The following is a 461,373-nucleotide window of genomic DNA, read 5'->3' on the forward strand; positions in this document are numbered from 1 at the left end:
ATTACGGCCACTCCGCCACATCCTGAAATGCATAAGACTGCACTGGGTGCAGAGTTCACTGTCGACTGGAAGTATGTTAATAACGCTGTTGATGCTGTTGATAACCTCCGGAAAGAAGGATATATCGTGTATTCCGTAGAACAGGCGGAAGGAAGCATCATGTTGGACAAACTGGAACTGGATAAAACCAAGAAATACGCCATCGTAATGGGAAACGAAGTGAAAGGGGTACAACAGGAGGTTATTGACCATTCGGATGGCTGCATAGAGATTCCTCAATATGGTACCAAACACTCTCTGAATGTTTCCGTAACAACTGGTATTGTGATTTGGGATTTGTTCAAAAAGTTACGTTCATAGTCATGATACAGGATTGGTTAATAAGTTGTTTATAACAGGTTGATAGCTTAGTTAATTTGTTCATAATCAATAGTTGTTTGCTGTTTATAACTATACGTAGCCGTATAGAACCATAGAGTGGAATGATAGTGTCGGGCAGACAGTTGTTATCGCTGTTAATAATCCGTTTGCAGGCTGTTAATACTTGAGTTGTCAGGTATTAACAGCCTGCATGATAAGTATTAATAGCTGGAAAGTCAAGTATTAACTTCTGAGAAAGCGGCAATTAACACCTTGCGGGAAGCCTGTTAATTGCTGAAATGATAACCGGTAACTGGTAATGGTAACTGATAATGAAAACTGATATACCTGAGTAGTTGATAAATTAGTTTATTCAAGAAGCTGTCTAAAAAGTCGGTTCTATCATCATTCTCCTCCTTCAGGAAGGAGGAGTCCCCGTAGGGGGAGGTGGTAGGTAAATATATAAATACATAAATACATAAGTCTTTCATCTACAATAAGATAGGAATAACCTCGTTTATCCTACCACCCCGTCCTTCGGACACCCCTCCTTCCTGAAGGAGGGGAGTTAGAGTTACTGGCGACTTTTTAGACAGCCGCTTCAGTAAGTTTATGTAGGAGAGAGAGTGATAAACTTATCAATCCACGATTGTTTTTTCAGATTTGCCCGTTCTCCACCATCAACACCACGCGTTCTGTTAGTTTATCCTCACCCTGCGGGTCATATTCTTTTTTCAGACTGGCACCGAACAGCGCAGCGAATGTCTGATAGAATCCCGCTTTGAAAGGACCCATAAATGCTTTCACCAGTTCATAACTGGTAGAATTGCTTTGGCGGTCTATTAATTTAATCAACAGTTTCCCTTGTGTAAGGGAGAGTTTTTTCATTCGGGGAGTATATTGATCTTTCAAACCTTTTTCCACCCGTTTGATATGTTTCTGGCGGGCTTTCTCATTGGGCAAAGTCTGAAGATATTCGTAAGTTTCGATGATAGCCTGGTTAATTTCCCTGGAGATAGGATATACCTTTTTTACATTCCGTACCAGTCGGTAATATTCCTGGCGTTCCTTTTCGTTCTTAAACTTTAGTGGGCGGAAGATATACACAGTTCTTAACTGGACACATGGAATCGTATCTCCATTGTAGATACACATCGGAACCAAGTATCCATTCATGCTTTGCTTCTCCTGAGCCTGTACATGCAGTGTACAGCCAACAATAGCAAACAGTGTTGTTACTACTATGTTAAGCCTCCTTTTCACGATACAAAAATAGGATTAAAATTTTATTATTCAGACATTTCTCTTCGATGTTAACCTATTTAAAGTATCTTTGCGGCCTTGCTCGTAAGGATACGACAGGATAATATACATTTTATTGATGAAAACGACTCAACTTATTTGGTTGATAAGTATTATAAACAGCCTGTTCATAATTCCTGCTTGTAGTGCTCAAAACCCTTCTGAAAGTCTTTTAGAAGATATTCTTGAAGATTTGTCTGTTAATAACGATATTAATAACCCTGTTAATACTCTTAATTGGGAAAATGAATTGGAAGAACTTTCCAATCGTCTGCAAGAACCCGTTAATTTGAATACTGCTACCCGTGAACAACTGGAACAATTTCCTTTTTTGAGCGATATTCAGATTGAACATCTGCTGGCTTATATCTATATACACGGACAGATGAAAACCATCTATGAACTTCAACTGGTAGAAGAGATGGATAAGCAAACAATCCGGTATTTACTGCCTTTCGTCTGTATAAAAGCTATTAACAACGAACCTGCTTTTCGGTGGAAAAGCCTGTTGAAAAGCGCCGCAAAGTATGGAAAGAATGAAGTGCTAACTCGCACGGATATACCTTTTTATAAGCGAAAAGGTTATGAACATACCTATTTAGGAGCTTCTGTTTATAACTCTGTGAAATACAGTTTCCGATACAGTGACCGACTCTATGCAGGAGTTGTAGCCGAAAAAGACGCTGGAGAACCTTTTGGAGCTTTACACAATCGCTATGGCTACGATTATTATTCCTTTTATTTGTTATTGAAAAACTGCGGACGATTCAAAGCATTGGCTGTCGGCAACTATCGGCTTAGTTTCGGACAAGGATTGGTGATTAGTACGGATTATTTGATGGGAAAGACAATTTATGCTTCTTCTTTCAACAGTCGCAGCAGTGGGATAAAGAAACACTCTTCTACGGATGAATACAATTATTTCCGGGGAGTGGCGGCTACTATTGCCTTATCTAAAGATTGGGATATTACTGGTTTTTATTCACACCGTTCATTAGATGGAGTAATCACTGACGAAGCAATCACCTCTATCCATAAAACCGGACTGCACCGAAGCCAAAAAGAAGTAGATAAAAAGAACCTGTTCACCATGCAACTGACAGGTGGACACGTGAGTTATCAACACAACCGTATCCACCTGGGTATCACCGGTATTTACTACCTTTTCAACCGACCATACGAACCGGAATTAACAGGCTATTCCAAATACAATCTTCATGGAAACAACTTCTATAATCTGGGGATAGATTATGCTTACCGCTGGCGTCGTTTTTCTTTTCAGGGAGAAACAGCCATCGGAAAACAAGGCTGGGCATCTTTGAACCGTCTGCAATATTCACCGATTCAAAACACTCAAATCATGTTGATACACCGGTTTTATTCTTATGATTATTGGGCCATGTTCGCCCATTCCTTTGGGGAAGGAAGCACGACCCAAAATGAACAAGGCTATTATTTAGGATTGGAGACCTCTCCTTTTGCTTATTGGAAATTCTTCGCTTCATTCGATTTATTTTCTTTTCCCTGGAAAAGATACCGGGTCAGTAAATCTTCCCGTGGAACAGACGGACTGTTCCAAGCTACTTTTACCCCGCGCGCTAATCTCTCAATGGATTTGAGATATCGTTATAAACAAAAAGAGCGTGACCTGACAGGAAGTAAAGAAACACTAACACTTCCTATTTTTCACCACCAACTTCGCTACCGTTTGAACTATTCTTTAGGAGATGTGTTAAGCAGTCGTACAACCTTAGATTATAATCATTTTCATTCTCAGGACAGAGCTGCTGATAAAGGATATCAGGTTACACAAATGATATCCTCCCGACTGCCCTGGACCAGGCTGTTTGCTGACGTTCAGGGCAGTTACTTTTCTACAGACAGTTATGATTCGCGTACGTATGCATCCGAAAAAGGATTGCTCTATACATTTTATACTCCTTCATTCCAGGGTCACGGGTTCCGGTGTAGCATCCGTTTGAGGTATGAACTGAACAAACACTGGTTGTTCATAACCAAGTTCGGGGAAACCGTTTATTTAGACCGTAATGAAATAGGTTCTGGCAATGATTTAATCCGGGGAAATAAAAAAGCAGATATACAAATGCAACTGCGTATTAAGTTTTAATGTATATTTGTCTGCTGAAAAAAATTATAAGAATACGATATTAAATGGATGACAGGGCGGCTTTTGACAAAATGTTTAATGAATGGTATGCACAATTTGTATATTTTGCATACTATTTTATTAATGACGCTGAAGTATGCAGAGATATCGTAAGTGATGCTTTTGAATATTTATGGCGTAATTATGAAAAGATAGAAGAATCCACAGCAAAAACTTATCTTTATACAATCGTTCGTACACGTTGCATTGACTATCTGCGCAAGCAAAATATCCATGAAGAATATATAGAGTTTACTTCGCAAGTAACTGATAAAATGATAGAAAGCGATTCACAATGTTCTGATTCTCGTGTTTTGCGTATACGTGAAGCTATGAAGAAGTTGACTCCTTATAATTACCGTATACTGGAAGCATGCTATATTCATAATAAGAAATATAAAGAAGTGGCCGAAGAGCTGAATGTAAGTGTCGCAGCCATTCATAAGAATATAGTGAAAGCTTTGCGTATTCTTCGTGAAGAATTGGGGCAAAAAGGTAACCGGAACAGACTTTAAAACGTAAATATATATATATTGAATACATTATTTATGGATGAAAAGAATATAAATATAAGTAAGTCGGAAGAAGAACTCCTGGAAATCATGGAGAATCGTTCTCATATAACTGCTGAACAATTGCATCATTTGAAAGAAGATGAAGAATGTTTGCAAGCATGTGCTGATTTGGCGGAGGTTGTGATAGAAATGCAGAAAGAACAAAATATGCTGGCAGTTGATGTCCGGAAAGAACTGGCAGATTTTCGTAATAAACATTCTAAAAACAATAGGAGAAAGTATACACGCATACTGTGGGCTAGTGTCACAGGTGTGGCGGCAACTGTTGTCATAATTTTGGTTTTACGTGCAATGATGATTTCATCACAACCGGAAATCATTAAAGTGTTTCAAGCCGACCACATTGCTCAAGAAGTCACTTTACAAGTGAATGATGAGAAGGAAATAAAGCCGTTAAAAGAAGTAGTAGAATCTCTTTCGTCTTCCTTTACTGCACAGTTGTCTTCTAAAGAAATAGATTATAGCCATGCTCTTCTTCAGACAGAAGTCAAGGAAGTGGGAAAGCAGAAAGTACAGATACATAGATTAAATATTCCTAGAGGCGAAACATTCAAAGTTGTTTTATCCGAGGGGACTGAAGTCTTCTTGAATTCAGACAGTCGTTTGGCGTATCCTACAGTTTTTAAAGGAAAAGAAAGAGTCGTTTCTTTGGAAGGTGAAGCTTATTTTAAAGTTGCTAAAGATACAGAACATCCTTTTATTGTGAAAAGTGGAAATCTGCAAGTTCGTGTATTGGGAACGGAATTTAATGTGCGTAGCTACTCTCCAACTGATGTCCGTGTTACGCTCATTACAGGAAAGGTAGCAGTTAGCGATACTTGTGGGGTTCATAGTGTTGAAATGAGACCGGGACAAAGTGCACAACTTTCTTCTAACGGAACATTGGTAGTGGATGAAGTGGATATTGAATCATTTTTGTATTGGAAGGAAGGATTTTTCTATTTTGATGATGTTGCCCTAGTTGACATGATGAAAGAAATAGGACGTTGGTATAATATAGATATTGAGTTCCGTAGTAGCAAAATCATGGATCTTCGTATGCATTTCTTTGCAAATCGTCATCAAGACATCTTTCACTTGGTTGAATTATTAAACCGAATGGAGAGAGTTCATGCCTATTTTGAAACAGGAAAACTAGTTATCGAATAAAAAGCAAGCAAAAAGTCATAAATCTGAATAGAAATATATATTTCTGAAAAAAAATCTTTTTAAGGGTAACCATTCTTTTTTAAACTTCGTATACAATTAAAAGAATGAAATATTATTTAACTATTCAGGCTTATGAAAAAGAATCAAGCACAAAAGTTCATTGTCTTATTCTTGTTTTTCCTTTTTGCCTATTCATGGCGTGTTGAAGCACAAACAGGTAAGGAAAAGCAAATAACAATGGAGTTTAAAAATGAAGGGTTGCCTTCTATTTTTAAACGTTTTGAAAAGGTGTCGGGGTATAAAGTACTTTTTATCTACGATGAAATCAGTTCTTATACTTCTACCGGAAAAGTAGAAAAAGCTACAGTCGATGAAGCATTGAAAGTGATTATTGGAAAAAATCCGTTGAAATACCACATTGACGGACAATTCATAAATATCACAAAAAAAGATTCTAAGAAGTTTTTCTCACAAGTAAAAGGAAAAGTTCTTTCCGAGGAAGACGGACTTCCGGTGATTGGTGCCACTATTATAGTGGAAGATCCTAGTAGTAATATCCGTACTATTACAGATAATAATGGTAATTTTCAGCTCTCTGACGTTCCGAAAGATAGCCGGGTCAAAATATCGTATGTAGGTTTGGAAACCCAGTTCTTGAATCCTTCATCTCAGATGTCGGTAGTGATGAAAGCCGATACGAAGGCGTTGGATGAAGTAGTGGTGACAGGTATGTTTAATAGAAAGAAAGAGGGATTCACCGGTTCTGCCGTTACTATTAAAGGAGAAGATCTGAAAAAGTATAGTACAAATAATGTAGCTAAAGCGATAGCCGCTGTTGCTCCCGGACTTCGTATTGTGGATAACATCAATATGGGATCTAATCCGAATGGTTTGCCTGATATGCGTATGCGTGGCGGTGCAAATATGGATATGGCTACGCAGTCGGCGGTAGAGTTTAATTCTACCAGTAATGATGTATTGGCAGTTCAGGGTGAATATGAGACTTATGCTAACCAACCCTTGCTTATCATGGACGGATTTGAAATCAGTATACAGACGCTTGCCGATATGGATCCCGACCGTGTTGCTTCTATCGTTGTGTTGAAAGACGCGGCAGCTACGGCTATCTATGGTTCGCGTGCGGCAAATGGAGTAATTGTTATCGAGAGCAAGACTCCCAAACCGGGGCGGATTTGGGTGACGTATGGTGGGGAACTTCGTGTTGAAGCTCCGGACATGACCGGATATAACCTGATGAATGCAAGAGAGAAGATAGACGCAGAGTTGCAAAGCGGACTTTATACATACGGTGGCGAGACTGTTGAAAAATGGAAGCTCTATCAATCTAAATTGCGTGAAGTATTGGCGGGAGTCAATACGTATTGGTTGGACAAACCTTTGCAGACAGCTTTCCAACAGCGGCATACGGTTACGTTGGAAGGTGGTGACGAAGCTTTGCGTTATCGGATGTATGTCGGATATAATAGTTCTCCGGGTGTGATGAAAGACAGTAAGCGTGATGTATTGACCGGTTCACTTGATTTTCAGTATCGTCTGAAAAAGGTATTGTTAAAGAATAGCATTACGTTGGATAATTCGGTAGCTAATGAGTCTCCGTGGGGAAGTTTTAGCGAATATACCCGTTTGAATCCCTATCTGCGTCCGTATGGAGAGAACGGGGAAATACAAAAACGACTTGATAATTTTGAAGGAGTAGGTGGTGAGTCGAGCTATCTGAATCCGATGTACAATACAACATTCAACAGCAAAGATCAAAGCAAAAACTTTACCGTACGTGAACTTTTCAGGGTGGAATATAATCCTACTAATGAATTGCGGTTTGAAGGAGCTTTCAACTTGTCCAAGAGTGTGGGACATCGTGATATTTTCCGTCCTGCACAGCATACGCTTTTTGATAATGTGACTGATCCTACCTTAAGAGGTGATTATCGCAGAAGTCAGAGCGAAGCTGTCAATTGGGGCATAGATTTAACAGGAAGCTGGAATAAGCAACTGGAAGATCACTACCTGACTGCTAATGCACGTATGAGTGTATTGGAGAATAATTCGGAGACTTATGGAAACTATGTGACCGGTTTCCCGAATGATAATATGGATAACTTGCTGTTTGGTAAGAAATATAATGAGAAGGTGACGGGAGATGAGAGGACCACACGCTCCATTGGTTGGGTGGCTGCCGGAGGCTATTCTTATAAATATAAGTATTCGTTCGATTTTAATATACGTTTGGACGGCTCTTCACAGTTTGGAAGAAATAACCGTTGGGCTCCTTTCTGGTCAACCGGATTACGTTGGGATTTGAAAAAAGAGAACTTCATGAAAAATGTATCTTTTATTTCTGATTTCATATTGAGGGGTACATACGGTACGACTGGTTCGCAAGGTTTTGACCCTTATCAGGCACACGGTTATTATACATATTCTAATCTACTGCTTCCTTATTACTCATCGGATGCAACAGGGTCGGAAATCCTCGCCATGCATAATGAAAATTTGAAATGGCAGACTACCAAAAGCACTAATCTTGCCTTGGAACTCGGTTTCTTAGACCAACGTCTTACCGCCCGTGTGGAGTATTACCGGAAAATAACAGATAATATGGTTACTTCGGTAAGTCTTGCCCCTTCTCTTGGTTTCAGCAGTTATCCTGAAAACCTGGGAAAGATAGAGAATAAAGGTTGGGAAATTTCTCTGTCGGCTATTCCTTATAAGAATACTGCCAAACAGGCTTACTGGACAATTACAGTGAACGGTTCTCGCAATACTGACAAACTGTTGGAGATATCAGAAGCAATGAAACATAGGAATGACATGAATGCATCCAATCTGAAAGATACACCGTTGCCACGTTATGAAGAAGGAGAATCTCTTTCCCGCATTTGGGTAGTACGTTCATTAGGTATCGATCCCGCTTCCGGAAATGAAATATTATTAAAGCGTAACGGAGAAATGACCAGCGCCGTTAACTGGAATGCGAATGATGTAGTTCCTATTGGTAATACAGAACCTAAATGGCAAGGATATATTAATTCTTCCTTTACATATAAAGGTTGGGGAGCAGATGTCAGTTTCAGATACCAGTATGGCGGTCAGGTATATAACCAGACTTTGATTGATAAGGTGGAAAATGCCAATCTGAAATATAATGTAGACCGACGTGTGAGCCAGTTGCGTTGGGCTAAACCAGGTGACAAAGCACAATTCCGTGCTCTTAATCCTAGCGGTTGGGATACGAAGGCCACCTCCCGGTTTATCATGGATGAAAATATATTCCAAGGAAGTTCGTTGTCTGTCTACTATCGTATGGATCGTACCAATACAAAATTTATCAGCCATTGGGGATTGAGTTCTGCCAAAGTGACGTTTAATATGGAAGACTTTTTCTATTGGTCTACAGTAAAACGCGAAAGAGGTTTATACTATCCATATTCCCGTCAGTTTACATTTGCTTTGAATGTTGCTTTCTAATTAAAAACATATTTGTATGAAACAGTTAATATATATATTATTGACAACAACCATGCTGGGACTTATGTCTTGCAGCGACTGGTTGGATGTATCTCCGAAGACTTCTATTCCTACCGACAAGCAATTTGAGTCGGAATCCGGATTTAAAGATGCTCTTACGGGTATTTATTTGAAGTTGGGCACCAAGACATTGTATGCCGGAGACTTGACTTATGCATATTTGGATGAGTTGGCAGGATTATATTCCGATTATCCGGGATATAATACAAACGCTGTTTTCAATCAAAGTATTGTATTTGATTATGAGAACATGTTTTTGAGTAAGAAAAACGGGATTTACTCGGCAATGTATAACATCATAGCCAATATTAACAACTTCCTGGAGTACGTAGATAAAAATAAAGATGTCTTAGTAACCGAACGCTATTATGAAACCATGAAGGGAGAGGCTCTCGGGCTTCGTGCTTTTCTCCATTTTGATTTGTTGCGCATGTTCGGTCCTATTTATAAGGAACATCCTACATCCAAAGCTATACCTTACCGTACAGCTTTTGATAAAGACGCTACACCTGTTTTATCGGCCAGCGAAGTGGTTGATGCCATTCTCAAAGATTTGAATGCTGCTGAAAAATTGCTGAAAGAGAGTGACCCTCTTGACTTCTTTACCGATCAGATGGATGAAGATGTTACAGAGATAAATTCTTTTCTTGTCAATCGTGAATTTCGTATGAATCTATATGCGGTGAAAGCTATGCTGGCCCGTGTATATTGTTATAAAGGGGATGCGGAAAGCAAAGGATTGGCTGTGGAGTATGCTAAACAAGTGATTGCTGCTTCAGAGTATTTTACGTTGTACAAATCGCAGACCGCTTCCAGTTATAATTCCATACGTTATGCGGAGCAAATATTCGGAATAACAGTCAATGAATTCTCCAATCTGCTTATTGGAAACTATATGGATATGGAGAATACTAACATCCAGCAACATTTCTACTTGGATGAAAATAAATTTAATGCTTTCTATGAAACAGCTAGTGCGGGGAATACGGATTGGAGAAGAATTGCAGAAATGTTTGAAGTTGTTGACGGAGCAAGCCAGACAAATGTCTTCTGTAGAAAATATAACCAGAAACCTTTGAATAGCGGATATACTTATTCCGGTGCCAATGCCGTTCCGTTGATACGTTTACCTGAAATGTACTATATTGTAGCAGAGTGTGCATCTTCTGCATCGGAAAGTGCTGATGCACTGAACACCGTACGTTTTGCTCGGGGTATTTCTTACAGTGATGAGATACCGACTACCGGATATGATGACCTTGATACTACTTCGGAAGAAGACAAAAACCAGACTAAACGTATCAATGAAATAATGAAAGAATATAGAAAAGAATATTTTGCAGAAGGACAACTTTTCTATTTTTTGAAAGCGCATAATTACAGCACTTATTACGGCTGTGGGGTAGAAACAATGACTGAAGCCCATTATCAGATGACATTGCCGGATGATGAGTATATTTTTGGAAACAACTCTAAATGATGAAGTTTTATGAAACGTATTATATATTTTATTTTAGCTATTCTTGTTTGTGGCATCTATGCAGGATGCAGCGAGAATGAGATAGACTTGTATGATCAGACACCTCGTATCAATTTCTATGGAAGTCTGCATATCCGCACATTGGTTGATACAGACTATGTGAAAAAAGATGATCCTTATGCCATAGACAGTTTTACGGTGAAAATACAGGGGGATCTTTTGAAAGAGAACCGTGATTTCTGTGTGAAAGTTAGTCCGAATAGTGATTATCAGAAGTCGGTAGATGTATTGTTGGAAAGCAAGTATACATACACTGAATTGGATACAGTTTGCCAGGTATTCTATTATAAAATTAAACGTCCGGCAGTAGAGGCAGGTAGAAAAGTCTATGGCTGTTTTTTGGAGTTTGATTTGAACAATCCTCTTCATCAGTTTGACAAAGGGCTGGTTGAGCAGCATCAAATATCTTTAAATGTCAGATGGGAGTTGAAAACGGATGAATGGGGTTGTTGGAGCGGATATAAATATGGCAGCTACAGTGACGAGAAATATATGTTCATTATGGATGTATGTGGGTGTGTGTATGAGGAACTGGAAGAGGAGGATTATGACAAAGTCAAACAAGCTTACAAGGAATATAGAGAAGCAGGAAATCCTCCTATTTTAGGTGAAGACGGTGATGAAATTGTTTATGAATAAGATTAAAGAAAAAACGTTATGAGGAAATATATCATCTATATAGCAAGTTTTATCGGAGCGGCTTTATTGCAAACAGGCTGTTACGATGACAAGGGAGATTACGATTATCATGATGTGAATATGATGGAAATTGTAATACCTGAAACCAAGTTGCGTATGCCGAAGGAAGAAGCGGTGGAAGTTTCAATCATGCCGCAGATTTCTCAGACATTGGAACAGAATGAAGAAAATCTTGTATTTCAGTGGAAGCGTCTCAATCCGAATGCCACATTGGGTTCGGACCGTTTGTCTGATTATACGGATTATTCTGTAGGAAAAGAATGTAAGATAACTGTTGAGCCTAATGAATCGGATAATATAGGTTTGATGTTGGTTGTTTCGGATGAAAGAGATGGGACTATGTGGTATCAAAAAGGGCAGGTGACAATAATCAAGCCATTTAATCCTTGTTGGTTTGTCCTTCAGGAGAAAGAAAATAAGGGAGTGCTTGGAGCTATTGAAGGAACATCGGAAGGATATTATGTATATCCGGATGTATTTCTGTCGGAAACAGGAAATACGTTTCCTCTAGATGGAAAGCCATTAGCTGTGACTGCCCGGCGTGAATATGGAGGTGATCGGTCAGCTATATCTATGATACCTCCCTTTTTTGGGTTGAAGATTGTTCCTATTTTAACACTAGTGACAGATAAGGATGCAGCTTTGTTTACTCCGAGTACATTAGAAATGATGTACCAATCGGATAAAATATTATTTGAGTCGGTTCAACAAGGAAAAGCAATAAAGATTGATGCTTATAAAATGGATAAAAACGGTGAATTGTTTGTAAATGACGGGAAGTCCTATTTCGCCTATATGGATGGTCTTTGTATACCTTATACTATTCAGAATGAATCCGGTGATTATCTATCTGTTTCTACTTATGGTTCTTATGGAAAAGGGTTGGTATTTTTTGATTCTTCTACACATTCTTTCTTGAATGGTTGGGCTTTATCTGGTTTTAGTGATTATATGAATTCATATTATATTTCCAAGCCTATTCGTTCTGGTTCTTCAAAGTGGGAAGATAAACGCCCGATACAAGCTTCTGCAATTGATTTTAATGATGGAGATGGAAGTGCCTTTAATCCAAATAACATTGATCCTTCTCTACAAGTGAGAACGATAGTTACAGGAGGAAGTGGTGGTAATAATGCTTATGCCATTGCTTCTACTCAGAGCGGGAAAGATTTGACGGTATTTAAGTTTAGTAGTAGTTCTCCTACTTGTGCAGGTTTATATACTGTTTCTTTACCGTCGGATATAAATGTGGAAACTGCAAAATTTGCTGCTTCTTATGCTTATACGGCAGATCTTCTGTTTGTAGCTTCCGCTAACAAGTTATATCGAATAGACTTGAATCGTAGTCAGGTGACAGAACTTTATCAATATGAAGCAGACCCGTCAGCACAAATCACGTGTTTGAAGTTTAAGGATGCTGAAAATGAAGAAGAACTCGGTATGTCTCTCGGATTGGGTATCAATACTGCTGACAAGGGTTTAGTTGTCGAATTACAGCTGACAGTGGCGGGAGATGTATCCCGTGGAGAAAACAGTATTTGTGTTTACGAAGATCCCAATCAGCCTATCGGAAAGATTGTTGATATTAGTTATAATTACGAATAGTATGAACTAATCCTTATGCTAAAAGGAATGATCAGTGCAATATTTCTAGCTGTTGCCTGTACTTTTTTGTACGGGCAACAGCCAAGTATTGCTACTTTCTTAAAGGGGGAAGCCCCTGTGGAAATTATTCCCGGTATGTTTACTACCTATCGAAGTGACAAACATATATATTGGGAAATTCCGGATTCATTGGTTGGACGTGAATTTGCAGTAACGACTACCATTCTGACAGCTCCTGCCCATCCGGACCGGGATATGGAAAAGAAATTCGGATATTCGGGTGACATGATAGGTCCGGTATTTTTTAGTTTTCAAAAACAGGGTAACGAGTTGTGGATAATGGACCCACAATATGAAAGAGTGATAGAAAACCCTGAAGGAGTATATGCCAAGATTGCCGTTCAACGGGGAAATGGCAGACTTTACAAGAGATTGCCGATCATCACAAAGACTCAAGGAAGTAGTTTGGTAGAGATCGGTGAAATATTAAAAGATTTCCCTTTGTTTACTCTCGATATTGTATCTTTTGATTTATCAATAGGTACGCGTTTAAGAGAAAAAGATTCTATCAAAGAAATTAAAGGATATGACAACCGCCTGTTAATACACGCATCACGAGCTTATCGAAGTTCGTCAATGAGAATGCCTGGCAAGCCTGTTTCGTCTCCTTATATTGGAGACTGGGATACGGGTATTTGCATTAAATTATTATCCAAGAAACCATTGGAGGCAGTTACTGCAAATGCCGGAACTTATTTTACGATCGGCAAGGAGTGTTTTCAAGGAGATCAGCCTGCTATTCGGAAATCTGTTGTCAAACGATGGCGGCTGGAAATAAGGGCGGAAGATGAAGAAAGATACATGAGGGGCGAACTGGTAGAACCCATACAACCTATTATTTTTTATATAGACCGTAATACACCGGAAAAGTACATCGACTGTATCATGGAAGCGGTGCGCGACTGGCGTCCGGCTTTTGAGAAAGCCGGGTTTAAGAATGCCATCGATGCACGGTTGGCTCCCACTGCCGAAGAAGATCCTGATTTTAGTATTTATGACAGCACTTATCCGTTTATTTCATGGAAGATATCAGGGCAAAATAACGCTTATGGACCGACTCCATGCGAACCACGGTCCGGTGAGATTATAGCTTGCCACATCGGTATTTTTTGCAGTGTCTTGAATTTGGAACAGAAATGGTATTTCGCTCAATGTGGAGCGAATGATCCGCAGGCATGGAATATAGAGCTGCCGGACTCTTTGCAATTCGAACAGATAAAACAAGTGCTGACACATGAAGTGGGTCATACATTAGGGTTGGAACATAATTTTCTGGGTAGTTCTCATTACTCCATCGATCAATTACGTGATAATGACTTTTTAAGCCAATATAGTATCGGTAGCTCCATAATGGATTATGTGCGGTGTAATTATGCTTTGCGGCCTCAAGATAAAGTTGATTTGAAAAACAGGCGGATACGTGTCGGTGAATATGATAAGTGGGCTATCGAATGGGGATACCGGATATTCCCGGGCAAGGATGCTTCTGAAAGAGAAAAGAACAGGGCTCTTTGGAATCAGGAAAAACAGAAAGATCCCTTATTACATCTTTCAAGCAGAATGGATGTACGGGCTCAGGCAGAAGATTTGGGCAATGACCATGTTGCGGTGAATACCCAAGGAATAGAGAACCTGAAATATTTGTGTGAACATCCGGATGTCTGGAATGTGACGGATAAAACGTCCTTGCGTGTATTACAGGGGCGTTATGAAGCGGTATTGGAGCATTACAAACAGTGGGTGCAACATGTATTGTCACATTTAGGCGGAAAGCGTCTTGCCGAACCGGATGAGGAGCATATTTACATACCTGAAAAGGCTGATTACAATAAGAAGGTTATGAGCTTTATACAGGCTTACATATTACAACCGCCTGTGTGGATGTTTGATGAAAAACTTACCGCTAAATTAGAAATAGACGGTAGCCGGGAGTTCGACCGTTTTTATGAAGAGCTGATGTCGGAAATGATTCGTTCTCTCCGGGAAGTGGAAAGAACGGAGAATGTTTGTGAGGGTATGTTGTCTGTAGATGAGTTTTTGGAAAGCATACATAAAGAATTATTTTCCGAATGGGCTGACAATATTCCTGTAAGTGACGCCAAGTATAAAGTGCAGCTGCTTTATGTGAGTAAACTTGCTAAATTGTTGGATAGATCAGAAAAGATAACCTCGTCGAAATTATTGGTTTCCATTATGCAGGCTTTAAATAGAATAAAGGAGGAAAGTCTTGATTATAGCCATAAAATTACGGATCCGGTTGCCAAAAAACGGGTAATGTTTCTTGTAGATAGTATTTGGTTTTAATGATGAAAAGTAAATAAAGAAATTCATGAAGAGAAGAAGATATGTGATTGGTATATTGTTGTGTGTCACAGCTTTGCTTCAGGCACAGGATTCCGTCAAGCCGTTTGACGAGTTTTTTGTTGCCGGGATGGATAAGATCGACGGTGTGTTTCCTGTATATGTAGCGGAAAAAGAAATCTATTTGGAAATACCCGAAAAATATATCGGGCGGGAAATTGAAGTCAGTGGACAGATAGACCGAGGGTTTGATTTGTTGAATCGTCCGGTTAACGGACTGGGAGTAGTGCGTATTATCTCTTCGGATAAAGCTACAATATGCTTTCAAAAACCGTTTTATACAGAGCGTATTTTAGATGAAAAAAGCACATATCAGCAATCTTTCTCGTTGTCGAACAGGCAACCTGTCGGTAAAAGCTATCCGGTGGTGGCCTATTCAAAAGAACAGGGAGCCATTATTCGGATAACAGAGTATCTGACGACTGGCGATGAGTGGTTCAGTTATAATGATAGTTTTATTCGTTCCTTGGTTCCGGAACTGTCGGAAATAATGAAAATACATCCTTTTAAGGAAGGCGTGTCGTTTACGGTCAGACGCTATCATGGAGTTGAGGCGGAAAGATATATGCTGTCCAGTTCTGCCGTTCTATTGCCTGAGGGTAGTATGCCTTTGGAAGTCACTTGTGCAGTACGCTTGCTGCCTCTGAAAGAAGATCAGGTCCGCCTGGCAGATTACAGGATACCCTACCGGACATTGAGTTTCAAAGATTACTCGCAGAATCCTTATTGTATGGTAGAAGATTCATTGATTCTTCGTTGGGATATGTCACAACCGCTTACTTTCTATGTGGATACTCTTTTCCCGAAGGAATATTTCCAGGCAGTAAAGGAAGGAGTGGAAGCATGGAATACCGCCTTCCATAAAGCAGGTATTCATGATGCTTTACAAGTGAGGTATGCAGACCGAAAGATAATTCCGGCAGAACAACGTGCTTTTATATCTTATGATTTGAGAATACCGGGGATCAAAAGTGACTTTATCTATCATCCTCGTACCGGAGAGATACTTTCATGTCGTCTGAATATCGGACATGGATTCCTAAAAGGAAAATTAGACGACTATCTGTTAAGTTGCGGTGCCTCGGATTCGCGTATTCTGGCTGACCGTTATTCTAAAGAAGTGAAAAAAGAATTGTTGCAAAATGAAATAACGGAAGAGACTGGATATCTTTTAGGTTTGCGCAGAAGTTTATCGAAAAGTTCGTGTGGAAAGACTTTAAAAGTGGGAGATGATGATTGCCGGATTGTTTATTTTGGCTATCATCCTTTTAAAGGAGACAAAAATTGTTATGATGAACGGGAGAAGCTCCGCCAGTGGATAGATCATAATTTACCAGACCACATTCGTTTATTCCAACCATCAGGGAAGGAGAACTCTGATTCTTCATTTTCAGAAGATTATGCAGTCAAAATATCGGATTTGCAGACTGTAGTGAGTCGGTTGGATAAGATTGTGTATAAGGGGAAGAAATACGACAAAGGGAGTTCGCTCACTGATATATACAGAAAGGCTATTCGTCTGTATGGGAGTTATCTGATGGAAATGGCAAAGGTGGTGGGTAGTTCTCAACCGGCAAATGCGCAGCGTCAGGCAATGCTTGATTTGGACAACTGCTTGTTTCATCCTGTTAAGGAGATGGAATGTGCCTATGTAAAAGAGAATTTGTTGGAAACAAGAAACAATCTTCTGTATCCGGAGCTGGCGAAGTTATTCAAACAATTGTTGAGTGTAAAGACAATTTCTGCTCTTCGATTGCAGGCGTTGCAGAGTGACGGGAAGGGGTATGGCGATATTGATTTCTTCCGGGATCTTTATAAGGGGTTGTTTAACGATTTTGATCCGCAATCTGCCGTTAGTTATGAACAGATGGATATCCAGCTGATATGTTTGGAAGCGTGGCTGGAGATTATACAGAAAAATGCTGAACATAACAGTACGGTAAAGCGTTTGAAGGACGAATTGCATAGTCTGTACGATAGGTTGGAGAAGCTTAGCACAACGCACTCCCAAGTAGAAGTACGTGATATGTATATGCTGTTTTTGCGAAGAATGGACCCATATTTCCGTGCGGTTCCTTGAGTGGCGTTAGAGTCATAATTTGTTTGGGGTGATGAAAAAATGGTCGTACAGATAGAATAACCTATAAGTTTTGGGTTATCTTTGTGCGCGACTAATTGGAGAAATTAGTAGACAAAGTGAGCAGTTTAATTTTGCAGTATTGACTAGAAATGGTTGGTTGATAAAGTATGTAAATTGTAAATGATAAAATTAGAAGTAATATGACTATTATTTTTCCTTCACCCATCTTCGGCCCTATTCATTCCCGCCGTTTGGGCGTTTCTTTGGGAATCAATTTATTGCCGGACGACGGTAAGGTTTGTTCATTCGACTGCATTTATTGTGAGTGTGGTTTCAATGCCGAACGTCGTACGAAGAAACTTCTTCCTACCCGTGAAGAAGTCCGCACAGCTCTCGAAGAGAAACTAAAAGATATGCAGGCCAATGGTCCCGCCCCCGATGTATTGACATTTGCCGGAAACGGTGAACCGACTGCGCATCCCCATTTCCCGGAAATCATAGAAGATACACTTGCGCTTCGCGACAAGTATTTCCCAAAAGCGAAAGTAAGCGTATTGAGTAACTCTACATTTATCGACCGTCCTGCCGTATTCGAAGCACTGAACAAGATAGATAACAATATCCTGAAACTGGATACGGTGGATGAAGAATACATTCATCTGTTGGACCGTCCTAACGGAAAATATTCTGTTAAGAAGATCATCGAAAGAATGAAAGAGTTCGAAGGAAACTGCATCGTACAAACGATGTTCCTGAAAGGAAGTTATCAGGGAAAAGATGTAGATAATACATCTGATAAGTATGTGCTCCCCTGGATAGAAGCAGTGAAAGAAATCGCTCCCCGTCAAGTGATGATTTATACGATCGACCGGGAGACTCCCGACCATAATTTGCAGAAAGCTACGCATGAAGAGTTAGACCGTATTGTGGCTTTATTGGAAAAGGAAGGTATTCCGGCAACAGCTTCTTATTAAAATATAATTCAAACAGGGATATATTTCTAATAGATAATACGTAAGAGAGTTAATATAAGAGGGCGAACTAATAGAATTCAGAAGTGTCATACTTCCTATTCTATTGCTCGCCTTTTTATTGGCTTCATGAGCTGTTTCAGCCTATTCTGACAAGGGTATATTCTCACTGCGATGAGAAAAAGTTCTCATTGCAGTGAGAGTTTTTTCTCATTATAATGAGTATTTTTTCTCATCGCAGTGAGAATGCTTGAGAAATTGTACTTTCCTGATAATGGTTCCTAACATTTGAAGAAAAACTCAATATTGTAAGCAAAGTCAAGAGCGGTCAGCCGATTAATACCTTTTTGACTGTTCGGTTTCTTATATGAAAGGCTAGCTTCCTTTCTTCACATAATCTTTCGGCAATATCCCGAACTGCTTCCAAAAGCAACGGGCAAAGTACGAAGGATTATTGAATCCTACAATGAAACAAACCTTATTGATCCGGTATTTACGCCAAGTGTTATCTGCAAAACGTACTTTATAAAGAACACTCCTCCTAGCTTAAATAGCATATTTACCTAATTATGTTTCCTGTAAATACTCATTTTACCGAAACATAGTTAGGTAAACAAAATAAAGTTCTTATATTTGCATGAATTGAAGGTTATTAAAAAACTGATTTTGGTATGGAAAAGACTCTGATACGCCAGAATGCCCAATGGAATGGCAAAATGTTTGATCACTTGTGTCCGAGAGACATCATGGACAATCTTCTGAAAAAGAAAACGATGCGTCATGTCCAGATACTGACTGGTGTACGTCGTTGTGGCAAATCTACTGTCTTCAAACTATTAATTAATGACCTGTTGCAATCAGGAGCGAGCGGTAAGTCGATTCTTGTACTTAATTTGGATGATCCGCAGTTCATTCCATTTTGGGATGATTCCTCCAAATTATTCGGCGTGATTGAAAATGCAGAACGTCTGACGGGAGAGAAAGTGAAATACCTGTTTTTGGATGAAGTAGAACATTTATGTGATTGGGAGATATTCATAAAGAGTGCTTATGACACTGAGATATTTGAAAAGATATATATTACGGGGTCTAACTCGCAATTGTTACAGAACCGTTTTTCCGCCTTGTTGTCCGGTCGTTATTTCGAGAATGAAGTGCGTCCGTTTTCTGTTCGGGAAGTTTTTCGTTCGCAAGGAATAACGACTTTGCTTGATTGTTATACCCAAACACCGAAAGTTCTGCGTATCATGGACAATGTCCTTTCTACAGGTTGTTTTCCTGAAATCGTATTGGGTGATGCTGATGAGGACATCAAACAGGAATTATTGAAAAGCTATTTCGAATCCATTGTGCAGAAGGATTGCATCGTTTATAGTGGCATACGTGACACCCATTTGTTCTTTCGTCTGGTCAATTACTTGATGCAGAATATGGGGAGCCGTTTTTCTATACCGGCTGTGGGTAAGGCACTGAAAAGCAATGAAAATACAGTTGCGTCCTATCTCAACTTTTTGTGTGACAGTTATATTTGCGTCGATGTACGTAACTTTTCTTATTCTTTGAAAGAGACTTCCCGTTCCCAGCATAAGTGTTATTTCATTGACAATGGTTTGGTTTCAGCCAATGTCTTTCGTTATTCTCCGCAAAGTGGTAGTGCCTTAGAGAATCTTGTTTATAATGAGCTGAGAAATAAAGGGTATATGAATATTTCATTCGACAATAGTAAGACGGAATGTGATTTTTTGGCATATAAAAACGGGAAAGCTTATGGCTTTCAGGTTTGCTATGAACTGAATGACATGAACCTGAAACGTGAACTGTACGGATTCGAACTGGAAAATGTGATGCTCGAAAAGAAGATACTGCTTACTTACAACCAGAAGGAAACTTATGGGGATATTGAAGTTGTTCCCTTTTGGGAATGGGTTATGTCACCACCTTTCACATAATCTTTCGGCAATATTCCGAACTGTTTCTGAAAGCAACGGGCGAAGTACGAAGGATTATTGAATCCTACAATGAAACAAACCTCATTGATCCGGTATTCCCCTTCCCGCAAAAGTTCTCCCGCAGTTTTGAGCCGTATCAACCGGATATAATCATTGGGTGGCATTCCGGTCAGTCCTTTTAATTTGCGTTGTAAATTGGAACGGCTGATAGCCATTTCTTCCGCCATCTTGTCGATGGTAAATTCTTCATTGGTGAAATTGCGGGTAATGATTTCATTGATTGTGTTCAGCCATTTCACGTCTGTTTTGTTCATTAATGTCTGGTCGTATGACATATTCGGAACGGTTGTAAAGTGGTTGAACAGCATGCGTCGGTTTTCAAGCAGATTACAACGCTTCCTTGCCATTGGAGGCTGTATGGATGGTATAGGTATTTCCCAGATTCTTAGCTAGAAACTCCAGCATATCCGTCGTGTCTTCCACTACCAGAAGAGAGTAACCGGCGGGTTCGCCTTCTTCTTCCAAAGCGGGAACCTTGTCGGGCATGGAAGTAATGGAGGGGCTGACAGAGATGCTTTTCTCCAAATACGGAATTTCCACACATACCTCGCACCCTTCCGTATAGCCGGGATTGATATAAACCTTTCCTTTATGCTTTTCCACCAACAATTTGACGAGACTCAATCCGATTCCTACTCCCGAACCGTTGTTTCCTGTGTTTCCCACTTGATAAAACGGTTCGAAAACCTTGCTGCATTCCTCTTGCGGAATACCCGGACCGTCGTCGCGTACACACAAGGAGAGCGTACGCCCTTCTGCAGACAGATGTTCGTCCAAAATCACCATAATGCGGGTGCGGGCATATTTCATGGCATTCGTCAGCAAGTTGCTGATAATTTTAGTCAGCGCCTCCTGGTCTACATTATATTGCAGATGTTCTTTCGGCAGGGAGACACTGAAAGAGATTCCGGTCAGGGAGATGGCACGGAAACGGTCGATGATGTCCTCTATCATCCGGTTGATATCCACTTCATTGAATGAAAGCGTATAACCTTCCTTGTCCACTTTGCGGAAGTCGAGCAATTGTTTGATAAGCTCCATCAGCCGATTGGTACTCTTTTGTATCACAGACAGGTTGCTTTCCACTTCACTGTTCCATTCATGTGTTTCCAAAATCGCTTCCAGCGGAGCTTTGATAAGACTAACCGGAGTCTTGATTTCATGTGCTACTTGGGTGAAGAATGTAATTTTCGACTGGAACAATTCCTGATTCTTGATTTGTTCCATCTCTTTCATCTTTCTTGCTTTCACACGGAAAGTATATTCACCCGGAGGCAGGTTGAGAAAAGATACGTTATGTTTATCCGTATATATCCATTCTTTGTGAATACCGTCCAGTTTGTAGGCATATAAATTCTTGCTGGGGCTTGCCAGCCACATGTCCCCATGTTGGTCTTCAACCATATCGTAGATAAAGATATGGCTTAAAGGTTCCAATGTCCGGAAAGAGTCACTTTCCGGGTCATACCGACAGAATCCGGAAAGCGTTCCCAGATAAATGCTGCCATCCTTCGTTTGATAGATAGAGTAGATATGGTCGTTAGGAATTGAATGTAGGTTTGCGCGGTTATGGCGATAGTTTTTCATTTTTCCCGTTTGAGTATCCAAGATATATAATCCCCGTGAGAAACTGCCAATCCACAATTTTCCTTCATTGTAGAGCAGTGCATGGATATTATGATAACCGATATTAGGGTTACTGCTTTTCAACAGATGGTTTTTGAACTTCTTCGTGCGGGGATCAAAGAGATTCAGTCCCCCGTCTTCGGTAGCAATCCAGATGTTACCGTCGGGATCTTCGCAGAATTGGCTGATTACATTTCCCGAAAGAGAATTTTCCGTACCATTGGGATAATACCACTCGATATCCTTATGCTTGGGAGACAGGTAACTCACTCCACTGAAATAAGTCCCGATCCAGATTCCCCCTTCCCTATCCTGATAACAGGCATAGATACTTTCTTTATTTTGTTCGTCGTCGGTAGGCAGACATTCTCCTGTCGTGGTGTTGAATGTATAAAGTCCGTCGTCGGAGCCGAGATAGAAAGAGTTGGCCGTCCGTTGAAACAAGGTGCGGATGCGCGGAATGGTAAGCGTGTCCCCTTCTCCGAAGTAATAGCGGAATTGCCCTGTCTCCTTATTGAACCGTGCCAGTCCCCCGTACCATGTACCCGCCCATAATACTCCCTGCGAACTTTCCATCAAAGAGATAATCTCGTTGCAGGCAGGACGTCCGAAAGAAGTGCCCTCGGATATATATCCTGTGAAGTTGTCCGTAGTTGGTGAACTTGATGCCGTTGAAACGATTCAGCCCGTCCTGCGTTGCAAACCACATATATCCGATGCTATCCTGAAGGATGCTCCGGACACAGTTGCCCGATAACCCCGATCTAACGTCATATTTCTTGTAGATATTGGCGAAGACCAGAGAAACCGATGCCAACAATATACATATGGATAAGATGGATCGTTTCATAGTTTCCTTTCTTTATATCCCCTGTTTGCAAGAGCTATATATCCTGCGTATTGGATCTATATACCCAACAGATTGGATCTATAGCTCCTGTAAACAGGGTAATTACCTCCTTTGTAGAAGTTTTTATTTCACGTCGTTCCACGTATCTGTGCGGAATGGGAAAGCACTCAATCCGAAAGTATTCCGCAGCGTGATATTTCCCACATAATTACGGAAAGCATAGCGCACGGCAACCGGTTGGGCTACCTCTTCACTCCACACTTCTACTGTGTTGGTACGTCCTACAATCTTTGCTTTCGCCGGATAGAACTTCTTGTCTGCTCCCGCAATCTCAAATCCTTCCAGTTCGGAGAAAGTAGGGAACAACCCCGCAGGTGCATTATCGAATGTCACTATGGCCTTTTTGTCCGCATAGTCCACTTTGGTCATCGTCGGACCGTTGGATGGTAACCGGCGGATACCGTATGTTTTAGTCAATGCAAGTGTAGCCAACCGAAGTCCCACTACATCCTTCTGTGGCGGATGGATGCAAAATTCATCACCAATATCCGTAGTGGGCACCATGCCCGAATTAGGAATTGTTTTCAGTGCTTCCATCTGTGCTTCACGCAATAAAGCAGCCCCCGTATTGCTGCTGTTTTCATATTTGTAAGGAGCGATCTGCACATAATAGAAAGGCATATCGGGAGCCTCCCATACATTTCTCCATAGCTGCACCATAGCAGTCATCATCGGAGCATAGAATTGATAGTTGGATATATTCGATTCTCCCTGATACCAAAGGAAACCGCGTGCCGTGAAGTTCTTAACAGGCCATAACATCGAGTTGTACAGACATTCCAAACGCTGGTGCACCCCTCTTTTAGGATTTTTGGCAGCTTCAATGTTCATACCTTCCACGGTTTTCAATGTCGGTTCATCCATCCATGCTTCAATCGCCGAACCTCCCCAACTGTTGATAACCAGTCCTACCGGGAGATGGAGACTTTCAGTCAGTTGGCGGGCAAAGAAATAGGCAGCGGCACTGCAATCAATGCTCGTTTCGGGTGACGATACTTCCCATTTTCTTTTCTCGAAATCCGTGCGGCGTTCTGTATCATTGGTTCTCGGTACGGTAATAAAACGAATACGGTCGCGATAATTTCCCGAGTTCAGCAGCGTTTCAAGTGAGTGGTCAATGGGTTGTGCTGCATTTCCCATCATACGCATTTCCATGTTCGACTGTCCGGAGCAGATCCACACCTCCCCTATCAGTATATCCGAGAGAGTGACCGGAGTGCCGTCACTGATCGTAATAGAATAAGGAGTATATCCTCCTTCGGGAGTGTTTACTTTCACCAGCCAGGCCCCGTCTTTATCCGTAGATGCCTGATAAGTCCGGTTGTTCCACGAAGTGGTGACAGTTACTTTTTTGCCGTCCGCCCACCCCCATAACTTAACGGAACTGTTCTGTTGAAGTACCATGTGATCTCCCATCATTGCAGGGAGTTTTACTTTGCCTTGTGCAATCGACAGGAATAAAAGTGATAAAATAAGAAGTAGAAAATGTTTTTTCATACTGTTTTTATTAGATATTCGACGAATAATTATTAGGTATCAGGCAAAAATACAATGAATTTTTAAATATGGAATAAAACTATTTAGTCATTTTCTGATAAAAGCTAGTCGAAATCTTATCTATTGCTTCTTGCAGTATTCATTATGAATTCCTGCCGGAAGAGTATCAGGGCAGAGAACATTTTTAAAATCAATTGTTTGTGAAAGTAGCGGAAAGAGCGTATCTTTGTTTGCACTGATAAAAAGTAAACTCATAAATACACCAGATTATGGAATATGTATCATCAGAAAGAAAGTTGCTGCCATACGGCATGATGAACTTTGCGGATATTCGTCTTGATAATTATTATTACGTGGATAAAACTTCGTTTATCCCTGTAATAGAACAATCGGACAGGTTCTTTTTTTTCATCCGTCCGCGCCGGTTCGGCAAGAGCCTTACGCTGAACATGTTGCAACACTATTATGATGTGCGTACGCGTGACAAGTTCGATGCCCTGTTTGGCGACCTCTATATCGGAAAGCATCCCACACGAGACCGTAACAGTTATCTGGTGCTGTATCTCAATTTCTCAGGAATTAGTGGAGAACTGCACAACTACCGTCAAGGGTTGGATGCACATTGCAATACCTGCTTCGGTTATTTCTGTGATATTTATGCAGAATACTTGCCGAAAGGCACTAAGGAAGTCTTGAATGAAAAAGCAGGAGCTGTTGAGCAGTTGGATTATCTATATCATCAGTGTGAACTTGCCGGGCAGCAAATATATCTTTTCATTGACGAATATGACCACTTCACCAATGCCATCCTTTCGGATGCCGAAAGCATTCACCGATATACGGAAGAAACCCACAAGGAAGGCTACCTGCGCTCCTTTTTCAATAAGGTGAAAGCCGGAACCTATTCCAGCATCAAGCGTTGCTTCATCACCGGAGTGAGTCCCGTCACGATGGATGACCTCACCAGTGGATTTAATATCGGCACCAACTATTCCCTCACACCGAAATTTAATGCAATGATGGGTTTCACTGAAGACGAAGTCCGCGAAATGCTGACTTATTATTCGACTAAAGCTCCATTCCATCACACTGTAGATGAGTTGATTGAGCTTATGAAACCGTGGTATGACAACTATTGCTTTGCGCAGGAGTGTTATGATCAGCCAACCTTGTACAACTCCAATATGGTGCTCTATTTCGTTAAGAACTATATTGATAATAACGGAAAGGCACCGCGAAATATGATAGAAAGCAACATTCGTATCGATTACGAGAAACTGCGTATGCTTATCCGCAAGGATAAAGAGTTTGCGCACGATGCCTCCATTATCCAAACTTTAGTGAGTCAAGGATACATCACCGGCGAATTGAAAGACGGTTTCCCAGCCGCCAACATTGTAGATTCCGACAATTTCGTGAGCCTGCTCTATTACTTCGGCATGCTTACCGTGAGCGGAACGTATAAAGGTAAGACCAAACTTATCATCCCCAACCAAGTGGTACGTGAACAGCTCTATACTTATCTGCTGAATACATACAATGAAGCCGACCTCAGTTTCAGCAACCATGAAAAAGATGAGTTATCCTCTGCTTTGGCTTACGATGGCGCATGGCAATCTTACTTCAACTACATCGCTGATTGCTTGAAACGCTATGCTTCTCAACGCGACAAGCAGAAAGGAGAGTTTTTCGTACATGGCTTCACGCTTGCCATGACAGCGCAAAACCGTTTCTATCGTCCTATTTCCGAAGCAGACACGCAATCCGGATATGTGGACATATTTCTGTCTCCCATGCTGGAGGCTTACCCTGACATGCGCCACAGCTATATCATCGAGCTGAAGTATGCCAAATACAAAGACCCCGAAAGCCGGGTGGAGGAATTGCGGGCGGAAGCTGTTGCCCAGGCCAACCGCTATGCTGACACCGACAGGGTGAAGAACGCTATTGGCACTACGCAACTACACAAGATTGTGGTAGTGTATAAAGGTATGGAAATGAGAGTTTGCGAGGAGGTGAATTCTTGAGATATGACACTATGTGCTGAAAGCACTCTACCTTGTTTGCAGTATATTTCTGCGAGGGATGTCTTTTTTCGCTTTCAGCTTGCAGACAAAACTGAAACGGCTGAAACCGGATTATAATATGAATATTTAATAAGGAAGCTATATATACCGTACATCTTGGAACTATATGCCCAATACGCACGGTATATATAGCTTGAAAATAGCTGATAAACAGCGTTATTCTACCAGGCTTTTCGCTCTTTCCAATGCTACGTTGATATTCGGGCAGATATTCTCTTTTCCCAGCAACTCGTAGAATCCGGCTTTTTCCAGTACATTATGCACGTTCTCGTTGACTCCCGAAAGAATAATGGTAGTCTTTTCCTTCTGTGACATTTCGCAGAGAGCAGTCAAGTTATGAATACCTGTGGAGTCGATAAACGGAACCTTGCGCATACGGATGATACGTACTTTCGGGCGCTCTCCCAGCTGTGTCATTGTCTCTTCAAACTTGGTAGCGATACCGAAGAAATAAGGACCGTTGATTTCGTATACCTCTATGCCTTTGGGAATCATCAGGTTTTCTTCGTGTACGGTAATATCCGATTCTTTGTTCGGGTCAATTTCATCGGTAATTACTGAGATCTCGGTAGTTTCCATGACACGCTTCATAAAGAGAACGCAGGCAATCACCAATCCTACTTCGATAGCGACAGTCAGGTCGAAGATAACGGTCAGGAAGAACGTGATAAGCAGTACGGTAACGTCCGATTTCGGATTCTTCAGTAAAGCTCTGAATACACGCCATCCGCTCATGTTGTAAGATACGATGACCAGTACTCCGGCAAGGCATGCCATCGGGATATATTGTGCGAGTGGCATCAGGAAGAGCAGAATCAACAGCAATACTACTGCATGGATGATTCCGGCTATCGGCGTCTTACCCCCGTTGTTGATATTCGTCATGGTACGGGCGATGGCTCCGGTGGCAGGAATACCTCCGAACAGAGGAGCTATGATATTGGCAGCTCCCTGTGCAATCAGTTCTGTGTTGGAGTCGTGGCGGTCGCCTATCACACCGTCGGCTACCGCGGCAGATAGCAGCGATTCGATAGCTCCCAATACGGCAATGGTGATAGCCACTGGAAACAATTCCCTGATAGCTTCCCAATCCAATGCAGGCACAACAGCGTCGGGCAATTCCGATTTAATGGTGAAGCGGTCGCCGATTGTTTGGATACAGTCGATTCCTCCGAAGGTTTTCATCAGGTAAACGGTCACCGTGACTACGATGATGGCAACCAGCGAGCCGGGAATTTTCTTTGAGAACTTCGGAGTGATGGCGATAATAATAATACTGACAATACTAACGAGGGTATTCCACCAGTTGATCGTGTCGAAGTGTCGGAAATAAATCATCCACTTTCCGACGAAGTCTCCCGGCACTTTCTCGTCTCCGAAAGATAAACCGAAAATATCGGCAATCTGGGTCGTGAAAATAGTGACGGCGATACCGCTGGTAAATCCGACGATGATAGGGTAAGGAATGAATTTGATGACCGCTCCCAGCTTGAACACTCCTAATAATACAAGGAGTACGCCCGCCATCAGCGTGGCTACAATCAGTCCGGCCTCGCCGTATTGTTGTATGATGCCATAGATAATGACGATAAATGCTCCCGTAGGACCGCCGATCTGGACTTTGCTGCCTCCCAACAGGGAAATGATGAATCCCGCAATGATAGCGGTGATAATACCTTTTTCGGGCGAAACTCCCGAAGCGATACCGAAAGCGATAGCCAGTGGAAGCGCCACGATACCTACGATAATGCCGGCCATCAGGTCCGCCATAAACGTTTCTTTCGAATAATTCTTTAGACAAGAAACCAGTTTGGGTTTAAATTCAAATAGCTTCATTTTTAGATGTTGTTATACGTGTATTCCGTTCTTTTTGCAAACTAGAGGTTGCAAAATTATATAAAATAATTGAAATAAGTATGTTTTTGAACATACTATTTGTCTGCTGATAGATTTCATCAATGAGGTGATAGGTTTTATTCATTAAGAAAAGGTGGTTGATTGTGAACAAATGGCTTATATTTGCGTTGTAAATAGTACGACAAGTTACGTTTGGTAATCAACTAATTTTAAATATATATAGAATTATGGCTAAGAGTATTAAAGGAACTCAAACAGAGAAAAATCTGTTGACTTCATTCGCAGGAGAATCACAGGCTAGAATGCGTTACACTTATTTCGCAAGTGCAGCTAAAAAAGAAGGCTACGAACAAATTGCGGCTATTTTCACTGAAACTGCCGATCAGGAAAAAGAACATGCAAAACGTATGTTTAAGTTCCTCGAAGGCGGTATGGTAGAAATCACTGCCAGCTATCCGGCCGGTGTAATTGGTAATACACTTGAAAATCTTCGTGCTGCCGCAGCGGGTGAACATGAAGAATGGTCACTGGATTATCCTCACTTTGCCGACGTGGCAGAACAGGAAGGTTTCCCGATGATTGCTGCTATGTACCGCAATATCTCCATCGCAGAAAAAGGTCACGAAGAAAGGTATCTTGCCTTCGTAAATAACATCGAAAATATGACTGTATTCGCTAAAGAAGGCGAAGTGGTATGGCAATGCCGTAACTGCGGTTACATTGAAATCGGTAAGGAGGCTCCTGAAGTTTGCCCGGCATGTCTGCATCCGCAGGCTTACTTCGAGGTGAAGAAGGAAAATTATTAATCAATCTACCGTCAGTTTGATATAACTTCATTCGTATGGTTTATATCGAGGCTGTCTAAAAAGTCGGTTCTATCCTCATTCTCCTCCTTCAGGAAGGTTGCTCTCCCCCGATAACGGGGGAGTCGGAGGGGGGGAGTTAGAGTTACTGACGACTTTTTAGACAGCCTTCACTATACTCTAACCGCTTGTGAATGCTATGTAATTCTTCTCTATCTATTTGAAAATTCTTCTTTTTTACGTATTTTTGCCAAATCTGCTGGAAGAAATGATAGAAACCTTATATAGCACAAGATAGTATGTTTGGAACAAAGAAGAACAAAGAAGCTGATTTTATTACAACAGCTGAACCTTTAAAACTAACTACCATAGCTACAGGAACAGTTTTGAAGGGCATAATTGAAGTAGAAGGAAGCTTGCGAGTAGATGGAGTCATTGAAGGAGATGTGACTTGCCATAAGATGGTGGTGATTGGCCCGCAAGGAACAGTGACGGGAAATATAACCTCCGTTTCAGCCGTACTGCAAGGAACATTGAAGGGGGATATACACGTGACGGATCTGCTGACACTGAAGGCAGGCTGTCTGATGAATGGTGATATTTATACTTGCAAATTGGAAATAGAGCCACAAGCACGTTTCAATGGAACCTGCAATACTATAGAGGAGCAACAGCTACAGACCAAAGCTGCAGAATAACGTTCCAACAGGATTTGTGTATGGTCATCTCGGATCTGCCTCATTAGGGATATTCATAAAATAAAAAATAGATGGCAACTCTTTCATTGCGAACTAGTTGCCTTTTTTGTATTATCTATTGATTCCGGTAATCCTTGGGAGATACACCGTATTGCTTTAAAAATTCCCGATAGAAATAAGATTTATTAGAGAATCCACATTTGAACATGATCTCGGATACGGTCAATTTGGTTGTCCTTAACAATTTGGCCGCATATTCCAGTCTAATGCCTCGTACAAATTCACTCGGAGTCTTATCTATTATTTCTTTGAACTTCCGATACAAGGTAGCTTTGCTCACTCCTACAAATTCGGCAATAGAAGAAGGGCTTAATAACTCATCATCTATATTATTCTTTATGAAGTCTGTTACATTCTGTATTAATTCTTCGTCTTCCGGATGAAGAACAATCCCGTCTTTCACTTTCACAGAAGACATGCTGGAATTGAAATAGTCCTTTAAAAGCATTTGTCTCGACAGCAGATTTTCTATGGTGGAGATAACCTGCCTCGGGTGAAATGGTTTGACGATATAAGCATCCGCACCATGGTTAAAGGCATTAATCTGGTCTTCTACAGAAGCCTTTGCCGATATTCCTATGATCGGAATATAACTTGTTTTCAAATCGGATTTCAATTTATTAATCAAGCTTAAGCCGTCCATGTTGGGCATGACAATATCACTTATAATAATATCAGGATGATTATGTTCTATCTCTTTCAAAGCCTCCACGCCGTCTTTTGCTTCGTGTATCACATAATCAAAGAGGACATCTTTCAGCAGGTCTCTGATATTCTTTTCATCTTCCACTATCAGTATGACAGTATCTTTGCGAGGGGATAAGTGATCCTGCCCGTTCTTTTCTTTCTGCAACGAATCTTTTTCATCCGTTACAACAAGTGAATGATCGGATGGTAGAGAAGGAATCACGACTGAAAATTCAACACTTTTTCCCAGTTCACTATTTACACTTATCTGCCCGCCTAATAATTCAACCAGACTCTTTGTTAGATTTAAACCTATACCATTGCTGACAGAGTTACCCAATTTAGGAGTATCAAATATCTTATACTTATCAAATATCTCTGCCATCTGTTGCTCGGTTAACCCCTTGCCGGAATTTCTTACGAGCAAGTATAAGGTTTTATCAGGCTCATTTTGTGATATCTCAACATGAATATATCCATAACGAGGAGTATATTTGAACGCATTCGACAGTAAATTGAATATAATTTTTTCCAAAGCATTGCGGTCGGAATAGATCTCTGACGTATCATGAGTCTCTACCTTGAAGTCTATTTTATTCTCTTTCAGGATATCCACATAATTGTTGGAGGCATATTCCATCAATGATTTTACGTCCACATTTTCAGGATGCAAATCCATATTGCTCGATTTAGTTTTACGAAACTCCATCAACTCACTAATCAGCTTCTGCATCCTTTCGGCATTATTCTTTATTATTTGGAGATATTTCTTTGTACTACCATCCAACCCGTCCTGTTCCAACAAGTGCTGTGCAGGTGTATAAATCAAAGTTAGGGGGGTAAAGAATTCATGTGCCACATTAGTGAAGAAATTGAGCCGGGATTCATAAATCTTCTGTTCATGACGTTTCTCTACCTGGGCTATAAGAACCTGGCGGCTTAACCGTATGCGGTTTTTGATAACAGACTTTGTGATATAGAAGATAATAATGCACAATATGGCATAGATAATCAATGCAGGAACACTAAGCCACCACGGATAGCCTACTTTTATAGTTAAGCGATAAATGTTATCTCCCCATACTTTGTCGCCATTCGTGCTCTTCACTTCAAGCTGGTACTCACCCGGAGGAAGTTGGGTAAAGATAATATTCGGATTATTACCCATTTCTACCCAATCATCCGAATGGTTTTTCAGGCGATAAGCATATTCACAGTTTTCATTATTAATAAAGTCTTTGGCTATGAAATTGAGAGTCGTGAATCTTTCTTCATAGCTAAGTTTCAACACTCCTTTTCTGATACGTTCATTAATATCCTGTACCGTATTATATATCTTCAAACTACTTAATATGAGTGGAGGATTAAACTCGCGCAAATGTATATTTCGAGGATTGAAATAACTAAACCCGCTTACTCCTCCAAAGTACAAGAAATCACGATGATCCTTGAAGAAAGCTCCATCAGAGAATTCATCATTCTGCAATCCGTCATTCAAAGTATAATTATCTATTTTATTGTTTTTTACATTCAGGCTAGACAATCCCTGGTTGGTACTGATCCATATCTTTCCTTCGTGGTCTTTTAATATTCCATGCATCGTTTTATTATTCAATTTTTCGTCGGCATATTGTATCAGGTGAAAATCATTCTCTTCCTTTTTCAATTCGTTCAGTCCATAACTTGTTCCTATCCATATATTGGTATCATCACGCAGTAAGCACAATACATCATTATTGGTGAGTAAAATCCGGCTGTCCATATCCTCCAATGATTTTATGCTGTTATCTTTCATATTGATACAGTTCAAGCCTCCGCCACGTGTGCCAAACCATAACATATTGTCTTCCGGATCGGATGTAATGGCATAAACAACATCGTTGTTCAATGAGATATTCTTATCCGACGAATTATATTGCCTGAATCCTTTAACGTGATAACGACCTTGCTCTCTGGAAATATTTATTTTGATTAAACCATATCCTGATGTTCCGACCCATAAAAGAGAATCATTGTTCGTAAAATAAATGTTGTACACAGCCTTGAAAGGCGGATATTTATCAGGTATCTCAAGCTTTTCCAGTCGCCCTGTAGCAGCATTCAATATATTGATTCCGGTTCCTTCCGTTCCGATAAAAATGTCATTCGCTTTATTTCTCCTCAAGGCATAGACAGAATTGGAAATCAATCCTTTACTCTCATTCAGATAATCTGTCAATTCTTTCGTTGCAGGATTCAACAGTTTTATTCCGCTTCCTTTTGTTCCTATCAGAATATTACCATCTTCATCTTCACAAAAACATCTCACAGGGTGACTGGTGTGAACGGTTTCAAATAAAGAGTCGTAATGATAAAGTTGAATTAATCCTTGTCCGTCCGTTCCTATCCACAATATGTTCTGACTACCGGAATAAAGAGTGAAGACTGATAACTGACTGGATAGTTCGTTCAGGTAGGTAAAAGTATTCTTTTTTAAATCATAATGAATACATCCCCCTTCTATAAAGCTGACGTACATCTTGTTCTCTGCTAAAATAACCTGCGATACAGGTTTGCTACTATCCAGCTCAATGCATTGGGAAACTGTAAAGTCGGGATTTAAAAGGAAAAGTTTGTTGTCTTTGTTTAAGATAAATCTGTCTTTCGACAGAAATATCTTATCTACAGGCGTCTGTATGTCGACTGTGCGTAAATCACTCTGTTTTCCTCCGTTAACGAGTAGATTGTAAGTCAGATGCACGGTATTTCCATTATTTAAAAGGAAAAGCATACGATCGGAATCATTCACGGAATAGTCCTTTATATGACTTGCAAAGTCTGTGTTAATTGGATTGAACTCATCTTCAGAATCATTATAGACAAAGAACCCCAGCCCCTTTATGAGGCAGATAATATCTCCTGCCGCACTCTTTCCTAAAATAAAAGACTTTTCCTGATTGGGTACTTTATTATCTGTTCTTAAATAATACCTTGTTATCAGACGGGTTCGTTTATCTAACCGATTGATTCCATTATCTGTTGCTATCCATAAACTGCCCTTACATTCGATAATCTGGCGGATAACGTTATTACTTATAGAATTCGGATTGTTTTTGCTATATCTGAATGTCGTAATTTCTCTTCCATTATATGCATTCAGTCCATCCCATGTCCCAATCCAGATTGTATGTTCTGCATCTTCCAAAATACAGTTTACTGAATTATTTGTCAGTCCGTTAACATTTGATATGTGTTTTGCCACATTAAAAGCATAAGACTTTGTGGAAGTGACAAATGCAATAATCAGAATAAAAAATAATTGTGCGTATAAGATGTTTCTCATGTAAATGAATGTTATTTATACGGTTAGGATAATAGCAAATATAAGGAATTTATTTTATTCCGCGCATATTTTCATCGGTAACGGAGGATTTATACAATTGTGGAATAGTCAATCCGAATTACAAACGATAATTTACGATTTCACCGTCAACAATCAATTTACCATGTTTCTTTGTCTTTTTAGCGGAAGCAGGAATACAAACAATAGTTACGGCATTGTCCGGGTTCAGGATAATGCTTGTTTCGCCGGTACAATTTTTCTTTATGTATTTTTTGGATACCAGATCGTACAAGTCCGTCGGTTCCGTAAAGTGTTGATTCAAAGTTACCTCTTTGGCTTCAAAATAAGGATTGAATAAAAGATAAGTAGGATATTTTCTTGTGGAATAAAAGTCTGTGACATTACAATCCAATTGAAGAATACATTCCACATTAGTAGTATCTACAATAGAGGCTAGCATACCCACCCAGGCCGAGCCATACAAGCAAATATCTGTAGCTGAAGACATGGTTTTTACTTGATCCCCAATAGCATAGGGACCCTCATCGGACAATAATCCCTGGAACGGTTCAAAGTGATTGCCATGATACAAGTCCTTCCTCAATCCTTCATAACAAATGACGTGTTGAGGATCACCTTCCCAGATAGAACTCGACTGACGGTTGCGGGGGTGCTCGTCTGCATAAAATAAGCGGCAGGCGTTTGCCAGGTTCAGCATCCACTTGCCTATTGTGGAAGCATAAGCCGGATTGTATTTTACAATTGGAACAAGTGCGGCAGCTTGTGAAAAGGTGTTCATGGCAAAAGCATATTGTTCATCCTTTTTTTGTCCTACCAATCCGTGTACGTCATATTTGTTCCAACGCTCACACATCACTCCCCATCCGTCACGGTCTGAATTATCACCGTCGAAGCACCAGTTCAGCATTTTCAGCTCATCATAAGCAGTTCCAAGTTCCGCATTCATGCGCACTGCCAGATAAGCTCCATAGGGCATCATTATCTCATAGAAAGTTCCTTCTTTTTCGGGACGGTTCTGCAAAAATGTCATGCATTGGTGTGTAGCATTCAGATATTTTTTATCTCCGTATTTAATCCAGGAGATGTATTGCAACCAAGCAAGTCCTGCGGCTGCATCCGGTTCACGCCATACTTTATTATAGTACCCTTTACGGCTCTTAAAGTTGAAGGCGGTGAAGTTGAAGTCCGGATATTCTCTACCTTCACTTAAGTCCTGGATAGCAGCATACCAATTGTCGATAGTGATCTTCATCGGTTCCTGCATCTCTGTTTTTTGAGGATATAAATCTACCAGCATCGAGTAAGCCATTGCCGGCCATATCTCATACCAGAAACTTTCTCCGGCTTTCCTGTCGAGTCCGTTCAATATAAGATTGGTTCCATTCTTCTTGTTGAAGAATTGCCGTATCATTGATACATAATCTTTTCCGTCATCATTGCTTTTGTCTACTCCTATCAGACTTGCACTAATGAGTGAGCCCATAGTGGGAAGAGATTCATAAGAATTTCCTCCTAACCGTCTTTTATCTACGTAGCTTGGAAGTCCGAAAGTGCGGAATGGAAAGTTTATTTGCGAATCGTCCCACCAGATAAGAGGTAAGTTTTGTCCTTTGGCGTTGAAATCGTAAAATAGTCTGTCCTGTTTCGTGGCTATATCTTTCCAGTTTTTCATTTTATAGGGGAAAGGTATATTGGGCATATACTGTACTAAGCGGATCTCTTTTTGTTCTATCGGCTTTTGTGCCGGCAGGTTGTTGAGAAAGAAAAAACCTGCTGCGAGAAATAATAATGTCTTTTTCATGGTCAGTTGGTTGTTAAAAAAGGGCGGATTATAAAATCCGCCCCCTCATTTTATTCATATTAAAAACCCGGATTTTGGGAAAGAATATTGTTGCTCTTATCCCTTTCACCTTGCGGTATCGGAAACAGATAATCTCTGTCGTCTCTAAAATTGGCACCTTTCGATGTATTATATTTGGTTGCATAAGCACGCATAACGGTTCCGAAACGTTTTTGTCTCATCAGGTCATCCCGTCTCCATCCTTCCATTGCCAATTCACAACGACGTTCCTTCCAGATGATTTCTTTCAGACGCTCTTGGTCGGTTTCTGTTATGTCGGGCAGTGTATTAGTTGTTGTAGCAGGGATATACGCCTGTTGATCTCTTCTCGGATCTATCGGATTAGTTTTGCGGGCTCTTTCTCTTACATCATTCAGGTAAGGAAGTGCAAGCCCTGGTTTTCCGTTTTCGTTTAATACTTCGGCATACATCAAGAGAACATCGGAATAACGGATCAAACGAATGTTGTAACTAATCATCCAGACGTCGAAACCAGTTTTTTCTACTGCTGGCACAGTCATCTTGTAATCATGATAACCGCTTGGAGATTCAGCGTTGTCTTGCGCTTCAGTATCACCTTTATATCTGTCACCAGTTTGTGTGAATACATAAGTAATACGCGGGTCATCTGCATCAAAGGCATCATAGAGGTCTTGGGTCGGTACATGAAATCCATATCCCTGATAACCGGAGATGCGTCTGCTTGTGAAGAAGTGGGGAACATTGGTACCTGTGGCAATGTTTTTATCATATACTTTGTTGGCAATCTCAAATACTGATTCCGAACTGTTTTCATATTCAGTGCGCCAGTTCATGCCGTAATCACTCAACAATGTATAGTCTTTGTCCACTTCAATAATATCATGAAGTACCGTTTCGGCAGAGATAAAATCACCTTTGAACATGTATGTTTTAGCAAGCATTGTTTTTGCAAAGCCGCGTGTTGCACGATAAGCATCATCTTCAGAGTAATCTCCTTTTGCAGGAAGTGCGGAGGCATCAGTTAAATCATTCACAATACATTCATATACCTTCTCCAATGGGGAGCGGGGTATTTGCAGTATTTCAGCGGGTTGCATCGGCGTAGTGATTAGAGGCACTTCTCCGAATGTAGTGACCAGACAATAATATCCGAATGCTCTCAATGCTTTTGCCTCGTTTGCATAACGTTTCAATAGTTCTTCGTTTCCTATTGCATCAGGAGCATAATAAATCACATCGTTACAGCGATTGATTAATCTGTACAGAATCTCCCAACGACGTCCTACTTCACCATTGGTTGTGTAGATTGTAAAGTCGGACAAGTCGCGTACTTCGGCACGGTCACCGTCATTTCCTCCTCCTTTTAGAGCATCATCCGTACTGCAATCACCTACAAAATAATGATTTAATGCATATTCATTCCAAGTTGTACGTAATTGAAGATAAGCTCCAGTCAAGGCTTGTTCAATATCGCTTTCCTTCTGATAATAATTATCGCTTGTGGTTTTACCATAACTTGGTTCGTCGAGAGAGCAGCTATACAACCCCACTCCGGCAAGAGCCCAGCATATTATAAATAATATTTTTCTCATAATGTAATGTCTTTTTAGCTAGATTTAAAATTGCAAATTAACTCCAAAAGTGAATGTACGTGAAGACGGATAACGTGTAGTATCCACTCCCATATCCAATGGGTTATTGATACCCAGTTCCGGATCAAGTCCGGAATAACCGGTTAAAGTAAATATATTCTGACCGCTCACATAGAATCTACAACTTGAAAACAGTTTGCTCTTCTGGCAAATGTGACTCGGCAGTGTATAACCTATTTGCATATTCTGCAAACGCAGATAAGAACCGTTCTCCACATAGAAAGAAGAACCTCTCATATTATTGTTAGAGTCAGAGTTGGTTATGCGTGGATATACAGCATCCAAATCCCCGTCTTTTGTCCATGCTTTTGTGTAAGCATCCGCCAACGCATTCTGGCGTCCTGCTGAAGCAAGGCTTCCTTTAGCGATGTTCCAGATGTCATTTCCAATAGTTCCCTGGAATGCCATACTTACATCAAAGTTCTTATAACTGAATCCTAAGTTGAAACCATAAATGAGGTCCGGATTAGGATCACCGATAAAAGTACGGTCATCATCATCATTCAATTCGCCTGATTCTCCTAATTTGGCAAACTTAAAATCACCCGGTTGTGCATTAGGCTGAATCTTGGTACCATTCTTATCCACATAATTGTCTATCTCTTCCTGATTCTGGAATATTCCTATTTGTTTGTACCCCCAGAAACGTCCGATAGGACCTCCTACATATGTACGGCTGGTATTCCCACTCAAATATTCCGATGTAAGTTTGGTTACCTCTGTCTTATAAGTAGACATGTTCAGCCCTACATTGTAATTAAAGTCTTTTCCTATCTGGTTACGGTAGTTGACTACTATTTCAAAACCGGTATTCTTCAAGTCTCCCGCATTGAAGAAGGGGCTGTTAGGGAAGGCGCCAAAAGAAGGAATAGGCATATTCAGCAACATGTCACTTGTTTTCTTTACATAAAAGTCCATGCTTACATCAAGGCTGTTTTTAAAGAAAGACATATCTAAACCGACATTGGTTTGTTGGCTGGTTTCCCATTTAATATCTGCATTTCCCACATAAGTCGGAACGTAACCTTGTGAGTACCCGTTTCCAAAGTACCATTGATTTTCATTATTGGTACCAATCAACGTAAGAGGTGCGTCTCTGTCGATTCGTTGGTTACCATTCTGTCCCCAACCTACACGCAGTTTTAAATTGGAAATTGTATTTTCAATGTTCAGGTTCTTAAAGAATTCTTCATTGCTCACTCTCCAACCTAATGAAACTGATGGGAAATAGCCCCAACGGTTACGTTTGGCAAATCTTGAAGAACCGTCGGCACGGAAATTGACTGTAGCAAGGTATCTGTCATCATATACATAGTTGATACGTCCCAGGTACGACAACATAGAAGATGTTTCTTTACCTCCCGAGGTGTTATCTCCGGCTGTTTGTGCATCAAGTATCTGATAGATTTCATCGTTACCTAAAGCCTTTCTCTTAAATGCATTAATGCCTTCGCTGCTGTTCTTCTCATAAGTCATGGCAACCATTGCATCCAATTTATGCCTGCCTATTGTCGTGTTGTAATTAAGGCGTTGTTCCACCTGATAGTTAGAAGTAACAGCGCTATTATTATTCAATTGAGTTTCTTTATTATATTTACTTTCCTGATTCGCTAAGTTATCTTCCGAAAAAGTAGACGAATAGACAGGGCGGAAATCCTTGAAAGTATCATGGTATCTTTCGAAACTATACTGTACCCGATAGCTCAATCCTTTATACAATTTGATTTGGGCAAACACATTACCAAATACATTGAATATGTCATTGTATCTATTAGGAAGTTCGAGCATGGCTACCGGATTAGGGTCGTAAGACCACTCGGTAGGCGCATATTTGTTATATTCGTAATTTTCAGAAGACGGATCTACCAACGGGCTGATAACAGGGGTAAAAGGATCAGCTTTTTGAATGAAATCGAATGAAGGAATTGCTCCTGCGTCACGTTTTCTTATCTTTGCCAGATTGACATTGGCGCCAACAGTGATAAATTTGTTGATATCATATTCAAGATTCGCTTTAAGTGAAAGTCTCTTGAATTCAGTAGTGATGATTGCACCCTGATCGTCTACATATCCTAAACTTAAAGAAGATCTCGAATTATCTGTCCCCTTACGGATGCTTAGATTATAGTTCTGGTTGAAAGCTGTACGGGTTACTTCATTCCACCAGTTGGTATTATAGCCTTTCTGATACTGATTGGTAAACTTATCCTTCATTGAGTTTTGAAAGCTTGCATCGTTTTCATACGCTTTCATGATGAAGTTGTAGTATTGGTCGCTGTTCATCATGTTCAATGCTTTATAACTGTTTTTTACACCTACATAAGCATCCAATGTTACAGTCGTTTCACCTTTCACCCCTCCCTTGGTAGTAATGAGGATTACTCCATTAGAACCTCTCGAACCATAGATAGCGCAGGCTGAAGCATCTTTTAATACTTCCATACGTTCAATATCAGATGGATTCAGGCTGCTGATGTTATCCATGAACTGTCCATCAACTACGTACAATGGATTGTTGTCATTGACGGTCCCTAAACCTCTCACGCGGATCACTGCATCCGATCCCGGCTGGCCGGAACTGGCGGCAACAAATACGCCGGCTGCCTTACCTGTAAGTAGTTCGGATGCGTTGGACACTGCATAGTTCTTAATATCCTTACTACTTATAGAAGCCAAAGCACCGGTAAGGTCACTCTTTCTTTGAGTACCGTAACCAATCACTACAACCTCATCCAATTTATTATCGGACACTAGATTTACATTGTACGTTCCGCTATTTGTTACGTTTACAATTTCAGTTTTAAAACCTACATACGAGAATGAAACTTTATTTGACGATACTTTTAATGTATATCTACCGTCAAAATCAGTGATAGTACCATTGGTCGTTCCCACTTCAAGAACAGAAACTCCAATTAAAGCCTCTCCGGTATTACTGTCGTATACCACACCCGAAATACTCTTGGTTTGCTGTGCAAAGACATTTGTGCAAACAGCAAGAATAAGAATGAATAATAATAAATGCTTACTCATAGTTTATACACTTAGATTTAATTATATGAAATGATATTTTGTTTATTCGCAATAATCTTACCATCTTTCAGTTCTAATTCTGTTCCGGCGGGAAGTTCCACAATTACTCTTGCGTCATTGGCCGGGATCTCAACGGAACCATTTGTCTTTATATTTTTTGCTATATATTCTTTGGCAACAATATCAAACAAATCGCATGGTTGGGTAGCTTGATAAGTAATGGTTTTGGTCTCTTTATGAGGGTTATAATAGAGATAGACCGGATAAGGTTTCTCTGTATAGAAGTCTGTGACATTGCAATCCAGTCGGAGAATACCCTCCACATTCGTTTGACAAACAATGGCCCCCAAAATACCAACAGGGGAAGAACTGTAAACACTGAACATGCTTTCCGTTGGATTACCTTTTATCCATTTGGGACCATCGCCGATTGCAACCGGACTAACCCCTTTTAATGATGCTTTTCCATAGTCATCCGTTTTTCGTAAACCTTCATAAGAAACATTGTCATAAGTAATGTCCTTCAATTCAGGAGCCCATTGATGTGTTTCATCTATTTCCCCCGGATAGAACAAACGACATGCACTTGCATTGTTCAACATCCACTTGCCGATAGCTTTTGCATATTGAGGCTGATATTTCACCATCGGAATGAAAGGCCAGGCGGGTTTGATACTGTTCATAAGGAATGCATATCCTCCGCCGTCTGTGATACTTCCTTGCAGACCGCTTACATCATAGTCACCCCATTTTCCTACAATAATTCCCCAACCGGTTCTTCCTGTAGGGCTTTTACATCCGTCAAATACCCAATCAAGAAGTTTGGCTACATCATAGTTGGCTCCTTCTACTGCATTCAAATAGGCTGCCGTATAAACTCCGAGTGGTAAAAGGGCCTCGTAAAAACGGCTTTCTTTTTGGGCAAGCAGGGCTTCGATGGCACTTTTACTATGTTGCAGATAACGTGGATCACCAAACTTATGATAAGCACACAACAATACATAGGCATGCCCACCGGCGGCGTCTTGTTGCAATGGAATATTATTAACCATTCCTTTCATTTGTGCATAGTCAAAATAAGAATAGTCGTAGTTTCCATTCAATACAGAATCTGCTTTAACAAACTGCTCCGCAATACTTTTTTGTATCTTCTCTGCCCCGTCTACATTGGGGAAAACATCGCAAATAGCATAATATAAGGCATTGGGTAATACATCATACCACCAGTCACGGCCATAGCCTCCTCCTAAAAGGGCTACTGACGGAGTCGTATTGTTCATGACTATATTCCAGCCGTTATCAGAATTGAAATAATTCTGCACCATTTTTACATAGTTATATCCGTCTTGATTCGTCTTGTCAATCCCTACAAGGCCGGCACCAAGAATAGCAGCCAATGAGTTCAGACTTTCATGGAACTCTCCGTTATTGGCATTCTTTCCCTGACGAATATCTTTAATGGCAGTATATAAGCCAAATGTAGTCTGGTCCATATTTCTGCGGGCGTCATCTAACCAGATTAATGGTCCGACTTCACTTTTATTATTCCAGTCAAAAATAAACTGGTCATACTTTTGGGCTTTTTGCTTCCAGTCCAGCATTTTATAAGTTTCAGGCATATCAGGCATAGAGTCTACCCTATGGATGGAAACCTGCTTTACCTTTTCACCAAAGTTATTTCCGTTGCCCGAGCAAGATGCCAAGAAACAAACGGTCATAAGTACAAAAACACCTTTACTTGTCATTTTCATGTTCAATAGTATCAGTTTGATTAGTAATATTCTTAGCCAAAGGATATGCCGCTAATTGTAATCCGGCAACAATCACCAGCGCATATTTCAATGCAAAATCCTGCGATACACAATAAGCAAGGAAGATAAACAGTAGTAAACCGAAAGCTCTTCCAAGGAAAAGGCCGAACTCATGACTTAGGATATATGCATATTCGTTTCTATTCTCAATCTTTGCAACTGCATCAATTGTTCTCATCATAATGGGGAAGTAAGCCAGGTCGAACAAAGGCTGGAATATCACTTTGCAAAGGACGAAAAGGATCACTCCCGTAGCAGAGAAGAGAATACCGTTGAATAGTGTACCGACAAAGAATACGATTAGTCCTCCTACAAATATTTTCAAACGGTCTTGCGGGCGGGCCATACGTCCTAATACATACACCAGGACAGCGGTCAATGCTCCGCTAACTCCCTGAATCAATCCTAACGCTCCTTCATCTCCTACCAGCTTCAATACCAATATAGCCGGTGCCGTTACTAAAAAACCTTGAACCATTCCTTTCAATCCGGCTAGCCACAGCATCTTTTTCCAAAGTATGTTGAAGCGGAAATAGAGGAAGTTCGTTTCTTTGGGGTTCTCGAATTTACCTTTCCACAGTGTCATGCAGGCGATAACGGTAATGACTACTGCTGCCATCGTAACTACACAGTAAGAGGTATTGATATTGAAGAGGAATCCGAAAACTTCTTTTCCATCTATCTGGCTGATAAATGCGCCTATAATTAAAGGAACACCGATGGAGGTAATAGAAAAGAAGAAAGACTCTAATCCGAAGAAATAGTTACGGCTGTTGTCGTTGGTATTATAGAGAGCCAGCAGGTATCGGTTGGTCCAGAAGAAACCAGAAGCTGCTCCCATTAAAAAGCCGGCCAGACCAAGTTCGACGAAGCCAAGTGACTTGATAGTCATCATACCGAACATGGAAATGCCACTTACCAGGATTCCTGCCGAATAAAGTGTCTTCACACTGTATTTCTTTAGCAGATAACCGTTAACAAGAGAGGTAGTAATGATGCCTATATACATTGCCAGCTGATAAAAAGCAACCATCACGGGGTCACTCGTGTTTCTCATGATATAGGCTCCCACAAAGATTTCTACTATCGGTAGTACCAATGCATAAAGCATATTGGTAACCAACAGTGTTCTCATGTTAGGTTCCTGTTGCTTAAAGAACAGATATTCTTTTTTCAGTTTATTCATTACTTCTCTTGTGTCTGTTTTAATACATTTAATATCTCTGAAATGGAAAGCTCTGCCTTACAAATCACTTCATCGCTTGCTCCATAATACATGGTTATCGTATCGTCGTCCACCAAATGCCCATTAGTGAAAACTACATTTCCGAAGAAACCTGTTTGCTCATAAGCGGCGATAGGTTCCATGATCGGTTCTTCGCTTCTTGCAATCACTTTTGACGGGTCATTTAAATCGAGTAATAAAGCCCCCAAGCAATAACGGTGATTAAAATCGGCTCCATGATAAATCTCCAGCCAGCCTTCTTCTGTCTTTATTGGAGCTGCCCCTGCCCCTACACGTGCGCAATCCCACATTCCGTCACGAGTGGTTGCCACACATTTGTGGTTTCCCCAATGCAAGCGGTCGGGCGATTCTGCCAACCATATATAATTGCCGCCAAGTTCGGGACTGCTCGGGCGATGAAGAGCGAAATACTTGTCACCTATCTTCTGTTCGAACAATGCACAATCTTTGTTATGCGGTGGGAATATCATTCCATGCCGTGTATAGTTTTTCCAATCATTGGTGTGAATCAGTCCAACCCCTACAGCTACCGACGATACTTCTGTGAAAGTAAGGTAAAAACCATCTTCGGTTGTTGCAACACGGCAATCCTCAATACCGAATGCTTCCAGCTCTCCTTTTCCGAAAATGGGTGGAAATTCCGGTTCATCTTTGAAGTGAATACCGTCGGTACTTGAAACCAATCGTAAGTAAGACATCGTAGTCAGATAATTCTTTCCTTTGTAACCGATAACGCGTGGGTCTGAAGCATCCAAATCGGGATCATTCTTTAAAAACGAAACCACTTCTATTTTTCCTTGTTCATTGTATATAGGAAAACTGATAATTCCTTCTTTCTGTATAGGTCTCTCTGCGACGCGCAAAAGTAACCAAATTTTGCCTTGATATTTGAAAACTCCGGGATTTAACAAACATGTAATTTCCATTCCGTTGATTCCCGCTTTTAAATCTTTTGGAGCCAGTAGGGGGTTCTGCTCACATCTTTTAGCTATATCCATAATATTTCGATTAGTGATTATTTCTGTGAACAAAAGTATGAGATGAGAGACAGGAAAGCGTTTACTATATTCTCAAAGAGGTGTACACATGCTCAAGAACATGTTTTAAGAGGATGATATTGGGGAATGATTTTAGAAGAGGCAGAGATATTCGTATTTATATGCTGTTGCTATTTAAATGCCTGATTTATAGATGGATGCGCAGCTCGTTGAAGTGTATTATATTCTCATAAGTGTATAGTATAGTTTCTTTGAGGAGTGCAAAAGAAACATATAAAGATAAAAAAATAAGAGGCCAAACTCAAAAATATAATTTGAGGAAGCCTCTTGTTTTTTCTTTTTAATAAAAATAATACTGTAAATCCTATTTCTTCACGTGCGGATAATCTATCGTATAATGTAATCCGCGGCTTTCCTTACGCTCCATTGCTTGGCGCATAATCAGATAACCCACATTCACCATATTACGCAATTCGCAGATTTCTCTGGACGCTACGCTACGTTTGAACAGGCTTTCAGTCTCTTCGTAGATAATATCGAGTCTGTCCCAGGCACGTTTCAGACGGAGGTCGCTGCGGACAATGCCTACATACGTACTCATAATTTGGTTCACTTCCTTTATACTTTGCGTAATGAGCACCATTTCTTCCGGCGAACGGGTTCCTTCGTCATTCCATTCGGGAATATCTTCATTATAAGAATATTGATCGATCACTTGCAAACTGTGTTTGGCGGCAGCATCGGCATATACGACTGCTTCTATCAGTGAGTTGGAAGCCAGGCGGTTGCCTCCATGCAATCCTGTGCAGGAACATTCTCCCACGGCATAAAGGCGTTCGATGGAAGATTGTCCGTCGAGGTCGACAAGGATACCTCCGCAGAGATAATGGGCGGCAGGGGCTACCGGGATATAATCTTTCGTGATGTCGATGCCTAGGCTAAGACATTTCTCGTAGATATTGGGGAAGTGTTTCTTTGTTTCTTCGGGATCTTTGTGGGTGACGTCCAGGTATACATGGTCGTCTCCGCGGTTCTTCATCTCGTTGTCGATGGCGCGTGCCACGATGTCACGGGGAGCGAGCGAAAGACGGGGATCGTATTTCTGCATGAACTCTTTACCGTCCATTGTACGCAGTACGCCTCCGTAACCACGCATTGCTTCCGTTATCAGGAAAGAAGGACGGTCTCCCGGATGATACAGGGCAGTAGGATGGAATTGTACAAACTCCATATCCTTCACCGTACCTTTGGCACGATACACCATAGCGATACCGTCTCCGGTAGCGACTAGCGGGTTAGTGGTCGTTTTATAAACGGCTCCTACTCCACCGGTAGCCATTAGCGTCACTTTAGCAAGATACGTATCTACTTTTCCCGTTTTCGGATCGAGGATATAAGCACCATAACATTTGATGTCCGGTGTCTGGCGGGTTACGGTTACACCCAGGTGATGCTGTGTCAGGATTTCAATGGCAAACTGGTTTTCGATGACCGTGATATTCGGATGGCGTTGCACGGCTTTAATCAGGCTGTCTTGAATTTCTGCTCCCGTATTATCTTTATGGTGAAGAATACGGAACTCCGAATGTCCGCCTTCGCGGTGCAAGTCAAATTCGCCTTTCTCGTTCTTGTCAAAGTCCACTCCCCACTTAATCAGTTCTTCAATTTGTGCGGGAGCTTCGCGCACTACTTTTTCTACTGCGGCACGGTTACTGATCCAGTCGCCGGCAATCATTGTGTCTTCAATGTGCTTGTCGAAATTATCCACCAGAAGGTTGGTGACGGAGGCTACACCTCCCTGGGCGAAGTACGTATTGGCTTCTTCCAGCCCACTTTTACAGATAAGAGCAACTTTACCTTTGTGCGCCACTTTCAGCGCAAAACTCATACCGGCAATTCCGGAACCGATAACGAGGAAATCGAATTTTCTTACCATAATCTTGTTATTTCTCACCGCAAAGCTACAAAATAAGTTACTTCGTTGTACTTTTCGTTGTCATTAATTCATAAAATTGCTACCTTGCAGGCAAAAATCTGACAAAATGAATCGAATTTTTCATGCCCGCATCGCCTGGTACCAATATTTCCTGTTGGTGGTGCTTACTGTAAATGCCGTCGGCGCATTGTGGTGTAAATATATCTTGGTGGCGGTACTGTTTGTGTTGATGCTGATTGTAGTGATCGAACAAATTATACACACTACTTATACATTGACAACAAACGGTGATCTGGAAGTCTCACGTGGCCGTTTTATTCGCAAGAAGATCATCCCGCTTTCCGAAATTACCGCAGTCAGGAAATACCATTCCATGAAATTCGGCCGTTTTTCGGTGACGGATTATATCCTGATAGAATACGGAAAAGGGAAGTTTGTTTCGGTGATGCCTGTTAAGGAACAGGAGTTTGCAGAGGTGCTCGAAAAGAGGATGTTCGCAAAGAAAGTAAAGAGTATGGAGACGGTAGAATCTCAAAAGAATGATTGATAGAGGATTCTGATAATAAGTGTTTTATCATATAATCTTATATTATTAGGCACGGATTACACAGATGGACGCTGTTGTGTTTTTACATATCTATCATTCAAAAATCCGTGTAATCCGTGCCTAATTTAGTATAAAAACTAATTGTGAAGGCATAAAGATAAACAAATTATATACTATGAAATATCAAGTAATTATCATTGGTGGCGGTCCTGCGGGATATACGGCTGCCGAAACTGCCGGTAAAGGCGGTTTGAGCGTATTGCTTATCGAGAAGAATAGTCTGGGTGGCGTCTGCCTGAATGAAGGCTGTATTCCTACGAAAACATTGTTGTATTCGGCAAAGACTTATGACAGTGCAAAACATGCATCAAAGTATGCAGTCAATATCCCGGAAGTCTCTTTCGATTTGCCTAAGATAATAGCGCGTAAAAGTAAGGTAGTGCGTAAACTGGTGCTGGGAGTGAGAGCGAAGCTGACTGCCAACCATGTTACAATTGTATCAGGAGAAGCGCAGATCATTGATAAAAATACGGTTCGCTGCGGGGAAGAGACTTACGAAGGAGAGAATCTGATATTATGTACGGGTTCGGAAACCTTTATTCCTCCTATTCCGGGAGTGGATGCGGTGAACTACTGGACGCACAGGGATGCTTTGGACAGTAAAGAATTGCCGGCTTCTCTGGCTATTGTTGGTGGCGGGGTAATCGGTATGGAGTTTGCGTCGTTCTTCAATAGTTTGGGAGTACAAGTGACGGTGGTTGAGATGATGGACGAAATTCTGGGTGGAATGGATAAGGAGCTTTCCGCTTTGCTTCGTGCGGAATATGCAAAACGAGGTATTAAATTCCTGCTTAGTACGAAAGTGGTCGGCTTGTCGCAAACGGAAGAAGGGGCTGTTGTTTCTTATGAGAACGCAGAGGGAAACGGCAGTGTCATTGCAGAGAAGCTGTTGATGAGTGTCGGTCGTCGCCCGGTGACGAAAGGTTTCGGGCTCGAAAACCTGAATTTGGAGAAGACAGAGCGTGGCGCTATCAGAGTTAATGAAAAGATGCAGACTTCTGTGCCGGGCGTGTATGTTTGTGGTGACCTGACAGGATTCTCTTTGCTCGCCCATACGGCTGTTCGTGAAGCGGAAGTTGCCGTACATTCCATCTTGGGAAAGGAAGATGCCATGAGTTATCGGGCTATTCCGGGCGTAGTCTATACCAATCCGGAGATTGCCGGAGTGGGTGAAACGGAGGAATCGGCGTCAACGAAAGGAATCAATTATCAGGTTATCAAACTTCCGATGGCTTACTCCGGCCGTTTTGTGGCGGAGAATGAAGGCGTCAACGGAGTCTGCAAAGTATTGTTGGATGAACAGCAGCGGGTGATTGGAGTCCATGTGTTGGGCAATCCGGCTTCGGAGATTATCACTCTTGCGGGCACTGCCATTGAGCTTGGATTGACGGCAGCGCAATGGAAAAAGATTGTTTTCCCGCATCCTACGGTAGGAGAGATTTTCCGGGAAGTGTTATAAACAGTGTTATATGAAAAAAAGTCTTTTGTTAGTCGCCCTTTCAGTTTGTTTGTTGCCACTTTGGGGACAACAAAATTTCTCCCGGATAGACTCGCTTATCAAGAAGATGCTCCCCGAAGCATCCGAAGTCGGCATATCCGTCTACGATCTGACGGCTAAGAAATCACTTTATAACTATCGTGCGGAGAAACTTTCACGTCCTGCCTCTACCATGAAGCTGTTGACGGCTATTACCGCACTTTCCCGCCCCGAAGCCAACGAGCCTTTCCGCACAGAAGTATGGCATGATGGCGTGATAGAGCATGATACCTTGCAAGGCAACCTGTATGTGGTAGGCAGATTCGATCCGGAATTTGACAGCCAGTCGATGGATTCATTGGTAGAAGAGGTAATCACTTTCCCTTTTTCGGTGATTAACGGGCAGGTATATGGTGATGTTTCGATGAAAGACTCCCTTTATTGGGGTAGCGGATGGGCGTGGGACGATACTCCTGCGGGCTATCAGCCTTATCTCTCTCCATTGATGTTTTGCAAGGGGACTGTACAGGTTTCTGTCGTTCCCTCTACGGTGCAGGGAGATACAGCAAGTGTCTCCTGTCAACCTGTATCCTCCTATTATACAGTGACGAATCAGACGAAAACACGTACCTCTTCTGCCGGAAGATTCTCTTTCACGAGAGACTGGTTGACGAATGGAAACAATCTCCTTGTTTCGGGAAATGTCACTTCGATTCGAAAAGATGATGTCAACATCTATGATTCTCCCCGTTTCTTTATGCATACTTTCTTGGAGCGTCTTCGTGGGAGAGGAATCACAACTCCCCAGTCGTATGGCTTTGCCGAATTGCCCCGCGACAGTGTGACTGTAGAACGGATGGCTTGTTGGAATACTCCCGTGCAGAAAGTGCTGAACCAGTTGATGAAAGAGAGTGATAATCTCAATGCGGAAGCATTGCTCTGTCGCTTAGGGGCGCAGGCTACGGGAAAGAAGCAGGTAGCTGCCGAAGATGGTATTCTCGAAATAATGAAGCTGATCCGCCGCCTGGGGCATGACCCGAAAGATTATAAGATTGCCGACGGTTGCGGACTGTCCAATTATAATTACCTCTCTCCTGCCCTGCTGGTAGACTTTCTGAAATATGCGTACTCGCAAACAAAGGTGTTTCAGATGTTATATAAATCTCTTCCCGTTGGCGGAGTGGACGGAACATTGAAATTCCGGATGAAGGGTACCCCTGTTTTCCGGAATGTTCATGCCAAAACAGGCTCGTTTACGGCAATAAATGCGCTTGCGGGCTATCTGAAGATGAAAAACGGACATGAAGTGGCATTTGCCATTATGAATCAGAATGTGCTTTCGGCGGCTAAGGCACGGGCATTTCAGGATAAGGTGTGTGAGGTGATTACTCTTTATGGAGGGCTTTATTGATTTTTCTATAAAAAGATAATTGTATTCTCTAATAAACAAAAATAGTTGGATTTTGTTTACCAGAGAATACAATTATACTTGTTTTGAATCGAATGTTGTAAATCCTGTATTCTATTTACTTGGTGTATTCAGCCCAATTTGTATTCTTCATATCGCCGCTTTTAGCCAACTCTGCGTGCATGCCAAGTGCAGCCTGAATAGCGTGTGGAGTCTGCGCGCGGTTACCTGCCAGTTTGAGATAATCCCAAAGAAGCTCTTTGTAGTCAGGATGAGCACAGTTTTCGATGATGGCTTGTGCACGTTCTTTCGGACTCTTGCCACGAAGATCGGCAACACCTTGCTCGGTGATAACGATATTGACATCGTGCTCCGTGTGGTCGTGGTGGGATACCATCGGCACGATGGCGCTGATCTTACCTTCTTTAGCCACAGACGGACAAGTGAAGATAGAGATGTAGGCGTTGCGGGTAAAGTCTCCCGAACCACCGATACCGTTCATCATTTTTGTTCCGCCGATATGAGTAGAGTTTACATTGCCGTACAGGTCGACTTCGATGGCCGTATTGATAGAAATGACACCGAGGCGGCGTACTATTTCGGGGCTGTTTGAGATTTCCGACGGACGGAGAACCAGCTTATCGCGGAAGAAATCCATATCGTTGTAAATACCTTCCAGACAGTCGTTTGTTACAGTCAGTGAGCAGGTACTACCAAATTTGATACGTCCTTCGCGAATCAGTCCGATCACGGAGTTCTGTATTACCTCTGTGTACATTTCGAATGGAGGAATCGTTTTGTCACGTCCCAATGCACCGAGCACGGCGTTGGCGATGTTTCCTACACCCGATTGCAGGGGTAAGAAAGTAGACGGGATGACACCACGTTTCATGTCGGCAGCGAGGAAATCGGCCACATTTTGTCCGATTTTGTCGGTCAACGGATCGGCAGCGGCGAAAGAACGCGCTTCATCCGGCCAGTTGGTTTCCACTACGCCTATAATCTTTTTCGGGTCTACCTGGATGTAAGGCAGTCCGATGCGGTCACTCGGTTTATAGATAGGAATTTCGCGGCGGTAAGGAGGGTCGAGCGGTTCGTATACGTCGTGCATACCCATGCCGGATTTGCTGTGTGCGCTGTTCAACTCCACGATGATCTGGTCGGCAAGACGGCAGATCGTCGGGGAAATACCACCGGCGGCAGTCAGATAAATCTTTCCGTCGGGAGTCACTTCGCATGCTTCGATGATGGCCACGTTCACTTTGCCCATGAATCCGTAGCGCACTTCCTGTGCCATCTGTGAGAGGTGTATGTCGTTGTAGGCAATCTCTCCGTTGTTCACGGCCTTGCGGAAATCAGCGTTGGTAGTATAAGGGGCGCGGTAGCGGATGGCTTTGGCGCGTGACAGTATGCCGTCGCAGGACTCTCCTGTCGATGCACCTGTGAAAATTCCTACTTGAAACGGGTTTCCTTTCGCATGCTCTGCTTCAGCAATTTTTGCGAGCTCGGCTGTTACAGCCTTGGCCGTTCCGGCGGGAGTAAATCCGCTTAGGCCGATGTTGTAGCCATGTTTGATCAGGCTTGCAGCTTCCGCTGCCGAAATACGATTGAGTGACATAAATAGTAAATTTCGTGTTAAATACAGTTGATATCTAATTAGTTAAAAATTCGCTCAAAATGTACGTATACAGGCTGATACCTGATACCCCATGTTTAATACTTAATATTTGATACTTAATATCTAATACTTGATACTTAATACTTAAAAGAACCCTCCTCCGACTATCGGTCAATATTTCCGTTGAAGAATTTCTCCCCAGATAATGGCTCGGCGAGCTTCTTCTGCCGAATGAATCGTAAAATCTTCTTTATTGTCGGGTGAGTCGTGGGGAGTGTTGTAATGGGCACCTTGCCGGTTGTTCCGTTCATCTTGTGCAGCGCTGTTTGCAAGAGATGCAGCCACGGATACTTCCTCTTTTCTCTTTTTTTGTTTCGAAGTTTGCTGCTTCGAAGTTTTCTGTTTGGAGAATGGTTTGGAAGCCGGTTGTTCGAGCGGAATCGGCCGGAGCAGTTCGTCCATGGGTTTGAGGCTGCCCCACGCTTCGGGTATGGGAACGGCATCGGGGCTTACTTCAACCGAAGATGGCATTGGGGGAACGGGGTGCTTGGCTTTAGTCTTTTTCGCCTTTTTCGCCTTGTTGTTTTTATTCACCTCTTTGTATATTCCCACAAGCATGATGCCTGCTATCAAGAGATATCTCATAAAATCTTCCATAGTGCTTCACATCTAAATAGTTATCATAGTTATCCGCCAAAGGTAGGTATTTTATCTGGTTTGAACTAACATTTGGGCATGAAAAAAGGGCAGCTTCACAGCTCCCCTTAATTTTTTTAACCTAAACCTTAACTATGAAAAAATCTAATGTTTCTTTCATTGCACAAATGTGAAAAATAAATTTAAATTTGCCAAGTATGTCACCGGAAAATGTTTATTCTCTTAACATAAATTACAACTTGACATGCTAAACCATAAGTTTTTGCGTTATTTTTGTGCCAATTCGCCACTTATTGAAAGCGAAGCCGTATCTTTGCAGCCGAATCTTTAATTTATAATTTGAATATGAACGAATTAACGGGAGCGGACTTTAAATCCGCAACTGAAATGACTGATGACAACAAGAAGTTGTTTATCGAAACATACGGCTGCCAGATGAACGTAGCCGATAGTGAGGTGATTGCATCGGTGATGCAAATGGCGGGATATTCCGTAGCTGAAACGCTGGAAGAGGCTGACGCTGTGTTTATGAACACCTGTTCTATCCGCGACAATGCGGAGCAGAAGATCCTGAACCGCCTGGAGTTTTTCCACTCGCTGAAGAAAAAGAAAAAGCGCCTGATTGTGGGTGTGTTGGGCTGTATGGCCGAACGGGTAAAGGATGATCTGATCACGAATCATCATGTCGACCTGGTAGTCGGTCCGGATGCTTACCTGACGTTGCCCGATTTGATTGCTGCCGTAGAGTCTGGCGAGAAAGCAATCAATGTGGAGCTTTCTACTACCGAAACTTATCGGGATGTGATTCCGTCGCGTATCTGTGGCAATCATATTTCCGGCTTTGTGTCCATCATGCGCGGTTGCAACAATTTCTGCACTTATTGCATCGTTCCCTACACTCGCGGGCGTGAGCGTAGCCGTGACGTGGAAAGCATCCTCAATGAAGTGGCGGACTTGGTGGCAAAAGGTTATAAAGAAGTTACCCTGTTGGGGCAAAATGTCAACTCATACCGTTTTGAGAGACCGACAGGAGAAGTGGTTACCTTCCCGATGTTGCTCCGAACAGTGGCAGAAGCTGCTCCGGGGGTACGTATTCGTTTCACGACTTCCCATCCGAAGGATATGAGTGACGAAACGCTGGAGGTGATTGCACAAGTGCCGAATGTATGTAAACATATCCATCTGCCTGTGCAGAGCGGTAGTTCCCGCATCCTGAAACTGATGAACCGTAAGTATACCCGTGAGTGGTACTTGGACCGCGTGGCAGCTATCAAACGCATCATCCCCGATTGCGGACTGACTACCGATATTTTCTCCGGTTTCCATTCTGAAACGGAAGAAGATCATGCCATGTCGCTTTCGCTGATGGAAGCGTGCGGGTACGATGCTGCTTTCATGTTTAAATATTCCGAGCGTCCGGGGACGTATGCTTCCAAACATCTCGAAGATAATGTGCCCGAAGAGGTGAAAATCCGCCGCCTGAATGAGATTATCGCCTTGCAGAACCGTCTGTCTGCCGAAGCCAACCAGCGTTGCATCGGAAAGACGTATGAAGTGCTTGTGGAAGGTGTTTCCAAGCGTTCGCGCGATCAGCTGTTCGGGCGTACGGAGCAGAACCGTGTGGTGGTGTTCGACAGGGGTACGCATCGTGTCGGTGATTTCGTCAATGTGCGTGTCACGGAGGCTAGTTCGGCTACGCTGAAGGGGGAGGAAATCTGATTTCATTTCACCACAGAGGACGCAGAGGACACAGAGGTTTTATTCTCATAGTTGTGGCTGTCTTGTAGTTGTGAGTGCCTTGTAGTCGTGGTTGCTTTGTAGTTGTGATTGCCTGTGCGGTATGTGGCAACTGCGCTTATGCAACACATCCTGCGGGGGAGCTTTGAGGATGAATATGAAAAATCAGTATTCCTCTGTCTCCTCCGTCCCCTTTTATTCCTTCATCCCCTTTATCTCCTCCGTGTCCTCTGTGTCCTCTGTGGTGAAACCTTGAAACTTACATCATCATGTGCCTCCTAATGGAGAATTTCACAATCGCCATCGCATTGATAGACGCGAATGGAATATCCATCGGCTCGTGGTGAGTATTATAGCTCACGAGCTTTAGATGCCCTTCCTTGTCCGAACGGTTCACGTATTTGACAGCCAGATACTCGTCTCCGTCAATCATAAACGACACCAGGTATATTTCCCCGTAAATGACGTTTTCGAAACTGCTGATTTCCTTGTATCCGATAATGTCTCCCGATTTCAATATAGGGTACATGCTGTCCCCGTTTACATATACCGCGCCGTCGCAGACGGATATATTGGGGATCAATATCTTCCCCAGCGCATACTGCTGCTTGTTGGTGAACAATGTTTTCAAGTTCGCAGCTGCCGTAATGTCGTACAATGTCACGCTACGGTCGTCTATCGGTTCGGGCGTTTTCGGGTTGTGTATAATGTCGACTTCTCCCTGCGCCAGTTCGCTTTCACAAAATCTCGGCTGGTGCACGGGATTTCCTTTTCCCAACAATAGCCAGTTGTAGTCTACCTTGTTTCCGAACTTATCAAGCAATAACTTGAAATCAATACTGTTTCGTGCGCCCCAATTGGTGACTGTGGCTCTTGAAACTCCCAAGTATCCAGCTAGTTCGCTGTCTTTTTTCAGGTCTAACGCCTGTTTGGCACGCTTGATGATACCTAATACATCCAAATTTGTATCCATTCTGTTTTTTTATTTAAAAGACTAATTCCGGATTTATAAATGGCAGCTATATAATGGCTGACGAAAAAACTTTTCGTTTTCTATATGTTTATAATCAATGAGTTGTAAAATGGTTAAGATTAAAAACGAAAATCATAGTTTTCTTTATGAAAAAATATTCTATCTTTGTCCCATCGATTCATAGAAAATATTTCAAATATATAAATTAAAAATGGATATGCCATGCAAAACTTCAAGAAAAACACCAAAACCCTGAAAATTTCTCGTCCGCCACCTGCGGAAAGCTTGCTGATAGCTGTAAACAGCTCTCCTCTCAAGTATTAATAGCTCTTCTCTCAAGTATTAACAGCCAATTCTCTAACCATTAATACCTGAAACGCCAGATGTTAATACCTGGCAATAGGATAATAAAAGGATAACATATTGTATACGAATACTCCATATTTGGATGATTACAGGCTTGACTGATAAAAACTAGTATTTATAATTTATAATTGGATAACAAAATGAAAAACTCAGAAGTGCAAACACTGTTCGTTTGCGGATGTTGCAAACGCTCTCTTCCGGCAAGTGCCTTTTATATCAATAAGAAAACCGGTCTTCCCGGCAACTACTGTAAGGAATGTCGTAAAACTGTCAGCCGGAACCACCGGAAAAACGAGAAACGCTCCTTGGCATACGACAGGGAAAGCAATTATCCGGTAATTACCTCCACGGAAGATCCCACGTTGCGACGGGAGCTTATTCTGCATGCCCTTGAAACCGTAGCTGCCAGCATTGAACGGAAAAGGCGGAAAGTCCGCGAATCGGAATTTGAATACGAACCGGATGCCGAATCCCGGTCCGGCTCAGCCTTTGAATCGGGGTCAGAATCAAAATCAGAATTACAATTACAATCAAAATCAGGACCAAAACCAGAATTAGAATTGGCAGACTGATTTATAAAAACAATTAATATTATGGGACGAATAAAACAAGGGCTTGACTATTTCCCTTTGAATACCGATTTTATGCACGACCGTGTCGTGCGCCGTGTGATGAAGCGTGAAGGCGATTCCGCCTTCACAATCCTGCTCTATACCCTGTCTTATCTATATTCGGGCGAGGGTTATTATATTCATGTCGACGATGACTTCTACGACGAACTCTCCGACCGGCTTTTCAGCACGGACAACGACCGTGTTCGCAGGGTGCTTCGTCTGTTTGTGGAGTACGGTTTCTTCGATTCTTCGCTCTACGAACGTTACGGCATCCTGACTTCCGCCGACATTCAGCGGCAGTTCCTTTTTGTCACTAAACGCCGCAGTCGCCGTCATATTTCTCCAGACTACTGTCTGCTGCCGGATGAGGAAACCGTACACCCGGTCCTCCCGGATGCTGTTGCAGAAACCGCAGATATTGTAACGCAAACCCCCGATACTGTAACAGAATCCCCGGATACTGTAACAAAAAACACCCTCCTAAAAAGAAAAGAAAAGGAAAGGAAAGAAAACATCCTCCCTAACCCTCCTTTGCCCAAAGGAGGGGATGAGGAAGAAAAGGGAGGAGATTCTTCTAACAGAAAACCGGCGAAGAAGAAACGTGAGCTGACACAGTCGGATATTGACCGGATGCAAGCTCCTGCCGACGGGCATCCGCGCAACCTTTCCGGACTGTTGGAGAACCTTCGCCTTTATCGTATCCCTCCCTCCGAACAGTATGCAATCGTACTGAAAAGTAATTACGGTGAAATCGGAGGCAAGGTTTGGAAGGGTTTCGGTGTCATCCGGGCGAGTGCCGGAAAGATCAAACTGCCCGGTCATTATCTGTTGAGTATCCTGAATAACTGAATGAATAAGGGGTGTGATGCCGTTTTACTGCGTAATACGTTGTAAATAAGGTATATATAAATGAATATTCATATTAACGAATTTATTAACGCACATTTCCAAAATCTCTTGCACAGGCGGAAATAAGGCCTTATATTTGCATTGTCGATAAGCTTAAAGACACAGACTAACTAGAATTATTAACAACTAAAAAACTATTACAATTATGCCAGTATTGTACAAACCTTTCCAGTCAACTCTGGAAGACCAAAAAAGCGGTAAAAAACTCTTCTATCCCCGAGTTGTACGTTCGGGAAACGTAGATTCCGCACAACTTTCAAAAGAAATAGCCGCCTACTCTTCCCTCTCTCCGGGTGACGTGAAAAACACGCTCGACAACCTGGTGACGGTGATGACGCAACACTTGCAATCTTCGGAAAGCGTAAGCGTCGACGGTCTTGGTACCTTCCGTATGGTGATGGTGGCTCGTGGCAGAGGCGTGGAAACCTCCGACGAAGTGTCGGCTGCACAGGCTACGCTTACCGTCCGCTTCCAACCGGCAACGACTAAGAATCATGACCGTACTACCGCTACCCGTTCGATGGTGACCGGTGCGAAGTGTGTCCGCTATGATAAACTTGTTTCCGATGCGGGTAGCGCGGAAGGCGACAACTCCGGTGGAAGCGACAAGCCCGGTGGAGACGGTAATGGAGGGGGTGGAGAAGCGCCCGATCCGGCTGCATAAATGACGTCACGGCAGTGAGGAGTATACAAAATGTAAACGACAGACTTCGTAAGCTTAACTGAACATTTGACTTTTAGCTGAACATTGGCTTTTAGCTGAACATTGGCTTTTAATTAAACATTTGACTTTTAACTAAACTAAAAATCATCCGCTAACATGCGAATTATCAACTTAATCGTGGTGCATTGTAGCGCCACGCGGGGGGATTCTACACTCTCACCGGAAGCTTTGGACTTGATGCACCGGCGCCGCGGATTCAACGGAACAGGCTATCACTACTACATCCGCAAGGATGGAACAGTGCACCTCACCCGCCCCGTGGAACGCATCGGAGCACACACCAAAGGTTTCAACGCTCACTCGATAGGTATCTGCTATGAAGGTGGTCTGGACTGCCGGGGACGCCCGGCAGATACCCGGACTCCGGCGCAGCGGGCTACGCTCCGGCAACTTGTCTGGCAGCTACAGGAGAAATTCCCCGGCTGCCGGGTATGCGGACACCGGGATCTTTCGCCGGATCTCAATGGGAATGGTGAGATAGAACCGGAAGAGTGGGTTAAACAGTGCCCGTGCTTTGAGGTGGCAAAGGAATTCAAGAAGTTCAAGAATTATAAGGAATTCAAGGATTCCGGAGAATCCACAGCACAGGCGGAGAACATGGACGAACACAGAGTAAACTAAACTATTTAAAGAACAGAAAGGAGGTAAATGATGGCAATGAAGAAATCCGTATGGGACATGATCCTGAAGGTGGTTATCGCAGTGGCTTCGGCTTTGGCAGGCGTTTTGGGCGCTAATGCGATGAATCTGTAAAATAGCATTTTTGCCCTCGCAAGATAAATTGTTTGTCTTGCGTGGGCGATGTTTTCGTCTAAGAAAACTATTAAACTAAATATTGATAAATTTATGAATAGAAGATATATACAAGATGTTTTGAGTAATTTCCGGTGGAGATTACTGCTCTCTTTCATGGCTATCCTTGGTTGGCAGTCGTCGTCATACGGACAAGAGGATAGTAGTAAAAATCCTGCAGAAGCAGCTTTACAATCTCAAATTCGGAATGTAAAAACGCCTGCTGCTGCATCGTTGATGAAGAATATTGTTTATCCGATGGGAAATTGCACAGGATTGCCGGAAATAAAAATTCCCCTTTATGAGGTACATAGCGGAGAAATATCCTGCGTCCTGTTGTAAGAAAAGAGTATATCCGCTCACAATCGTACCTTGGGATTGAAACGCCCTACGTCGTTCCATTCGAGAATGTCTACAAACCTGGCAGTACGGTAATTCGTCGTTCGGATTCGGACGCAGGCGAGACCCGTGCTTCCTATTTGTATGATGACCGCGGCAACGTGCGCCAGGAAACTTTGGATGGCAATACACACATCGTTTATCTCTATGGAATGGGGTAATCTTCATGCGGTATTGCCTCCTGTGCTTTCAGATTTTATGAGGTATCCGGGCTCCCGGTGGAGTAATGCTGCCGATGAAGAGATTCGCCAGTATGCCTATCTTTACAAGTACGATGCCCGTTTCCGAATGATAGCCAAACGATTGCCCGGACAGGGGTGGGTACGTTATGTTTATGATAAGTCTGATCATCCTGTTCTCACGCAGGACTGCAAACAGCGCAAACGCGGTGAGTGGACCTTCTCCGTCACCGATCGGCTGGGGCGTGTCTGTCTGACCGGCATTTGCAGAAATCATTTTGCGCTTTCTCAAAGCTCTCTTGATACGGTAGTGAATGCCGTTCGTGACGATTTATCGGGTTTGTACAAAGGATACTCTATTTCCGGTATTCTGCTTATGAATGCGGAAGTGCTGAAGGTGAACTATTATGATGATTACAACTTCATGGGGAAGAATGGTTTTCCCTCCTCATCAGATGCAGACTACGGCTATGAGCCCCTTTCCGGTTATGGCGAACGCAAACAGAACGGTGCCGCCTCTCTGTTGACGGGGACACTGACTGCACATCGTGACAGCTCCGGTGTGGAAACTTTAGAATATCTCCCTTCCGTGATGTATTACGACTATCGCGGTAGAATGATTCAAAGTAAGAGTAGCAGCCATCTGTCAGGTGGAATTGAGAAGGAGTATGTCGGCTATGACTTCACCGGCCATCCGTTGAAACGCAGGTATGTTCATGCTGATTCCGGGCAATCTCCTTTTACGGAAGAATATAGCTACACATATGACCATATGGGCAGGCTAAACTATATGACACACAGCTTGAACGGAGGTCAAGAGATGGTGTTGGCGGACAACATATATGATGGTTTGGGGCGTTTGAGCAGCCACCTTCGAGGCAAAAGCAGTCGTCTTGAATCATGGTACGGTTATGATGTCCGTTCTCAACTGACGTCTGTGAACGGCTTTCTGTTCAATCAGAAGCTATATTACAACGAACAGCGTACGCCTGATGGTACGAACCGCCCTTGCTACAACGGCAATATCTCCGGTATGGACTGGTCTGTGGCATCGGATAACGTTATACGAGGGTATGATTATACTTATAACTGCCTTTCATGGTTGAAATCTGCCTCCTACTTGGAGGGAGGCATTCGTAAGCCCGGTTGTTTCGACACCTCATATACATATAACAAGAATGGCAATCTGACAGGTCTGAAACGTTATGGTCAAACCAATGAAGACGGTTACGGCTTGATTGACGATCTGCGTATCCGCCACTATGGCTACCAACTGAAATCCGTCTCCGACTCCGCTCCCTTTTCTGCTTGTCATGACGGTTTCGAATTTAAGGATGGCAGCTCTTCGGAGGTAGAATACGGTTATGATGAAAACGGCAATCTGACTAAAGATTTAAATAAGAATATTGTTGATATTCAATATAATTATTTAAATTTGCCCTGTCGGGTTGAGTTTGAGAATGGAAATAGTATCTCTTACCTGTATGATGCGAACGGTACGAAGCTTCGCACTACGTATGTGATAGGGAATGATACTACCGTAACTGACTACTGTGGCAATTTGATCTATGAAAATGGTGTTGCTAAGACGTTGTTAGTGGACGGTGGCTATGTCTCCTTGTCTGACCGGAAGTATCATTTCTATTTTCAGGACCATCAGGGGAACAACCGTGTGATTGCTGATGAGAATGGTAACATAGAGGAGGTGAATCATTATTATCCTTTTGGTGGTACATTTGCTTCGACTCCATCTGTCCAGCCTTACAAGTATAACGGGAAGGAACTGGATAGGAAAGGCGGGCTGGACTGGTATGACTATGGGGCGCGGATGTATGATGCGGCGTTGGGTAGATGGCATACGGTGGATCCGTTAAGTGAAAAGTATTATGGAGTAAGCCCTTATAACTATTGTTTGAATAACCCACTGAAATATATAGATTCAGATGGAAGACAAGTAATACCTGTGCCCGTACCTGCACCGTTGCCGGTATATTATCCGGTAACCTCGACAAATTACAGATATCCGACTACTTACGAAGTTAAGCAGGCTGTTAACAATGGATTGAATTCCGTTGTTGATTTTGTGAAAAGCAGTTTTACTTTGGGAGTTTTAACCACTGTCTCTACTGTAATTTCTGCGGATCATGCAATAAGCCCCGAATATAAACATCAACGAAATAGAGAAAGGAGGGAAAAAAGGGAATTGGATCAGAATCAGGCTAATGTGGCGAAAAGTATTGATACTAATGTGTCAGGCATGATGCCCAACGGAGATCCGGCACCGAAAAGAGATCCTAATGATGGTGGAAAGAAAACAAAAATAGGATTAGGGATTGTTGGTACAGGATTAGGGGTTGATGTAGCTTTGGAAGTAAGTAATGTAATCATTCTATTTTCCGCCACGACAATTTTATCGGCTGTTTTTCAGCCGATAAAATAAAAATGCCCGCAAGAAAATATTTTTGTTTTAACATTCCGGTTTATAAAAACATGGTAGAAGAGTCTTCTTGTCGCAGTCCTTACCATGAAGAATACATTCGAACAGGTGCTTCAGGTAATCCTGAGGGTCTATGCCATTAAGCTTACAGCTTTCTATCAGAGAGAAGATGAATGCCGAGTTTTCTGCCGCATCCTCACTGCCTATGTTCATACAGTTCTTGAGCAACAGCTTTACCGGTTTCATCCTTTGTTCACAGAGGTTGTTCGATATTTCCGCTGCACCGTCCTTGAGGATATTTCTCAGGGACTTCCACTGGTTTAACGTATAATTGACAGCCTTTCTCATCAGTTCGTTAGCCATAATCTTCGCATCCTGCATCATCATGACCACCTTATGATGGATACTTTCAAGGATCGGTCCTGTAAGCTTCCGTCTTTTCCCCTTTATCTGCTCACCGCTGAGCTTCATGGTGCGGAACAGCTCTTCATTCATGAACATATCGCCGATGGAGTCTATTATCTCCATCGCTGTCCTGTCCGAAGGCAAGGCGTCAACCCACAACCTTCTGCAGTGCGTCCAGCATCCTATATGAAGCACCTTTGAGTCTTCTCCATCAAACATTCTGTAAACCGTATATCCGTCAGTGGACAGGGTCCCCATAAAATGTTCCAGGAACGACTTCGCCACATCGGATGACCTGCTGCCGTTGTTATAGTGATAATAGACCATCTTCATATGCTTTGCAAAGAATGCCCATAAGTACTTTCTCCTGTAAGCCTTGCCTTCCTTTGTTTCGATGCCTACAAGTTCGGTCGTCTCATCAACCATAAGATATTCAGCCTGCTGTACAAACCCCTTGAATACCTCTCCGATAAAATCCTTGAGTTTGGCGATTCCGTTATGGATATAGCTGTTCAGTGTGGTGTTGCTTATGTGGATGCCCTCTCTGGCAAGCAGTCTTATCTGTCTGTTCTCAGGCATACTGAAGTCATATTTCAGACAGAGCAGACGGGCAAGCAGTTCAGGGGAGAAAATACCTCCAAGTTTTTTCAGCGGATGTTCCATTGTGCTTACAAAAGTTCCGTCTGCAAGCTTTACCCTTGCCACTTTATACACATGCTCCACGTTATGAGCCCTTACATGTTCTATAACCCTGTATTCCCACACATCAGGCATACCGTTGCGGTTCATGAACCGTCCTCCTTCGGGAAGCGTGTAATACTCGTCCACTTCATGTACTACCACTTTGTCAACTTTCAATTTGGTTTTCACGGCACGTGGTGCAGTTTCCTTTCTTCTTGAAGGTTGGCTGTTCTGTGCAGGTGTGCTACCAGAAATGGTACTGCTGCCGGTTTCGTTACCGTCAGCCTTATCGTTGTCATCATCCTTTCTGTCAGAACCGTCATATTCGGACTTATGCAGTGCAGACTTGTCAAGGTTACGGTTGTTCAGCAGCCTTCTTTGCTCGGAAGTACGACCGAAACGGTGTTTCCTGCTGTCCTCAAGCTGAAGCCTGAGATTGGAAATCTCGTTTGCCAGCATCCTGTTCACCTCGTCTTTTGCTTCAAGCTGCTTTCTCATAAGCTCCATTTCTTTCCTATAATTTTCAACCGTAGTTGATTGCTTTTCGAGGGAATCTTTGAGGTCATTGATTGTATCAACCAGAGCCTTGGAGTTCTTTTTATTGGAATCTTCAATGGCCTTAAGCCTCGCAATCAGTTCGTTTACCTGTTTGCGAAGCCCTGCCTTTTCCTCATTCGCCAGACCCAACTGGCAGCAAAGTAACTCGTATGCCCTTTCATCAATCATGATATAAAGATACGAAAAATCAGGCAGTTACGCAAACTTTTTACTGTTTATTTTTATTATTCCATTGGATATCAATACCTTGTTATTCATCTTTAGGGCTTACATACATCCTGTCGACTACGATGCTTTCCGTCAGGTATGCCATATCAGACCACTGGATCCGGTAGCATCTGGAAACTTCATCAAATACAGGTTTCTTGAATTTCCCCATAACAGGACGTTTCTCGTAAAGCACATAAAAACCGCGTTCATAATGAAGTATCTTCACAACCTTACGGTTCCTGGACATGAACATATAGACGTTGGAGGCATCGCTCAGGTCAAGTGACATCTCTTCCCTTATACTCTCACATAATCGGAAAATACCTTTCCGCAAATCCACATTACCGTTGAACAGATAATAGTTCAGGTTAGTACTCAGTCCAAGCATATCATCCTATCATTTTATTAAGCAACAAACTCAAATCAAGAACAGTGGTGTTTTTCAGGAACAGCGTTGCGCCTGATGCCAATTGTAATTTTACCCATCTTATCGGAGCTTCACCTTCGGGCTGTCTCACTTCCATTTTCACGGTTGGACTGTTGCAGGGATTGCCGGTTATCTGCACCTTGGCTACCTTGGGCTGTTCCACCCGGACTGTCTTGCCTAACTTCTCACTCCATAACTGGTGGCGCTGCCAGTTCATGAACTTGTCGTAATTCACTCCATAATCCGCACAGAACTCGCGAAGGTCTTTGGTTTCGCAGCACAGCTGATAGAGGTCGTACACCTCCTGGTAGTTTACTTTTTCTTTTGCCATAATCTTTGTTAGTAATTGGTTATGGCGCAAAGATATGCTGGGTTGCGATGCGTGTCAAGGCGGAAAATAGAATGGTTACGTAAGTAATCCTGAACCGGAAAAAGGAAATGTAATAGAATCCCATACTAAGTCTGAAATACAACGCATTGAGTCTAATGAGCCGACATTTTGGGAAAAATTGGTGAATTTTATAGTCAAATAATTAGTAATATATGAAGCAGTTTCTTGTATTATTCTTCAATAAAACTTTTCTTATATATCTTGCTTTGCACATAGCAAGTCATATTATATATCCATATTTATATGATTTTCCTTACTTATTGGCCATTAAAATAGTAATGTTGATCATTGCGATTGCTGAGTTGGTAGGTATGATATTATATATTAAAGCCTCTCGTAAACTTCAAAAGAGGTTGTCTATAACAGTTAATAGTAAGGTTAGAGATTCTTATCAGACTATAGAGATTTTGTCCACATGCTTCTTTTTTGTTTACTGTTTTATACCGGAGAAATATATTATGCCTAATTATATAATGATACTTTTATTGGGGGGCTATGTAGGTTTTAGACTAGCGATAAGAGTAAATCAGTATATGGGTAAGGAGAAAAACAAAAATGGATAAGAAAACAGCTTGTTTGTTAAATTAATATTAATTTGTGCTCTGGTATGACTCCTCATTACGAGGCGAAATATGCCAGAGTACACTCTATAAGATAATTTGTAACATCTAAAATCATTGTAAGATGAGAACTTATTTCTGTCACTTTGCCAATAAAATAAAGTTACCGCTATACTGTATAGTGATATTCATTGCTATTCTCCGAGAATATATAGTAATTACATCTAATAATTATTACATATCATTAAGAGTCTTAATCTTATTGGGGGTGTTTATCGTAGCAATTTGTAATATAATAGAGCCATACTCTTTTAAATGTGTAGTGAGCAACAAGGATAAGAAGCTTAAAGAATATATTTATCTTAATTCTTATCGAATTATAGAGACTATTTTTAATTGGTACTTCTTTTTGTTTGCTTTATTGCAATTGAATAAAGTCTCAATATTTTTTAGCTATTTCATGCTACTGATATTAGGACTTTATTATGGAAATAAAATTGTTTATCAAAAATTGCATGATAATGCTTGAAACTAATTGTAGGAGATAAATGCGCTGTAGGAAGTGCAGCAGCAGTTATACAATCAATAGATGAAGGAACACAACTTTCTGTAAAAATGCCATAAACTTCTTCAAACAAAGAAGAAATAAAAGAACCACAAAAAAACAATAATTGGTTACAAACTATAATAGATTTATTCAAATGAAATATGTAAATATTAGATTTCACTAGTGGGCACTTTAAATTGAACATTGTTCTTGTTTGACCATTTCCTCTGCTGAATCGAATGTTGTCTCTTCCATTTTTCCGCTTTGTCGAAATGTTAATAGTCTATCATAGTCTCATCAATTCAGGTATAGAAACGCGGGTTTCTTCGTTAATCTGACTTTTTAATCTTTCTTCAACAAGATATCTTGTTCCGATATAAGCTGTCAAAACTACTCTTAGTATTGTATCAGAGACAACTCTTCTATTAAAAGTCCTTAACGAAACCCCAATCCATCACTTTTTATTTGTTTCTTTGCACCAAATTCGGGTATAGTGTTGTCTTGTCATTCGAGGCAGCACTTAATTTTGCTTAGATAGTTAATGGAGAAACTCAGTATAAATGCTTGTCCAGTGTGTGGCGGTGCGCACTTGAAACGCGTCATGACTTGCACGGATTTTTATGCTTCGGGCGAACAGTTTGAACTGTATTCGTGTGAGGACTGTGGATTTACATTCACACAAGGAGTCCCCGTGGAAGCAGAGATAGGCAAGTATTATGAGACTCCCGACTATATCTCTCACACCAATACGCGTAAAGGCGCGATGAATAATATCTACCATTATGTACGTTCCTATATGCTGGGCCGCAAAGCACGCCTGGTAGCTAAGGAAGCGCATCGTAAAACAGGGCGTTTGCTTGATATAGGTACGGGAACCGGTTACTTTTCCGACACGATGGTTCGCCGGGGATGGAAAGTGGAGGCGGTGGAGAAAAGTCCGCAGGCACGTGAGTTTGCGAAGCTGCATTTCGATCTGGACGTAAAGCCCGAATCGGCTCTGAAAGAGTTTGCTCCCGACAGCTTTGATGTTATCACCCTTTGGCATGTGATGGAACATTTGGAACATCTTGATGAGGTGTGGCAGCGACTTCATGAGTTGCTGACAGAAAAAGGAGTATTGATTGTAGCTGTACCCAACTGTTCTTCTTATGATGCTCAACGCTACGGCGAGTATTGGGCGGCTTACGACGTTCCCCGTCATCTCTGGCATTTTACTCCGGGCACTATACAACAATTGGCTTCCCGTCATGGCTTTATTATGGCGGCGCGTCATCCGATGCCGTTCGATGCGTTCTACGTATCCATGTTGAGCGAGAAACATCGTGGCAGTTCGTGCAGTTTCCTGAAAGGGATGTTTGCCGGGACGTTGGCCTGGTTCAATGCTTTGGGAAGGAAAGAACGCAGCAGTTCCATGATTTATGTATTCCGAAAAAAGAGATAACGCATGGGAAATCAAAGCAAATATAAGTCAGGTTCGATTTTCGATATGCAGTTCATCACGTTGAGTATCAGTACGACACTGGTGTTGTTGTTGCTGGGACTGGTTGTCTTCTTCGTATTAACAGCGCACAATCTTTCTGTATACGTCCGCGAGAATATCAGTTTCTCCGTTCTTATCAGTGACGATATGAAAGAAGCGGATATACTGAAACTTCAGAAGAAACTGAATCAGGAACCTTTCGTGAAACAATCCGAATACATCTCTAAAAAACAAGCATTGAAAGAGCAGACGGAGGCAATGGGAACCGACCCGGAAGAATTCCTGGGCTATAACCCCTTTACCGCTTCTATCGAAATCAAGCTCCATTCCGACTATGCCAACTCCGACAGCATCGCGAGGATAGAGAAAATGATTAAAAAGAACACCAATATTCAAGACGTGCTCTATCGAAAGGAACTGATTGACGCTGTGAATGATAATATACGAAATATCAGCCTGGTGCTACTCGCTCTGGCAGTGGTGCTCACTTTTATTTCTTTTGCCCTGATAAACAATACGATAAGGCTGGCCATCTACTCGAAACGCTTCCTCATTCATACAATGAAACTGGTAGGGGCGAGTTGGGGATTCATCCGAGGACCATTCCTCCGAAAGAATGTATGGAGCGGAATACTGGCAGCCATTGTTGCCGATTCCATATTGATGGGAACCGCTTATTGGGCGGTGACGTACGAGCAGGAATTGCTTCAGGTCATCACGCCTGAAGTCATGTTGATTGTCTGTGCAAGCGTATTGGTATTTGGAATTGTAATAACGTGGCTATGTGCCTATTTCTCTATGAATAAATACTTGAGAATGAAAGCAAACAGCCTGTACTATATTTAAAATTAATAAACTTATGTCTGACAAGCAAAAATTTGCCTTTGATAAAGTGAACTTTATCTTGCTCGCGATAGGGATGGCGATTGTTATTATCGGCTTTCTATTGATGACGGGACCAGCATCGTCCGAAACTGCTTTTGAACCCGATATTTTCAGTGTACGCAGAATCAAGGTAGCGCCGGCCGTTTGCCTGTTTGGTTTCTTGTCTATGATATATGCCGTATTGCGTAAGCCTAAAACAAAAGTAGAACAATAAAGAAGTATGAGTTGGTTAGAAGCATTGATTCTTGGGCTGATTCAGGGACTGACAGAGTACTTGCCTGTAAGTAGTAGTGGCCATTTGGCCATTGGGTCGGCATTGTTTGGGATACAGGGGGAGGAGAATCTGGCATTCACGATTGTGGTACATGTAGCTACGGTGTGTAGCACGCTGGTGATTTTATGGAAAGAGATAGACTGGATTTTCCGCGGGTTGTTCAAGTTTCAGATGAACGACGAGACGCGATATGTCATCAACATATTGATTTCAATGATACCGATTGGTATCGTAGGAGTGTTCTTTAAGGATTATGTGGAGGCGATTTTTGGTTCAGGACTGCTGATCGTGGGCTGTATGTTGTTGTTGACTGCCGCCCTGCTGACTTTCTCTTATTACTATAAGCCGCGTCAGAAAGAAAAAATCTCGATGAAGGATGCTTTGATTATCGGTATCGCACAAGCTTGCGCGGTTATGCCGGGGTTGTCCCGCTCGGGTTCTACCATTGCTACGGGGCTTCTGTTGGGCGATAACAAGGCGAAATTGGCGCAATTTTCTTTCCTGATGGTTATTCCGCCTATCTTGGGGGAAGCGTTGCTCGACGGGATGAAGATGATGAAGGGCGAAGATGTGGTAGGTGATATTCCTGCGTTGTCGCTGATTGTCGGTTTTCTGGCTGCTTTCGTGGCGGGTTGCCTGGCTTGTAAGTGGATGATTAATGTGGTGAAGAAAGGAAAACTGATCTATTTCGCTATCTATTGCGCGATAGCAGGATTAGTAACGATTATATTGAGCTGATGAATTTTAAAAAAGGAGAAGTACTGTTTTTCAATAAACCTCTTGGCTGGACTTCATTTAAGGTAGTAGGGCATGCCCGCTATCATATTTGCCGTCGGATAGGGGTGAAAAAGCTGAAAGTCGGCCATGCCGGAACGCTGGATCCTCTTGCAACGGGAGTAATGATTGTATGCACAGGCAAGGCAACGAAGAGAATAGAGGAGTTTCAATATCATACGAAGGAGTACGTCGCAACGTTGCGTTTGGGCGCTACTACCCCGTCGTACGATTTGGAGCATGAGATAGATGCCACCTACCCTACTGAGCATATCACGCGGGAACTGGTGGAAGAAGTGCTGGCGCGTTTTATCGGTGCGATAGAACAAGTGCCGCCTGCTTTTTCCGCCTGCATGGTAGATGGTAAACGTGCCTACGAACTGGCGCGGAAAGGCGAGGAAGTTGAACTAAAGGCAAAGCAGCTTGTTATCGACGAGATTGAATTGCTGGAATGTCGCTTGGACGATCCGGAACCGATGGTGCGAATCCGTGTCGTATGCAGCAAAGGGACATATATTCGTGCTTTGGCGCGTGACATTGGTGAAGCGCTCCACAGCGGTGCCCATCTGACAGGATTGATCCGCACCCGTGTAGGTGACGTCCGGTTGGAAGACTGCCTGAACCCCGAACACTTTAAAGAGTGGATTGACGGACAGGAAATAGAAAATGAGGAAGAAAATAATTAACGTAATAAGGAATAGATATGAAATTATCACAATTCAAATTCAAGTTACCCGAGGATAAGATTGCTCTGCATCCTATGAAATATAGGGATGAGTCTCGTTTGATGGTACTGCATCGTAAAACAGGTAAGATTGAACACAAGATGTTCAAGGAAGTTTTGGACTACTTTGATGACAAGGATGTGTTTATATTCAATGATACGAAGGTATTCCCTGCGCGTTTGTACGGTAACAAGGAGAAGACGGGTGCTCGTATCGAAGTATTCTTGTTGCGTGAGTTGAATGAAGAACTTCGTTTGTGGGACGTATTGGTCGATCCGGCACGTAAGATCCGTATCGGTAACAAACTGTATTTCGGTCCGGACGATTCGATGGTGGCGGAAGTAATCGACAATACCACCTCGCGTGGACGTACGCTCCGTTTCCTTTACGACGGTCCTCACGATGAATTCAAGAAAGCTCTCTACGAACTGGGCGAAACTCCCCTTCCCCACTCTATCATCAACCGTCCCGTAGAACCGGAAGATGCCGAACGCTTTCAGTCTATCTTTGCGAAGAACGAAGGTGCGGTGACTGCTCCGACTGCCAGCCTGCATTTCAGCCGTGAATTGATGAAACGTTTGGAAATCAAAGGTATAGACTTTGCATATATCACTCTGCATGCCGGTTTGGGTAATTTCCGCGACATTGACGTAGAGGACTTGACAAAGCACAAAATGGACTCCGAACAGATGTTTGTAGACGAGATGGCGGTGAAAACCGTCAACCGTGCCAAAGATAACGGCAAGAATGTGTGTGCGGTAGGTACGACCGTGATGCGTGCCATCGAAAGCGCAGTCAGCACCGACGGACATCTGAAAGAATTTGAGGGATGGACTAATAAGTTTATCTTCCCGCCGTATGAATTTACCGTAGCCAATGCAATGATTTCCAACTTCCACATGCCCCTTTCCACGCTGCTGATGATTGTGGCTGCTTTCGGGGGCTATGAGCAGGTGATGGATGCTTATCATGTAGCATTGAAGGAAGGTTACCGTTTCGGCACGTATGGAGATGCCATGCTGATTTTGGACAAATAATGGCAAAAGTTTATTTGGGACTCGGCACTAACCTTGGAGATAAAGAACAGAATCTTCGGGATGCCGTGCAAAAAATAGAAGAGCAGATAGGGAAAGTCATTTCCCTGTCTGCTTTTTATGTTACTGCCCCTTGGGGTTTTGCTTCTGAAAACAGTTTCCTGAATGCGGCGGCTTGTGTAGAAACGGATTTATCTCCATTGGAAGTATTGCAAGAGACGCAAATGATTGAAAGGGAGTTGGGCCGTACCCAAAAGTCCGTCGATGGAATATATAGCGACCGCCTGATTGATATCGACCTGTTGCTTTATGAAGATTTGGTGCTTTCTGTGACCTCTGCTTCCGGAGCAGAGCTGACCCTCCCCCATCCGTTGATGGCAGAACGTGACTTCGTTATGAAACCACTGGCGGAGATTGCTCCGGACATCCTGCACCCTGTGTTGGGAAAGACAATGAAAGGTATTCTGGGCGCACTCTGACCCTTGTTCGGTGGGCATATATACTCACCGTGCTGGGCATATATGACAGCACGGTGGATATATATATCCAGTATGGTGAGTATATATACACACCAAACAGGCTATTTATTTCTTTTTCTCCGCAATAAACACCGGCAAATAGGCGATGCATCCTATCAGTGTTGCATACAGCAAATGAATCTCCTGAAACGGCTTGTCGATGAAATGGCAGACAATGGCGTAGATAGCAATCGTGAATCCTACATAAAGCGCCAGCACCAAAAGCGTTTTTAATTTCTTATTTAGAATCATTATAAATCTATTTATGTGTTAAATACGCGTCAAAGATACTCATTATCTCCGAAATCTCTTTATCTTTGCAACCGAAATGAAAGTGTGGACAGATTTGAGTAGCTTGCAACCACGGAAAAAAATGCTAAAACACGTCTGATTGACGCCTTTCGGCTTATCCTTTGCAGCACTCGCCTCTCCTACTCTCTCATTCTTGATTCTTATTTTTTAATTCTTAATTTAAGAAAGATGGGATACTTATTTACATCCGAATCGGTGTCAGAAGGACACCCCGACAAGGTAGCCGATCAAATATCGGATGCCGTGCTTGACAAACTGTTGGCTTACGACCCCAGTTCGAAAGTAGCTTGCGAAACACTAGTGACTACCGGACAAGTGGTGCTAGCGGGTGAAGTGAAAACAAAAGCGTACGTTGACCTACAGCTCATCGCACGCGAAGTGATTAAGAAAATCGGTTATACCAAAGGAGAGTATATGTTCGAAAGCAACTCTTGTGGTGTACTTTCCGCCATTCATGAGCAAAGCCCCGATATCAACCGTGGTGTGGAACGTCAGGACCCGATGGAACAGGGCGCAGGCGACCAGGGTATGATGTTCGGCTACGCAACGAATGAGACGGAAAACTACATGCCGCTTTCTCTTGATTTGGCACACCGCATTCTGCAAGTGCTGGCCGACATCCGCCGTGAAGGCAAGGTGATGACTTATCTCCGCCCCGATGCCAAAAGCCAGGTTACTATCGAATATGACGACAACGGAACCCCTGTCCGCATTGATACAATCGTTGTTTCTACGCAACATGATGACTTTATCCAGCCGGAAGACGACTCGCAAGCCGCTCAGTTGAAAGCTGACGAAGAGATGCTGGCTATTATCCGCCGTGATGTGATCGAGATTCTGATGCCCCGTGTGATTGCTTCTATCCATCATGATAAAGTATTGGCATTGTTCAATGATAAAATCATCTATCATGTGAATCCTACCGGAAAATTCGTGATCGGTGGTCCTCACGGAGATACCGGTCTGACGGGCCGTAAGATTATCGTTGATACTTACGGCGGCAAAGGTGCTCACGGTGGTGGTGCTTTCTCCGGAAAAGATCCTAGCAAGGTAGACCGTAGTGCGGCCTATGCAGCACGTCACATCGCAAAGAATATGGTGGCGGCAGGCGTGGCAGACGAAATGCTTGTACAGGTAAGCTATGCTATCGGTGTGGCTCGTCCCATCAATATCTTTGTCGATACTTACGGTCGTTCTCACGTCAATATGACCGACGGCGAGATTGCCCGTGTTATCGACCAATTGTTCGATCTTCGCCCGAAAGCTATCGAGGAACGTCTGAAACTTCGTAATCCTATTTATCAGGAAACTGCCGCTTATGGTCACATGGGACGTGAACCGCAAGTGGTTACGAAGAAATTCTTCTCTCGTTACGAAGGAGACAAAACTGTGGAAGTGGAACTCTTTACATGGGAGAAGCTCGACTACGTAGATAAAATTAAAGCTGCTTTTGGTCTGTAAAACAGTCTGAAACGAGGCTTAGCTTATGAAGAAAGAGCTGCCATTTCAACTTCCTTTATGAGGAGATTGAAGTTGCAGCTCTTGATGTTTAATAATTTAACGCAGTCCGATATGACTTCGTCCGCATGGTTTGAGGCTGTCTAAAAACTCGTTAGTAATTCTAATTCCCCTCCTTCGGGAAGGAGGGGTGTCCGAAGGACGGGGTGGTAGGATAAACAAGATTCTTCCTATTTTATTGTAGATGACAGACTTATGTATTTTAATATGTGTTTACCACCCAAATGGAAACTCGTCCTGACAATACCTTATCTATGTTGAAATCAACCGCCTATCCATAGAAAATGCTGTCTGTTTGTCAAAAGCACAGATAATGTTGAATTTGAATACCGGAATTTTTTCGTAATTTTGCCTTCTCGATATAATAATGGATAGTGATGAAGATGAATCAGATAAATTCCGTATGTGTATATAGCGCTTCCAGTACCAAGATAGATGCTGTTTACTTTCAAGCAGCCGAGACTCTCGGCCGTCTGCTTGCCGGACACCATATCCGTTTGATAAACGGTGCCGGAAGTATTGGCCTGATGTGTTCTGTGGCAGATGCAGTGTTGAAAAATGGTGGTGAGGTGACAGGTGTGATTCCTCATTTTATGGTAGAACAAAACTGGCATCATACGGGATTGACAGAACTGATTGAAGTAGAATCCATGCACGAACGCAAACAGAAGATGGCAGATTTGAGTGATGGCATCATTGCTTTGCCCGGTGGATGCGGTACCCTTGAAGAGTTGCTAGAAATCATTACCTGGAAACAATTGGGATTATATCTCAATCCGATTGTAATCCTCAATATAAACGGATTCTTCGATCCACTCCTCGAAATGCTTGGAAAGGCTATTGATGAGAACTTTATGCGCCGGCAGCACGGTGATATATGGAAAGTGGCACAGACACCGGAAGAAGCGGTTCAATTGCTTTATGAAACTCCTGTATGGGACATTTCCATTCGTAAATTTGCAGCGATATGATGGGCGACACACTAAGTTTCCGGAGTGCGGATACGCTGTCCCTTCTCCGGCAGGAACAGGCTAGTCCGGCAAAGGCGGACACTGATAGTCTGCAATTGGCTGATCTTCATGCTGTGCAAGAAGTTGATCCCGGCTTTGAGGGGACACCTATCTCCTACTCTCCCCGCACGGACGACGCCATTGCGTTGACCTTGCTGGCTTGCTTCTTACTTTCCTCCATAGCCTTGGCACGCGGAAAGAAATTTCTCTCCCAACAAGTGAAAGACTTTATGCTGCACCGTGAGCGGGCGAGTATTTTTGATAGTTCTACAGCGGCCGATGTGCGCTATCTCCTTGTGCTTGTGTTGCAGACTTGTGTTTTGTCAGGTATCACATTTCTCAATTATTTTCATGATACATGCCCTGCTTTGATGAACCATGTATCCCCCCTCCTTTTGCTGGGTATCTATGTTGGATTCTGCCTTGCTTATTTCTTGCTAAAATGGTTGCTTTATATGTTTCTTGGGTGGACTTTTTTTGATAAAAATAAGACAAATATGTGGTTGGAATCCTATTCTGCGCTCATATATTATGTGGGATTTGCCCTCTTCCCTTTCGTTCTTTTTCTTGTTTATTTTGACTTGAGTCTCACAAATTTGGTCATAATTGGGTCTATTATTTTAATTTTCACTAAAATATTGATGTTTTATAAGTGGATAAAGCTTTTTTTTCATCAACTCAGCGGGCTTTTCCTATTAATTTTGTACTTTTGCGCACTTGAAATAGTACCTTGTCTGCTACTCTATCAAGGTATGATTCAAATGAACAATATTTTGCTAATAAAATTTTAGGACGTTGAAAATTAAAAAAGTACTAGTGTCGCAGCCTAAGCCTGCCTCAGAGAAATCTCCCTATTACGACATAGCTGAAAAGTATGGCGTTAAAATAGATTTCCGACCGTTTATTAAGGTTGAAAGTCTTTCGGCGAAAGAATTTCGGCAACAGAAAATTTCGATTCTCGACCATACAGCCGTCATATTCACTTCGCGCCATGCTATTGACCATTTTTTCACTTTATGTACTGAATTGCGTGTGACCATTCCTGAAACGATGAAGTATTTCTGTGTGACGGAAGCTGTTGCATTGTATATTCAGAAATATGTGCAATACCGCAAGCGTAAGATTTCTTTCGGAGCTACCGGAAAAATTGAGGATCTGATTCCTTCTATTGTAAAGCATAAAACAGAGAAATATCTTGTTCCGATGTCGGACGTACACAATGACGATGTGAAAAACTTGCTCGACAAGAATAACATTCAGCATACAGAAGCTGTGATGTACCGTACAGTAAGCAACGACTTTACATCGGACGAGGAGTTTGATTATGATATGTTAGTGTTCTTCAGCCCTGCCGGAGTGACTTCACTGAAGAAGAACTTCCCTGATTTTAATCAAAGAGAGATTAAGATCGGAACTTTCGGGTCTACTACCGCACAGGCTGTACGTGATGCAGGTCTCCGTCTGGATCTTGAAGCTCCTACGGTGCAGGCTCCGTCGATGACTGCTGCACTTGACATGTTTATCAGAGAAAACAATAAATAAACAGAGTGGGTATATATACTTTGTGTAAAGCCGAAAGGCTGAATAGTAAAATCTTGATCGGAAAGATGTTTGAAGGCGGCGTTTCGAAGTCGTTTTCCATCTTTCCGATACGCGTTGTATATATGCCTGTCGAGCAGGGAGAGGCTCCTGTTTCTATCCTAATCAGTGTATCGAAACGTCGTTTTAAACGAGCGGTGAAACGCAACCGTGTGAAACGTCAGATACGCGAAGCCTACCGGAAGAACAAATTTCTGCTGGTGGACGAATTGCAACGCCGGGAGCAGCGGTTGGCTGTTGCCTTTATCTATCTGTCGGACGAGCTTATTGCTACTGCCGAACTGGAAGAGAAGATGAAAATAGCGCTTGCGCGCATCTCCGAAAAATTATCCTCATGAAACCTCGTAACTCCCGGATATCTGCCCTGTGGGTATTCGTAACGGGAATTTTAAGGAAGATGTTCTCTTTCTTGTTGCTTGTTCCCATCTATTTTTATCGGGTTTGTATATCGCCTCTTACCCCTCCCTCTTGTCGGTTCACGCCAACTTGCTCGGCTTATGCTGTCGAAGCAATTAAGAAACACGGTCCTGTAAAGGGGCTTTACCTCGCTGTGCGGCGTATTCTGCGATGCCATCCCTGGGGTGGTTCCGGCTATGACCCCGTACCTTGAAACAATTAAAATGAGAAATGGAAAATGAAAAAGAATGTGATTGACATTTTGGATATTCATACTCATAAACGTGAGATTGACTCCCAAGGAAAATCCATCATCAATTATCCGCTATTAACGGACTCTCCATTGTATATGCCTTTGGCAAAGAATGCGGAAGTGGCGGTGGGCAGAGGGCTCCTGCTTGAAGAGTATTTAGGTCTTCTGAATAAGGGCGAGGGTTTGGTGGATACTTTGTCTAACAATGTGTTCTCTGCCAGGAAAGGATATTATTATTCTGCCGGTATTCATCCTTGGGAGTTGGCAGAACGTAATGCCGATCAACAATTGGCTTTTCTTCAGAAGCAGTTGAAGCGTAAGCAGTTTGTGGCTGTAGGAGAGACCGGGCTGGATAAGCTGGCAGCGGCTCCAATGGAACTGCAGTTGACAATGTTTAAGAAGCAGGTTCAGTTGTCGGAGAAGCATGGCTTGCCGTTGATTATCCACTGTGTGAGAGCGACGGATGAACTGCTGGCCGTGAAAAAAGAATTTCGTCCCCAACAAGCTTGGGTATGGCATGGTTTTCGTGGAAAACCGGAGCAGGCGGTGCAGTTGTTGAAAAAGGGTTTTTATCTCTCCTTTGGAGGGTATTATCCTGATGAAACGATGCAGACAGTACCCGACGAACGGTTGTTTCTGGAAACGGACAACAGCTCGCTTGATATTGAAGATATCCTGTGCCGGGCAGCCAAAGTGCGTGGGGTAGAAGTGGAAGCGTTGCGTGAGACGATCCGCCGAAATATCCAAAATGTCTTTTTTAGGGCGTAAGAGTTGTATCTTCCGGGAAAGAGTCGTACTTTTGTCGCACATGGGATTGAAATACAATAAAAAACAACTAATTAATAGAGTAATACGATGAATTTTGTAGAAGAATTGAGATGGCGTGGCATGTTGCAGGACATCATGCCGGGAACAGAAGAGTTGTTAAGCAAAGAGCAGGTGACTGCCTATTTGGGTATCGACCCGACTGCCGATTCGCTACACATTGGTCACCTTTGTGGAGTGATGATCCTTCGTCATTTCCAACGCTGCGGTCATAAGCCGTTGGCACTGATCGGTGGCGCTACAGGTATGATTGGAGACCCTTCCGGAAAATCAGCAGAACGTAATCTGCTGAACGAGGAAACATTGCGTCATAATCAGGAGTGTATCAAGAAACAGCTTGCCAAGTTCCTCGACTTCGAGTCGGATGTGCCTAACCGTGCCGAACTGGTGAACAATTATGACTGGATGAAAGATTTCACTTTCCTCGACTTTGCTCGCGAAGTAGGTAAGCACATTACTGTGAACTATATGATGGCAAAAGACTCTGTAAAACGCCGTCTGAATGGCGAAGCACGTGACGGACTGTCATTTACCGAGTTCACTTATCAGTTGCTTCAAGGATATGACTTCCTTCATTTGTATGAAACGAAGGGCTGTAAGCTTCAGATGGGTGGTTCCGACCAATGGGGAAACATTACTACCGGTGCCGAATTGGTCCGCCGTACCAATGGGGGAGAGGTGTTCGCACTGACTTGCCCGCTGATTACGAAAGCTGACGGTGGCAAGTTCGGTAAGACAGAATCCGGAAATATCTGGCTGGACCCTCGCTATACTTCACCTTATAAATTCTATCAGTTCTGGCTGAATGTAAGCGACTCCGATGCCGAGCGTTATATCAAAATCTTCACTTCTATCGAAAAAGAAGAAATTGAAGCATTGATTGCCGAACATCAGGCTGCTCCACACTTGCGTCTCCTTCAGAAACGTCTGGCTAAAGAAGTAACTGTGATGGTTCACTCGGAAGAAGATTACAACGCAGCGGTTGACGCATCCAATATTCTGTTTGGTAATGCTACTTCCGACGCTTTGCGCAAATTGGACGAGGATACATTGCTGGCTGTATTTGAAGGAGTACCTCAATTTGAGATTTCACGTGATGCGTTGGCAGAAGGAGTGAAGGCAGTAGACCTGTTCGTCGATAATGCAGCTGTATTTGCTTCGAAAGGTGAGATGCGTAAGTTGGTTCAAGGCGGCGGCGTTTCGTTGAACAAAGAGAAGCTAACAGCTTTTGATCAGGTAATCACAACTGCTGACTTGCTCGATGAGAAATATCTGCTTGTTCAGCGCGGTAAAAAGAACTATTATTTGCTGATTGCAAAGTAATAATGCACGATTTTCTCGATAGAACGTAAAAAAGTGAACGAAATATTTGGAGGTTTGCTTGCAAACCTCTATCTTTGCACCGCTTTTTAACAGAAAGCACATAAGTTTGGACTATGGTGTAATGGTAGCACAACAGGTTTTGGTTCTGTTTGTCCAAGTTCGAATCTTGGTAGTCCAACAACCAAGCAAAGAAAAGCCCTGGAAGAGACATCTTTCAGGGCTTTTCTTTCGTGACTCTGAAGTCCCCGTTTTTGTATATCCTTATAAAGATTGAAGTATATAGGGGAGCAGCATACATAGAATTCATTCATCTTATTTTATTCGTTATATTGGCTATTTTAATGCTTATCGTGTTGGTCGTTGAATAGCTTGTATTTTATTATAGAAGGTTCAAACTGTATTAGGTAGAAATCACTCCCAAATCGTATTATAGTTCGTTAAAAAAGTGTACATTGCACAGATTCTGGACATTTTTGGTGGATAATTGGAACAAAATTGCAAGGTAAACCCGTTTTCTTTTGCTATTTTTGCATCGTGTACGCAAACGGTGTGCATGTAGAAAGAGAACTTATTCGATAACTATAAATAAATAAGGTATGAAAACGAACTATGAAATTCGCTATGCTGCGCATCCTGAGGATGCAAAAAGTTATGATACTACAAGAATCCGCAGAGATTTCTTAATCGAAAAGATATTTGTCCCCAATGAAGTAAATATGGTATATTCCATGTACGACCGTATGGTGGTAGGCGGTGCGCTGCCGGTAGGAGAGGTGTTGACGCTCGAAGCGATTGACCCGCTGAAAGCTCCGTTCTTCCTCACCCGTCGCGAAATGGGTATCTACAATGTCGGCGGCCCCGGTATCGTAAAGGCAGGCGATGCTGAATTTGAACTGGACTATAAGGAAGCCCTTTATCTGGGTTCGGGCGACCGCGTAGTAACTTTCGAAAGCAAAGACGCTGCCCATCCCGCCAAATTCTACTTCAACTCACTGACTGCCCATCGCAACTATCCCGACCGCAAGGTGACGAAAGCCGATGCTGTAGTAGCCGAAATGGGTTCTTTGGAAGGTTCCAACCACCGTAATATCAATAAGATGCTGGTAAATCAGGTGTTGCCCACCTGCCAGCTCCAGATGGGCATGACGGAACTGGCTCCGGGAAGTGTATGGAACACCATGCCGGCTCACGTACACAGCCGTCGTATGGAAGCTTATTTCTACTTCGAAATTCCCGAAGACCACGCTATCTGCCATTTCATGGGCGAAGTAGGCGAAACGCGCCACGTATGGATGAAGGGCGACCAGGCGGTTCTTTCGCCCGAATGGTCTATCCACTCGGCTGCCGCTACCCACAACTATACCTTTATCTGGGGTATGGGCGGTGAGAACCTCGACTACGGCGACCAGGACTTCTCATTAATAACAGATTTGAAATAACAACTACAATAGTTTTCCTAATTTAATAACAAAAAGAATTATGAATCAGTTTTTGAATTTTTCTTTGGAAGGTAAAGTAGCTCTCGTCACAGGTGCTTCTTATGGTATCGGATTTGCTATTGCTTCTGCGTTCGCAGAACAAGGCGCTACTGTTTGTTTTAACGACATCAATCAAGAGTTGGTAGACAAAGGAATGGCTGCATACGCTGCAAAAGGTATCAAAGCTCACGGTTATGTGTGCGACGTGACAGACGAACCGGCTGTTCAGGCTATGGTGGCTACTATTGCCAAAGAAGTAGGTACAATTGATATCCTTGTGAATAACGCAGGTATTATCCGTCGTGTTCCTATGCACGAGATGGATGCTGCTGATTTCCGTCGTGTAATCGACATCGACTTGAATGCTCCGTTCATCGTTGCTAAGGCTGTTCTTCCGGCTATGATGGAAAAACGTGCCGGTAAGATCATCAACATCTGCTCTATGATGTCCGAACTGGGTCGTGAAACTGTATCTGCTTACGCTGCCGCTAAGGGTGGTCTGAAGATGCTGACTCGCAATATCTGCTCTGAATATGGTGAATACAACATTCAGTGTAACGGTATCGGCCCGGGTTACATCGCTACTCCGCAGACTGCTCCTCTTCGTGAGCCGCAGGCAGACGGAAGCCGTCACCCGTTCGATTCATTCATCTGCGCCAAGACTCCTGCCGGTCGTTGGTTGGATCCTGAAGAACTGACAGGTCCTGCTGTGTTCCTTGCTTCTGAAGCTTCTAATGCTGTCAACGGCCATGTTCTTTATGTAGACGGTGGTATCCTTGCTTATATCGGAAAACAGCCGAAATAATACAAGATAGTAAGTTAATCCGATAAGGTGATAGAATGGCAAAGAGCATCCTCTTTTCATCTGTCACCTTATTTTTTATTATTCATTCAATGTAGACTAATTATGAGAAAGATATTCATTCTGTTTGCTGTAGTCTTGATAGGGTTTGCTTCCTGTACCGACAGTGGACAGTCAATGACAATCACAGTGACCAATCCGTTGGCTCTTGAACGGGTGGGAGAGATGGTTGAAGTGCCGATGAGCGACGTTGTTGCCAAATTGAAGCTGGCAGATACAGCGCAGATTGTAGTGCTTGATGTTGACGGTCAGCAAGTACCTTACCAGGTGACGTATGACGAAAAGGTTGTTTTCCCCGCTACGGTAGAGGCGAACGGAACGGCTGTTTACACTATTCAACCGGGCACACCGGCTCCTTTCGATGTCGTTGCTTGCGGTAAATATTATCCCGAACGTTTGGACGACGTTGCCTGGGAGAATGATCTTGGCGGATTCCGTGCGTATGGTCCTGCCTTGCAAGCACGCGGAGAGCGTGGTTTCGGCTACGACCTTTTCACGAAGTACAACACAACAGAACCGATTTTGGAATCTCTCTATGCGGAAGAACTGAATCCTGAAAAGCGTGCCAAGATAGCTGAACTGAAAAAGACAGATCCTGAAGCTGCCTCCGAACTGCAAAAAGCTATCTCTTACCATATTGATCATGGATATGGCATGGATTGCTATGCCGTAGGACCTACGTTGGGTGCCGGTGTTGCTGCTCTGATGGCGGGTGACACTATTATCTATCCTTACTGCTATCGTGCGCAGGAAATTCTTGATAATGGTCCGTTGCGTTTCACGGTGAAGCTGGAATTTAATCCGCTGGTAGTCCGTAGAGACTCTAATGTAGTGGAAACACGTGTGATCTCTCTGGATGCAGGTTCTTATCTCAACAAAACGATTGTTTCATATACCAATCTGAAAGAAGCAATGCCGGTGACTACCGGACTTGTATTGCGTGAACCGGACGGTGCGACTGTGGCAGATGCTGCCAACGGGTATATCACTTACGTAGATCCTACAACAGATCGTAGCGGTGCAAACGGTAAGATATTTGTCGGTGCTGCATTTCCTGCACAGGTGAAAGAAGCGAAAGTGGTTCTTTTTTCGGAAATGGAAAAGAAAGAACGTGGCGGAGCCGACGGTCACGTTTTGGCTATCAGCGAATATGAACCGGGTTCTGAATATACTTATTACTGGGGTTCTGCCTGGGATAAGGCGGCTATCAAGACACCGGATGCCTGGAATAAATATATGGCTGAATATGCACAGAAATTGCGTACTCCGCTGGCGGTTGTCTACTAATTGCTCATACAGATTACATCATCAACTTTTCTTTTTAGAGTTGTGATGAAAACAGCCTGTCATTGGATTTGAGACCGATGACAGGCTGTTTGTAATGTTCTAATCTTTGTCGATCCAATATTAGTTAAGACAAAGATTCAGTATTTTGTCCCAATATCCGGCAAGACTTCCTGTGGATGTTAGCGCCCAATTGACAATACCTATCTGGTCATACTGCCAACTTCCATCGTCAACAAAAGTAAGTCCCCATTGCTTGGTTTTATTATTCAAATAGGGTACAAGTTGGCAAGTGATATTTTCACTAAGTCCTGCTTGAGTCCCTGCACGATTTAATGTTCCTAATGCAATGTAATATGTGCTGCCGTTTTGCATTCTCTTTGTTGCTATAATCTGTCCGCAAGGAATTTTGATGGCACCATCTTCATATATAGCGGAGATTCTTTGGTAGCCTAATTCTGCTATGCTGATATTCAACGCATTTCCTTCGGTTTGGGTAATGGTGAACTTATCGGTTGCCATTGCCTCTCCGTCAGAATAGGTTGCATCCCATTCTTTGCACAGTCCTTCGATACCGTATTGTAAGAAACAATAGTCAATGGAGATGTCTCCGCTTTTGACGGTGGCTTTTCCCATGCGTGCTTTGCCACTTGTATTTTCTTCTGCTTTAAACTGGAAGCCTTCTTCCGTTTCCGTGTACGACAACCAGTCATTATCAATGGTCACAGCAATTGGCAAGCTACTTGTGAACTTGATTGGTTCTGTGAAAGCTACATTGTCGGGATAGCTGTAGAAGTCTTTACGTTCATATTGTGCCACTAGGCCTATTTGCGTGATAGCTACTTGTTTGGTTATGGCTCCGGCTGTCACTCGGATGATTGCCGTACGGGTGGTGATTTCTGCATTTTCGGTCACGTTGAATGTGATTTTGTTTCCTGTTACGTTTTGAATGCTACACCATTCTGTACTGGAAGAAGCGTTAACTTTTTCTCCTAAGGAAGCTAGGGTAATGAATCCTTTTCCTCCTATAGCTTCAAAATCAACGGTAGATTCTACAATATCAAGTTGGGGGATGACTAAAGGTTCTCCTTGGTCGCAGGCTGTCATTCCGATGCAGAATACAGCCATTAAGGTATATATTATCTTTTTCATAATTAGTTATTGTTTGATCATTCCTACGATATAGGGTATTTGAAAAATAGAAGTGCTTGCCGAGAGGTCGTAAGCGATGAAAGAATCAGTCTCTCGTGCCCCCCATACTCCATTGTCAAGAAAGACAATGGCGCTGTTGCTGGCCATGCCTATCATTCCAGCACCAGACAGATTAGTGAGTGAACCTCCTTGGTTTAGAGCCCATGGACATAAATATATACTTCCTTCTAGTTGTTGAGATTCAAGGGAGATAACCCCTAGGTCGGCCTTGAAGATAATGCGTATGTCCATAGGAAAGCCTTCCATGATGAAGCTACTGTTGAACAGTTCTTCCCGTAGTGTGACATTTTGTTCTGCGCCAAAATTGTCATATATAAATGAATAGTTGCCTAAGAAATCCTCATATTTCCGATAGCCTGCTGGAAGAGGTTGAGCTTTGATGGCTATGTTCTCATATTTGTAAGCCATTTCTGTATTGTCCCAGCTTAGAGACTGCACATTTTGGTTGCCGATGGTGACGGGTTGGTAGAACTTAATACCATCTACGGTATAGGCGAAAGGCAGGCTCTTCCGGCTACCGTCTTGATTTTCCAAAATAAACACGTGATGCTGTTGTGTGACGGTGTATTGTGCCTCTTCACCTATTTCTACGTCATACAATGCCGGATATGCATTCTTGGCAACCGCTTTGATTTTCCCCAAATACTGTTCCCAAGTTTCATTCTCCGGTATGGGGGTCATCATCATTTTGTTACCGGTTTTCTTACCTTTCAGCACAACTTGTTCGGGCGTGCAGTCGAGGACAAGGAATTCATAGTCTCCTTCCATGCCTTCTCCGGTCTCTCCAATTCCTAAAAAGTTGGATGGTTCGGAGAAGAAGTGGAATATTTCATTGTAAGTATTGAAAGTCAGCATCGTTCCGGTGCTTTGTTTCAATTCATATTCGCCGGATGCTACTTTGTCATGTTCAAATAGGTCGCATGAGACGTCGGCGGTTCCGTTTTCATTGAATGCTATCAACATGGTGTATCCTCCATACATTTGAGTAGCGGAAGGATAATATTCCATTACCCAGCCATTTTTTGCTCCTCTCAATATGGAAAGTTCTTCTTTAATTGCTGCGTCAATACGTTCTGCGGCCGATTGGTCGAATAGGTTTTCTTCTTCCGGTGTGCATGACACAAAAGATAGCAGAACAAGCAGAAAGCAGATATTATATATTTTTTTCATACGTCTTAGTCATTTAAATTAATTAAGTCCAAACTTGCTGCTTGCGAAGAACGGCGTTGTACGATTTCACGCAATTGCTGCAAGTCGATATTCCAAGTCTCTTTCATGTATGTTGTGGCAATGTCTAGTTTGGCATCAATATATGCAGCTGCCGAACCGGCCACTTTTCTTTGAGCCTCCCACCATGCAGCATCGTGCGTGATGTAGTTGGCGATAATCTCGACAAAATCTTCATGTACCTCGGTACTTGCATAGTTGGTGATGAATCCTCTTTGTAATGCTTCTGTGTCCGATATGTTCACCCAGCCTGCACCTGTATAATTGCCGGTTGATATTTCATAGAATTCTCTTGGAAATTCAATCGTTTGGTGCAAGATGTGGGCAAACTCATGATGCATTGTCTTGAAATACCAGTAGTTTAGGAATTCGATGTCGGGATTGCTCGGGTCGAAAGCATTAATGTTATATAGAGTCACCTTCAATCCGCCTTCAGCCGTACCCAATGTGATTTGTCCTTCATCGTATGCAGGAGAGCCGATGAGGTGAATCATCTTAGGACCGTATTTGCAGATAAATTCACGATCGCCCATGATCTCAGTGTATGAGTCAATCCACAAAAATTTCACCAACTTGGCCATTGCTATTGACTTGTCAAACTGAGCTGGTGTCAGGTTGTAGTCATGGTCTGATTCTTTGTCTTCCATGCGATATTTGAAGTCTATATTGTATGGATATACATAGTTGTTCAGTAACCATTTGTCAAATTCATTTCTTTGAGGTGCTTCGGCGCTGAAAATGCTTTGTTCATCCAATTCGTCTTCGCTACATGAACTCATACTGCATGTAAAGAATAGTGCTAAAGCAATATATTTTATGTACTTCATGATTATGTTCTTTTATGTTAGTTTCTTGGATTCGCAGTGATACCCGCATTGATTACATCTTGCGGCAATTGGATGGCACGTCTCTGGTCGTCTTTTGTCAGGACTTCCGGCGATCTTCCTGCGTGATTGTGAGAAAATTCGATTCCGTAGCGTTTCAAATCATGCCAGCGCAGTCCTTCCTGCAATCCTTCGAGGCGGCGTAGTTGGAGAATGAGCTGAATCAAGTTTTCTTCCGTGCCGGCATTGACTGTGAATCCTTCGGGATTGAGTTTCTTCTTTAAGCTTCTTTCCGTAGCAATGTTGACCATTGCTGGTTCATAGGGAAGTGGGTCGTAGAAATTGTTTACGTCATCTACTGTCAAGTCCGAACCTCTGTCTGCACTTCTATTGCTATGGTATACAATCCAATTGTTGATATCTTCCAATGCTTTCGTATAGTTGTGTTGTGAACTTAGTACGTATGCTTCGGCACGGCATAAAATCGTTTCATCTACAGTGAATGGTACACTTACCGTATGGCGGTATCCAATTTGGCTGGCTTTGTCGGTATACTCAAAATAGGTGACGATTTTGGGGAACGGATTCTTTTGTTTGACACTAATGATGAAATCAGCCATTACTAATCCGCCGCGTGCATGCCAAGGACCGTTTACGTTGATGGTTTCTTTGTTATATATTTCCTGTCCGTGTCCAAATCGTTGGTAGATACTGTAAGGTCCGGTGACATAACCAGCGCTCGAATATGCTGTGCTAATCAGCAGATTGGCCGTTTTCTTTTCAGATATATATTGTGCCGCTACGTCAGATACCAATGACAGCGAGCCAAAATCTTCTTCCCAATGGCGCAATGTATTGGCAGGATTGTTGCCGATGGCTGCCGTGGCATGCTCTATCACTTTGTCCCACTTCTGATAGTAGAGGTAGAAACGTGCGGCAAAAGCGTTGGCTGCTTTTTTGTTGAAGTGATATTTAGGCACTTTATAGGAGGCGTCGGTGATGAGAGGCAGACCTTCTTTGATATCTTCCTCTATCAGTTTATAAGTTTGGGCTAATGTGCCTCTTTCATGAGGAACAATCACATCCTTTTCAGTTTCTTTGGTATAAGGAATACCCAGTTGTTGATCTGCGGTATTCGGATTGTAAGGCATACAGAAAATACTGCTCAGCAAGAAGTGAGAATAAGCTCTGCAAACCAGCGCTTCCCCCCTTTGTGGGTTTAAGTTTGCAGGATTTCCTAACATTTCGATACCTTCCAGCGCTTGGTTGGCAGAAGCAATGGCAGCATAACAAGACTCCCACAGTCCGTAAGGACCGTCATCATCAGTGTCGGTCGGATCTTCCCAGTTGTATAGTTGTTCTTGCAATAGCATGGCATCAAACTGTGCTCCATTGTCCATTACGTTGTCAGAAGACATCTCACCCATTAACGCCGCTGACTTGTTGGGATAAGCAGAAACAAGCAAAGGCGTGATTTGGTCGGTGTTATTGATTTCTATACGATTGTCGGGCGCAGTATCCAAGAAATCGCTACATGCTGTGAAAAACATCAGAGGCATTGCCAATAATGTTGCGGTTAATATATTTTTCTTCATGTTTTCTTTATAATATTAAATTCCTAATCTCAATGTTAAAGTAAACTGTTTGGGCACAGGCACTGCCACACCTCCGGTGTTAAAGAACTCGGGATCTTGTCCGTTGAGTTTGTCGTCCGAGTAGATGAGGAATAAGTTGGTGGCTTGCAGCTTCAGTGATGCGGTTGACAACTTCAGGTGTGAAAGCCATGTTTTCGGTAAATCATACGATAATGAAATCTCTTTCATGCGGATGAAATCTCCTTTAGCAGTTCGTACCGTAGAGTAATTGTAAGCGTTGTAAGCACGGCTCAGATAAGTATCTTGGGTATTCATACGTGCATCTGCAATGGCAGGGATGTTTGTACGGTTCTCGTCACCGGATTTCATCCATCGGTTTTTAAATTCTTTTGGCGTAGCGTCTAGATCGGTGTATTTGTTGTGGAATTGTGGATCTAAACGAACGACGTTGCCGAATGAATAGGTGATGAATACATTCAACTTAAGGGCTTTGTACGTGAAAATGTTACCGAAACTACCGGTGATGGTGGGATCGGTAGAGCCTTCGTATATCAAGTGACCTTTGCGGTCGCGTTCTTGAAAGTTTATGTCACTTGTTGTCAACTCTCCGCTTTCATTGATGAATGTTGGTATACCTTCCTCGTTCAGTCCTTTGAAATCCATGGAGAAAAGACTTCTGACCGGATAGCCTTGCATGGCAAAGCCGTTGCCGGAGATCAAATCCATCACTGTGGCGTTGGATTGCAGATCAGTCACTTCGTTTTTAGCATTGGAGAAAATGAAATCGGTATTCCATTTGAAGTCTTTGGTGACGATGTTGCGGGTAGATAGGGTAAATTCTATACCGTGAGACTTCATGCTTGCCAGATTGGCGTATTTGGCGATTTGACCTCCGATACCTGGTGTGTTGATGATACCAATCAAGTCGTAGTTGTTACGTTTGTACCAATCCATGGCCAAATTGACCCGATTGTCGAAGAAACCTAAATCGATACCTATATTTAATTCATGCTTTTTTTCGTAAGTCAAACTATTGTTCTGTGTTTCGTTGATTTGCAATCCTGATTCTTGTACACTTGCCGACGGACGCCATGGATTATAGCTTTTGATAATCACATGTGAGTTACTGACATTGGCCGGTCCTCTGTCGGCAGTCAGTGAATAAGAAGCCTTCAGGGTGGCATGTGAAAGAGCAGGTTGTAAGCTTTCGAACCATTTTTCTTCGTGTGCATTCCATGCTCCGGAAATGTTCCATGTAGGAAGCCAGCGTGCAGAGCGGCTTTTTCCTAATTTGTTGGAACCTTCGTAACGTATAGTACCATTCAATGTATATTTTCCTTTGTATGAGTATGTACTTGTCCCGAAGAATGCAACTTCACGCGAACGTGTCTCATCTATTGTATAGTAGTTGTTGTTTTCTTCATTGCCTTGTTTGAAATATAGGTAGTTGTAGTTAGGAAGCATGCCCATTCCGTATTGTGTTCCGACGCCGTTGAACCAGGTTTTGCTGCGGTCTGTTGCGTTCAGTTCCATTCCGGCAAATATGTTTAAGATGTGATTTTCTTTAAATACATCGTTATAGCTTGCCGTGGCGCGGAAGTCGTAACTATTCATGGCATATTTCGTCTCACGGTAGAAACCACCGACAGGCAGAACTGTTTCTGGCAGTGTGTTGACTTTATCCGGGTCTGTATACAACCAAGGATTGGCTTGCTGCATCGTAGCGTCGTCCATGGCCCTATATGCCCATGCTTGGTTGGAGTAATCTTTCACGTAATGGTTTTGTGTCGTTGTAGAGTATTTGTATGCTCCCAATGCCGATAGCTCTACCTTATTGATTGGCTTCCATTTCAATTCGCCTTGGAATTTGGTATCCAATACGTTCAGATCCATGTAGTTGTTGTTCAATTCATTGAATATGTTGAATGGCGCATAGTTGCGTACATAATATTCATTTGGATCCAATGTTCGGGAGGTATTTAGTGCGTATGAGTAAGGGTTGATATCGAAATCACGTTTCACTTCGCCACTCACTGGGTCGGTCTGTGAACCCAATGTGCCAGGGGCAGCTTGCTGGCGATATGCTGCGTTACCAATTAAATTTAACGAAACGGCTTTAGAGATGTTGTAGAGAGCATTAATGTTGGCAGTATAACGCGAAACTTTGCTTCTTTTGGTCCATCCTGGGTCTGTCATTACACTTAATGAAGTATAGTAGGACGCTTTATCCGTACCAGTTGACATGCTAATAGCGTGGTTCTGAGACACGCTATTGTTGAATAACAGATCGAACCAGTCGGTATTGCTGTATTCAGCCTGACGCAAGAATAAATCACGTGCTTCGGGAGTGTTTATCAAACCGAAAGTTCCGTTGGTTGCGTTGTATGAGTTGATGAGGTGATACATTTTTCCGTATACACCGCTTGTAGATGCACGGTAGGAGTCGGAAAAGTTTAGATATCCGGCTGCTTCCAAATCGCGATATACGCTCATCTGTTCTTGAGAATCCATGATGTTGAAATTCCGATAATTAGGTTTCATTCGCATGGTGAATTCTCCGGTGTAGCTGATTTTGTTTGTGCCGGCTTTACCTTTCTTAGTAGTTACAACGATTACACCTGCCATGGCACGTGCTCCATAGATGGAGGTTGCTGAACCGTCTTTCAGGATTTGAAAACTTTCGATGTCATCGGCATTCAGACCTGCAATGGCAGAGCTGATCAACGTTTCTGCATCACCGGATGAAAGCTCGTCGGCACCAACTTCTGTTACGTCTTCCATGATAACGCCATCTACTACCCATAACGGCTTGGAACTACCGTAGATAGATGTAGCGCCACGTACGCGAATTTTAGGGGCTGTACCAAATGTGCCTGATACGTTTTGAACGGATACACCGGCAGCGCGACCTTCCAACCCACGGCTGATATCGGCCATACCGCTTAGCTTCACGTTGTCTGCCGTTAGTTTCGTTGAGGCTCCCGTAAACAATCGTTTATCCATTTTCTGCATACCGGTGACTACTACTTCTTCTAGCACTTCAGAGTCCGGTTGGAGTATGATTTTTATGGTACCAGCTTTGATGGCAACCTCTTGGGATTTCATTCCAATATAGCTGACTTTCAAAGTCCTAGCAGAACTTGGTACATTGTCAATAGTGAACTGACCATCAATATTGGTAACTGTTCCCAACGTTGTACCTTTTATTAAAACAGATGCTCCCACTACAGGCTGGTCGTCTTCTTCCGAAATAACGACTCCTGTCACCTTTTTAGGTGTTTGGGCAATCATCAGGCCTACGCTTGTAAATAAGCAGACCAATAACAACATTACTTTTTTGTTCATAAACACTTCTTTATATATTAATTAGTAAACCTTCCTTCAAATGTTCAAGAAACTGTTGCAAAGATAAGTATAAAATTGTAAAATAGAAATAAGTAATTTTAAATTTGAGAGATTACATTATTTGTTTTATTCTGTTATTTTAGGGTAGAATTATGCGAAACAATTATTGTTAATATGACATAATTTGATATATTTATTGTTGTCTAATATTTAAATAATGACATTTTGGTATTTGTTGTATGTTGGTTGTATATATTAACAGCGTAAATTAATGTAAAAATGAATTGCGGGAAAAACAATTGAAACTACAGTTTATTTAGATAGTATCTAAATTAATTATAGTTTGTTTTTTCTATGAAATAATAAACGGCAATATTCATTATCTATATCGCAACATTAATTCATATAAGACGAAATGCACCAAGTTCTGCTAGAACCTGGTAAATTAGTTACATTGACATACAGATTCAAGAGATTGCTGTGAATGGTAGCATTAAATTGTCCTTCTTTATAGAGAATCAGGGTTAAATGATATCTTCTTTGAATTTGAATATCATGCGCCTTTTTAAATGGCTTAAGCAAAAGTCTCTTTTTATCAAAGAAGCTTTTGCTTAATTTTTTCTTTCAGAAAAAGAAAGAAAATCAAGAATGTGTCTTTATGGGAAAGAAAGAATTACTGCAACAACGGATTGTAGGATTTCAAACCTCATTATCGGCAGAGGTACGTCTTCGCAAACTTACTCTACTTGTTGATGGGGAAGATCACAACACTGCCGGGCGTGAGAAGATGCGGTAGGTCTTCTCTTTTTCTGTTTCCTCAAAGGTTGTTATTATAACACCTTGAACTCATACCCTTCCTCTTTCAGGAATTCGATAGAGCGGGGGAGCGCATATTGCAGGTTGCCGTTATTCCACGACTTCAGTGAATCATGGAAAGTGATGATGGAACCGTTGCGTGCATAGCGCTTCACATTGTTCAATACCTGTTCTGGGCGCATCCGTTTACTATAATCACGAGTCACGAGATCCCACATAATGATGCGGTAATGATGGCGCAGGGTATAATACTGGCGGAATCCCATGTGTCCGTGTGGCGGACGGAAGAGATCGGAATGGATAATTTCGTCTACCTTTTGGGCGTTTGCGAGGTAATCCGGATTGGAATATTCGAATCCGCGGATGTGGTTGAAAGTATGGTTGCCGATGCGGTGTCCGTGTTCTACCACCATCCGGTATTCATCCGGGTGCTTGCGTATATTGTCGCCTACCATAAAGAAGGTGGCTTTAATATGATGCTTTTCCAATACTTCCAGTACCCAGGGAGTTACTTTGGGGATAGGACCGTCGTCAAAAGTCAGATAGACTGCCCGTTCGTGCGGGTCCATCCGGAAGATAGCTTGTGGATACAACGCTCGGAAAAACCAAGGTGGTTGTTCTATAAACATTTTGTGTAGCGGTTAGTGGTTAGTGATTAGTGGTTAACAGCCCGGCTGTTGTTCAGCAGGAAAGATTAATCACTAATCACTATGCCGTTTATCATTACTTACTCCCTTTCATTCTCGTCACATACTCGTTGTATAGTTGGTCGAGCTGCGTGGAGTAATGTTTTGAGAGTTCTTCTGATTTATATTTCTCCATCAGACGGATTTCGGCGTCAAGCAGGCTGGCGTTATATACGAAATTCTCGCCGGCGATGGCAAGCTGGTTATCGTTCAGGCTGAGATACCAAATCATGTATTCGAGCGACTTGTTGGCAAGCTCGTCGATGATTTTGTTGGCTTTCTCGCTCTGTTCCAGTTGGTAATAAGACTCTGCCATCTGGAAGGCGCCGTTTGCCCAGTCGTACGGTACGTTGTATGACGGAATCATCTTTTCGGCGTAGTCGAGTGCGGCGAGTGCCTTATCCTTCTTGCCTTCTTTGATAAGCTGGCCTACGAGTTGCGTGAAGATACGGCGGTGCGTGTAGCACATACGCATCACGTTCTCGTCGATATAGATACCCGGCTGGTCGATACCGCCGAACTTGAACTTGTTCATCAGGTTGTCGTACATCTTTTCGCTGTCTATCTTGCTGTCCAGTTTGTCCGTATCGAACGGTGTGAAACGGTAGGCAAGACCTTCCTGCGTGAAGTGGTTGCCCATGCCGAGGTGGTTTTCGCTTCCTACGGTGATTGCCATGTAGATGGGACGTTCCCAGTTGGCGTTGGCAAGCATTTCGAGCATCATCAGTTCACTCTTGTAGAGGGCGCGTTTCGGGTTGCCGTTGGCGTCTCTAAGGGTGATGGTCATGTATTCGGGGATAGAGTCGCCCAATGCTTCCGGTATCTTCATGCCGGAGCGGCGTACGGCTTCTTTGTCCACCTTCATTACGATGCTGTCCGTAGGGATAAGTGGGAGTTGTATATCCTTGCCGGACTTTTTGAGAAGCTCTTTCAACTGGTCGTTCTTGCCGAGCATCCAGCGGTTGATGATTTCCTTCAATTCGTATGGATTCTCACCGAAAATGGAGTGAACGAGTGATAATATGGTAGTGTCTCCCTGTGCAGCCAGTTCATTGGCTTGCTTGAAGTAGCTGTCGATAAGGGCTCTCATTTCAGGGCGGATAGAGATATACTCATTCTGCCCTTCCACGTATTGTACACGGTCCCAAGTGATAGGAAGCGATGGGGAATCGTATGCCGGACGTTTCATTTGGTCGATATACCAGTCTGTTTGCAAGTAACTTAGGTTACAGGTGCGGGCATCTGTACGGAAGCCTTCTGTTTCCTGGTTGTACCACAATGGGAAAGTGTCGTTGTCACCATTGGTATAGATTATCGGATTGCCTTCTTCCTGCAAGGTCATCAGGTAGTTCTGTCCGAAGTCGCGGGCCACGAAGCGTCCGCTACGGTCGTGGTCATCCCAGGTCTGGCTTGCCATCTGGATGGGTACAAACAGGCAGAGCAGCGTCAGGATGCTTGCTACGACGACTGTGGGTTTGTAGTCGATATACGGCTCGTAGAGGTCGGCAAGTTGTTGCTGCAAGTCGGCTTCTTCCTGCGGGCTGATGAATTTGCCTTGCTTCTCGGTGAGTATCTTGCGTATTCTGTCGGCTTCTTCTTCTGTGGCTCCTTCGACAAGACGCAACTGGGGCTTTATGCGCGAGCACCACTGTATCAGACCTGCCACACCCATACCTATCCAAATGGCAAAGGCGTAGAACGAACCGGCATACGCGTAATCTCGTTCACGGGGTTGTGCCGGGGTTTGGTTGAGGTAGAGCACGATAGCGATACCCGTCATGAAGAACAGGAAGAAGACCACCCAGAATTGCTGGATACCCCGCTGGCTATGATAAGCCTGCCAGAAGAGTCCGATTAAGCCGAGAATCAGCGGCAGACAGTAGAATACGTTGTGTCCTTTATTGTTTTTGAGATCCTGCGGAAGCAGTTCCTGATTACCTACCAGCAAGTTGTCGATAAACGGAATCCCCGTAATCCAGTTGCCATGTTCTATTTCTCCGGTGCTCTGTATGTCGTTCTGCCGTCCGGCAAAGTTCCACATAAAGTAACGCCAGTACATGAAGTTCAACTGGTAGGAGAAGAAGAACTTGATATTCTCCCATTGGGTGGGCATATTTACCATTACCATTTCTCCGCACTGGTCGTAAGGAACGTCATATCCTTTGATGTCTACCCATTGCTTGTAGAGCGGGGCGTGTGACGAGCTGTACATACGCGGGAAAAGCATATTCTGTGCGTATTCGTATTCGATACGTCCGGGGAGTTCAATATAGGAGTCTTTTTCATCGGGTGAAGTCTTTTCTTTGCGGACATATTTGGTTCCTGTTTCCGATTGGCGGGGGATGCAATAGCCGTCTTTTACGTCGAGCGCCACTTTTGATGAGAAGGCGGGACCGTAGAAGAGCGGACGGGTTCCGTATTGTTCACGACCGAGGTATTCGCCCAGGGTGAATATATCCTCCGGTGAGTTTTGGTCCATCGGCGTGTTGGCAGTAGAACGGATAACGATCAGTGCGTAAGAGGAGTATCCGATGACAATCATCATGGTGCACAGCAATGCTGTGTTCATGGTGCGGGCGGTGATACGCCATTTCTCTTTGAGTTTAGCCTGCACACTCGGAGCAAGATAAAGTCCCAATGCGGCAATAACCAAAATACCGATGATGATACTGCTGGCTCCGTGTCCGTAGAATGGGATACCCAGCAAAGCGATCGTCAGGATAAAGGAGATAGCCATGCGCGCTTTGTTCTTTTCGGCGTAACTTTCGTATACACCCCAGATCAGAGCGGCCGCAAGCAGAATGATATAAACCACTACGCCCGAATTGAATGACATTCCGAGTCCGTTGACGAACAACAGTTCAAACCAGCCGCCTACTTTCACGATACCCGGTACGATGCCGTAAAGCACGGCTGCAACGAGCACCATTGAGCCGAACAATGCTATTAACGAACCTTTGGCGGTAGCATTCGGCGTTTTCTTGTAGTAGTATACCAATACGATGGCAGGCAGACAAAGCAAGTTCAGCAAGTGCACACCGATACTCAATCCGGTCAGATAGGCGATGAGGATAATCCAACGGTCGCTGTGCGGCTGGTCGGCTACGTCTTCCCATTTCAGAATCAGCCAGAAAACAACAGCGGTAAACAGGGAGGAGAAGGCATATACTTCACCTTCCACGGCCGAGAACCAGAACGTGTCACTGAATGTATAAACCAGTGCGCCGACCAGTCCGCTGCCCATGATGGTGATAAGCTGTCCTTTGGTGATATTGTTTTCGTCAGTGATAATCAGTTTGCGTACCAGGTGGGTGATGCTCCAGAAAAGGAACAGGATACAGGCGCCACTCATGAGGGCACTCATGTAATTCACCATTTTAGCAACAGTTGTTACGTCGGAAGCAAATTGAGTGAACAGGTTCGCCATCAGCATGAAGAAAGGTGCGCCGGGCGGGTGTCCGACTTCCAGTTTATAGCCGGTGGTTATGAACTCCGGGCAATCCCAGAAACTTGCGGTCGGTTCTATTGTCAGGCAGTAGACGGTTGCCGCAATGATGAATGTAAGCCAACCCATAAGGTTGTTTACGGTTCTGTACTGTTTCATTAGCACTATCGTAGTTTATCCGTTAAAAACAAATTATGAGGTCGCAAAGATAGTGATTTGTAAGGATAATGAGGAAGAAAGTAAGAAATATTAAGTAACGGAGGGCTGATTTACTATCTCTTTCACTCTTTCTTTCACTCTTTCGGAAGGCGGGAACTTGTGTGTTGGCAAGTAAGGAATTTGTTTTAGTCCTCTAATAAATAAGCGCTGGTATATTAAAGAAAAACTTCCTTTATCCTGTTAGTCAACTTCTTTTGCCTTAATGACAAACTTCTTTTTCATTCGTCATAAACTATAATTGCAAGCTTTGTTTTTATAATTGCAAGCTTCATTTATAAAAACAAAGCTTGCAATCAGGGCAGACGCATTATATTTTGTCTATCAATTAGTCAACTATTATCTATATTTCATTTTTATTATTTGTCTTATTATTAATCTATTAATATTTTGTATATTAATTATTTATTTGTATTTTTGTTGTATTGAATTTAAACAAAAATAAACCCTAAAATGAGCTTAATTAGTCTTTGTAAACAACTTGAAGATCCTCGTATTGACCGAAAAAAAGAACACTCTTTGGAAGTCATCGTTTATATAGCCTTGTGTGCTGTAATCTGTGGAAGTGAAAGCTGGAATGAAATAGAACGGTTCGGTATTTGTAAGTTTGACTTCTTTAAACGTCGTTTTCCTGATTTAGTAAAGATCCCAAGTCATGACACTTTCAATCGTTTTTTCAGTTTACTCAAACCCGGTTATTTTGAATTGGTCTTTCGTGATTGGGTATCTGAGCTTTGTGGTAAGTATGAAGGGGTTGTTGCTATAGACGGTAAAATGCTTCGTGGAGCAAGTAAGTGCAGCAAAGACAATCCCTTTGGCAAAAAAGGATTCAAGCTTCATATGGTTAGTGCCTGGGCTGTTTCCAATGGAATCAGTATGGGTCAGGTAAAAGTAGATGATAAAAGCAATGAAATCACCGCTATTCCTTCTCTTATAAAATCTCTGGATTTGCAGGATTGCATAGTGACAATTGATGCTATTGCATGCCAAACAGATATTGCCGAAGTAATAATAGAAAATAATGCAGACTATATTCTGGCATTAAAGGCCAATCAAAAAAACAGGTTAATGGATGTGGAACGATGGCTAGACGAGATGGATGGTGTTCCTGACTTTATCACTTTTTTAAAATTTTCTCATGAACCTGCCCTATAGATATCTGTAGCAGTGTTTTTAAGTCTAATTTGGGTGACGCACGGGAATTTTGTATCTTCGTGCTATGTTTGTGCGTAGGAAAAAGAATCGATCCGGTTCGACCAGTGTTGTCGTCGCCGATAAGAGTTCCAGTAGATTTACGGAACTCCATGTCATAGGTGTGGGTACAACCGAGGATGAAATTAGTCAACTTGTAAATGAAGGAAAGAATTGGATAGCCCATTACGGTGGACAGCAAACCATAAGCTTCCCTGATGATGAGTGTGAAAAACTAAGACGGGAAGAGAATTCAATGACTGAGTACATAGTATCCAATATAATAAGTACTTCTCTGAATTCACCTCAGAGAATCATCAATAAAGTTTACGATAAAATCGGATTCAATATCATACAGGATGAAGAACTACGTCATCTTGTAGTATCCAGAATATGCTCTCCTATGAGCAAGAAGGCCACAGTGGATTATCTGAGACGGCATTTCAAGGAAGAGGTCAGTTTACAGAAGATTTATCGTTATCTCGATAAACTATATAATACCCAGCAGGAACTCGTGCAGGAGATAAGTGTTAAGCATACAAAAGGATTGTTTGGCGGGAATTTAGGGATACTTTTCTACGATGTCACAACCCTTTATTTTGAGACAACGAATAAGGACGAGTTACGGGAATCCGGTTTTTCCAAAGATGGTAAAAATGCAAATTCACAAGTAGTTTTAGGACTTCTTGTCAGTCGTGGAGGATATCCCTTGTCTTATTCTCTGTTTAACGGTTCACAATATGAGGGATATACAATGCTTCCCATCGTAGATGATTTTGTTCAAAGATTCAATCTCGGCAATGATTTTGTAGTAATTGCAGACTCCGGGCTTATGAGCGCAAAGAATGTAAAGCTACTCCGTGATGGTGGATATAAGTATATAATAGGTGCCAGGATAAAGAAGGAATCCGGCCGGATAATGGAGAAAATAATTGCAACAGAGCGTCGGTGTGGGGTGTTCAATGATATCAAATATCCGGATGGAGACAGGCTTATTGTTGGATACTCTGATGAAAGGGCAAAGAAGAACGCATTCGATAGAGAACAAGGTGTGGAAAGGCTAAGAAAACGTTTTTCTAAGGGAACACTGACGAAGGCGGACATCAACAAACGAGGCTACAACAAGTTCCTTTCAGTCAGTTCTGGAATTACAGTCAGTATAGATGAGGAAAAGATAAAGGAAGATGCAATATGGGATGGATTAAAAGGGTATAAGACAAATACGGATCTAAGTCCAGAGAAAGTCTATGAAGCCTATCAGAATCTATGGAATGTGGAACGGTCGTTTCGTATTACCAAAGGTACGCTGGATGTAAGACCGATGTTCCATTTCACGCCAAGAAGAATTGAGGCTCATGTTTGTATATGTTTCGTTGCTTTGAAAGTATACAAGGAACTTGAAAGGCTATTAAAATTGTCTGGGTGTCCATACTCTGTAGATGAAACACTCAAGATAGCCGAGACTATAGTTACTATTGAGATTGCACGTCCGGAGAATAAAGACACTATAACAAAAACTCTCTGCCTCACAGAGGAGGAGAGAGCTATAGCGTACCTCATTGATACTGATGATTGGTTAGAGTTATGATTTGGGTGACGCAATGATAAAGTCAGGAAAAAAACAGGTTAATGGATGTGGAACGATGGCTAGACGAGATGGATGGTGTTGATATTGATCGGCCGGTATACCGTTCACACTATGGAAAATATGTCACAGAGGAGGTTTCTCATGGGAGAATTGAGACTCGTGAATGTCTGGTTTATAGCCCGGGAAAGATTATGGAATCAATGCTGAAAGATAAATTTGAGGGGGTCAAGTCCATCGTAAGAATTAGTACCGAAAGACTGGAGGTAGCCACTAAAAAACTTTCCGTAGAAAAAAGATATTACATTACTTCACTAGGGCTAAAACCGAAAGAAATTTCAGAGGCTATAAGATCGCATTGGGATATAGAAAACAGGCTACATTGGCAGTTAGACGTATCGTTTAGAGAAGACGCAGGAAGGAAAGTAGGTAATGCTGCGCAAAATTTTTCTTTAATTAATAAGATGGCCCTTTATATCATCAAACAAGATGAAACAAAGGGCAGTGTAGCAGCCAAAAGAAAAAACGCAGGATGGAATGATGAATATTTGTTCAAACTATTAAATAAGATAAAAATATAATGCGTTTGCCCTGAGCTTGCAATTTTATAAACGTAACTTGCGTTTATAGATTATCCTTAGTCAAGCATAACTTTCCTGTTAAAGAAGAGCAAGTTTACTATTAATACAACGGAGGTTAACTATTAATAGCTTGGCCGTTAGGTGTTAACACTTGTAATATCAGCTGTTAATGGTTGAGATTTCAGGTATTAATACTCGGGTTGCTGTATATATATGTTTGGGATATTGAATATGTGTATCCTTAATGATGGTGATGATGTTCTCCTAAAACCCGATGAGGCAATGTGCCGTGTCCCAATAGCTCGATGGGGCAGTTGAAGTTTCTTTCCAGCCATTCGGTAGTGACGCCCGTGTCCGGATGGTAATCCAGCGTTTCGTTGACGCAAGCGATGGATTTTACCTGTTGCAATACAGTGCCGATGTCGTGACTGACAAGGATAATGGCACATTCTTTATTGATTTCAGCCAATAACTCATAAAGGCGTGCTTCGAAACGCTTGTCGATATACGTGCTGGGCTCATCGAGAATCAGCACTGCGGGGTCCGAGATGATGGCACGTCCTAACAGGGCACGTTGCAGTTGTCCGCCGCTTAATTGTCCGATAGAGCGGCTTTCAAGCCCTTCAAGCCCCATGCGGGCGATAATCTGTTTGCCTTTCTCTCTCTGTTCGGGAGTGAACCGGGAGGTGAGCGACTTCTGTATGCTCAATCCGGACAGGATCACTTCTTCCACGGAAATAGGGAACTTCCGGTCTATGGTGCTGTATTGCGGCAGGTAACCGAGGAAAAGCTGGGATTTCGCGGAAGAACTTTGGTGGGAGTTTTTGGCAGATGTTTCTGTCGAAGTCCCTTCCGTAGATGTTCTGATGGGAGCCTTCTCGGGAGTATGGAATATAATTTCCCCTCCGGTTGGTTTTAACAAACCGAGGATGCACTTGATAAGCGTTGTCTTGCCGCCTCCGTTCGGACCTATAATACCTAGAAAATCCCGTTCGTAGATGCTTAGATTAACATCGTGGAGAACAGTGCGACCGTCATATCCGGCAGAAAGATTCTTTATTTCGATTATTGGTTTCATTATTGGAAAGGGCTTGATTGGTTCCTTCTTTATACGTTTATTTAGTGGCAGCTTGCGGCGCAAGGGCTTTGGCTACATTCAGCATCTCTTCCTCCCAGTCATAACTTAACGGGTTGATAGGAACCACTCTCGTTCCGGTTTGCTGCGCGATGGTTTCCGCATTGCGTTTGTCAAACTCCGGTTGGACGAAGATAACGCCTACATTTTCCGCCTGACAGACGTCTATCAGGTCTTTCAGATGAGTGGGAGAGGGTTCTTTGCCTCCTTCTTCGATCGAAATCTGATGCAATCCGTAGTCGCGGGCGAAGTAGGAGAGGGCCGGATGATAAATCATGAAGGCTTTGGCTGCTTCGGGGGTGGAGAGCTGCCGGCGAATCAGGCTGTCGGTGTGCTGGATGCGCTGACAGAGAGAATCGTAACGGTTTCTATAATATGGTTCGTTTGCTTTATCCAGTTGGCTAAGGGCTTTGTAGGTGTTTCCGGCGATGATTAAAGCATTGCCGGTAGAATTCCATACGTGTGGCTCTACGGCGTGGATATGGCCGTCGTGACTGTTGTGGGCGTGGGCATGGCCATGGTCATCATTGTTGAGTATGAGGTCGATTCCTTTCGAGGTGTCGAACACTTGGATATGGGGAGTATTGTTCATCAGGCGATCCATCCAGGTTTGTTCGAAGCCGATGTATCCGATGCGGAAATAGGCTTTGCTGTCTCCTAAGGAAACAAGTTGCTGGGGGATAGGATCGTATGTCTCCGGGCTGGAACCTTTGGGCACCATGCTGACTACTTTGAATTTATCTCCGGCAATAGCCTCGGTGAAATAACGTTGCGGTTCCAGTGTGACGGTTATCACCGGCTTTGTCTCTTCATCATTGCTTGCTTGGGAGGAACGTCCTGTGCAGGCTGCCACTAGGAGGCAGGCACCAAGAAGGAAAAGTGTTCTCATATCTTTTAGTTGTTGTTTCATGATTTTTTCTGTTTCAGGGTTTCAATCTTATCTTGTTTCTACTCTTGTTTCCGGGCCCGTAATATTTCCCGTTTACCACCCGGAGGCCCGGGGAGGCGTTCTACTGTGAATCCGGCTGTCTGCAACATTCGGCGTACTACACCTTTGGCACAGTAGGTAGTCAGAATTCCGTCTCTATCTAATAAAACATAGAGGCGGTTGAATAGTTCTTGCGACCACATTTCCGGTTGCTTTTCCGGGGCGAAGGCGTCAAAATAGATGGTATTAAACGGAGGTTGGGAAGTTGGGTATGCCGTTATCCATTGATTGACGTCCGTTTCTATTTTCCGTAAGGTGAAGTGCGGTGTAAGCTGCACGTCTTTTTCCCAGGGCGATGTATGAAGCTGCTTAAACAGTTCGAAAGCCGATTGTTGTTCTTCTTCATCATTCAGGGTAAATTGCTCGTCAGTTGCTGTTTGTGTTCGATGTATGGTAAGCTGCTCATCGCTGGAGATATATCCTAGCTGTTCTACTGTCTGCCAGTCCAGCGGATAGAGTTCCAGTCCTGTATAGTGTATATTTCGTCTGCTTCTTTCCGCTTCTTCAAGGGTGAGCCAAGCGTTGAGCCCTGTCCCGAAGCCGATTTCAAGCACACGTGGAGTAGCGGCAGGAGAGGCTTTCAGCCCCATATCGATGAAAATATGTTGCGACTCCGTGCGTGCCCCTTTCGTCGAATGATAATGTTCATTCAATTCCGGAACAAACAGAGTAGCGCTCCCGTCATCAGTTCTCTCAATTATTCTTTCCATTGCACAATCTATAAATGCGTAATACTTGTCAGTGGTTGCCTGTCTTCTTGCAGATACTTCTGTCAGCTGGCTATGGCTTCCCAGGCGCTTTCAAAGACATAAAGTAGCAGTATGTAGCGCAGCAGCTTGCCTGTCAGCATGGCACTGGTGGTGAGCCATATGTTGCTACGCAGGAAGCCTAACGAGATGCCTATTAAACTCCCGATGGCAGGCAGGAAGGCGAAAAACGCCATCATGGCTCCTTTGCCTTGCAGGAAGCTCACCATGCGGTCTACTTTTTCTTTCTTTACTTTGAGATACTTTTCTATCCAATGTATCTTGCCCAGTCGTCCCATGTAGTAGCAGGTCATTCCGCCTGCCGTATTGCCTAAGGTGGCGGATACCAGACAGGCGACGGGTGGCAAACCGAGCTGCACCAACGCCACTAGCACTACTTCGGAGCTGAAAGGAACCACACTCCCCGCCAGCAGAGCGGCGATGAACATTCCCGGCAATCCCCATTCTATGAGGAGTTGTATCATTGAATCTACAAAAGCGTCCATATATTAAAAGCAAATAAGAGGATGAGGCCGACCAATGAAATGATAAAGAACACATTCGAGCTTTTACTATTGGTCAGTACAAAGAAATGTCCGATCAGGATGCTGCTGCTTATGATAAGCAAAGGCAGCAGGGCACTGCAATATATCGGTTGCAAGGCAATCAGCAGGAACAGGAAGAACGTCAGGTCTATCAAGAACTGGAGATAGGCACGTGTGCGTATCTTATCCTCAAATCCGGCAGCGATGCAATGCACGGCACTGACGATAAACATCACGAGCAGATAGCCCAGTATAGCCAATTCCCAAGGTTGAAGGATTGGCAAATGGAAGACTTCTCCGAAAGTTAATAGCTGGTTGAAAGGACGATAGAACAGTTCCATCTCATTATAGAAGAAGGCGTGTCCGAACAGCATCCAGTAGGGCAGCATCCATCCGAGCAGCGCGCCGCAGAAACTACGCGGAGTGAGCGACTGGAAACGGTAGGATTCGAGCAACCAAAGCACCGAGAGGATGGTGAGCTGTGGGAAAAGAATGCTTCCCGCTCCGATAAAGAAGAAGGAATAGAATAGATAGCCCGCAGCTTGAGCTTGCTGATAGCTTTTAAACAGAAAATAAATGGAAATAAGAGAACCGAGGGCGACAATGTCTCCTATGTATAGTAAATGCATGCCCGGACAGACGGTGACCAGCAGGAAATAAATAGCTGTCTGCATGGAAGCCCTCATGCGGATAATGCTGAATTGGTTGTTCAGCTCTATCAGAAAGTAGCCGATGATTGCGCAAACCAGGAAGCTGATGATTCGTTCTGCCCATCCCGGAAGCAGTAAATCGCGGGTGGATTGCAAGAAGGAAGAGCTGTCCTTGGAGGTTGTTGAGGCTATGGAGTCGGGAAATAAAAAGTAAGTCAACACCCAGCATAGGGCGCAGATAAGGATAACGACGGGCAGAGTGAGCCGCCCTGTCGTTACTTGACTTTGTAGGCTTTTATTTCTCATGAGTTTATTACTTGTTATCTCTTGATACTATAGGTGCATTCGATTGATATTCTGGATATTAACATCCTGCATGCTTGATGTTAACAACCATCCTGTCAGCTGTTAATACCTGATTCCTCAAGTATTAACAATTGTCGTCTAAACTATTAATAGTTGAGTTATCAAGTATTAATACTTGGCAAGTCATGATGTTCAACGCTATGCAGAATAGGGCTACTTGCGTGCGAAACTTGAATTACAAATCGAATCCGATGTCGCGGCGGAAATACTTCTTGTCGAAGTCGATCATGTCTGCCACTTTGTAGCTCTGTGCCAATGCTTCTTCTTTCGTTGCACCGTAAGAGCAAACGGCAATCACACGTCCTCCGTTCGTCACCACTTGTCCGTCTTTCATGGCTGTTCCGGCATGGAAGATGATGCTGTCGGTGGCGGCAGCCTGTTCCAGTCCGCTGATAGGGAATCCTTTTTCGTAGGCTTCGGGATAACCGCCGCTGACAAGAATGACGCAGCCGGCCGAACGTGGGTCCATCACCAGTGTTTTCTCGTTCAGATTGCCTGCCGCTGTGCCTTCAAGCAACTCTACGAGGTCGCTTTGGATGCGCAACATCACGCTTTCTGTTTCCGGGTCGCCCATGCGGACGTTGTATTCGATCACCATCGGCTCGCCTTTCACCTTGATAAGACCGAGGAAGATGAAACCTTTGTAGGTGATCTTTTCTTCTTTCAGACCATTGATGGTCGGTTCGATGATGCGTGTGCGTACTTTCTCCATATATACTTCGTCAGCAAACGGAACCGGAGTTACGCTACCCATACCGCCTGTATTCAATCCTTTGTCGCCTTCACCGATACGTTTGTAGTCTTTCGCCACAGGGAGGACTTTGTAGTTGTCTCCGTCTGTCAGTACGAATACAGAGCACTCGATACCGCTTAAGAACTCTTCAATCACAACGGTTGCCGATGCGGAACCGAACATGCCGCCCAGCATTTCTTTCAGTTCTTTCTTCGCTTCATCCAGCGTAGGAAGGATGAGGACTCCTTTCCCGGCACAGAGGCCATCAGCCTTCAATACGTAGGGAGCTTCCAACGTTTCGAGGAAAGCGAGGCCCTCTTCGAGGTTTTCGGAAGTGATACTTTTGTAGCGGGCTGTCGGGATGTTGTGGCGCATCATGAAGCCTTTGGCAAATTCCTTGCTGCCTTCCAGTTGCGCTCCTTGAGCCGAAGGACCGATCACGGCAATATGCTTTAGCTCCGGACGGTTTTGGAAGTAATCGTAGATTCCTTTTACCAACGGATCTTCGGGGCCTACTACTATCATTTGGATGTTCTCCTTTAGAGCAAAAGCACTGATTGCTTCAAAATCGGTTGCTTTGATGTTGACATTCTCGCCTACGGCAGTTGTTCCGGCATTTCCCGGAGCAATGTATAGTTTTTCAACTTTCGGACTTTGGGCAATTTTCCATGCCAGTGCATGTTCGCGGCCGCCCGAGCCTAGTAATAATATCTTCATCTTTGTATGGTTATGGATTTATACTGTTATCTATGATTCGTATGGATACGGTGGTGTCTTTGTCAGTTTTATAAGTTCTGCTCAAAGTACCGGGTGATTTTCTCATGCAGATGTACACGGTCGCGCCCTGCTACGTTGTGCTTGTGGCACGGGTAGATAAACAGGTCGGGATAAGTGCGGGCATCTACGCAGGCTTTCATGAACGACAGGGTGTGCTGTGGCACGCAGGTGTCGTCATGGTCGTCGTGAATAATCAATAGGTGACCTTTCAGTTGGCCGGCAAGGTTTCTCAGATTACATTCTTTGTAGCCTTCGGGGTTGCTTTCCGGTGTATCCATATAGCGTTCGCCGTACATCACTTCATAATACCCCCAGTCGATTACCGGGCCTCCGGCAACGCCTACTTTGAATATTTCCGGGTAACGGAGCATCAGGGCGGTAGTCATGTGTCCTCCGAAGCTCCATCCGTGTACGCCGATGCGTTCGCTGTCTACGTAGGGGAGGGATTTCAGGAATTCAACGCCTTTTACCTGGTCTTTACCTTCTTCGATGCCAAGACGGCGGAAGGTAGCATTTTCAAATGCCAGTCCACGGTTGCTGCTGCCACGATTGTCGATGGTAAACATGATATAGCCTTTACCTGCCATGTATGTGTCCCATCCGCGTGCGCCGTTCTGCCATCCTCCGGTGACGCATTGCGCGTGAGGACCTCCGTAGACGTATACGATGACGGGATATTTCTTGGTCGGGTCAAAGTTGGCCGGTTTCATCAGGCGATAATGCAGGTCGGTGGTGCCGTCTGCCGCTTTGATCGTTCCGGTTTCGATGCTTGGCATTTGGTAGCCTTCGTAAGGGCTTTCAGCAGTTAGCAGATTGGCTGTTTCTTTGAAGTTTTTGGTGTCTACCAGGTTGATGACGCGAGGCTGGTCTTTTGTTGAATAACGGTCGATAAGATAAGTGCCGGAAGCGCTAAGCATGCCGCTATGTTCGCTTTCTTTGCAGTTCTCGAACGGTTGGCTTATCTTTCCATTGCTCACGTTTACAGCGAAATGTCCGCTTCTCAAGCCTTCTACGGCTGTGAAGATGATTTCTTTACGCTTTGTGTTGAATCCTAGGACGTCGCTGACCAGCCAGTTGCCTTTGGTCAGTTGTTTGACTTTGCCGGCCTGGAAATAAGTACCACCGTTGGCGCTGTTATAAGTTTCACCTTTCATGTTGGCTGCATCGGCATCAAAGAGATAAAGATGGTTGTAGCCATCACGCTGACTTTGATAGATGAACTTGGTAGAGTCCCACGGCAAAAATACGATTGCGTTTTGCGGCTCCACGTATTTAGGATGCATTTCTTCGTAGAGAACGCCCATCGGCTCTCCTGTTTCTGCGTTGTACTGGCAAAGTTTGGCGTGGTTCTGGTCACGGTTTACTTCAATCAGGTAGAGGCTTTTTTCATCCGGTGACCAGCTGATATTGGTGAAATAACGGTCTGTGGGATCACCTGCGTTCAGATAAATGCTTTTGCCTGTGGCAGGATTGTAAATGCCTACTTTTACCTGATGGCTCGTCATGCCTGCCATCGGATAACGTACATTGTTCACTTCGCCTACGCGTGCAGTGATGTCTACAAGCGGGTATTGTGTCACCATGCTCTCATCCATACGGTAGAAAGCAAGCAGGTTGCCTTTCGGGCTCCAGAAAGTACCTTTGTTGATACCAAATTCATTGCGGTGTACTGTTTGCCCGCAAACGATGCCTTCGGGTTCATTAGTTACTGCTTTTTCGTTCACATACAGATTGTTACCTATCGTGTATGCCACGTTTCCGCTGGCTGCGCAATAGTCTTCATTATCAGCTCCGTCTTTGGGCTTGAGAGTGCTGACAACTTGGTTGTTCTTGAAATCATATACAATGAACTTTCCTGCTATCTTGAATAGCATTTGTGGCTTGTCGGCCCATGGGAAACTGACGGAATACAGGTGTGATAACTTTCCTGCCTTGTTCTCTTCAAGCACTTTGTTGATCTGTTCACGAGTGATAACCATTGTTTCTTTCCCCGTTTTGGGTTGGATAGAATAAAGGGTATCTACGCCCGGCTTGATACATTCGTCACCCCACCATTGCAGTCCGTACAGGTTGTCTGCATAGCGGTAACTCTCGCCACCCGGAATCAATTCTTCCAGTGTCGGCTTTTTGGTTTCTTGTGCCATAACATTGAATCCGATTGGTAGTGCCAACAATAGCAGAATGGCTCTTTTTCCAATTTTACTCATTGCTCTTTTCTTTATTATTTGTTTTAAATCCTTCTATTTTTACTCTGTCCAAGGGAGTCTGTCTTGATTGGATAATTGCACTTATTTTAGCAAAGGCATTAAATAGGTCGTCAAATTGTTTTTCGTAACTTTCCCTATCAGAAGTAATATCTTCTTCGAGATATTCGATGCGTTGTTTTAATTCTTCCAACTCCTTTTTAGGTACATTGGATAGAAGATATTGGCGCATACGTACAAAAGCACGGATAATATTGATATTTACTTCCACAGCGGTCTTGGATTTGAGGACGCTGGATAACATAACTATACCATATTCAGTAAATGCAAATGGAAGATATTTGATATTATATCCTTGTCCTGTTTTCAAGGTCGCAATTTGCGACCTTGAAATTGTAACTTCTTCCTTTGTTAGCTCGAACATGAATTCAGCAGGAAAGCGTTCAATATTACGACGTACTTGTTCTTTGAGGCGTTTAGTCTCAACTCCATACATTTCTGCCAAATCAAAGTCAAGCATAACTTTTTGCCCTCTGATTTCGTATATTTTGTTTTCTATAATGGCTATATCATCCATCTTTTTTTGTTTAGACAGGTTCCAATTTGTGACTGAACATTAGAACTATGGTGTAAACTTGAAGTTCCAATTTGGAACTTCAAGTTTTTAATTAATTATTAACTAGCGAATTACAGGGTGAATAAGTTGTTGGAATTAGAATTGTTTATTCCTCTTCCTTCTTCGGAATCCTCGGCTCCCGGTTCCCCCTAAACTCTCTCGGGGGCCTTGAATCTCTTCCCCCGCGGAATTCTCCTCGTGGCTTTCTATCTCTGTCACCACCTTTGAACTCACCGCCTTCTCTGCGCGGCTTGTATTCTCCCTCTCTGCGAGGTCTGGATTCACCATCCCGACGCGGTTTGAACTCACCTTCGCGGCGTGGCTTAAATTCTTTTCTTTCTCTGAATCTTGGAGCCTGTTCTCCTTCAGCCTCTTTCTTTTCTTCCCCTTCCTCCTGGCTCTTGAACTCTTTGTATTTTCCGTCAAAAATCTCATATTTGCGGAACTCACACTCCAACGGTCCATTGAACAAAGGAACTTTCTGACTTGCTTTCAGACCAATCTGGTCGAAACACTCTTCCCGATAAGAAAGCACCCATGCCTCGTTTCCTACAAACGCATGTTTCAGACGTTCACCGATCATTTGATAAAGTCCAAGCAAATCATTAGTGGAAATACGTTCACCGTATGGCGGGTTAGTGATGATGATCGACTTCTCCTGCGGCTGTTCAAACTGCTGGAACGGTTGCAGCTTCAACACGATGTCTTTCGATACACCGGCAGCTTTTATATTGCGAGTCGCAATCTCATTAGCTTTCGGATTGTTATCGTATCCGTAAATCTTATGAGCAAATTCGCGCTCCTGACTGTCATCATTGTAAATCTCATCGAACATATCCGCATCGAAATCTACCCATTTCTCAAAAGCAAACCCTTTACGGAATACTCCCGGAGCGATATTCTTAGCAATCAGTGCCGCTTCAACAGGGATTGTACCCGAACCACACATCGGGTCGATCAAATCACATTCTCCACGCCATCCGGTCATTAGAATCATGCCGGCAGCCAATACCTCATTTAACGGGGCTTCTACTGCTTCCTGGCGATAACCGCGACGGTGAAGTGATTCTCCGGACGAGTCCAAAGACAACGTACAGGTAGTCTGTGCAATATGAATATTCAGGAGTACATCCGGATTGTTGATACGTACCGACGGACGTTTCCCTGTTTTATCACGGAAATAATCCACAATCGCATCTTTCACCTTATACGAAACAAATTTCGAATGGCGGAACTCATCGCTGAATACTACTGCATCGATAGCGAACGTCTTGTTCACATCGAGATATTCTTCCCATGGAATAGCCTGTATTTGATTATAAACCTCATCGGCATCTTTGGCTGTAAAGTTTTTAATTGGCTTCAGGATACGGATGGCGGTGCGAAGGCAAAAATTCGCCTTATACATCATACGTTTATCTCCTGTGAATGAAACCATGCGGCGTCCTATTTGAATGTCGTTGGCCCCTAATGCTGTCAGTTCTTCTGCAAGTATCTCTTCCAGTCCCTGGAAAGTCTTGGCTATCATCTCGAATTGTTCGCTCATATAGATTTTTTTGATTTTATTTTTTTGCTTTAGTTTGTACGATTCTTGCTCCTGCAGGAACATTCTCCGTTACCCAGATATTACCGCCTACGGTTGCGTCACGTCCGATGGTGATTCTTCCCAAAATAGTGGCGTTGGAATAAACAATCACATTGTCTTCCAGGATCGGATGGCGGGGGATTCCCTTGATTGGTTTTCCGTCGGCATCCAGCGGGAAACTCTTGGCTCCCAAAGTGACGCCCTGATATAGCTTGACGTTATTTCCGATAATACTCGTGGCACCGATAACGACACCCGTACCGTGGTCGATAGTGAAGTGAGTGCCAATCTTTGCGGCCGGATGGATATCAATTCCCGTTTCGCTATGCGCCATCTCCGTGATGATGCGGGGAATCAAAGGAACACCCAATTCCAACAATTCATGTGCAATACGGTAATTGCTGATCGCTTTAATGGCCGGATAGCAGAAAATTACCTCCCCATAACTTACGGCAGCCGGGTCGCCGTTATAGGCGGCTTCCACATCAGTTGCCAGTATTCTTCTCATGGCAGGTAGCTTACTGATAAATTTAGCAGCAAGACGTGCTGCCTCTTCCCGTTTCGAGTCGGAGCAGACGTTGCATTTCCCCTCTATGGAAGTGCTAAAACACAATCCGGCCAGGATTTGCTCACAAAGTAAGTCAAACAATTTTTCAATGTTGACGCCGATGTGATAATTAATTGTCCGGCTGTTAATAGTAGAATTTCCGTAATATCCGGGGAAGAGAATGGAACGTGAAAGCTCAATAATCTCATACAAGACTTTAGCAGAGGGCAGTGGTTCGCCATCTTTGTGCTGATGAAACAGTCCTTTATAAGATTCGCTTTCCGATAGCTCATCGACTGCCTGTGTCAAAATGTGGGTGAAGTTCAGTGGACTCATTAGGTCAGTTACTCATATTTATATGGCCACAAAGGTATTAAAAAAAATAATAAAATTCGCTGGGATTCAGGATAAATAATGTATTTTTGTCACATTCAAAACATAACATGAATAAGGGGACTGATGAATCGGAAGGCTGCTATGAAACTATTTGGACTGTTGGGGTTGTTGATGTTGTTGAGTTGCGGATATGCTGATAGACACCGCAATAACTCTTCGTGCGAACAGGTGTTGGTTGATTCTCTAGCAGTTCGTGTGCAGGATTCTTTGTTTGCCAATGTGCATTATTCCCGCTCACAGGTGCTCGACGCACTGACACAGGTGAAAGATTCCCAGGTCTATTATCGTCTGCTTGCCCTTTATGGGAAAACATTCTTTGTCTCTTCCGATTTTGATTCTATACTCTATTACAACCGCCGGGTAAAGGAATTTTCCCGCAATGCTTCCCAATCTCCTGAATCTCTCCAATCTCCACAATGGAATGATGTATTATCCGATGTTTATAATGTCGAAGGCAACGTGTGGATGCAACTGAACCGCCCTGATTCTGCAATTACCGACTATAAGAAAGCCTACGAATATCGCCTCAAAGGAAAGAAACTGCACCTGCTCCCGGATATTTGTATCAATATTGCTGATGCCTACCTGCATTGCAGTGACTTGGCACACACTGCTTCGTATTATCGTCATGCCCTGTTTCTCTGTGATTCGCTAAACTTGTCCGAGCATGCGAAATTCCCTGTCTACTATGGATTAGGGCAAACCTACATGGAATTGCGGGATTTCGATTTATCCAATCATTACTATGAATTGGCCGGGCAGTATTTCAATGAAATGAACGTGGGCGAACGATGGACTTATCTCAATAATCGTGGTAATCATTATTATTACCGGAAAGACTATCAGGAAGCCTTGAAGTATATGCGCAGGGCCAATGTGCTCGTCTCTTCTTATCCGCAGATGGTGTTTGAACAGAATTTTATCAAAGTAAACCTGGGAGAACTGTATCTGCTGACTGACAAACTGGACTCTGCACAAGCCTGTCTGGACGAGAGTTATCGGTTCTTCTCCGGTATACAGCATAACTCGGCTGTACATTACATCGAAACCCAGATGATTGAACTGGCATTGAAGAAAGGAAATATAGTTCAAGCGGAAACAATGATCGCCCGAACTGCTCCTGTCGGGCATCTTGATGCTAATATGCTGACTATACGCAATCAGTATCTACAACATTATTTTGAACAGATTGGTGATTACCGCCATGCCTATGAGTATCTGAAACGCGATCGTCATCTGGATGATTCCATTCGTAGCGAACGAGTACAAATGCGTGTTGCCGAATTGGATATGCGCTATCGGCAAGATACAATCGTGCTTCGTAAAGAAATGCAGATTCAGCGACAGGCAGGAGAGATGAGGGTGCTCAAATTGAGTGTATTTATCGGGGGGCTTATCTGCGTGCTGCTTGTGGCGGGAGTAGTGGTGCTTGTCTGGTATATGCGTAAAAAGAGGGAGTTTCTTCGTCAACGTTTCTTCCAGCAAATCAACCGGGTTCGCATGGAGAACTTGCGGAGCCGTATTTCCCCTCATTTCACTTTTAATGTATTGGGACGTGAAATCAACCAGTTTAACGGCTCGGAAGAGGTAAAACATAATCTGATGGAGTTGGTGAAGTATCTTCGTCGGAGCCTCGAACTGACCGAGAAGTTGAGTGTATCCTTGCAAGATGAACTGGATTTCGTGCGTACATACATCGAATTGGAGCGCGGGCGTGTGGGGGAAGATTTTGTTGCGACAGTCACAGTGGAGGACGGATTGGATGCGACCCGCATCATGATTCCTTCTATGATTGTACAAATCCCGGTAGAAAATGCGATTAAGCATGGACTGGCGGGAAAGGACGGAAAAAAGGAACTAAGTGTATATGTTTCCCGTGAAACAAATGGGATTCGTATGACGATTACTGACAACGGACGCGGATATCTTCCGCAAATGGCTTCCGCCACACGGGGGACTGGCACAGGGCTGAAAGTGCTTTATCAGACCATCCAATTACTGAATACAAAGAATAAAAATGACACAATACATTTTGATATAACCAACAGAAGCGATGGACAAACCGGCACGCAAGTGTCGGTATATATCCCGTTTCGTTTTTCTTATGATTTATGATGGAGACAGAAGAAAAGTATAAGGTAGTCATTGTTGACGATGAACGTGCAGCGATTGATGTTTTGCGCCGCGAGTTGGAGCCCTATCGTGAATTTGAAGTAAAAGGAACTGCAGGGAATGGTGCAAAGGGTAAAAAGATGATTATGGAGTTGCACCCGGATTTATTGTTTCTCGATGTGGAGCTTCCGGATACATTGGGGCTTAACCTGCTAAGTGAAATTAGAGAGGATATTTTGTGGGATATGAAGGTGGTGTTTTATACCTCTTATGATAAATACTTGCTTCAGGCATTGCGTGAGTCGGCTTTTGACTTCCTGTTGAAGCCTTTTGAAGCGGAAGACCTGAAAGTGATTATGGAGCGTTACCGGAAGGCAATGTCCTCTGCTTCGCTTCCTCTTTTGCCCTCTTTTGCTTCTTCTATCAGTGCATCAATGCCACAACAAGTCATGTTTATGATTAACACAGTGACGGGGTTCAAGCTTTTACGTCTGGAAGAAATCGGCTTTTTTGAGTATCTGAAAGACAAACGTCAATGGCAGGTAGTCTTGTTTAATCAGACTCGCCTGAGTTTGAAGCGGAATACAAAAGCAGAAGATATTATTAGTTATTCACAAGCTTTTGTACAGATTAGCCAATCGGCTATTGTAAATATCGATTATTTGGCAATGATTGATGGTAAGTGTTGTCAGCTTTATCCGCCTTTTCACGATAAAAACGATCTGGTGATTTCTCGAAGCTATCTGAAAGAACTGCAAGAGCGTTTCTTTGTTTTGTAATGTAGACCTTATAAATTGCAATACGCCACTTCTTCAGCAGAAGCGGCGTATCTTTTTTTGTTAGAATATTAGAATGAGAGAGAGTTTATATTACATATTTGTATTATCCATTGTAACGGTCATTTCGGGTACTAGTACGTAGGCTTGTTTTTTAGCGTTCCATTTATAATAATTGGTAGTAACGGTCTTGCCTTCATACGTATAGTTGATGCGTAGGTCTTTTTCCCATTCGTCCTTGCTGCTGTTCCACTTTAAGGCTTCGCTTTCAATCATACGTTTATTGTCATCGTACTTATAGTTGTACTTCATGTAGTTGGCAAGTATGTTTCCGTCCATTTTGTAAACGGTTTGTCCTACTGTCATGCCATTCTCTTCGATTGGATTATAAATCAATTGATTGTCGTAGCTACGTGCAGAAGTAGCAAGCGATACAACAAGAAGAGCAGCAGTTAAAACGAACATTTTTAAAGATTTTTTTGCTTTCATGGCTATTTAAATTTTTGAGTTATACTTTCATTTGTCTATCAAACGCATCGGTTTTTCGTTGCAAATCTACATATTAATTTGGTATTTATGCATTCTAGAAGATAAAAGATTATCAAAATGTCAAGATGTGGGGTGGGGAATGGGTTGCTTTTTGCCAAGATTGGTGACAAAAAAATATCCGGCAGTCAATCTGCCGGATATAGAATGAATCACTTCGTCGAAAAAGGATTCCTTTTTCTAGCTTTCTGGATAATGAGTTAAATAATGTTATTACCTATACTTGCTTCTATTTTGTAAGCAGAAACCCTGGATAAGATAGGGGCTCCATGCGCAATTAGTATCTAAAAGATAGCAATTCCTTATTGAAGTGGCCTTTATTCACTTGATGGTTTAATGTGCTTCAAGCCAGTTTATGCCCCATCCGCAATCTGCTCTCAAGGGGACGTGCATGCGGTATGCTTTCTCCATTTCTTCGATGACAATTTCTTCTACACGCTCTTTTTCATTGACAGGAACGCTGAAATTTAATTCGTCATGCACTTGCAGGATCATTTTGGCTTGTATTCCTTCGGTCTGGAACCGTTGATAGATACGTGCCATTGCTACTTTTATAATATCTGCCGCACTTCCCTGGATAGGGGCGTTGATGGCATTTCGTTCCGCATATCCGCGTACAACGGCATTGCGGGAGTTGATGTCCGGCAAGAAGCGTTTCCGGTGGAAAATTGTTTCTACATAACCTTTTTCCTGGGCCACCTGAATACTTTTGTCCATATAGGCTTTCACTCCCGGATAAGTTTCAAAGTAACCGTCGATCAATTCTTTGGCTTCTTTGCGGTCTACATTCATTCGTTCGGCAAGACCAAATACGGATATGCCATAGATGATACCGAAATTGGCAGTCTTGGCTTTACGGCGCATGTCGGAACTTACATCTTTCAGATCAATTTTATATATTTTGGCAGCGGTGGCAGCATGAATATCGTGATTGCTAAGGAAAGCGTCGATCATATTCTTATCCTCGCTAAGGTGCGCCATAATACGCAATTCGATCTGCGAATAGTCGGCAGAGAAGAAGAGGCAGCCTTCATCGGGGATGAATGCTTTACGGATTTCTTTTCCATTCTCGTCGCGGATAGGGATATTCTGTAAGTTCGGGTTACTTGAACTAAGGCGTCCCGTAGCGGTTACAGTCTGGTTGAAAGAGGTATGCACCCTTCCTGTGCGTGGGTTGATAAGTAGGGGAAGCGCGTCGATATACGTGCCCAATAGCTTTTTCAGTCCGCGGTGTTCCAGAATCTTTTCTACCACAGGATGTTTATGCCGGAGGCTTTCGAGTACTTCTTCCGAGGTGACATACTGCCCGGTCTTGGTCTTTTTTGCTTTTTCTATAATCTTCAGCTTGTCAAACAAGACTTCACCGACTTGTTTGGGTGAAGCGATATTGAAGGTCTCACCAGCCAGTTCGTAAATCTCTTTTTCGATTTGCTCCATCTGGGCGGTGAAATGAGCGGATGATTGTTTCAGTGCTTCCGTATCCAGCAATACTCCGTTCCGTTCGATATGGACCAATACCGGAACAAGCGGCATTTCTATATCATAGAATAAACGTTCGGCGTCATTCTCTTTCAGTTCTTTCTCCAATGCGTTTTTCAGTTTCAGAGTGACGTCCGCATCTTCGCAAGCGTACAGATATACATCTTTCGGGTCGAGGTCGCGCATGTTCTTTTGATTCTTTCCTTTGGGACCTATCAGTTCGTCAATATGGATAGTCTGATAATGCAGATAAATTTCTGCCAGATAATCCATGCCATGACGAAGCTCCGGTTGAAGAACATAGTGGGCGATCATCGTATCGAAAAGCGGACCTTTTACTACTGCACCATAATTTTGAAGAACGATCATATCGTACTTGATATTCTGTCCGACTTTTAACGAATTCTCATTTTCGAAGACTGGGCAGAACTCCTTTACGATTTTTAACGCTTCGTCCCGATCTGATGGAACAGGAACATAAAATGCTTCATTTTCGGCAATGGAAAAACTCATTCCGACCAATTCGGCGTCCATTGGTTCGGTCCCGGTGGTTTCCGTATCTAACGAGAGAATTCCCGATGTAAGTAACTTTTGAATAATTTCTCTTCTTTTCTTTTCTGTATCAATGAGTTGATAGTTGCGTGGCTGCGATTCTAACGTCTCTAGATTTGATTTTTTTGCTTCACTCGGATCATTGGGCGTGAAATTCGCAAACAAATCGCCTTGTATTCCACCTCCTTCTTCGGGAAAAAGTGGAAGAGGAGAGGGGGCGCTTTTTCCGGTGGCGACTTTGCTTCCGGGAGTGGAGGTTATTCTATTTCCGGAAACCTCTTTTTTTAGTATCCGGTCGATGAGCGTCCTAAATTCCAGTTCTTCGAAAATACTGCGGAGTGAATCTTCGTCTGCTTCTTCGCGGACAAGAGAATCCATTTCAAGTTGAATGGGCACATCGATTTTAATCGTGGCGAGGAATTTCGAGAAAGTAATCATTTCCCGGTTCGTTTCCACTTTTGTTTTCAGTGCTCCTTTCAGTTGGTCGGTATGTTCTAATAAGTTCTCGATGCTTCCGAATTCGGAAATCAGTTTTTGGGCTGTCTTTTCTCCCACTCCGGGACATCCGGGGATATTATCCGAAGAGTCGCCCATCAGCCCGAGCATGTCAATCACTTGTGCCGGAGACTGAATGTCAAACTTGGCTTTCACTTCCTCAACACCCATCACTTCGAAACCTCCTGTGTGCTTGGGACGGTACATAAATACCTTGTCGCTTACCAACTGCCCGTAATCTTTGTCGGGAGTCATCATATAGGTGGTGATACCCTGACGACCGGCTTCGGTGGCAAGTGTGCCTATTACATCGTCGGCTTCGTAGCCTGCAACTTCCAGAATAGGGATGCGGTAAGCACGAATAATATCCTTTATAATAGGTACGGAAAGGCGGATCGCTTCCGGAGTTTCTTCACGCTGCGCTTTATATTGTTCGAAAGCTTCGTGGCGGAAGGTAGGTCCTGCAGGATCGAAAGCTACTCCTATATGAGTGGGATTCTCTTTTTTCAGCACTTCTTCGAGGGTGTTTACAAAACCCAGAATAGCTGAAGTGTTGAATCCTTTGGAATTGATTCTTGGGTTCTTAATAAAGGCATAATACGCCCGGTATATCAGTGCATAAGCGTCTAAAAGAAATAATTTATTACTTGAATCCATAGATTTAATTAATTTTTCATGGTAAAAGTACAAAAAAATACGGTATTCAGCGTTTTATTATTACTTTTGTGCTCAAATTGTGTAATTAATGGACAGCATCTCACTCATCAGAACTCCGATTGAAGCAGAACTGAGAGACTTCAAGGCACTTTTTGATAGTTCTCTTTCCAGTTCAAATGCATTGCTCGATAGCGTTGTATCTCACATACGGCAGAGGAATGGCAAGATGATGCGTCCTGTTCTTGTTTTGTTGGTAGCACGTCTTTATGGGGCTATATGTCCTTCCACTCTTCATGCGGCTGTTTCATTGGAACTCCTTCATACAGCCAGTTTGGTACATGACGATGTCGTGGATGAAAGTACCGAACGCCGTGGACAACTCTCAGTAAATGCTATCTTTAATAATAAAGTAGCCGTGCTGACGGGCGACTATCTGCTGGCAACCAGTCTGGTGCATGCCGAACTGACGAACAGCCACCGCATTATTCAACTGGTGTCCACTCTTGGGCAGGATCTTGCTGACGGTGAGTTGCTTCAGCTTTCGAATGTAAGTAATCATAGCTTTTCTGAGGAGGTTTACTTTGATGTAATCCGTAAGAAGACCGCTGCTCTTTTTGCCGCCTGTACGAAAGCTGCCGCTTTTTCGGTAGGTGTAGGGGAGGGAGAAGCCGAACTGGCTCGTTTGTTGGGCGAATATATTGGTATCTGCTTCCAGATAAAAGATGATATTTTCGATTACTTTGATAATAGAGAGATTGGCAAACCGACAGGTAATGATATGCTTGAAGGTAAACTGACATTGCCCGCTTTGTATGTATTGAACACGACAAAAAATGATGAGGCGCAAGAATTGGCAATCAAGGTAAAGGAGGGTACAGCTACTCCCGATGAAATTGCCCGTTTGATCTCGTTTATCAAAGAAAACGGGGGTATTGAATATGCCGTTCAGACGATGAATGTCTATAAGCAAAAGGCTTTTGATTTACTGGCTTCTTTGCCGGAATCTGATATTTGTGTAGCTCTTCGGGCTTACTTGGATTACGTGGTAGACCGCGAAAAATAACCGCGTCGATTCCCGTGATACGGGAGTCGCGCGGTAAGGCGTATTTGATTGCTAATATAGCCTTTAACTTTTAGAAGAACTTGATTTCCTCACCTTTGATATCGGAAAGGAGGAGGTTGGCTAAACGGCTGGTTCCCAAGCGGAACAGTTGGTTGTCAAGCCATTCTTCACCTAATACTTCTTTTACAATAGTGTAGTAAATAATCGCATCGTTAACGGTGTTGATACCACCTGCCGGTTTGAATCCAATCTTGTTTCCTGTCTTCTGATAGTATTCTTTGATAGCTTCACACATCACATAAGCGGCTTCCGGCGTGGCGGCAGGCTGCTGCTTTCCGGTAGACGTCTTGATGAAGTCTGCGCCCGAATACATGGATAGGATAGAGGCTTTCTTGATGTTGGAAGCACTCTTTAATGCGCCTGTTTCGAGGATTACTTTGAGGTGGCGTTCCTTGCAAACTTCTTTTAGTTCTTGTATTTCTTCGCACATTCCTTCGTAGTCTCCGCTAAGGAACTTGCCGATGGAAATCACAATATCTATTTCGTCTGCACCGTCTGCAATGGCAAGTGCTGTTTCTGCCACTTTCACTTCAATGAATGTTTGTGAAGAGGGAAAACCTCCTGATACACAGGCGATATTGACTCCGTCTACTTCCAGCGTGTTTTTAACGATGGCTGCAAAGTTGGGGTACACGCAGATGGCTGCTACGTTTTTCAGATCAGGATATTCGTCGTCAAACTGATTGACTTTTTCAGTAAAGTGCATCACGCTTTCGTCGCTGTCCGTACTGTTCAGGGTGGTTAGATCAATGCAGTTGAACAGGAATTTCTTAACGTCTTCCGTGTTGTTCTCCGGCACTTTTTTCTCAATCAATTCAGCTACGTGAGCTTGAATATCTGCATCGCTCAGATTGGTATTATACTTTGCCAATGCGGCTTTGTACTTGTTGGGCTGTGAGTTATTCTCTTCCATGATCTTTCAGTTTTGGATTGTTGATATGTCTTTTATTATCTCGTTTCGTTTTTTTCTCTATGCTTTTCCGGAAGGCATCGGTGATGTCTACTCCCGTCTGGTTGGCGATGCAGAGAAGCACCCATAAGACGTCTGCTATCTCTTCATCTATGTTGTCTTTTTCTCCTTCCTTAAAGGATTGATCGCCATATTTGCGGGCCATGACACGCGCCAGTTCTCCTACTTCTTCCGTCAGGACTGCCATATTGGTCAACTCGCTGAAGTAGCGGACACCGTATGTTTTCACCCATTGGTCCACTTGTTTCTGTGCTTCTTCCAGAGTCATTTTTTTAGTGATTAGTATGGAATATCTATTCTTTGTTTTTGGTATCCATGCATATAGTAACAGGACCGTCGTTTAAAAGTTCAACTTTCATGTCTGCTCCGAAGGTTCCTGTGCCTATTTCTTTTCCCAGTGCATCGCTTAAATCTTTGCAGAATTGCTCGTAGAGTGGGATAGAGACATCCGGTTTGGCAGCTTTGATGTAGGAAGGGCGATTCCCCTTTCTGGTAGAAGCGTGTAGCGTGAACTGGCTGATAACTAAAATTTCGCCTCCATCTTCTAAAATAGACTTGTTCATCACCCCATTTTCATCGTCGAAGATACGTAGATTTACTATCTTTTTGCAGAGCCAGTCGATGTCTTCCTGTCCGTCTGATTCTTCGATGCCAACTAATATCAGCATCCCTTTTCCGATGGACGATTTGCAGTGTCCTTCAATGGTTACTGACGCATGGCTTACCCGTTGTATGACTATTCGCATTGTTATTTATTCTATTTCGTGGTTAGGAAAGGCAAATTTACAAAATTCGGAAGAGAAAACGTTGTATTGGCGGGAAAATATTATAGGGTTTTCCCGAAAGCTTTAATGGTTTATTATTTAGGCGCAGTTTACACAGATTGCACGGAATTCACGATTAAATTAGTAAAAGCCGCGTTATCCGTGCAATCTGTGTAAACTGCGCCTAAAAATGATAGAAAGATAACTGGCTCCACTCCGCCGGCTTCTTATTCATTTTTTGATGATTCATTGCTTAATCCCTCTTTTACGGTCTTGGCTTTCGCTTCTCCGATGATAGCGGCAATCTCCTCCAAAGAGGCTTCTTTTATTCGTTTTACGCTCTTAAACTCTTTCAAAAGTGCAGTTTTTGTCTTTTCTCCGATCCCTTTGATGCTATCCAGTGCGGACGCAACTTGTCGTTTGCTGCGTTTATCACGATGGAAACTGATGGCAAAACGGTGCACCTCATCCTGAATCTGCGTCAGCAGACGGAACAACGGACTATGCTGCTTGATGCCGATAGTCTGTGGCGGAAATCCGAAAAGCAGTTCTGATGTGCGGTGGCGATTGTCTTTCGCCAATCCTGCAATGGGAATATTAAGGTTCAGTTCGTCTTCAATAACCTCTCTGACAACTTCCATTTGCCCTTTCCCACCATCAGTGATAATAAGGTCGGGCAGTGGAGAGCTTTCTTCAATAGCGCGTTGATAACGCCTTCTGACAACCTCTTTCATGGAAGCGTAGTCATCAGGCCCTACAACCGTCTTTATATTGTATTTCCGGTAATCTTTCTTCGATGGTTTCGCCTTTTTGAATACAACGCATGCCGCTACCGCATCCGCCCCCTGTATGTTTGAGTTATCGAAACATTCAATCTGCAAAGGCGGTTTTTCTAAGTGTAGTTCCTGTTGTATCTCCTTCATCAGGCGCATACTTCTCTGCTCAGGATTCAGTTTTTCCGCCTGCTTCAGCCGGTCGGCCTTGTATTGCTTCACGTTTAAGATGGATAGTTCCAGCAACTTCTTCTTATCTCCCCGCTGTGGAACGGTGAATACGATATTATTTAACTCCAAATTGAGTTCAAAAGGCACTATGATCTCTCTGGATTGGCTTTTGTAGCGTTCCCGCATTTCAATAATACCAAGCGTCAAAAGCTCCTCTTTTGATTCGTTCAGCTTCTTTTTATATTCGAACGTGAAAGCCTGATTGATGGCACCGTTTGTGATATGCAGATAATTGACGAAAGCCGAATTAGCCTCGTCCTCTTCGATAGCGAACACGTCGATATTATGTAATACAGAACTTACCACCTCGGATTTCGAACGGTAATTCTCTATCAGAAGATATTTCTCTTTCACTTTCTGCGCCTCTTCAAACTTCATCTCGGCTGCCAACGCCTGCATCTTTTCCAGTAGTATACGACTGATATCTTGCGTATTCCCTTTCAGGATTTCTTTGATTTCATCGATGTTTTTAAGATAATCTTCGTGTGATTGCAACCCGATACAGGGACCAGCGCAGTTCTTGATGTGATATTCCAGACATACGTTGAACTTCCCCGCCCGTATATTCTCCGGACTCAGGTTCAGATTGCAAGTGCGTAAAGGATACAGATGCTTTATCAAATCCAGTACCGCATACATAGACGGGGTATGACTATACGGTCCATAATAAGAAGAACCGTTTTTGATAATCTTTCTAGTTCGGAAAATCCGGGGGAAATACTCGTTTTGTACACAGATAGAAGGATATGTCTTGTCGTCCTTCAGCAGGACATTGTAACGTGGCTTATACTTCTTTATTAGATTATTCTCCAGCAGCAATGCGTCTTCTTCCGTATTGACTACGATATAGCGTATATCGGCAATCTTGCTGACAAGCACTCGCGTCTTTCCCGGTTCGTGCTCCTTGCTGAAATAGGAGTAGACTCTTTTCTTTAGATTTTTCGCCTTTCCAACGTATATAATCGTCCCTTCCGTATTCAGGTATTGGTAGATGCCTGGCTTCTCCGGGAGGTTGGCTACGATTCCTTTTAAATATTCATTGGTTCTGCTTTCCATTTCTGCATTCATGATCGTTAGTGCTGAGGGATATCTAAAATAAAAAAGGCGTAGTTCAACTACGCCTTGCAAATATAATCAAATCCTTTATAAAGACAATACGGATTCTACTTCTACATCATCTCCGAATACAGATTTACCATTCAGGTCTTTCAATTCGATGATGAAGTTTACATATACCTTTTTGGGTTTCAGCTTCTTTACCAGTTCGCAGGCTGCTTTCATGGTGCCGCCTGTTGCCAGTAAGTCATCGTGTAGGAGGATTACGTCGTTTTCATCCAATGCGTCTTTATGAATTTGCACAGTGTCTTTCCCGTATTCCTTGTCATAGCTTTCTTCAAGCGTTTCGGCAGGAAGTTTGCCGGGTTTCCGGATAGGGATGAAACCTGCATTCAGCCGGGTAGCCAGGATAGGTCCCATGATGAAGCCTCTTGATTCTATACCTACCACTTTGGTGATGCCTTTATCTTTATACATTTCATACATGATGTTCGATAATTCCTGTAGGCACCATGGGTCTTTGAATAAAGTGGTAACATCATAGAACAGGATTCCGGGAATAGGAAAATTTGGTATTTCCCGAATGCTTTTAATTAGCGTTTCTTTGCTCATAATCATTGGTTTATATCGTTTATTTAAATGCTTTGTTTCACGTGAAACGTTGGCGGTTATCGTCCGGAAAGCACCAGTAATACGTTGATGTCACTTGGCGATACTCCCGGGATTCTGCTCGCTTGGGCAATCGTTTCCGGATCTATCTTTGTCAGCTTTTGCCGGGCTTCGGTCGATAAAGATTGGATGGAAGCATAATCAAATTTGCCTTTAATCTTGATGCTTTCCAGTCTTGCCAGTTTCTCTGCTATCATTCGTTCTCTGTCGATATATCCTTGATATTTGATTAGAATTTCGGCAGCTTCGAGAATCTCTTCTTTACGCTTTTGGTTGGATTCAGTCGCTTTATCCAGTTCGCGTTGAAATGCCGGCACATATTTCGAGATATTTTCAATTGTCACTTGCGGGCGATTCAGGATTTCTATCAGTTTGCATCCTTGGCGTAGGGGAGTCGTCCCTATCTTCTCGAGGGCATCATTAATTAATGCCGGTTTCATCGAATAACTGTGTGCGAAAGAAACAATTTGTTCCACTGCTTCCTTTTTTCCTTTCATTAATTGGTAGCGGTCTTCCTTTGCCAATCCGAGTTTATAGGCTCGTTCGGTCAGGCGCATATCGGCATCGTCCATGCGTAGCAAGATACGATATTCTGCGCGTGAAGTAAACATCCGGTAAGGCTCGTCGACTCCTTTAGTTACCAGGTCGTCGATTAATACGCCGATATATGCTTCATCACGTGCCAGTGTGAAGGCTTCGCCACCGTGGCAATTGATATGCGCATTGATTCCGGCTATCAATCCTTGTCCGCCTGCTTCTTCGTATCCGGTAGTACCGTTTACCTGTCCGGCAAAGAATAAATTCCCGATAATCTTCGATTCCAACGTATGCTTTAACTGCGTCGGGTCGAAATAGTCATATTCAATCGCATATCCCGGACGATAGATAACCATATCCTTGAAAGCCGGTATTTTCTTTAAAGCGGCAATTTGTATGTCCATCGGAAGCGAGGAAGAGAATCCGTTGAGATACAACTCCTGTGTAGTTTCGCCTTCCGGTTCGAGGAACAATTGATGCTGTGTCTTGTCGGGGAAAGTTACAATCTTCGTTTCAATGCTTGGACAATAACGTGGCCCGATACTTTGAATTTGTCCGTTGAATAGGGGAGAATCCGGCAGTCCGTCACGTAGAATCTGATGTACCTCTTCATTAGTATAGCATGTCCAGCATTGCAGTTGCTTCAAGTGGCGTACACTGGTATCCATGAAAGAGAATTTGTGAAAGTCACATTCACCGTCCTGCGTTTCCATCTGATCGAAATGAACGCTGCGCGCATCGATTCGTACCGGGGTTCCGGTTTTCATCCTTCCGTAAGTGATGCCGTGGCGGGCGATGGATTCGGTTAATTTGTAAGAAGCCGGTTCTGCCATTCTTCCGCCCGGCAACTGGTGGCGTCCTATGTGCATCAGTCCGTTGAGGAAAGTTCCTGCGGTGAGGACAACACATTTTGCCTTGAAGGTGACACCCCATGCGGTAACCAGTCCGGTCACTGTGCCGTCTTCAACAAGAAGCTCGCATACGGTATCCTGCCAGATATGAAGGTTGGGCGTATTTTCCAGTCTCTCCCGCCAAGACCAGATAAACTTTGCGCGGTCGCATTGGGCACGGGGGCTCCACATGGCGGGACCTTTCGAGCGATTCAGTATTCGGAACTGGATCGCTGTTTCGTCTGTCACCAATCCCATCTGTCCGCCCAGCGCATCTATTTCACGTACAATTTGTCCTTTGGCGATTCCACCCACGGCAGGGTTGCAGCTCATCTGTCCAATCTTGTTCATGTCCATCGTAATGAGACAAGTCTTGGAACCTAAATTTGCAGCAGCGGCTGCTGCTTCGCAACCGGCATGTCCGGCACCAATTACAATTACGTCGTACTTAAAATCCATTCCTATCTTATTTATTATCAAACGCTGCAAAGTTACGGAAAAGTTGCGAGACTTGTATCTTCAACCTGTTTTTGCTTCTGAAAATCCGGGGAGGAATCCGGCTTGACTGAAAAAACGCCGTAGTTTTGGGTTAGAAATATGCAGATTGTTCGAAAATAGGGTGCTTATTGGTTTTTGTGATTGCATGTTTTGGGATAGAATGGTAATAGATTGTGTTTTAAGTACCCTGTTTTGCTTTCTTTTTGTTAGTTGTGTGCTTGCTCGATTATGAGTGCAACTAGAAAGTAAAAAGGAAAGATTTGTTAAAAGGACGGACTGTTGTGGGGATAAACGTGAGGTTTGCACTCAAAATCTACCCTACGTCTTGACATAAGTCAAGAAAATAAGTCTGAATGTAATTTTTTGTATGATGGCTTTTGTTGTTTTCGCAAACAGCTATACCTTTGCAGTGTAGTTGTGAAACTACTTATATTTTAGGTATTAGAAAAAGGTAATAATTGAAAGGTATTAGTTTATAAAATTAGGGTATTAGATTTAAAGATTAGTTTTTAGGAAAAAGATTGTTTTGATTAGGTATTAGGAAAAAAGATGTTTTCAGGTAAAGAGTAAATGAAAGATGGAGAAAAAGAAGAATCCCATTTATGGGGATTCTTTAAAGGTGGAGCGGAATGATTCGCTCTTTTTTTGTGCCTTTTTGCAGAATCCTGATTTTATTATGATAGGCGTTTATGATTTTCATTCATTATTTTTTGCTTTCCATTCCATCAACAATTCGTCAGCTAGATATTCATCGCTCAAGCAGTGCATGTCACCTATTCCTTCACTTATCAGACGATAGGTATCCGAATCATAGAAGAATCCGAGTGCGTCTTCATACGGTAAATGGAGGTAGTCGGCAAATAACCGGACTATTCGGGCATATTTCATTTGCAGTATGATTTTATCGGCTTTCATGGTCAGTTCCTCCTGTTGTTATTTCCTTGACACTGATAAAATGAAGATGGCGATTTATTATTTCCTGATTCAAGATGCATAATTGATGATTGGGATGCTCAAATGCCAGCCTTCCCAATGCGTCATCTTTGCCCATGGCTCCGGAAAAATAGAGGTCAATGGTATTGAATACCTTGTCATTGGCTATGCCGCCCTCCACTAAATCGAAAAGTCCATCTTGTGTTCCCTTGCGGCATTTTCCTACATAGTCCAGCCATTCTTCATCATAACTTTGAAATATTTTAATCTTAAAGTCTGATAGTTCGTCATCCAACAGGTATTCATTAATATAAGCTTTCTGTTTTCTGAGTAGAAAACGCATGGCGTATTTATGGGCTTGGTCAAACAAAGAAGTCAGATAAAATCCTTTTCCAAAATCCAAATGTTCTCGTGAATGATATACATCCGGTTGTTTGATGACTAATGATGATGCATGATATAGTGTCACGCTAATACCCCTTTCTCTTTCATGTATTGGATAAGATCCTCCACGATGTATTCTTTACTGAATGTATGAAGTACATCATATCCCGGAATCAGATAATCTGTCAGTATTCCGGAAGTACGCAGTAATTCATATATTTTCCCTGCGCTCATTTCCAATGCTTCTGCAAGGCTTCCTACGCAAAAGGTTGTAAAACTCAACGTCTCAAAATTCATATCCGTCAATTGATTGTTATTTGCAAAAATAGTACTAATTCTTCGTAAATCAATCGGTTCTTTTAATTTTTATTCGATTGGTTGTTCATTCTCTTCACATTGAGATAAGTTTCAAACTATCAGTCATTTTACGTGATTCGTTGCATGATATCATTTCCTTCACGTCCTTCACACCCTTCATCGCGTGGATTCTCCGCATCTCTCGACACCTCATAATAACCGATCCCCTTGATATGTACTTCTTTTCCCTCACGCAATCCGTGTCCACTTTACCATTCATGGAGATACGCGGATGCAACATTACTTCCTTCCTCTTCTGAAGAAGCGTTCGGGGTTTCATATCAGTCAAATACGATAGCCATTATTATTTCTTAAGTAGTTAAGGACTGAACCAAAATTAAACGATAGTAATTGAAAGTTACCTTATGAAAGTACGAATGCAGAAAACATCAGCCCAAGCTAATGACTGCCCTCAAAGAGATAGGACGGCATCCGAATGGTATGCGGGAGTGCAGACTTTCATGTGGATGACCGAAGACAACATCGTGGAAGTACCATTTGACAAAGAACACCTGTTGGAAATCATCCTCAGTCCATTGAATTTGAACAAATCCTATAAAGCAGTAGTCAGGAACAGTGGAAGTGGCGGTATAGACAAGATGTCATGCGAAGAGTTGTTGCCATGGTTAAAGGCCAATAAGGATGAACTGATAAGTTCTTTGCAGTGCGGGACTTACCGTCCCAACCCAGTACGCAGGGTAGAAATTCCCAAGGACAATGGCAAGAAACGCCTTTTAGGAATCCCTACAGTGGTAGACCGATTGGTGCAACAAGCCATAAACCAAATACTGACCCCGATATACGAGCGTCAGTTCTCAAAGACAAGTTACGGTTTCCGTCCCCAAAGGTGCTGCCATGATGCCCTTCGAAAGGCTCAGAAGATAGTGGATAAAGGCTATAAATATGTAGTCGACCTCGACCTTGAGCGTTTCTTTGATACGGTAAGTCATAGCAAGCTGATAGAGATACTCAGCCGCACTATAAAGGATGGGAGGGTAATAATCCTGATACACAAATATCTTCGCAGTGGTGTAATAAACAGAGGATTGTTTGAGATAAGTACAGAAGGTACTCCTCAAGGAGGTCCTTTAAGTCCTCTGCTGAGCAATATCCTGCTCAATGAACTTGATAAGGAACTGGAAAGACGTGGGGTTCCTTTCGTTCGTTATGCAGACGATGCGGTGATATTTTGTAAATCCAAGCGTGCTGCCCAGCGTGTGAAGGAATCAATAACCCGGTTCATAGAAGGGAAACTCTTCCTTAAAGTGAACCGTGAAAAGACGGTTGTATCTAATATAAGAGGAGTTAAGTTCCTGGGCTACTCTTTCTATGTGATGAAAGGACAATGTCTCCTGACTGTACATCCCAAATCCAAGATTAAGCTGAAGTCGAAACTCAAAGAACTGACCAGTCGTAGTAATGGGTATGGATATGAAATCAGGAAACAGAAACTCAAGAATTACATAATGGGATGGGTTGCTTACTTCCATCTTGCACAAATAAAACGTCTTTGTACAGAAACCGATGAATGGTTAAGACGACGGATACGCATGTGTATCTGGAAATCATGGAAGAATGTTAAGACCAGAGTGTCAAACCTAAAGAAATGTGGTGCTCTTGCTTGGCAGGCATATCAATGGGGAAACACTCGTCTCGGTTATTGGCGTGTGGCAAACAGCCGACTTGTAACCTCAGCAATGTCCAATGACAAGTTGCGAAGGGCTGGTTATGTGGGATTAATGGACTGCTACCTCAAATGGTGCCCAAAATAGGAACCGCCGTATGCCGAACGGCACGTACGGTGGTGTGAGAGGTCGGAAAACGAAAGTAGGAAGAAAACTACTTCGTTTTCCTCCTGCTCGATTTACAGTATTTATACAGTATAGTATGTTTGAATAAACCGTTTGTTTATTGAAATTGTTTGCTGTTGAGGCTTGCTTATGCTTTTCGCATGGTCAATGCCTTATTCTCCGCATCTTCCATAATCTCCCGCTCTCCGGGACCTTTATCATTGATGCCGCACAAGTGAAGAATTCCGTGGATAATCACACGATGCAGTTCGTCTTCGTATGAGGCGCCAAACTGTTCCGCATTGGTGCGTATCGTATCCAGACTGATGAATAAGTCACCTGACAGACGATCGCCTTCGCAATAATCGAAAGTAATAATGTCCGTGTAGTAGTCGTGTTGCAGATACTGACGGTTTACCTCCAGAATCTTTTCGTCCGAGCAGAAGATATAAGCGATTTCACCAAGTCTTTTCCCGTAAGAAGCAGCTACCGCCTTTATCCATTCCGTAGTCTCGCGTTTCTTGATATCAGGCATTTTTACGCCTTCTGTTTGATAAGTTACAGCCATAATTGAATGTTATGATTTAAAAGAAAAATAAATAACTGATTAAGATAGCGGCTATAATACCCGAGAAGTCTGCTATCAGACCGCAAGTTACCGCATTACGAGTTTTGGTGATCCCTACACTGCCGAAATAAACCGCCAGAATGTAGAATGTGGTGTCCGAAGCCCCGCGAACTATACAACTCATACGCCCTACAAACGAATCCGGTCCCAGTTCTTTCATCGTATCGATCATCAATCCGTTCGCACCGCTGCCGCTAAGCGATTTCATCAATGCAGTAGGCAGTGCACCTACAAAGCTCGTGTCGACTCCGCATAAGCCTACTATATAGCCGATGCCTCCCACCAGAAAATCCATTGCTCCCGAAGTGCGGAACACTGCAATTCCTACAAGGAAGGCAACCAGATAAGGGATGATGCGTACAGCTGTCGTAAATCCCTCTTTGGCTCCTTCTACAAACGAATCGTATACATTGATTTTCTTTCTGACTCCCGTCAAGATAAACAGGATGATGACACTGAACAGCAGAATATTCGCTATCAATGTAGAATAAGTACCCATGTCCTCTCGCGAAACGCTTAGGAACAGATAAATCAAGCCGGAAAAGAAAAGGCAGATAACGCCCATTAAAAGGAGAATAGGCTTATTGATCAAGTTTATCTTTTGAGCGATGCTGACTGCTATGACTCCTACTAAAGTGGAAATGAAAGTACTTAGCAGGATAGGGATAAATACATCTGTAGGCTGTGCAGCCCCCATTTGTGCGCGATATACCATGATACTGATCGGAATGATGATAAGGCCGGATGTGTTAATCACCAAAAACATAATCATCGGATTGGAAGCCGTGTCCTTTTTCGGATTCAGTTCTTGCAGCTCTTTCATCGCTTTCAGCCCCAGTGGGGTGGCTGCATTGTCGAGGCCAAGCATATTGGCAGACATATTCATGAAGATGGACCCTAACACCGGGTGCCCTTTAGGAATGTCCGGAAACAGCCGGCAAAGCACCGGACTAAGAAAGCGAGCCAGCGCATTAATCAATCCGCTATTCTCTCCGATTTTCATGATACCTAGCCAAAGAGCCAACACTCCCGTAAGCCCTAAAGAAATCTCGAAAGCTGTTTTTGAAGAATCGAATGTAGCGTTCATGATAGCCGTAAATATCTCCGTATCTCCCCCAAAAATCACTTTTGCAAGGGCGATGATAAAGGCGACGACAAAGAATCCTATCCAAATGTAATTTAAAACCATTGTAATCCAGTTAAAATAGAATGATACAAAGGTAGATAAAAGATTGATTTGTCTCTGTGTTCTTTATTATTTTCTAGGGCAACTGTGCTAAAAATAACGTAAGTTCGATATAATTTCGCCCGCATGGTTTCCCCTCCTTCGGGAATAGTACAAGCTTATATCGAACTGACGTTACCGTCATATCGTTTCAGTCCATTTGAATTCAGCTTTTGCAATTCTCCTCCCATAGAAGTTTTTTTCATTTTTGCCCTCATGCCCTCACATTTCCCTCTCAATCCCTTTATTCATGGTGCTTTCCGCTGTGAGAGCAAGTGTGATAGCAGAGTGAGGGCAGGCGTTTGCCCTCATTCTCCGAATTTGCCGTTTTCGATTCAATCCGTTGATTGATAATGATATATGTGCTTTTCGTGCCTCTGCAAGCACTCCTCTGTTGATTTTCATTTTTCACAGTGTCCTTGCCAGTCAATCTGTAACAAGAATAAAGAAACAACTAGTCAACCATTACCGGAGAAGTACAGCTTCTCTTTTTCCCACATATTGTGGGAAAATATTCCCTCACATTACGGGAATTTGTTCCCAAGCAGTCGGGAATATTTTCCCAAGCAGTCGGGAATGTTTTCCCATAATATGAGGGAATACTTTCCCACAATATATGGGAAAGTCGGGACTTGTATCATTTAGTTCATTTCCGCACCGTTTAGCTTAAGACGCACAGATTTGAATCAAATTAGATGCGGTTGCCCTCATTGATTTTCTTTATGTTATTTTGAAATCCGGATACCGATTGGAGTTTTTCTTCGTCTTTCGTATACTGAAAATGAATGTAAATCTCTATCTTTGTCTCCTACTTTTCAAGAAATAAATGGAACAGGAAGATTTTAACATACGCGAACATCAGCTTACTTCAAAAGAACGGGATTTCGAGAATGCACTCCGTCCGTTGAGCTTTGAAGACTTTAGCGGACAGGATAAGGTGGTGGAGAACCTCCGCATTTTTGTGAAGGCGGCACGCCTGCGTGGCGAGGCGCTCGACCATGTCCTGCTTCACGGCCCTCCCGGCTTGGGAAAAACAACCCTTTCAAATATTATCGCCAATGAATTGGGTGTCGGCTTTAAGGTAACCTCCGGTCCGGTGCTCGACAAACCGGGCGACTTGGCAGGTGTGCTGACCAGTCTCGAACCGAATGATGTGCTCTTTATAGATGAAATCCATCGTCTGTCGCCTGTAGTGGAAGAGTATCTTTACTCTGCCATGGAAGATTACCGCATTGATATTATGATTGATAAGGGACCTTCGGCACGTAGCATTCAGATTGATTTGAATCCTTTCACACTGGTGGGGGCTACTACACGTAGCGGTCTGCTGACAGCCCCGCTTCGTGCACGTTTTGGTATAAACCTTCATTTGGAGTATTATGATGATGATATCTTGAGCAATATCATCCGCCGTTCTTCATCCATACTGGATGTGCCTTGTTCGGTACGTGCAGCCTCGGAGATTGCATCCCGCAGTCGCGGGACGCCCCGTATTGCCAATGCTCTGCTCCGCCGGGTACGTGACTTCGCACAAGTGAAAGGCACTGGCTCTATTGATACGGAGATTGCCCAGTTTGCGCTGGAGGCATTGAATATCGACAAGTACGGACTGGATGAGATAGACAACAAGATACTTTGTACCATTATAGACAAGTTTAAAGGCGGTCCTGTCGGTATAACGACCATTGCTACAGCTTTGGGAGAAGATGCGGGAACCATTGAGGAAGTTTACGAACCTTTCCTGATCAAAGAAGGATTCATGAAACGTACTCCCCGCGGACGTGAGGTGACAGAACTTGCCTATAAGCATTTGGGGCGTAGCCTGTATAGTGGCAATCAAAAAACGTTGTTTAACGATTAATATAAAGTTGTGTAATAAGCAGTATCTCATTAGGGGAGCACCTGAAAGTTAAAAGTCGATAGTATTCCTACTCTCCTCCTTCTGGAAGGAGGAGTACCCGTAGGGGGAGGTGGTAGGTGAATACATAAAATGAAATATTTATGCACGATACAATGAATAAGTCTGAACTGAAATCAGTTCGAAAAGATTTGCGTAATAATGGCACTTCTGCCGAAGCTACTCTCTGGGAGTTAATCAAGGGAAAGCAAATTGACGGACTTAAGTTTCGTTGGCAGCACAGTGTCGGTCCCTATATTTTAGACTTCTATTGCCCGCAATTCCGGTTGAGTATAGAACTGGACGGAGAAGTACATTCTACTTCGGTAGCAATGGATTATGCGGATAATCGTGCTCGTTTCCTCATTAATGAAAAGGATATTTGGGTCATTCGGTTTGAGAATAGAGTGGTATTTGAGAATCCTTCGCAAATTGTGGAGGAGATTCGAGAGGCTGTAGGAAAGAGGAGAGGGAATCCTACCACCTCCCCCTGTGGGGACTCCTCCTTCCAGAAGGAGGAGAGTCAGAATACTACCGACTTTTCGACGTTAATCACTAAACCGTTAACCGTTAATCACTAAATCGTTAACCGTTAATCATTAAACAGTTAATCATATCTACATGGCTGGACTAAAATCATTAGCTAAAGATACTGCAATTTATGGGTTAAGCAGTATTGTCGGACGATTCCTTAACTATATGCTGGTACCCCTGTATACAGCTGTATTACCGGCTTCTTCCGGAGGTTACGGAGTCGTATCGAACGTATACGCATTTACAGCCCTGATGCTCGTACTGCTTACGTTCGGTATGGAAACGGGATTCTTCCGTTTCGCCAATAAATCGGGGGAGGACCCGATGAAAGTGTATGCCAACTCCCTATTGTCAGTAGGAGGCGTATCTTTGATTTTCGCCCTCCTTTGTTTATTGTTCCTGCAACCGATTTCCAATTTGCTGGATTATGGCGATCATCCGGAGTATATAGCGATGATGGCTATTGTGGTAGCTTTAGACTCTTTTCAATGCATCCCTTTTGCCTATTTGCGATACAAGAAACGTCCTGTCAAGTTTGCAGCTATCAAGCTACTCTCTATCGGTGGCGGCATCGGTTTGAATCTGTTTTTCCTGTTGGGGTGTCCGTGGCTGAATGTGCATTGTCCGGCAACCATCGCTTGGTTTTATGACCCCGACTATCTGGTGGGATATATCTTCGTTAGCAACCTGATCATCTCGGTTGTACAGATGTTCTTCTTTATCCCAGAGCTGAGAGGATTTGCTTATAAGCTGGACCGGGTGTTGCTGAAGCGAATGGTAGTATACTCTTTCCCGGTATTAATCTTAGGTTTGGTAGGTATTCTGAATCAGACTGTAGACAAGATGATCTATCCGTTTCTCTTTGAAGATCGGCAGGAAGGATTAGCACAACTGAGTATCTATGCGGCAACCTGCAAAATTGCGATGGTAATGGCGATGTTTACACAGGCTTTCCGTTACGCTTACGAACCGTTTGTCTTTGGCAAAGACAGCGAAGGAGATAACCGGAAAATGTATGCGGCTGCGATGAAATATTTCCTGATCTTTTCATTGCTGGCTTTCCTTGCAGTCATGTTCTATCTCGACTTGTTGCGTTACCTCGTAGCAAAGGACTACTGGGAAGGTCTTGGAGTAGTATCTATCGTGATGCTTGCAGAAATCTGTAAAGGGATTTATTTCAACCTCTCCTTCTGGTATAAACTGACGGATAAAACCTATTGGGGGGCTTACTTCTCAGTGATCGGTTGTGTCATTATTGTCGTATTGAACATCTTGTTTGTGCCGGTTTATGGCTATCTTGCTTCGGCATGGGCTTCTGTTGCAGGCTATGCCGTAATCTTGCTGTTATCCTACTGGATAGGACAGAAAGAATACCCGATTCGTTATGATTTGAAAAGCCTCGGACTTTATGTTCTGCTGGCAGTGGTACTCTACGTTATTGGAGAACAGGTGCCTATCCCTAATCAGGTGCTCCGTCTCGCTTTCCGTACCGTACTTTTATTGCTATTTATAGCTTATATTATCAAGAAGGATTTACCATTGAGTCAGATTCCTGTTATTAATCGCTTTATAAAGAAGAAATAATTATGAAGACAGATGAACGTAATAAGTTTGCTATCAGGTCCTTTCTGAGAGAATATCTGGACTTGAAAAAAGACAAGGATAACGAACTCGCCACCGTGGATTCTATCCGTAAAGGTGTAGAGTTTAAAGGTGCCAATTTATGGATCCTGATTTTTGCCATCTTTATGGCATCACTCGGATTGAATGTAGACTCTACCGCAGTCATTATCGGTGCCATGTTGATTTCTCCGCTGATGGGACCTATTATGGGAGTAGGACTCTCTGTCGGACTGAACGATTTCGAATTAATGAAGCGCTCTTTAAAGAGTTTTCTCATAACGACCGCTTTCAGTGTGACAACGGCCACTATCTTCTTCCTTCTTGCCCCTATTGCCGGTTCGCAGTCGGAGCTGCTGGCACGTACATCGCCCACTATTTATGATGTATTCATCGCGCTTTTTGGTGGTTTGGCAGGTGTGGTAGCTCTCTCTACCAAGGAAAAAGGAAATGTGATTCCGGGCGTTGCCATTGCTACTGCATTGATGCCGCCGCTTTGTACGGCAGGTTACGGGCTTGCCTCCGGTAATCTTATTTATTTCCTAGGTGCTTTTTATCTTTATTTCATCAATTCTGTTTTTATCAGTCTTGCCACTTTCCTCGGAGTTCGTGTGATGCATTTCAAACGAAAAGAGTTTGTTGATAAAACCCGTGAGAAGACCGTACGTAAATACATCGTTCTCATTGTGGTGCTTACCATGTGCCCGGCGGTTTATCTGACATTTGGAATTATAAAAAGCACCTTCTATGAGGCGGCAGCCAATCGTTTTATTAGCGATCAGCTGAACTTTGAAAATACACAGGTGCTTGATAAAAAGATCAGCTATGAACATAAAGAAGTGCGGGTTGTTTTGATTGGTCCTGAAGTGCCCGATGCTTCGATTTCTATTGCCCGTAGCAAGATGAAAGAATATAAGTTGGAAGATACGAAGCTGGTTGTATTGCAGGGGATGAATAACGAAGCGGTAGATGTGACTTCTATCCGTGCCATGGTCATGGAAGACTTCTACAAAAACAGCGAGCAGCGACTTCAGCAACAGGCAGTGAAGATTTCCCAACTGGAGACGACGCTGGAACAATACAGGACGTATGACGCAATGAGTCGTACATTAGTGCCCGAACTGAAAGTGCTTTATCCTTCCATCACTACGCTCTCCATCGCTCATTCGCTCGAAGTGCGGGTTGACTCGATGAAGACCGATACGGTAACATTGGCTGTTTTGAAATTCGACAGACATCCGTCTGCTGCCGAGAAACAGAAAATCAGCGAATGGCTGAAAGCCCGTGTAGGAGCGAAGAAGTTGAGGCTGATTACCGAATAATGATACTCGGATTGATCATAGAATATATAAATCCAACTTGAATAAATTAAAAAATAATAGCATGAAACTCAGACTAATCGCAGTGATTCTCCTCTCCCTTTGCCTGTCGCAGGCATTTGCTGACGAGGGAATGTGGTTATTGGGGAACCTTCGCAAGAACAAACAGGCAGAACGGGTGATGAAGGAACTCGGTTTGCAGATGCCTGTGAATAAACTGTATAATCCGAAGAAACCTTCTCTTTCAGATGCTGTTGTCAGCTTTGGAGGTTTCTGTTCGGGAGTGGTGGTTTCCGAAGACGGTCTGGTGTTTACCAATCATCATTGTGGTTTCAGCAGTATCCAGCAGCATTCTTCCGTAGAACATGATTATCTGAAAGATGGCTTTTTTGCACGTAGCCTTGATGAAGAGCTGCCGAATCCGGAGTTGTACGTCCGTTTTCTGCTTCGTACGGAAGACGTTACCAAACGGGTATTGTCTGCCGCCCGTCATGCTAAAACGGAAACAGAACGCCGTGTAGCTGTCGATTCGATCATGAATGTAATTAGTCTGGAAGTTTCCGAAAAAGATTCTACGCTGACCGGTATTGTCGATGCCTATTATGCAGGCAATGAATTCTGGCTTTCCGTTTATCGTGATTATAACGATGTTCGTTTGGTCTTTGCGCCTCCTTCTTCTGTCGGGAAGTTCGGATGGGATACGGACAATTGGATGTGGCCCCGGCATACGGGCGATTTCAGTGTATTCCGTATCTATGCCAATACGAAGAATGGCCCGGCTGATTATTCTCCTGACAACGTCCCTTATCATCCTGAATATGTAGCGCCCATCTCTTTGGATGGATACAAGGAAGGTTCTTTCTGTATGACGCTTGGTTATCCGGGAAGTACGGAACGGTATCTTTCTTCGTATGGTGTCGAAGAGATGATGAATGGAATCAACCAGGCAATGATTGATGTGCGGGGAGTAAAACAAGCAGTTTGGAAACGGGAGATGGACCGTCGTCCGGATATTCGTATTAAATATGCTTCAAAGTATGATGAAAGCTCCAATTACTGGAAAAATAGCATCGGAACGAATAAAGCCATCAAGCATCTGAAGGTGTTGGAAAAGAAACGGGAGGCTGAAACTGCGCTTCGTGATTGGATTCTGTCTCATCCGGAAGAGAGGGAGAAATTGATTCGTTTATTTTCTTCTTTGGAATTGAGTTATAGTAATCGGCGTGAAACAAACCGTGCCCTGGCTTATCTCGGTGAATCGTTTATTAATGGTCCCGAGTTGGTGCAGCTTGCTCTTGAGATTCTCAATTTCGACTTTGAGGCGGAAGAGAAGCAGGTAGTGACCCGTATGAAAAAATTGCTGGAGAAATATGATAATCTCGATCTTTCAATCGATAAGGAGGTTTTTGCTGCCATGCTTAAAGAGTATCAGTCGAAAGTGGATAAGAAGTATCTGCCTGCTATGTATGAAAAGATAGATACGCTTTATAACGGCAATATTCAGACCTATGTGGACTCTTTGTATGCAACGTCCCATATCACCTCTCCTAAGGGCTTGAAACGTTTTCTGGAACGGGACACTACGTATAATCTGATAGAGGACCCGGCGGTTTCCTTGAGTCTGGATCTGATCGTGAAGTATTATGAGATGAATCAGAGTATTTCCGAAGCTTCCGAGCAGATAGAGCAAGGGGAACGTTTGTTCAACGCTGCCATGCGCCGTATGTATGCCGATCGGAATTTCTATCCGGATGCCAATTCCACCATGCGGCTCAGTTTCGGAACGGTTGGGGGATATACTCCTTTTGATGGAGCCACTTACGATTATTATACCACCGTGAAAGGCATCTTTGAGAAGGTGAAGGAACATGCGGGGGATATTGACTTTGCCGTCCAGCCGGAGTTGTTGAGCCTGCTTTCTTCCGGTGATTTCGGCAGATATGCCAATGCACAGGGAGAGATGAATGTTTGCTTTATTTCTAATAATGATATTACAGGCGGTAATTCCGGCAGTGCCATGTTCAATGCCAAAGGAGAATTGCTTGGGCTGGCTTTCGATGGCAACTGGGAAGCAATGAGCAGTGACATCGTATTTGAACCTGACTTGCAGCGTTGCATCGGGGTAGATGTGCGGTATATGCTCTTTATTATGGAGAAATACGGTAAGGCGGGCAATCTTGTTCAGGAGTTGAAGATAGCTCGATGAAGCAAATATAATAAATCCCGGACGGATGTTTTTTACACCTGTTCGGGATTTACCTTCTGTAATGTAGAGCCTATTTATTGAATACTATTCAGTAAATCAATTTTTCCTTCGTTTACTAGCTTGAGTATCAGCTCGCCGAACAATGTATTCTGCCATGCAAACCACGCACGTGTGAACTTCTCAGGATTATCTTTATGGAAAGATTCGTGCATGAATCCTGTGCCTGCATCTGTATTTATTAGCATTTGGATGCATTCTTTGATTTCTTGGTCATCTTGGCTTGTAAAGGCTTTCATCATAATACTCATGGGCCATATCATATCATAACCAATATGCGGACCCCCGATACCTTCTCCGGCTTTTCCTTTAAAGAAGTAAGGATTGTCTTTACTCCATACAAAGCGGCGGGTATTTTGATAGATCGGGTCGTTCACATCTACATCGCCCAAATATGGCATTGCCAGCAGGCTTGGTACATTGGCATCATCCATAAGGAAATGATTTCCGAATCCATCGACTTCGAAAGCGTAGATTGTGCCGTATTTGGGATGATTATAGGTTGCATATTGTTTCAGGGCCGTTTCCACTTCCTGTGCCAGTTCGCTGCATTGTGTTGCCAATTCGGTCTTTTGATTGACAGTCTCTAAGATTTCAGCAGCTTTTCGGAGTGAAGTAACTGCAAAGAAGTTGGAAGGAACCAAAAATTGAAGGGTGGTAGCATCATCGGAAGGACGGAAAGCCGAAACGATTAATCCTACGGGATTTACCGGAGCGCCCAGCCCGTCGTTGTTCAGCGTATCAAGCGCACGTTCCGTTTTTCTCTGGAATTTATAAGGACCTACTCCCTCTTTTCTCTGTTGCTCTTTGAATGTTCTCAGGATATTGATGACGGCTTGAATCCATTCGTTATCGAAAATACTAGCGTCTCCCGTCTCTTTCCAATACTGATAAGCCAGGCGGAGGGGATAGCAGAGAGAGTCAATCTCCCATTTACGTTCGTGCAGTTCCGGTTTCATGTCCGTCAGGTCTGTCATCCAGTCGCCTCCTTTAGCTCCATCGTTGAAAGCATTTGCGTAAGGGTCGATATTGATACATTTGAATTGGCGGCGGATAACGCCCTCGAGCATTTTCTTTAATTCCGGGTCTTTATGAGCTAGCTGGATATATGGCCACACTTGAGCTCCCGAATCACGAAGCCACATGGCATGGATGTCTCCAGTATAGACAAAAGTATCCGGTTTGCCATCGGTGGTGCGATAGTGTACGGTTGTTTCCAATGTGTTAGGAAAGCAGTTCTCGAACATCCAGGCAAGTTTGCTGTTGGTCAGCAGCTTCTTCACTCTCAGGATTTCAGCTTCTACTGCCTGTGAAGTGAATAAACGGTCTTTTTTAGCCGGACGCTGGCTTTTATACTTTCCGGTAATTTCTGCTTGCTTGGCAATCATGGTATTGTCCTTAGGACAAATGAAAGTGGAAGCGTTCATATTGCTTCCTATTAGCAGGGCAGTTGCAAGGGTGCAAAGGCGCATGTTTCTTTTTGTCATATTTCTTTTTATCATTTATTAATGTTCTACAGTAGTTTATTCAAAGGCAGAAAGCCGACTATACATCTCTATCATGGCAGCTTGTGTCAGCAGCCATTTTTTATTGTCTTTTTTATTGCCGCTGAGGTCTGTATGGAACAGTCCTTTTTCATCACGTGCGTTCTCCCAAGCATAATCGAGACTTTTGTTAAAGGCATCGAGATATGTTTTATTCTTGTCAAGATGATAAAGTTCGATGAATCCTCTGAGCATTACGGCAGTAAACCAGATATCTCCTTTCTTTATCATTTTGAATGGTTCTCCGGATACGGGTGTAAAATCAGAAAAGAAGTAGTTGTAACATTCTTTGGCAATGCTTTGAGCTTCTTTCAGATAAACCGGATTGTTCGTCAGTTGGTAAAGGAGGGCAGCTGACTGCATCATTTGTCCGCTATTGTAAGCGAATTTGGCTTTTCCGATTTTTCCATCCAAACGAATATTGTCGAAATATAGATAATCTGTACTATCTTGCAAATGTTCTTTAGTCCATTCGTACAACGCTTTACCTTTTTTGAAATAACTGCTGTCGTTTGTTGCTTTGAATAGTTTTAGTGCAAAAACAGAACCAGGAGCATTTGAACAGGTGTTCTTCGATTCCTTTTTCTGCTCGCACCAATAGATTCCGCCTCCGAGCACACTATCTGTTCCGCTTTCTATAAAATCCCATATAAGTGTGGCCTTGTCCAAATATTTTTTGTTTTGGGTGAGTTGGTAAGTGTCTGTAAAATCAATGCCTAACCATACATTGTCGTCATAAAAACGGTCTGACACAGGAGCGGTACGCACATACGACGAATAAGCATTGGGAGTGCGTGCAGTGTCAAAATACTCATCAAGTCCCGGTAATACCCGTTCGTCCAGTAGTTTTTGAAATTCTTTGTTTTGAGTGGCTTCGAACAGTGCATTTACTGCGGAGAATGTTCCGGAGTAAGGCCAGAGATACGAATAGGCGTTTGGCACGTTAGCTTGTTCTTCTGATGCCAGATAAGTGACTTTGTGCTTCTCGTCAAAAGGAAAATTTTCGCGAAGCAGACAAGTGTTGGGTACTGAATAGTGAACATAGAGGGAGTCCAGCGTTTGCTGGGCTCTCTCTAAATTGATGTTTGGATTACTATTCCCCTTTGGTGCGCATCCGGTGAGGAAAGCAGCACACAGTACGGTTTCAATAATTCGCATGTTTCTTGTTATTTTTTATATTTTTCGTAATAAGCTTTTGCTTCTATCAGGGTGCAGCCGCTTGTCTGTATGGTCAGTTGAGTGCTGCCTTCGGCTCCTTTTGCCCAACTACTTCCGTAGAGAAGGTCGGACTTGTTGACGCCTTTTCTCCATAATATATCCGCATTGTTATTGAAGAAGGTGATAAACTTCTTCTGATAAATGGGTTCCAAATTATCATCTAAAATGAGTTTCACAAAATAACGGATGAATATTCCTTTGAACAGTCCGCCATCACCGTTTCCTTCGTCTCGGAGAAGATTGTTTCCTGCGTCAATCATGCTGCCGTCACTGATTCCGAAATAAGCGGCTTTGCGGGCGTCTTTCAGATATGATGCTTCTCCTGTAATCTTAAACAGTTCGTGGGCTGTTCCGAGAAATGTCCCTTGGTTATAACTTAATGTCAGGGTATTTAAGTTATCCGTTCTTCCGTCTATATTGTCGTAGACAGCTCCTGTAGCAGGATTGAACAGATGTTCTCTTTCCCATTGGTAAATCTTGATAGCCCATTCTTTGTATTCCTCCACTTTTTCTATTTGATATAAGCGACAGGCGATGAGGCTGGCAGGACCGTTGGAACAGGCATTTTTGCTCCATACATCGCCGTGGTTCCATGCGATACCACCGTTGCAGTATTCTTCATTCCAACCTTCCTTAATCCAATCCCAAAGTTGCTTGGCTGTATCCAGATATTTAGCTTCATCGGTGACTTCATACAAACGTATCATGGTCAGGGCAATCCATTCCATGTCATCGTAGAAGTTATTCCAATAACTTCCGCCGTTCTTGGAATTGATGCCAGCATACCACTTGTCAAAGCAGTCTTTATATTTAGCATCATGAGTACGAATATAGGCATCAATCAATACGTCCATAGCATGCGCTTGCGGCCAGTAATGAAAAGCTTCGTCATAACCGTCGCTTTCATAGTTGAAGTAATTGCCCGTTTCATTCCAGAAACGGTTAATTATGGTGACCGAGCTACTGTCTGCTGCTGCTTCCCAGTTGATTGTATAAAGTCCCTTGTCGTACATATACTCGTCTTCGATGTTGCCACAACTTTGGAACATCAGCGCGAGGAACGGGACACATAATAATAGTTTTTTCATACATCTTCTTAATTAACTGGTTCTATAGAATGGGTGTAATTTTCACCGGTAAAAATAACACGAACTTTTGTATTATTTCCTATGATTCCATCATTAAATTTCCATTTACGCTCCCATTGACCTGCTTCTGCATTATCATTTGTTTCCATGATATAGAAATAGGATGGATCTGGGTTTGCTCCTGGTACTACGTCTGTGTCGTTTTTGGTGCCCCAAATCAATTCGCTATCGTCCGCATATACCATTAGGAGTTTGTAACGATTATCATTATTACTATTATTACTAGGACTTATTGTACCTGTTCCCTCAAATACTCCATTTCCTATATAGGGTAAGTCAAGAAGGACATTTCGATCCCAGCAGTGCCATAGTCCCATTGATTTAATTTCTTTTGTAATGACTGATTTGTTGGAGAAATCTACCTTAATACGATAAATCCCGTCTTTTTCGACAGTGGTAATTCCGTCTCCACTTTTAATCTCTCCATCTTCTATATAGAAGAACTTTGCATCTGCTTCTTGAGAAGAAGCCATCTTATAAGTCTTTCCTCCTTGCAGCCGGGTGAATATTTCAAATATGCCTTCTCCCAGTTTATTGTATTGCATGGCTTTACTGATATCATTTCCCCCTTCACTGGCTTCACCTGTCAAGAATAAGTTTTTAGGAGTTGTTTCCGGTTCTTCAGGAGATACACCGTCTCCGAGAGATACAAAATGTGTATAGTTTGCTCCGTTGAATTTAACGGTGACTTTGGTCATGCTACCATCAAACTGATTGTCAAATTTCCATTTGTGATTCCATTGTGGTTCACTACCTTCATTGATTCCATATTCTTTGATAAAGTAATATGAATCTTCTTGACCAGCTCCGTTCGGAGATGAATCTACGTCATTCAATGTTCCCCAATACATATCTTTATCGCTGTAAGACATCAACAGTTTGTAACGTTGGTCTTTTCCCCAGCTCTCCTGTTTAAACGTTACTTTGCCTTCTCCTTCAAATATTCCGTTACCTTTGTAAGACAGTTCGAAAATAACCTTGTTGCTCGGGCAGAAAAATACTCCTACTGATTTTACTTCCTGAATAGAGACTGAAGCAATAGAGAAGTCCATAGTGATGCGATAGATTCCGTCTTTTTCTACTGTCGTTTCGCCTTCGCCTTCTACAATTCTATTTCCATCAATGTAGAAATAGTTTGCGTTGTCATTGGTTTTATCTACCAGCTTATAGCTTTTTCCTCCTTTCAAACGGGTAAAGATTTCAAATGTTTCCTGTTCGGGTGAGGAACAAGGTACTGCTTGACTGATATCACTTCCCCCTTCGGTTGCTTCACCGGTGAGAAATAATTGAGATGGAACCTCTGCAAATCCGAGCATACGGGTGATCGTCAGTTTATGTGAGACATTGCTCATTGCCGTGCTCAGACCGCGTGATGCGATGACCGTCCAGATAATTGTACCTGTCTCTCCACTGTTCAATCCTGCTGCTGCACCTATTTTATTCAGTGTTTTATGACTGATAGTCGCGTAATTGCGCGCCCCGTTGTTGTCAGACAATACTTTGTAAAGAGGATTAGAGAAGTTTCCCCCTTCTTTGTCGAAAACGATTTCGTAGAGCGGTGAGCCACTGTCTTCAGCTTTCGCTGCTTCCCATTCGAAGAACAGGGAAGCGGTAGCAGATGCTACTAGTTCTACACTTTTTCCGCTGATTGGTTCATAAAGTTGATTCACCGGGCTTACTGCCGTATCTCTGTATTCCATATCTTCCGTACATGAGAAGATGATTGCCAATGTAGTGAATAAGGCGACTACTTTTGTTATTTTTGTTTTCATATTAATTTCCTTTTAATAGGGTGATTAGTTAGAATATCCGGGATTGTTAGGGGCTAGATTCGGATTTAGGTTGATTTGGCTTTGAGGAACTGCCCATAAATAATCTCTGTTTTCATCGAACTGACGTTTATCCAGTCGGATAGGATTACCGTTGTTGAAGTTTGCGCCATAGACATATCCTTCAAGGTATTCTTTTCCGGCTTTCCAGCGTTTGATATCATACCATCTCAATCCTTCGAGGGCTAGTTCGCAACGGCGTTCGTTACGGATGATTTGTCTCATTTCCGCTTCTGTCTTTTCGGTAGGATAAGCTTTTGCTTCTTCTGTGAATCCAGCTCTGTTTCGGAGTGGGAGTATGGTCTGATTCCAGATAGTAGCATCCATGTTTCCTTTCTCAAATTGAGCCTCTGCATACATTAACAAAATGTCGGCATAACGTATGATGCTAAGATTTACCCCAGAATTCATATCACCTTTTGCTTGTGGGCTATAGTATTTGCGGGTGTAATATCCGGTAGCAGTTTTGTTACTTCCGGCTTCATACTTATCCACTGTGTTGGATTGCGGATTGATTTGAATGATAGTGCCTGTACTACCGTCCGAAACATTCTTACTCCAGTCATAACCGTCATAAACAACAGTGGCGGTCAGCCGCAAATCGCGGTTGGCATACGGAGTACTTGGATTGTATAACGGGCTATTTTCATTAAATGCTTTGCCATCTACCATTAAATAACTGTCTACTAACGATTGTTGCGGAGCGCGGTTACAAAGACGTGCACCAACTGATAGCGGAGCCATATCTGACATCTCACCCCATGTCAGTAGGAAAGGAACGTATGCACGGTCTAGAATAATCTCCTGATTATATTCGTTTGTCTCTTCAAAAACACTACGATAAGTGGGGAGAAGGCTGTATGTGCCATATTCATTCTGTTTCTTTATCAGATTATCGCAATATTTGATAACGTTATCCCAGTCACTGTCCATTAGGTAGACTCTCGCCTGTAGAGCACTGACCGCTCCTTTGGTAATTTTGCCTTGTTCAGCATCTTGCAGTTGGTCACGGGTGGGAAGTGCGTTTGCTATATCTTCTAATTCCTGATGGATGAAGCTGATGATGGTAGCACGTGGAGTACGGGCAATGGAGTTGGATTCATCAATTGTAATATCTTTGTCAAAGAATGGCACATCTCCATACAGATTAGTTAGCCGGAAATAGATAAAGGCACGGATAAAACGAATTTCGGCAATCATGCGTGCTTTGACAGCTACATTCATTCCCGGAACCAGATCTACTTTCTCCAGAAATACATGGCAGGTTTTGATACCACCGTATAGATCCTTCCATTCATTTTTAAAGAGTTCTAAAGAAGGAGTGCCCATACCTTTGCGAATGGCACGCGGGTCGGTTACATTTCTTCCGTCGAATACATTGTCACTCAGACTTTCGTCCTGCCACATTCTTCCGGCATTGTACATTTGGCTGTAGGCCATGTTAACTACGTATTGTGCTTTCTCTGTGGAGTTCCAGAAGCTGTTGTCCGTGAATTTGTTGGACGGGGTATTTTCCATATCGTTGCAACCGGTCATCAGCACGGAAGCAAACCCAGTCACTAAATAGAGAAGTTTATATCTTTTCATACTGTTGTTTGATTAAAATTCAATGTCTACACCAAATCCGAAATAACGCAGAGTAGGATACGAACGCCCACTATTGGCACCGCTTGTGCTCATTTTGGAATCAAATTCGGATGATTCCGGGTCTATAAACGAGTTGTTGCTGAATGTCAGTAAGTTCTGACCGTTTATATACAAGCGGGCTTTTTGCATTCCCAAATGTTTAGTCCATTCTTTGGGCAGGGTATAACCAATCGTGAGGTTTTTCAACCGCAAGTATTTACCGTCTAGCAAGAAGAGGTCGGAGCCGTTTCCATTGCCGTAGTTGTTTCTGTTGGAGTCAGAACCTGGCGCTGCTAATCTTGGCCAGCGGGCCTCGGTATTGGTTGGTGTCCAGAAATCCAGTTGATGTTTATAAATGGTATAAGAGTAGTTGGCGTGATATGGTTCTATCAATTCACCACGCAACATCATGTCACGTTTGCCTACTCCTTGCCAGAACATACTGAAATCGATCCCTTTCCAGTTCAGACCGTAGGTGAATCCGAAAGTATAACGTGGGAAGGCATTACCAAGAATAAACTTATCTTTTGAGTCGATGATACCGTCGTCATTTCGGTCTACAAATTTAATATCTCCGGGTTGTACCTTAGCTCCTACTGGTATGGCAGACGCTTCAATTTCATCGTAACTTTGGAAAAATCCTGCCATCTTATAGCCATAATAAGAGTTCAAGGGAACACCGACCCGGATGATACGGCTTAACTCTTCCACTTGGGTAATTTGTTCGTCTCCGGGGAATTCTAATACCTTGTTCCAAGAATCTCCCAAATTAAAGTTGAAATTGTGAGTAAACGCCCCAGTTTTCAATCGATAGTTGACAGATAGATCCCATCCCTGGTTTTGCATCTTGCCGATATTTGCCATAGGCATTTCTGTACCGAATACGGAAGAAATCAGCGGTTTCATTAAGATGTCATTCGTTCTTTTATGGAAGTAATCGAAAGTGACAGTCAGACTGTTTTGTAGGAAAGAGGCATCGACACCGATATTGAATGTTTGGGTTTTTTCCCAAGTCAGATTTTCTAGTCCCAGTTTGAATCCGGCTCCCGATACAGTTTTGTTATTGTAGGCATAGCTGTTGTCATACACGTCATATACGGTAAAACGGTCGTAAGTACCGATTGCTTGACTGCCCAAGATACCGTAAGAGGCTCGTAACTTCAAGTCGCCTATCTTTTCTTTATAAAACTCCATGAAGGATTCTTCTGTAGGGCGCCACCCCAAGGAAACTGAGGGGAAAAAGCCCCAACGATAGTCCTTGTGGAACTTAGAAGCTCCGTCGTAGCGAAAACTGAATTCTGCATAATATCTGTCGGCATACGAATAACCTGCACGTCCAAAGAAGGAGGTTATGCTGGTACGGTTACTGTCGTCAACGGAAGTTTTTCCTGTGATGTTTCCCGGCTCACTGGTTGTTTCGTCAGTAGCAATACCTAAATCGGGGTCTACATACTTCTTTTCTATTTCGTTACTGCTTTGTGTGTATGACTCGTTGGTCAATCCTACTAGACCGTTGACCGTATGCTTGCCGAATGTTTTGTTGTAATCCAATAGCAGTTGAGTATTGATAAGATAGGCGTTACTGTTCCAGTTACTGGTTTTGTTGTTCTCTTTTTTGATTGGACGCGGTTCTGTGGCTTCTTCGCTACTATAATAAGCCACTGCATGATTCCTGGTAAAACGTGTGTCGTTCATGATGTCAGCACCGAACACTCCTTTCAATTTTAATCCGTCAATAATCTTCATTTCGGCGGAAACGTTTGTGTTGATGTAGTTATTACGGTATTTATTTCTTCCACCCGCTTCCAACTGTCCCAGCGGGTTGAACTCGGACAATATATCATTCAGCAGGTATCGTCCGTCTGCTGATTTCATTTTATAGTAATAGTAGGTCGGGGTACGGGCGGCATCTACTTCCAGGCTTCCTCCGGTAGTGCTTACACTGTTGTTGCGGGCATAAGCAAGGATTCCGGTCAGTTTGAAGCGTCCGAGCTCAGTACTCAGACTTGTGCGGAAGTTGTAGCGTTGAACACCGAAAGAGTCGTTTCCTACATAGTTGCTTTCCTGATCGTAATAACCCATTGAAATCATGTAGGTAGAGTGTTCGCTACCTCCGGATACGCTTAGGTTATAATTCTGTTGCATGGCTGTTCGCATAATCTGGTCAAAGAACCAGCTCTCTTCATTCTGATGAGCGGCTAAATCGCGGATTTGGTCAGGAGTATACTTGGGAGCATTGCCTGCATTGGTTTCTGCAAGATTTCTCAGTGTTGCGTTTTGATAGCCTGCTACCGGAGAGAACAGGATGTCCGGGTTTTCCCAACCTATCATGCCGCTCAAGCGGACTACCGGACGCTGGTTCTTTTTCCCTTTTTTGGTGGTCACCACTACTACACCGTTGGAAGAACGTGAACCGTAGATAGCGGCCGTTCCTGCATCTTTCAAGATAGAGATGTTTTCGATGTCCATCGGATTCAGCTTATTGAAGCTTTCACCGTCAGCTACCAGTCCGTCTATCACAAATAGAGGGCTATTGTCATTCAGCGTACTGATACCACGGATATTGAAATTCGTTTTGTTATCATTCGGGTTGTGGTTACGTTGCTGTATGATAACGTTCGGTGCTGCTCCTTGCAATGCCTGAGTCATGTTTGCCACCGGACGGTTTTCAATCATGTCGGCTTTTACTTGGTCTACCGCACCTACCGCACTTTTACGGGTTGTTGTGCCATATCCTACTACAATAACTTCATCGAGGACTTTCGTGTCTTCTTTCATGCTAATGGAAAGAGAACTCTTTCCGTTAACCGGAAACTCTAGAGTAGCATAGCCGATGTACGAAAAAACTAGTGCATCATTGGCGTCACATTGAATGGAGAAGTTGCCGTTGATGTCTGTAATTGTTCCGATTCCCGACTTGCCTTTTACACTTACGCTTACTCCGATGAGAGGTTCACCGGATACATCTTTTACCGTTCCTTTTACGAGGGTATTCTTCGTTTGCGAAGTGTTCAATATGCTCGCTTGTCCGGCATTAATGTCGGGCGCCAGAATAAATAAGGAGGCTATAGCGAGACTGAAAAACAAAAGTTTATACTTTCTACAAGTCATACCTTGTTTTGATTTAAGGAATTAAATTAAATGATTAAAATTCTCTGATGCTAGTTTTGATTTTGAATGGAGAGTACTTTTAGGTCATACGTATTAGTGTTTAATGGATATAAAATAGTGTCTTGACCGTTATGAAAATCAGACGTTGCAAATATGGGGGTGGTGCTGAGGAATGTATGTACGAATTTATGCCATTTATGTCTTTTCTTGATAAAATGGCAGGAATTGAGGAGGAAATGGCGGAAAATCGTGCAATTTATTATCTGTTTATTATTGGTGTAAGAAGTTTCTTTATTACTTTTGTATTAATGAACTGCATCTTTTGCTATTGAATGAAATACTTTGTTGCTTATGGGAAAAACATATCTTTCTCGATTTTTCTTTTTTCTCGTTATCGGTTGGTGGAGTCTGTTGGATGTTGAGGCTACAGCATATAGTTTGCGTCAGTTTTCCAGCAAAAACGGATTGTCTAATAGCGCCATTCTTTCTATTTGTCAGGATTGTGATGGATTGATCTGGATTGGTTCGTGTGACGGATTAAATGTGTTTGATGGGACTGAACTCCGTTTGTATAAGCCTGTTGATGTCCGGAACAATTTGTCTGGTAACTTGATTGATAATATAATGGAAGCGGAAGACCATGTTTTATGGATACAGACGAATTATGGACTCGACCGTTTCGATACTCATTTGCAAACTGTTCAGCGATTTAAAGACTTTCAGGATATTAGCTGTATGGCAAAAACGCGGGAGAATGATGTCTTGGTCATTAAGGATGACGGTTATATTTATTATTTTGATCGGAAAGGACTTAAATTCCACCGTTTGAATGCAAAGCGGTTAGCTTTTGAGGATATACAGTATATATGTGTGGATAGTGCGAATGTTCTATGGATTTTTTCTTCCGGTGGTGATGTCCGTAGTTATGTTATTGAAAAGAAGGAAGATAGTATTCCGGAACTTATTCTTCAGTCGTTGTTTGAGCAGGAGGGAGAGTTGTTTTGGACATCAGGAGAAGGAGATTTGGTTTATTTTATTGACGATGCTTATGATCTTTATGAGTATGATTTGCGTAGCCGGAATAAATATTTCATAGCTGATTTGAAAGAGGAGATAGCTCAGCGAGGGCAGGTCTCTTCTATTGTCAAGCAAAGAGATGATTATTATGTCGGTTTCAAAAGCAGTGGATTGATTTGCTTGAAATATCAGTCCGACAGTAAGGTTAAATATGTCATGCAATCAATCGGCATTGAATCCGGCATTTTCTGTCTGTTTAAAGATCGATTTCAGGATATTATTTGGGTGGGAACTGATGGACAGGGGGTATATATGTATTTCATCGACCATTTTTCTATTCGGAATACTTTATTGGATACTTCTGACTATCAAATTAACACTCCGGTGCGGGCTTTGTTTTTGGATGATGAGCAAACGTTATGGGTGGGGACTAAAGGAGATGGAATTTTGCGTATGCTCCGTTATGCTCCAGATACGGGAGGAAAGTTTGATGTGGAACGGTTGCATACAGGGAATAGTTCGTTGACGGATAATTCCGTTTACTGTTTTGCTCCTAGTTGTTGGAATCGACTGTGGATAGGAACGGAGCATGGGATGAACTATTATTCTTATCGGGAGAGAAAAGTAAAAGAGTTTCCTGTTATGGTTGACGGTAAGACGTTGAGATATGTGCACTCTATATGTGAATTGAATGACAGTACGATTTGGGTGGCTACTGTAGGTGAGGGAATTGTGAAAATTGTGCTGAACGTTTCTGATGGAGAACCTAAAGTTATGTTTACCCGAAGAATTGTGTTAGATGGAGGGAGAAGAGCCTCTAATTACTTTTTTACGTCTCATCAGGAAAATGATTCCATTTTATGGTTTGGTAATCGTGGTTATGGTGCTTACCGGATGAATGTGAAGACGGAGGTGATGATGCCATTTCGTTTTGACCAGGAAGTCAGTAACCAGGCTGTAAATGATATTTTTGCCATTCTTTCAAATAAAAAAGGCTATTGGTTGGGTACTAGTTTTGGGTTGACACATATGCAGTCGCCCGGTAATTATCGGGTATATAATGAGGCAGATGGATTCCCCAATAATACGGTTCACGGCATTTTGGAAGATGGCGAACATAATCTTTGGCTAAGTACCAATCAAGGGGTGGTACGGTTTAATATTGAGGCAAATACTGTCCAGGCTTATAATCGGCAGAATAATCTGGAAGTCACAGAGTTCAGTGATGGTGCTTTCTTTAAGGACGAGCGTACAGGGACTCTCTTCTTCGGTGGAACGAACGGATTTATTACTATCAATGAAAACGATCTTACGGCTATGGAATATATGCCGAAATTGCAGTTTTACCGTCTATCTATCTTTGGAAAAGAATATAATATTTATCATTTTTTGCGGCAAGATAAAGAGGTGGAAGTGTTGGAACTGGATTATAGCCAGAATTTTTTCAATTTATCTTTTGTAGCTGTCGATTATATCAATGGTAATAATTATACTTATTCTTATATGATAGACGGACTAAGCAATAATTGGATAGAGAACGGCTCTTCTACAACGGCTGTTTTCTCCAATCTTCCACCCGGTCAATACACTCTTTGGGTGAAATGCCGGAGTAATATTATGGGTAAAGAAAGCAAGCCGTACTCTTTGGTCATTCGTATTGCTCCTCCTTGGTATATGACACAATTGGCTTATTGGGGATATTTCTTGCTGTTTCTTCTTTTGCTTTGGGGGCTTGTTTATATGGCTATTCGTCGCTATCGTCGGAAACGGGATATTATTATTGAGAAACTGAACCGACAAAAACGAGATGAAATTTATGAATCTAAATTAAGGTTCTTTACAAATATCACACATGAATTTTGTACACCTCTTACTTTAATATCAGGACCTTGTGAGAAGATTCTGTCCTATGCCGGAACAGATGGATATATCCGTAAATATGCTGATTTGGTTCAACAGAATGCACAGAAACTGAACTCGCTGATTCAAGAACTGATAGAATTTCGTCGGTTAGAAACAGGGCATAAGGTATTGGATATACAAGAGGTAGCTGTGGATGAGCATACTCGGGGCATTGCCGAATCTTTCGGTGAATGGGTGGAAAGTAGAAAGGTGGATTATCAACTAAATATTGAGGAGGGAGATCGCTGGAATACAGATGTGAGTTGCTTGAGTAAAATTGTCAATAATTTGATATCGAATGCTTTCAAATATACCTCCGATGGCGGTAAGATAACTGTGGAGCAATGTATTGAAGGAGAAAGGCTTTGTATCCGTGTATCCAATTCAGGTAAGGGAATTAAGAAGGAGAATCTGGATAAGATATTCGATCGCTATAAGATTCTGGATGATTTTGAAACGCAGAATAAGAACGAAGCTTTCCCGAGAAATGGCTTGGGACTGGCTATTTGTCATAGTATGGTGAATCTGCTTGCTGGAGAGATTCGCGTGATGAGCATACCGGAAGAGGTGACGACTTTTGAGGTTGTTTTGCCGATGTTGACTGTTACTGATGCGAAATCAGGAGAATTGAAGGAACTGAAGAAGCAAGTAATGCCAATTAGCGATAAACCAGTAGAGCAGAAGAAGGATATTGTTGCAGATTATGACGCTTCTAGGCAGACTATAATGATTATTGATGATGATCCTTCTATGTTGTGGTTTGTGACAGAAATCTTTGCGGGTAAATATAATGTGCAGCCGTTTAATAGTGCGCAGGAGGCGTTGGAACAGTTGAAACTGAAACAACCGGACTTGATTTTATCGGATGTGATGATGCCGGATATGGATGGACGGGCATTTGCGAAGATTGTGAAGGAAGATAAATTGTTGAGTCATATTCCGCTAGTATTGCTCTCGGCACTTAATTATATTGATGAGCAAGTGAAAGGAATCGAATCGGGTGCGGAGGCATACGTTACAAAACCTTTTAATGTCGAATATCTAGAGAAGATTGTAGAAAGGCAGATTAGGCGTAAAGAGGATATGAAAGAGTATTATAACTCTATTTATAGTGCTTTTAAACTGGAAGACGGGCATCTTTTGCATAAAGAAGACAAGTCGTTCTTTGAGAAAATGATGCGAGTGATAGATGAATATGTGGAGAATCCGGAGCTTTCGGTAGAGTTGTTGAGCGCTTCATTAGGGTGTAGCACTCGTCAGTTTTATCGGAAATTGAAGAATATAACGGATAAAACTCCGGCTGACATTATCAAAGAGTATCGTCTGACGGTAGCGGAACGCCTGTTGCTTACTACAAATCTTACAGTAGAGGAGGTTATGAATAAGGCGGGTTATACGAATAGAGGTACTTTCTATAAAGTGTTTTCTCAAAAGTTCGGAATACCTCCGCGGCAGTATAGAGAGATGAAAAAAAAAGATTTGAAAGAGAAGGACTTTCATTAGTATAATTGAGTGGGGGTGTGTCAAGGGTTTGAATAGTTTATCACGTTGACACACCCCCAATTTCTCGGAAGATTAAAGTTGCTTTTTGGGCTTTCTTCTCGCCCATCCTTCTTCACTGAAGTCAGGCTCCTTATCTTTGAAAAATTCCTGCCAGTTATCTTTCCTTTTCGGTCCGCGGGCATCCGAATATCCCCGCTCTGCACGGCTTGGTTTTTCCTTCTTGCTGGATTTTGAACCTTTGGCAGAAGCATCCTTAGATTTTCTGTCTTTATTTTCATAGCGTGGAGCGCGCTCTTCGTTTTTACCGGATCTTTTACCGCCTTTGCGTTCACCCGAACCGTTTTCGTGTCCTTTTCCGCCTTCTTCACTGGAAACTTCTACAACAACTTTGCGACCATTCCATTTGGCACGGTTTAGAGCTTTTAGAACATTGACAGTTTCTTTTTCAGGTACTTCGAAGAAAGAGAAGTTCTGCATCAGGTCAATGCGTCCCAACTCGATACGTCCGCGTGTATTACTGTTCAATAAGCCGATAAGATCACTGGGGAAGAAACTGTCTGTTTTACCCAGATTGATGAATAGGCGGTTGAAGCCTGGAGCAGCTTTCCGACTTCTCTTTTCGAAACCGTTTTCTTTGCGGTCACCTTTTCTGGCACGTTCACTACGGCTTTCAATTGTTGGTTGTTCTATTTCCGGGCGGTGGCGGTAATATTCTGCGAAACGGTTGAATTCGTGCGAAACCACTCGTTTTATCAGGTCTTCCTTGCTCAACCATTCTAGTTTACGATAGATTTCCGGCATGAAGCCTGCGATTTCTTCTTCATTTACTTTTACTTTTTCAAGGTCGTCAATAACCTTAATCAACTGCTTCTGGCAAATGCCTGCCGCAGTCGGCATCTCTCCGGTAATGAATTTCTTGCCGATAATTCGTTCTATTTCTCTTAACTTTCCCTTCTCGCGGAGATTGATGATAGCGATAGAAGTACCGGTTTTTCCGGCACGTCCCGTACGTCCGCTGCGGTGAGTGTAGCTTTCTGTATCATCAGGCAAGCCGTAGTTGATGACGTGAGTCAAATCGTCCACATCCAGACCACGGGCTGCTACATCCGTAGCAACAAGCAGCTGCAGATTACGAATACGGAACTTTTGCATGACAGTGTCTCGTTGTGCTTGTGAAAGTTCGCCATGCAGCGAGTCGGCATTATAGCCTTCTTGCATTAATTTGTCAGCAATTTCCTGTGTTTCCTTGCGGGTACGGCAGAAAATAATACCGTATATTTGCGGGTAATAGTCGACAATGCGTTTTAAAGCCTCGTATTTATCTTTCGCTTGTACGGTATAAACTACGTGTTTAACGTTGTTGGTACTTTCGTTCTTACGGCCAATAGTGATTTCTTTCGCGTTACGTAAATAGTTTTTGGAGATACGTGCAATTTCCGGGCTCATAGTAGCGGAGAAAAGCAGTGTGTTACGTTCTTGCGGTACATCAGCCAGAATAGCGTTAATGCTATCTGTAAATCCCATGTTCAGCATCTCGTCTGCTTCGTCCATTACAACGTTGCGGATGGTGGATAGGGAAACGGTCTTGCGTTCCATCAAGTCCAGCAAACGTCCAGGAGTGGCTACGATGATATGTACGCCTCGTTTCAGGCTGCGTATCTGGCTGTCAATGGAAGAACCTCCATATACAGGCAGTACTTTTAGTCCATCAATGTATTTGGAATAGTCGTTCAGATCTCCTGCTATTTGGAGACAAAGCTCACGGGTAGGGCAGAGGATCAGCGATTGTGGGATTCTGTTCTTTACGTCAATTTGTTGGAGCAGAGGCAAACCGAATGCGGCTGTTTTACCTGTTCCTGTCTGTGCAAGAGCTACTACATCATTATTTTCTCCTAAAAGGTACGGAATCACTTCCTCTTGTACCGGCATGGGATTCTCGTATCCCATTTCTTCAATTGCTTTACGTATCTCCGGAGAAACGCCAAGCTCTTCAAATGTCTTCATTAAATCTCTGTATATCTTTTATTTCGGATGCAAAGATAGTTAATTTAGTTGATAATGAATGGTTGATAACGGATAATTATTGTAGACATCATCATATTTATCCTTTATCAACAATCAATTATCTGTTAATAAAATGCTGCGCAACTGTTCTATGTCTTCCATAAAAAGTTCGATTCCTCTTTTCGGATACGTTTGTATACTCCCATATTCAGATTCAACCTGTTCCTTTGCGGCATTCAGGAAATCTTTTTTAACCGAATAAATAGTAGTGATTGCTTCTTGAGAGTTGACCGGCAATTTATAGGTGTATTTAGAGGCTTTGGGGATATTGAAATAATCGTTATGGTTGAGAAGAACGGTGAACTGCTTTTTGAATTCCTTTGCGATAATTAGACAAAGTTGATAGTAATTTACGTGTTTGAATATCGTCACAAAGGACACAGAGGGTATAGTCATTTTAGTTGTTGAGCGAATGATATAAAGCTCTGTGTCCTTTTGTGCATTATGGTAAATTTTACCTGTATTTCTTTGCAAACTCCACGGATACCGAATTACTGAAACTTCCGCAAACCTCGGCTGCGAAGTCTTTTCCGCATTGGATTATTTTATCCCATATATCTTCGTTCAAGTTATTTAGGTCGCGGTATCGAACATCATATTTGAGTAATCCATAAATGAGTCCTGCATTAAAATTATCGCCGGCCCCAATGGTGCTGACTGCCTGTAACGGTTCTACCGGATAATCTTTGTTGACCAGATTGGTGCGTAACGCTACTTTTTCTCCACCTGCAGTACAGATGAATCGTGGGCAATAGAATTTGATTTTATCCTTGTATATCTTGTCTACGTCCTGTATGTTGTACATATAGAGGAAATCCTCCAATGAACCGCGTACAATATCCGCATATTCAAGATTCTCAATAATGGTTGGAGCCAGTCTGATGGCTTCGTTCTTATGAGAAGAGCGGAAATTCGGGTCGTAATAGATGATGGCTTTCTTTTCCCGTGCCTGATCGAGTAATTCGAGAATCTTTTCCCGCAGTACCGGATTCAGTGCATAATACGACCCCACCATCACAATGTCATCTTCCTCTAATTTAGGGAATAGGACGTCCAGGCGTTGCTTGGGATAGTCCTTGTAAAATATATATTCTGCATCGCTTTGCTCGTTGAGAAAAGCCAGAGATACTGGTGATTTACCGTCCGGGAATACGTTGACATGATCGGTTGGAATATTATTCTCACGCATAAACTGCAGGATAATATTGCCTACACGGTCATTCCCGGTTTCACTGATGAAACCGACGTTTACTCCCATTCGTCCCAATGAGACGATGCCATTGAATACAGAGCCTCCCGGTACGGCTGCGGAAGGCTGGTCGCCTCGAAAGATGATGTCGAGGATTGTCTCTCCGATACCGATTACTTTTCGCATAGTGATCTTGATTTTTCTCCCAGATAACCACCATGATGGCGTTTTGAATATTCGGCGATCGTGAATCCTGTTTCTTTCATGGTTTGCACCACCAATATATCTCCGATCACTGTCATGGCAGTGGTAGAGGTAGTAGGAGTCATGCCTAACACACAGACTTCAGCCGGCCTACCGGTACTAAGGCAAACATCCGACTCTTTTGCCAACGGACTGTCCGGATTACCAGTAATAACAATAAACTTCAAGTCCGGATCCAGATTATGAGCCAGACGGGTTAATTCCACAATTTCCCGTGTCTTGCCCGAGTTGGAGATCAACAGGAGTAAATCATTTCTTTGTAAAATACCCAAGTCCCCGTGTTGCGCTTCGCTGGGGTGCAGAAAGACGGATGGAATACCGGTGGAACAAAAAGTTGTAGCAATGTTCATGGCAATCTGTCCGGCTTTTCCCATACCGGAAGTTACCAGTTTTCCCTTTTTCTGATGTATTTGTTCTACAATCAGTTTCACTGCTTTTTCATAAGCGTCTGTTACAGGGATGTTGAGCACAGCTTGTGCTTCCTGTTGCAAAAGTTGTTTGATGGAGTCTATCATATAATCAGTTTATTTTTTCTTTTAATTCGTTCAATGTGTTTGCTACTTCGTAATAGGTTGAGAATGGTTGCCGTGCAAACCCTTTATCCTCCAGGGTGTGGAGTGCTTTCAATAGTTCGTCATAGAAACCATATTCGTTGTAGAAGATGACCTTCTTCCGGTGATAGCCGATAGAAGCAGCGGCTATTACATGGAAAATCTCATCGAGCGTACCAACGCCTCCGGGTAGTGCGACTAGCACCTCCGACTTCTCCGTTATGATGTCTTTGCGGTCACTCAAATTGCGGGTGTGAATTTCTTCGTCTAACAGAGTGCTTACTTTGCCGTTCTCCTCCAGTTTGGCGGGAACAACTCCGATGACCTTGCCGCCGTTTTCTTTCACGGCGCGGGCGATACATTCCATCAGTCCGAGGCTGGCACCTCCATATATCAAGGTTTTGCCTTTCTGCCCCATCCATTCTCCTATTTGGCGGGCACTTTCGAAGTACATTTTGTCAATGTTTTCGGAGGCGGAACAGAATATTCCTATTTTTTCCATATACGTTGTTGCTGTTATAGTCCACAAATATCTGCAATTTTCTATAAACAGCAATAAGTTTTATTGTATTTTTGTGGCATTAATTCAATAAGGAAGTAGAAAACAATGCATTGCAACGAATATACATTGCCAAATGGCTTACGTATTATCCATGAACCGACCCTCTCAAAAGTAGCTTATTGTGGTTTTGCGATCGATGCCGGAACGCGCGATGAGGCGGAGAATGAGCAGGGAATGGCCCATTTTGTGGAACACCTGATTTTTAAGGGAACGGAGAAGCGGAAAGCCTGGCATATCCTCAACCGGATGGAGAATGTGGGTGGCGACCTGAATGCTTACACTAATAAGGAAGAAACGGTGGTCTATGCCGCTTTCCTGAAAGAACATCTGGAACGGGCGCTTGAACTGTTGGGGGATATTGTATTTCATTCAACTTTTCCGCAGCATGAGATAGAAAAAGAAACGGAGGTCATTATTGATGAAATCCAGTCGTATGAGGATACTCCGTCGGAACTGATCTTCGATGATTTTGAGGATATGATCTTCCGCAATCATCCATTGGGAAGAAACATTCTTGGTAAACCGGAGCTGCTGCGGAGTTTTCGCACAGAGGATGTTCTGTCGTTTACCCGCCGGTTTTACCAACCGGGGAATATGGTGTTTTTTGTTCAGGGACAATATGAATTCAAAAGAATCATCCGCCTGGTAGAGAAATACCTCTTGGATATTCCTGATGTAAGAGTAGAGAATCGTCGTACACCTCCGCCTCTTTATGTGCCGGAACATCTGACGGTTTCCAAAGACACACACCAGGCACATGTAATGATGGGTAGTCGTGGCTATAATGCGTATGACGACAAACGAACGGCTCTCTATTTATTGAACAATATCCTCGGAGGTCCCGGGATGAATAGCAAACTCAATGTGTCTCTTCGTGAGCGTAGAGGGCTGGTTTATAATGTCGAATCCAATCTGACCTCTTACACGGATACAGGGGCTTTCTGTATTTATTTCGGGACAGATGTGGATGATATGGACACCTGTTTGAAACTGACCTATAAGGAACTGAAGCGGATGCGTGATGTGAAAATGACTTCCTCCCAGTTGGCAGCAGCGAAAAAGCAGTTGATCGGACAAATCGGAGTGGCATCTGATAACTTTGAGAATAATGCGCTGGGAATGGCGAAAACATACCTTCATTATCATAAATATGAATCATCCGAGTTTGTTTTTAGGCGTATTGAAGAGTTAACAGCAGAGCAATTACTGGAGGTTGCCAATGAAATGTTTGCAGAAGAGTATTTATCAACGCTGATTTATAAGTAGCTTTTTTGATACAGCTACGATATACTGGAATAAACTATTAATATTAAACTGATCATGAGAAACTTAACACGAAATGTATGGATTTGCTTGGGTCTGATAATGTTTCCCCTTACAACATTCGGACAGCAGAAGAACAATTTTACCTATGTGCCCGCCCAAGAGCTTTTACTGGTAGGAAAAGCGACTACCGAAGGCGAATATTTCCACCGGGTAGACACTGCAAAGTATTGTATGATGCCTCCTGCGGCAAAGAAGCTATTCACTAACTCTGCAGGTTTGGCTATTTCCTTCACAACGGACAGCCCGGTGATAAAAGCTAAATGGACTGTTTCTGGCAATTACCAATTGCCAAACTTGACCGGGATAGCCCAGAAAGGCTTGGATTTGTATATCAAACGCGATGGGAAATGGCAATTTGCCGGAGTAGGGATGCCGGGTGGCGTAACTACGGAAAGAGTGATTGTTGATAATATGGGAACCGAAGAGAAAGAATGTTTGTTATATCTGCCTTTATATGATGAGTTGAAGAGTCTGGAGATAGGCGTTTCTTCTGATGCTCACATACGTAAAGGAGAAAATCCGTTCAAAGAAAAGATAGTGGTATACGGGTCCAGCATTTTGCAGGGAGCATCTGCCAGTCGTCCCGGGATGGCTTATCCGGCTCGTTTGTCCCGTAGCAGCGGATATAATTTTATCAATTTAGGATTGAGCGGAAACGGCAAGATGGAGAAAGAAGTTGCCGAGATGTTGGCGGATATTGATGCGGACGCTTTCATCTTGGATTGTATTCCTAATCCTTCTCCCAAAGAGATAACCGACCGGACTGTTGACTTTGTAATGACCTTGCGGGAAAAACATCCGGATACACCTATTATTGTGATACAGACATTGATACGCGAAACGGGAAACTTTAATCAGAAAGCCCGTGAGAATGTAAAGCAACAGAACGAGGCCGTCGCCGAACAAGTAGAAGTACTGCGTAAAAAAGGCGTAAAGAACCTGTATTTCATCAAAGAAGACCGCTTCTTGGGAACAGATCACGAGGGGACTGTAGATGGGACCCATCCGAATGACTTGGGATTCGACCGGATGTTGAAGAAGTATAAGCCGGCTATCAGTAAGATTCTGAAGATTAAGTTCAAGGCTGAACAATAAGGATGAAAGATCATAATGGAGACAGATAGCCAAAGAAATAAAGGTCAATTCATGGGGGTGAATTGACCTTTTTCTTTTATTAAGATGTTAAGTTGCTGTTGGTGGCTCACCCGATAAACATAGGGGGGCCTAAGCATATGGTTTTGTAAGTCTGAACAGAAAGAACCTGATATCCGTCACCCCTCTCAGAGACGCCCTGAATGCTTTGATTTTTGCGTTGAACGATTCAGCGAAGGCATTTGCGGCTCTGTCAACAAAGAAATTCAAGCCGGCAGAAGGGGGCAGCCCGAAAATCCTGTGGGCGGTTCATGCTTCAATGCAGTCAACAATCACCGGCGGGAGAAAGTTTTCCGACAGACGCCCCGTTCTGTTAACGGATGCAAACGCAATAGAAGAGAGTTTGTCCGCATTTTGGAAAACGCAACAAGCCATCCGTTGGTTTGCATCATTTAACAATTAAGCGTCAAATTCCGTTTTATCCTCGCTTCATGAAGCATTCATTTTCGTTTCTTCACGGATATTAAGTAAATATTTATTCAATTTTAGAACGAAGAGGGAACGAAGGGGGAACGAAGGGGAAACGAAGGGGATACGAAGAAGTGACGAAAAAGCAGCGGACAAGCGAGGAAAAGACAAAAAATCAGAATCTTCGGGAAGGCTCCGGAAGGAGCTTGTTTTTTCGTTTTTTTATCAGTCTGTTAACCAAGATTAAGCGTCCGGAGTGAACCGCCGAATGGAAAACCTTGGGTACGGATGTTGCAGGAATTCATCATACAATAATAGGTCTTCCGGAGATACATCGCTTTCCTGGTTCTCGCAATACTCCATAAAGTCCTCGAATTGCAGTTCGTTGACTTGTTTGCGGAAATAATCGATTACTTGATGTTTGGCAATAGTGAAAATAAAGGCTTGGAGGTTACCGAAACTATTCAGTTGACTACGGTTGTCCCATAGCCGTAGAGAGGTATCTTCCTGTAATAGAAGTAGGTCAGGCAAATATAATGAATTGTTTCAAGACAAAGAGGAATGGTGGTTGATTTTGTTTAAAAATGAATAGAAAACAAAGCGAATGTATTGTTTGTGCATTATCAGGAACTTATATAATTAAACTTTTCTTATAATTTCTTCTTTATTGATATTCGCGGCTGCTTGTATAGAGATTGCGAAACTTCAGTAAATAAATGGTTGGCAGGTTTGCTTTCATTACCGGAATTCGTATTTTTGTAACAAATACGTGTTTGATAACAATTGAATAGCAAAAATAATATGTTGGTGACGGGCAGAAAACTCCCTATCGGGATTCAGACTTTCGAGGATATCCGCAACGATGGATACTTGTATGTGGATAAGACAGCATTGATGTGGACCATGGCGAATACAGGCAAGCCTTTTTTCTTGAGCCGTCCGCGCCGGTTTGGAAAGAGTTTGCTGATTTCTACGTTCGAAGCGTACTTTAAGGGACGGCGTGAGCTTTTTACCGGACTCGATGTGGAGAAATTAGAAACAAAATGGGAGGTGCATCCTGTGTTGCATATTGATTTGAATGCCGAGAAATATGATTCGCCCGATAGGTTGGATGCTATTTTAAGTAATCAGTTGACCCAGTGGGAAGCCATCTATGGTGTGGGAGATGATGAAACTACTTTATCCTCCCGTTTTTGGGGCATCATCCGTCGTGCTTCCGAACAAACGGGTAAAGGAGTGGTGGTATTGGTGGACGAGTATGACAAACCATTATTGCAGGCTATTCAGAACGAACCGCTTCTCGATTCTTACCGTTCTACTCTGAAAGCTTTCTACGGGGTACTGAAAAGTGCAGATCGCTATCTCCGTTTTGCGTTCCTGACGGGTGTTACCAAATTCTCGCAGGTCAGCGTGTTCAGTGACTTGAACCAGTTGATTGATATCAGCATGAATTATGATTTCTCTACTATTTGCGGCATTACCCATGAGGAGCTTCTCGCTAACTTTGAACCGGAGATCGAGGCGCTATCGCAGGCGAATGGCATCGACAAGCAAGAAGTCGTGGATACAATGACCCGGCAATATGATGGTTATCACTTTCATCCCAATGGCGGGGGAGTGTTCAATCCGTTTAGCGTTCTGAATGCTTTTTTCAGTAAAGAGTTTAGCAATTATTGGTTTCAAACCGGAACTCCTACCTTTCTTGTAGAGCTGTTGAAGGAGAGCGACTATGATCTCCGTTTGTTGATGGATGGTATAGAAACAGCGGTTTCCGCTTTCACCGAATATCGTGCAGATAAGAAAAACCCGATCCCATTGATTTATCAGAGTGGCTATCTGACCATTAAGGACTATGACAGACGATTCAAAATGTATCGTCTTGGTTTTCCTAACGATGAAGTACGTTACGGTTTTCTCAACTTTCTGGTTCCATTTTACACCTCCGTGACCGATGATGAAAGAAGCTTTTATATCGGCAAATTTATCAATGAACTGGAAAATGGTAATGCGGATGCCTTCATGCGTCGTTTTGAAGCTTTCTTTGCAGATTTTCCCTACGAGTTGAATGACCAGACCGAGCGTCATTATCAAGTTGTCATTTACTTGATCTTCAAATTGATGGGACAATTTACTCAGGCAGAAGTACATAGCTCACGAGGGCGCGCAGATGCTGTGGTGCGGACTCCTAAGTTTATCTATGTTTTCGAATTTAAGTTGAATGGGACTGCCGGCCAAGCTATGCAGCAGATTGATGAGAAAGGGTACGCACTTCCTTATGCAGTGGAAGGTCGGCAGGTGATAAAAGTCGGTGTAGAGTTCAGTGCAGAGAAGCGGAATGTGGAACGCTGGGTTGTAGCCTGATTTTGATTTCAGGTACAAATGATTACTTCATTAATAATACTTCTAAAATAAAAAAAACGATGTTTCAGAAACTTGTAGCTATAGAGCCGGTCAGCCTGGTTCCGTCGGCCGAAAAAACGTTGTATTCATTTGCCGGTCAGGTTGTGATGTATCCTGACATACCCGCGAGTGATGATGAAATCATTGCCCGTATCGGAGATGCCGATGCGGTGCTCCGTTTGCAAAGAATCATCATAAACGGGAGTTCCTTTGAGTGCGTTAGGACCTTTTTCATTGAAGAAGCGGGCCGTCGTATTTCCCATTAGGGAGGCAGCTCTTAAAACATCGAATCCACCGGTAGCTCCGGATGCGATATAGATTCGTGTGCCATTTGTCTTGGCGGTTTCTGCCACTTCCCGCATAGCGGCAGGGGAGGCCGACTCTACCAGATAATCTGGTTTTAATGCTAATAACTCTTCCAATGTAGCGCAAGCAATGCAAGGTTTGCCATGTTGCTGCATTTTACGAACGATGTGCGCTGCTTTTGAAGCCGTACGCGAATAGACACCTACCAGATCGTAATCTGGTAATAAGCCTTTGACAACTGCATCCGCAATGATTCCTGCAAGTCGTCCACATCCTACAATGACTAACTTTTTCATGCAACAAAGATAATACTTTTATTGGTAAGACCTTTGGGCGCTAATTATCATATTTCAGTTCTTTCCGGGTGGGATGCATCCATTTTTACATCAGGACTCTTCTATGGGCAATGCTACTTTCAGATTCGGATAACAGTCGCCCAGGCGTTTTAGAAAATCATTGGCAATGACAATGGCATGTACCGTTTCTTCCGCATCTGCCGGAGTTCCGGGAATATTCGTGAAGATCAGGCAGGAATAAAGGATGAGTTCAATCGCTTTTCCGTCTGTCTGCAAAGAGAGCTTATAGGCTTTTACATTTTTGCCGCGAGCTTGTGCCTGTGCTTTTACTTGTCCCTCCAAAGGATATACGGTGAGCCTGGAGTTTTTGAGTTGCGAAGGTTCGAATATCAGATGCTTGTCAATTTCCCCATCGGTATCTGTGTCGAACAGGTGCAGCTTATCACCGCTTAATACCAGATATTTAGGAGTTGCCACGGTAGTGAAACGCACGGTTCCCAAAGTAGCCATTCCTTTCAGTTTGTCTTTCACACCGTCTTTGAGGGCATCTACCATATTGTGTTCGATGTTGGCATAATTGAAAGCATCGATAGGGCTTTGCTCCATCGCTTTTTTCAGAAAGGGGAGTTCGGATGTCAGAAATTGGTTCTTGTATTGTGCCGCATTTGCAAATTCTGCTTTGAAATCGGTACTGTCTACTGCCTGAACCTGTTGGGAAACTTTGCTTTTTATATAAAACCAATATCCCAAAGATAGGATAATGCAGACAATTGGAATAAGCGAATAAATGTTCATGAGTTTTAGTTTTAGGTATCCGTACTATTTTTCTTCTTCCTCGTTGTCATCCTTCTCTTTTTTCACTATGCCCAGAAGTCCCAGGATAAAGTCTTTCAGATAGGATAGTAGGCCTATGACTATCAACGCTGCAAAACCATAAAAAAGAAGGCTGCCACCCCATTTGTCCCAAATGGTGGGTTCAGGGATGAGGCTGCTAAGTTCTTCTACATTCAGGTCTTTCCGGATTGCTTCGGCATATTCGTCAGGAATGTCGTAATACGTATCGGGTTTCGATTCGGAAAAGAGTACGAGCATGCGTTTGCCATCTTTCTCGATATAGCCTAAATCCAGATGAGCGCCTTCGTCCGTTTTATAATAGGAGCTGTCGGGGAGGGTTGCTACTTTGGGAATGTTGTTGCTTACAGGAATTCTGATTCTGCGTGCCTCGGCATTACTACTCATCAAAAGACCGGCTATGACGGTCAGAATAAATAAAAACTGTTTCATAATTATTATAATTTAATGTGTTAATGGCTGATAGAGGAATCTACTTTCATACAGTGCTTGTTTTACAACATTATAACTACCATTTTTTAAATGATAGTGCCAAAGTTATAAAACAATTCCGAAAAAGTGAACGATCGTTTCTTTTTTATCTTTTTTTTGCATAGCTAGTCTAGGTGGAAGGGATATGGTTTGTGTTGAATAATACAGTCTAGCTTTTTAATAAGGAGTAAACAGCATGTAAATGTTTGGAGAGTAGTTGGGTGTCCAATCCGCCCAGGAATGCCATTTCAAAGGACAGTCCCATGTAAACCTGCCGGAACATGATTACCGCTTCTTCAATGTCTACGTCTTTTTTTAGTTCTCCTGTTTGTACGGCGCTTTGGATGGCGGCACGCCAGTAAGCATAATCGCTGGCTACGAGATTATGGAGTTTTTCTTTGGCGTCAGGATCATACTGGATCACTTGAAACAGAAAATGAAAATATTGGGCATGGTATGAAAAATTTTCTGGCACCACCTTATTTACACTTAATAGCTTGCTTAGCATATCCATCGTTCGTTGCACTCCTCTCACGTATTCATCTATAAATTCGGCAAACGTACCGTTGGTTGCAGTGAATTTGTTTCGTGGATTTTGTGTGCCGAACAAAAATCTGTCCACTACGGCAATGAATAACTCTTGTTTGTTCTTGTAGTATTTGAATATGCCGGCTTTCGACATTCCGAGCATCTTACCAAGTTCCGCAAAACTGGCTTTTTCGTAATTCACGGACATAAATAGTTTGAACGCAGCTATTAATAAATCATCACGGGTAATTTTCATATTACGGCAGTCTTTTATAATTTTCTATCCCCGAAAATACGATTTTATCGGATAGCTTGCATAAAAGCGGGCAATAGATTAACAAAAATAAATCAGGAAATGTGGTTGATGAATCAGTGAAAAGTTATTTTTTAGTAAATCACCTTTCATTGTTTTTCTGTATCAATAGATGGGACAGTGGCGAGTTATGTAATTCTCTAATAGTTTTAAAACAAGGTTTCACCAGTTTTGCCGTTAGTTGAATAGCTATAAATCAATATCTTATGGTGAAAGAGGATGCAAAATACAGAAATATTCATCCTTCACTCCCTTCACTGTTCTTTTTATATGCTATAAGCTAAAGTAAATATGCTCATAGCAAATGCTCCATCAAGTATTAACACTTGAGTTGTAGGCTATTAATACTTTGTATCTAGGCTATTAATACTTGAGTTGCTGGACATATATACCCAAGACGCAGGATATATATATCCAACGTGCAGGATATATATGCCCAATACATTGGATATATATGCCCAACAAATTGGATGTATACACCCATTAATCTAACGTAAGTTCGATATAACTTTGTTCGCATGGTTTCCTTCCCGAAGGAGGAGAATCGGAATAGTACAAGCTTATATCGAACTGATGTTAATCTATATGATGTAAGCATCTTCGCAGTGCTATCTTCTCATTTGCTAAACTCTAATCACTTAGTGGTCTACTCTATTGGGGCTTTTGACTAAGCAACTGTCTAGTACCAACAGACTTTCCGGTCCCATATTGAACAACAAGTCTATGATACTCAAATTGGGCAGGAAACCCAGTTTGGACTCGAAAACCTGATAGTAAGGTTGCGGAACAAACTCTGTATCCACTTCCCTGAAATCCTTTTTCGGATGAATCACTTCCCGAAGATCGGATTCTCCGCGAGCAAACTCCATCTTATATTCGGAAGTGCGCTCAATGGTGGGGTGAATATCAATCAATTCACAGACCATCCGGCAGAGTTCTTCGTTGAAATCGATTAAAAACTCGTATTTCTTTTCATAGAAAGGGCGGAAGTCATCCTTGTAGTACTCGAAGAAAGGAGTATTGTTGTAGGCCGATTCGATGGCGTTCCAATGTAGATGTCTCCAGTTGCCGTGGTCGGAGATGCGGATATCCTTCATTGGGCACTTCAATGTATCGGGCTTTACGGTTGGGATGGAAAGAGCTAACTCACCCGATGGGCCGGCAATGGTGCACCGGTTGCGGTAGGTTTGTTTTATATAGTGGTCGTATTGTTCTACAAACACTTTGTCATAAGCCAGTAGTTTGGTATAATATTCAACAGGAGCGAGATAGGCTGAAGATAAATAAGCGATGTTCATTTCTTTCATTTTAATTCGTTTAGGAGGCTTTGTTAGTAAGGATATTATGAGATATTATGAAGAGGATGTTTCTTTGATGATTCGGCAGATCATTTCACTGTTCTGAAGAAACGCTTCCACCGATATCCGTCAAACAAACCTGTTTCTTTTTCTTTAGAGAACCAAATGACGGAGGCTTTTCCGATGATATGGTCTTGCGGGACAAATCCGAAGAGCCGTGAGTCGGAGAAGTTGACCGTATTGTTAGACCCCATCCAATAGTAATCTTTGGTGAAATAACAGTGTTGTGTGGGTTTTCCGTCCACGTAGAGAGTGTCGTTCTTTATTTCTGCCTGTTTGCCTTCGTGCATCACGAGGGTATTCCGCAGCAAGGTCATGTTCCAGGGATAGACCCGGATGAATTTCCCTTTTCCGGGGACAATCAGCGGATTTGGTTCGGCATCTTCTTTGTTCGACAAAGGTTGGACGAAACTCTCTTTCCCATTCATGGCCTGTTCCAACAGATAATATTCGTAGCGGCTGAAACTGCGCACATGGGTACTGTCATTACTTCCCATCAATCCGTCGTTGGTAATGGAAAGGGTATGCATGAGTGACGTAATCAGATTTTCTTTTGAAGCGGGATACGAATAAAGTCTTTTCTTATCCGGGTTAAACTGTGCCTCCGGAGAAATAACGGAGAAAAGAGAATCGACCAATAACGTATCGCCCGGAACTCCGAGACAACGGCTGATATAGATTTCCCGACGGTCGATGACAGGTTGCCGGATTCCGGCAGGATTATTGAACACTACGATGTCTTGCCGACGCACGGGACTCTCGCACCAGCGGTGATAAGAGAAAAGCGACATGAAAGGAATCCGCAACCCGTAACTCCATTTGTTGACCAGGATACGTTCACCCTGAAAAATGGAATTCTCCATGCCGGTGGAAGGGATAAGGCAGGACGTGAAAGCAAATCCCCGGAGCAGAAGCACTACGGCTACTGCTCCGGCAAATGCTAGTATCCATTTGAATTTACGAATGTTCATCAACTTTTATCACCTTATCACTCTATGCTATCCGTACACTTATCAGCCTACCCACTTGAAGAGGCGGTTCCAGCGAATCTTGCCGTCGAACCATCCACGGTCTTTGTCAAGCGATAGCCATACAACAATCGGTTTGCCCACTACGTGGTCTTCGGGCACAAAACCCCAATAACGGGAGTCGGCGGAGTTGTGACGGTTGTCGCCCATCATCCAGTAATAATCCATTTTGAAGGTATACTCGTTGGTCTTTTCACCGTTGATGTAGATACCGTCCGGTTTCACTTCCAGCTTATTGCCTTCGTAGGCTACGATGCAACGCTCATAGATAGGCAGGTTGTCTTCTGTGAGGGTAATGGTAGCTCCTTTGGCAGGAATCCAGATCGGACCGTAATTGTTGCGGTTCCATTGGGTATAAAGATTGAGCGGATACATCTGTCCGGCATAATCTTCGGGTTCCATGACTATTTTGCTGATTAGCTTTTTGTTGCCCAAAAGCGTTTCATACATCTTCTTGGTTAGCGGGAAATGATATACCGGGTTCAGTTTGCCTTGTGCATTCCGGCTGTCCAGTCCCATTTCCAGCAATCCGCTTTCCCAGCCGGAGTCTTCTATCAGCATGGTGTCATCCTTGCTGATGCCTAATTCGCGCAGCATATCCTCGGGAATGTACGGGCCGGTGGTCTGTACGAAGTAATTGAATTGCAGGTTTTCGGGGTTTTCGATTGCTTTACCGTCAATCATCACCTGTCCGCCTACAATCTGAAGGGTATCACCGGGCAGGCCGACACAACGCTTCACATAATTCTCGCGACGGTCTACCGGGCGCCAGAGGACTTCACCGTAAATGCGCGGGTTGTTCATTATCTGTTTACGTCCTGCAGCATAGTACAAATCATAGATAGCACGTTGCTGGGCGCGTGTCAGACTATCCATTTCAATCTGTTTGGAATAGATACGTTGTCCTTCGCCGTAAGCCAGCGTATAGAAGTCCGTTGTCTGTTGGTAGTTCACTGCTACCGTATCTCCTGCGGGGAAGTTGAAGACAACAATGTCATTCAGTTTCACTTTGCCGAAGCCCGGTACCCGTTTGTACTTCCATTGTGGCCACTCGATATATGATTTAGTATTGAAGACAGGTAGTGTATGCTGCGCCAACGGCATGGAAAGGGGAGTGTTCGGTACGCGGGGACCGTAACTCATCTTGCTCACATACAAGAAGTCGCCCACCAGCAATGATTTTTCCAGCGAAGAAGAAGGAATCTGATAATTCTGGAAGATGTAGATATTGACGAAGTAGACAGCAACCAACGCAAACACGATGGCGTCTACCCAGCTCATGACACTGCGAACAGCCGGATTCTTCGACTTCTTCCAAAAAGACCAGGGAATTTTCTTTGTGATATAAATATCGAAAATGAAAGGAACAACAATCAATCCCCACCAACTCCGTACCCAGATAAGGAAGATGAGGTAAAGTAGAATAACGATGGCACATTTGATCCATTGTGCGCGTGTGGCTTGTCTCATAATGTTATATTTGTTTAGAACTAGCTTCTGATATTTTAGTCATTTAAGAACGGGAATAAATCACTCATGCCCAAAAAGCCTTCGTGTGTGGCAGTATATTCGGCAGCCAATACGGCTCCCAATACAAATCCGCCACGGCTCTTGGCATCGTGGGTGATAGAAATGGTGTCTACATCAGACTCATACCGGATGGTATGAAGTCCGAAAACCTCACCCTCACGGATCGAGCTGATAGGAAGTTCGTTAGGGGCACAATCGTTGGTTCCGCTAATGGTTCCGTCCGGTGCAAGGAAAGTCCCTTTCACCCATTTGTCCTTACGGTCTATCTTTTCCAGAATACCTTCCGCCAGTGTAATGGCTGTTCCGCTGGGGGCATCCAGCTTGTGAATATGATGTGTCTCGCTCATGGTGACATCGTATGCGGGGAACTGGTTCATGATTTTAGCCAGATACTTGTTGAGAGCGGAGAAGATGCTGACTCCCAGGCTGAAGTTGGACGACCAAAAGAGTGTTTTTCCCCCTTCCGTGCAGAGCTTCTTGATTTCTTCGCCATGCTCCGCCATCCATCCGGTACTGCCCGATACCAGTTTCACACCGGCTTTGAACGTTTTCATATAATTGCTGTAAGCTACCATCGGATTGGTAAACTCAATGGCCACATCGGCCGATTTGAACGCTTCCGATTCGAAGTCATCCTGATTATTGATATCAATGATGCAGACGATTTCATGTCCGCGACTACGGGCAACCTTTTCTATCTCTTTGCCCATCTTTCCGTAACCGATCAGTGCTATTTTCATTGTTTTTTGACTTATATTCAAAATAATAGTTGCAAAGATAAGATTTTTATTACATTTGCAGCGCACATTAACGTCTTGTTAACATGGAACACCTTCTTCACTACGTGTGGAAACATAAATTATTTCCCCTGAAAGTACTGCAAACCACCAACGGTTTACCGGTAGAAGTGATTGACCCCGGTCTGCAAAACCCCAACGCCGGTCCCGACTTTTTCAACGCGAAACTAAAGATTGATGGCGCCTTGTGGGTGGGAAACATCGAAATACATACACACGCTTCCGACTGGTTCCGCCACGGACATCATTCTGACAAAGCATACGACTCTGTAATTCTTCATGTGGTGAGCGAAGCAGATGCGGAAATAACCCGTTCCAACGGTGAACCGATCCCGCAACTGTTACTGACTTGTCCGGAAAATGTGCGGTTGCATTATCGCGAACTTTGTGTGGCGGACCAATATCCGGCTTGTTATCCCGTCCTTGCCTCTCTTCCCAAACTTACCATTCATTCCTGGCTGACCGCTTTGCAAACGGAACGTTTGGAGCAGAAAGCGCAGTTAATCACACAGCGTCTCGCCCTTTGTAACCGTAATTGGGAAGATGCTTTCTTTATCACCCTTGCCCGTAATTTCGGTTTTGGCTTGAATGGAGATGCTTTTGAAACGTGGGCGGGATTACTGCCGTTTCGTGCGATGGATAAGCACCGGAATGATTTGTTTCAGATAGAGGCTTTTTTCTATGGTTTGGCGGGATTGTTGGAAGAGAAGTTTCTGAAAAGGGAACAGGAAGACGAGTATAGTCTCCGTCTTTGTAAGGAGTTCCGTTATCTGCAGCGGAAGTTTGAAATCGGGCAGGGGATGGACGCTACGTTATGGCGTTTTCTACGGCTTCGTCCGGATAACTTTCCGCATATTCGCCTGGCACAGTTGGCTTATCTCTATCAGAAAGGGGATAAGTTGTTTTCACGTTTGCTGGAAGCGGAAACGCTGGCGGATGTGAGAACTTTGCTGGATACACGTACGTCTTCCTATTGGGAGAATCATTATTTGTTCGGGCGACTTTCTTCGCAAAAGGAGAAAACGCTGGGAGAGCGTTCCAAGGATTTGATTATCATTAATACAGTGGTTCCTTTTCTTTATACATACGGTTTGCATAAGGCAGATGAACGAATGTGTGAACGTGCCGGACGCTTTTTGGAAGAATTGAAGGCGGAGAGCAATCATATTATCCGCTCGTGGAGCGATGCCGGGCTTCCGGTTGTCAGTGCGGCGGATAGTCAGGCATTGATACAGTTGCAAAAAGAGTATTGCGATAAACGGAAATGTTTGTATTGCCGTTTTGGTTATGAGTATTTGAAACATAATTCTTTATAGGGTACATTTTATTAGAATTGTTTGCTTATATAATCCAGTCCGAGGTCTAGTTTCCGACTTCGGACTCAGCAATATCTACGCCTAAGTGCGAATACAGTGTGTAGACGTCTATTTAATGTCAGTTCGATATAATTTAAAACAATGCAAGTTGCCTGTCTTTGATGAATTCAAAACAGTTTCTTTCACTATAACTTTTCTACTTCCTCTTTAGACAATCCGGTAGCTTGTGAAATTATATCGATAGCTACTCCCAATTGTTTCAGATTTCGAGCATTATTCCAATTGGCTTCTCTTGCTCCTTCTTCTCTTCCTTTCTTTTCCGCTGTAGACATAACACTATACCAGTCACGGAAATTTTTCAAACTGTCCCAATACTCGCTCAGTTCAGTCTTGGTGAATTTAGCTATTTCCGCAGTTTCAAAAAGACGGTCAAAAACTCTGTTCTGTAATGCTTTAGGACGTTCAAGCAGAGAAGCAAGATTACGCAAGACAAACAGCCACTTGTCAAACATGTTCTCCAACTCATCCTCATTCTTGTTGAATTTTGGCATTTCAAGGTAAACAAAGGTGAGCTTGTCATAGAATATCTTGTGCGTATAAAGGTCTACAAGCTTCACCTCATGATGGAAATACTTCTCATCCGAATTGTCAAAGGAGAAATTCAGGATACCCACCACATAAACAGCCTTCAACTCATAATCCCATTCCCCCCGTTTGGCCTGCTCACGAATAGGGAAAGTGGAATAAAAGACACTGCGGTCCTTAAAGAACTGCTGCTCGCCACGCTGCATCTCAACCAGGAACTTCTCGCCTTTCTCATTCTCGCAATATACATCAAATACGGCACGACGGTCATATTCCTGCGTGCCAAGATGTTCCGCATTAAGATAAGTGACATCCTTGATAACCTCCTCCTTGAATAAGAGCGCATTCAAAAAGCTGATCAACAATTCCTTATTCATTGCTGTTCCAAAAAGCAACTTGAATCCGAAATCGGTATATGGATTTACATATTTATCCTGTATTCCTTCCGTTCCCATGTCTTTTTCCATTTTTTATAGTTTGAAATTCCAATCCAGCCCCCTTCGTATAACAATAATATGGATTTCCTTTTGAAATGCCTCAATAGCCTTCCGGAGCATTATGTACAAAAGTAGCAATAATCAGATATAATCAAACAGAAAAAGGCTATTTTAACAGAGGGATGAAAATATCCGGGCAAAGATTATCCCTTATTATATAAGCCTCGTTATTTTGTTATTTGTACGGTTGTCTATGGACCGGCTATTTTTTTCAGGCTGTCCAATTATTTTCCTGACTTCGTCAACGCGTACCCCAAAATCAGGGTATGAAAAGTTACAAAACATTATTTATCAAGATATTATAAAATCAATGTTTTTATAGTGACGAAGTCAGGAGCCTAGAAATTCTTTTTCGTATAAATACTTATTGTGTTCTCTTTATATTCTTTTCTTTATGAAGAAACTCTAAAACTTCAGCTTCCATTCGTAAAGCTTTTGTTCCTTTTTTCTTTATCGGTTGTTTTAAAAGGTAATTTCCCATGTTGGTAGCTGCATTTATATTTCCTTCCTCTATATAAAGCTGGAATAATTTGTACGAAGGAGTGATATGATGTGGAATCATGGCAGCAGCCGTTTGATAATATGCTTCAGCCTGGGGAAAATCTTTTTTCTGTTTCCAAAAATCTCCCAGCTTGATATATAGTTCACTATTAGGAGCGATTCGGACAGCTGTTTGCAATATTTGTAGTTTTGTATTTAAAGGATAATCTTCCAAACTACTTTTTGAGTAGATGTACATTAACTGTGAATTATAACGAAATAATGGATATAATTGGGATAGTTGAGAATAGGTGTCCTTGGATATTTTATTTTTATCCACTATCCTGATAATTGTAGTAAAAGTTTTATGATAAATATGATAAGATCCAATTGATATGCATACGATAAAAATGAAGGCTATACTTCTAATGATATATTTTGTAGAATTTGATATTGTAAACGTTTTTATGGTTTTGCTTTTCATCATACCTATTATGCTGATGAATAATATTTCTAGTGGAAAAACCTCGCCAGGATAAGAAAAAAAAGAGAAGACTAAGAAAGTGATTAAGGCGGATTTCAGGCAATGGTCAGTATTATTCTTTTCTTTATAACTAAATAATGCATACAACAACCATGTGACAACAACTAGTCCGACTATTCCCTGTTCTGCTGTTATATGTAAAAACTCGTTGTAGGCATAAAAAATATTGTCAGCTAATAATATGTATGGAGAATTTGGGTTTTGTAGGAAATATTCAGCCTGATAAAGCATATAATTAGCTTGCCATCCTCCGGCTCCAATACCGAATAGAGGATAATCTTTTATCATCGTTATTGTGTTATGCCATATTAGCAATCGGCCATCTGCCGAATCTCTTCTTATAAAGTAGATTGATATGATAAAAACGGTGATGATAAGTAGAAAACTAGATTTCAAAAGAGTTGGTTTGACTTTGATTGTATGTTTTCTTTTTAACCATTGCCATAGGAATATCATGCTTCCTACCAATGCAGCTGTCCATCCGGCGCGTGAACCAGATAATAGTAAACCATATAAAATAAAACAGGCTATCATGCAAAATGATAATGTTAATATACGATGCTTATTTTGTATGTTTTCATAAATGAAAAAAATAGATACTATCCAGCATACTGCTAATAATCCACCTAATGGTCCTGGATTTCCAAACGTTCCTGTGATTCCAAAATCATGATGATTGCTCTCTAAATAATTCGCTTTTTGAAGTATTGAAATGATGACTTCGGTAATTCCCCAAATATAGACCATGTGTAATAGGCAATTGCGATATTGTTTTGATATAATGCGTATGCAAGTATATATAAGGCATAATACAGTTACTCGCCAAATTGATGAGTAGTCAATAGGTACAGCTCTATTTAAGAACAGTAATATGCATATTGATATAAGTAATATATCTTGCATTCTGATAGTTACAATAGAATGGCTTTTCATACTGTTTATAAGGTACATTCAATTTAAGTGGAAATATATTTATACGTGATTTTACTTCCGTATAATTGTGCGTTGGGCTTGTATGTTATTGGGGAATATGTTTATTCAAAGAAGCTGTTCTCTTTGCATTGGGCGATACAAAGAGAACAGAATGTAATTATTTCCATAAAAAGACTTTGGTTATATCTTCTTTATTGACATAATAAATCTTTTCTACTGAATTATAGGCTTCCACATGCAATCTTACTTCTACTGAATAGGCAGAGTCTACCCACCTACTTAAATTCAACGAATAGTCTTGTTTTTGCAAAGCAAATATAATAAAATCTATTCTTCGTGATGAATCCTGCTGAAACACATATTCATTTCTTTTCTTTATAACTACGCCATTGCTATCTTTTAATGTAATAGTGTAATACGTCCCTTTCTTAGGTTCATCATCAGACTTGGGACGTAAAAAGACAGGAGCATTATATTTGTTCTCCAACACAAGCTGAATCTGCTTTGTTTTTTTATCGAATGACAAATCTGCTTCGACTTGGGAAAAAGCCAATAAAGGCAACCCCAAAAATAAAATAACTAATATTGTTCTCATAATATATCATTTTTTTGATTCTATATATTTTAATAATTCTTCATTTCTCCAGATCTGATATTCGATTTCTTTTTGATAATAATCCTCCTTTGCAAATCCATTATTTAATTCTGCTTTATATGTTTCTATTTCATTTTTATACCATTGCGGATTGTCCTTTATCGAATAGACATGTAACTCTTCATTCTTTATTAGATTTATAAGTAATTCATTTGCATATTGTTCACAATACCATTTTAAATAACAATCTAATGCATCAGAAATATCTTTATTTGGCTTTAGAATAAGATCACATGGTGAAGAAGCATTATTAGTATTATTATGCCCGTGTTCACAATGATATATCTCATGCCATAAAATTGATGCTCTTTCTGGTGTTTTATACTTGAAAAAATTGCTACATACTTCAATTGTTCCATCCAGTAAAGTCCGCGCAGTAGTAGTACATATGTCTTTATTTTTCTGAATTTTATATTTAGATAAATCAATTCCTTTAGCTTTCAAAAGAGGAGTTATTTCTTTCAAAGCTGTACTTAGTTGAGGGTCTTCATCTCCTGTGTCAGTTGTCGGTTTTTCTGTCACGGTATCATCCTCCTGACTTGTCGATTCCGGTTCTGTCGGCTCGGGATCTATTGGCGTAGTATCTGGGCTTGAAGAATTTAACCAATCTTCATTATCATTTTCTCCCCATTCACTGTAGTCAGGTTCCGGCTCAATAATAATGTCATCAAACCATCCACCATCATAAGTATAATCATAGTCATCTTCTCCACGAGTCAAAACCATCTTTTTCTTTTGAATATATACAGTAGATGCTAATGCGCGAGCCTGCTCATACTTATCTGATAAATTAGTTTTCCCTGAAGCATTTAATAGAAATACTCCTCCCGTTTTTACTCCGTTCTTATAAGTACTTATACGGGCTGTTACTTGTGAATATACACAGGAATATAAAGCTACTCCTGTGAAACCACCCTTGTCTGCACAATTTATAAAGTTGTTACAAGTTTGTGAGCCATTTCTACTATCATATAATTGGGAGGGTATCAAAGTTAAGATGTATTGATCCATTCTATTGCTCTTTACATCTTTTACTATCACTAGTTTCTGATATACATTGACTTTTCCAGCAGAAGGCTTGCCATTTCTTTCATCTACATAAATTGCTTTAAAGTGATAAGTCGGAGTTATTGGGATATCATAACAAGCAAGTCCGTTGTTTACAGAACCGACCGCTGCATCCCAGTTAGGTACGAAATCACCGGGGGAAACTGTTTCATTCTTTTTATTATCCAATGAACGACTTAACATTAAATTATCACGAGCTTGCGTTTGAAAAAAGTTCTTAGCTTCTTCCAAACTAAAATCTTTCATGTCTGTTTGCAATCTTGACTCCAGCAAAACTTCGTCTTTACAATTAACTACAGTTATGACCATTACAATTGCGCATAAGACAGTATAAATATAAGCTATTTTCTTCATAAAACAATTATTTTAATCCTTTTCTTTTCATTTTCCTTTCAAAATCATATTTCCACCAGCCACACCATTTTTTATAACTGTCAGTTTTAAATAAAGGATTTACTGTCTTGCAGAAGTTGTCACCTAATTGGGAAAGTTGGTCGTATTTATCGGTATCAGGCAATTTCTTTTGATTAAGAATTTTATATTCTTCGATTGCATACTTGTTGTAGGCTATCTTAAATTCATTAATCTGCTTCTGGTCAAGTCCATACTTTGATTTCAAAATATGATCCAATGCCGCATTATTTACTTTCCTCCACTTCGCAGATGCAGACGGAACCGCCACTGCTATTTTTTTTGCCATCTCATCATCAATGGCCATCAATGCCACTTCCCTTTCGGCATTTTTCTTATTACTATTGAATATATCTATACGTTTTTGTTTATACGTATCTTCTATTTGAGCTATAGTAAAAGCATCTTTATATGCAACTTCGTATTTATCCATATCATCAAGTGCTCTGAAGAACAGTCTTTTATATTCAATATACCAAGTCCCATTTTCTACTCCCAATATTTGTTTTATTTTAATATTCAATTCGGACAGCATAGTGTCACTATTCTCATATTTTTCCCATGCTTCTCCAGCATCTTTGTGCATTTTATCCCGTTCTTTTACCCATGCAGATTCGGCTTGATATAAAGCACGCATTTGTTCATACGGAACAAATTTATTTTCACTTAACACCTGGTAACGTTCCATCTCTTGGGTGCAAGAGCTCCATTTTTTATATTTTCCTTCAAAAAATGTCTGGCTGACAATTATGCCATATTTTTTGTAAAGTTTCTTTTGTTCCACTTTAAATTGAGCAGAACTAATTTTACGACTTTTCAATTGGTCATTCTCTTTCTGTAAGGAGAATAGAATTTGTTCGTATTCATCTGCCTTTTGACTATTGATTTTATACGTTCTCATCATATATTCCTTGCGTTTACCGATGTTGACGCCCGGAATAATCTGTGAAAAGCCCACACTTCCTATTAAAAGTAAGGACAAAAACAAAGTAATTTTTCTCATAATTTTATTATTTAATAGTTAGAAATAATTTTACCACCATATCTGTTTCCCATTTTCATAAGTGAATGGACGTTCTTCACGACCTTTAGTCAAATTGTGCAACCATAACAGAGCTTTTTGAGGTACGTTATCATAAACGATACTATCACCTGTTGGGCGTTTCCGGCCTAAACTTATCCATTGATCCTGCCAATAAAACAGTTCATAAGTATCTGTTGAAACTATTGCATTATCGTCATTACGTGGAGCAAATCCAATTTTGGAAATCTTCACTGGTTTATATAAATCCACACCAACCCATAAGTCTATGCCACCACTCACTTGATAATAGGTAAGTGGTTGTCCATCGAAAATATTAAGCATAGTACTGTCCTCGTATATAGCATCACAAGCTATAGGTCGGAATGCTAGAAGCTTCTCATCAGATTGATATAAACAAAATTCTGCGATACTAAAGGTCCCTTTGGGTTTTCTATAACGTATGTAACGATAGGCTTTCTCTGCAGATATTTCTATCTTTTGCATTTTGCTTTCCGGAGTTTTTGTTATTTTATAAAGTTCCGTTACATCAGAAAAGTCTGCTTTATTTGCCCCTTCAAAAACTCCCATAATCATTAATTTTGAGAAATCAACAATTCGCATATTCAAAGGGAATTTGCGTTTACATACGACTCTTTCAAGATGTTTAGTGTCTGGTGTTATTTCCCTTACTGAATCCTCCGATACTATTATTGGGCTGCCTATTGGAATGGCCTCTTCATCTACCCAATGAGTTGGGAGATAAACTATACCATCACCTAAATCAATAGCTTCCTTATTACGATCAACATTGTATATATTTCCAGTCCCAATGCTATGGAATGTTTGAGAAGAGGAAAAAGCAACAGGCACCCATCTTTTTGGAGAAAATACAGATAAAAGATTTTCTTTTTCTTTATTTATATTAGCCGAGACTGTAACATCACATGAGCCGATGTTGTGCAATCTTGTAACATCCAGTATGTCATTGTAACGAAATAATTCTGGAATATTGTCGACATGTTTGGCTAAATCTTGTATTGAATACATCTTACGATATATTTTAGGGGTTTTACGTGATAGATAGTAATCTCTGTCTGCTTGTTTATCAGTGTTTTGAAGTGGATATATTTTGTTGTCTGGTAATATGATTGAAACAAAAGAATGTCCATTGTTATTGCTTCCCCAATAAGGTACAAATTCAAATGCGGCAGGAATTCCTACTGACCGTAAGGCCATAGTAACTAAGGCTGTTCTGTCATCACATTTACCATATCCTGTCCTTATTATTGATGAATATGATTTTAAGGTATCTTTGTAAAATTCGGGAGATAGCTCTATTTTAATTTGAGCATTTATATTCTGTGCTGTTTGAATAATATCGTTGGTACATTGTTTCTCAAATTTTCTACTACAGTCCCATTTCCAATAATACTGTAATGGTTCATCGGAGACTCTGTATGGTAAGATGTATTCGCAGAATTGTTCAAATGTATAGTTTTTCAAATATGGACTCTTTTCTTTTAAAAAGAATGAATGCTCTAGTGATTTTATGAGAGAGTCAGCTTTTACTATATCAATATCATATATTTTCTGTTCTTTGCCATTGATGGAATATTTGTTAGGCATATTTTCTATCAGAAAGCAAGCTGCTTTATATTTATCTTTGTCCTTATTTGTTTTATAATATTCTAAAAAGCGGGTAAGCTCCTTATTATTTGTTTGAGAGTTGCTCGCTATTTTCCATGCTAGTTTTTCACTGGATGAAGTGCAACTGAGTAACAAAAGAAGTAAAAATGCGGTGCAAATTGTTTTCATAGTATTATAATAAAAGGGTGTTCTTTAACTTGTATGCTGCAAAGGTGAGGAAAAATAAGTATTTGAATATGAGTAAATAATACATTAGTAGGATGAAAACGTACATTATCTGACCGTAAACGGATGGAATCGGATATTTCTTTAAAATCTTTCATCTTGAACGTGATAAAGAAGTTTCTTTTGTGCCTTGATTGGCACCAATTTTAATGTATAAAAGTATGGCAAAACCAAACTTGTTACTATCTTTGCAGCGTCAATTAAACTCTTAATTTGTATAGTATTATGAGAGCTAAAAAGTTTGTATGCTGCTTGCTGGCTATGCTGCTGCTTGTTGGTGTTTCGTTTATCTCTTGCGGTAATAGTTCCAAAGCAAAAGCCGATAATGAACTGACTGCGCAGGACGGTGAAAATTTCAAATCCTTTCTGGATAGATTTACTTCCAGTGCAGCCTTCCAGTATACTCGTATCAAGTTCCCATTAAAGACCCCGATTACTTTATTGGCAGATGACGGCGAAACAGAGAAAACATTCCCTTTCACCAAAGAAAAATGGCCGTTGCTGGATAGCGAAACCATGAAAGAAGAACGTATTACTCAGGAAGAAGGGGGAATCTATGTCTCCAAGTTTACGCTGAATGAACCGAAACACAAAATCTTTGAAGCGGGCTATGAAGAGTCCGAAGTGGATTTGCGGGTCGAGTTCGAATTGCAGGCTGACGGGAAATGGTATGTGGTGGACTGCTATACAGGCTGGTATGGATATGACTTGCCGATTGGAGAATTGAAACAAACCATCCAGAATGTGAAAGAAGAGAACGCTGCATTCGAAGAGGTACATCCTTAAAATGGCAATACAAATTCCCGGTCAATACATTATTTGAGATATTTTGTACAATTTGAGCCTCTCTTTTTTCAAAAAGAGGGGTTTCTTTGTATTTGGAAGAACTAATGCCGTAATGGTGAAGAACTGTTCCGCATGCTCTTGCAGGCAATGAGTGACTGTTTGCTGACTTATATGCTGAAAAACCTAATAAGACGATATATCCATGATGAAACAACTTTTTATTAAATTAGGAGTGACAACTCTATTTTCTCTATTGTGTTCAACATATCTTCATGCGCAAGTCGTAACAGATGAGCGGATGTTTTCCTTTGAAGAACCGCAAATCCCGGATTGCATTTCTGCCGTCCAATCACAATTATCTATCTCGGATATACACTATAAAGATGGAAAACATTCGTTGGAATGGACTTTTGAACCGGGAGCTGTATTGCAGATTAAGAAAGATTTGAAGTTTGAGAAGAAAGACCCGACTGGTAAGGACTTGTATCTTTCAGCTTTTATTGTGTGGGTCTACAATGAAACTTCTCAAGATGCAACTATAGAATTTGAGTTCCTAAAGAATGGAAAGAAATGTACCTCCTTTCCTTTTGGTATCAATTTTACCGGTTGGCGTGCCGCGTGGGTTTGTTACGAGCGAGATATGCAAGGCACACCTGAGGAAGGGATGAATGAACTTCGTATTGTAGCTCCGAATTCAAAAGGACGCCTTTTCATCGACCATTTGATTACAGCTACTAAAGTCGATGCACGTCAGCAGACAGCCGATTTGCAAGTACCTTTTGTGAATGCCGGAACAACTAATCATTGGCTGGTTGTTTATCAACATTCTTTTTTAAAACCGGATATTGAACTAACTCCTGTGGGCGACAAGCAACGGGAAGAGATGCAACTGTTGGAGAAACGCTTTCGGGATATGATCTATACGAAGGGCAAGATCACAGATAAAGAGGTTGAGAATATTCGCAAGAAGTACGATTTCTATCAGATCACTTACAAAAACGGTCAGGTTTCGGGAGTACCTATCTATATGGTACGTGCCGCAGAAGCTTATGAACGAATCATCCCGGATTGGAACAAAGATATGTTCACTAAAATGGGGGTGGAAATGCGTGCTTACTTCGATCTGATGAAAAAAATAGCTGTTGCATATAATAATAGTACGGCGAAACCGGTGATTCGGGAAGAAATGAAGAAGAAGTTTTTGGCAATGTACGACCACATAACCGATCAGGGCGTGGTTTATGGTAGTTGTTGGGGAAATATCCATCATTACGGATATAGTGTTCGCGGTCTGTACTTGGCATATTTCCTGATGAAAGATGTGCTTAGAGAAGCAGGCAAACTTCAAGAAGCCGAACGGACATTACGTTGGTATGCGATTACTAACGAAGTGTATCCCAAACCGGAAGTCAACGGAATTGATATGGACTCTTTCAATACACAGACCACAGGACGTATTGCCAGTATTCTGATGATGGAAGATACACCGGAGAAACTGCAATACTTACGGTCTTTCTCTCGTTGGATTGACTATGGTTGCCGTCCTGCACTGGGGTTGTCCGGTTCATTTAAAGTGGACGGAGGTGCTTTCCATCATCGCAATAACTATCCGGCTTATGCCGTAGGCGGGTTGGATGGAGCAACAAATATGATTTATCTTCTCAGCCGGACGGAGTTTGCCGTTTCCAAATTAGCCCATGAAACGGTGAAAAATGTATTGCTGACCATGCGCTTTTATTGTAATAAACTGAATTTCCCTCTCTCTATGTCCGGTCGTCATCCGGATGGAAAAGGTAAACTGGTTCCTATGCATTTTGCCATGATGGCTTTAGCCGGTTCTCCCGATGGAAAGGCGGAATATGACAGTGAAATGGCTTTTTCTTATCTTCGTTTGATTTCAGATTCAGGCGTTGAGAATGATGCTCCCGAATATATGCCGAAAGTTTCGAATGCTGAAGAACGCAAGGTGGCGAAGCTTCTGATAGAGAAAGGTTTCCGCCCGGAACCGGACCCGCAAGGGAATATAGCAATGGGCTATGGTTGTGTCTCTGTTCAACGTCGCAATAATTGGTCTGCCGTGGTACGTGGACATTCCCGTTATTTATGGGCGGCTGAACATTATTTGGGAGCGAATTTATATGGTCGCTATCTGGCACACGGCAGCTTGCAGATATTGACAGCTGCACCAGGGCAGGCGGTGACTCCGGCCACTAGTGGTTGGCAGCAGGAAGGTTTTGACTGGAACCGTATCCCGGGAGTCACATCTATTCATTTGCCATTGGAACAATTGCAGGCTAAAGTGCTCAATGTAGACCGTTATTCGGGAATGGAAGAGATGCTTTATTCGGATGAAGCTTTTGCAGGCGGGTTGTCTCAACAGAAGATGAATGGTAACTTCGGAATGAAGTTGCACGAGCACGACAAGTATAACGGATCGCACCGGGCACGAAAATCTTACCATTTCATCGATGGAATGATTGTCTGCCTTGGATCGGATGTCGAAAATACAAATACGGAGTTCCCCACTGAAACGACTATCTTCCAATTGGCTGTCACTGATAAGGCGGGACATGACTATTGGAAAAATTATCAGGGAGATAAGAAGGTATGGGTAGATCATTTAGGGACAGGTTATTATGTTCCGACTACCATTCGGTTTGAGAAGAACTTCCCTCAACGTTCGCGAATGCAGAATACAGGAAAGGAAACAAAGGGTGATTGGGTCTCTTTGGTAATAGATCATGGAAAGGCACCGAAAAACGGAAGGTATGAATATGCTGTTTTGCCCCAAACGAATGAAACCGCGATGAAGAAGTTTGCGAAAAAGCCCACTTATAAAGTATTGCAGCAAGACCGGAAGGCACATATTGTAGAGTCCGCTTCCGAGCAGATTGTTTCTTATGTGTTATTTGAGACTCCTGAAACAACGTTGCCGGGTGGTCTGTTGCAGCGTGTGGATACTTCCTGCCTAGTTATGACTCATAAAGAATCTGCTGATAAGATTAAACTGACGGTGGCACAACCTGATTTAGCTTTGTATCGCGGTCCAAGTGACGAAGTGTTTGACAAAGACGGGAAGCGGATTGAACGTAGTATCTACTCTCGTCCGTGGATTAATAATGAAAGCAGTGAAATACCGGTGACTGTGACCTTAAAAGGCCGATGGAATGTGGAAGAAACTTCATTTTGTAAAGTCGTCTCTTCTAATGAAAAGCAAACTATCTTACGGTTCGGTTGCAAAGATGGCGCTAGCTTTGAAGTGGAACTAAAGAGATAAGAAGTCAGGCAACTAGAAAATGTTTTGTTTCCCTTTGTACAAGCGTGGTTTCCAAAGCTTTGAAACTATTGTTTCTAGCTGCAGAAACTTTAGTTTCTACAAAGGGAAACTTTGGTTTCAAGCGTATGAAACTCTAGTTTCAAGTAAGGAAACCAAAAGTTTCAAATAGCGAAACGATTGGTTTCTCGGTGTGAAACTAATCGTTTCCCGTAATGAAACAAAGGTTGTATATAAATGAAGTAAATATGACTGTTAGGGCTCCTGTAATGAATGTCTCCGATTAATGAAATGTAGTTTGCTGCTTTCGGTGATAGCAATATTGTCATCACAATGCTGTCACCGATTGCTGTCACAATGCTAATCGTTTATAATCAAATCATTAGGCAGTAATCGGTGACAGGTGACAGATATTAATCAAAATAATTGTGTAGAGAGAGGTTAGAACATAAACATGGCAACAGCAACAATACGGTTGTTGCATACAGCATGAGTATCTCTGATTTTTCCGTTGGAGGCATTGAGTGAACCATACCATGCAGAGCTTAAGGTATATTCCAATCCGAATTTCCAGTGGGGAACATTGTAGGTCAGTTCTGCCCCTGCTGTTACTAACTGGTCGAGGTTTATTCCCGTTCCATACACTTGAGCGTCAGTTCCATTCGGGGCATATAGTGCATCGCTTGTTCCCAAATTCTTAGCATAACCTACAAAGATTCCAGGTTTCCATTTCTGTCCGTAAACAACATTCAACCAGGAGCTGGAGAAACGTATTGGAGTATATTTTTGTTCTCCGGTGTGCTCATTGACTGACTTAATACCGAATCCGCCTAATCCGGAAGCTTGTGTAAGATTGGAACCCAATACACTCTTTGCGGCAATGAACCAGGCTTTATGGGTATATTTTGCATGGGCCTCGTAAGAAAGGGTAGTTATGCGTTCGTCTATTTTATATTTATCTCCGTTCGCTCCCAAGGCACTTGTGCGTGGCTTTAATGATAACAATTCAATGCCGACACCTGCCAGTAAGCCGTCTTTCTTGTAGTCAGCTCCTACATATATCTCCGGGATGCAACCATTCTTTAAGTATTCATGACTTTTTTTGCTCTCTTTCGGTTTGTCAGGATTGATACCTTGTGAAGTGTATTGTGATTGCCACACTACTGCTCCGGTAAGTTGGAAATTCTTGTTTGTATAGCGATAACGAATTTGAGGTGCACGACTAAATGGCTGGAATGGCGCTCCTACGGAGAGATTAAGAATCTGTGGCGACACATCTCCAAATAACGGATGCCAAGTCTGTCCGAGCAATACAGCCGATTTTCCCCAATCCAGATTCAAATAAGCATGGCGGAGTCGAATGACCGAATAAGAAGTACCTGTGCCACGGAAGTCGACCTCTACTTTGGCAGAAGTCTTGGCTGTCCCCAGCTTCGGACCGGCAACGTCTACTCCGAGACGCGAATAAAGAGTATAGAAGTTACTGTTAGGCGTTGAGTTCAAATCATTTCCATCCGGATCACGTACCTTATCTTTCGGATACATATAAAACAATCCGTCCACGGTCTCTACATTAGCACGACTGTTATAATATAAGTCAGTACGAATCTGTCCGTAGAATTTGAACTTGAAATCCTGCATTTGTGCGAAACTGCCCGATACGATTATCAGGCAAAGAAATAAGAGAATGTACTTTTTCATAATGTGCATGTTTGTAAACGGGTGCAAAATTACGTAAAATTACTGGTTATTAGCTTATCGTTGATTAAAAAAGGCAAGGATTGCCTGATTGTATTTGTTGAGGCTTGTGCTTTTATGAATTGCTTTCAGTAGTTTTCTGTCCGCTTGCGGCATTACATATTCCCAGAAAGTTTTCATTTTGTTCAGAAGCTGTTCGTCTCCTCCTTCTAACTGTTTTGCATATTGATTGTATACACATTTATGCATCGATTGCAATCTTTCTCTTATTTCATCGAACTCGAGTGTACGGTTTTGTCTATACTCCAATGCTAATGCCGGGTTGGCAAGTAATCCCCGTCCTATCATCATTCCGGCTAATCCGGGAAACTGTTCCTGAATGTGGCGAATATCTTCCACACTATGGATATCCCCATTATAGATGAGCGGATGTTTGCAGACTCCCCGGAAGGCTTCAAACGCTTTAAGGTCGACTTCTCCTTTATATTGCTGTTTGCCCAAGCGGGGATGCATAACCACTTGTCGTAGAGGGAGCTCATTGATAATCGGAGCCAGTTTCAGACATTCTTCCGGATTTTCCCAACCCAACCTCATTTTGATAGAGAAACTTATTTGCGGATATTCCGTAATCAGCCGGCTAAGTAACGCTTGCACTTCTTCGGGATAAGGAAGAATACCGGAACCATTGTGGCGTTTAGCCAGCATGGGAAAAGGACACCCCATATTGATATCGACTTCCTTATATCCCTTTTCAATGAATAGGGATAAAATCTTGTCTGTTGTCTCAAAAGAGGGAGCTATCAGTTGCGGAATCAGATGGGGTACTTCATTATTCCCAGGCTCGATTCCTCGGACATCTCTATGGCGGAATCCGCCTTTCTCGAGTCGTACAAATGGGGTATAATAAGTATCTATACCTCCGAAGCAGGCTGCATGAGCGTTACGGTAAATCACGTCGGTATAACCTTGTAATGGGGCAAAATGAATAGGAAGAGTCTGTTGCATTGTTTTTATTTTTGTGCAAACTTATATATAAATGTTGATTTATACGCTAGCTGACTAAAGAAAAATGTTTTTTCGGAGGAGAAGAAAGGGAAGAGGATGAAAAGATATGGTAAAAGTAAAAGAGAGGAACCTCGCGGTCCCTCTCTTTCCGATGTTAAACTGATCAAAGTCTGATTTTTATAAACGTTTTCGATGATTGAAGGTTAGAAAAATTGGGGGTATGTTTTTATTCTACAACGTTTATAGTCAGTTCACGTACTACTTGACCACCTTGATGGACGTAGTTTACATTGTTGGCTACGAAAGTAGCGGTGTATGTTCCGGTTTCTTCGTAGGTATGTGAGTATATCTCTAATGATTGCGAGATATTTTTGATGGCTACACCGGCGTCAGGATCGCAGGAACCATTGAGGAGGATTGGGTTGGAAATAAGCCAACTATCTCCTTTGGTATAATCTTTTTTACCTCCACTCGTTACGAAATCATTCGGTTGGCTAGTTCTCCAAAAATATGGGATATTACCGTCCACTGTGGTATATGCTATCTTGTCTGCATATTCTGCGCTTTTCATTTCTTCAAGTGTCAGATTTTTGTTTCCTAATGCTTCCTTCAGTTTGTTGAAATGTCCTCCGTCTTTTGCAAGATCATCTAAATTGTAGGTTACATTCAATGCCGAGAACTCGAAGTTCTTTGCATTAATTGTGGTTGATTTCCCATTGTTGAATTCTAGATTAAGTTGTAATCCTTTAATATGTATAACAGGCATTGTAGCGCTGTTGTCAAGGGGATTCAGGCGGAAAGCAATGCTGATTTCCTTGCCCAAGTAAGAAGTCAAAGGGCAAGAATAGTCTTTAGTAATCTTGGTTGCTTTGGGAAGATCTTCCTGGCTGACAAGTTCTGTCCAGTCACAGTTAGTAACAGCTTCTTTGTCTTTTTCCACGTTGTTGCCACTAATTCCTTCAAATTGATCGGATATTAATATGTGAGTAGAACCTTCGATGGTTTCCGCATTGCCATAGTCATATAATATAGAGAAGTTGATTTCACATCTTTCTACGTCTCCCGGTTGCATTTCAATTCTGTCCCGATGTTTGTATTCATGGCCTATTTCTCCGCTGAAGAAGCTAATAAAATCAGGGTCACCATCGAAGCTGAACGTTACCGGACTTCCTTTCTTTACAGTAACAGTTTTGCCATCGAAGCTGACATTGCTGTCTGTCACCACACCCACTTCCATTGCTGTGTCTTCTTTTAATTCCTTGTCGCATGAAGCCAGGGATAGTCCGGCAAAAGCGATAGTCATCAAACTTTTATATATTGTTTTCATGTCCTTTTCTTTTTTAAGTTATTAAGAGAATTACCAACCCGGATTATTCGTCTTGATAGCACCGTTTGATCCTATTTCATTGGCAGGAATCGGGAAATAATTGTAAGATTTCGGAATATTGAAGTAAGTATATACATTGATTCCGAATTTCCAGGATTCGTCAGTTTGAGCTTTATTTACTTGTTCTTGCATCAGTTTGTAATAGTCTCCCCAACGGATCAGGTCGAAACGGCGTGTATATTCGAAGCAGAGTTCCATAGCACGTTCGTCTTTGATTGCTTCACGGAAGTTGGTTTCATCCAGATTTGCAGCAAGTTTGTTGATTCCTGCACGCTCTCTTACTGCGTTGATACATTCATAAGCTAGATCATTAGGACCATGGTTGACCTCATTCTCTGCCTCTGCAATCATTAGCAGAATGTCAGAGTAACGGAGAAGAGGGAAGTTGATGGAAGTATCGTTTTTACTCTTCTTGTCTGCTTCATATTCTCTGCGATATTTGGCGGCAGCTCTGTTGCGGTTCTTATTGGCATCGTTCTTCGATTCACGGTCACCGTAAGTAGACCCCGGCTCTGTTTTACCATAGCTGAAGGATTTGTCCCAGTATTGTTGTTCCACTTCATCTCTTTTTCCCTTTACAAATTCACGACCGTCTACCGGAGTACCTTCTCCTGCCGACTGGGTGTAAGTGAATGGGGCGATGTTCCAGTTGCAACGGTCAATGTCGCCGTTTGCTTCATACAATTCGAGCAGTTTAGGAGTATTCCAGATAAAAGCGTATGCATAACCTGGGTCACCTTTACCGGTGATGGATGCTTTGGAAGAAAGATCTTTACCCTGAATACCAATGATATTACCGATTCTACCTTCTGCACGTACATCTGTTGAACGGTTACCTGCAAATTCTACTTCCCAAATACTTTCATTAGCCTTGGCACCATCCTTATTGAGAGCTGTGTTATACTTATCAGAGCAAATGTCAATAAAGAAATCCCAATATTTGGCAGCCAGTGAATGACCTTCATTCTTGACTAACTGTGCATAGTAACTTGCTTTTTTGAAATATTCTGTAATCTCGGCACTCGTCGTATTGTTGGCCAAACCTACTTCTTTGTCACGTTTAGGTTCGCCGGCTCTGAACATATATACACGCGCCAACATTCCCCAAGCTGCCGATTTGGAAACACGTCCCGGCAAATAGTTCAAATCTTGAGCAGATTTGAGATCCTCGGCAGAGCCATACATCTCTTTAATGATAAAATCATAAATTGTCTGTTTGTCCGTACGCGGAATAGAGAGGTTATAGGCATCTTCTGTAGAACTGGTCTTGAAAGGTACATCACCCCAACATTCTACCAAAGTGAAATAATAGAATGCGCGTAAGAAGCGGGCTTCGGCTTTGTATTGCTTGCGGGTATCGTCGTTCAGATCGGGCACTGCATCAATGTTTTCCAGGAAAATATTGGCTCTGTTGATGCCGGAGTATAATGTGTACCACAATGCTGCAACGGCAGGATCACTTGTATTGGCATTGTTGCAGATCAACCCACTTTTGTTAGGTCCGCGGTTGGCACCACCATAGTGTCCCAGATCGTCACCTCCTACAAGGTATAAGAATTCATTTCCGTAGAAGGAACTTTGTCCCAGAATGGCATAGGTTCCTGTCAGCCAAGAGGCAGCGTCCGCTTCATTTTTGAAGAAGTTTTCAGGAGTGGTGTATGTCGGGTCTTTTTCCAGGAAATCGCAGGAAGTCAGGTTAAGTCCGACAAGAAGTGATATGATGATTATTTTTATTGTTTTCATATACGTAATTGTTTGAAGGATGATTGATTAGAAACCTAAGTTTATACCAAAACTGATAGAGTAGGCTCTCGGATAAGCGGAGAAGTCCAGTCCCGGAGTCAGTGCGCCTTCACGGATAGATACTTCCGGGTCATAACCAGAATATCCTGTACATGTCCATAGATTCTGACCGGCAACGAATACGCGTGCATTGTCTATCTTCCATTTTTTGGTCAGTTGTTTCGGCAGTGTATATCCTAAAGATACGGTCTTCAGACGAAGGAAAGAACCATCTTCGATAATACGTGTAGAGAACACTTTGTTGGAACCAGAGTCGGTAGCTCTCGGAATATTACTTTCCGGGTTTTCCGGTGTCCAGCGGTTTGCATAAGTTGCGTATTGGTTCAAGTCACGCGTCTTATTGCTGTTCTCGAAGAACAGGCGGTTGGCATTCAATACATCGTTTCCATACGACCATTGGAAGAAGACGCTCAGGTCAAATCCTTTGTATTCGAAATTGTTGGTAAATCCGCCTGTATGTTTCGGCATACCGTTACCGATCATAGTGCGGTCGTTGTCGTCGATGATACCGTCACCATTCAGGTCTGCGTATTTCGGCATACCCGGTTGTGTATTACTTTCGGAAGAGAAATACGGAACATTGCGTTTCAGTGTATATGTATCACCTGCTTTGTCGAAATCTTCGTATTTGTATGTACCTTCGTAGATGAATCCGTACATCATTCCCATCGGATAACCCACTTTGGCAATGTAGCTGTATTGGGAGTTATAGTTCTGGTCGAATTTGGCTGCACTCAACAGAGAAGATTGGTTTTCGGCCAGTTCTAATACCTTGTTCTTGTTGAATGCAATATTAAAGTTAGTAGTCCATGAGAAATGACGGTTCTTGATATTAGTTGTGTTCAATGTGAACTCGATACCTTGATTGCGCACCTTTCCTACATTCTTCATGGCACTGAAATAACCGGAAGAGGTGGGAAGTGAAGTATTCAGCAACAAATCACGCGTCGTTTTACGATACCAGTCGACGGTGAATCCGATGCGTTCGTCCAGGAAGCCTAAGTCCAGCCCCAGGTTCCACTGTTCGGTAGTTTCCCATTTCAGTTTTCTGTTTCTTAAGGAAGTGGGCACTGTACCTACACTTGTCAGACTGCTTTCGAACGGATATACACCACTGGGAAGGCTGCCGATCGAAATAAAGTCTCCGACTTTATCCTTCAATATCTGATATAAAGCATATGTATCATACTCGCCTACACGGTTGTTACCGGTCAATCCCCAGCTTGCTCTTAATTTACCTGAAGAAACAACAGACTTCAATGGTTTCATAAAATCTTCTTCCATGAATCCCCAAGCCAATGAACCGGAAGGGAAGTAACCGAAACGGTTGTCGCCGCGGAATTTGGAAGATCCGTCGGAACGGAAGGAAACCGTTGCATAATACAATGATTTATAGTTATAATTCAAACGTCCCAGGAAGGAAAGCATAGACCAGGAACTCTTTAATGAATTGGTGGTGCTCGGAATACCTTCACTCATTCCTGCCATGCCAAGCGCTTCATTAGGAATTTGCACGGTTTTGTATGAGTAATATTCATAGTCGGAGTTTTGCAGGGTTACACCCACCATACTATTAAAGAAATGCTTCTGTTTAATATTGGCCTGATAGGTCAGAATGTTTTCATTCAACCACGTTGCACGTTGAGAGTGGTAAACTTCCGCATTTACCTTATCTGATGATTTCGGATTACCATAACGAGTCTTCGAGTTGTTGAATGTTTCCCCTTTGCGGGTATCGAATGTGTAACCGCCTGAAACTTTCAACTTCAATCCTTTCATAAATTCATACTCTGCAAATCCGTTGAACTGAATATAGTTTGCATACGTCTTGCGATACTCGTTTTTCAAGGACATGATAGGATTGAAACGATAATCGTTGGTATTGTTTATCGCGTCGTCCATGATGTTATCCATCAACGAGTTTAATGGTCTGTCCGGTTCGGTCACGGGGCGATATCCCCATACACTATAGAACAGGTTATTCATACCACTGTATGAGTTCTGGGAAGGAGAACCACCAGTGGTTGTAGTGCTTGAATAGTTGGTTGTCAGATAGATTTTCAGTTTCTTCTTTTGGATGGTAGTACCCATACGGCCTTGTACACGTTTGTAGTTTGATTCCAATAAGATACCGTCCTGGTCATAATAAGATAAAGAAGCATTGTAGCGCACTCCTTCCGAACCACCGGTCAGGCTGACATTGTGGCTTTGCATCCATGCGCTGCGGAAGATTTCATCCTGCCAGTTGTATTGCGGGATATTCCTATAATCTTCCAGTCCCCATTTCTTACCGTCATAATCCATGAAGTAGGTAGTTTCCATATCTTTAGGACTACGTTCTGCTTGTAGTTTGACGAACTCGTATGCATCCATCATCGGAATCGTTTTGGTGATATGCTGAATACCGAAACTTCCGTCATATTTAATTTTAGGCTGGCCGACTGTTCCTTTCTTGGTTGTAATCATCACGACACCATTGGCACCACGGGCACCGTAGATAGCGGTAGCAGAGGCATCCTTCAAGAAATCAAGTGACTCGATATCGTTCTGATTGATGGCTGCGGCTATGGAAGGGTCTTCCACCGGGAAACCGTCAATGACATAAAGAGGAGAGTTGTCCTGAGTCAATGAGTTGTTACCACGGATGACGATGTTCATCTGTCCGCCCGGCATACCTTCGCCCGAGCTTACATTGACACCGGCAATACGTCCGCCTAATGTTTCACCAAAAGAGGCGGTCGGAGTGCTGAGCAGTTCTGACATACTGGCTTTGGCAACGGAGCCCGTCAGATCCTTCTTGCGTATCTCCTGATAGCCGACTACTACTACTTCGTCCAATGTCTTTGTGTCTTCCTTTAATGTGATAACCATTGGCTTTTGAGTGTCCACCTTCATTTCTACAGTGACATAACCAATGAAAGAAATAACCAATATCGAATTCTTATTGGGCACGTTAAAAGCAAATTTACCGTCAAGGTCAGTGATTGTTCCTTGCGAAGTACTTTTTACCTGAACACTGGCTCCCGGCACTCCTTCTCCTAAGTTATCCTTCACTGTACCTTTAACAAGTACCTGTGCAAGTACAAAAGAAACAGAAAACAGGATCAGTCCGATGGAGGAGAGCATCCTTTTTCTAGTTTGAGTGGATAAATGTTTGTTCATATATTAAAAATTAAGTGATTTTATTGAATCTACGTTTGCAAAGATAGATGGATTGAATATTCTACTATGGATAGAATTATTCAAGATTGGTGCAAAATCATACAATTTTTCTGTTCTCATAAACTATTTTTCTTTTACGGATTCTAGTAATTCAGCTAATTCTTTCACTATGTCGGGATATTGTTTTGATACATCCGTTTTCTCCGATGGATCGGAAGATAAATCATAAAGTTGAGGCTGTTTGTCGTTGCCTAACTCCATTTTCGTCCAATACTCGATAGCGGGGGCGTCGCTCGGTTCGATGTATTTCCATTGACCTTTTATGATGGCAAGTGTGTTATTGAGATTTTGTTGAACGACATACTCGCGGTTTGTATTATTTTTGCCGAGGAGTACGCTCAGATGTTCTTGACTGTCGGGAGCAGCTCCCTTGCGTAAAGGTTGGTCCAAAAGGGAGGCGAGCGATGCATACACATCTATTTGAGAGAAAAGAGCTTGTTGCTTGTTCGGCTTTACCCGGGCAGGCCAGCGGACGATAAATGGAACGCGTGTCCCCGCTTCGTAAGCGCTGTATTTCCCGCCACGGTAGATCCCCATTGGAGTATGCCCGTTGAGAAGTTCGTAAGCATGGTCTTGATAGCCGTCGTCGATAACAGGACCGTTATCGCTGGTAAAGATCAGGATGGTGTTGTCTGCGATGTGGAGGCTATCCAGTGTGTGCATGATTTCACCTATGGTCCAGTCCAGTTGCATGATGACATCACCACGAGTGCCGAGCCCGCTTTTACCTGCAAAACGTGGGTGGGGAATGCGGGGTACATGTACATCTTGCGTACCCATATATAAGAAGAAGGGTTCTTCCTGATGGGATGCAATGAAATTCTTAGCCTTATGGGTGATGATATCGGCTATGTCTTCATCTTTCCAAAGCGCAGATTTTCCTCCGGTCATCCAGCCAATACGGGGAATACCGTTGATAATTGTATTATTGTGTCCTTGGCTGGGTTTTAAGGTTACGAGCTCCGGGTTTTCTTCTCCCGTAGGCCAGTTGCCTACTTTGTGGTCGTAGCTCACGGTGATAGGGTCATTGGGGTCAAGTCCTACGACATGTCCGTTTTCTACAAATACACAAGGTACCCGGTCTACAGTAGCTGGAATAATAAATTCGTAGTCAAAACCGATACTTTGTGCGTTAGGGGTAATCCGGTTGTTAAAGTCGGTTTCACCCTTCGGACCTAGTCCCAGATGCCATTTACCTACTGCAGCGGTTGTGTATCCTGCGTCTTTCAGCATATCTGCCATGGTGACGCAGGCAGTGTCGATAATGAGTTCGGAGTTGCCGGGAGCGATTCCTGTGTTTTCCTGTCTCCAGGGATACATACCTGTCAGGAGTCCGAAACGGGAAGGGGTGCTGGTGGCAGAAGTTGCATAAGCATTGGTGAATTGTACCCCTTGTCCTGCCAACCGGTCAATGTTGGGAGTGCTCACTTTTGTTGCTCCATAACAACTTAAATCACCAATGCCGAGATCATCTGCAAATATATAAATAATGTTAGGCTTTTGGCTATTCTGCCCATTGCTCTTTTGGGGTGCATGATTGCATCCTGACAGCGTGACGATGCCGGGCAATAAGGGAAGTAGACGCAAAACGTTTTTCATAATGCTGAATGTTTTAGGTAATAATGTATTGAACACAAAGATAAGCGACTGGAAGAAAAATGATTGAGTAGGAATGTACAAGTGAAGTACAAAATAGTACACTTGGGGAATTAATTCCCTTACTTCAGTATCTGACTGATAGAGGCCTTGATTCAAGTACTGTATGATGAGTGTTGTGCCACCCTATTGTCACACTTGTGCCAACGCGGTGGCACAGGCGTGACAATAAGGTGGCACAAGTGTGACAACAAGCAGTCACAACAAAGTCATCAAAGCTTTGCCGTTTCTTCCTCATCTTCTTTTTCACTCTCTTCGCCCTTGCGGTAAGCCAGTGGACTGACGTGATAAATCTCTTTGAAACATTTACTGAAATAGCGGGAAGAGGAGAACCCGATCCGGTCAGAGATCTCCGTGATATTCAGCTCCGGATTGTTCCTTAACATGACAGCGGCTTTCTTAAGACGTATGCTCAGGATGAAATCATTCGGAGTCTGGCCTGTAACCGCTTTCAGTTTGGTGAATAAGTTCGTACGTGCCATACCCATTTCACGGGCGAAGATGTTAACGTTGAAATCTGTGTTGTCCAGATGGCATTCGATAATAGCCATTGCACGGTCAAGCATCTCTTTATCCATCGGGTTGGTAGCCAACATTTGGGCAAAAGCCTGCGGCTGTTTGCTGAACTTCTCTTGCAATAGCCGTCGGGAGTTAACCAGATTATTGCAACGGGAAATTAGAAGATTGGTATTAAACGGCTTCGTGATATAGTCATCCGCACCGATCTTCAATCCTTCGATGTTATGCTCTATAGCAGTGCGCGCAGTTAGTAATACTACCGGAATATGGCAGGTATTAAAGTCCGTCTTGATTTGTTTGCAAAGTTCTGTACCCGACATACGTGGCATCACAACATCACTTAAAATGATGCTCGGCATATCCTTCTGTATCATTTCTAGTGCTTCTACTCCGTCGGAAGCCGTACTGACCTGATAGAATGTTTCGAAAATACCGACTAGCATCTGTTTGATAGATTCATTGTCTTCCACTATCAACATTTTGGCGTCTTCGATACGTTTGTTGTCTTCTTCTTTCCATTCCGAATCAGAGATTATCTCTACTGAAGGAACAATCGCTTCTGTTTGTTGGATGGTTTCTGTGTCATCCTTTGCTATTTGTTCTTCTGTAAAGTGATTATTGCCAAATTTAAGGGTGATAATGAAACTGCTTCCTTTACCCGGCTCACTTTCCACCCGGATTGTGCCGTGATGAAGTTCTACAATACCTTTCGTCAGTGCCAAACCGATTCCGGTGCCAGCTCCGGTATTCAATGAGTTGAGATGTTCAGTCTGATAAAAGCGGTCGAATATCTTATCAATCTCGGCAGCAGCGATACCTGTACCAGTATCTTTTATTTCAATAATGGCGTGATCATCTTCCTGCGATACGTTAATTGAAATTGTATCTTCAGCTTTGGTATGTTTTACTGCGTTTGATAATAAATTGTTTATCACCTTCTGCATCTGCTTTTGGTCATACCACACTTCAATGTCATCCTTCTGTTTGTTGAACTTGAAGTTGATTTGTTTGCTACTGGCATATTCGAGGAAGAGCAGATAATTCTCATACAGGAAGTTAACCAGATTATGCCGGCTTACTTTGATCTTCATGTGACCTTGTTCCTGTTTTCGGAAATCGAGCAGTTCCGTAATCAGTTCCCGCAATTGGAGACTGTTTTTGTAGATTCCCAGCACCTTATTATATATGTTAGGCGTAAATGTCTGCACTTGCAACAATGTTTCTACTTGTCCTACAATCAGCGTTAATGGTGTGCGGAATTCGTGCGAGATGTTAGTGAAGAAACGAAGTTTCGACTGGTTCAACGCTTCAAGGTCTTCAATATGTTTCTTTTCGTATTTTAAAGATTCACGGAGTTTGATGCGCGAATTATAGTTCTGAATAAGATACCATAACAGACTGATAGTGACAATGGTATAAATCAGGTAAGCCCACCATGTCTCATACCATGAAGGGAGTACGATAATCAGCAGTCTGGCCTCTTTGATTCCTTCCCTTTGTGATTTGATGACAAGGGTATATTTACCCGGATTCAGGTTTGTATAAGTAATCAGCGTTTGTTTCCGGTAAGTATGGTTCCATTCGTCTGAAAAACCCTCCAAGCGATAGAGGATCTCGTCTCTGTTGGCAGGGATGAAGTTGGAAGTGGCATATTCCACGCTAAACATCGATTGATTTGCTTTCAGGCTAATTTCCGGAGTGTGGCAGATCGATTGTTCCAGGATGCCGCTTTCATCTCCCGGAACTACTTCTTTTCCATTGACAAACAGACGAGAAAGAATGATATTATACGATTTGGGAGTGAAATGTAACTTCTTCTCCCAGAAAGAAATCATTCCCTGAATACCGCCAAGGAATACTTCTCCGTCATGTGTCACAAATAGTGCGTTTTCATTGACCGCGGTCAGTGGGAATCCATTTTCCGTACCGTAATTATAGAATGTCTTGCTTGGATAGTCGAACTGTGAGAATCCCTGATTGGTAATTATCAGCAAGTCTCCTTTCTGTATGGATGATTCGCAAACTTCGTAGATACAGTCGCTGGATAAACCATCTTTCTGTACATCGAAGTTTTCAAAGTCATCACTTGCTTTACGGTAACGGTCGAGGCCGCTTCCGGAGGTGCAGAACCATAGATTGCCGTTACTGTCCTGCATGATGCTGTTAATATTGTTGTTGCTAAGACTGTTTGGATTGGCAGGATTGTGCGGATAATTAGTGAGTTTGCCGCTGTCGAACCGGTAAGAATAAACACCCTCCCCGGTAGCTGCAATCCACAATGTGCCGTCTTTATCAATGCAAAGACTGGCTACCATGCCAATGCCTCTTCCTTCTTTTGTCTCTTTGAAGAGTTGTTGGCAAGTACCTGTTGCAGGATTGAAAAGGCAAACTCCGTTTTGTGTAGCGACAACCAGCTTGTCCTTATAAGGTACAATGTCTCGGACGATATCCGAAGGTAGTGAGGTTGGATCTCCCGCTTTCATCCGGTAGACAGTGAAACGGTTGGTATGCAGGTCGAGTTTGTTCAGCCCTCCCAAGTGTGTACCTATCCACATGATTTCATTACTCCGGTCGTAATAGATTGCTTTGACATTGTTATGGGAAATACTATTTTTGCCCTCTTCGTGGCGGTACCAGCGATAGGTGTTGTTTTTCCGGTCGTACACATTCACTCCACCGCCTTCGGTACAAATCCATAAGTTCCTGTCTTTATCTTCAGTCATTCTGCCGACAATCGGGCTACTTAAACCTTCTTTTTCTGTATCTCCCGTCTTGTAGCGGGTATAGATTTCATATTCCGGATTGAAATAATTGACGCCTCCGAAATAAGTGCCTAGCCAAATTGTTCCTTGTTCATCTTTGACAATGCACCAGATGGAAGAGTGGGTGAGACCGTCAGGCTTGTCACTATTGGCTGTATATAGATAGAATTTGCCTGTGTTTTTGTCGTATCGGTTCAGACCATGAAATGTTCCTATCCACAGGTTACCTGTGTTGTCTTCACAACAGCTTCTTACAAAATTGGAACAGAGGCTATCCGGATTTTTAGGATCGTGCCGGAAATTCTCGATACTTCCGTCTCTTCTTACACGGTAGAGTCCTTCTTCCCAGCTACCTATCCATAAATCTTTGGCAGAATTTTCATAAATACTGGTGATGTTACCTTTTGTAATGGGTTGGGAGATTTTTGTTTTATCTTCCGATAGACAGTAAAGTCCATTACTTGTAGTTCCCATCCACAGGTTTTTCTTTTCGTCCAGATGGAGGCAGGAGAGGGTAATGTCTTTCCCGGCGAGATGATAGTAGAGATCGAAGTTGCCCGTACTTTCATTATATACAAAGACTTCTTCTCTTTTGCCGATATATAATTTTTCATTGAAGTAAATGGCGTCTACATTCCCTTGCAGTAATGTTTTGAATTTTTGCGTAGTCAAGTCGAACTCTGCTATTCCATCAGTGCAAAGCAAGTACACTTTCCCGTTTTTGTTTCCGGTGATGCGCAGTACAGTATTGCTGAACAAGCTATTCGGATCGTTTTTATTAAGTTTGAAACTTTTGATATCGTTACCGTTATACCGGTTAAGTCCTTCACGCGTGCCGATCCATATAATTCCTCGTTCGTCAATATAAAGGCTATTAACAGAGAACTGGGAAAGCCCGTCGTCCGTGGTCAAATGGCTAAAAGTGATGTTTTGACCTTGTGTGCGGACTGCGACTACGCTTAAAAATAGCAAAAATAAAAGGATTACTTTTCTCACTAATTTGTATTTTAAGGTGTTTACATCTATGCAAATATATTGTTTTTATTCGATTTCAGTGAATCTTATTAGAAGAAAGTAACTATAAAACACCAGAAGAGAATTCTATTTAACAGAATTACTCTTCCGGTTTCTAACCTAACTAACCTCTTGTTATAGTGTTTGTGCCTGTTTCGTTTTTATCAGTTCAGATTATTACCACACTACATACTGATTGAAAAAACGAGTACTTTCAGCAATCCATGAGTCCATGTTCTCATAAGCTGCAAAGTGTCCTGATGTAGGGTAACATATCCAGCGTTTAGGTGTACGGATGTGATTGTATGCTGCAAAATTTGTATGTGGTGGTGTAATGTTGTCCTGAAGTCCGAATCCCATTAATACTGGGCATTTGATCCATCCGGTTTGGATAAAATCTGTTCGGCTTCGTATCCAAAGAAGAATTGTTTCAGAGTGTCGGTGCCAGCAATGAAACAAGCTTGGTAAAACCCGGGAGTGAGATTCGTGAGAGTGACTGATGCACGACCGCGAAAGCCTCCACCGGGAGCTATCGAATCTGTTCCGAAAGAGTAGGTTATAAAGGTAGACGATACAGCATTGCCGAAATCTGTTGCAATGTCCATACGTATCATATCCGAGAAAGCTGACTGTGCAGATGTCAATTCCAGCATGAAGCGTACTGGATGTTCGTTATCGAACATCCAGTTTTGCTCAACAGGAATATTGAGATTTATGGTCTCCTGTGTATAACTTTTTATTGAGTATCCGGTCAGGAGTATAATGATGTATATCCACTTTTGCATCCTGTTAATCATTGTAATTACTCTTTGATATAAAACGTAATCAGCACTCCTTTATGATCGCTTGGCCACTGATTGTTTACGGGCGGAATGATTGGATCTTTGGTTTGTTCTTCTATTCTTTGTCCGCGTACAATAGAGCCTGTTGGACCTACTATCTGGGCACTTTTTATTTGTAGATTTTTATTTGGATAATAGTAAACGAAATCAATTCGTTCGCGTTCATCTGCCTCCGGTGCCCATGAGAGATTCTCTGGAATGACAGATTTATTGTCTGCAGGGAAAGTGAATCCCGGACATTTCACCGGATCGGGATGGATTACCCGGTAGGCATCTTTATATCCCCGTTGAACCAACAATTTGGAAGTTCCCCAATTGACGATACATCCGCGATGATCGAATAGATCTTTTGTATCGGCCTGCCAATCCAGATAAGAAGGCTCATTCAGATCTCCGGCAAAAAATACGAGTGCTCCTTGCTCTAGCTCTTTGGCAGCGTTGTTGATAAAAGCTTGGGCGGATTCTATACGGTCTGATTCTTCGCAGACAGCAAGTATCTTGTTTACATCAGTGATAGGAGCCAGAAGTTTATCCCAATTAACGCTACCGTCATTGTATCCCCGGGGATAGTAACAGGTGTAGTAACGATACTCTGAATGTGCCGGGTAAACGGCCACTCGTTTCCCATTGACATCCAGAATCGCTTTGAACATCCATTTGTTGATGCGTTCTGTCTCTTTGATCGGATATTTTGATATGACCGCTCTTCCGTCTATTCGTGCATCGTAATAGATGAGTCCCTTATCTTTAAGCCCTTGCATTAGTTTAGGCATCACGGGATCGTCTTGTGGACCTTTATATAATTCGCAAAATGTAGCAATGTCTGGCTGTAGGGTAGCAATCTGTTCTATCAGATATTCCGGAGCATGCTCCACCTTGGTACACTCCACCCATAAGTTGAGTTGAAGGAACTTAATCTCTGTTTTCTTTCCTGTTTCTTCTTCCGGTACAGATACTTCCGTATTGGTTTTAGAACATGCAGTGATAACAGGAAGTATGGCAATAATAATAGTTAATAACCACTTTTGCATAATCTGTATTTTTTAGATTTGATTACCAGCCCGGATTCTGACAGTTAGTTCCTGAAGCATTCTGTAACCGGATTGCTTCGTCACCCGGTATTGGATATAATAGGAATTTTTCACTATATGCTTTTCGGTTATTATCTACTACAAAACGGGAGTAACTTCCATCTGAGTTTGCTTTCATTCCGGTGATTACTTTATCTGTTTGATCCAGTATCTTCCAACGGCGTACATCAAAGAAGCGGTGTTCTTCAAAAGCAAGTTCTACGCGTCTTTCGTTCCTGATTCGCAGACGAAACTGATCACAGGATAATCCGTAAGGAATGCCTGGCATACCTACTCTGGAACGTACTGCATTGACTGCGTCTACGGCATCATTGGGTACAGTTCCGGTAGTGGATGCTTCATTAGCTGCCTCTGCATAATTCAAATATAATTCAGCTAGGCGGAACTCTTTGAAGTAACCATCCAGATTGCCGGAACGTCCGGATTTATAATGCGAGAACTTACGCGTATAATAGCCGGTACAGGTGTAACGTGCGTTACTGGGATCAAGTGCACAGTTTCCTCCTGTCTTGGTTGAGAGTAGTGCACCGGTTTCCAGGTTTAGTTTGGAACCATCATAATAAATAGAAGCTTTAAGACGCGGATCACGGTTCTCATACGGTTTGGCTTGATTGTAGAGACCTTGAACAGCCGAATTCAAGTTAGGCTGCAGATGATTGGCATCTAGATAAGGGCTCTCTAAATTGAGCAGAGGATAAGATTCTGTCATGTCACCGTTCACAACTTCATAGGCATCAAGTAGCTCTTGCGACGGACACGCACCGGCATCTGTCTGGCCGTCGGTAGTTGGCAGGCCAGCATAATTCCACATATACATTTGTCCAACTTCCATAATGGTTTCTTTGTCATTAACTACCGGCAAGTCAGTGCGCGAATAGAAATACACATCATAAGGAGAATAACCAGCTGTAGCATTCGGCTGTTTCTTATAAAGTTCATAATTGTTCGCCAGACAGTCATCCAGAGACTTTTTAGTAATTTCTGCGGCTTCTGTCCAAGTGATTGTTCCGTCATTGTACAGAGGACTGGCTGCATAGAGTGATATCTGTGAACGGATGGCTGCACAGATGGCTTTTGTCATAACGTGACGGTAGTTCTCCTTATCTAAGGAACGCCATCCCCATTCTTCAACAGTGGGAATATCAATAGCAGCCTGACAATCAGCTAATATTTGGCGGGCACACTCGCCAAATGTACCTCTTTTAACCTTGGTATAATCGTAGTCGGGAGTTGTTATGATGGGAACACCTCCATAACGTTTCACCAATTGAAGATAATAGAAAGCGCGTAATGTAAGTACCTGTGCCTTGAAACTGTTACGTATATCTTCCGAGTAGACACTGGCAGTAGGGATATTGGCAAGAAAGATGTTGCAGGCACGAATCCCTTGATAATAATAATTGTAGTTTTCCGGATTTCCTTCGATGCCCTCCAGCGGATTGCTGAAGGGAGATAATTGTCCTTCATTCCATTTGCGGGTAACTCCGTTCTGTAGTTCCCAGGAATCTTTGGCTTCATCCGTACAGCCAGCTAGCATGGTATAGTTATAGTTCATTCCGTAATTCAGAATCCATCCATAACATTGATTCATATAAGTATACGTTTTACGGTTCGTGGTAAACAAATCGCTGTAATCCGTACGGCCGTCCGGATGATCTTCAATTTCAGTACATCCTATGAATGAGGATAATATGAGTAAGGAGAATACTCCTGATATGATTTTATTTATTTTCATAACTTCAGTCTTTAGAAATTCAGGTTAAGTCCTATGTTAAATGTTCTGTAAATGGGGTATACAGAGTAGGAATATTGTTCTGGGTCTAGATTATCGAACTTGAGAGGTGAGGTGGTCAACAAATTGGCTCCGCTGATATAAAATCTCATTTTCTCCAGTTTCAGCTTACTGCTCCAACGTTTAGGAAGTGTATAACCTAATACTACATTCTTCAATCTCATATAGTTATTTTTGGAATAGAAGAATTCATTCGATTGGAGACTTGAAGAGCTTCCTGTGGTCAAAGCCGGATAGCTGATTTTTTCATTTGCCGCATAGCGATCTGCTGTCCAGGCATTACGGTGCAGGTCTGTGTACACTCCTTGGTAAGCATTATCGAAGATACCGCATCCACTGTAATAGGCTGCTGTACCTGATACACCTTGTAACTGAACATACAAGTCAAAGTTTTTGTATTCCAGTTGAATAGAACCACCATAAGAAAGTGTAGGTAGTGTCTGGGCTTTGTCCATCGGTGCCTGGTCACGCTCATCTATATTTCCGTCGTTATTTAAGTCTTTGTAAATGAAATCACCTGGGCGCGGAGAAGCACCAGAGAATCGCAGACCGCTTTTATCTATTTCCTCCTGGCTATTATAGTAGCCGTTTCCGTTGGAATAGTCAATCAGATATCCGAACTGTTGTCCTGCAGAATAGCCGGTTTTACGATATGGATAGTAATATCCGCTGGCGGTACGGTTCAACTCTTTTATGTCAGTTACTTCATTTTTATTGTATCCCATATTCCCTCTGATAGTCATTCTTAATCCACATTTCAGATTCTTGATATAAGATAGTTCAAGATCAAATCCTTTGTTGTTCATCTTACCCAGATTTTCAAATGGCAGATTTTCACTGGCGATACCTTGTGCAGAAGATACACTGTTATTTTGGATAGCCATTTGGGTCTGTTTCACGTTCCAATAATCAAATGTGATACCTAGTGAGTTGAATAAGGTAACATCTATTCCGTAATTTTGCTGGAAAGATTCTTCATAATGGATATACGGATTACCTTGCATACCTTCTACAGTATGAAAGCCATAGTAGTTGCTTAGTAAGTAACCTGCATCTTTATAACGTACATCTGTAGCATACAGGAAACGGGTGTCAGATATCTGGTCATTGCCCAGCCAGCCGGCAGATGCGCGTATTTTGAGGAAGGACAACCAATCTGTGTCTTTCAGGAAACTTTCGTTGGATACCACCCAAGCGGCAGATACTGTCGGGAAGAATTTAAAACGGTTACCCGGTTTGAACTGTTCTGTGCCATCATAGGTAAAGTCTCCCTGTATATAGTACCGTGAATCATAGCCGTATTTCACATGTCCCATCAATGACAAACGATCGTATGGGAGATCACCGTTTTTCATCATATTCTCATTGAAATAGCTGACAAATGCATCTACTTCATGTTTGCCTCCAAAAATACGATTATAGTTGATGAACCCTTGGAAGTTGATAAAGTAGCGCATATTAGCGGTCTTACTTAAACTTAGAGGAAGAGTGGTGTGAGTACCGAAAAGTCCGCTGCCATTGGCTGCATAACGTGCGTAGTCAGTAGAACCATAGATTGTTCCGTCATAGTTTGCTTCATAACCTACTATTCCTTTTACGCTCAATCCTTTAGTCAGGAATCCCAGATCCAGATTCATTCCATAAGCGACGTTCAGGTTGATACCTGTTTGATGGCTATATCCGGAGCGGTTGATAAGTCCGTAAGTAGGATATTCATTGTATTCTGCAGTAATCACTTTTCCGTCTTCGGTGATAGGTCCAGGTACGGTGGGGGCCATCTGATAGATCGAATTCATGATATCTCCTGTCCCGTTGTATCCTTGATTTATCCGGTCGATAGTGACATTTGTGTTAAGGAAACAGTTTAGATAACGATGCAGAGTGACGTCCACATTAGCTAAAATGTTGAAGCGATGCAATTTGAGTGCAGGATTATAATTATCATTCTTCTCTGCATCAATCAGGCTGTTTTGGTGAAGATAACCGGCATTAACAAGGTATTTAACCCGGTTGTTACCTCCGCTGATATTTACGTTGTAACGTTGCATACTGGCTGCATCATTCATGAAAGTGTCATACCAGTCGTGTCCCGGCATAGTTCCATCTGTAAACCCGGCTATTTCATATAAAGAATAGAGTGGAGTGCCACCGTCATTGAGTAAGGCCTGGTTACGCATTTGTGCGTATTCACCGGTACTTACTATTTTAGGACGCTGGGTAGCCTGTTGTATGGAGAAGTCCATGTTCACATTTACCTTAGTACGTCCTATTTCGCCTCTTTTTGTAGTAATAAGAATTACTCCGGAAGAAGCTCGCGGACCATATAATGCTTTAGCTGCGGCATCTTTCAGAATACTGACAGATTCTACAGTGTTGGCATCGAGTGTATTCATATCGAATAATGGAGCCGGAATTCCATCGAGTACAACCAAAGGTGAATTACCGTTTATGGAATTCAGACCACGTATATACATCGTTGTTGCATCATCGGCTGGTGTGCTGGTGGATTGGATAGAAGTCAATCCTGTCAAGCGTCCGGTCAGCGTAGCTGAAAATCCGCTATTAGGTGTTTTAACTAACTCTTCTCCCTGAACGGTAGAGATTGCTCCTGTATAACCTCCTTTTCTCTCTTTCTGCAGCATGGCTACTTCGAGAGATGTATCCTGACCGGCGATGTCTGATATCAGACAAAACTCTACCGGTTTATTCAGAGTGAATTTCATTGTCTGGTTCCGATATCCCGGAATCTTACAAATGACCATACTGGCTCCCGACGGAATCTCCATGATGAATTTTCCGTCTTTATCACTGCTTGTGGTGTATTCGGGATTGTCCGGGACAGAAATGATTGCGCCGTCTAAAGGTTCGTTGCTCTCATTCCGCACCACACCGGATATAACTTCTTGCACTTGTGCCCGGCATACTTCATTGCCTGTGAACAGGCATACGATGCACAAAAGTGTGATTATTCTGTTTTTCATATACATTCTGTTTTATGATTACCATCCTGCATTTTGCCACGTCTGTCCTGTCGTGCCTTCCAATACGGCTGCTTCACTGGCAGGGATAGGATATACGTGCCATTTCTTTTCATAACTCATTTTGCTCGGTTTGCTGCCGTCTGTTCCTAGATTGATTCTTTCATAAGAGAATGAGTTTCCATTTTTGGTGATTCTCATACCTGTGGTAAACTTCTCATTTTCCATATTCTCATTGGCGGGTGTCCAACGGCGGATATCGAAATATCTGTCTTCTTCACAAGCCAGCTCTATCTGGCGTTCGTGGCGTACCAATAAACGAGCTTCGTTCTTGTCGTTTGTCGACAGATCAACCGAAGGATCAAAACCTGCGCGATGACGGATTTCATTGATCCATTCCAGGCCTTCGGTAAGGTATCCGCTTTCAATAGCGGCTTCGGCGGCATTCAGATAAATTTTGCCTAATCGGTAAAAACGGAAACGGCCATCATATCCAGCCACTCCGGCTGCCTTACAGTTACCGTTTACCATTCTTTTTCTCCAATAATAACCGGTACGTGTATTCGTATTTCCACTTGTACGGATTTCGCTATTTCCTCCCACGTACGTTTCTACTACTGCCGGTTCCTTTCCTAACAGCACAGGACTGTTATTATAAAAAATTGTAGCCTGGAAACGAGGATCACGTCCCTTATAAGGGTTGGCTGGGTCATAACCGCTATTAGGGTTATAATTAGGTGACAGATGCTTCTCATCGTTATAAGGTTTCGATAAATCCAGTACAGGCTTTCCTGTTGCTAGCATATCATAGGCGTCTACTAATTCTTGGGAAGGAACAATAGTTAATTGAGCGTTTCCCAATACCGGAGCTCCGATAACGTCATACAAAGGATTGGTGTATGGGTCGGGCCAATAGCCTTCGGTACTTTGCCAGATTGTTTCTTTATCACTGGGATCTGTTCCGATATAGTTATTGAGCGTAAAGTACTCCATATAAGCATTGTTATAGTACTTTTCAGTATCCGCACATTTAGTATACAATTCATATCCATTGGCTTTCAGCTGTTCCAGACAGTCTTTGTTGATTGTGTAAGCCCATTCCCAAAGATCTTTGCCGCCATTGTTGTAAGTGCTGGCTGCGAATAGAGATGCTTCGGAACGGATAGCCATTGCGATACCTTTGGTCATTCTGATCTTCTCGTTGAGTGTTGTCAGTCGCCAAGGGAGGTTGCTGGATTGCAAAGCTATTTCGCAATCATCTACAATGAATCGGGCACAGTCTTCGAAAGTAGGACGTGATAGAGTTGAATAATCATAGTCTAACCCGTATGGCTCTTTCTCAATAGGCACAGGACCATACCATTTCAGTAACTCCATATAGAAATAAGCACGGAGTACATGAGCCTCTGCTACCCAACGGTCACGGTCGCTTTCGCTTGGTATGGCGGCGGTGGCTGCCCGTTGGAGGAATGTGTTGATAATACGGATTTGCCCCCAGTATAACTGCCAGTATCCTCCTTCTGAGTAGGTGTCACCCATATCTCTGCGAACGTCGAGATAGAAGTCGGTAGTGGTACAGTTGCCGGATGCGGCATGTGCAAAGCCGGCACCGGAACCATCCGTGCAATCCCACGCTTCATCACTAAGTGCTACAGGATAGTTGCTCCAGAAATGATATCGTAAACTCTTTTTGGGCAGATAGTCAAAGCAAGTACTGAAATAAGCTTTAGTCAGATCGGGATCCTGGAATACTTCGTCCAGTGATAATCTTCCGTCGGGAGCTACATCCAACGCTTCATTACAAGAACTGAATGTGAGCAGGGAAGCAAATATGCATATATAAATAAATCTTTTTTTCATATCGGTTTTGTTTTAGCCGTTAAAATGTAATATTCAAACCTACATTGTACGTACGCATTGTTGGATAGGCTGCCGGACTGTTTTGTTCGGGATCGAAGCTGTCAGTCTTGAGGTGAGTCCATGTATACAAGTTATTACCGCTTAAATAGAAACGTACATTGGAAGCACCGATTTTCTTGCTGATACTTTCCGGTAATGTATATCCTACTTCTGCATTTTTTAGACGTATATACGAGGCATCCATGATAAAGAAGTCGTTGGGCTGCAAGCTCGGACCACCACTGCTGGACAGACGAGGATACGTAATCTTTTCGTGATTATTATAGCGCTCTTCGCTCCAACGTTTCATGTGCATCTTGTAAAAGTTGCCGCTACTTTCATAAATACCAGCTCCTGAATAAGTTTTGCTGTATTGGCCTACTCCCTGCAACATGATAGAAACATCGAATCCTTTCCAGTTGGCAGATAAAGAGAAACCGTAGTTGATGCGAGGCAATAGGGAGGAATAGCCAATGGGAGCCTTGTCACGGTCATTGATGACACCGTCTCCGTTGAGATCTTTATAAATAAAGTCTCCGGGTTCCGGTGTTCCTACACCTTCATAAGTCAGTCCGCTCTTGGCAATACTCTCGTCGCTATAGAAGAATCCTGTGCCGTCACGCCCTTTTTCAGGATCATAGCTGTGGTCGATGATATATCCCCAGTTTTGTCCTAATGAGAAGCCGGTGGTGCGGGTGCGATAAGCATAATCCTTACCTAATAGTGGCTCGTCATATTCCAATACTTTGTTTTTGGCATAACTGAAGTTTGCATTAGCAGAAACAGATAGCCCGTTTTTGAATTGTTTCTGATATCCGAGGACCATTTCGAATCCCTGATTCTTTACTTCACCATCGTTCATCAGTGGAAGAGCGGATGAGGGAAGACCTTGAATCATAGGAGTAGTCTGCGGGATAATCAGAATATTTTTTCTTTTTTCAACAAAGTAGTCAAATGAGAAGGAAAGATCATGATACAAGGATATGTCTATACCATAATTCTGTTTTTCAGCTGTTTCCCATGTGATGCTTTTGTTTCCTATGTAGTTTTCGGCTATCTTGTAACCTTGTCCCCAACCGGAACCATTGGAAGCATATCCCAGGCTTGGGGATAACCAATGATCTCCTTTACTGTCGGTGACTACGGAATATTGACTGATATTATCCAGATAAAGGAAACGGGCTGAACCGAAGGCGTCGTTACCAACTTTTCCCCAAGAAGCTCTTAACTTCAGATTGGTCAAAACCGGATTATCCTGAAGGAAGCCCTCATTAGTAATCAGCCAACCGAAAGAGGCAGCCGGGAAGAGACCAAATCGTTTGTCCGGTGAAAATTGTTCAGAGCCGTTATAACCTACGTTGATTTCCGCAAAATAACGTCTGTCATAGTCATAAGTTGCACGTCCGGCAATACCGATGACGTTGTAAGGAAGCAGTAGGTCACCGGATGTTTCTTTGGATTCTTTGATGTCCCGTTGAGCTAGAAACATAGCAGTGACATTATGCTTTCCGGCGAAGGTCTGGTTATAGTTGATTTGTCCCTGTAAGTTCATAACCCAATAAGATTCGGAAGACTTTGTGAGTTCAATCGGGCCGTCTTCGTCCTCCAGGCTAGGATGGCGATTGATAAACAAATGCTCTCCTGAAGCTAATGTCTGATACGTATACCAAGTATAGGAACGTTTTCCGATTGTTTTCCCAAATCCTTTGGAGTCGAAAGATACCTGGCCTTTGACAGAGAGCCCTTTAGTGATAAATCCCAAATCTATTTCTACTCCTCCGATAACATTGATTCCCGATCTGGTTTCCAATTGATAGCCCGAACGGTTGATTAGCGGATATGCACTCAATGAATTGTTGGCGGGATCTTCTACGGATAATCCGGCACCAATAGGGAAAGTACGTATAGCATCAGTAGCGTATGCACCTTCTGGGGTGAGATACATGGAAGTAGGGCGTGAGGTCAAAGCGCTGTTGAATACACTTGACATACTTGCGGAAGTTCCGTTGATCCGTTCCAGATAAGAGGAAGCGTTTAAGTTAATCTTTACCGACTTATTGACTTTGTAGTCGATATTTGAGCGGAAGTTGTAGCGGTCTAATGAAGACTGGGCATTGTATCCCAACTTGGATTTAGGTTCTACGTTGAACATACCTCCCTGATGCAGATAGCCTGCACTTACAAAGTATTGAAGTTTGTCCGAACCTCCCGAAACGTTCATGTTGGCTCTGGTCATGGGAGCATAATCTCTGAACAAGATATCTTGCCAGTTATTATTCGGATAAAAATCCGGGTCTACAGGATTACCTGTTTTCCATGAGTCGAACTTATCAATGTCCGGCCCGAGGAATTCAGCGGAATTTCCGTCGTTCACGAGTGCTTCATTGCGAAGTCTGACCCAGTCCCATGAATCCAGACGTTCGGGCTTGAAAGCGATTTCCTGCATGCTGAATTCTACATTGGCACTGATACGGGCAGTTCCTTTTTCACCTCTACGAGTGGTAATCATTATCACTCCGTTGGCGCCACGTACTCCGAATACTGCTGTTGCGGAAGCATCTTTCAATACGGAGATATTAGCAATCTCGTTCGGGTCGATAGATCGCATATCGTCTACAGCTACTCCATCTACCATAATTAATGGGTTTGTTCCGTTTGTAGTGGCAGCACCACGCAGGAACATGGTGACTTCGTCACGTCCCGGTTCACCGGAGGTCTGGATAGTTGTCAATCCTGGGAGTTTTCCGGATAAAGCGGAACTTAGGTTGGGCGATGAGGATTTCATCAAATCTTTTCGATCAATGGAAGCTACGGAACCGATGACAGAAACCTTTTTCTGGGTACCGTAAGCTACCACTACAACTTCCTCCAGATTCGCTACGTCCGGATGCATGATGATACGCATGTCTTTTTTAGCAGGAATGTCCTGCTTTTGATAACCTACATAACTGATTTCCAGTACAGCGTTGGGGGCAACCGATAAAGAGAAACGACCGTCTATGTCTGTAATAGTACCATTCGTTGCTGCTCCTTTTTCTATGACGGAAGCTCCGATCAGGCTTTCACCGGACTCGTCTACGACGACTCCAGAGGCTGTTATTTTAGACTGTTGCTGTGTCAGGGTAGCATCTCCGATATCCGATGCATTTCCTGTAACGGGAATACAGATTCCCAACCCAAGCAACAGGCACATTTTGTATAGCCAATAACTTTTTTTCATAACTATAACGTTTAAGATTGTTTTCTGTCTAATTAAATGAACTCAACATTTTATCCTTGTCGTATCCTATGTATTCATAGCGTTCTATCCGAACACCTTGATTCTTTGCGGTAATACATGGGCTTGTGCCATTCCATGGGCTATCCATCCACCATTCTTCTACTAGTAGCTTCCTTTGAGTTGAAGAGCTGTCGGTAAATGAGAACTGAACTTTTGAGGCATCTACAGCTCCACCGGAGTAACCTAGTACGGAATAAGTACCTGCCAGATTACGCAGATCAACATAAGTGAGCGGACAACCGGATGCATTTAGTGATGTGATGGATTTGCACCGGTTTATATCCAGATATGCTAATCCCGGATTGTTGCTCACATCTATAGAGGTTATCATATACTGATCGCCAGAAATGAATTTGGTTAATCCTGCATTCTTGGCACTGAAAGTCTGAATTCCTTTCTCATCTACCGGACCTGCCGTGTAGCTGGTACTGATTGCGTATTTACTAAGATCGATTTCTCCCAGATTATTTCCATCCAGAATGAGGTTTTTGTATCCGCAGAAGTATTGTAGTCCTTCCAGATTAGTGATTCCCTTATTGCTAAGATCAAGGGTCGTGTTATTCTTGAAGTATTCAGTATTCAGAGCAGCCACTGTCAGAACTTTATCTCCATCGAATACATCCGGAACCAATGCTTTGAGTGCGTTTCGCAGATTGATATCAGGAATTTCTCCGTACTTTTTCATTGTCTTCTGATATTTTCCGTAACTGTAATAATAGTTGTTGTTTCCATCGGGATAGTCGTGCATCCAGTCGTACCCTTCCACTGTCACTCCATTATTGATGGCATCTACGATAGAACCGCTATTGCTGTAGTATGAGTCCATCCACCAGGATTCCATTTTCAGGAGTCGTTCTTTACTTGCGTCATCGCTGAAAGTAAATTTGAAGTCTGTGCTGTTGTAGTTCAGACATCCGCCATAGATACTGTGGTAATTGCGTACATCCAGATATACCAGTTTACAGTTTAGAGCAGAGAACTTCTCAATGTTATAACAATAATACAGGTCGACAGATTCTAGTTTGGTACTTCCATCTATGTTGAGAGATACCAATGTCGTGTTCGGCTGTTCCGAAGTGGCTAGTTCCAGTTTGGTCAGACCAGTGTTTTGTGCAGTCAGTTCAGACAGTCTGGATAGTACTTCTGCAGGAATTTCACTGATATCATTATTGTTGCAGATCAGTTTCCGAATGTTGCTGAAATATTCGAGTCCCTCCAGAGAAGTGATATTTTTATCGCTGATATTTAATGTGCCATCAGTGAAAGTGACATATTTAGCACTGGAAGATATCTTTTCTCCTTTAAATATATCAGGGAAAAGAGCAGACAAGGCATTACGCAGGTTTTCGTCGGGCATAACTCCAACAGTACTGTTGATGACGCCTAATGTTCGCATTTTGCTACCGCGTACCAATACAAGTCCATAAGAATCTTTGGTGGCCGTAGAGGGGTAAAGTACCGTGATATGATCGGATGCTACTTCTCTGGTTTCCATGTAGATGGGCTGTTCAGTACCTCCTGAAAGGGGAGAAAGAGCCAGTACATCACAGTCGATAAAGCCATTTCCCTGAATGGTAATCTCTGTGCCCAGGGATTCTTCCGAAATATCCGGAAGCACTACATTGGTTACTCCTAGGTCTGTGCCTAACTTTTCGTCTTCACATCCCAAAAGGAATACCATTCCAAGCATTAATAAAATGTAGAAATGTGTTTTCATAAATACTATTTGTTTAATGAATAAATAGAGTACATAGTTATTCTTGTTTTAAGACGATCACAGAATGAGCCGGAAGTAAACATAGAATTTTATCGTTCACTTTGAGAGGCTGGGCGTCCGGAGCCAACATTTGGTCTGTGGTAGGTAAACCGTCTTTGATATAACGGTAAACCTGATAATTCCCTTTGGTTTGCGTATGCTGGTTGATGAGGCTTATTGCTTTCTCCTGGTCCATTCCACTGGCGAAAACATATACCCATTTGCCATTTGTGTTTCGAACAGCAGTTCCTGCGTACCATTCTTCCGGTGTTGCTATCGGATAGATTTCAGCTCCCGGGCGTATGAAACGTGTCAACAGAGAATAGGCATAGTACTGTGGGCGTACCTCGTAATCACTTTTGATATCGTTGTAGTATGGTTCCGAAGCGTATGTTTTCTTTACATACTTCCATAAACCCAGTTGCTGCATTGCTCCGTAGTCTGCATCCTTACCATAGTATTGGTCTATCAGGCTCCAATAGCTAACACCGCTTGCTCCTGCATTGAGTAGATTGATGGCTATGCGTGTCATGAGTACTCCTCGTTCATACAAGTCGATATCTTTTTGTCTGGTGGCACCTACGCATTGATTACCTCCGAATTCACCGATGAAATGGGCTTTTCCAACTGAAGAGGCCAATTGAGAGTTTTGTTTTTCCCAATCCAGAATTGTGGAGTTCGGAGTTTCGTAGCCGAAGATATAGGTGTGGGAGTTGAATACGTCAGCAACGTTCGCCAGTCCTTTCGTGCAGGCTGCCAGATATTTATGCGTTCCTGTACCTCCGTCTGAATTGTCAGAAAGGCTGAAATGTACTTTATTTCGTATTCCATCCTCTTTGAAACGTCTGTCGAGTACTTTACACATTTCAATATAGTCGGCGGTGGGAGCAGCTTTACCTTTGATGATATATGACCAATCTGGTTCGTTGATCGGAGTAATCTCTTTGACGCACGTGTATTTTTTGTTGTTGAGCAGGTGTTGTACAAGTGCGGAAAAGTTCTCGCTCCATTCTTCATAGTTAGTCGGGGCTACTACCCAGTTACCATAATTCCCTTCGGCCAGGAAATGTCCCGGAGGGGCTCCCCAAAGTACAAGGGTGACTTCCATTTTCTGTTCTTGTGCCATATCCAATACTTTGTAGAGTGATTGCATTTCTACAGAGTTGAAAGTGAAATTATGCCAGTCGATTTTGGATGCATCCGGATTGTCATTCTTTGGCTCATACCATTGTGGCATCACCATCACCCGTAAGCTTTGCAGTCCCATTTCTTTGACACGTTTCACAACGATGCGCTCCCAGTCTTCAGCTTTAGCTCCATCATTGCGGGTCACATTTTGTGAGAGAAAGTGGGGATCTAGTTCTGCACCTATAGCACGGAGCTTTACACCGGTTTTCTTTCCTACAGAAAGTTTCTGTATAGCAGTTGTTGAACTTTGGTATTTGATTATCAGACTACTTTGCGGGTTATCCAGTGTCAGCGTGAAGCCGTTAGCCAGTTCTTTACCGGTTTTCTTTATAGCTTCTCCTGTATCTTTATTGGTGAGTATATAAGTGTGGTCAGGGTGTAGCCCTGATAAATTGACAGTATAGCTCTTGTCCGGATTGTCTTTGCGGCGGAAAGCTACGATGTATCCGCTGTCATCCGACGGACGATAAAGTTGGTATGCTAGCCAGATATTTTCCGAAGTAATGTTGTTTATTCCACTCAACGGATAGTAATCTTCATAGAAATAGGGGCGGAGTTCTTTGAACTCTGCCTGGCGGTCGCGCATATCATAGATGGATTGTCCAGCTTCGGTTATTTTCCAGTTGTAGATAATAGAGGTTCCGAGGCTGGAACGGAAAGTGAATTTATCGGCACTCACAGTTCCTGTACCATGCAGGGGAAGGTATAAGTTCAATCCGTAAGTATGGCATTGATAGCCGATTGGTTCTCCATAACTGTAATCTGTTCTCCACATCGGTGCACTGCGTGAGATACTTTCGAGGTCAATACGGCGTCCGCCACTGGCACAATTATCAACCAGCAAGCCCGGAAAGCGGTTCAGCAGATATTCCCAGAAAGAATAAAGTCCTTCAATGTATCGGATTTCGCAGATACCTTGTCTGCCAGGTTCATCATTGGCAGCCCAGAAACCTTCCGGCTCTATATTGAAATCCTGGCGGTAGTAGTCTATGCCATTTTCTTCGAGGAAGTCTCCGATATATTTACTCATCCATCGACATGCCTCCGGATTTCCGAGATTGAATAGATAAGAGTCGTGCTCACCATCTCTTGTCCAGTCTTCCTGTTTGGCTTTTCCTCTGGCATCCAACATCCATTGAGGGTGTTGCAGTGCCCAAGCTGAGCCTTTCATAACACGCTCCGGTTCAAACCATACCATGAACTTGGAACCAACTCTATGCACTTCGTCGGCGATGGGGCGTAATCCTTCGGGGAAACGAATAGAGTCGACGGTCCAGTTTCCTACGGTGTTCGCCCAATTCTTATGATTGGCTACATCTGCAGAGTGATTGTACCATCCGGCATCCAGCCAGAATACTTCGGGTACTAATTTGAATTGTTCATACCGTTTCACCATAGCAATGGCATAATCTGTAGTCAGGCAGGTATATTCATTACAGGGAGTAGGATCACCGTAGTTGAAACTGGTCGATATTGGATATACGGTCGGTTTACCACCTACTTTCCAAGTGTGGTGGGCTTGCACGAAACGGCGGAACTGGTTGTGTCCTTTCATCCGGTCGGAACCGTTCCAGAATGACAGGCATACACTGGAAGTGCGGATGCTCTCTTCCGGATACAGATAGGTTTTCAAACGTTCAATTCCGGAGGTAAGCGCTACGCTTTGCTGGTCTGCACAGCGCACATCGGCAAACCAGGTTCCTGTCCATCCGATGGCTACGATAACTCCTTGATTAGCCGGAGATTCAATATTGAAGAATGGCATACGCATTTGTGAAGAGCGTCCACCTTCCGGTCTCATATAAAGATTATCACCCGGAGACAAGATTGTAAGTTGCTGGCTGAAATCTGATTTGGATGCATGGCTGCCTTCGGAATGATGAAGGTTGAATACTCCCGGATGCTGGTAGCGGAATGTGATATCAGACACTTTTACGTTGGCAATCTCCGGTGTATTTTTCTTTCCTTGGTTGGTGAAACGGAGTACCCATTCCACCGTATTGAAGTCGGTAAAGCCTTTCACTTCACATTCTACTTTTAATCCTCCGGATGGTTCACGATAAGTATAAAGGTATTTCAGAACCTTGGGATCGTCACTTTTCTGACGCGTAGCCGTATAAGACCAGTTTTTGATAAATTCCTGTGAAGGTTTACCTTCATATTCGAAAGAGAAAGGAGGGACCACACCGCGGGCAAAGTGGGTGGTTATCCATTGGCTGGTGTTTACCGGGCGGTCGCTCATGCGGGCTACCGTCTGTCCTGTTCCATTATGAGGGAACAGAAGCAGAATGAATAGATAATATAGTATTCTTTTTTTCATTCTTTATTCGGTTTTTCGTTGGTAACTTTATATTTTAGTAATAAGGAACTATGTGGCTTTTCGAGGAACAGTGGCAACTGACTGGTCAGTTCTTTTCCCTGATAGATTTTGCTCTGTCGGCTATCCATGTCTGTCACTGTATAGTATTTTTCCGGATCCACTCCTGAAAGTCTGACGGTGATTTTTTTGTCTTTGGAGGCGGTTCTGCGGAAAGCAACGATAATACCACTGTCGTCCGACGGACGATGCATTTGATAGGCTAGCCAGATATTATCTCGCGTCATGTCTTCTGTACCCGTCAGTGGGTAATAATCTTCGTAATAGTAAGGTCTGATTTCGTGGAATTCTTTCAGACAACGTTGCATCTCGTAAACGGAGGCATTTTTATCGGTTATTTTCCAGTTATAAATCAAAGCTGTGCTGACGCTTGAGCGGAAAGAATACGGATCGGTCTGTAAACTACCTGTTCCATGTAAAGGTAGGAAGAAATTCAGGCCATACGTGTGACATTGGTAGCCGTCCGGATCGTCGTAATGATAATAATCACTCCTCCATAGTGGTGCGCTTCGGCCGATTGTTTCCCAGTCAATACGTCGTCCCCCACTGGCACAGTTGTCTATGAGCAGGTTCGGGAATCGGCTCAGCAGATAATCCCAGAAGTAGTATAGTCCTTCGATGTGTCGTATCTCTTTCATTCCTGTACGTCCGGGCTCATCGTTGGCTGCCCAGTAGATATCCGGCTGCATATTGAAATCCTGACGGTAATAGTCTATGCTGTTTTCTTCGAGCATATCGCCTATATATTTACTCATCCAGTGGCAGGCTTCCGGATTTCCCAGATCGAACAGTAGGTAGGTGTCATTGTTGTGTTCGGGAATGTCGAGCATCCAGTCGGGGTGTTCTACTGCCCATTGGGTACCACGGATGACACGCTCGGGTTCGAACCAGACCATGAATTTAGCTCCTACTTTGTGTATTTCGTCGGCTACAGGACGAAGTCCTTTGGGGAAGCGCAATGTATCTACAGTCCAGTTACCGGCTGTGTTGGCCCAGGTCTTGCCATGTTCGAAGTCTGCAGCATCGGTGTTCCATCCGGCATCCAGCCAGAATACTTCGGGCTTCAATCCGAACTGTATGTAACGTTTCACCATGGCAATGGCATAATCGGCTGTCAGGCATGAGTATTCCGTACAAGGTGCGGGGTCCCGATAGTTGAATCCGCTGGAAAGAGGATATTCGGCAAATTTTCCGTTGATTTTCCGTGACTTGTGTGCCAGGACAAAACGGCGGAATTTATTGTGTCCTGCCATCCGGTCGATATTTTCCCAAAACATCAGACTGATACTTGGGGTACGAATTGTTTCCTGTGGACGTAAGTATAATTTCATGGTTTTCATTCCCGAAGCCATGGATATTGTACGATTATCTTGTGCGCATACATCTGCATACCAGGTGCCCGACCAGCCTACTCCTAATATGACTCCCTGTCCGGCAGGTGATTCAATATTGAAGAAAGGAAGATAGTCCCCTTCTGAAGAGCGTCCTCCTTGTGGAGACATCTGTTTGGTTTCACCCGTTGTCAGAGTAACTGAACGTGGATGGAAATCATATTTGGAGATATGGTTTCCGTCTGCATAGTGTAACTTGAATTCTCCTTTAGAAGCGTATTGCATGGCAAGGTCTACTACTTTCACTTGTTCCAGAGTGGGAGAGTTGCTCGTACCTTTGTTGGTGAAGTTCAATACCCATTCGGCAGCTTGATAACTGGGATAGCCTTTTACGGTACATTCTACTTTCAGTTCGTTGGTAGGATTGTAGTAGGTAAAGAGATACTTTATCACATCCGCTTCTTCGGATTCTATCTTTTGCTGGGAATAGTCCCATTGGCGGATAAATTCTGCGGAAGGTTTCCCGTCACATATAAACGAGAACGGAGGTGTTTTTCCTTTAGCGAATTGTTTCTGAATCCATTTTTCGATTTCAGGAATGTGTTTGGAGATTTTAGCCGTCGTCTGCCCCACGGCTATGATGCTCCACACACTCATAATCAGTAATGAGAACAGGAATTTCGATTCGATTTTCTTGAAATGTTTCATTGGAATATAGGTTTATGTGTTTTTTACTTTTCTCATTATTCCGATCAGATAGCACCATACAATGGCAAGTACTATGATTGCAGATAACTGACTGTGGAATGAATCGGTAATTACTCCTAAAATAGGCGGGAGGACGGCACCGCCAGATACACCGACGATAAGAAGTGCAGATACTTCGTTCGCTTTCTCGGGAACACGTTTCAAAGACAGAGAGAAGATGATGGAAAACAGATTGGCATATCCTATCCCGAAAACTGCTACACATCCGAGGATAAACCAGAGATTAGTGCTAATGGTCATCAGTATCAATCCTGCGAGAGCTATCCAGACGCTATAAATATAGAATTTACTTTCTGAATATTTCATCAGTAGGATACCACCCAAAAAGGCTCCTACAGTGCGGGCGAAGAAATACACACTATTTCCCATTCCTGCATCTGTCAGTGGTAGATCACAACGTTCCATCAGGAATTTAGGGAAAGTCATATTGATACCTACGTCTACACCTACCAGCACGAGAATACCGATAAAGAAAGCAAGAATGTATTTGTCTTTGAATAATTCAAGAGTGACTTTGAAAGAAATGTTCTTCCGTTCCTGTTGTTTTTCTTGTATAGGGGTAAGCCATAGCCATATCAAAGCGAGCAGTGACAGTCCGGCATAAACGGGGAATATCATTTTCCATCCGAAAAAACTACCAGTCACCCAAGCTGCCAGGATAGGACCCAGGAATGAACTGACTGCTTTGACAAATTGTCCTAGGGTTAATGTACCTGTCAACTTATCGTTTGCAACGACATCCGTTACTAATGGGTTGAGTGAAACTTGCAATAGAGTGTTACCGATACCTATCAAGGCAAATGCGATTAATATGGCGGTAAAGTCATATGCAACGAGTGGAAGACACATAGCTAATACATGGAATGCGAAGCTAAGTAATACGGTTTTCTTGCGTCCGATGCGATTCATTAACATTCCGGTGGGAATAGAAAGCACCAGGAACCACAAGAAACAGGATAGAGAGATGAGATTAACCATCGTATCGGTGAGATGGCTGAAATCATTCTTCACATAGCTCGTGGTTATTCCGACAATGTCAACAAATCCCATAACGAAGAATCCGAACATGACGGAGAGCATTTTTACTATGGATATTTCTTTTTTCATTCGTGTACTTTTGATGATAAATTACTTGGTTGGTGGGCATATATATCCAGCACGGCGGATATATATGGCTAACATGGTGAATATATATGCCCAATACGGTGTATATATATCCCCACTAAATGGGGTGTATATACTTCTATTTTTGTACTAATACCCTGATTGATGAACGAGATAATTTAAGTTTTAGGTTATTCTCTTGCGTATTGACCGTTTCTGTTGATTCTATAAGATTATCACCTTCCGGTAGGCGTCCTTCCATATATTTGTAGACATTGTATTCTCCATTGGCACCTTCTTTATCATTTTCCAACTGTATCATCTTGTCTTTGTCTGTAGCGTTGGAAAGTACATACGTCCATTTTCCCTCTGTGTTGAGAAAAGCACTTCCGGCTATCAACTCGTCGCCGAGATCCAATGGATATACTTCGTCGCCCTGGCGGACAAAACGTGTCAACAGACTATATGCATAGTATTGAGGACGTACCTCGTAGTCTTCCTTGATTTTGGAATATACATCTGGGTCTTCGGTATAAGCGGATTTTAGATATTTCCATAAACCGAGTTGCTGCATTTCCGAATAGGAGGCATTGCGGTTATAATATTGATCGATCAGACTCCAGTAGCTTACTCCGCAAGCACCGGCATTCAGATAGTTCAGAGCAACGCGGATTAGCTGTACCCCTCGCGTATATGTGTCTATACCATATTGACGGGCACTTCCGTATCCAGGAAAACCGAATTCTCCAACAAAATGTCTTTTACCTCCTGCAGAAGCTATATTTTGACGTTCCCAATTTACGAGAGTCGAATTAGGGGTGTTGTAGTCAAACTTGTATACATGAGAGTTATACAGGTCGGCTTCATCGTTTGTGAAAGCGGAAACACAGGCAGCGATATATCCGGGTGTACCGTCTGTATTGTCAGAAAGGTTGAAGTGTACCTTACTGCGTATTCCATCTGCTTTAAACTTGGCATCCAGTGCTTTCACCATGGGGGCGTAGGTGTCCTGCCAACCCATGGTTTCAAAATCACCTTGCCACATGATGCGGCCGTAACCTGCTATATGACTGTCAGGTTCATTGAATGGAGTAATTTGATTGATACAGGTATAATGCTTTTCTTCAATCAGGTATTTCACCATTGTGGAGAAGTTTTCAGCAAATTCTTCATAGTTATCTATACCGGCAATCCAACCCGGATTAACGTTATAACTTCGTGCATCACACAAGAAATGCTTTTGACCATTGTTAATGCCTGATAGTAAGTCGATATTGGTAATGGCTCCCCATACGACTAATGTCACTCCGATATTATTCTCCTGGGCCATATCCAATACTTTGTATACAGATTGCATTTCTTCCGAATCAAAAGTGAATTTGCTCATATCCGCGACATTAGGATCGTTGTTGTCATTGGAGGGTTCCCACCATTGTGGCTGCATCATGATTCGGAATTGTTGTACTTTCATTTTCTTTACCCGTTGTACAACTATATTTTCCCAATCTTCAGCCTTTGAACCATCATTGCGGGTGATGTTTTGTGAGAAGAAGTGCGGATCCATCTCGACACCGATAGCATGAACCGGAGTTCCTGTTGAATTCCCTACCGCAACAGGATAATAGTTGCAAGCCGGGCAATCGTCATATTTGTTATAATCATCCGAGCAGGCGGACATTCCCCAAAGTGTGCAAACAATGCTCAATAGAGTTTTACTGATATGTGTCATTTTCATTGCCATATTGATTAAATTTAGTAGGTTATTATTCAAAGCCTAATTCTGCCTCAATTGCCTGAATCAGAATGTGGATAACTTTGATGTGAATTTCTTGTATTCTGTCAGAATGTGCTGCTCGTGGGGCGCAGACTGCAATGTCTGCCAGTCGTGACAGTTCATTCTCTCCTTTTGAAGTCAGCGCTATCACTTTCATTCCATTGTTGTGTGCTTGTACGGCAGCTTTCAGTATGTTCTCGGAATGTCCGCTTGTGCTGATGGCCAATAATACATCTCCCTTACATCCCATAGCTTCTACATAGCGGGAGAAGATCTCGTTGAACGAAAAATCATTTCCCACACAGGTCATGTAAGCCGGGTCATTGATTGCAATTGCCGGTAGCGGGATGCGGTTGTTGCGGTAACGTCCGGTTAGTTCTTCTGCAAAGTGGGTGGCGTCACATAAAGAACCTCCATTACCACAGCTGATAATCTTATTTCCGGCTTTTAATGCTTCGGCGCAGGTAGAGGCTGCCTGTGAAATAATCCCGACTGTTGTTGTTTCCTCAAGAAAGCTCTCCAACGTTTGCCGAGCCTCTTCCAGTGTTGTTTCAATAAGCTCTTTCATAATAGTTAATCGGTTAAGTTAGCGGCTACAGAAAGAGCTGCATAATCTCCTATCTGCTCTCCCAAGGCGGCTGGTTTCACTTTACATACTCTGTTTGCACAGGATAATGCTTCCTGATCGATTATCTTTTGCATGATGGGTTCCATCATATTTTTATTCCGGGTATAGATGCCACCTATCACAATGACTTCCGGATTCAAGATATCGATCACCATGGATAATCCTTTTCCCAGATAAATGGCAGACGTCTCATATATGCTTTGGGCTAATTTATCACCTTTGGCAGCTTCTTCAGCCACTTTTCGGGCAGTAAGCTGATCTAGTTCCTGTAAGGTACACCATTCAACTTTCTGTCCGGTCTGCAATTTCTCCATCACGTACATTTTGGAGAGTTGAGCAATACCTCCACCGCTGGCAAATCCCTCAAAAGAGCCCTTTTTACCGTAACCTATCGGACCGAAATCCGACAGGCGGATATGTCCCAGTTCTCCGGCATTGTCATTGGTGCCCGTATACAGTTTGCCATTTAATATTAATCCTGCTCCCAGTCCCGTACCGAATGTGAGAAAGACCATATTCTTAGTTCCTTTTCCTGCTCCGAACTTCCATTCGGCCAAAGCACAGGCATTGGCATCATTGTGTAGACTGGTTTTAATGCCCGTCTTTTCTTCCACCATTGCCACAATGGGGATGTTGTCCCATCCCGGTAGGTTAGGGGGAGACATCACGGTGCCTGTTTCACTGTTGAGAGGACCTCCGCAACAGATTCCAATCGCTTTTGTGTTAGTAGGGGTTAGCTGGTGGAGGTTCATCATCTTTTCGGTTTCACAGAGAATTCTGGCTATTGTTTCGTCGACTGTGGTCGTATCAAATTTCTTTTTGTCGATGATATGTAGCTCGTCGTTTTCTTTGATACCGTAGATGATGGCGCATTTGGTGCCTCCTACGTCAATTCCTAACAAGTTCTCTTTCATAACTATTATTTTTTAGCGTATAATCCGGTTTTTTGTAACAGCCGCTTGTATTCTTTCAGGTTGAAAGGTGCCTTGCCGTATAGGTAATGATTCATGAATTTCTGATTACCGATCTGGTATTGGATCAGATAGATTCCTTGACCGCTTTCTTCCGGTAGTGAGGCTATTCTGACCTTTTGATTGGCTGGAATACGGAAAGTGCTCTCATAGATTTTACGTCCCGAGGATGCATCTGTTACCGTTACATTACCACTTTGTACGTTGCGTGTGTCATTCGTTCCTATCAGTGGGTAATTTCCGCCTTCTGCATCATTGATTAGTACACAAACATCCTGTTGAACATTCTTGATGAAATAATATGCCATCTTCTTTGAATTGTAGTAGTCAACAATCGCATCAGAGATCACTGGCCATCCATCCCGCAGGTTCCACCAGACAATACCAGTCTTGTCGTCAAACTTCTTTCCACGCCACATTTCTATGAAATATTTCATAGCTTCTGCCTGTACGGATTGAGAAGCGAATATAAAATCATCCAGTTTGGAGGGAACTTCACCAAAAAGTAAACGTACCTGATTAATCATAAGATTATTGCGATCGAATGTCTTTCCCCATTCTGGGAATCTACGAACAGATTTGGTAACCCATTCATCATTCCATTCATGATTTTTTGTCCAGGGATATACGGCATCTTTTGTCATCATTTTCTGGAGACTTTCTAAATTAGGGCAGCCGTGATAGCCGATTTCACTGACAAAGCAGCAGGTAGCATCCGTATAGAATTTGTCTTTGTAATATCCTCTGGGACCCCATAAATGGTTTTCTGGTAAATATTGGTCAGCACTTCCTCTTTCATATACCGCTTGGCTGTAGTAAGGAGAGCTGGGAAGATAAGGGCGAGTAGGGTCAAACTCATAAATAACTGCCGGGAGGACCTTGCGGCTAACTACATCCTGATTTGGATTAATATTAAATGGTTGCAAAGACCAGCGCAGTGCACAATCGTCTTCATTATTTCCTGACCATAAAACGAGTGATGGATGATTGCGTAACTTGCATACAACGGAAATGGCCTCTTCTTCCAATGCTTGTGTAAATGAGCTGCGTTGAGGATAGAAAGTGCATCCCATCGTAAAATCCTGCCATACCATAATGCCGTTTTCATCGCATAAATTAAAGAAATGATGATCTTCATACACGTTGCCACCCCAACAACGTATCATATTGCAGTTTAATTCTACAGCCATGCGGATAGATTCGTCTACGAAAGAATGATCCCGGCTATGGAGTGCATCCATGGGTACCCAATTGGTTCCGTGAATAAAAATAGGTTCTCCATTGACTATGAAACAGAACTTACCCGGATGATCCGGTGGGAGGTTGATGTCTGTAATGTCTAGTTGAATCGTGCGGAGGCCTACCCGTTTATTATCTGTTGATAAAATAGTGCCGTCAGAATCTACTAACTCTACTTTTGCATCATATAAAGCCGGTTCTCCATATCCTCTTGGCCACCATAAATCAGCATTCTTGATTTCCATTATATATCGGAATGCTGGGGAAACGACAACAGAGCTTCCTTTATATATTTCTTTCCCATGGCGACTTAATGTATATACGGCTTTCACTTTGTCGAACTTTTCGAAAGGTAGTTTTACTTGTACATCAGTATACAAACGTACATTTCTGGTAGCAGTGTCTACATTGGCGACCATATAGTGAACATCTGTGAGACGTGCCGGATTCAATACGCGTAATTCTACATCTCTCCACAAACCTGCACTGACTAATCGTGGCAGAATGTCCCATCCATAGGTGTGCGGAGCTTTTCTGATGAATACGGATTCTTCAGACGGGAAGTTTCCAATACTGAATGTCCCTAACAGATGTTTTTGTCCTTCAATAACAGATGAACGGAGTATCACTTGGAGTTGATTGCTTTCTCCTGCTTTTATTTCTTTAGTTACATCAAAAGCATGTTCAATCATCATATTTTCTGCTTTGCCAATGTGCTTTCCATTCAGCCATATATCGGCCAGACAGTCTATTCCGGCAAAGAAGAGTTGATATTGTTGTCCTGGTTTTAGTTGTGGCGCTACGAATGATTTGGAATAACACCATTGATAGCCTTCCCATTTGCGTAATTCATTTACATTACTGCCAATCATCGGATCTTTAATTAAGTTGGCAGCCATTAGGTCTAGTTCTACATTACCGGGGACTTGGGCTGATAGATGTTTCACTTCAGCTAGTTGCATGTCCTTGGGCGAAGTTATAGGTTCTTCAGGTTGCATCCAATAAGAGAGTTCCCATGTTCCATTTAAGGAGATGGAACTACCGGAATCGGCAAAAACACCACTTGTACAAGTGAGAAATATCAAAAATAGCAGTGTACTGATTTTATTCATTGTTAATAGATTTGATTGATGGTGTGACAAAGTAACTAGTGTTATATTTTTATAGTATTACATAACGGTCTCATTTTTGCTTCTTTATATACCTCTATTAAACCTCCTTTCTTTTGTTTCAATTAAAATGTGAGTTGATGTTTTCCTGACCTTAAATCTATCTTTTTACCATTATATTCTACTGTTGCATTCGTATTGACTGGGATCGTGACTTTGAGAATCACTTGTTCTCCTTTACGTTCCCATTCAGAACGAATGATTCCGTTTACAGATTTATATTCTGCTTTTACCCAGTCAAGACCTTTTACGAAATGAGGTTGGATAAGAATATGTTTGAATCCGGGTTTCTGTTCATCATAATTAATGCCTGCCAATATATTGTACATCCATGCATTAATGTCTCCAAGAAACATGTGATTTACGGAGGCATCTCTAAATTCAGGTGAAAGTATCCATGTTTCTGCTAGTGTAGTGAAACCTTGTTTTATCCAATTGCCCCAAGATGGAGCTTCTTCTTGTGCGGCCATCTGATATGCCAAGTCAGCATATCCATATTTGGAAAGCATCCGCAGGACTGTTTTACTGCCTAAAACTCCAAAATCGAGCAGGTTTTTATTGGCTTTTATCATCGTAGAAAGATTATCTGCAACCTGCTGTTCGTATTCTTTAGGAACGATTCCAAGGTATAAGGCAACTCCTTGTGCTGCTTGCGAACCATTGGCATAAATAGCTTTGGATGTGTCGAAGTATTTGTGATTGATAAGCAATTTCAATTCTTCTGCTTTCTTAGCATAACTACTACCATCTTTTCCAATGAGTTCTGCAAATTTAGCCATATACAGATTGTCTAAATAATAATAGCAGGTAGTGGTGAATTCTGTAGGGGTTTGTGTTTTATGGAATACCCAGTCACCAATTCCGTAAGTTACGGTTCCTTCCGCGTCCTCGCGTCCTGCGAGGTAGGCAAGGTATTTGGTGCATACAGGCCATAGTTTTTCGATGCTTCTTGTATCTCCATAGTAGTGGTAAATTGCCATTGGCACGATAAACATGGCAGCATCCCATACAGGACCTATCCAGTCATCATAGCCCCATCCGGAACTAGGAATGATTCCCGATATACGTCCTTCTTCATTTTGATTATCAATCATATCATCCAGCCATTTTTCATAGAAAGTAATACCATCGAAGTTTAATAATCCTAAATCCATTGTTATGTGTGCATCGGCAGTCCATCCATTTTTCTCTCGTTGGGGACAGTCAGTCGGGATACTCATCAGATTTGATAAGTATGATTGATTAGCAGCTTTCCATATTTTATTTAATAGTTCATTTGAACAACAGAATTTACCAACAGGAGGAACAGCCGTATGTATGAATTGAGCGGTTAAGCTCTCTTTAGTAAGTTTTACAGGACGATCTGAACGAACTTCTACATATTGAAATCCATGATATGTAAAATCTGGAGTGAATGTACCTTGTTTTCCGTCCAATATATAAGTGTCTGTTTGAAAAGCGAGGCCAGGTAATGGTTTGTAGTAAATATCTAAGTTGCGCATTTCCAAGCGTCCGTTATCTTTTAGCAATTCGCCGTGTTGCATACTGACTTTAGTGCCTTTCTTGCCATTGATAGAAAGAGTACAGACCCCTGACATATTAACTCCAAAATCGTATACATAGACTGTATCACCAAAAGAACGCATATTGATTGGAGTGATAAATTGTTCCGTTTCAATAGCAGGCATGTTTTGTGATACTAGTAGGGGAGAAGGGGCAGCCACCTGAATTGCATTTGTCCATTTAGAGTCATCAAAACCCGGTTTGTCCCATCCGGCAATTGCAAGACATGCATCATAGGTATCACCACTATAAATATTGTTTTGTATATAAGGACCGGTACTCGTTTTCCAAGTAGAATCTGAATGGATGGTTTGCTTTTCTCCATTTTTATATAATATCTCCATTTCGCAGATCATTCTTGGGCGGTTACGCCAGCGAGCTTGCTCATAGCTCCATGTTGCTACAGGGGCCGATTCGTTGTAGAATCCGTTCCCAAGTATTGCAGATAGTACGTTCTCTCCTTTGAGCAGTTGTGAAGTGACGTCGTATGTGTTATACAGATTTCTTTTATCATAATGAGTAAAACCCGGATTGAGATGTGATGATGTTATTGATTTACCATTTAATGTCATTTTATAATATGCAGCGGCACTTACATATAATCTTGCTTGTTGTATATCATCTTGAGCGATAAACGACTTGCGCAACATGGGCGCTGACGTATAATCTTTATCATGATTATCAGTAATCCATACTCCTGTCCAGTCACTTTGGTTGAATTGAGCTGTTTCAAAACTGGATATAGGAGAGATAATCTTATGTTCCTTTGTTTTATCCCATGCTATTACTTGCCAGTAATAACGAGTTCTGGATTTCAATTTTTCTGATCCTTGATAGGTCGCATGAGGAGTGTCAGAGTAAATAGTGTCAGATTGCCAGCTATTATCGGATGAGTTTCTCAAATCTTGTTCCCGGGTGGCGATATATAGCTGATAGCTGTCTTGAGAAAACTCTGTTGCATCTTCATTATTGGTTGTGTAATTCCAAGTAAAACGCGGTGCTGGTGAATCAATGCCAATTGGAGAAATTTGATATTCACATCGCATATTTTCAATATCAATGTTGTTACTGCTGCATGCCCATACTAGAAGTCCTAATAGAGCCAGCATGTATTTTTCATTTTTAATTTGGAACTTCATAATTCTGTATCTTTATGTTAATAATTAGAGGGCTATTTTCTTTATTGTTACATTTGTTAATTTGATATCATTATTTATTTTCACTAAACCGGTTAAGTGATTGAAGAAAAAATGTAAAATCATGACTAGGGTAATGAACATGGCAGGACAAGTGTTTCTACTTCTCTTTTTTCGGTCGAATTTTCCAAGCGATATTTGATATCGCCAAGTAGAATCCTTACGGCATTCTTACCGATCTCTTCTATTGGCATTCTTGCGATGTTCATATTAGGTGCTAAGACACGGAATGCTGATACTCCATGAATACAAGCCAATTCATATCCTTTATTTATATTGATTCCTTTTTCATAAAAGTAACGGAATGCTTCTAGAGCCAAAATATGGGTTGTGAAGAAGAACCCATCTACATCAGGTACTTTGCTGAATATTTGATCAAGAGTCTTGAAAACATTCTTCTCATAATCAACAAAGGTCACCTCTCCATATAGATCAGGATCAACGGGTAGGTTGGCTTCAATTAAAGCTCTTGCATACCCTTCTCGTCTCATATTCATTGTGCGGAGATGAGGATTCGTGGTAATAATAGCTATTTTAGATGAACCGTTATTGATCATTTTCTTTACTAACTCGTAGCTACTGCCTTCATTGTCAATAATGATGTAGTTTGTCTGCATCTCAGGAAAGTAGCGGTCAAATAAGACTAATGGATAGCCTTCTTTGACTAGATTCTGTATTTCAATTTTAGAAACTTTTGTGGGGGCTACTATAATTCCATCCACCTGTTTCGCTTTGAATAACCGGATCATTCTGTTTTCTCTTTCTATTTCAGATTCAGAGCTACAAATCATTAATGAATAGCCTTGTGTTTCCGCTTCCTTTTCTATAGAACGGGCAACTTTGGAGTAAAAAGAGTCTGTAATATCCGGTATGATTAATCCGATTGTGCCTGATATACCCGTATTTAGGCTTCTGGCTAATAAATTAGGCTGGTAATTCAACTGTTTGGCGCATTGAAAGACTTTTTCTTGTGTAGCAAGACTAATACCTTTTTCATCCCCCTTACCAGAAAGTACCCAAGAGATTGTTGTCTTGGATAATTTTAAGGTTTCTGCTATGTCTTTAAGGGATGTTTTCATAAACAGTATCTATTTAATCGGTTAAGTGATGGCAAATATATGAAAAAATATCTCATTATATAATAGTTGAGCAATATTTAACTAAATATTATTTTTTGATATAATAATTTGCAATTTAAAAATAACATAGAAATAAGGTGTAAACCAAAGAAAGTAACTATATTTGTATCATTCAAACGAAAGATATATGAAAGTAAAGAAAATTAGTGCGGCTAACGTGGAGGCTTGTTCGCTTCCTAAACTATTCGATGAAGAAAAAATAGATTTTCAGTCGATTCAGTGTGTCAATTGGGCTGAATATCCTTACAAACCTAAAGTGAATTTTCGAATTGCTCACACACAGAACTCGATTTTGCTACATTTTAAAGTGAAAGAGGAGAGTGTACGTGCCAAGTATGGAAAAGATAACGGTTCTGTATGGACTGACTCCTGCGTGGAATTCTTTTCCATACCTGCAGGTGACGGGATCTATTATAATATAGAATGCAATTGCATCGGAACTATTCTGGTGGGTGCCGGACCTGTGCGTAACAACCGCGAACATGCACCGAAAGAGGTGACTGCTCTTGTACAACGCTGGTCTAGTCTGGGTAATCAGCCTTTTGCTGAACGCATCGGTGAAACGGACTGGGAAGTGGCCCTTATTATTCCGTATTCTGTGTTCTTTAAGCACCAGATTGATTCGCTCGACGGAAAGGAGATAAAAGCTAATTTCTATAAATGTGGCGATGAATTGCAGACCCCTCATTTCCTTTCATGGAATCCGATACAGATTGAACAGCCGGATTTCCACCGCCCTGATTTCTTCGGAACGTTGGAGTTTGAATAGTGAATTGAATCTTTGAATTTGAATATAAAAAAGAAGGTTGATACTTGAAAAAGTATCAACCTTCTTTATATGGACTCACTTTGTTTATTTCACAATCCCTCTTTCCGAGTTCTTCACGAAATTTACAATATTCTCGATCTCCTCACTCATAGGAACCTGATCGATGATCTTCTGTACAGCATCCTGAACGCTAAAATTACCCTGATAAATCAAACGGTATGCGTTGGCGATGTGACGGAGGACTCTTTCCGATGTATTGCGATGTTGCGAGAGAACCACAGCATTTACACCGTGATATGCCACCGGATTTCCTGACATGATAACGTATGGAGGCACATCCTTAGATATACGGCATCCACTTTGTACCAGTGTCCAGCTACCTATATGACAATATTGGTGTAAGGTGACATTGCCACTTAGGATAGCGCAATCATCTAACGTACATTCTCCTGCAATAGTGGTGCCAATACCTACCACACAGTTATTGTTAATTTGTACGTCATGGCAAAGATGTACTTTATCCATCAGGTAGTTCCCGTTTCCGATTTTGGTAGCATTGCCGGCAAATGTAGCGCGGCTGATTACTACATTCTCACGAATATCGTTATTATCTCCGATAATCAAGCTGCTTTCTTCTCCAGTATAGTGGAAATCTTGCGGTTCCGCTCCGAGGACAGCATTCTGATGTACCTTGTTTCCTTTTCCCATTTTAGTACCTTGCAGGATACTAGCGTAAGACATGATGACGCAGTCATCCCCGATCTCTACATTCTTTTCAATGTAGGCAAAAGGCTGAACGGTTACATTCTTGCCCAGCTTTGCTTCGGGATCTACATAAGCTAACGGACTAATCATAATAGTATATGTTTAAAGTTATTCTTCTCTTCCACCACCCAGTGCCTGGTAAAGGCTTACTACGGCCTGCATCCGGTCAAAGCAATCAGAAACCTGTGAGATTTGTGCGCTCAAGTAAGCCTGCTGTGCAGACAATACTTCCAGGTAGGTTGAAGTCCCTAAGTTAAACAATTCTTTTGTGTCTTCCGAGGCTTTCTTAGCAGATTCTACTTGCATTTGACGTGACTCTACCTTTTCACTTGTCTTTTGGTATAAACTTAGCGCATTGCTGACTTCACTTCCGGCGTTTAAAAGTGTTTGCTGGAAGGAAAGTTTAGCTTGTTCTTCCTGTGCTTTTGCAGCTTTCAGCCGGGCTATATTCTGCCCCCGGTAGAATAGAGGCTGCGTAAGTGAACCAATGGCAGAAGCCAACAACTTACCCGGATTTATAATCGCACTTCCGGCGCTGTTTGTCCATCCCGCAGAGCCGCTAAGCGTGATTTGCGGATAGAATGCAGCACGTGCCGAATTTGTATTGTAATAGCAACTTGCCAATGACATTTCGGCTGCTTTCACGTCCGGGCGGTTGGATAGCAATTGAATAGGTATACCTGCGGAAAGTTCCGTCGGAAGTACTTGTGCTTCCAATACACCACGTTTGATGGCGTGGGGAGCTTCTCCGAGGAAAGTGGACAGGGCATTTTCTGTTTCACGGATGCTTTGTTCAATGTCGGGAATAGTGGCAAGTACTTGCGCATAGGCAGCCTTGCTCTGTTCTACGCTTGCCGAATTGATATTGTACATAGCAGAATTTTTCATTGCTTCCATTGTCTCGGCATTCTTTTTCAGAATTTCAGCCGTGGCTTTGGTTATTTCCAGTTGGCGGTCCAACATCATTAATGTATAATACATATTGGCGATGTTAGAGACAACTTGTGTTTGTACTGCCTGGCGGTAAGCTTTCATTTGCTTCAGTGTAACTTGCGCATTTCGTTTCGAGTTTAGTAACTGGCCGAATAAATCGACTTGCCAGCTAGCTGTAACAGGCAGTGAGTAAGTTTTTGTAGCTGCATTCTTGTCAAAGCTGCTGATCGTTCCTTGCGGAGACAATCCTAATGACGGGGCATAAGCCAGGCGTGCCGACATGAGGGACGCTTCTGCGGCTTTCACATTTTGAGCAGCGGACAAGAGGTTGGTGTTTTGTTTCAGTCCCGTTTCGATGAGAGACTGGAGTTGCGGGTCGGTGAAGACTTCCTTCCACGGCAGATTGCCGAAATTAGTTGTATCCGAGGCCAGCGTATCGTTCTCCGCAACCGGATCGCGATACAGGCCGGAAGTGGTGATGTTTTCGGGTCTGTCATACGACTTATAGATGTGGCAGCTGCTCAAGAGAGCAGTTGCGCACAACATATATAGAATCTGTTTCTTCATATCGAATTTCATTATTTAGCGTATTGTTCAATCTCTGTTACGGCATCTGTATTGTCGATATCTTCCCATTCCATCGGTTTAACCTTCTCTTGCAGATACTGGAAGATGACAAACAAGACAGGAACGATGAAAATCTGGCAAATCATACCGATTAACATACCACCGATAGAAGCTGTACCCAGTGTACGGTTACCGTGGGCACCTACACCAAAGGCAAACATCAATGGAAGCAAGCCGACTACCATAGCCAATGATGTCATCAAAATCGGGCGGAGACGGGCACCGGCACCCAATACAGCTGCCCAAGTGATGCTCATACCCATTTTGCGACGGTCGAGGGCGAACTCTACAATCAAGATGGCATTCTTTGCCAACAGACCCATCAACATGATTAACGCGATCTGCATATAGATATTATTGGACATCGTACCCAGAATCATCTTCAATGCCGAAATATTACCGATAGCACTTACACCGTTCACAAACAGGAAACTGCCTAACAGACCGAACGGAACGGATAACAATACAGCCAGCGGAAGAATGTAACTTTCGTACTGTGCACTCAACAATAAATAAACGAATACGAAACAGAGCACAAAAATCAGTCCGGTAGCACTTCCGCTACTTTGAGCCTCTTCACGCGCCATACCTCCTAATTCATACGTATAACCGGTAGGCAGGTTTTCTTGGGCAACCTCAGCAAGGGCAGTCAATGCCTGACCGGATGTATAACCGCTTGCCGGAGCTACCATTACTTTCATAGAGGTATAAAGGTTGAAACGGCTGATAATATCCGGACCATATACTTTCTCCACAGAGATGAACTGGGCAATCGGGGCCATCTCACCTGCACTATTACGCACCTTGATATTCTTCAAAGACTCCAAGTTTTTGCGTGACAATGGATCTGACTGAATCATAACACGATACATCTTACCGAAACGGTTGAAGTTGGATGCATACAAACCTCCGTAATATCCTTGCATGGTAGTGAGGATATCGCTCGGGCTGATACCTGCTTTTTTACAAGCTGCTGCATCGATGTCGATCATGTATTGCGGGAAATTCGGGTTGAAGGAAGTCTTTGCCGAATTGATTTCCGGACGTGCTTCCAGTGCTGCCGTGTAATCATTAACCACATCAAAGAATTTGTTCAGGTCACCACCAGTCTTATCTTGCATATTTACCTCAATATCCGTAGACGCCGAATAACCCGGGATCATAGGAGGAGCGAAGAACAATACCTGTGCTTCTTTGATAATCTTCTGTGCACGCATATATAAGGAACCGACTACAACGTCTGAATTCTGTATCATGGAACGTTCGTCCCAGTTTTTCAGTTTGATGATGAAAGAGCCGTATGACGGTCCCTGGCCACCGATAAAGCTGAATCCGGAAATCATGGTACGTGACAATACCGCAGGATCGGAAGCGATCAGACTATCTACACGTGCCAGGATTTTTTCAGAACGGTCTTGGGAAGTACCCGGAGGCAATGTTACTGCTCCCATCAGCGTTCCGGTATCTTCATTAGGCACCATACCTGTCGGAGTGGTGTTCATGAAGAATACAAGTATCGCAATGGAAGCGACAACTAATCCCATAGACAACCATTTCTTCTGGATAAAGAACAGTACTCTTTTCTTATAACGTTTCAGAATTGATTCGTATGTATCGTTGAATTTGTTTTTAAACTTCTTCGTACTCATTCCGATCAGTGCCAGAATACTAAGCACTACGAAAATTGCAGTAACTATCGGATTGATACTGAACAAACCAAAGATCATGCCGAGAATGGCAATAAGTGTGAAAGTAAGTGTAATTCCCGGATGCAACATCTTTCCGATAGCCTCGGTATATCTATTGATCATGGTTGTATGGGCTGCCGTATAGGCTACTTTCATACGTTCTTTTAATGTGGAGTCTTCCGTTGTTCCGTCTTCTTTTTTGTGAGGTTTCAGAAGAACGGCGCACAAAGCCGGACTCAATGTCAATGCGTTCAATGCGGATAGACCGATAGAGATTGCCATAGTCATACCGAACTGACGATAGAATGTTCCTGCTGTACCTCCCATGAAACTTACCGGAACGAATACGGCCATCATGACCAACGTAATAGATACGATAGCACCGCCCAATTCATTCATGGCATCGATAGAAGCCAGACGGGCAGATGTATAACCTTGGTCAAGCTTGGCATGCACACCCTCGACGACGACAATCGCATCGTCGACGACAATCGCAATAGCAAGCACGAGCGCACATAACGTCAACAAGTTCAAACTGAATCCTACCAGAGATAGGATGAAGAAAGTACCGATCAACGCTACCGGAATAGCAATAGTCGGGATCAAGGTAGAACGCAAATCCTGCAAAAAGATATACACTACGATAAACACCAGGATAAATGCTTCGAACAACGTCTTCAACACCTCATGGATAGAGGCGAAGAGGAAGTCGTTGGCATTCATGGAGATGTTCAGCTTCAATCCGGCAGGTAACGTTTTGGAAGCTTCGTCCAACAGTGCTTCAATATCACTGATGGTTTGTGTCGCATTGGTTCCTGCCATTTGGTACACAATACAAGTTACAGCCTTATGACCGTTTACACGGTTGGTAAAGTTATATCCCAAACGGTCCATCTGGACTTCGGCTATATCTTTCAGACGGAGCACTTCACCGTCAGGCAGAGATTTGATTACGATGTTTTCAAACTCTTCAGGCTGTTGCAGACGTCCTTTATAGCGGATGGTGTATTGGAAAGTCTGGTTACTGCGTTCGCCAAACTGTCCCGGAGCAGCTTCCACGTTCTGTTCTGCCAGAGCTGCGGATACATCGCTCGGGATGAGTTGGTATTGTGCCATTACATCTGGTCGTAACCAGATACGCATAGAATAATCCTGTCCCATCACAGAGGCGTCACCAACACCCGGCACACGTTGTACTTGTGGGATTAGATTGATTTTAGCGTAGTTCTCAATAAACGATTCGCTGTATGTGTCTGTTTCATCGTAGAGAGAGAATACTACCAGCATAGAAGTCTGGCGTTTTTGAGTGGTTACACCGACTCTGGTTACTTCGGCCGGCAACAGACCTTGTGCCATAGAAACACGGTTTTGTACATTGACCGCTGCCATGTCCGGGTCTGTTCCTTGTTTAAAGTAGATGGATATTTCACCAGAACCCGTGTTGGAAGCGGTTGAGGTCATATACATCATGTTTTCTACACCGTTGATTTGTTCCTCTAGCGGAGCAATCACGGAATTCAATACGGTCGATGCACTGGCTCCCGTATAGGTGGCTCTTACCGAAACGGTAGGAGGCGCGATGTCCGGATACTGCGTGATAGGCAGTGTTGCCAATCCGATAGCCCCCAGGATGACTATCAGGATAGAAATAACGGTTGATAGTACCGGACGGTTAATAAATCTATCTAATTTCATAATGATTATCTGATTATTAGTTGAAGGCTGTGGCTAAATTACCGTCGCGTTGGTCTTTCAAATGTTGTTGATAGTTTGCTTCTTTTTGCGCCGGTGTGATAGGCTGAACCTTCTGGCCATCTTTCAGGTTTTGTACTCCTTCGATTACGATTTTATCTCCTGAATTCAAACCGGAAGTAACCAAGTACTCTTTTCCGTTATCTAGATTGAAGATTTTGATTTCTGTATATTTTACCGTGTTGTCCGGTTGCAAAACATAAACGAACTTCTTATCCTGGATTTCTACTGTTGCAGACTGCGGTATAGTGATTACATTCTCCATGGTATAAGGAATCAGAACGTTTGCAGTACCTCCGCTACGCAATACATGTTCCTTATTCGGGAAGATAGCACGGATGCTTACCGAACCGGTAGATTGGTCGATAACGCCTGTGATAGCATCTACTTTACCCTCTATATCGTATGTGGAACCATCAATTAATTGCAGTTTGATAGTCGGCATTTTGCTGATTTCTTCTTTGATAGTGCTACCGGACTTGGTCATTGCCAGCAATTCCTTTTCTGTCATTGAGAAGTATACATATACTTCGTCAATCTCGGATACAGTAGTCATCGGCGTAGCGATAGAAGGGCTTACCAATGCTCCTACACGATAAGGGATATTGTTGATAACGCCATCTGACGGACTTTTAACTTGTGTGAATGACAAGTTCTGTTGAGCAGTGGTCAGTTGCGCTTTTGCTTGTGCCAACTGAGCTTTAGTCTGTGCCAAGGAGTTTTCTGCCATTGCCAGGTCATAGTCACTGATGATTTGCTTTTTGTTCAACTCTTTCTTATTGTCATACGTCATCTGTTGGGTACTCACTGCTGCTTCTGCTGTAGCCACTGCTGCTTTGGCAGTGCGTACAGCTGCTTCGTATTGAGTCGGATCAACAATGAACAGCACTTGCCCTTTACGTACAGCTGCTCCTTCGTCTACACAGAGTCTCGTGATGAAGCCCGATACTTGGGGGCGGATTTCTACATCTTGTTTACCTTTAATTGTAGCCGGATAGGCAGTTGTTAAATTAGCAGTCGTTTTTTGTAACTCTTGTACTGCATATTCAGGGACCTTTCCTGTGTCATTGCTCTTATTGCCACAACTAGACAAAAGGACTACACAAAATGCAAATAAAACAATTCTACTTTTCATACTTAAATATCTGTTTTTTAATTTAATGCGTTTGTTTCCAGTGTGCTGTTCATCTATATAGATAAGGGGGTTAAGGAAGAAAAACCGGAAACTAAATTGCCTAATTTAGTTTCCGGTTGCAAAATTACTTTAAATTCGGTATTCTTGTTCTCTGATACCGTGTTTTTTAACTATGTTTTTTACTTTATTTTATGATATACAGGAGTCATAATAAAACTTAACTCATAATCTTGGTAAGGAAGACGATATTTCTCCAGTGGGATAGCTCCCCAACTGTTGACACAGGCAAGTCCGGCTTGTGCCTTGTCGATACAGAAGTTGGTGAAGTTTGCCTTTTCCACTTCCGGCGAGTGACGCTGTTCTTTGCCGTCGCCGTCATCCAATGACTCGATGGTGTAATTCAGGGCAGAAGCGGAGAAAGGAGCACTCGATACGAATTGTAGTCCATTGCCACTGATGTTCAGAAGTCTCCACCAGCGGATATCCGTTTTTGTCCCGGTTTCCTGCGGGCGGATGTAAGGATAGAATTGTTCTTCCACTGTCTGGCGATATTTACCTAACATTGCCGCATGGTTGCGGTCGGCGTAGTTTTCACCCGGGCCACGGCCGTAATATTCTATCTCGTTGAAGTTGACTGGCATACGCATTTGCATACCGAAGCGGAACATGTCAGAAACTTTCTTGCTCTTGTCTGCTGCCATCTTTTGGGTAACTTTCACTGCTCCTTTGTTGTTAATGATGTAAGTCAGGGATAATGTTCCGCCAATCGACTTCATATCATATTCGGCACGAACCACTGCCTGATTGTTTTCAATAGCATGTTTCAGAGAAGTCAGTTTCAGTTCCGGATTCTTCCAGGCAGCATATTTGTGTTGCAGTCCGGCTCCGAAGTCATTGTCGGTCGGTGCACGCCAGAAGTTAGGAGTCAGTGCGCTGCCATCTTCCATCAGTTGCATACCGTTGACGTCGTAACGGCAGAGATAACCGTTGTGTTTGTTGAAATCCATGGAGAAGTTTTCACCTTTCACAATCAGGTAGTTGTGGTCGTTGCCCAAGATGCTGGGCACGATGACCGCAATGTTAGAAGCTTGTTGGTTTTCCAGTTTCAGTTCCGGTGCTTTGTAGTCACGGATGCTTAGCTGATCGTAAGCGATGGTAGCTCCTGCCGGCAGCAGTGTTTCGGCAGTTTTCAGTTTGTAGCTCACGTTGAGCAGCAATTCTTTACAAGGACAGATGTTCTTTGTATCAAATGGAATTTGCACTTTCACAGTTTGTTGGGGTGCTACTTTCAGGTCGGATACGATGCCTGTTTGCACTACTTCTCCGTTTGCCAGTAATTGCCATTCCATATAATAAGCAGATAAGTCGCGGAAGAAATACTCATTAAAGATATTGATTTCACCTTTGGCAAGATCAGCTGGAGTCGTCCATATATTCTGATAGAAATAAGCTACTTCGTATGCGTGCGGATTGGGTACGCGGTCGGGGCTAATCAAACCGTTGTCGTTGAAGTTATTATCTGAAGCGTCGTATTTGTTGAAGTCACCGCCATAGCCGTAGATGCTCACTCCGTTTTTGTTTTTCCAGTGGCAAGACTGGTCTACGAAGTCCCAGATAAATCCGCCCTGATATTTCGGATATTTGCGGATGATGTCCCAGTATTCTTTGAATCCTCCTTCGGAGTTACCCATGGCGTGTGCGTATTCACATTGGATTAACGGCTTTTGGATATTGCCTTCGCTATATTTGATACACGCGTTATAGTCATAGTACATTGGGCAGAAAATGTCGGTGAATTCGCTGATTCCTGCTTGTTCGTATTGTACGGCACGTGTCTTGTCTTCATTCTTGATCCAAGTGTAGCATTTTTCAAAGTTTGGTCCCATACCGGCTTCGTTACCCAGTGACCAGAAGATGATGGACGGATGGTTGTATCCACGTTGTACGTTGCGTTGGTTGCGTTCCATGTGGGCTTTGGCGTAGATTGGGTTCTTGGCCAGTGTCTGGTCGCCATAGCCCATTCCGTGAGATTCTATGTTAGCTTCGGCTACTAAATATAGACCGTATTGGTCGCAAAGGTCATACCAACGGTTGTCGTCCGGGTAATGGCAGGTACGTACGGCATTGATATTGAGTTCTTTCATTACCTTGATATCTTGCAACATACGTTCGGTAGAAACTACATAACCGCCGTCCGGGTCCATTTCGTGACGGTCGGCTCCTTTGAAGAGTACCGGTTGTCCGTTTACGAATATCTGTCCGTCTTTCAATTCAATTTTGCGGAAACCTACTTTAACAGGGATTACTTCTACTACGTTGTTGCCGTTTTTCAGTGTAGCGGTCAGCGTGTAGAGATTAGGCGTTTCAGCAGTCCATTTGGCCGGATTGGAGACGGATAGGGTTGTGTTGAGTTTACCCGAACCTTTCAGGTCGGCAGTCGCTACGCTGTTGCCTTGAACATCTTTCAGGTTCAAAGCTACTGTGCCGCTTCCTTTCAGGTCAACGACTATATTTAATGTACCGTCTTTATATTGGCTGTCCAAATCGGGAGTGATGCGAATGTCCTGGATGTATTTCTTGTCGCGTGCGTAAAGATAACAGTCGCGTCCTACGCCAGAGTAGCGGAAGAAGTCCTGATCTTCCAGATAGCTGCCGTCGCACCAGCGGAAAACTTGAAAGGCGATGATGTTTTTACCCGGTTTCAGGTAGTTTGTTAGGTTGAATTCAGCTTCCAGTTTGCTGTCTTCGCTATATCCTACGTAACGTCCGTTCACCCAAAGATACATATTGGAGGTTACCGAGCCGAAATGTGCGAAAATTTCTTTGCCTTTCCAGTCGGTAGGAAGGATGATTTCTTTGCGGTAAGAGCCTACGTGGTTGTTTTCTGTCGGCACTAGCGGAGGGTTGTTTTTGAATTGGCTTCTCCAGGCATATCCTACGTTGACATAGATAGGGTCACCGTAGCCGTTCAACTCCCAAACACCAGGAACTTGAAGGTCATCCCAACCTTTGTCGTTGAAATTAGTCTGATAAAAGTCAGTCGGGCGCGCGTCTGCGTGTCTCACCCAGTTGAATTTCCAAAGACCGTTCAGGGTCATGAAATTTGTGGAATTTTCTTTAATGCCGACTTTAGCTTCATCAGCCGATGCGAAAGCAAAGTAATTAGTGTGCATAGCGGAACGGTTTACGGAATTCACTTCCGGATCTTTCCACTCGTTGAAGCTTTGCGCTTGAATTGCTGTCAGTCCCAATGCAGCCAAGCAGCAAGAGAGTAGTTGTTTCTTCATGGGTTTTTGTATTAGGTTTGAATTTTGGGAGTCAAAGATAGTGAATATTTTATTCAGTGAAGGCGAATAATAAGTCTAAATAGGTATATCAATAGTTCAATTTCAATTTATTAATAAACTATCTAATGAAGTCTGGTAACGGAATGTGGAGTTAGCTTAGATTTACGATGAGAGAAGAGCTTGGTGAATTAACTTTTTAATATTACTTTTCGAGTATGGTAGAGTCAAGTAAAAGCGATGAATAGGCTATATTTTTTCTAGTGTGATCCCCTGATATTATGGATAATACAGTTAAATTAAACGCTTGGTATTTCTTGCTCTGTACTATTTTGTATCTTTTTAGTATAATAATTGTATATTAAAAATTATTGTATTCATTTAATTTGCAACGAGATTTTTAACAAACCTATTTCTAATTCTTAAATTTATTATTATGAATAAATTGACGAGACTAAAAAGATGCAAGAGGTGCATCAGTACGTTAATGCTTATGTGTTGTTCGCTCTTGGCATGGACGCAAAATACGGTAACGGGAACTGTATTGGATGAATCTAACCTAGAGGTTATTGGTGCCAATGTGAAGGAAAAAGGCACGGCTAACGGTGCCATTACCGACATGAATGGTGTTTTCCATTTAAAAGTAAGCAGTCTTCAGAAGGCAGTTCTGCAAGTTTCATTCATGGGATATGAACCTCAAGAAGTGCCATTAAATGGACGCAAACAACTGAAAGTCGTTTTAAAGGAAACGGCTAATGAGCTTCAGGAAGTTACAGTTGTAGCTTATGGTACACAAAAGAAAGAAACTCTGACAGGAGCTATTTCTGCTGTAAATAATGAGGCGTTGATACGTTCGCCAAATGCAAGTGTGGCCAATTCGCTGGCGGGGCAGATTACAGGACTTTCATCCGTTCAGACTAGCGGTCAGCCGGGCCAGGAAGACCCTAAGGTATTTATTCGCGGAGTGGGTTCTTTGACAGAAAGTGCTTCCTCTCCTTTGATTTTGGTGGATGGTATAGAACGTTCGTTTTTTCAAATGGACCCGAATGAAATAGAGAGCGTGACGGTCCTGAAAGACGCTTCCGCTACTGCTGTGTTTGGTGTACGTGGTGCAAATGGTGTAATTTTGGTGACTACACGTCGTGGTAAGGAAGGTAAAGCGAAAATCTCAGTGAATTCTTCAGTTGGTATCCAGATGCCTACCCGTATGCTTGAAATGGCAGATAGCTATACGTATGCTACTTTGAGAAATGAGATTATAACAAATGATAAGCCAAATGCTACCGAGAACGATTTGGTGTTTAATAATTATGCAGTTGAACGGTTCAGATTGAATGATGAGCCTATTATGTATCCCAGTATCGACTGGAGAAACAATCTGCTTAATAAAACATCTGTGCAAACGCAGCATAACCTGAATATTTCCGGAGGAACAAAGGATATACGTTACTTCATATCTTTAGGTTTCTTATATCAGAATGGCTTGCTGAAACAGTTTGAAGGAGTGGGGTATGATAATAATTATAAATACAAAAGATATAATTATCGCGCGAATTTAGACTTTAATGTAACTAAGACTACTACGCTGAAGATCGGTATCGGCGGGATTGTAGGTAACCGAAATGAGCCGATGATTAATGATGCGACTAATTCGATTTGGACACTGATTAATCAGACAGCTCCGTTCAGTAGTCCAGGTGTGATTGACGGACAACTCATAGTTACCCCCGAAGAACGTTTTGATAATAAAATCCATCTGGGCAATAGTGCTTTGCCTAAATGTTATGGGACAGGTTACTCAACAGCTATTAATAATACGATGAATCTGGACCTTCTGTTGAATCAGAAGTTGGACTTCATAACCAAAGGGTTGTCGGCGGAAATAAAAGGTGCTTATAATACGAGTTATGGCTTTACCAAAAAACGTAAAGGACAAGTGGAACAATTTATGCCTTTCTATCAATCTTCTTTGGAAGATCCGTCACTTGGTTATGATTCACCGGATTTCAACAAGAATATTGTTTATAAGATCAAAGGAGAAAATAAGAGCTTGCAATATGAGGAAACTTCGTCGCGGGCACGAGACTGGTATCTGGAAGCAAGTCTGAGATATAATCGTAAGTCTGGTTTTCATAATGTCGGGGGATTGTTCTTGTACAATCAGAGTAAGAAATACTATCCCGCTCAGTGGGTGGGAGTACCGTCTGCTTACATCGGTTTTGTAGGTCGTCTGACGTATGATTACAAATCTCGTTATATGGCAGAAGTTAACTTCGGCTATAATGGTTCTGAGAATTTTGCTCCGGGTAAGAGATTCGGTGCGTTTCCTGCCGGTTCCATCGGTTATATCCTGTCGGAAGAGGCTTTCATGAAAAAACAGAAGGTGGTTGATTATCTGAAATTCCGTGCTTCTGTCGGCTTGGTCGGAAATGACAATCTTGGGAATAACCGCTTCTTATTCCTGCCGGATTCTTATGATGTGAATCTGAGCGGAGTAGACGGGTGGAATAACAATAAGTATGGATTCAACTTTGGTTATAACAGCAAGGCGTTAATTCTGGGTGCATTGGAGAAGCGTCTGGGCAATCCGAACGTGACTTGGGAAACTGCGCTGAAACAGAACTATGGATTGGACGTTCATTTCTTGAAGAGCCGTCTGAAAATCTCTTTGGACTATTTCCTCGAAGAGCGTAAGGATATTCTCATCAATCGTAAGACAGTACCTTTATTAACGGGATTGACATCATCTATTTTACCTGCTGTAAATATGGGCAAAGTGAAAAACCGTGGATATGAGGTAGAAGTGAGGTGGAATGACAAGATCGGGCAGGTTCAGTATAATGTTCAGGCAAACGTTTCTTATTCAAAGAATAAGATTATTTTCCAAGATGAGGTTGAGCCTAATGAACCTTATATGTGGCGGACAGGAAATCCGGTCGGAACACTCTTCGGGTATGTGGCGGACGGTTTCTATACAGAAGCGGACTTCGAAGAGAACGGCAAACTAGTGGCAGGTCTGCCCGATCCGGGTGTGTCCGTGAAGCCGGGTGATGTGAAATACCGGGATTTGAACGGTGATGAGGAAATTACTTCTGACGACCAGACTATTATTGGAAATCCGACTCGTCCGGCTTATACATTCGGATTGAATTATGGTATCAATTACAAAGGCTTTTTCCTGACGATGAACTGGACTGGTGCTGCACAACGCTCTTTGTTGCTGGACGGAGCTTTCAGAGAACCTTTTGGTAATGGTAAAGTCCGTGGTTTGATGCAGTTCCATGCAGATACGCGCTGGACACCGGAAACAGCTAATACAGCTACTACACCGCGGTTTACAGAGACAAATGCAGTCTATAATATGCGTTCCTCCTCTTTGTGGGTGCGAGACGGTTCTTATTTGAAGCTGAAGAATGTGACAATAGGATATAACTTCACAGATAAGAAGATGTTGAAGAAACTGGGTATCCAGCAGTTAGGCATAAAACTGACAGGCTATAATCTGCTGACTTTTGATAAGTTTGACATCATGGACCCTGAATGTAATCCGAATAATGCGGATTCTTACCCTATCATTAAAATATATAATTTAGGTATTAATCTAACCTTTTAATAGTGCTGACAATGAAAAACTATAAAAAGTATATAGGCTGTCTTTCTCTCTTTGTACTGACACTGGTAGGGTGCGAAGACCTTAAATTTGGAGAGAAATTTCTGGATAAGCCGATAAGTAACGAACAGAATATCGATTCTGTTTTTAATAAAAAGGTATATGCTGAGCAGGCACTGGCGGAAACTTATCATTCCCTGCCGGATTATCTGCCGATGCAAGGACGTCTGGGATATGGCGTTCTGGAAATGCTAACCGATCTGGGTGACTGGACGAAAAAGGGAGCGCCTAGATTCTATACAGGAACAGTGGACGGAACAAATACATATCTGGAACATCTTCCATATCGGTTGGATGTTGCCAATGCTACGATAGGAGTAGGGCCGGTTTATGGTATTCGAAGAGCCTACATTTACATTGAGAATGTGGATAGAGTGCCGGATATGACTGCGGATGAGAAAGCGATAGGAAAAGCGGAAGCGCAAGTAATCATTGCCTATCATTATTCTCAAATGCTCCGTTATTATGGTGGTATGCCGTGGATAGACCATGCATATATGGCAGAAGATGAGATGAAATTTCCCCGTATGACAGTGGAAGAAACCGTACAGAAGATTGTTGGATTACTGGATGCAGCAGCCTCTGTACTGCCTTGGCAGGTGAATGCAGATAATGACGGACGAATGACGGCTGCTTCTGCTTTAGCGTTAAAGTCCAGAGTGCTTCAGTTTGTGGCGAGTCCTTTATTTAATGCTGAAAAGCCCTATCTGGAAGGAGATGCTTCGTCTCAGTTCCTTACTTGGTATGGCAACTATTCACCGGACAGGTGGCAGAAGGCGTTGGATGTCGGATTAGAATTTATGCGGGCTAATAAAAAGAACTCAGACGCTTATCAACTGGTGAATACAGGTAATCCCCGCGATGATTTTGCAGCAGGATATTTCAATCGCCATAACGGTGAAGTCTTGATTTCTTCTAGAAGATTCACCACTTATGCTACGGGAAAGACACCGTTCGCCCAGGTACGTTATGGAGTTGCTTCTCCTACACTAACCTATGTCGATATGTTTCAGATGAAAGACGGGACAGAATTCGACTGGAACAATCCTGATCATAAAAAATTCCCCTTCTTTGATAAGGACGGAAACCCCAGAAGAGACATCCGCTTATATGAAACGGTTGCTGTGAATGGAGATAAGTTTAGGGGCGCCCAGAAAGTGCAAATTTACGAAGGAGCCACCCAGGCGCCTTATAAAGACGGACGAATGAGTTACAATGGGGTTGCCATGAGAAAATTCATACGGAACTTCAATGACGAAGTGAATGGTAAATTTTATTCTTGTCCGTTGATCCGCCTTCCGGAGGTTTATTTGAATATGGCCGAAGCGATGAACGAATTGAATAAGGCGGAAGTCCGTGATGAGTTTGGCAATACGGCTTATGATTATCTGAATAAAACCAGGTTGCGTGCAGGTATGCCTCCGATTTCGGCAGCAGATGTTCCGGCCGGTAAACCATTGCGTGAAGCGATATTACGCGAAAGAGCCATTGAATTCGGCTATGAAGAAGTACGTTATTTCGATCTGGTACGTTGGAAACGCTCAGATATATTTACCGGACAATTGTCACGTCTGATTATTAAAAAAGCGGCCGGTGAGCCAAGCGGCTTTTCTTATACCGTATCTCATGCAATGGCGGAAACGCGTCAGTATGCAAAACCTGAAAAGTGGAACGACAAGTATTTCCTGTTGCCTCTGCCTATAGATGAGATAAACAAGAAATATGGATTGATTCAGAATCCGGGTTGGTAATAATCAAATCGTTGAACAATAAGAAGAATGATTATGAATAAATCACTTTATATCGTAGCTTTCTCGTTGGCGTTTGCCACTACGGGTATAGCGCAAAATAATGAAGGACAAGATAAGGTAATCGATCTGGGCACACAGACGACCACCGAATTACGGAAGACACAGGCTGTCTCTACCATTTATTCGAATGAATTAGATAAAAATGCTGCCACTAGTCCTTACAATGCCATTTATGGCTTGTTGCCGGGATTGAGTGTGATGCAGAACACTAGCTGGGGCACAGATAAATCTCGTCTCAATGTGCGGGGACGCGGTTCTTTGAATGGAGATACACCTTTATTTGTAGTAGATGGTTTTGCACGCCCTCTCGAATATATTAACCTTTCGGAAATAGAATCAATATCCGTTTTGAAAGACGGTGCTGCTACTGCTCTTTGGGGAGGCAGAGGCGCCAACGGAGTGGTATTGATAACTACCAAACGCGGTATATATAGCCAGAAGGATATAAAAGTAGACTATAAGTTTGGTTTAGGCTTCCCTGTTAATCAGCCGGAATTTGCCGATGCTTATACCTATGCCAAAGCCCGTAATGAAGCATTGAGATATGATGGTTTGCAACCGGATATGGATGAGGCTTCTTTCCTGTCCGGAGGCAATAGCGATCTTTATCCAAATGTGGACTGGCAGAAAGAAGCGTTACGCAATCATACAACCAGTCATCAACTGGACATCACTTTCCGCGGAGGTGGCAAGCGGCTTCGTTATTTCAGTGTCCTCAATTACAAAAACGATATGGGGCTGCTGAATAGCAAATACACTGATTATACAGATCGCTATAACTCCCAGATGAAGAAATACTTCCTCAATCTTCGCATGAATCTGGATGTGGATATTACGGACGCGACAAAATTGAAACTGAGTATGCTCGGTATGCTGCGAGAGACCAAGCGTCCCACCACGTCGGAAGCTACTTTGTTTGAACAGATTTTCAACACCCCGTCCGCCGCATTTCCCGTGCAGACACAGAATGGATTCTGGGGCAGTAACAATGTGCTGAAAACAAACCCGATAGCCAATCTGGCGGACGTAGGTTATTATAAACTGAATCAGCGTATGTTGCAGGCGGATTTACGGTTGGTGCAGGATTTGTCTGTATTGACTCGCGGGTTGAGTGCGGAACTCGCTATTGCTTATGATAATAATGCGACCTATCAGGAAACAGCCAAGAAAAGTTTTATGTACCAGACCATTGAAAAAGGCACAGATGGAGAACCGATTTACACGAATTACGGAAATCCTAACGATGAACTGGAAATCAGCAACAAAGGATTGGCCAATCAATACATACATGCCAATTTTGAAGCGAAGGTCAATTATCACCGGATATGGGATAAACATGATTTTACGGCCAGTGCTATGTTTCGTCAAGAATCAATGACGTTGACAGGGGCTAATAACAGTCGTTACCGTCAATACATCATCGGAACCGCAGGTTATAATTTTGACAACCGTTATATGGTGGATATCGTAGCCAACTGTTTTGGCAGCAGCGTGTTGGGGAAGAACGACAAGTATCGTGCATATCCCGCCATTTCTGCCGCCTGGATACTTTCGAACGAGAATTTCATAAAAGAAATTTCCGCTTTTGATTATCTGAAGCTTCGTGCTTCTTACGGACGCTCCGGATATGATATTTATGATTATGACATGGATAAGCAATATTGGGTAGGAAGCGGTGCTTACTATTTTCAGGCCGGAAATACTTCTGCCGGAAGTAGCCTGAAGGAAGGAGTGTTGGCAATGGAACAACTGGATCTGGAAGTTGCGGATAAATATAATATCGGTTTGGATATGAGCCTGTTCAAGGGACTGACTTTTTCTATTGACGGTTTTTATGACAAGCGCACTAATATCCTGATTGACGGAAGTGGGCTGATCTCATCGGCAATCGGGGTTACTATTCCACAGATGAATGCAGGAAAGGTGGAAACAAAAGGAACGGAACTCTCTGCCATGTGGAAAAAGGAATACAAGGACTTCAACTATTATATCGGAGCCAACTTCTCCTATGCCAAAAGTAAAGTCGTAGAAAATGGTGAGGGATATCAGCCGTATGGCTATTTGTCTAAAAAAGGTTACCCTGTCGGGCAGTGTTTTGGCTGGGAGGCTATCGGTTATTTCAGAGATGAGGCGGACATAAAGAGCAGTCCTGTGCAGAAATTCTCGGAAGTACGTCCAGGTGATGTCAAGTACAGGGATCTGAATGGTGATAAAGTGATTGACAACAATGACCAGAAGGCGATAGGATATTCCACTGCCATACCGGAGATTTATTATGGCATTAATTTGGGATTTGAATATAAAGGTTTCGGCGTGGATGCTCTGTTTCAAGGAGTAGCCCATTATAGTGTGATGTTGAACACTGCCAGCGTATACTGGCCGTTGAGAAACAACACGAATATTTCCAGCTGGTATCTGAATGACAGAATCCGCTGGACGGAAGAAACGAAAGACATCGCAAATGTCCCCCGCCTGACCACGCTGGATAATGCCAATAACTTCAGAAACAGTACACAGTGGTTGGAAAACGGGAGCTATTTCAAACTTCGTAACCTGAATGTCTACTATAACCTTCCTTCCTCTTGGGTGAAGAAAATGAAAATGGAGAAGATTCAGGTATATGCGAGAGCTAACAATCTTTTTTCGCTCGACCATGTGAAGTATATGAACAGTGAAGATCTGAAAATCAATTATCCGGATATGACTTCTGTTTATTTCGGGTTGAATATTAACTTCTAAAATGTGAGATGACCATGAGAAAATATATCCTATTATATACAGGTTTGCTATTATCCGTATCGGGGTGTAGCTTGCTCGAATTGGACGAATCGACAGGCTTGGACAGGGAAGAGGCCTATTCTTACTTTAGCAATGTGAAAGGTTTGGCTACCTACGTTTATAGCCAGTTGCCCGGAGATCTCGGAGTGCTCGACGGGGCTTTGAGGGAGTCTGCAACGGATAATTCTGTTTATGTCTGGAGTGATAATAGTGTTCACGACTTTTATAACAATGCCTGGAGTCCTAACAATGCAGTCGATAATATGTGGTCGAAGTGCTATGGAGCTATCCGTTCCGTCAATTCATATCTTGAAAACTATTCACAGGAAAAACTGGAGCGTTTCCGCTGGAACGACACGTATGAAGAAGACATTGCCAAAGCTACCATGTCTCGTGAAGAATTACGGGTGTTGCGAGCTTTTTATCTGTTCGAACTGGCTAAACGATACGGTGATATTCCACTTTTGACACGTACGTATGCTTTGGATGAAATCAACGGCGTGGAAAAGACTTCTTTCAATGAAGTGATAAAATATATCTGTGACGAATGTAGTGACGCGGCCAAAACTCTGCCTGTCAGTCATCAGGACTTTTGGGCGGAGACGGGACGTGTGACCAAAGGTACAGCGTTGGCATTGAAATCCCGTGCTCTTCTTTATGCGGCGAGTTTGTTGCATAATCCCGCACAGGATGCCGATAAATGGAAAGCGGCTGCCGATGCGGCTTATGCTATCATAAAAGAGAATTGGTACAGTTTGCCGAAGACGAATGTAGATCCTCTGTATGACAAGAATGGTGGAAACGATGTATTGAAATCTCCGCAATTAATTTTTGAACGTAGAAATGGGGAAAGCTTTGATTTTGAAGCTAACAATTTGCCCATCAGTTATGAAAAGGGGAAAACAGGCAACGTGCCCACCCAGAACCTGGTGGATGCCTTCCAGATGACTAATGGAAAAGACTTTGACTGGGAACAGATTACACCGGGGCAGAATCCGTATGAAGGCAGAGACCCGAGATTCTATAAAACGGTGCTTTGCAATGGCGATACATGGATGAACTCGACCATCCAGTCTTATGAAGGAGGAAAAGACGGTGCCGGAACAACCGGAGCGACTACCACAGGTTATTATTTGAAGAAGTATATGAATGAGACTGTTTCTCTAGCTCCTTCCAATGAGAAAAAGAAACCGCACCATTTCATCATATTCCGTTATGCGGAAATTCTCCTGAACTATGCGGAAGCAATGGATGCCTGGAAAGACGCTGATTATACGGATAATGACCATCCGTTGTCTGCACGTGCGGCACTGAATCAGGTGCGTGCTGCTGCTGATATGCCTGCCATTACAACAAGCGGCGACGCGTTTACTGAAAGCGTCCGTCGTGAAAGACGAGTGGAACTTGCGTTCGAAGACCATAGGTTTTGGGATATCCGCCGTTGGAAGATTGGCGATAAAACCAAGGATATTTATTGTATCAAGATCACCATGAAGAACGGTTCTCCCGTTTATAAGAAAGAATTGCTTGAAACACGTAACTGGGATGATAAGATGTACTTATATCCTATACCACAGACTGAATATTATAAGAATCCTAATTTAGGTCAAAATACAGGCTGGTAACTATGACTAAGCGAACCCTAAAAGTTTTTGTCTAACTTTTAGGGTTCATTTTTATGGGAAGAAGTCCTTTTCTATGTGTGGTCCCTTGTTCCAGTTTTATGCTGCAGGATCCGGGGTCTCACTGCTACCGCCTTCGTCTGGATTTTCCGGTTTATTTCCCCCTCCATTTCCGGAAGAGGTGCCGCCGTTTCCTTCCGTCTTGTAGATACTTACATTATCCAGCATATCCTTAAATTTATATCCCGGAGTAAATACGATTTTCACTCGATGAACGGTGCCGGCATCTACATCTTATTATACTTTTGACTAAAATTTGTCCCTTTTGCCAAATATAATGCTTACCTTTGCTAAAAACGTATTCTTATGGAACAGAAAGATAAATATATTCGTTTTGACTGGGCTATTAAACGCCTTTTACGCAATAAGGCTAACTTTGGCGTGCTCGAAGGTTTCCTCACAGTATTATTAGGCGAGGATATTCATATTCTTGAAATTTTAGAAAGTGAAGGTAATCAGCAACGGGAAGATGATAAATTTAATCGTGTTGATATTAAAGCCCGTAATAGTAAAGATGAAATAATTCTTGTCGAAGTTCAAAATACTCGTGAACTCTATTATCTGGAACGAATCCTGTATGGGGTAGCTAAGACTATTACCGAACATATCGATCTGGGCGAAATCTACTCTAACGTGAAGAAAGTATATTCTATCAGTATTCTTTATTTCGACATTGGGCAAGGAAGTGATTATCTTTATCATGGGCAGAATACATTCTTAGGTGTACACACGGGCGATCATCTGAAAGTTACTACCAAAGAACAGGGAGCTATTGTTCGTAAGTTGCCGGCTGAAATCTTTCCTGAGTATTTCCTTATCCGTGTGAATGAGTTTAATAAAGTAGCAGTTACTCCTTTGGAAGAATGGATTGAATATCTGAAGACAGGATGCATACGTCCCAATACAAAGGCACCCGGACTTGAAGAGGCTCGCAAGAAACTGGTTTATTATAATATGGATAAGGCTGAAAAGCTGGCATACGATCGCCATATAGATGCGGTAATGATACAGAATGATGTGTTGAGTACTGCTAAATTAGAAGGGCGTGAAGAAGGGCATCTGCTTGGACTTGAGGAAGGACGGCAACGAGGACTTGAGGAAGGTATGAAGAAAGGGCTGGAGCAAGGCATTGAGCAAGGCATTGAGCAAGGCATTGAACAAGGCATTGAACAAGGTATCGAAAAAGGTATCGTAAAAGAAAAAACAATCACAGCCCGTAAGTTGAAATCTCTCAATATTCCCGTTGATACTATTATACAGGTTACCGGTTTGTCGTTAGAAGAAATAGAGAAACTCTAATTGTTTTTTGCTATTTTCTTATTTAAGAACTCCTCCTTCTATGAATATATCAAAAGAGTTCTGCACTGAACAATTTTTTTTTTGTCCAGTGCAGAATTTTGGGTCATTCCGCTAAATGATTGTAATTCATTCTTCGATTTTCTTTGCGTAAACTACCAGTTTGCCTGCTCCATAACGGATCAACAATCCACGTTCGATAAAGGTGTTTAACTCATTGATTGCCCGTTGCTTGTCATGTCCAGTCATTCGACAATAATCTGCACGGGTCAGGCAGGGAAATCGTTGGAGGTGCTCATTGATTAGCTTCAGACATTCTTCTTCACTCCGTCCTTTTCCATGAGGGCGGGTGAACGATGCTCCACGCTCCGGTCTCATTTGCTGACCCACTTCTTTCTTGAACTGTTTACCTGCTCGGAAATTGATATTTTTCAAGCTGATGGATTGTGCATGCACATCTTTCTTTTTCATTACGGGAGGTCCTTGTAGGGATACGGAAAAATATCCGATGTCTCCCAGTTCTACAATCCATCCGTTTGCAAGCAAATCTCGCAATTCATTTTGGAAAGACTGCATGGCACCTACCAATAGGCTACGGCTTATTCCGGTGAATTTGTGAACACGATCCAGAAATTCTTCCTGATCGATCGTTCCGTTAAAAACAACACGGGGATGAAGCGGTTGTTCTTCGCCTTTCTTCTGAATGTCGGGCGTGTCGTAAAGGTCGTAATGTATACTCATAATCAGAATTGTATTATATTGGCACTTTTATTTATCCGATTGCCTGCGCGGATTTGTTTCATTCGTTATTCTTACTTCGTTTAACTATAGTTATCCTTTCGTATGACTATAGTTATACATAAGGGAGACTATAGTTATCTTTGCGTATAACTATAGTTAAACGAAAAAAGATTAGGCAACAAAGGTAATCTCTTTAGGCAATAAAACTAATTATATTAGCAGGAAAAAAATAAAAACGTCGCAAATATTGTTTATTACCTTAAGTCACCCTTTCCTTTTTTAATAAATTAGCTAGAAAGTGTGGTGTTTATTGAATAAGAACGTTTATTTTTGCAGCATGCTACAATTTGAGAATCAAAAGATAAAACAAATAGTTCGCAAGGTGCTTCCGGTAGTAACGTTGGGGGTGATGTTATATTCTTGCGCTAGTATTGGACGACCGGACGGGGGCCCTGAAGATATGACGCCGCCCCGTTTCATCGGCAGCACTCCGGAGGCGGGGGCTTTGAATAATAAAAGGACTAAAGTCTCTTTAATGTTCGACGAGTTTATTAAGCTGGAGAAAGCGACTGAGAAAGTCGTTGTTTCCCCTCCCCAAATACAGCAACCGGAAATCAAGGCTTCCGGCAAGAGAATACAAGTCAACCTGCTCGACTCTCTAAAGCCGAACACAACCTATACGATTGACTTCTCGGATGCAATTGTCGACAATAATGAAGGTAACCCGTTGGGAAACTTTGCCTTTACGTTCTCTACTGGTACGGAAATCGATACGATGGAAGTAGCAGGTACGATACTCGATGCCTCTAATCTGGAGCCTATTAAAGGGATGCTTGTCGGACTACATTCCAACCTGAACGATTCGGCTTTCAACAAATTGCCTTTCGACCGTGTGGCACGTACGGACAGCCGTGGACGTTTCTCTATCCGTGGTGTAGCTCCCGGTAAATATCGCATCTATGGATTGATGGATGCCGACCAGAACTTTGCCTTCAACCAGAAGAGCGAAATGATCGCTTTCCACGATTCGTTGATTATCCCCCGCATGGAAGAACGCATCCGCATGGATACGGCTTGGGTGGACTCATTGACTTACGACACGATTGTTGAGAAGAAATATATGCATTATTTGCCGGATGATGTCATTCTCCGTGCTTTTAAGGAACTCAATTATTCACAATATCTTATCAAGTCGGAAAGACTGGTTCCTCAAAAGTTCACGTTCTATTTTGCCGGTAAGGCAGATACTCTGCCTGTTTTGAAAGGCTTGAACTTCGATGAAAAGGATGCTTTTGTGATCGAAAAGAATCAGCGGAATGATACGATCCATTATTGGGTAAAAGACTCCCTGCTCTTCAAGCAGGATACGCTGGCCATGAGTCTGACTTATCTTTATACAGATACTTTGAATCAGCTAGTGCCCCGTACGGATACGCTGAACCTCGTTTCGAAACAGAAATATAAGAAAGAGGATCCGGATCAGGACAAAAAGAAAAAGAAGAAAAAGAAAGGGGAAGAAGATGAACCCGAACCGACGAAATTCTTGCCGGTGAATGTTAGTGCCCCTTCGTCAATGGATGTATACGGCTATATTTCTTTGAATTTTGAAGAACCGATAGCCAGTTATGACACTGCTGCCATACATCTGCGGCAAAAAGTAGATACGCTCTGGAAAGATATACCATTCGAGTTTGAGCAGGATTCAGTGAATCTGAAGAAGTTTAATCTGTATTATGACTGGGAACCGACATTGGAATATGAATTTTCGGTAGACTCGACTGCCTTCCACGGAATATACGGATTATTTACCGATAAGATAAAACAAGGATTCAAGGTGCGTAGTGAAGATGAATATTTCACGCTTCATTTCAATGTGACGGGAGCAGACTCACTGGCCTTTGTCGAATTGCTTGACGCCCAGGACAAGGTGGTCCGTAAGCGGAGAGTGGAAAAGAACGGAATGGTCGATTTCTATTTCCTGAATCCGGGAAAATATGCAGCCCGACTAATTAATGACACAAATGGAAATGGTGAATGGGACACGGGAGACTTTGCTAAAGGCATCCAGCCGGAGGCTGTTTACTACTATCCAACGATATTGGAATATAAAGCGTTGTGGGAGGTGACCCAACCGTGGGATATTCATGCGACTCCTGTAGATAAGCAGAAACCGGACGAACTTAAAAAACAAAAACCAGATGAAGACAAGAAAAAGAAAGATAGGAATCGGGATCGGAATAATCAGAACCGCCGTCGTTGACGCTCGACGTAACCTTATTATTGGATGGATGGCATTACTGACGGCGTTCTTCGCCCTCCCTGCCGGTGCCCAATGTGAAGCGAAGAATGATGCGTTTCAATCCGGCGAACATGTAATGTATGATTTATACTTCAACTGGAAGTTTGTCTGGGTGAAAGCCGGACTCGCCAGTCTGACAACAAATGCGACCACTTATCATTCGCAGCCCGCCTATCGGATCAACCTGCTTGCTTTGGGCAGTAAACGGGCAGACTTCTTTTTCAAGATGCGCGATACGCTGACTTGTGTGATCGGTGAAAAACTGGAACCGCGCTATTTCCGCAAAGGTGCCGAAGAGGGAAAACGTTACACGGTCGATGAGGCTTGGTTTTCTTATAAGGACGGTCTTTGTCTGGTAAATCAGAAGCGTACCTATCGGGATGGAGCGTTTGATGAATCTGAAGCAAGCGATAGCCGCTGTATATACGATATGTTGAGCATCCTGGCGCAGGCACGTTCTTACGACCCTGCGGATTATAAGGTGGGAGACAAAATCAAGTTCCCGATGGCTACGGGCCGTAGAGTGGAAGAGCAAACGCTTATCTACCGTGGGAAAGAAAATGTGAAAGCAGAAAACGGGGTTACTTACCGTTGCCTGATCTTTTCATTGGTAGAATATGATAAGAAAGGAAAAGAAAAGGAGGTGATTACTTTCTTCGTGACGGACGACTTGAACCATCTTCCTGTCCGTCTGGATTTATTCCTGAACTTCGGTTCGGCAAAAGCATTCCTGAATAATGTGACGGGTAACCGGCATCCGCTGACTTCTATCGTTAAATAGATATAGAGATTTTTATTCCTGAACTTCGAAAGGCACTTTCTGATCCTTTCGGAACACGCTGGATTCAAAAATAGCAATCAGCTCTCCGTCTTGGTTTGTTATATCTACCTGATAGCAACCTGTGCTTCGGCCGATATAGCGTTCGCGTGCTTCGGCAAAGAGAGTATCTCCGGGACCACTGGCACGCAGAAAAGTAATAGTGGACGAGAGAGAGAAAGCTAGTGTGCCGTGCGAGTTGGCTGCTGCGGCAAGCGCCAGATCCGCTAATGTGAAGATCGCTCCTCCTTGTGTGCGAGCTCCTGCATTAAGATGTTCGGGTTTTATTTCTAATTTGGCTTTACTGTAACCCTTGCGTGCTTCCAGCAGTACTACGCCTGCATTTTCGGCAAACAGATCGTTCTTGAAGAATTCTTGTGGTGTCATGATGATTTATAATTTACGATTTATGGGCTGGATTCTGATTTATGAAAATGTCACTCAGGTATAAATCATAATTCATGAATCCAAAATTTGTTGCAAATGTACCAAAATAGTTCCTCATTTGGATTATTTGGGTCGGTCTATTCTTTTTAAATGCACTATTTTTGCAGTCAAGAAAATTAATCACTTAACAAATAATCCCTGTATTATGAAAACAATTCTTAGCGCATTAGGACTGTCTCTTCTAATTTTTACGAGTTGCGGTGGACAAAAAAAAGCTGAAGTAGATTTTATTCAGGACAACATCGACAACGCAGTGGTACAAAACACGATTCAAACGGACATTATTGAAAAATCCGGTAAAATCCTGAATCCAAGAACTATCAATAAAGACGGTAGTATATCTTATATACCTATTGATGACTGGTGTTCCGGTTTCTTTCCCGGTAGTATGTGGCTCACGCATCATCTGACCGGAGATCAGAAATGGTTACCATTGGCCGAGAAATATACGGAAGCTCTTGATTCGGTAAAACATCTGAAGTGGCATCATGATGTAGGTTTTATGATCGGTTGCAGTTATCTGAACGGATACCGTTTGGCGGACAAGAAAGAATATAAAGATGTAATTATTGAAACAGCTAAGTCGCTATCTACTCGTTTTCGTCCGAATGCAGGCGTTATCCAGTCATGGGATGCCGATAGAGGCTGGCAGGGAACGCGTGGATGGAAATGTCCGGTGATTATTGATAATATGATGAATCTCGAACTTTTATTTGAAGCAACTGCTCTTTCCGGTGATTCTACTTTCTATAATATTGCAGTGAAACATGCTGATACAACGATGGCTCACCATTTCCGATCGGACAATAGCTGCTACCATGTGGTAGATTACGATCCGGAGACAGGCGAAGTGCGTAAGAAACAAACTGCACAGGGATATGCTGACGAATCTTCTTGGGCTCGTGGACAAGCTTGGGCACTCTACGGATACACTACTTGCTATCGTTATACGAAAGACAAGAAATATCTCGATCAGGCACAAAAAGTATATAATTTTATATTTAATAATAAGAATATGCCGGAAGATCTCGTTCCTTACTGGGATTACGATGCTCCGAATATTCCGAACGAACCGCGTGATGCTTCTGCTGCCGCTTGTACAGCTTCTGCCCTTTACGAACTGGATGGCTACTTGCTGGATAATCACTACAAGGAAACCGCTGATAAGATTATGCAGAGTTTAGGCTCGCCTGCTTATCGTGCAAAGGTTGGAACAAATGGCAACTTTATCCTGATGCATTCAGTAGGTAGTATTCCTCACGGTCAGGAAATCGATGTCCCTCTGAACTATGCTGACTATTACTTCTTGGAAGCGCTGATACGTAAAAGAAATTTGGAAAAGAAATAAGGAATAAGAAATAACCAAAAATAATGAACGGTAAGCAGTGAACGATGAATGCTCTAAGGATTCTAACGTAACATGTTTACCGTTTATCATTCAGCATTGATTGTTTATTATTCCTCTCTTATCATTTATTACTAACCTGTTTAAATCATTTATCGTAAACTATCATGAACAAACCTATTAACCTTCTTGTAGGAGGCCTGACGCTGTTTGCCGCACAGGGTTGCAAGGCTCCGAAGCAAGTGCCTCAACAAGCAGAACATCCCAATATAATTTATGTATTCCCCGATCAATACCGTAATCAGGCGATGGGCTTTTGGAACCAGGGCGGATTCCGGGATAAAGTAAATTTTAAAGGAGACCCCGTGCATACTCCCAATTTGGATGCGTTTGCGCGTGAATCGATGGTACTGTCGTCTGCACAGAGCAATTGCCCGTTGAGTAGCCCTCATCGTGGAATGTTACTGACTGGTATGTACCCGAATAAAAGCGGCGTACCATTGAATTGTAACTCCTCACGTCCGATCAGCTCCTTACGCGAAGACGCGGAATGTATTGGCGATGTATTCAGCAAAGCAGGTTACGACTGTGCCTATTTCGGTAAACTTCATGCCGACTTCCCGACTCCGAACGATCCCGAACATCCGGGACAGTATGTAGAAGAGAAACGTCCGGCATGGGATGCTTATACTCCGAAAGAACGTCGTCATGGTTTTAATTACTGGTATTCTTACGGTACATTTGATGAACACAAGAACCCTCATTATTGGGATACGGATGGTAAGAGACATGATCCGAAAGAATGGTCGCCCCTGCATGAAGCAGGCAAGGTTGTTTCTTATCTGAAAAATGACGGTAACGTACGCGATACCAAGAAACCATTCTTTATTATGGTGGGCATGAATCCTCCCCATAGTCCGTACCGTTCTTTGAATGACTGCGAGGAACAGGATTTCAATCTTTATAAAGACCAGCCTTTGGATAGTCTGTTGATTCGCCCGAATGTAGATTTGAAGATGGAGAAGGCAGCATCCGCCCGCTATTATTTCGCCTCCGTAACCGGTGTGGACCGTGCTTTCGGTCAGATTCTGGAAACATTGAAAGAGATGGGATTAGATAAGAACACAATTGTCATCTTTGCTTCCGATCATGGTGAAACGATGTGCAGCCAGCGTACTGATGATCCGAAGAATTCCCCTTATTCTGAATCTATGAATATTCCGTTCCTAGTTCGTTTTCCCGGTAAGATTCAGCCGAGGGTGGATGATTTGTTGCTTTCCGCTCCTGATATTATGCCTACGATACTTGGCTTGTGCGGGCTGGGTGATTCGATTCCGGCAGAAGTGCAGGGACGTAATTTTGCTCCTCTTTTCTTCGATGAAAAGGCGGAAATTGTTCGTCCTACCGGTGCGCTGTATATACAGAATGTTGATGGTGATAAAGATGAAAATGGATTGGTGCAGACTTACTTCCCTTGTTCAAGAGGTATCAAGACGGCTCAATATACATTGGCTTTATATATCGACCGTGATACGAAGCAATTGAAGAAAAGCCTTTTATTCGATGATGTGAAAGATCCCTATCAACTGCATAACTTGCCTTTGGAAGAAAATAAAGAGATTGTGGCGCAACTTTGCGGTGAAATGGGAGCTATGTTGAAGGAGATTAACGATCCTTGGTATACGGAAAAGATTTTGTCGGACAGGATTCCCTATTAGCGATTAGTAATTTATAAAACGCTGATTAACGCAAATAAGTGCCAATTTTAGGAGTAAATCTCTGCGACAATAATAGGTGTTAATCCGCATCCGCGTTTAAATTGAAAATAGTAATGAAAAACAGTTGTTTTATAGTATTATTCCTTTTGGGAATCATTCCTTCAGCTTTCGCCCAATTCATCGGGTTTGAAGAGAAAGTACCCGAAGCATTTAAGGTTTCCGGAAAGGGTGAAGTGAAAATCTCTTCTCTTTTCTACAAGGAGGGTGAAAGTAGTTTGGAATGGGACTTTCAGCCCGGTTCTACGCTGGACATTCAAATTGCTCCTTTATCGTTGAATGCGAGAAATGAGAAGCAATTCGGCATTACCTTGTGGATGTATAATGAGAAACCGCAGCAGGATTCTATTCGTTTTGAGTTTCTGAATAAGGCAGGAGAAGTCTCTTATTGGTTCTCTTATCGTTTACAGACAGCAGGTTGGCGGGCTTGTTGGATCTCTTTTGAGTATATGCAGGGAGATAAGAAAGATAAAAAAATCGTAGCCTATCGACTGGTTGCCCCGCAACGGAAGGGACGTATCTTTCTTGATCGTCTGACTTTCCCCGAAAAGAAAATGAATCTTCGTACTACTCCCGACCAGCAGTTGCCTGCCAATAATGGATTGTCTAATCGTGACCTATGGCATTGGTGTCTCGTGTGGAAATGGGAACAACAGTCGTATGATATCCCTCTGCCTTCTAAATTGCCAAGCGGACAAAAGAAAGAATTGAAGACTATCGAACAACGTTTGACAGATTTCCTGGAAGTAAAGAAAGCACCGCAAGGAGCTATTAATGCTGCTTATAAGACATTTGAAAAGGCTGCAATTAGCCCGTCCATTGCCGGAACGGGATTTATAGGGACCCCTATTGTTGCTCCTGACGAACAGGACAAGAAGAAAGGGGAGATGTCATGGAATGATATTGAAACCATGCTTTCCGGTTTTGCCTATGATGCTTATTATAATCAGAATGAAACGTCGAAGAAGAATTATTTCACCGTATTCGATTATGCTATTGACCAGGGATTTGCATACGGTAGCGGTATGGGTACCAATCACCATTATGGTTATCAGGTGCGTAAGATATATACGACTGCCTGGTTGATGCGCGATGCAATCTACAAGCATTCTCATCGGGAAGCTTATCTTTCTACATTGCGTTTTTGGGCTGCTTTGCAGGAAACCCGTCGGCCGTGTTCTCCAACGCGTGATGAATTATTGGATTCTTGGCACACGCTATTGATGGCGAAATTCATCTCTGCTATGATGTTTCCCGATGCAAGAGAACAGGCGCAGGCTTTAAGTGGTTTGTCGCGTTGGTTATCTACTTCTTTGCGCTATACTCCGGGAACGATTGGTGGTATAAAAATAGATGGCACGACTTTTCATCATGGTGGTTTCTATCCGGGATATACCACTGGAGTGCTTGCTACTGTAGGACAATATATCGCATTTACTAATGGCACAAGTTTTGAGCTGACAGAGGATGCACGTAAACACATGAAATCTGCTTTCATTGCTATGCGCAATTATTGCAATCTTTATGAGTGGGGTATCGGTATTAGTGGTCGCCATCCTTTTGGAGAGAAGATGGGAAGCGATGATATCGAAGCATTTGCTAATATAGCTTTGTCCGGCGATTTATCGGGCCAGGGAAATACGTTTGATCGTGGACTGGCTGCCGACTATTTGCGTCTGATACGCAATAGTGATACTCCGAATGCACGTTTCTTTAAAAAGGAAGGGGTTCAGGCGGCACAGGCTCCACAGGGATTCTTTGTGTATAATTACGGGTCGGCGGGTATTTTCCGTCGTGCGGACTGGATGGTGACGTTGAAAGGATATACAACCGATGTATGGGGAGCTGAAATCTATGCGAAGGATAATCGTTACGGACGTTATCAGAGTTACGGATCGGTACAGATTATGGGGAAAGGAAATCCTGTCTCACGTGCCGGAAGCGGCTTTGTACAAGAAGGATGGGATTGGAATCGCTTACCGGGTACAACGACTATTCATTTACCTTTCGAATTGCTTGATAGCCCGTTGAAGGGAACGACTATGGCTCATTCTAAAGAAAATTTCTCCGGTAGCAGTTCTTTGAGTGGACAAAATGGAATGTTTGCCATGAAGCTGATGGAACGCGATTATGAGAACTTTACACCTGATTTTGTGGCTCGTAAGTCTGTATTTTGTTTCGATAACCGGATGGTTTGTCTGGGTACGGGAATAACGAATTCAAATACGGAATATCCTACGGAGACCGCTCTTTTCCAGACGAAATATAATGGAAAAGACTCCAAAGTAGGAGAGGATAGCTATTGGTTGCATGATGGTTATGATAATTATTATCACGTGGTGGACGGAACTGTTCGTTCACAGGTGGCAGAGCAGGAATCGCGACATGAAAAGACGCGGGCAATTACGAAAGGAAAGTTCTCCTCTGCTTGGATCGAACATGGAAAAGCTCCGAAGAATGCAACTTATGAATATATGGTCTTGATACAACCTTCTGTTTCCGATCTTGACGAACTGCGTAAGGCTGCTCCATACGAAGTGTTGCAACGCGATCAGACTGCCCACGTTGTTTATGATAAAAAAACAGGTATTATGGCGTATGCTGCTTTTGAAGCTTATCAGCCTGCCGATGATAACGTGTTCGCCGCTATTCCTGCGGAAACGATGGTGATGTATGCAAAGGCATCTGATAAAGGTATCCGTCTGAGCGTCTGTGATCCGAATCTGAATATAAGAGAGAAGACATATACAACGAAAGAACCTAGTCGTCCTATCCGTAAGGAGATACGGCTTAAAGGACATTGGACATTGACAAGTCCGATGGAGAATGTACGGTTGGAACAACAGGGAAATCAGACCGTAATGACGGTAACCTGCCAGCATGGACAGCCGGTTGAGATGCTCATGGAAAATAAATGATGAGTGAATGAGATAAGAGAAAACAAGGATTTAAAGAGAGAGTATTGGGTTATTATGTTTCTATGAAAAAAGAGAGGCTGTATAAAAAATCGGTTCTATCCTTATTCCCCTCCTTCAGGAAGTAGGGGAGTTAAAGTTACAGACGATTTTTTATACAGCCTCTTTGTGTTTACTATGGCGTGGTTGAACACTTTCTTTTCTTATTACTTATTCAGCCTCCATTCGAAACCATCTTTCGTATCTTTGATTTCAAATCCGAGTGCTGTCAGTGTATTGCGGATTTCGTCGGAAGTAGCCCAGTCTTTGTTGGCTTTTGCTTTCATACGTTGTTCCAGTAGCATGTCCACTACCTTGCCGTAGGCTGCTTCACGGCCATCGGAAGAACCTTTTTCTTCTTTCAATCCCATGATGTCGAAGCTGAACAGATGGAATGTTTCTTTCAAGTCTTTCAGGTCTTCGGCAGATATGGTGGCATTGCCGGCAATGATATTGTTGATGATGCGGGCACCTTCGAAAAGCTGTGCGATGACAATCGGTGTGTTCAAGTCGTCATTCATTGCTTCATGGCATTTGGCGCGCAGTTCTTTCACATTGATTCCCGCAGAAGTTGCCGGTGCGGGAGTAATCTTATCCAATGCGTCGATGGCTTCCATCAGTCGTTGCAGCCCTTTTTCCGCTGCTTGCAGTGCTTCATTGCTAAAGTCTACCGTGCTGCGGTAGTGAGCTTGCAGGATGAAGAAACGGATGGTCATTGGTGTGTAGGCTTGTGCCAGCAGCTTATGGGTGCCGTTGAAGAATTCGTCCAAGGTGATGAAGTTGCCGAGTGATTTGCCCATCTTGGTTCCGTTGATGGTAATCATGTTGTTGTGCATCCAGTAGTGGACCATGTCATCGCCTTGTGAGGCTACCGATTGTGCGATTTCACATTCATGATGCGGGAAAATCAGGTCCATTCCTCCTCCGTGGATATCGAAGTGTTCGCCCAGGTATTTGCGCCCCATGGCGGTACATTCGGCGTGCCATCCGGGGAAACCGTCGCTCCAGGGAGACGGCCAGCGCATGATGTGTTCCGGTTGTGCTTTTTTCCAAAGGGCGAAGTCGGCAGGATTGCGCTTTTCGCTTTGTCCGTCAAGATCGCGGGTGGTATTCAGTACATCGTCCAGATTGCGTCCGGATAGTTTTCCGTAATGGTGGTCTTTGTTGTATTTGGCTACGTCGAAGTAGACGGAGCCTTCGCTTTCATAGGCATATCCTGCATCCAGAATCTTCTGTACCAGTTGGGTTTGCTCGATGATATGCCCCGAGGCATGCGGCTCGATGCTTGGAGGGAGTACGTTCAGTGCTTCCATTGCTTTGTGGTAACGGTTCAGGAAATATTGGACAACCTCCATTGGCTCCAATTGTTCCAGGCGTGCCTTTTTGGCAATCTTGTCTTCTCCGTCGTCAGCATCATGTTCCAGATGTCCTACATCGGTAATGTTGCGTACGTAGCGTACTTTGTATCCTAGATGGGTGAGATAGCGGAATAATACATCAAAAGTAATAGCCGGGCGGGCATGTCCTAGGTGGGCATCTCCGTAAACAGTCGGTCCGCACACGTACATGCCTACATGGGGGGCATGAAGCGGCACGAAGGTCTCTTTCTTTCTGTCTAAGGTGTTGTAGATGGTAAGTTGATGTTCCATAACATTTTATATTTGTTTTATTGGAGTGGCAAAGTTAGTATAAAATTCGGATATGCGCCCTATCTTTGATGGGTTGATTTCAGCTCTTGCGTTGTTTTGGGATCATTGTTGGCTGCAAAACTTATCGATAGCTTCCGCTACACCGTCTTCTTCGTTGCTTAGGGTGATGTAATTGGCTGCTTTTTTTACAGGTTCTTGTGCGTTTCCCATGGCAATCCCCAGTCCTGCAAACTGAATCATGGACAAATCATTATAGCCATCTCCCATGGCTATGACTTCTTCTCGTGCTATTCCTATTTTTTTCAATAAGACAGCCAGGGAAAGGGCTTTGTCGATTCCTTGCGGGACTAATTCGAGGAAATAGGGTTCTGAACGGAAAACATTGATGTGTCCTTGTAGCCGGAGGCTAAGTTCTGCTTCAAGCGGAATGAGTTTATCTGCGTCTCCTACGATGAGGCATTTGGCTACGGGAAGCGTGATGTCGGTGAGGAAGTCGTTTGTTTCCCGCACTGCCATTTTATTGAGGGAGGCCTCTTTCTGTACGTATGGGTCTTGAGGGTTTTCTGTTATTATCTCTGCCCCGTCGTATGTCAATATGCTTAGCCGGTGGGTACGGGCGCATTCGTAGAGTACCGGAACCACTTCATTGGGCAATACATTTTCATATACCGTCTCCTGGGTTTCCCAATTGATAATTTCACCTCCGTTATAGGAAAGGATGAAGCCTCCGAATTCATTCATCCTCAGTTCGTTGGCTAATGGTACAATGCCGTAGGTGGGCCGTCCGGAAGCTAATACGACTCGTATCCCTTGTTCTTGCATACGTATGAGGGTTTCCCTGTTGCGGGGAGTGATTTCTTTTTTAGAATTGGTGAGTGTGCCGTCAAGGTCGAGCACGATAAGCTTGTATTTCATGTAGCGTTGTTTTGGGTGCAAAGATAGATGAAAAAAGTTTTTCTGCAAGGCGGTGGGGGAAAAAGTGGAAGTAGTTGTATTTGGCGTAGGCTTCCATACCGTCTGCCGACATGGAGCGGTGGTTCTCTTCAGGGGCATATAATTTTGGTTAACGTACGGATAAAAAAACAAAAAACATTCTCCTTCCGGAGCCTTCCCGACGATTCTGTTTTTTTGTCTTTTCGCCGCTTTTTCGCTGCTTTTCCGTCGCTTCTCCGTATCACCTCCGTATCACCTCCGTTTCAGGTCCGTTTCACCTCCGTTCCAAAATTGGATAAATATTTACTTAATATCTGTCAAGAAACGGAAATAAATGCTTCTTGAAGCGAGGATGAAGCGGAATGAAATGCTTTATTGTTAAAGGATGTAAATCGGCAGGCGGTTTGTTTCGTTTTCCAAAATGCGGACAGACTCTCTTTGGATGCGTTTGCATCCGTTAACAGAACGGGGCGTCTGTCGGGAAACTTTCTTCCGCCGGTGATTGTTGATAGCATTGAAGCATAATTACGGTGCGATTGGGCGGGAGTGGCATCATGACCGGATGGAAAGAAGAGGCTGTCTGAAATTTAGACAGCCTCTTCTTCTTATTAGTAAACCGCTAAAAGAGTTTTATTCAATTGTTGCTCCATTGTTTATATAAGCAGGATCTTTAGTGAAAACACCGTTGATACAATCAATTTCTGTAAAAGGAATGGTGCTCTCTTTCGATAATGTATTATTTACAGGTTTACATACATCACTATTGGCATAGTTCCAGTTTGTCTTTGTATCATACAAAATGTTGTCGGTTGTATTAACTGTGGAACCTACATTCTTTAATTCATATAAATATGAAGTTATAGTGCTTTCGGAAGATATACAGAAAATATTATTTGTGTAGTTAATGTTGGCCTTATTTGCTTTGATAAATACATTACTGCCTTTGACATTGATAAAGCTGTTGTTCTTAATATTAACAGTCATAATAGCTTCATCTGTAGTATTGGTCTCTATAGCCCAGTTGAATATCTGTATAGGGCTTACACTTGTCTTATGATATATGATATTGTTTTCGAAAACTAGTTTACCAAAAATGCTGGGTTTAGCAGTTTTTGTAGTATTAAAGAAAGCTATGTTGCCGGTATTCACAAATTCGAATAAAGAATTCTTGAATGTGATATTACCAATACCTACAGTAGTAGCACCTACGTAATACATAGCTTTTGTTATATTAGTCATTTTGCAGTCTTCAATGGTCAGATTGGTAAATGTGGCATCGCCACTGGCCGGGCTATTAAATAAGTAGTTTGCGGCCCGTGCTTTAATGTTGATGTTCTTCAACAGAAGTTTTCCACTCTTTAAACTTAAATAAGCACTTTCTCCAAATTCTAGGTTTGGCCGTTCGTCAGGATATTGCCCAACAATGACGATAGGAGCACCAATCGCTTTATTGGAATTGATAGTGAACGTACCTGTTCCTGTTAGGAACAGAATTGTTCCTTCGGATACACTTAACTCACTACTTATATCACTTGTTGCATTGCTGTCTATTATCTTACTTGTATAATTTTCAGGATTCAGAGTCTCTTCACCGATCTGAAGTTCTCCGGCTTCAAACATTGCTTTATAATCCGTACGATTCTTGACATTAACCTGGATTTTTGCAATCATCGCATACTTGCCGCTTGTTGCCAACACCGCAATATCAGTACTGTTATCAGCAGTGGCACGAGTCGTCATCCTTGCATCGGATGCAGGAGCAGTGACAACCAATACATTTTCTTTTCCAGCCTCCTTAGAGAATTTAGCACTCCATCCTTCCGGAGCAGTGATCATTGTATTTTCCACTCCTCTCATGGTCATTGTAAATTCTTTCGTTTCACCTGCGGAAAACTCTTGTATTTGTTCTAAATCTTTAGCCGCAAAACTACATTCAAAGTCGCTGATGATAGGGATACGTATGGTTGGAGCATCCTCACCTGCAAGTGCCAAGACCAGTTCGTTGTTTTCCACTGTTACACTCTTGAAGTTTTTGTCTTCTGCCGGAGCGGAACCGTCGCCCGTTGCGCTGACTTTGTCAGTAGTTCCTTCTTTGTATATATATTCATAGTTTTTTCCTCCGTCATAGCTAACCTGCCAGTAGCCTTCGCTATCTACGTTAAACGTAGGAGTTTTGCCACTCTCTCCATTAGCTTTCACAGGCTGTCCGTTTACAGTCAGACGCTCCGGAGTTTCATTTTTGTTATAAAGAACAGTCCAGTAGCCCTCTGAGTCGATACCGATAATAGGGCATAACAAGTTATTGTCGTTTTTCATATATAGATTTACTGTCTTCCCATTGCTCAAAGTGAGTGTGTAGGAATCAGGCTTTTCCTCTATATTAGTAATAAATGTACCTTCATTATAGAGTTCGCGAAGGGCTTCCGTGTTGCTATTTATGTCACGTACTTGTGTCTCGAGTGCGGTGACGCGCTTTTTCAGTGCGTCTACATCATCTTCCAAATCGTCAATGTTGGTACATGCTATCAGACATACAGCCAATAACATGAACATACTCCATACTTTTTTCATGATTATATTGTTTTAAAGTTATTATTTTAAAGAGGATAGCCAGGAAGGAACATATCCCAAACGTTTACGTAACTGAGCCTCATAGAGCGAATATGGTTCCACGGCAGCTCCGTTGCTTTCGAGTAGCTTCATCTGAGTATCATCAAAATCTAAAGGACGCCCGTGGAAACCGACAATGACAGGAGGCATAAATTTCCACCAAAAGCCGTTGCCATCCCACCAAGTAAATTTACCTTCTGTATCGATGTCCGGATCTGTTTGTGTATTTGTTGCATAGAAATTCCATATTGTCAGATTCTCCATGTGATTTGGCATTTGGGCAGAGTCTCCTCCTTGTCGCCAATGCATGAAGCCACCGGTACAGCAGTCAATCAACGTTGCGCGTGGCTGTGTGGCATGTGATTCAAAGCAAGAATCATCTCCCCATCTCACATTCCATATTACGGCACCCATGCTTTGCTTTGAAACACCGCAAGCGTGATATTGACCAACGTTCGTTTTATATTCCATCAACGTGTTTTCACCTTCTCCTTTTCTAAGTGTGTAGCCATTGCTGTTTTCAGTTACTTTTCCAATAAAGATACGCGAAGAAGCTTGCGAGCGGATAGAAGCATGTCCGCGATTACCACCAATAGTGATGTCATAAGCAGAACAATTGGCAGAGCTTGTGATTGACATGGCTTCACTGACGCTCTCGAAATTAACCCGGCGCATCCACGAATTGGTCAGACGCACAAAATCGATGAGCTTAAAACCACCGTCATCTATGTCAGAGCCATGGTGAATGAACTTCTCTTTGGCATGTCCTTTAAACGTAAGGTCTTCTACGCCAACATGGGCATAATTGGCGAATTTATGTACATTCCATCCCCAATCTTTATGAATGGCATGCATGATGGGTTCTTTAAAGGTAACACTGTTACCACTAATCTTCTCAATCTGATGGTACTCGAATATTTGAATGCCATTTGTCTTGATATTGGGAGTTATGCCTTGCTGCACTTTAATATCTTGCCATTGGTAAGGAGATAGTTCGGCATTAATCACATCATCATCTGTGTTTCCCAACTTCGGGGTTCCCAGTACGAGACATACCCAACTGCCCGCACTTACTCCTGTTAAACTGGCCGTTATGGTTTTGCTGCCTATGGGAGCATCTTCAGTGACAGCACCAATTGATTCTCCCAATCCTGTATTATGTTTGAACTCCATCATAACGGGAGCATTCCACATTTCCTCAGTTGGTTTGGGAGAATTATTAGCAGCGGTCATTTCGAGAGTTGTTTTGTTTCTTCCGGCCCCTTTTAAAACAATATCACTCATCGATATACGAATCCTGCGATCTTTAGATGCTTCGTCTTGTAGAATATAATTCCCTTCCGGGAAGTAGATAATAGCTTTAGCGTTTTCTTTAATATATCGATCTGTCATATTATTGAGATCTTCTTGCTTTGTTTCACTCGCTATTTCTTCCAATACCTTCATGAAAGCTGCTCTGTCAGATTCACCATCGTTTGGAATAGCTCCATATTTGGGATCTGTAACATCGTATACTTTATATCCTTGTGCTATTAGTGTTTCTATTTCAGGAGGTGCTATTTCACCATGTTTATATCCGGCGTATGAAAAATCCAATAATACATTCTGTTGATCTGCGTTTGCAAATTGTAGCCAGGCTTTTGCTCCGCTTTCATTGGAAAGTTGTTTCACTTCAATAGAAACAATACGGATATAGTTCTTTGATGAAGTAAGTACAATCTTAATTGTTTCTTCAACGTCTTTTACAACAGTTGCTTGTGGTGTGATAGTTAATAAGTTCTCGGATAAAAGAACATCCCACCCTTTAGGAGCTTGTATGGCAGCTTGTTGCACGTCATTCTGCTCTACTATATACTCTTTATGGCTCTCATTGGGGGCAAAAACTTGCACAGCTTGTTCGCTGTCAGCATCATTGAGACCATAAATGATCAGTCCGAAGCTGTCGTCTACCGGGAAAGTATATGTTTTCTCACCATCAGCCAGGGTGAATGAGAAAGTATGGTTTGCTTCATTATATTCTACCTTATTGAATATACTGGTTCCTCCCTGACTTCCACCTTCGGCTTTAGTATCTAAGCTTGTATATGTTTGTCCGTTATCGTAGCTCACTTGCCAATATCCACTGGAAGATACGTTGATTAATGGAGTTGTCACTACATTGCCTGCTTCATCACGGGGCCATGCTGATACTTTCTCTCCATCGGCTCCCGGCAGATAGTTGAAATCTGTATCATTACTTGTTTTATATATCCAGTAGCCTTCTTCGTCTACGGAAAATTCGGGGACAGACGCTTGTACTGCTTCACTTTCCACGACTTTAATGCTTGTCCCGTCACTAAGTTCCAGCAAATATCCTAAACCATCTTTAGTCGGAGTAATTCCGATAATGATTTTGTTTTTTTGCATAAGGGCTTGCAGACTGGCAAATGAAGTATTCAGTCCTTCCGTTGCTTTTTCCAAAGCAGCGACACGGTCTTTCAGAGAATTGATGTCTGCTTCCAGGTCATCTGTTTTTTGGCATGATTGCATGATTGCCAACATGCTGCAAATACCAAATAGTAATAGGTAGGTAATGCTCCTGTTTTTCATACATTTATTATTTCGGGTTATTGATAATTTTCACAGTGGCAAAGATAACCGGATAAAATAAGAGTATATGGATAAAAAAATTCAGGAATACGATGAAATAATACATTTTACGTGTCTCTATGATAGATTGAGGCTTTATGTATTTTATTAGAGTAAGTCTACCCATTGCTCATTGCTTAATATGGGCAATGACTCACTGTCGGCAACAAATGTTTCCGCCAGTCTTCGTTTCTCATCTTGCAGATGCAGAATCTTTTCCTCGATGCTGTTTTGTGTAATGAAGCGATAGGCAATCACCTGCTTGTCCTGACCGATGCGATGGGCACGGGCGATTGCTTGCGATTCGGCGGCCGGATTCCACCAGGGATCTATGATAAACACATAGTCGGCTTGCGTAAGATTGAGTCCCACACCCCCTGCTTTTAGCGAAATAAGGAATGCCTGGACATCTTTCTGATCGGTGAAATGGGCGATTTCGGAAGAACGATTGCTGGTCGATCCTGTTAATAGGGCATATTTCCAGCCTCGCTCTTGGAAAGCTTCGGCCAGCAACTCGAGATGTTTGACGAATGAAGAGAAAATGAGAACTTTGTGTCCTTCGCTCTGTAATGTATCGAATGTTTCAATGATCTGTGTGGCTTTTCCGGATGTTCCGGTGTAATCAGGAAAAATAAGTTGCGGGTGGCAAGAGAGTTGTCGTAAACGCAGAATACCATTTAGTACACTGAATGAATGGAGTCTGTCCGTACTTTGAGTGTGCTGAAGAAGTATGTTACGCAGGCTGTTTTTCTCCTGCTCGTAACACGTATTCTGCTCTCCAGTCATGTCACAGTAGATGGTTTCTTCGGTGAGTTCAGGAAGTTCCGGAGCTACCTCCTTCTTGCTTCTGCGGAGGATGAATGGGGCTATCAGTTGTTGCAATTGTGTTTCTACGCGTGCGTTTCCCTGGCGAATCGGAATTATGAATTGTTTTTGGAAAGCACTTTCCGCCCCCAGTAGGTCCGGTTGTATAAAATGAAATTGTGCCCACAGGTCTTTTAATGAGTTTTCGATAGGAGTACCTGTCAGTACTAGTCGGTGGTTACTTTGCAGTTGAATTGCCGACCGGAAGTTAAGTGAGTCGCTATTCTTGATATTCTGACTTTCATCGAGCACGACGTATTTGAAACGGTAAGAACGGAGTATATCAATGTTATTTTTCATCATGCCATACGTGGTAAAGATCAAGTGAAAACGACCGAAGAATTTTTCCGGTCGTTTCTTGTCTATAGCCACGGTGTTGTTGTATTCCGTCATCGAGAGCGCTGTAAAGCGTTTGGCTTCCCGGCGCCAGTTGTGAAGTAGCGACGTAGGAACAACAATCAGGGTGGCGGGTTGCTTGGGAGCGGATGGCTTGTATATGTATTGTAGCAGAGTCAGGGTTTGAAGCGTCTTCCCGAGTCCCATATCATCTGCCAGGCATCCGCCGAATCCTCGCTTATACAGATGTACCATCCATGAGAATCCTTTCTGCTGATAGGGACGTAATGTTGCTTTGAGGGTTTTCGGCACGGCAACCTTACGTATCTGCTGTTTCGCCGGAATCTTTTTTATGCCGTTCTCACCCAAGGCTGTCTGCACGGCACCTATAAACGTATGTTTCAGGCGGATTCCTTTTTCTGTTTGTATTCCCATCTCCAGTAGGTTGGCATATTTGCTGAACCACTCTTCGGGCAGGAGAATCATGCGACCGTCAGGTAATAGATATTCTCTCTTTTCCTCCAGAATATGCTTGCGGAAACGTGAAAAGGGGATACGTAGATTACCGATAACAACTGTGATATGCAGTTCAAACCAGTCGACTTCATTGTCGCAACTTTGCTCAATGTGTATTTCATCCAGGCTATAACGTGCATTTTCTGCGTTGTTGATGAGGTGGAAGGATTGCTGCAATAGCTCCCGGTGGTTGTTGATCCATTCGACAAGCGTCTTTTCCGGAGTCTTGGGTGATAGGCTGAAATATGTATTGTTGAGCTGTTGCAGACCGGCATCCGTTAAGAGTTGGACAGCTTGTTCTTCCATTATCATATTTCGCCGGAAAAAGCAGATTTCACCGGACGTTTTCCGATAAACGATTTTCTTCATCTCAATGGCACTATCCGGTGTGAATATCTGGTCTCTGTAACGGAAACCAAGCTGTAATGCTTGCCCGTTATACGTGACATCTTCGAATGAGAGAATAGCTTCACAGACACATTTTTCTTCCATGATATTTAAACCGTGAGTCTCGATTTCGTGATAACGTGCAATCGGAATAACGATGTTGTCTATGTATTTTTCAATCTGTGAGGCGTCTACGCTAATTGATCTTTTCTTTGTGAAAGCTAGGATTCGTGCGCTTTCAATGTGCGGAAAGAAGTATAACTCCATTCCCAATAATAGGGTGACTGGTGAGGAGGTCAGTACAACCACAGGTTTTAGTTCACTCAAAGAGAATGATTGCCCTTCATAATAACATTGTAACTGATAGCGGAATGTTTTACTGTCAACATGAAACGTTACGCGAATTTCGACGTCATGAGGGTTGATATGATAAGCATGATGGGCATATAGTATTTTACTACCGGCTTGTTTCTGATAAAAAGGCAGCCCGTTTTCCCGTATCAATGCCAGCATTTCCAACAACTTCTTCTCAATAAACGGGCGAATATGATTTTTAATTCGTGCCGGATCTTTGGATAGCTTGTGTAGAAAACGCGATACTGTTTTCTCACGGGAGTAGAGCCCCATCAAGTACTTTTCTGTGTAATATGAAGCAATATCAATAGCTTGTCTTTCTGCTTCACTCATCATACTTATAGCCTCGGAAGAGGCGTGAAACGCTTGTTCCACTAATTGCAAGGTACCATCGTTCAGCCTTTCCGCAATATACGGAATCAGTAATATGCCGAATATCGGATGCTCTGTGAAAACGATTATAACTCGTCCGTTAGTTGGTCTTTCTTTCATTCTCTTTTAGGCTTTAACTGACAAAGATACGGGAAAATACTTAATTTTGCAGCATGATAGAGAAAAACAAACGCGTATTGCTTGGAATGAGTGGTGGTACGGATAGCTCTGTTGCTGCTATGCGATTGCTGGAGGCCGGTTATGAAGTAATCGGAGTAACCTTCCGTTTTTATGAATTGAATGGTTCGACGGAGTACCTGGAAGATGCTCGTAATTTGGCAGAACGTTTAGGAATACGGCATATAACGTACGATGCCCGTGAGATATTTGCCCGGCAGATTATTGAATATTTTGTGCAGGAATACTTGGCAGGTCGTACTCCGGTCCCCTGTACATTGTGTAATAATTATCTGAAATGGCCTTTGCTCGCTAAAATTGCCGATGAAATGGGCGTTTTCTATATTGCTACCGGTCATTATGCACGGAATATACGACTAAATGAAACCGTTTATATAACACATGCTGCCGACTTGGATAAGGACCAAACTTTCTTTTTATGGGGCTTGAAACAGGATATTCTTAATAGGATGCTGTTGCCGATGGGTGATATCACGAAAGTGGAAGCCCGTGCCTGGGCTGCTGAACATGGATTCCGAAAGGTGGCAACCAAAAAGGATAGTATAGGTGTTTGTTTTTGCCCGATGGACTATCGGACCTTTTTAAAAGACTGGTTGGTCAGAAATGGTCAGACGTCGGTCAGCAATAGTGAGGCATCAATCAACGATAGTCAGACAACGGATAGTGATAAACAAACCTGGTCTGATAGAATCAGAAGAGGACGATTTATCGATGAAAAGGGGCGTTTTATTGCTTGGCATGAAGGCTATCCTTTTTATACTATTGGACAAAGACGCGGCTTGGGTATTCATCTGAATCGTCCTGTATTTGTGAAAGAGATTGATTCTGAAAAGAACGAAGTGGTGTTAGCTTCTCTTTCAGCACTGGAAAAAACAGAAATGTGGTTGAAAGATTGGAATCTTGTAAATCAGGAACGTACTTTAGGACGTGCTGACATAATTGTGAAGATAAGATATCGTAAACAAGAGAATCATGGTACGATTACCATTACACCGGACCACTTACTGCATGTACAACTTCACGAACCGTTAACTGCCGTTGCTCCCGGGCAGGCCGCCGCATTCTATGGAGACGGATTACTATTAGGAGGAGGAATCATTGTCAATGCCCGGTAATTAATTGACATAACTAAGGCACGGATTACACGAATAAACAAGAAAAGAGAATAAACTTATCCATGTAATTCGTGTAATCCGTGCTTGGAAGAAATCGGAGAGTTTTTTTGACGCTCTCTCCTTATACAAGTAACCTCTGTAATGGAAAAAACTTGTAATGGTTATGTTTTGGTTTTTGGTTATTCTTCCGAATGAGTGCTATTATTCAGCACAAGCATTGTCTCTATATATTCGCGTGTATTGCTTAATCGAGGGACTTTGTGCTGTCCTCCTAGTTTTCCTTTCTGTGCCATCCAGTCGTGAAACAATCCTTGTCGGGCAATGATCACTTCCAATGGTTGCAAAGCAATATCTTTCCATCGTTTGGCCTCATAGTCAGAGTTAACCTCTTTCAGCGTAGCGTCAAGTATCTCAGCGAACTTTTCTACGGAATCCGGCATTTTGGCGAATTCTATCAGCCACTGATGTCGGCATTTTGCGTTTTCATCCATAAACACTGGTGCTGCAGAGTATTCGCAAATTTGTGCTCCGGTTTCTGCGCAAGCCTTTGCCAATCCTTTTTCAGCATTATCAACAATCAGCTCTTCACCGAATGCATTGATGAAATGCTTTGTTCTTCCCGTGATGACAAACTTGTATGGATTCTTGCTGGTAAACTTCACCGTATCACCAATCATGTATCTCCACAAACCACAGGAAGTAGAAATAACCATTGCATAGTTCTTGTTAAGCTCGACTTCTTCAAGGCAATAAGCCCGTGGATTTTCTTTTCCTACTTCTTCCAAAGGAATAAATTCGTAGAAAATTCCATAGTCGATCATTAATAGCATGGCAGGATCGGAAAGGTCGTTTTGGGTTCCGAAATATCCTTCCGAGGCATTATAGGTCTCTACATAATGCATTTTAGGTGTTGTAATCACCTGCTTATATTGCTCACGGTATGGCGTGAAAGCCACTCCGCCATGGAAGAAAACTTCCAGATTGGGCCATACTTCTTCCAGTGACTGCTTTCCTGTCTTTTCAAGGATGCGTTTGATAAGTACCAGCATCCACGACGGCACACCGGACAGACTTGTCACATTTACCGGAATCGTACTGTTGGCGATTGCTTCTATCTTGGTTTCCCATTCGCTCATCAACGCAATTTTCTTGCTTGGTACACGAATGAAATTGATAAGCGGATTTACGTTTTGAATCAGAATAGCGGATAAATCTCCTACTAAACTATGATTGGAATTGAGGTTCGGGCTATGGCTTCCTCCTAGAATCAGTCCCTTACCAGAGAAAAAATGGCTATTTGGATTGATACGGAAATAAAGAGCCGCCGCGTCTTTTCCTCCTCTGTAATGGATATCTTCCAGCGCTTCTTTGCTGACAGGAAGGAATTTACTTTTATCATTAGTCGTTCCGGAGGATTTTGCAAACCAGCGTATTTCCGATGGCCAAAGCAGATTCTGTTCCCCAGCTCGCAAACGTTCTACATAAGGCTTAATTTCTTCGTATGTTTGGATAGGAACACGTTTTCGGAAATCTTCATAGTTACGGATAGAGGAATAATCATACTTTCTTCCCCATTCGGTTTGAGCGGCCTGACGTGTTAAGCGGTTTAACACACGATGTTGTATCTCACTAGCCTGGCTAGCATATAGGTCTATCTGTTTTAAACGGGAATCGAAAGTCTTACTAATAATTTTTGTAATATTCATTTCTGCTTTAACATAATAATGTTTAGTCATGCAAAAGTAACTTATTTATCTTTTTTTTCTATCTTTACCACGGAAATAATCGTTAAAAAGAGACGACTTTCATATAAATCCCGAGTTTTAGACTAAAATATGCGACAATGAGAATTGGAATCTTAACATCCGGCGGGGATTGTCCCGGTATCAATGCCACGATTCGTGGTGTGTGTAAAACTGCCATCAATTATTACGGGATGGAAGTGGTAGGTATTCACAGCGGTTTTCAGGGCCTGCTGACTAAAGATGTCGAATCTATTACAGATAAGTCGCTTTCCGGTTTGCTCAATCTGGGTGGAACGATGTTAGGAACCTCTCGTGAGAAGCCTTTTAAAAAAGGAGGTGTTGTCTCGGATGTTGACAAACCATCTTTAATTCTTCAGAATATCCGGGAATTGGGACTCGATTGTGTCGTTTGTATCGGTGGAAATGGTACACAAAAGACTGCGGCGAAGTTGGCTGCAATGGGAATTAATATCGTATCTGTTCCTAAAACCATTGATAATGATATTTGGGGCACAGATATTTCTTTCGGTTTCGACTCGGCAGTAACTATTGCTACCGATGCCATCGACCGTTTACATTCCACTGCAAGTTCTCACAAAAGGGTGATGGTGATTGAAGTGATGGGGCATAAGGCGGGTTGGATTGCTTTGTATTCCGGTATGGCAGGAGGAGGGGATGTGATTCTTGTCCCTGAAATTGCTTATGATATTAAAAATATTGGTAATACGATTCTGGAAAGGCTGAAAAAGGGCAAGCCTTATTCTATTGTAGTGGTAGCAGAAGGTATTAGGACAGACGGACGCAAACGCGCAGCTGAGTATATTGCACAGGAGATTGAATATGAGACTGGTATAGAAACCCGCGAAACAGTTCTGGGGTATATTCAGCGCGGTGGTTCGCCTACTCCTTTCGACCGCAATCTTTCTACCCGTATGGGCGGCCATGCGACAGAATTGATCGCCAAAGGTGAATTCGGGCGTATGGTAGCTTTAAAAGGGGACGATATTGCATCTATCCCTCTTGAAGAAGTTGCAGGAAAGCTGAAATTAGTTACGCAAGATCACGATTTAGTGATTCAGGGGCGTCGCATGGGGATTTGCTTTGGCTAGTTTTCCCGGCTTCCATCGTAGGTTGTACCGTAGAAATTTCATTATCGGAGGTGTTTTCTTCTAAAGCATTCTCCGGTTTTGTTTCGGGAATTACATTCAGTTCGGCTTCAAGTTCATTCTCAAGCTTGGTTGCCAATTCTGTATCAGAATTAGTTGCAAGTTCAACTTTCGATTCTGTTGTAGTTACTACATGTTGTGTTTTGATCTCTTCAACAGTTGACATAAATGCAGGGTCCTTTACTTTCTTTATAGCCATTTGGGCGGCATTCTGTTGAGATTCTTTTTTGGAATATCCCGTACCTGTTCCTGCCGGAAATCCTTCAATGCGTACTTCGGTTTGGAAAACAGGGTTGCTGTCGTGGTCAAGAAATTGCTCGATTAGCTCAAAGGAAACCTCCATCTTATTTTTTTGGCTCCACTCAATAAGTTTGGATTTGAAGTTAACCTCTTTTCGGGATATTTTATCCAGGTCGATATAGTGGTTGATGATCCGTTGTTCCATAAACTGTTTGCAGCGTTCATACCCCTGATCTAGGTAAATGGCTCCGATAAATGCCTCAAAAGCATTTCCGTACATATAACTGTTGTGGGAAGAAGAACGGGTGGAATACTTTATGAGTTTATCCAAACCGATTTCAACGGCTAACTTGTTCAAAGTCTCCCGCTGTACGATCTTAGAACGTGTGTTGGTCAGGAAACCTTCCCGTTTCCCTTCAAAACGTTTGTAGACAATATCTCCTACGATGGCGTCGAGGATGGCGTCACCTAAAAACTCTAGCCGTTCATTGTTGAGGGGACGTCCCTTGTCGGAGCGGACAGAAGTCGATTTGTGCAGGAGAGCCTGCTCATAAAGCTGGATATTGCGCGGGTAGAACCCGAGTATCCGGTAAAAACAAAGATAAGACTCTTTATCCTTGCGGAACAAGAGCCTTATCTTATCTATTTTGTTACGTAACACGATATTACTCTGCGTATTTCTTGAAGATAACACACGCATTGTGACCACCAAATCCAAATGTATTGGACAAAGCAACATTAACTTCGCGTTTTTGTGCTTTATTGAACGTGAAATTAAGGTTATAGTCGATATTTTCGTCGTTGTCACCTTCTTCGTGGTTGATAGTCGGAGGAACAATGCCGTTCTTGATAGCAAGGATACTTGCAATAGATTCTACCGCACCGGCAGCTCCCAGCAAGTGACCTGTCATTGATTTTGTTGAACTGATGTTCAACTCGAACGCATGATCACCGAATACTTCCTTGATTGCTTTTGCTTCTGAAATGTCACCAACCGGAGTAGATGTACCGTGTACATTGATATAATCTACTTCTTTCGGATCCATTTCCGCATCTTCCAGTGCATTTCTCATCACCAATTTCGCTCCCAGACCTTCCGGATGAGAAGCTGTCAGGTGATGTGCATCTGCAGACATACCTACGCCGGCAATTTCTGCATAGATTTTTGCACCGCGAGCTTTAGCGTGTTCCAGTTCTTCCAGGATCAGGCAACCGCCACCTTCGCCCATAATGAAACCATCACGGCTTGCGCTAAACGGACGCGAAGCTTTGGAAGCTTCGTCGTTGCGTGTTGACAGTGCGTGCATAGCGTTGAAACCGCCCACACCTGCCGGGAAGATAGCTGCTTCCGAACCACCGGATACAATTACGTTTGCTTTACCCAGACGAATCAGGTTGAAAGCATCTGCAATAGCGTTGGTTGAAGTAGCACATGCTGAACAAGTCGCGTAGTTAGGACCATGGAAACCATACATAATAGAAATCTGTCCGGCTGCAATATCCGAGATCATCTTTGGAATGAAGAACGGATTAAACTTCGGACCCATTTCCTGACGAGTGTAGTAATTACCTACCTCTTCTTCAAATGTATGTATACCACCAATACCGGCGCCGAAAATAACACCGATTTTGTTCAAGTCTTCTTTCTCGACGTCAAGACCGGAATCACTCACCGCTTCTTTGGCAACAGCGATGGCATATTGAGTATACAGGTCCATCTTTCTTGCTTCTTTGCGGTCTATGTATTTCGTTGCATCGAAGTTTTTCACTTCACATGCGAATTGGGTCTTGAATAATGACGCATCAAAATGAGTAATAGGCCCTGCTCCACTAACCCCGTTCACAAGGTTTTCCCAAAATTCGGGAACGCTGTTGCCAACGGGAGTAATGGCGCCAAGGCCTGTTACTACCACTCTTTTTAATTCCATATTGATGAAATCGAATTACTTAGCGTGTTCTTCGATATAAGATACAGCATCACCTACAGTACCAATCTTTTCTGCTTGGTCATCAGGAATAGAGATACCGAATTCTTTTTCGAATTCCATGATAAGTTCTACAGTGTCAAGAGAATCCGCTCCCAGGTCGTTAGTGAAGCTTGCTTCGGTTGTAACTTCTGATTCTTCTACGCCTAATTTATCAACGATAATTGCTTTTACTCTTGATGCAATTTCAGACATAACTTTAAGTTTTTAATTAATAATTAGTTTTATTTCTTTAAATTTGCGGTGCAAAGGAATGAATATTTATCGTTTTGCGCAAATATTTGACTAAATAAATGCAAAGTTTTGCACATTTTTCACTGTTTTGTGCATCGAGATTGAGGGTTATGAAGAAAAACATTGCAATTTTTGCTTCCGGTTCCGGTTCAAATGCTGAGAATATTATCCGGTTTTTCCAAAAAAACGATTCTGCTCAGGTTTCGTTGGTACTTTCTAATAAAAGTGATGCATGCGTTTTGGAACGTGCACATCGTTTAGGGGTGCCTTCTAACGTGTTTTCAAAGGAGGACTGGATAGCCGGAGATGAAATTTTGGCTATTTTGCAGGAGTATCATATCGACTTTGTTGTACTGGCTGGCTTTCTGGTTCGTGTGCCTGATTTACTTTTGCATGCTTATCCTAATAAAATCATAAATATACATCCTGCTCTTCTGCCGAAGTTTGGAGGCAAGGGAATGTATGGTGACCGGGTTCATGAAGCGGTAGTGGCTGCCGGTGAAAAGGAAAGCGGTATTACTATACATTATATAAATGAACATTATGACGAAGGAAATACAATCTTTCAAGCTACCTGTCCTGTTCTTCCGACAGATTCTCCGGATGATGTAGCCAAGAAAGTGCATGCTTTGGAATATGAACACTTCCCGCAAGTCATAGAACAAGTATTAAGAAATAAGTATTAGGTATTAAGTATTACTCCATGCAGATAATTGTTTGATGGAATTTTATGAAGTTCTCGGTCGCTACGGTTAATACCTAATACTTAATTAAATAAGCTGTCTCTTCTCGTCGCAAAGGATAATCCCCGCGTAAGGTTTCGAATTGTTCCGGTTGATTTTTCAATCGGGTGCTATCTTCGATTGGATTATACATCTGGAGGATTGCTTCTTCATGGTTTTTGGCATGTATAATAGGAGCGTCGGGTGCCGGTGCGTTTATTTTATAATCAGCTTCTATTTGGAAGAATTTGCAAATGGCATCCAATGACATGCGTGTGGCGTTTGCTTTTCCATCGGCAGAGTAACCCGCAATGTGGGGAGTACCAATAAATACCTTCTCTAATAACTCACGGTTAATTTCCGGTTCATGTTCCCATACATCGATGATGGCATCCGAAATGGTTCGGCTGTCCAAGGCCTTTAAAAGAGCATCAGTGTCAATGACCTCTCCTCGGGAGGTATTAATGATAACCGGTTTTCGTTTGAGTGACTGGAAAAAGTTCTCATCTGCCAGGTGGAAGGTTTTATATTTCCCTTCCTTATATAAAGGTACGTGAAAGGTAATGATATCACATTCTTCTGCTATTTTATTTAGTGAGGCGAACTGCTCTGTTCCTTCTTTTTCCTCCCGTGGCAAATCATTCAGTAAAACACGCATGCCAAAATCCCGGGCAACTTTAGCTATCTTACTCCCTACGTTTCCCACTCCTATGATTCCAATTGTCAGTTTGTTCAGCTTTTTGTTTCTGCAAGATTTCCACACCAGAAGCGATGACTGTATATATTGGGCGACAGAAGCAGAATTGCATCCCGGAGCATTTGCCCATTCTATGTCTGCTTGTTTGCAATACTCTGTATCAATATGATCGAAGCCTATGGTTGCTGTCGCTATGAATTTCACCCGACTACCTTTCAATAAATTCCGGTTGCAATGTGTGCGGGTACGGACAATAAGTGCGTCTGCATCCCGTACGAGCTCCGGAGTAAAATCTTTTCCCGGTACATAAACCACCTCGTCGGCTATTTTCTGAACCGCTTCTTTTATATAAGGTATTTTGTTGTCGATAATAATTTTCATATACAATTCATCTTTTATACTCACAAAGGTAACAAATAAAAAAGTAAGAAACGGTTGCTTGTCTGAAAAATATTACATAGATTTGTCCTATTATATATCTATTAGCTAGTTAAGATTATGACATTTAGTAACCTTTGCAACGAGATTTTTTGGAAATCGACAACAGATTACCATGTAACGGATAGTGTGGATGCTCCGATGAACAATCCTTACGAGTTGAAAACTATTGAGTATTATTTATATCTAAAGAACTGGATTGATGCTGTGCAATGGCATTTTGAGGATATTATCCGTGACCCGCAGATTGATCCGGTAGAAGCATTGACTTTGAAAAGAAGAATTGATAAATCAAATCAGGATCGTACAGACTTGGTGGAATTAATTGATAGCTACTTCTTAGACAAATACAAAGAAGTAAAACCTCTCTCTGACGCAACGATCAATACAGAAAGTCCTGCGTGGGCTATTGACCGCTTGTCAATTCTTGCATTGAAAATTTACCACATGCAGCAGGAAGTGGAGCGTACGGATACTACGGAGGAACACCGTGTCCAATGCCAGACTAAGCTGAATATCCTGCTGGAACAACGTAAAGACCTCTCTGCGGCTATTGAGCAGCTGTTGACTGATATCGAAGCCGGGAGAAAATATATGAAAGTATATAAACAGATGAAGATGTATAATGACCCGGCATTGAATCCGGTGCTTTATGCAAAAAAATAACGAATGGCGCGTATTCTCATTATTCGTTTTTCAGCTCTTGGCGATGTAGCCATGACAATACCGGTAATACATTCGTTGGCTGTGCAATATCCACAGCACGAAATAACAGTGTTAAGTCGTGCTGTATGGCAGCCGCTTTTTCAGGGGCTGCCTGCGAATGTGGGTTTTGTCGGAGCTGATTTAACAGGCAAACACAAGGGATTTTGGGGCTTGAATAGCCTCTATTCGGAGTTGAAAGCGATGCATTTTGATTACATAGCAGATTTTCATCATGTGCTTCGTTCCAAATATTTATGCCTGCGATTCCGTCTTGCCAATAAAACAGTAGCTTCCATTTGTAAAGGAAGGACCGGTAAAAAGAAACTGATTCGTCGTCACGATAAGGTGATGGAGAATCAGAAGAGCTCTTTTCGCCGTTATGCCGATGTGCTTGAGAAGTTAGGTTTACCGGTTTTATTAAATTTCTCTTCTATTTATGGCGAAGGGAAAGGCAACTTTGCGGAGATAGAGCCAGTCACAGGACCTAAGGAAGATCAGAAATGGATTGGTATAGCCCCATTTGCCAAACACATAGGCAAGATTTATCCGTTAGAGTTACAGGAGCAAGTTATAGCACATTTTGCGGCTAATCCTAAAGTGAAAGTTTTCCTTTTTGGAGGTGGCAAAAGCGAGCAGGAGGTATTTGACACATGGATTGCTAAATATCCTACGGTGGTTTCCATGATAGGTAAGTTGAATATGCGTACCGAATTGAATCTGATGAGTCATTTAGATGTGATGCTTTCAATGGATTCTGCCAATATGCATTTGGCGTCCTTGGTCAATATTCCGGTTGTTTCTATTTGGGGGGCTACTCATCCTTATGCCGGTTTTATGGGCTGGAAGCAATTGCCGGTCAATACCGTACAGCTTGATTTATCATGCCGTCCCTGCTCTGTATATGGACAGAAACCTTGCTGGCGTGGTGATTATGCCTGTTTAAGAGATATAAAACCGGAACAGGTTATAGCAAAAATAGAAGGGATTATAAGTTGATATAGAACATTCTACCTGGCAATTGAATAATCATTGTGTTACATGAAAGAACAGAAGATAATCATGGAAAAACAGATGGAAAATAAGAAAAAAGTGTTGATTGATCTTACGAATTACGGTAGTATTGCAGTAGGCTTTGGGCAGATAGCGGTTAATTATGCCGCTCTTTTTGCTTCTTTGCCTATAGATGATATACATTTTATCTATTTGATGCGTAAGAGAAGTGTGCAAGATTTCGGAGAGAATGTGACTTGTATACCTGTTCGTCGGATTAATAAGCTTTTTCCGTTTACATTACCTAAAGTAGATGTCTGGCATGCGGTGAATCAACAAAGAAAACTTGCGCGTGTTGCCAAAGGGACAAAGTTTATATTTACTATTCATGATTTCAACTTTTTGAAAGAAAAGAAGCCTTGGAAAGTAAAGTTGTACCTTCGCCGGATGCAGCATAAAATAGATAAAGCAGCGGTGGTAACTGCTATTTCTCATTATACAGCAGACATTGTCCGTCAACATGTTAACATGCGGGGAAAAGAGATTCGTGTTATCTATAATGGAGTGGAACGTATCGATACTCTGGAAGGAGCCCGTCCAGCCTTTGCTACCGGACGTCCTTTCTTTTTTACTATCGGACAAATCCGTAAAAAGAAGAATTTTCATCTCCTTCTCGATGTGATGCAGTCTTTTCCAGAATACGATTTATATATTTGTGGAGATACTACTTGCGGACATGGTGTTTATTCAGAGGAGCTTCGTACTTTGATTCGTGAAAAGCAACTTTCCAATGTTTATCTTGCAGGCGTAGTGACGCAACCGGAAAAAGTCTGGCTGTATCGAAATTGTGACGCATTTCTGTTTCCGAGTGAAGGTGAAGGTTTTGGCTTACCTGTTATTGAAGCCATGCAATTCGGTAAAGCTGTTTTTGCCGCTAGTCGGACTAGCTTGCCGGAAGTTTGCGGTGGACATGCTTTTATGTGGGATCAACTTGATACAGACTCTATGGTGCGGAGTATTCAAGAACATTTGCCGGATTTCTACAAAAATGAAGAACGCATAAATAACATGAAAGAGTATGCTTATTCATTCAGTTATGAGAAACATATACAGGCTTATTTGGATTTGTATCGTGAATTAGCTCAATTGTCTTAATGTCGAAGTTAATTGATCGTATACCTTTTCTGGGGTAATTAATGCAAAACGTTCTTCATAAGTTAATGTTACTTGTTGTTCCGGTGGAAGAATATCGTCGGGACTAATACCTCGGGCAAGTACGGAATTTGCAGGTAGCCACATTGATTTAGAAGCACTTGGCGAATAAATGGCGAATGAAGGAATTTCAAGGGCTTGCGCAATGTGCCGAGCTCCTCCTTCGTTTCCGAAATAAAACGAGCAGTTGGCGCAAAGTGCTGCCAGTTGTCGTAATGAGGAAGCTTGTATGTCGATCTTGATACGTTCCGGACATCCCAATTCCTTGTAGATATTTCTTGCATCTTCTTCTTCATACCCCGGTGCATAGTTGAAGATCATTTGTATGTCCTTGTATTCTTCCAATATCCTTTTAAGAGTGGTTATCATAAACTCCGTATTCCATTTTTTATGGAGGAGCTTAGTGGTGACTCCTATTAGGAATACGGGACGCGTAAAATCTATCCCCTCCTTTTTCATATAATGTCGAAAGTCTTCTTTCTCCTGATCAGTGAGGTATAACCTGAATTCTTTTGTATATTGAATAGGCTTGATTTTCTCTAATGGCGCTGCAAGCAATAAGTTGCGTTCTACCATATCCGTTGTCAGGCAGTTACTGTAAGTATCTGTCCGATAATTTAACAGGAAACGTGTGTATCCCTTGATTCGTCCTATCCGGAAAGGGGTATTTAATGAGAAAAGAGAGAAGAAGAGAGTCCGGATTGTAGAGCGCATATCAATGATGACATCGTATTTGTTTTGGTGTGTCACTTGCCATATTTTTTTTATATAAGCGGTGAATGGCTTATTCTCGTTCTTGTCAAAAGTAATAACTTTATCTATATCCGGATGCCCTTCATAGAGAGGGGCTATATTTTTATTCAGCACAAAGTGTATTTCTGCATCAGGAAAACTTTTTTTCAGCGTACTGCACAATGCAACAGCTAAAATAGAGTCCCCTATTTGTCTAAATCGAATAATCAGAATTCTTTTGATTGTTTTCATGCTTAACTTCTTTATGCTTTTTATTGTGCAAACATAGCAAAAAAAGCATTTATGTCTAAATATAAATGAAAAGAAAAAAGAAAAAACGACTAAAGTTGTTCACAACAGTATTTGCTATGTGTATAGAGAGTTAGCCAATCTTTGTGAGAAAAGAAAAAAATATATTCGGAATATGCCTTAATTTCTTTATCTTTGCTCCATCTTTGTAATTAGTATTATATTAGGAGAGTGTAATGAGAGTGATTGTAAATCCCAAGTACGCACATTTACAGAAACAGATTGAAGGCATTCCTCAGTTCTTTGAGAATGAAGGGAATGTAGTGTATGATGGACGTAATATTTTGAAACGGGTAAATTTGGATAATGTTGATGTTGTTGTGAAAAGCTTTAAGAAGCCTCACATCATTAATCGTGTTGTCTATTCATTTTTCCGCCAATCAAAGGCTGAGCGCTCCTATATATATTCAATGGAAATCCAAAAGCATGGTTTTGATACTCCGGAGCCGGTTGCTATGATCGAGCAATATCAAAAGGGGCTTCTTTCGCACAGTTATTATATTTGCTGTTATGATGGTGGTGAAACAGTGCGTGGTTTAATGGGTGGAGATGTGAAAGGCAATGAAGAAAGGCTATTGGCTTTCGCACGTTATACGGTAGCACTTCACCAGGCAGGTATTTTACACCTTGATTATTCCCCTGGGAATATCCTGATTCACCATAATGAAACTGAAGGATATAGCTTCTCTTTGGTTGATGTTAATCGTATGCAGTTATTGACTGATATTGATTGTGATACTGTATGTCGCAATATGTGCCGTTTGTGTACGTCACAAGAGGCTTTGGCTTATATAATGACAGAATATGCATCTCTCCGCGGGTGGGATGTAAAATACACTGTTGAACTTTCTCTCTATTATACCAATCAGTTCTTTAAGAGATATGTATTTCGTAGAGCTGCACGCAAAGAAACTACCAATCATATTGTTTCTCGTATTCTGTTGTTTCGTTTATGCCGATCATGTCGTTCTCTCTTTTCTCATTCCTCAGGGGCTTATTGCTATTTTTGGAAAAAGGAGAAAGATATTTATGATATATATTTAAGAAAATATGATTATCAAAATATCTTTTTTAAAGATTATCATTAATCTACTCCCATAATTTTTTAGCAAGTCCGTCTTGAAATAAATACAATATTTTTTTTAGTTTGCTTCTGAAAATATCTCTTCTTAATTTTTTATGATAAATGTTGCATAGTCTCATTTCATCAAAAATCTCTCCTTTTTTCATCATGTCTTTTCTAAATGAGCCAGAAGTAATTCCCCATTTCAATAAAAACTGTATATGTCCTTTATTCTTTTTTACACGCGTTGTTGAGCGGGCTTCAAAATGATATACTCTACTGTCGGAAACACCTTTGAATAGTCGTACACCTGCCATCCATAGTTTTGCTGAAAAATCAGGATCACTATACATTCCAGGTGAGTATTCTACGCTATATCCTCCTACTAAATCCCAAATGTCACGATGTACTATGTTGGGAGGAGGAGTAGCTCCGAACCAGTCATGGTGTGGTAGAGTTTTGTATTCTTTTAGTAGTTTTTCTTCCTGAAAACTTTCAGTATCTTCTCCGAAGTTGGCAGGCGCTATAACTCCTTTGTTTCCACAAGGAAAGGGCTGTATTAGTGTTGAAGAGAAAAAGAATAGTTTGTCAGGCGCCTTATTGACTTCATTCCAAAGCATCTTATCCCACTCTGGGCAAACATACATGTCGTCATTCATATAGACGATATAATCAGTCTCAACTTTAGTTCGTAATAAATTTAATGACCAACAGATTCCTATATTTTGCTCACTATGTGTATATGTTATATTGTTTTTTTTTACCCATTCTAATGTTCCGTCGCTTCCGTCATTGACGTGTATTAGAATTTGATGATTAAAAGTGGAATTTTTGGTAATACTTTTAAGGCATAGTTTCAGGAATGCTAAATTGTTCCATGTTGGAATTAAAATGGAAAATAGCGGTTTCTGTATTGTTACATCGTTATTCATATCTGTTATTGATGTTATTATAAATATTTATGATTTGAGTAGCTTGTTTTTCTTCTGAGAACTGTTTTATGAATTCCTTTCCTTTCTCAATCATCAACTTCTTTTTCTCTGGTTTGGATAGAATCTCGTTAAATGCCCGACTGGCTTCATCTACGCTATCCGGGTTAACATATATAGAATCCGGTCCTCCTGCTTCTTCTAGGCATGACCCTGTAGCTGCGACAACGGGTATTCCGGAATGTAAAGCTTCTATGATAGGTATTCCAAAACCTTCGAAATAAGAGGGATATGCAAATATCTCAGCCAATTGATAAATAGCGGGTAAATCTCCAAAAGGCACATTGTGCATGATATGTACTCTTGGGGTTAGATTATGCTCACTGGCAAAACGCTCTATTTTTTCTGTGTAAGGTGTACGTTTGCCTACAATGACGAGGTGTATGTCTTGTGGCAATTGTGGTAGTGCTTGCACTAGTAATAAAGCATTTTTACGTTCTTCAATGCTGCCTACGTTTAATATATATTTTGGTGGCAATTGGTATTTGGAGCGTACTTCTTCTTTTTTCTCATTGCCGACGAATTGTTCGAATACGGGATCGCAACCTTGGTAGACAACCTCTATTTTATCGGCAGGGATATGGAAAAACTTGATGATATCACGCTTTGTACATTCGCTGATAGCGATTATCTTATCAGCATTCTCGCATGCTTTACGAAATTTATACGTATATATTTTCCTGTCAAGGAAATGATAGTATTGTGGGTATCTCAGGAAAATCAAGTCATGGATACTGACAATGCTTTTGATGTGGCTTTTGTGGATATTCAGCGGAAGCTCGTTGCTAAGACCATGGAATATGCCGACTTCTTCATTTTCCAATTGACGGGTGATGCTGGATATACGCCATAGGGAACTGAATTTTCTCCAGAAAGACGTGGCAGGGTAAGCAAGGTGTAACTGCGGATACTTCTCAGTCAACATACCTAGCCTTTTATTGTTGCGCTTTTTGGGAGCGTATAGGATATACTCATTCTCTGGATAAAAACGACATAATATATCCGCAATATAGCGGCTATAATTGCCTAATCCTGTGAAGTTCTGTACAGCGCGTTTTCCGTCAAAGCCTATTCTCATTTCTATTATATGTGTTTTCTACTTAGACATTAAAATCCCGATAAGGTTTATCCAAGTCCAAATAATGAAAATTATGTTGCCTTTGCCCGCTTTGTTTGGGGATGGTCATGTAATCCCCATATTTCCGAGTCAGGTAACTATCGTATTCTTGTACGCCCCATACCTCTTCACCTTCAAAGAAGATAGGAGTCGGAGTTCCCAATACTTCTTTTGACATAATCCCTTTCATGCCGTCGTCATAATCGCAGACAAGGGGACTGTTGTCAAAATCATATTTAGTCATTACCTTTCTAATTTTTTTCTGTACCTCTGTGAGCGTATATAGTTTTCTGCATAATAACGGTATCCATGAGCTTGGACCTTTTCCGTGTTTGTACGGGTCACGATGAATCAGGTACAGTACCCGCTTGTAGAATTCATATTTGGCGAAATGCATTCTTTGTCTCATCCGTTTTTCTGGCACACCATCCAACGGAAATACATCAATATATACGCCACCCAAATATTTGAGATGCATGCGTTCTATTAAAGTCGTGTCTGCATCCTGTATTTTGGCAAATGGGAGAGGATACTCTTTGTCATTTTCAGCACAAACAGCTTCGTATGGTTTCGGCAACCATTCTTTGGCATTAGCCATTAATAAATCATAATCGGCTCTTGGCATGCCGATATCCAAATCATCGTCCCAGGGAATAAACCCTTTGTGGCGGACAGCTCCCAACATCGTTCCTGCCATGATATAATAGCGTAGATTATGCTCTTTGCAAACCTTGTCTATTGCCAACAAGTTCTTCAGGATGCGAAGCTGTAAGGGACGTATATTGTAAGTAGCCATATTTCTTTAACTTTGATATTAATAAAGACTGGCTGGAATCAGCTTCTGTGCTTGTTGGAAATCTTCCACCGTGTCCAATTCGGCCGAAAAGAACTCAGTCGTATCTATCACGTAAAAACTATACCCTTGTGGAATCAACCTTTCAAAAGCACGTTCGTAGAAAATATTATCCAACCCTTCCACTGTAATCATTGTCTCTAACTCCTGAAATAATGCCTTGGTGTATGTTGCCGACATCTTCTCGATTCCTATAGATTCGCCGATTGCTTCGGGGATAGAGCAAACCTTGCTGATTTCGACAACTTTCTGTTCTTCGTCCGCGATAACCTTTATCTCTTCCGCTCCCAATTCATGGCGGTTGAGTGCCAATGCGTCGGCTTTGTCTGAACCAAGAAGCTTTGCCACAATTTGAGGATCGAACACGATATCGCTGTCCAAAAGCAACACTTCTTCTTCGTCGGCATAAGGTCGGGTAAGCCATAAGGAATAGATATTGTTGGTCGATTCATATCTGTCATTATAAATAAAAGTGACCTTCCGTTCAGGATAACGTGTCTGCAGAAAATCGACTATTTGTTGTTGACGGTATCCTGTGACAATAATGAACTCGTCAAAGCCATTTTGTATCAAGGCGTCAAAAGCTCTTTCCAGCAAACATCGTTCTCCTATCTTCAGGAGACATTTAGGAGTCGTATCGGTCAGCGGGCGTAAGCGCGAAGCTATTCCTGCAGCTAATATTACAGCTTTCATTTAGAGGCTATTTCTTTGATTGTATCTATAACGATCCGGTTCTGTTCTGGACGTCCCAATGTAATGCGCAAGTGGGTGTTGATATCCGGTTCATTCATGAATTTAATTTTGTAACTCTGTTCGGCAAAAGCCTTTTGTAAAGCCTCTTTTAGCTCTATCGGATATTTGATTAAAATGAAATTGGCAACCGATTCATATACCTTGAATCCGGGTAACACGCCGATTTCCTTTTCGTAACGCTCACGGTCTTCGTTCATCAGTTTGGCGATGTTGCGGTAGTGTGCGTCCGATTTAAGAGCTGCAATGGCGATATCTTCGGATATCCGGTTGTATCCCAGATATTTATTGCTGTATCTGCTGAATTTTTCCAGTTCCTTACTCATAAATCCGAATCCCATACGCAAGCCGGGCAATCCATAAAATTTGGACAAAGTACGAGAGAAAATCAGATTCGGATATTTATTAACCAGCTTTTTGATATAACTAGTATCGGTTGAAACGAAAGAAGCGTATGCCTCGTCTATCAACACTTTGGTGCTGGCCGGCACTTCTGCCAGCAGTTCGTCCAACTCTTCCGGTGTCAGACCGTTTCCAGTCGGATTATTCGGAGATGCAAGCAGCAGAATCTTCGGATTCTCTTTCTGTATCATCTCTTTTAGGGCTACGAAGTCATATTTGAATGTGTTACCGTCTTCGTAGAGAGGATATTGTAGCGTACGCCCATTCACTTCGTCCGCGATAGATTTATAATACCACCATGAGAATTTAGGAATCAGCATCGTTTTATTGCCGTCTTCTTCCGTCAGGAAGAAATGAACGGCTTGTTTCAGAATGTCTTCTCCACCGTATCCCAATAAAACTTGCGTCTCGTCGATGTTGTATGATTCAGATAAGAAAACAGATAATATACTCTTTTTCCCTTCATCATAAATGCGGGTGTAAAAGCAAAGCTTGTTTATGTCGAAGTTTTTTAGTGCTTCTACCACCTCTTCAGAAGGTGCGTAATTAAATTCGTTTCGATCCAGAAAATTCAATTTCTTTTGTTCCATATTTGTTATTCAATTTTTTTCTTGGCTAAATACTGGTCAACTCCTTTGGAGCACCAAGTACGTTTTTCTTCAATTGTCCGTTGTAGTATCTCGTTGTTAATATTGAATTGTGCCCGTGAATTGTCCTGATGATACAGATGAAAGACAATTCCTGCATTTTTGATAATACGTTTACGGATACCGGCATTAATAAGCCGACAGGCAATTTCGCTATCTTCACGTCCCCAGCCGATCATGCTCTCATCATATCCGTTGACCATTAACAAGTCGCTTTTCCAGAATCCCATATTACAGCCGCGTACATACAGTAGGTCTGTCCGGTGATAGTTTTGTAGAAGCCATGTTAGCAATCCCCAGCGTATTCCGTTGAGTCGGTTATGCACTCCTTTGTTACGGATTGAAACTTGTATGCTTCGTTCTGCTATTAATTTTTCCGAGAGTTCCGGTTGTATGTTAAGTCTGCTGCCACTCACAAAACTATTTTTGCGTGCAAAGCGTTTGTGGTCTTTGACAAAATGACGATTTAAAATAATATCTCCGTCAATCTGAATGATGTAGTCCATACTAGCTTTTGCAATGGCTTTATTTCTGATGGCAGTCAGTCTGAAACCATTATCCTCATGCCAGACGTGTATCACTGGCACGGGAGATTCCTTCTGAAACTCCTTTACCACTTTTATGGTTTCTTCTCCGGAACCGTCGTCTGCTATCAGCACCTCGTCGGGGAGTGTTGACTGCTGAAGTACACTTTTCAGACAAAGCTCTAATGCTTTGGGTGAATTGTATGTTGATATAATTAGCGAAACTGTCATAGGTTTAGTACGTTAGATTTCTTCAAGTCCGTTATTCGTTCTGGTTATTTTTTCCTCTTTAATTTTCTGCATAAACTCCCGGTGGTGAGGTTCCTCTTTTCGGGAAAGCTGTTTGTGATATAAATGATAGGCGATAGCAGAGAATTTAATGATTTTTTTCTGTCTGCCTAGATTTACTAACCTCCAGCTTAGTTCTTCGTCTTCATGTCCCCATCCTTGCAAGTTGTTGTCGTATCCATTAATAGCAACAAGATCTTTTTTCCAGAAAGACATATTGCAACCCTTCACTCTTCTTCCTGATAGTTCTTTGCGGGTTGCAAACTGCGCGATCCTAGGATGAAACCGTAAGGCATTTGTCGGTTGCTTCATTATTAACCGGAGTTTATTAGTTATTGATAATTTCTCTTTATCAAGTATAGATACAGTTGTTTGGGCATTAAGGTTCGCTCGAGTCCCTCTGATAAAACACCCTTCTTCAGCCATACGTATATGATCCTCAATGAAATGAGGAGTGGCTATAATATCTCCGTCGATTTGAATGATGTAAGGGGCGGAAGCCTTTCGTATAGCTCTATTCAACACAATCGTTTTACGGAATCCTTTATCTTCGTGCCATTCATGAAATATTGGAAAAGAAACTTTTTGTGCAAAATCATGTATGAGTTTTGCAGTTCTTTCGTCAGAACCATCATCCGCGATGATAATTTCAGTAGGCAATATCGTCTGTTTTAAAATGCTCTTCAGGCAGAGTCTCAAAGCCTCCGGCCAATTGTATGTAGCAATGATTAGCGATATTGTGACTTCTTTTTTCATATTCCGAATATCTAACGAAGAATAAATGTGCAAATATACATTACTATCCTCAGAATAGCAATTATTTAGGGATTTAATTTCTTGTATGTTTGTGTTTATATGAGAATAGATTGTTTATTTTATATAAAAATAGAATGAGGGCTTTCATTCGTTTTTTAAACTTGTGTGTATTTGCTAAAATATGAATGATATCTCTAAATCCAGAGCGGTCTAGAGCGGCACAGTCTATGAATGTTTTGCTCTGTGTTGCTGGGAAAGTGTTTTGAAACCATAATGTGCGTTCTTGATTAAGTGCTTTCCCATTGGAACTTATGCCTCTTCCATCGCATTCAGATATAATATATGGTAAGTGACGATAAGTGTGGTTCTCAATTATGAGGCATTGGAAGCAATGTGCCCAATCAGATATGATTTTGTAATTAATGTCATATCTTTTGTCTTTAAATAGGGTGTGATGTATAAAACATGATTGGTGGTGTAGTGAATTGTCTGATAGATATATGAGGTCAAGTGTATCTGGATATGTCCTTTTTTTAGTTTTCCTTTTATAGAATAAAATGGTGTCTCCGTATAGGTATTCTGTACCATCAAAGTGTATTTTAGAAAGGACGTCTTGGCTTAAGCAATCACCGGAATTAAGGAAATATAGATATTGTCCTTTTGCATGTTCAATGCCTTTATTCATACCGTCATATATTCCTTTGTCAGGTTCTGAAGACCAATAACTTAGATGAGGGTTTGCTTTTTTGTATTGTACGATTATTTCTATACTGCCGTCAGTAGAACCAGCATCAATAATAATGTGTTCATATGATGAAAATGATTGTGAATTTACACTCTCTAATGTTTTGAGTAAACCATGGCTGTTGTTAAAGTTTACAGTGATTATGCTAAGTATTGGTCCGTTCATATATGTAGGGCTGTAGATTGGTTATGAATGTATGGCCTTTAGGTAAGCCTCTTCTGTTTTTTGGGCTGCTTTTTCCCATGAATATCGTTTTAAACGTTCATCGCCTAAACGGATTAATTGAGAACGTAGGTCTTCATTATATATTATTTTTGTGATAGCTTCAAACATAGAGTTAATAGAGTATGGATCAAAATATATAGCAGCTTCGCCTGCTATTTCAGGAAAGCAACTAGTGTTGCTAAGTGCTACTGGACAGTGGCATGCGTAGGCTTCTAAAATAGGAATTCCAAAACCTTCATAAAGAGATGGATATACGAATAATAGAGCCCTAGAATATAATTCACTAAGGGCCTGGTCGGAAGCCTTTATATGAATTGTATATTCGAGTATACCCATATTAGTAAGCGTTTCTTGCTCGTCTTTTTTTAATTTACTTCCTGTGTAAATTGCAAATAGCGTTTTGTCTTTTTCATGAATTTGGGCGAATGTTTCCATAAAGCGTTTGAAGTTTTTATAAGGGGTGCGATCGCCCACAAATAATAGAAATCTTTTTGGTATCTGTAATTTATGTTTTCCTGAAAAGTGTTTCATACTTGTGCTATGGTAGATAACGTCTATCTTTTGAGGATTAATATTGAAAATTTCAATAATATCTTTTTTTGTGTTTTCACTAATAGCTATAATTCGATTTGCACGTGTTATAACCTCTTTCTTATGATTTATTGTGATGTTTGCATCTGTTACATATTGTGGAAATTTTTCGTGAATCATGTCGTGTACGGTAATGATGTATGGGTTTTCTCCAATATAATCTAAGAAATATGGATCATAGTATGTAGGGTGTAGTAAATATGGTCCACTTGTTTTTAGAAGTTTTTTTGTTATGTTGTGATTCTTTTTTTGAAAAAAAGAACGATATCGCTTGTAGATGAATCTGGGTAATAATATTAAACTTCTTTCCAGCATCCAACTAGTAAGGTAATAATTGATGGAATATCGTACGGTGATTTTATGTTTTGCTGAGATTCTTTTAATTATCTCACAGAAATAACGTGAAATTCCGCCAAAGCGTTGCATTTCGAATATTTGGTAGTCATATATAATAAAAGGAGATTTCATAGTCATTATTGTTTTGGTTTATGAAATGAAAAAAAAGAATTTATGTAATATAAAAATAGGATGATTCTTCTTATACGTTTTTTGAACTTGTGAGTTTTATTTAATAATGGAACTAAATCGCTGAGTCCGGTTTCTCTGAAAGCTTCAAGTTCTAAGAATGATTTGAAGAAGATTTTATTTATGTTTTGTTCTATCCATTTGTTGCGTTCTGCCCACGTTTTCTCATAATTTGAACTTGCACCTCCACCATCGTATTCAACAATAGTTAATGGTATGTGTTTATAACTACATTTTTTTAAGATAATAGAGTCGATTGCATGTATCCAGTCTGATATAATTTTATAGTTAGTATCGTATTTTTGTTCTATGAATAGTGAATGGTGGATAAAACAAGCTTGTTGTGAAATCCATCCTTTTGAGTTTGCAAGAAAGAATGTGTCGAAAACGTCAGGATATTTCCATATCCAAGGTGCTTCGTTAGTTGGTATGATTTTTATATTGCCATATATATATTGAGTTCCATCAAAAGGAATACATGTTAAAACATCTTTTATAAGGCAGTCTCCAGAGTTGAGAAAATATAAATATTTTCCAGAAGCATGTGCTATACCTTTATTCATTCCATCGTATATTCCATTATCTTTTTCTGATACCCAATAGGTCAAATGAGAAGTCTCTTTACTGTATTTTATAATTGTTTCTTTACTTCCATCTGTTGAACCCGCATCAATAATGATATGTTCATAAGATTTAAACGACTGATTCCTTATACTATTCAGAGTTGTTATTAGTCCTTTGTTATTGTTGAAATTTACAGTTATTATACTTAATGTAGGTTGAGGCATAATCATTTATTTAAATGTGTCTGCAAATATAATAATAATGAATTGAATTTGTAGATTTGTTATATGATAAAATTGCTAAGAGTGCTTTAGTTATTTTTAATAGGGAAAGATGCTTTTTATTGCTTTTGTTATGTAGTGTAGTGGGGATTTATGTATATTTGCTGAATATAATGTTTTATATAATAAATGAATGGATTGTTTAGTAAGTGTAATTGTTCCTGTTCATAACACAGTTGAGTATCTACCTAGGTGTGTTGATTCAATTCGTAATCAATCTTTGAAAGATATAGAAATTATTCTAGTAGAAAATCAATCAAGTGATGGTTCTGCTGCGTTGTGTGATAGGTATATGTCTTTAGACCCTCGTGTAAAAGTTCTTCATCTACCAGTTGCCAATGCATCTGTAGCTCGTAATGCAGGGCTGGATATTGCTTCAGCTCCCTATGTTGGTTTTGTCGATAGTGATGATTATATCGAATGCAATATGTATGAGGAGTTATTGGAGGTGATAAAATGTAATGATGTTGATATTGTCTATTCTAATTTTCAGACTGAATATTTGGATGGGCGAATTGATAGGTGTGGTAAGAATACTGGACGAATATATGTACGTTCATCGTTAGATGTATTAAAAGACATGATGTGGGATAAATTGAATTGTTCGTCTTGTACAAAGCTTTTTAAAAGAACAGTCTTTTCAGAGTTTAAATTTCCGGAAAATAATATTTATGAAGATAGAATTGTGATGCATATGTGGATATTACAATGTAAGCAAGTGGTTTGGGTTGATAAAGTGTTTTATCATTATGTAGAGCGTAATAGCAGTATTTGTCATTTAATTACCCCTCTGAATCGATATCATTATTTTATGGCGGAATTTTCTCGGATAGAGTTTATAGAGAAATATTTGTTGTTTGAAGGAGAGGAATTATTGGAAGCAAGGAATAGGCTTATTCGTATATGTTTTTCAGCTTTTGAAGAGTTTGTTCTTTTGACGAAGCCAAGATGTTTTCAGAAGCCAATAAGACATATGAGAGCTAAATTTAAAACAATATTGAAATTACCTTCTCAAGAGTTAGAAACTTTTTATCGTAAACGAATAAGAAAAATTGTTTATTTTTGGCCAATATATTATTGGCGGCATTTTTCCTGATTAAGATAGGCAGATGGTCGAATTTGGTGTTTAGGTGTTGATAATGTGTGTAAATTGAGATGGGGGATGCAGTTAGAATAGAGCTGCCATATTGTGTGTTTTAAATGTTGATAATATAAGTAATATGGATAGATTACTACCACTTGTGTCTATTGTTGTTCCGGTTTACAATGGGGAAACTTTTTTGGAGAAATGTCTTCAAAGTATAATACGGCAAAGTTATACAAATATAGAAATTATTATTGTAAATGATGGAAGTACTGATAATACATCATTGATAATAGATAGATATGTGGATTTGGATAAGCGTATAATTGGTTTGAAACAAAAAAATGAAGGTCCTGCTTTGGCAAGGAAGAAAGGTTTGGAAATAGCTAAGGGAAAATATGTACAATATTTGGATAGTGATGATTGTCTACATGAAAAAGCAATAGAATATTTGTTGGATAAAGCGGAAGCTACTAATGCGGATATTGTAGTTGCTCCTTTTCGGTTTTGTTATTTAGACGGTACCTTTTGTATGTCTTCATCTTTTGATTTTTCAAGTATGTCTGGGATAGACTATCTTAAACAGATATTAAATAATAAAGCTTATTGGAGTGTTTGGTCTAAATTTCATAAACGTGAATTGTTGTTGGGCATTCCTATGGAGGTCTATCCTGATATCTGTTTTGGGGAAGATGTGATTTGGAGTGCGCAATTGCTTATACGTTCAAAGAAAGTTGTTTCTATAAAATATGTTGTTTTGGATTACAATATTCGGGATTTTTCACTTTCTCATTCTTGTAGTTTTGATGATGGTAAATTTGCAAATTTTGAATTTTATAGAAATTGGTTAGAACTCTATCTTACTCAAAAGGGGGTAATTGACTTCATGAAAAAAGATTTGGCATTTTTTCATATCAGAAATACTTTTCAGAAAATAGCTTGGCGGAAGATGCACAATTTGAAAGAAGATATGAATAGAATAATACACGATTTGAAATGTTTTCCAGATTTGAGGCAGACAATGTCTAAGCGTGAATTAAGAGTTGTGTTTACTTATCGGTTTTCTATTTTGTGGGGAAATTTGAGGCTAAGATACTATATACGAAAAGGTAAGATATAGATATGCTAAAGTGTTGATATTTTGGGAATAAACAGTGCTCTTTGAGTTATTATAAATGTTAGTGTATTTGAAAGTTCTATTAACTATATTTAAGGAGAGGAATTAGGAACCTTAGTTGAAGGGAGTCCATATTTCTTTTCTGTTTTGTTCTCTTCTTTTTTTGTGAGAAACAAGATTGTTGATTTTTAGAAGGAATGATAATAATTTCCCAATTCTTTTTTTGAATTTTTTTGTTTGCGATATTGGTTGTATGAAAGGAGCAAGTTCGGAAATACGATACTCATATAGTTCAGATAATGCGTCTAATATGGCTTTAGGAAACTTGTTTTTGATCCATCTTATTCGTTCTTCCATTAATTTTTCTTGATTGGCACTAACTCCATTCCCGTCTACTTCCGCTATTGTAATATCTATATATTTGTAGCTGCATTCGGCAAAAATGACACTCTCTATTGTATGTATCCAGTCTGATATAATTTTGTATTCGGTATTATATAGTTGTTTCTGAAATAAAGAATGGTGAATGAAACAGGCTTGATGTGGTAATGCTGTTTTAAGAAGGTAAACGATATCTAATGTTTTAGATGGAGTAATATATCTGTGGTCTTTTTCGGATAATATATATAGTATTTTACCATATATATATTTATTACCGTCTAGATCTATCTTTTGTAATATGGTGTTGTTTGCTAGAATATCTCCGGAATTTAAAAAAAATAGATACTCTCCATGAGCTTGTTTTATTCCTTTGTTCATTCCGTCATAAATGCCGTTATCAGGCTCTGATATCCAATATAACGGATATGTAACTTCTTTTTCATATAGTTGTATTTCGTCTGTACTGCCATCTGTAGAATTTGCATCAATAATGATATGTTCAAAAAAGGCGTTTTCTTGATTTTTGATGCTATTTAAAGTTTTGATAAGCCCACTTTTGTTGTTGTAGTTTACGGTAATTATGCTTAATAATGGAGCAGTCATGTTCTAATCCTATAAAATTATATATTATGTTGATTGTATATTTGCAAATATACATATATTTGTCATTCATACGAATTAAAGTTAATGCTTTTAAAATATGTTTGGTGATTTAAAAAGGAATATTTATAGATGTCTGCTAAATAGAGGGCTGTTGCGATCTAAAGTCGTAGTTTTGATGGACGGTGGTGTTTGCTCGCAGATGCATCAATATCTATTAGGATATTTATATCGTAAGGCAGGTTTTTCAGTGTGTTATGATTTGACTTTCTATAAAGAATGGGGATTGGATATAAATAATGAGTTTGTTAGGAACTTTGACCTATTGAAGGCTTTCCCATATTTGAAGTTTGAAGAAGCGTCAGAAGTGGAAGTGGATATATATAAAAAGGAATATTTTTATGCAGGTAATGATGGGGATATTCGTACCAATGATATGTCTTTCCTTAGGTTGGTTCCGCCTATATATTTAGGAGGATATTATCATTTCCCGTCAAAGCAATGGCTTGAAACTTTTCAATCTTTATATAGAATGGTTGATGGTGTCCTTGATGCAGCTAGTCAGATAAAATGTATAGAAATAGAGGAGCGCATAGATTCTGTTGGAGTTCATGTCAGAAGAGGAGATTTAAAGGAAGAAGTTTCTTCTTATGGAGCGCCGGCTTCACTTGATTATTTTATAAGTGCTACGGCTTTCTTTAAAGAGAAATTGCATAAACCTTATTTTTATTTCTTTTCGGATGAGCCAGAATGGGTTAAAATGGATTTATTGCCAAGGCTTCCTGTGAAAAATTGCGCGGAAGTGGTTGACATAAATGGTTCTGATAAAGGTTATATGGATTTGTATTTGTTAGCTCATTGTAAACATCAAATAACAACGAAGGGTACTTTAGGGAAATTTGGAGCTTTATTAGTAGACGCTCCTGATAAGTATGTAGTTTTATATAATGATGAAACACAACAATATTGGAAAATATTATTTCAGAATCCGGTTTTTATATAGGTTAATGAATGGATAAAAGGTTTTGCTAAATCTTGTATTTTTTTTATGAAGATAAGTGCTTTTCTGCTTGAAAAACTTATCTTTGTATTCGAGTTGCGACTACTCTATAAGTAATCAGTAAGAACTGTTGTTTAAAACGAATGATGGATTGTTTGGTGTTGATTATTATTTATGATGCTTGTGTAATTAATTGTTGATACTATATATAATGAAAAAAAAGATTTCGGGTGGTTTGTTTTTCGTGTTGTTGAGTTTGATAGCTTGTCAAGGGGATTCTTCTTTGATTTCCTGTGATAATAATGATGGAACTTCGTTGATAAATGCAACTACAAGAGGTGAGGCTGGAGATGGAAAATATGATGTTTTAGGACATGGTTATGATATTACGAACCAATATTTGGACCCAAATGCTAGTCGGGCAATTGTTCTCGATATAAGTAAACTTGAGGTAGATAATCTTATTCAACCTTATAATTTGGGAAAGGCTGATGCTCGTTATGTCTCTGGTAAAGATGTTTATGAATTTACGTCTAATATGTCTACATCAATAAAAATAGATGAACCAGGCTTTGTGAAAGCAATAGCGGGAGGCTCTTTAAATGTTGCGTTTGGTGGAAATAATTCTTATAGTTCAGATTATTCTTTTGCATACTTTAATCAAAAGTATGTTGATAGTAGATATAGAATTACAGAAGTGGATTTAGAGGTTTTACGTGGGTATCTTACTCCACAGTTTATAAATAGAGTCTCGACGTATACTCCTGCTCAAATTGTTGAAATGTATGGTACTCACGTTTTGAAAGATATATATGTCGGAGCAAAACTCGAGGTTTATTTGATGGCTAAGTCTACTAATACTTCAAAGAAACAAAATGTTGATGCAAGTATGGGAGTTTCTTTAGCAAAGATATTCAACATAGAAGCTAAATTTCATTATGATAGCTCTTTAGCTACGAATAATAGAGAACAGTCGTTATATTATTCTACAGTTGGTGGAGATCCTTTTGTGGGTTTGCTAGGAACTTTGGATCCAGAGAAGGCACCAACTGTAGATCTTTCTAAATGGAGTGCAACAATCAAAAATACTACTCCTAAGTTTATTGATGTTGATAATAGTATTCAATCCTTTATTCCGATATATGAATTAGTTGCCGATCCTGTAAAAAGTCAAGCTTTAAAAACATATATCAATAGTTATGTAAGAAGTAAGGAGTTGAAATCGGTTACCTTGTATCCTACAAGTTCCGGTTTACGCACAATATCTGGATTAGGTCATGTAAATGCAGGTGGAGGAGTTGCTATTGGGGATATTGATGGTAATGGTAAACCGGATATGGTGCTTATGGGGGTAGATGATCCTGCTGGGGTAAATTCTTTCTGGTATAGAATATTATTCGATTTAGATGAAAATGGATTTTCGTCAAGACAGTCTGGCGTTTATTCCATTCCGGCAGTAGGGCACGATAACTCTGGTGGAGGTGTGGCTATTTCTGATTTAAATAAAAATGGAAAGCCTGATCTAATATTATTGTGTGCTGATAAACCTGCAAAGGGACCTGCGGGACTTTGTTATAGAGTGGTGTATGATTTGAATATCGATGGAAGTTATACTTCTGTCTCTTCAATAAAATCGACTCCGGCTATGGGAGATTGCTATGATGGAGCAGACATTGATATTTGTGATATTAATGGAAATGGAATCCTTGATTTGTTATTAATGACTTATGACGATCCGGAAGAAATGAATAATTTTAGGTACCAGATTGCTTATGATTTAAGTTCTTTTGGTAATTATCAAAGTCTTTCTCCTTTGTATGGAATATCAGGAGTGGGACATATGGGAGAAGGTGCGGGTGTTGCTGTTGGTGACATTGATAGGAATGGAACATTAGATATTATATTTATGGCTCTTGATGCTCCAGAAGGAAGCGCCAATCGATTTGTTTATAGAGTGCTCCCCGATATAGATAAATATGGAGCTTCTTACTCTCCATTGTCTGATGCATTTTGGCTACCGACAAGTCTATCTCCTTGCCAAAGGGGTGGGGGAGCAGGTTGTTGCTTGTATGATATTGATAATAATGGTTTTCTTGATGTTGTCTTTGTGGCTATAAATAATGACGTACTTGGACGTAATAATACTTGGAAATATGTAACAGGGTATAATTTGAATAAGCAATATATTCCTATGCAATGGAGGTAGTTTATAATTACTTCATGTTGATGGAATAAAAAGTTATGCTCCAGTCTTGTTTTGTATAAATATAATAGTCCGCTAAAAATTCAACATATCAGCTAAACGGCTTCTGCCACTATGCCAAATAGTTCTTTGATAAGCTTAGCATTAAAATTTCTGTTCGGTTTCATACCGGACTTGCTAAAAAATCTTTTGAGCATATAAATATTACTCAGATAGGTCTTTAGCAGTCCGATGGAAACCGGCGGATAGTATTGTTTCTGCATGACCTTTGCGATGCTTACCGATGCCGGTGAAGCATTGAAAGCGAAGTCGAGTTTTCTCAAGTCCCTTGCCTGGCAATTATTGAGTCCGGTAAACTGCTTGGAATCCCGAAAACAAAACTCAATCTGGAATCGTGTATGTTAGTATTCGATGATGTCTTTGGCCGACATGTCAAGATCGGTGGAGAAATAGATTTTATGTCCTCCTGATTTTGGATAATGAACCACGACTTTGATGTTGCGTTTAATGTGCTATATCTTAATTTTATAATTCTTTCCCTGTATAAATTGCTACAATATAGATATTTCTGTATATATTTGTGTTATGTAAACTAAATCCAATGAAATATGAGCAGCAAGATTTACCCTATTGGTGTGCAAAACTTTGAAAAAATTCGTAAAGGTGGCTATTTTTATATTGATAAAACAGCATTGGTTTATCAATTGGTGAAAACCGGAAGCTATTATTTTTTGAGTCGTCCGCGCCGTTTTGGCAAAAGTCTGCTCATTTCTACGCTTGAAGCCTACTTTCAAGGAAAGCGGGAGCTCTTTGAAGGGCTGGCTATGGAGAAACTGGAAAAAGATTGGGTAAAATATCCCGTTTTACATCTTGATCTTAATACGGAAAAATACGATACTCCGGAAAGTTTGGAGAACAAGCTCAACGGGGCATTGGTGGAATGGGAGAAGATATATGGTGCGGAGCCCTCGGAGAGATCCTTAGCGATGCGTTTTGAAGGGATTATTAAACGTGCCTGCCGACAGGAAGGACAGCGTGTGGCTATTCTTGTGGATGAGTATGACAAGCCGATGTTGCAGGCTATTGGTGATGATGTTTTGCAAAAGAGTTTCCGCAATACATTGAAAGCTTTCTATGGTGCATTAAAAAGTCAGGACGGCTGTATTAAGTTTGCTATGTTGACGGGAGTTACCAAGTTCGGTAAGGTTAGCGTGTTCAGTGACTTGAATAACCTGAATGACATTTCAATGTGGAATAAGTATGTGGATATTTGTGGCGTGAGCGAACAGGAATTATATGATAACCTAGGTGCTGAGCTCCATGAATTTGCAGATGCGCGGGGAATGACGTATGAAGAGGTATGTGCCCGGTTGAAAGAAATGTATGATGGTTATCATTTTACGCACAATTCCAAAGGAATGTACAACCCCTTCAGTCTGCTTTTGGCTTTTGATAGGAATGAGTTTAAAAGCTACTGGTTTGAAACGGGTACTCCCACTTATTTGGTGGAGTTGCTGAAGAAACATAATTACGACCTTCATCGGATGGCTCATGAAGAAACCGATGAACAGGTACTGAACAGTATAGATTCTGAATCTACCAATCCTATTCCGGTAATCTATCAGAGCGGGTACCTTACTATTAAAGGGTATAATGAGGAGTTTGATATTTATCGTTTAGGTTTTCCCAATCGTGAGGTGGAGGAAGGTTTTGTTCGTTTTCTGCTCCCTTATTACGCGAATGTGGATAAAGTGGAAGCTCCTTTTGAGATTCGGAATTTTGTTCGTGAGGTACGTGCCGGCGATTACGAATCTTTTTTCCGTCGCCTGCAAAGTTTCTTTTCCGATATTCCATACGAACTTGCACGCGAATTGGAGTTGCATTATCAGAATGTACTTTATATTGTATATAAGTTGTTAGGTTTTTATGTAAAAGCAGAATATCATACAAGTGAAGGCCGTGTGGATATGATATTACAGACCGACAAGTTCATCTACATCATGGAATTTAAATTGAATGGTACGGCGGAAGAAGCTCTGCAGCAGATCAATGACAAACACTATGCCCGACCATTTGAAACGGATTCACGAAAACTTTTTAAGATTGGTATAAACTTTAGTACTGAAACGAGAAATATTGAGAAGTGGTTGGTGGAAAATTGACGCCTCTGACGCGTATTTTTTATTTTCATTTCTCATATTCTCATAGATTTCATACAAAATCAAGACAATCAAGCGGATAGGCTATGAGAAATACTTTTCTAGAATGGCATTTCTCATAGTTTTTCCGCAAAATGACGCTGATTTTGCTTATTTCTCATACTCGCCGGAGTTTATTTCTCATAGTGTCCCGGCCCTGCTACATAAATAGGCTGTGTAGGTTTTCCGATATTCTGCAACTTGCCTTCTGCTTTCAGTCTGCGTATTTGGCGGCTGGCCATGCTTTGGGTGAAGCAACAAAGTGATTGCATGTTGCTGCGGGTCAGTACGGGATGCGTTGCAAAATATTCCGTGAGTTTCCGGTCGATTTCTTCTTCTGTGAGAGAGGCGGAATGCGGTTTGTATTTCGAACGTCGCAGGTGTGTGGCCATGCATGAACTTTTTAAATCCCTGTCAGCCTGGAAACTGATGGATTTCAGTTTTACTTTGTCCGCGCGGGTGGTAAGCGAGTGTATGGGTTCGGTAGCTTGCAGCGTGATTTGAAAATAGCCGATTCCATCCAAGTGTACTCTTTCTCCTTCGCGCAGATGGTTGCTCATGCATCTGCTTAGCTCCATTAACATAGCTTCCACTTCTGATTTCCCGAAAGTAGTTGCCATGTGGATTTCTCTTGCCAGTCTCTGGGTGGTGACATGCTGGAAATTTACCACACGGGGGTGGTAACTTGGTTCTTCCCCTTCTTTTACCGGTTGGGGATTCTTATAAAACTCGAATTGTATTGCCATTGCTGTTCTAATTTAATGGTGGTTTATATGTTATGTTACTGATGTTGGCGTTTTATCTTGCCTTCATTATTTTATTTTCTTACCGACATCTCTATCGTTCCACTCCAGTAGATAGAACCTTGCACTCTAGTAGACAGAACTTTTTACTGTAGTGGACGGTTTTGTGCACTGGAGTGGAACGGTTGGGATGTTTCTTCAAAGATACGACAATATCAGGTGTAAAACAAGTAAATGCTTAATTGTTTTCATATAAATGATAGTTAGGCTTTATATAAGGTAAGGTTGGCTGGCAAATGAGAAAAGGATGATGGCAGGCTATGAGAAATGCATTGAAATACAATGAGAAATAGGCGGATATTGAGGAGTAAAGTGGAAAAAAGTATGAGAAATGCCATTCCGGAAAAGTATTTCTCATAATCTATCTGTTTGATAGACTATGCTTTATCTGAAATCTATGAGAAATGAAAACAAAAAATCTTTTCTAGTGGCAAAGATGGAATAAGTGGTTTTGAATTTGTTTGTATGGAATAATTACAGTATATTTGTGTCATAATAACCGCCCTACACAAAAACATGCAGGACAAATTAAAATAAATAATGAGAATAACACAAATCAGAGACGACGGCAAAGTAAATACTCTGCGGACGTTAAAAATCGAACAGCTCGTAGAGCAGATGAAAGTGGAAACTAAAGCGCGACTCGTCTCCGCAATGCGGGAAGTCCTGCCTTATATACTTCCGGGTGACAAGAATGACTATGTACAGAAAGTGCCGAAGCTGCTTCCTGCAGCCGCCTTTATCCGCAAGAACGGGATAATGACAATGAGTGAGTACAACGGGATTGTGATGCTCCAGGTGAATAATCTGTCCGGGCTTATGGAAGCGGATGCGGTGAAAGAGCGTGTGAAGGAGTTGCCACAGACTTATCTTGCCTTTACCGGTTCTTCCGGAAAGTCGGTGAAGATATGGGTGCGGTTCACTTATCCCGACGACCTTCTGCCGGTTGGCCGTGAACAAGCGGAGCTTTTTCATGCGCATGCTTACCGGCTTGCCGTGAAGTTCTACCAACCTCAACTTCCTTTCGACATTGATCTGAAAGAACCTTCGTTGGAACAATATTGCCGTCTGACCTATGATCCGGACTTGTATTTCAATCCTGAAGCAATGCCTATTTATATGAAACAGCCGATGGCTATGCCGACAGAAATGACTTATCGCGAACAGGTGCAGACGGAAGCTTCACCCTTGCAACGGCTTGCGCCGGGATATGAGAGCCATCATGCGCTTTCCGTACTTTTTGAGGCTGCTTTTGCGCGTGCATTGGATGAACAACAGGACGGATATTCTCTAGGTGATGACATACATTCTTTGTTGGTTTGTCTGGCCGGGCATTGTTTTCGTGCCGGTATTCCCGAAGAGGATACGGTGCGGTGGACGCGTGCCCATTATCGCTTGCCGGAAGATGATTTCCTGATTCGCGAGACGGTGCGGAATGTGTATCGCACCAGCAAGGGATTTGCCGATAAGAGCAGTTTGCTGCCGGAACAGCTATTTGTGATGCAGATGGATGAGTTTATGAAGCGGCGTTATGAGTTCCGCTTCAACCAGTTGACTTCACAGGTAGAGTGCCGGCAACGGAATAGTTTTGATTTTTATTTTCGTCCGGTAGACAGACGGTTGATGGCAAGCATTACGATGAATGCGCAATACGAAGGGCTTAAACTGTGGGACAAAGATGTGGTACGTTATCTGAACTCGGATCGTGTGCCGCTCTATCAGCCTGTTGAGGAGTTTCTTTATGGACTTCCTCATTGGGATGGAAAGGATCATATCGGTGATCTGGCTAAACGGGTTCCTTGTGATAATCCTCATTGGGCGCAATTGTTTCGCCGTTGGTTTCTTAGCATGGTGGCTCATTGGCGCGGGATGGGTAAAAGTCATGCAAATAGCACTTCGCCTATATTGGTCGGTCCGCAGGCTTACAGGAAATCTACGTTTTGCCGTTTGATTCTTCCACCGTGTTTGCAGGCGTACTATACGGATAGTATTGATTTTAGCCGGAAACGGGATGCGGAGTTGTATTTGAACCGGTTTTTGCTGATTAATATGGATGAGTTTGACCAGATTGGTATTACTCAGCAGCCTTTTCTAAAACATATTCTGCAAAAGCCTGTTGTAAATACGAGGCGTCCGAATGCTTCGGCGGTGGAAGAGCTTCGCCGATATGCTTCTTTTATCGGAACAAGTAATCATAAGGATTTGCTGACGGATACTTCCGGTAGTCGTCGTTATCTTGGAGTTGAGGTGACGGGGGTGATTGATGTGGTCCGCCCTGTCGACTACGAACAACTTTATGCGCAGGCAATGGCGGCGCTATATCATAATGAACGTTATTGGTTTGATGAGAAGGAAGAAGCTATTATGATGGAAGCCAATCAGGAGTTCGAGCAATCACCGGTCATAGAGCAGTTGTTTCTTGTATATTATCGGGTTGCGGAAGATGACGAAGAAGGGGAATGGATGCTTGCAGCAGATATATTGCAACGGATACAAAAGGCGAGTAAAATGAAGTTCTCACCCGGACAGGTTAATTACTTCGGGCGTATCCTGCAAAGATTGGGGGTACAGTCGTACAGGAAGACGCGTGGGGTTTATTATCATGTGGTGGCTGTTTGAGTTGTATAACGCCCTAATATGAATTTAATATAAAAATACTATGGAAAATAATTTTTATGCTGATGATTGCGGAGTGCTGATAGGGCTAGTCTCTGCTCCGCCGGCTTTGGGAGAAGACGATTTTTTCAAAATGGAAATAGAGGAAGAGCTATCCAGCCACTATAAAGCGGATAGAAGGAGGTATATGCTCAAAGGAGAGTTTGATGTTTCCAATATCCTTTACACTCCAATTGGTTATAAGTCATTCGGAGAGAATAGTTTAATGTTTTTTTCTCTCTTTGATGACTTCTCTTATCCTAACCGTGTATTTCACCCTTTTCATGGAAATCGTGAAGCTAAGGATCCTAAAAAGCAATATCAAAATTATGATTATCAACTGGTGGTGGGGCTTAATACTATGTTGAGAGAAGTAGGGTGGTCCGATTCGTTGGAAAAACAATCATTGGCTTCTGTTTTTAAGCCAAAGGAGCTTTTGCAGTATCCTTTTACCTGTGTGACACGCTTCAAAGTGAACGGATGCTTTTTGTGTGGCAACGGACTGGATTTTACGGAACTAGTAAAGAAGAAAATTCACCTGCTTCATCGGACTGATGGGATGCATGTTGTTGTATTAAATGGTTTGGGCGGAGATGAACTTATCTTGATAAATTTTGCAAATACGATTAGTAAACTTTCTGAGTTTGTATATAAATGTCGAAATTTGCAAATTAGGGATTTGAATTTGCCGGGATATGGTGAGTGGTATGAGACTATATTAAAGCAGCGTGTGTCGGTTGAGAAAGATAAACGATATGTTTGGGAGGAGGCACACGTGTTTACTTCTGCATATTCTTTACCTGGATATGCGATAGGCTGTAATGAATCGACTTGTTATGATATGCAACAAGAGAAGTTTGATGTCTTGTTCTCATTTTCATGGGATATCAAGCCGGGGCATATAAAAAGTTTCTTGTCAAAATTTGGATTACTGCTCAAGGACTTAAATCTGCCGGATGGCGGCAATATATACCAGATGAGTAGTTCCGCATGGAGATATTCGATTCATTTGAAGGAGCTTGGCGAATGTGGCGTTAACCTATTTGAAATAATGAATGCGTTGCGAAATTTTGACTTGGAGAGAAGTAATACACGCAAACTGCATACGTCTATATCTGTGAATGATACAACTGCCACCATCTTGGAAGAAGTATCAAAAGAGATAAAGATTGAAGATCATCCGAATAGTCGGGTTTTGGTTGAGGAATATTTTTATGATGGTGATTTCTTGAGAAACTTAAGACGTGGTTTGGATAAGTCTAAGATTTCCAAGGTGCTGAAAGAACGGATTATGAAGATGTATCATAACTACAATGATTGTATCCAAGATCCGGTATTTTTTGTAAGTTTTATAGAGTTGAGACATTTCCTGGATTCGTTTAGTTCTGTCGTACTCAGTTATGCAAACCGTCTCACGAGCTATGCTTCGAAAGAAATGCACGAGTGGATGGATAATAGTGTGAGGGATTTTGAACATGCATACTTAAACCGTTTTCATCAAAGTAGCAGAATGCGAACGCTCTCGGATTTTAATTTAGAGTGGAACGGTGGTATTCAGCAATTGATATCTTCGATGGACTTTACCTATAAAACCTTTATGCATGTCTGTGGAATGGGGAAACTCAACAAGTTTATGTATGTATCAGGATATGAGAGGGTGCACGTGACGGATCACTCTTATCGGATTAATATGCAGCATATCACTTATCCGGAGTTGTTTGTTTCCACCATTTGGAAGGAATTGTTTAATTTTCTACTGACAGAAGGTACGAAGAAAGATAAGAAAGACTCTGTGCCGCTGAAAGAACTGTGTTCTGATAATTTTGTTTATGGCCTGAAAAATCGTGTTTCGTTACATTATGGGTTTAATAAGGAAAATGCGGTATGCAAGACATTTCTGGATTTGATAGATAATGAATATATTGTGAGTGTCATTGCCGATACATTATCTTTCTATTATGGTTATAATCAGAATTATGATAATTTTTCATATTGGTATTGGCGTCATTTAATGCAATCGTCATTATATCACGAACTTGACGGGAAATTGAATAAAGAACGTTTTATTATGTTTTTGGGACGTGTCTTGTTTATTTATGTTTTATCGGGAAAGAATGGCGATGATTTACGTTTGAAGCCATTTGATTCCTGTTTGTCGGAGTATTGGATGTTGTATTTTGAGGATGTGTATTCTGTAGTACGGATATTAGATGAAATATTGGATAAAAAGGATTTTAAACGTACAATGATTGGGTTTTCCAATAAGTTGTTTTTCACTTCCTATCCGCAAATTGTGGAGTTTATGAATGAGAAGACGGGCGGAGATAAGCAGGTGGTTATGGCAAAGATGCCGGTCCTTGTAAAGGATATTCGTGAGAAATATGTTGAAAAATTCATGGATGATTTCTCATCTAACAGGTTGCCGTTAGATAAATGTGAATTCCCCTGTAACTTTATAGGCTCTTTCCTGCCTTCGTTTTTGTGTTATTTGAAGGCTTTAAACGGGCAGGGGTGTAATACGGATGTTGCCCAAATGCTGCAGCGTGATGAAAATGGAAAACCGGATTTGGCGGCAGATGAGGCGGATTGTTATAGTAATATTCTGGTGGATTCTTTTGGGGGTACTTTTTGCATTCATGGAGAGGTGCAGAGAAAGTATTTTGCAGCGCGTTCGGTGTTTTATATGACTATCTTCCATTTTTGTGAGAAAAACATTATATCAACTATAAAAGTGGGAAAATCATGATTATCTTAAGTATAGCGGATTTACATACTCCGGCTGTTTATAAGGAAACGGTAAAAGAATGTACGCAAAGTGTTGAACTTCAAAGTACGGTTCGGTATTTTAATCGGTTTATGTCCGAGTTGATGGCAAAGGAGCCCGAATGGATTCCCGATTATTTATGTATTTGCGGAGATATTGCATCAAAAGCGAAAGGTGAGGAATATCAATTGGCTAAAGAGTTGATAAAACAGTTGGCCAAAACTTGCTGTTTGTCTGATGATTATATATTAATGGTTCCTGGGAATCATGATATGAATGTTTCCGGTATGCTTGAACAGAAAGAGCATGGTGGTTATAAACTGAAAGAAAAGGATAAGGATGCCTATCTCAGTGCCATAAATAATTTATTAGAAACGAAAAGCAAGAAACGAAAAGAGGATGATGTGAAATATATTTCGTCCATTTTTGGGGCGTATTCTGATTTTAGAAAAGAATTTATTAATGAGTCTATTCCTTATTTTACGTTTCCGCCAGAGTATATTCCCCCTGCTGTAGCTTATACTTGTGGTTACAAAGTTTTTGAGAAAAACAAGACGGTATTTGTGGAACTGAACAGCTCTTGGTTTGATTTGCCTAAACTCTCGGCTAGAAATGCTGTGCGTTTTGGGGATTTACACATTCAATGGTTGTATAATGAAATTAAAGAGATGAAGCAGCGTGGATATTATGTAGTGACGATGTTTCATCACTCTTTGAGGTATCTGGATTTAGCAGAATATCAGACTCGTGATCCGCAGTTTCCTGTGTATGATAATATTATTGATATGTCCGACTTATGCTTGTCGGGGCATGAGCATGGTTCTAAATCGAAGGAACCGGACATGTTAGGAAATACATGCCAGTATATATTGAATGGGGGATTTTACTCGCCGGACGCGCATAACAGGGTGATGGAATCATGTGCTTCATTGATTAAAATAGATCCTTATAAAGAGCAGTTGACGATTCGTAGGTTTGCTAAAGGTACTGACGGGCAATGGCATGAAGGCCGGGAAGCGAAAACTTACTCTACGCTTTCTCACTTAAAAAATGAAATCATACTTCCTTCGGCTGTTAGCCCCCAGTTGTCCAATATGCTTTTTTTCGATTCGACGGATAAGATAAAATTGTACCAGCGGATTGTATTGAGGTATTTGGGAAGTGATTATAAAATTTTAGAGACGGAAAGGGCAGGTAAGTTTAAGCTGCAAAGTACGCTTGAAGACAATATTATCCCATTGCGTTATGTTATTTTTCTTGAGATGGAACGAGCCATTCCAAATGATATTTTAAATCGTGAACCTAACGAGCAATTGATTGTTATATGTATGTGCAGGTATGAGAAGGAAACGGATAAACAGAACTATTTAAAACTGATGCGTGAATATAAGAAAGATGTCTTGAAGCAAAAAATGATATTCTTTTCTTTGTTAAGTGCTGATTTTTAGCCGTTTTGTTTTGCGTTAATGAATTTATTCATATCTTTGCACCGTGTTTTCACAATGAATATGCCTATGAAAGAAGAACTTGAAAAGGCTTTTGCCAAATTATTCCCGGACTACGAGGCTGGTCAGGAATATGCTTTTTCACATGATGAATTATCTTCTGCAGATTTTGAGCGTTATGAAGAAATTGGAGAGGTAATAGAAGCTTCGCTTAATGATACTACTGTGGTGGAAATATCAAACAAGGTATATCATTTCTTGTAATTTTATACTTACTCCATGTAAGTAAAAGCGGGGGGATGTATTCTTTATAGAAAATTACTTCTCCCCGCTTTTACTATAATTTTGGATTCTGGTGGTTATATGTTTTTCATTTCTTGAAACGTGCTTTTCAATAAATCGCGTTAATAATTAACTGAAACTACTATCTGTTAATCAGTTTTATTGTATCTTTGCGGTCTTAACTTTTTAATGGTAAATAATGAAGGAATTTCTACAACTAATGCGACGTTTCGTGTCGCCTTATAAAAAGTATATCGGCTGGGCTATTTTGCTGAATATTTTGTCTGCTGTATTTAATGTGTTTTCGTTCACTTTCTTGATTCCGATTCTGAGTATTCTGTTTAAAACAGAAGGAGCGGATAAAGTATACCATTATATGGAATGGGGCAGTGGTGATTTAGCGGAGGTTGCCAAAAATAACTTCTATTATTACATATCTCAAATGATAGTGGATAATGGACCGACTGTAGCCCTTATCTTTTTGGGATTGTTCCTGATGATAATGACATTATTCAAAACAGGTTGTTACTTCGCTTCTTCGGCAGTGATGATTCCGTTGCGTACGGGAGTTGTGCGGGATATCCGTATCATGGTGTATGCCAAGGTGATGCGTCTGCCGATGTCTTTCTTTTCGGAAGAGAGAAAGGGAGATATTATAGCTCGTATGAGTGGTGACGTGGGAGAGGTTGAAAACTCCATTACCAGTTCGTTGGACATGCTGATGAAGAGCCCGATTATGATTATCTTGTATTTCGCGACGTTGGTTGTGACCAGTTGGCAGTTGACTCTTTTTACTATCGTTGTATTGCCGGGAATGGGTTGGCTGATGGGAGTAGTCGGAAGAAAACTGAAACGCCAGTCATTGGAGGCACAGTCAAAATGGAGTGATACGATGTCGCAACTGGAAGAGACATTGGGAGGGTTGCGCATTATCAAAGCTTTCATCGCGGAAGATAAAATGATTAACCGCTTCACCAAATGCAGTAACGAGCTTCGTGATGCAACCAACAGAGTTGCTATACGTCAGGCTATGGCACATCCGATGAGCGAGTTCTTGGGAACCATTCTGATTGTAGCCGTACTGTGGTTTGGGGGTACATTGATTTTGGGACAGAATGCAACTATCGATGCTCCTACATTCATTTTCTATATGGTGATTCTGTATAGTGTAATCAATCCGCTGAAAGACTTTGCTAAAGCGGGATACAACATTCCGAAAGGTTTGGCTTCTATGGAACGCGTGGATAAAATCCTGAAAGCAGAAAATAAGATTAAGGAAATTCCGAATCCGAAACCGCTGAAAGGCTTGAACGATAGAATAGAATTTAAAGATATTTCTTTCAGCTATGATGGTAAGAGAGAGGTACTGAAACATGTAAATCTGACAGTTCCCAAAGGAAAAACGATTGCACTGGTTGGACAGTCAGGTTCCGGTAAATCTACCTTAGTCGATTTGTTGCCACGTTACCACGATGTACAGGAAGGAGATATTACCATTGACGGAACGAGCATCCGCGACGTGCGTATTGCCGATTTACGCAGTCTGATTGGTAATGTAAACCAGGAAGCTATTCTGTTCAATGATACATTCTTCAATAACATTGCTTTCGGTGTGGAGAATGCGACAATGGAACAAGTGATAGAAGCAGCGAAGATTGCCAATGCACATGATTTCATCATGGAGAAACCGGAAGGATATAATATGAATATCGGCGACCGTGGTGGTAAATTGTCCGGTGGTCAGCGCCAGCGTATCAGTATCGCCCGTGCCATTTTGAAGAATCCTCCGATTCTGATTCTCGATGAGGCTACTTCTGCATTGGATACCGAATCAGAACGCCTCGTGCAGGAAGCGTTGGAACGTTTGATGAAAACACGTACGACGATTGCTATTGCCCACCGCCTTTCTACTATCAAGAATGCGGATGAAATCTGCGTCCTGTACGAAGGAGAGATTGTAGAACGTGGTAAGCATGAGGATCTTATAGAATTAAACGGCTATTACAAACGCCTGCATGATATGCAACAGCTGTAATGCGGCAATTGTAATCTTATGATTGAAATGTATGTTCTTCTATTTTCTGCCGAAGTCGGCCGGAATTTCTCCCCATTCTTTCGTTTCCCATTTCAGGATGCGAGTGGTATACGTATTTCCCTGCAACCATTTTTCTGCCCGTTCGATCAATAAAAACAGTTCTTCCGTTTCCGGAGTGCGGGGGAGCTTGGTTTTGCACTTCTTTTGCCGTACCCAGCTGATTGCATTGGCGCTGTCGCTGTAAATAGGCATGTCGAAACCTTTGTTCTTCAACAACGCTAATCCGTGTACGATGGCTAGAAACTCGCCGATATTGTTCGTGCCTTTCATCGGGCCGAAATGAAAAATTTCCTGCCGGCTGGCAATGTGTACTCCACGATACTCCATCGGTCCCGGATTGCCGCTGCAGGCTGCGTCGACTGCCAGGCTGTTGTCGATCACGCAAGAGGGTAAAGTATCTGACGAAGGTTTGGAACCTCCTGACTTAGACTTTGCATTTTTACCGATATAAGCATAAGGAGACATTGCCAACGCGCGTTCCGCTTCTTCGCGCGTATCGAATGATTTGTATTTGGCAGCTTCGTATCCTTTTATTTGAAGCTGGCAGTCTGTCCAGGAAGTGTAAATCCCAGGTGTGACACCTTCCCATACGACATAAAATTTTTGTTTTGCCATTTTTCTGACGATAAATTTAAATAGTCAATGAATTGACGCTGCGAAGGTACAAATATATTCTCTAACTGAACAAGAAAGGTAGGGACTACTTATGGTAAAATAGAGAAATTCATAATTGATAACTAATAATTATCCGTTATCCATTATCTATTATCTATTAAATGACTAATTTTGTGAGCAAAATTAGTCATTTATGGTTCGTATTTTCCTTACCGGCTATATGGGTGCCGGAAAAACGACGCTGGGTAAAGCATTTGCCCGGCGGATGGATATATCGTTCATTGATCTGGACTGGTATATCGAAGAGCGTTTTCACAAAACTGTTGGAGAATTATTCACTGAACGAGGCGAAACAGGATTCAGGGAACTGGAGCGGAATATGCTTCATGAAGTAGCCGAGTTTGAGAATGTGGTTATCTCGACGGGAGGTGGAACGCCTTGTTTTTTTGATAATATGGACTTTATGAACCAGACCGGAAAGACGGTTTTTCTTGATGTGTATCCGGATGTGCTGTTCAGACGCTTGCGTGTGGCTAAACAGCAACGCCCTATTCTTCAGGGGAAAGAGGATGACGAACTGAAAGTGTTCATCGTTCAGGCGCTTGAGAAGCGTGCTCCTTTCTATCATCAGGCACAATATGTCTTTAATGCAGACGAATTGGAAGACCGTTGGCAGATTGAAACATCGGTACAACGCTTGCAACAACTTCTTGGATTATAAAAATAGGTACAAATTACGCGGATTTTACGGCTTCTCTAAATGTTTGTATGATAGAGAACTAGTGTAATCTGCATCATCTGTGCCTGAATCGTATATCAGACTTTATCTTTTTTGATTCTCTTTTTTTTGTTCATTCGGTCAATATTTGTACCTTGCACTCGTTATGAGATTTTTTATTGACTAATAACACAAAATTAAGGTAAAGTCTATATCATGAAAACTTTAAGAGAGAAATTTGGGGAGTTATCCGCTAGAATAAAAGCGTCGGGACAGCCAGCAAGGGTATGGTTTCCGCAGTATACACCAGCCTCATTATTAAATGCGGAAAATTGGTGGGAAGCATTGGCCGTGTGTGAATATGCTTTGGATACAAAAGAAGACGAAAAATTAACAGAAGATTTTTTCGAACTGATATTCAGTGCTTTTGATTGTAATGTAGAGGTCGATCTCGATGCGGAAGAATATGAATTCTGGTGGGAAAAGGTAATGCAGGTATGCGACCGTGTAGCTGTGTTTAGCGGTGCGGGATGGGCACAGAAGGGTGCGCAATATTCCGAGGCCCGTTATGGAAAGCGGGATATGAGTTATTTGTTTCCGTACTACGAGAAGGCTGCCGATATGGGTTGGGCTGAGGCGGAAGCAACTGTTGCCTATTGGCGATACATGGGATTCTATTGCGAACAAGATAAAGAGGAGGGCGAACGACGTTTTGCCGCTCTGACTTCTCCCGAAGCTATTTTATGGGGAAAACATTATCGTGCTTTTGTCGAAGAATTTACAGGCGATAAAGCGAAGGCGTTGCAGATACGGAATGAACTGCTTGCCGAACTGCCTGCCGGAGAACGTTTGCGCGCTCATGTATATGCAGCGCTGGGAGACGCACTCGACAGGGCGGAAGGCAGTGTGGCAGAGGAAGCTGCTTACTACGAAAAGTCTCTGGAGATAGTTTCCAATCTTTATACTCTTAAGAATCTGGCTACGCTTTATTTCCGTTATCCGGAACTGAATAAACCGAAAGAACTGGGCTTTGAACTTTGGGAAAAGGCTTGGCATGCCGGTGTGTGGTCTGCCGCCAACTTCCTGGGATATAATTATCAGGAAGAAGAATGGCTGGATATGCCGAAAGCTATTGAATGGCTGGAAAAGGGGATGCTTTATTGTGAATCTTACAGTGCGTATGAACTGGCGCTGATCTACCTGTATAATGATGAATATAAGGACGTGGAACGTGGACTGATGTGTCTGAACCGTTGCGTGGAAGATGACTATATACAGGGTATCGAAGGATTGGCTAATGTCTATTTCAATGGTGAATTGGTGGAAGAGGACATGAATCGTGCGAAAGAATTGCTGGAGAAGGCTATTGAGCTGGGTTCGGGAAATGCTGCTTATCGTTTGGGTTGGATGTATGAACGTGGCTTCTTGTCTGAAGAACCGGATTATGTGAAGGCATTAGAGTGTTACGAAAAAGCAGCTTCGCTGAACAATGCCGACGGATATTGTCAAATGGCGATTTACCTGGCTAATGGATATAGCGGTGTGAAAGATGCCGAGAAGTCAAGAGAATGTTATGAAAAAGCAGCCGAAATGGGTTCCTGCTTTGCTCTTGTAGAACTGGCGTTCTTGTATGAGAATGGCGATGGAGTGGAGAAGAACTATGAAAAATCATTTGAACTGATTAGTAAGGCTGCGGCACAAGGGTATCCTTATGCGATGTTCCGTTTGGGTCTTTACATGGAAAGGGGTGTTCTTGGCGAAGCACAACCGGAAGAGGCGTTCGCTTGGTATACAAAGGCGGCTGAAGCGGATGATAATGATGCGATCTTCGCCCTAGGACGCTGCTACAGAGAAGGAATCGGAACGGCAGAAGACTGGGATAAGGCGCTCGAATGGTTTGGCAAAGGGGCGGAGAAGGAAGAGCCCCATTGTTTGACAGAGCTGGGTCTGGCTTATGAGAATGGCAATGGCGTGGAAAAAAATCTGCAAAAGGCTGTGGAGTATATGATGAAAGCTGCAGAGCAAGGTTATGGTTATGCCCAGCTTAAGATGGGAGACTATTATTTCTTTGGTTGCGGTCCCTGTCTGGAAGACAATAAAAAGGCTGTGGAATGGTATGAGAAGGCTGTGGCCAACGGAGTTCCAATGGCTATGTTGCGTATGGGTGAGTATTACCTGTATGATTATGACAGTCTGAACGAATCGGAAAAGGCTTTTGCCTATTTCAAGAACGCTGCCGAATACAAGTGGTATAGCGAAGGATTAGGTATCTGTTATGAAATGGGTATCGGGGTGGAAGATAATGAAACGGAAGCTTTTAAATATTATACGCTGGCGGCGGATAGTGGAAATACGACGAGTATGTATCGTACCGGACTTTGCTATTACAACGGAGTAGGCGTGAAACAGAACTATGCCGAAGCTTACCGTTGGTTTACGGATGCGGCAGGGAATGAAAATATTGCTGCGACTTATTATCTTGGTAAGATGATGATGTATGGCGAAGGTTGTACTCCTGATCCGGAAGCTGCGGTGCAATGGCTGTTGAAAGCTGCCGAAAAAAATAGCGACAAAGCGCAATTTGAACTTGGAAATGCCTATCTGATGGGAAAAGGCGTGGAAGAAAACGATGAAATTGCAATGGAGTGGTTCGAAAAGGCCGCAGAGAATGGCAATGAGAAAGCTCTTAAAATTACCGGAAGGAGGAGAAAGTAAAAGAGGAACATGGAAAAAGAAGGGAATAATCTGTTTCAGGTCAATCTTAAAGGTATGATTGCTCTGTTATCGGAGCATATTTATAGTAACCCGAATACTTTTGTTCGCGAACTGTTGCAGAATTGCGTAGATGCCATCACGGCACTACGCAATATCGACGAGAATTATAAAGGACGGATTGATGTCTTTCTGAATGAGGACAAAACAGTGGTGTTCAGGGATAATGGAGTCGGACTGAAAGAGGAGGAAGTTTATCGTTTTCTGACGGTTATCGGAGAGAGTTCAAAACGGGATACGCCCGATGCGGACGATTTTATCGGAAGGTTCGGTATCGGATTGTTGTCTTGTTTTGTGGTGACTAATGAAATCACCGTGGAGAGTCGTTCGGCAATGGGTGGACAGCCTGTTTGTTGGTGTGGCAAAGTGGATGGGACGTATCAGCTGACTCTATTGGATGAAGAGCGGCCTATCGGGTCGCAGGTGTTGTTGCATCCGAAAGGAGACTGGATGCATCTTTTTGAATATGAAACGTTTAAGAAGATGCTGGTTGGTTATGGAGAAGTGCTGCCATATCCTATCTATCTGCATTATCAGGGGGAAGAGGAGTTGGTAAATACGCCTTCGCCCGTATGGCTTGACCCGAAGGCGACTCGTAAGGAATTGCTGGATTATGGGGCGAAAGTATTTCAGTCGTCTGCTCTTGATGCTTTCCGGATTTATACTGAAAGTGGTAAGGTAGAAGGAGTGCTTTATGTTTTACCTTTCCGCACACAATTTTCAGTACGCAATTCTCATAAGGTATATCTCAAACGTATGCTGTTGAGTGAGGACGATTGTAATCTGTTGCCACCGTGGGCTTTCTTTATCCGTTGTCTGGTGAATGCGGACGGATTGCTGTCTACTGCTTCCCGCGAATCTTTGGTGAGCAATGACCAGTTGAAGGATGCACGGAAAGAGATCGGGATAGCTATCAAGGATTATCTGCGGGGATTGGTGCAGGATGACCGAGCCATGTTCAACCGGATCTTGGAGGTTCACCACTTCCATATCAAGGCGATTGCTTCAGAAGACAATGAGCTGCTCCGTTTATTTATGGATTACCTTCCCTTTGAAACCAATAAGGGGCTTCGTGGTTTTGGAAGTATTCGTTCGGCAAGCAATGTGATATGCTATACCAAGAATCTGGAAGATTTCCGTCAGGTGCGCCGTATAGCCGGAGCGCAAGGATGGTTGGTGGTGAATGCTGCTTACACCTTTGATGAAACGTTGTTGAAAAAGTATGTCCGTCTGAATCCGGAACTTACGTTGGATGAAATATCTCCTTCACGGTTGCTGGAACAGTTTGGCGAAGTGGAGGCGAATAAAGAGTTTCAGGCTTTTGAAATGAAAGCGAACGGGTTGTTGAAACGGTTTGGCTGTGTCTGCCGTCTGAAACATTTTACCCCGGTGGATATTCCGGTGATCTTTGTGGCGGAGGAAAAGGAGAATGTAGCTAAAAGTGCCAATAATCCGTTGGCGGCTGTATTGGGGGCTGTGAATACTGCCAAGCAGATTCCACCGACACTCACTTTTAATGCGGATAACGAAATGGTGCAGACTTTATTGCAGATACAGGGAGACAATAAACTGTTTCAGCAGGTGGTGCATATATTGTATGTACAGTCGCTTCTGCAAGGTAAATATCCGGTGAACAGTGAAGAAATGGAGCTTTTCAATCGTTCGCTTAGCGAACTGATGACTTCGAAAATGAATGATTTTATAAATTTCCTGAATTAAAAATAGAGTATGAGATACACACTTGAAATCCAGAAACTGCTGTTGCAGACACAGAATGACAGTCTCCATCCGCGTGAAAAAGCGAATCTATTGAAAGAAGCTATCCGCATTGCTGATGAGAACGAAGATGTGGAATGGGCTACGGAGTTGAGACTGGATCTTATCTATGAACTGAATCTTCTTTCGGCAGATGCGGAAGAGATTACCGTGTTCTCTAAAATCCTGGATGATTACGAGAATCACAAGGATGTAATCAAAGAAGATGACTTGTTGTGGAAATATAAATGGATCTGGGGTTGTACGTTCGATCTGCCGGAAATCCCGATGGAACAGGTGAAAGCGATCGGTGAGGATTATAAAACCCGTATTCTCCGGAATGGATATTCTTTGCGGAGTTATTATCACCGCTGGTCTGTGGAATGTGTTTGGATGCGCCAGTATAACAAGGCTAAAGAATACATTGATAAGATGCTGAATGAAAAGATAGACGGTCAGTCGTGTGAGGCTTGCGAACTGAATTTTATGCTGGATTATTATTTGGAAACAGGGCAGTTTGATGAGGCTTACAGCCGGGCGCAGCCATTGATTAATAAGCAGGTCACCTGTTATGAAGCCAATTTGCGGGCTTACTTGAAGCTCTCTTACTATGCACAGAAAGCTGGCAGACCGGAGGTTGCCGCCGATATGTGTGCACGTGCCGAAGAAGCATTGCAGGGAAGAGAAAAGGATGAATATCTTTTGCTCTACTTAGGATTATTCATTGCTTATTATATGATGACGAAGCCGGAAAGAGGCTGGGAGTATGCCGAGCGGTGTATCGGGTGGAGCTTGCGTACGAATACATTGAAAAAATATCGTTTCTCTTGCGATATGGTAGAGGCCTTGAAGTATGAGACCCGTCCGGAAGTCTCTTTGTCGTTGCCGGAGGAATTTCCTCTTTATCGTCCGAATGGAATTTATCAGATCAGCGAGCTTCGCAATTATTTCTATCAGCAGGCGGAAGAGCTGGCACTTCGCTATGACGCCCGCAACGGAAATCATGGTTATATGGACCGTTTGAAACAATTAATGTCCAATTAATTGCCAACATGTAGATTAATCCGTATTTTTGCCGTCCAATTATTTACTAAAAATACTGAATAACAGAAAATGAGAAAGTGGCGTATTGAAGATTCTGAGGAACTCTACAACATCACAGGTTGGGGTACCTCGTACTTTGGTATTAATGACAAAGGTCATGTCGTTGTTACACCTCGTAAAGATGGAGTATCCGTTGATTTGAAAGAACTGGTCGATGAGTTACAATTGCGTGATGTGGCATCTCCCATGCTGGTGCGTTTCCCGGATATTTTGGACAACCGTATTGAAAAGATGTCGTCCTGCTTTAAGCAGGCAGCCGAGGAGTATGGTTATAAAGCCCAGAATTTTATAATCTATCCGATTAAAGTCAACCAGATGCGCCCTGTGGTAGAAGAGATTATCAGCCACGGAAAGAAGTTCAATCTCGGATTGGAAGCCGGATCTAAACCGGAACTCCATGCGGTGATTGCGGTCAATACGGATTCTGACTCATTGATTGTTTGCAACGGATATAAGGACGAAAGTTATATTGAACTGGCTCTGCTTGCCCAAAAGATGGGTAAACGTATCTTTCTGGTTGTGGAGAAGTTGAATGAGCTAAAGCTGATAGCAAAAATGGCAAAGCAGCTGAATGTGCAGCCTAACATCGGTATACGTATCAAGCTCGCTTCTTCCGGTAGCGGAAAGTGGGAAGAGTCGGGAGGAGATGCCAGCAAGTTCGGCTTGACTTCCAGCGAACTTCTCGAAGCACTCGACTTCCTGGAGAGTAAAGGCTTGAAAGATTGTCTGAAGCTGATTCATTTCCATATCGGTAGTCAGGTGACGAAGATCCGTCGTATCAAAACGGCTTTGCGTGAGGCTTCACAATTCTACGTGCAGCTCCATTCAATGGGCTTTAAGGTGGAGTTTGTTGATATTGGCGGTGGATTGGGAGTGGATTATGACGGAACCCGTTCGTCCAATAGCGAAGGTAGCGTAAACTATTCCATTCAGGAATATGTAAACGACTCTATCTCTACGCTGGTAGACGTGAGCGATAAAAATGGTATCCCGCACCCGAATATCATAACGGAAAGTGGACGTGCATTGACGGCTCACCATTCTGTTCTTATCTTTGAAGTTCTTGAAACCGCTACTTTACCCGAATGGGATGACGAGGAGGAAATTACTCCGGATGCACACGAATTGGTGCAGGAGTTATATGGAATCTGGGATTCGTTGAATCAGAACAAGATGTTGGAAGCATGGCATGATGCGCAGCAGATCAGGGAGGAAGCGCTGGACTTGTTCAGTCATGGAATCGTGGATCTGAAAACCCGTGCACAAATCGAACGCCTGTATTGGTCTATTACACGTGAGATTAATCAGATTGCCGGCGGTTTGAAGCATGCGCCCGATGAATTCCGCGGACTGTCCAAACTGCTTGCAGATAAATATTTCTGTAACTTCTCGCTCTTTCAGTCACTTCCTGACTCTTGGGCGATTGACCAGATATTCCCGATTATGCCTATTCAGCGATTGGATGAAAAACCGGAGCGTTCGGCTACTTTACAAGATATTACCTGCGACTCGGATGGTAAAATTGCCAACTTTATCTCTACCCGTAACGTGGCTCATTATCTGCCTGTACATGCACTGAAGAAAACAGAACCTTATTATGTGGCTGTATTCCTGGTGGGAGCTTATCAGGAGATTTTAGGAGATATGCATAATTTGTTCGGTGATACGAATGCCGTGCATGTTGCGGTGAACGAGAAAGGATATAATATCGAACAGATTATCGACGGAGAAACGGTAGCGGAGGTATTGGACTATGTGCAGTATAATCCGAAGAAGCTGGTACGTACGCTCGAAACTTGGGTGACGAAATCGGTGAAAGAAGGAAAGATTTCTTTGGAAGAAGGAAAAGAATTCCTTTCCAACTATCGTTCGGGGCTTTACGGATATACTTATTTGGAATAACCGGCAAGGTGCCGGAACCGGATTTTCTATTCGGTGAACTTATTAGAAATCAAGTAATGAGAGAAAAACTAACAGTTATTAAGGTGGGTGGCAAAATCGTAGAAGAGGAAGCCACCCTTCTTCAGTTGTTAAATGACTTTGCCGCTATCGACGGACATAAAGTGTTGGTTCATGGCGGTGGTCGTTCGGCAACAAAAATTGCCGCACAGCTGGGTATTGAAAGCAAAATGGTAAATGGTCGTCGGATTACTGATGCCGAAACATTGAAAGTCGTAACGATGGTGTACGGCGGATTGGTGAATAAAAACATTGTGGCAGGTCTGCAAGCACGCGGAATCAATGCGCTCGGATTGACCGGGGCGGATATGAATGTAATCCGTTCGGTGAAACGTCCGGTGAAAGACGTAGACTACGGTTTCGTGGGGGATGTGGAACAGGTGGATGCCACTTTGTTGTCGGATTTGATACATAAAGGCGTTGTTCCGGTGATGGCTCCATTGACGCACGACGGTCATGGCAATATGCTGAATACGAATGCAGATACCATTGCCGGGGAAACAGCAAAGGCGTTGGCGGCTCTGTTTGATGTGACGTTGGTGTATTGCTTCGAGAAAAAAGGCGTGTTGCGTGACGAGAATGATGACGACAGTGTGATTCCTCAAATCACTCGTGCCGAATTTGAACAATATGTAGCCGATGGCGTTATTCAAGGAGGTATGATTCCCAAATTGGAGAATTCTTTTGAAGCAATAAATGCAGGAGTTTCTGAAGTGGTAATCACCTTAGCGTCAGCAATTAACGACTCTGGAGGAACGAGAATAAGAAAATAATTCAAAAAAAAGTAGTGGGCGACTGTAACTTTTCATGTCCTAGCCCGTCATTATTATAGAGATGCAAGAAATCAGCTTCCGAAACGATATTTTGCCGTTGAAGGATAAACTCTTTCGATTGGCTCTCAGAATCACCTTGGATAGGGTAGAAGCCGAGGATGTCGTTCAGGACACCATGATAAGAGTGTGGAACAAGCGTGATGAGTGGTCTCAATTTGAATCGGTTGAAGCCTATTGCCTGACAGTGGCAAAGAACTTGGCGATAGACCGGAGTCAAAAGAAAGAAGCTCAACATGTGGAACTCACTCCCGAAATGGAGGAAGCACCTGATGCAAACAGTCCGTATGACCAGATGATTCATGATGAAAGAATGAACATCATTAATAGACTGGTAAACGAACTTCCCGAAAAACAGCGGCTTATCATGCAACTGAGGGATATTGAAGGTGAAAGCTATAAAAAAATTGCAACTTTGCTGAATCTGACAGAGGAGCAAGTCAAAGTGAATCTCTTCAGAGCCAGGCAAAAAGTAAAACAAAGGTATCTAGAAATTGACGAATATGGATTATAAGGATATAGAACAGCTCCTCGAGCGATACTGGCAATGCGAAACTTCCGTTGAGGAGGAAGCAACATTGCGCGACTTCTTCGTAAAGGAAGAAGTTCCGGCTCATTTGCTTCGCTATAAAAACCTGTTTGTTTATCAGCAGGTTCAGCAGGAAGTAGGACTGGGCGAAGACTTTGACGCACGTATTCTGGCAGAGGTGGAGCCTACGGTAGTAAAAGCGAAACGTTTGACACTGACCGGTCGTTTTATTCCTTTGTTCAAGGCCGCTGCCGTAATTGCAATCATCCTTTCTTTGGGGAATGTGGCACAACATTCTTTCTCTGGAGATGATGGAAGTGTATTGGCAACGGATACCATTGGTAAACAAGTAACTGCACCGTCGGTCGCTATCTCAAATGATGTGAAAGCGGAACAGGTCCTGGCGGATAGCCTGGCGAAGATCAACCACAAGGTGCAAGTTATAAACGAATAGACATTTTCATTTGCTTTAAACATATAATATAGTTAGTGTGCTTAATTAAAACAACAATGAAAGCGAAACTGTGAAGTTTTCAATTCTCTCAAATTTTTATAATGAAACTAACTAAATAAATGGGCTACCGCGCGATGCAGTAGCCCTTTTATGTTTTTAGTTGCATCTTCGATGAAGTTTTTCATTAAAATCTTCTTTTTTATTACTTTTGTGGCTGTTGATAGGAGGATTATAATGGATAAGACTATAGAAGATGATGAGTTAGGGCGTTTGGTGGTACGTGTCAATTCACGTGCGAGAAATCTTGTGTTTCGTACGAAGAGTGATGCTGTTTATGTTTCAGTTCCTCCCGGCACTACATTGAAAGAAGTGAAACAGGCCATCGAGAACCTGCGTGGAAAACTTCTAGCTTCCCGGCAACAAATCACTCGCCCGTTGATTGATTTGAATTATAAGATTGATGCGGAACATTTTAAACTGTCCTTGGTGTCCGGCGAGAAAGATCAGTTTCTGGCTAATTCCCGTCTGGGGGTGATGGAGATTGTTTGTCCGCCTCGTGCCGATTTTACAGATGAGAAACTGCAAAGCTGGTTGCATAAGGTTATTGAAGAATCGTTGAGACGAAATGCCAAAAGTATTCTGCCTTCACGTTTGGCCTTCTTGTCCAAGCAATGCGGATTGCCTTATTCGAGTGTGAAAATAAACTCCAGCCAGGGCAGATGGGGGAGTTGTTCGGCACGAAAAGCTATTAATTTATCCTATTATCTGGTTTTACTGCCTTCTCATTTGATAGACTACGTGTTGTTGCACGAATTATGTCATACCCGTGAGATGAATCATAGCGAACGGTTCTGGGCGTTGCTCAATCAATTTACAGAAGGAAAAGCATTGGCCTTGCGGGGAGAATTGAGAAAGTACCGTACGGAAATCTAAATCTTATACATTTCTGATGATGGTTCGTTATGATACGTAATAGGGGGATATGTCTTTATTGTTTGGCTAATTGTTTAATCCCGTCCGATTCTTTTTCAAACTGATAAGTTCCTCCTTTTTCGCTAAGGTCAAACGTAGAGACTAATTCTGTGTTATTGTCTACGATCAATAAAGCGCTTTGTTCTGCAAAACGTCCTACTTCTACTGTGTAAGGCTCTTCTGATATGGCTTTATTCGAAATGAGACTATCGTTGACAAACAAAGAAATCGAATCTCCGGCAAAACCTTTTACCAGACTGATTGTGTAACTTTCAATGAAATGACGTTCTTCCTGCTTTTCCCGTTGTAGCCGCATACTCATGTATACGAAAATAACCACGACAAAAATGACGGCAAAAGCAAGAATGCCGTTACCTACCATAAACTGTTTATTAGTGTTGAGACGATGTGCCATAGTCGTTATTTTTTAAATTGCGGCGTAAAGATACGAATATAGCACTGTTAATTCATACTTTTTTTCTTTAATGTTTTGTAGTCGAACAGATTATTTATATCTTTGCAACCGGAAACGGATGAAAGGTGGAGGGGCAATTAAGCTCCTTTTTTTGTTCTTATATAGCTAATAAATGATAGAAAAGAAAACTGTTTGTCAGATTGTAGAAGAATGGCTGGAAGGAAAAGACTACTTTTTAGTAGAGGTAACCGTCAGCCCGGATGACAAAATTGTGGTCGAAATAGACCATGCAGAAGGTGTTTGGATTGAAGATTGTGTGGAGCTTAGCCGCTACATAGAGTCGAAACTGAACCGTGAAGAGGAAGATTATGAACTGGAAGTTGGGTCGGCCGGTATCGGACAACCCTTCAAAGTGCTGCAACAGTATTATATCCACATCGGACAAGAGGTGGAAGTATTGACTACGGACGGACGAAAACTGGCCGGTATACTGAAAGATGCCGACGAAGAGAAGTTTACGGTAACCGTGCAAAAGAAAGTAAAACTAGAGGGAGCCAAACGTCCGAAACTGGTAGAAGAGGACGAACCCTTCACTTATGAGCAAATAAAATATACTAAATACTTAATTAGCTTTAAATAGTTATGGCCAAAAAAGAAGAAACAATCAGCTTGATTGATACATTTTCGGAATTTAAGGAACTGAAAAATATCGATAGAACGACGATGGTTAGCGTACTCGAAGAGTCGTTCCGTAGCGTAATCGCGAAAATGTTTGGCACCGATGAAAATTACGATGTGATCGTGAACCCGGACAAGGGGGACTTCGAGATCTGGCGTAACCGTGAAGTTGTGGCCGATGAAGATTTGACTAACCCGAATATGCAGATTTCGTTGAGCGAAGCACAGAAGATCGATGCTTCCTACGAAGAAGGTGAAGAGGTGACTGACGAAGTGATCTTTGCCAAATTCGGACGTCGTGCTATCCTGAATCTCCGCCAGACATTGGCTTCCAAAATTCTGGAACTTGAGAAAGACAGTATTTATAATAAATATATAGATAAGGTAGGTACAATCATCAACGCAGAAGTGTATCAGATCTGGAAGAAAGAAATGTTACTCTTAGATGATGAAGGAAACGAGTTGCTATTGCCTAAGACCGAACAGATCCCGAGTGATTTCTATCGCAAAGGTGAAACGGCCCGTGCAGTAGTTGCCCGCGTGGATAACAAGAATAATAATCCTAAGATTATCTTGTCACGTACTTCTCCCGTTTTCCTGCAACGTTTGTTCGAGATGGAAGTACCCGAAATTAATGATGGTTTGATTACCATCAAGAAGATTGCCCGTATCCCTGGCGAACGTGCCAAGATTGCGGTAGAATCTTACGATGACAGAATCGACCCTGTAGGAGCCTGTGTAGGTGTAAAGGGAAGTCGTATTCATGGCATTGTTCGTGAACTTCGCAATGAGAACATCGATGTAATCAATTACACATCGAACATCTCATTGTTTATACAGCGCGCTTTAAGCCCGGCCAAGATTTCTTCTATCCGTCTGAATGAGGAAGAGAAGAAAGCAGAGGTTTTCCTCAAACCGGAAGAAGTTTCGCTGGCTATCGGTAAAGGCGGTTTGAATATCAAACTGGCCAGTATGTTAACTGAGTACACTATCGACGTGTTCCGTGAGTTGGATGAGAGTGTAGCGGATGAAGATATCTATCTTGATGAGTTCAGAGACGAAATCGACGGATGGGTAATCGACGCCATCAAGGCTATCGGCATCGATACAGCGAAGGCTGTGTTGAATGCTCCTCGTGAGATGTTGATTGAAAAGACGGACTTGGAAGAAGAGACAGTGGACGAGGTAATACGCATTTTGAAATCGGAGTTTGAAGAAGAAGAACCTTCCATTGAGAATAAAGATTGAAATTGAAGAGTAAAAGTGGCGATGCAATATAATGCTGCAGACTTTTATTTTTTAGTTTTCAATTCTCAATTTTCAATTTAACAAGCTCCATTTATTCATTAATTTTAAAATATGACGATAAGGTTAAACAAAGTTACAAGAGATTTGAACGTAGGAATCGCGACGGTAGTTGAGTTCCTGCAAAAGAAAGGGCATACCGTAGAGGCTAATCCTAATACAAAAATTAGCGAGGAGCAATACGCTATACTCGTAAAAGAGTTTAGTACAGATAAGAACCTTAGACTTGAATCGGAGCGTTTCATACAGGAACGTCAGAATAAGGAACGTAATAAGGCGTCTGTTTCGATTGAAGGCTTCGAAAAGCAGCCGGAGAAACAGAAGTCGGAAGATGTGATTAAGACAGTCGTACCTGAGGATGCACGTCCGAAGTTTAAACCTGTCGGAAAAATTGATTTGGATAAACTGAATGGTCGTAAAACTGAAAAGGTGGAGAAAGAGCCGGAACAGAAACAAGAAGTACCTGTTGTAGAACGGCCCGTCGTTAAACCCGAAGTAAAAAAGGAGCTCGAGAAGGGAGAATCCGAGGTGAAGAAAGAAGAGGTGGTGACACCTCCTGTTTCTGTAGTAGATCCTACTCCAGTGGTAGCTGAGCCCGTAGTAATGCCGGAACCTGTAGTGGAGACGAAGCCGGTAGAAGTTGAAAAAGTAGTAGAAGAAGTGAAAAAAGAAGAGCCGAAGGTAGTAGAAACTGTACCTGTGAAGGCGGAAGAACATAAAGAAGAAAAAAAGGTGGAAACCGCACAGGCTGAAGTAACCCCGGTAGCCGAAAAAGCACCGGAGGATGATGGCGTTTTCAAAATCCGTCAACCGGAATTAGGCGCGAAGATCAATGTGATCGGTCAGATCGACTTGGCTGCATTGAACCAGTCTACTCGTCCGAAGAAGAAATCGAAGGAGGAGAAGCGTCGCGAACGTGAAGAGAAAGAGAAGATCCGTCAGGACCAGAAGAAATTGATGAAGGAAGCCATCATCAAAGAGATCCGTAAGGATGATTCTAAGTTGGTGAAGAACGGTTCAAAAGAGAACGCAGATGCTGCTAAGAAAAAACGTAACCGTATCAACAAAGAAAAGGTAGACGTTAATAATGTTGCGACTTCCAACTTTGCTGCACCGAGACCTAATATACAAGGTAAAGGCGGTAATGGCAATAACAACGGCCAGGGCGGACAAGGAAATAATAACAGAAGAAATAACAACAATAATAAGGAGCGCTTCAAGAAGCCGGTTATCAAACAGGAAGTGAGCGAGGAAGACGTAGCAAAACAGGTAAAAGAAACTCTTGCGCGTCTGACAACCAAAGGTAAGAACAAGGCGTCCAAATACCGTAAAGAAAAACGTGAAATGGCTTCCAACCGTATGCAGGAACTGGAAGATCAGGAAATGGCAGACAGCAAGGTATTGAAGTTGACCGAGTTCGTTACGGCTAACGAATTGGCAACGATGATGGATATATCTGTTAATCAGGTTATCGGTACTTGTATGAGTATTGGTATCATGGTTTCCATCAACCAGCGTCTGGATGCGGAAACAATCAATCTGGTGGCAGAAGAGTTCGGATTCAAGACAGAATATGTAAGTGCAGAAGTGGCACAAGCTATCGTTGAAGAAGAAGATGCTCCGGAAGATTTGCAACCGCGCGCTCCGATTGTTACAGTGATGGGACACGTTGACCACGGTAAGACATCTTTGCTCGACTATATCCGTAAGGCGAATGTAATTGCCGGTGAGGCCGGAGGTATTACACAACATATTGGTGCATACAATGTGAAACTGGAAGACGGACGCCGCATTACGTTCCTTGATACTCCGGGTCACGAAGCGTTTACCGCTATGCGTGCACGTGGTGCGAAAGTAACGGATATAGCCATCATTATCGTGGCTGCCGATGATAATGTGATGCCGCAGACGAAAGAAGCGATCAATCACGCGGTGGCTGCCGGTGTACCTATTGTGTTTGCAATCAATAAGGTAGATAAACCGACGGCAAATCCGGATAAAATTAAAGAAGAACTGGCTGCCATGAATTTCCTTGTTGAAGAATGGGGAGGTAAATATCAGTCGCAAGATATCTCTGCCAAGAAAGGTATAGGTGTGGAAGATTTGCTGGAAAAAGTATTGCTCGAAGCGGAAATGCTTGAACTGAAAGCAAACCCGAACCGGAATGCTACGGGGTCTATCATCGAATCTTCATTGGATAAGGGACGTGGATATGTAGCTACTGTATTGGTATCTAACGGTACTCTGAAAGTGGGAGACATCATACTGGCAGGAACTAGTTACGGACGTGTGAAGGCTATGTTCAACGAGCGTAACCAACGTATCAAGGAAGCAGGACCTTCCGAACCGGCTTTGGTATTGGGATTGAACGGTGCACCTGCTGCAGGTGATACATTCCACGTGGTTGAAACCGATCAGGAAGCTCGTGAAATCACCAACAAACGTGAGCAGTTGGCTCGTGAACAGGGCTTGCGTACACAGAAGATCCTTACGTTGGATGAGTTGGGCCGTCGTATTGCTTTGGGTAACTTCCAGGAATTGAATATCATCGTTAAGGGTGACGTGGACGGTTCTGTTGAGGCATTGAGCGACTCGTTGATCAAATTGTCTACGGAACAAATCCAGGTAAATGTCATCCATAAGGGTGTGGGAGCAATTTCCGAATCGGATGTTTCTCTGGCTGCCGCTTCGGATGCGATTATCGTCGGATTCCAGGTACGTCCTTCAGGTGCTGCCGCTAAAATGGCTGAACAGGAAGGTGTCGACATCCGTAAGTACTCTGTCATCTACGATGCAATCGAAGAGGTGAAGTCTGCTATGGAAGGTATGTTGGCTCCGGAATTGAAGGAACAAATCACGGCAACTATCGAAATCCGCGAAGTATTCAACATCACGAAGGTGGGTTTGGTAGCCGGTGCAATGGTGAAGACCGGAAAGGTGAAACGAAGCGACAAGGCTCGTTTGATCCGCGATGGTATTGTAATCTTTACCGGAAACATCAACGCATTGAAACGCTTCAAGGACGATGTGAAGGAAGTCGGTACAAACTTCGAGTGTGGTATCAGTCTGGTGAACTGCAACGACATGAAGGTAGGCGATATGATCGAGACATTCGAAGAAATAGAAGTGAAACAGACTTTATGATTTATGAGTTATGATTTATGAATTATAAGGGTATAAGGCCATTCGTGAAGTAATGGTTGAAACAATAGATGGGTGGTAATGTGGTACTATTTTATATGGGACACCACCTTACCACTTTATTGTTTTATCACCTGACAGAAATATAAATCATAGATCATAAATCATAAATCACAGGAACATAAATTATAAATCACAAATCATAAATCACAACGTGGCAACGATTGATATCATTATCCTGATTGTAATAGGTGCCGGAGCGGTGGTAGGCTTTGTAAAAGGCTTTATCCGTCAGTTGGCTTCTATTTTGGGGTTAATAGTCGGGCTGCTGGCGGCGAAAGCTTTGTATGTCTCTTTGGCGGCGAAACTTTGCCCGACAGTGACGGATTCGATGACAGTTGCGCAGGTGTTGGCTTTTATCATGATCTGGATTGCCGTGCCGTTGATCTTTGTACTGATAGCTTCGTTATTGACAAAAGCAATGCAGGCGATCTCGCTGAACTGGCTGAACCGCTGGTTAGGAAGTGGACTGGGAGCACTTAAGTTTCTGTTGTTAACAAGTGTAGTGATCGGAGCGATAGAGTTTGTAGATAGCGATAATAAGTTAATTAGTGCAACAAAAAAGGAAGAATCTTTGTTATATTATCCGATGGAAACGTTTGCGGGGATTTTTTTTCCTGCTGCGAAGAATATGACGCAACAATATATATTAGAGAATAAAGATGCAACAAGAAGAACCCAATAAAATGAAACCCAATCAGAAAGACGAACTCGAAAAGAAGACTGTTAATGAGTTTGTCCGGAAATTTGCGGAGGAGAAATATAAATACGGCTTCACCACAGAGGTGCATACAGACATCATTGAGCGTGGGCTTAATGAAGATGTCATTCGTCTGATTTCATCGAAGAAAGACGAACCGGAGTGGTTACTGGAGTTTCGCTTGAAAGCGTATCGCCACTGGCTGACGCTGGAGATGCCGACTTGGGCACATCTCCGTATCCCTGAAATTGACTATCAGGCGATTTCTTATTATGCCGATCCGACGAAGAAGAAAGAAGGACCGAAGAGCATGGAGGAAGTCGATCCTGAATTGATAAAGACGTTTAATAAGCTGGGTATTCCTTTGGAGGAACAGATGGCTCTTAGCGGAATGGCGGTGGATGCCGTTATGGACTCCGTTTCCGTAAAGACAACTTTCAAGGAAACGTTGATGGAGAAAGGGATTATCTTCTGCTCGTTCAGTGAAGCCGTGCGGGAACATCCCGATTTGGTGAAGAAATATATGGGCTCGGTGGTAGGTTACCGGGATAATTTCTTTGCCGCATTGAACTCCGCTGTCTTTTCCGACGGCTCTTTTGTGTATATTCCGAAAGGAGTACGTTGTCCGATGGAACTTTCCACTTATTTCCGTATCAATGCCCGTAACACGGGGCAGTTTGAACGTACGCTAATTGTGGCGGACGACGATTCGTATGTTTCTTATCTGGAAGGATGTACGGCGCCGATGCGGGATGAAAATCAGTTGCATGCCGCTATCGTTGAGATAATCGTGCACGACCGTGCAGAGGTAAAATATAGCACTGTTCAGAACTGGTATCCGGGCGATGCAGAAGGTAAGGGCGGTGTATACAACTTTGTGACTAAACGCGGTAACTGCAAGGGAGTGGATAGTAAATTATCCTGGACACAAGTGGAAACCGGTTCGGCAATCACTTGGAAATACCCTTCCTGTATTCTGACGGGCGATAACTCGACCGCTGAATTCTATTCCGTAGCTGTAACGAACAACTGTCAGCAGGCTGATACCGGAACGAAAATGATCCATCTGGGCAAGAACACCCGCAGTACGATTGTAAGTAAAGGAATTTCCGCCGGACATAGTGAGAACTCCTATCGTGGGTTGGTACGTGTGGCGGAGAAAGCGGATAATGCCCGTAATTATAGCCAGTGTGATTCTCTCTTGTTGGGAGATAAATGCGGTGCGCATACTTTCCCTTATATGGATATTCACAATGAAACGGCAGTGGTGGAACATGAAGCCACAACGAGCAAGATCAGTGAAGACCAGATATTCTATTGCAACCAGCGCGGTATTCCGACAGAAGACGCTATCGGACTTATTGTGAACGGATATGCAAAAGAAGTATTGAATAAACTTCCGATGGAATTTGCGGTAGAAGCACAGAAGCTGCTTACTATCTCGTTGGAAGGAAGTGTGGGGTGATTTACTAGTTGGCAATTTACGATTTACTATTTGGCTGCGCGCTTATGGTGGTAAATTGTCGGTAGTATGGGGCTTTAATAGTAAATAGTAAATGGAAAAATAGTACATATAATCATGTTAGAAATAAAAGACCTGCATGCCAGCATTAATGGCAAAGAGATATTGAAGGGTATTAACCTGACGGTGAATCCCGGTGAGGTGCACGCTATTATGGGGCCGAATGGCTCCGGTAAAAGTACGCTTTCTTCCGTATTGGTGGGAAATCCGGCTTTTGAGGTAACAAAAGGTTCGGTCACGTTTTATGGAAAGAACCTGTTGGAGTTGAGTCCTGAAGATCGTAGCCATGAAGGAATCTTTCTTAGTTTCCAGTATCCGGTAGAGATTCCGGGTGTGAGCATGGTCAACTTTATGCGTGCTGCTGTGAATGAGCAACGCAAATATAAAGGTCTGCCTGCGCTGACAGCCAGTGAGTTTCTGAAACTGATGCGTGAGAAACGTGCGGTAGTAGAGCTGGATAATAAGTTGGCTAACCGCTCGGTGAATGAAGGCTTTTCGGGTGGTGAAAAGAAACGGAATGAGATCTTCCAGATGGCTATGTTGGAACCGCGGTTGAGCATCCTTGATGAGACAGACTCCGGTTTGGATATTGATGCGCTCCGTATTGTTGCGGAGGGAGTGAACAAACTGAAAACTCCTGAAACAAGCACGATCGTTATTACTCACTACCAACGTTTGCTCGATTATATCAAACCTGATATTGTGCATGTCCTTTATAAAGGTCGTATCGTAAAAACAGCCGGACCGGAACTTGCGCTGGAACTGGAAGAAAAAGGATATGATTGGATCAAGAAAGAAGTAGGAGAATAACAAATAATAAGTTATGATAGTTGAACAACAATATATAGACCTCTTCTCACAGACGGAAGCAATGATCTGCAAGCATAGCGTCGAAGTGCTAAATGTGCCTCGTGCAGCTGCATTTGCCGATTTTGAGCGGCTCGGATTTCCGACCCGTAAGATGGAGAAGTACAAATATACGGATGTGAGCAAGTATTTTGAACCGGATTATGGTTTAAACTTGAATCGTCTGGCTATTCCAGTCAATCCGTATGAAGTGTTTAAGTGCGATGTGCCGAATATGAGTACCGCCCTCTATTTTGTGGTAAATGACGCATTTTATAATAGAGTACTTCCTAAAGTCAATCTGCCGGAGGGTGTGATTTTCGGCAGCCTGAAAGAAGTGGCGGGGCAGCATCCGGAATTGGTGAAGAAGTATTACGGTCAGTTGGCAGATACTTCCAAAGATGGGGTGACTGCTTTCAATACCGCTTTTGCGCAAGACGGTGTTGTATTTTATGTGCCGAAGAATGTAGTGGTAGAAAAACCGATCCAGCTGGTAAATATCCTACGTGCAGATGTCAACTTCATGGTGAACCGTCGTGTACTGATCATCTTGGAGGATGGCGCGCAAGCCCGTCTGCTGATTTGTGACCATGCAATGGATAACGTGAACTTCCTGGCAACACAAGTGATTGAAGTATTTGCAGGTGAGAACACGGTATTCGATATGTATGAATTGGAAGAAACACATACAAGCACCGTTCGTATCAGCAACCTGTATGTAAAGCAGGAGGCAAACAGCAATGTATTGTTGAATGGAATGACTTTGCATAATGGTACTACCCGCAACACCACTGAAGTATTGTTGGCAGGAGAAGGAGCCGAGATAAACCTCTGTGGCATGGCAATTGCCGATAAGAACCAGCATGTAGACAATCATACAAGCATTGACCATGCCGTACCGAACTGCACCAGCAATGAACTGTTCAAGTACGTACTCGACGATCAGTCGGTAGGTGCGTTTGCCGGACTGGTACTGGTGCGTCCCGATGCGCAACATACGAACTCCCAGCAGACTAACCGGAATCTTTGTGCTACGCGTGATGCAAGAATGTACACACAACCCCAATTGGAGATTTACGCGGATGATGTGAAATGTTCGCATGGAGCAACGGTAGGCCAGTTGGATGAGGGGGCATTATTCTATATGCGTTCACGAGGTATTGCGGAGAAAGAAGCCCGTTTGTTATTGATGTTCGCATTTGTCAATGAAGTGATTGATACCATCCGTTTGGAGGCACTGAAAGACCGCCTGCATCTATTGGTAGAGAAACGTTTCCGTGGCGAGCTGAACAGATGTCAGGGCTGTGCCATTTGTAAGTAACCACTAATAATTAATAAACGTGGATATTCAAAAGATACGTGAGGATTTTCCGATATTGAACCGTACGGTTTACGGTAAACCTTTGGTTTATTTCGACAACGGTGCGACGACGCAGAAACCCCGTTTGGTAGTTGATGCGTTGGTGGATGAATATTACTCTGTCAATGCCAATGTGCATCGTGGTGTGCATTATCTTTCGCAACAAGCTACGGAATTGCATGAGGCTTCCCGTGAAACGGTGCGTCAGTTTATCAATGCTCGTAGCACGAACGAAGTTGTCTTCACCCGCGGAACGACGGAAAGCATCAACCTGCTTGTTTCCAGTTTTGGCGACGAATTTATGGAAGAGGGGGATGAAGTGATTCTTTCCGTGATGGAACATCACAGTAACATCGTTCCCTGGCAACTGTTGGCTGCCCGCAAAGGAATTGCCATCAAAGTGATTCCAATGAATGACAAAGGTGAACTCTTGTTGGATGAATACGAAAAACTATTTTCCGAACGAACGAAAATAGTCAGTGTGGTTCATGTTTCGAATGTGCTGGGTACGGTAAATCCGGTGAAAGAAATGATTGCAACGGCTCATGCGCACGGCGTACCTTGTTTGATAGACGCTGCACAGTCTATCCCTCACATGAAAGTGGACGTACAGGAGTTGGATGCCGATTTTTTGGTGTTCTCTGCCCATAAAATATACGGTCCGACAGGTGTCGGAGTGCTTTATGGAAAAGAAGAGTGGTTAGACCGCCTTCCGCCTTATCAGGGAGGAGGGGAGATGATTCAGCATGTCTCTTTTGAGAAGACCACTTTCAACGAACTTCCTTTCAAGTTTGAAGCCGGTACGCCCGACTACGTTGGAACTACCGGACTGGCAAAAGCCCTTGATTACGTGAATGGATATGGACTTGAGCAGATAGCCGCCCATGAGCATGAACTGACAACTTACGCTTTGCAACGGCTGAAAGAGATTCCCCGGATGCGTATATTCGGTGAAGCAGCCGAACGGGGGGCGGTCATCTCCTTCCTGGTAGGAGATATTCATCATTTCGACCTCGGAACGTTGTTGGATCGTTTGGGTATTGCTGTGAGGACGGGACATCATTGTGCACAACCTCTCATGCAACGTCTCGGTATAGAAGGAACTGTACGGGCTTCGTTTGCCATGTACAATACGAAATCGGAAATAGATACATTGGTGGCGGGAATTGAACGCGTCAGCAAGATGTTCTAACAATATAAGCTGCTATTCCTGTGGAATGGCGGCTTTTTTTATTCTTTAACTAAAAAAGATGCCTTTAAGTGCAGTGATTTGAGCTTTGGTGCGTCTAATAGGTAAAGTAACAAAATATTCATAGAATATTAGGAGGGTCGTGAGACCATGCTCATATTATATAAATTCTCTCTCTTTAACATCAATCGCAGCTATATCGTAAGAAATTACGGTGTAGCTGCAACTTTTTTAGGGGGACTTGCGTCTAACTAAATACATATAACTAATAAAGAAAAAACTATGCTGATGACAACCACTCCCATCATTGAGGGAAAACGAATAGTGAAATATTATGGAATAGTTTCTGGAGAGACAATCATAGGTGCCAATGTATTCCGCGACTTGTTTGCAAGTATTCGGGATATTGTGGGTGGTCGTTCCGGTTCTTATGAAGAAGTGCTGCGTATGGCAAAAGATACAGCGTTGAAGGAAATGGAGGCACAAGCAGCTCAAATGGGAGCTAATGCCGTGATAGGTGTTGATTTGGATTATGAGACAGTTGGAGGTAGTGGCAGTATGCTGATGGTGACTGCTAACGGCACAGCCGTAAAGATTGAAGAGGATTAATTGATTATTGTTTTTTTTACTACAGAGAACACGGAAGACGCAGCGCATATACTTTGTTTAGTATCAATGGTATAAAACGCTGTGTCCTCCGTACTTCTGTGGTGAATATTATTCGGCAGTCAGCTCAATCACACGGCTGAAAGCCTGATTGGTAGTGAAAGCATTGATTCCCACTTTCATCAGATAATCTCCTGAATAAGTCTTCTCATTGGCAGCAAGATTCGATTTAGAGTTCGGCATCAAGTTGATTTCTTTCACCTTATACATTTTCCTCGCATCCAGTCCCTGAAGTTTAATCGGGAGCAGCTTCTCGCTGAAACGTGGGTGGATATCGTAGGTATAAAGCACTGCTTTGTTCTTATCCGGTGCGGCGTACATGACAGACATGTGATTACCATCGTATGGAGAAACCAGTCTGTACTGCTCACCATCCAGAATCACTTTCTTCAGACGTGTCCAGTTGGCAACTGCGTTTTGGCAAAAAGTCTGTTCGTCCGCATTCAGTTCTTTCAGTCCGAGGTCGAAGCCCAGTTTACACATACTTGCTACATCGGTACGGAATTTCACGCTTGTCTTTTTGTTCCAGCTGGTTACGTGGGCATCCATTGCTTTTGCAGGGAAAATCTGTGAGAATCCCCATTGGATAAACAGGCGCTCTATCGGGTCTGTATTATCGCTGCACCAGAATTCTGTGAAGTATTTCAATGCCTCGTAGTCGCAACGGGCGCCACCGCCGGAGCAAAGCATCATCGGTACGTTCGGATATTTGTCTTTGATACGTTCCAATACATTATATATACCACGTATGTGGTCGATATAAAGTTGTCCTTGTTTATTCTTCAAATAGGGAGAATAAATATTGGTGATGGGAGAGTTACAGTCCCATTTAAAGAAAGCCACTTCCGGGTTCGCTGTCAGGATGTTATCCACTACGCCAAACACAAAATCCTGTACTTTCGGATTGCTAAGGTCAAGCACCAGTTGGTTACGGTAATAGTATGTTTCGCGGTTGGGCAGAGTGATAGCCCAGTCAGGATGCTTCTCGAACAATTCACTTTTGGGGTTTATCATCTCCGGTTCGATCCAGATACCGAATTTTACTCCGGCTTCTTTGGCAGACTTCACGAGTGCGGGAATACCGCCCGGCAGTTTGGATTTCATCACTTCCCAGTCACCCAGTCCGGCATTGTCGCTGTTGCGCGGATGCTTGTTGCCGAACCAGCCATCATCCAACAAGAACATGTCTACACCGAGATGTTTGGCTTCTTTCATCAGTTCGGCAAGCAGTTTCTCATCGAATTTGAAGTACGTATTTTCCCAGTTGTTCAATAAAGTCATGCGGTCGCCTTGTCCGTCTTTCAGTTGGTAGTTGCGTGCCCATGCGTGGAGGTTGCGGCTGGCTTCGCCCGTACCGTTGTTGCTGAAAGTAAAGATGAATTCGGGAGTGGTAAATACTTCGTTCGGTTTTAGCTCATAATCAGATGCATACGGGTTGATGGCGGGGATAACGCGGAGATTGCCTACGTTGTCCACTTCAAAGGTAAACTGGAAGTTGCCTGTCCATCCGATCGTCCCTAGCATGGCACGTCCTTGTGTTTCCTGTGCCGGTTGTTCAAAACCAAGTTCGAAGAACGGGTGGGTATGCATGGCGGCACGGCTTCCCAGTTTGGTGTCGATCACCTTTTTGCCGAACAATAGAGGTTGTGTGCTCATTTGTGCTTCTTTAGCCCAGTCGCTGCTGAATTCAGTCAGATAATACTCGTTTCCCGAGAAATAAAGCATGGTCGAAGCATAACGCCAGATGGTGACAGGCTTCTTTTCAGCATGTTTGATTTCACTCCACGTCTTGATGACGTTTTCTTTCGGATAAGCGATGTAATGCAGCGTGACTTCCACCGGGTACTGATCGTCTTTTAGTTGGATAGTCGTTTTCGTGCCGCCTGCCACTGCTTTTTGCTCGGAAGATACATAACGGAGAATCGTGCTTGGGTTTCCGTCATTGTGTGTGATTGCTACAGCCGGTTCAAAATAATCCTCGGCGCCGGAGCCCGGATATACTTCCCATCCACGGGTAGATACGCTTCCGTCACTTCCACCTCTCACGTATGGAGAAAAGTTGTAGATGTCTTTCTCGTTCAGTAACTTATCGCCCAGATAAGCCTGATAAAGTCGTCCGTTGGGAGCTACTTGGAGAATTAAGTCGGTGTTGTCCGTTGCGATGCGGATGACGTTCTTTTCCTGGGCGTTCACTTGTGCCAGGGTAAACAATGCCGTAAGTAATACGAAAAGTTTCTTCATGTTTTTTTTAAAATTAATTAGGTATTAGTTAGTTTGTGGGCATATAATGCCACAAAGATAATTATAATTCGTTTGGTATGAACTAGAATTTGATGCTTGCGCTAAATTCTACGGTGAATGGGCGTAAATAATTTCCACTCATATAATTTCCGGCGTACTGAGCAGCTTCTTCTTTCGTAATCAGTTCCGAACCGTTGATGGTTCCGCTGGCTCCTTTCTGATTCAGGAAGTTGATGACTGTTGCCCCCAGAGACAGGTGTTTGTTTACGTTCCAGTTGATTCCTCCGAACGTTTCCCAGCGGCCGTTGAAGTAGAGCGCTTCCTGAAGATTGGCGTACGTCTTGCCGAAATAGCGGAAACTAAGCCAGAGGCGTAAGTCTTTTGTGATGTTGTAGCTTGGGTCGAGTTCGACAAGGATCTGCGGGATCTCTTTTACAATCATTCCGTTGGCATTGACAGACATTTCCGAGCCATCGTTGAAAGTGACACTTGCGTTATAGTTCTTGTAAACAGGCTTCTGATACGTGAACAGAGCATGCAGATGGAAACTTTTGAACGGGTCGATCTCGGCAGAGGTGGTCCATCCCAGTGTTTTGATATTATAGATAAGCAATACGGTCTTTCCTTCTTCTGTTCCCGGTTTCGTGAGGTTTTGCTGGTCGATGTTATTGGATTTAGAGATATAGGTCACCATAGAGGTGAGGTTCATCCAATGGTTCTTGTAGAACAGACCGCCACGGATCAACGGTATGGTGACCCGTTTGTATTGTTCTTCCGTAGGACCTGTTCCAGCGTATTCGTTGATACGGGGGAAGCGGGTGGCTACTGTTCCGTCGGTAGTCAGTCCGAATTGCCGGGTTACGCTGTAAGTGGCGCGGAGCGTGGCGGCATAGTTCAGTTTGTCTTTTACCACTTTGGCAGGATGAACACTGTGCGGGGTGGCGATGATATTTCCTGTTTCTTTTTCTTTATGATAAGTGGTAAAGTCGCCGATGTGGAAGTTCGGGAAACGGGAAGTGGATATCTGGTCGGCGCTCATCCGGTAATATTCGAGGCGTCCGCCATAGTAGATATTAAATTGGGGAGTTACCTGCCAGTTGTCTGTAAGGTAGAGGGCGAGTTTGTTTTCATATCCCATTGTATATTCGGGGCTAAGCTCGTTGTAGCCGTATGTCTGCACGCGTTGACCGGTCAGTGTGGGGTCCAGGGAACTTGCTGCGGTGGAAGTGAGCAGTTGCGGATAGTTCTCTACGGTAGCCATCCATTGCAGAGAAGAGGAGTGGTAGTCAAGATGATAATACCATTCGTTCAATCCCAAGCGCAAATCATGGTTGCCGAAAGTCTTGTTTAGTTCCGAAGTAATCAGGAAGTTTTTCACTTTACCTACGTGCAGCCAGGTGCGGCGGCCTTCTGCCAGTCCTTCATACGGATGGCCGTTGGATAATGTAAAACCAGCGTCGGCAGTTACTTCGCTGATGGTGCTGCCTCCGAAATCCACATAGTTGGCACGTGGGGCATCCATATATTTCAGGTTGAATTTCCACAGCAGGTCGTTTTGGAAACGATAATCGGCAATCAGTGCTATTTCATTGGCACGGTTTTCCGAGCCATCGCCTAAATTCCATGTTTTCATTTTCCCGTCTTTCACATCCATGTATTCAAAAGAACCGCTTTGCGGGACATACGAATTCGTTCCCAGTTTGAAGCCTTCTATCTCTTTCACCGAGCCGTCGCCGACATAGATAAAGGGAGCCGCGTTGGCATAACTGCCCGGGTTCTCACTGCGAGAATGTTTGTAGAGCAGGGATATTTTTCCCCGTCCGTTGTTGAAGAGGCGGGTCAGGCCGGCATGATAGATCTCGGTGCGGTCTGTGTAGTTTGTAAATTTGAGGTCGAAGCTTCCCGGATCGAAGTTCTGGTAGATGCTTGCGGTGTAGAGCCAATGGTCGTTGATAGCTCCTGAAACATTGAAATCGAAGTTCTGCATCCCGAAATGGTTGGTCCGGTAGTTGAAGATACCTTGGAAATCTTTTTGTCCCAGTTTGCTGAAGGAGTTGACGGAGTAAGCGATGTTACCGGTGGTGATGGCGGACTCGGAAGGAGATAAAAGTCCCACTTCTCCCAGACTGCTGTCGCTGCGCCAATGGGCGGCTAGCTTGTGAACGGCCGAGGAATATACGGCAGGAAGCCCATTCTCATATACATTAACGTCCTCGCTGGGAAGCCCGATTTGAATCTCGCGGGGTTTGTTGGCGTCGGAAGCATTCAGCATTACATTGCGTTCGCCTTCTTCCGCTTCTTTTTTAGCGGAGGTGGCAGGTGCTTTTGAGGGATTGGCAGGAATCGTATCCTGCTTCATTGCGGTGCGGTTTGTCTTTTTCTTTTGATCCTGAATGTTCGCTGCATTCCCGTTGGAGGGAATCAGTTGCAAGAGGATTGCTAGAGCAAGGCAACTAAAGGTTACTTTTTTCATCACTTGTATTTATTTTAAGATTTTGGAAGTTCACGTCGATTGTGTCTTTTTGACGAAGGCAAAGATAGGGGGAGACTGTCCGAGAACTCCTCTTTAAACAGAGGTTTGTCGTTGTCCCTCCGCAATAGCCCCTGTTTGTAGCATGGTTTAACATTAGATATTCATGCTTCTCATTCATTTTTCTTATCTTTACCTAAGCTAAGAAACAGAGTTATGGCATATAAGAAAGGTGAAGAACGACAACAGAAAGTACTTTTCCCCGATTGCATAGACGACTATGTTGAGGAGGATGCTCCGGTTCGTTTGTTTGATGCATTCGTTGATAGTTTGGATATGGGCAAGTTAGAGTTTATACGGAACATTCCCAAAGCCACGGGAAGTCCCGGGTACGACCCTCGTGACCTGTTAAAACTGTATATTTATGGTTACTTTTACCAAGTGCGTTCATCGCGCAAGTTGGCCCGTGAGTGCAAATGCAACGTGGAGGTGATGTGGCTACTGGGCAAATTATATCCTGATTTTCGCACCATTTCCGATTTTCGCAAGGATAATAAGGATAGCATAACTAAAGTATTCAAGGAGTTCAATAAGTTCTGCATGGGGTTGAAGCTCTTCTCCAAGTCATACATATCTATTGACGGAAGCAAGTTCAAGGCTGTAAATGCCAAGGATAACAATTTTACGCTCAACAAACTTGACGACCGTATCAAACGTTTGGATGAACATATCACTTTATACATGGAAGAGCTTGACTCATGCGATCGGGAAGAAGGTCGCAAACTTTCCAGAGAAGAACTTGAGCACAAACTGAATGTCTGTAAAGAACGCAAAGCCCGTTACGAAGCATACCGCACTACATTAGAGGAGTCTAATGAAAAACAGATATCGCTTACTGACCCGGATGCAAGACTGATGAAAGCGAATGAAGGTTTCTGCGTAGGCTATAACATGCAGACGGCTGTTGACGCGGACAGCCACATGATTGCCGGCTTCCGGGTCACTAACAGTCCTACTGACCATGGCCAAATAACAAACGTAGCTACAGATGTGAAAAAAGACTATGGGATTGACATCCTTGAGACTACAGCAGACAAGGGCTATGAATGCCCCGAAGACCATACCGACGCACTTGCATCGGGCATTGTACCCAATGTCATCCGGCGTGACGGTGGCTGCACCGAGCAGGTTGAGTTTGAGTACATTGGAAACACCATAACCGATGAACAGAAAGTTAGTACCAACCCCGAGGACTTGAAGGCATGTCTTCAAGCCGGAGTAATTCCCGATGTCTACAACGGAATCTTAACTGATATGGAAATTGTTGAGGTAAAAAAGCGTACATTGCCGACATCCGATTCAGCAGTGCTGGACATGACTTCCGAACAAATGCGTGCCAAAGCTCTTGAAGGCTTCTTCGTTAGGGATGCCGAACGTAACCTTGTCTATTGTCCGCAAGGTGAGATTCTTAGACAGAAATCCATTAAACGAAACGGCAATATACGTTACTGCAACAAGTTGGCCTGCAAGAAATGCAAATGCAAGTGTACCATATCCAAGTTCAAGGAAGCGGACTTTAGTAAGGATGATCTAATAAAGGTTGCTGATACCCGAAGGAAACAAGATGCAGCAAATGACGGCAATGCGAATCTGAAACCAACAAGAATAACCGTTATGAAAAAGGTGGTACGCTATGTGCTACATCTTGACCAAAAGAAAATGGATAATCGCAAATGTTTGTCGGAACATCCGTTCGGGACAATTAAAAGAACGCTCGGATACTACTATTTTTTACTAAAAGGTTTTGCAAAAGTAGGTGCAGAGATGGGATTGCTCTGTCTATCCTATAACCTACGTCGTGCTATAAGTCTCAAAGGTGTACCCGCACTGCTTGCCGCACTCCGATAAAAGACTTGCCGAGGTGCACATCCTTACGAATATAGGTAATAACCACATTTTAAAGTGCATTTTAAGCTTCTAAAACCGATTATCATGAGAGAATTTATTCTTTCAATTGAAAAACAAATTCCACCAGATAGTCTCTACGACCTCAAATCCGCTGCAAGAATGCCATCCTACAGCGAAAATCAGAGTTCTCGGACGGTCTGGGGGGAGGAGAAACAGGCGGCTATACTCTCTTTTGTCAAGATGTGCAAGAGATGTTTCAAATGTATGATAGCGCCCTTGTGGTGCGACATTTATTGCTATCCTTGCAACAAATGTTTCATCCTTCTTATGCATTTAGCGTAAAAAAAACTATATTTGTCGCTATCTAATATCTGTGTATGAAAAGGAATCTGCTGCTTTTTCTTCTTTCTGTTTGTTTCTTCCTTCCGGACTTTGCCGCGACGGGGCAGTATAATTTTATCCGTGTAGATGGTGGAAGCGGTCTTTCGAACAGTCATGTCAAGTCTATTATTCAAGATAGTTACGGTTTTATTTGGTTGGGTACCCGCAATGGACTTAACCGTTACGACGGAGTGTCGATGAAACTGTATAATTGCTATGACGAGACTTTGCAACATGGCAATCAGGTCATATCCGCTCTTTTTGAAGATAATCACCGGCAGTTGTGGGTAGGCACGGACGATGGTGTTTATATTCAAGACCTTGCCACCGGGAAGTTTTCTTTTTTTGATGCCCGTACAGAGAGCGGAGAACAAATCAGATACAACTGGATTGAGGATATACTGGCAGATCATTCGGGCAATATATGGGTGAATGCGCCCAATCAGGGAGTTTTCCGCTATCAGGTGGAGACGGGGAAGCTGTTCCGCTACATTCCTTGTCCCGGCAAAGATAAAAGCAAGGACTTTCCACAATCCATTTGTGTGGATAAAGACGGTACGGTTTGGGTCGGTACGTACGGAGCGGGAATCTATCGTTATAGTCCGGAACAGGATAAGTTTGTGGCGTATGCCACAGAGGCGCTTAAAGGAGATTTCATATTTACTCTGTGTGATTATGGCGATGAACTGATCGTCGGCGTGCATGAAGAAGAACTGAAACGGTTCAATAAGAAGACAGGGGAGGTGAGCGTGTTCCCTGTGCCGCAAGTGCATCGGAAGATTATTCGTTATGCCGTTTGCTTCGGAGACGAATTATGGGTGGGAACTCAAAATGGTGTTTATGTGATTGATGAGAAACAGAATAGTGTGCAACATATCCCTGCCGATGCCGGAGGAAAGTATGGGCTTGGAGATGCTATCGTGGATAAGATTTATCGCGATCGTGAAGGAGGAACCTGGATTTGTACGCAATTTGGAGGAGCCAGTTACCTACCCGTACGCTCGCTCGACTTTTCTGTTTATCTTCCGGGAGCACCCGGTACGGTCTGCGGACGTCGCATCAGTGAATTGGCGGAAGGAAAAGACGGGACAGTGTGGATTAGTACGCAGGATGGCGGGGTTTGTTATTGGAATCCGAAGGCGCAGACTTTCGTAAAAGTTCCCGAGTCGCCGGACCGTCAGAATGTGTTAAGCTTGTTTGCTTCGGATGATTTAGTCGGGGCGGGTTACTTTAAAGGAGGTATTGATCTGATCATTACGGAGGCAGGCTCTTCCGCTTCTCCTTCGGTTTCTTCTTTTCCTTCGACTTCTTCTTCCGCTTTTTCATCTTTGACTTCTTCTACTGTATCTCCTGTTTCTCCTGTATCTGTTGCCTCCTCTGCCATTTCTACCACAAATATTTTCCGAGGGCAAGTGCATACATTCTATCCCGCACAACTCGGCATCAGTGAAGGTTCGGTGTTTGCCCTTTACCGTGACCGTGGGGGAATCATCTGGCTGGGCGATGGTTGGAACATCTTCCGTTCGGTCGACAAAGGGCGGACTTTTGAGAAGATGGAACAATTCGGTTACGCTTATATGCGTGACATCCTCGAAGATAAATCCGGCAATATATGGGTTGCAACAATGGGTAATGGCATACTCCGGTATAATCCGCAGACGGATCAGATGGTCAAGTATCAATGTGTACCGGGAGACAGTACCTCTATCGGAACGAATGAAGTGACAGGCATAACGGAGGATAGCAAAGGTCTGCTCTGGTTTTCTACGGATCGGGGAGGGTTATTGTGTTTTAACCCCGAGACGGGCAGATTCCGGACATACACTAAAGCGAATGGTCTGCCGGACAACGTGACCTATAAAGTGGTGGAAGACGCACAACATCGCATCTGGTTCGGAACAGACCGTGGACTGGTTTGCCTTCATCCGGAAACAGACTGCCTGCAAATCTTTACCCGAGACGATGGGCTGCCTGATAATCAGTTTAATTATAAATCGGCTTTGGCTGCCTCTGATGGGACTATTTGGATGGGAACTATCAACGGACTTGTCTCTTTTAATCCGCAGATTGTCCGCCGGAACACGTTTGTCCCCCCGGTCTACATCACCGGAATGTATGTACAAGGGCGTGAAACTCCTTTCCCGGCAGATGGCGTGCAATTGCCTTACCGTTCTAATGTCGGCTTTGATTTCGTTGCTTTAAGTTATACATCGCCGGGCGCAAACCGCTATGCTTATAAAATGGAAGGTATAGATAACGACTGGAACTATACGTCTGCTGCACATACTGCGTCTTATGCCCAGCTTCCGCCGGGAGACTATCTGTTTCGTGTGCGTGGCAGTAATAATGATGGTGTCTGGAATCAGGAAGAAGCCACTTTATCGGTACGTATTCTTCCACCCTGGTGGCGTACAGTGTGGGCGTACCTTATCTATATCATTGTTGTATCCGGTAGTTTTGTACTGTCTCTTCGTGCCTATCGCCGCCGTGAAGTGCAGAAGATACGTGAACAGCAATTATTGGCGGAACTGGCGCGTGAGCGCGAATCCCACCGTACGCATGAGATGTTTATTAATCAGATTACATACGGCGCCTGCACTCCGCAAGGGGATGCTATGTCACGGGCAGACGAACAACTGATGTCTCAATTGATTGCCAAAGTACGTGAGAATCTTTCCGATGCCAACTATAATGTGGAAGCATTGGCTGCGGCTATGAATATGTCCCGTTCCAGCCTTCACCGTAAGATTAAGGCACTGACCGACCTTTCTTCACTCGACTTTATCCGTATCATCCGACTAAAACATGCTGCGGAATTGTTGCAGGAGGGAGAACTGCGCATCAATGAAATTTGTGACAGGGTAGGGTTTCAGTCACCTTCTTACTTCGCTAAAGTATTTCAGAAACAATTTGGAGTTACTCCTACAGAGTTTGTACAGCAGAATAAGCAGAGAATGGCAGATAGTTCTTTCTCATAGTGTCCTTGTCAGTCCATCTGTAACAAGAATAAAGAAACAACTAGTCAACAATTACCGGAGAAGTACAGATTCTCTTTGTCCCATATATTGTGGGAAAGTATTCCCTACTAATTGGGAAAATATTCCCTATTAACTGGGAAAATATTCCCTTATTTTGTGGGAACAAATTCCCATAATATGAGGGAATACTTTCCCGCATATTATGGGACAATCGGAACTAGTTTATCTTCAACCGTGAAAAAGGGGAGAAAGATAGTAGTTGACTATGAGAAATACCTTGAAATACTATGAGAATAAGGTGGATTTTAAGCTAAAATACGGGCAAACTTATGAGAAATGCCATGTTTGAAAGTATTTCTCATAAGCTATTTGCTTGATTATTTGTTGTTTATCAGTCATCAATGAGAATATGAGAAATGAAATTTGAAATCTTCTCTAGTAGGAGGGAGGACAGTTTGAGATACTTTATCTGCAACGTATCTGCTACAGGTGTCTGCCACACTCCAACTGTTTATTAACTAGCGCATTACACGCGTTTCGTTGCAGGTGGCAGATGTTTTTATGTTTTTTCAACTTTATGGTAGGCATTGATTGTAATGGCAGGGCTTGCCGTTATTTGGAATTTATTCTAAAAAGCAGGAAAGAAGTAAGAAAAAGGAGACAAAACAGATCTCCTTTTTTAATTTGAATTACCTTTGCGTCAAAATAGAATTGATAAATATGTTATTACCTTACTTAAATGAGAATCTGATTGAAGCCGGATGTGATGAAGCTGGCCGTGGATGTTTGGCGGGAGCGGTATACGCTGCTGCAGTTATTCTTCCGAAGGATTTTAAGAATGAACTGTTGAATGATTCCAAGCAACTGACGGAAAAGCAACGTTATGCACTGCGTGAGGTAATAGAAAAGGAAGCCATAGCCTGGGCAGTCGGCATCGTGTCACCGGAGGAAATTGATGAAATAAATATCCTGCGGGCTTCTTTCCTGGCCATGCATCGTGCAGTGGATCAACTGTCTACCCGCCCGCAACATTTACTAATCGACGGAAACCGTTTCACTAAATATCCCGGCATCCCTCATACCACAGTAGTGAAAGGCGACGGGAAATATCTTTCAATAGCTGCGGCTTCTATTTTAGCCAAGACATACAGAGACGATTATATGAACCGTCTTCACGATGAGTTCCCTTATTATGATTGGGATCGTAACAAAGGCTACCCAACTAAAAAACATCGCGCTGCCATTGCTGAACGTGGAACCACCCCTTATCATCGAATGACGTTCAATCTATTAGGAGATGGACAGCTGACTTTAAACTTCTAAAGTTGCTTTATTTCATTTAGTAAAACATTATACATTTTTTTGCATAATAAGCACGAATTTGTTAGGGATAACCTTGAATTTACTCTGTTTAGGCTAAAAAAGTGTTGCTTAGTGCTTTTATTTGTTATTGGAATGCTATATCTTTGCAAACAATAATAAGAATTAAAAAGTTTAAAATCATGGCAACGAACAAACTATTATGGTCTTCTAAAATCATTGGGGTGTTTTTTATGATGTTGGTTTGCACTCTTTCTGCAAATGCACAGTTTTTACGTACTTCTTATTTCATGGAAGGTGCCCATTATCGTCAACAACTGAATCCGGCTTTAACACCGACGAAGGGTTATTTCAACCTTCCGGTGATCGGTGCTGTCAATGCAACTGTCAGTTCTACTTCATTGGGTTATCAAGATATCATCGATATCATTGATAATGGTGACGATTTCTATACTAAACCGGATTTTATGAACCGTCTGAAAGATAACAATAAGCTGAATGTGAATTTCAGTACGGAAATTCTCTCTGCAGGATGGTATAAAGGTAAAAACTTCTGGTCATTCAATATTGGTCTGCGTACAGATATCGGTGCTAACTTGACTAAGAATATGTTTACCTTCTTGAATGAGATGGAAACAATTGAAGAAAATTGGAGAAATAGCAACTATGATATTAGTGGTCAGCGATTGAACATTAATGCTTATACAGAAGTCGGTTTAGGACTTTCACGCCAGATTAACAATCGTTTGACTGTTGGTGCTAGAGTGAAAGCATTATTGGGTATTGGCAACATGGAGTTGAAACTTAATAAAGTTGCGATGAATGCTAATTTGCCTACTGACCAACAAATCAATCAATGGTCAAGTGAGAGTTATTGGAATTCTATGACTCCTTCACAAGCACTACAAGCAGCACAGGAATTAAAGGATAAGTTTAATAATTATCATGCAAACTTGACTGTTGGCGCTGAACTGAAAAGTTCTTTCAAAGGTTTGGAATTGAAAGAAGAAGAAGGTAAAGATTATGTAACAGATTTCGACTTTGACAGTGGTAAATTGGGCATTGCAGGTTATGGCTTTGGTATTGACTTAGGAGCTTCTTATAAAATACTGGATAATCTGACAGTGTCTGCCTCTGTTCTTGACTTAGGTTTTATTTCTTGGTCGAAATCAAGCACAAAAATTGCGTCTGCTAACCCGGATCCGATTGATATTAAAGGAAGTACCTATGCAAGTATGGTTAATCCGAATAATCCGAATACTGTTATGAACGCTGTAAATCAGTTGCAGAATGACGCTCAAGGATATATGGACCGTGTAACAAATGGTGATGTACTTGACTATGACATGTTGCAACTCGAAGTAAGCGATGCTAAAGAATCTCGTAAATCTCGTCTTGCTTCTACCCTAGTATTAGGTGCAGAATATGGATTCTTCAATAACAAATTAGCAGTGGGTGTATTGTCAACCACTCGTTTTGTACAGCCTGATGCTCTTACAGAATTAACATTCTCTGCAAACTACCGTCCGAAAAGCTGGTTCAATGTAGCACTTAGTTACTCAGCTATCCAGTCAGCCGGTAAATCTTTCGGTCTGGGTCTGAAATTAGGTCCTCTGTTTGTCGGAACTGACTATATGTTCTTAGGCAAGAACTCTAACTCTGTTAACGGATTCGTTGGAGTTTCTATTCCGTTGGGCGGAAGAAAAGCAAGTAAAGAAGGATAAGATATTTTAATTTCTCTCTAAACATTCTCTTTTAATTAACTCTCTATTGGGATAAAACGTATTATTCAAGAGGACGCCGAAAATCGGTGTCCTCTTATTTTTTAGTAGATTCTGCATGAGACGGTTAATTAAACGATACCCAAGGCAAACAGTAGGAAGTGCCTTATCAAAAGTTTACTCATATCTATATGATTATGAGTCAATTTGAAAATAGCAGCAAGCTACTTTGGTAAGTAAGAACGACCTGCTGCTATCTTTATAATGTTTGTATCTTTATCAAAAGAGAATAATATATTAATCGATATATTGTTTGATTTGTTCCACTGGTATTGATAATTGTTCGGATATCTCTTCAACCGATGTCCCATTGTTACAGAGCATTTTAACCATTGAACGAATCACTTGCTCTTTCTGCTCAATTACCTGCTCTTTCTGCTCAATCACTTGTTCTTTCTGCTCAATCACTTGTTCTTTCTGCTCAATCACTTGTTCTTTCTGCTCAATCACTTGTTCTTTCTGCTCAATCACTTGTTCCTTCTGCTCAATCACTTGCTCTTTCTGCTCAATCACTTGCTCTTTCTGCTCAATTTCCTTATTCTTCATCATAATTGTCGTATCCCTGTCCTCTATTTCAGAAAGAATCTCATCTTCTATCTCCATGGCACGACGTACGTTGGGTGCGGCGGCAGCTTTCAGCAGGCGGTGGACAACACACTTCACCTCATCATCAAGATGCTCATCATTAATTTCCAGATAGTGTTCGCTATCAGCCTGACGATATTCCTGGTCGAATACACTCAACAGACGTTCGAGGCGGTTGCGGGTTCGTCCGGTGAGGAAAGGAATCTGTACGATGATACTGTCGTGAGTCAGGCTCTCGATGAAGGGGTCGGGAGCAGGAAGAGGATTGTCGTCATAATCCAGATAGCGGCGGCGTACGTAAACCACCGGTTCGGTAAGGTCACCCAAGGGATGTCCCAGGATGTAGATAGAGATAATGGGCAAACCATACGTACGCCTTTGCCCATACTCGTTCTTTTTTTCGACAATGTTCTCCTTGTCGAGATACTGAGTGCCTAAATACTGGCGGAAGCGCAAGGTTTCGGTGATGAGCCAAGTCTTTTGCAGTTCGATAAGGACAAGGTGTTCGGATCCGTCGTCCTCACGAATCTTTGCTGAGAAGTCTATACGGAAGAGTGAGATGCGAGTCTGTTCCATGGAAGTATACTCGTGGCGGCGCATTTCAAGGTCTATGATTTCCTTTTTGAGCAATGCGGAAAGTAATATCTTGGCGACTTTCTTGTCTTCCATCAAGAACTTGAAGACAGCATCGTAAATGGGATTGGCGATGATAGTCATATTGCTTATAGTTTAATAATTAAGCAAATATACTTCTTTTATTTGATTAATGAGAGGGTGGAAAGGTTAAATTCTCCTATCAGAAAGGAATTAGGACATTCTAAGTTACAGCGATTGATTCCTTAATATTTTAGGATTAAAGAAGTATCAGCTTTGTTTAAAACTACTATTTGAACTCTGAACTCATCCATTTTAAGTACAGTCCTGAATAAACTTTTGGTGCGTTTGTTTTACATTTTTTATTCCTCTCTTGGTAAGAGAAGTAGTCTTTGCTGCAAATGTATACAAAATACGTATAAAAACAACTTTAAACAGAAATTAATTTGTCTTTATCGTTGTTTTTAACACTAAAATGCGCATTTTGTGATTATCTGTGCAGTTTTCTTTTCTCATTTTCATCTATTTAGAGATATACTCTTACCTCGATCTTTCTCTTACCAAGAGAGGTATTGAAAATGAGTAGAAATGACAGCCTAAAATCAAAAAAATATAGCCTATGTACATACTTATTGTAATATAAAACATCAATCGAAAGAATACCGATTAACGACGAATAATCAAGAATAATAATGTAAATAAGACATGAAACGCAAGATTTTATTTCTGATGATAGCCTTGTCAGTTTCTTTGCATTTTAGACTAAATGCACAAGAGGTGGCAATAAAGACGAATGTGCTATCCGATGCTTTTCTGAATGTGAATGCCGGAATCGAAGTTTCCGTAGCGCCCCGTTGGTCAATAGACTTGAGTGGTGACTTCAACGGGTGGAACCTGTCACATGGGCGCCGTTGGAAACACTGGTTGGTGCAGCCCGAAGCCCGTTATTGGTTCTGTGAAGCCCTTGGCGGACATTTTGTCGGTCTGCATGCCTTCACCGGGCAGTATAACGTGGGACATCTCGACACTGACTTCAAGTTCCTTGGTACCAATTTCGCCAATTTCAAGACCCATCGCTACCAAGGATGGATAGGGGGGCTTGGATTAGCCTATGGATATAGCTGGTTGTTGGGAAAGCATTGGAATCTTGAAGCCGAAATCGGCTTAGGTTGGGCTTATACCCGCTTCGACCGTTTTGAATGTGTAGGCTGCGGACGCCGAGCTGGTAAGGGACATCACAACTATGTAGGTCCGACGAAAGCAGCTGTCAACCTCGTATATGTTTTCTGATTATTAACACGCTAATACAAGTGATACCGATATGAAATTACAAAAAATATGGATAGCCGCCCTTGCCGTAATGGCAACAATGGGGACGGCAACTGCCGGCATATCCGTTGCAAGTCCGGCAACCGGCACACTGCCGGAACAAGACCCGCGTGTGAGAGACCTGAAGGTGGAACGCTCGGAAAATAACCTTTTCGTATCCATGCAGCTTGACCTGTCGGAACTTACCCTCAAGTCTAACCGCGAAATTACCTACCTGCCCGTGCTGACTTTCGGTGAGCGGCATTTGGAACTTCCGCGTGTCATCGTAGCAGGTCGTAACCGTTACATACAGAACCTTCGCCACGGTGACCTCTCGCACGGTGCCCGTTTGTGTCGCCCGGGAAAAGTGATAGACTACTCTGCCCTCATTCCTTACGAACAGTGGATGGAGACAGCCACGCTGTCTCTCTTCGAAGACGAATGTGGCTGCGGATTCAACGTTGTTTCGCACGACCGTAAAGACTTGGCAGTGCTTGACTTTACGCCTAAAGTGTTCAAGCCCGCATACGCTTTCGTCACTCCTGTTGCAGAACTGGTGAAGACACGCGAAGCGCGCGGTTCCGCCTACATCGATTTTCCCGTCAACCGTACAGAGATCCGTCCCGATTATCGCCGCAACCCCGAAGAATTGCAAAAGATACGACATACGATTGATGTACTGCGCAGCGATGCCGACACACGCATTGTCTCCGTTTCTATCGAAGGCTTCGCTTCGCCCGAAGGCCCTTACGCCAACAACGAACGTTTGGCGAAGGGACGCACCGAAGCACTGCTCGGCTACGTTCGCGGGCTTTATACGTTCGACGCTTCGATTATGAAATCCTCTTGGGTAGCGGAAGACTGGGCAGGGCTGCGCCGTTACGTCCAATCCTCTGACATTGCTCAGAAGGCAGACATACTTTCCATCCTCGACATGGAAAACCTTACACCGGACGCCCGTGAGTGGAAACTCAAGTCCGCCTATCCGGAGCAATACCGGTTTTTGTTGGAAAATGTCTATCCAGGGCTTCGCCATTCGGACTATGCGGTAGAGTACATCATTCGTTCTTACACCAATGTAGAGGAAATCAAGGCAGTGATGAAGAGTGCTCCGCAGAAACTGAGCCTTCATGAGATGAATGTCGTGGCACAGAGTCTCGAACCTGGTTCGGACGAATATTGCGAAGTGTTCGAAGTGGCGGTACGTATGTATCCGGACGATCCGGTAGCCAATCTCAATGCTGCTAACATTGCTCTTGGTCGCGATGAACTAGAACGCGCGGCAGGTTATCTTGCCAAGGCGGGCAATACTCCCGAAGCAACGTATGCCCGTGGCATTTATGCTGCCAAAGGTGGCGACTATGTAGAAGCCGTTCGTTTGTTCGACGATGCATCGAAAGCAGGAGTCCGTCAGGCTGCGGAAGCCGTAGCGCAGCTGCGTGAATTGGGATTGATAGAATAAAATGTATTTCATATAACTATTTTTAAATTCATTATTATGAAGAAAAGTAATTTATTATTCAGTGCTGTCATGGCACTGGCAATGGGGTCGCTGGCAAGCTGTTCTTCCGACGACTTGGTGACCGAAGTTCAAGGTCAGGAAACAACGGTCGACCACGACCAGGTGCGTTATCTGAACGTTACGATTGCAAGTGCGGGAGGAGTAGGAACACGTGCTGAAACTACTGACAATGATTTTCTGCAAGGTGATGAGCCGAAAGAAAATTTTATAGAAAACATGACTTTTGTATTCTATGATGCGGCTGGTGTTCCTACTGGTCAGGCTTATGACCTTTCTAGTAGCGATATTGCAGACGAAGACTTTGAATCCTCCACCGGAAGCGTTGGTAAAATTTGGAAATCTATCATTCCCGTATCACTTGTTCAAGGGCAGAACCTTCCCTCTTATGTAATGTGTTTTATTAATCCTGTCGGCAGTGCAGAATTTAAATCGAAACCTCTTTCAGAAATTGAGGGGATTATCCGGCAGGAAGTAGTCAGAGGAAATGGTAATTTCCCGATGACTAACTCTGTATATTATGGTGATAACCCTATCACGGGTGAAACTAAAGTTCGTATGATTGCCACTCCTGTGAATACAGGACAGTTATATACTTCGGAGGAGGCGGCAAAAGCTGACGGTGCTCAAGCCATAGATATTTATGTTGAGCGTTATGCGGCACGTGTAACTCTTAATCTTGCGTCTGGAACAGATGTTATCGTACCTAATGCAACGGATGTGAACGGTTACACCCTTACTTTCGTTCCCGAATTTTGGCGCCCGAATGCAATTGATCAAAATATCTTTGCTGTTAAGAGATATGGTCTTTTGGGTGATGGCAATATTCCTAACTATAATCCTACTTTTGCGGAACTTCAAGCGAATTTCAAAAATAAGACGTGGTGGAATGAACCTGAGAAGTCCCGTAGCTATTGGGCTTGTTCACCTTCATATTATGACAATGAGTATCCAAAAGTATCTGATGATATAACAGATATAGCAGCAAAGAATGATTATACGGGTACTACTGATGAGGATAAGTATCCATATACATTGCATTATTTCAATTATAACCAAATAGAAGCAGGTAAAGTGGAAGGTGGCTCACCGCTTCAAGGGTCTGTAAAATGGGAAAATGGTTTCAGCAAAACATTCTATGCTCGTGAGACAACTACAGCTGCCAAAGCATGGGGATGGGAAAATACAGAAAATACGGCTTATAATCCTTTAGCTTCGATTGCATCTGCTGTTATTGTAGGACATTATGAGCTTGAAGCTACCGGAGGTTCGGCTGCTGTTCCAGAAGGTGATAAGACATTCTATCTCTATGGTAAGACTGAGGGTAAATGGAATCTGTATTTTGAAAGTAGTATAGTTGGAGCTATGGTTAAACAACAAAGCGTAGTTCTTAAACGAACTGCTCCTAATACTTACGAAGCTTATCGTGAAGAAGATGGTTTTATAGTTGAACACCCTTCAAAATCGGTTCGTGATATCAAAAACACAACAGTAGCGGGTCGTCTTGTAGCTCTTCAGCTTGATCCTTTGGCTCTGCCTACTGGTGATAATGAACTATATTATTATGATGTAACTCAACCAGAAGGAAATAGATATACTCAGATTACAACAGGGAATGTTGAGATTGTAAACTCTAATCTGCTTTCTACAGGCTATGCTAGCAAATATGGTGACGGTATCGGATATTTCAATATTCCTATTGAACATCTTGGTGGAGCTGTTAAAACAGAGGATGGTAAAAGTTATAATTTTGCCCAATGCCCTCCAGGTTCATTCGGTATCGTACGCAACCATGCTTATACTATCAACGTAAATAAAATCAGTGGGCTTGCTACTCCTCTTCGCGATAAAATGCAGCCAATAGTTCCTCCTGTTGATGAAGTTTCCTACTACATCTCCGCTCGCCTGAACATCTTGAACTGGCGTATCGTACCCACTCAGGATGTAGAACTATAATCGTCCCTATTCGAGGTTGACTTCTCGAACAACATACTGATACAAGAACAGTGGCGGTAGTCTGCGCACTTCCGCACTCCCCATCGCCACTGTTTTCTTTCTTGTTGTTAATACTAAAGAAACTAGTCACTGTAAGCAAGGCATCACAGCTTCCGCTTGCTGTCCACAACCCACGGAGAGCCTGACGCCCTCCAAAATCCCCTTGGTCGCAAGGGCATATATCGCGGCGAAGAATCCCGAAGGCATGCTTCCTCAAGCAATACCTTCCACTGAAACAGAAAACAACGAGATTGCCACTTGCAGGCAATCCTACACATATACGGAAAAATGAATAAATAAAAAACATAACGCTATGACAATGTTAGAATTACGACGCATCTGGCACACCTGCATGTTACTGGGAATGATTGCTTTGGGAACTGCATCGTGCGACTCGGCAATCTACGACGACGAAGGAGACTGCGCGGTACACTACCGTGTGAGCTTCCGTTACACGAAAAACATGCTGCGCGGAGATGCTTTCGGTCCGCAAGTGACCCGTGTACATCTGTATGTATTCAACAAGCAAGGCAGATTGGTGACCGAACAGACCACCGACCGCGAACTTACCACCGACAACAACTTCTTTATGGAAGTAAGTGTCGTGCCCGGCACATACGACCTGCTTGCCTGGTGTGAAGGCGACTCGCCTATTGCCAATGCTACTTCGTTCGTGATAGGTGGCGGTGGCACGCCTGCAGCTATCAGCGACCTCGGTGCTACGCTGCCCCTACAAGGTACAGCTCCCAATCAATACAGCGACCGCGACATCACGCGTCTCTACCACGGATTGGCGACCAATGTCAACTTCCCCGACACCTACGGCATTGTCGACATTGCCCCCATCTACCTGACACGCGACACTAAGCACCTCAGTGTCCTGCTGCAAAATATGGACGGCTCCGCCATGGAGCGCGACGAATACACTTTCGCCATCGAAGCATCCAACAGCGCAATGGACTATCGCAACAACATCATTTCGTCCACTCCGTTCAGTTATCGTCCGTGGTCTACCGAACTGACTTCCGCTTCGTTCGACCAAAACGACACCGAACCGGAAGCCCGCACAGAAAAAGCTACCCGCGTACAGACCGAAGCTAACGGACTGCTTGCCGAACTGACCACCGGACGACTCATTGCCGGACACCACCCCAAACTAGTGGTGCGCAACGCTGATGGAAAAGATGTGATCCGCATCGACCTGATCCGCTACCTTCTTCTAGTGAAAAGCAAATATGAGGGCACTAATTCCGACCAGAACTACCTCGACTGTTACGATGACTACACCATGATGTTCTTCATCGAAAACGGAACATGGGCGAAAGCCAAAATCTACATCAACAACTGGCGCGTCGTTCCGCCGCAAGACACTGAACTCTAAACCGACGATAATTATGAAGTATCGATTTGCCATACATTCCCACACACTTGTCCGGTTGCTTGTTGCATTGCCGGCCGTGTTGTTGTTTGCCGTGAGTTGCGTCAACGACTATGACAACTGCACCACACCCGCATCCGAACACACTGCCGACCCCGTGAAGCTGCGCTTCACCATCGTCACCCGCACGGCGATGGATAACCACACGCGCCAGACCCGTGCTGCTGACATTTCAGGTGAAGAAACAGGCACCGCCCCGGAGAACTACCTCAACCTCGCCGGACACGATATCCGTTTCCTGCTTTTCGACGGAGAGCAGAAGTTACTACGCGAATTTACCCCCGATGCCGACATCACTGTGGCGGAAGGAAGCGCCAACTCCAACTATGTAACCTATACTGTGCGCGCCACCATTGCCGAACCCTATTTCGCCCGTGCTGCCGACGGTAATCTCTCTTTCTATATCATGGTCGTAGCCAATGGCAAGCCTTATCGGCAGAACGCTTTCGCGCTTGCTCCAGGAACCACCACTATCAAAGCTATTGCCGACCAATTGGTTGCCTTTACGCTGCCAACACATACGGAACTTCCCGACGGGAGTAGCATCGGTTGGGTACCTTCGCAGCCCGGTGAAGCCGATGGCGAATACATTCCTATGGCGGGATTGCAACAGTTCACCCTTCCGCAAGGAGCATTCAACGGCAACAATGGACCTGAAGGTTTCGTGGAACTCTCTCCGGGAAACGGGAACAAAGACATCAACATGCTACGTGCGTTAGCCAAAATAGAAGTGATTGACAAAATCGACATAACCGATAACTTGGCGAATGCACCTGCAGGACGTGTTTCTGTGGAGAAAGTGGAATTGTTGGGCTATTGTGCCACCGGAACAGTGCTGCCGGCATACGGTCAATGGAACCGAAACGGTGTGCTTGAAACGCAGCAAGTCGAAGCCCCGACTATGGCATCATCGCTTGCCTATCGCGCACCAAACAGTGATTATCTAGCGACTAATCAGAATAATGCGTTGATTGACTTTCATCAAGATAAAAACGCCACAGAAAGCCGTGAGGATGGATGCCCGGTATTTTCGGTGTATACTACGGAGTATTCTTTGGCAGCTATCGGGAATGCCGTGCGTCCTTATGTGCGTGTTACTGTACAAGACCCGAATGGGGGAAATCAAGGTTCTAGACTCTATCAGTTGCGTTTGGCTAACTATGCTGGGGGAACAGCCGAGGATGATATAGACTTCTTGCTTCGTAATCATATCTACCGATATGAAATTACTTCCGTGAGTTCGAGTATCCAAGTGGGATATACTGTTTGTCCATGGGACGAGAATCGTTTAGATGTACCTGACTTTAACTAAGCCGATTATAAATCATATATGAATATGAAAAGAAAATATAACATCACTCTTTTATTCGCTTTATGCCTTCTTAGCATATTCTCTACATCATGTGTAGACGATCAAATTATTACTAATACAGAAGGAGTGACCGGTCAGCCGACCACCATTCAGATAAAGATGCTTGTTCCCGAAATGACAGTCAAGACACGTTCGCTGACCGAGGAACAGGAGAATCAGGTCAACGACCTTTGGCTTGCCATCTATGCAGAAGACGGAACTCGTACTTACTTCGGTGATCAAAACATAACGTCGCACGACGATGCTCATGCCGGACATCTATTGTCGAGTATTAAGACTAAATCGGGACGCAGTTATATTGTGGCGGTTGCTAACTATAAAAACAATAATGGCGTAAGTGACTTGATAATTCCGGGTGGTGGGACAGAGGCTCAGCCTTTGGCTACATTGCTTGAGAATGCCGATACGTTCGATAAGTTCAAATCTATTGCTGTGTCGCTTGCATCTCCGACGCAGGTAGACTATGCAGAGGCACAGTTACCAATGAGCGGTGTGTTTGTTGGTGGTAGTACAAGCAATACACATGCCAATACTTCATGGGAAAACTTGCCGGCTTTCTATATTCCTGCAAGTAGCTCTGCAGTTACGCTCAACGGCTATCTGCATCTGCGTCGTTTGGTATCAAAAGTAAATTTCATTGTAAGGGCGCCAGCAACGCCTTCCGGAGAGGCGCCAACTAACCAAACTTTGATTGTTCGTCCTACGAGTTGGAAACTTGTGAATACGCCCCGTATCTCCTATTTGTATGAACAAGAAGGAAATGCGGCGGATGCAGTAAAGTACTATCTGTCCGAGCAAACGCCCAATGCCAACTATAACGAATCTCTGTTGCATACGGAAATTGAGAAAATTGAAAATAACGATTATCCGTCTTATTTTACTTTCAGTTATTATCAGTTTGAAAATAAACATACTGGTCGTCTTACCAGAAATATGACGTATGCCGACCGTGACCGTGAATATAAGAGTAACGGTGATACAGGTACCAATACTGGTGTTTACGTCTCATTGTGCGAAAACAGCGAACACCCTGATTTGCTGAAAGGTACTAATGTGAACAATTTTGCAAGCTACATTGAGCTGACTGCTGATATTAATTATACGGCAAATATTACTGACCCGGATAATCAGGGACAGACCATATCTGTTCCGCGTACGGGTGAAGCTACTTTTGTTATCCATTTGGGAGCCATCGGCCATAGTGAGAATACTCCGGAACTTGATATACTCAACGATTTCAACGTTCACCGGAATTCTATCTATAATTATACTGTCACTATCCGTGGGGTTGACGACATTGTCGTTGAGGCACAGCAAGAAGGAGAACGGCGTCCCGGTGTGGAAGGTTCTGTGACAGACGCAACCTTGAAGAGGTTGGATGTTGATGCGCATTATGTTGCATTTAACATTCAACTGAACGAAAATGAACGAAGGAATCTTGCGTATGAGATTGTGGCTCCTTTTGCCGGAAGGACAGAAATCCTGACTGTAGCAAGGGGAGAATCATTCGAACCCGACGACAATAATCGTAAATTTTATGAGTGGATTCGTATTTTACCAACCGCCGGAGAGAATATATTGGCTGCATATAATCCCGATGCGTGGTATATGGAAGATTTGAAAGATGTAGGCGGATATCCCGGAAACACTAGCGAGTGGTATACTGTTTTTTTGGATGAATATACCTATGACGGTGAAAATTGGCAAGATTATGTCAATCAGGACGACCGCACCGTACTTTTCCTCATTCAAGATTATGCCGTATCTGCTGATGAAGAGAGTAAATATTCGATTGGTAAATATTATGTGCGTCAGAAATCTATTCAAACGTATTATAGTACAGAAGGGAATGTGAATGAAACAGCTTTAGGTGTAGAGCATATCAACGAAAGTTATGGTAAAAAGTTACAATGGACATGGGGGAGAAGTACAAATTCGAATGCGAGCACTTCCTTGTCGAATACCAATGGGCGTTGGAATGTATGGACGTACCTGACCAATCGTCACAATAATAATAATGATTTTACTACTGATAATAACTGGACTACTGCCGGCAGAACGTGGAATAGTATTATTCGTTATTGCAATGCAAATGGAAATTATAATGCTTCACGTACATCATATATGCAAGCAGATCCCACATATCCAGTACCGTTGTTGCAATATAGCGAGACAGCTTCGAATTATACTTATGACAGAACAACTTATAGTACCCGCGCTCAAGATCCTGAGAGTAATATAAATAATGGAAACGCTTATTTTGAGGTTGTTGCGTCCTGCATGAACAGAAACCGTGATTTGAACGGTGATGGGCAGATTACAGGCAATGAACTGAGATGGTATCTTCCGGCTGAAGGAAAGTATGAACGAATCATGTTAGGACGAAGTTCTCTTGCCACACCGTTGTTTTCGACGAGTGCCGGAGATGGGAGGTGGTGTAACTCAAATGATGATAACATTCCTGCTAACAACTGGGGATACGATGGAATTATTGGTACAGCAGGTAGTGATAATGAGATTCATTTTGTGTCGAGCAACGGATACAAATTCTTTCCTGAAGAGGGAGGTTCTTTCAATCGGAATTTTGTGGTACATTGGGCAGGAGGCTATGCAATGCGTGTTCCTTGGAATATCCGATGTGTTAGAAACTTGTCTGCAAACGCGCCCGGGGATGTTATTCTTGACCGCAACACTGAACCCGTTGCAAAGGCATATAGCTATGATACTGCCACACGGACTTTTGATATGGGAAAATATGATTCCAAATCCATTCGTCCGAAGATAGAGACGTTTATGGCTGTTCATCCGCTAACGGAACTTAACAACAATCGTATCGCTCGGAAGTTTAAAGTATCGTTAAATTATGCTACGGGGGATGCTACAGGTTCGACAATGGAAGCTGAACTGAATGCAAACAGACCTTGTGGTGATTATAGTGAAGATGGAGACGGTGGCGCCACATGGCGTGCTCCCAATCAGCGAGAATTGATGATGCTTGTGAACGAAGAAAGGATTTTAGATCCCGGCAGGTCATATTATTCTTGTACAAAAGAGGGATATGGAGGTAAAAGCCGCTTTTCCGTTGCTAGCGTAGATGGTGATAAATCATTCATTGGCAGTATGATTGCACCGGCTGAAGGAACGTTTTATATTCGTTGCGTGCGTGATATCGAGTAAGTGGGCGTGTCATCTCATTGTGATACTGGTTAAGTTGAGGGGTATCTGCATTCCGCAGATACCCCTCAACTTTTATTACTTAAGTATTCCCCCTACATACTTGAATTCCGCCCTGTAACTTAACATAGATTAAACGTTTACGTAACCATCTTTTTTGTACCTTTGCGCCCGAAAATCAGTGTGATAATTTAAATATTGAAATATTATGAGTAAGAAAGCCCTTTTAATGATCCTCGATGGTTGGGGACTAGGTGACCAAAAGAAAGACGACGTAATCTTCAACACTCCCACTCCTTATTGGGATTATCTGATGACTACTTATCCTCACTCTCAACTTCAGGCAAGCGGTGAAAACGTAGGTTTGCCCGACGGACAGATGGGTAACTCGGAGGTAGGTCACTTGAATATCGGTGCCGGACGCGTAGTTTATCAGGACCTGGTGAAAATCAACCGTGCATGTGCGGACAACAGCATCCTGAAGAATCCTGAAGTCGTTTCTGCTTTCTCTTACGCAAAAGAAAACGGAAAGAATATTCACTTTATGGGGCTGACTTCTAATGGTGGCGTACACAGCTCACTTGTTCATCTCTTCAAACTTTGCGACATTGCAAAAGAATACAACATCGACAATACATTTATCCATTGCTTCATGGATGGTCGCGATACTGACCCGAAGAGCGGTAAAGGCTTTATCGAAGAACTTTCTGCACACTGCGAGAAATCAGCAGGCAAGATTGCTTCTATCATCGGCCGTTATTACGCTATGGACCGTGACAAGCGTTGGGAACGTGTAAAAGAAGCATACGACCTGCTCGTAAATGGTGTAGGCAAGAAAGCTACCGATATGGTTCAGGCAATGCAGGAATCTTACGACGAAGGTGTGACAGACGAATTCATCAAACCGATTGTAAACGCTAACTGCGACGGAACAATCAAAGAAGGTGATGTAGTGATCTTCTTCAACTACCGTAATGACCGTGCCAAAGAGTTGACTGTCGTACTGACTCAACAAGACATGCCGGAAGCTGGCATGCATACCATTCCGGGTCTGCAATATTACTGTATGACTCCGTATGATGCATCTTTCAAAGGTGTTCATATCCTGTTCGACAAAGAAAACGTGTCCAACACATTGGGCGAATATCTTGCTTCTAAAGGCTTGAGCCAACTTCATATTGCTGAAACAGAAAAATACGCTCACGTAACATTCTTCTTCAACGGTGGACGTGAAACTCCGTTCGATAAAGAAGAACGTATCCTTGTTCCTTCTCCAAAGGTTGCTACTTACGACTTGAAGCCGGAAATGAGTGCTTTTGAAGTAAAAGATAAACTGGTGGCTGCCATCAATGAGAACAAATATGACTTCATCGTAGTGAACTTCGCTAACGGTGATATGGTAGGTCATACCGGTATTTACGGAGCAATCGAGAAAGCGGTTGTTGCTGTAGATGCTTGCGTGAAAGATGTGATCGAAGCTGCTAAAGCACAAGATTACGAAGCAATTATCATTGCTGATCATGGTAATGCTGACCATGCTTTGAACGAAGACGGTACTCCGAACACAGCTCACTCTTTGAACCCTGTTCCTTGCGTTTACGTGACAGAGAACAAGGCTGCGAAAGTAGAAGATGGTCGTTTGGCAGATGTTGCTCCGACTATTTTGAAGATTATGGGACTGGAAGTTCCGGCAGAAATGGACGGAAACGTTTTGATTAAGTAATTTGGATTTCTATAATTGGGAGGGCGGAGTTCTACTCCGCCCTTTTTGTCTTACATAAGATTTAAAATGATACAAATAGATGATGTAGTAGTGTCTCTTGATGTATTTCGGGAGAAGTTCCTTTGCGATTTGGGCGCCTGCAAGGGGGCTTGTTGCATTGAAGGTGATGCCGGGGCTCCGGTAGAACTGGACGAGGTGGGGGAGTTGGAAGAGGTTTTGCCGATTATTTGGGATGATCTGGCTCCGGAAGCACGTGCGGTGATTGAAAAACAAGGAGTAGTATATACGGATGAGGAAGGTGATCTGGTGACTTCTATTGTTAATAATAAAGACTGTGTCTTTACTTGTTACGATGAGAACGGCTGCTGTTACTGTGCTATCGAAAAGGCTTATCGGGAGGGGAGAACAGGCTTCTACAAGCCGATATCCTGCCATCTTTATCCTATCCGGATCGGTGATTACGGACCCTATAGAGCGGTGAATTATCATCGTTGGGACGTATGTAAGGCAGCCGTTTTGCTGGGAAAAAAAGAGAATCTTCCCGTATATCAGTTTTTGAAAGAGCCTTTAATTCGTAAGTTCGGTGAAGAATGGTACAAAGAGTTGGTCGCTGCTGCTGAAGAACTGAAAAAGCAACAATATATTTAACGTCAGTTCGAGATAAGCTTGTACTATTCCTAATTCTCCTCCTTCCTGAAGGAGCCGAAACCATGCGGACGAAGTTATATCGAACTGACGTTATTTAAATTCTTTTCCGGTTCTTGCGTATGCAATTAAAAGAAAAACGCCGATCGAAGGATGTGCCTTCGCCATCGGCGTTTCCTCGTTGTAAGATGTGAGGTTGGTTTATAAAAACGTGTTATTTAGATTATGTATCGATATTTGCATACGTTGCATTCTCTTCAATAAACTCGCGGCGTGGTCCTACGTCTTCACCCATCAACATAGAGAAGATATAATCGGCTTCTGCAGCGTTGTCAATATGTACTTGTTTCAGCATACGGTTTTCGGGATCCATGGTTGTTTCCCACAATTGCTGGGCATTCATTTCACCCAAACCTTTGTAGCGCTGTGTATGAATTGCATTTTCCGAACCACCGCCGTACGTGTCAATAAACTTCTGGCGCTGTGCGTCTGTCCAACAATATTCTTCTACTTTACCCTTTTTGCAGAGGTAGAGCGGGGGAGTGGCGATATATAGATAACCGTTCTGGATAATCTGCGGCATATAGCGGAAGAAGAACGTCATGATCAGTGTGTCGATGTGAGAACCATCGACGTCGGCATCGGTCATGATGATAATCTTATGATAACGCAGTTTGTCAATGTTGGCGGCTTTACTGTCATCTTCGGTTCCGATAGTCACACCGAGAGCTGTATAGATATTGCGAATTTCATCACTTTCCAAAGCCTTGTGGTACATGGCCTTTTCTACGTTCAGAATCTTACCACGCAATGGGAGGATCGCCTGGAACATACGGTTACGTCCTTGCTTGGCAGTACCACCTGCCGAATCTCCCTCGACAAGGAACAATTCACATTTTGAAGGATCCTTATCCGAACAGTCGGCCAACTTACCCGGCAGACCACCACCTGACATCGGCGACTTGCGTTGTACCATTTCACGGGCTTTTCTTGCAGCGTGACGCGCAGTAGCGGCAAGAATCACCTTGTCGACAATTGTTTTTGCTTCCTTCGGATGTTCTTCCAGGTAATATGCTAATACTTCACCCACTGCCTGATCAACAGCACCCATCACTTCGTTGTTACCCAACTTCGTTTTAGTCTGTCCTTCAAACTGCGGTTCAGCTACTTTTACAGAAATAACGGCAGTCAAACCTTCGCGGAAGTCGTCTCCCGAGATTTCAACTTTCACCTTTTCCAGCATCTTGCTGTCTTCGGCGTATTTCTTCAACGTACGGGTCAGCGCACGGCGGAAACCTGCCAAGTGTGTACCACCTTCAATGGTGTTGATATTGTTGACGTATGAGTGAACGTTTTCGGAGAATCCGGTATTGTACATGATGGCCACTTCAATAGGAATTCCCTGCTTTTCGGAGTTCAGATAGATAACGTCGTTAATCAAGTGCTCGCGTGACGACTCGATAAAACGTACGAACTCTCTCAGACCATCTTCTGAATAGAATTGCTCGCTCTTGAAACTTCCATCTTCGTTCACCACCCGACGGTCAGTCAGGGAGATGCGAAGACCGGCGTTCAGATAAGCTAATTCGCGCAGACGTGAGGCAAGAATCTTATAATCGTATACCGTTTCAGTAAAGATGCTACCATCCGGCCAGAATTGTTGGCGGGTTCCTGTGATGTCAGCTGTGCCGACTTCCTTTACAGAATAAAGCGGTTTACCGATTTCGTATTCCTGCTGATAGATTTTACCATTACGGAATACTTGTGTAGTCATGTGGGTAGACAGTGCGTTTACGCAGGACATACCTACACCGTGCAAACCTCCAGATACTTTGTAAGAACCCTTGTCGAATTTACCTCCAGCGTGTAATACGGTCATGGCAACTTCCAGTGCCGACTTCTTTTCTTTTTCGTGATAGTCAACCGGAATACCGCGTCCGTTGTCCTGTACTGTGATTGAATTGTCTTCGTTGATTGTTACTTCGATATGGTCGCAATAGCCGGCCAATGCTTCGTCGATAGAGTTGTCAACGATTTCGTATACCAAATGGTGAAGTCCCTTGATACTGATGTCACCAATGTACATCGCAGGGCGTTTTCTTACTGCTTCAAGACCTTCCAATACTTGGATGCTATCCGCAGAATAAGACCCGTTATTGGGAGTGATTTGTTCTTCGCTCATAATTGCCTTTCTAACTTTAATAACAGAGCAAATATAGTGAAAATTGTCGATTTGACGAAGAATAATCAATGAAAAATCAAGAATACAGTTGGTTTCTCTACATTCTAGACAGGTTTGATATTCAGTGTGTTATAAACAAGAAAGGCCGAACTTGAAAGTTCAGCCTGATGCTATGTAGAATTGCTAAATTCTTGTTGTTAAGCGAGCTTGTTGATGTGAAGAGCTAACTTAGATTTCAGATTGTTAGCTTTGTTTTTGTGAATGATGTTCACTTTAGCCAACTTATCTAACATCTTTGTGATGCCCGGATACATTGCAACTGCTTCTGCTTTGTCGGTAGTTGCGCGAAGCTTTCTAACAGCGTTTCTCATGGTTTTACCATAATATCTGTTGTGAAGTCTTCTTGTTTCTTCTTGTCTGATTCTTTTCAGTGATGATTTATGATTTGCCATCTCGACTAATCTATTTTTTTAGTTCTTTATTCTTTTAACTTGTAGCCCGTGGGGGAATCGAACCCCCCTTTCAAGAATGAAAATCTTGCGTCCTAACCGATAGACGAACGGGCCGTCCTATTGTTGCATTTCTGCTTTTGCTTTCTCGAAGCAGTGTTTGTTTCTCGATTGCGGTTGCAAAGGTAGGAACTTTTTTGAAACTGGCAAACGATTCTATGATTTTTTTTCAAAGAATATGTGATTTTTCTCAGGGTGATGTTTGATTTTACTTGATATTCAGAAATATATGTGCGTTGTTTTTTATAAAAAAAAAGTTCTCTGTGGTGAAAGAAAGTAGAGAATGTGTTTTCTTTCTTACCTTATTATATTATAGAGAATTAAAAAAACTGCTTATTTGTGGTTTCTTTTTTGTAGTTTTGCTTCCCGATTGACCATGAAATGATTTGATTATGCTGCAAAAAACGAAAGGAATAGTTCTTCATACATTAAAATATAATGATACGTCTATTATTGTAGATATGTACACGGAGTTGTCCGGCAGGGCTTCTTTCCTTGTCGCAGTGCCCCGTTCGCGGAAGGCAGCGGTGAAGTCCGTACTTTTCCAGCCATTGTCTTTTATTGAGTTCGAGGCAGACTATCGTCCTAACGCAACCCTTTATCGTGTGAAGGAAGCGAAATCCTTTTATCCTTTTTCTTCTATTCCTTATGATCCGTATAAGTCCTCAATGGCACTTTTCCTGTCTGAGTTTCTTTATAGGGCTGTCCGGGAGGAGGCGGAGAACCGTCCGTTGTTTGCCTACTTGCAACATTCCATCATTTGGCTGGACGAATGTAGAGACAGTTTTGCCAATTTCCATCTGGTTTTCTTGATGCGTCTTTCTCGTTTCCTGGGACTTTATCCGAATCTGGAGGATTATCATACCGGCGATTACTTTGATTTGCTAAATGCCTGTTTCACTTCCACCCGCCCCCAGCTACATTCTTCTTATATCAATCCTGAAGAGGCTGCCCGTCTTCGTCAATTGATGCGCATGAACTATGAAACAATGCATCTTTTTGGCATGAGTCGTGCGGAGCGTACCCGTTGCCTGACGATTATGAATGATTATTACTGTTTGCATCTGCCGGACTTCCCGGCATTGAAATCGCTGGAGGTATTGAAAGAATTGTTTGATTAGTTTTAGTCTTGCGCTTTTCCTTATAAAGCCCCAGCTAATCTAAAATCTTATAATGAAGCAAGAGAGTACATAAACTTTTGCAATGTACCCTCTTGCTAAATATCATTCTCATTATATAATTTACCAAGGTTTTTGTGACGTTCCCCCTGTTGATGGTTTGTATGCTCCATTATTCAGATATCTTTCAAGCTCTTGGATTTCTGAAGGAGTAAGTTGTCTGTTATTTCCATCAAATACAACATCGTCCAATTCTCTGTAAACATCAGTTCGTGCTTTGTATGGTAAATAAAAGTAGTTGATGAACATTCGGTCTAAATCAGATAACTCCGTATTAACTGGAAGTTCATTGTTGCTTTTATCTGTAATGGTCTTAGCTCCATTGTTGCTAAAATCATAAGAGCCGGCTAAAGTAATCGAGTTCCAGTCAAATGAGCCGCGTGCATAATAATTTTAAGTAATCTTGTCGAAATGAAATCTATTAGCTGGTTGGATATTATTTGTATAAACGTTGATATAAGTATCCCGGTCATATCTTTGTTGCTCATTATACATACCTGCGACATTACATAATGCATGTTTGATAAATCCTACAACGCCGTCAATCTTATAATTGTTAAAATTGTTTTTCATATCTATAAAATTTAAATGTTGATAATATAGAGAATGATATTTGTTAGTGTTCTTTATTATCCTTGTTCATGTTTGAGACAATTTCAACATACTTCTGATACATTTTATCAGATATTGATAATTGCTTTGCTTCTTCAAGTGATAAATCCAAAACATAAATTGAGTTTTTATAGATGATTCTATCTGATATAATCAAATCTGAATTTGTTTGCATCATATATTTTATATTTAAACTATCTTCCGGGAGTTCACCAACGGTTTTAGTTGAATCGACTTCCGCTGCATTGCCATTAAACGGTTTGTCTGGCAAGATATCATTGTCTGCGCATGACGCAATCAATATGATAAACATTAATGTTTGAGTTATTTTTTTCATAATAATGAATTTATTGGTGTTTTTCTACTATAACTTGGAAGTTTCCTTCTAAAATTAATGGCTTGCATGCATTATCACCGATGTCTTTTGTTTCAGCTCTTAGTTTGCCGAACATCTCATTCTGCGTTTCATCATAAGAAGATATTATCATATACCCCTCGCCAAAACAGGTGTTCCAAGTTTGCATATTTGTAATTTCTAAATAAGATGTCCTATGTAGGAATATATCTTCTGTTTCTGGAGGAATGGAAAATGTAAGTTTTTTGTTAATCATATCTGGTGTAAAATTCCAGATAGTGCATCTGACATCATATTGGGGCCATTCTTTTGTATCATCTTTAGGTACTAAAGACGAATGAAAAATTAATTGACTGCTCCCGTCGTAATTTGAGTAATAATCCATATTGGGCGTATAACTCTGCCACGGCAGAAATACCTCCGGGTTATCGAAATATGGAATATTGTTAATAGTGCATTCAAACTTATGCCAAAATCGCAAAGCTCCATCTTTTTTGCATCCGTATAATAAGATAGAGGCAGATGTAATAATTATTGAGCAGATAATTTGGTTTATGTATTTCATATCTTTTAATTATTAGGATAGTTAGACTTATACATTATTGTAAAAGGTGTTTGTTGTACGATTTCACCATCGAAGTTAAGAAGCTGCAATTTGTAAATCATAACCTTCCCGTCTGGAGATGAAAGAATGCGTTCTTTTTCAGATGGTGGTATTATGTCACGTATATACCCTTTTCTTTTCCACGGAATTCCTCTCGGCACATTCTCATCATTTATGACAATTGCGGCAACAGGACTCCATTCAGCATTAGAGAACTCATCATAAGTCTCGTCTCTATATTTTAAAGGCATGGTCACAAAATCATAAAATAACTCTATGCCTTTGTCATTAAACAAACGCCCGTCTTTATTAAAGACTAATGTCTTATAAGTTAAATCATAAATATCTTGTCCGGAAATTCTAACAAATAGCGGAGCACTCTCATTACCTTCGGAATCTATGATTTTTAAATAAACAGTTGTGTTGTCATTATCTTCCAGAGTACTTATGTGAAGTTCCGGTGATTCGGATGTAAACCAGACTAACGGTTGGTCGTTTGTTTTAATTCCCCATTTGTACAGCAGAACATTCTTGTATTTATTCAAGAATTCTGCATATTGCGAATCAATACATTTTGATTTTATTTCGTAAGATCCAGGCTTTCTAATTGCATCTTCCAAGACAAATCTCGGAGTACCCACCATGACTTCGATGCTGGATTCTAATGAGTTTCCTCCTTTGGCAGTGATACGTACAATACCATTGCCGGTTACTGTAAGAATCCCGCTTTGATCTATTGTTGCTATGTCCGGATTATTTGTACTCCACTCGATATTATATATATTCTTGCTGTTTACAATATATCGAGAACCGTTAAAACCCTGTTTAGGTCCTATTATACCAAAGTCTAATTGGGCGTTGAGCCATTCAAGTACTAGTGGAGGTAAATCAATGTGTTTACTTGACAGACCTGCAAACTTGTATATATTTGCGCCAAAAGGGCTGTTGTCGATGTCAGGACTTTGGAGGAACATATTGGGAGTCGGATTCTGCTGTCCATGTCCAACGCATAAAGCACTGGATGTTGGTATAAACGGAATTGAATTCCACATTGATACATTATAGTCATATTTACCTACAATAGGGATGCCGTCCTCTTGGTTTCCTTCTATTTTCTGTTGGGCTTTTGCTAAATCGTAGTATGAACTAGGATAAGTATCATAAAGCAAATTGCTATTCATGTGGGCTGCATAAGAGAATATGGTATGTCTTACATCGACTAGCCATAAACACTTCTTGATATATCTCAAATGAATATCGGTAACTTTTCCACCTAATGAAATTCCCGGATTTATTTCTACCAAACCTTTAATTGTCGTTTTTCCCGGAACAAGGTTTAGAAGCCCAACCCATATATCGTTTAATCCCCATGCTAAAACAGGGCTAGTCAACCATCTTATAATTTTAGTTCTTTGTGTTGATAGACTATTGGCTTCTATTATCATGAATGGAATGCCAATTAATAATAGTAAAATGCTTAGTTTTCTCATATCTTTAATTGTTTTTTTGCAAATTTATGGAGAAATGAGAGGGAATGCAAATAAAAGAATTTTTTCAGTGTGGACAAATGGCGCTTGATAATCAGACGTTTATGATGTTTTGCGTGGACATCCTTTTATGCTGCTGATTATTTCTTCCTGAAAAGAGGATATTAGTGCATGTTTTCAATTAAATACTCATATAATGTAGCATTATTATCTGGTAATATTATATTCAGTTTTTGTCTAAGTCTGAGTCTTTTTTTTCTTACTGAGTCAACTGTAATGTTTAGTAACTTTGCTTCTGTGTTAGTGTCAAACCCTGATATATATAAACAGCAATATAGAAAATCTTGTTCTGATAAAGCTGGGCATAGACTGTATATATATTTATGAAGATTTGGGTAGATATGTGTTATTTCATCTGCAATAAGTTTCCAATGTTTTTCTGTTATTAATGGCTTGTTATTTCTAGGCTTATTTTGGTTGGCTAGATGTATTAGTTCTTTATGTAAAGGTGAATTCTCTAGAATTTTACTTTGCAATTGTTTATAGTTGGTGGTTAGGATACTTATTTCTTCCTGCATTTTATTATAGTTTTCATTTTTCTCTTTGAATGTATCTAATAATCTTTTTTTCTTTTCCAGTTTTAAGGAAACATAAAGCAAATCTGCCTTTATTCGGTTCAACTCTTCTTGTTGTCTTTGGATTTCCTCTTTTACTTTCTTTCGATATAGTAGATATCCTATTATTATTAGTAATAGTATTCCAATACATATAACTAAAACTATAATGTAGCTTTGCTGTTTAATCTTTAATCTATCTATTTCTTTGCTGATTTTTAAATGATTATATTTGGACTCTATGTTCAATATCTTAGATTGGTTATCAGCATATATGATTGAATCAGTTATTTCGACGTATTCTTTCAGATTAGTAAGAGCTTCTTTATAATTCTTTTCTTCATTATAGATTTGGTAGTATAAATATTTAATGCTGTATGTATACTTTGGATTATCTTGTGGTATTTTGGATAGTAGCTCTTTTGCTTTGTTAATAGCCCCCGATGCGATATATAAGTCTATCAGTGCCATATAATCGGGCATTGTTTCTCTTCCTGCCAATGCTTTGAGAAAGTATTCTTCAGCTTCATCGTATTTATTCTGCATTGCATAGATGTTTCCTAGAGTATTATTTATTGATGCGGTTACTTCTGTATTTTTAGTATTACGTGCTACAGAATCAGCTATAGTTAGAATTTTTAAAGCGCGTGATAACGAGTCTATGCATGCATATTCACGTCCTACGTCCCTTAAAGCACAGGCATAACTATCAATATTGTTTTCTTTTTTGAAGCATTCGGCGGCAGTCTCATATCTTTTAATGGCTTCTGTAAACATGAATTTTTCCCTATATAAATCGCCTATATAGCTATAGGTATATCCGGTGAGATTATTGAGCTTATGTTTTTCAGCAATATCTAAGGCGTTGGTATAAATAGACATTGCTTTATCATAATCTCCATCAGCAAAATAGGAACGACCGAGATAAATTAAGATTTGCGCTTGTTCATCGGGAGTGCCGTGTGACGAATACCAGTCATAAGCCCTTTCAAACTGATAAGTAGGTAAAAGGTCATTGAATATTTTATCTGTAACTTTCCCGGATAGCATACACCAGCGTGCAAAGGTTTTATCGTCTAGTTTTTCAGGACATGATATGCCTTTTAGTAGGTTGGATGCACTGTCAGGATTGATGGCAATGGTCTTTTCTACCTCATTTAGTAGCCTGTCAGATACGGATTGTTGTTTGTTGCATCCTGATAGTGCTAATATAGATGTTATAATTATGGCAATACTCTTTCTCATTTATCTTTCGTAGTTTAGTTTCGTTGTAAAAGTAATCATTTATTTTCTATATTATATTCTTTTACTGGGAGATTATTTCTGTTTGGAAAATAATAGTTAGTATTGTCCATATCATACGTATTAAACTCATGTGATATAATTTGATTGTTTTTCAGCTATTAATAGTCTCTTTCTTGTTTATAGTGAGAAAAGTTTCTTTTTATTAATACCTAAATTCCTTTACTATCATTCTAAACTTGTTTTTCATTAATCAGGGCAAACGCATTATATTTTTATCTTATTTAATAGTTTGAACAAATATTCATCATTCCATCCTGCGTTTTTTCTTTTGGCTGCTACACTGCCCTTTGTTTCATCTTGTTTGATGATATAAAGGGCTATCTTATTAATTAAAGAAAAATTTTGCGCAGCATTACCTACTTTCCTTCCTGCGTCTTCTCTAAACGATACGTCTAACTGCCAATGTAGCCTGTTTTCTATATCCCAATGCGATCTTATAGCCTCTGAAATTTCTTTCGGTTTTAGCCCTAGTGAAGTAATGTAATATCTTTTTTCTACGGAAAGTTTTTTAGTGGCTACCTCCAGTCTTTCGGTACTAATTCTTACGATGGACTTGACCCCCTCAAATTTATCTTTCAGCATTGATTCCATAATCTTTCCCGGGCTATAAACCAGACATTCACGAGTCTCAATTCTCCCATGAGAAACCTCCTCTGTGACATATTTTCCATAGTGTGAACGGTATACCGGCCGATCAATATCAACACCATCCATCTCGTCTAGCCATCGTTCCACATCCATTAACCTGTTTTTTTGATTGGCCTTTAATGCCAGAATATAGTCTGCATTATTTTCTATTATTACTTCGGCAATATCTGTTTGGCATGCAATAGCATCAATTGTCACTATGCAATCCTGCAAATCCAGAGATTTTATAAGAGAAGGAATAGCGGTGATTTCATTGCTTTTATCATCTACTTTTACCTGACCCATACTGATTCCATTGGAAACAGCCCAGGCACTAACCATATGAAGCTTGAATCCTTTTTTGCCAAAGGGATTGTCTTTGCTGCACTTACTTGCTCCACGAAGCATTTTACCGTCTATAGCAACAACCCCTTCATACTTACCACAAAGCTCAGATACCCAATCACGAAAGACCAATTCAAAATAACCGGGTTTGAGTAAACTGAAAAAACGATTGAAAGTGTCATGACTTGGGATCTTTACTAAATCAGGAAAACGACGTTTAAAGAAGTCAAACTTACAAATACCGAACCGTTCTATTTCATTCCAGCTTTCACTTCCACAGATTACAGCACACAAGGCTATATAAACGATGACTTCCAAAGAGTGTTCTTTTTTTCGGTCAATACGAGGATCTTCAAGTTGTTTACAAAGACTAATTAAGCTCATTTTAGGGTTTATTTTTGTTTAAATTCAATACAACAAAAATACAAATAAATAATTAATATACAAAATATTAATAGATTAATAATAAGACAAATAATAAAAATGAAATATAGATAATAGTTGACTAATTGATAGACAAAATATAATGCGTCTGCCCTGTTTCATTAATTGCAATCTATAATTGCAACTTGCAATTATATAAATGAAGCTTTTGTTTTTATAAACAAAGCTTTCATTTATAAAAACAAAAGCTTCATTTAGAGATTATCTTTAATGTTAGTCATCTTTTCTATTAGAGAAAAAGAAGTTTGGCAGTAATAGAGAATAAGTTTATCCTTAATAGATTGGAGCCGGTCTGTTAATCAAAAATTCGGCAGAAAGGTATAGTGAATCGGGTGAAACCCGTGTGAAAGACAGTCCTTCACCCGCAATCCCTTTATTCATCGGTGTTGCGGAGTGGTGAAGGAGGTGAATACTGTTTTTAAAGAAAAGTTGCAGATGTGTGTAAGATAGCATATCTTTCACACATCTGCAACAGTATCTTGCATGAGTTAATGTTGCTGTTAATCAAATAGATAAAATCAGATTAGTGTAAGACGCAAGATAAAATCGGACACTAAATTCTTCTGTATAAGTTCCGGAGGTGTTATCCCAAAAGTTCTTTTACTTTTGCGGAGATGGCACGTCCTTCTGCAAGTCCTGCCAGCTTCTTGGAGGCAACTCCCATGACCTTGCCCATATCTTTACCGCTCGTAGCACCTGTCTCTGCGATAATTTCCTTCAAAGCTGCTTCCAGTTCTTCCGCAGTCATCTGTTTCGGCAGGTATTTTTCCATAACGGCTACCTGACCCAATTCTACGTCAGCCAAATCCTGACGACCCTGTCCGATATAGATTTCAGCAGAATCTTTTCCTTGTTTTACAAGTTTTTGGATAATCTTCAAAGCGGCATCGTCTGTCAGTGTATCGTTAGCTCCCGGAGCTGTTTTAGCTTCGAGGAAGAACTTCTTTATATTTCTCAAAGTTTCGAGGGCTACTTTATCTTTCGCCTTCATTGCGTTTTTAATGTCTTCGTTGACTTGTTCGAATAAATCCATACTATTATAATTAAAAATTAAAGCTTGAAAATTAGATTTGAAACCAGATGCTGCGGGTCTATAATTTTCGTTCTTAAGCTCTTTGTTTTAGAATGTAATCACACCGTTATTATCCGTAGCTTCTTCCGTTGTCACTTCCTCTTCCAGTGCGGCTTTCGTCCGTATTTTGGTAAGGGTTGTCTTATCGCGCATGTACGTAGGAGAATCTTCTACCATGGCGATGATATCGTCGTTGTCCAAATCTTCCGTGTTGAAAAGATAGATGTGGCGGCGTTTGCGGAGGCTCTTGCTTCCGATGTTGCTGGCGCTTTCGCCGTATGCCTTGCGGATACGTTCTTTGTTCTTCTCTTTCTCTTCTTCCAGTTGCAGTTGGCGTTCTTCCTCTTCCTGGCTGCGTGCAGCGTGCAGGCTGTCCATTCCGGGGACGTCTTCTACACCGAATCCGGTTGCCAATACGGTGATCTTTACTTTGGTATCCAATGAGTTGTCGATGGCAACACCCCAGATCACTTCCACTCCTTCGCGGAATTTGCTCATGAACTCGTGTATCTCGTTCATTTCCTCCATCATCAGTTCGGATGACGGACAGAAAGAAACGTTCAGCATCACTTTCTTGGCATTGAAAATATCGTTGTTGTTGAGCAGCGGAGAATGCAGGGCATCGTCGATTGCTTTCGTCACACGGTTTTCTCCTTCGCCGAATCCGGTACTCATGATTGCTACTCCGCCATCTTTCAGGATGGTTTTCACATCGGCAAAGTCGAGGTTGACCGTACCACGCATGGTGATAATCTCGGCAATACTCTTGGCAGCGATGGAAAGAGTGTCATCGGCTTTGCCGAAGGCATTCATAAAGGTAAGGTCGGCATATATTTCGCGCAGGCGTTCGTTATTGATCACCAGTAGGGCATCAACATGCTGGGCGATACGTTCGACGCCGTCCAGTGCCTGGATGATTTTCTTTTCTCCTTCGAAGATAAAAGGGATGGTGACGATACCGACAGTCAGAATATCCATTTCCTTCGCAATGCGGGCAATGACCGGTGCAGCTCCTGTGCCGGTTCCTCCTCCCATTCCGGCGGTGATGAATACCATCTTGGTTCCGTCGTTCAGTTGTGCCTTGATATCTTCTATACTTTCTTCGGCGGCGTCGCGTGCCCGTTCGGGACGGTTGCCGGCTCCAAGCCCTTGCGTGATGCTACGGCCCAGTTGCAGTTTCACCGGGACAGGTGATTCGGCCAATGCCTGGTTGTCCGTGTTACAAAGAACGAACGTTACATCATGGATACCTTCCCGGTACATGTGGTTTACAGCATTGCCACCACCACCGCCTACACCAATCACTTTGATGATCTTCGGTGAATCTGTCGGGAAATCGAATTGTACTATCTCGTCCATATCATATACTGATTACTAGTTATTATTTACAAATTGCACACTGTGTTTAGCGAAGAAATTAACTCATTTTGTCATTATCATCTTCGCTGAAGATATTGGTCATTTCTTCAATGGTTTTCTTTACTCTGAGTTTAAACCAACTGGGCTCTGCTTCTTTTTTCCGTTTTCGATCTTCCTTTTCTTGCTTTCGGATCCTTTCCGCTTCTTCGGCAGCTAACTTGGCTTTACGCGCCTCTTCCTCTTTCTTAATACGGGCGAGGCGTTCCTGTTCCTTCAGGTCGTGGTCGTTCTCGAATATATCCGGGGTATGCACTTCTGGATTCGGTTTGGCGACTGGCGGCGCAGGGGCAACTTGCGGGGCGGTCTCAGTCAGGCAACAGTTTTGGTTTCCTTCAAACAGGAGACCGAACAATGCGTTCTGTGAACCGTCTTTTCTTAGTATATTGCTGGGGGCATGTACCGTATTGCGTGGAAGTTTCGCCATCCGTATCTTTTCTATCTTGCTGCGTTTGCGCAAGGTTTCGTCCAAGTTCTTCAGGTTGGCGGCTCCTCCTGTCAGGATAAGTCCTGCCAGCAGTTTGTCTTCGTAGCCGGATAGCTGAATCTGGTTCCATACGTTGGTAACGATTTCTTCGGCACGGGCTTCGATGATATTATTAAGATCTGCCACTTTGATGATACGGTTGTCATCTTCCAGTTTGCAGGTAGCTTCTTTCTCTTGTTCGGGGTCTTCTTCGTAGAGGGTGTCACCGTAGGCTTTTTTCAGGCGTTCGGCTTCTTCCTCCTCCATTTGCAGGGTGGTGATGTCGCGCGTGATGCTGTTGCCTCCCAAAGGTAATACGGTGAGGAAGCGGAGAATGTTATTCTTATATACAGAGATGGTAGTCGTGTCTGCTCCAAAGTCGATCAGTGCGCAGCCCGAACGGCGTTCGCTTTCTGTCAGTACGGCATTGGCTGTTACTAGCGGGGTGATCAGCTGGTCGGCGATGTCGATTTTAGCCTGCTGGAAGCAGTGCTCCAGATTCTTGCGTACGGAAGCACGGGCAACGATGTTGAGGAAACGTCCCTCGATGTGGCTTCCTACCAGACCTACCGGATTGGCTTGCAGATTATTGCCCACCTTGTATTCTTGCGGAGCTACGTCCAGTATATCCATATCAACCACCGGGATGGCAATGTTCTCATCACCGATAGCGCTTACAAGTTCTTCGGATATGATGGCTTCTTCCTCCAGGTCGCGGCTTACTACGTTGCGAACTGTGCGGAGTGATTGTCCGCCGATGCCTACATATACCTTGGCAATTGAGTTTTTCAACTCACCTTCCAGTCTGTTGATGATCGAGGTCAGGCTTTGCGCTGTTTTGTCCAGATTGAAAATAACTCCTTTACGGATAAACGTAGAAGAGTCTTCCTGGGCATACGCTAATACCTGCATGCTCCCGTCACTGTTCTTTCTTCCGGCCACACCGGTTATCTTCGATGAACCAAGTTCAATAGCGGCGATAAATTCTGTTGTTGCCATATATATTTATTTACGATTTTACGATTTACAATTTACGATTGAAAAAAGATTGTTCACTCTTCGTCTGTCAACTGTCAGTTATTAACTATCTATTATCAACAATCATTTATTATCTATTCTCGTTTGGTGCAGATAATCTGGTTGTTGAATTCGAGGTTGATACGCGAATATTTGTTCCAGCCTACCCGGTTGAGCCCTTTCTTGTAGAACTCCTTCAAACGTGCCAGTTTTTCTTCAAAGTTTTCCAGTTTTCCGAGATAGACGAGATGGTCTCCCACACGCGGCACCAATTCGATGTTATGGTCGGGCAACACGTGAATCTGTTCTATCTGGGCGTCCCAGAATTTATTATTATGCAAAAATACACCAAACTTATGTAAATCCTTCATTGCAAACGACTTTTCTACGTTTCCGGTGACAATTACCCGGTGGGCGATGCATTTTGCATCCGGTGGCATGATGTTTCCTTTGTTGTCGAGGTAGTAATTCTGACCGTTGGAGCTCATCACCCGAAGAATAGGGATACGTTGTGTCACCTCCATGCATACTTTGCCGCTGGGTGTTTTGTAACACTCGGCTTCGTCAATCAACGGATGTTTGCTTAGTTCCCGTTCCAGTGACTTGGTAGAGATGCGCTCCATCTTCTTCCCGATGGGATAGATCCCTTTGTGTTGAAGGATACCTTTCAGCTCTTTTTTGGTGATGAAGCCGGCGTAGGCAGTATCCTTGATAACTAATTCCATGTCACGGCAGGTCTGGTTGGCAGGCTTGCGGTTGAATGCGGTGATAGCTACGGCGAGGTAGGCTATAAGCACCAGCATGACAATGGATAGAAGGATTCTTTTAGTCATAATTTAAACTTAAAGATTAATAATTAAAATGGCTGCACTGTTTCGGACAGCTTGCCGGATTATTATTTATTGATCTTCTTTTCTAATAGTTCCTTTATTGCAGGGACATAGTTGTCAATGTCTCCGGCTCCTAAAGTGATTAATACTTCAATGTTTTTATCTTTCAGAATGTTCAGTATATCTTCCTTTTTGCACATACTTTTTTCAATGCCCGGACGGAGATGATCATAAATCAGTTTGCTGGTGACGCCCGGAATCGGTGCTTCACGTGCCGGATAGATGTCTGCCAGAATCACTTCGTCGAGTAGCGACAGGCTATCGGCAAAATCTTGATAGAAGTCGCGGGTGCGTGTATAGAGATGCGGCTGGAAGATGGCTGTGATTTTCTTGTCCTTATAAAGTTCGCGCATAGACAACACGCTCTGTTTGATTTCAGAGGGGTGATGGGCATAGTCACTCAAGAAGACGATACGGTCGTTCTTGATCTTGAAGTCGAACCGGCGGTCTACTCCGCGGAAACTTGCCATGCCTCTTTTTATTTCTTCATCGGTCACCCCGTTCAGGTGTGCCAATGCCATGGCGGCTACGCCGTTTTCTATGTTGATGCTAACCGGAACTCCCAGTTGAATGTCGTCGATACGGGTGTCCGGGGCAACAAAGTCGATGAATATCTCTCCGTTTCCGATGCGGATGTTTTCTGCATGGAAGTCGCCTTCGTCGCGTGAGTAAGTATAGACACGAACGCCCGGCTGCACTTTCGGTTGCAGGGAGATACCTTTGCGGATAATCAGTGCGCCACCCGGTTGGATAAGCGTGGTATAATGCTCGAAACTTTCCAGGTAGGCTTGTTCTGTGCCGTAGATGTCCAAGTGGTCGGGGTCGGTAGATGTAATAACGGTCATATAGGGCGACAGCCAGTGGAAAGAACGGTCGAACTCATCTGCTTCAATCACCGTGTAAGGGCTTGATTGAGAGAGCAACAGGTTGGTGCCGTAGTTCTTCGAGATTCCTCCGAGAAAAGCGGTACATTCCACGTGCGACTGTTGGAGCAGATGGGCTGTCATCGTCGATGTGGTTGTTTTACCGTGAGTGCCTGCCACGCACAGACCTTTGCTCGAATGGGTAATTGTTCCCAATACTTGGGCGCGTTTCTGTATTTCGAATCCGTTGTTGCGGAAATAAACGATTTCTTCATGTTCCTGCGGAACGGCGGGCGTGTATATGACTAACGTGCTTTCCTTGTCTTTGCAGGCTTCGGGAATGAGGTCGACGTTTTCTTCATAATGTATTTGTGCGCCTTCGGCAATCAGGGTTTCAGTCAATGGAGTAGGGGTACGGTCGTATCCCGCCACTACCTTGCCTTTGAAGAGGAAGTAGCGTACAAGTGCACTCATACCGATGCCGCCGGCACCTACGAAATAGACTGATTTTATCGTTTCTATATTCATTTCTTCTGTTTTTTATTTTAGTACGGATTACGTTGTTTGTCAGTTCTTTGCTTCCGCCAGCTTGATAACCTCCTGTGCGATGATTCTCGCAGAATCGGGCAAAGCCAGCTTGGCGATATTCTCTGTCAGTTCTTTCAGTTTCTGTTCGTCATTGACGACGGATAATGCTACAGCCATCAGGGTTGTTTCCGCTTCACTGTCTTTGACGTAGATAGCTGCCTGTTTGTTCACCAATGCTAAAGCATTCTTTGTTTGGTGATCTTCTGCCACGTTGGGCGAAGGCACTAAAATAACAGGTTTATGTAGCAGGCAGAACTCTGAAATGGAACCAGCTCCCGCACGGGAAATCACAAGATCGGCTGCTGCGTATGCGGCTGCCATATCTTTGATGAAATCCGTTACATATAAGTTTGGAAGTGTACCTGCGGCTTTCACGGCTTCTTTCACTTGCGGGTAATAGTATTTGCCCGTTTGCCAGATGAATTGCACGTCTGTGTTTTCTTTGATGGTTGCCAGTCCGGCTGTCAGCGTATTGTTGATGGTACGTGCACCCAGGCTGCCGCCTACAATCAGAATCGTCTTTTTGCCGGGTTGTAAGTTGAAAGCGCGCAATGCTTCTTCTTTAGATGGCATATCCTTTGTCAGGTTTTGGCGGACAGGATTTCCTGTCATGATAATCTTGTCGGCAGGGAAGAACTTTTCCATTCCATCGTAAGCTACACAGATCACCTTTGCTTTCTGTGCCAGAAGTTTATTGGTCACTCCGGCATAAGAGTTTTGTTCCTGGATTAATGTCGGTACTCCCATCATTCCGGCAGTCTTTAGTGTCGGTCCGCTTGCATATCCGCCTACGCCTACTGCTACCTGCGGGCGGAAGTTCTTAATAATGCTGCGTGCTTTCCACTGGCTGCGCACCAGTTTAATCAATACCGATACATTTTTCCATAAACGTTTGCGGTCGAATCCGGCTATCGGAAGCCCGATAATCCGGTAGCCTGCATCGGGAACCCGTTGCATTTCCATACGTCCTTCAGCACCTACAAAGAGAATTTCTGCGTCGGGGCGTAGTTCTATTATAGCGTTTGCGATAGAGACGGCAGGAAAGATATGTCCTCCTGTTCCTCCACCGCTGATAATAATTCTAAGTTTTTTTTCCATCATAATCCTTTCTTCTATCCGTTGTTCAACGTTCTTCGTTCACCACTTACCGTTCACTGCTCATCACTTACCGTTCACCATTCAACACTTACCGTTTATCAATATCATGCTCATCTTCAAACTTGGCATCGCTGTTCAGAATTTGTGCTGTCGGTTCGGCGGCAGTCTGTGCCTCGGAACTTGCATCTGCATCTGTCTCTAATTGCGGTTGGATCTGTGCATCGTGCGCTTTTTGTTCTTCCAGATGAGCGGTATACCGGCTTACGCTTAATATCATTCCAATATAAGCGCAATTGATTAACGTACTTGTACCTCCTTTACTGATCAAAGGCAGGGGCTGACCGGTGACGGGGAATAATCCGACGGCAACCATCATATTCAGTATTGCTTGCGATACCAGTAGCAACGCAATGCCCATAACGAGAAAGGCGGGGAAGGTTCGCTCGCATTTCTGGGCGATGCGTCCGGCACGCATCAGCAGCCATAGATAGAGGAACACTACAAATATTCCTCCAATCAATCCCATTTCTTCAATCACAATTGCAAAGATAAAATCGGAAAATGCCTGACTAAGGAAGTCACGTTGTATCGAGTTTCCCGGACCTTTGCCGATTACGTGGCTGGTAGCAATGGCAATGCGTGCATGTGCCACCTGTGCATCTTTGTCAATATCAAATTTGGCAGCCGGCACTTCCTCCTTCTCAAAGAAGCCGGAAACACGATTCTGCCATGTTGCGAAACGGTGAAGTCCCGGAGTGTTATGCAGCGTTTTGGCGGGAATAACCATCAGTATAGCTACGGCAACACCGCCTACAAGTGCCAATATTCCCAACATTCCGAATAGCTTTTTTGTTGACACCCGGCCGATAAACATCATCATGCATACTACTCCGAAAAGCAGCATTGCTGTCGAAAGGTTTTCCGGCGCGATAAGCAGGAATACCAGCCCGGTGATGATCATGATGTATTTGAAAGCTTTGGGGTTGGCTCCTTCCTCATCCTGCCTTTTGGAGAGAATAAATGAAACGGCAATGATAACTGCCATCTTTGCCAATTCCGAAGGCTGGAACTGTAATCCCATAAAGCTCATCCAACGGGCTGCCCCGTTGACACGGTCTCCAGTAATGATACCCATCAGCGTGACAATAGCCAATAAAACCAAGGAAATCGGATACAGAAAGACCGGAAATACCTGGAACCATTTGTAGGGCACATTATGCAGAAACACTACTACCACAGCACCTACCATCAGGATGATGGAGTGTTGCGTAATCGGTCCCCAATGGTCACCGCTTTTGTAAGTCAGTGTCGATGCTGCCGAGAACACCTCGACAATCGAGATGAGGCAGAGACAGAGGAAGATAATCCAGATTACCTTGTCGCCTTTGAATATGCTTCTTAATAAGTCCAATCTTGCAGAAATTAAAAATTATAAATTAAAAAATTACAGGGCGCGGACACATTCCTTAAACTGGTCGCCACGGTCTTCATAGCTCTTGAAGAGGTCGAAAGAGGCACAACAGGGGCTTAATAATACTGTTTCACCTTTTTTTGCCAGTTTATAGGCTGTTTCTACGGCATCCTTCATTCCGGTTTGTACGTCTGCTACGGGCAGGCCGAAACGGTCGAAAAATTCGTGAAGCTTTTCGTTGTGAAGTCCCAGGTATACCAGTGCCGAACACTTTTCGCGTACCAGATCTTCAATTTCAGTATAGTCGTTGCCTTTATCTTTACCGCCGAGAATCAACACCGTTTTGGTAGTCATGCTTTGCAGGGCATACCAGCAGGAGTTGACATTCGTTGCTTTAGAGTCGTTGATAAAATCAATTCCGCGGACACGTGCCACTTTTTCCAACCGATGCTCTACTCCCTTAAAGTCGGAGAGGGCTTTGCGGATGTTTTCTTTGGCAATACCGGCAATGTTTGCCGAGATACCGGCAGCTAAAGAGTTGTATAGGTTATGTTGTCCTGTCAGGGCAAGTTCTTCCTGCTCCATGTTGAAGGCAATCGGTTCGGTGATTTTCACTTCGTGATCTTCTACGTATGCGATAGCTCCGTCTTCTTTGACAGCGGCAAAAGGATACAGGTGGGCTTTCAGACCATGTTTCGCCAGTTCCTGTCTGATGATCGGGTCGTCATTCCAAAAGATGAAGGCATCGTCCGGAGTTTGGTTTTGGGTGATGCGGAATTTAGCGTCGATGTAATTCTGCATACAATGGTCATAGCGATCAAGATGGTCCGGAGTGATGTTCATCAATACGGCGATGTTCGCACGGAAATTATACATATTATCCAGCTGGAAAGAGCTAAGTTCGATAATATAATAATCATGGTAATCTTCGGCTACCTGCAAAGCAAGACTTTTGCCGATGTTGCCTGCCAGACCTACGTTCAGACCTGCGCTTTTGAAAATATGATAAATGAGGGAAGTTGTTGTAGTCTTCCCGTTAGAACCTGTAATACAGATCATTTTGGCATCAGTATAGCGTCCGGCAAACTCAATCTCAGAGATCACCGGTGTGTTTTGAGCTTTCAGTTTCAGGATGATCGGAGCATCATTCGGGATACCGGGGCTTTTGATAACCTCGTCGGCATTCAGAATGAGTTCTTCGGTATGGTGTCCTTCTTCCCAGTCAATCTGATGGCTGTCGAGAAGTTCCTTATACTTGTCCTTGATGGCGGACATGTCCGAAACAAACGTCTCAAATCCTTTGACTTTTGCGAGTACGGCTGCACCTGCGCCGCTTTCGCCGGCTCCTAAAATTACAATTCTTTTCATCTATAATAATGTGCTCTTGTTTTCTAATCAACTGATTTATCTATTAGCTGCGCACATCTTTTAAAAGTTAATAATCGGGTTAATGCTCTCTATGTTTTATCTTATTTTTAATGTTATAATTGTTATTGCCGCCAATACAATCGTTACAATCCAGAAACGGACGGTAATCTTTGATTCGTGAAACAGCTGGTCGGGCTTGGTGAATTTCACCGTACATCCCGGCTCGATCAGGCTCATCGAGGTACGGAAATGATCGTGAATCGGTGTGCGCTTGAACAAACGCTGCTTTACACCTTTCCGCTTTCCTGCCTTGTAATAAGCCCGTTGCAGGATTACCGACAGATTCTCTACCAGGAATACACCGCAAAGAATCGGTATCAGCAACTCTTTGTGGATGATGATGGCGAACACTGCGATGATACCGCCAATGGTGAGGCTGCCTGTATCTCCCATAAATACTTGTGCCGGATAAGCGTTGTACCATAAGAAACCGATGAGCGCACCGATGAAGGCACAGATATAGATTACCAGTTCTTCCGACCCTGGAATATACATGATGTTCAGATAGCTTGCAAACTCGATATGTGACGATACATACGCCAATATCCCCAACGTTGCGCCGATAATGGCCGAGTTCCCGGCTGCCATTCCGTCCATACCGTCATTCAGGTTGGCGCCGTTTGATACGGCGGTAACCACGATGATTGTAACGATGACGAACAAAATCCATCCGGCTGTTTGCGCATGCTCGCCCATGAAAGAAACCAAATCGGCATAATCAAGGTTGTTGCTCTTGAAAAAAGGAATCGTTGTTTGGGTCGATTTTAAGTCATTGGTTCCGTGTATCACTTCCATCTCCTGTCCCGGATTATGAACTTCGATATTCTCACGGATCACTACGTCCGGGCTTAGATATAAGGTCATTCCGACAATTAATCCCAAACCTACCTGACCGATAATCTTGAACTTGCCATGCAAACCTTCCTTGTCTTTTTTAAAGATCTTGATATAGTCGTCTGCGAATCCGAGCGATCCCAACCATACGGTGGTTATCAACATCAGTATCATATATATATTATGCAGTTTACCTAACAACAGACAAGGAATCAGGATGGCTACGATGATAATGACCCCTCCCATGCTCGGCACGCCTACTTTGTTGACACCGAACGGGTCTGTTTTAGCATCACGCTGCGTTTCTGTGATTTGCTTCCTTTTGAGTAGGTTGATGAACTTGTCTCCCCAGATACTTGAAATAAGTAACGCGAGGATCACCGCCATCAAAGCACGGAATGAAGTATATCCGAACATTCCTGCTCCTGGAAAATTGAGCTTTTGCAGCCATTCAAATAGATAGTATAACATAAATAATTTGCCAATTTATTGATGTGTTGCTATGTCGCTTCTGCCGGATGAATACCGGAACCAGTCGGCATATTAGCACAATCTATTCATTATTTAAAAATTTCTTTGAGTACTTCTTTATCGTCAAAATGATGTTTTACTCCTTTTATCTCCTGATAATTCTCGTGTCCTTTCCCGGCAACGAGGATTACATCTCCTTTTTCTGCCAGCATGCAAGCTGTGCGAATCGCTTCTTTACGGTCGGCAATGCTTAGCGTTTTCTTCATGTCCTCCGCATCCAGTCCGGTGAGCATATCGTTGATGATATCTTGCGGCTCTTCGAAGCGCGGATTGTCTGAAGTGATGATGACGCGGTCGCTGGCTTTGGCAGCTTCCTTTGCCATGATGGGACGTTTACCCTTGTCGCGGTTGCCGCCGGCACCCACCACTGTAATCACTTTGCCTTTTCCTTCAAGCACTCCATGTATGGCATTCAATACATTAATAAGAGCATCCGGAGTATGTGCATAATCTACAATTGCTGTAACTCCCTGCGGCGAACGCACTGCATCGAAACGTCCGGCTACCGGATGAAGCGTGCTAAGTGCCACAAGCACCTCTTCTTCTTTCTTGCCCAACAGAACGGCTGCCCCGAATACTGCCAGCAAATTGGAAGCATTGAACTTACCGATGAATTGAACTGCCAACTCATGGTTGTTGAAGTCGAGCAACATTCCTTCAAAATGAGACTCCAATACCCGTCCTTTAAAGTCACAAAGGCTTCTTAATGAATAAGTATAGATCTTAGAACGTGTATTCTGTGTCATCACCAGTCCGTTCTTATCGTCCAGATTGGTCAGGCTGAATGCGCTTTTCGGCAGATCGTCAAAGAACTTCTTCTTTGCTTTCAGATAATTCTCTACTGTTTTATGATAGTCGAGATGGTCGCGGGTCAGATTGGTAAAGATTCCTCCTGCATACTTTAATCCGCTGATACGTTTCTGTGCAATGGAGTGTGAACTGACTTCCATGAAAACATATTTGCATCCTTCGTCCGCCATTCGTCCCAATAGACGGTTCAATGTGATAGGATCGGGTGTGGTATGCTCTGTCGGGATCGGTTCATCGTCGATATAATTGCAAACGGTAGAAATCAATCCTACCTTATATCCGAAATAACGGAATGTATTATATAATAAGGTGGCGATTGTTGTTTTTCCGTTCGTTCCGGTAACACCAACCAATTCCATCTTGGAAGTGGGGTCGCCGTAAAAAGTAGTAGCAATCTTTCCTACTGCATCTTCACTGTCTTTTACTTGTATATAAGTGATCCCCGCAACAGGCTTTTCCGGCATATCCTCACAAAGGATAGCGGTTGCTCCTTTCGCTATGGCGGCAGGTATGTAGGCGTGCCCGTCGGCTTGTGTGCCACGCATTGCCATGAACAGTTGGCCGGCTTCCACTAGACGGGAGTCAATATTGACTCCGGTGATTTCTATGTCTGAATCTCCGGTTACCTCTACCGGTTGGATCGCTTTCAGTAACTCCTTTAATAACATCACTCTATTTATTTTTTAATCTTTAATTTTCTTATTTTAGCGTCAGCGTCACTGTTTGTCCCTTTTTTACGATGGTTCCGTTGGCTATCGACTGGCTTTTTACTTTACCCACTCCGATCAGATTGACTTTCAATCCTTTGCTTTCCAACAAGTAGACAGCGTCTTTCGCTCCCATTCCTATCACACTTGGCACAAAGTTCTGCATATTGCTCCGGCTTTCAAGAACCACCGCTTGCGGTGCAGCGTGCGTATTCCCCCACACTTCTTTTCCCGAATCGGCTACTTTACCTTGTATATTAATATCCAACTCTTCCAATACCCGTTGAGCTTCGCGCATTTCTCCAGCTTTTACATTCGGAATGACTACGGAATTGGTGTCAATCGCATGGGTAAGCGGCAACCGCAGGTCTTTGGCATACACTCTTTCTGCAATCTTGCTGAATACACTACCGGCCATCAAACCTCCCGAAGCCGGCAAGCCCGGTTTCTGGATAGAGACAATCATGCTATATTTAGGTGCCTCTGACGGAAAATATCCGCAGAAACTAACCAGGTAATTTGTTCTTCCTGTTTTGTATCCGGCAGCTCCCTGTGAAATCTGTGCCGTTCCCGTTTTGCCTGAAACATGGAACTGTTTACTCCCTGCCGGCTTGGCAAGTCCTTCACCGACCACTTTCCGAAGTATTTCACGAATCTGCTCCAAAGTCTTATCCGAACAAATCTTAGGATTGATAACTTCCGTCGGATATTCTTTCACGATTTCCCCATCTTTCACAGCAGCTTTGACAAACTTCGGACGCACACAGACTCCATTATTGGCTATTCCGTTGTAGAACGTCAGAATATTGATTGGAGGAACCTGTGTCTCGTAGCCGATACTCATCCATGGCAAAGTGGTCTTTGCAAAATAACGTTCTTTCGGACCACGGATATTCGGCTTTCCTTCTCCTGCAATCTGTAGGTGGAGCGGTTGGTCAATACTCATCCGTTTTAATCCGTCTACGAATTTCTGTGGATTGCTCCCATAGAAATGATTTATAATATAAGAGGTACCGACGTTGGACGAAACTCCCAGAATTTCGGTAACAGTCAGCTTCCCATATCCTCCACGATGCCAGTTGTGGTCTTTCATGACACGTCCGTACATTGGCATCTGTCCGTTGCCGGTGTCTACCACATAATCCGGAGTGATCTTGCCGTCTTCAAGAGCCACCATAATAGAGGCTGTTTTGAAAGTAGAACCCGGCTCGAGCATATCGCTGATGGCATTGTTGCGCATTTCGTAATATTCGCCGTCTTTGCCTTGCATCATGTTGACGATGGCTTTTACTTCTCCGGTAGCTACCTCCATCAATACTACCACACCTACGCTGGCGTTCAGTTCTTTCAGCTTGTCTATCAATGCTTTTTCGCAAATATCCTGCATGCCTACATCGATGGTAGTAATCAAATCGCAACCGTCAACTGGTGGTACATCGACAATGTTCAGGAATTTGTTCCTTACCTTTTTGCGGTGTGTCACTCCGTCCCGTCCTTTCAGGATGGTGTCGAAAGCAAGCTCAATACCATTTCTGGCTCCTTTGGCAGTATCTGCATATACATCTCCCAGCGTACGGGCAGCCAGTGAGCCGAAAGGCTTCTTGCGCTGATTGTATGCTAATTCTTTGAATCCGCCTTTATACCGGTTCAAACAAAATACAGGCAGTCTCTTTACCTCTTTATATTGTATATAGGAGATACGTTTCGGATAAATCAGATAATTACGGCTTTTTGTCTGGCGTCCTTTCTTGAGGTGTGCTTTGAATTGAGCCGCACTCTTGTCCGGGAATATCTTGTGAAGTCCGATGCAGATGGAATCCATATTGGCATTGAGGATGGAATCCCGGCGTGCCTGATCTTTCTGTCTGCGTTTTTCGTCCTTCTCACCGGACATAAAATCCATATATATTCTGTATTCGGGTAGCGAACTGGCCATCAGTTTACCATCAGAAGAAATAATGTTTCCACGATTAGGTTTCACCGTCACATTTTCTTTTACGAAACGATCAGCCACATCCTGCCAATATTGTCGTTCGGCAAACATGGTGATGCCTGCTTTTACAACAATAGCTATTCCTATCAACGCCATCAACAGGATGACGAAGAAGTAACGGGTCATTATGTTCTTTTTATTAACTGCCACAGTATTTGTCTTTTAAAAACTCTTACTTCTCAACTTTCCACTTATTTAATAAGGTAAGGAGGATTGGTGGAAGTTTGCAAATCGCTTTCCTTACTCGATATATAATTTTCAATGCGTGACTGGCGGCTCTTTTCCATCAGTTCCGAGCTGCGCGTCAGTGCATCATATTTAATGTCTATCAATTCTTTCTTCAACCGGTCTATCTCGATCTGTTGCTGTTGACTGGCATAACGATTGTGAATGTAGAAGATGATGAATACCATGATAAGTACCAGCAACTTCGTTTGACGACGGAAAAAATCGGTAGCTAGAATGTCTCCACCCAGAATGCTCTTCATCGAGGTGTGGTTTTTCTTCTTGCCTTCTTCTGTTTTCTTGTTTACTACTGCTTCTTCTTCCATATCTTTCTATTTCTTCTCTGCAATTCGTAGCTTGGCGCTTCTCGACCGTGGATTTCTTTCTATTTCTGCTTCATCGGGAACGATCACCTTGTTGTTGACAAGACGGAAAGGCGTTTGCAGATTTCCGAAGAAGTCGGATTCTGTTTTTCCTTCCACGTTGCCTGTTTTCATGATGTTTTTCACCATGCGGTCTTCCAACGAATGGTAAGTGATTACCACCAGTCTGCCGCCCGGTTTTAGTGCTTCCGTAGCAGCCAGCAACATCTCTTTCAGCGCTTCCATTTCTTGGTTTACTTCGATCCGCAGCGCCTGGAATACTTTTGCCAGCTCTTTCTTTTCGCGTTCACGACCGAAAAGCGGTTTGATGATTTCCAGAAACTCACCGATGGTCCGGATATACTGTCCGCTTCGGGCTTTAACGATGACAGAAGCCAGCTTACGACTGTTCTTCAGCTCTCCGTACAGGTAGAAGAGGTTTGCAAGACGTCCTTCCTCATAAGTATTTACGATATCTGCTGCCGTGATTCCGGCACGCTTGTTCATACGCATATCCAGCGCTCCGTCGAAACGGAAAGAAAAGCCGCGTTCGCTATCATCGAAATGATGGGAAGAGACGCCGAGGTCGGCTAGAATCGCATCCACTTGCTCGATGTCGTGATAGCGCAGGAAATTTTGCAGATAACGGAAGTTGCTGCGTACGAAGATAAAGTGAGGATCATCGACAATGTTCCGTTCAGCGTCCTCGTCTTGGTCGAATCCCAGCAGACGTCCGCCTTCTCCGAGCCGTGAAAGTATTTCGCGCGAATGTCCCGCTCCTCCGAATGTAACGTCTACATACGTTCCGTCCGGCTGGATATTCATCCCGTCAACGCTTTCTTTCAGCAATACAGGTACATGATATGTCAATTCATCTTTCTCCATCTTGTTTATTGTCATCGTTCATAATTTCTTCTAATGCCGCACCGAACTCTTCAGGCGACATGAATGGTTGTTCTGCCCGCTCTTTCGCCCAGATCTCTATCTTATTGTCGATGCCGATAAAGCGTATATCCCCATGGATGCTGCAAATCTGCATGTATCGTTTGGGGATTAATATACGTCCGTTGCTGTCCGGTGTTACCACTTCAACATCGCTCACAAACTGTCTGAAAATGAGTTGGTGTTTACTGTTCCATTTGTTCAGCCTGCTGCGAAGCTCGTTCAACTCCTCGTTCCACACGCTCTCGGGGTACAGGGTCAAACAGTCCTGAAATACGTCTTTACGCATAATAAGCCTTTCTTCGGAAGCTGCTTGTAGTTGCTTCCTGAAGGTTGCGGGTATGAACACCCTTCCTTTGGCGTCCGCCCTGGCTTCAATATTTCCTAGAAAACGTATCATTACCTTATTATAAAAAGCGACCGTAAAAGTATGAAATTCCCCACAATTCCCCACAACTTTCCATAAAAAACTTTTGGAGAAGTTTTCAACAGAATGTTAAATGTCTATTTGCTTGAAAATGATGTGGCTTTGAGAATGCTTTGCTGGTGGGGAGTTTGTGGCAGCGAAACGAAAAAAATGTCTGTTTAGGTAAAATTTGAGAAATGTGGTATGGCGGAGGTTTCTTCCTATAAAAAAGCATGCTTTTGCTGCGGTGAAAAATGAAAGATGGAGAAAGAAGCCCTGTTCCCTTTCTTGTTACACTCAAATCTCTTACTAATTATTAAAATAAAAGACTGCCTTCAGTCTTCAGATCTTTAAAAAATCCCCTTTTCATCGGTGGTTTTTGCTGAAGGCGCTCCTGAAAACGGAAGTGTTTGACTCCAGCTCTTTTTGCCATATTTACCTTCAATAGAGGCTCTATTGTAACAAAACGGAGTCTGCGTTTCATTGTAACAGAGCCTCAGTTTTACCCAGATGCAAGCTCTGTTTTGTTCAGCCCACGTGTTGGCGGGTTTCAGCCTACGCGCAAGCAATCATAAGCCCACGTGTAAGCAACCATAAGCTCGCATTTCACCTCACTTTAGCCCACGTGGTGAATCTATATACCCCGCTTGCTGGGCATATATATCCAGCATGGTGAGTATATATACCCACCGCGCTGGATATATATACTCACCAGTGAGCCTGAAAAGCTGAAAGCACTCCCCCTTGCCTACAGCACCTTCCTGCATGGGATGATATTTTTCGGTTTCAGCCGCTATCGCCCTCCTGCAAAGCGTTTGCGGATAAAACTGAAACGGCTGAAAGCGGAAATAGCTATGAGATATACGTTATTATCTTATACGTCGATTCTTAATGGAGTAATCCATACGATATACGAAAGATGAATGCAGCAGGGTTTATTGGAAAGCTTGGGGTGAAACTCCTTTTGCTTACTCGGCGGTCGAAACGGGAAATAATCCCGTTCCGCCTGCTCGATTGTTAAAACTAAAATCTGTATTAAAGAAGTATGTGATCCGAGATCACCAATTTATATAGTTAAGGTCTAGCGGAAGTCTTTCAGTTCTTCCTGTAATTTCTGGCGTGTGAAGAAAATACGGCTCTTTACTGTGCCTAGCGGGAGATCCAGTTTTTCCGCAATCTCACGGTATTTGAATCCTGAAACGTGCATGGCGAACGGAACTCTGTATTCTTTGGGGAGTTTGTTGACTACACGATGCATCTCTTTCAGGTCGTATGCTCTTTCTGTACTTTCATAACTTCCGTCCTGTGGCAAATTCAGATGATAAAGATTATCCGTCTGGTCGACGAATGTCTGGTCGCGGACTACCTTGCGGTAGTTGTTGATGAATATATTGCGCATGATGGTATACATCCATCCTTTGAAATTTGTATCAGGGGTGTATTTATCTTCATTATCTAATGCTTTTAATGATGTCTCCTGCAACAAATCGTTTGCTTCTTCACGGTCGGTTGTCAGTTTATAAGCGAAGCGCAGTAATTCTTCTTGTACTCCTACTAAATCTTTTCTGAAGCTTAAACTTTTCATATGTGTTGCTTTTTAAAGGTGAATATTCGTTTTTATTTTCGATGGTGCAAGTTTACGGGATTTTCTGAAACCCGATATGGGGAAATCCGACGTTTTTATGCCCGAAAACTATCCGCGGATAGATTTTAGGTTGTTTTTGATAGTTTTTAGGTGGTATTTTTTTATCTTCTGAACTTAAATCCTGCATTTTCTACCAAATTATTGCGATTAATAAAAAAGAACCGTTAATTTTGTGCCATCATTTTTATTTGAAAAGAATGACTGATGACTCTTTATTTTTGATTGATGTCGATAAGATACTTCGGACAAAGGCTCCGAAGCATTATAAGTACATCCCTAAATTCGTGGTTTCTTATCTGAAGAAAATTGTTCATCAGGATGAAATTAATGTATTCCTGAATGAGTCGAAGGGTAGAATGGGTGTGGACTTTCTGGAGGCATGCATGGATTTTCTGGATGTGAAAGTAGACGTGAAAGGCATTGAAAATTTGCCTGAAGATGGTCTGTATACTTTTGTTTCCAATCATCCGTTAGGCGGACAGGACGGTGTTGCGCTTGGTTATGTGTTAGGAAAGCACTATGACGGGAAAGTGAAATACCTGGTGAATGATTTGTTGATGAATCTTCGCGGGTTGGCTCCCCTTTGTATTCCTATTAATAAAACCGGCAAACAGACAAAAGACTTCCCGAAAATGGTAGAGGCGGGATTCCAGTCGGATGACCAGCTGATCATGTTCCCTGCCGGGCTGTGTTCGCGTCGTCAGAATGGAGTCATTCGTGATCTGGAATGGAAAAAGACATTTATAGTAAAGAGCATACAAGCAAAACGTGATGTAATACCCGTGCATTTCGGCGGTAGAAATTCTGATTTCTTTTACAACCTGGCAAATATTTGCAAGACATTGGGGATCAGGTTTAACATCGCTATGTTGTATCTTGCGGATGAAATGTTTAAGAATCGCCACAAAACTTTTACTGTCACTTTTGGCAAACCGATACCCTGGCAGACTTTTGATAAGTCGAAAACCCCTGCGCAATGGGCTGAATACGTAAAGGATATTGTTTATAAACTGTAACTGATAGAACAACTATAACAAGGAATATGGAAGAGATTATTAAACCGGTAAGCAAAGAACTGCTGAAGGCAGAATTGACGGAAGACAAACGCTTACGAATGACGAATAAGAGTAATAATCAGATTTATATTATTACCCATCAAAATGCTCCTAATGTGATGAGAGAAATTGGTCGTTTGCGTGAAATAGCTTTCCGTGCTGCTGGTGGAGGAACAGGTCTGTCGATGGATATCGATGAATATGATACGATGGAGCATCCTTATAAGCAGTTGATCGTATGGAATCCGGAAGCGGAAGAAATTCTGGGTGGTTACCGGTATCTGCTTGGTACGGACGTGCGTTTTGATGAAAAAGGTGCTCCGGTTCTGGCAACTTCCCACATGTTTCATTTTTCTGATACTTTTATTAAAGAATACTTGCCGCAGACAATTGAACTGGGACGTTCGTTTGTTACGCTTGAATATCAGTCTACCCGTGCAGGAAGCAAAGGATTGTTTGCTTTAGATAATCTATGGGATGGGTTGGGAGCGTTGACCGTGGTTATGCCGAATGTGAAATATTTCTTTGGCAAGGTGACCATGTATCCTAGCTATCATCGTCGTGGCCGAGATATGATACTTCATTTCCTTAAGAAGCATTTTTACGACAAAGAGAAACTTGTTACTCCGATTGAACCTCTGCAACTTGAGACTTCCGAAGACGAGTTGAACACATTGTTCTGCAAGAGTTCTTTTAAAGAGGACTATAAGATATTGAATTGCGAAATCCGTAAATTGGGCTATAATATTCCTCCGTTGGTAAATGCATATATGAGCTTAAGCCCTACGATGCGTATGTTCGGAACAGCTGTCAATTACGAGTTCGGTGATGTGGAAGAAACCGGTATCCTGATTGCTGTAGACGAAATTCTTGAAGATAAACGGATTCGACACATCCAGACGTTTATTGAAAGCCATCCGGATGCGTTGAGATTGTCTTCTTGTGAAGGGGAAGAGGTGTTTACGCCTAAAGTCGTTACACCGCAGGCAGACTGTTCCCGTTAATTTTACGATAAAGATCAAGAGCAAAGACGTCGGTCATTCCCGATATATAGTCAAGTACCGCCTGTATTCTTTCATAGAGTACAGGCGAATTTATATTGTATTGACTGGAAACTCGGTCGATCAAGAGTTTGGAATAAGCCTTTTCGGGTGAGGTTACAGCGTCTATCATCAATTCGAGTAAGGTACTGATGATGCGGAATCCCGCTAACTCGATATCCAGCACGTCCCGTGAACGGTAGATTTTATTGATAGATACTTTGACGCTGTGTTGGTAGGCTGCTGCCGGACGTTCGGCTATGCGCTTGATTAGTGGTCCTTCGAACGTGCCGGACAGTATTTCTTGTTCATGATCTAAAAAGACACGGGTACACTCCCGGATTAATAAACCGATGACGGAAGAACGCAAGTAGGCGATTTGCTCGTTGACATCGTTGACAATCAGGAATGTTTTCCGGAGATGCTCCTGTCGCTCTTCGCTGAAATAGGTCATTAATAGTTCTTTGGTTTCCTCAGTAGTGAGAATCTTCAGCTTATATGCATCCTCAATATCCATCATCTGATAGCAAATATCGTCTGCCGCTTCCACTAAATAGACTAGCGGGTGGCGTGCATACTTCAAAGGATGTTCGTTGAGCAAAGTCAGCCCTAATTCAGTGGCTATTTTTTGGAAACTTTCTTCTTCGCTGACGAAGAATCCAAACTTCGATTTGGTTCCTGCAAGGCTCGATGAAAAGGGATATTTTACGATAGAAGCCAGAGTGCTATATGTCAGGACGAATCCGCCTTTGCGACGTCCTTCAAACTGATGTGTCAGTATTCGGAATGCATTTGCATTTCCTTCAAAATGTGTCAAATCTTCCCATTCCATCGGAGAAAGTTGCTCTCCGTTCGGTTGCTTTTCTTTCAGACGAACTCCTTTCCCTTCAGAGAAGAAAGTAGAAATAGCCTTTTCACCTGAATGGCCGAAAGGCGGATTCCCTAAATCGTGAGCCAAGCAAGCAGCCGAGACGATAGAACCGATCTCCGGCAGGAAAGAATCTTGAAGTTCCGGATGGCGTTCCAGAAGTGCTTTGGCAACATCGTTTCCGAGTGAACGGCCAACGCTGGCTACTTCGAGACTGTGCGTAAGTCGGTTGTGTACAAAAACGCTGCCCGGAAGAGGGAATACTTGCGTCTTGTTCTGTAATCTGCGGAAAGGAGCCGAAAAAATGAGACGGTCATAGTCCCGTTGGAATTCGGATCGGTTTTCCTGTCGTTCTTCATGGAATTCTTCCATCCCGAAACGTTTCGCTGATATTAGTTGTTTCCAATTCATCATTTTATTTACGATTTGACTATTTACTATTTACAATTTAGGGAACGGTACATTATTTAACTGCAAACTTAACTATTTTTCAGTTCAAAATGTGTATTTTCGCCCGTTAAATAGTAAACATGCATTTATGAATATTCAAGTTATCAATAAATCGAAGCATCCGCTTCCGGCTTATGCCACCGAATTGTCCGCAGGAATGGATATCCGCGCTAATCTTTCTGAACCTATCACACTGGAACCAATGCAGCGTTGTCTGGTTCCGACAGGATTGTATATCGCTCTGCCGAAGGGCTTTGAGGCGCAAGTTCGTCCACGTAGCGGGCTGGCGATAAAGAAAGGTATCACAGTACTTAATTCTCCGGGTACGATTGATGCGGATTATCGTGGAGAAATCTGTGTCATTTTAGTCAATCTTTCGTCCGAGGTTTTTGTTATTGAAGATGGCGAACGTATCGCGCAGATGGTGATAGCAAAGCACGAACAGCCTGTATGGCAGGAAGTGGAGGTGCTGGATGAAACGGAACGCGGAGCCGGTGGCTTTGGGCATACCGGAGTATGATGAATGCTTAATCGAAATAATAGAATGAAGATAAAAATAGGATGGTTGTTCGTGACGGTGTTAGTGCTCACTTCGTGTGGGGGAACCCGTTCTATGCGTACAGCAAAAACAGCAGTGAAGGCGGATGCATCCTTTTTGGTAAAAGAGTCATTGCTTCCTGTTGAACAACAGCGTAAATATGACTATTTCTTTTTGGAAGCCATGCGGATGAAAGAAAAGAATGAGTATGATGCGGCATTTGGATTGTTGCAGCATTGTCTGGATATCAATTCGAACGCCTCTTCGGCGCTTTATGAAATATCGCAGTATTATATGTTCCTCCGCCAGGTGCCGCAAGGTCAGGCGGCTTTGGAGCAGGCGGTGGCTTATGCTCCTGATAATTTCTGGTATAGCCAGGGGCTGGTCGGCCTGTATCAGCAACAGAACGAGTTGGATAAGGCTGTAACGTTGCTTGAGAAAATGGTAACCCGTTTCCCGTTAAAGCAGGAGCCTTTGTTCAATCTGCTTGATATTTACAGTCGCCAGGAGAAATATAATGATGTCATTTCTACATTGAACCGTTTAGAGAAACGTTTGGGTAAGAATGAGCAGCTTTCTATGGAGAAATTCCGTATTTACCTTCAGATGAAAGATGATAAGAAGGCATTTCAGGAAATAGAAAGTCTGGTGCAGGAGTATCCGATGGATATGCGTTATCAGGTGATATTGGGAGATGTATATCTTCAGAATGGAAGAAAACAGGAAGCATACGATGCATATCAGAAGGTGCTGGCGGTAGAGCCCGACAATCCGATGGCTCTTTTTTCAATGGCTTCTTATTATGAACAGACCGGTCAGAAAGAGTTGTATCAACAGCAGCTGGATACTTTATTGCTGAATAAGAAGGTGGCTTCGGATACCAAAATCAGTGTTATGAGACAGGTGATTGTGGAAAACGAACAGTCGTCTGCCAAAGATAGCACTCAAGTGATTGCCTTGTTCGACCGGATGATGGAACAGGATATGGATGATCCGCAGATTCCGATGCTTTATTCTCAATACCTGTTGTCGAAAAATATGGAACAAGAGGCTGTGCCGGTACTGGAACAGGTGGTTAATCTGGATCCTGCCAATAAGGCGGCACGATTGATGCTGGTTAGTGCGGCAATGAAGAAGGAAGATCACAAGCAAATTATCAAAGTCTGTGAACCGGGTATTGAAGCCACTCCTGATGCGTTGGAACTTTATTATTATCTGGCTATTGCTTATCATCAGGCAGAACAGACGGATAGTGTATTGAGTGTTTGCAGCAGAGCATTGGAACATGTAACTGCCGATACCAGAAAAGAAGTCATTTCGGATTTCTATTCAATTATGGGAGATGTTTATCATACCAAGCAACAGATGGCGGAGGCATACGCTGCTTACGATTCGTCTTTGGTGTACAATCCTTCCAATATTGGTGCATTGAACAATTATGCTTATTATCTGTCTGTGGAACGTCGTGACTTGGACAAGGCGGAGGAGATGAGTTACAAAACGGTGAAAGCCGAACCTAATAATTCGACTTATCTCGATACTTATGCATGGATTCTTTTTGAAAAGGGAAACTATGCCGAAGCCCGTATCTATATTGATAATGCACTGAAGAATGACGGTGAGAAGAGTGATGTGATTGTGGAACATTGCGGAGATATTTATTTTATGACCGGTGATGTGGAAGGTGCGTTGAAATATTGGAAGAAGGCACTCGAAATGGGTAGCGAGTCGAAAACGTTGAAACGGAAAATAGAGAAGAAGAAATATATTGCGGAATGAAAAGAATCGTTTATCTACTGTTGTTGCTAGTGGTGTTGGCCGGCTGTAAGAGTTCGAAGCACTTGGTAACCTCGGAAACAAAGACTTCAACAAAGGTTCCGACATCCAGTTACCTGGCTTCCAAGCTTCAGTTGACTATTCCCAGCAAGAAGGGAAGCATGTCTGTAGGGGGAACCATGAAGATGAAAACTCATGAGCGAGTACAAGTCTCTTTATTGATGCCTATTCTGCGTACGGAAGTGGCACGTATAGAGGTTACTCCCGACGAAGTTTTATTGGTAGACAGGATGAATAAGCGCTTTGTTCGTGCCACTAAAGCCGAATTGAAAAATGTATTGTCGAAGAATGTGGAGTTTTCTCGTTTGGAAAAGATATTGATGGATGCCTCTCTTCCCGGTGGAAAGACAGAGCTGACAGGAAAAGATATAGGAATTCCTTCATTAGAAAAGGCTAAAGTCCAACTTTATGAATTCTCTACACAAGAGTTTGCAATGACTCCGACGGAATTGACGTCCAAATATCGTCAGGTTCCTTTGGAAGAATTAGTAAAAATGCTGGTAGCTTTATTATGATGAAACGTTTCTTTGTTATTCTAATCAGTTGCCTTTGGTTGGCAGTTCCTCTTTTCGCTCAATCGAACAAGTTGATTCGTGAGCTGGAAAGTAAACGCGGTGCACTGCAAAAACAGATTGCCGAATCGGAATCTATATTGAAGGATACAAAGAAAGATGTGGGAAGCCAGTTGAATAATCTGGCTGTGTTGACCGGTCAGATTGAAGAGCGAAAACGCTATATCATGGCTATCAACAATGATGTGGAGGCTATCCAGCATGAACTGGCTTCATTGGAGCTTCAGTTGCACGGGCTGGAGAAGGATTTGAAAGATAAAAAGAAGAAATATGAAGCTTCTGTCCAGTACTTGTATAAGAATAAGTCGATAGAGGAGAAGCTCATGTTTATTTTTTCGGCAAAGAATTTGGGGCAGACTTATCGGCGTATGCGGTACGTTCGTGAATATGCCACTTATCAACGCCTGCAAGGGGAAGAAATCCTGAAGAAACAGGATCAGATTCGCAAGAAGAAAGCGGAACTTCAACAGGTGAAAACTGCCAAAGAGAACCTGCTGCAAGAACGTGAGAGCGAAAAGGTGAAGTTGGAAGAGCAGGAAAAAGAGAAACGCACGTTAGTGGCTAATCTGCAAAAGAAACAGAAAGGATTGCAGAATGAGATTAATAAAAAACGCAGGGAAGCCAATCAGCTGAATGCCCGCATCGATAAATTAATTGCGGAAGAAATAGAGCGTGCGCAGGAAGAAGCTCGTCGTGAAGAGGCTGCCCGTAAGAAAGAGGAAAGTAAGGAGGGAAAATCTGCTGCAACAGAAACAGCCGCCAAATCGAAATCTCTTGAGGCTTATACCATGAGTAAGGCGGATCGGGAATTATCAGGTAACTTTGCCGCGAATCGCGGGAAATTGCCGATGCCTATATCCGGTGCTTATATTATCACCAGCCGTTACGGACAATATGCTGTAGAGGGGTTGCGCAACGTGAAACTGGATAACAAGGGTATTGATATCCAGGGAAAACCGGGTGCACAGGCGCGTGCCATCTTTGATGGGAAGGTGGCGGCTGTATTCCAATTGAATGGATTATTTAATGTTCTCATTCGTCATGGCAATTATATTTCTGTTTATTGCAATCTTTCTTCTGCATCCGTCAAAGCTGGTGATACGGTGGAGACGAAGCAATCCATCGGTCAGGTCTTTTCTGACGGTACGGATAATGGACGGACGGTATTGCACTTCCAGTTGCGTAGAGAGAAAGAAAAGTTGAACCCGGAACCTTGGCTAAACCGATAATTGAATAAAAAAAACACATAGAATGAAGTTAACTAAAATACTAATATGCTTACTGATCTTCTGGACCGGAACACTATCCGCGTCTCCTTATTTTTCGTTCAAGAAATATCAGGTAGAAGATGGATTGTCTCATAATACCGTGTGGTGCGCCCTTCAAGATAGTTATGGTTTTATCTGGCTGGGTACCAGTGACGGATTGAACCGTTATGACGGACGGGGCAATAAAGTGTACCGGAATGTTCTCAACGACAAATATTCATTAGAAAACAATTTTGTAGAAGCCTTAATAGAGGTGGACAAGAATCTCTGGGTTGGAACAAACTCTGGGCTTTATATTTATGACCGCGATACCGATCGTTTCTCTTACTTTGATAAAACGACGCAGTATAATGTATATATCAGCAGTGAGATTAAAAAGATTATTAAGACGGAAAATGGTCTTATCTGGATTGCGACTCTGGGACAGGGATTTTTTATTTATGATCCGAAAACGGGGGTGCTGACTCAAAATAGTGTTCAGACGTCTTTTGTCTGGGACCTCTGTCAGAGCGCTGATCGGAAGAGGGTCTATATATCTTCCTTACAGGAAGGGCTTTTGTGCTTTGACGAAAACGGCAAGTTTCTCCGGACGTATGAAATTTCATTAGATATAAATGCCTCCGATAGTTATAAGGTGAATTGTATTCAGAATATCGATGGAGACATTTGGATTGGTGCAGGAAGTAATCTGCTGAGTCGCTTGGATGAACAAACTGGAGCTATAGACAATTATAGTGGTTCGGCGTTTAATTTCGGAGCTGTTCATTGTTTATTGAAGTATACGGATAAAGAACTATTGGTAGGAACGGATAACGGGCTTTATCTGTTCGATCAAAATACAAACACATTCCAACGGGCGGATAATCCGGCGGATCCGAGAAGTTTGAGCGATCAGACCATCAATGGTATGATGTGGGATGCCGAAGGGGCTCTTTGGGTGTTGACCAATTTGGGTGGGATTAACTATATGTCCAAGCAGACTAAACGTTTTGATTATTATTCGCCTGCCTATCTGTCCGGATTGCCGGGAGCGGGGAAGGTCGTTGCTCCTTTTTGTGAGAATAAAGATGGGAATATCTGGATTGGAACCCAAAACGGTTTATATTTCTTTAATGTGGTAACCCGGGAGCTTTCTCCTTATCCAATCGGAGGACTTAATAATCAAAAATATGACATTCGTTCCTTGTTGTTGGACGGAGACCATTTATGGATCGGGACTTATGCCGGAGGAATCCGGGTTGTCAACTTGCGTACCGGAGCTGTGAAAGTTTATACTCATTCCCGTGGAATCCCTTATACGATTTGTAGCAACGACGTATTATGTTTTTATAGAGGGAGGAACGGAGATATTTACGTAGGAACGAGTTGGGGGTTATGTCGTTATGATGCCGCTAAAGATAACTTTATGCCCATCATAAATATTGGTTCTATGATTTCTATTACCGATATACATGAAGATATGTACAATCATCTCTGGATCGCTACTTCCGGTAGTGGCGTGTTCACCTACAATACGTTGAATGGTCATTATAAAAATTATCAGCACGAACGGGAAGATTCGACTACGATTACTTGCAATTCGGTCATTACTTTGTTTGAAGATGCGGAAGGAACGATGTGGTTTGGGACGAATGGGGGAGGATTGTGTTCTTTTGATGCTAAAGAGAAAAGATTCATAGAGTTTGACCCGCATAATACTTTATTACCAAACAAGGTTATTTATGCGATTGAGCAAGATCAGGAAGGTGATTTCTGGGTATCCAGTAACGCCGGAATTTTTAAGATTAATCCTGTTACAAAAGAACGTTTTCGCCAGTTTACGATTAATGACGGCTTGCAAGGGAATCAGTTTATAGCCCGGTCTTCATTGAAGTCATCCGAAGGCAAATTGTATTTTGGTGGGATCAATGGCTTTAATGTATTTCAGCCCGAACAGTTTGTAGATAACAAATATATTCCTCCGGTTTATGTGACCGATATCCAGTTGCCCTATCAGACCGATGAGCAAGAAGTAAAGAGGTTGCTTCAGTTGGACAAGCCTCTTTATATGGCGGATGAAGTGACTTTAGCTTATGAAAACAATAGCTTCTCCATCCGTTTTGTCGCTCTTAGTTTTGAAGATCCGGCAAAGAACCGATATTCTTACATACTTCGGGGAGTGGACAAGGAATGGATTATGAATACAAATAACAATCAGGTTTCTTACACCAATTTACCTCCCGGTGAGTATCTGTTCGAAGTCAGAGGCTCTAATAATGATCGCCGGTGGAACGAGAATATCACCACTTTAAAGGTGGTGATTACTCCTCCCTGGTGGCGTAGTACCTTTGCTTACTTTGTTTATGTCCTCATGTTGTTGGGATGGATCGGTTGGATGGCTTGGCGATGGAATCTTCGTGTTAAACGCAAGTATAAACGGCGGATGGAAAAATACCAGACTGCCAAGGAAAAGGAAGTTTATAAGTCGAAGATTAGCTTTTTCATTAATCTGGTACATGAGATACGTACTCCGCTTAGTCTGATACGGCTTCCTTTGGAGAAATTATTAGAGAAAGAACGTGAAGGAACAGATCTCAAGTATTTGTCCGTGATAGATAAGAATGTAAATTATCTGTTGGGGATTACTAATGAATTGCTTGATTTTCAGAAAATGGAGAGTGGTACGTTACATCTGAGTCTGAAAAAGAGTGATATTAAAGGACTTGTCGGTGACGTTTATAATCAGTTTACAAGTCCTGCTGAATTAAAAGGAATTGATTTGCAACTGATCGTGCCCGAGCAAGAGCTAGTGTCTATGGTGGATAGGGACAAATTAAGCAAGATCCTTGTCAATCTGATGGGAAATGCCATCAAATATGCTCATGCGCGTATTGACTTGAAACTGCTTGTCACTGATGGGGGATATGAGATACAAGTGAACGATGATGGTCCCGGAATCCCCAATGAACAGAAACAAAAGATATTTGAAGCTTTCTATCAATTTCCTGACGATAAGGTGGCTACAGCTGTAGGAACTGGCATCGGATTGGCTTTTGCGAAATCTTTGGCAGAAGCTCATCAGGGAGATTTGCGTCTGGAAGATAATATTGGAGGTGGTTCTTCGTTTATATTGTCTCTTCCGTTCAAAGAGTGGGAGACGGAAAAAACGGGTGATATGGTAGAAATACATTCGGAGGAACATGTGGAGGATACTGATACTATATCTTTGGGGGATTCAGGAAAGAAGTTTACGGTTTTGCTGGTTGAGGATAACGTTGAATTGCTGAATTTGACTCGTGAGTCGTTAGCGAAATGGTTCCGTGTGTTGAAGGCTTCCAACGGTCGTGAAGCACTTAAAGTGCTTGCAAAGGGAAATGTGGATATAATAGTGAGTGACGTAATGATGCCGGTGATGGATGGGATGGAACTTTGTGATAAAGTGAAGTCTGAAATCTCTTATTCACATATCCCAGTCATATTGTTGACAGCGAAAACCACTTTGGAGTCTAAAGTCGAAGGATTTGAATGTGGAGCGGATGTATATATTGAGAAACCATTTTCTGTTAAACAACTTCACATGCAGATCGAGAATCTGTTGAAGCTGAGACAGTCTTTCCATAAGTGGATGGCGAACTTGTCGGGAGATACGGTTGCTGTTTCGACAACGAACTTTGCAATGTCTCAAAAAGACTGTGAGTTTATAACGAAGATACAGAAAGTGATAGCCGAACAGTTGGCAGATGAAAACTTCTCGGTAGACGTTTTGGCTGAACAGATGAATATGAGCCGTTCTAATTTCTATCGGAAGATAAAGGCTCTGTCCAAAATGTCTCCTAATGATTATTTGAAGACACTTCGTATGAATAGAGCTGCTGAACTGATACTGAACGGTACCCGGATTTCAGAAGTAGCAGAGCAGGTAGGATTTACTTCTTCCTCTTATTTTGCGAAATGTTTTAAAGCGCAATATGGTGTACTGCCTAAGGAATATACAGGTCAGCCTCCGATTATTTCAGGTGAGGATTGATAAAGATGGGATAAGCATATAAAAAAGAGGCTGTCTAAAAAGTCGTTTCTATCCTCATTCTCCTCCTTCCGGAAGCTACCCTTTATACACATCTTTTAATCCTTACAAATTGGAATATTTAAAGGTGTTATTAGGAAAAAAATTAAATAATGACTATGCTTACCATGAATAGCCTTAATTAATTTAACTCTTTATGTACCTATTTCTTAGAAATATAGATGTGTATAAAGGGGAGCTTCCCGAAGGAGGGGTGTCCGAAGGACGAAGTTATATCGAACTTACGTTAAAATAATTAATCGATTACTTTTCTTAATCGAATGTTCTCTATTTCTTTTTCTGTCCCGGGTAAGGCTCTACCATACAACGTTTAGCCCATGTTTCGTAAGCCTTTGTCATTTCGGCTACTTTTTCAGGGTATTGTGCTGCTAGATTATGCATTTCGCTTCGGTCTTCATTCAGGTTGTATAATTCCCATTTAGCGTTTTCTCCCGGACGAACCAGTTTCCAGCCGTCATTAGAAAGAAATGCACGTTCATTGTAATGTTCGAATCCAAGGTAGTCATGTCCTTCACGATGTCCGGTCTTGAAGATAGGAACCAGGCTCTTGCCTTCCAATGGAATGATGTCATTTCCTTTATATTTGGTAGGGTAAGTGGCTCCTGCCATATCAATACAGGTAGCCATGATATCCATTACATGCCCGATTTCGGAAGTCGTTTTGCCGACATTCTTCTTGATACCTTTCGGCCAGTGGGCAATCATCGGAGTACAGATGCCTCCTTCATAAGATTTAGCTTTCCAAAAACGGAATGGCGTGTTGGCTACGTTTGCCCAGCGTGCTCCCAAAGAAGCGTATGTGGTTTGTGGACCAGGCATTACTTCCTTGTTGTGTGGATAGATTATTTTCTTCCCATCACGAGTCATGTCAGGACGGTCATTTTCTCCTGGAGAGTAATTTTGGCAATTTTCATTACTGCATCCGTTGTCAGAGAGGAATAAGATCAGCGTATTATCAAGTTGTCCGGTCTTTTCCAATGCATCGATAACTTGTCCTATACCCTGGTCCATACGATCGATCATGGCGGCATGAACGGCCATGGCACGTGCATCCCATTCTGCATGCACATTGTTTTCCCATTTGTCATTGAATTGTCTTTCAGAAAGGAAATTATCCATTCCTGGGAAAATTCCCAACTGCTTTTGACGTTCATAACGGGCGTTACGGATAGCTTCCCAACCTACTTTATAGGTGTCTTCGTATTTTTTAATGTCTTCAGGGAGTGCCTGTAGTGGCCAATGTGGTGCTGTATAAGCCAGGTACATAAAGAATGGTTTATCATCCTTTGCATACTCTTCCACTTCTTTTGCTGCACGATCCGAAAGTGCCTGTGTAATATAATATCCTTCCGGTACTTCTTTTACGGGTACTTCTCCTTCTACCAAACTGAATGGATCAAAATAATCTACCACTCCGTAAATGATTCCGTAATGGGAATCGAATCCACGATTAACCGGATAGTGACATAAGTCGGAGAATGTGTCATGAAAAACATGATGTGCCAGCCATTCGCGTTGATCCTTGCGTAGGGGAGTTTCAGCGACGTGCCATTTACCTACCATGCTGGTAGCATATCCCGATTCTTTCAATACTTCGGCGATAGTAACGGCATTGCGTGAGAGTGTTCCCCGGTAACCCGGAAGGTGATCATCAAAGGTCATACGTCCGATTCCTGCCTGATGTTGATAAAGTCCTGTCAACAGGGAAGCACGTGTCGGACAACTACGGCTGGTGTTATAGAAATGATTGAAACGTACTCCTTGTTTTGCCAGTTTGTCCAGATTAGGTGTGTGAATTTCACTACCGTAGCATCCCAGGTCAGAATAGCCTAGGTCATCTGCAAGGATTACCAGGATATTGGGCCTTTGATCGGATTTTTTCCCTTTTGCCTCTGCTGCAGAATGTCCAACAACCATCAAAGTGGTTGGTAATAGTAAGAATTTAGAATTCATAAATTTAATGTTGGTTTATAATTTGTTTTTCACTGTATTACTCTTTTCCTTTGTCTTTGTTTTCCTCAAACCATTTGCATACTTTCTTGCTCAACTTTGCAACCAAATCAGGATGCTCATTTGCGATATTATTCTTTTCGAACTTATCCTTTTCCATATCATATAGTTGCGCATCGCTTCCGTCACCGTTCACTAATAATTTCCACTTTCCGCTACGTATAGCTAAATGGGGACTTCTGTCATAAGGGTTTCCTGGAAAGCCAAAATGTTTGTTTCGTCCGAAGTCCCACATTAAATCGGTCTTGCGTTGGGCTTCCGATTTACCGAGAAGAACTTTTGAGTAGTTCTGCCCATCGCCTTTGTAGCCTTTTTCTGTTTTGATTCCGGCTATAGAACACAAAGTCGGATATAAATCTACTGCGCATAATACAGACTCGTTATTTACCTGTCCGGCTTTAATTTTCTTTGGATATCTAACGATGAACGGCATACGGATCCCACCTTCATAAAGGCTATTTTTAGTTCCTCTCAAATAAGCGGAACGTACAGATTTAAAGCTGGGTGCAGGACCATTGTCGCTAGTGAAAATAATGATTGTATTTTCTCCCACTCCCAACTCATCCAGGGCTTTGATGAAACGTCCGAGTTGTTTGTCCATTTCTGCAAGTACAGGAGCAAATGCTTCTTGTGTTTCCCAGCTTTTTCTTTCCCTTTGTTTGAACTCCGGTACCCAAGGGGTATGCATATCATCCGGCCATAGATTCAGGAAAAAAGGTTCGTCTTTGTGCTTTTTTACAAATTCAATACTTTTATCTACAAAGTATTCGGTACGTCTCCAACGCTTTACACTGTCTTTATCCGACCATATCCACTTGGTTGCAGTGATTGCCAGATCCGGATCCGGACTTTCGTAGGTTGATATGTATTCGTCAAAACCGTAATTCTTAATAGAAGGAGCATTGTGCACGTCACGTCCGCCTCCCATGTGCCATTTTCCGATATGTCCTGTGGAGTAGCCTGCATTTTGGAAGGCACGTGCCATTGAAGGCAACTTATCATCAAGGAAATTACGTTGTTCGCATCTTTTATTCGCGGCTTTGTCATTCAGGAAAGTGTTGATTCCCACTTCAAGAGGAAAGAGGCCTGTGGTTAATCCACAGCGGGATGGAGAACTAACCGGTGCAGAAGAGTAATATTGGTTGAATAATAGTCCGTCTTGTGCCAACTTGTCAATATTGGGAGTAGGAACGAATTTACCTCCATAACAGCCTATGTCACCGATACCCATATCATCGATATAGATAATTACTACATTAGGTTTTGTTTCTGCTTGTGTGTTAGCAATGGGGAGTAGGGCTCCCAACCAAGGCAAATGTCTTCTCAATTTCATAATTATTGTGATTTAATTAACTTTAGTTTTTCATAATGACTTTTCGCAAAAGTAGGAAAGAATCTGGAGAAGTAAGGACAAAAACTATTCAATAAAGGACAAAATATGGTAGAATGATAGTTTTTCCGGTCGATAGCATCCGTATGTCACAGTTGTGCTAACCTGCTGGCACAACTGTGCTTTTTTGAACGTACGTTCTTTAATGATTATCCAAAGCTAAATCCATGCGAGTAACTCCTTCCAGTAAAGATGCACCACTAGCTTGCGCTCCCATGGAGGCAACACCCCCGCTGAATTTTTCTCCCCAATAATAGCTGCAATACATTTCCGGATAAGCTCCTCTGTTTAGATTGGCACTCAACACATCTGCATTTTTTCTCAAGAAGAGGATTAAGTTTTGCCTGATTGTGTTGTCTGCATCCTTGTCCAATGCTAAGTTTACCGCATAAGGAATAAAGACCGCTTTAAAAATACTGCCCATACTAAGTTTTCTTAGTTATTTAGTTTATTATCAGATGCGTATAGTTGATATGTCTTGTTTTTGTGTTGTAATTAGTAGGTTTTTCTGGTATTTTGGGGGTCTATAAAAATGATTTATTTCTTGGATTTGGGTATTCCAGATTTTTTCAACGAATTCTACTCTTAGAATAAAAAATCAACAATTCATATATGCCAAAGAAATAATATATCCCCCAAATGCAGTTTCAGGAAGCTTACATAAGATTGAACAAAAGATATGATATATTAGTGGCGATTTAATGCAGACTAAAATGATTCCATCCATTCACTTGACCAGCAGATGTTTTTATATCTCTATCTCCATTATAAATCGCGAAACATTGCTCCGTTGGAGTATTGGATAATTTAGCCCATTTTGAGATACCTTTAAAGAAATCCGGTGAATAAGTTGCTCCTGATTTGATTTCATAGGCATATTGTTTTCCGCCAATCATTCTTAATAAGTCAACCTCATTGCCAGTACTATCGCGCCAAAATGATAATCCCGGTTCGATACCTCTATTGTAGGATTCTTTTACAAATTCATTGATGACAAGATTTTCAAACAATCCTCCACGTAAAAAATGAGTGGTTATTTGTTCTGCATTTTGTATGTCAAGTAAGGAACAAGCTAGCCCTGTATCATAAAAATATAACTTAGGAGTTTTTACCAATCGTTTGGCATAATTGTTATAATCTGGTTTCAGTAAATAACAGATATAACTTGCTTCTAATATAGATAACCAGTTAGTAGCTGCTGTGACAGAAATTCCACTTTCATTTGCTAATGATGAAAGATTTAATAATTGCCCTATGCGGCCTGCACATAATTTGAGGAATTTAATAAATTTACTTAGATCCCCAATATTACGTAATAATCTCACATCTCTTTCTACATATGTTTGTATATAGAAAGGATAATAATCATCCGGATTTATAGCTTTATCATAAATACGTGGATAAGCTCCCTTAAAGATTTCTTCATTTACACTGGATGGCAATATTTCTCCTTTTTCCATTTCATAATGCGAAAACGGTAGTAGCTTGAGTACTGCCGTACGTCCAGCTAATGATTGATTCACACTTTCCATTAATAAGAAGTTATGAGAACCAGCCAGCATATACATACCTTCTTTATTCTCTTTATCGGTATGCGTTTGAATATAAGAGAAAAGTGACGGAACTCTTTGAACTTCATCGATAATTGTTTTATTCGGGTAGGTGGAAAGAAATCCTCTCGGATCATCTGTGGCAAATAGTCTCATATCAGGATCTTCCAAAGACACATACTCATAGTCCTGAAAAGAATTTCTTAATAATGTTGATTTTCCAGATTGTCTAGGTCCTGTCAATGTGACAATCGGATATTTATTTGCCATTTCAATTAGCTTGGATTTCAATATTCGTTCTATCATTGCTGTTCTTATTTTACTATTTGCAAATTTAATCTTTAAAAGTGAATTTGCAAAGTATCCTCCGTTTTTTTAACTTTATCTGAAAGATGTGAAGGTGGACTATATTATCGGGAAGATTAGCGCACTTGCAATCCTGCTATATTGACTATAAAAATGAGAGACCCATTGGCAGAGTCAAATATGCGCTAATTTAATTCCGCCAACGGGTAACTGAAATATGATTCTATTTAAGTCTGAATACTTTTGAATAAATTCCTTGATCAGACCCTTTGGGCCACAGACAAATACGTCCAAATAGTGTTCCTCTTTTTAAGGCTGTTTGGAACATACTATTATTAGTATAATCTTTGGTAGTAAAACTATATATCTTACCAGTCTCGTCGTATTGTGTCAAATTTTCAGTTTCGTCATAACGATCTACATTATGTTCAGCATCACTCAAGAATTGTGTGGTACTTAACAACATAATCATACGATCAATTCCAGTACCTGCTATTTTATTTACTTTAAAGGAAGCATCAACTTTATTACCATTCAGAGCTATTTTTGCATCTTCTATCAAGTAATAAGGAGTTACTTCAACATCTTGTGTAGCAAGTCCATTTAATTTTATCTCTATAGTATCGCGTCCCTCATCGCTCCAAGGTCCATTGCCTGCTTTTGTTATTAATTGATATTGTCCATCAAAGATACAAATAGAGAATTCTCCATCTTGGTTCACAAAGACTTCTACAGGATCGTGCTTTTGATACCCACGTTGGTATAACTGCAATTTGACTGCTTCATTGCCACGTAATTGTAAAGCTTCCCCTTTATAAACCACACGGCCTTTTATAAAAGAAGTCGGTTCGTCATAATTATCTTTGCTACAGCTTATTAATGCAAAAATAGACAATATGACTATTGAATATATTTTAAATATTGTTTTCATCTTCATTGTTTCTTATTGGGTTACTGATAAGGATTCTTCACTAACTTTGGATTATTGTTAATCCAGCCGTTATCAATTTCTGAATAATATTGTGCATCTGTACATTTTAAGGGACGGCGCCATAAATCTAACTTTTGCATATCTTTTTCAATAAATACCCATTTGCCATCGTTAGGATCACCTGAAGCAACCACTTTGAATGGCCATAGTCCTAAGCGTTGTGAAGTTCTTGCAGTTGGTTCACCAGTCCATATTTTGCTAGCTTCCATCCAGCGTTTCAGGTCCCACCATCGATTACCTTCAAATGCAAATTCTACTCGGTACTCATGCATGATTTTCTCATGATCAATTGTATTTAATGACGAGATTCCAGCCCGATTACGAACGGCATTAATATACTTCAGTGCATCTGTATCAGTATTATCCCGTGATAACTCCCAGCTAGCTTCAGAGGCAATTAGATAAGCCTCTGCTATGCGGAAATAAACATTCCACATTTCGGAACCACGCCCAATAGTACCTGCTGAAGGTGTAGCATCCAGATATTTACGTACATAGAAACCTGTACGGTTTATTTCGCGATCATTACCACCAAAAGGACCATTATTTGCTGTAATCAACCTGCCATCCTCGTCATAAGAATTACGCGCTCCAGTCACTTCAGACCATAAACCATTTTCTTTTCGCAGTTGTCCAGCTTGTAATTCAATAACCTTACTGTCAAAAGTTGCTCCAGGTACAATAATAGATCCCATTAGACGTGGATCACGTTCCATGAATAATTCTGTTGGTTCGGCAAAGAATTTCGGATTTTCAGGGGTACCAATTTCAAATGGTATACTTGTTCCTTTTTGTTCTTCCGTGGCATTAAGTGGTTCAAAAGCCTCAACTAGATTTAGTAAAACAGATAAACGGTCGCTTCCAGTATCTTGTTCTATACTTTTGGGTAAATTTCCTTTGGTGAACTGATGTGTTTGTCCTGGAGAGACATAATCACGACACCAAATAACTTCTGTATTACCATCTTTTTGGCATACAGCTTTATAGAAATTGTCAGCATATGCTTTGTGAGTTTGCTCTGATGCTAGCATGAGCTTGTACGGTCCATTTTCTATAACATCTTTTGCAGCGGCCAATGCTATTTTATAGTATTCTTGGGCTTTGGAAAACGGTATACCTACTTCTCCACCACTCGTGCGCAACTGCGGATGTGCCTCGGCAGTATTATAAGTAGCTAATGAAGCTGCAGTTAAAGCAGCACGAGCTTCCAGCATTTTTGCTACCCAATAATTGGCACGTGCAGAATTCTTGTTAGTGTCTTTGGTCAACATTTTGGCGGCTTCCTGACATTCTGAAATAACATAATCGTATAAATCAGCTTCAGTAGAACGAGGTATCTGCAGAGTTGTGATATCCATACCTGGAGTGTAATTGAATATCTCATCATTTATTATAGGTACACCGCCTAAAGTACGTCCCATACAAAAATAGAGCCATGCACGGATATAGCGTACTTCACCTATATAAGCAGTTTTTGTCGCATCATCTACAGCGTTTGAAGGTTTGATACCCGCTAAGAACTGATTAAGGTCGTGTACTAAAGTATAGTCATATGTACGCCATTTGTTTCTATTCACATTTTCATCGCTATTTGTGTCGAAATGAATAACTTCGTCCAGCATTGTCCATTGATCCCAGTCATCAATACGCTGTCCAATTGTTACGCGTCCATAAAAATTAGCCAATACGGATTTAACCAATGTAGGGTCTCCAAAAGTTTGATCTTGGGTTAATAAGGTATCGGGCTTTGTATCCAAGAAACCACTACAACTACCCAATGACAGCATCGTGGCAGTCATTACTGCATATAAATATTTCTTTTTCATTGTTTCTTAAAATTTTAGGTTTACGCCAATGTTTATTACTCGCATCGGAGGGTAATCCAAGCCGTTGTCAGAAGCACATTCCGGATCCATTACAGACAAATTGGATAGAGTCAGTAAGTTGGTGCCTGAGACAAACAGCCTTAAATTACTGATACCGGTTCTGTTTAACCATGTTTTGGGGAATGTGTAACCGAATTCCAAATTGCGTAACTTTAGATAAGTTACATTATGTAACCAATATGAGCTTTTATCGTATGCGCTGGTTTCATCCGAATTCAGACGCACCATGGGGTATTTACCGGCGATTAACGGACTGTCGGCATCCCATATATCAGATAAATGCCATGCATCCTTCAATACTTCATCGGGGCTGTTACCGTCGTTTTGGAACGGACGTGCCGTTTCCCAACATTGATTCCATGATGTCATACCGGAGCCTGTCCAGTCCATCGATAAATCGAACCCTTTCCATGAAGCGGCAAGGTTAATACCGAAATTCAGGGTAGGAGTGCTGTCCACACGATATCCGATGGGACGTTCATCCAGATAATTGATCACGCCGTCATTGTTTTGGTCCTTATACATAATGTCTCCCGGAACTACCGTACGATTTCCTTTTCTGTCATTGTCAATCGGATAGTTGGCAATCTGTTCCCAACTGTCAAAACGGCCGACAGCTTCATATCCCCAGTTCACATATCCTACACGATGCCAGATACTGTTGCGGTATTCATCCCACGAATTACTAAAGCGCGGCTTATACTGTTCCCAATCCCAGAAGCGTGAATAGGTGATATTACCCCCAACACTGTAATTGAAATCATTGATATGATCCGTCCACATGATAGAAGCGTCAAAACCTTTGTGCATATCCGATCTTAGATTTTCCTTTGGAAGACTGAAACCGACTTCGTTCGGTATTAACACATCATAGCGAGATTCAGGGATTCCATCACGTACACGACGGAAATAGTCGAATTGTACATTCAAGCGATTGTTGAGAAAACCTAAATCCACACCGATATCCAGAATCTTGGCTGTCATCCAGGATAGTGTTTGGTTAGGCAGTCCGCGGGTTGAAGTACCTACTACCCAGTTGCCGTCAATTACCGCACCACCACTGTTGTAATTATAGCCTGGCAGGTAGTCGAAAGCTGAATAATTGGAAACGGCATCATCACCCACTTCACCGTATGAACCACGTAGCTTTAAGTTAGTTACAATCTCGCCAATCTTGTTCTCTTTCCAAAAGTTCTCTTCAGAAACACGCCAGCCTAAAGATGCCGATGGGAAAAAGCCCCAGCGATTGTCCGGACGGAATTTCCATGATCCGTCCCAGCGGGCTATCAATTCAACCAGATATTTGTCTGCATAACTGTAATTTACACGTCCCAAATATCCCATACGCGCTTCTGTTCTATTTCCATCATCATTAAACTCCTGAATTTCTTTCAGACGAATCAAATCCATAGCATTAGAGACTGGTGTAGAATGAATCCACATTCTAGGACGTTTACGCTGACTTGCCTCAAACCCAGCTACAGCAACAACCGCATGTTTCCCAAATTTGCGGTCAAAGTTTAACTGAAAGTTTGAAAATTGGTCCTCTACTTTCTCACGGTTGCGTTCACGATAAGGATTTGACATACGATTGGTTACATAGTAATTATCTGTTTGTTCATTATATCCGTATAATTCATAAGTGAACTCTTGGTTATCCAATTCGTTATAGGCATAATAATACCCTAACATTCCTTTGAATTTTAATCCTTTCAGAATTTCATATTCGGCACTACCGTTCATTTGAATTACGCGCCATACATCCGATACCTTTCCAGTAGTCTCATAATTCAAAATAGCAAAGTTTGTTTCCGGTTGGTCGGATACCAATTGTGGGTACTTCGGATTATCATTGGCAAATGGGCGTTTAGTCGGTTGGTTTTTCATTGTTGCGAAACGAGGCAACCATGTATCATCCCCTCCCGGTACACCAGGGTGACGACGATCTTCAATACGTCCGTTCATACTTGCACCCACCTTAAGACGTTCATTCACGTTCATCTCGATATTCATCTGCGCGTTTGTACGACGAAATCCGCCATAATTGCGAATAGTTGCATCTTGATTAATATGGGATACCGCTACATAATAGTTTGCCTTATCCGTACCTCCGGAGAAATTGGTATTGATATAATATTGCGGAGCGCTTACCCAAATATAGTCTTCCCAATCCCATCCTTGGTATTTAGGCTCCGCACCGTTCATCCATTTTTCATATTCTTCTTTGCTATAACGACGAGAGTCACCGCTGCGTCCGGAGAATGTTTCTGCTGTTACATATGCATGAACATAATCTTTCACATTGGCCGGACTGATAAATTTGGAGTTTTTCTGCCAACCATAATAAGCGTTAACAGAAACCGTATTTTTAGAATTACGACTACCTTTTTTAGTAGTAACAACCACTACTCCATTCGCTGCACGTACCCCATACAAAGCAGCTGATGCATCTTTCAATACAGATATAGATTCGATATCATTGAAATCCATCTGACTAAATTGTCCAGTATCTGAAATAATACCATCAATTACAAATAACGGAGTACCCATATTACGGATTTGCAAAGCTGTTTCAGCACCAGGACGCCCATCTTGTTGACGAGTATTTACACCTGCAATCTTACCAACTAAGGCACCACCTGCAGTGACTGCAGAGGAGCGGGCAATATCTTCGGATTTAACTGAAGAAACAGCACCTGTCAATGTTGCTTTCTTTTGTGACATACCGAAACCTGTTATAACAACTTCATCTAGAACTTGTGTATCTTCTTGTAAGGTTATAGTAATTTGCCTCGCCTCTCCCACAGTGACATGCTGTGTCTGATAACCGATAAAGGAAATTTCCAATTTTGTTTTGGGAGCTACATTCAGAGAAAATTCACCGTTTATATCAGTGATTGTACCAGCAGTTCCCCCGACTTCCTTTACATTGACTCCTATTAATGGTTCGCCATTGGCATCAATAACAGTACCTTTTATAAAACGTTGTTGCTGGGTAGGGTTTACTATTAGTGTATTTTCATTTTTGGTATTAGTAGCATGAGTATAACTACTAGGTAATAATGAAAATGCAGTCACATAGAGTGGGATACCCCACATCTTGTTAAGGCTTAAAAACCAAAACACTTGTTTTTTTCTTTTCATCGCAAATTAATTTTATCATCTGTATTATACTTTAAAGAATCAGTACAATGCAGATGGAAGTTTAAAATATGTTGAATAATTTCACTGCGCATTTAATTGTATCAATTTGGAATGATTATTTGTCCTATTGTTTGTTCAGCACTTTATCCATCAACACCTGCATCCAGTATCCTCCGATCACCGAGCGTGCCTTGAATCCTACCCATTTGCCACTGTCCGTATGATGCCAGTCGCTGATTGGCACGCGTGACACCGTTTCATTGATATACTTATAGAGAGGGTCTACGAATTTTTCAAAAGTAGCTTGATCCGGAGACATGGCTGCCGTCCACATGATCCAGTCGGATTTAGTATATTCTTTGCGGGAATCCAGCGGCAATCCGTAAGGATTCTGCTTGGTCAGATAATAATTGATCTCTTTGCCGATCACATTGTTGGGGAACAGGTTCAGATTCCACAACTTGTCCCAGACCATATTGTACTTCTGGCTCCAAGTATTCTTGCGGTCGAAAGCCAAACGGTAATGATCGCCTTCATTTGCCATTTCTTCCCATTTCATCGCCATTTTTCGGGCTATGGCTGCATATTTGTCCGCCACATCGTCCAGCCCGAGCATGCGTGCCATTTCGCTGTATCCGGCTACGCCCATAATAGCTTTTACGGAAAGATTGGCATTGTGTGCCCAGTGGCCGGCGAAGTCGTCCGTGCAAAGTTGGTTCTCCGGGTCCTGCCCATACTCTACTAAGTAATTGGTCCATGTTGTCAGAATATCCCAATATTTCTTGGCATAATCCGCATTGCCTTCAATCTTGGCAATAGCCGCTGCCAGAATCACCATGTTACCGCTTTCTTCAACTGGCATGTCGCCACCATAAACTTGTCCATTGGCGATAGGATAAGTACCTAAGTCGTGTGCAGCGAAAGGCTTGTTCCAACGACCGCTGGCACTGTATTCGAAAATACTGGTCATCATTGCTTTTTCCAAGTCAGGATTGTAGATCAAGAATAGAGGAGCAGACGGGTAAGTCAGATCGACTGTATTGATACAACCATTACTGTTATTCTCCTTAGAGAACCACATCAGATTACCTTCCTTATCCGTAAACAACTTATGTGCAGAGATCACCTGGCGATAGGATGCAGAACAGATTTCCGCATATTTCTTGCCACCCGCTTTTTCCGCATCACTATAAATCAATTCATCAAGTGCGCGGCAACGTTCCATAATAGACTGATAGTTGTCTCTTAATCTTTCGAAAGCATCAAAAATAGTCACTTTGCCATCATGTTTCCAGTAGCCCATGCGCTTTTCATACATGTACTCAATGGAATAAATATCGTCATAACCGATCATCATGAAACCGTCCTTACCATCTTTTGTAACAGTTTCCAAATTATGAACATAAGCCATGGCAGGAATATTTTCCTCTTTACGGGTAATCCATTTGGTATTACTTGAAGCTAATGTTCCGTTTTTAACAAAAGATTCTTTCATTCCACTGTAGTCGCCCAAGCTTACAGACTTTCCGGCTCCATTCACACTACCCAGATACACATATCCCCAATCACCGCAAATCAAGTCACCTCTACGGTCACATATCGGCTGATCGATCGTACCTGCTTCTACATAACTGATACCGTTTTTCGATAATGTACGCGCGATAGTAGGCTGTGTAGTCTCATTCACAGCTAGTTCCGGAGTAGTTTCCATATAGAACTGCACGTCATGCTCTTTTTTATCAAGAGAACGTACCCGATAAGATATATAGTTAATCGGAGTTGACAACAGATCCAAATCATCGATCAATTGAGGTGCTGTAAATACAACATCTAATTCGACCGGTCCACAAGTGAATGTATAATAAGTAGAAGTTGCCAACACGTCTACAGACTTTTGTATGGCTTCATTATCAAATGTAACCGCATCTTTCTTCTCCCGGTATAGCCCAAAATCCACATAAGAGCCTCCGGTTGTATTATGACAGTGCGCCGCTATTACATTTTTTCCGTTACGCAGTTTCTTCTTCGCTTCATCTGTCAGTTTCAGATTTACATTATCCCTCCATACAAGATCTGTAGCAACCAGTTTTTCTCCGTTCAAATACAGTTCGAACACATCATCATGGGAATAAATAAGGTGAATATTCTCCGTTGCATCCAAATCATTGAGTTCAAATGTACGGCGAATATAAATATCTGTATCATTACCTTTCCATTCTGTGTGAACACGCGGCATGTCATGACTACCAAAAGCAGCTTTACCTTTTTTCCAACTGCTATCATCAAACTGGAGTTCCTGCCATCCGTTTGCAGGCTGGCTATTAGTATATGCCGCCTCCCAACGTTCTACATTTGTCATGGGTGCAATAGGCAATAACGTCACTTTATCTTTACCTAGAAAGCGATATACTTTACCGTCTACACGCAAAGCTCCAACCAAGGGTTTCTTAGCTGCAGTCCAGTGTTCAGTACTTCCTTCCGTTAATTTGTCATAAGGAGACCAAATGGAAAAGTGAGGATCTGAGACAACGATAGGTACTGATGGAGTACGCAACGCTACCTCTTTTACAGGTTTAAATAAGTTGTCGGTTTGAGCATTTGCGAATAAACCGACCGAAAAGGCCATTACTGTTAGTAGTTTCTTCATAAATATTTTTAAATTAATCTACAATTTTAAGGTTATCCATCTACAATCTTGTTTACCTTTAAAGAAAACAAACCCTACGTTTTCTTTTATTGTTCTTTTTACCTTCTTACTATTATCTCTTAAATACAATTTTACCTTTTTTATCGCTATACCTAGATAATATATTAAATCAGTACTGTCGAATATTGATCATAGTGTTTTATATGCAACGCTGCAAAATAATAGAATAAATGCTAAATATAAGGAAAATCTATGTTCAAGAAAGGACAAAATCTGTTCTTTTTTCATGTTTCGTAAGAAGTTATAGCTTTTAGCGACGAGATATTGCTCATTTCGGATGGCTTTTGTAACTTTGCAATACGAATGCAATACAGTTTTACTATCGCAAAATATACTCCATACATTAAACCTAAGTACGTCACTCGAGAGGGGACTACTGTCCTTTATGTTCGATATAACTACAATCGAACTAAGCGTACGCTTATCTCTACTGGATACAGTATCAAACCGGAACACTGGGATTCCAAGAAGAGGTGGATTAAGCGTGCTTGTCCACACTACGATGAGATTGATGCTTGCTTGATTAGAATCACATCCAAACTTGGAGAAATTCTTACATACGCTAAAATAAACGGAATAAGCCCAACTGTGGAATTTGTTTTACTTGAACTTAAAAAGAACAGGGAATATGAGTTACGTCCTAATCGGGTAGATATATTTGACGCATTAGAAAGATATATTGTAGAAAAAACTCCAGTTGTTTCGGCAGACCAAATAAAAGACTACCGAACGCTTCGCAAACATCTGATCGCTTTTAAGGAACATTCGTCGCAACCAATTGCTTTTCATAATTTGAACCTTATATTCTACAATGAATTGATGGATTATTTATTTTATAAGGTTATAAAGCCCGATGGGAGTGTTGGCTTGCTTACTAATTCTGCTGGGAAAATCGTACGTTTGTTAAAGGGATTTGTTAATTATCAAATAGATAAAGGGGTTATTCCTCCAATGGACTTGAAGCATTTTAAGGTCGTAGAAGAAGAGACCGATGCTATTTATTTAAGTGAAAAGGAACTTTCAATAATACACAAGTTAGACTTGTCAGATGATAAGCAATTGGAAGAGATTAGAGATGTTTTTATTACCGGGTGTTTTACAGGACTACGATATAGTGATCTCTCAACATTAAGTCCCGAACATATTGACTTAGATAATGAGATTATAAATCTCAAACAGAGAAAAGTGCATAAAGCTGTCATCATTCCTATGATCGATTATGTACCGGAAATACTCAAGAAATACAATTATGATTTACCTAAAATCCCTAGATATATATTCAACGAAAGAGTTAAAGAATTAGGGCGAAGAGCAAAACTAAAACAGAAAATCGAAGTTGTGCGTAAAAAAGGAAAAGAACGGGAAAAGAGAGTCTATGAAAAATGGGAGATGATCTCTTCTCATACTTGTCGACGATCGTTTTGCACAAATATGTATTTATCCGGTTTTCCTGCCGGAGAACTTATGCGCATATCCGGGCATAAAAGTCCATCTGCATTCATGCGATATATAAAGGTAGATAATCTTCAGGCTGCAAAAAGACTAAAAGAACTTCGAGCCAGACTTGCCAAATAAAAATAAAGTAATTTATCAAGGGATACTTCATACCTTTAAAAGAGGTCAGTCATTGAACCAAACAATCGTATCAAATTCTAATTTCAATCGGTGCGGAAATGAATGAAATGTTTAGGTAAAGAATTCAAGCACTAAATTTACTCATCAACTCTGTAGAAAATAACATCTCCGAGTGCATAGATTAATTCGAAGGACTATAGTCTTTCTTTCGAAGAACTATAGTCCTTCGAAAGAGAAACTATAGTCAACCTTGTGTTTGACTATAGTCAAACGAATTAATTAATGTATCCGGAGTGATTATATTTAGCATAAACCTAGCCTAGTTATAGCACAAAGAAGGAATAATTATAATCCGTAAAAATGAGTTAGCTCATTAACTATAATTTATCCATAACTGGTAGGTAACAAATGAAAATTCCGGTATGGTTACTTGGATTTACAACACAAAGACAATATGAACAGTAAATAAATGTTTGATTTGCAAATATTTAAATGTAATCAAATTAGTATGGGCAGGACCCGGAGAACCAACTTTGCACGGACGACTTCGCCGGCCACTGGGCACACAATGCCAATCTTTCCGTAAAAGCTATTATGGGCGTAGCCGGATACAGCGAAATGGCACGCATGCTCAGGCTGGACGATGTGGCGGACAAATATGCAGCCATAGCCCGAAAAATGGCGATGAAATGGGAAGAAATGGCAAATGAAGGCGATCATTACCGTTTGGCTTTCGACCGCAAGAATACTTGGAGCCAGAAGTACAATATGGTCTGGGACAAGTTGTGGAATCTGAACCTGTTCCCCAACAATGTGATCGGCAAAGAGATCAACTATTATCTGACCAAGCAGAATCCTTACGGATTGCCGCTGGATTCCCGCAAAGAGTATACTAAATCCGACTGGATCATGTGGACGGCAGCCATGTCTCCGGATCAGGCTACTTTTGAAAAATTCGTAGCTCCCCTCTATAAGTATATCAATGAAACGGTGTCACGCGTGCCACTCAGCGACTGGCATCACACGGACAGCGGAAAATGGGTAGGATTCAAGGCACGCTCGGTGATTGGAGGATACTGGATGCAGGTATTGATGGATAAAACTCGATAAGACACCTAATTAATATACACTTATTATTAACTAAAATGAAAAACATGAAATGTAAAATGAAAAAAGTATGGAAGGAATGGCGGTGGACATTACTGGTATTATTCACGATTTGCATTTGTAGTTGTAAAGACAATGAAAATGTAGAAACTGGAGCCTTTGATCCATCAAAGCCCATAGCAATTTCCGATTTTACTCCGAAAGAAGGAGGAGCTTATCAGAAATTATTAATTCATGGTGAGAATTTCGGAACAGATGCTTCGAAAGTAAAAGTGAAGATTGGTGGCAAAAATGCTGTTATTATTAATGTAAAAAGTACTTATATCTACTGTTTTGTTCCCTCAGGCGCTTTTAGCGGTGAAATTGAAATCACTGTAGGAGAAGGAGAGAATGCAGTGACAACAACTGCAAGCACCGCTTTCGACTATCAGAAAAAGATGGTAGTAGGCACGCTTTGCGGATATCGTAACAACCGTGACGACCAAGGTTGGAAAGACGGACCGTTTGACGGACCGGAAGGCACCAAATGCTGTGGCTTTAGCGATAAGGGACGATTGGCTTTTGATCCGTTGAATAAAAATCATTTGTATATCTGTTACGATGGACATAAAGCCATACAGTTGATCGACCTGGAAAAGCGTTGGCTTTCTACTCCACTGAATATCAACACTATACCAACCCAACGCATACGAAGCATAGCTTTCAATAAAAAGATAGACGGATATGCCGAAGAGGCGGAATATATGATTGTGGCTATCGACTACGACAGTAAGGGAGACGAAAGTCCTAGTGTGTACATCATTAAACGTAATCCGGACGGTACGTTCGATGACAGATCGGATATACAATTGATAGCTGCCTACAAACAATGCAACGGAGCTACCATTCACCCGATCAACGGAGAATTGTATTTCAACAGTTATGAAAGAGGACAAGTGTTTCGTCTAGACTTGACCGATTATTTCAAAACGATCAAAAGTGGTAGAAACTGGGATCCTATCGTGAAGAACAACCCTCATATTTTCAAGCAGCTGTTCACCATTGCCGACCCGAGTTGGGAATTTCAGATTTTCATTCATCCTACCGGAAAGTATGCTTATTTTGGTGTGATCAACAATCATTATTTCATGCGTTCCGACTATGATGAAGATAAAAAAGAGTTCATTACACCTTATAATTTTGTCGGAAGATATAAAGAGTCGGGGTATAGAGATGACGTAGGAACTGAGGCTAAAATGAACCAACCTTGTCAAGGAGTATTTGTGAAAAATCCGAAATACACCGGTGAAGAAGAGTATGATTTCTATTTTGTAGACCGATTGAACTTCTGCGTACGTAAAGTGACTCCGGAAGGTATCGTGTCGACCTATGCGGGACGAGGAGCATCGACCTCTTTGGCTGACGGAAACACATGGGGAACTGATGATGGTGACCTGCGTGAGGTGTCCCGTTTCCGTGATGTATGTGGACTTGTATACGATGATGCGAAAGAGATTTTTTATGTACATGATCAGGTGGGACATACGATTCGCACTATTTCGATGGAACAAGAAGAGAATGCGGCCGGTGACGATGAAAATATGCCGGAAGATGAATCAACAGTGGAATCTAACGAATAAACACATTATATCAGATTATGAAAAAATATTTAGCCATTTTTTGGTTGATGCTGGTTGTCCCGTTGACAATTTCGGCACAACAGACAATTACCGTGAACGGTACGGTTACCGACACACAAGACGAGCCGATGATTGGTGTTAATATCACTGTAAAGGATGTAGCTGGGTTGGGAACCATCACAGATATCAATGGTAATTTCTCTATAAAGATGGAGCCTTATCATCGACTGGTCTTCTCATACATCGGATACGAAGAGGTGGAAGTGCTTGTAAAAGAACAGCGCACCGTTAACGTAAAGATGAAAGAATCAGAGGCCAGCGTGCTGGATGAGGTAGTGGTGACCGGTATGGGAGCACAGAAGAAGCTGATAGTGACGGGAGCCGTAACCAATGTGAATGTAGGAGACTTGAAACGCTTTCCTACTTCCAATATGTCTAATGCTTTGGCCGGCAATGTTCCGGGTATTATTGCCCGGCAAACTTCCGGACAACCGGGAAAAAGTACTTCCGAGTTCTGGATACGTGGTATTTCTACTTTTGGAGCCAATAAAAGCGCTTACATTCTTGTGGATGGTTTTGAGCGCAGCAGTCTGGATGAGCTTAATATTGAGGACATCGAATCATTCACTGTGTTGAAAGATGCGTCAGCTACTGCCATTTACGGTTCAAAAGGTGCGAATGGCGTAGTGTTGATTACAACCAAACGTGGTAAAGCCGGAAAAATCAATATTGATGCCAAGGTGGAAACTTCTTATAACACCCGCACCATCACTCCGGAGTTTGTAGACGGACTTTCGTACGCCAGTCTGATGAACGAGGCATTGGTGACCCGCAACTTAGGAGTGGCATATCAACCGGAAGAACTAGAACTGTTCCGTACACAAATGGATCCGGATTTCTATCCGAATGTAGACTGGATGGATCTGATTCTGAAAAACGGAGCATGGAGCTATCGCGCCAACTTGAACATGAATGGCGGTGGTAACACTGCCCGTTATTTTGTTTCTGCAAGTTATACGGAAGACCAAGGTATGTATAACACAGACAAGACGCTACGCGATGATTACGACACCAACGCCAACTATAAAAAGTGGAATTATCGTGTGAATGTGGATATAGATATCACCAAATCGACTTTGTTGAAACTGGGCGTAGCCGGTTCATTGGCCAAACGCAACAGTCCGGGGCTGGCTGATAACGACATGCTGTGGGGGATGCTTTTCGGATACAATCCTATTGCGACGCCTGTATACTATTCTAATGGATACGCGCCTATTTCCCATCGGGATAACGTGAACAAACTGAATCCATGGGTTGCATCCACACAAACCGGATACAATGAAGACTGGCAGAATAATGTACAAACGAATGTCACATTGGAACAGAATTTTGATTTCATCACCAAGGGATTGAAATTTGTAGGACGTTTCGGCTACGATACGGACAACAGCAACTGGATCAACCGTCATCGTCAACCGGATTTGTATAAAGCAAACGGACGCAGGCAAGAAACTGGAGAGATTATCTATGAAAGAATGTTTCCCGCTTATGACATGACACAGACAAGCGGAAGCTCTGGCAAACGCCGTGAATTCCTTGATTTATTGTTAAGCTGGGAGCGTGCTTTCGGAAACCATCATGGAGGAGTTACTTTCCGTTACACACAAGACAGTGAGAAACGGACAGTTGACATCGGTTCGGAGATCAAGAATGGAGTATCAAAACGTAATCAAGGGTTGGCAGGACGGTTTGCCTATAACTGGAACTATCGTTACTTTGCTGATTTCAATTTCGGTTATACCGGATCGGAAAACTTCGCACCAGGAAATCAATTCGGTTTCTTCCCGGCTTTTTCGGTTGCATGGAATGTTGCCGAAGAGTCATTTATCAAGAATAACCTGAAATGGATGAACATGTTCAAGATACGTTACTCTCATGGTAAGGTAGGTAATGACAATATTGGAGACAACAACCGTTTCCCATACTTATATACTATAGCTACTACAGGATATAACAGCGAAGGGAAACCTAACAATGTGTATAATTGGGGATTTGGCGGTTATGATAAGCAATTCATAGGAACTCATTACACACAGATGGCTTCCAACGGCATCACTTGGGAAGTGGCGATTAAGGATGACTTGGGCATTGACCTTTCTTTGTTTAATGATAAACTGACAGCGACAGTCGACTATTTCCGCGAAAAACGTACAGGTATCTTTTTGACACGTGAATACTTGCCTAACATCACAGGTCTTGAAAGTAAACCTAAAGCGAATGTGGGTGAAGTGAAATCGCAAGGTTTCGACGGTAATTTCGCCTTTAAGCAGAAGCTGGGTGAGGTGGATATGACTATCCGCGGAAATATAACTTACAGCAAGAATGAAGTACTCGAAAAAGATGAAGAGAATCAGGTCTATTCTTATTTATATGAAAAAGGGTATCGTGTAGATCAAACTAAAGGGTTGATAGCCGAAGGATTGTTCGCTGATTATGATGACATCCGTACCAGCCCGAAACAAGAGTACGGTACAGTGCAGCCCGGAGATATCAAATATAAGGATGTAAACGGTGACGGTGTTGTAAACGACAATGATAAAGTGGCTATTGGCGCCACTACCACTCCGAACTTGATATATGGTATAGGAGCCTCTTTCGCATGGAAAGGAATTGATGTTAATCTACATTTCCAAGGAGCCGGCAAATCGACTTTCCCTATTTACGGCAAATGTGTATATGCGTTCAGCGAAAATGACTGGGGAAATATCTTCAAAGATATGATCAGTGACCGTTGGGTAGATCCGGAGACCGCAGCCAAATTGGGATTGCATGCCAATGAAAACCCGCATGCAACATATCCGCGTTTGACATACGGGGAAAACAGAAATAACCAGCAGACCTCTACCTTTTGGATGCGTGACGGTCGATATATTCGTCTGAAGAACTTGGATATCGGTTATACGTTGCCAAAAAGCATTGTCAACAAACTGCACTTTAACAATATCCGTATCTATATCGCAGGTTCAAACTTGCTCACATGGTCTAAATTCAAAACTTGGGACCCAGAAACAGGCAATCCGCGCGGTGAGGCCTATCCGTTAACAAAATCGGTTACTATGGGTTTATCAGTTAACTTATAAAAACACTAAGAGATTATGATAAAGAAGATTTATATATTATTATTGACCATATTAGGGACGGGAGCCTTGTCTTCTTGCTCTGACTACCTGAATTCGGAGAAATATTTTAAGGATCGCCTGACGCTGGAGAAAACGTTCGAAAGCAAGGATCATGTGGAAGAATGGTTGGCTTATGCCTTCTCATTTATGAAAAATGAAAACTATGAGGTGACCACTAAAGGACCTACCGAGAATCCGTTCTGTTTCTCGGATGATATGTATTATGGCGACCGGGACAAAACAATCGACGCCACAAAGAATGAATTGTCATATAACATGTTCAAGCTAGGAGAATATAATGAGAACTCTTATAATGTCGGCGCATGGGAGGCATGTTATAAAGGTATTTTCCAAGCATCGGTATTTATACATAATGTGGATCGGTGTCAAGAAATGGCCGATTGGGAAATACTGGATTACAAGGGACAGGCCCGTTTTGTCCGCGCTTACTATTATTGGTTGCTTTTGCGTCGCTATGGCCCGGTACCCATCATGCCGGATGAAGGAGTGGACTATACACAGAGCTATGAGGAAATAGCTACTCCGCGTAGCTCATACGAAGAAGTGGCGCAATATATTAGTGACGAGATGCTACAGGCTACTAAAGAGTTGCAATACGATCGTCGTACAGATAATTATGCCATAGCTCGACCCACTCGTGGAGCTGCATTGGCTGTCCGTGCTTATGCCCCAGGGCAGACGCATTATATTTTGTCTATCAATTAGTCAACTATTATCTATATTTCATTTTTATTATTTGTCTTATTATTAATCTATTAATATTTTGTATATTAATTATTTATTTGTATTTTTGTTGTATTGAATTTAAACAAAAATAAACCCTAAAATGAGCTTAATTAGTCTTTGTAAACAACTTGAAGATCCTCGTATTGACCGAAAAAAAGAACACTCTTTGGAAGTCATCGTTTATATAGCCTTGTGTGCTGTAATCTGTGGAAGTGAAAGCTGGAATGAAATAGAACGGTTCGGTATTTGTAAGTTTGACTTCTTTAAACGTCGTTTTCCTGATTTAGTAAAGATCCCAAGTCATGACACTTTCAATCGTTTTTTCAGTTTACTCAAACCCGGTTATTTTGAATTGGTCTTTCGTGATTGGGTATCTGAGCTTTGTGGTAAGTATGAAGGGGTTGTTGCTATAGACGGTAAAATGCTTCGTGGAGCAAGTAAGTGCAGCAAAGACAATCCCTTTGGCAAAAAAGGATTCAAGCTTCATATGGTTAGTGCCTGGGCTGTTTCCAATGGAATCAGTATGGGTCAGGTAAAAGTAGATGATAAAAGCAATGAAATCACCGCTATTCCTTCTCTTATAAAATCTCTGGATTTGCAGGATTGCATAGTGACAATTGATGCTATTGCATGCCAAACAGATATTGCCGAAGTAATAATAGAAAATAATGCAGACTATATTCTGGCATTAAAGGCCAATCAAAAAAACAGGTTAATGGATGTGGAACGATGGCTAGACGAGATGGATGGTGTTGATATTGATCGGCCGGTATACCGTTCACACTATGGAAAATATGTCACAGAGGAGGTTTCTCATGGGAGAATTGAGACTCGTGAATGTCTGGTTTATAGCCCGGGAAAGATTATGGAATCAATGCTGAAAGATAAATTTGAGGGGGTCAAGTCCATCGTAAGAATTAGTACCGAAAGACTGGAGGTAGCCACTAAAAAACTTTCCGTAGAAAAAAGATATTACATTACTTCACTAGGGCTAAAACCGAAAGAAATTTCAGAGGCTATAAGATCGCATTGGGATATAGAAAACAGGCTACATTGGCAGTTAGACGTATCGTTTAGAGAAGACGCAGGAAGGAAAGTAGGTAATGCTGCGCAAAATTTTTCTTTAATTAATAAGATGGCCCTTTATATCATCAAACAAGATGAAACAAAGGGCAGTGTAGCAGCCAAAAGAAAAAACGCAGGATGGAATGATGAATATTTGTTCAAACTATTAAATAAGATAAAAATATAATGCGTTTGCCCTGCTTATGCCCTGATTTTTGCAGCCAGTCCGTTTGCGAATGGAAACAATGATGAATATGCACAGCAATTGGTAGATGACAAAGGGCGTCGTTTGCTTTCTTCCGAATATAGTGAGGAAAAATGGGCAAAAGCCGCTGCCGCCTGCCGTGATGTCATCGATTTGGGTGTTTACGACTTGAATATTGTTAATAACTCCACATCCGACAACGGACCTTCTGAACGTCCGACTGTCGTTCCACCGGCTGATGGCGAGTTTTCCAAAGACATCTGGCCAAGAGGATGGACGAATATTGACCCGCTCAAATCGTATCGCACCATCTTTGACGGAACGATATTGCCTGCCAACAATAAAGAACTGATATTCACACGTGGAGCAACAAATATAGATATGTTGGTACTTCACCAGATGCCCAAAGATGATGGAGGGTGGAACTGCCACGGCATGACGCAGAAAATGCTGGATGCATATTATATGAATGATGGCGGCAATGAACCGGGCATGAACTCCATGTATCAAGGAGCAGTCAATTATCAAGGCATTGTAGATACTCGCGAACGCAGAACCGGATTTACCAGTCTGCAAGACTTGAAGGATAATAAATATCCTGAATTGGGGTGGAAATATGATCCGCAGAAAGGAGATGACGAGCAGGCTAAAACCGGAATGAATGTTTCTCTGCAATATGTAGAGCGCGAACCCCGATTCTATGCTTCCGTAGCTTACAATGGTTGCACTTGGTATTATTTGAGTCAGACAGAAAGCAGACCTGCGGATGTGAACCAACAGGTTTGGTACTACTTTGGAAATTCAGACGGTTATCGGAATGACGGTTTCTACTTGCGTACAGGTATCGGAATCAAGAAGTTTGTCCATCCCAACGATTATCCGGGCAACTATGTGGCGAAAGCTGAAACTGCCATTCGTTATGCCGACATCCTGTTGCTTTATGCGGAAGCGCTGAATGAGTTGACCGGAACATACGATATACCTTCTTGGAACGGGGCAACAACCTATCCTATCAGCCGTGATAAAGAAGAAATGGAAAGAGGTATTCATCCTGTACGCATTCGTGCCGGACTACCCGACTATCCAGATGAATTCTATATGCAGAGTGGGGTGGATGATATGCGTAAAGCGTTAAAACGTGAACGTATGATAGAGTTGATGGGCGAAGGAAAACGTTACTTTGACATTCGCCGTTGGAAAGACGCACCAGTAGAAGAATCTCTGCAAATATATGGTTGCAATGTCTTTGTCGGCGAAGCTAAGAAAGACGAGTTCCATTCGGCAATTCCCGTTTACAATCTTCCGTCTACATTCTCGGAAAAACTATGGTTATGGCCTATCAAACACAGTGAATTGAAACGTAATTCGCGTTTAACGCAGAATCCAGGATGGACAATTTATGATTAATTCTAAATATAAAGACTTATATATGAAGAAAATATATACTTTGGCAGCTTTGGCTGCAATGACAATATTGGGAGCTTCCTGCAATTCGGAATGGGAAGAAGAACAATATGAGCACTACATTTCTTTCAGTTCACAACTGGACAGTAAGGGAGTGACGAATATATATGTACCTTATAGTCGCCATGATGCAGAAGGAAATTATGCGGAAGGTGGAGAAGGGAGGTCTAATTATCAGTTGCCGATACTTGTCAGCGGCTCTACCGATAATCCAAATAATGTCACTGTACGCATAGCACATGATGCCGATACATTGAATATTCTGAATTATGCCCGTTATGCCACACGTACAGAATTATATTACGAAGACATGGGAGCGGAAGGATTGACATACGCTTCGTATCCGGAATCGCTACTGATAAAAGCGGGAGAAAATAAAGGTCTGCTGGATCTTAAATTTGATTTCCGCAACATTGATATGTCAGAGAAGTGGGTACTTCCATTGCAGATTGTAGACGATGCGTCCCACAACTATGTGGCTCATCCGCGTAAAGACTATGCTAAGGCAATATTGAGAATCTTCCCATTCAATGATTACTCCGGTGATTATTCCGGTACGGGAATCACCAACAAGGTGGTGACGGGATATGACGGAGGCGGTAAGCCGATAGAGACAGCAGAGTCTATCACAAAATCGTCAATCAGAGGGTATGTGATAGATGATCAGACCATCTTTACGTATGCAGGAATCGTAGATGAGGATTATACAGATCGTAGAAAGTATAAGATCAAATTTACATTTAATGGTGAGACGAATGGTTCGGTCGATATTTCCTGTGATAATGCAGAAGAAATCGGATTTGAACTAAACAAGGATGTGACTCCTTCATTCCGTGTTTCTTCATCAATGGATGACGCAAAACCTTATCTGGAACACCGCTATGTAATCATTAATAATGTTGACTATTATTTCAATTATATACCAGTGGAAGGTACTGTTATCCGCTATCATGTAAAAGGTACATTGACATTGTCACGTGATATCAATACTCAGATTCCAGACGAAGATCAAGCAATTGAATGGTAATTCCCCTATCAATTACCGATCCGATGACTCAAGAAAGAATTGAGGCTCAATAAATAGAAAGGTGCACGGAAATCCGTGCACCTTTTCTGTCATATTTACATATCTTTCAATCCCAACACTTGTATCTCAATATCATATTTAGCCATCTCTTTTTGTTTCAAATGTTCCACTTTCTCCATGAAAACAGTATGGTTATAGTTGTTCTCAGGGTTTCGTTTCACTTCAGCAATGAGAGCCTTCCTGCCACTAGATTTAAGAGCTACAATATCTATTTCATAAGAGTTTATCCGTTGTTTGCCAATAGAACTTTTTGTTTCCCACCAGGAGCCTATTTCCTTATAACCACCGGTCTCTGCCAATTTCTGTTTGAAGTATTTCTCTAACACTCTACCCGAATAAGTCGGATAATCAGCTTTTGCCAATTGTCTCAGATCATCAAAATTCTGTAATTCAATATAAGAGCGGTTTTGCTCAATATATTTAAACCAGAAATTCAAGAAATTATCACCGATCATATATCGTACATTTTTTTTAGTTCCGGGCTTGGCAAATATAGGACGCTCCCTAGTTATTAAATGGTATACATTCTCCAACTTGCTCAAATATCCTCCGATAGCCGTACCGCCCAATGCCGATTCTATCTCGCCTTGTGTATAGTGGCCGTTGGCAATTTCCGACAAGATGGAAAAATAGGTACCGTAGTTTTTCCCAAACTCTGTTATCAACAAATTACGTCCTTCATCTATAAACAAGGAGTTCTCTGAAAAGACAAAATCGTACATTTTATCAACAGTAAGCGCTTGATTGTCACAAAATAGCTCTACATATTTAGGGATTCCTCCTGTCAGTGTGTATAAAGCTAACAGATCATCATTGCTATATCCGGAAGCAAGATCCCCCATAATTTGTTTCAGGACACTGATCTTGAAAGCGCGCAGGCACAAAATATTGTCAGCACGCCCAAACAGGGGCTCATTATGGTCAGTGAATATTTTCTGCATCAAGGAGTACACCGAACCGCTGATAACTAGGTTTATTTTAGTTTCTTGTTTATACTGATCCCAAAGATTCTGCATATCACTGAAAACATCAGGACGGATATTGTAAAACTCTTGAAATTCATCAATGACGATATTGAATACACGTGTTTTACCCACTTCAAAAAGATATTGCATCAGATTGGTAAAAGTAGATATTCCATCAGGAATAAATATGGATAGAGCTTCACGTACTATCTTTACAAAATCAGCAACCAATATGCTTTCTGCTTTTCTTCCAATGAAGAAATAAACTGTAGACGTTCCTTTCAAAGCCTCTTTTATGAGACTAGTCTTACCAATACGTCTACGTCCTGTGACTACAATCATTCTAGAATTTTGAGTAAACGCAAGCTCTTGCACACGCTTTAATTCCGCAATTTCTTTTTCTCTATTATAAAATTTCATAATGATGATTTATTTTCTCAACGGCCGTTGACTCAACCGATGTTGCGAAAATACAAAATAAATTGAGAACAATCAATTTTAGTATGAAAATGATGAATGGTTTGCCCTATATTATAATTCTTTAAGCAATGTGCAGATCAAGTTTCCAATTCCATTATAACACATTTCTGCTACCTGTCCAAACTTATTTATAACATGGAGATGAATCGGAATAGAGGAAATGATATAAATATATTGACATAATATTGTTGATAAATAGTATAAAAATTGAGTATAGACAATACAAATGCAATATACAGCCATGTTAATACATTAATAACAAGCCACTTACGTGATTGATATATGGTTTGGGCAGGACCCGGAGAACCAACTTTGCACGGACGACTTCGCCGGTCACTGGGCACACAATGCCAATCTTTCCGTAAAAGCTATTATGGGCGTAGCCGGATACAGCGAAATGGCACGCATGCTCGGGCTGGACGATGTGGCGGACAAATATGCAGCCATAGCCCGAAAAATGGCGATGAAATGGGAAGAAATGGCAAATGAAGGCGATCATTACCGTTTGGCTTTCGACCGCAAGAATACTTGGAGCCAGAAGTACAATATGGTCTGGGACAAGTTGTGGAATCTGAACCTGTTCCCCAACAATGTGATCGGCAAAGAGATCAATTATTATCTGACCAAGCAGAATCCTTACGGATTGCCGCTGGATTCCCGCAAAGAATATACTAAATCCGACTGGATCATGTGGACGGCAGCCATGTCTCCGGATCAGGCTACTTTTGAAAAATTCGTAGCTCCCCTCTATAAGTATATCAATGAGACAGAATCTCGTGTACCTATCAGCGACTGGCATCATACGGACAGCGGCAAATGGGTAGGATTCAAGGCACGCTCGGTGATCGGAGGATACTGGATGCAGGTGTTGATGGATAAAACAAAAGAATAAAATATGTTTATGATGTATGTTTTTATTAACTAAATGAGTTTTAATGCTATGAAAGAAAAGTATGAAAAAAGGTCGGGGTGGTATCGGACGATATTGCTGCTGATGGCCTTATGTGTTTTGGGAAGTTGCAATGATGGCAACGATAATGGGGAAGACCCAAGCAATGTGGCGTTTGATCCGAACAAGCCTGTTGTAGTGAAAGACATCAATCCTAAGAAGGGAGGCGCTGGACAACGTCTAGTGATTATGGGAGATAATTTCGGTAATAATCCCTCCTTAGTCAATGTCTATGTCAGCGGGAAGAAAGCAGTAGTGATCAATGTAAAAAGCAATGCTATCTATTGTTTTATGCCGGAAGGTGCCTATACGGGAGAAATAGAGGTGAAAATTACTGTCGGTGACGAACAGGAAGTATTGGCGGAGGTAGCTCCCGGACTTAAGTTCGATTACCAAAAGAAAATGCTTGTAAGTACGTTGCTGGGAACTCGGCGTGATGATGGGCAGTACGATAGTAAGGATGGACCTTTCAATGATTGCGGAGCACTCGGTGCACCCAATTGGCTGGAGTTCGACCCTAAATACAAACACCTGATCTATATAGCACAAGATGCTGCTGGTGGTGAAGAAAATGAAGGAGGCGGCAATATGCGTGTTATCGATCTGAATAACGAATATTTAGGTACGGCGCTTACCGATGGTAATATTCATGGTAATCGTCGCGGACGCTCCGTCAATTTCTTTGACGAAGATCACATGGCAGTGGCTGTAGACCAAGGCGACGAATTAAGAGCTGCCGTTTATGGGTACACTCGAACCAAAGAACCGCCTCAAAGCTATGCACCCGGTGAGTCTCCCAACTATGAAATGTGGGGGAATAAAGTAACGTTGGTGAAGTATAAGCAGTGCAACACCGTTGCTTTCCATCCTGTGCATCACGACATGTATTTCAATAGTTATGAAAAAGGACAGTTTTTCCGTGCCGACCATGAAAAGATTCAGGAAATCTTCGATGGAGTCCGTCCCGACGGGCTTGAAGCAAAAAAAGATTGTGAGGAACTCTTTCAAATGGACAATGGATGGGAGTACAATATCCGCATGCATCCTACGGGTAACTATGCCTATATTGTGGCTATCAATCAGCATTACATTCAGCGAACCAACTATGACTGGGAACGCCACACCTTCCTGGCTCCTTACGTAGTGGCAGGAGAAGCCCGTACCGCTAATTATGTCAATGCAATTGGAACCTCTGCCCGTTTCCATACTCCCTATCAAGGAGTATTTGTGAAAAATCCTGCTTATGCCGGACAGGAAGATGAATACGATTTTGTTATCTGTGATAAATTGAATCAGTGTCTCCGCATTATCACTCCACAGGGGGAAGTCTCTCTGTTCGCAGGTCGCGGAAGTTCGAGTCTGAACAATAATCCATGGGGATACATTGATGGAGACCTTTTGCAGGAAGCCCGCTTCGACCGCCCGAAAGGATTGGCTTATGATGAGGAAAACGGTATCTTCTATGTGGGTGACGGTTCGAACCGGCGCATCCGTAAGATAGCCAAAGAAGGAGAATAACTAATGAATTAAACACACGCGAATATGAAAAAAATATTTATACTGTACACTCTGCTGCTGTGTAGCATTTGCATGAACGTAATGGCGCAGCAGATGGTCACCGTGCAGGGTGTCGTAATTGATGAGAATAAAGAACCGCTGATCGGTGTAAACGTGACGGTTAAGGATGTGCCTGGTTTGGGAGCTATCACGGATATCAACGGTAAATACTCCATTAAGATGGAACCTTATCACAAACTGGTGTTCTCTTACATCGGTTATACCACTGTAGAAGTGTTGGTAAAAGAGTTGCGTACCGTCAACGTCACGATGAAAGAGGCGGAAGCCAAAGCGATAGACGAAGTGGTGATCACTGGTACGGGCGTTCAGCGCAAACTGACTCAGACGGGTGCCATCAGCACGGTCAACGTAGACCTGCTGAAAAGCAATCCGTCATCAAGTATTGTCAACTCCTTGGCGGGTAATGTGCCGGGCATCATGGCGCGTCAGGTCTCCGGTCAGCCGGGAAAGAACGTTTCCGAGTTCTGGATACGTGGTATCTCCACGTTCGGTGCCAGTTCATCTGCGTATGTGTTGGTAGACGGATTCGAACGTGACATGAGCGAGATCAATATCGAAGATATCGCCACTTTCTCCGTGTTGAAAGACGCCTCCGAAACGGCTATTTACGGTTCGAAAGGTGCTAACGGTGTAGTATTGATCACTACCAAACATGGTAAAGCAGGCAAGATCAATATCGATGCTAAGGTGGAGACTTCGTACAACGCACGTACTATTACGCCTGAGTTTGAGGATGGCTTCAAGTATGCCAGCTTGCTCAACGAGGCACGTGTCACTCGTAATAACGAACCGATCTACCGGTCAGAAGAACTGGATATTCTTCGTTTGGGGCTTGATCCGGATTTCTATCCGAATACCGACTGGCAGGACATGTTGCTGAAAGACGGCTCATGGAGTCATCGTGTCAATCTGAACATGAACGGTGGAGGTACTACAGCGCGTTATTTCGTGTCGGCCAGCTATGTGAAGGAAAACGGTATGTACAATACGGACGAATCGTTAAAGGATGATTATAACACGAATGCGGCTTACCATCGTTGGAACTATCGTTTAAATACTGATATTGACATTACCAAAACTACCTTATTAAAAGTCGGAGTGGCAGGGTTCTTATCCAAACGCAACAGTCCGGGATTGGGAGATGCTGATGTGTGGGGCGAGTTGTTTGGTTACAATCCCATTCAGACTCCGGTGGTGTATTCTGATGGCCGTCTGCCGGCGATTGGTACGGGCAACAAAACTAATCCTTGGGTAGCTGCCACACAGACCGGTTTTAATGAACACTGGACAAATAATATTGAGACGAACGTATCGTTGGAACAAAAATTGGATTTCGTGACCAAAGGATTGAGTTTTGTAGGACGCTTCGGGTATGATAATAACAGCCAAAACAACATCGAACGCCATAAATGGCCGGAACAGTGGTTTGCAGTATCGAGAGACAAGAATACGGGAGAAATCGTATGGAAGAAAGTGTCGGATAGCAGCAATATGACTCAAAAGAGTACTTCTGAAGGCGACCGTCGCGAATTCTTTGATGTACAACTTAATTGGGACCGTTCGTTTGGAAACCATCATCCAACTGCAACATTGAAGTATACACAGGATTCTTATGTGAAAACAGTCAATTTGGGAGATGATTTGAAGAACGGTATCAGCCGGCGCAATCAAGACTTGGCGGGTCGCGTGGCATACAACTGGGCTTACCGTTATTTTGTGAATTTCAATTTTGGTTATAACGGTTCCGAAAACTTTGCCAAGCACAATCGTTTCGGATTCTTCCCTGCTGCTTCCGTGGCTTGGAACGTCGCTGAGGAATCTTTCGTGAAAAAGAATCTGAAATGGATGAACATGTTTAAGGTCCGCTTCTCTTACGGTAAGGTAGGTAATGATAATATGGGAGTTCGTTTCCCTTATCTGTATACGATTGCAAATAAATTCAAGATTGGTGATAATGAGTATACTTATGGCGGATATAATTGGGCGAAATACGGATCGAGCAATTCTTATAACGGTTTGAGTATGCCTAATCTCGGCTCACCGTTGGTGACGTGGGAAGTAGCTACCAAAAAAGACCTCGGAATCGACCTTGCCCTTTTCAACGATAAGTTTACGGGTACTATCGATTATTTTGATGAAAAGCGTGAAGGCATTTACATGGAACGTAAGCATTTGCCTGCCATTGTCGGTCATTATGGTGTCAATCCGTCGGCAAACGTCGGTGCCATGCGCTCACGCGGATTCGATGGTCATTTCAATTTCCGCCAGAAAATAGGCAATGTAGATGTGGATATCCGTGGTAACATGACTTATTCAAAGAATGAGATACTTGAAAAGGATGAGGAAAACAACGTATATGGTTACCAGATGGAGAGAGGCTATCGGGTAAATCAGTGCCGTGGTCTGATAGCTTTGGGATTGTTTAAAGATTACGATGATATCCGTAACAGCCCGAAACAAGAGTTTGGTGCCGTACAACCCGGAGACATCAAGTATCGGGACGTCAACGGTGATGGAGTGGTGAACGACGGTGATATCGTAGCTATCGGTGCTACCAGCAAGCCGAACTTGATTTATGGTTTGGGGGTTACCGCCAAATGGAAAGGACTGGATGTGAATGTTCATTTCCAGGGTGCAGGCAAATCATCTTTCTTCACGTATGGCAAATGTGTGTATGCCTTCACCGAGGGTGAGTGGGGAAATGTCTTTAAAGGAATGCTGGATGACCGATGGGTAGATTCGGAAACTGCCGAGAAATTGGGTATTCCTGCCAATGAGAACCCGAACGCCAGCTATCCGCGCCTGAGCTATCAGGGCGACGGAGCCAGCAACAATAACTATCGTAATTCTACATTCTGGTTGCGCAATGGTTCGTACCTCCGTCTGAAAACAGTTGATGTCGGATACACCTTGCCCAAATCATGGGTCAACAAATTGCATTTCAATAATATCCGCATCTTTGTGGTAGGAACCAACCTATTGACATTCTCCAAATTTAAAACTTGGGATCCGGAGATGGGAGATGCGCGTGGTGAATCTTATCCATTGTCGAAGTCTGTCACAATGGGTTTAAGTGTTAATCTATAAAATAATATGCAACAATGAAAAAAATAATTTATATCCTGTTGATAGCGGTGTTGGGAATAGGCATGCAGTCTTGTTCCGACTATTTGGATTCCGACTATATTTTTAATGACCGGGAGACGATAGAGAAAGTATTCAACGACCGAGACAAGACTGACCAGTGGTTGGCAACAGCTTTCAGTTATCTGAAAGATCACTGTGCGGATGTGTGCAGTAAAGGTCATATTCCGTTTAATTTTGCCGATGATATGTATTATGGCGACCGTGACGTGAATTATGACGCTTCTAATGCCAATGCGCTTTCTTACAACTCCTTTAAAGAAGGAAATTATGATGAGAACACCAAACAGGAGGCCTGGACAGCGTGCTATCGGGGCATCCGTCAAGCTAGTGTTTTTATTCAGAATGTGGATATGAGCACGAAGTTCGACAGCGAAGAAGAGAAGGCAGACTATAAGGCGCAGGCGCGTTTTGTCCGTGCTTATTATTACTGGATATTGCTCCGTCGCTATGGTCCCATTCCATTGTTGCCTGACGAAGGCATCGACTTTACCGATGAATATGATGAGATCGCCACTCCACGCAGCCCGTATGACGTATGTGCCGAATATATCAGTAATGAAATGCTGCTTGCCGCTAAGGATCTGCCTTTGCGTCGGGGAGAACTTTCTTCCGCGCGTCCTACTCGTGGTGCCGCGTTGGCAGCCCGTGCTCAGGCATTGCTTTTTGCTGCCAGTCCGTTGGCAAATGGCAATAACGACGATTTTGCGCAACAGCTTGTGGATGATAAAGGAAACCGACTGTTATCTGCAGACTATAGTGAGGAAAAATGGGCAAAGGCGGCAGCTGCTTGTAAGGATGTGATAAAGCTTGATGTCTATCGTCTCTATACTACTGGCATCCGTACGACAGACTCTCCGGCAGAACCGGCCACAATTACTCCTCCGACTTGCGAGCCTTATTCAAGCCTGCCTTTCCCCGAAGGATGGGCAGACATCGACCCGTTTGAATCTTACCGGTCGGTATTCAACGGACAGTTGGACGAAATGAGTAATCCGGAATTGATTTTTACTCGTGGACAGAACATTGGCGGTGAGAACATCCGTGCGATGGTCGTTCATCAATTGCCGCGCCAGGCTACGGGATGGAATACGCATGGACTGACGCAGAAGATGGTAGATGCCTATTACATGAACGACGGATCCGATTGTGCGGGTATGAATTCCGAGCCTGAATACAAGGCTGTGTATCCTCGTGAAATGTGGAACGATCGTCCGCGGGAGACAGGTTTTACGGAAAATAATGCGGACTATAAGCCTCTTGATGCGGGTGTCTCTCTGCAATACGCCAATCGCGAACCGCGTTTCTATGCTTCTGTTGCTTATAATGGCACACGCTGGTATTTGGGTAACGAATCGCAATCTGTGAACAAGAATATCCAGGTGTTCAACTATCGCGGATTGAAGAATGGATATGCCAACACCATGTTCTGGTTGCGTACGGGTATCGGTGTTATGAAATACGTACACCCGGATGATACGTATGAGAATGGAAATATAAATAACGCCCGTTTCAAGCCGGAACCAGCCATTCGCTATGCCGATATTTTGCTGATGTATGCCGAAGCCTTGAACGAATTGACACCGGGTGTGAATTATGACATTCCTTCTTGGGACGGAGCGATGACTTATCAGATCAGCCGTGACAAAGAGGAAATGCGTACAGGGATCAAACCGGTACGTATGCGTGCCGGAGTACCCGATTTTGCGGACGACATATACTCGGACCAAGACAAATTCCGCATTTACTTGAAGCGCGAGCGTATGATTGAGCTGATGGGAGAGGGTAAACGCTATTATGACCTCCGCCGTTGGAAAGACGCTCCGAGAGAAGAGTCGTTGCCGGTTTACGGTTGCAATACATTGATGATGCAGGGTGACAGAGAACAGTTCCACACACCGGTTGCCGTATGGAACCTGTCGGCTACCTTCTCGCAGAAGATGTGGTTCTGGCCTATTTCTCACAGTGAACTGAAACGTAACAAACGCCTGACACAGAATCCGGGCTGGACGTATAATGACTAACTTAAAAACATGGATACAATGAAAAGAATATATAATCTATTGTTCGCACTAGTAGCGTTGGTAGCATTCGGTTCGTGCAACGACGAATGGACTGAAGAACTATATGAACATTATGTCTCTTTCAAGGCTCCGATCAATAGCAACGGAGTGTCGAGAATCAATATTCCCTATAAGGCAGGTCAGGTCAGTACTTACCAACTGCCGGTACTTGTAAGTGGGAGCACCGCCAACCAGCAGAAACTGATGGTAAAGATCGGGATTGACAAGGATACACTGGATGTGCTCAACGAAGCACGTTTCAGTAGCCGGGACGACCTGTATTACAAAGAGTTGGACGCTAAGCACTATTCTTTCCCCGAAACGGTGGAAATACAGCCGGGCGAAAACTCTACTTTGCTGAATATTGATTTTAACCTGACAGGATTGGACTTGGTGGAGAAATGGGTATTGCCGTTGACGATTGAGGAGAGCCCGACAGGCGAATACACTCCCAACTATCGCAAGCACTACCGCAAAGCGTTGCTTCGTGTAATGCCGTTCAATAAATATTCGGGCACTTATAGCGGTACAGCTTTGATGAATTATATGAAGAATGCCGGTGATGGTGGAAACGATCCGTTGGTGAAGAGTGAAATCGTCTCCTATGCGGTAGATGAAAATACCATTTTCTTCTATGCCGGTACCATAGATGAAACCCGAAAGGATCGGGCAAACTACAAAATCAAGGCATTCTTCGATCCTGAAAGCAACAAGGTGAATTTGACTTGTGATAATGGTGAAGTTAATTTCCGTACCAATAAACAAGCTACGTATTTCATCAAAGAAGAGATGGATGAGAAACAACCGTATTTGCTGAAACGTACCATCATGATTCGTGATATAGACTATGATTATACGGATTATACGATGGCACCGAGTGCTTCTATCGAGTATAATGTGAAAGGTGAGATGTCTATCTTACGTAAGATCAATACACAAATACCGGATGAAGACCAGGCTATAGAATGGGATTAACCGATGGTAACTGTGAATGGTATTGTTTTTGGGGTTGGCTTTTTAGTCAACCCCATTTGTTTCAAATGTCATGCTTCCTATCTGCCCGTCTTTACTCATCGTTTCCGCCTGAATAATCAAAGGGGTAGAATACTGGTTATTGTAACATTCAATCCTCGCTTTCCCGTTTGCGTCCGTTCGTACGGACGGATTCCAATATAACGTCCGCCTTTTGTCTACTTTGTCCATATACAATTCTCTGGTCGGATAGGCAGGTGAATAATATTCCAATGCACGGGTATATCCCTGAATAACCGTTTGCCGGGTACCTAATGCGGCGCTTTGGCTTTTGTTCAGTACATCGCGTCGGGGTAGCGGAACCAGATAGAAAACACTATATTTATCCAGTTGGCTTATATCGACTCCTGTGCTGTCGCTCACTTCGGATATTTTTGTATTTTGGATGATGTCGTCGTCAATGCCTCCGGTTCCTTTGCTGATGATGATGGAAGCCAGTCCGTCTACTTCGGTCAGCATCATTTGAGTTTCCGTTTCAGACAAAATGTGATTATCCATGATGTAGCAGATCGGCTTTTGCCTATACGTAAGCTCATTATTACTACGGTTCCAATCGAATTGCGGGCTCAACTTCTCCATTAATTCCGGAATAGTTGTGACAATCTTCCCATTGTCACGTAATAAATCTACAGAGCGGCGTACGTCATAATAAGCGTCAATGCTTTTCTCATTTATTTTAGTAGCCATATTACTTCCTTGCCGACGTTTGCTTTTTATTTCCACTTCATCCAATACATAAAGTCCTTCTACTTTCCGGATAGAATCCATGTATAGAGAATCAAAATTCTCGGCTTTTTGTTGCCAGTGTGTCAAGTCCTTCCATTCAGGATGAAGCTCCTTGTAACCATAGGCCCGGGGAGCAGGTGAGAAATTACGGTCGATCAGAATGGATGCATCCTTGTTGCGTTCTTTACCGACTTTACGGGTTTGGATCACTGCCTCCGTCGTTCCTTCAAAATCTTCCACCGGAATGGTGAAACGACCGTTTTCATCGGTCACGGTTCCTCCAGTGATAAATTGGTCATCTTTCTTCACTATCACACTAAGTGCTATATCTTTCAGCTTATTCTTGAGGATCGTTGATTTAACCTGTCCGTTCAGCACTAATTGAGCTTCCGGTAACTGCAACGGAATGAAAGGAGCAGTAGAGATGGCTTGGCTTATGTCATATTTACGCCATCCATGCACCATTAATAATATATCCAGCTCCATTTGTTTCTGAGGAGACGGTGATGCAAAATAATAACCTGGCTGATGGATATACCCTTTTAAATCAGATGTTAACAGCAAATCAGTGAAAATGTTGTTATCATATTCCAGATAATCCGACCGGATGCCGTCTCGGATACTGACCGATACATCTCCCGATATCGGTTCTCCCTTAGCATTTCTTACTTGTAACTCACAACGGATAGGAGCGTAGGGAGCATACACCTCTTTTAGCCCCTCTGCGGATAGTTGCAGGGGAGCACGCGGATTGGCAAAGACAAAACGTTCGCACAATGTATTGCCTGCCCGGTTGATGAGGCTGACTTGCAGTACGCCTGCCGGTAGTTTGCGGGTAGGTAGGATGAACTCTTGTGGAGCATCTGCCCGGCAACTAATCAATTGATGAACATACGGCCGCCCCTGATGACTGATAAATACAGCTAATGTGTCTTGAGGAGTAGCAGTGTTGCAGGATACTTTAACCAAAAGGGCACCGGCATTGTTGACAGTACTCAATACATACCCGTTAGGCAACGCCTGTGGAAGGGTAAATTCATATTTCTTTCCTTGAAAATCGACTTTGGCAACAGCCGGTTGTGCAGAAGGCGTATACTCAAAACACCCCATTCCATCGTGCAAAGTCTCGAAAGAGGTGATTGCTGTTCCTCCTTTGGTATAGATGGTTCCCGACAATTCTATATTTCCTTCATTTTTACTCTCTGCCTTGAAAGCCACTTGCGAGGTCACTCCTTCCACCAACTGCCCTCCTTCGGGAAAAAAGCGTACGCTTAACTTCTCCTTTGTTTCCAACGGACGGTTTTCCATCGATGGATTTAGTTCGTAGGTGGTGATGCTGCGTTCCAGTTTATCGCTGTTGGAAAGCTGATAAATAGGAAAAGTACGAGAAAAATACTGTGGTTCGTTGAATGCGAGCATCCAGCGAGTATAGGCGCGCACTTCGTAATAGCCGGATAGCATGGACTGAGGGAGAACGAGTTGTCCGTTTCCTTCTCCTTGCGTCAGTTTGATGATTTGTTTATCTGCTATATGTCCTGTCTGATCCACCAGTTCAACGTATAGCGGGCGGCTGATCTGACTGAACATTTGCTTTTCGGCAAGGGTGACGTAAGCTTTGAACCAGATAGTGTCTCCTACATAGTAGCTCGTGTTGTCGAAATGCAAGTAGGCTTTCTCCCGTGGGAAATTGTCGGCAAAGGTTTGGGCCTGCTTCATATATTGTGCGAATACTGTTTTAGCGGGGGGATTTTCTCCGTCTGTAGTCATTGTCATCAGTCCGAATACAGAGAGTAGAAATAAGAACCGTTTGTTTTTCATATGAATGTTACTTATTTTAGTGAATAATGGCAAAGATAGAGGATTCGACAAATAAAAAAGAAAAAAAATGTTCAATCTAGAAAAGAAATTGTTCATTGTTTCATAAATAACCTATCTTTTGGGAAAAGAAACGGAAATATGAAAAAACAGCACCCCGAATATAGCTTCAAAGATGCTGTTTTTAATCCAACAAGGAAAAGAGTATTATTCTATTTCCTATTTATTCAGAGAGTTACAGATCTGTTGGTTAATTTCTCTGACTTTAGCTTCATTCATCTTGATGACTTTACGGTCATAAGTCATCAGACCGTTGATTTCACCTTCCACGTCTGTCGTCTGGGTATATACGGCAGCAGAGAAGCCTTTCTGGATTAATTCCAACAGATGTCTGCCATATTTAATGTATTCGTTCGTTACTTCGTCCGAAGAGTTGAATTTCACATATCCCCAGTTTTTCTTGTCATTCACCCAAGTGTTTCCTTCTACTACCAAGCCGATACCTCCGTATTCACCCAATACAGTAGCACGTCTCGGGTCGTAAAGGAACATGTTCGGACCCGGATAGTGGTGAAGGTCGAGAATATCGCCACAAGTATAGTGATTACCACCACTGGCAGGATTTACCAGGCGGCTAGGATCGTATTCTTTGGTCCATGCTACGATTTCCGGAGTCTTGAATTGTCCCCATGCTTCATTGAAAGGAACCCATACGGCGATACTCGGATAAGAATACAGACAGTCGATGATTTCTTTCCACTCTTTGCGGTAGTTAGCTTCGGAAGCAGCGGAACGAATCACTTCCGTACCGTTGAAATAATTGCGTGCTTGCCACTGTGGGCTAGGACCACCGTTCGGCATATCTTGCCATACGATCAATCCTAATTGGTCGCAATGAGTGTACCAGCGTGCAGGTTCTACTTTGACGTGCTTACGTACCATATTGTAGCCGAAGTCTTTCGTCTTCTTCAAGTCATAAACCAATGCTTCATCTGTCGGTGCAGTATACAAACCGTCAGGCCACCATCCCTGGTCGAGCGGACCGAACTGGAAATAGTCTTTGTTGTTCAATTGCAGGCGAGTGATGCCATTCTGACCTTTGCGGATAGAATATTTACGCATAGCGGTATAACTCTTTACCTGGTCTATTGCTTTTCCGTCTTTATACAGAGTCACCTCCATATTGTAGAGGAAAGGAGAGTCCGGAGACCACAGTTTGGCATTGGCAGGCATTGCCAGTTCAACAGGTACTCCGTTCAACGCTGCGCCTTTGGCTACAAGGTTCTTGCCATCGAATACTTTTACTTCCACTTTGTCTGCGGAAGTCGTATTGGCAGCAACTTCTACCTTCACAGAATGATTGTCAATATCAGGAGTAGTTTTCAGATTAGTGATGTATTGTGTTGCCACCGGTTCCAACCACACTGTTTGCCAGATACCTGTAACCGGAGTGTACCAAATGCCATGAGGATTTGCTATTTGTTTTCCTCTGGGTTGTTCGCCACGATCTGAAGGGTCCCATACTTTTACTACCAAGTCATTATTTCCTTTATTAAGTACAGAAGTAATATCGAAATAGAAAGGAGTAAATCCGCCTGTGTGTTCACCTACCTTTACGTCATTCACCCAAACCTCTGCTTTCCAGTCTACTGCTCCGAAGTGTAATAGGATTTGTTTCCCACGCCAGGCAGAAGGAACGTCGAAAGTGCGTTGGTACCATAGTTCTTCTTTCTCGTTTATCATTTTGCCTACGCCCGATAAAGACGATTCTACGGCAAAAGGAACAAGAATATCACCTTGGTAAGCGGCAGGTGCAGGAGTACCTTTGGGAGTGATTGCATATTTCCAAAGCCCGTTCAGGTTTTTCCAGTCGTTGCGTTCCATGATAGGACGCGGATATTCCGGCAATACGTTTTTAGGGTCAAGCTGTTCTCCCCACGATGTCTTGATTTTGTCGCCGGCAGGTTTCCATTGAGCAAAAGTCGAACTGCATAAAGCCAATGCAAGCAGCATTGTTAGAAAATTCTTTTTCATGTTCATGGTATAAAAATATAGTTAGTTATTAGATATAAATTCCATTAAAAGAATATTGCAAAGAAAGGGAAATTAATAGAGAATAAAGGAAATTAGCTGTTCAAAAAATAATAAATTCTCTTCTTTTTGATCAAATAAAGAGTTTTGGGTGGTATACAAGGAGGGGATTGACCGATTTTTATTCTTTATTGAACCGTTATTTTTATATGATATTGAAAATAGTGTACACCTTTGTAATGTAATATCAGGATACAAAAATATAATAGTCTTAAAAGTTTCTTTTATATGAGATTTTCCGTATTTTTGTATGACTGATGATCGTTAGTACAACTGAATATAAGAGAGATACCTGCATTGGAATTTTGACAACTTAATCATTGGGATGATTTAAATGGAAATATAGAACGGGGATATGCTGGTAAGTCGTTATGGAAATGGGAGGAGTTGCCCGAGAAGGTAGATGAGAGATACATTGACTATGCTCGTGCCAATGCGTCCATAGGTATCAATGGAGTAGTGCTGAACAATGTTAATGCCGATCCTCGTATTTTGCGCAGGGACTATTTGAAGAAAGTAGCTGCCTTGGCAGATGTTTTTCGTAAATACCATATACGGGTTTATCTTACAGCTAATTTTGCAGCACCTTTAAAACCGTCGGCAACTCCGGATGTGATGAAGCAATGGGGAGGGATAGGTGACCTTGATACAGCTGATCCGCGAGATCCGCATGTACAAGCGTGGTGGAAAGCGAAAGTTGATGAGATATATGAGCTGATTCCTGATTTTGGCGGATTTTTAGTAAAAGCCAATTCGGAAGGTATGCCCGGTCCTCAAGACTATCATTGTACTCATGCAGAAGGAGCAAATTTATTGGTCTGTGCTTTAAAACCTCATGGAGGCATTGTGATGTGGCGCACTTTTGTTTATAATCCGGAGATTGATAAAGATCGTATCAAAGTTCTTATAAAGAGTTTCTTCCGCTTGATGGGAAGTTTGATGACAATGTGATCTTACAGACGAAAAACGGGGCACTTCGTCATAAGATTGATTCCCGGAGATTTGCAGAGGTAATGGAGAGTCTTTTGAAAGAACGGAGAGATGCTGAAACATATTACAATGTTGCTATTCATTTTTTTGATCTTTATAAGTAAAATCTGTATTGGATGAGTTTTGATGTGAAAATGGTTATTTTTTGTCCTTTATTGAATGGCTATTTTCGTAACTTATCGGAAAGATTGCCGAACTTTGGGTGTGAGTAATTCATACACTTCTTGTTACTAAACTTATTACGATATTATGATATGAATAGAAAAGTTTTGAGGGGGCTTTACAATTCAATAAAATAGCTCACTTTGATGAACTGAATACCTGGACACAAAGCGGAACTGAACGTATGGTTCGCAAAGATGACTGGAAACTGGTGCTTGACAGCTATGGCCGGGGCGAATTGTATAATTTGAAAGCAGCTCCATTGCCGGTGCCAAGAAATCGTTATCATTTTAAGCGAAATCCATATAACTATCATTTTGAAGATAAAATAAATAGAACTGAATAACTAGAACTAATGTACAATGAGAATCTTTTCGCTATTAATATTATTGGCAGTGGCATCTGCCTTGCAATCACAAGTGGTTGTGAATGAGAATGTAAAACATAGTAAATATACTTTCCCATTAGTCGCATCGAAAATAAAGGCGACCGTGTGTTATGATGCCAATGATTACCCGGTTGTAAAGAAGGTTGCCGAACTGTTTGTGTCTGATATTGAAAATGTCACAGGACAGAGATTAAAATTGGCAGATGAATGGAAGAAAGGAAGAACAGTGGTGATTGTCGGTACTATTGAAAAGAATCAAGCAATTCGTCAGCTAGCCTCCAATGGGAAAATAGATATATCTCCTTTGGAAGGAGCATGGGAACGTTATCTGATTCAGACAGTTAATCATCCTTTTCCAGGAGTAGATAAAGCGCTGATTGTAGCCGGAAGTGACAGGCGAGGAGCTTCTTACGGTTTGTTTTCTCTTTCGGAAATGGCAGGTGTGTCTCCTTGGTATTGGTGGGCGGATGTCCCTGTGAAGAAACATAAAACACTTTATGTAGATGCTCCCACCACTGTTTCCAAGACTCCTTCCGTGAAATATAGAGGTGTTTTTCTGAATGATGAAGATTGGGGACTGAAACCTTGGGCCGCTAAGACTTTTGAGAAAGAGCGTGGAAATATAGGTCCCCGTACTTATGCCAAAATATGCGAATTATTGTTACGGTTGAAAGCCAATCATTTGGCTCCTGCCATGCATCCGGTGTCGACCGCATTTTATAAGATACCTGAAAATAAGTTGGTGGCAGATACTTTTGCTATTGTAATGGGGTCCAGTCATTGCGAACCATTATTGTTAAATACAGCTAGTGAATGGAATTCAAAAACGATGGGACCCTGGGATTATGGTAAAAATAAGGATAAAATTAATGAAGTTCTAGGAAACCGTGTAAAGGAAAACTGTGCCTATGAGAATGTATACACATTGGCTTTGAGAGGATTGCATGATGCGGCAATGGGAGGAGGTGATGTCCCCATGAAAGAAAAGGTCAAAATGCTGGAGAGTGCGTTGAAAGACCAGCGTAATTTGATAGCAGAACATTTTGATCGACCGGTTGAAACAATTCCACAGGCATTTACTCCATACAAAGAGGTATTGGAAATCTATTCGAATGGATTGGAATTGCCGGATGATGTAACCATTATTTGGCCAGATGATAACTTCGGCTATATGAAGCGCTTAAGTGGCCCGCATGAACAAAAGCGCTCCGGGCGTGCAGGTGTTTACTACCATGTCTCTTATCTGGGAGTTCCCCATAGCTATTTGTGGTACAGCACTACTCCCCCGGCTCTGATGTATGAGGAACTCCGAAAAGCTTATGATACGACGGCAGACCGTATCTGGCTGGCTAATTGCGGTGATTTAAAAGGAGCCGAAATGCAAGTCTCTTTATTCCTTGATATGGCTTATGATATAGATAGCTTTAATGCGAATAATGTGGTTACCTATCCCGCCCGTTGGTTGGCAAAGATGTTTGGGGAGCAGTATTATAGCGTATTTGAAGATATCACTTCTTCGCATATCAATCTGGCCTTTTCCCGGAAACCGGAATATATGGGTTGGGGATATTGGAATAATTATTGGGGCGGGGGAGAGAAACGCACGGATACAGAGTTCTCTTTTGCCAATTATAATGAAGCAGAAAATCGTCTGAACGAATATAGCCGCATTGGGAAGAAAGCGGAAAATCTTTTGGCATCTTTGGATAAAGACAGTCAGCCGGCTTTTTATCAGTTATTATACTACCCGGTGAAAGGTGCCGAACTGATGAACCACATGACTATAAAAGGACAATATTATCGGCAGTATGTTCGTCAGCAGCGTGCCGCCGCCAATTTGATAAAGGAGAAGGTAAAGAATTACCATGATAGTCTGCAAATCATAACTGAAGGGTATAATTCTTTGTTGAACGGGAAATGGAAATATATGATGTCTTTGAAACAGAATTATGAAGGTTCCAGTTCTTATTTTATGCTTCCATTGATGGAAGAAAGTTATACACCGGTTGGTGCTCCTAAATTGGCTCTTCAGGCAGAAAGTGAAATTTTGGATAAAGGTGGGATAAGCTATCATAGTTTGCCTGTTTATAACACTTTTTCCCGTAAAAGCCATTGGATCGATGTGTATAATCAAGGAAGTGGAGATTTGAGTTGGACTGCAAAGCCGTCGGACGATTGGATTATAGTGTCTCAAAAAGCTGGGAAAACTCCGACAGAGGACCGAATCAGGGTATCTGTTGATTGGGAGAAAGTTCCGGTTGGAGAGAGTATTAAAGGTTCTGTGGAGTTTAGTTCTAATGATCAAAAAGAATGTGTATTGGTTTCTGTCTTTAATCCGGCGTCTCCTGCGCGTGATGAGATACAAGGAGTGTATATGGAAGAAAATGGGTATGTTTCTATTCCGGCTGCAGGGTTTCATCGTAAGTTTGAGAGTAATGACATAAAAATGAATATTCTTCCCGGGATTGGTTTTGAAGGTAATGCTTTGCAATTAGGGAATCCTATATCTCCCTTACAGATGTATCGTGCGGGGGATGTACCTAGAGTGGAATATGATTTTTATACGTTTAATGCCGGGACTTATGATGTGTATACCTATGTTCTACCTACATTCCCTTTGCACGCAGAACGAGACTATAAATTGCCGGAACATACTAATTCGGACACAAAGTATAGTGTCCGTATAGATGATGGTTCCATTTCTACTCCTTCTACTTCTGCTGTTGAGTATTCTCAAGTTTGGTATGATAGTGTACTGAAGAACTGTAGAGTGAATAAATCTACTTTGTATGTGAAGAAGCCGGGCAAACACACCCTACAGATACGTTGTGGTGATCCCGGAGTCGTCATTCAAAAAATAGTCATCGACATGGGAGGATTAAAACGTTCATACCTTGGACCTGAAAGTACAAAATGCAATTAGTCTAATTGATTGGAGAACCAGATGGCTTTGCCATGGGTTCTTCTTTTTTTTGTGGTATTCCCAGTACAGGCATCCCATCTTTGTCCCACTCTATTTTTTGCAAGCGGGGAGAACGTGAGTCTATGGCACCCGGAGCATCGTTGGGTACCTGACGGGCATGATAAAGCATATAACATTCCTTTCCATCCGGTGAAGAGGTGAAAGAGATGCCGCCGGGGCCAAAAACTTCATTCTCCGGGTCCTGCATAAATACAGGTGTCGGATGTTTTTTCCAGGAAGCAGGATCCAACAGGTTGGCATTGGCGTCTGCTGTCAGTAATCCTACACAATAATAGGGAGTCCAGCTACCGCTGGCGGAATAAAAAATGCACACTTTGTCTTTGTTCTTCGGTTGGAAGAAATGAGGTGCTTCGTTCACATGGATCGGATAGGCAGTTTTGCTACCATCGGGATTCACCCATTGACACTCCCATTCATATTCAGGTTTGGAAATCAGGACTCTATCAGAAGAAAGGGTCCACGGATTTTCCATCGAAGCGATGTAAATACATTGTGTCTCGCTGTCAATCCTTCGTTTTTGCCATCCGCACCAAATCATGTAACGCTGTCCGTTGTGTTCGAAAGTACTTGCATGAATCGCCCAGTTGTTATCTTTGTCGGTCGGGATACGGCCTTTCATGACAAATTTACCCTCTGTAGGAATAGCCGCATCGTTTTCAATCACATAAATCTGGTGATTGTCCATATTACCATCGTCTGCTGCGAAGTAAATATACCATTTGTTGTTGATGCGATGCATCTCGGGAGCCCATAAGTGATGGGAATTACTGGGGTCGGTTGGTATCCATACTGACCTTTCTAGACTGTCATTCAGATTTGTTATGTCATTGGTTTCCCAAAGCATGATTCTGTTTTCAGAGCCTTGCGTATAATAATATTTCCCTTTATAAAAAACAGCCCATGGCTCTGCTCCTCTTTCACGTAGCGGATTTGTATAAGTAGCTCCTGTTACGGCTTCCTTTTCCGGTTCTGTTTTCTTCTTGGTAGGTTGACAGGATGCACAAATAATTATTAAAAGTACGGTTAAGAATAACAATCTGCTTCTCATGGTATTTTTACTTAATAATGATATTGCAAAGAAAGCATAAAATCTTGATAAATCATCTTTTTTTTTGCAGATTGGTTAGTATTTATCCTTAATTGGTTTGTATTTATTGAATTTCTAACTGTTTTTTCTCATCTTTGCAGCACGAACTTTAAAATAGATATTGTATGAAACTGAAGCACCTTATTATTCTTCTTAGTATTATTTGCTGTTCCCAGTCTGTATTTGGACAAAAAGCCAATCGACAACCGAAGACGAGTGGCAATCCTGTATTTCCGGGATGGTATGCCGATCCGGAAGGAGTTGTATTTGGAGATGAATACTGGATTTATCCTACCTATTCGGCACCTTATGACGAACAGACTTTCATGGATGCCTTCTCGTCTAAAGACCTGGTGAACTGGACAAAGCATCCGAAAGTATTATCAAAAGAGAATATCAGTTGGTTTAAACGTGCTTTGTGGGCACCTGCCGTGATTCATGCGAATGATAAATATTATATATTCTTCGGTGCGAATGATATTCAAAGCAATAATGAACTGGGCGGTATTGGTGTAGCTGTCGCCGACAACCCAGCCGGACCATTTAAAGATGCGTTAGGCAAACCTCTGATTGATAAATTTGTAAATGGTGCGCAACCGATCGATCAGTTTGTTTACAAAGATGATGACGGGCAATATTATATGTATTATGGTGGCTGGGGACATTGTAATATGGTCAAACTCGCCCCGGACTTGTTGAGCATCGTGCCGTTTGAAGATGGTACCCTTTATAAGGAAGTAACCCCCGAAAAATATGTAGAGGGACCTTTTATGTTGAAACGTAACGGAAAATACTATTTTATGTGGTCGGAAGGCGGTTGGACCGGACCGGATTATTGCGTTGCTTATGCCATTGCCGACTCACCGTTCGGACCCTTCAAAAGAGAAGCAAAAATATTACAGAGAGATCCCAATGTTGGAACAGGTGCAGGCCATCATTCAGTGGTCAAAGGACCGGGAAAGGACGAATGGTACATCGTTTATCATCGCCATCCATTGGGTGAAACGGATGGAAATGCTCGTGTGACTTGCGTTGACCGTATGTACTTTGATAAAGATGGAAAAATAAAACCCATAAAGATGACTTTCGAGGGAGTAAAAGCCAGTCCCTTGAAGCGAAAATAAGTTCAGTCCGGAAATAATTAGTTATATATTTCTGTCCATAGGGATGGAGTAAAATGTTCCCCTTATCTTTAGTCGTCAGACAAAGTAAGGGGAATATTTATTACTCAATCCCTTGTTTTTTTATTGTAAAAAGGCGTTTTGGTTTGTATTTGTTCTTTATTGAATAGTTTTTTTCGTTCTTTTTCGGCTATTTCTGCAATCTTTGTAACAGGAAAAATACTATAAACTTATAAACTATCATGAAAGGCAAAATTCTTTTGGCTCTGACGTTGTTATTGGGAGCATCAACTACTATGTGGGCAGTCGGTAATTTAGGAAAAGCAAACCAGAAGAAGCACGCATATACAAATAAAGATGTATGGGCGGCTTATGAAGGATTTAACAATACACTACTAGACTCTAATAAATATATTTATAAAACAAATACCTCTTATCCGAGCGCTGTTGACCGTGGCAATGGAGCAGCGGCTATCTGGTGCCAGCCTATTTATTGGGACATGGCGATGAATGCCTATAAACTGGCAAAGGCACAGAAAGACAAAAAGAAGACAAGTTATTATAAAACACTTTGCGAAAAAATATTCGCAGGGAACAAAGCGCAATATTGCCAGTTCGATTTTGATGATAACAACGAAAACACCGGCTGGTTCATCTACGATGACATCATGTGGTGGACTATCAGCTTGGCACGCGGCTACGAACTTTTTGGAGTGGATGAATATCTGAAACTCTCGGAAGCCAGTTTCAAACGGGTATGGTATGGCTCGGAAAAAGTGGGTGATACAGGCTCGTATGACAAAGAAAACGGAGGTATGTTCTGGCAATGGCAACCTATTCGGAATCCAAAACCGAATAAATTCGGTGATGGAAAGATGGCATGCATCAACTTTCCGACAGTTGTTGCAGCATTAACCCTTTATAATAACGTGCCTGAAAATAGAAAAGAATCGACCGACAAACGACCGGATTATCAGACGAAGGCTCAATATCTTGCCAAAGGTAAAGAAATCTATGAATGGGGAGTGGAAAATCTCTTGGATAAAGCAACAGGAAAGATTGCCGATAGCCGTCATGGAAATGGCAATCCCGCCTGGAAAGCACATGTATACAACCAGGCAACCTTTATCGGAGCGTCCATACTGCTTTATAAGGCGACCGGAGAGAAGCGTTATCTCGACAATGCTATTCTGGCAGCAGATTATACAGTGAAAGATATGTCTGCAGAACACAAAGTGCTACCTTTCGAAGGGGGTATTGAACAGGGCATTTATACTGCCATCTTTGCGGAGTACATGGCATGGTTGGTATATGATTGCGGACAAACCCAATATCTCCCGTTCCTGAAACGTACCATCGAAACAGGTTGGGCAAACAGAGACGAGACACGGAATGTATGTGGAGGCGAATACTATAAAAAGTTGCCGGAAGGTGCGGAAATCGACAGCTATTCTGCTTCCGGTATACCGGCATTGATGCTTTTGTTTCCGGCTAAGAAATAAATAGAAAACGACAGAAATTGCGTAAAATAGATTAAATAAACAGGTGATTTAAATTATGAAACAACAACTGATGATGCTGTTGCTGGGAACAGCTTCTGTACTTTGTAGCTGTGAGACCCAGGTAGAGCAGCACGAAAAGAATGAATTACGTGCTCCGGCATATCCGCTGGTGACAATTGATCCTTATACTAGTGCATGGTCTACTACGGACAATCTATACGACAGTCCTGTAAAACATTGGACTGGCAAGGATTTCTCTTTACTTGGTGTTGCCAAAGTAGACGGACAAACCTACCGTTTCATGGGAACGGAAGAGCTGGAACTGCGTCCTTTGGTGAAGACATCCGAACAAGGTAGCTGGACAGGAAAGTATACCACACAACAACCAGCTGACGGATGGCAGAATATCGGATTCGATGATAAAGCCTGGAAAGAAGGCGAAGCAGCCTTCGGAACCATGGAGAATGAGCATACAGCCAAAACCCAATGGGGAGAAGAATTTATCTGGGTACGCCGGGTAGCTGATATTCAGGAAGACTTGACAGGAAAGAATGTATATCTTGAATTCTCTCACGACGATGATGCCATTATTTATATCAACGGCATCAAGGTAGTGGATACAGGAAATGCTTGTAAAAAGAACGAACGGGTGAAACTGTCGGAAGAAGTAGTAGCTTCTTTGAAACCGGGGGAGAATCTGATTGCAGGTTATTGTCATAACCGGGTAGGAAACGGACTGCTGGATTTCGGATTGCTGGTAGAATTGGACGGTTACCGTTCTTTCCATCAAGCAGCACAACAAACTTCTGTAGACGTACAACCCATGCAGACTTATTATACATTTACTTGCGGTCCGGTAGATTTGAAACTGACATTTACCGCTCCTATGTTTATGGATAATCTGGACTTGTTGTCGCGTCCGGTCAACTATATTTCTTATGAAGTAGCTTCCAATGACGGTCAGAAACATCAGGTTGAGTTGTATTTCGAGGCAGCTCCTCAATGGGCGCTTGACCAACCTCACCAAGAATCTGTTGCCGACAGCTTTACTGACGGTAATTTGTTATTCCTTTGTACCGGAAGCCGCAATCAGGAGATTTTGAAGAAAAAAGGTGATGATTTACGTATCGACTGGGGACATTTCTATCTGGCAGCTGAAAAGGAAAACAGCACTTGTGCGATCGGTGACGGCAGAGAACTGCGTAAGAGCTTCCTTGATAATAAATTAGAAGCTCCTACTACAAACGGTTATGATAAACTGGCGTTGGTACGTTCATTGGGCGAAACAGAAAAGACCGATGGTCACCTGCTGATCGGATATGATGATATTTACTCTATCCAATATTTTGGTGATAACCTGCGTCCTTACTGGAACCGTGAGGGCAATGAAACGATTGTTTCCCAATTCCAGGAAGCAGAGAAAGAATACAAGACACTGATGCAGAACAGTGCTGCTTTCGACAAGAAACTGATGGAAGAAGCTACTGCTGCCGGTGGACGTAAATATGCCGAACTTTGTGCATTGGCTTATCGTCAGGCATTGGCTGCACACAAACTGGTACAGGCTCCGAACGGCGACTTGGTATTCCTTTCTAAGGAGAACTTCAGTAATGGTTCCATCGGAACAGTCGACCTGACTTATCCGGGAGCTCCGTTGCTTTTATACTACAATCCGGAATTGGTGAAAGCCACCATGAACCATATCTTCTATTATAGCGAAAGCGGAAAATGGGCGAAACCATTTGCTGCACATGATGTGGGTACTTATCCATTGGCTAACGGCCAGACTTATGGCGGCGATATGCCGGTAGAAGAATCGGGTAATATGGTAGTATTGGCTGCTGCCATTGCAAAGATGGAAGGCAATGCAGATTACGCACAGAAACATTGGGAAACCCTGACCACATGGACAGACTATCTGGTAGAGAACGGACTTGATCCTGCCAACCAGCTTTGTACCGATGACTTTGCAGGACACTTTGCACACAATGCCAACCTTTCTATCAAAGCAATCATGGGTATTGCTTCGTACGGTTATCTGGCAGATATGCTGGGCAAAAAAGACGTGGCTGAAAAGTACACACAGAAAGCGAAAGAAATGGCTGCCGAATGGGTGAAAATGGCTGATGATGGTGACCACTACCGTCTCACATTTGACAAACCGGGAACATGGAGCCAGAAGTATAACTTGGTGTGGGATAAACTGTTGAATCTGCAAATCTTCCCTAAAAATGTTGCAGAAACGGAAATAGCTTACTATCTTTCGAAGCAAAATAAATATGGTCTTCCGTTGGATAACCGTGAAACATACACCAAGACCGACTGGATCATGTGGACAGCTACATTGGCAAATGACAAAGCTACCTTTGAGAAATTTATCGAACCCATGTACCTGTTTATGAACGTGACACCTAACCGTGTTCCGATGTCCGACTGGGTATTTACAGACGAACCGAATCAAAGAGGCTTCCAGGCACGTTCCGTTGTAGGTGGATATTATATCAAAATGCTTGAAGGAAAACTGATTAAATAAAACAAAATACCATGAAGAAACTAGCTCTATTCGCTTTTACGCTACTTAGTGCATGGAGTATGACTGCAAAAACAATTACCGGACCGGTGGACTATGTTAGTCCGCTGGTTGGTACGCAGTCAAAGCACGCATTATCTACCGGAAATACTTACCCTGCCATTGCGCTGCCCTGGGGAATGAACTTTTGGGTTCCGCAGACTGGTAAAATGGGAGATGGATGGACCTATACGTATGACGCTGACAAGATCAGAGGATTCAAACAAACCCATCAGCCAAGTCCTTGGATCAATGATTACGGTCAATTTGCCATCATGCCGGTAACCGGTAAGGCAGTCTTTAATCAGGATGAGCGTGCCAGTTGGTTCTCTCACAAAGCTGAAACGGCTACTCCTTATTATTATAAGGTATATCTTGCCGACCATGATGTAGTGACCGAAATTGCTCCGACAGAGAGAGCGGCTGCTTTCCGTTTCACTTTCCCTGAAAACGACCACTCTTATGTAGTGGTAGACGCCTTCGATAGAGGTTCGTTTGTGAAAGTAATCCCTTCGGAAAACAAGATTATCGGTTATACCACAAAAAACAGCGGTGGTGTTCCTGCCAACTTTAAAAACTACTTTGTACTGGTATTCGACAAACCGTTTACTTATACGGCTGCCGTAGCCGGCGGTGTGATCGACACCAACAAACTGGAAGCGACAGACAATCATGCTGGTGCACTGATCGGTTTCAAAACCCGCAAGGGCGAACAGGTAAATGTGCGTGTAGCTTCCTCTTTTATCAGCCCTGAACAGGCGGAACTGAACTTGAAAGAGCTGGGTACGGACAACATTGAACAGATTGCTGCGAAAGGCCGCAAGGTATGGAACGAAGTTCTGGGACGTATCGAAGTGAAAGACGATGATATCGACCATTTGCGTACTTTCTACTCTTGTTTGTATCGTTCGGTATTGTTCCCCAGAAGTTTCTACGAGATAGATGCTAAAGGAGACGTGATGCACTACAGCCCTTATAACGGCGAAGTACTTCCGGGATATATGTTTACCGATACCGGTTTCTGGGATACGTTCCGTTGTCTGTTCCCATTCCTTAACCTGATGTATCCATCCATGAATACAAAGATGCAGGAAGGATTGGCGAACACTTATAAAGAAAGCGGATTCCTGCCGGAATGGGCAAGTCCGGGACACAGAGGTTGCATGGTTGGAAACAACTCCGCTTCCGTAGTTGCCGATGCCTACCTGAAAGGATTGAAAGGATACGATATCGAGACATTGTGGGAAGCCGTGAAACACGGAGCGAATGCAGTGCATCCGAACGTTCGTTCTACCGGACGATTAGGATATGAGTATTACAATAAATTGGGATATGTACCTTATAATGTAGGTATTAACGAGAATGCAGCCCGTACACTGGAATATGCATACGATGACTGGTGTATCTATCAATTGGGTAAAGCCTTGAAGAAACCGAAAAAAGAGATTGAAATCTTTGCAAAGCGTGCAATGAATTATAAGAATCTCTACGATCCCGAACACAAACTGATGCGTGGCAAGAATGAAGACGGTACGTTCCAGTCTCCGTTCAATCCGTTGAAGTGGGGGGATGCCTTTACGGAAGGTAATAGCTGGCATTATACCTGGTCGGTATTCCACGATCCTCAAGGTCTGATCGACCTGATGGGCGGTAAAGACGGATTCAACCAGATGATGGACTCTGTATTTATTCTCCCTCCGATTTTCGATGACAGCTATTATGGCGGTGTTATTCACGAAATCCGTGAAATGCAGATTATGAATATGGGTAACTATGCACATGGCAACCAACCGATTCAGCACATGCTCTATATGTACAACTATTCCGGTCAACCCTGGAAAGCGCAACATTGGATTCGTGAAGCGATGGACAAACTTTATACTCCGGCTCCCGACGGTTATTGCGGTGATGAAGACAACGGCCAGACTTCTGCCTGGTATGTATTCTCGGCAATGGGATTCTATCCGGTATGTCCGGGTACGGATGAATATGTCTTGGGTACTCCTTACTTCAAGGAGATGAAGCTACATCTGGAAAACGGAAAGACGGTGACGATCTCCGCTCCGAATAACGGAGACGACAAGCGTTACATTTCATCAATGACATTGAACGGCAAAGAATATACTAAAAACTACCTGACCCATCAGGACCTGTTGAATGGCGCTAGCATTTCTTACAAGATGGATGCGAAACCCAATCAGCAACGTGGTACTAAAGAAGCCGATTTCCCTTATTCTTTCTCTAACGAGTTAAAAAAGAAGAAGTAATCATGAAGCAACCAATCAGATATTAAATAGTATACAGTAATATGCTGACATAGTAAATTGAACGCGGATAACGCGGATGATGCGGCTCTTTTTCTGATGCAAAATCAGAAAAAACGTGTTATCCGCGTCGTCTGCATCTAAATATGAATAGCTGAAAACTAATATAAAAAAAAATTGTATCATGAAAAAGTTATGTGTATGGGCAGTTGCCGCCCTTTTAATGGCAGCTTGTACTCCGAAAGCAGAAAAAGCTACGGATTCCGGTTTATTGCAGAGTAAATTCCAGACAGAAGTAGATGGAAAGAAGACTGATTTGTTCACTTTGCGTAACAAGAACAACATGGAAGTTTGTATCACGAACTTCGGTGGACGTATTGTTTCAGTGATGGTTCCCGACAAAGACGGACAGATGCGTGATGTTGTTCTCGGTTTCGATTCTATTCAGGACTATATCAGCAAGCCTTCGGATTTCGGTGCCACTATCGGACGTTATGCCAATCGTATCAATCAGGGACAGTTCACTTTGGATAGTGTAGAATATCAGCTTCCCCGCAATAACTACGGTCATTGTCTGCACGGCGGACCGCAAGGATTCCAATACCGGGTGTTTGATGCCGAATTGCTGAATCCGCAGGAATTGCAGTTGACTTACCGTGCAGCAGACGGTGAAGAAGGTTTTCCGGGAAACATCACTTGTAAAGTGTTGATGAAACTGACGGACGATAATGCCATCGATATTCAATACGAAGCGGAAACAGACAAACCGACGATTGTAAATATGACCAACCACTCTTATTTTAACCTTGAAGGCGATGCCGGCAACAACTCCGATCATTTGTTGATGGTGGATGCGGACTATTACACTCCGGTGGACAGCACCTTTATGACAACTGGCGAGATTGTTCCGGTAGAAGGAACTCCGATGGATTTCCGCACCCTGACTCCGGTAGGCGAACGTATCAACGACTATGATTTCGTACAGTTGAAAAATGGCAAAGGTTACGATCACAACTGGGTATTGAACACAAAAGGCGACGTAACCCGTAAATGCGCTTCTTTGAAATCACCGAAGACTGGTATCGTACTCGACGTTTATACTAACGAACCGGGTATTCAGGTATATGCCGGCAACTTCCTCGATGGCTCACTGACAGGAAAGAAAGGCATTACTTACAACCAACGTGCTTCCGTATGTCTCGAAACACAGAAATATCCGGATACTCCGAACAAACCGGAATGGCCGTCGGCTGTGCTTCGCCCGGGCGAAAAGTATACAAGCCAATGTATCTTCAAATTCTCAGTTGATAAATAGGTTATAAAGGCAGTTCATACCATTGAAGAACGGATTGTCTGATCAAAGATTATCCGTTCTTTATTTTAATGTATTTGTTAGTGTTTAATTGAGTTTATAGGGAAACTAGGATAATTTCCGGAATCAGTAGAATAGACGAAATGAAAAAAAATAAAACTACAAGGCTTTTTGCATCGATACTGCTTGGAGTGGCGGTTACAGCTTGTGCGTCTGCTTCTTCTAGTGGTACGGTGACGGTAGTAGATCGACCGGACATACAGTCCGTCAATACCAATTACATCGGGTATCGCGCTCCGCTTCGACCGTTGAATTTTATAAAGTTGCCGGTAGGCAGTATTCAGCCCGAAGGATGGGTGAAGAAGTATCTCGAATTGCAGCGCGACGGTCTGACCGGACACTTGGGAGAAATCAGCGCTTGGCTGGAAAAAAACAATAATGCCTGGTTGACAACCGGTGGCGATCACGGCTGGGAGGAAGTTCCTTACTGGCTCAAAGGGTATGGCAATCTAGCATATATCCTGAATGATCCGAAGATGATTGAAGAAACCAAATATTGGATTGAAGGTGTATTTGCCAGTCGTCAGCCGGATGGCTATTTCGGTCCGGTCAATGAACGTAACGGCAAACGCGAACTTTGGGCACAGATGATTATGCTCTGGTGTCTGCAATCTTATTATGAGTATTCTCAAGATCAGCGTGTCATAGACCTGATGACGAATTACTTCAAGTGGCAGATGACCGTTCCCGACGACCAGCTTCTGGAAGATTATTGGGAGAACAGCCGTGGCGGTGATAACATCATCAGTATCTACTGGCTTTACAACCATACCGGAGATGCTTTCCTGCTCGAACTGGCTGAGAAGATCCACCGTAACACAGCCGACTGGACGAAATCCACCTCCTTGCCTAACTGGCACAATGTAAATATCGTCCAATGTTTCCGTGAACCTGCCACTTATTATATGCAGACCGGAGATTCAGCGATGCTGAAAGCCTCTTATAATGTCCATCATCTGATACGGCGTACTTTTGGCCAGGTTCCCGGAGGTATGTTCGGTGCGGATGAGAATGCCCGTCTGGGATATATCGATCCCCGTCAGGGAGTGGAAACCTGCGGCTTGGTAGAACAAATGGCTTCCGACGAAATCATGCTTTGCATGACAGGCGATCCCATGTGGGCGGAACACTGTGAGGAAGTGGCGTTCAACTCTTATCCGGCTGCCGTGATGCCCGATTTCAAGGCATTGCGTTATATCACTTGTCCGAACCATGCCATCAGTGATTCGAAGAATCATCATCCGGGCATTGACAATCGTGGTCCGTTCCTTTCGATGAATCCTTTCAGCAGTCGTTGCTGCCAACACAACCATGCACAGGGCTGGCCTTACTTCACCGAACATCTGGTACTGGCAACTCCCGACAACGGAGTGGCAACAGCTATTTATGCAGCTTGCAAAGCTACAGTGAAAGTGGGCGACGGAAAGGAAATCACTCTCCGTGAAGAGACAAATTATCCCTTTGAAGAAGGCATCACTTTCACTGTTTCTACCGATGAAAAGGTTGCTTTCCCATTTTATCTTCGTATTCCTTCATGGACTCAAAAGGCGGAAGTACGGGTGAATGGCAAGAAGGTAAGTGCAGCTCCTGTAGCGGGAAAATATCTTTGCATCAATCGCGAGTGGGCGAATGGTGATCGTGTGGAATTGACGCTTCCGATGTCTTTGTCTATGCGTACTTGGCAGGTGAATAAAAACAGCGTAAGCGTAGATTACGGACCTTTGACTTTGTCTCTCAAGATTGCAGAGAAATATGTAGAGAAAGACAGCCGCGAGACTGCTATCGGCGATTCGAAATGGCAGAAAGGTGCTGATCCCCGGAAATGGCCTACTACTGAGATCTATCCGGATAGCCCCTGGAATTATTCGTTGGTATTGGATAAGAAAGAACCTTTGAAGAATTTCAAGGTCATCCGTAAATCTTGGCCGGCTGACAACTATCCTTTCACAGTAGCCAGTGTACCTTTAGAAGTAAAAGCTATCGGTCGTCCGGTTCCTGAATGGAAGATAGACGAAACGGGATTGTGTGGCGTA

General features: G+C 42.3%; 317 protein-coding genes, 2 tRNA genes and 15 pseudogenes (2 of these 334 cut by a window edge). 157 read left to right on the forward strand and 177 right to left on the reverse strand.

The window, feature by feature from the left end; translation table 11 throughout:
* On the forward strand, positions 1-360 hold the 3' portion of the coding sequence (locus tag A4V03_RS18605) for an RNA methyltransferase (RefSeq protein WP_024987760.1). Its footprint begins 171 nt before the window's first position; only the last 360 of its 531 coding nucleotides appear in the window; the start codon falls outside the window, past its left edge; the stop codon is at positions 358-360.
* 657 nt (positions 361-1,017) lie between these two features.
* Here A4V03_RS18605 and A4V03_RS18610 read toward each other — a convergent pair.
* Positions 1,018-1,536 (reverse strand): DUF4294 domain-containing protein, encoded by a 519-nt coding sequence (locus tag A4V03_RS18610; RefSeq protein ID WP_089280682.1) that lies wholly within the window; start codon positions 1,534-1,536, stop codon positions 1,018-1,020.
* A gap of 205 nt (positions 1,537-1,741) precedes the next feature.
* On the opposite strand from A4V03_RS18610, the gene A4V03_RS18615 reads away from it, so the two are divergent.
* The 10 genes from A4V03_RS18615 (at position 1,742) to A4V03_RS18660 (ending at position 18,421) form a co-directional block, all read left to right on the forward strand.
* On the forward strand, positions 1,742-3,790 hold the full coding sequence (locus A4V03_RS18615) for a helix-hairpin-helix domain-containing protein (protein WP_065539898.1): 2,049 nt from the start codon (positions 1,742-1,744) through the stop codon (positions 3,788-3,790).
* A gap of 44 nt (positions 3,791-3,834) precedes the next feature.
* Positions 3,835-4,344 carry a sigma-70 family RNA polymerase sigma factor gene (locus tag A4V03_RS18620; protein WP_065539899.1) on the forward strand — a complete coding sequence of 170 codons (510 nt, stop codon included), beginning with the start codon at positions 3,835-3,837 and terminating at the stop codon, positions 4,342-4,344.
* A gap of 33 nt (positions 4,345-4,377) precedes the next feature.
* Positions 4,378-5,553 carry a FecR family protein gene (locus A4V03_RS18625; protein ID WP_065539900.1) on the forward strand — a complete coding sequence of 392 codons (1,176 nt, stop codon included), beginning with the start codon at positions 4,378-4,380 and terminating at the stop codon, positions 5,551-5,553.
* Between the two features lie 132 nt (positions 5,554-5,685).
* Positions 5,686-9,042 (forward strand): SusC/RagA family TonB-linked outer membrane protein, encoded by a 3,357-nt coding sequence (locus tag A4V03_RS18630; protein WP_065539901.1) that lies wholly within the window; start codon positions 5,686-5,688, stop codon positions 9,040-9,042.
* A gap of 16 nt (positions 9,043-9,058) precedes the next feature.
* Positions 9,059-10,582 carry a RagB/SusD family nutrient uptake outer membrane protein gene (locus tag A4V03_RS18635; RefSeq protein ID WP_065539902.1) on the forward strand — a complete coding sequence of 508 codons (1,524 nt, stop codon included), beginning with the start codon at positions 9,059-9,061 and terminating at the stop codon, positions 10,580-10,582.
* Positions 10,583-10,591: 9 nt separating this feature from the next.
* Positions 10,592-11,281: a DUF4843 domain-containing protein gene (locus tag A4V03_RS18640; protein WP_065539903.1), complete on the forward strand. Its 690-nt coding sequence runs from the start codon at positions 10,592-10,594 to the stop codon at positions 11,279-11,281.
* 18 nt (positions 11,282-11,299) lie between these two features.
* Positions 11,300-12,946, forward strand: coding sequence for a PKD-like family lipoprotein (locus A4V03_RS18645; protein ID WP_065539904.1), 1,647 nt, complete (start codon positions 11,300-11,302; stop codon positions 12,944-12,946).
* Positions 12,947-12,961: 15 nt separating this feature from the next.
* A complete protein-coding gene (locus A4V03_RS18650; RefSeq protein ID WP_065539905.1) occupies positions 12,962-15,310 on the forward strand; it encodes a zinc-dependent metalloprotease in 2,349 nt (782 codons plus the stop codon).
* A 25-nt stretch (positions 15,311-15,335) separates the two neighbouring features.
* A complete protein-coding gene (locus tag A4V03_RS18655; RefSeq protein WP_065539906.1) occupies positions 15,336-17,447 on the forward strand; it encodes a DUF5117 and DUF5118 domain-containing protein in 2,112 nt (703 codons plus the stop codon).
* A 200-nt stretch (positions 17,448-17,647) separates the two neighbouring features.
* Complete coding sequence (locus A4V03_RS18660) at positions 17,648-18,421, forward strand: radical SAM protein (RefSeq protein WP_065539907.1); 774 nt, start codon at positions 17,648-17,650, stop codon at positions 18,419-18,421.
* A 372-nt stretch (positions 18,422-18,793) separates the two neighbouring features.
* On the opposite strand, the pseudogene A4V03_RS21730 reads toward A4V03_RS18660, so the two are convergent.
* Positions 18,794-18,913: pseudogene (locus A4V03_RS21730) on the reverse strand (AraC family transcriptional regulator); the annotation flags it as partial.
* A gap of 176 nt (positions 18,914-19,089) precedes the next feature.
* Between A4V03_RS21730 and A4V03_RS18665 the strand changes: the two are divergent.
* Positions 19,090-20,367 (forward strand): ATP-binding protein, encoded by a 1,278-nt coding sequence (locus A4V03_RS18665; protein WP_065539908.1) that lies wholly within the window; start codon positions 19,090-19,092, stop codon positions 20,365-20,367.
* Here the strand turns inward: A4V03_RS18665 and A4V03_RS18670 are convergent.
* Both A4V03_RS18670 and A4V03_RS18675 read right to left on the reverse strand, forming a co-directional pair.
* Positions 20,307-22,903: pseudogene (locus A4V03_RS18670) on the reverse strand (hybrid sensor histidine kinase/response regulator transcription factor). The gene A4V03_RS18665 and the pseudogene A4V03_RS18670 overlap by 61 nt on opposite strands.
* A 123-nt stretch (positions 22,904-23,026) precedes the next feature.
* Positions 23,027-24,460 (reverse strand): sialate O-acetylesterase, encoded by a 1,434-nt coding sequence (locus tag A4V03_RS18675; protein WP_065539909.1) that lies wholly within the window; start codon positions 24,458-24,460, stop codon positions 23,027-23,029.
* 269 nt (positions 24,461-24,729) lie between these two features.
* Between A4V03_RS18675 and A4V03_RS18680 the strand changes: the two genes are divergently transcribed.
* The gene (locus A4V03_RS18680) at positions 24,730-26,487 is read left to right on the forward strand and encodes an AAA family ATPase (protein WP_065539910.1); all 1,758 of its coding nucleotides are present in this window, start codon (positions 24,730-24,732) and stop codon (positions 26,485-26,487) included.
* A 216-nt stretch (positions 26,488-26,703) separates the two neighbouring features.
* Here A4V03_RS18680 and A4V03_RS18685 read toward each other — a convergent pair whose 3' ends face one another.
* On the reverse strand, positions 26,704-28,383 hold the full coding sequence (locus tag A4V03_RS18685; RefSeq protein WP_065539911.1) for a SulP family inorganic anion transporter: 1,680 nt from the start codon (positions 28,381-28,383) through the stop codon (positions 26,704-26,706).
* Positions 28,384-28,631: 248 nt separating this feature from the next.
* On the opposite strand from A4V03_RS18685, the gene rbr reads away from it, so the two are divergent.
* Together rbr and A4V03_RS18695 are read left to right on the forward strand one after the other, a co-directional pair.
* The gene (rbr, locus tag A4V03_RS18690) at positions 28,632-29,210 is read left to right on the forward strand and encodes a rubrerythrin (RefSeq protein ID WP_004298806.1); all 579 of its coding nucleotides are present in this window, start codon (positions 28,632-28,634) and stop codon (positions 29,208-29,210) included.
* Positions 29,211-29,506: 296 nt separating this feature from the next.
* Positions 29,507-29,905, forward strand: a complete 399-nt coding sequence (locus A4V03_RS18695) for a bactofilin family protein (protein WP_065539912.1) — start codon at positions 29,507-29,509, stop codon at positions 29,903-29,905.
* A gap of 115 nt (positions 29,906-30,020) precedes the next feature.
* Here A4V03_RS18695 and A4V03_RS18700 read toward each other — a convergent pair whose 3' ends face one another.
* From A4V03_RS18700 to nadB, 8 genes are all read right to left on the reverse strand, one after another.
* Complete coding sequence (locus A4V03_RS18700; protein ID WP_065539913.1) at positions 30,021-33,974, reverse strand: hybrid sensor histidine kinase/response regulator transcription factor; 3,954 nt, start codon at positions 33,972-33,974, stop codon at positions 30,021-30,023.
* A 118-nt stretch (positions 33,975-34,092) separates the two neighbouring features.
* A complete protein-coding gene (locus A4V03_RS18705) occupies positions 34,093-35,796 on the reverse strand; it encodes a hypothetical protein (RefSeq protein ID WP_065539914.1) in 1,704 nt (567 codons plus the stop codon).
* A 59-nt stretch (positions 35,797-35,855) separates the two neighbouring features.
* The gene (locus A4V03_RS18710; protein ID WP_065539915.1) at positions 35,856-37,409 is read right to left on the reverse strand and encodes a RagB/SusD family nutrient uptake outer membrane protein; all 1,554 of its coding nucleotides are present in this window, start codon (positions 37,407-37,409) and stop codon (positions 35,856-35,858) included.
* A gap of 24 nt (positions 37,410-37,433) precedes the next feature.
* Positions 37,434-40,502, reverse strand: coding sequence for a SusC/RagA family TonB-linked outer membrane protein (locus A4V03_RS18715; RefSeq protein ID WP_065539916.1), 3,069 nt, complete (start codon positions 40,500-40,502; stop codon positions 37,434-37,436).
* Between the two features lie 17 nt (positions 40,503-40,519).
* Positions 40,520-42,253 (reverse strand): hypothetical protein, encoded by a 1,734-nt coding sequence (locus A4V03_RS18720; RefSeq protein WP_065539917.1) that lies wholly within the window; start codon positions 42,251-42,253, stop codon positions 40,520-40,522.
* Complete coding sequence (locus A4V03_RS18725) at positions 42,237-43,499, reverse strand: MFS transporter (RefSeq protein WP_065539918.1); 1,263 nt, start codon at positions 43,497-43,499, stop codon at positions 42,237-42,239. Before A4V03_RS18725 ends, A4V03_RS18720 begins: the two co-directional genes overlap by 17 nt.
* Positions 43,499-44,557, reverse strand: a complete 1,059-nt coding sequence (locus tag A4V03_RS18730) for a glycoside hydrolase family 130 protein (RefSeq protein ID WP_065539919.1) — start codon at positions 44,555-44,557, stop codon at positions 43,499-43,501. The genes A4V03_RS18725 and A4V03_RS18730 overlap by 1 nt, the downstream gene beginning before the upstream one ends.
* A 364-nt stretch (positions 44,558-44,921) precedes the next feature.
* Complete coding sequence (nadB, locus tag A4V03_RS18735) at positions 44,922-46,493, reverse strand: L-aspartate oxidase (RefSeq protein WP_065539920.1); 1,572 nt, start codon at positions 46,491-46,493, stop codon at positions 44,922-44,924.
* A gap of 106 nt (positions 46,494-46,599) precedes the next feature.
* On the opposite strand from nadB, the gene A4V03_RS18740 reads away from it, so the two are divergent.
* The 3 genes from A4V03_RS18740 (at position 46,600) to dacB (ending at position 49,988) form a co-directional block, all read left to right on the forward strand.
* Positions 46,600-47,040, forward strand: coding sequence for a PH domain-containing protein (locus tag A4V03_RS18740; protein WP_065539921.1), 441 nt, complete (start codon positions 46,600-46,602; stop codon positions 47,038-47,040).
* A gap of 175 nt (positions 47,041-47,215) precedes the next feature.
* Positions 47,216-48,559, forward strand: coding sequence for a dihydrolipoyl dehydrogenase (gene lpdA / locus A4V03_RS18745; protein ID WP_065539922.1), 1,344 nt, complete (start codon positions 47,216-47,218; stop codon positions 48,557-48,559).
* 10 nt (positions 48,560-48,569) lie between these two features.
* On the forward strand, positions 48,570-49,988 hold the full coding sequence (dacB, locus tag A4V03_RS18750; RefSeq protein WP_065539923.1) for a D-alanyl-D-alanine carboxypeptidase/D-alanyl-D-alanine endopeptidase: 1,419 nt from the start codon (positions 48,570-48,572) through the stop codon (positions 49,986-49,988).
* A 115-nt stretch (positions 49,989-50,103) separates the two neighbouring features.
* Here the strand turns inward: dacB and A4V03_RS18755 are convergent, their stop codons facing one another.
* Positions 50,104-51,603, reverse strand: a complete 1,500-nt coding sequence (locus tag A4V03_RS18755) for an acetyl-CoA hydrolase/transferase family protein (protein WP_065539924.1) — start codon at positions 51,601-51,603, stop codon at positions 50,104-50,106.
* 171 nt (positions 51,604-51,774) lie between these two features.
* Positions 51,775-52,260, reverse strand: coding sequence for a ferrichrome ABC transporter substrate-binding protein (locus tag A4V03_RS18760; RefSeq protein ID WP_065539925.1), 486 nt, complete (start codon positions 52,258-52,260; stop codon positions 51,775-51,777).
* A 345-nt stretch (positions 52,261-52,605) separates the two neighbouring features.
* Here A4V03_RS18760 and miaB point away from each other — a divergent pair, with 345 nt between their 5' ends.
* Positions 52,606-53,979: a tRNA (N6-isopentenyl adenosine(37)-C2)-methylthiotransferase MiaB gene (miaB, locus tag A4V03_RS18765; RefSeq protein ID WP_065539926.1), complete on the forward strand. Its 1,374-nt coding sequence runs from the start codon at positions 52,606-52,608 to the stop codon at positions 53,977-53,979.
* Between the two features lie 277 nt (positions 53,980-54,256).
* On the opposite strand, the gene A4V03_RS18770 is transcribed toward miaB, so the two are convergent.
* Positions 54,257-54,970 (reverse strand): LexA family transcriptional regulator, encoded by a 714-nt coding sequence (locus A4V03_RS18770; protein WP_065539927.1) that lies wholly within the window; start codon positions 54,968-54,970, stop codon positions 54,257-54,259.
* A gap of 506 nt (positions 54,971-55,476) precedes the next feature.
* Between A4V03_RS18770 and A4V03_RS18775 the strand changes: the two genes are divergently transcribed.
* From A4V03_RS18775 to A4V03_RS21400, 7 genes are all read left to right on the forward strand, one after another.
* A complete protein-coding gene (locus A4V03_RS18775; RefSeq protein WP_065539928.1) occupies positions 55,477-55,908 on the forward strand; it encodes a hypothetical protein in 432 nt (143 codons plus the stop codon).
* A gap of 21 nt (positions 55,909-55,929) precedes the next feature.
* Positions 55,930-56,799, forward strand: coding sequence for a DUF4373 domain-containing protein (locus A4V03_RS18780; RefSeq protein WP_065539929.1), 870 nt, complete (start codon positions 55,930-55,932; stop codon positions 56,797-56,799).
* Between the two features lie 205 nt (positions 56,800-57,004).
* On the forward strand, positions 57,005-57,523 hold the full coding sequence (locus tag A4V03_RS18785; protein WP_065539930.1) for an HU family DNA-binding protein: 519 nt from the start codon (positions 57,005-57,007) through the stop codon (positions 57,521-57,523).
* A gap of 156 nt (positions 57,524-57,679) precedes the next feature.
* Positions 57,680-58,204 carry an N-acetylmuramoyl-L-alanine amidase gene (locus A4V03_RS18790; protein ID WP_071807706.1) on the forward strand — a complete coding sequence of 175 codons (525 nt, stop codon included), beginning with the start codon at positions 57,680-57,682 and terminating at the stop codon, positions 58,202-58,204.
* Between the two features lie 36 nt (positions 58,205-58,240).
* Positions 58,241-58,336, forward strand: coding sequence for a smalltalk protein (locus A4V03_RS20915; RefSeq protein WP_005681936.1), 96 nt, complete (start codon positions 58,241-58,243; stop codon positions 58,334-58,336).
* 93 nt (positions 58,337-58,429) lie between these two features.
* Positions 58,430-58,717: a hypothetical protein gene (locus A4V03_RS18795; RefSeq protein WP_141243555.1), complete on the forward strand. Its 288-nt coding sequence runs from the start codon at positions 58,430-58,432 to the stop codon at positions 58,715-58,717.
* A 177-nt stretch (positions 58,718-58,894) separates the two neighbouring features.
* Entirely contained in the window at positions 58,895-61,393 is a 2,499-nt protein-coding gene (locus tag A4V03_RS21400; protein WP_158213956.1) for an RHS repeat domain-containing protein, read from the forward strand.
* Positions 61,394-61,420: 27 nt separating this feature from the next.
* On the opposite strand, the gene tnpC is transcribed toward A4V03_RS21400, so the two are convergent.
* From tnpC to A4V03_RS18815, 3 genes are all read right to left on the reverse strand, one after another.
* The gene (tnpC, locus tag A4V03_RS18805; RefSeq protein ID WP_065539933.1) at positions 61,421-63,202 is read right to left on the reverse strand and encodes an IS66 family transposase; all 1,782 of its coding nucleotides are present in this window, start codon (positions 63,200-63,202) and stop codon (positions 61,421-61,423) included.
* An 82-nt stretch (positions 63,203-63,284) separates the two neighbouring features.
* Complete coding sequence (gene tnpB / locus A4V03_RS18810; RefSeq protein WP_065539934.1) at positions 63,285-63,632, reverse strand: IS66 family insertion sequence element accessory protein TnpB; 348 nt, start codon at positions 63,630-63,632, stop codon at positions 63,285-63,287.
* A gap of 1 nt (position 63,633) precedes the next feature.
* Positions 63,634-64,002: a hypothetical protein gene (locus A4V03_RS18815; RefSeq protein ID WP_065539935.1), complete on the reverse strand. Its 369-nt coding sequence runs from the start codon at positions 64,000-64,002 to the stop codon at positions 63,634-63,636.
* 212 nt (positions 64,003-64,214) lie between these two features.
* On the opposite strand from A4V03_RS18815, the gene A4V03_RS18820 reads away from it, so the two are divergent.
* The 8 genes from A4V03_RS18820 to folK all read left to right on the forward strand — a co-directional run bounded on the left by A4V03_RS18820 (position 64,215) and on the right by folK (position 70,820).
* Complete coding sequence (locus A4V03_RS18820; protein WP_065539936.1) at positions 64,215-64,625, forward strand: hypothetical protein; 411 nt, start codon at positions 64,215-64,217, stop codon at positions 64,623-64,625.
* A gap of 1,085 nt (positions 64,626-65,710) precedes the next feature.
* Entirely contained in the window at positions 65,711-66,610 is a 900-nt protein-coding gene (locus A4V03_RS18830) for a methyltransferase domain-containing protein (protein WP_065539938.1), read from the forward strand.
* Between the two features lie 3 nt (positions 66,611-66,613).
* Complete coding sequence (locus A4V03_RS18835) at positions 66,614-67,495, forward strand: cell division protein FtsX (RefSeq protein ID WP_065539939.1); 882 nt, start codon at positions 66,614-66,616, stop codon at positions 67,493-67,495.
* A 13-nt stretch (positions 67,496-67,508) separates the two neighbouring features.
* Positions 67,509-67,748: a DUF3098 domain-containing protein gene (locus A4V03_RS18840; RefSeq protein ID WP_065539940.1), complete on the forward strand. Its 240-nt coding sequence runs from the start codon at positions 67,509-67,511 to the stop codon at positions 67,746-67,748.
* 6 nt (positions 67,749-67,754) lie between these two features.
* Positions 67,755-68,546: an undecaprenyl-diphosphate phosphatase gene (locus A4V03_RS18845; protein WP_022139148.1), complete on the forward strand. Its 792-nt coding sequence runs from the start codon at positions 67,755-67,757 to the stop codon at positions 68,544-68,546.
* On the forward strand, positions 68,546-69,268 hold the full coding sequence (gene truB, locus A4V03_RS18850) for a tRNA pseudouridine(55) synthase TruB (protein ID WP_065539941.1): 723 nt from the start codon (positions 68,546-68,548) through the stop codon (positions 69,266-69,268). Before A4V03_RS18845 ends, truB begins: the two co-directional genes overlap by 1 nt.
* 17 nt (positions 69,269-69,285) lie before the next feature.
* Positions 69,286-70,344: a tRNA preQ1(34) S-adenosylmethionine ribosyltransferase-isomerase QueA gene (queA, locus tag A4V03_RS18855; RefSeq protein WP_024988532.1), complete on the forward strand. Its 1,059-nt coding sequence runs from the start codon at positions 69,286-69,288 to the stop codon at positions 70,342-70,344.
* Entirely contained in the window at positions 70,344-70,820 is a 477-nt protein-coding gene (folK, locus tag A4V03_RS18860; RefSeq protein WP_065539942.1) for a 2-amino-4-hydroxy-6-hydroxymethyldihydropteridine diphosphokinase, read from the forward strand. The genes queA and folK overlap by 1 nt, the downstream gene beginning before the upstream one ends.
* 105 nt (positions 70,821-70,925) lie before the next feature.
* On the opposite strand, the gene A4V03_RS18865 is transcribed toward folK, so the two are convergent.
* On the reverse strand, positions 70,926-71,111 hold the full coding sequence (locus tag A4V03_RS18865) for a hypothetical protein (protein WP_024988534.1): 186 nt from the start codon (positions 71,109-71,111) through the stop codon (positions 70,926-70,928).
* Between the two features lie 228 nt (positions 71,112-71,339).
* Between A4V03_RS18865 and metK the strand changes: the two genes are divergently transcribed.
* From metK to A4V03_RS18925, 12 genes are all read left to right on the forward strand, one after another.
* Complete coding sequence (gene metK / locus A4V03_RS18870) at positions 71,340-72,632, forward strand: methionine adenosyltransferase (RefSeq protein ID WP_065539943.1); 1,293 nt, start codon at positions 71,340-71,342, stop codon at positions 72,630-72,632.
* Positions 72,633-73,072: 440 nt separating this feature from the next.
* Positions 73,073-73,660, forward strand: a complete 588-nt coding sequence (locus A4V03_RS18875) for an LOG family protein (protein WP_065540507.1) — start codon at positions 73,073-73,075, stop codon at positions 73,658-73,660.
* On the forward strand, positions 73,657-74,490 hold the full coding sequence (locus tag A4V03_RS18880) for a DUF4271 domain-containing protein (RefSeq protein WP_065539944.1): 834 nt from the start codon (positions 73,657-73,659) through the stop codon (positions 74,488-74,490). The genes A4V03_RS18875 and A4V03_RS18880 overlap by 4 nt, the downstream gene beginning before the upstream one ends.
* A 4-nt stretch (positions 74,491-74,494) precedes the next feature.
* Entirely contained in the window at positions 74,495-75,241 is a 747-nt protein-coding gene (locus tag A4V03_RS18885; protein WP_065539945.1) for a uroporphyrinogen-III synthase, read from the forward strand.
* A gap of 5 nt (positions 75,242-75,246) precedes the next feature.
* Complete coding sequence (gene rnpA / locus A4V03_RS18890) at positions 75,247-75,636, forward strand: ribonuclease P protein component (RefSeq protein ID WP_071807708.1); 390 nt, start codon at positions 75,247-75,249, stop codon at positions 75,634-75,636.
* 59 nt (positions 75,637-75,695) lie between these two features.
* Positions 75,696-75,908, forward strand: a complete 213-nt coding sequence (yidD, locus tag A4V03_RS18895) for a membrane protein insertion efficiency factor YidD (protein ID WP_369882218.1) — start codon at positions 75,696-75,698, stop codon at positions 75,906-75,908.
* Positions 75,909-75,932: 24 nt separating this feature from the next.
* A complete protein-coding gene (locus A4V03_RS18900; RefSeq protein WP_065539947.1) occupies positions 75,933-76,715 on the forward strand; it encodes a TatD family hydrolase in 783 nt (260 codons plus the stop codon).
* Positions 76,716-76,802: 87 nt separating this feature from the next.
* Positions 76,803-78,095: a tyrosine--tRNA ligase gene (tyrS, locus tag A4V03_RS18905; protein ID WP_065539948.1), complete on the forward strand. Its 1,293-nt coding sequence runs from the start codon at positions 76,803-76,805 to the stop codon at positions 78,093-78,095.
* Positions 78,096-78,202: 107 nt separating this feature from the next.
* Positions 78,203-78,273 (forward strand) — tRNA-Gln (locus A4V03_RS18910).
* 418 nt (positions 78,274-78,691) lie between these two features.
* Positions 78,692-79,534, forward strand: coding sequence for a 5-dehydro-4-deoxy-D-glucuronate isomerase (kduI, locus tag A4V03_RS18915; protein WP_004296872.1), 843 nt, complete (start codon positions 78,692-78,694; stop codon positions 79,532-79,534).
* Between the two features lie 40 nt (positions 79,535-79,574).
* The gene (locus A4V03_RS18920; protein ID WP_024987519.1) at positions 79,575-80,378 is read left to right on the forward strand and encodes a gluconate 5-dehydrogenase; all 804 of its coding nucleotides are present in this window, start codon (positions 79,575-79,577) and stop codon (positions 80,376-80,378) included.
* Positions 80,379-80,480: 102 nt separating this feature from the next.
* Entirely contained in the window at positions 80,481-81,722 is a 1,242-nt protein-coding gene (locus tag A4V03_RS18925; RefSeq protein ID WP_065539949.1) for a DUF4861 domain-containing protein, read from the forward strand.
* Positions 81,723-81,842: 120 nt separating this feature from the next.
* Here A4V03_RS18925 and A4V03_RS18930 read toward each other — a convergent pair whose 3' ends face one another.
* The 5 genes from A4V03_RS18930 to A4V03_RS18950 are packed head-to-tail and all read right to left on the reverse strand — an operon-like array spanning position 81,843 to position 89,922.
* Entirely contained in the window at positions 81,843-82,871 is a 1,029-nt protein-coding gene (locus tag A4V03_RS18930) for a BACON domain-containing protein (RefSeq protein ID WP_084081184.1), read from the reverse strand.
* A gap of 6 nt (positions 82,872-82,877) precedes the next feature.
* Entirely contained in the window at positions 82,878-84,101 is a 1,224-nt protein-coding gene (locus A4V03_RS18935) for a DUF4302 domain-containing protein (RefSeq protein ID WP_065539951.1), read from the reverse strand.
* A gap of 5 nt (positions 84,102-84,106) precedes the next feature.
* Entirely contained in the window at positions 84,107-84,988 is an 882-nt protein-coding gene (locus A4V03_RS18940; protein ID WP_369882217.1) for a zinc-binding metallopeptidase, read from the reverse strand.
* Between the two features lie 14 nt (positions 84,989-85,002).
* On the reverse strand, positions 85,003-86,577 hold the full coding sequence (locus A4V03_RS18945) for a RagB/SusD family nutrient uptake outer membrane protein (RefSeq protein ID WP_065539953.1): 1,575 nt from the start codon (positions 86,575-86,577) through the stop codon (positions 85,003-85,005).
* A 15-nt stretch (positions 86,578-86,592) separates the two neighbouring features.
* Positions 86,593-89,922 (reverse strand): SusC/RagA family TonB-linked outer membrane protein, encoded by a 3,330-nt coding sequence (locus A4V03_RS18950; protein ID WP_065539954.1) that lies wholly within the window; start codon positions 89,920-89,922, stop codon positions 86,593-86,595.
* 658 nt (positions 89,923-90,580) lie between these two features.
* On the opposite strand from A4V03_RS18950, the gene A4V03_RS18955 reads away from it, so the two are divergent.
* Positions 90,581-90,718 (forward strand): hypothetical protein, encoded by a 138-nt coding sequence (locus tag A4V03_RS18955; RefSeq protein ID WP_157448007.1) that lies wholly within the window; start codon positions 90,581-90,583, stop codon positions 90,716-90,718.
* 34 nt (positions 90,719-90,752) lie between these two features.
* On the opposite strand, the gene A4V03_RS18960 is transcribed toward A4V03_RS18955, so the two are convergent.
* The 3 genes and pseudogenes from A4V03_RS18960 to A4V03_RS21605 all read right to left on the reverse strand — a co-directional run.
* A complete protein-coding gene (locus A4V03_RS18960) occupies positions 90,753-91,367 on the reverse strand; it encodes a polysaccharide deacetylase family protein (RefSeq protein ID WP_065539956.1) in 615 nt (204 codons plus the stop codon).
* 94 nt (positions 91,368-91,461) lie between these two features.
* A pseudogene (locus tag A4V03_RS21600) lies at positions 91,462-92,868 on the reverse strand (hypothetical protein); the annotation flags it as partial.
* 198 nt (positions 92,869-93,066) lie between these two features.
* A pseudogene (locus A4V03_RS21605) lies at positions 93,067-95,028 on the reverse strand (glycosyltransferase family 117 protein); the annotation flags it as partial.
* A gap of 510 nt (positions 95,029-95,538) precedes the next feature.
* Here A4V03_RS21605 and A4V03_RS18970 point away from each other — a divergent pair.
* The 3 genes from A4V03_RS18970 to A4V03_RS18980 all read left to right on the forward strand — a co-directional run bounded on the left by A4V03_RS18970 (position 95,539) and on the right by A4V03_RS18980 (position 98,442).
* Complete coding sequence (locus A4V03_RS18970; RefSeq protein WP_065539958.1) at positions 95,539-96,240, forward strand: ISAs1 family transposase; 702 nt, start codon at positions 95,539-95,541, stop codon at positions 96,238-96,240.
* 64 nt (positions 96,241-96,304) lie between these two features.
* Positions 96,305-97,864, forward strand: coding sequence for an IS1634 family transposase (locus tag A4V03_RS18975; RefSeq protein WP_065538612.1), 1,560 nt, complete (start codon positions 96,305-96,307; stop codon positions 97,862-97,864).
* Positions 97,865-97,905: 41 nt separating this feature from the next.
* Positions 97,906-98,442 carry an ISAs1 family transposase gene (locus A4V03_RS18980; RefSeq protein WP_071807710.1) on the forward strand — a complete coding sequence of 179 codons (537 nt, stop codon included), beginning with the start codon at positions 97,906-97,908 and terminating at the stop codon, positions 98,440-98,442.
* Between the two features lie 241 nt (positions 98,443-98,683).
* Here A4V03_RS18980 and A4V03_RS18985 read toward each other — a convergent pair whose 3' ends face one another.
* The 10 genes from A4V03_RS18985 to A4V03_RS19030 all read right to left on the reverse strand — a co-directional run bounded on the left by A4V03_RS18985 (position 98,684) and on the right by A4V03_RS19030 (position 109,670).
* Positions 98,684-99,520: a metal ABC transporter ATP-binding protein gene (locus tag A4V03_RS18985; protein WP_008770478.1), complete on the reverse strand. Its 837-nt coding sequence runs from the start codon at positions 99,518-99,520 to the stop codon at positions 98,684-98,686.
* A 37-nt stretch (positions 99,521-99,557) separates the two neighbouring features.
* A complete protein-coding gene (locus A4V03_RS18990) occupies positions 99,558-100,487 on the reverse strand; it encodes a metal ABC transporter solute-binding protein, Zn/Mn family (RefSeq protein ID WP_065539959.1) in 930 nt (309 codons plus the stop codon).
* Positions 100,488-100,525: 38 nt separating this feature from the next.
* Positions 100,526-101,275, reverse strand: coding sequence for a tRNA (5-methylaminomethyl-2-thiouridine)(34)-methyltransferase MnmD (gene mnmD, locus A4V03_RS18995; RefSeq protein WP_065539960.1), 750 nt, complete (start codon positions 101,273-101,275; stop codon positions 100,526-100,528).
* A gap of 62 nt (positions 101,276-101,337) precedes the next feature.
* Entirely contained in the window at positions 101,338-101,817 is a 480-nt protein-coding gene (locus tag A4V03_RS19000) for a YqaA family protein (protein WP_024987535.1), read from the reverse strand.
* Positions 101,802-102,812 (reverse strand): hypothetical protein, encoded by a 1,011-nt coding sequence (locus A4V03_RS19005; protein WP_065539961.1) that lies wholly within the window; start codon positions 102,810-102,812, stop codon positions 101,802-101,804. The genes A4V03_RS19000 and A4V03_RS19005 overlap by 16 nt, the downstream gene beginning before the upstream one ends.
* Positions 102,813-103,047: 235 nt before the next feature.
* Positions 103,048-104,322, reverse strand: a complete 1,275-nt coding sequence (purD, locus tag A4V03_RS19010; protein WP_015531959.1) for a phosphoribosylamine--glycine ligase — start codon at positions 104,320-104,322, stop codon at positions 103,048-103,050.
* A gap of 68 nt (positions 104,323-104,390) precedes the next feature.
* Positions 104,391-106,589, reverse strand: coding sequence for a S9 family peptidase (locus A4V03_RS19015; protein WP_065539962.1), 2,199 nt, complete (start codon positions 106,587-106,589; stop codon positions 104,391-104,393).
* Positions 106,582-107,163 (reverse strand): ORF6N domain-containing protein, encoded by a 582-nt coding sequence (locus A4V03_RS19020; protein WP_065539963.1) that lies wholly within the window; start codon positions 107,161-107,163, stop codon positions 106,582-106,584. Before A4V03_RS19020 ends, A4V03_RS19015 begins: the two co-directional genes overlap by 8 nt.
* Before the next feature lie 145 nt (positions 107,164-107,308).
* Complete coding sequence (locus A4V03_RS19025; RefSeq protein WP_065540510.1) at positions 107,309-108,748, reverse strand: THUMP domain-containing class I SAM-dependent RNA methyltransferase; 1,440 nt, start codon at positions 108,746-108,748, stop codon at positions 107,309-107,311.
* Between the two features lie 16 nt (positions 108,749-108,764).
* Positions 108,765-109,670: a serine O-acetyltransferase gene (locus A4V03_RS19030; protein WP_065539964.1), complete on the reverse strand. Its 906-nt coding sequence runs from the start codon at positions 109,668-109,670 to the stop codon at positions 108,765-108,767.
* A 123-nt stretch (positions 109,671-109,793) separates the two neighbouring features.
* Here A4V03_RS19030 and A4V03_RS19035 point away from each other — a divergent pair, with 123 nt between their 5' ends.
* Both A4V03_RS19035 and A4V03_RS19040 read left to right on the forward strand, forming a co-directional pair.
* Positions 109,794-111,845, forward strand: coding sequence for a tetratricopeptide repeat-containing sensor histidine kinase (locus tag A4V03_RS19035; protein ID WP_065539965.1), 2,052 nt, complete (start codon positions 109,794-109,796; stop codon positions 111,843-111,845).
* On the forward strand, positions 111,842-112,621 hold the full coding sequence (locus A4V03_RS19040) for a LytR/AlgR family response regulator transcription factor (RefSeq protein ID WP_065539966.1): 780 nt from the start codon (positions 111,842-111,844) through the stop codon (positions 112,619-112,621). The genes A4V03_RS19035 and A4V03_RS19040 overlap by 4 nt, the downstream gene beginning before the upstream one ends.
* 90 nt (positions 112,622-112,711) lie before the next feature.
* On the opposite strand, the gene A4V03_RS19045 is transcribed toward A4V03_RS19040, so the two are convergent.
* Together A4V03_RS19045 and polA are read right to left on the reverse strand one after the other, a co-directional pair.
* Positions 112,712-113,107, reverse strand: coding sequence for a DUF3836 domain-containing protein (locus A4V03_RS19045; protein ID WP_065539967.1), 396 nt, complete (start codon positions 113,105-113,107; stop codon positions 112,712-112,714).
* Between the two features lie 390 nt (positions 113,108-113,497).
* Positions 113,498-116,347, reverse strand: a complete 2,850-nt coding sequence (gene polA / locus A4V03_RS19055) for a DNA polymerase I (protein ID WP_065539969.1) — start codon at positions 116,345-116,347, stop codon at positions 113,498-113,500.
* Between the two features lie 88 nt (positions 116,348-116,435).
* On the opposite strand from polA, the gene A4V03_RS19060 reads away from it, so the two are divergent.
* The gene (locus A4V03_RS19060) at positions 116,436-117,410 is read left to right on the forward strand and encodes a polyprenyl synthetase family protein (protein ID WP_065539970.1); all 975 of its coding nucleotides are present in this window, start codon (positions 116,436-116,438) and stop codon (positions 117,408-117,410) included.
* Positions 117,411-117,480: 70 nt separating this feature from the next.
* Here the strand turns inward: A4V03_RS19060 and deoC are convergent, their stop codons facing one another.
* The 10 genes from deoC to A4V03_RS21470 form a co-directional block, all read right to left on the reverse strand.
* Positions 117,481-118,383 carry a deoxyribose-phosphate aldolase gene (deoC, locus tag A4V03_RS19065; protein ID WP_065539971.1) on the reverse strand — a complete coding sequence of 301 codons (903 nt, stop codon included), beginning with the start codon at positions 118,381-118,383 and terminating at the stop codon, positions 117,481-117,483.
* Positions 118,370-118,708, reverse strand: a complete 339-nt coding sequence (locus A4V03_RS19070) for a nucleotide pyrophosphohydrolase (protein WP_065539972.1) — start codon at positions 118,706-118,708, stop codon at positions 118,370-118,372. Before A4V03_RS19070 ends, deoC begins: the two co-directional genes overlap by 14 nt.
* 25 nt (positions 118,709-118,733) lie before the next feature.
* Positions 118,734-119,186, reverse strand: a complete 453-nt coding sequence (gene dtd / locus A4V03_RS19075) for a D-aminoacyl-tRNA deacylase (protein WP_065539973.1) — start codon at positions 119,184-119,186, stop codon at positions 118,734-118,736.
* Between the two features lie 245 nt (positions 119,187-119,431).
* Positions 119,432-121,276, reverse strand: coding sequence for an excinuclease ABC subunit UvrC (gene uvrC, locus A4V03_RS19085; protein ID WP_065539975.1), 1,845 nt, complete (start codon positions 121,274-121,276; stop codon positions 119,432-119,434).
* A 75-nt stretch (positions 121,277-121,351) separates the two neighbouring features.
* A complete protein-coding gene (locus A4V03_RS19090; protein WP_089280774.1) occupies positions 121,352-121,882 on the reverse strand; it encodes an adenine phosphoribosyltransferase in 531 nt (176 codons plus the stop codon).
* A 50-nt stretch (positions 121,883-121,932) separates the two neighbouring features.
* On the reverse strand, positions 121,933-123,819 hold the full coding sequence (gene mnmG, locus A4V03_RS19095) for a tRNA uridine-5-carboxymethylaminomethyl(34) synthesis enzyme MnmG (protein ID WP_065539977.1): 1,887 nt from the start codon (positions 123,817-123,819) through the stop codon (positions 121,933-121,935).
* A 735-nt stretch (positions 123,820-124,554) separates the two neighbouring features.
* Positions 124,555-124,746, reverse strand: coding sequence for a DUF3791 domain-containing protein (locus tag A4V03_RS19100; RefSeq protein WP_236588599.1), 192 nt, complete (start codon positions 124,744-124,746; stop codon positions 124,555-124,557).
* 13 nt (positions 124,747-124,759) lie between these two features.
* The gene (locus A4V03_RS19105; protein ID WP_065539979.1) at positions 124,760-125,260 is read right to left on the reverse strand and encodes a DUF3990 domain-containing protein; all 501 of its coding nucleotides are present in this window, start codon (positions 125,258-125,260) and stop codon (positions 124,760-124,762) included.
* Positions 125,257-125,472: a DUF3791 domain-containing protein gene (locus A4V03_RS19110; protein WP_065539980.1), complete on the reverse strand. Its 216-nt coding sequence runs from the start codon at positions 125,470-125,472 to the stop codon at positions 125,257-125,259. The genes A4V03_RS19105 and A4V03_RS19110 overlap by 4 nt, the downstream gene beginning before the upstream one ends.
* A 128-nt stretch (positions 125,473-125,600) precedes the next feature.
* The gene (locus tag A4V03_RS21470) at positions 125,601-125,729 is read right to left on the reverse strand and encodes a hypothetical protein (protein WP_257469856.1); all 129 of its coding nucleotides are present in this window, start codon (positions 125,727-125,729) and stop codon (positions 125,601-125,603) included.
* Positions 125,730-125,897: 168 nt separating this feature from the next.
* Here A4V03_RS21470 and ltrA point away from each other — a divergent pair, with 168 nt between their 5' ends.
* Positions 125,898-127,304 (forward strand): group II intron reverse transcriptase/maturase, encoded by a 1,407-nt coding sequence (gene ltrA / locus A4V03_RS19120; protein WP_065539982.1) that lies wholly within the window; start codon positions 125,898-125,900, stop codon positions 127,302-127,304.
* 166 nt (positions 127,305-127,470) lie between these two features.
* Here ltrA and ybeY read toward each other — a convergent pair whose 3' ends face one another.
* The 3 genes from ybeY to A4V03_RS20920 form a co-directional block, all read right to left on the reverse strand.
* Positions 127,471-127,890 carry an rRNA maturation RNase YbeY gene (gene ybeY, locus A4V03_RS19125; RefSeq protein WP_065539983.1) on the reverse strand — a complete coding sequence of 140 codons (420 nt, stop codon included), beginning with the start codon at positions 127,888-127,890 and terminating at the stop codon, positions 127,471-127,473.
* A 16-nt stretch (positions 127,891-127,906) separates the two neighbouring features.
* Positions 127,907-129,139: a nucleoside recognition domain-containing protein gene (locus A4V03_RS19130; RefSeq protein WP_065539984.1), complete on the reverse strand. Its 1,233-nt coding sequence runs from the start codon at positions 129,137-129,139 to the stop codon at positions 127,907-127,909.
* 258 nt (positions 129,140-129,397) lie between these two features.
* Positions 129,398-129,580 (reverse strand): hypothetical protein, encoded by a 183-nt coding sequence (locus A4V03_RS20920; protein ID WP_120467421.1) that lies wholly within the window; start codon positions 129,578-129,580, stop codon positions 129,398-129,400.
* A 421-nt stretch (positions 129,581-130,001) separates the two neighbouring features.
* Here A4V03_RS20920 and ruvB point away from each other — a divergent pair, with 421 nt between their 5' ends.
* The 5 genes from ruvB (at position 130,002) to A4V03_RS19155 (ending at position 136,751) form a co-directional block, all read left to right on the forward strand.
* Positions 130,002-131,036, forward strand: coding sequence for a Holliday junction branch migration DNA helicase RuvB (gene ruvB / locus A4V03_RS19135; RefSeq protein WP_024987441.1), 1,035 nt, complete (start codon positions 130,002-130,004; stop codon positions 131,034-131,036).
* 140 nt (positions 131,037-131,176) lie between these two features.
* The gene (locus A4V03_RS19140) at positions 131,177-131,653 is read left to right on the forward strand and encodes an endonuclease domain-containing protein (RefSeq protein ID WP_065539985.1); all 477 of its coding nucleotides are present in this window, start codon (positions 131,177-131,179) and stop codon (positions 131,651-131,653) included.
* 40 nt (positions 131,654-131,693) lie between these two features.
* Entirely contained in the window at positions 131,694-133,190 is a 1,497-nt protein-coding gene (locus A4V03_RS19145) for an oligosaccharide flippase family protein (protein WP_024987443.1), read from the forward strand.
* A gap of 2 nt (positions 133,191-133,192) precedes the next feature.
* Positions 133,193-134,548 carry a TIGR00341 family protein gene (locus A4V03_RS19150; protein WP_065539986.1) on the forward strand — a complete coding sequence of 452 codons (1,356 nt, stop codon included), beginning with the start codon at positions 133,193-133,195 and terminating at the stop codon, positions 134,546-134,548.
* A 61-nt stretch (positions 134,549-134,609) separates the two neighbouring features.
* Positions 134,610-136,751, forward strand: coding sequence for a S46 family peptidase (locus A4V03_RS19155; protein ID WP_065539987.1), 2,142 nt, complete (start codon positions 134,610-134,612; stop codon positions 136,749-136,751).
* A gap of 74 nt (positions 136,752-136,825) precedes the next feature.
* On the opposite strand, the gene A4V03_RS19160 is transcribed toward A4V03_RS19155, so the two are convergent.
* From A4V03_RS19160 to A4V03_RS19185, 6 genes are read right to left on the reverse strand one after another with little or no spacing between them, the layout of a single operon-like run.
* A complete protein-coding gene (locus A4V03_RS19160; RefSeq protein WP_065540511.1) occupies positions 136,826-138,295 on the reverse strand; it encodes a glycoside hydrolase family 125 protein in 1,470 nt (489 codons plus the stop codon).
* A 36-nt stretch (positions 138,296-138,331) separates the two neighbouring features.
* Entirely contained in the window at positions 138,332-139,510 is a 1,179-nt protein-coding gene (locus A4V03_RS19165) for a glycoside hydrolase family 76 protein (RefSeq protein WP_065539988.1), read from the reverse strand.
* Between the two features lie 8 nt (positions 139,511-139,518).
* Positions 139,519-140,658: a glycoside hydrolase family 76 protein gene (locus A4V03_RS19170; RefSeq protein WP_024987448.1), complete on the reverse strand. Its 1,140-nt coding sequence runs from the start codon at positions 140,656-140,658 to the stop codon at positions 139,519-139,521.
* A gap of 8 nt (positions 140,659-140,666) precedes the next feature.
* Entirely contained in the window at positions 140,667-142,490 is a 1,824-nt protein-coding gene (locus tag A4V03_RS19175; RefSeq protein WP_024987449.1) for a SusE domain-containing protein, read from the reverse strand.
* Between the two features lie 24 nt (positions 142,491-142,514).
* On the reverse strand, positions 142,515-144,134 hold the full coding sequence (locus A4V03_RS19180; protein ID WP_024987450.1) for a RagB/SusD family nutrient uptake outer membrane protein: 1,620 nt from the start codon (positions 144,132-144,134) through the stop codon (positions 142,515-142,517).
* A 12-nt stretch (positions 144,135-144,146) separates the two neighbouring features.
* Positions 144,147-147,284, reverse strand: a complete 3,138-nt coding sequence (locus A4V03_RS19185) for a SusC/RagA family TonB-linked outer membrane protein (protein WP_024987451.1) — start codon at positions 147,282-147,284, stop codon at positions 144,147-144,149.
* A 131-nt stretch (positions 147,285-147,415) separates the two neighbouring features.
* Between A4V03_RS19185 and A4V03_RS21095 the strand changes: the two genes are divergently transcribed.
* Both A4V03_RS21095 and A4V03_RS19195 read left to right on the forward strand, forming a co-directional pair.
* Positions 147,416-147,616, forward strand: coding sequence for a hypothetical protein (locus tag A4V03_RS21095; RefSeq protein ID WP_024987452.1), 201 nt, complete (start codon positions 147,416-147,418; stop codon positions 147,614-147,616).
* A 19-nt stretch (positions 147,617-147,635) separates the two neighbouring features.
* On the forward strand, positions 147,636-151,706 hold the full coding sequence (locus A4V03_RS19195) for a two-component regulator propeller domain-containing protein (RefSeq protein WP_024987453.1): 4,071 nt from the start codon (positions 147,636-147,638) through the stop codon (positions 151,704-151,706).
* A gap of 72 nt (positions 151,707-151,778) precedes the next feature.
* On the opposite strand, the gene A4V03_RS19200 is transcribed toward A4V03_RS19195, so the two are convergent.
* The 5 genes and pseudogenes from A4V03_RS19200 to A4V03_RS19220 all read right to left on the reverse strand — a co-directional run bounded on the left by A4V03_RS19200 (position 151,779) and on the right by A4V03_RS19220 (position 156,276).
* Entirely contained in the window at positions 151,779-153,710 is a 1,932-nt protein-coding gene (locus A4V03_RS19200; protein ID WP_065539989.1) for a DEAD/DEAH box helicase, read from the reverse strand.
* 114 nt (positions 153,711-153,824) lie between these two features.
* Positions 153,825-154,052 (reverse strand): annotated as a pseudogene (locus A4V03_RS19205) (tyrosine-protein phosphatase); the annotation flags it as partial.
* A 172-nt stretch (positions 154,053-154,224) separates the two neighbouring features.
* On the reverse strand, positions 154,225-155,145 hold the full coding sequence (locus tag A4V03_RS19210; protein WP_065539991.1) for a carbohydrate kinase family protein: 921 nt from the start codon (positions 155,143-155,145) through the stop codon (positions 154,225-154,227).
* Positions 155,133-155,738, reverse strand: coding sequence for an SIS domain-containing protein (locus A4V03_RS19215; protein ID WP_065539992.1), 606 nt, complete (start codon positions 155,736-155,738; stop codon positions 155,133-155,135). Before A4V03_RS19215 ends, A4V03_RS19210 begins: the two co-directional genes overlap by 13 nt.
* A 4-nt stretch (positions 155,739-155,742) precedes the next feature.
* Entirely contained in the window at positions 155,743-156,276 is a 534-nt protein-coding gene (locus A4V03_RS19220) for an LOG family protein (RefSeq protein ID WP_065539993.1), read from the reverse strand.
* A gap of 105 nt (positions 156,277-156,381) precedes the next feature.
* Here A4V03_RS19220 and A4V03_RS19225 point away from each other — a divergent pair, with 105 nt between their 5' ends.
* Both A4V03_RS19225 and A4V03_RS19230 read left to right on the forward strand, forming a co-directional pair.
* The gene (locus A4V03_RS19225) at positions 156,382-157,602 is read left to right on the forward strand and encodes a M16 family metallopeptidase (RefSeq protein WP_024987456.1); all 1,221 of its coding nucleotides are present in this window, start codon (positions 156,382-156,384) and stop codon (positions 157,600-157,602) included.
* A 54-nt stretch (positions 157,603-157,656) separates the two neighbouring features.
* On the forward strand, positions 157,657-158,757 hold the full coding sequence (locus A4V03_RS19230) for an SGNH/GDSL hydrolase family protein (protein ID WP_065539994.1): 1,101 nt from the start codon (positions 157,657-157,659) through the stop codon (positions 158,755-158,757).
* A gap of 129 nt (positions 158,758-158,886) precedes the next feature.
* Here A4V03_RS19230 and A4V03_RS21475 read toward each other — a convergent pair.
* Positions 158,887-159,024: pseudogene (locus A4V03_RS21475) on the reverse strand (transposase); the annotation flags it as partial.
* A gap of 489 nt (positions 159,025-159,513) precedes the next feature.
* Positions 159,514-159,729: pseudogene (locus A4V03_RS19235) on the reverse strand (RNA polymerase sigma factor); the annotation flags it as partial.
* Positions 159,730-160,023: 294 nt separating this feature from the next.
* Between A4V03_RS19235 and A4V03_RS19240 the strand changes: the two are divergent.
* Positions 160,024-161,583 (forward strand): ATP-binding protein, encoded by a 1,560-nt coding sequence (locus A4V03_RS19240; RefSeq protein WP_065540512.1) that lies wholly within the window; start codon positions 160,024-160,026, stop codon positions 161,581-161,583.
* Between the two features lie 59 nt (positions 161,584-161,642).
* A pseudogene (locus A4V03_RS19245) lies at positions 161,643-161,840 on the forward strand (dihydrofolate reductase); the annotation flags it as partial.
* Here the strand turns inward: A4V03_RS19245 and A4V03_RS19250 are convergent.
* The 8 genes and pseudogenes from A4V03_RS19250 to dapB all read right to left on the reverse strand — a co-directional run.
* A pseudogene (locus A4V03_RS19250) lies at positions 161,757-162,224 on the reverse strand (aspartate dehydrogenase domain-containing protein); the annotation flags it as partial. The pseudogenes A4V03_RS19245 and A4V03_RS19250 sit on opposite strands and share 84 nt — an antisense overlap.
* Positions 162,225-162,314: 90 nt before the next feature.
* Positions 162,315-163,019, reverse strand: coding sequence for a hypothetical protein (locus tag A4V03_RS19255; protein ID WP_065539996.1), 705 nt, complete (start codon positions 163,017-163,019; stop codon positions 162,315-162,317).
* Between the two features lie 24 nt (positions 163,020-163,043).
* On the reverse strand, positions 163,044-163,514 hold the full coding sequence (locus tag A4V03_RS19260; protein ID WP_065539997.1) for a hypothetical protein: 471 nt from the start codon (positions 163,512-163,514) through the stop codon (positions 163,044-163,046).
* A 202-nt stretch (positions 163,515-163,716) separates the two neighbouring features.
* On the reverse strand, positions 163,717-164,331 hold the full coding sequence (locus tag A4V03_RS19265) for a TetR/AcrR family transcriptional regulator (protein ID WP_065539998.1): 615 nt from the start codon (positions 164,329-164,331) through the stop codon (positions 163,717-163,719).
* 695 nt (positions 164,332-165,026) lie between these two features.
* The gene (locus A4V03_RS19270) at positions 165,027-165,695 is read right to left on the reverse strand and encodes a WbqC family protein (protein WP_065539999.1); all 669 of its coding nucleotides are present in this window, start codon (positions 165,693-165,695) and stop codon (positions 165,027-165,029) included.
* A gap of 80 nt (positions 165,696-165,775) precedes the next feature.
* Entirely contained in the window at positions 165,776-166,717 is a 942-nt protein-coding gene (lepB, locus tag A4V03_RS19275) for a signal peptidase I (RefSeq protein WP_065540000.1), read from the reverse strand.
* 42 nt (positions 166,718-166,759) lie between these two features.
* Positions 166,760-168,244: a signal peptidase I gene (lepB, locus tag A4V03_RS19280; RefSeq protein WP_065540001.1), complete on the reverse strand. Its 1,485-nt coding sequence runs from the start codon at positions 168,242-168,244 to the stop codon at positions 166,760-166,762.
* Between the two features lie 35 nt (positions 168,245-168,279).
* Positions 168,280-169,044: a 4-hydroxy-tetrahydrodipicolinate reductase gene (dapB, locus tag A4V03_RS19285; protein ID WP_065540002.1), complete on the reverse strand. Its 765-nt coding sequence runs from the start codon at positions 169,042-169,044 to the stop codon at positions 168,280-168,282.
* 83 nt (positions 169,045-169,127) lie between these two features.
* On the opposite strand from dapB, the gene A4V03_RS19290 reads away from it, so the two are divergent.
* Positions 169,128-170,417: a DUF2851 family protein gene (locus A4V03_RS19290; protein ID WP_065540003.1), complete on the forward strand. Its 1,290-nt coding sequence runs from the start codon at positions 169,128-169,130 to the stop codon at positions 170,415-170,417.
* A 185-nt stretch (positions 170,418-170,602) separates the two neighbouring features.
* Here the strand turns inward: A4V03_RS19290 and A4V03_RS19295 are convergent, their stop codons facing one another.
* From A4V03_RS19295 to A4V03_RS19325, 6 genes are all read right to left on the reverse strand, one after another.
* Positions 170,603-171,457, reverse strand: a complete 855-nt coding sequence (locus A4V03_RS19295; protein ID WP_201442230.1) for an Rpn family recombination-promoting nuclease/putative transposase — start codon at positions 171,455-171,457, stop codon at positions 170,603-170,605.
* 406 nt (positions 171,458-171,863) lie between these two features.
* Entirely contained in the window at positions 171,864-173,270 is a 1,407-nt protein-coding gene (locus A4V03_RS19300; RefSeq protein ID WP_236588596.1) for an O-antigen ligase family protein, read from the reverse strand.
* A 343-nt stretch (positions 173,271-173,613) separates the two neighbouring features.
* A complete protein-coding gene (locus A4V03_RS19305) occupies positions 173,614-174,051 on the reverse strand; it encodes a hypothetical protein (RefSeq protein ID WP_201442213.1) in 438 nt (145 codons plus the stop codon).
* A 6-nt stretch (positions 174,052-174,057) separates the two neighbouring features.
* Positions 174,058-175,533, reverse strand: a complete 1,476-nt coding sequence (locus tag A4V03_RS21175) for a hypothetical protein (RefSeq protein ID WP_065540007.1) — start codon at positions 175,531-175,533, stop codon at positions 174,058-174,060.
* 7 nt (positions 175,534-175,540) lie between these two features.
* A complete protein-coding gene (locus A4V03_RS19320) occupies positions 175,541-176,491 on the reverse strand; it encodes a hypothetical protein (RefSeq protein WP_236588595.1) in 951 nt (316 codons plus the stop codon).
* A 132-nt stretch (positions 176,492-176,623) separates the two neighbouring features.
* On the reverse strand, positions 176,624-178,429 hold the full coding sequence (locus tag A4V03_RS19325; protein ID WP_065540009.1) for a transglutaminase domain-containing protein: 1,806 nt from the start codon (positions 178,427-178,429) through the stop codon (positions 176,624-176,626).
* Between the two features lie 282 nt (positions 178,430-178,711).
* Here A4V03_RS19325 and A4V03_RS19330 point away from each other — a divergent pair, with 282 nt between their 5' ends.
* Both A4V03_RS19330 and A4V03_RS19335 read left to right on the forward strand, forming a co-directional pair.
* Positions 178,712-179,272, forward strand: coding sequence for a DUF4348 domain-containing protein (locus A4V03_RS19330; RefSeq protein WP_065540010.1), 561 nt, complete (start codon positions 178,712-178,714; stop codon positions 179,270-179,272).
* A gap of 202 nt (positions 179,273-179,474) precedes the next feature.
* Complete coding sequence (locus tag A4V03_RS19335; RefSeq protein ID WP_065540011.1) at positions 179,475-182,549, forward strand: chondroitinase family polysaccharide lyase; 3,075 nt, start codon at positions 179,475-179,477, stop codon at positions 182,547-182,549.
* 438 nt (positions 182,550-182,987) lie between these two features.
* Here the strand turns inward: A4V03_RS19335 and A4V03_RS19340 are convergent, their stop codons facing one another.
* The 24 genes from A4V03_RS19340 to A4V03_RS19450 form a co-directional block, all read right to left on the reverse strand.
* Positions 182,988-184,247: a DcaP family trimeric outer membrane transporter gene (locus A4V03_RS19340; RefSeq protein WP_084081186.1), complete on the reverse strand. Its 1,260-nt coding sequence runs from the start codon at positions 184,245-184,247 to the stop codon at positions 182,988-182,990.
* A gap of 54 nt (positions 184,248-184,301) precedes the next feature.
* Positions 184,302-185,249: a tRNA-dihydrouridine synthase family protein gene (locus A4V03_RS19345; RefSeq protein ID WP_065540013.1), complete on the reverse strand. Its 948-nt coding sequence runs from the start codon at positions 185,247-185,249 to the stop codon at positions 184,302-184,304.
* Positions 185,250-185,475: 226 nt separating this feature from the next.
* Positions 185,476-186,576, reverse strand: a complete 1,101-nt coding sequence (locus A4V03_RS19350; protein WP_065540014.1) for a DUF5017 domain-containing protein — start codon at positions 186,574-186,576, stop codon at positions 185,476-185,478.
* A 30-nt stretch (positions 186,577-186,606) separates the two neighbouring features.
* Positions 186,607-188,379, reverse strand: a complete 1,773-nt coding sequence (locus A4V03_RS19355; protein WP_065540015.1) for a RagB/SusD family nutrient uptake outer membrane protein — start codon at positions 188,377-188,379, stop codon at positions 186,607-186,609.
* A gap of 27 nt (positions 188,380-188,406) precedes the next feature.
* Positions 188,407-191,565 (reverse strand): SusC/RagA family TonB-linked outer membrane protein, encoded by a 3,159-nt coding sequence (locus tag A4V03_RS19360; RefSeq protein WP_065540016.1) that lies wholly within the window; start codon positions 191,563-191,565, stop codon positions 188,407-188,409.
* 159 nt (positions 191,566-191,724) lie between these two features.
* Positions 191,725-193,260 carry a sulfatase-like hydrolase/transferase gene (locus tag A4V03_RS19365; RefSeq protein WP_065540017.1) on the reverse strand — a complete coding sequence of 512 codons (1,536 nt, stop codon included), beginning with the start codon at positions 193,258-193,260 and terminating at the stop codon, positions 191,725-191,727.
* A 269-nt stretch (positions 193,261-193,529) separates the two neighbouring features.
* Positions 193,530-197,594, reverse strand: a complete 4,065-nt coding sequence (locus A4V03_RS19370; RefSeq protein ID WP_065540018.1) for a hybrid sensor histidine kinase/response regulator transcription factor — start codon at positions 197,592-197,594, stop codon at positions 193,530-193,532.
* A 195-nt stretch (positions 197,595-197,789) separates the two neighbouring features.
* On the reverse strand, positions 197,790-197,972 hold the full coding sequence (locus A4V03_RS21610; protein ID WP_283105968.1) for an acetylxylan esterase: 183 nt from the start codon (positions 197,970-197,972) through the stop codon (positions 197,790-197,792).
* Entirely contained in the window at positions 197,972-198,397 is a 426-nt protein-coding gene (locus tag A4V03_RS19375) for a hypothetical protein (protein ID WP_240504332.1), read from the reverse strand. Before A4V03_RS19375 ends, A4V03_RS21610 begins: the two co-directional genes overlap by 1 nt.
* Before the next feature lie 17 nt (positions 198,398-198,414).
* Positions 198,415-199,485 (reverse strand): endonuclease/exonuclease/phosphatase family protein, encoded by a 1,071-nt coding sequence (locus A4V03_RS19380; protein ID WP_065540019.1) that lies wholly within the window; start codon positions 199,483-199,485, stop codon positions 198,415-198,417.
* 22 nt (positions 199,486-199,507) lie between these two features.
* Positions 199,508-201,280: a RagB/SusD family nutrient uptake outer membrane protein gene (locus tag A4V03_RS19385; RefSeq protein WP_008776112.1), complete on the reverse strand. Its 1,773-nt coding sequence runs from the start codon at positions 201,278-201,280 to the stop codon at positions 199,508-199,510.
* 11 nt (positions 201,281-201,291) lie between these two features.
* On the reverse strand, positions 201,292-204,324 hold the full coding sequence (locus A4V03_RS19390) for a SusC/RagA family TonB-linked outer membrane protein (RefSeq protein WP_065540020.1): 3,033 nt from the start codon (positions 204,322-204,324) through the stop codon (positions 201,292-201,294).
* Positions 204,325-204,336: 12 nt separating this feature from the next.
* Entirely contained in the window at positions 204,337-206,175 is a 1,839-nt protein-coding gene (locus A4V03_RS19395) for a RagB/SusD family nutrient uptake outer membrane protein (protein ID WP_065540021.1), read from the reverse strand.
* 19 nt (positions 206,176-206,194) lie between these two features.
* Positions 206,195-209,434, reverse strand: coding sequence for a SusC/RagA family TonB-linked outer membrane protein (locus tag A4V03_RS19400; protein ID WP_065540022.1), 3,240 nt, complete (start codon positions 209,432-209,434; stop codon positions 206,195-206,197).
* Positions 209,435-209,462: 28 nt separating this feature from the next.
* On the reverse strand, positions 209,463-211,211 hold the full coding sequence (locus tag A4V03_RS19405) for a leucine-rich repeat domain-containing protein (protein ID WP_032844978.1): 1,749 nt from the start codon (positions 211,209-211,211) through the stop codon (positions 209,463-209,465).
* 37 nt (positions 211,212-211,248) lie between these two features.
* Positions 211,249-214,758, reverse strand: a complete 3,510-nt coding sequence (locus tag A4V03_RS19410) for an alpha-galactosidase (protein WP_065540023.1) — start codon at positions 214,756-214,758, stop codon at positions 211,249-211,251.
* Entirely contained in the window at positions 214,755-216,854 is a 2,100-nt protein-coding gene (locus A4V03_RS19415) for a glycoside hydrolase family 36 protein (protein WP_065540024.1), read from the reverse strand. Before A4V03_RS19415 ends, A4V03_RS19410 begins: the two co-directional genes overlap by 4 nt.
* A 12-nt stretch (positions 216,855-216,866) precedes the next feature.
* Complete coding sequence (locus tag A4V03_RS19420; protein WP_065540025.1) at positions 216,867-218,021, reverse strand: MFS transporter; 1,155 nt, start codon at positions 218,019-218,021, stop codon at positions 216,867-216,869.
* A 136-nt stretch (positions 218,022-218,157) separates the two neighbouring features.
* Entirely contained in the window at positions 218,158-219,759 is a 1,602-nt protein-coding gene (locus A4V03_RS19425) for a glycoside hydrolase (RefSeq protein ID WP_065540026.1), read from the reverse strand.
* Between the two features lie 22 nt (positions 219,760-219,781).
* A complete protein-coding gene (locus A4V03_RS19430; protein WP_004310374.1) occupies positions 219,782-220,360 on the reverse strand; it encodes an SIS domain-containing protein in 579 nt (192 codons plus the stop codon).
* A 5-nt stretch (positions 220,361-220,365) separates the two neighbouring features.
* Positions 220,366-221,334, reverse strand: a complete 969-nt coding sequence (locus A4V03_RS19435) for an ROK family protein (protein WP_065540027.1) — start codon at positions 221,332-221,334, stop codon at positions 220,366-220,368.
* Positions 221,335-221,339: 5 nt separating this feature from the next.
* Entirely contained in the window at positions 221,340-223,742 is a 2,403-nt protein-coding gene (locus tag A4V03_RS19440) for a glycoside hydrolase family 2 protein (protein ID WP_008998208.1), read from the reverse strand.
* Between the two features lie 122 nt (positions 223,743-223,864).
* A complete protein-coding gene (locus tag A4V03_RS19445) occupies positions 223,865-226,501 on the reverse strand; it encodes a family 78 glycoside hydrolase catalytic domain (RefSeq protein WP_065540028.1) in 2,637 nt (878 codons plus the stop codon).
* Positions 226,502-226,626: 125 nt separating this feature from the next.
* Positions 226,627-227,637: a LacI family DNA-binding transcriptional regulator gene (locus A4V03_RS19450; protein WP_065540029.1), complete on the reverse strand. Its 1,011-nt coding sequence runs from the start codon at positions 227,635-227,637 to the stop codon at positions 226,627-226,629.
* A 187-nt stretch (positions 227,638-227,824) separates the two neighbouring features.
* Here A4V03_RS19450 and A4V03_RS19455 point away from each other — a divergent pair, with 187 nt between their 5' ends.
* A complete protein-coding gene (locus A4V03_RS19455) occupies positions 227,825-228,466 on the forward strand; it encodes a carbohydrate-binding family 9-like protein (protein WP_004310385.1) in 642 nt (213 codons plus the stop codon).
* Positions 228,467-228,550: 84 nt separating this feature from the next.
* On the opposite strand, the gene lpxA is transcribed toward A4V03_RS19455, so the two are convergent.
* The 5 genes from lpxA to A4V03_RS19480 form a co-directional block, all read right to left on the reverse strand.
* A complete protein-coding gene (lpxA, locus tag A4V03_RS19460) occupies positions 228,551-229,321 on the reverse strand; it encodes an acyl-ACP--UDP-N-acetylglucosamine O-acyltransferase (RefSeq protein WP_065540030.1) in 771 nt (256 codons plus the stop codon).
* Positions 229,322-229,339: 18 nt separating this feature from the next.
* Complete coding sequence (locus A4V03_RS19465) at positions 229,340-230,731, reverse strand: efflux transporter outer membrane subunit (RefSeq protein ID WP_065540513.1); 1,392 nt, start codon at positions 230,729-230,731, stop codon at positions 229,340-229,342.
* An 11-nt stretch (positions 230,732-230,742) separates the two neighbouring features.
* Positions 230,743-234,174, reverse strand: a complete 3,432-nt coding sequence (locus A4V03_RS19470) for an efflux RND transporter permease subunit (RefSeq protein WP_065540031.1) — start codon at positions 234,172-234,174, stop codon at positions 230,743-230,745.
* 16 nt (positions 234,175-234,190) lie between these two features.
* Entirely contained in the window at positions 234,191-235,366 is a 1,176-nt protein-coding gene (locus tag A4V03_RS19475) for an efflux RND transporter periplasmic adaptor subunit (protein ID WP_065540032.1), read from the reverse strand.
* 179 nt (positions 235,367-235,545) lie between these two features.
* Entirely contained in the window at positions 235,546-238,653 is a 3,108-nt protein-coding gene (locus tag A4V03_RS19480) for a glycoside hydrolase family 2 TIM barrel-domain containing protein (protein ID WP_065540033.1), read from the reverse strand.
* Positions 238,654-239,137: 484 nt separating this feature from the next.
* Here A4V03_RS19480 and A4V03_RS19485 point away from each other — a divergent pair, with 484 nt between their 5' ends.
* Genes A4V03_RS19485 through A4V03_RS19500 form a run of 4 tightly spaced genes read left to right on the forward strand, consistent with a single transcriptional unit; the run spans position 239,138 to position 248,534 of the window.
* The gene (locus tag A4V03_RS19485; RefSeq protein WP_065540034.1) at positions 239,138-242,263 is read left to right on the forward strand and encodes a SusC/RagA family TonB-linked outer membrane protein; all 3,126 of its coding nucleotides are present in this window, start codon (positions 239,138-239,140) and stop codon (positions 242,261-242,263) included.
* Between the two features lie 11 nt (positions 242,264-242,274).
* Complete coding sequence (locus A4V03_RS19490; protein ID WP_065540035.1) at positions 242,275-244,071, forward strand: RagB/SusD family nutrient uptake outer membrane protein; 1,797 nt, start codon at positions 242,275-242,277, stop codon at positions 244,069-244,071.
* Between the two features lie 27 nt (positions 244,072-244,098).
* The gene (locus tag A4V03_RS19495; RefSeq protein ID WP_065540036.1) at positions 244,099-246,870 is read left to right on the forward strand and encodes a SusC/RagA family TonB-linked outer membrane protein; all 2,772 of its coding nucleotides are present in this window, start codon (positions 244,099-244,101) and stop codon (positions 246,868-246,870) included.
* A gap of 8 nt (positions 246,871-246,878) precedes the next feature.
* The gene (locus A4V03_RS19500) at positions 246,879-248,534 is read left to right on the forward strand and encodes a RagB/SusD family nutrient uptake outer membrane protein (protein ID WP_065540037.1); all 1,656 of its coding nucleotides are present in this window, start codon (positions 246,879-246,881) and stop codon (positions 248,532-248,534) included.
* Positions 248,535-248,630: 96 nt separating this feature from the next.
* Here the strand turns inward: A4V03_RS19500 and A4V03_RS21480 are convergent.
* Positions 248,631-248,825, reverse strand: a pseudogene (locus A4V03_RS21480) (DNA-binding protein); the annotation flags it as partial.
* Between the two features lie 72 nt (positions 248,826-248,897).
* Between A4V03_RS21480 and A4V03_RS19510 the strand changes: the two are divergent.
* A complete protein-coding gene (locus A4V03_RS19510) occupies positions 248,898-249,890 on the forward strand; it encodes an Rpn family recombination-promoting nuclease/putative transposase (RefSeq protein ID WP_065540038.1) in 993 nt (330 codons plus the stop codon).
* Between the two features lie 126 nt (positions 249,891-250,016).
* Here the strand turns inward: A4V03_RS19510 and A4V03_RS19515 are convergent, their stop codons facing one another.
* Positions 250,017-250,628 carry an HU family DNA-binding protein gene (locus tag A4V03_RS19515; RefSeq protein WP_065540039.1) on the reverse strand — a complete coding sequence of 204 codons (612 nt, stop codon included), beginning with the start codon at positions 250,626-250,628 and terminating at the stop codon, positions 250,017-250,019.
* A 337-nt stretch (positions 250,629-250,965) separates the two neighbouring features.
* Between A4V03_RS19515 and A4V03_RS19520 the strand changes: the two genes are divergently transcribed.
* Both A4V03_RS19520 and A4V03_RS19525 read left to right on the forward strand, forming a co-directional pair.
* On the forward strand, positions 250,966-252,888 hold the full coding sequence (locus tag A4V03_RS19520) for an Ig-like domain-containing protein (RefSeq protein ID WP_065540040.1): 1,923 nt from the start codon (positions 250,966-250,968) through the stop codon (positions 252,886-252,888).
* Positions 252,827-253,708: a DUF3108 domain-containing protein gene (locus tag A4V03_RS19525; protein WP_065540041.1), complete on the forward strand. Its 882-nt coding sequence runs from the start codon at positions 252,827-252,829 to the stop codon at positions 253,706-253,708. Before A4V03_RS19520 ends, A4V03_RS19525 begins: the two co-directional genes overlap by 62 nt.
* A 12-nt stretch (positions 253,709-253,720) precedes the next feature.
* Here A4V03_RS19525 and A4V03_RS19530 read toward each other — a convergent pair whose 3' ends face one another.
* The gene (locus A4V03_RS19530) at positions 253,721-254,131 is read right to left on the reverse strand and encodes a PaaI family thioesterase (RefSeq protein ID WP_065540042.1); all 411 of its coding nucleotides are present in this window, start codon (positions 254,129-254,131) and stop codon (positions 253,721-253,723) included.
* Positions 254,132-254,336: 205 nt separating this feature from the next.
* On the opposite strand from A4V03_RS19530, the gene A4V03_RS19535 reads away from it, so the two are divergent.
* The 3 genes from A4V03_RS19535 (at position 254,337) to A4V03_RS19545 (ending at position 260,229) form a co-directional block, all read left to right on the forward strand.
* Positions 254,337-255,539: a glycoside hydrolase family 88 protein gene (locus tag A4V03_RS19535; protein WP_065540043.1), complete on the forward strand. Its 1,203-nt coding sequence runs from the start codon at positions 254,337-254,339 to the stop codon at positions 255,537-255,539.
* A gap of 164 nt (positions 255,540-255,703) precedes the next feature.
* Complete coding sequence (locus A4V03_RS19540; RefSeq protein ID WP_065540044.1) at positions 255,704-257,254, forward strand: sulfatase family protein; 1,551 nt, start codon at positions 255,704-255,706, stop codon at positions 257,252-257,254.
* Positions 257,255-257,367: 113 nt separating this feature from the next.
* Positions 257,368-260,229: a chondroitinase family polysaccharide lyase gene (locus A4V03_RS19545; RefSeq protein WP_065540045.1), complete on the forward strand. Its 2,862-nt coding sequence runs from the start codon at positions 257,368-257,370 to the stop codon at positions 260,227-260,229.
* A gap of 203 nt (positions 260,230-260,432) precedes the next feature.
* Here A4V03_RS19545 and cysS read toward each other — a convergent pair whose 3' ends face one another.
* The 5 genes from cysS to A4V03_RS19575 form a co-directional block, all read right to left on the reverse strand.
* Positions 260,433-261,914, reverse strand: a complete 1,482-nt coding sequence (gene cysS, locus A4V03_RS19550) for a cysteine--tRNA ligase (protein ID WP_065540046.1) — start codon at positions 261,912-261,914, stop codon at positions 260,433-260,435.
* A gap of 102 nt (positions 261,915-262,016) precedes the next feature.
* Positions 262,017-262,829: a Cof-type HAD-IIB family hydrolase gene (locus tag A4V03_RS19555; RefSeq protein WP_065540047.1), complete on the reverse strand. Its 813-nt coding sequence runs from the start codon at positions 262,827-262,829 to the stop codon at positions 262,017-262,019.
* Positions 262,830-263,477: 648 nt separating this feature from the next.
* On the reverse strand, positions 263,478-265,418 hold the full coding sequence (locus A4V03_RS19565) for a PL29 family lyase N-terminal domain-containing protein (RefSeq protein WP_065540049.1): 1,941 nt from the start codon (positions 265,416-265,418) through the stop codon (positions 263,478-263,480).
* Between the two features lie 21 nt (positions 265,419-265,439).
* Positions 265,440-268,046: a DUF4955 domain-containing protein gene (locus tag A4V03_RS19570; RefSeq protein WP_065540050.1), complete on the reverse strand. Its 2,607-nt coding sequence runs from the start codon at positions 268,044-268,046 to the stop codon at positions 265,440-265,442.
* Between the two features lie 147 nt (positions 268,047-268,193).
* Positions 268,194-271,034: a DEAD/DEAH box helicase gene (locus A4V03_RS19575; RefSeq protein ID WP_065540051.1), complete on the reverse strand. Its 2,841-nt coding sequence runs from the start codon at positions 271,032-271,034 to the stop codon at positions 268,194-268,196.
* Between the two features lie 53 nt (positions 271,035-271,087).
* Here A4V03_RS19575 and mnmA point away from each other — a divergent pair, with 53 nt between their 5' ends.
* Positions 271,088-272,227, forward strand: a complete 1,140-nt coding sequence (gene mnmA / locus A4V03_RS19580) for a tRNA 2-thiouridine(34) synthase MnmA (protein ID WP_065540052.1) — start codon at positions 271,088-271,090, stop codon at positions 272,225-272,227.
* A 179-nt stretch (positions 272,228-272,406) separates the two neighbouring features.
* On the opposite strand, the gene A4V03_RS19585 is transcribed toward mnmA, so the two are convergent.
* Positions 272,407-273,933: a GH3 auxin-responsive promoter family protein gene (locus A4V03_RS19585; RefSeq protein ID WP_065540514.1), complete on the reverse strand. Its 1,527-nt coding sequence runs from the start codon at positions 273,931-273,933 to the stop codon at positions 272,407-272,409.
* A gap of 137 nt (positions 273,934-274,070) precedes the next feature.
* On the opposite strand from A4V03_RS19585, the gene A4V03_RS19590 reads away from it, so the two are divergent.
* Positions 274,071-275,081, forward strand: a complete 1,011-nt coding sequence (locus A4V03_RS19590) for an ATP-dependent 6-phosphofructokinase (RefSeq protein WP_065540053.1) — start codon at positions 274,071-274,073, stop codon at positions 275,079-275,081.
* Here A4V03_RS19590 and rnc read toward each other — a convergent pair.
* The 3 genes from rnc to A4V03_RS19605 are packed head-to-tail and all read right to left on the reverse strand — an operon-like array spanning position 275,023 to position 277,558.
* Positions 275,023-276,078 carry a ribonuclease III gene (gene rnc / locus A4V03_RS19595; protein ID WP_065540054.1) on the reverse strand — a complete coding sequence of 352 codons (1,056 nt, stop codon included), beginning with the start codon at positions 276,076-276,078 and terminating at the stop codon, positions 275,023-275,025. The two genes, A4V03_RS19590 and rnc, sit on opposite strands and share 59 nt — an antisense overlap.
* Positions 276,044-277,306: a beta-ketoacyl-ACP synthase II gene (gene fabF, locus A4V03_RS19600; protein ID WP_065540055.1), complete on the reverse strand. Its 1,263-nt coding sequence runs from the start codon at positions 277,304-277,306 to the stop codon at positions 276,044-276,046. The genes rnc and fabF overlap by 35 nt, the downstream gene beginning before the upstream one ends.
* 15 nt (positions 277,307-277,321) lie before the next feature.
* Positions 277,322-277,558 carry an acyl carrier protein gene (locus A4V03_RS19605; RefSeq protein ID WP_002558672.1) on the reverse strand — a complete coding sequence of 79 codons (237 nt, stop codon included), beginning with the start codon at positions 277,556-277,558 and terminating at the stop codon, positions 277,322-277,324.
* Positions 277,559-277,656: 98 nt separating this feature from the next.
* Between A4V03_RS19605 and purN the strand changes: the two genes are divergently transcribed.
* The gene (gene purN / locus A4V03_RS19610; RefSeq protein WP_065540056.1) at positions 277,657-278,283 is read left to right on the forward strand and encodes a phosphoribosylglycinamide formyltransferase; all 627 of its coding nucleotides are present in this window, start codon (positions 277,657-277,659) and stop codon (positions 278,281-278,283) included.
* A 73-nt stretch (positions 278,284-278,356) separates the two neighbouring features.
* Here purN and pdxB read toward each other — a convergent pair whose 3' ends face one another.
* On the reverse strand, positions 278,357-279,397 hold the full coding sequence (pdxB, locus tag A4V03_RS19615) for a 4-phosphoerythronate dehydrogenase PdxB (protein ID WP_065540057.1): 1,041 nt from the start codon (positions 279,395-279,397) through the stop codon (positions 278,357-278,359).
* A gap of 117 nt (positions 279,398-279,514) precedes the next feature.
* On the opposite strand from pdxB, the gene A4V03_RS19620 reads away from it, so the two are divergent.
* From A4V03_RS19620 to A4V03_RS19630, 3 genes are read left to right on the forward strand one after another with little or no spacing between them, the layout of a single operon-like run.
* Complete coding sequence (locus A4V03_RS19620) at positions 279,515-280,120, forward strand: DUF4254 domain-containing protein (protein ID WP_065540058.1); 606 nt, start codon at positions 279,515-279,517, stop codon at positions 280,118-280,120.
* A 3-nt stretch (positions 280,121-280,123) separates the two neighbouring features.
* Positions 280,124-281,155 carry a glycosyltransferase family 9 protein gene (locus A4V03_RS19625; RefSeq protein WP_065540059.1) on the forward strand — a complete coding sequence of 344 codons (1,032 nt, stop codon included), beginning with the start codon at positions 280,124-280,126 and terminating at the stop codon, positions 281,153-281,155.
* A 42-nt stretch (positions 281,156-281,197) separates the two neighbouring features.
* Positions 281,198-282,304: a glycosyltransferase family 4 protein gene (locus A4V03_RS19630; protein WP_369882193.1), complete on the forward strand. Its 1,107-nt coding sequence runs from the start codon at positions 281,198-281,200 to the stop codon at positions 282,302-282,304.
* Here the strand turns inward: A4V03_RS19630 and A4V03_RS19635 are convergent.
* A complete protein-coding gene (locus tag A4V03_RS19635) occupies positions 282,287-283,345 on the reverse strand; it encodes a glycosyltransferase family 9 protein (RefSeq protein ID WP_065540060.1) in 1,059 nt (352 codons plus the stop codon). The two genes, A4V03_RS19630 and A4V03_RS19635, sit on opposite strands and share 18 nt — an antisense overlap.
* 233 nt (positions 283,346-283,578) lie before the next feature.
* On the opposite strand from A4V03_RS19635, the gene A4V03_RS19640 reads away from it, so the two are divergent.
* A complete protein-coding gene (locus A4V03_RS19640) occupies positions 283,579-284,490 on the forward strand; it encodes a lipopolysaccharide kinase InaA family protein (protein WP_065540061.1) in 912 nt (303 codons plus the stop codon).
* A gap of 1 nt (position 284,491) precedes the next feature.
* On the opposite strand, the gene A4V03_RS19645 is transcribed toward A4V03_RS19640, so the two are convergent.
* The 10 genes from A4V03_RS19645 to A4V03_RS19690 form a co-directional block, all read right to left on the reverse strand.
* A complete protein-coding gene (locus A4V03_RS19645) occupies positions 284,492-285,397 on the reverse strand; it encodes a glycosyltransferase family 2 protein (protein ID WP_065540062.1) in 906 nt (301 codons plus the stop codon).
* On the reverse strand, positions 285,390-286,532 hold the full coding sequence (locus A4V03_RS19650; protein ID WP_065540063.1) for a glycosyltransferase family 4 protein: 1,143 nt from the start codon (positions 286,530-286,532) through the stop codon (positions 285,390-285,392). Before A4V03_RS19650 ends, A4V03_RS19645 begins: the two co-directional genes overlap by 8 nt.
* 22 nt (positions 286,533-286,554) lie before the next feature.
* On the reverse strand, positions 286,555-287,367 hold the full coding sequence (locus A4V03_RS19655; RefSeq protein WP_065540064.1) for a LicD family protein: 813 nt from the start codon (positions 287,365-287,367) through the stop codon (positions 286,555-286,557).
* Positions 287,368-287,385: 18 nt separating this feature from the next.
* On the reverse strand, positions 287,386-288,117 hold the full coding sequence (locus tag A4V03_RS19660) for a phosphocholine cytidylyltransferase family protein (RefSeq protein ID WP_065540065.1): 732 nt from the start codon (positions 288,115-288,117) through the stop codon (positions 287,386-287,388).
* Positions 288,114-289,166: a pyridoxal phosphate-dependent aminotransferase gene (locus A4V03_RS19665; RefSeq protein ID WP_065540066.1), complete on the reverse strand. Its 1,053-nt coding sequence runs from the start codon at positions 289,164-289,166 to the stop codon at positions 288,114-288,116. The genes A4V03_RS19660 and A4V03_RS19665 overlap by 4 nt, the downstream gene beginning before the upstream one ends.
* Positions 289,167-289,171: 5 nt before the next feature.
* Complete coding sequence (locus A4V03_RS19670; RefSeq protein WP_065540067.1) at positions 289,172-289,978, reverse strand: glycosyltransferase family 2 protein; 807 nt, start codon at positions 289,976-289,978, stop codon at positions 289,172-289,174.
* A gap of 12 nt (positions 289,979-289,990) precedes the next feature.
* A complete protein-coding gene (locus A4V03_RS19675; protein ID WP_065540068.1) occupies positions 289,991-290,791 on the reverse strand; it encodes a glycosyltransferase family 2 protein in 801 nt (266 codons plus the stop codon).
* Between the two features lie 73 nt (positions 290,792-290,864).
* Positions 290,865-291,701: a glycosyltransferase family 2 protein gene (locus A4V03_RS19680; RefSeq protein WP_065540069.1), complete on the reverse strand. Its 837-nt coding sequence runs from the start codon at positions 291,699-291,701 to the stop codon at positions 290,865-290,867.
* A 21-nt stretch (positions 291,702-291,722) separates the two neighbouring features.
* The gene (locus A4V03_RS19685) at positions 291,723-292,820 is read right to left on the reverse strand and encodes a glycosyltransferase family 4 protein (RefSeq protein ID WP_065540516.1); all 1,098 of its coding nucleotides are present in this window, start codon (positions 292,818-292,820) and stop codon (positions 291,723-291,725) included.
* 5 nt (positions 292,821-292,825) lie between these two features.
* Positions 292,826-293,665 (reverse strand): glycosyltransferase family 2 protein, encoded by an 840-nt coding sequence (locus A4V03_RS19690; protein ID WP_065540517.1) that lies wholly within the window; start codon positions 293,663-293,665, stop codon positions 292,826-292,828.
* A 190-nt stretch (positions 293,666-293,855) separates the two neighbouring features.
* On the opposite strand from A4V03_RS19690, the gene A4V03_RS19695 reads away from it, so the two are divergent.
* Together A4V03_RS19695 and A4V03_RS19700 are read left to right on the forward strand one after the other, a co-directional pair.
* Positions 293,856-294,818, forward strand: coding sequence for a glycosyltransferase family 2 protein (locus tag A4V03_RS19695; RefSeq protein WP_065540070.1), 963 nt, complete (start codon positions 293,856-293,858; stop codon positions 294,816-294,818).
* A 124-nt stretch (positions 294,819-294,942) separates the two neighbouring features.
* The gene (locus A4V03_RS19700; RefSeq protein WP_065540071.1) at positions 294,943-295,926 is read left to right on the forward strand and encodes a glycosyltransferase family 2 protein; all 984 of its coding nucleotides are present in this window, start codon (positions 294,943-294,945) and stop codon (positions 295,924-295,926) included.
* Positions 295,927-296,037: 111 nt separating this feature from the next.
* On the opposite strand, the gene A4V03_RS19705 is transcribed toward A4V03_RS19700, so the two are convergent.
* Complete coding sequence (locus tag A4V03_RS19705) at positions 296,038-296,907, reverse strand: glycosyltransferase family 2 protein (RefSeq protein ID WP_065540072.1); 870 nt, start codon at positions 296,905-296,907, stop codon at positions 296,038-296,040.
* Positions 296,908-297,004: 97 nt separating this feature from the next.
* On the opposite strand from A4V03_RS19705, the gene A4V03_RS19710 reads away from it, so the two are divergent.
* The 3 genes from A4V03_RS19710 to A4V03_RS19725 all read left to right on the forward strand — a co-directional run bounded on the left by A4V03_RS19710 (position 297,005) and on the right by A4V03_RS19725 (position 302,269).
* Complete coding sequence (locus A4V03_RS19710) at positions 297,005-297,907, forward strand: alpha-1,2-fucosyltransferase (RefSeq protein WP_065540073.1); 903 nt, start codon at positions 297,005-297,007, stop codon at positions 297,905-297,907.
* Positions 297,908-298,115: 208 nt separating this feature from the next.
* Positions 298,116-300,110 carry an MAC/perforin domain-containing protein gene (locus A4V03_RS19715; RefSeq protein WP_065540074.1) on the forward strand — a complete coding sequence of 665 codons (1,995 nt, stop codon included), beginning with the start codon at positions 298,116-298,118 and terminating at the stop codon, positions 300,108-300,110.
* A 605-nt stretch (positions 300,111-300,715) separates the two neighbouring features.
* A complete protein-coding gene (locus A4V03_RS19725) occupies positions 300,716-302,269 on the forward strand; it encodes an ATP-binding protein (protein ID WP_065540075.1) in 1,554 nt (517 codons plus the stop codon).
* Between the two features lie 170 nt (positions 302,270-302,439).
* On the opposite strand, the gene A4V03_RS19730 is transcribed toward A4V03_RS19725, so the two are convergent.
* Entirely contained in the window at positions 302,440-303,051 is a 612-nt protein-coding gene (locus A4V03_RS19730) for an HU family DNA-binding protein (RefSeq protein ID WP_065540076.1), read from the reverse strand.
* 597 nt (positions 303,052-303,648) lie between these two features.
* On the opposite strand from A4V03_RS19730, the gene A4V03_RS19735 reads away from it, so the two are divergent.
* The 5 genes from A4V03_RS19735 (at position 303,649) to A4V03_RS19755 (ending at position 312,289) form a co-directional block, all read left to right on the forward strand.
* Complete coding sequence (locus A4V03_RS19735; RefSeq protein ID WP_065540077.1) at positions 303,649-305,727, forward strand: BT4734/BF3469 family protein; 2,079 nt, start codon at positions 303,649-303,651, stop codon at positions 305,725-305,727.
* Positions 305,728-305,767: 40 nt separating this feature from the next.
* A complete protein-coding gene (locus tag A4V03_RS19740) occupies positions 305,768-308,509 on the forward strand; it encodes a hypothetical protein (RefSeq protein ID WP_065540078.1) in 2,742 nt (913 codons plus the stop codon).
* Positions 308,506-309,975: a metallophosphoesterase gene (locus tag A4V03_RS19745; protein WP_065540079.1), complete on the forward strand. Its 1,470-nt coding sequence runs from the start codon at positions 308,506-308,508 to the stop codon at positions 309,973-309,975. Before A4V03_RS19740 ends, A4V03_RS19745 begins: the two co-directional genes overlap by 4 nt.
* 66 nt (positions 309,976-310,041) lie before the next feature.
* Positions 310,042-310,236, forward strand: a complete 195-nt coding sequence (locus A4V03_RS19750) for a hypothetical protein (RefSeq protein WP_141243578.1) — start codon at positions 310,042-310,044, stop codon at positions 310,234-310,236.
* 217 nt (positions 310,237-310,453) lie between these two features.
* On the forward strand, positions 310,454-312,289 hold the full coding sequence (locus A4V03_RS19755) for an ABC transporter ATP-binding protein (protein WP_065540081.1): 1,836 nt from the start codon (positions 310,454-310,456) through the stop codon (positions 312,287-312,289).
* Positions 312,290-312,328: 39 nt separating this feature from the next.
* Here A4V03_RS19755 and A4V03_RS19760 read toward each other — a convergent pair whose 3' ends face one another.
* The gene (locus A4V03_RS19760) at positions 312,329-312,964 is read right to left on the reverse strand and encodes a ribonuclease H1 domain-containing protein (protein ID WP_065540082.1); all 636 of its coding nucleotides are present in this window, start codon (positions 312,962-312,964) and stop codon (positions 312,329-312,331) included.
* 193 nt (positions 312,965-313,157) lie between these two features.
* Here A4V03_RS19760 and A4V03_RS19765 point away from each other — a divergent pair, with 193 nt between their 5' ends.
* The 9 genes from A4V03_RS19765 (at position 313,158) to A4V03_RS19805 (ending at position 324,018) form a co-directional block, all read left to right on the forward strand.
* The gene (locus A4V03_RS19765) at positions 313,158-313,685 is read left to right on the forward strand and encodes a shikimate kinase (RefSeq protein ID WP_065540083.1); all 528 of its coding nucleotides are present in this window, start codon (positions 313,158-313,160) and stop codon (positions 313,683-313,685) included.
* 213 nt (positions 313,686-313,898) lie between these two features.
* Complete coding sequence (locus A4V03_RS19770) at positions 313,899-316,397, forward strand: tetratricopeptide repeat protein (protein ID WP_065540084.1); 2,499 nt, start codon at positions 313,899-313,901, stop codon at positions 316,395-316,397.
* Positions 316,398-316,406: 9 nt separating this feature from the next.
* Positions 316,407-318,173, forward strand: coding sequence for an HSP90 family protein (locus A4V03_RS19775; RefSeq protein ID WP_065540085.1), 1,767 nt, complete (start codon positions 316,407-316,409; stop codon positions 318,171-318,173).
* A gap of 9 nt (positions 318,174-318,182) precedes the next feature.
* Entirely contained in the window at positions 318,183-319,253 is a 1,071-nt protein-coding gene (locus tag A4V03_RS19780) for a hypothetical protein (protein ID WP_065540086.1), read from the forward strand.
* 69 nt (positions 319,254-319,322) lie between these two features.
* A complete protein-coding gene (gene speA, locus A4V03_RS19785) occupies positions 319,323-321,215 on the forward strand; it encodes a biosynthetic arginine decarboxylase (protein ID WP_065540087.1) in 1,893 nt (630 codons plus the stop codon).
* Between the two features lie 56 nt (positions 321,216-321,271).
* Entirely contained in the window at positions 321,272-322,045 is a 774-nt protein-coding gene (gene argB, locus A4V03_RS19790) for an acetylglutamate kinase (RefSeq protein WP_065540518.1), read from the forward strand.
* A 61-nt stretch (positions 322,046-322,106) separates the two neighbouring features.
* Entirely contained in the window at positions 322,107-322,616 is a 510-nt protein-coding gene (locus A4V03_RS19795) for an RNA polymerase sigma factor (protein ID WP_065540088.1), read from the forward strand.
* A complete protein-coding gene (locus tag A4V03_RS19800; protein WP_065540089.1) occupies positions 322,606-323,085 on the forward strand; it encodes a hypothetical protein in 480 nt (159 codons plus the stop codon). Before A4V03_RS19795 ends, A4V03_RS19800 begins: the two co-directional genes overlap by 11 nt.
* Before the next feature lie 234 nt (positions 323,086-323,319).
* Positions 323,320-324,018 carry a YgjP family zinc-dependent metalloprotease gene (locus A4V03_RS19805; protein WP_065540090.1) on the forward strand — a complete coding sequence of 233 codons (699 nt, stop codon included), beginning with the start codon at positions 323,320-323,322 and terminating at the stop codon, positions 324,016-324,018.
* Between the two features lie 55 nt (positions 324,019-324,073).
* Here A4V03_RS19805 and A4V03_RS19810 read toward each other — a convergent pair whose 3' ends face one another.
* Positions 324,074-324,472, reverse strand: coding sequence for a hypothetical protein (locus A4V03_RS19810; protein WP_065540091.1), 399 nt, complete (start codon positions 324,470-324,472; stop codon positions 324,074-324,076).
* A gap of 172 nt (positions 324,473-324,644) precedes the next feature.
* Between A4V03_RS19810 and rimP the strand changes: the two genes are divergently transcribed.
* The 9 genes from rimP (at position 324,645) to A4V03_RS19855 (ending at position 335,882) form a co-directional block, all read left to right on the forward strand.
* The gene (gene rimP, locus A4V03_RS19815) at positions 324,645-325,112 is read left to right on the forward strand and encodes a ribosome assembly cofactor RimP (protein ID WP_065540092.1); all 468 of its coding nucleotides are present in this window, start codon (positions 324,645-324,647) and stop codon (positions 325,110-325,112) included.
* Between the two features lie 2 nt (positions 325,113-325,114).
* Entirely contained in the window at positions 325,115-326,398 is a 1,284-nt protein-coding gene (gene nusA, locus A4V03_RS19820) for a transcription termination factor NusA (RefSeq protein WP_065540093.1), read from the forward strand.
* A gap of 111 nt (positions 326,399-326,509) precedes the next feature.
* The gene (gene infB / locus A4V03_RS19825) at positions 326,510-329,599 is read left to right on the forward strand and encodes a translation initiation factor IF-2 (RefSeq protein WP_065540094.1); all 3,090 of its coding nucleotides are present in this window, start codon (positions 326,510-326,512) and stop codon (positions 329,597-329,599) included.
* A 211-nt stretch (positions 329,600-329,810) separates the two neighbouring features.
* A complete protein-coding gene (locus A4V03_RS19830) occupies positions 329,811-330,341 on the forward strand; it encodes a CvpA family protein (protein ID WP_065540095.1) in 531 nt (176 codons plus the stop codon).
* On the forward strand, positions 330,319-331,821 hold the full coding sequence (gene sufB / locus A4V03_RS19835; protein ID WP_369882192.1) for a Fe-S cluster assembly protein SufB: 1,503 nt from the start codon (positions 330,319-330,321) through the stop codon (positions 331,819-331,821). The genes A4V03_RS19830 and sufB overlap by 23 nt, the downstream gene beginning before the upstream one ends.
* Before the next feature lie 114 nt (positions 331,822-331,935).
* Positions 331,936-332,688 carry a Fe-S cluster assembly ATPase SufC gene (gene sufC / locus A4V03_RS19840; protein WP_004307398.1) on the forward strand — a complete coding sequence of 251 codons (753 nt, stop codon included), beginning with the start codon at positions 331,936-331,938 and terminating at the stop codon, positions 332,686-332,688.
* A gap of 13 nt (positions 332,689-332,701) precedes the next feature.
* A complete protein-coding gene (sufD, locus tag A4V03_RS19845; RefSeq protein ID WP_065540096.1) occupies positions 332,702-334,045 on the forward strand; it encodes a Fe-S cluster assembly protein SufD in 1,344 nt (447 codons plus the stop codon).
* A 19-nt stretch (positions 334,046-334,064) separates the two neighbouring features.
* Positions 334,065-335,276, forward strand: a complete 1,212-nt coding sequence (locus tag A4V03_RS19850) for an aminotransferase class V-fold PLP-dependent enzyme (RefSeq protein ID WP_065540097.1) — start codon at positions 334,065-334,067, stop codon at positions 335,274-335,276.
* A 279-nt stretch (positions 335,277-335,555) separates the two neighbouring features.
* Positions 335,556-335,882 (forward strand): heavy metal-binding domain-containing protein, encoded by a 327-nt coding sequence (locus tag A4V03_RS19855; RefSeq protein WP_004315412.1) that lies wholly within the window; start codon positions 335,556-335,558, stop codon positions 335,880-335,882.
* 108 nt (positions 335,883-335,990) lie between these two features.
* Here A4V03_RS19855 and A4V03_RS19860 read toward each other — a convergent pair whose 3' ends face one another.
* Both A4V03_RS19860 and A4V03_RS19865 read right to left on the reverse strand, forming a co-directional pair.
* The gene (locus A4V03_RS19860; RefSeq protein WP_065540098.1) at positions 335,991-338,180 is read right to left on the reverse strand and encodes an alpha-galactosidase; all 2,190 of its coding nucleotides are present in this window, start codon (positions 338,178-338,180) and stop codon (positions 335,991-335,993) included.
* A gap of 82 nt (positions 338,181-338,262) precedes the next feature.
* On the reverse strand, positions 338,263-340,653 hold the full coding sequence (locus tag A4V03_RS19865) for a TonB-dependent receptor (protein ID WP_065540099.1): 2,391 nt from the start codon (positions 340,651-340,653) through the stop codon (positions 338,263-338,265).
* Between the two features lie 213 nt (positions 340,654-340,866).
* On the opposite strand from A4V03_RS19865, the gene A4V03_RS19870 reads away from it, so the two are divergent.
* The 4 genes from A4V03_RS19870 to A4V03_RS19890 all read left to right on the forward strand — a co-directional run bounded on the left by A4V03_RS19870 (position 340,867) and on the right by A4V03_RS19890 (position 348,961).
* A complete protein-coding gene (locus tag A4V03_RS19870; protein WP_065537976.1) occupies positions 340,867-342,558 on the forward strand; it encodes a transposase in 1,692 nt (563 codons plus the stop codon).
* A gap of 377 nt (positions 342,559-342,935) precedes the next feature.
* Positions 342,936-345,917, forward strand: a complete 2,982-nt coding sequence (locus A4V03_RS19880) for a two-component regulator propeller domain-containing protein (RefSeq protein WP_236588697.1) — start codon at positions 342,936-342,938, stop codon at positions 345,915-345,917.
* 720 nt (positions 345,918-346,637) lie between these two features.
* Positions 346,638-347,240: a ribonuclease HII gene (locus A4V03_RS19885; RefSeq protein ID WP_065540520.1), complete on the forward strand. Its 603-nt coding sequence runs from the start codon at positions 346,638-346,640 to the stop codon at positions 347,238-347,240.
* 179 nt (positions 347,241-347,419) lie between these two features.
* Positions 347,420-348,961, forward strand: coding sequence for a DUF5723 family protein (locus tag A4V03_RS19890; protein WP_065540101.1), 1,542 nt, complete (start codon positions 347,420-347,422; stop codon positions 348,959-348,961).
* Positions 348,962-349,255: 294 nt separating this feature from the next.
* Here the strand turns inward: A4V03_RS19890 and A4V03_RS19895 are convergent, their stop codons facing one another.
* Positions 349,256-350,320 (reverse strand): hypothetical protein, encoded by a 1,065-nt coding sequence (locus A4V03_RS19895; RefSeq protein WP_065540102.1) that lies wholly within the window; start codon positions 350,318-350,320, stop codon positions 349,256-349,258.
* Positions 350,321-350,902: 582 nt separating this feature from the next.
* On the opposite strand from A4V03_RS19895, the gene A4V03_RS19900 reads away from it, so the two are divergent.
* From A4V03_RS19900 to A4V03_RS19935, 8 genes are all read left to right on the forward strand, one after another.
* Positions 350,903-351,487, forward strand: a complete 585-nt coding sequence (locus A4V03_RS19900) for a DUF3575 domain-containing protein (RefSeq protein WP_065540103.1) — start codon at positions 350,903-350,905, stop codon at positions 351,485-351,487.
* Positions 351,488-351,518: 31 nt separating this feature from the next.
* On the forward strand, positions 351,519-352,967 hold the full coding sequence (locus tag A4V03_RS19905; protein ID WP_236588696.1) for a DUF3868 domain-containing protein: 1,449 nt from the start codon (positions 351,519-351,521) through the stop codon (positions 352,965-352,967).
* Between the two features lie 36 nt (positions 352,968-353,003).
* The gene (locus A4V03_RS19910; protein WP_065540104.1) at positions 353,004-354,980 is read left to right on the forward strand and encodes a fimbria major subunit; all 1,977 of its coding nucleotides are present in this window, start codon (positions 353,004-353,006) and stop codon (positions 354,978-354,980) included.
* Between the two features lie 352 nt (positions 354,981-355,332).
* The gene (locus A4V03_RS19915; protein ID WP_084081187.1) at positions 355,333-356,400 is read left to right on the forward strand and encodes a FimB/Mfa2 family fimbrial subunit; all 1,068 of its coding nucleotides are present in this window, start codon (positions 355,333-355,335) and stop codon (positions 356,398-356,400) included.
* 13 nt (positions 356,401-356,413) lie between these two features.
* Positions 356,414-357,769 carry a hypothetical protein gene (locus A4V03_RS19920; protein ID WP_141243579.1) on the forward strand — a complete coding sequence of 452 codons (1,356 nt, stop codon included), beginning with the start codon at positions 356,414-356,416 and terminating at the stop codon, positions 357,767-357,769.
* Positions 357,770-357,793: 24 nt separating this feature from the next.
* Positions 357,794-361,006: a fimbrial protein gene (locus tag A4V03_RS19925; protein WP_141243580.1), complete on the forward strand. Its 3,213-nt coding sequence runs from the start codon at positions 357,794-357,796 to the stop codon at positions 361,004-361,006.
* Between the two features lie 205 nt (positions 361,007-361,211).
* Positions 361,212-362,726 (forward strand): 2,3-bisphosphoglycerate-independent phosphoglycerate mutase, encoded by a 1,515-nt coding sequence (gene gpmI, locus A4V03_RS19930; RefSeq protein ID WP_065540108.1) that lies wholly within the window; start codon positions 361,212-361,214, stop codon positions 362,724-362,726.
* A 66-nt stretch (positions 362,727-362,792) separates the two neighbouring features.
* Positions 362,793-363,374: a DUF3109 family protein gene (locus A4V03_RS19935; RefSeq protein ID WP_065540109.1), complete on the forward strand. Its 582-nt coding sequence runs from the start codon at positions 362,793-362,795 to the stop codon at positions 363,372-363,374.
* A gap of 220 nt (positions 363,375-363,594) precedes the next feature.
* On the opposite strand, the gene gyrB is transcribed toward A4V03_RS19935, so the two are convergent.
* The 3 genes from gyrB to A4V03_RS19950 all read right to left on the reverse strand — a co-directional run bounded on the left by gyrB (position 363,595) and on the right by A4V03_RS19950 (position 366,119).
* Entirely contained in the window at positions 363,595-365,553 is a 1,959-nt protein-coding gene (gene gyrB, locus A4V03_RS19940) for a DNA topoisomerase (ATP-hydrolyzing) subunit B (RefSeq protein ID WP_065540110.1), read from the reverse strand.
* A gap of 197 nt (positions 365,554-365,750) precedes the next feature.
* Complete coding sequence (gene rpsT / locus A4V03_RS19945) at positions 365,751-366,005, reverse strand: 30S ribosomal protein S20 (RefSeq protein WP_065540111.1); 255 nt, start codon at positions 366,003-366,005, stop codon at positions 365,751-365,753.
* 42 nt (positions 366,006-366,047) lie between these two features.
* Positions 366,048-366,119 (reverse strand) — tRNA-Glu (locus tag A4V03_RS19950).
* Positions 366,120-366,454: 335 nt separating this feature from the next.
* Between A4V03_RS19950 and recO the strand changes: the two genes are divergently transcribed.
* Positions 366,455-367,183: a DNA repair protein RecO gene (gene recO / locus A4V03_RS19955; protein WP_065540112.1), complete on the forward strand. Its 729-nt coding sequence runs from the start codon at positions 366,455-366,457 to the stop codon at positions 367,181-367,183.
* Between the two features lie 450 nt (positions 367,184-367,633).
* Here recO and A4V03_RS21735 read toward each other — a convergent pair whose 3' ends face one another.
* From A4V03_RS21735 to mraZ, 20 genes are all read right to left on the reverse strand, one after another.
* Complete coding sequence (locus tag A4V03_RS21735; RefSeq protein ID WP_065540113.1) at positions 367,634-367,813, reverse strand: M12 family metallopeptidase; 180 nt, start codon at positions 367,811-367,813, stop codon at positions 367,634-367,636.
* 43 nt (positions 367,814-367,856) lie between these two features.
* The gene (locus A4V03_RS19965; RefSeq protein WP_065540114.1) at positions 367,857-368,189 is read right to left on the reverse strand and encodes a hypothetical protein; all 333 of its coding nucleotides are present in this window, start codon (positions 368,187-368,189) and stop codon (positions 367,857-367,859) included.
* Between the two features lie 10 nt (positions 368,190-368,199).
* On the reverse strand, positions 368,200-368,772 hold the full coding sequence (locus A4V03_RS19970; protein ID WP_120468112.1) for a hypothetical protein: 573 nt from the start codon (positions 368,770-368,772) through the stop codon (positions 368,200-368,202).
* Between the two features lie 5 nt (positions 368,773-368,777).
* The gene (locus tag A4V03_RS19975; protein ID WP_084081188.1) at positions 368,778-370,301 is read right to left on the reverse strand and encodes an Ig-like domain-containing protein; all 1,524 of its coding nucleotides are present in this window, start codon (positions 370,299-370,301) and stop codon (positions 368,778-368,780) included.
* A gap of 161 nt (positions 370,302-370,462) precedes the next feature.
* Entirely contained in the window at positions 370,463-372,157 is a 1,695-nt protein-coding gene (locus tag A4V03_RS19980) for a tetratricopeptide repeat protein (protein WP_065540117.1), read from the reverse strand.
* 264 nt (positions 372,158-372,421) lie between these two features.
* Positions 372,422-373,573, reverse strand: a complete 1,152-nt coding sequence (locus A4V03_RS19985) for an ISAs1 family transposase (RefSeq protein WP_024988584.1) — start codon at positions 373,571-373,573, stop codon at positions 372,422-372,424.
* Between the two features lie 643 nt (positions 373,574-374,216).
* On the reverse strand, positions 374,217-374,666 hold the full coding sequence (locus A4V03_RS19990) for a GatB/YqeY domain-containing protein (RefSeq protein ID WP_065540118.1): 450 nt from the start codon (positions 374,664-374,666) through the stop codon (positions 374,217-374,219).
* Positions 374,667-374,753: 87 nt separating this feature from the next.
* Positions 374,754-376,064 carry a cell division protein FtsZ gene (gene ftsZ / locus A4V03_RS19995; protein WP_065540119.1) on the reverse strand — a complete coding sequence of 437 codons (1,311 nt, stop codon included), beginning with the start codon at positions 376,062-376,064 and terminating at the stop codon, positions 374,754-374,756.
* A gap of 58 nt (positions 376,065-376,122) precedes the next feature.
* Positions 376,123-377,586 (reverse strand): cell division protein FtsA, encoded by a 1,464-nt coding sequence (ftsA, locus tag A4V03_RS20000; protein WP_065540120.1) that lies wholly within the window; start codon positions 377,584-377,586, stop codon positions 376,123-376,125.
* 113 nt (positions 377,587-377,699) lie between these two features.
* A complete protein-coding gene (locus A4V03_RS20005) occupies positions 377,700-378,437 on the reverse strand; it encodes a cell division protein FtsQ/DivIB (protein WP_065540121.1) in 738 nt (245 codons plus the stop codon).
* A gap of 62 nt (positions 378,438-378,499) precedes the next feature.
* On the reverse strand, positions 378,500-379,885 hold the full coding sequence (gene murC, locus A4V03_RS20010; protein ID WP_065540122.1) for a UDP-N-acetylmuramate--L-alanine ligase: 1,386 nt from the start codon (positions 379,883-379,885) through the stop codon (positions 378,500-378,502).
* Between the two features lie 39 nt (positions 379,886-379,924).
* Entirely contained in the window at positions 379,925-381,043 is a 1,119-nt protein-coding gene (gene murG, locus A4V03_RS20015) for an undecaprenyldiphospho-muramoylpentapeptide beta-N-acetylglucosaminyltransferase (protein ID WP_065540522.1), read from the reverse strand.
* Positions 381,044-381,131: 88 nt separating this feature from the next.
* Complete coding sequence (locus tag A4V03_RS20020; RefSeq protein WP_065540123.1) at positions 381,132-382,454, reverse strand: FtsW/RodA/SpoVE family cell cycle protein; 1,323 nt, start codon at positions 382,452-382,454, stop codon at positions 381,132-381,134.
* A 33-nt stretch (positions 382,455-382,487) separates the two neighbouring features.
* Positions 382,488-383,822 (reverse strand): UDP-N-acetylmuramoyl-L-alanine--D-glutamate ligase, encoded by a 1,335-nt coding sequence (gene murD, locus A4V03_RS20025; protein WP_065540124.1) that lies wholly within the window; start codon positions 383,820-383,822, stop codon positions 382,488-382,490.
* A 96-nt stretch (positions 383,823-383,918) separates the two neighbouring features.
* Positions 383,919-385,187, reverse strand: coding sequence for a phospho-N-acetylmuramoyl-pentapeptide-transferase (mraY, locus tag A4V03_RS20030; protein ID WP_065540125.1), 1,269 nt, complete (start codon positions 385,185-385,187; stop codon positions 383,919-383,921).
* A gap of 89 nt (positions 385,188-385,276) precedes the next feature.
* Positions 385,277-386,725, reverse strand: coding sequence for a UDP-N-acetylmuramoyl-L-alanyl-D-glutamate--2,6-diaminopimelate ligase (locus tag A4V03_RS20035; RefSeq protein ID WP_065540126.1), 1,449 nt, complete (start codon positions 386,723-386,725; stop codon positions 385,277-385,279).
* Positions 386,726-386,756: 31 nt separating this feature from the next.
* Positions 386,757-388,883, reverse strand: coding sequence for a penicillin-binding protein (locus A4V03_RS20040; RefSeq protein WP_065540127.1), 2,127 nt, complete (start codon positions 388,881-388,883; stop codon positions 386,757-386,759).
* A 65-nt stretch (positions 388,884-388,948) separates the two neighbouring features.
* Complete coding sequence (locus tag A4V03_RS20045; protein ID WP_065540128.1) at positions 388,949-389,308, reverse strand: FtsL-like putative cell division protein; 360 nt, start codon at positions 389,306-389,308, stop codon at positions 388,949-388,951.
* A gap of 6 nt (positions 389,309-389,314) precedes the next feature.
* Entirely contained in the window at positions 389,315-390,229 is a 915-nt protein-coding gene (gene rsmH, locus A4V03_RS20050; RefSeq protein ID WP_065540129.1) for a 16S rRNA (cytosine(1402)-N(4))-methyltransferase RsmH, read from the reverse strand.
* Positions 390,216-390,686 carry a division/cell wall cluster transcriptional repressor MraZ gene (mraZ, locus tag A4V03_RS20055; RefSeq protein ID WP_065540130.1) on the reverse strand — a complete coding sequence of 157 codons (471 nt, stop codon included), beginning with the start codon at positions 390,684-390,686 and terminating at the stop codon, positions 390,216-390,218. Before mraZ ends, rsmH begins: the two co-directional genes overlap by 14 nt.
* Positions 390,687-391,339: 653 nt before the next feature.
* Between mraZ and A4V03_RS20930 the strand changes: the two genes are divergently transcribed.
* Positions 391,340-391,615: a hypothetical protein gene (locus tag A4V03_RS20930; RefSeq protein ID WP_141243581.1), complete on the forward strand. Its 276-nt coding sequence runs from the start codon at positions 391,340-391,342 to the stop codon at positions 391,613-391,615.
* 158 nt (positions 391,616-391,773) lie between these two features.
* Here A4V03_RS20930 and A4V03_RS20060 read toward each other — a convergent pair whose 3' ends face one another.
* Complete coding sequence (locus tag A4V03_RS20060) at positions 391,774-392,277, reverse strand: RNA polymerase sigma factor (protein WP_065540131.1); 504 nt, start codon at positions 392,275-392,277, stop codon at positions 391,774-391,776.
* 257 nt (positions 392,278-392,534) lie between these two features.
* On the opposite strand from A4V03_RS20060, the gene A4V03_RS20065 reads away from it, so the two are divergent.
* Together A4V03_RS20065 and A4V03_RS20070 are read left to right on the forward strand one after the other, a co-directional pair.
* Positions 392,535-393,353: a 1-acyl-sn-glycerol-3-phosphate acyltransferase gene (locus tag A4V03_RS20065; RefSeq protein ID WP_065540132.1), complete on the forward strand. Its 819-nt coding sequence runs from the start codon at positions 392,535-392,537 to the stop codon at positions 393,351-393,353.
* Between the two features lie 26 nt (positions 393,354-393,379).
* Positions 393,380-394,396, forward strand: coding sequence for a GNAT family N-acetyltransferase (locus A4V03_RS20070; protein WP_065540133.1), 1,017 nt, complete (start codon positions 393,380-393,382; stop codon positions 394,394-394,396).
* On the opposite strand, the gene A4V03_RS20075 is transcribed toward A4V03_RS20070, so the two are convergent.
* A complete protein-coding gene (locus A4V03_RS20075; RefSeq protein ID WP_065540134.1) occupies positions 394,368-395,714 on the reverse strand; it encodes a deoxyguanosinetriphosphate triphosphohydrolase in 1,347 nt (448 codons plus the stop codon). The genes A4V03_RS20070 and A4V03_RS20075 overlap by 29 nt on opposite strands.
* 124 nt (positions 395,715-395,838) lie before the next feature.
* Between A4V03_RS20075 and dut the strand changes: the two genes are divergently transcribed.
* The 5 genes from dut to A4V03_RS20100 are packed head-to-tail and all read left to right on the forward strand — an operon-like array spanning position 395,839 to position 403,970.
* Positions 395,839-396,270, forward strand: a complete 432-nt coding sequence (gene dut / locus A4V03_RS20080; protein WP_065540135.1) for a dUTP diphosphatase — start codon at positions 395,839-395,841, stop codon at positions 396,268-396,270.
* Between the two features lie 24 nt (positions 396,271-396,294).
* Positions 396,295-398,067, forward strand: coding sequence for a tetratricopeptide repeat protein (locus A4V03_RS20085; RefSeq protein ID WP_065540136.1), 1,773 nt, complete (start codon positions 396,295-396,297; stop codon positions 398,065-398,067).
* Positions 398,064-398,639: a DUF4292 domain-containing protein gene (locus A4V03_RS20090; RefSeq protein ID WP_065540137.1), complete on the forward strand. Its 576-nt coding sequence runs from the start codon at positions 398,064-398,066 to the stop codon at positions 398,637-398,639. Before A4V03_RS20085 ends, A4V03_RS20090 begins: the two co-directional genes overlap by 4 nt.
* Positions 398,636-399,925, forward strand: coding sequence for a murein hydrolase activator EnvC family protein (locus A4V03_RS20095; protein WP_065540138.1), 1,290 nt, complete (start codon positions 398,636-398,638; stop codon positions 399,923-399,925). Before A4V03_RS20090 ends, A4V03_RS20095 begins: the two co-directional genes overlap by 4 nt.
* 22 nt (positions 399,926-399,947) lie before the next feature.
* Positions 399,948-403,970 (forward strand): hybrid sensor histidine kinase/response regulator transcription factor, encoded by a 4,023-nt coding sequence (locus A4V03_RS20100; protein WP_065540139.1) that lies wholly within the window; start codon positions 399,948-399,950, stop codon positions 403,968-403,970.
* Positions 403,971-404,294: 324 nt separating this feature from the next.
* Here the strand turns inward: A4V03_RS20100 and A4V03_RS20105 are convergent, their stop codons facing one another.
* The 8 genes from A4V03_RS20105 to A4V03_RS20140 all read right to left on the reverse strand — a co-directional run bounded on the left by A4V03_RS20105 (position 404,295) and on the right by A4V03_RS20140 (position 417,951).
* A complete protein-coding gene (locus A4V03_RS20105) occupies positions 404,295-405,980 on the reverse strand; it encodes an arylsulfatase (RefSeq protein WP_065540140.1) in 1,686 nt (561 codons plus the stop codon).
* Positions 405,981-406,017: 37 nt separating this feature from the next.
* Positions 406,018-407,370: a sulfatase family protein gene (locus tag A4V03_RS20110; RefSeq protein ID WP_065540141.1), complete on the reverse strand. Its 1,353-nt coding sequence runs from the start codon at positions 407,368-407,370 to the stop codon at positions 406,018-406,020.
* 199 nt (positions 407,371-407,569) lie between these two features.
* Positions 407,570-407,851 carry a hypothetical protein gene (locus A4V03_RS20115; protein WP_065540142.1) on the reverse strand — a complete coding sequence of 94 codons (282 nt, stop codon included), beginning with the start codon at positions 407,849-407,851 and terminating at the stop codon, positions 407,570-407,572.
* Between the two features lie 274 nt (positions 407,852-408,125).
* Positions 408,126-409,283 (reverse strand): ATP-binding protein, encoded by a 1,158-nt coding sequence (locus tag A4V03_RS20120; RefSeq protein ID WP_065540143.1) that lies wholly within the window; start codon positions 409,281-409,283, stop codon positions 408,126-408,128.
* Between the two features lie 223 nt (positions 409,284-409,506).
* Entirely contained in the window at positions 409,507-410,214 is a 708-nt protein-coding gene (locus A4V03_RS20125) for a DUF3823 domain-containing protein (RefSeq protein WP_065540523.1), read from the reverse strand.
* 20 nt (positions 410,215-410,234) lie between these two features.
* Complete coding sequence (locus A4V03_RS20130) at positions 410,235-412,100, reverse strand: RagB/SusD family nutrient uptake outer membrane protein (RefSeq protein WP_065540144.1); 1,866 nt, start codon at positions 412,098-412,100, stop codon at positions 410,235-410,237.
* A gap of 6 nt (positions 412,101-412,106) precedes the next feature.
* Positions 412,107-415,304: a SusC/RagA family TonB-linked outer membrane protein gene (locus tag A4V03_RS20135; protein ID WP_065540145.1), complete on the reverse strand. Its 3,198-nt coding sequence runs from the start codon at positions 415,302-415,304 to the stop codon at positions 412,107-412,109.
* Between the two features lie 124 nt (positions 415,305-415,428).
* Positions 415,429-417,951, reverse strand: coding sequence for a glutaminase family protein (locus A4V03_RS20140; RefSeq protein WP_065540146.1), 2,523 nt, complete (start codon positions 417,949-417,951; stop codon positions 415,429-415,431).
* Between the two features lie 363 nt (positions 417,952-418,314).
* On the opposite strand from A4V03_RS20140, the gene A4V03_RS20145 reads away from it, so the two are divergent.
* The 8 genes and pseudogenes from A4V03_RS20145 to A4V03_RS20180 all read left to right on the forward strand — a co-directional run bounded on the left by A4V03_RS20145 (position 418,315) and on the right by A4V03_RS20180 (position 429,999).
* Complete coding sequence (locus A4V03_RS20145; RefSeq protein ID WP_236588695.1) at positions 418,315-419,586, forward strand: site-specific integrase; 1,272 nt, start codon at positions 418,315-418,317, stop codon at positions 419,584-419,586.
* A 507-nt stretch (positions 419,587-420,093) separates the two neighbouring features.
* A pseudogene (locus tag A4V03_RS20150) lies at positions 420,094-420,696 on the forward strand (DUF1793 domain-containing protein); the annotation flags it as partial.
* A gap of 56 nt (positions 420,697-420,752) precedes the next feature.
* A complete protein-coding gene (locus A4V03_RS20155; protein ID WP_065540524.1) occupies positions 420,753-422,312 on the forward strand; it encodes an IPT/TIG domain-containing protein in 1,560 nt (519 codons plus the stop codon).
* Positions 422,313-422,329: 17 nt separating this feature from the next.
* Positions 422,330-425,452 carry a SusC/RagA family TonB-linked outer membrane protein gene (locus A4V03_RS20160; protein ID WP_065540149.1) on the forward strand — a complete coding sequence of 1,041 codons (3,123 nt, stop codon included), beginning with the start codon at positions 422,330-422,332 and terminating at the stop codon, positions 425,450-425,452.
* Positions 425,453-425,467: 15 nt separating this feature from the next.
* Positions 425,468-426,181, forward strand: a pseudogene (locus A4V03_RS20165) (RagB/SusD family nutrient uptake outer membrane protein); the annotation flags it as partial.
* A gap of 157 nt (positions 426,182-426,338) precedes the next feature.
* Positions 426,339-427,490, forward strand: a complete 1,152-nt coding sequence (locus A4V03_RS20170) for an ISAs1 family transposase (RefSeq protein ID WP_065538162.1) — start codon at positions 426,339-426,341, stop codon at positions 427,488-427,490.
* Positions 427,491-427,568: 78 nt separating this feature from the next.
* On the forward strand, positions 427,569-428,915 hold the full coding sequence (locus A4V03_RS20175; protein WP_236588694.1) for a RagB/SusD family nutrient uptake outer membrane protein: 1,347 nt from the start codon (positions 427,569-427,571) through the stop codon (positions 428,913-428,915).
* Positions 428,916-428,937: 22 nt separating this feature from the next.
* Positions 428,938-429,999, forward strand: a complete 1,062-nt coding sequence (locus A4V03_RS20180) for a DUF4973 domain-containing protein (RefSeq protein WP_065540525.1) — start codon at positions 428,938-428,940, stop codon at positions 429,997-429,999.
* A 95-nt stretch (positions 430,000-430,094) separates the two neighbouring features.
* Here A4V03_RS20180 and A4V03_RS20185 read toward each other — a convergent pair whose 3' ends face one another.
* Positions 430,095-431,444 carry an ATP-binding protein gene (locus tag A4V03_RS20185; RefSeq protein ID WP_065540151.1) on the reverse strand — a complete coding sequence of 450 codons (1,350 nt, stop codon included), beginning with the start codon at positions 431,442-431,444 and terminating at the stop codon, positions 430,095-430,097.
* 346 nt (positions 431,445-431,790) lie between these two features.
* On the opposite strand from A4V03_RS20185, the pseudogene A4V03_RS20190 reads away from it, so the two are divergent.
* The 5 genes and pseudogenes from A4V03_RS20190 to A4V03_RS20210 all read left to right on the forward strand — a co-directional run.
* Positions 431,791-432,396, forward strand: a pseudogene (locus A4V03_RS20190) (DUF1793 domain-containing protein); the annotation flags it as partial.
* A 48-nt stretch (positions 432,397-432,444) separates the two neighbouring features.
* Positions 432,445-433,971, forward strand: a complete 1,527-nt coding sequence (locus A4V03_RS20195; RefSeq protein ID WP_065540527.1) for an IPT/TIG domain-containing protein — start codon at positions 432,445-432,447, stop codon at positions 433,969-433,971.
* 24 nt (positions 433,972-433,995) lie between these two features.
* Positions 433,996-437,118, forward strand: a complete 3,123-nt coding sequence (locus A4V03_RS20200) for a SusC/RagA family TonB-linked outer membrane protein (RefSeq protein WP_065540152.1) — start codon at positions 433,996-433,998, stop codon at positions 437,116-437,118.
* A gap of 14 nt (positions 437,119-437,132) precedes the next feature.
* Positions 437,133-439,199 (forward strand): RagB/SusD family nutrient uptake outer membrane protein, encoded by a 2,067-nt coding sequence (locus A4V03_RS20205; RefSeq protein ID WP_065540153.1) that lies wholly within the window; start codon positions 437,133-437,135, stop codon positions 439,197-439,199.
* An 18-nt stretch (positions 439,200-439,217) separates the two neighbouring features.
* Positions 439,218-440,213: a DUF4973 domain-containing protein gene (locus A4V03_RS20210; protein ID WP_065540528.1), complete on the forward strand. Its 996-nt coding sequence runs from the start codon at positions 439,218-439,220 to the stop codon at positions 440,211-440,213.
* A 42-nt stretch (positions 440,214-440,255) separates the two neighbouring features.
* Here the strand turns inward: A4V03_RS20210 and A4V03_RS20215 are convergent, their stop codons facing one another.
* A complete protein-coding gene (locus tag A4V03_RS20215; RefSeq protein WP_065540154.1) occupies positions 440,256-442,814 on the reverse strand; it encodes a hypothetical protein in 2,559 nt (852 codons plus the stop codon).
* A 216-nt stretch (positions 442,815-443,030) separates the two neighbouring features.
* A complete protein-coding gene (locus A4V03_RS20220) occupies positions 443,031-444,845 on the reverse strand; it encodes a glycoside hydrolase family 2 protein (RefSeq protein ID WP_065540529.1) in 1,815 nt (604 codons plus the stop codon).
* Positions 444,846-445,214: 369 nt separating this feature from the next.
* Between A4V03_RS20220 and A4V03_RS20225 the strand changes: the two are divergent.
* The 3 genes and pseudogenes from A4V03_RS20225 to A4V03_RS20235 all read left to right on the forward strand — a co-directional run.
* Positions 445,215-445,879: pseudogene (locus A4V03_RS20225) on the forward strand (alpha-glucuronidase family glycosyl hydrolase); the annotation flags it as partial.
* 284 nt (positions 445,880-446,163) lie between these two features.
* Positions 446,164-446,400 (forward strand): annotated as a pseudogene (locus tag A4V03_RS21410) (sulfatase family protein); the annotation flags it as partial.
* Positions 446,401-446,416: 16 nt separating this feature from the next.
* Complete coding sequence (locus A4V03_RS20235) at positions 446,417-449,365, forward strand: glycosyl hydrolase 115 family protein (RefSeq protein ID WP_065540156.1); 2,949 nt, start codon at positions 446,417-446,419, stop codon at positions 449,363-449,365.
* A gap of 1 nt (position 449,366) precedes the next feature.
* On the opposite strand, the gene A4V03_RS20240 is transcribed toward A4V03_RS20235, so the two are convergent.
* On the reverse strand, positions 449,367-450,473 hold the full coding sequence (locus tag A4V03_RS20240; protein WP_065540157.1) for a glycoside hydrolase family 43 protein: 1,107 nt from the start codon (positions 450,471-450,473) through the stop codon (positions 449,367-449,369).
* 164 nt (positions 450,474-450,637) lie between these two features.
* Here A4V03_RS20240 and A4V03_RS20245 point away from each other — a divergent pair, with 164 nt between their 5' ends.
* The 6 genes from A4V03_RS20245 to A4V03_RS20270 all read left to right on the forward strand — a co-directional run.
* Entirely contained in the window at positions 450,638-451,636 is a 999-nt protein-coding gene (locus tag A4V03_RS20245; protein WP_065540158.1) for a glycoside hydrolase family 43 protein, read from the forward strand.
* A 239-nt stretch (positions 451,637-451,875) separates the two neighbouring features.
* On the forward strand, positions 451,876-453,135 hold the full coding sequence (locus A4V03_RS20250; protein WP_065540159.1) for a glycoside hydrolase family 76 protein: 1,260 nt from the start codon (positions 451,876-451,878) through the stop codon (positions 453,133-453,135).
* 55 nt (positions 453,136-453,190) lie between these two features.
* Complete coding sequence (locus A4V03_RS20255) at positions 453,191-455,668, forward strand: glutaminase domain-containing protein (RefSeq protein WP_065540160.1); 2,478 nt, start codon at positions 453,191-453,193, stop codon at positions 455,666-455,668.
* Between the two features lie 11 nt (positions 455,669-455,679).
* Positions 455,680-457,971 carry a GH92 family glycosyl hydrolase gene (locus A4V03_RS20260; protein WP_065540161.1) on the forward strand — a complete coding sequence of 764 codons (2,292 nt, stop codon included), beginning with the start codon at positions 455,680-455,682 and terminating at the stop codon, positions 457,969-457,971.
* A 181-nt stretch (positions 457,972-458,152) separates the two neighbouring features.
* Positions 458,153-459,283 (forward strand): aldose epimerase family protein, encoded by a 1,131-nt coding sequence (locus A4V03_RS20265; RefSeq protein ID WP_065540162.1) that lies wholly within the window; start codon positions 458,153-458,155, stop codon positions 459,281-459,283.
* A gap of 140 nt (positions 459,284-459,423) precedes the next feature.
* Positions 459,424-461,373, forward strand: partial view of a beta-L-arabinofuranosidase domain-containing protein gene (locus tag A4V03_RS20270; protein WP_065540163.1) — the 5' portion only. 105 nt of this gene lie beyond the right edge of the window; only the first 1,950 of its 2,055 coding nucleotides appear in the window; its start codon is at positions 459,424-459,426; its stop codon lies beyond the right edge, outside the window.

Origin of the sequence: Bacteroides caecimuris (assembly GCF_001688725.2) — a bacterium.
GTDB classification, from domain to species: Bacteria; Bacteroidota; Bacteroidia; order Bacteroidales; family Bacteroidaceae; genus Bacteroides; species Bacteroides caecimuris.

What these genes read in the sequence shown, in the direction of transcription:
- A4V03_RS19920 (WP_141243579.1), top strand. Translation starts at nt 356,414, where the DNA reads ATGAAGTATCGATTTGCCATACATTCCCACACACTTGTCCGGTTGCTT.
- mraY (WP_065540125.1), bottom strand. Translation starts at nt 385,187, where the DNA reads ATGTTATACTATCTATTTGAATGGCTGCAAAAGCTCAATTTTCCAGGA.
- A4V03_RS19640 (WP_065540061.1), top strand. Translation starts at nt 283,579, where the DNA reads ATGAGAGTGATTGTAAATCCCAAGTACGCACATTTACAGAAACAGATT.
- A4V03_RS20140 (WP_065540146.1), bottom strand. Translation starts at nt 417,951, where the DNA reads ATGAAGAAACTACTAACAGTAATGGCCTTTTCGGTCGGTTTATTCGCA.
- A4V03_RS19870 (WP_065537976.1), top strand. Translation starts at nt 340,867, where the DNA reads ATGGCATATAAGAAAGGTGAAGAACGACAACAGAAAGTACTTTTCCCC.
- A4V03_RS19865 (WP_065540099.1), bottom strand. Translation starts at nt 340,653, where the DNA reads ATGAAAAAAGTAACCTTTAGTTGCCTTGCTCTAGCAATCCTCTTGCAA.
- A4V03_RS18700 (WP_065539913.1), bottom strand. Translation starts at nt 33,974, where the DNA reads ATGAGAAACATCTTATACGCACAATTATTTTTTATTCTGATTATTGCA.
- sufB (WP_369882192.1), top strand. Translation starts at nt 330,319, where the DNA reads ATGCAACAAGAAGAACCCAATAAAATGAAACCCAATCAGAAAGACGAA.
- A4V03_RS19045 (WP_065539967.1), bottom strand. Translation starts at nt 113,107, where the DNA reads ATGAAAGCAAAAAAATCTTTAAAAATGTTCGTTTTAACTGCTGCTCTT.
- A4V03_RS19755 (WP_065540081.1), top strand. Translation starts at nt 310,454, where the DNA reads ATGAAGGAATTTCTACAACTAATGCGACGTTTCGTGTCGCCTTATAAA.
- mnmA (WP_065540052.1), top strand. Translation starts at nt 271,088, where the DNA reads ATGATAGAGAAAAACAAACGCGTATTGCTTGGAATGAGTGGTGGTACG.
- A4V03_RS19415 (WP_065540024.1), bottom strand. Translation starts at nt 216,854, where the DNA reads ATGAAACATTTCAAGAAAATCGAATCGAAATTCCTGTTCTCATTACTG.
- A4V03_RS20115 (WP_065540142.1), bottom strand. Translation starts at nt 407,851, where the DNA reads ATGGGCAGTATTTTTAAAGCGGTCTTTATTCCTTATGCGGTAAACTTA.
- A4V03_RS19545 (WP_065540045.1), top strand. Translation starts at nt 257,368, where the DNA reads ATGAAAAACAGTTGTTTTATAGTATTATTCCTTTTGGGAATCATTCCT.
- A4V03_RS20155 (WP_065540524.1), top strand. Translation starts at nt 420,753, where the DNA reads ATGAAAAAAGTATGGAAGGAATGGCGGTGGACATTACTGGTATTATTC.
- kduI (WP_004296872.1), top strand. Translation starts at nt 78,692, where the DNA reads ATGAAAACGAACTATGAAATTCGCTATGCTGCGCATCCTGAGGATGCA.
- A4V03_RS18780 (WP_065539929.1), top strand. Translation starts at nt 55,930, where the DNA reads ATGGGACGAATAAAACAAGGGCTTGACTATTTCCCTTTGAATACCGAT.
- A4V03_RS18990 (WP_065539959.1), bottom strand. Translation starts at nt 100,487, where the DNA reads ATGAAACAACAACTAAAAGATATGAGAACACTTTTCCTTCTTGGTGCC.
- A4V03_RS19565 (WP_065540049.1), bottom strand. Translation starts at nt 265,418, where the DNA reads ATGAAAAAAGTATGGAGTATGTTCATGTTATTGGCTGTATGTCTGATA.
- A4V03_RS19160 (WP_065540511.1), bottom strand. Translation starts at nt 138,295, where the DNA reads ATGACAAAAAGAAACATGCGCCTTTGCACCCTTGCAACTGCCCTGCTA.
- A4V03_RS19890 (WP_065540101.1), top strand. Translation starts at nt 347,420, where the DNA reads ATGGCAACGAACAAACTATTATGGTCTTCTAAAATCATTGGGGTGTTT.
- murC (WP_065540122.1), bottom strand. Translation starts at nt 379,885, where the DNA reads ATGAATATAGAAACGATAAAATCAGTCTATTTCGTAGGTGCCGGCGGC.
- A4V03_RS21610 (WP_283105968.1), bottom strand. Translation starts at nt 197,972, where the DNA reads ATGGGATTCGGACTTCAGGACAACATTACACCACCACATACAAATTTT.
- A4V03_RS18630 (WP_065539901.1), top strand. Translation starts at nt 5,686, where the DNA reads ATGAAAAAGAATCAAGCACAAAAGTTCATTGTCTTATTCTTGTTTTTC.
- A4V03_RS21175 (WP_065540007.1), bottom strand. Translation starts at nt 175,533, where the DNA reads ATGAAGAAAATAGCTTATATTTATACTGTCTTATGCGCAATTGTAATG.
- lpdA (WP_065539922.1), top strand. Translation starts at nt 47,216, where the DNA reads ATGAAATATCAAGTAATTATCATTGGTGGCGGTCCTGCGGGATATACG.
- A4V03_RS19730 (WP_065540076.1), bottom strand. Translation starts at nt 303,051, where the DNA reads ATGGCAATACAATTCGAGTTTTATAAGAATCCCCAACCGGTAAAAGAA.
- A4V03_RS19255 (WP_065539996.1), bottom strand. Translation starts at nt 163,019, where the DNA reads ATGAACATTTATTCGCTTATTCCAATTGTCTGCATTATCCTATCTTTG.
- A4V03_RS19965 (WP_065540114.1), bottom strand. Translation starts at nt 368,189, where the DNA reads ATGAAAAAAATAACTCAAACATTAATGTTTATCATATTGATTGCGTCA.
- A4V03_RS20130 (WP_065540144.1), bottom strand. Translation starts at nt 412,100, where the DNA reads ATGAAAAAGAAATATTTATATGCAGTAATGACTGCCACGATGCTGTCA.
- tyrS (WP_065539948.1), top strand. Translation starts at nt 76,803, where the DNA reads ATGAATTTTGTAGAAGAATTGAGATGGCGTGGCATGTTGCAGGACATC.
- A4V03_RS19880 (WP_236588697.1), top strand. Translation starts at nt 342,936, where the DNA reads ATGAAAAGGAATCTGCTGCTTTTTCTTCTTTCTGTTTGTTTCTTCCTT.
- A4V03_RS18665 (WP_065539908.1), top strand. Translation starts at nt 19,090, where the DNA reads ATGGAAAAGACTCTGATACGCCAGAATGCCCAATGGAATGGCAAAATG.
- A4V03_RS18925 (WP_065539949.1), top strand. Translation starts at nt 80,481, where the DNA reads ATGAGAAAGATATTCATTCTGTTTGCTGTAGTCTTGATAGGGTTTGCT.
- A4V03_RS19040 (WP_065539966.1), top strand. Translation starts at nt 111,842, where the DNA reads ATGATGGAGACAGAAGAAAAGTATAAGGTAGTCATTGTTGACGATGAA.
- A4V03_RS18935 (WP_065539951.1), bottom strand. Translation starts at nt 84,101, where the DNA reads ATGAAAAAAATATATAATATCTGCTTTCTGCTTGTTCTGCTATCTTTT.
- A4V03_RS19300 (WP_236588596.1), bottom strand. Translation starts at nt 173,270, where the DNA reads ATGGTCTATATTTGGGGAATTACCGAAGTCATCATTTCAATACTTCAA.
- mraZ (WP_065540130.1), bottom strand. Translation starts at nt 390,686, where the DNA reads ATGATACGTTTTCTAGGAAATATTGAAGCCAGGGCGGACGCCAAAGGA.
- A4V03_RS20070 (WP_065540133.1), top strand. Translation starts at nt 393,380, where the DNA reads ATGGAAGAGATTATTAAACCGGTAAGCAAAGAACTGCTGAAGGCAGAA.
- A4V03_RS20215 (WP_065540154.1), bottom strand. Translation starts at nt 442,814, where the DNA reads ATGAAAAACAAACGGTTCTTATTTCTACTCTCTGTATTCGGACTGATG.
- A4V03_RS19855 (WP_004315412.1), top strand. Translation starts at nt 335,556, where the DNA reads ATGCTGATGACAACCACTCCCATCATTGAGGGAAAACGAATAGTGAAA.
- A4V03_RS20920 (WP_120467421.1), bottom strand. Translation starts at nt 129,580, where the DNA reads ATGAAAATCAACAGAGGAGTGCTTGCAGAGGCACGAAAAGCACATATA.
- A4V03_RS19480 (WP_065540033.1), bottom strand. Translation starts at nt 238,653, where the DNA reads ATGAAGAAACAACTACTCTCTTGCTGCTTGGCTGCATTGGGACTGACA.
- A4V03_RS19380 (WP_065540019.1), bottom strand. Translation starts at nt 199,485, where the DNA reads ATGCAAAAGTGGTTATTAACTATTATTATTGCCATACTTCCTGTTATC.
- A4V03_RS19915 (WP_084081187.1), top strand. Translation starts at nt 355,333, where the DNA reads ATGACAATGTTAGAATTACGACGCATCTGGCACACCTGCATGTTACTG.
- gpmI (WP_065540108.1), top strand. Translation starts at nt 361,212, where the DNA reads ATGAGTAAGAAAGCCCTTTTAATGATCCTCGATGGTTGGGGACTAGGT.
- A4V03_RS18675 (WP_065539909.1), bottom strand. Translation starts at nt 24,460, where the DNA reads ATGAAAAAACATTTTCTACTTCTTATTTTATCACTTTTATTCCTGTCG.
- A4V03_RS19710 (WP_065540073.1), top strand. Translation starts at nt 297,005, where the DNA reads ATGTTTGGTGATTTAAAAAGGAATATTTATAGATGTCTGCTAAATAGA.
- A4V03_RS18975 (WP_065538612.1), top strand. Translation starts at nt 96,305, where the DNA reads ATGTTTGTGCGTAGGAAAAAGAATCGATCCGGTTCGACCAGTGTTGTC.
- fabF (WP_065540055.1), bottom strand. Translation starts at nt 277,306, where the DNA reads ATGGAATTAAAAAGAGTGGTAGTAACAGGCCTTGGCGCCATTACTCCC.
- A4V03_RS19935 (WP_065540109.1), top strand. Translation starts at nt 362,793, where the DNA reads ATGATACAAATAGATGATGTAGTAGTGTCTCTTGATGTATTTCGGGAG.
- A4V03_RS18930 (WP_084081184.1), bottom strand. Translation starts at nt 82,871, where the DNA reads ATGAAAAAGATAATATATACCTTAATGGCTGTATTCTGCATCGGAATG.
- lpxA (WP_065540030.1), bottom strand. Translation starts at nt 229,321, where the DNA reads ATGATTAGTCCGTTAGCTTATGTAGATCCCGAAGCAAAGCTGGGCAAG.
- A4V03_RS18615 (WP_065539898.1), top strand. Translation starts at nt 1,742, where the DNA reads ATGAAAACGACTCAACTTATTTGGTTGATAAGTATTATAAACAGCCTG.
- A4V03_RS18785 (WP_065539930.1), top strand. Translation starts at nt 57,005, where the DNA reads ATGCCAGTATTGTACAAACCTTTCCAGTCAACTCTGGAAGACCAAAAA.
- A4V03_RS19680 (WP_065540069.1), bottom strand. Translation starts at nt 291,701, where the DNA reads ATGAACGGACCAATACTTAGCATAATCACTGTAAACTTTAACAACAGC.
- A4V03_RS19900 (WP_065540103.1), top strand. Translation starts at nt 350,903, where the DNA reads ATGAAACGCAAGATTTTATTTCTGATGATAGCCTTGTCAGTTTCTTTG.
- A4V03_RS18950 (WP_065539954.1), bottom strand. Translation starts at nt 89,922, where the DNA reads ATGAACAAAAAAGTAATGTTGTTATTGGTCTGCTTATTTACAAGCGTA.
- A4V03_RS18865 (WP_024988534.1), bottom strand. Translation starts at nt 71,111, where the DNA reads ATGATTCTAAATAAGAAATTAAAAACGCTTTTGGTGCTGGCGCTTTAT.
- A4V03_RS20100 (WP_065540139.1), top strand. Translation starts at nt 399,948, where the DNA reads ATGAAGTTAACTAAAATACTAATATGCTTACTGATCTTCTGGACCGGA.
- A4V03_RS19060 (WP_065539970.1), top strand. Translation starts at nt 116,436, where the DNA reads ATGGACAGCATCTCACTCATCAGAACTCCGATTGAAGCAGAACTGAGA.
- A4V03_RS19270 (WP_065539999.1), bottom strand. Translation starts at nt 165,695, where the DNA reads ATGAAAGAAATGAACATCGCTTATTTATCTTCAGCCTATCTCGCTCCT.
- dapB (WP_065540002.1), bottom strand. Translation starts at nt 169,044, where the DNA reads ATGAAAATAGCACTGATCGGTTACGGAAAGATGGGCAAAGAGATAGAA.
- A4V03_RS18755 (WP_065539924.1), bottom strand. Translation starts at nt 51,603, where the DNA reads ATGTCACTCAATCGTATTTCGGCAGCGGAAGCTGCAAGCCTGATCAAA.
- A4V03_RS20065 (WP_065540132.1), top strand. Translation starts at nt 392,535, where the DNA reads ATGACTGATGACTCTTTATTTTTGATTGATGTCGATAAGATACTTCGG.
- A4V03_RS19750 (WP_141243578.1), top strand. Translation starts at nt 310,042, where the DNA reads ATGAAAGAAGAACTTGAAAAGGCTTTTGCCAAATTATTCCCGGACTAC.
- A4V03_RS18775 (WP_065539928.1), top strand. Translation starts at nt 55,477, where the DNA reads ATGAAAAACTCAGAAGTGCAAACACTGTTCGTTTGCGGATGTTGCAAA.
- A4V03_RS19450 (WP_065540029.1), bottom strand. Translation starts at nt 227,637, where the DNA reads ATGAAAACATCCCTTAAAGACATAGCAGAAACCTTAAAATTATCCAAG.
- A4V03_RS18660 (WP_065539907.1), top strand. Translation starts at nt 17,648, where the DNA reads ATGACTATTATTTTTCCTTCACCCATCTTCGGCCCTATTCATTCCCGC.
- A4V03_RS18985 (WP_008770478.1), bottom strand. Translation starts at nt 99,520, where the DNA reads ATGAAACCAATAATCGAAATAAAGAATCTTTCTGCCGGATATGACGGT.
- A4V03_RS18720 (WP_065539917.1), bottom strand. Translation starts at nt 42,253, where the DNA reads ATGAAAATGACAAGTAAAGGTGTTTTTGTACTTATGACCGTTTGTTTC.
- polA (WP_065539969.1), bottom strand. Translation starts at nt 116,347, where the DNA reads ATGGATTCAAGTAATAAATTATTTCTTTTAGACGCTTATGCACTGATA.
- A4V03_RS19145 (WP_024987443.1), top strand. Translation starts at nt 131,694, where the DNA reads ATGGCTGGACTAAAATCATTAGCTAAAGATACTGCAATTTATGGGTTA.
- lepB (WP_065540000.1), bottom strand. Translation starts at nt 166,717, where the DNA reads ATGAACATTCGTAAATTCAAATGGATACTAGCATTTGCCGGAGCAGTA.
- metK (WP_065539943.1), top strand. Translation starts at nt 71,340, where the DNA reads ATGGGATACTTATTTACATCCGAATCGGTGTCAGAAGGACACCCCGAC.
- A4V03_RS19670 (WP_065540067.1), bottom strand. Translation starts at nt 289,978, where the DNA reads ATGACAGTTTCGCTAATTATATCAACATACAATTCACCCAAAGCATTA.
- A4V03_RS19775 (WP_065540085.1), top strand. Translation starts at nt 316,407, where the DNA reads ATGGAAAAAGAAGGGAATAATCTGTTTCAGGTCAATCTTAAAGGTATG.
- A4V03_RS19525 (WP_065540041.1), top strand. Translation starts at nt 252,827, where the DNA reads ATGAAGACAAGAAAAAGAAAGATAGGAATCGGGATCGGAATAATCAGA.
- A4V03_RS18845 (WP_022139148.1), top strand. Translation starts at nt 67,755, where the DNA reads ATGAGTTGGTTAGAAGCATTGATTCTTGGGCTGATTCAGGGACTGACA.
- A4V03_RS19430 (WP_004310374.1), bottom strand. Translation starts at nt 220,360, where the DNA reads ATGAAAGAGCTTATTGAAACAACACTGGAAGAGGCTCGGCAAACGTTG.
- A4V03_RS18840 (WP_065539940.1), top strand. Translation starts at nt 67,509, where the DNA reads ATGTCTGACAAGCAAAAATTTGCCTTTGATAAAGTGAACTTTATCTTG.
- A4V03_RS19440 (WP_008998208.1), bottom strand. Translation starts at nt 223,742, where the DNA reads ATGAATAAAATCAGTACACTGCTATTTTTGATATTTCTCACTTGTACA.
- A4V03_RS20160 (WP_065540149.1), top strand. Translation starts at nt 422,330, where the DNA reads ATGAAAAAATATTTAGCCATTTTTTGGTTGATGCTGGTTGTCCCGTTG.
- lepB (WP_065540001.1), bottom strand. Translation starts at nt 168,244, where the DNA reads ATGAGACAAGCCACACGCGCACAATGGATCAAATGTGCCATCGTTATT.
- A4V03_RS20045 (WP_065540128.1), bottom strand. Translation starts at nt 389,308, where the DNA reads ATGGAAGAAGAAGCAGTAGTAAACAAGAAAACAGAAGAAGGCAAGAAG.
- A4V03_RS20235 (WP_065540156.1), top strand. Translation starts at nt 446,417, where the DNA reads ATGAGAATCTTTTCGCTATTAATATTATTGGCAGTGGCATCTGCCTTG.
- nadB (WP_065539920.1), bottom strand. Translation starts at nt 46,493, where the DNA reads ATGGTAAGAAAATTCGATTTCCTCGTTATCGGTTCCGGAATTGCCGGT.
- A4V03_RS19625 (WP_065540059.1), top strand. Translation starts at nt 280,124, where the DNA reads ATGGCGCGTATTCTCATTATTCGTTTTTCAGCTCTTGGCGATGTAGCC.
- A4V03_RS20125 (WP_065540523.1), bottom strand. Translation starts at nt 410,214, where the DNA reads ATGAAAACAATATTTAAAATATATTCAATAGTCATATTGTCTATTTTT.
- queA (WP_024988532.1), top strand. Translation starts at nt 69,286, where the DNA reads ATGAAATTATCACAATTCAAATTCAAGTTACCCGAGGATAAGATTGCT.
- A4V03_RS19100 (WP_236588599.1), bottom strand. Translation starts at nt 124,746, where the DNA reads ATGAAATATGCCCGAATAGTCCGGTTATTTGCCGACTACCTCCATTTA.
- A4V03_RS19585 (WP_065540514.1), bottom strand. Translation starts at nt 273,933, where the DNA reads ATGAATATTACAAAAATTATTAGTAAGACTTTCGATTCCCGTTTAAAA.
- A4V03_RS18920 (WP_024987519.1), top strand. Translation starts at nt 79,575, where the DNA reads ATGAATCAGTTTTTGAATTTTTCTTTGGAAGGTAAAGTAGCTCTCGTC.
- A4V03_RS18715 (WP_065539916.1), bottom strand. Translation starts at nt 40,502, where the DNA reads ATGAGTAAGCATTTATTATTATTCATTCTTATTCTTGCTGTTTGCACA.
- A4V03_RS20170 (WP_065538162.1), top strand. Translation starts at nt 426,339, where the DNA reads ATGAGCTTAATTAGTCTTTGTAAACAACTTGAAGATCCTCGTATTGAC.
- A4V03_RS20195 (WP_065540527.1), top strand. Translation starts at nt 432,445, where the DNA reads ATGAAAGAAAAGTATGAAAAAAGGTCGGGGTGGTATCGGACGATATTG.
- A4V03_RS20265 (WP_065540162.1), top strand. Translation starts at nt 458,153, where the DNA reads ATGAAAAAGTTATGTGTATGGGCAGTTGCCGCCCTTTTAATGGCAGCT.
- A4V03_RS18705 (WP_065539914.1), bottom strand. Translation starts at nt 35,796, where the DNA reads ATGAAAAAGACATTATTATTTCTCGCAGCAGGTTTTTTCTTTCTCAAC.
- gyrB (WP_065540110.1), bottom strand. Translation starts at nt 365,553, where the DNA reads ATGAGCGAAGAACAAATCACTCCCAATAACGGGTCTTATTCTGCGGAT.
- A4V03_RS19130 (WP_065539984.1), bottom strand. Translation starts at nt 129,139, where the DNA reads ATGGTTTTAAATTACATTTGGATAGGATTCTTTGTCGTCGCCTTTATC.
- A4V03_RS19005 (WP_065539961.1), bottom strand. Translation starts at nt 102,812, where the DNA reads ATGAGAAATAAAAGCCTACAAAGTCAAGTAACGACAGGGCGGCTCACT.
- A4V03_RS19175 (WP_024987449.1), bottom strand. Translation starts at nt 142,490, where the DNA reads ATGAAAACAAAAATAACAAAAGTAGTCGCCTTATTCACTACATTGGCA.
- A4V03_RS19515 (WP_065540039.1), bottom strand. Translation starts at nt 250,628, where the DNA reads ATGAGTATACATTACGACCTTTACGACACGCCCGACATTCAGAAGAAA.
- A4V03_RS19535 (WP_065540043.1), top strand. Translation starts at nt 254,337, where the DNA reads ATGAAAACAATTCTTAGCGCATTAGGACTGTCTCTTCTAATTTTTACG.
- purD (WP_015531959.1), bottom strand. Translation starts at nt 104,322, where the DNA reads ATGAAGATATTATTACTAGGCTCGGGCGGCCGCGAACATGCACTGGCA.
- A4V03_RS20135 (WP_065540145.1), bottom strand. Translation starts at nt 415,304, where the DNA reads ATGAAAAGAAAAAAACAAGTGTTTTGGTTTTTAAGCCTTAACAAGATG.
- A4V03_RS19575 (WP_065540051.1), bottom strand. Translation starts at nt 271,034, where the DNA reads ATGAAAGAAAGACCAACTAACGGACGAGTTATAATCGTTTTCACAGAG.
- A4V03_RS20255 (WP_065540160.1), top strand. Translation starts at nt 453,191, where the DNA reads ATGAAACAACAACTGATGATGCTGTTGCTGGGAACAGCTTCTGTACTT.
- A4V03_RS19485 (WP_065540034.1), top strand. Translation starts at nt 239,138, where the DNA reads ATGCTTATGTGTTGTTCGCTCTTGGCATGGACGCAAAATACGGTAACG.
- A4V03_RS19265 (WP_065539998.1), bottom strand. Translation starts at nt 164,331, where the DNA reads ATGAAAATTACCCGTGATGATTTATTAATAGCTGCGTTCAAACTATTT.
- A4V03_RS18900 (WP_065539947.1), top strand. Translation starts at nt 75,933, where the DNA reads ATGAAAAAGAATGTGATTGACATTTTGGATATTCATACTCATAAACGT.
- A4V03_RS19745 (WP_065540079.1), top strand. Translation starts at nt 308,506, where the DNA reads ATGATTATCTTAAGTATAGCGGATTTACATACTCCGGCTGTTTATAAG.
- A4V03_RS19150 (WP_065539986.1), top strand. Translation starts at nt 133,193, where the DNA reads ATGAAGACAGATGAACGTAATAAGTTTGCTATCAGGTCCTTTCTGAGA.
- A4V03_RS20085 (WP_065540136.1), top strand. Translation starts at nt 396,295, where the DNA reads ATGAAGATAAAAATAGGATGGTTGTTCGTGACGGTGTTAGTGCTCACT.
- A4V03_RS19210 (WP_065539991.1), bottom strand. Translation starts at nt 155,145, where the DNA reads ATGCGAAAAGTAATCGGTATCGGAGAGACAATCCTCGACATCATCTTT.
- A4V03_RS19035 (WP_065539965.1), top strand. Translation starts at nt 109,794, where the DNA reads ATGAATCGGAAGGCTGCTATGAAACTATTTGGACTGTTGGGGTTGTTG.
- A4V03_RS19630 (WP_369882193.1), top strand. Translation starts at nt 281,198, where the DNA reads ATGAAAGAACAGAAGATAATCATGGAAAAACAGATGGAAAATAAGAAA.
- murD (WP_065540124.1), bottom strand. Translation starts at nt 383,822, where the DNA reads ATGAAAAGAATTGTAATTTTAGGAGCCGGCGAAAGCGGCGCAGGTGCA.
- A4V03_RS19895 (WP_065540102.1), bottom strand. Translation starts at nt 350,320, where the DNA reads ATGACTATCATCGCCAATCCCATTTACGATGCTGTCTTCAAGTTCTTG.
- A4V03_RS19410 (WP_065540023.1), bottom strand. Translation starts at nt 214,758, where the DNA reads ATGAAAAAAAGAATACTATATTATCTATTCATTCTGCTTCTGTTCCCT.
- A4V03_RS18725 (WP_065539918.1), bottom strand. Translation starts at nt 43,499, where the DNA reads ATGAATAAACTGAAAAAAGAATATCTGTTCTTTAAGCAACAGGAACCT.
- A4V03_RS20220 (WP_065540529.1), bottom strand. Translation starts at nt 444,845, where the DNA reads ATGAAAAAGAATTTTCTAACAATGCTGCTTGCATTGGCTTTATGCAGT.
- dacB (WP_065539923.1), top strand. Translation starts at nt 48,570, where the DNA reads ATGAAAAAAAGTCTTTTGTTAGTCGCCCTTTCAGTTTGTTTGTTGCCA.
- A4V03_RS19715 (WP_065540074.1), top strand. Translation starts at nt 298,116, where the DNA reads ATGAAAAAAAAGATTTCGGGTGGTTTGTTTTTCGTGTTGTTGAGTTTG.
- A4V03_RS19405 (WP_032844978.1), bottom strand. Translation starts at nt 211,211, where the DNA reads ATGAAAACACATTTCTACATTTTATTAATGCTTGGAATGGTATTCCTT.
- A4V03_RS20260 (WP_065540161.1), top strand. Translation starts at nt 455,680, where the DNA reads ATGAAGAAACTAGCTCTATTCGCTTTTACGCTACTTAGTGCATGGAGT.
- argB (WP_065540518.1), top strand. Translation starts at nt 321,272, where the DNA reads ATGAGAGAAAAACTAACAGTTATTAAGGTGGGTGGCAAAATCGTAGAA.
- A4V03_RS18970 (WP_065539958.1), top strand. Translation starts at nt 95,539, where the DNA reads ATGAGCTTAATTAGTCTTTGTAAACAACTTGAAGATCCTCGTATTGAC.
- A4V03_RS19540 (WP_065540044.1), top strand. Translation starts at nt 255,704, where the DNA reads ATGAACAAACCTATTAACCTTCTTGTAGGAGGCCTGACGCTGTTTGCC.
- speA (WP_065540087.1), top strand. Translation starts at nt 319,323, where the DNA reads ATGAGAAAGTGGCGTATTGAAGATTCTGAGGAACTCTACAACATCACA.
- A4V03_RS19155 (WP_065539987.1), top strand. Translation starts at nt 134,610, where the DNA reads ATGAAACTCAGACTAATCGCAGTGATTCTCCTCTCCCTTTGCCTGTCG.
- miaB (WP_065539926.1), top strand. Translation starts at nt 52,606, where the DNA reads ATGAACGAATTAACGGGAGCGGACTTTAAATCCGCAACTGAAATGACT.
- A4V03_RS19240 (WP_065540512.1), top strand. Translation starts at nt 160,024, where the DNA reads ATGTTGGTGACGGGCAGAAAACTCCCTATCGGGATTCAGACTTTCGAG.
- A4V03_RS18620 (WP_065539899.1), top strand. Translation starts at nt 3,835, where the DNA reads ATGGATGACAGGGCGGCTTTTGACAAAATGTTTAATGAATGGTATGCA.
- A4V03_RS19570 (WP_065540050.1), bottom strand. Translation starts at nt 268,046, where the DNA reads ATGAAAAACAGGAGCATTACCTACCTATTACTATTTGGTATTTGCAGC.
- A4V03_RS19805 (WP_065540090.1), top strand. Translation starts at nt 323,320, where the DNA reads ATGGATAAGACTATAGAAGATGATGAGTTAGGGCGTTTGGTGGTACGT.
- ftsZ (WP_065540119.1), bottom strand. Translation starts at nt 376,064, where the DNA reads ATGGACGAGATAGTACAATTCGATTTCCCGACAGATTCACCGAAGATC.
- sufC (WP_004307398.1), top strand. Translation starts at nt 331,936, where the DNA reads ATGTTAGAAATAAAAGACCTGCATGCCAGCATTAATGGCAAAGAGATA.
- mnmG (WP_065539977.1), bottom strand. Translation starts at nt 123,819, where the DNA reads ATGGATTTTAAGTACGACGTAATTGTAATTGGTGCCGGACATGCCGGT.
- A4V03_RS20250 (WP_065540159.1), top strand. Translation starts at nt 451,876, where the DNA reads ATGAAAGGCAAAATTCTTTTGGCTCTGACGTTGTTATTGGGAGCATCA.
- A4V03_RS19330 (WP_065540010.1), top strand. Translation starts at nt 178,712, where the DNA reads ATGAGAGCTAAAAAGTTTGTATGCTGCTTGCTGGCTATGCTGCTGCTT.
- dtd (WP_065539973.1), bottom strand. Translation starts at nt 119,186, where the DNA reads ATGCGAATAGTCATACAACGGGTAAGCCATGCGTCAGTAACCATTGAA.
- A4V03_RS19220 (WP_065539993.1), bottom strand. Translation starts at nt 156,276, where the DNA reads ATGGAAAAAATAGGAATATTCTGTTCCGCCTCCGAAAACATTGACAAA.
- A4V03_RS19985 (WP_024988584.1), bottom strand. Translation starts at nt 373,573, where the DNA reads ATGAGCTTAATTAGTCTTTGTAAACAACTTGAAGATCCTCGTATTGAC.
- A4V03_RS20185 (WP_065540151.1), bottom strand. Translation starts at nt 431,444, where the DNA reads ATGAAATTTTATAATAGAGAAAAAGAAATTGCGGAATTAAAGCGTGTG.
- A4V03_RS19660 (WP_065540065.1), bottom strand. Translation starts at nt 288,117, where the DNA reads ATGAAAGCTGTAATATTAGCTGCAGGAATAGCTTCGCGCTTACGCCCG.
- truB (WP_065539941.1), top strand. Translation starts at nt 68,546, where the DNA reads ATGAATTTTAAAAAAGGAGAAGTACTGTTTTTCAATAAACCTCTTGGC.
- A4V03_RS18610 (WP_089280682.1), bottom strand. Translation starts at nt 1,536, where the DNA reads ATGAATGGATACTTGGTTCCGATGTGTATCTACAATGGAGATACGATT.
- A4V03_RS19200 (WP_065539989.1), bottom strand. Translation starts at nt 153,710, where the DNA reads ATGAAGACATTTGAAGAGCTTGGCGTTTCTCCGGAGATACGTAAAGCA.
- A4V03_RS19215 (WP_065539992.1), bottom strand. Translation starts at nt 155,738, where the DNA reads ATGATAGACTCCATCAAACAACTTTTGCAACAGGAAGCACAAGCTGTG.
- A4V03_RS19400 (WP_065540022.1), bottom strand. Translation starts at nt 209,434, where the DNA reads ATGAAAAAAAGTTATTGGCTATACAAAATGTGCCTGTTGCTTGGGTTG.
- A4V03_RS19650 (WP_065540063.1), bottom strand. Translation starts at nt 286,532, where the DNA reads ATGAGAATAGGCTTTGACGGAAAACGCGCTGTACAGAACTTCACAGGA.
- A4V03_RS19090 (WP_089280774.1), bottom strand. Translation starts at nt 121,882, where the DNA reads ATGATTATGAGCAAAGAAACGCTAATTAAAAGCATTCGGGAAATACCA.
- A4V03_RS19645 (WP_065540062.1), bottom strand. Translation starts at nt 285,397, where the DNA reads ATGAATAACGATGTAACAATACAGAAACCGCTATTTTCCATTTTAATT.
- A4V03_RS18640 (WP_065539903.1), top strand. Translation starts at nt 10,592, where the DNA reads ATGAAACGTATTATATATTTTATTTTAGCTATTCTTGTTTGTGGCATC.
- A4V03_RS19020 (WP_065539963.1), bottom strand. Translation starts at nt 107,163, where the DNA reads ATGGATGATATAGCCATTATAGAAAACAAAATATACGAAATCAGAGGG.
- A4V03_RS18980 (WP_071807710.1), top strand. Translation starts at nt 97,906, where the DNA reads ATGGATGTGGAACGATGGCTAGACGAGATGGATGGTGTTGATATTGAT.
- A4V03_RS19350 (WP_065540014.1), bottom strand. Translation starts at nt 186,576, where the DNA reads ATGAAAACAATATATAAAAGTTTGATGACTATCGCTTTTGCCGGACTA.
- dut (WP_065540135.1), top strand. Translation starts at nt 395,839, where the DNA reads ATGAATATTCAAGTTATCAATAAATCGAAGCATCCGCTTCCGGCTTAT.
- A4V03_RS19665 (WP_065540066.1), bottom strand. Translation starts at nt 289,166, where the DNA reads ATGGAACAAAAGAAATTGAATTTTCTGGATCGAAACGAATTTAATTAC.
- A4V03_RS20005 (WP_065540121.1), bottom strand. Translation starts at nt 378,437, where the DNA reads ATGACTAAAAGAATCCTTCTATCCATTGTCATGCTGGTGCTTATAGCC.
- A4V03_RS19110 (WP_065539980.1), bottom strand. Translation starts at nt 125,472, where the DNA reads ATGAATTTTGAGACGTTGAGTTTTACAACCTTTTGCGTAGGAAGCCTT.
- A4V03_RS20105 (WP_065540140.1), bottom strand. Translation starts at nt 405,980, where the DNA reads ATGAATTCTAAATTCTTACTATTACCAACCACTTTGATGGTTGTTGGA.
- A4V03_RS19165 (WP_065539988.1), bottom strand. Translation starts at nt 139,510, where the DNA reads ATGCGAATTATTGAAACCGTACTGTGTGCTGCTTTCCTCACCGGATGC.
- A4V03_RS18685 (WP_065539911.1), bottom strand. Translation starts at nt 28,383, where the DNA reads ATGAAGCTATTTGAATTTAAACCCAAACTGGTTTCTTGTCTAAAGAAT.
- A4V03_RS19470 (WP_065540031.1), bottom strand. Translation starts at nt 234,174, where the DNA reads ATGAAATTAGATAGATTTATTAACCGTCCGGTACTATCAACCGTTATT.
- deoC (WP_065539971.1), bottom strand. Translation starts at nt 118,383, where the DNA reads ATGGAAGAGAATAACTCACAGCCCAACAAGTACAAAGCCGCATTGGCA.
- A4V03_RS19735 (WP_065540077.1), top strand. Translation starts at nt 303,649, where the DNA reads ATGAGAATAACACAAATCAGAGACGACGGCAAAGTAAATACTCTGCGG.
- A4V03_RS19420 (WP_065540025.1), bottom strand. Translation starts at nt 218,021, where the DNA reads ATGAAAAAAGAAATATCCATAGTAAAAATGCTCTCCGTCATGTTCGGA.
- A4V03_RS19555 (WP_065540047.1), bottom strand. Translation starts at nt 262,829, where the DNA reads ATGAAATACAAGCTTATCGTGCTCGACCTTGACGGCACACTCACCAAT.
- A4V03_RS21095 (WP_024987452.1), top strand. Translation starts at nt 147,416, where the DNA reads ATGAAAATCAGACGTTGCAAATATGGGGGTGGTGCTGAGGAATGTATG.
- ftsA (WP_065540120.1), bottom strand. Translation starts at nt 377,586, where the DNA reads ATGGCAACAACAGAATTTATCGCCGCTATTGAACTTGGTTCATCGAAG.
- A4V03_RS19685 (WP_065540516.1), bottom strand. Translation starts at nt 292,820, where the DNA reads ATGAAATCTCCTTTTATTATATATGACTACCAAATATTCGAAATGCAA.
- A4V03_RS18770 (WP_065539927.1), bottom strand. Translation starts at nt 54,970, where the DNA reads ATGGATACAAATTTGGATGTATTAGGTATCATCAAGCGTGCCAAACAG.
- A4V03_RS19325 (WP_065540009.1), bottom strand. Translation starts at nt 178,429, where the DNA reads ATGAAAACAATTTGCACCGCATTTTTACTTCTTTTGTTACTCAGTTGC.
- A4V03_RS19360 (WP_065540016.1), bottom strand. Translation starts at nt 191,565, where the DNA reads ATGCTCTCCTCCATCGGACTGATCCTGTTTTCTGTTTCTTTTGTACTT.
- A4V03_RS18645 (WP_065539904.1), top strand. Translation starts at nt 11,300, where the DNA reads ATGAGGAAATATATCATCTATATAGCAAGTTTTATCGGAGCGGCTTTA.
- A4V03_RS19390 (WP_065540020.1), bottom strand. Translation starts at nt 204,324, where the DNA reads ATGTATATGAAAAACAGAATAATCACACTTTTGTGCATCGTATGCCTG.
- A4V03_RS19655 (WP_065540064.1), bottom strand. Translation starts at nt 287,367, where the DNA reads ATGGCTACTTACAATATACGTCCCTTACAGCTTCGCATCCTGAAGAAC.
- A4V03_RS19700 (WP_065540071.1), top strand. Translation starts at nt 294,943, where the DNA reads ATGGATAGATTACTACCACTTGTGTCTATTGTTGTTCCGGTTTACAAT.
- A4V03_RS20075 (WP_065540134.1), bottom strand. Translation starts at nt 395,714, where the DNA reads ATGATGAATTGGAAACAACTAATATCAGCGAAACGTTTCGGGATGGAA.
- A4V03_RS19355 (WP_065540015.1), bottom strand. Translation starts at nt 188,379, where the DNA reads ATGAAAACAATAAAAATAATCATCATATCACTTCTTGTCGGACTTAAC.
- yidD (WP_369882218.1), top strand. Translation starts at nt 75,696, where the DNA reads ATGTTCTCTTTCTTGTTGCTTGTTCCCATCTATTTTTATCGGGTTTGT.
- A4V03_RS19340 (WP_084081186.1), bottom strand. Translation starts at nt 184,247, where the DNA reads ATGAAAAAGTACATTCTCTTATTTCTTTGCCTGATAATCGTATCGGGC.
- sufD (WP_065540096.1), top strand. Translation starts at nt 332,702, where the DNA reads ATGATAGTTGAACAACAATATATAGACCTCTTCTCACAGACGGAAGCA.
- A4V03_RS18635 (WP_065539902.1), top strand. Translation starts at nt 9,059, where the DNA reads ATGAAACAGTTAATATATATATTATTGACAACAACCATGCTGGGACTT.
- tnpB (WP_065539934.1), bottom strand. Translation starts at nt 63,632, where the DNA reads ATGCTTGGACTGAGTACTAACCTGAACTATTATCTGTTCAACGGTAAT.
- A4V03_RS19620 (WP_065540058.1), top strand. Translation starts at nt 279,515, where the DNA reads ATGACATTTAGTAACCTTTGCAACGAGATTTTTTGGAAATCGACAACA.
- A4V03_RS18795 (WP_141243555.1), top strand. Translation starts at nt 58,430, where the DNA reads ATGAATAGAAGATATATACAAGATGTTTTGAGTAATTTCCGGTGGAGA.
- A4V03_RS18875 (WP_065540507.1), top strand. Translation starts at nt 73,073, where the DNA reads ATGAATCAGATAAATTCCGTATGTGTATATAGCGCTTCCAGTACCAAG.
- A4V03_RS19605 (WP_002558672.1), bottom strand. Translation starts at nt 277,558, where the DNA reads ATGTCTGAAATTGCATCAAGAGTAAAAGCAATTATCGTTGATAAATTA.
- cysS (WP_065540046.1), bottom strand. Translation starts at nt 261,914, where the DNA reads ATGGAACATCAACTTACCATCTACAACACCTTAGACAGAAAGAAAGAG.
- A4V03_RS20210 (WP_065540528.1), top strand. Translation starts at nt 439,218, where the DNA reads ATGAAAAGAATATATAATCTATTGTTCGCACTAGTAGCGTTGGTAGCA.
- uvrC (WP_065539975.1), bottom strand. Translation starts at nt 121,276, where the DNA reads ATGAATGCAGAAATGGAAAGCAGAACCAATGAATATTTAAAAGGAATC.
- A4V03_RS19925 (WP_141243580.1), top strand. Translation starts at nt 357,794, where the DNA reads ATGAAAAGAAAATATAACATCACTCTTTTATTCGCTTTATGCCTTCTT.
- A4V03_RS19475 (WP_065540032.1), bottom strand. Translation starts at nt 235,366, where the DNA reads ATGAAAAGTAGAATTGTTTTATTTGCATTTTGTGTAGTCCTTTTGTCT.
- A4V03_RS19810 (WP_065540091.1), bottom strand. Translation starts at nt 324,472, where the DNA reads ATGGCACATCGTCTCAACACTAATAAACAGTTTATGGTAGGTAACGGC.
- A4V03_RS19795 (WP_065540088.1), top strand. Translation starts at nt 322,107, where the DNA reads ATGCAAGAAATCAGCTTCCGAAACGATATTTTGCCGTTGAAGGATAAA.
- A4V03_RS19335 (WP_065540011.1), top strand. Translation starts at nt 179,475, where the DNA reads ATGATGAAACAACTTTTTATTAAATTAGGAGTGACAACTCTATTTTCT.
- A4V03_RS19465 (WP_065540513.1), bottom strand. Translation starts at nt 230,731, where the DNA reads ATGAAGAAACAGATTCTATATATGTTGTGCGCAACTGCTCTCTTGAGC.
- A4V03_RS18955 (WP_157448007.1), top strand. Translation starts at nt 90,581, where the DNA reads ATGGGAAAGAAAGAATTACTGCAACAACGGATTGTAGGATTTCAAACC.
- A4V03_RS19180 (WP_024987450.1), bottom strand. Translation starts at nt 144,134, where the DNA reads ATGAAAAGATATAAACTTCTCTATTTAGTGACTGGGTTTGCTTCCGTG.
- A4V03_RS20145 (WP_236588695.1), top strand. Translation starts at nt 418,315, where the DNA reads ATGCAATACAGTTTTACTATCGCAAAATATACTCCATACATTAAACCT.
- ruvB (WP_024987441.1), top strand. Translation starts at nt 130,002, where the DNA reads ATGGAACAGGAAGATTTTAACATACGCGAACATCAGCTTACTTCAAAA.
- A4V03_RS19590 (WP_065540053.1), top strand. Translation starts at nt 274,071, where the DNA reads ATGAGAATTGGAATCTTAACATCCGGCGGGGATTGTCCCGGTATCAAT.
- A4V03_RS19520 (WP_065540040.1), top strand. Translation starts at nt 250,966, where the DNA reads ATGCTACAATTTGAGAATCAAAAGATAAAACAAATAGTTCGCAAGGTG.
- A4V03_RS19980 (WP_065540117.1), bottom strand. Translation starts at nt 372,157, where the DNA reads ATGAGAAAGAGTATTGCCATAATTATAACATCTATATTAGCACTATCA.
- A4V03_RS18830 (WP_065539938.1), top strand. Translation starts at nt 65,711, where the DNA reads ATGGAGAAACTCAGTATAAATGCTTGTCCAGTGTGTGGCGGTGCGCAC.
- A4V03_RS19375 (WP_240504332.1), bottom strand. Translation starts at nt 198,397, where the DNA reads ATGCAAAAGTGGATATACATCATTATACTCCTGACCGGATACTCAATA.
- nusA (WP_065540093.1), top strand. Translation starts at nt 325,115, where the DNA reads ATGGCCAAAAAAGAAGAAACAATCAGCTTGATTGATACATTTTCGGAA.
- A4V03_RS19140 (WP_065539985.1), top strand. Translation starts at nt 131,177, where the DNA reads ATGCACGATACAATGAATAAGTCTGAACTGAAATCAGTTCGAAAAGAT.
- A4V03_RS18960 (WP_065539956.1), bottom strand. Translation starts at nt 91,367, where the DNA reads ATGTTTATAGAACAACCACCTTGGTTTTTCCGAGCGTTGTATCCACAA.
- A4V03_RS19990 (WP_065540118.1), bottom strand. Translation starts at nt 374,666, where the DNA reads ATGGATTTATTCGAACAAGTCAACGAAGACATTAAAAACGCAATGAAG.
- A4V03_RS19345 (WP_065540013.1), bottom strand. Translation starts at nt 185,249, where the DNA reads ATGCAACAGACTCTTCCTATTCATTTTGCCCCATTACAAGGTTATACC.
- A4V03_RS20200 (WP_065540152.1), top strand. Translation starts at nt 433,996, where the DNA reads ATGAAAAAAATATTTATACTGTACACTCTGCTGCTGTGTAGCATTTGC.
- A4V03_RS19490 (WP_065540035.1), top strand. Translation starts at nt 242,275, where the DNA reads ATGAAAAACTATAAAAAGTATATAGGCTGTCTTTCTCTCTTTGTACTG.
- A4V03_RS18790 (WP_071807706.1), top strand. Translation starts at nt 57,680, where the DNA reads ATGCGAATTATCAACTTAATCGTGGTGCATTGTAGCGCCACGCGGGGG.
- A4V03_RS18815 (WP_065539935.1), bottom strand. Translation starts at nt 64,002, where the DNA reads ATGGCAAAAGAAAAAGTAAACTACCAGGAGGTGTACGACCTCTATCAG.
- A4V03_RS19425 (WP_065540026.1), bottom strand. Translation starts at nt 219,759, where the DNA reads ATGGCAATGAAAATGACACATATCAGTAAAACTCTATTGAGCATTGTT.
- A4V03_RS19705 (WP_065540072.1), bottom strand. Translation starts at nt 296,907, where the DNA reads ATGACTGCTCCATTATTAAGCATAATTACCGTAAACTACAACAACAAA.
- rpsT (WP_065540111.1), bottom strand. Translation starts at nt 366,005, where the DNA reads ATGGCAAATCATAAATCATCACTGAAAAGAATCAGACAAGAAGAAACA.
- A4V03_RS20180 (WP_065540525.1), top strand. Translation starts at nt 428,938, where the DNA reads ATGAAGAAAATATATACTTTGGCAGCTTTGGCTGCAATGACAATATTG.
- folK (WP_065539942.1), top strand. Translation starts at nt 70,344, where the DNA reads ATGGCAAAAGTTTATTTGGGACTCGGCACTAACCTTGGAGATAAAGAA.
- A4V03_RS19675 (WP_065540068.1), bottom strand. Translation starts at nt 290,791, where the DNA reads ATGAAAAAAGAAGTCACAATATCGCTAATCATTGCTACATACAATTGG.
- A4V03_RS18835 (WP_065539939.1), top strand. Translation starts at nt 66,614, where the DNA reads ATGGGAAATCAAAGCAAATATAAGTCAGGTTCGATTTTCGATATGCAG.
- A4V03_RS19290 (WP_065540003.1), top strand. Translation starts at nt 169,128, where the DNA reads ATGGAACACCTTCTTCACTACGTGTGGAAACATAAATTATTTCCCCTG.
- ltrA (WP_065539982.1), top strand. Translation starts at nt 125,898, where the DNA reads ATGAAAGTACGAATGCAGAAAACATCAGCCCAAGCTAATGACTGCCCT.
- A4V03_RS19295 (WP_201442230.1), bottom strand. Translation starts at nt 171,457, where the DNA reads ATGGGAACGGAAGGAATACAGGATAAATATGTAAATCCATATACCGAT.
- A4V03_RS19435 (WP_065540027.1), bottom strand. Translation starts at nt 221,334, where the DNA reads ATGAAAGAGAACTTGTTAGGAATTGACGTAGGAGGCACCAAATGCGCC.
- A4V03_RS19725 (WP_065540075.1), top strand. Translation starts at nt 300,716, where the DNA reads ATGAGCAGCAAGATTTACCCTATTGGTGTGCAAAACTTTGAAAAAATT.
- A4V03_RS19395 (WP_065540021.1), bottom strand. Translation starts at nt 206,175, where the DNA reads ATGAAAAAAAGATTTATTTATATATGCATATTTGCTTCCCTGCTCACA.
- A4V03_RS20245 (WP_065540158.1), top strand. Translation starts at nt 450,638, where the DNA reads ATGAAACTGAAGCACCTTATTATTCTTCTTAGTATTATTTGCTGTTCC.
- A4V03_RS19970 (WP_120468112.1), bottom strand. Translation starts at nt 368,772, where the DNA reads ATGAAATACATAAACCAAATTATCTGCTCAATAATTATTACATCTGCC.
- A4V03_RS19500 (WP_065540037.1), top strand. Translation starts at nt 246,879, where the DNA reads ATGACCATGAGAAAATATATCCTATTATATACAGGTTTGCTATTATCC.
- A4V03_RS18710 (WP_065539915.1), bottom strand. Translation starts at nt 37,409, where the DNA reads ATGAGAAAAATATTATTTATAATATGCTGGGCTCTTGCCGGAGTGGGG.
- A4V03_RS20240 (WP_065540157.1), bottom strand. Translation starts at nt 450,473, where the DNA reads ATGAGAAGCAGATTGTTATTCTTAACCGTACTTTTAATAATTATTTGT.
- A4V03_RS19230 (WP_065539994.1), top strand. Translation starts at nt 157,657, where the DNA reads ATGAGAAACTTAACACGAAATGTATGGATTTGCTTGGGTCTGATAATG.
- A4V03_RS18760 (WP_065539925.1), bottom strand. Translation starts at nt 52,260, where the DNA reads ATGGAAGATTTTATGAGATATCTCTTGATAGCAGGCATCATGCTTGTG.
- rimP (WP_065540092.1), top strand. Translation starts at nt 324,645, where the DNA reads ATGATAGAAAAGAAAACTGTTTGTCAGATTGTAGAAGAATGGCTGGAA.
- ybeY (WP_065539983.1), bottom strand. Translation starts at nt 127,890, where the DNA reads ATGGCTGTAACTTATCAAACAGAAGGCGTAAAAATGCCTGATATCAAG.
- A4V03_RS19910 (WP_065540104.1), top strand. Translation starts at nt 353,004, where the DNA reads ATGAAGAAAAGTAATTTATTATTCAGTGCTGTCATGGCACTGGCAATG.
- A4V03_RS19000 (WP_024987535.1), bottom strand. Translation starts at nt 101,817, where the DNA reads ATGGACGCTTTTGTAGATTCAATGATACAACTCCTCATAGAATGGGGA.
- A4V03_RS20090 (WP_065540137.1), top strand. Translation starts at nt 398,064, where the DNA reads ATGAAAAGAATCGTTTATCTACTGTTGTTGCTAGTGGTGTTGGCCGGC.
- A4V03_RS20095 (WP_065540138.1), top strand. Translation starts at nt 398,636, where the DNA reads ATGATGAAACGTTTCTTTGTTATTCTAATCAGTTGCCTTTGGTTGGCA.
- A4V03_RS19530 (WP_065540042.1), bottom strand. Translation starts at nt 254,131, where the DNA reads ATGACACCACAAGAATTCTTCAAGAACGATCTGTTTGCCGAAAATGCA.
- infB (WP_065540094.1), top strand. Translation starts at nt 326,510, where the DNA reads ATGACGATAAGGTTAAACAAAGTTACAAGAGATTTGAACGTAGGAATC.
- purN (WP_065540056.1), top strand. Translation starts at nt 277,657, where the DNA reads ATGCAAAGTTTTGCACATTTTTCACTGTTTTGTGCATCGAGATTGAGG.
- A4V03_RS18945 (WP_065539953.1), bottom strand. Translation starts at nt 86,577, where the DNA reads ATGAAGAAAAATATATTAACCGCAACATTATTGGCAATGCCTCTGATG.
- A4V03_RS18740 (WP_065539921.1), top strand. Translation starts at nt 46,600, where the DNA reads ATGAATCGAATTTTTCATGCCCGCATCGCCTGGTACCAATATTTCCTG.
- A4V03_RS21735 (WP_065540113.1), bottom strand. Translation starts at nt 367,813, where the DNA reads ATGAAAAACAATTTTAACAATTATAAGATTGACGGCGTTGTAGGATTT.
- A4V03_RS18820 (WP_065539936.1), top strand. Translation starts at nt 64,215, where the DNA reads ATGAAGCAGTTTCTTGTATTATTCTTCAATAAAACTTTTCTTATATAT.
- A4V03_RS20120 (WP_065540143.1), bottom strand. Translation starts at nt 409,283, where the DNA reads ATGATAGAACGAATATTGAAATCCAAGCTAATTGAAATGGCAAATAAA.
- A4V03_RS19905 (WP_236588696.1), top strand. Translation starts at nt 351,519, where the DNA reads ATGAAATTACAAAAAATATGGATAGCCGCCCTTGCCGTAATGGCAACA.
- A4V03_RS19195 (WP_024987453.1), top strand. Translation starts at nt 147,636, where the DNA reads ATGGGAAAAACATATCTTTCTCGATTTTTCTTTTTTCTCGTTATCGGT.
- A4V03_RS19070 (WP_065539972.1), bottom strand. Translation starts at nt 118,708, where the DNA reads ATGACTCTGGAAGAAGCACAGAAACAAGTGGACCAATGGGTGAAAACA.
- pdxB (WP_065540057.1), bottom strand. Translation starts at nt 279,397, where the DNA reads ATGAAAATTATTATCGACAACAAAATACCTTATATAAAAGAAGCGGTT.
- A4V03_RS19770 (WP_065540084.1), top strand. Translation starts at nt 313,899, where the DNA reads ATGAAAACTTTAAGAGAGAAATTTGGGGAGTTATCCGCTAGAATAAAA.
- A4V03_RS19025 (WP_065540510.1), bottom strand. Translation starts at nt 108,748, where the DNA reads ATGAGCGAACAATTCGAGATGATAGCCAAGACTTTCCAGGGACTGGAA.
- rnc (WP_065540054.1), bottom strand. Translation starts at nt 276,078, where the DNA reads ATGCGTGTGTTATCTTCAAGAAATACGCAGAGTAATATCGTGTTACGT.
- A4V03_RS18655 (WP_065539906.1), top strand. Translation starts at nt 15,336, where the DNA reads ATGAAGAGAAGAAGATATGTGATTGGTATATTGTTGTGTGTCACAGCT.
- A4V03_RS19510 (WP_065540038.1), top strand. Translation starts at nt 248,898, where the DNA reads ATGGAACAGAAAGATAAATATATTCGTTTTGACTGGGCTATTAAACGC.
- A4V03_RS19170 (WP_024987448.1), bottom strand. Translation starts at nt 140,658, where the DNA reads ATGAAAAAACTATTATTATGTGTCCCGTTCCTCGCGCTGATGTTCCAA.
- A4V03_RS20915 (WP_005681936.1), top strand. Translation starts at nt 58,241, where the DNA reads ATGAAGAAATCCGTATGGGACATGATCCTGAAGGTGGTTATCGCAGTG.
- A4V03_RS19860 (WP_065540098.1), bottom strand. Translation starts at nt 338,180, where the DNA reads ATGAAGAAACTTTTCGTATTACTTACGGCATTGTTTACCCTGGCACAA.
- A4V03_RS19015 (WP_065539962.1), bottom strand. Translation starts at nt 106,589, where the DNA reads ATGAGTAAAATTGGAAAAAGAGCCATTCTGCTATTGTTGGCACTACCA.
- A4V03_RS19365 (WP_065540017.1), bottom strand. Translation starts at nt 193,260, where the DNA reads ATGAAAAACGTTTTGCGTCTACTTCCCTTATTGCCCGGCATCGTCACG.
- murG (WP_065540522.1), bottom strand. Translation starts at nt 381,043, where the DNA reads ATGGAAAAAAAACTTAGAATTATTATCAGCGGTGGAGGAACAGGAGGA.
- A4V03_RS19185 (WP_024987451.1), bottom strand. Translation starts at nt 147,284, where the DNA reads ATGACTTGTAGAAAGTATAAACTTTTGTTTTTCAGTCTCGCTATAGCC.
- A4V03_RS20110 (WP_065540141.1), bottom strand. Translation starts at nt 407,370, where the DNA reads ATGAAATTGAGAAGACATTTGCCTTGGTTGGGAGCCCTACTCCCCATT.
- A4V03_RS19780 (WP_065540086.1), top strand. Translation starts at nt 318,183, where the DNA reads ATGAGATACACACTTGAAATCCAGAAACTGCTGTTGCAGACACAGAAT.
- A4V03_RS19455 (WP_004310385.1), top strand. Translation starts at nt 227,825, where the DNA reads ATGAAAGTAAAGAAAATTAGTGCGGCTAACGTGGAGGCTTGTTCGCTT.
- tnpC (WP_065539933.1), bottom strand. Translation starts at nt 63,202, where the DNA reads ATGATTGATGAAAGGGCATACGAGTTACTTTGCTGCCAGTTGGGTCTG.
- A4V03_RS19445 (WP_065540028.1), bottom strand. Translation starts at nt 226,501, where the DNA reads ATGAAGTTCCAAATTAAAAATGAAAAATACATGCTGGCTCTATTAGGA.
- A4V03_RS19385 (WP_008776112.1), bottom strand. Translation starts at nt 201,280, where the DNA reads ATGAAAATAAATAAAATCATATCAGGAGTATTCTCCTTACTCATATTA.
- A4V03_RS19320 (WP_236588595.1), bottom strand. Translation starts at nt 176,491, where the DNA reads ATGAGAACGTATAAAATCAATAGTCAAAAGGCAGATGAATACGAACAA.
- A4V03_RS19765 (WP_065540083.1), top strand. Translation starts at nt 313,158, where the DNA reads ATGGTTCGTATTTTCCTTACCGGCTATATGGGTGCCGGAAAAACGACG.
- A4V03_RS18880 (WP_065539944.1), top strand. Translation starts at nt 73,657, where the DNA reads ATGATGGGCGACACACTAAGTTTCCGGAGTGCGGATACGCTGTCCCTT.
- A4V03_RS19975 (WP_084081188.1), bottom strand. Translation starts at nt 370,301, where the DNA reads ATGAGAAAACTAAGCATTTTACTATTATTAATTGGCATTCCATTCATG.
- A4V03_RS19740 (WP_065540078.1), top strand. Translation starts at nt 305,768, where the DNA reads ATGGAAAATAATTTTTATGCTGATGATTGCGGAGTGCTGATAGGGCTA.
- A4V03_RS19225 (WP_024987456.1), top strand. Translation starts at nt 156,382, where the DNA reads ATGCATTGCAACGAATATACATTGCCAAATGGCTTACGTATTATCCAT.
- A4V03_RS20205 (WP_065540153.1), top strand. Translation starts at nt 437,133, where the DNA reads ATGAAAAAAATAATTTATATCCTGTTGATAGCGGTGTTGGGAATAGGC.
- A4V03_RS19495 (WP_065540036.1), top strand. Translation starts at nt 244,099, where the DNA reads ATGATTATGAATAAATCACTTTATATCGTAGCTTTCTCGTTGGCGTTT.
- A4V03_RS18730 (WP_065539919.1), bottom strand. Translation starts at nt 44,557, where the DNA reads ATGGATATAGCTAAAAGATGTGAGCAGAACCCCCTACTGGCTCCAAAA.
- rbr (WP_004298806.1), top strand. Translation starts at nt 28,632, where the DNA reads ATGGCTAAGAGTATTAAAGGAACTCAAACAGAGAAAAATCTGTTGACT.
- A4V03_RS19800 (WP_065540089.1), top strand. Translation starts at nt 322,606, where the DNA reads ATGGATTATAAGGATATAGAACAGCTCCTCGAGCGATACTGGCAATGC.
- A4V03_RS18680 (WP_065539910.1), top strand. Translation starts at nt 24,730, where the DNA reads ATGGAATATGTATCATCAGAAAGAAAGTTGCTGCCATACGGCATGATG.
- A4V03_RS19695 (WP_065540070.1), top strand. Translation starts at nt 293,856, where the DNA reads ATGGATTGTTTAGTAAGTGTAATTGTTCCTGTTCATAACACAGTTGAG.
- A4V03_RS20040 (WP_065540127.1), bottom strand. Translation starts at nt 388,883, where the DNA reads ATGACCCGTTACTTCTTCGTCATCCTGTTGATGGCGTTGATAGGAATA.
- A4V03_RS19030 (WP_065539964.1), bottom strand. Translation starts at nt 109,670, where the DNA reads ATGAGTCCACTGAACTTCACCCACATTTTGACACAGGCAGTCGATGAG.
- A4V03_RS19690 (WP_065540517.1), bottom strand. Translation starts at nt 293,665, where the DNA reads ATGCCTCAACCTACATTAAGTATAATAACTGTAAATTTCAACAATAAC.
- mnmD (WP_065539960.1), bottom strand. Translation starts at nt 101,275, where the DNA reads ATGGAAAGAATAATTGAGAGAACTGATGACGGGAGCGCTACTCTGTTT.
- rsmH (WP_065540129.1), bottom strand. Translation starts at nt 390,229, where the DNA reads ATGGAGAAAGATGAATTGACATATCATGTACCTGTATTGCTGAAAGAA.
- A4V03_RS18625 (WP_065539900.1), top strand. Translation starts at nt 4,378, where the DNA reads ATGGATGAAAAGAATATAAATATAAGTAAGTCGGAAGAAGAACTCCTG.
- A4V03_RS19635 (WP_065540060.1), bottom strand. Translation starts at nt 283,345, where the DNA reads ATGAAAACAATCAAAAGAATTCTGATTATTCGATTTAGACAAATAGGG.
- A4V03_RS18650 (WP_065539905.1), top strand. Translation starts at nt 12,962, where the DNA reads ATGCTAAAAGGAATGATCAGTGCAATATTTCTAGCTGTTGCCTGTACT.
- A4V03_RS18695 (WP_065539912.1), top strand. Translation starts at nt 29,507, where the DNA reads ATGTTTGGAACAAAGAAGAACAAAGAAGCTGATTTTATTACAACAGCT.
- A4V03_RS21400 (WP_158213956.1), top strand. Translation starts at nt 58,895, where the DNA reads ATGGCAATACACACATCGTTTATCTCTATGGAATGGGGTAATCTTCAT.
- A4V03_RS20035 (WP_065540126.1), bottom strand. Translation starts at nt 386,725, where the DNA reads ATGTTATTAAAGGAGTTACTGAAAGCGATCCAACCGGTAGAGGTAACC.
- A4V03_RS19885 (WP_065540520.1), top strand. Translation starts at nt 346,638, where the DNA reads ATGTTATTACCTTACTTAAATGAGAATCTGATTGAAGCCGGATGTGAT.
- recO (WP_065540112.1), top strand. Translation starts at nt 366,455, where the DNA reads ATGCTGCAAAAAACGAAAGGAATAGTTCTTCATACATTAAAATATAAT.
- A4V03_RS19305 (WP_201442213.1), bottom strand. Translation starts at nt 174,051, where the DNA reads ATGAGAACAATATTAGTTATTTTATTTTTGGGGTTGCCTTTATTGGCT.
- A4V03_RS19760 (WP_065540082.1), bottom strand. Translation starts at nt 312,964, where the DNA reads ATGGCAAAACAAAAATTTTATGTCGTATGGGAAGGTGTCACACCTGGG.
- A4V03_RS20060 (WP_065540131.1), bottom strand. Translation starts at nt 392,277, where the DNA reads ATGAAAAGTTTAAGCTTCAGAAAAGATTTAGTAGGAGTACAAGAAGAA.